Source organism: Gymnodinialimonas sp. 202GB13-11 (assembly GCF_040932485.1).
Lineage (GTDB): Bacteria > Pseudomonadota > Alphaproteobacteria > Rhodobacterales > Rhodobacteraceae > Gymnodinialimonas > Gymnodinialimonas hymeniacidonis.
On the sequence record NZ_JBFRBH010000001.1, the window covers coordinates 3,184,673 to 3,636,789 of the forward strand.

A 452,117-nucleotide genomic window follows, 5' to 3' on the forward strand; every position below is an offset into this window, starting at 1 on the left:
AGCGTCACCGCCCACACCCGCCACAGCACGCCCACCGCTGCGGTGATGTCGCCGGGCGTGGCGTCTCGCGTGCCGGTTGCGTTCATCGGGGGGTCGTCGGTCATTTCTCCGCCGTACGCCCGTGGGCCGGAGAGCGACAGGCCAAGCGCGGCGGCCATAGCGGCTTCGGGCCAGCCTGCGTTGACGGAGCGGTGTTTGGGGCCGTCTTGGGTGGCGGTTTTGAGGGCACTGAGCTTGGTGGTCAGCGCGATCAGCAGCGCGGTGAGGCGGGCTGGGATGTAGTTCAGGACATCATCGAGGCGGGCGGAGGCCCATCCGAAATCTTCGTGGCGCTCGGTGCGATGGCCGATCATGGAGTCCGCTGTGTTGATGATCTTGTAGGCGAGGATGCCGGGCAGGCCCGCGATGAGGAACCAGAAGGCAGGCGCAATGACGCCGTCGGAGAGGTTCTCGGCGGCGGATTCAATCGCCGCGCGGGCGACGGCCGGTTCATCGAGTTGGTCGGGATCGCGGCCCACGATCATGGAGACGGCGTGACGGCCTTCGGAGAGGGAGATGCGGAGGGCGTCGGCAACGGCGGTGACGTGTTCGGTGAGAGAGCGTTGGGCGAGCAGGATCGCGGTGAGGAGGAGGGACCAGAGCCAACCGAGGGGGAGGCTTTGGATGAGCAAGCCGAGGGCGATGGCTAGGGCGGAGAGGGCGGAGACGGTTATAATTCCGGCGAGGCGGCGGGCATCGCCGCGGTTCAGGCTTTGGTCGAAGGCCTCGACGAGGCGGCCCATGAGCACGGCAGGATGAGGCGCGCGGGACCAGAGCCATTTGGGTTCACCCAGCAGGGCGTCGAGCGCCATGGCGGCGGCGAGGATGGCGGCGGTCATAGGGCCGCTTCGAGTTTGGCCCAATCGGCCTCGGACCCCGGCAGGCCGAAGCGGATCCAGGCCTCGGAATAGGGGAAGATGCGGGTGAGGATTTGGGCCTGGGCGAGGCGCTCGTGCATCTGTGGTGCGGTCTCGGGCAAGGCGTAGGTGCGGAAGAGGCCGGTGCCGCCGACCAGCTCAGCGCCTTTCGGCAGGATCAGGGCGTCGAGGCGTGCGGCGTCGCGGGACAGGCGGGCACGGGTGGCGTCGGCCCATGCAGTGTCGTTGAGGGCGCGGGTCGCGATGGTGAGGGCCGGGCCGGAGACGGGCCAGGGGCCGAGGGCATGGTTCATGCGTCTGATCAGCCGCGGCTGACCGATCAGGAAGCCGAGGCGCAGGCCCGCGAGGCCCCAGAACTTTCCGAAGCTTTTGACAACGACGACTTTAGGGCTGTGCGTGTTGCGGACATGGCTAACGGAGAGGTCATCGTCGGCGAAACTCTCGTCATAGATGGTGGTGCAATCCGAGCGGGTCGGATCACCGTTCATAAGACTGCCCGTCGGGTTGTTGGGGTGCACGAAAACGCGCAGGGGCGTGTTGAATTTGGTTACGGCCCGGTCGCCGAATGCGGCGGCCCATTCGTTGTAGGTGGGCTGCGCGATGGAGACCTCGCCGGACATCACATCGGGCAGGCGCGCGATGAGGGCGGAGGCGCCAGGGGCGGCGAGGATAGCGGCCTCCTCCGGGACGTTCCAGAAGCGGCGGGCGGCGTGCAGGAGGGCGTCCATGGCGCCTTCGTTGGGGAGGCGTTGCCACGCATCGGCGGGGATATCGCCCACTGGGTAGGGCACAGGATTGATCCCGGTAGAGAGGTCGAGCCATTGGTCACGGGACCCGCCATAGCGGGCCATGGCGGCGTCGAGGCCGCCACCGTGATCTCGTTTTTCGTCCGGGGCGCTCATGGCCCCGGTTGAAGCCTGAATTCAGGCGGCCCGCAAGCCCTCGCGGCCATGAGGCTCAAGCCAGTCGATCACCGGGTTGATCGGGATGATGCGGTGCGGGTTAATGCTCTCGTGGCTATAATGGTAGTGCCGCACGATGTGGTCGAAGTTGATGCAGTCGGCGATGCCGGGGCGTTGGTACAGTTCGCGCGTGTAGGCCCAGAGGTTGGGGTAATCCACGATCCGCGCGCGGTTGCACTTGAAGTGGAGGTTGTAGACCAGATCGAAGCGAATGAGTGTGGTGAAGAGGCGCCAGTCGGCTTCGGTGAGGCGGTCGCCGGTGAGGTAGCGGTTGGTGGCGAGGATACCTTCGAGCCAATCGAGCGCGTCGAAGAGGGTGTGGACGGCTTTGTCGTACGCCTCTTGCGTGGTGGCGAAGCCGGATTTGTAGACGCCGTTGTTCACGTCGGAATAGACGCGGGCGTTGATGGCGTCGATCTGGTCACGCAGGTCGGTGGGGTAGTAATCGTCGGTGTTGCCCGTGATGTCGTTGAAGGCCGTGTTGAACATGCGGATGATTTCGGAGGACTCATTGGAGACGATGGTCTCGCGTTGTTTGTCCCAAAGGATCGGCACCGTGACCCGGGTGGTCACGTCGGGCTGGGCCTTCACATAGAGGTCGCGGGCGAAGGGGAGGCCATAGAGCCTGTCACCGGTGGCCCCTTCGTAGCTGTCGTCGAAAGTCCAGCCGTCGCCGAGCATGTCGGGATGCACGACGGAGATGTCGATGTGATCCTCAAGCCCCTTCAGCGCGCGGAAGATCAGGGTGCGATTGGCCCAAGGGCAGGCGTGGGAAACGTAGAGGTGGTAGCGACCGGATTCGGCCTTGAAGCCACCCTCGCCCGTTGGGCCTGCACTGCCATCGGCGGTGATCCAGTTGCGAAACGACGCCTCTTGCCGCTTGAACGCGCCGCCAGATTTCTTGGTGTCATACCACTTGTCGTGCCATTCGCCGTCGATCAACAGGCCCATGGGAATGCTCCTTTAATGTGCTTGGAGGCGAGATAAACCGCCGCCTTCCGCACATAAACGCCCAGGAGCGCAGGGGCGGTTCCACATCAGCGCACAGAATCTCCTGCAGCGCGTTTGCGGGCGCGGAAGCTTTCGGCCTTGGATCGGTTGCCGCAGCGGGCCATGTCACACCACCGCCGCCCTTTGCCACGGCCCCGATCGATGAACAGACGGGTGCATCGATGGCATTCCGACAGGCGGGGGACGTCCTCGGACGTGAGCAGAGCGTAGGCCGAGAGCGCCAGCACATCCGTTTGCGTGCTGGATGGGCCAGGACCAAGGCGCAGTCCATCGGACGACAGTGAGAGATTGGCACGCGCGAGGGAGGCAGCTATGGCGGCACGAACGGCTGCGTCATAAGACGGATCAGGCGACTTGCCGGAGGCAATGGACGACAGAACGGCAAAGAGCGCCTCACGAAACGACAGAAGCTCAGCCAGCGGTACGGCCCGCGCCTGCGACAGCGCCGGGTCGCCCACCAGACGCAGCAATCCTGCCATGTCACGGAACGCATTTATGTCCCGCGTCTTGCCGTCATCCTCGATGGAATTCACGAATCTCAGGGCCGCGTTTTCGGCGTGATACATGGTATTTTTGCAACCCGCTCAAGTTGACTGACAGATAGCGCGCAATTCTTATATAAGTTCTCTGCGCTGCCGCATTTCCGCAATTTCCAACAGAATCGGGCGGATCAGCGCCCAAGTCCACCATCCATGCTGCAATGCCGCTAAATCGGCGGAGTTCCGTCATTGACCTGACATTAACCACAGCCAAGTTATTGATCGAACGGCCTTTATCCGACCCCTGAGGATGCAATGTCCGAATATCTGCCCAAGGAGCTGCGCGACCAACTGGCCGCTGCGCACCGCAAAACCAAGCGCAAACGCGCCACACGCTCTGTCCATATCGGGGATGAGGCGTTCGCAATCCTTGAGATGTCGGACAACGGCTTTGCCGTGGCCACGGATGAGGCCCCCCGCCTGCGCGGTCTGGTCGATATCTACGAAGGTCCGCGCCACCTGTACCAAGCCCTGATCGTCGCCTCGGCCGAGGCTGGAGATCTGATGCGGTACGACTTTAAGCGGAACACCGCAGCGGTACCGAATCCACCGGTGGATTTTGAGCAAGCGGCTAACCGCCCGGTTGGATTGCTGTCCAAAGCTTAAGCGAGATGCACGCTTTCCCCACATGATGGGGCATTGGCGCGATATTCTCCCACCTCTGGCCTTATCGCAGGCAGCCTTTCCGAAGTAATTGCGCCGGGTCGCACATATGGTGCGACTCGAAATAATTCGGCCCCGGGGATGCACAGCCATGATCGAAACACCGTACCTCCTGTTCTTGGGCGATGCGCCCGACCAGCTTGCCGCAAAGGTTGCCCAAGGCATCCGCGACTGGCGCCCTGAAAATGTCATCGGTCAGTTCCGCATGGATGGCTGTGGCGCGGATGTGAAAGTGGCGGATATGGATTTGGCCGCAGCTAAGGCCTCCGGCGCGAAGACGCTTGTGGTGGGCGTTGCCAACCGGGGTGGCGTGATCTCAAGCGCGTGGAAGCGCGTTCTGATCGAGGCGCTGAGCGAGGGGTTCGACCTTGCCTCGGGCCTGCACAACTTGCTGCGGGATGAGCCTGATCTGGTGGCCGTTGCCAAGGATTATGGCCGCGAGCTGCACGATGTTCGTATCCCATCGGTGGATTACCCGATTGCAAACGGCATCAAACGGTCTGGCAAGCGTTGCTTGGCTGTGGGCACCGACTGTTCGGCAGGCAAGATGTACACGGCGCTGGCGATGGACAAAGAGATGAAGGCGCGTGGGCTGAAATCCTCGTTCCGGGCCACGGGTCAGACGGGCATTCTGGTGACCGGAGATGGTGTGCCGCTCGACGCCGTGATTGCGGACTTCATGGCTGGTGCAGTGGAGTGGCTGACGCCTGACAATGATGACGACCACTGGGACATGATCGAGGGTCAGGGCAGCCTGTTCCATGTCTCCTATTCCGGGGTGACCATGGCGCTGATCCATGGCGGGCAGCCTGACGCGCTGATCCTGTCGCACGAGCCGACCCGCAAGCATATGCGCGGCCTGCCAACCTATGAATTGCCCTCGCTTGAGGCGCTGCGGGACACGGCACTGCCGCTCGCGCGGATCGCCAACCCGAAGGCGGAGGTTGTGGGGATTTCGGTCAACACGGCGGCTTTGGGCGAGGATGAAGCGTTCTCGTACTTGGAAGGCGTGGAGAAGCGGATGGGCCTGCCCACCTGCGATCCGTTCCGCCAGGGCGCGGTCAAGTTGTGTGACGCGCTGGAAGCCATGTAATGTTCAAGATCACGCGCGACGCCTTCAAACTGGCAGAAGTGTTCACGATCTCTCGCGGGTCGCGGACCGAGGCGCAGGTGCTGACGTTCGAGATTGATCAAGGGGCAAGTGGCAAGGGGCGCGGCGAATGCGTGCCCTATGCGCGGTATGGCGAGACGCTGGAGAGCGTTGAGGCGCAGATTCAGGGTTACATCGACAATGGTGACAGTAAGGCCATGCCTGCGGGCGCGGCGCGGAATGCTGTGGATTGCGCGATCATCGATGCGGAGTGCAAGGCGACCGGCATGCGCGCGTGGGACTTGCTGGGGGAGCCTGCGCCGGGGCCGGTGGTGAGTGCTTATACGCTGTCACTGGATGAGCCGGATAAGATGCGCGCGGCGGCGGCGAAGCATTCCGCGCGGCCCTTGCTGAAGATCAAGCTTGGCAGCGCCGGTGATATGGCGCGGCTTGAAGCGGTGCGCTCGGGTGCGCCCAAGACGCCGATCATCATCGACGCGAATGAGGGTTGGACGGCGGAGGTCTACACCGACCTCGCCCCGCATCTGGTGCGCTTAGGCGTGCAGATGGTGGAACAGCCCCTGCCTGCCGGTCAGGACGACATGCTCGCCGAGATCGAACGCCCCCTGCCCGTCTGCGCCGACGAGTCCTGCCATGACCGCGCGTCGCTGCCCGATCTGAAGGGCAAGTACGACATGGTGAACATCAAGCTCGACAAGACCGGCGGCCTGACCGAGGCCTTGGCCCTGCGGGATGCCGCGCGGGCCGAAGGCTATAAGGTGATGGTCGGTTGCATGGTGGGCAGCAGCCTCGCCATGGCACCTGCGATGATCGTGGCGCAGGGGGCGGAGATCGTGGATCTGGATGGGCCGCTGTTGCTGGCCGAGGACAGGGTGCCGCCGCTGCGCTTTGACGGGTCCACGGTCTATCCGCCGGATGCCGAATTGTGGGGATGATCACTTGGGTGTGATGTGCATCCCGCCGCGCTATCTTCCACCCTTGAAGCACATGCTTTGATGGAGTTCCCGATGCGCCTGATCCTTGCCGCTGTCCTTAGCCTTTTCGCCGCCCCCGCCCTTGCCTGCGGCCCGGATACCGATTGCACCGTTCTGGGCGACCGCACTTACCGCTATTATATGCCTGAGGGCGTTGAAGGGCCGGTTGGCGCGTTCTTCCACGCCCATGGCTATCGCGGCAGCGCTAATGGCGCGATGCGGAACCAGAGCCTGCGTGCGATGGCGGATCGTCTGGGGATGGCGTTCATTGCGATGAATGCGGATGCGGACGATTGGAACCTCGCCCACAGGCCCCGCAATCCGGGCCAGGCGGAAGCTGCGGAATATGACTACGTCAATGCGGTGATCGAGGATGTGGCCGGGCGGATCGATCTGGACCGCGAGCGGCTGATCGCCACGGGCTTCAGCGCGGGCGGCATGATGACCTGGACGCTCGCCTGCGGGATGGGCGGTGACACGTTCCTTGGGTTTGTGCCCTACGCAGGCACTTTCTGGGCGCCGGTCCCCGAAAGCTGCCCCGCCCCGCCCGCACATATCATCCACATCCATGGCACCGAGGATCGGACGGTGCCGTTGGAGGGACGCCCTATCGGCCAGACCCGTCAGGGCGACGTGATGCAGGCCATTGAGATGTATGGCCGCCATATGCAGGTGTTGCAGCCCGTGCCTTTGGAGTTTCCGTTTGGGACGCAATGTGCGGCAGGCTTCAACCTCGATGCCATTGGCCTGACCATATGCATGTTCGAGGGCGGGCACAGCTATTCGACCGAGCGCGTCGAATGGGCAATTGAACAGATCCTGAGCACGCTCTAGACGAGCAACAGACCCATTTAAGGAGCTACCGGAATGACCCGCACCGTATACGTCAATGGCCAATACCTGCCCGAGCATGAGGCGACCGTTTCGATCTTCGATCGGGGCTTCCTGTTCGCGGATGGCGTGTATGAGGTGACGAGTGTTCTGGACGGCAAACTGATCGACTTTGACGGCCATGCGAAGCGGTTGCAGCGGTCCCTCGATGAGTTGGAGATGAAAAACCCGACGACCGAAGACGAGTTGCTGGAAATCCACCGGGAGCTGGTGCGGGCGAACGGGATCGAAGAGGGGCTGATTTACCTACAGGTCACACGCGGCGCGGCGGATCGGGATTTCGCATATCCGTCTGACGACACCGAGCCGACCATTGTTCTGTTCACCCAAGCGAAGACCGGCCTCGCAGACAATCCGATGGCCAAGACCGGCATGAAAGTGATCTCCATCGAGGATCAGCGCTGGGGTCGGCGCGACATCAAGACGGTGCAGTTGCTCTACCCGTCGATGGGCAAGATGGCCGCCAAGGCTGCGGGTGCGCATGATGCGTGGATGGTCGAGGACGGCGTCGTGACTGAAGGTACGTCGAACAACGCCTATATCGTGAAGGGCAACACCATCGTCACCCGGCATCTGGGCAATGAGATCCTGCACGGGATCACCCGCGCCGCCGTTTTGCGGATGGCGAAGGAAGCGCAGATGAAGGTGGAGGAACGGCCCTTCACGATGGACGAAGCCAAGGCGGCGGATGAAGCGTTCATCACCTCAGCCTCAACGTTCGTGATGCCAGTGGTGGAGATCGACGGCGAAGCGGTCGGCACCGGTCAGCCGGGCAATGTGACCGCCCGGCTGCGTGAGATTTATTTGGACGAGATGCGCAAAGCGGCGATCTAAGCCGCTCTCACTGTAAGCTGACCCGCGATCAGGCCCGGATCGGTCAAGCCATCGAGGCGGACGATCAAGGTCTGCGCCCCGTCCGGGGTGTTCAGGATCAGATCGACGCCGCTGCCATCGGCGCGGTCTTCGGCGGTCACACTTGTGTCGCCCATGGCGATCAGGTCGGCAGGCAGGTCGACGAAGATATCCACGGCCTCTGTCGTGCGGTTGAAGTCCGTAATGGTCACGGCATCGCCCTGACCATTGGTGTAGATGACGAATTGATCGTCGCCCGCACCGCCGGTCAGCTGGTCGCCATCATCGCCACGCAGGAAGTCACTGCCATCGCCTCCATCGAGCGTGCTGGCCACACCGGGATCCGAATAGAGCGGCTCAGCCACGGCATCGAGAAGGTCATTGCCTGCGCCACCGCTCAGCGTATTGTTCCCACCATCGACTGCGAAAAGCGCATCATTGCCGTCGCCGCCTGACAGTTCATCATTGCCCTGATTGCCGAACAGAAGGTCATCGCCCGTGCCACCGGATAGCGTGTCATCGCCATCGCCGCCGACCAGAGTGTCATTGCCCTGATTGCCAGTGATCAGATCCCCTCCATCAAAGCCGTCGAGAAGGTCGTCGCCCCGGCTGCCGCGCAGCTGGTCATTGCCTTCCCCGCCAAAGATCGAGTCCGATCCGAAGCCGCCATTGATCGTATCATCGCCTGCTTCCCCGTTCAGGGTGTCGGCACTCTGGTTGCCATCAATCCGGTCATCCCCGGCGCCTGCGAAGACGAGATCATCGCCGGAACCTGCGGTCACGACATCATCGCCGCTGGAACCGGTCACCGTATCGTCCCCTTCCCCGCTCATGATGTTTGACGGTTCGACCGCGTCCAGCAGGTCGCCGTTTTCGGTGCCTTCAACCTCGGCCAGAGGTTCACTTTCGGGCCCGGGAACGGCCGTGCCTTCATCGCCGTCATCCCCGTCTCCGTCCAGAAATGCGAAGCCCAGACCCAGAAGAAGAAGCGGCAGCAGAATGATTTCCATGATGAGGGACCCCGTGTTTCAAAGCAGCAGACCGCCCCTAGTGTTCAGCCGTGGTGTCAGATGTAAACCTTTGATTTTGGTTAATTTTTCTGAAAATTGAGAACGCATTGTTTCGCGTGAAAAAACGCGCGCAACCTGTATTCAGGTATCCAGAATATCGGCGTGAAATGCGACGAGTTCGACCGTGTTGCCCTCAGGATCTTCGGTGAAGACGCCGCGCCAGCCGACCCAGCCGAAATACTCCACCCGATAGGTGAAGCCGTTGGCGTCATACCAGGCCATTACGGCGTCTTGCTCGGCATAAGGCAGGCTGAGCGCGATGTGATGCAGAGAGGATCGGGCACCGGTTTCGGGCGCGTTTGATCCGGTCGGGTGCAGGCCAGGGCGGGCCGCATAGCCTTTGTCGAAGAGCGCGAGGATTTGTGTGTGCCCGCCGAAACCTTCACTGATACGAAAGAAGACAATGCCATCTACGGCACTGCCTTCCATCCGTTCCAATCCGAGGATGTCCTCGTAGAAAGATGCCATCCGCCCGACATCGTCGCAGCGGATGGCAATTTCACCTAAGGCGCGTGGCCTGAAGCCCCGTTTATGGGATTGCGAAGGCAACGTTCACCACGGGGTTCTGGGCCGTCGTGATGCCCGCAAGCTTCACGTAGACCTCGCCATCAATCACAACCTCAACGCCGGAGGCATCAGCAGCATCCTGCAAGGTGAAGGCCAGCGAGGACGCGGCGGTTTCGTCAAAGATCGAGATGTTTACCTCTTCCGTGGCGACTTCGAAATCAGCGATTTCGGTCACAAGGACTTCGCCGGTGGGCTCAGCCCCGGGATCAACGACATAGGTACGGTTGACGCGGAACTCATCCACTCCATCGCCGCCGGTCAGCATGCTATTGCCGTCACCGACGATCAGCGTGTCATCGCCATCGCCGCCCAACAGCACATCCTCAAGCACTTCAGTCGCGCCGACATTGGGGCCGCCTAGGTCGATCAAACGGTCATTGCCTGCGCCACCGATCAGATCATCCTGACCGGCACCGCCGTCGAGCGTATCATCGCCCTCACCGCCGTCGAGGACATCCTTGCCACCATTGCCGTTCAGAACGTCATTGCCGCCAAGGCCGTTGATGGTGTCATTGTCATCATCGCCGTTGAAGGTGTTGGGGTTGTCGTTGAGGGTGCGGAACTCTTCCAAGCCGACAGGCGTGCCCATGTTGGAGGTCACAACGTCGATCTTGAGCTCGTCACTCTCAGTCACACCGGCCAGTGTGGCGAAGGTTTCACCATTCACTGCAACCGCAAGGCCGTCAGCGGTATCGGCAGTCGTGACTTCCAGTTCGAAATCGTCGGCCGCCGGATCGCCGAACTCAGCCAGATCAACGGCCAAAGTCAGGCGGTCATCGGCAGGGTTGTAGTCCTGAATGGCCGCAGGCATCAGAGCGGAATCGCCCGTGCCGGTGTTAATGACGAATTCATCCTTGCCAGCACCACCGAAGAGGACATCGCCCAGATCACCAATCACCTGGTCCGAGCCATAGCCGCCGTTCAGCGTCTGGCCGCCATCTCCATCTTCGGAGCCGGATGCATCCAGCGTGTCGGACCCGGCAAAGCCGCGCAGGGTGCTGGCGCCATCATTGTCGAAGACAACGTCGTTGCCTCCACCGCCAACCAGATCATCGTCGCCGGCATCGCCAAGCACCGTGTCATCGCCAGCGCCGCCACGGACATTGTCATCGCCGAAGCCACCGGCCACGAGGTCGTCGCCGCCTGCGCCATCAATCGTGTCTTTGCCAAGACCACCCAGCAGCGTGTCATTGCCATCGCCGCCATTCATGTCGTCGTTACCGGCACCGCCATTGACGGACATCGCGCCTGCACCGGCATTCACGGTATCATCACCGTCACCCAAAACAGCAGAGCCTGGGCCGGTGCCGCCATTGACGACATCATCGCCACGACCCGCGAAGACCGTGCTGTTGCCTTCGCCAAGGTCGATGCTGTCATTCCCGTCACCCAGGAAGATGCGGTAATCATCGGGGCCCGCAACGGTGACGGTGTCGTCACCCGCAAAGGCGAGGATGTCATCCTCGGCCCGGCCATCAACGGTTAGCTCATCATCACCCGGCGTGCCGTTAGGTCCGGTCGGACCGGGGTTGAACAGGCCACCCCCGTTATCATCATCGTCATCCCCGCCCAGCAGGAAAGCGAGGCCAAGGCCAATCAGAAGAAGTGGCAGAACGGTCAACATCGTGTCATCCCCTCACGCCGCGCATATTTGGGACCGCAGGCGCATTTTTTGTTTAATCACATGTGGGGTGGTTCGGTGGAGTTCGTGTCGCCAGTGGCAGCTGGCACACCGGTCACCCTCGGTATGTCCTTAGTGTTCACTTTGATTCAAACTTTGGGAAGACTCTTTTTCGCCATGTTTTTGGCTATTTTTCAATCAGGTAAGATACATTAACTATGATTAAGCGTGGTTGTTTCCGTAGCGTTACCAATCGCCACAATTCAGCAAAAATCACCATGGGCGAACCAACCCGCCGAATTGAGCCCGCCATGGGCATAATAAAGCCATAGCCGCGCGCCGTCTTCCGTGACCACCCGCCAGTAATCACGCACGCCCGAACGCCAGTCCGGATCATCCAGCCACCATTCGGGTGCAATACGCTCAGGACCGGTTGCGCTGAGGGTCTGAAACACGCGCCCGCGCCAACGGAAACTGGGGGGAATGTCAGGCGTATCCGGGGCGCTCACAGGCTCGGGCCGGAAAAGCGTCAGGGGCCGGGGACGGGCCGGTTTGGGCCAGGTGCCGGGGGCCTCAGCCGTGGACCATGCAGCGGCCAGCGGGACATCGGTTTTCTCAGGCACATGGCTGTCGGCGGGGCGCGCGCGGCGGATCGCCTCCAGCCCCACACGCGCCCCGAGACGGGCGATCAGGTCGGCCATCTCATCACTTTCACCGCGCGCCTTGGCGGCTTCCTCAGCCGCGATCAGGCCGCCCTTGTGGGTGGCGGTGTGCAGCGGTTCCGTCACATGGGCAACAAGGCGTAACTGGTCGATGCCAAAGCCTGCATCCACCTCATCCAGTTTCATCGCAAAAAGCGGACGCAGCTTGTCGGGGCGGTCGGCGGGGCGGGCGAGGCCCACCTCGACGATCTGACGCGTACTGTCGACACGGGACAGCTCCAGCCGTGCCCGCCGCGCGCCGCGTGCCTTGGCCCGCAGCTTGTCGCACAGCACCGGCAACATACGGTCGAGGCCTGCAAGGATATCCTCCTCTAACCCAATCGGGTCAGGCAGGCTGAGGCGGACGGCGAAATGCAGGGGCGCGGCGGCAGGTGAGATCGGCTCAGGCTCCACCCCCAATGCCTGATCCAGCCGCCAGGTCAGCCCGCGCCCGAAACGGCGGCTTAGGCTGGCGCGGGGCAGGCCAAGCACATCATCGATGCGGCGCAGACCCAGCCGGGCGAGACCGGCCGTGATCTCCGCATCCACACGCAGGGCAGCGATGGGCAGCGCCCCGATAGCCTGCCGCGTGCCACCACGCGGGGCGATGCGCGCCACCCCGCCACGGGCCACCTTGGCCTGCGGGGCAGCACCACCCTTCACCCAATGCCGCTTACTGGCGCGGGAGCGGGTCGCACGCGCCTCCTGATCTATCGCATCGCCATTGCGGCCCTCGGCCAGCCCACCCCCGCCCGCATAGCGCGCCAGGGCCCAGGCCGCCCCGGCCGTATCAGCAATACCCGCACAGACGCTCAGGCCCAGATCGGCGCAATCCTCATGCACCTGGGCAAAGAGCTGATCCTCCCCCCCGAACAGATGCGCGCAGCCTGTCAGGTCGATCATCAACCCCTCCGGCGCTTCCTCGGACACCCAGGGGCTGAACTTGCCCGCCCACCGGCGCAGCGCGGCCAATTGTGCTGCCTCGCGCGCAGGATCGGCGGGGCGCGTGATGATGTCAGGGCACATGACCATCGCCTCACTCAGCGCCTGCCCGCGTGACAGGCCCTGACGCTCGGCGAAGGCCGTGGTGGAGGCGAGCTGGCGGAGATTGCCAATCTCCGCGACCGTCACGAGCGCCACCTCCGCCAGCCCCGGCTCGGCCCGCAACACACGCTCCGCGCCCAGGCGTGGGAACCAGAGCGACAGGATCCGGCGCTGCGGATCGCGGGATTTGGCAGGGCGTGTGGACATCAGGCAGCAGTTTGTTCACATTTTGTTCTCAAATTAGATCGCGCGCCTCTGGGAGTCGAGTCCAACCACTGATAGGAAAACCCCATGGAAACCCTCGCCACCCTGACGGCCCGCCATGCAGGCCCCGGACGCATCGACTGGATCGGCCTGCGCCCTGAGCGATTGGCCGGGATCACGGCGGTGGACAGCGCCCATCTGCGCGACGCCGGGCTGGAGGGCGACCATGCCCGCCCCGGTAAACGTGCGGTGACGCTGATCCAGGCGGAACACTTACCGGTGATCGCAGCCTTGGCGCATATTGATGCGGTTGCCCCGGAAACGCTGCGCCGCAACCTCGTGGTCTCAGGCCTGAACCTCTCGGCCCTGCGCGGCAAACAGCTGCAACTGGGGGAAGCGGTGATTGAGATCACCATTCCCTGCGCCCCCTGTTCGCGCATGGAAGCCGCCCTCGGGCCCGGTGGTTACAACGCCATGCGCAGCCATGGCGGCTGGTGCGCCAAAGTACTCACACCCGGCGCGCTGTCCATCGGCGCAAAGGTTACGCCGACCTGACCCCTCCTCGACCCTGCGGGTCTCCTCGCAGCTGTCCCATCTTCCTTGTTTCAAAAATACCTCGGGGGTCAGCGTCTTTCCCCATGGGAAAGGCGCGTAAGGGGGCAGCGCCCCCTTTTACCCGTTCCGCAACCGCTCCAGGATCGACAGAGAGGCATAGCCATCCGGCACCAGCCCCTGCCCTTCCTGATAGGCGCGCACAGCGGCGATGGTGATCGGCCCGACCAACCCGTCGATATTGCCGGCGTAATAGCCAGCGGCCTGAAGGTGCCGCTGCATCTCCTGCCGTTCCGCAAAACTGAGAGCGCGGTCGCCACGCGGCCAGCTCGCGCGAAAATCGGGTCCGCCCTCGATCCGGTCGCTCAGATGTCCAATCGCGATCACGTAGGCGTCGGCGGGATTGTAGCGCTCGATCACGCGGAAATTGTTGAAGGTGATCAACGCCACCCCCTCGGCCCCCATCGGCAAACGCAGCGAGGCCGGGCCGTGATCCGGGATCGGATCGCCATTCATCAACCGAACGCCCTGCCCGTTCCAGAAGGCCACGCCGATCCGTTCCTGTTCGCCCGCAAGGCGGTAGTCGAACCCTTCGGGCAAGCGCACCTCCAGCCCCCAGGGCTGGCCATAGGTCCAGCCATGCTCAGCCAGATAATGTGCGGTGGAGGCCAGCGCATCGACCGGGTTGTCGCCCCAGATGTTACGCCGCCCATCGCCATTGAAATCCTGCGCATATTCCAAATAGCTCGTCGGCATGAACTGCGTATGGCCCATGGCCCCTGCCCATGAGCCGACCATGTTGCGGGGTGAGGTGTCGCCCGATTGCAGGATCTGCAGGGCGGCAATCAGCTGTTCTTCGAAAAACTCCTGCCGCCGCCCGTCATAGGCCAGCGTCGCCATGGCGGCGATTATGTCGGTGGAACCGCGTGTCGCGCCATAGGCGCTTTCCAGGCCCCAGACGGCGACGACCACCTCGGCTTCAACCTGATATTGCTCTTCGATCCGGCCCAGCGTGGTCCGCCATTCGGCCAGATTATCGCGCCCATTGCGGATGCGGGCATCGGACACGGCGGTATCCAGGTAATCCCATAATGCGCGGGAGAATTCGGCCTGATTGCGGTCGCGTTCCAGCACACCTTCCTGCAATTGCACCCCTTCAAAGGCTCGGTTCAGCGTGCCTTGGGAGATACCGGCAGCGCGGGCGCGGGATTGGAAATCGGTGATCCAGGCGAGGAAATCGGGATCGCGCGTGGGTTCCGCACTGCGCGCGGCGAGGGCGGCGTCATACGCGCGACCGCGCTCTTCCGCCTCCTCAAGAAAGCTTTCGGGTATATCACCGCGCGGCGTGGGGCGGGGGGAGGTCGCTGCGGCCAGCGGGCTGATTTCGGGCGTTGCTGTCGGCTCAGCGTCATCCGCCGCCTCGATCGCGTTTGCGGCGAGTGTGGCTATATCAACAGGTTCGGGCTCAGGTACGGCCTCGTCGATCACCTCGACCACCACGCGCGGCAAGGTCGTGGCTTGCACCTCAGCCGGGGCCGAGACTGACCATTCTGGGCGCGGCAAAGGGAAAGGCGACGCGCTTGGCGGCGCGGCCAGGGCCGGTGCAGCGACAGCAACCGTAAGGAAAAGGCTCAAGCGGATCATCGTCAGGCGCGCGTTTCATTGTGCTCGATTACGCAACAATATAGCGATTTCGCGCAATATTCACAGCGATAAGCGGCATGTGGGCGGAGTCTTGCCGCATATTTTGCTGCAAAACCGGTTACTGCAGGGTTACTTCGCCTTCCGCGCCGCCTTCTTGCGCAGTTTCGTGCGTTTGCCTTTGCTGGCCCCGGCCTTGCGGCGCGTGGGTGCTTTGCGGCGGTTGGAACGGCGTGTGGTGGGCCGTGCGCGGCCGTCATGTTCCAGCAGTTCCAGGATCAGCCCGCCTGTGACGGGAACCGCTTCGGCCAGTTTGACCTTTACCCTGTCGCCAATTCCAATCACGAGGCCGGAATCCGCCCCCATCAACGTCTGCGCCTCGGCATCGAAGTGGAAGTATTCGTCGCCCAGGGACCGCATCGGCAGCAAGCCATCCGCCCCAGTTTCATCCAGTTTCACGAACACGCCGAACCGCGCGATGCCTGAGATGCGGCCCGCGAACTCCGCCCCGACCCGGTCCGACAGATAGGCGGCGAGGTAGCGGTCATTCGTGTCGCGTTCGGCCACCATGGACCGACGCTCAGTGTCTGAGATTAGCTTGGCCGTTTCGTCGAGCCGGTCGATCTCTTCCGGCTGCAACCCGTCCTTGCCCCAGCCATGAGCGGCAATCAGCGCCCGGTGCACGATCAGGTCGGCGTAACGGCGGATGGGTGAGGTGAAATGCGCGTAGTGCTGCAGCGCCAGGCCAAAATGGCCATAGTTTTCAGCATTGTAGTACGCCTGCTGCATTGAGCGCAGGGTGGAGATGGAGATCAGCTCGGAATGCTCTTCACTGGCCTGGGTCAGGAGGGCGTTAAGATGCGAGGTTTTGAGCACTTGCCCCTTGGCCAGCGTCAGGCCGGAGGCCTGCGCAACCTCGCGCAGTGCGTCGAGTTTTTCAGGCGAGGGTTCCTCATGCACCCGGAACAGGAGCGGGGTGCGCTTGGCGATCAAGGTCTCCGCCGCGCAGACATTTGCCAGCACCATGAATTCTTCGATCAGCCGGTGGGCGTCGAGGCGTTCCTTGAAGGCGACGGACGTGACCTTGCCATCCTCGCTCAGTTCAATGCGGCGTTCGGGCAGGTCGAGTTCTAGCGGTTGCCGCTTTTCACGGGCAGTGACGAGGGCGTCGTAGGCCGCGTACAGGGGACGAATGACATCGTCGAGCAGCGGTGCGGTGCGGTCGTTGGGGCTGCCGTCCTGCGCGGCCTGCACTTCTTCGTAGTGCAGCGAGGCGGGGGAACGCATGAGCGCGCGGTGGAAGCTGTGGCCGCGCTTCTGGCCCTCCGCATTGATGACAATGCGCGCGGCGATCACGGCGCGGTCGACGCCTTCGTGAAGCGAGCAAAGGTCGCCTGACAGTGTGTCAGGCAGCATCGGTACAACCCGGTCGGGGAAATAGGTGGAATTGCCCCGCTTGCGCGCCTCGCGGTCCAGAGCAGAGCTCGGGCGCACGTAATGGGCGACATCGGCGATGGCGACCCAGATGACATGGCCACCTTCGTTCTTCGGATCGGTATCGGCATGGGCGTAGCACGCATCGTCGTGGTCGCGCGCATCGGCCGGGTCGATGGTGACAAGCGGCAGATCGCGGAGATCTTCGCGACCTTTCATTGTGGCAGGTTTGGCGGCGTCGGCCTCGGCCACTACGGCGTCAGGGAAGGCATCCGGAATGCCGTTTTCGTGGATCGCGATCAGTGACACAGCGCGGGGCGCACCGGGATCGCCCAGACGGTCCGTGATCCGCGCGCGCGGCAGTCCCATCCGCGCTTTTGGCCCGGCCAGCTCGCCCTCGACCAACTCGCCATCCTTGGCGCCGTGCGTGTCACCGGAACGTACGATCCATTCCTTGTCCGACCCCTTCGAGATCGGCGAAATGCGCCCGCCCTCATCGGACTTGCGGAAGATGCCGAGGATTTTGCGGGGGTTCGTCCCGATCTTGCGGATCAGCTTGGCGGTGTACTGGTGGTCTTCGCCATCGGCTTCGAACAGCTTGGCCAAGATACGGTCGCCCTCGCCCACCGCCGGATCGCTCTGGCGGGGCGTGAACAGGATGCGCGGCTCTGGCCCTTCGCCATCCCAGTTCATCGGGCGCGCAAATAGATCGCCGTCGCTGTCAGGGGCTTGCACGATCAGCACGCCCACCGGCGGCAGCTTGCCCGGATCGCGGTAAAGGCGGCCCTTCTTCTCGATATGCCCCTCTGCCTCCAGTTCCTTCAGCATACGCTTGAGGTCGATCCGCGCCGCGCCCTTGATGCCAAAGGCCTTCGCGATGTCGCGCTTGGTCCGCTTGCCGGGATTGTCATTGATCCAAGCGAGGAGGTCGTCTTTGGAGGGAAGGCTGCTCATGTCTTTGGGCGTATCATGGGTGCGTGGGGGCGTCATGGGGGAAATGGGCGACCGGCGCGCGCGTGTCGAAAGGCCGGACCCTCCGGGGGAGTTTTTTTGGCAAGATGAAAGGGCAGAGCGCGCCCAGACCGGACCCGCTGCGAGGACGCCCGAAGGGCGGGCGTTAGCCTTATTAACGATCAGGCGAAGTAATCCGTCAGCACCCGCGTGTAGATGCGTTTGAGGTCGTGTATGTCGCTGATGCGGACGCGTTCATCGACCTGATGCATGCGGTGGCCGACAAGGCCAAATTCCACGACCGGGCAGTGGTTTTTCACGAACCGCGCGTCCGAGGTACCGCCGGTGGTGGACATCTCGGGCGTTCGGCCTGTCTCGGCCTGAACGGCGCTGGCGATCAGAGAGGACAAGTCACCCGGCGGCGTGAGGAAGGACTCGCCGCTGAGTTTCGTGGTCATCTCGATCCGGGTGCCGGTCTCAGTGGCGACCTTGTCTGCCTCGCTCCGCATCCACTCTGTCAGGCTCTCGCCCGTGTGCAGATCGTTGAAGCGCAGGTTCACGGTCATCCGCGTCTTGGCGGGGATCACGTTGTTGGCCGGATTGCCGGTATCGATGGTGGTGATCGCGCAAGTCGAGGGGTCGAAATGATCAGTGCCTTCGTCCAGCACATGGGACGACAGGCGATGGCCCAGAAGCGCTACGGCGGGCATCGGGTTGATGACCTTGTGCAGGTAGGCGGAATGGCCCTGTTTGCCGATGACCTCGAAGAAAGCGGTCAGCGCGCCGCGACGGCCAATCTTCATCATGTCGCCCATCTGTTCGGGGCAGGTCGGCTCCCCCACGATGCAATGGTCCATGCGTTCGCCGGCCTCGGTCATCCAATCTAGCAGCGCGATGGTGCCGTCGGTGCTTTCGCCCTCTTCATCGCCGGTGATGGCCAGCACAACCGCGCCGTCGGGCGGGGTGTCGCGGACAAAGTCGATGGCGGCGGCGGCGAAAGCGGCGACGCCGGATTTCATGTCGGTGGCACCGCGCCCATACATCCAGTCGCCGTCGACCTCAGCGCCGAAGGGCGGGAAGGTCCACGCGGCCTCGTCCCCTACTGGTACCACATCCGTATGGCCATTGAATCCGAATGCCTTGCCGTTCCCGCGCTCGCCCCATCTCGCGTAGAGGTTCGCGATGCCGCCCCGATCCACGCGCGTGCAGGCGAAACCGGCCTCCGACAGCAGTTTTTCCAATAGCACCAGCGCCCCGCCTTCCAGCGGCGTGACTGAGTTGCAGCGGATCAGATCGGCGGTCAGGGCGACGGGATCAATGGGGGAAGTGGGCATGGAAACCTCGGAACACGCAGGTGAAATCCTAACCTATCGGCGTGGCAGAGAGACCACAATGCGGCACGAACATGTCGCCGACACGGCGGAAACTTGGATTTATCCACAGCCCATATGTTAAGCAAACGTATAAAAATACGCCGAGGCAGGCAGTGGACGCCATAAAAACAAGGCGCCGCATCGAGTAGAGTAACGAGAGCATTCGCATTGACCGCATGGGCTTTGGGCCGTGCGGCACTTGTGTGACCGCGTGTGATGTCTTGCCAGACCTCGGCCCAAGAAGGGTGAAGGCAGGCCATGCCCGCGACGGGACAAGAGCTACCAATCAACACGTCCGCCACTGCGCTGCAGATGGCCAACACGATCTTCGGGCCCGGCACGACGGTGAATTCCGCGAGCTATACGGGCTGGAGCCAATCGTCGGGCATCTACACGAACGGCGACAGCGTCTCCAACGCGCTGACCCCGTCGGACACGGGCGTGATCCTGTCGACAGGGCGGGCCAGCGACATCACGCGGTCCAATGGCGATCCGAACCGGCAGGGTAACGAGTCGACCAATACGTCCGGCCCAAACAACGACGCCGATTTCAACGCGCTGGCTGGCGGGAGCACATTTGACGCGTCGTTTATGGAGGTGAACTTCACCCCGACCACCGACTTCATCACAATGCAGTTCACCTTCGCGTCCGAGGAATATCCGGAATTCTCGGGCTCGATCTACAACGACGCGGTGGGGGTCTGGATCAACGGTAACCTCGTGACCTCGCCCACGGTGAACGTCACGCAGATCAACTCGGTCAACCAGACCGAGAATGCGACCCTGTTCAACGACAACACCAACGATGATTACAACACCGAGATGGATGGCTTCACGGTGACATTGTCGCTGGTGATCCCGGTCAACAACGGTGTGCCCAACGATATCAAGATTGGTATCGCGGATGTGGCGGATGCAAATTACGACAGTTCGGTCCTGATCGCAGCGGACTCTTTGCAAGGTGAATTCATCGCGATGGACGATGCGGTCACGCGGCAGGAAGGGATCACTGCGATCCTTGATGTGCTGGCCAATGACCCGACATCGGGCGGGGTGGCGTTCATCACCCATATCAACGGAATCGAGGTGAACCCGGGCGATACCGTGACCCTGTCCTCGGGCCATGAGATCACGCTGTTGCTGTCGGGCGATCTGCAGATCGTTCCCCCGGCCAGCCAAAGCGGCCTGACCGCCCCGGAAAGCATCAACTTCACCTACACCGCCGATGACGGCACCGGCATCACCGACACCGCCTTTGTCACGGTCACGGCCATTCCCTGCTTTGTTCGGGGCACCATGATCCTGACCGATAGCGGAGAAAAGCCGGTCGAAGACCTCATGCCCGGCGACATGGTTGAAACACGCGACAATGGCCTGCAACCGATCCGCTGGATCGGAACCCGCAAGGTGGCTGCAGAGGGGCGCTTTGCCCCCGTCGTGATCGAAGCCGGCACGTTCGGGATGCACCGCCGTCTGGTCGTCTCGCCCCAGCACCGCGTGATGCTGACTCACTGGATGGCCGAGCTGATGTTTGGCGAAGATGAGGTTCTGGTCGCGGCCAAGGATCTGGTCAACGAATGCTCTGTCCGGGTGTTGGCCAAGGATGAGACGGACAATGGCGAGGTCGAATATTTCCACCTGCTGTTCGATAAGCATCAGATCATCTGGTCCGAAGGGTTGGCGACCGAAAGTTTCCTGCCCGGCCCCACCGTGATGAACGATCTGGATGCCGCTGTTCAGGAGGAGGTCCTGACGCTGTTCCCCGAAATCGACCCGGAGACGAAACATGGCTACGGGCCAGCCGCCCGCCTTCCCCTGCGCGGGTTTGAGGCCCGCGCGATGCTGGGTTGACCGGAGCCGTCGGGTCCATGTCATGGCATGCCATATGGAGTGAGGGCCGTGTCCTGAAAGCGCCGCAAGCCTTCAGCGACGCGCCGCTACGCTCCATGACCCTGTGGCTTGAACTCTCCGGTCCCCGAAGACCTTTGACCAAGCGTGGGCGTGCGCAACCGAGGCAAGTGCCCCTGCGGCTTTGGCGTGGCATGTCCACCGATCCCGGCAAGGCCATCACCATCTACCTGATGCCCGACAACGCCCTGCGCCTTGTGCATGGCGATATTGATCTGATGTCCGCGCCCAACATGATGCGCACCGGCGAGACGGTCGGCCTGCGCTACGTCACCTGCGCTGAGGGTCGGAACGACACATTCGACGTGACGAACTTCGATCAGGGCCGCACCCAAAGCCTGCGCGCCGGTCTGGCCCATCTTGCGACAATGGCGGAGGCCTGCCCGGCTGCCGAGGGCTATCTGAAAGTGGCCCATATCGCAGCCGTCGCCCCGGATCTGGTGCCTGCAACCGATCTGCCCGGCGTGGAAAGCGGCGCGATCATCGCCACGGATCAGGGGCCGCGCCCTGTAGACGCTTTGCAAGCTGGCGACATGCTGCTTGACGCCAGTGGTGAGGCGCACCCCCTGCGCTGGATCGAAGCGCGGCCCCGCCTGTGCATGGGCCGCAACGCCCCGATGCGCCTGCGCGCGCCGTATTTTGGGCTTGCCCGCGATTTGATCGTCACACCGCAAACGCGGATTTTACAGACAGGTCCGGTGGTGGATTACCTGTGCGGGACAGATGCCGTTCTGGCGCAGGTCGGCGATCTGGCCAACGGACGCGCTGTGTTCCGCGACCGGCATCAGGCCGTGCGCACCTTCTATCACATGATGCTGGACGATCCGGCCTGTATCCTGGTGGAAAACTGCCCGATCGAGACCGCGCATCTGGGCGACGTAATGGCCTTGGGCGATCCCAATTTGGCACAGGCCGCAGACCCAAGCGACAGCGACCTCACGCCGTCGCTGCCCTTGCTTGATCGCGCCTCGGCCCGGGCTTTGCTGACAGCCAATTCGCGGGCGGCCTAACCCTTTTCCTCACCATCAAAGAACGGCGTCATCTGCACGACGATCACGGCATTCTCGGCCAACGCACGATCCATCAGGCCGCGTTCTTCGTCGTTGATCTCATCGCCCTGAGCTTCGCGTTCGGTCCGCGTGCCGTATCCAGTCACATCCAGCGGGTTCAGATCTGCTTGCTTCAGAACGGCCACGGTTTCGCGCACCGCCTCGGCCTCATCGACGCCGCTGGCAAAGCACAACAGCCCCGCGCCGGTTGAGCCTTCGGGCAAACCATCGCCGTCCTTGCGCCCGACCTGCACCAGCAGGGTGTAGACGTCATGCTTCTTTTTGGGTTTTTTCGGTTTGTCTGCCATCCCGCGCGGATGGCGCAGGAGGGCAGGACCTGTCAAGCCGCGTCAGGGGCGGCCGGTGAAATCGGAACTGACCTCACCCATGAAACAGCGCGGGAAAAACGGGAAGGTATCGGTGGCGAAATAGACATATTCGCCGTCCATCATCGCGCCGTTGCACTGATCGAGATTGCCGGACCCAGCGACGAATGCCCAATCCTCCTCATAGCTGCCGTCATAGGCCCCGTAGGGTGCCGTGACGCGGGTGCCGTCGCGCAATTGCCAGGATGATTGCGCCTGATCGCCGACATAGTGGATCTCGAACCCATCGGCGGCCCACCCGATGAGGGTGTCGTCGCGATTGTCGAGGAAGGCATCCGCAACGGCGTGATAGTGATAGAGCCCGCGATGATCGACATGAGCGTTGGCGGCATCCATGCCAAGCGCCTCGGCCGAGCCCATGCCCTCCAGGTTCCAGCCGCTGGACGGATCACGGGAATGACCGCGCGGGCTGGACGCGTCGTAGTAGTCAGCTGTGCCGGGGCGGAACAGGATACCGGTGACTGAAATGCCCGATGAATGCGTCTCTGTCGTCATCTGGCCTGTATAGGTCGGCGTACCATCCACACAGACGGAGACGGTTTGCGCCTCGAAGCTGTGCGGGTTGCCCGAATTTGGGAACGATCCAATGTCGTGGTCCGGGCTGCCGTTTGAAGTAATGCAAAGCTGATCGCCTTGCCGGGTGATGGAGACGTCGTTTTCATGGGCAAGGCTCGGCCCGGCAACAAGTGCTGCCAGAAGGGCCGTTAGGGCGAAGGTGCGGTACATGATGGGCTCTCTCTGTGTGGTCCTTTTCGTTCCACGAAGCCCGCCCCGTTTTCCGTCGCGGAATTTTCAGCGCCCGCGGATCATCCGCCAGCCCGCAATCAGGATGCAGGCCCCCAACAGGCCCACGGCCCCTTGGGCCAGCCAGGTTGCTGATGCGTTGATCCCGATCAGGCCCAAAAGGACATTCGCCACCATCGCACCGACGATCCCTAGGAAAATATTCAACAGAAGCCCTGTATTGGCCCCCATGATGCGCGAGCCGATCCAACCGGCGAGGCCACCTACGAATATGGCGGCAATCCAACCCAAGCCCTGCATGATCGTTCCTCCAATGATGAAGGTTTGTGTATCACGAAAACCGGGATTCACGAAAAAGGCGCGTTATTGGACAGGTACGCCCGGGCACCGCATGTAGGTCGCATGGGCTTCGACATATCCGCCATCGTCCATCGCAAGATAGCTTGTCATCTCAGCCCGCGCGGTGATCCAAAGCGTGGCATCGACTCCACCCGGCCCCGCGCCTTGCCCGCCGCAATCAAGGCCAAGCTCGTGTGTGTACGAGCGCCCTTCAGTCGTGTCTTCGCTGATCACGTTAATCCTAGCGATCTCGCACGTGCCACCCACGGTCGTGACGCGGTCGGCGTCCACGCGAAGAATGCCTGCCGGGGGCGTGTCAGGAGTATCCGCGCACAGCGCCTCCCTGCTCTCCATCACAGTGATGCGGACAAAGCTGCCTTGATACTCCGTGGAAACGCTATCCTCGGCCAAACGCTGCCAGGCCCAACCCGACGCCAAGAGACAGGCGAACAGGGCCAGACCAAGCAAGGCGCGTTTGTGCATCAATCGCGCAGGAGTTCGTTGATGGAAGTCTTCGACCGCGTCTGCGCGTCCACACGCTTCACGATCACGGCGCAGTAGAGGTTCACGCCATTCTTCGACGGCATCGACCCTGCAACAACGACTGAACCCGCAGGCACTTCGCCATACATGACCTCGCCTGTTTCACGATCCACGATTTTCGTGGATTTGCCGATGAACACGCCCATGCCAAGGACGGAGCCCTCGCGCACGATGCAGCCTTCAACCACTTCCGACCGCGCGCCGATGAAGCAATCGTCTTCGATGATCGTGGGGCCCGCCTGCATCGGCTCCAACACGCCGCCGATGCCCACGCCACCCGACAGGTGCACGTTCTTGCCGATCTGCGCGCAGGACCCGACGGTGGCCCAAGTGTCGACCATCGTGCCGCTATCCACATAGGCGCCGAGGTTCACGAAGGACGGCATCAGCACCACGCCGGGCGCGATGTAGGCCGACTTGCGCACGACGCAGTTGGGCACCGCGCGGAAGCCAGCCGCGCCCCATTCATTCTCGCCCCAGCCCTTCCACTTGCTGTCGACCTTGTCCCACCAGGATCCGCCTTGGGCCGAGCCGCTCTGCATCTCCATGTCCTTCAGGCGGAAGCCCAGCAGCACGGCCTTCTTGGCCCACTGGTTGACGTGCCAATCACCGCTGTCCTGCTTTTCCGCCACACGCAGCGACCCGCTGTCGAGCGCGTTCAGCGTATCTTCGATGGCCTCGCGCGTTTCACCGGTTGTGGCGGGCGTGATCTGATCGCGCGCCTCCCAGGCGGCTTCGATGGCGGTTTCCAGTTGCGCGTTCGACATGGGTCAGGCTCCGTAAGGCAAGGGCAGCGTTCCGCGCGGGCTATACGCATGGCCCGTCCCATATGCAACGCGTGAGGCGTATCAGCCCCACTGAAGGGGCGCCGCGCAGACTTGCAATTCATAGGCCATTCCGTAAGGTCATCCCACACTGGGGGAAGGTCTAACGTCATGAAATCCTTTATAACTGCGGCGTCCATTGCGACGGCGCTTAGCGTGCTGTCTGCCTGCGTCGTGGTCGCGCCAAACGGAACCGGCACGACGCCTACCGGGGCCGCCGTTCCGGCAGCCGAGAATTGGGGGGTGTCCCTGCGCGGGCGCGCTTTGCAGCGGCCGGGTGAGTTCGTGAACTTTTTCAGCGACGGCACCTTCCGATGGGACGGAGGCCCCTATGGCACAGCGTTGGGCACGTGGACGGGCGGTCCAAACCGGCTGTGCCTGAACGTGCAACTTGCCAACCGGCTCGAGTCCCTGTGCGGCACAGCCTATCTGACCAACGGTCAGCTAGAATTTCTAAGCGATGGCGGCGGTGCACCGATTTACTGGAACATCGTCTGATCCCTCAGACGCTCTCAATACCCTCTGAAAGAAAAAAGGTGCAAAATGATGCGTAGCACGTCCCTTATCCTTGCCGCCGTGGCCGCCAGCCTTTCGGCCTGCGTGATTGTCGACCCGTTGCCTGTCACCGGACCCAGCGTGGCTGGCGTTCCGACGACCGCCCCGCAGGGGGCGTCACTGGCGCAGCGGCTCAGCGGCGCTCAACTCATCAACGGCGATGAACTGCACAGGCTTATGCCAGGCGGGCAAGTTGCCGGTCGCTTCTATTACGGCCCGTCGGAACGCGATTTTAACCCCGTCAACGGCACTTGGTCGGTCAACGGCAACAATTTCTGCTTCGGTGTCGAAGTCAGTGAGCCATTCTGCGGCCCTGCCCAGATTTCTGGGAATACGCTGACCCATTATTCCGATGGCGGCACGATGATTTGGACAATCGAATAATTTAACGGAACAAAAGGTCCCAAGATGACACTGTTCAAACTCTGCTCCATGACAGCTGTTGCCCTGGCCCTGTCCGGCTGCGTCGTGCTTGACACAGCCCCGCCCGAAGCCGTCGGCCCCGGCCCGTTCCTGACCGGCAATTTCAACGCACCCGCGCCCGCTCCGGCACCGGTTGCCGCGCCGGACCTGCGCAGCCAATTGGCGGGCCGAACACTGTCCAATGACAGTGCCCCAGGGCAAACCACGACCCTGCGTGCCGACGGATTCATGGTCGTAACCGGCAGCAACGGCGTGCAGCTTGGCGGTGGCCAGTGGTCGGCCCAAGGCAACCAACTGTGCTTCGAGCAGTTCGGCGGCGGCTTTGATTGCAATCAGGCCGTTGTCAGCGGCTCGACCCTTCGGATCACCGATTCGAGTGGTGTTACAACGACCTTCAGGCTCAGCTAGGGATCACGCCGCTGGCCAATGCGGAGGAGCGTTGAAGCGCTCCTCCAGATCGGCATTGAAGTCTTCCAGCGGAACGCTTGTATCCAGCCCGTCTTCCAGACGCTCGATCGAGATGTTGACGTGCCGCCGCCCCTTGAAGATGCCCAGAAAGCTCCAGAACAGGTCGCGGAGGGATTTGTCGTATTTGCTCAGGCCCTGAATGCGCAGGATCGCGACCGGGCAGCCGGGATTGGCGCGCAGAGTCTCGTAAGCGCCACCGAAATGCGGCTGGATGATCTCACGCGGCTGCCGCTTGGCCTGCCCGCCGGGAAACAGCAGGACAATCTTGCCGTTTTGGATGGTGTCGTTAAGCTTGTCCTGCGCCCATTCCTTCCGCTCGGCCCGCTTTTCGGCTGGCCAATCCTTGGGTGAGGACAGCGGAATGCAGCCTGACGGCGCGAGCACCAGAAACTGCGCGGGGTGATAGTATTCGTTGTAGTGCACCGCCGGCAGAACACGCCGCGTGGGATAGAGCAGCGAGGCCACCAAGGGCCCATCCAGCCGCGTCACATGTGTGGCCAGGATCAAACCGCCCGGCATGTCCTGCAACAGATGCTTGTTGGAGATGCTGATATTGTAGAAGAGGCCGAAATAGCTGCGCAGGCACACAAAGAAGAAATGACGCAAGACCCGTCCGAGGGTTGCATCCAGAAACCGTTTAATCTTGTTCATTCAAACGCCCAGTTGCCGCATGTCCCCCGGTAAGGGTATAGGCGGTCTTCAAACCTGCAACTACGGGAATCCGTAATGAAAGACGACCGCAAGCCATTCCGCGACGCCCATCAGGACATCGCCTACGCGCAATCGCTGCCCGACACACCGCAGGCGCAATCGCCCGCTTATCGTCTGGCATTTGCCGATGATGATTTCCTGTGCCGGGATGAGCTTCGCCCCGTCCGGTTGCAGCTAGAGCTGTTGAAGCCTGAATTGGGCCTTGATGAGCATGGGATCAACTCCACCATCGTTCTATTCGGCGGCGCGCGCATCCCGCGCCCCGAAGACCGGGATGAGGCGCGCAGCGACACACTGCGCGACATGTCGAAATACTACGAAGAGGCGCGTGAATTTGCGCGCCGGATCACGGAGCGTTCGGTCGAGTCGGGCTGTTCCGAGAATGTCGTTGTCACCGGCGGCGGCCCCGGCGTGATGGAGGCGGGCAATCGCGGTGCGCAGGATGCGGGCGGCTGTTCCATCGGGCTGAACATCGTGCTCCCGCATGAGCAGGAACCGAACCACTACATCACGCCTGAGCTGTGCTTCAACTTCCACTACTTCGCGATCCGCAAGATGCACTTCCTGATGCGCGCCAAGGCCATTGCGGTCTTCCCCGGCGGCTTCGGCACGATGGATGAGACGTTCGAAGCGCTCACCCTGATCCAGACCGGCCGGATGGAGCAGGTGCCTGTCCTGCTGTTTGGCGAGGATTTCTGGCGCGAGATCGTGAATTGGGACGCACTGGTGCGCGCCGGTACGATCTCAGCCGACGACCTGAACCTGTTCCGCTTTGTCGAGACGGCTCAGGACGCGCTGGATGTCATCGACAATTGGACGCTTTCGGGCAAACGGGGTGAGATCCCCGGGCGCTAAGCCCCGGCCACGCTCAATACCGAAAGGCGATGTTGACGCCAACGGTTGTCAGCTCCAAACCCAGCGTGTCTGAGCCGCTGAAATCGTCAAAGCTGTGCCGGATCACTTCCGCGCCCACGCTTGCATGTTCTCCTACACGGACGTTGACCCCCAAACCGGCAAACGTCCCGAGGGAGCGATTGTCGCCGTTCGCCGTGTCTTGAAACGAAAAGAGGCCGAGACCGGCCGTGGCATAGGGCATGATGCGACCAGCATCATAACCAACCTGCCCGCCAAACCGGGTGATAGTCGTGTAGCTGTCAATTGCGCCGGGGATCCCAAAGATCGAGACATTGCTGTCCACATCACCGCCGAGGAATTCAACTTCGCCGCCGTAAACCAACGCTCCGGACTGACGCAGGTAGCCAACGAATATGCCAGTGTTGAAGCCTTCGATCTCACCCTCAACAAAGGGCAAATCGCTGAACGTCAGACTATTGCCTGCATAGAGGTCTGCCTGAAAGCCGACGTAGACGCCGCCCCAATCGCCAGGCGATTCAAAACTCGATTGCGCCGATGCGGGGATCGCAAAAAGGGAAATAGCCGCGACAAGCGGCAGAAGCGTGCGGTTCATTTCGAACTCCATGATTTTTGACTGCTCGACCTTTTCGGCCTTTTGCGGAATTCTAGCGGATTACGGCGCGGTCACACATTTAGTTTTTGTGATGATTCAAGGTGTTGCCAATTGAGCATAACCTTAGCCCGGCGAGATGCCGGGGCATCAAGCGAGCGCCCTAAAACCGAAATGCAACGTTAAGACCAACGGTCCCAAATTCGAGATCCCCGGTGCCACCAAAGCCATCAAACTGGTGGTGCAGGACCTCAACGCCAAGGGTAACTTGCTCGGACACCAGAAGGTCGACACCCCCGCCCCAGAAATAGCCGTCGCCATCCAACGTGGCGCCGCCACTTTCCCATTCGATCCACGCGGCCCCCGCCGTTCCGTAGATCAAGACCTGTCCAAGATCCGCACCAACTTCGCCCCCAAACCGCAAAAGCGTTGTGTTGACGTCATTGTCGGCGATGGGAAAGTTGCCGCCAACACCAGCCGCGCTGAGGGTGCCAAACATGACATCGGCCTCAACCCCCAGAACAAGGGTTCCGAAATCGTGGCGGTACCCGACGAAGCCACCGAACAAATTGCCCTCGATATCTGCCAACGGCGCGCCGCCGTCCGACAAAAGGCCGTCGAACAGCATATCCACCTGCCCACCGGCGTAGAAACCGGTCCAATCCGGTTCACTTGGGGCGATCAGGACCGGGGCGGGGGCAGGTTGCGGTGCAACGCCACCGGCCCAGGCTGTGCCTGCTGAAAGGCCCAAAACCACGACGGCTACGATTGAGCGCATAAAGATCTCCTCAAAATGAATTGCGAGACTTAATCTGTTGGCACACGGGCAGAGCCAACGCCCTGCCCGCCGGAGACGCCCGGAAACGGGGCGTTAAAAGGTGAAGGCGACGTTGACGCCGAACGTCGTCATGTCGAATTCGAGGGCGGTTCCGAAATCGCTGAACGAATGCTGCAATAGCTCTGCGCCGACAGTCACATTCTCCGCGACGCGGTAATCGACCCCAGCCCCGAAGAAATAGCCATTGCTTTCGTTATCCGGCGTTGCCCCGAACGCGAAGTTGATATGCGCAAAGCCCGCCGTACCGTAGATCAACGCAGGCCCCGCGTCATAGCCGACCTCGCCGCCGACCCGGACAAGGGTCACGTCAGCATCAGGCGCGACGAGGAAGATGTTGGGGGCTATGTTGGTCGCCTCAAGCGTGCCGACCATGTAGTCGATCTCGCCACCCACAACGATATCTCCAAAATCGTACCGGTACCCGGCAAAGACGCCAGCCAGATGCCCTTCGAGGTCGTAAAGGTCCAACGCGCCGACCGAGATGTCCGTCGACGCGACGAAATCGACCTGACCCCCGATGTAGAATTCGGTCCAGTCCTCATCCGGGACCGGCACGATCACGGGCGGCGGGGCAGGTTGTGGCGCGACGCCACCGGCAAAGGCCGGGGACGAAAGGATGAGGGTCGTAATGCAAAGAGATGAGCGAAGCATGAATAACTCCAAGGATAGATGAATATCCTGAAATCATCTCACAATAGGCCGGATTCTCCATGCCTTTTGATCGCTGGTTTGTCAGCAGGTTAGGGGGCGGCGCGCGCTGGCATGCTTGCGCCAAGGCCGTACGCGCGCCCTGACGGACTCAGTTCAAATCGCTGAGCAGTCCCACGCATTGGTTCGGCACTTCGCCCAAAGCCACGCGCATGCCGCGTGGTGGGCGGTCAGGTGGCGGGTCCGTGTTTGGCGGGCCGGGCGGCGGCGGGTTCAGGATACGCGCGGCACGGTCATAGGCCTCCTGGCAGCCATCACCTTGTGGCAGCGGCTGGTTCTGACAATTCCGATCCCCATCGGGGCACTGAAGCCGAACGTGGAAATGGTAATGGTGCCCATTGGCGGGGCGAATATGGCTCAGCCAGGAGCGGTCCCCGGTGACGTTCTCGCACAACCAGACCTTCACACCCGTCGTGACGAAAATGCGCGCAACACGCGGGTCGGTCGCCGCAAGGCGCAGAACCTCAGCATGATCCGCCGTCCAGTTGCCATTCACCGACGCGCCGCGTTGCGCACGCACGGAGATGGAGGACAGGTTCTCACGCTCTTCTTCCGTTAGGTTCAGGCGGTCGGGCGGCAGCATCCAGATGTCAACGTCAATGCCTGATTGGTGGCTCTGGTGCCCGGTCAGCATCGGCCCGCCGCGCGGCTGTGCCATGTCGCCGACATAAAGCCCCGGCCAAGAGGTGTTCGCCGCGACATTGGCCGACAGCGTCTGCACGTAATCGATCAGCTCGGTATGGCCCCAGTTCCGGTTCCGGCTCAGCCGCATGGCCTGCCATGTTGGCCCAGTCTCAGCCAGCTCCACACCGCCCGCTAGACAGCCGTTTGAGTAAAACCCAATCGCCTCACTTGATCCGCCGGACCCGCTGGTCTCAGCCCCGAAATACTGCCGCGCTTCCTGGCCTGAAATCGTTGGATCAAGCTCAATGGCGGGTCCACCACCCCCGGCCCCGCAAGCCGCCAGCACCATCAATGCGAATGGAAATAACCTTTTCATAATGCCCCCTCACCCTCGTAATTGCGGCCTTTCGGGTCCACCCAGAATAGCAGGACCAGGCCGATCAAGAATAGAACAACCAATGGCACAACGCCAATTTGCTGCGAACCACTGATCTGGGTCATGAACCCGATGGACAGCGGCGCGATGAACGATGTGGCCTTCCCGGCTAGCGCGTAAAGGCCAAATGCCTCGGTCATGCGGTCAGGGTAAGCCTGCCGCACCAGCATCGTGCGTGAGGCCGATTGCAGCATGCCACCGCACGCGCCAATAAACGCACCCAGAATGTAGAACCCGATATCCGGCGCGCGTGACCCCTCTTCCACCGGAATGCCAAACACGGAGTCGCGGCTGACGAAGACAACCGCCAATGCCACCAGTGTCAGGACAATCACGTTCAGTACAATCACAGGCTTCGGCCCAAGCGCCCCGTCCATCTTGCCACCAAGCCAAGCGAACAGCGCCCCCGTCAGGATCGCGAGGATGCCGAAGATGCCCACATCCACAATGCTCCACCCAAGCACACCGGAGGCATAGATGCCGCCGAACACATACATCCCGTTCAGCGCATCGCGGTAGAACATGGACGAGGCGAGGTAGAACATCAGCGGGCGTTCCGACGGCAACCGCTTGAGCGACACCATCAACGACGGCCAGGCCCCGCGCAGGGCCTGCCCCATCGGGATTGCGCCTTGCAGCTTTTCATCCCGCACCCATAGGAAGAAGGGGATCATACCGAGTGCAAACCAGATCGCTGTCAGCGGCCCAACGGCGCGCGTGCCCTCCCGCTCAGCCGCATCTAGGCCAAGGATCGGGTCAATGCCCAGCAGCGTTTTCCCTGTCTCCGCATTCTCGGCAAACAGCAGCAGCATGATCACCAGCGCGATCAGCCCGCCCACGTAACCCCATGCAAAGCCCGTACCCGATATGCGCCCGATCTCTTCCCGATTGCCCAGCGAGGGCAGCATCGCGTTGGTGAAGATCGTGGCGAACTCCATCCCGATCAGGCCGATGGCGAACAGCATCAGGGTCAAGATCAGGTTGAAATCCCCCGGCGCGGCCCACCAAAGACCGAATGCGCCCACCACGTACATGACCGAGAAGATGTAGATGAATGGCATCCGCCGCCCTGAAAGGTCGGCCATCGCGCCCAAGAACGGGGCGGAAATCGCAATCAGAAAGCCCGCCGTGCCAACGCCAAAGCCCCACGCAGACTGCGCCTGAGTGCCATCGCCCAACAGCTCGTTGATATAGGGGCCGAAGACAAACGTCAGCAGAAGCGTGTTGTACGGCTGGCTCGCCCAATCGAAGGCCCACCACCCCCAGATACGTTTGCGGAGGGTTGGATTGGTCTCAGAAGGTGTCGCGCTTTCCATGCCCGCAACCATCTTGCGGCGGGCTGAGTTTGTCCACGACTTTGACGGCGTTCAGAATTCCGGCGGCCAGGGGCGTGTCGCATCGGCCTCAGCCCAGGCCTGTGCATAGGCCGGCAATACGCGGCTGCCATCGCTTACGCCCATCGCGTTTGCCACATCCTCGACCGGGGCCAACCGCCCCTTTTGTGTCACACCGGTGCGCAGCAAAGCGTGATTGCAACAGGTATTCCCGCGCCACATCGCTTGCTCAAGATAGAAGAACCGATTGTCCCACCCCAGAAACCGCGTCCGCAGCTCAAACCGTTGGAATGTCGTGATCCGAGACCGGTAGCGCACGGTCGATCCCGCCACGACCAGACCCCATTTCTCACGCTGCAACACATCCCAAAGCCCGATCCGCATGGCTAGCGCGAACCGGCCCAGATCATAAAGCGTCAGGATGCGCCCGTTGTTCATCTCAAGGAACCCGTCGATGTCGACGGGCCAGCACGTCATGGGCAGGACATGGTTGTCATACATCCCCAAAGGCGCCTTGCGGCGTTCCTTCAGGACAAGGTGGGCGAAGCGTGCGTAAGGATACATGCCGCCCAACTTGCGCCGCTTGACGTGAAGGGCAACCGCGCCGTCGCGTCAAATGCGCGTCGATTCCTGTAAATCCACGCCGATTGCTTGCGAGACAGGCTTTCCTTGCCTATTTCCCCTGCATCACTCACCGGATCGGACGCCAAACATGACCTCAATCCTTCAGATCCTGATGCTGCTCCTGAGCGTCGCGAAGTTCATCGTGATCGCGCACATCATCATGTCCTGGCTGATCAATTTCGGCGTTCTGAACATGGCGCAGCCCATCGTTGCGCAGATCTGGGACGGCCTGAACCGCCTGCTGCAGCCGATCTACGACCCGATCCGTCGCCTGCTGCCAAACATGGGCGGTCTGGATCTTGCGCCCTTGGTGGTGATCCTCGGCATTCTGGCGCTAGAGATCGTGATCCGGAACAACGCCTATCTGCTGATCTGATCCTACAGGTGATCGGCGGCAAAGGCCGCCTCTTGGCCCCAGATCTCCAGCACTCGCTGATCGCGGCCACATGCATTGCGGTAAAGCTCATAGGCTACCGATTTCCGACGCGGGCCGAACCGGGTCAGGATGATCTCGTCCGAGCGGTAATAATCCTGATGGTAATCGTCCGCCGGGTAGAAGGGCGCAGCGTCGCGGATCGGGGTGACAATACTCTCACCCAGCACGCCTTCAGCCTCTAGGATGGCACCACGGGCAATCTCCCGCTCTGCCTCATCGTTCACGAAAATCGCGGTCGTGTAGCTTTCGCCCCGGTCACAGAACTGGCCACCGGCGTCGAGCGGGTCGATGGACCGCAGGAACAGGCGCAGCAGACCAGCATAGGGCAGCACTTCGGCGTCGTAAGTGATTTCGACCACTTCCAGATGGCCGGTGCCGCCCCGCACCACATCGCGGTAGTCGGGGTTGGGGACGGAGCCGCCGGCAAAGCCTGACACAACCTCGATCACGCCCTGCACCCGCTCAAAATCGCTCTCGACGCACCAAAAACAGCCACCAGCCACGACCGCCGTGCGGATGTCTTGCGCCTGCGCCTTGCCATGGCTCAGCACTGCGCCGGTCAGGATGGCGATGCCAAGAAGAAGGGTCTTGAGGTTCTCTCGGATCGGGAAGCGGGACATGGGGCAGGTCCTTTTGTTGCCGTCGTGCGTAGCGAAGCGCGACCCGTCAGCCATTGCAAGACACGCCCGCTTGATGTCACGAAAGGGTGAAAGTTGCACGACAGTTGTAACTACAGAAAAACTACAGGTTCACTACGGGATCTTGCACATGAAAATCGCGATGTGGTCGGGGCCTCGAAACCTGTCGACCGCCATGATGTACGCCTTCGGAAACCGCGCCGATTGCGAGGCCGTGGATGAGCCGTTCTATGCGGCTTACCTCGCCGAGAGCGGTGCAGATCACCCAATGCGAGAGGCCTGTATTGCCGCGCAACCAACAGACCCGGAAGCGGTGGTTGCAGGCCTGAAACCTCAGAGCAAGCCGGTCCATTACCTCAAGATGATGACCCACCACATGCTACCCGATTTCCCTCTGGATTGGGCCAAGGATTGCGTCAACGTCCACCTCATCCGCCACCCCGCCCGCGTGATCGCGAGCTATACGAACAAGCGCGACAGCGTCACGATGGAAGACATCGGATATGCCGAGGTCGCGCGCATTCACGCCGCCCTGCCCGGCCCCGTGATCGACAGCGCCGATGTGCGCGAGGATCCAGAAGGGATGCTGAAGCTTCTCTGCAAAACCATAGGCTTGGGCTTTGACCCAGCGATGCTTTCGTGGCCTCAGGGGCCGAAAGAGTTCGACGGCGCATGGGCACCTCATTGGTACGACGCCGTGCACAGATCCACCGGATTTGCCCCGGCGGAAGGGGAGTTGCCGGAGATCACGGAAGATCATGGCCCGCTGCTTGAAGCCGCCATGCCGATCTACGAGGCTCTGCGCGCCAAAAGGCTTCGGACATGACCTTGTTTGACGTCGCCATTGGCTTCACGCTTGTAGGCTGCGCGTTGCTTGTGACGTGGGCCTACACACTGACGCAACGTGGTCGGACTTTTGGTCGGGATATCATGGAGGTCAAGAAGCGAACCGGCATCTGGATTACCCCTTCGCTCGTGGTTCGTCATTGGCCCGCTTTTGCGCTGATTATAGGCTCCGTCCTTGGTATCGGAGCCATCGCCGCAAGTCTGTAAACCAATCGTCCCTTGCAGCGCCCCGCGCCCTTTGCAAAATTGGCCCATGGAACCCGCACCCTTCCCCACATGGCCCGACGTCGCCGCCGATCTTGTCGCCACGGCCGCCGGTCGCGCGCCCGCCGATCTTGTCCTGACCAATGCCCGTGTTGTTCTGGTACAGACACGCGAGGTAATGGACGGCTGCCACGTGGCCGTAAAACAAGGCCGTTTCGCCTATGTCGGGCCGGATGCCACCCATTGCATCTGGCCGGGAACTGAGGTTCAGGACCTCAGCGGAAAATACCTGATCCCGGGCCTTTGTGATGGTCACATGCACATTGAGTCCGGGATGCTGACGCCCGCCGAATTCGCCCGCGCCGTGATCCCCCACGGCACGACCAGCATGTTCACCGATCCGCACGAGATCGCCAACGTCTTCGGCCTGCGCGGTGTCCGGCTGATGCATGACGAGGCGCTGATGCAGCCGGTCAATATCTGGACGCAGATGCCCTCCTGCGCGCCGTCCGCGCCTGGGCTGGAGACGACCGGCTATGAGATCGGGCCAGAGGACGTGGCCGAAGCGATGGCATGGCCTGGAATCATCGGTCTGGGCGAGATGATGAACTTCCCTGGCGTGGTAAACGGGTCGCAGCAGATGCTGGCCGAAATCGCCGAGACCCAGAAGGCGGGCAAAACGGTGGGCGGCCATTATGCTTCCCCCGATCTGGGGCCAGCGTTTCATGCCTATGCCGCCGGTGGCCCTGCGGACGACCACGAGGGAACCTGCGAGGACGACGCCGTCGCGCGAATGCGGCAGGGGATGCGCTCGATGATCCGCCTGGGCAGCGCTTGGTATGATATCGAAAGCCAGATCACTGCGATCACCGAGCGGGGTCTGGACCCGCGAAACATGATCATCTGCACCGACGACTGCTTCGCCAAAACGTTGGTCGAGGATGGCCACATGAACCGCGCCGTGCGCCACGCGATTGAATGCGGATGCGACCCACTGATCGCGCTGCAGATGGCAACGATCAACACCGCCACCCACTTCGGTCTGGAACGCGAGATTGGCCAGATCGCCCCGGGGCGGCGCGCGGATATGATCGTGACGTCTGATCTGAAAACCCTGCCGATTGAGGTGGTCTACGGGCGCGGCGTGAAGGTGGCTGAAAACGGCGCCGTTCTAGCGGACTGCACACATCTGGACTGGCCGGAAGATACCCGTGCTTCGGTCAATCTTGGTAAGACGCTGACTGCACCGGATTTCGAGATCCGCTCTGCCGCGGCAACCGTCACTGCAAATGTAATCGGCGTCGTTGAAAATCAGGCCCCGACCAAGGCATTGGTAATGGATCTCCCCGTTCGGGGCGGCGTGGTCGAGCCCGATGGCATCGCACAAATCGCGCTGGTGGAGCGGCATCGCGGCACCGGCGGTGTGACGAATGGTTTTGTCAGTGGCTTCGGATACGGGCCTGGGATGGCGATGGCCTCCACCGTGGCCCATGACAGCCACCATATGATTGTGGTGGGCACCGACCGCGCGATGATGGCGGCGGCCGCGAACCGGTTGGCCGAAGTCGGCGGCGGAGTCACGCTGTGGAAAGATGGAGAAGAACAGGCGCTGGTGGAGTTGCCAATTGCCGGCCTGATGTCGGACGCGCCGGCCATCGAGGTTGCCGAGAAAGTAACGCACCTTGTCGAGGCGATGGAGGCCGCCGGCTGCACGCTCAACAACGCCTATATGCAGCACTCGCTGTTGGCATTGGTGGTCATTCCGGAATTGCGGATCAGCGACCTTGGGCTGGTCGACGTGCGCACCTTTGAACTGACCAAGGTGATCCAGTGAGCTTCTCGGATACATTCAAGGCGCAACTGCCAAATGGCATGTCTTTACCAGACGCCTTTGCCGACACATTCGACTGGTTGGAGGCTCAGGGATGGGCGGGACAACTGACCTATCACCCTGATCCTGAAAGCTTCGCACGGAACTATCTGTCGATCTATCCGCCAAAGAAGATGGAACATCCAAATGCCAGCTTTGTTCTGTTTTCCTTCGAGGCCGGTCCACCGCTGGCGCAACCGCCAAAGGACGTGAAGGATCGATTTGTGAAGCTTGCGACCATCGCTGGCGACGGTGGCATTTTAGCTCTTTGGTTGGATGAAAAGGACGCGCAACATTTCGTCGTCTTTAACCATGGCATTCCGCATGTCCTGACCCAGGATCCGTTGGTCGCCTTGCAATTTCTGGCGATCGGCTACCCCGAACCTGCGGCAGCGAACCCAAATCTGACCGCGGAAGAGCAAGCATTACAGGACGGCGGTGATCCGCCTCTATTGCCTGAGGCCTTTCGATCCTTTTTGGAAGAGCGCTTCGACGTTGTGATCCCCGCACGTGCAAGTGATCTGGGAATCGTCGTTCCGGCGGACGACGCATCCGATCCGGTTCGCGACTATCTGGACCGTTTCATGCCGGAAGATTCAAGTGCCGCCGCACCCCATATTGAATTCAGCATGCTTGGCCTGGTGCCGGACCAACCCTTTGCTATCACGCCCGAGTTGCGCTCGGTTCTGTCTGATGCGCAGTTCGATGCAATCCGACAGGCCTTTCCCTATATCTCCGAGGAAGAATGACCCAAACCAATCCCAAAGTCCGCTCCCCCAATCAGGGAGAGCCGCGCAGCTTCACCGATGCCGAGGCGGCCGTCGCGTATTTGCAGAAATTGTACACGGAAGCCGCGGAGTTTCTGTGCGATCGCTTCTCGTCCACACTGACCGAGGGCGCGCCGGAGGCCACACGGTACCGGGCCTTCTACCCTGAGGTCCGTATCCGCACGACCAGTTTCGCCGGTGTCGATAGCCGGTTGAGCTTTGGCCACGTATCGGAGCCCGGCATTTATGCAGCCACGATCTCACGTCCGGATCTGTTCGAGAACTACCTGATCCAGCAGATTGGCCTTCTCCTGAAGAACCACGGTGTGCCCGTCAGTGTTGGTCCGTCGATGACACCGATGCCAGTGCATTTTGCGGTCGCCAACGACAGCGCCATCAGCGTCCCGCAGGAAGGTGCCGGTGAATTCACACTGCGTGACGTGTTCGACGTGCCTGATCTGGCGACCACGAACGACGATATCGTCAACGGTACGGGCTTTACTTACGAGGATGGTGCGCATCCCTTGGGGCCGTTCACGGCGCAACGCGTCGACTATTCGCTCGCGCGCCTTTCGCACTACACGGCCACGGACCCAAGCCATTTCCAGAACCATGTTCTGTTCACCAACTACCAGTTCTACGTGGATGAGTTCGAGGCCTATGCCCGCGCACGGTTGGCGAACCCCAATAGCGGCTACACAAGTTTCGTCGCCACCGGAAATGTGGAGATCACGGACGCAGAAACCCCTATCGCGCAGCCCGCAAAGATGCCGCAAATGCCGACCTATCACCTGAAACGTGCTGATGGCGGCGGGATCACGCTGGTCAATATCGGGGTGGGGCCATCCAACGCAAAAACGGCCACCGACCATATTGCAGTTTTGCGGCCCCATGCCTGGCTGATGGTGGGCCATTGCGCGGGCCTTCGGAATTCGCAGCAGCTTGGCGATTTCGTCTTGGCACATGCCTATCTGCGAGAGGACAAGGTCCTTGACGATGACCTCCCGGTTTGGGTGCCGGTGCCTGCGCTGGCTGAATTGCAGGTGGCGTTGGAAACGGCCGTGGCAAATGTGACGGAGCTTGAGGGCTTTGACCTCAAGCGGATCATGCGAACCGGCACGGTTGCCAGCTTCGACAATCGCAATTGGGAGCTTCGGGACCAAACCGGACCGGTGCAGCGCCTAAGCCAATCGCGGGCCGTCGCGCTCGACATGGAAAGTGCGACTATCGCAGCCAATGGGTTCCGCTTCCGTGTGCCTTATGGGACGTTGCTGTGCGTGTCGGACAAGCCGCTCCATGGTGAATTGAAGCTGCCCGGCATGGCCTCTGACTTCTACAAGACGCAGGTTGCGCGGCACCTGCTGATCGGAATTTGCGCCATGGAACACTTGCGAGAGATGCCTTTGGAGCGCCTTCACAGCCGGAAATTGCGGTCATTCCAGGAGACTGCATTCCTTTAACAGGACAAAAATCGCCGATTCCCCATATTTTTCTGCCTAAAACCCACACGAGGCGTTGTGTGGGCCCACAATATTCGGTTAGCTTCGCCGCAACCGGCCCTAGGGCTCGGGGGATAGAATGCAGGAGAATAATACCATGGCAACCAAACCCATGACCAAGACCCAACTCGTCGCCGCTCTGGCCGAAGAGATGGGCGCAGACAAAAAAGCTGCTGGTGCAGCGCTGGACGCAGTGACCGCAGTTGTCACCAAGGAAGTTTCTAACGGCGGCGCCGTGACCCTTCCCGGCATCGGCAAGGTCTATTGCCGCGAGCGTCCTGAGCGCATGGTTCGCAACCCCGCCACGGGCGAGCAGATCAAGAAAGAAGCCGACAAGCAGGTCAAGATGACCATTGCCAAGGCACTTAAGGATTCCGTGAACGGCTAATTGCTGTCCACATGAAGACGTGAAAGGGTCGCGCCTGAGAAGGGCGCGGCCCTTTTGCTTTGACGGGGGCAGGATATGGACGTGCGCGCGGTTCTGATGGGGCTGACCTTTGCCCTGATCTGGTCATCCGCGTTTTCCTCGGCCCGGATCATCGTCGAGGCGGCACCACCCCTGTTTTCCCTTTCGGCGCGCTTTGCGATTTCTGGCCTGATCGGCGTGGGCATTGCCTGGGCATTGGGGCAAGGGTTCAACCTAACGCGCAGCCAATGGCGGGCGGTTCTGATCTTCGGCATCTGCCAGAACGCGATCTATCTGGGCCTAAACTTCGTTGCGATGCAGACGATTGAGGCTTCCCTTGCCGCGATTATTGCATCGACCATGCCATTGCTGGTGGCGCTGGCGAACTGGACCATCTTCAAGGAACGCCTGCCCGTGATGGGCATTTTCGGAATGGTCGCGGGCTTCGCAGGCGTTGCGCTGATCATGGCGCAGCGGTTCGAAGGCGGCGCTGACCCGTTCGCGATTGGCTTATGTATGATCGCAGCCGTGGCGCTGGCGGCCGCCACTTTGACCGTCAAGAGCGCCTCAAGCGACGGCGGCAATCTGTTGATGATCGTGGGCTTGCAGATGCTGGTGGGCTCCATCGCGTTGCTGTTCCCCGCGCTCGCGCTGGAGGAATTGGTCGTCGAATGGACCACGCCGTTCATCCTCGCTTTCATCTACACCACGTTGATGCCGGGCCTAGCGGCAACCTTCATCTGGTTCCTTCTGGTGGGCCGTATCGGGCCGACGCGGGCCGCGACCTATCACTTCCTGAACCCGGTGTTCGGGGTCGCGATTGCCTACGTGCTACTGTCTGAACAGCTCAGCTGGATCGACGCGGTCGGCGTGGCGATTATTGCAGGCGGTATCCTCGCGGTGCAGCGGGCGCGCATCGCAACCTGAGCGTGTCTCACGAACGTTTCATGTGACAGCCACGCCCTGCTGCGGCATGACGCCTTCATGGAATTCATCCTCGCATATGGCGCGGGCCTTTTGACGCTGATCAACCCGTGCGTTTTGCCGGTCTTGCCGATCGTGCTTGCAGGCTCCCTGCAATCCAGCCGTTATGGCCCGCTGGCTTTGGCCGGTGGCATGGGACTTGCCTTTGTCACCCTTGGCTTCGGGATCATCGCGGCGGGGCATCTGGTGGGCTTGCGTGAGGAAACCGTCAGCACAGCTGGCGCGATCCTGATGATGGTCTTCGGTGCCGTGCTGATGGTGCCACAACTCTCCGCCCGATTTGCGACCGCCACGGGCGGCTTTGCGGAACGCGCCGATGACGGAATGCGCAACATGTCGACCGATGGCTGGCAGGGGCAATTCCTGGGCGGCCTGCTTCTGGGCGCGGTCTGGAGCCCATGCGTCGGCCCCGTCCTTGGCTCAGCCATTTCATTGGCCTCCCAAGGCGAAGAGCTTTTGCGCGCCTTCTTCATCATGGTGTCTTTTGCCCTCGGGATCGGCACCGTGATCCTCGCGCTCGGCTATGGTGCGCGGGCCGCGCTGCAAAAGCGCATGGGGACGCTACGCAAGTTCGCTCAATCCTCTCGCCCGATCCTGGGCGCTGTGTTTTTCCTTGTCGGTCTTGCGATCTATATGCGTTGGCATCTGATGGCTGAAATCTGGCTGCTGGATCGTATGCCGATCTGGCTGCAGGACCTGTCCGTTTCCCTCTGACCCTTACGGAGAATGAATATGAATCGTCGCATGCTTCTTGCCGCCGCAGCGGCCCTGACCCTGGCGCCCTTTGCGGCGCAAGCGAACATGATCGACTATACACCCGGCGCCGCCGAACAGGCGATAAATGCGGGCGAAACCGTGATGCTGGATTTCGCAGCTGATTGGTGTTCGACCTGCCGCAGTCAGGAACGAACGATCAATGCGCTGCTTGAAAGCAACCCGGCCTATGGTGAAGCGATCACGATCTACCGGGTGGATTGGGATGACTACGGAAATGGTGCGCTGGCCAGCCAGTTGAACATCCCGCGTCGCTCGACCCTCGTGATGTTCCGCGACGGGGCTGAGGTTGCCCGCATCGTCGCTGGCACGCGCGAGGCAGACATTCGCGCCTTGATGGACGCGGGGCTGTAACACCCCTCAAATCTCGCCGTCTGTGGTGGCCACGACGGCGAGGTTGTCCAACGTCCAGGACGCCCCTTCGGACGGATCGGAAGCCAAGCCGAGTAATAAGATGTCAGCTGCAGGCGCCGTCTGCAGCGCTATGTGAAGCGTCACGATCGCCTCTTCCGTTGCCGTTGGAAGCGCAGGCTCAGCAGGGCGCGGCGATATGAGCGTCTGGTCGACAAGCACATCAATGTCAGCCCCCTCAGGGACGGCGGCATCGGTCGGGATCTGATCCCCGTTACGGGCCCCAAGCGTGATCGCAACAGTTTCTGACCCATCCAGAGAAACGCGAAGCACATCCCTTTCGGACCATCCACCTAGCAGGTGAATGTCAAAGCTGACCCGCACGGACTGAGTATCTATCGGCAGGCGAAAGCTCCGCTCGACCGGCTCATCGGTGAAAGGGCCCAGAACGGGGCCAAGTCCGGTCAGGCGTTCAGACGTGGTTGCAGGCGACCATTCCCCACCGCCAAAGCTGAAATCTTCAAACGCAAGAAGGTCGTCAGCGGTGTTCAAAGCAAGCAGGCCGTGCTGTTGGCGCAGGGCGTGCGGTTCGGTTGTGATACGGATGAAGGCGCCTATGCAGACAAGCATGACAAACAACGCGACAACCAGAAGCATCCCGTCGATTGAAATCAGTGCGCGTTCCGCGCGACCCTGTCGAGCATTCTGCCCCATGAGACATCCATTGGCTTACCCCAGCATGTCCTGTCTTTTGCCGAAATGTGGCGGAAAAAAGGCGGGGAAATGGCGGGATTGCCACATTGTTCAAAGCCGCGAACAAATGCGCTGCGTCAGCATGAATTGGCTGATGTTTAGCAAAAACTAACCGATTTCGCCGCGGTTAACGCCCACTTGCCCACGGTGGAGCAGCATGTGATCGAGCAGGATACAGGCCATCATCGCCTCACCCACAGGCACCGCGCGGATGCCGACGCAGGGATCGTGCCGCCCTTTCGTCACAATCTCGGTCGCCTCACCCGATTTCGTGATTGTCTTGCGTGGCGTCAGGATGGAGGAGGTCGGTTTGACCGCGAACCGCACGACAACGTCCTGCCCGGTGGAGATCCCGCCAAGGATACCACCCGCATGGTTTGAGGAATATTGCGGCCCGTCCGGCCCCATCGTGATCTCGTCTGCATTCGCGGTGCCGGTCAGGGCGGCGGCGGCCATACCGTCGCCAATCTCAACGCCCTTCACGGCGTTAATCGACATCATGCCAGCGGCCAGATCAGTATCGAGCTTGCCGTAGATCGGCGCGCCCAAACCGGCGGGAACGCCGCTTGCGCGGACCTCGATCACCGCGCCGACGCTGTCACCGGATTTGCGCAGCGCATCAAGGTAGTCGGCCCAATCTTCCGCCGCCGTCGCATCCGGGGCCCAGAACGGGTTGTTCTCGACCTCTGCCAAATCAATGCCCGACACACGCCGATCGCCCATCTGCACCATGTAGCCGGTGATCTTCAGATCCGGGGCCATCTCGGCCAGGGCAGCCCGCGCAACGCCACCAGCCGCGACACGCGCAGCTGTCTCGCGCGCCGAAGAGCGTCCGCCGCCGCGATAGTCGCGAATGCCGTATCTCTGCCAATAGGTGATATCGGCATGGCCGGGGCGAAACTTCTCGACAATGTCGCCGTAATCCTTCGACCGCTGATCCGTGTTGCGGATCATCAGCTGGATGGGTGTTCCGGTACTCTGCCCCTCAAACACGCCCGACAGGATCTCAACCTCATCGGGTTCGCGCCGCTGGGTCGTGTACTTGTTCTGACCGGGCTTGCGGCGATCCAGCCAGTGTTGGATGGCGGACGCCTCAATCGGCACGCCGGGCGGGCAGCCATCGACCGTTGCCCCGAGGGCGGGACCGTGGCTTTCGCCCCAGGTGGTGACGCGGAACAGGTGACCGTAGGAATTCATGCTCATGGTCCCGGGGATTAGCGGTGCGGCGCCCGATGGACAAGCCCGCAGCTTTGCCCTAGCTGTTGTCACACCTCGGGGGGGCTACGCGCATCTGACGATACGCTGGCCTGAGATTGCGAAAGCTGACCCGTTGAACCTGAACCGGTTAGAACCGGCGGAGGGAAGGTTTACGGCTTAGCCAGACTTCACTTCGCCCACAGTTATTGGAGGAGTGAGGATGAAGCTCACCACACCACTTATCGCTGCGGGATTGTCCACGATTGCAGGGGCGGCCTTTGCACAGACCCCCGTTTTGACAGTCTACACCTATGACAGCTTCGCATCCGACTGGGGCCCTGGCCCACAGGTGGAGCTGGCCTTTGAAGAAATCTGCGAATGCGACCTGCAGTTTACCGCAACGGGCGATGGCGCGGCGCTTCTGTCGCGCCTGAGGCTGGAGGGTTCGCGATCGGACGCAGACATTGTTCTTGGCCTCGACACCAACCTGATCGCTGCGGCGGATGAGGCAGAGTTGATGCAACCCCACGGGATGGACGCAACGGGCCTGACCCTGCCAATCGAATGGGACGATGCGAATTTCATGCCGTTTGACTGGGGCTATTTCGCCTTCGTCCATCGCCAGACGCTTGAAGATGTGCCCAATAGCTTTGAGGAGCTTGCGGCATCAGACGTGAGCATCGTTATTCAGGACCCACGATCCTCCACCCCCGGCCTTGGTCTATTGATGTGGGTGCAGCACGCCTATGGTGACGACCGCGCCGCTGAGATCTGGGAAGGTCTGGCGGACAACGTCGTGACGGTCACGCCCGGCTGGTCTGAGGCTTATGGCCTGTTCCTGGATGGGGAAGCCGACATGGTCCTATCCTACACCACCTCACCCGCCTATCACCTGATCGCGGAAGAGGATGACAGCTACACCGCTGCACCCTTTACCGAAGGCCATTACATGCAGGTCGAGGTCGGCGGGATCCTTGCCACCGCCGACAACCCGGAGCTGGCGCAGCAGTTCATGGAGTTCATGGTCTCTCCCGCGTTCCAGGAGGTGATCCCGACAACCAACTGGATGTATCCGGCTGCCTTGCCCGAGGACGCGCTGCCTGATGGGTTCAATACGCTGATCCAGCCAGAGCAATCCCTGATCTTCTCATCGACCGGCGCCGCCGAAGTGCGAGAGGATGCTTTGGCCACATGGCAAAACGCGCTCAGCCAATAACTGGCCTTCAGGCGACCGGCGGGGTCTTTGCCCTGCTGGTCGTGCTGACCATTTTGGGACCGTTGGTTGCAGTGATCTGGCGGGCGGAGGGCCTGACAGACCTTCGTCCTGCAGATTGGGCGGCCATCAGGTTCACATTGCTCCAAGCGGCGTTGTCGGCACTGGTATCGTGCCTCGCGGCGATTCCCGTTGCGCGCGCGCTGGCGCGGCGAAGGTTTGCAGGGCGCAGCGCCTTCATCGCGCTATTGGGTGCCCCGTTCATCCTTCCGGTGATCGTCGCCGTGATGGGGCTGCTGGCTATCTTTGGCCGATCCGGCTGGATCAACAGCGCACTTGAAGGGATCGGCGCGGGCACGATTGAGATTTACGGCTTATTTGGCGTTGTTCTGGCCCATGTGTTTCTGAACCTGCCACTGGCCACACGCCTGCTTTTGCAAGGCTGGTTGGCCATCCCGTCCGAGCGGATCCGTTTGGCCCGGTCGCTGAATTTTCAACAGCGAGACATGCGGCGGCATTTTGAATGGCCCCTTCTTGCCGCGACATTGCCCGGCGCGCTTTTGGTAATCTTCCTGATCTGCACCACAAGTTTCGCCGTTGCCCTGATCCTGGGCGGGGGACCCGCCGCGACCACGGTTGAGCTGGCCATCTATCAGGCGTTTCGGTTCGACTTCGACCTTGGGCGCGCCGCCTATCTGGGCCTTGTTCAGGTCATGATCTGTGTCGGGGCTGGTTTGCTGGCCTGGCGCTTTGCGCGGGCCTCGCAATTTGGAGCCGGGTTGGATCGCCCCGCCATGCGTTGGCCGGACGATACGCAAGGCGCACGCCGGTTCGATTTGGCTGTGCTAACGGCTGCGGGCACTTTCTTGCTGCTGCCATTGCTGGCCGTCGCGGCGGAAGGCGTGGGGGCAGTTTTCGGCCTGCCGTTGTCCACATGGGAGGCCGCGCTTAGGTCGGTAACCCTGGCGCTCGCATCGACCGCGTTGGCGGTTGGATTGGCGCTTCCGATGGCCCTTCTCACCGCGGGCCATGCAGCCCGTGCGGGGTTGGAGGGGGTTGGCTTGCTATCGATCGCCGTCTCCCCCCTCGTAGTCGGTACGGGCCTGTTCATCATAGTCTTCCCGATTGCCGATCCGGTGGCGTTATCCCTACCCATCACAGGGCTTGTGAATGCGCTCGTCGCCTTACCGTTCCTTTTGCGCGCCTTGATCCCAGCGGCGGCAGCCGCTGAGGCCACACAAGGCCGCCTTGCCGACGCCTTGGGGATGCGCGGCGCTGCCCGGTTGCGCCACGCGATCCTGCCACGATTACGGCGGCCATTGGGGTTCGGCGCCGGGCTGGCGGCGGCTTTTTCGATGGGGGATCTGGGCGTGATTGCCTTGTTCTCAGCCCCCGGACAGGAGACGTTGCCGCTGGAAATGTATCGCCTGTTCGGCTCATACCGCACCGATGACGCGCAAGGCGCAGCCGTTGTCTTGATGTCGCTGTCTTTGGGACTGTTCTGGTTGTTCGACCAAGGGGCGCGCGTGAATGCTGCGGCTTGAGGATATCACAGTGCAGCAGGGTGATTTCAGCCTGTCCCTGTCTTTGGATGTTCCAAAGGGAGCACGCGTGGCACTTATGGGGGCCTCAGGCTCAGGCAAATCGACGTTCCTATCGCTTGTCGCGGGCTTCACTTGGCCCGACACTGGAAAGGTATGGATAGACGGCGCGGACGTGTCCCGCGCGACGGTAGCGCAGCATCCGATGTCGATCCTGTTCCAGGACGGCAATCTGTTCCCTCACCTCTCGGTATTTCAGAATGTGGCGCTTGGGTTGGACCCAAGCCTCAAATTGCATTCCGACGACGAGGCACGCGTTACGGATGCACTGGAAAAGGTCGGGCTGAAGGGGTTCGAAACCCGCAAGCCGGCGGAGCTTTCCGGTGGTCAGCAAAGCCGCGTCGCCCTGGCGCGGATGCTGTTGCAGGATCGCCCCCTCGTTTTGTTGGACGAGCCCTTTTCGGCACTCGATCCCGGATTGCGGCGTGACATGCTGGAACTTGTGGCAACGCTTTGTGCGGAAACGGGTCAGACGCTCGTCATGGCGACGCATGACCTGCGCGATGCAACGCGCCTGTGTGATCGATTAGTCTTGCTGGATGCAGGACAGATCATCTTGCGGGGCGACCTTGCGCGGCTGGTCGCGCAGGAGGAGGAGGCCTTGCGGCCTTGGCTCTAGTCACAAAAAAAACGCGCCCCACAGTGGGGCGCGTTTCAATTTCAGATCGTTAGACCGATTACTCGGCGGCCTGAGTGCCACGCTTGGCAGCTGCCTTGACCGGTGCCCAAAGGCGCTTGTTGGTCAGGTACAGCAGGACCGAAAAGATGCCGAGGATGATGACCGCGAGGAAGCCCATCTGCTTGCGGGCCATCATGTGCGGCTCAGCCGTCCACATCAGGAACGCAGCAACGTCCTGTGCCATCTGGTCCACTGTTGCGGGCGTTCCATCGGCATATTCAACCGCATCTTCCCAAAGCGGCGGCGCCATGGAGATCAGCCCACCTTCCATCGTCTCGTTTTCATACAGGATCGCGCCATACTGCTCGACCTCTTCGCCCGTGTAGTGGGTCAGAAGCGAAGCGATGTATTCCGGGCCACCGATCCCGTTGATCAGGGGGTTGATCCCGAGACCGTAGGGGCCGCTGAAACCCGTGCGCGCCTTGGCCATAAGGCTCAGGTCCGGTGCGCCAACACCGTCATTGACGGGGAAGTTGTCGTTGGGCGTTGCTGCCCGCCAGTCCTGCAGGTCGGGATCGTAGACCTCGATGAAGTTCTGGTCGATGTATTCCAGCACCTCCTCCTCGGTCCAACCGATGCCGCCCTCATCTGCAAGGGTACGGATGGGGACGTACTGCAGGCCATGACAGCCTGAGCAGATTTCGGTGTAGACCTGAAGGCCGCGCTGAAGCTGGTTCTGATCGAACGTGCCGAACGGGCCTTCAAACGAGAAGGCGTAGTTTTCAACGTAACCCGCGCCACCCGCAGCATGTGCCGCGCCGGAGGTGAGGGCCAGCGCCGCAGTGGCGCTGATTGCAAGTTTCCTGAACATCGTCAGTTTCCTCTCTCTCACTCTGCCGGGGTCGGCGCTGCGGCCGTACCGGAGCCGGGGGTGCCCGAAGACCCACCGCCGACATGTTCGTTGAAGTCCTCTTCGATGGTCGAGGGCTGCGGCAGCGGCTTCTCGATCACACCCAGAAGCGGCAGGATCACCAGGAAGTAGGCGAACCAGTAGGTGGAGCCGATCAGGGCGATGTAGGGATAGATCCCTTCCGCCGGGCGCGCACCGACCCACATCAGAACGAAGAAGTTCACGATGAAAACCCAGAACCATGCCTTGAACATCGGGCGATAGCGACCCGAGCGGACCGACGACGTGTCGAGCCATGGGGCCAGGGCCATCACCACGATTGCACCGAACATCGCAACCACACCGAAGAAGGCTGCATCGACGATGCCACCGGTTAGGAAGTTGGCGGCAATCACGATCCAGACCTCGTTATCGAAGGCGCGCAGGATTGCGTAGAACGGCAGGAAGTACCATTCGGGCACGATGTGTGCCGGCGTCGCCAGCGGGTTCGCCTCGATATAGTTGTCCGGGTGGCCAAGGTAGTTTGGCATGAAGCCCACGACCGCGAAGAAGGCGACCAGGATCACGGCAAGCGCGAAGAGGTCCTTGATCACGAAGTAGGGCCAGAACGGCAGCGTATCTTTCTCGGCTTCTGCCTTCGACGTGCGGCGCACTTCAACACCCGTGGGGTTGTTGTTGCCGGTCGTGTGGAACGCCCAGACGTGCACGATCACGAGGCCCAGGATCAGGAAGGGCAGCAGATAATGCAGCGACAGGAAGCGGTTCAGCGTGGCGTTGTCCACGGCGGGCCCGCCCAGAAGCCAGGTCTGGATCGATTCACCGATGAAAGGGATCGCGCCAAAGAGGCCGGTGATCACGGTTGCACCCCAGAAGGACATCTGACCCCAAGGCAGAACGTAGCCCATGAACGCCGTGCCCATCATCAACACGTAGATCAGCATACCGATGATCCACGTCACCTCACGCGGGGCCTTGTAGGAGCCGTAGTAGAGGCCGCGGAAGATGTGCAGATACACCGCGATGAAGAACAGCGAGGCACCGTTCTGGTGGATGTAGCGGATCGCCCACCCCCCGTTCACGTTGCGCATGATGTGTTCGACCGAGGCAAAGGCCAGGTCCACATGCGGCGTGTAGTGCATCACCAAAAGGATACCAGTGATAATCTGCATCACCAGTGTGAAGACAAGCACGATGCCCCAGATCCACATCCAATTCAGGTTCTTGGGTGTGGGGATCATCAGGGTGTCGTACATCAAACCGACGATCGGCAGGCGGCGGTGAAGCCACTTTTCGCCGCGCGAATTCGGTTCGTAGTGGTCGTGGGGAATACCAGACATCGTGTTCTTCCTCCGTTAACCGAGCAAAATGGTGGATTCGTCGATGAACTCTGCCGCCGGGATGGGCAGGTTCCGGGGCGCAGGCCCCCGACGGATACGGCCAGCGGCGTCGTAGTGCGAACCGTGGCAAGGGCAGAACCAGCCGCCAAAGTCACCGGCACCGTCGCCAAGCGGGACGCAACCCAAGTGCGTGCACACGCCCTGCATCACAAGCCATTCGCCCGTATCATCGCCCTCAAACGGGGCAAGCGTGCGGTTGGCGTCGGCTGCATCGGCCGCTTCGTCATTTGCGTTGCGCGATTCAGGATCGGGAAGCTCGGACACTTCCACGGCACGGGCCGATTCAATCTCTTCCGCGGTACGACGACGAATGAAAATGGGTTTGCCCAAGAATAAAACCGTCAGCTGCGAGCCTTCTGCCACGCCCGACACGTCAACGCGCATCTGGCTGGCCGCACGCGTGTCAGCGGACGGGTTCATGGAATTCACAAGCGGCCATGCGGCCGCGCCTGCCACGACAACGCCAGTGCCGGCGGTTGCGTAGTACAGAAAGTCCCGGCGTTCGCCGGAAGGATCCTCTGCGTGTGACACGAGCTCTCCTGTTCTCTCTCTGGGGTCCGGACGTCTCCGAGACCTGGGGAAACTGCAAAGAGGGCCACGGAATCTTTCCGCCACCCAGCTTGCGCTGCTGTTACTGTCTGATGTTATAGGCGTCCAGCGGACAAACGCGCGCATGGGGGCTGAAATGTCGCATTCTTCCCGATGCCTGCCCTTTCTGGGCGACTTCGCTGCACATGCGCGCGGCCACAGGTTGAAACGGCCCTAATCCTCGAACAGACCTGTTGGGTAGCCATCAATGGTTTCGGTATTCTTGCGCTGCCAATAATCCTGCACGCCATCCTCGCCCATTTCGGCATAAAACGGCAAAAGTTCGGAGTGCACACGGTCCGCCTCAAACGGCATGAGCGGCACACCGGTTCCGCAAGATGTCTGAACAAGATCAATGTGCATGTCGAAGATCTGCCGCGTGCCAGCCATTTCGGGGAAGTCCGCGGCGGCCTCGGCCCATCCGGAATCGCGCGGGTGCAACGTGCTTGCGGTGCCGTAGACGCGCAGGATCAGCGCGTCGCCCTCGAATGCACAGAACATCAGGGTCATGCGATTGGATTTCCGCAAATGTCCGGCGGTTTCATTGCCGCTGCCAGATAGGTTGAGCCACCGGATATGTGTGTCGCTGACGATACGCAGGCTGTCGGCACCTTTGGGCGATAGATTCACCCGCCCTTCCGGCGCTGCGGTGGCAACGAAGAACAGCTTCTGACGCTCGATAAAGGCCCGCAGGCTTCGGTTTAGCTTCGGCCCTGTTGGCATCGCATGTCTCCCGCTTTTTAGGAACATACGACGAACATTGTGTAAGCGCCACCGACCTTTGGAAGCCTCCTGTCAGACTCCCGCCAGCATTACCGCGTTACAGCTTGGCCTGCATCATCCGGTGCATGATGCCGGATCCATCATCATAATCCGGCCCGTCTGCCTCGAACCCGAGCCGCTCATAGAAGGCGATGGCATGGACCTGGCTTTCGAGGGCGGCAAATTCGAACCCACGCGCTTTGGCGTCGTCCAGAATGGCCCGCATGATTTGCGCACCAAGGCCGATCCCACGATGGGACTTTAGGACGGCAACGCGCCCGATCTTTGCGGTTTCGCCCTTGGCCACGATACGCGCCGTGCCCGCAACGCCCGTCTCGTCCTGCGCAAGGTAGTGCAGGGCATCGGCATCGTATTCGTCTATGTCAGGCGGATCGGTGATCCCCTGCTCGATGGTGAAGACAGCGTCACGCACATCGAAACAGGCCTGCCGCTCGGCTTCCGTCGTCGCAAGGGTGATTTTCACGCCGGTGCCGTCGCCACCATGGAAGGACGCTCGGCAAACTTGGCGTACCACGCGGCCAGCGCCTCCTGCCCGGTGCGCCAATCGTCATCGGGGAAGCGGAAATCAAGATAGCCAAGCGCGCAGGCCACGCTGACCTGGCCCATATCAACTGGGCCGTGCAGATGGCTCAACCATTGGCGTTCGATCGTGTCAAGCGCACGGTTGATCTTGGTCCATTGCGCCTCGAACCACGGCGTCCAGATCTTCGTTTTCGGGCGGAAACGCTGCTCGTAGATCATACCGACGGCGGCTTCCATGATGCCGTCGCCAGTGGCCTCCAGCGTCAGCACTTCCCACAACCGCGCCTCCGGGTAGAGGCCCGCCATGGCGTGATCGTCCAGAAAACGGCAGATGACATTGCTGTCGTAAATCGTCGGGCCACTGTCACGCGTCAGAGCTGGGATCTTGCCCAACGGGTTCGCCGCGTTGATCTTGTCCTCGCCTCCCATCGGTGAGGCAGTTACCTCCACATACGGAATGTCCGTAATGCCCGCTTCTACAACCAAAGTCCGCGCTTTGCGGACAAACGGGGACGCGCCCGAGCCAAGCAATTCCATCATGTCAGCCGCCTTATCTTGAGACGCGCAAGCGCCGTTCCATCAATCCGAAATTTGGGGCCGAACCGACCCAATCTTGTGTCGCGCACCACCCGTGCAGAGCCACAGATCTGACCGGCCGCCCGCCGAACGCGCAGGCCGCGGGGCGCCGCGTCCATCTGCGCCTCGACCGCCTTGGGAAAGCGTCCACGCGGAATAAAGCGCGCCGCAACAAAGCCTGCAGTCGCCACCGCGCCATAGCGCAGGGCCATCGCCGCAAAGGGTGTCAGTTGAAGTGCCATAAGAACCGCTCCTCCTCGGGACTGGTTCTCTTAGATGTAGGTAAGCGAACTGCCCTTGTCTATCGACGGGACGCCGCCGGTCATCAACGCACCTAATGTCTCAAGCTCATGGCCGATGGGGCTTTGCTTGATCTGCTCCGCGGCTCCCTGGCGGGCCTCATCGCTTTTGTTCTGGTTCAGCTTCCACGTACCTTCGACTTCTTCCACCATGAATTTGAACGGCAGAATCTGGCGCATCATCCGTTCCAACGCCTCGTCAGACATCTTGCCTGTCGTCCACGCTGGCTTGGGGGAAAGCCGCCCTTCGAAATGCGCAGAGAGCCGGTCCAGATGTTCACGCATCAAACCGCCATCCATTGGCTCAATCGTTCCACGCAAATGGACGGCGACATAGTTCCAAGTCGGCACCTGATCCGGCGTTTCATACCAATCAGGCGAGACATAGCCATCAGGCCCCATCACGGCGATCACCGCCGGGGTCGGAGCCTGAACAGCGCGCGCGATTGGATTGGACCGCACAAGGTGCAATTCGGCCATTTCACCACTGTCGTCCAGAAAGAATGGCACATGACTGATCAGAGGGGCCGGATCGGCATTCATGCTCAACATGCCGAAGCCGCGCTTGCGGCACATGGCAAGGTTCATGAACTTCGGTTCCCCGCGGAATGCTGGATTAGGATGCATGGCCTTCCTTAGTACTTGCGGTCGTTACTGGTTAAGCGCCACAAGTTGACGTTCCGTTGCGCCAGAGATCCTGGCTTGGACAATCTGTCCCTCGGGCTGATCATGGTGGAACACAACCTCGGCGAACTGTTCCGTGCGCCCCAAGCGCGGCTTTTCGACAAGTATGTTGTGTTTCTGCCCTATCTGTTTGGACAGGTGAGACTTTACCCGTTCTTCCCCCTTACGCCGAAGCTGCGCCGCGCGGTCCTTGATGGCTTTGCCGTTGACCTGCGGCATTCGGGCGGCAGGTGTGCCGGGGCGCGGGCTGTAGGGGAAGACGTGCAGCCATGTCAGATCGCAGTCTTCGACAAGCTTCAGCGAGTTCAGGAAATGGTCATCCGTCTCGGTCGGAAACCCGGCAATAATGTCCGCTCCGAAGGTCATGTCCGGTCGCAGACGCTTTGCTTCCTCGCAAAACGCAATAGCATCGTCACGTAAATGGCGGCGCTTCATCCGTTTGAGGATCAGGTCGTCACCATGCTGAAGCGAGAGGTGAAGGTGCGGCATCAAGCGCGGCTCGGTCGCAATCGCCTGCATCAGGTTCTCGTCCACCTCAATCGAGTCGATGGAACTGATGCGCATCCGGGGCAAATCCGGCACCAGTCTGAGGATGCGCATGACCAAATCGCCAAGTTTCGGCTCTCCCGGCAGATCAGCGCCCCATGAAGTAAGGTCCACCCCCGTAAGAACGACCTCGTTGAAGCCGCGATCCACCAGCCGCTTGATCTGTTCCACAACCACGCCGGCCGGCACGGAGCGCGAATTGCCCCTACCATAAGGAATAATACAGAAAGTGCAGCGGTGGTCGCATCCGTTCTGAACCTGCACGTAAGCGCGGTGCCGCCCGAACCCGTCGATCAGGTGCCCGGCAGTTTCCTCAACCGACATGATGTCATCGACACGGACTTTCTCGGTCTCTCCTATGAAATCAGCAGGCAGGTTGGCCCATGTCTCGGGTTGCATCTTCTCGGTGTTGCCGAGAACCAGATCGACCTCATCCATTGCCTCAAAGGTCTGGGGTTCAGTCTGCGCAGCACAGCCTGTTACGATCAACCGCGCATTGGGATTGTCGCGGCGCAGCTTACGGATTTCCTGCCGTGCTTTACGCACCGCCTCGGACGTTACCGCACAGGTGTTTACGATCACCGCGTCGCCCACACCGGCGGATTGCGTCATCTCGCGCATCGCCTCGGTCTCGTAGGCGTTCAGCCGACAGCCGAGTGTGTGGAACACTGGCGGGTTGCTCATTTGAGGCTGTCCAGAAACGCCGGCGTCAACTCACCAGAGAAAACATGCGCGGTCGGGCCGGTCATCCAGACGCCGTCATCGCGCCAATCAATCGCGATCTCGCCACCATCCAGCGTCAGCCGTACCTTCCGCCCGGTCAGGCCGCGCCGCGCCGCAGCCACGGCCACCGCGCAGGAGGAAGAGCCAGAGGCCAGCGTGACGCCCACCCCCCGCTCCCATACCCGCATCCGAAGATGATCAGCGCCGATCACATGGGCGAACTGCACATTGGTGCGTTCGGGGAACAACGGGTGATGCTCAAATTTCGCACCCAATTTCTCCAGATTTACCTCATCCGCATCATCGACAAAGAAGGTGCAATGCGGATTGCCCATGCCCGTCGCCACGGGCGCGCCATCAATCGGAAGGTGCAGCGTGTCACATGCGCCCTTCAGCGGAATCCCCTGCCACGACATGACCGGTTGGCCCATGTTTACCGAGGTCAGGCCGCTGCCCTCATCAACGGCTTCAAGAATACCGCGCTCGGTCCGCAGGGTGATGCGGTGATTACCGGTCAGCTCCATCTCGCGCCGCGCGATGCAGCGGGTCGCGTTGCCACAGGCCCCAGCGGTGGAGCCGTCTGCGTTCCAGAATGTCAGCTCTAAGTCCGTGTCTGTGCCCGACTCAACGACAGCCAACTGATCGAATCCCACACCGCGATGTCGGTCCCCCAAAGCTTGCGCCAAGGCAGGCGTAATGGCCCGCGACTCGCCCCGCGTGTCGACGATAACGAAGTCGTTGCCAAGGCCATGCATCTTCAGGAACGGCAGGCCGGGATATGAGTCTTTTCTGGACATTCTGCGCATATACGCGCGCGGCACGTAACTTCAAAGGGGCAGCCGGATTTTCGCTTGACGACGCGCGGGCCGCCTCTTAGGTACGCGCCCCTGAGTGGGCCCGTAGCTCAGTTGGTAGAGCAGTTGACTTTTAATCAATTGGTCACAGGTTCGAATCCTGTCGGGCTCACCATTTTTCTCCCCCAATAGCGTCGCAAATACACGCAATCCTGTCGCGGGCCCCTTTCGAAATGCGCGTGATGCACGCTAAACCGCGCATCATGTTCTTATCCATCTTCGACATCTTCAAAATCGGCGTTGGCCCGTCTTCGTCCCACACCATGGGCCCAATGACAGCGGCGGCCCGGTTTCTGGACGACCTTCGCTCAGGCCGCGAGAAGGAACCCGGTGCCGGTACGCTCGCGGGCCTTGGCGCATCTCTGCACGGCTCGCTCGCCTTCACTGGAAAGGGTCACGCCACCGATCGCGCCATTGTGCTTGGTTTTGCCGGCTTTGAGCCTGCCACGCTCGACCCGGACCGCGCCGCAGAGTTGGAGGCGGAGATTCACGCCAGCGGTATGGTCACACCACCCGACCTTCCGCCGCTGAAATTCCAGCCCGAGACCGACCTGATCTTCGACTACGACCGCACCCTGCCCGGCCACGCCAATGGCATGATCCTGCGCGCCTACGATGATGCCGGAAACCTGTATCTTGAGGAAACCTACTATTCGATCGGCGGCGGATTCGTGCTGACTGCATCCGAACTCGAAGGCCAGGGTGAGGGCCCGGACGCCCTGCACGCCGAGAAGGAAGAGGCTGGTTTCCCTCATCCGTTCGGCTCAGCCCAGGAGATGCTGGCCATGGGTCACGGGACCGGCAAAACCATCGCCCAGATGAAGTGGGAAAATGAAGCTGCTCTTTCCCCCCGAGCCGAGGTTCAGACCCGCCTCGATGGCGTTTGGAAAGCCATGGACGATTGCATCGACCGCGGTTTGCGGATGGAGGGCGAATTGCCCGGCGGCCTGGCCGTGAAGCGCCGCGCCAAGAACATCTATGACCAACTGAAAGCCGAGGCAGGCACAAACCTCGCTCAACCGCACGTAGCCAACGATTGGCTCAGCGTGTACGCGATGGCCGTAAATGAGGAGAACGCCGCCGGTGGGCGCGTGGTGACCTCCCCCACCAACGGGGCGGCAGGCGTTGTGCCTGCAGTACTGCGCTACTACCGCGACCACTGCATCGGCGCGACCGAGGAAGGCCGCAGGACGTTCCTCATGACCGCCGCCGCCATTGGCGGGCTGATCAAGCACAATGCGTCGATTTCAGGGGCCGAGGTCGGCTGTCAGGGCGAGGTTGGAAGCGCGTCTGCGATGGCCGCCGCAGGCCTTTGTGCGGCCCTTGGGGGCACGAACGAGCAGATCGAAAATGCCGCTGAGATTGCCTTGGAACATCACCTGGGTATGACATGCGACCCGGTTGCTGGCCTTGTTCAGGTGCCCTGCATCGAGCGAAATGGGTTGGGCGCTATCAAGGCCGTTTCAGCAGCATCCCTTGCCCTGCGCGGGGATGGCACACACTTCATGCCGCTCGACAATTGCATTGAGGCCATGCGCCAGACGGGCCTTGATATGAGCACAAAGTACAAGGAAACCAGCCAAGGCGGTTTGGCTGTGAACCTGCCTGAGTGCTGAGCGCCGATTAGGCGTTTCGCACCGTATCACCGGGCAAAAACTCAGGCTCAAGTTGGATCACTTCCGAAGTCAGCTGGTTGGCGACCATCACCTCCGCTGCCTTCCGACCAATCGCATCGCGCTGGCTGTCCATGGTCGCGATACGCATCGGCAGGCCATCCAATACTTCAAAAGAATTGAACCCAGCCAGCCCGATCTCATCCGGAATACGCATGCCTTTCTCAAGGCAGTAGAGCAGTCCACCTGCAGCATTCATATCTGTGTTATAATAGAGAAAATCGAGATCTGGCGTTCGGTCAAGCAAGGCCTTCGTCATACCTCGTCCGGTGCCAAAGCCAGATGCCCCATCATAGAAAATCTCATCTGCAAGACCGACACCCGCCTCAGCCAGACCCGCCTTGAAACCGCGATAGCGCTTTTGCGCGCGCGCATCTGCGTTGGAACTGGAACCAAGATACCCGATGCGCTTGTAGCCCCGGGCAACGATTTCATTGGCCATGAACCGACCTGCCGCTTCGTGGCTGATGCCGACCACACCTGCGACCGGATCACCGTCAACATCCATGACCTCGACCACCGGAACACCTGCTGCCCGCATCATTGCGCGGGCGGAATCGGTATGCTCCAGCCCTGCAACGATCAGACCGGACGGACGCCAGGAGAGCATCTCGTAGATGACCTTCTCCTCTTTCTCGGCATCGTATTGCGAGGTTCCGATGACGGGTTGCAGATCCGTCCCATCAAGCACGGCACCGATGCCATGCAGCACATCCGGGAAGACCATGTTGGAAAGCGACGGGATCACAACGCCAACAAGGTTCACGCGGTTTGACGCCAACGCACCCGCGATTTTGTTGGGCACGTATCCTAGTTTGCGGGCCGCTTCGAACACGCGCTCACGCGTTTGCACCGACACATCGCCCCGGTTTCGCAACACGCGGCTGACTGTCATTTCGCTGACGCCGGCAGCGTCGGCCACATCGCGCAGGGTCATCTGCGGTTTGCCATCGAATGGATTTCTTCCGCGCAAGGGGTCGTCCTTTGGTCGTGTGCGCCTTTCGCCCTTGATACGCTTGCCCGGCACACCTCCGCAAGCGCTTGCGGCACGGGCATAAATCGCAGACAAACAAATGGTCGGCCCCGTGGCTCAACTGGATAGAGCAGCCCCCTCCTAAGGGGCAGGTTGCAGGTTCGAATCCTGCCGGGGTCGCCACTTTCGAGTATGTAAACTTACGTTGACATATTGGGCCTCATCCCGCAGTCTTCGGTGTCTTCTGGAGCCTTCGGAAATTGCCTAAAGATATGAATCCAATGGGCTTTTTTGCCCCACACCTGGGTGCCGCACCTCGGGCTGGCCTCTGTACGGATTGCGGGATCAGTCGGATGGGTGATGGGAAAGCGTGCGGAAAGGCATGCCAGTTTATTCAACCCGATTACCCCGAGGCTGAGCATCGAGTGCATGGTCGACACGCCGATGAGGCGCTTGGCGATGAAGGTTTCTTTGGCGTCACGCTTGCGATGCAGCGGGCGCGATTGGCTGCGCCCATGCCAGGCGCGCAATGGACTGGAATCACAACAGAATTAGCCGCCGAATTGCTGCGCAACGGCGCGGTCACGGCGGTTCTGGCCGTCGCGCCGGACCCGGAGGATCGCTGGAAACCAATGCCGGTGATCGTGACGGAGCCGGAGAATATGGCGCAATGCCGAGGGATGCGGATGGGGTACGGGCCGACGCTAGCGGCGTTGGAGCCTGCGATGGAAGCTGGTCACACGCGTATCGCGGTGGTGGGCATACCGTGCCAGGTTTACGCGCTTCGGCAGATCGAAGAAGACCTTGGGCTAGAGCGGCTCTATGTGATCGGAACGCCATGTTCGGACAATACCACAACTGAGAATTTTCATCATTTTCTCAGTCTGTTAGACGACAGGCCAGAGACGGTCAGCTACCTTGAATTCCGCGCCGATTATAAGGTGGAACTTCGCTTTGATGATGGCCGTAAGCCGCGGGTCGTGCCGTTTCTGAGCCTTCCGATCAGCCAGTTGGACGATGATTTCTTCCCGCTCACCTGCAAGACATGCGTGGATTATACCAATCGGCTGGCCGACATCACGGTCGGATATATGGGCGGTGACGGCGATCAATGGGTGATCACGCGCAACCATCGTGGGGTGGAGATGCTGGAGGCTTTAGGCGACCGGATAGAGATCAAGCCTCTGACAGATAAAGGAAAACGCGAGAGCGCGGTGAAAGGCTTTCTTGCGAACACCGAGCGTGCGGCGGGCGGAATGCCGTTGCGGCGTATGCCTGATTGGCTGCGGCCTGTCGTGTCGTTTCTTCAGCCGAGGATCGGGCCACGCGGGCTGGAATTTGCCCGCGCACGGGTTGAGATGAAGGCGATTGAGACGATCCTTCACCTGCGCCGCGCGCATCCTGCGCGGGTCAAGAATATGGTGCCGGATCACGTCTGGCGGGTGGCCGAAAAGTACGGCCTGACGCGCAAATCCAGCGAGTAAAGTCCTCCCATTTGGGAGGATTTGTTCCTATTTGGGAGGAGTTTTCTGGTCAATGACGGCCAATTTTCTCCCATCTGGGAATGGTTTCACGCATTTCTTGTGCAAGATTCGACGGCTGATGTGGTGGCGATGTCATCTCGCAAGCGCGGTCTGACGCGGAGGATGAGCGACAGATCTTTCATCGTTCTCCACAAAAGAACAAAACGTGAATATAATCCGACCCATGAGATTCGTAGAGCTCTCCATCACGTCAAATTTCACCTTCCTGACGGGGGGCTCTCACCCCGAGGAATACGCGCGGCGGGCGGCGCTTCTGGGGGTGGAGGCGATTGCGATTGCTGATGAGAACTCGGTCGCGGGCGTCGTGCGGGCCTGGGCGGAGTTGCACAAGATCGGGGAGGAGATCGAAGACGCGAAAGAGGCTGCGAAAGATCCAATCGGGCCACCCCGACCCGACCATGTTCCGCCCGCGCCCCGCGCGCCGATTGACCATGTTCCCCGCCTGCTACCCGCCAGCCGGTTGGTGTTTGCCGAGGGTGTCGAGATCACCGCCCTGCCCCGGGATCGCAGCGGTTGGGCGAGCCTGTGTCGGTTGCTGTCGACGGGGCGGTTGAGGGCCGAGAAAGGCACCTGTGATCTGCGTATCGACGATCTGCTGGAACGGCACACCGGGTTGGAGCTGCTGCTGCATGCGCCCGCGCGGACCACCAAACGCTGGCTCAAACAGGCGGAGCGGGTGGCGAAACTGGCGCCATCGCTGTGCCTTTCGCCGCTTTATGACGGGCAGGACGCCACGCGTTTTGCCAGCCAGACGCGGCTGGCAGAGAGCCTTGGGCTGCAAACGATCGCGTCAGCCCGGCCGCTGATGCATCACGGGTCGCGCCGACGCCTGACCGATATTCTGACCTGCGTGCGGATGGGTATTCGGGTGGAAGAGCTTGGAACCGCCGCGCAGGCCAATGCCGAACAGCGCCTGCGTAGCCCGTCCGAGATGGCGCGGATCTTTGAGGGCTATGAAGACGCGGTGGCGCGGTCGGTTGAGATCGCAGAAAGGTGCCGGTTCGACATCCAAAGCCTGCGGTACGAATACCCGAGCGAGATCACCGAGGATGAGACGGCCAGCGAACGGCTGGCGCGACTGGCCCGTGCAGGGCTGGAATGGCGCTATCCGGGGGGCATCCCCGATTACGCGGCCAAGCAGATGGAGCATGAACTGACGCTGATCGGGAAGCTGGGATATGAGCCCTATTTCCTGACGGTGCATGACATCGTGAAATTCGCGCGGTCCCGCAACATCCTGTGCCAGGGGCGCGGGTCGGCGGCCAATTCGATCACCTGTTTCGCGCTTGGCGTGACGAGCGTCAGCCCCGAGATCGGAACGATGGTGTTCGAGCGGTTCGTGAGCGAGGCCCGCAATGAGCCGCCCGATATCGACGTCGATTTTGAGCATGAGCGGCGCGAGGAGGTGATCCAGCATATCTATGAACGCTACGGGCGCCACCGCGCCGGGCTGTGCGCCACGGTGATCCATTACCGCGGCAAGCGCGCTGTGCGCGAAGTGGGCAAGGCGATGGGGCTGAGCGAGGATGTTCTGTCGGCTTTGTCGAGCCAAATCTGGGGGTCGTGGTCGAAAGGCGCGCCGGAATTTGAGCGGTTGGCGGAGATCGGGCTCGATCCAACCTCGCCCCGGTTGCGGCAGACCCTCCGCCTGATTGGGGAGATTATCGGCTTTCCAAGGCATCTGTCGCAGCACGTTGGTGGCTTTGTCATCACCGAAGGGCGGCTGGATGAACTGGTGCCGATTGAGAATGCCAGCATGGAGGATCGAACGGTCATCTGCTGGGACAAGGATGATATTGATGCGTTGGGCATTCTGAAGGTGGATGTGCTGGCCTTGGGGATGTTGACCTGCGTCCGCAAGGCGTTTGATCTGCTCCAGACGCATCACCAGATCGACTATACGCTGGCGACCTTACCGCCCGAAGATCCGGCGACCTACGATATGCTATGCGCGGCGGACAGCTTGGGTGTGTTTCAGGTAGAAAGCCGGGCGCAGATGAACTTCCTGCCCCGGATGCGGCCGCGCTGTTTTTATGACCTCGTTATTCAGGTCGCGATCATCCGGCCCGGGCCCATTCAAGGCGATATGGTGCATCCGTTCATCCGGCGGCGGAATGGAGAGGAGCCGGTGGAGTTCCCCTCGGACGAGTTGGGGCGGGTGTTGGGCAAGACGCTTGGCGTGCCGCTGTTTCAGGAACAGGCGATGCAGATTGCGATCACCGGGGCAGGGTTCACGCCGGATGAGGCGGACCGGCTGCGGAGGTCGCTGGCGACGTTCAAGAAGCACGGCAATGTCAGCGATTTCCGCACGCGATTCCTGAAGGGGATGGGCGACAAAGGCTATGATCGCGACTTTGCGGAGCGGTGTTTTTCGCAGATCGAAGGGTTTGGGTCATATGGCTTCCCTGAAAGCCATGCGGCCTCGTTCGCATTGCTGGTTTATGCGTCCTCTTGGCTCAAATGCCACCACCCGGGGATTTTCGCCTGCGCGCTGCTGAATGCGCAGCCGATGGGGTTTTATGCGCCCGCCCAGATCGTGCGCGATGCGCGGGAACATGGGGTGGAGGTGCGGCCGGTTTGTGTAAACAGCTCGCACTGGGACAACAGTATGGAGCGGACGGAGAGTGGTGATCTGGCATTGCGGCTGGGGTTTCGGCAGATCAAGTCGATGCGCGCAGAAGAAGCCGATTGGATCGTAGCCGCACGCGGCAATGGCTACCGCGCGGTGGAAGACGTCTGGCGGCGCGCCGGGGTAGAGGCGCGGATGCTTACGGTGCTCGCGGAGGCGGATGCCTTCGCGGCGCTGGGCCTGTCGCGGCGTGATGCGCTTTGGGCAGCCCGCGCGCTGACGCCGAAAAAGGAATTGCCGCTATTTGCAGGTGATCTGGATGGTGAGGGGATTGTGGAACCTGCGGTACTGTTACCGCAGATGAGCGAGGGGGAAGAGGTGGTGGAGGATTATGTCTCCATGCGGCTGACGCTGCGGACGCATCCGGTGGCGCTGATCCGGGATCGGCTAAGCCCGCGAATTGATCCGCGGCTGTTGGTAACGCCCGAGGCAAAGAGGGCGCCAATCCGGCACGATTTCCCAAAGCCGCAAAGCACATTGCCGCCCGTCCCTATGGAGGCAATCGGCGAAAAATTCCCCATGGGGCGGGTAGAAAGCTGGGGGAGCCGGAAGGGATAAGGACAGGGTCTGTATTGCCTGTTAGGCTCAGACAATGATCCTTGTTCTGAACGGATATCCCGGCACCGGGAAGCTGACAATCGCGCAAGCGCTGGCCCCGATGTTAGGCGCGCGGCTGCTGGATATCCACACGACACACAACCTGGCCTTTGCGCTGACAGAATTCCGATCAGACGCGTTTTACAAGACGGTCGACCGGGTAGAGGCGATGGCCTTTGGCTTGATCCGTGATCTACCGCGAGACGTCCCGGTGGTGCTGACCACGGTGCTGGCGGGCGATGGCGCGCGAGCGCTGGCGGAATGGGAGAAGCTGGCGGCGCTGGGGCGGGATCGCCCGCCGTTCCTTGTGGTGCATATCGCCTGCGATCTGGAGGAGAACCTGCGCCGCGTTAACGGCGAAAGCCGCGTAGGCGCGCGAAAACCGCGTGACCCGGGCTATGTGCGGCGCAACCATGCGGAGGCAAAGCCGTTAATGCGGGCAGGGGCAGAGCGGGTACTGGAGCTGGATACGACCGGGTTGAGTGCCGAGGCGAGTGCGGCAGCGATTACCGATTGGGCGCGTGGCTAGAGCCCATATTTCGGCCGCTTCTCACCCACTGATTTCATCACGCGGACAAGCTCCTGGCTGATGCCCGGCTCACTCAGGGCGTGGCCCGCACCTCGGATCATATGGAGGCGGCCTGCGGACCAGACGCGATCCAGCGCATGGGCCGAGGCGGGGGGGCAGATCATGTCGTAGCGGCCTTGTACGATGACGCCAGGGATCTGGGCGATGCGGTGGGCGTCGCGCAAGATCTGGCCGTCTTCTTCCATAAAGCCCTTGTTGACGAAGTAATGGTTTTCGAGCCGAGCGAAGGCACGGGCGTAGTCAGCCGGGCTTTCGCCACCATGGCCATCGCTTTCCATACTGGCCAACGCATTCTCCCACGCGGCCCAGGCGCGGGCGAAGCGGGTCTCGATCATCAGATCGCCGGAGAAGAGGCGGCGGTTGTAGGCGGCGATCAGATCGCCTTGCTCCTCCTCAGGCACCAGGTTGGTGAATCGTGCCCATTGGTCGGGCCAGAACTGGCCAGCGCCGCCGCCGTAGAACCAGTCAAGCTCTCGCTGCATGGACAAGAACACACCGCGCAGGGCGAGGTAGGCGACGTTTTCGGGGTGGGCTTCGGCATAAATCAGGCCGAGCGTCGCACCCCACGAGCCGCCGAAGACGGCCCATCGTTCGATGCCAAGCGTGTGCCGAATGCGTTCGATATCGGACACGAGGTGCCATGTCGTGTTGTCGGTGGTCGAGGCATGGGGACGAGAGCGCCCGCAGCCGCGTTGATCGAACAGGATGATCCGCCACACGGCCGGATCGAAATATCGCCGCATCGCGGGGCTGCATCCACCACCAGGCCCGCCATGGAGCACCACCACAGGCGCGCCACGCGGGTTGCCGCATTGTTCGACATAGATGTGATGGCCATCGCCCACATCGAGCATCCGTTGGTCGAACGGATCGATGGGGGGGAACAAATGCGCGGCTGCGCGCTTTTGGCCGGAGAACTTGTCCATACTCGTCCTATATAGAGCGTGACACGGAGAAGACTGACTAAAGTTGCGAGAGATGTCCATGAACGCCGCGCCGCAAACCACCGTCGATGACAGCGAAATAGCTAAATTTGAGGCAATGGCCGCCGAATGGTGGGACACGGAGGGCAAATTCAAGCCGCTCCACATGCTCAACCCGACGCGGTTGGATTATATCACCAGCCAGATTGCCGCCGAGTTCGGACGCGACCTGAAGGATGACGCGCCTTTTGCGGGGCTGCGGATTTTGGATATCGGCTGTGGGGGCGGATTGCTGGCCGAGCCGATGGCGCGTTTGGGCGCGGATGTGGTGGGCGCGGATGCCGCAGAGCGGAATATTCCGGTGGCCCGTGTTCATGCGGAGCAATCGGGGCTGGAGATCGATTATCGCCACACCACCGCCGAGGCGATGGCGGCGGCGGGTGAGCAATTCGACGTCGTGCTGAACATGGAAGTGGTCGAGCATGTGGCCGACCCGCTGGCCTATCTGACGGCCTGTCAGCAATTGTTAAGGCCGGGCGGGTTGATGGTGTGTTCGACGATCAACCGGAACCCGAAGAGCTACCTTATGGCGATTATCGGAGCCGAGCATGTGATGCGCTGGCTGCCGAAGGGCACGCACGAATGGTCGAAATTCATCACGCCGGACGAGTTGTTTGATCTGATCGGGCAGGCCGGGCTGGAGCCGGTGGATCGAAAGGGGTTCGTGTTCAACCCTGTGCTGTGGACCTGGGCGATCAGCGACCGTGATCTGTCGGTGAACTACGTGACCGCTTCGGTGAAGCGGTAGGGCGCGCTGCGCCATGACCCCCAAGATATTTCGGGCACATGGAAGGCGAGCGCGGCCGGCGCGCCTAGCCTTCGCCTTCCAGCTTGATCCGCATCTCGCGCAGAATGGGCAGGGTTGCGCGGACTTTTTCGGCCCCAATCTCTGAGACGGCCTGGGACAGAATTGGCGCGATGGCCGAGATCGCCGCATCGCGCGCGCGGCGGCCTGCGGGGCTGATCGAGATCATCTTTCGGCGGGCATCATCCCAATCGGGACGAACATGGATATGGCCAGCCCATTCGAGCCGATTGAGCGTGTTGGTCATAGCGCCACGCGTCAGATGAAAGGCGCGCGCAAGTTGCGCCGGAGATTTCTCTTCATTGCTGCGAGCGAGATGGTTGAGCACCGAAAAATGGCTCAGTTCCATACCCTTAGGCAGAGCTTTGGACAGGCGCGCACGAGCCAGCTGGTCTACCATGAAGACCTCGCTGAACAGCGCAACAGAGAGAGGATCATCGGCCTGCGACATGCCGCGGATAAAACGCCGCGTTGCGGCATGACGCAAGGGTTAACGGTGCCGCAGGGTCACTCAGCCGCGAGGAGAGGGTCGAGTTTACCAATACGCTCAAGCGCAGCCATATCGTCATAGCCGCCGATGTGCTGATCGCCGATGAAGATTTGCGGAACGGTATGGCGGCCATTGGCGCGGCCCATCATCTCTTGCCGCTTGGCCGGGTCGGCGGCGACGTCGATTTCGGCGTAGCTGATACCTTTGTCGGTGAGCATCCGCTTGGCGGCGTGGCAAAAACCGCAAAGCGGCGATGTGTAGATTTCGACATGCGACATTTTGCGGTCCCCGTGTTCCGTCTGCATTGCGACGATAACCTAGGTATCCCGGCCCACGCGCGCCAGTGCAAGAACAGACACTTTTTCGGCACCGGCGGCCAGGCAGGCCTCAGCCGCCGCCGCAAACGTCGCGCCTGAGGTCATGACATCATCGACCAACACCACATTGCGCCTGTTCAGAACGCCACCGCGTCTTGGATGCGCCACAAGTGACTCGTTCACATTCTGGTGGCGGGCGTCGCGATCTTTGCCCTCTTGCGAGGGGGTCGGGCGCAGGCGGAGGAGCGCCATGGGCTCAACCTCCAGCGGTATGGGCGCATTGCGGGCCATGGACCAGGACAGAAGCGCGGCCTGGTTGAAACGGCGGCGTGCAAGGCGGGTCCAGTGCAAGGGAATGGGAACGATCAGAGGATTTTCGTGCAGTAGATCGGCGCCCGCGCGCGCCAGCCACGGCCCCGCCGCACGCGCAATGTCGGCCCTATCACCATGTTTCAGAGCCAGCACCAGTTTGCGGCCCACACCTTGATAGCCGAAAACCGCGCGGCCTTTAGACCAGGGGCGGGGCGTTGCCTCACATTCGCTGCATACAAGGGTTTCATCCGCCGGGCTGGTTTGGCCGGGCAGCCCGGTTCCGCAGATGTCGCAAGATGCGCCCAGGATGAACGGAGTGTCGGCCCAACAGGTTCCACAGATTGCAAACGGGTCTTCGACCCGCTCCGCACAGCTCAGGCACTCGGGCGGAAACACCGTGTGGAGCATGGTTTGCAATCTCATTTATGCCCCCTATTTTGCGCCCTTGGATCGGACACCGGAACAGAGCCTCGTGCACGCAGAAAACCCTAGCTTGACGGACGCCAAAGCGCTTGCTGCGCACCGTGCCCGCGCGGAGCGTGAACCCGCACGTTTCCTGCATGACGAAGCCATGCTGGAGCTTCAGGAAAGACTCATGGACGTTAACAGGAAGTTTACGTCCACGGTAATTGTGACGGATTTCCCGAAAATTTGGTGTGAATTTGCCGAAGACGCTCAGATTGTCGGCATGGCGGACACGCTCGCGCTGGAGGAGGGGGCGTATGATCTGGTGATCCACGCTATGTCGTTGCATTGGGCGGACGACCCGGTGGGGCAGATCGTGCAATGCCGACGCGCCCTGAAGCCGGATGGATTGTTCTTGGGCGTCGCCTTTGGCGGCGCGACGTTGACCGAGTTGCGGGATGCCGTGGCGCAGGCCGAGGCGCAGGTCATGGGCGGGATCAGCCCGCGAGTCGCGCCTATGGCAGAGGTGCGCGACATGGGAGGCCTGTTGCAACGGGCGGGGTTGGCGCTTCCGGTGGCCGATAGCTTGCGGAAACGCGTGACCTACAGCAATGCGATTTCGCTAATGCACGACCTACGGGCGATGGGGGAGGGCAACGCATTGGCGGAGCGGCACAGGGCCATCCCGCCCCGCGCGCTGTTCCCAACGGCGGCGGCGATTTATGCGGAAACGCACCCAGCGGAAGAAAATCGCATCCAAGCGACGTTCGAGCTCGTATTCCTTACAGGTTGGGCGCCACACGAAAGCCAGCAACAGCCTTTGCGCCCCGGCGCGGCGACCCATCGTTTGGCCGACGCCCTGAATACGAGTGAATTTGACGAAACCGCAAAACCGGTCCATGACCGGCCCGACGTTGAGAGCCCGAAAAGCCAATGAACATGATGCAAGCCAGCCCCGCGCCAGCGCTCGAACATGCCCCTGCCGACCACCCTCGGGTGAAGATGGGCAAGGTGGGCATTCTGCTGGCCAATCTCGGCACGCCCGACAATTACGATTACTGGTCCATGCGCCGGTATCTGAACGAGTTCCTGAGCGACAAGCGGGTGATCGACTACAGTCCGTGGATCTGGCAGCCGCTGTTGCAGCTGGTGATCCTGACGAAGCGGCCCTTCAGCTCGGGCGCGGCGTACAAGTCGATCTGGAATGAAGAGGCGGGGGAAAGCCCGCTGATGACAATCACCAAGGATCAGACCGCAAAGATGAAGACGCTGATGGCCGATCGGTATGGCGATGATGTGATCGTTGACTTCTGCATGCGCTATGGCAATCCGTCGACCAAGTCGAAAGTGGATGAACTGGTGGCGCAGGGCTGCACGAAGATCCTGTTTTTCCCGCTTTATCCGCAATATGCGGGGGCGACGTCGGCCACGGCCTGCGATCAGTTTTTCCGCTCTCTTGAGAACATCAAGTGGCAGCCGCAGGTGCGCACGGTGGAGCCCTACTATGAGCATCCGCTGTATATCGAGTCGCTCGCCCAGAGCATCGAGCGGGCCTATGGTGAGTTGGAAAACCGGCCTGACGTGCTGGTGTGCAGCTACCATGGCGTTCCCAAGCGCTATCTGATGGAGGGCGACCCCTATCACTGCCAGTGCCAGAAAACGACGCGCCTGCTGAAAGAGCGGCTGGGGTGGGGCGACACAGATATTGTGACAACCTTCCAGAGCCGGTTCGGGCCGGAGGAATGGCTGAAGCCTTATACGGTTGAGGAAGTGGCCAATCTGGCTGAGCAGGGAAAGAAGAAGATCGCCGTTTGCGCGCCTGCCTTCTCAGCCGATTGCATCGAGACACTGGAAGAGATCAACGAAGAGATCCGGGAGAGCTTCGAAGAGGCCGGTGGTGAGGAGTTCACCTACATCCCATGCCTGAACGACGATGATGCGCATATGCATGCGCTTGCGACGGTGGTGGAAGAGAACCTGAAAGGGTGGCTTGGGTAGACCAGACGCATCACCTGAACAGATTTGCGCCCCGGCATTTGTCGGGGCGTCTGGTTTTCAAGTTGTGTCTGGGAGTCTCAGGCCGCGAGGGCGGAGACGACAGGGCGGCCCGTGAACTGTTGGTTGCCCACGCGTACGGTCACCATGCCGTTTGCGAGTTTGCGCACGAAGTTGCCTTGAATGGACACACAGGTCCCGATGATCACGGTGGTCAACACAGTCATATCCCCCATAGACGTGTGCCCAAATGTTAGCCGGTTTGGTTAAGAAATCACTTACAAAATTACGTCTGAGTGCAACTTTCTGAAGTTTTTATGCGCTTTGTGGATAAATTCGCGGGTAATCCGGCCGATTTTCCGCGGCAATCGTCACATCAGAGCCAATCGCGGAGAATCGGTATCAGGGGGATATCCGCCGGTGGCATGGGATAGTCGCGCAGCTCGTTCGCGCGCGCCCATTTTAGGGTCTGTCCTTCGCGCGATTGCGGGATGCCGTCCCACTTGCGGCAGGCAAAAAGCGGCATGAGCAGGTGGAAATCATCGTAGCTGTGGCTGGCGAAGGTGAGCGGCGCGAGGCAGCTTTCCCAGGTGTCGATGCCGAGTTCCTCTTGCAGTTCGCGTATCAGGGCGATTTCGGGCGTCTCGCCCGGTTCGACCTTGCCGCCGGGGAATTCCCAGAGGCCTGCCATGGATTTGCCCTCGGGCCGTTGGGCCAGAAGGATGCGACCATCGGCGTCGATGAGGGCGACGGCAGAGACCAGAATGACTCTTTTATCGGTCACGAGCGGTAATCCGCGTTGATCTGGATGTAGCCGTGGGTGAGGTCGCAGGTCCACATGGTGGAGTTGCCAGAGCCGAGGCCAAGGTCCACGTCGATCAGGAGTTCCGGGGCTTTCATGTACGCCGCGCCTGCCTCTTCCGAGTAGCTTTCGGCGACCCAGCCGTTTTCCGCGACGAGGATGTCGCCGAATTTGATCTTTAGCTGGTCCCGGTCGGCCTCGGCGCCGGATTTGCCGACGGCCATCACGATGCGGCCCCAGTTCGGATCCTCGCCCGCGATGGCGGTTTTGACGAGTGGCGAATTGGCGATGGCGCGGGCGACTTTGCGGGCGTCTGCGTCAGAGGCGGCGCCGGTGACGTGGACTTCGACGAATTTCGTGGCGCCTTCACCGTCGCGCACGATCTGGTGGGCGAGGTCCTGCATGACCGTTTGCAGGGCGGCTTGGAAGGTGGGGTCGGGCGCGGTGATCGGCGCGTTGCCTGCGCGGCCTGTCGCAGCGAGCAGGACGGTGTCCGAGGTGGAGGTGTCGCTATCGACGGTTACGGCGTTGAAGCTGACCTCATTGGTGGCGGACAACATCTGCTGCAGGGCGTCTTGGGTGATGGCGGCGTCGGTGAAGACGTAGCCGAGCATTGTGGCCATATCCGGCGCGATCATGCCGGAGCCTTTGGCGAAGCCCATGATGGTGATGGTTTTGCCGTCGATTTCACAGGTCGTGACCGCACCCTTGGGGAAGGTGTCGGTTGTCATGATGGCGCGGGCGGCGGGTTCGGCCGCGTCCGGGCTGAGATCTGCGGCGATGGCGGGGAGGGCATCGGTGATCTTGTGTGCGGGCAGAGGCTCCCCGATGACGCCGGTGGAAGAGGTGAAGATGTGGCTTTCGGGCAGGTTCAACGCTTGCGCGGCGGCCTCTGCGATCAGGGCCACATCGGTAACGCCGCGTTTGCCGGTGAAGGTGTTGGCGTTGCCGGAATTCACGACGATAGCGAGGCCCTGATCAGTGCTGACCTTGGGCAGCTTGGCCTGACAATCGAGCACGGCGGCGGAGCGCGTGGCGGAGCGGGTGAAGACGCCTGCGAGAGTGGAGCCGGGCGCAATCTCGGCCAGCATCACATCGACACGGTCTTTGTGTTTCACGCCAACGGCGCCCGCGGCAAAGCGGACGCCGTCGATGGCGGGCAGGTCTGGGAAAGCGGCGGGCGCAAGCGGGGAGACCGCGTATTTGCTACCGCCGGTGGCGACGGCCACCTTGCTGGGTGTGTCCGACATGGTGGCCCTTTCCGCCGTTGCTTATTCCGCGATCAGAGCTTGGTCACGGATAACGGCGGGGTCAATCTCCACCTCTGGGCGTTCGATCTCGGCGGCTTCGGTCAGTTCCTGAAGGCGGGCATCGACGCGGGCGCGGCGGAGTTCTTCTTCGAGCTCGGGCGCGACCTCTTCGAGGGTCGGCAGAGGCTGTTCCCGGGTCTCGTTCAAGAGAACAACGTGCCAGCCGAATTGCGTTTGCACAGGCGCGGAGACACCGCCGACCTCAAGCGCGAACACGGCCTCTTCAAACTCGGGCACCATCATGCCGGCGCCGAACCAACCGAGCGCGCCACCGTTGGGGCCCGACGGCCCGATCGAGTTCTCAGCGGCGAGTTCGGCGAAATCGGCCCCTTCGGCGAGTTGGTCGATGATCGCCTGTGCCTCTTCCTCGGTCTCCAGCAGGATGTGGGCGGCGTTGTATTCAACCGTTGGCTCGGCATCGCCATAGATGGCGTCATATTCTGCCTGAAGCTCTTCCTCGGTCAGTTCGGCCATGGCGACATCGTCCATGAACATCGCGGCGAGGAAGGCGCGGCGTTCATTCTCAAGACCCAACTGCATCTCGCGGCTGATGTCGGAGGCTTCGGCAGCCTCGGCCAGCACTTGCTGCTGGATCAACTGTTCCAACATGCCGTCAAAGAGGACCTCATCCGGAAGAGTCTGGTACTCGGCTGGCAGCATCTGGCGCATGGCGATGAGGTGGCCGACGGTGATCGCCTCACCATTGACGGTGGCCAAAACGGTTTCACCATTCACGTGGCCATCGGCATAGGCAGGAGCGGCCAAGGCAAGCGCCATCGCGCCGGACATCAGAAAGCGTTTCATCGGGAAAATCCTTGTTGGGGGCGAGGGCGTGCAAACGCGGGATCGCCTTACGTTGACTATCATCGGGCCGACCCTTATCTCGCTGATGGGTTCATCTCGGGGCCTTGGCCGTTGGCGGAAGATGTAGACCGCCGCGATGGGCCGAACAACCCACGACACCCACACGATATGTTCAGACGCGATTGGCCGCGCAGGCGCGGTTCGAAAAGAGGTTGAGATATGTTCGGTAAGCTGGCGAAGAAGGTCTTTGGCACCCCCAATGACCGCAAGGTGAAAGCCGTCCGTTCCGTCATCGACAAGATCAACGCGCTGGAATCCGATTTCGAAAGCCTGAGCGATACCGAGATCGTCGCCAAGACCGCCGAGTTCCGCAATCGCGCCCAGAATGGCGAGGCGTTGGACGATCTGCTACCGGAAGCTTTCGCCAACTGCCGCGAGGCCGCCAAGCGTGCGCTGGGTCTGCGGGCCTTTGACGTGCAGCTGATCGGGGCGCTGTTCATCCATCAGGGTAATATCGCCGAGATGAAGACGGGTGAGGGCAAGACGCTTGTGGCGACCTTTGCCGCCTATCTGAACGCGCTGACCGGCGAAGGCGTGCATGTTGTGACGGTCAACGATTACCTCGCCAAGCGTGACAGCGAATGGATGGGCAAGGTGTTCACCGCTTTGGGTATGACCACCGGCGTTGTTTACCCGCGCCAGCCCGAAGACGAGAAGAAGCAGGCCTATGCCTGTGACATCACCTACGCCACCAACAATGAGCTTGGGTTCGACTACCTGCGTGACAACATGCGCGGGTCGATCGACCAGATGGCGCAGCGCGGGCATAATTTCGCAATTGTGGACGAGGTCGACTCGATCCTCATCGACGAAGCGCGGACGCCGCTGATTATCTCAGGCCCGACGCAGGACCGCTCAGACCTGTACATCAGCATCGACAAGATTATTCCGAAGGTAGAAGACCACCACTACACGCTGGACGAAAAGACACGTCAGGCGACCTTCACCGATGAGGGTAACGACTTCCTCGAAGAGATCCTGCACGCGGAAGGCGTCTTGCCCGAGGGCCAGTCTCTCTATGACCCGGAAAGCACGACCATCGTGCACCACGTCACCAATGCTTTGCGTGCGCACAAGGTGTTCACCAAGGACAAGGAATACATCGTCCGCGACGGTGAGGTTGTGCTGGTCGACGAATTTACCGGCCGCATGATGCCGGGCCGGCGTATGTCGGAAGGCCTGCACCAGGCGATTGAGGCGAAGGAAGGCTGCAAGATCCAGCCGGAGAACGTGACGCTCGCGAGCGTGACGTTCCAGAACTACTTCCGCCTCTACAACAAGCTGGGTGGCATGACCGGGACGGCGGCGACGGAAGCAGAAGAATTTGCCTCGATCTACGGGCTGGGTGTGGTTGAGATTCCGACGAACCGCGAGATTGCGCGGATCGACGAGGATGACGCTGTCTACCGCACGGCGCGGGAAAAATATGAGGCCATCGTGAAGGCGATTGCCGACGCCCATGGACGTGGACAGCCAGTACTGGTTGGCACGACTTCCATCGAGAAGTCCGAGATGCTGGGTCAGATGCTTGAGAAGGCTGGTCTGCCCTACAACATCCTCAACGCGCGTCAGCACGAGCAGGAGGCGCAGATCGTTGCCGATGCAGGCAAGCTAGGCGCGGTGACGATTGCAACGAACATGGCCGGTCGTGGGACTGACATCAAACTGGGCGGCAATGTCGAGTTCAAGGTGATGGAGGCGATTGCCGCAGACCCTGAGGGCGACCCGGAAGAAATTCGGGCCCGCATTGAAGCGCAGCATGAAACCGACGAACAGGCGGTTAAGGATGCCGGTGGCCTGTACGTTCTGGCGACCGAGCGCCATGAAAGCCGCCGCATCGACAACCAGTTGCGCGGTCGCTCCGGCCGCCAGGGTGATCCGGGCAAGTCGAGCTTCTTCCTGTCGTTGGAAGATGACCTGATGCGCATCTTCGGGTCGGAGCGGCTGGACAAGATGCTCAACACGTTGGGCATGCAAGAAGGTGAGGCGATTGTGCACCCTTGGGTGAACAAGTCGCTGGAGCGCGCGCAGGCGAAAGTCGAGGGGCGTAACTTCGACATCCGCAAGCAGCTTCTGAAATTTGACGATGTGATGAACGACCAGCGGAAAGTCGTGTTCGGCCAGCGCCGGGACATCATGGGCGCTGAGGATATTGCTGAGGTCGCCAAGGACATGCGCGATCAGGTGATCGAGGACATGGTCGACACCTACATGCCGCCCAAGACCTATGCCGATCAATGGGACGTCGACGGGCTGAAAGAAAGCGCGCAGAAGGTGCTGGGTGTCGATCTGCCGATCGAGACCTGGGCCAATGAAGATGGCGTTGACCAAGAGGTCGCGCTGGAACGGCTTGAGAAGGCTGCGGACGAATACATGGCGTCGAAAGCCGCGCAATTCGGGCCAGAGCAGATGCGGAACATCGAAAAGCAGGTATTGCTGCAAACCATCGACCAGAAATGGCAGGAGCATCTGCTGACGCTGGAACATCTGCGCTCGGTCGTCGGCTTCCGGGGCTATGCGCAGCGCGATCCGCTGAACGAATACAAGACCGAGGCGTTCCAACTGTTCGAAGGGATGCTGGACGGGCTGCGCACCGATGTGACGGAAAAGCTCGCGCGGATTCAGCCGCTGACGCCGGAACAGCAAGAGGCGCTGATGGCGCAACTGCGCCAGCAGCAGGAGGCCGCGCAGAAGCAGATGGCCGGTGCGACCGCGGATGGCGGAGGTGCTGCTGCTGCCGGTGCGGCCAGTGCGGGTGCTGCAGCCATCGCTGATCCTGTCGCCGAAGCGCGCGCTGCGGGCTTTCCCAATGCCATCGAAGGTTTTGTGGAAGACGATCCGAATACCTGGGGTAGCCCAGGCCGGAACGATGTCTGCCCATGCGGATCGGGCAAGAAATTCAAGCACTGCCACGGCCGGTTGAGCTGAACCGATTGGGGCGAAATTGCGAAAAGTGACGCGATCTCGCCCCTATTTCCCACGTTTTGAGGCTTATTGAGGCCCGAATCCCCTCCCATCCTGCCCGCGGGTAAGAAGATGTGGAGTGTGGGACATGTTGAATACATTGGTCATCCGAGGCGCCGCCTTTTGCGTGCTGGCCTCAGGCGGTGTGCTTTACGCGATGGACAGCGGGTTGATCGGCAGTGCCGAAGGTGCGAGCGCGGATGTTGCTGGCGAACAGACGCTGACATCAGAGTCGCGCGCGGTTCACTCGCTTTCGCCTGAGCTTCCTATCATCGCAACCCATGCGGACGTACGCCTGCCGATGGCAGCGGAACCGGTGGCCCCCGAAGCCATGGTTGTGCCGGCGACCTTCGACAATGAGCCTGAAACACCAGCACCGGAAACGCCAACTGAGTTGAGCGATCTTGGCCTGCCCTGCGACATTACACTGACCGCCACAGCCATGCCCGCGGCAATGGTTGCTTTGGACGTGATGGCCCCGTGCCGGACAGAGGCGGCGGTGCAGATCAACCATTCCGGCATGATGTTTGAGGCGCAAACTGATGCGCTTGGCCTTCTGACCCTCGATATTCCGGCATTTGAAACGCCTGCCTTCTTCTCGGTCACATTCGACGATGGAGTTGAGGAAACCGTGCTGGTGGGCCTGCCTGATCTTTTGGACTTCGACCGGATCGGCCTGACTTGGCAGGGTGATATGGGCCTTGAATTGCACGCGATGGAATTTGGTGCCGAATTCGGCGGTGAAGGCCATGTCTGGCAGGAAGCCCCGGCCACAGCAGATGCCGCCATTGCGGGTGAAGGCGGGTTCCTGACCGAGGTTGTCGTGGGCGACAGCTTCACCCAGGTCTACACATTGCCCCGCGCCACATTGCGCGAAGGGGAGTCAGTGCGCCTGTCCATCGACGCGCCGATCACCGCCAACAATTGTGCCGCCAGCGTCCTGGCGCGGACGCTGCGCACCGAAGGGGCAGGCCCAGTGGATATCACCGAGCTAACTTTCACAGTGCCCGGATGTGACGCGATTGGCGACGTTCTGGTCTTGCAAAACCTTCTCGACGACCTGAGACTCGCCTCGAATTGAGGCCAGTTCGCGGGATGTCCCATGGGATACCGGATCGGGGCGGCCATCGGGGCCGCCCTTTCCTTTTTAGGCTGTATTGCCACGGCGCAGGACGTCGAATTGCGCTCGCTCGACGGGAGTGTGGAGCTTGAGGGCAACCTGATTTCCTACGATGAGGCGTTCTACCGGCTGGAAACGGTCTATGGCGCGCTGACAGTGGCGGCAGAAGGCGTGTCCTGCGCCGGGCCGGGCTGCCCTGATTTGGGGACATTTGTAGCCGAGGCGCGGATTGCGGGCGCGGCCACGGTGGCCGAGGGGTTGTTGCCCGACCTGCTGGACGCTTTCGCCGCGGCGCAGGGCATGACCCTCGAAGAGGCGGATGAAGATGGCCCCACCTTTGTATTGCGGCGCGAAGATGGATCACCGGCGGCGCGATTCACGGTCGTGGCGGGCACGACGGATGATGGATTTCTGGCACTTCTGAACCGAGAGGCGGACATCGCGCTTGCGCTGCGAGAGCCTTCCATCGCTGAACTGCGCGCGGCGGAGGCGGCTAGCCCGGACGACCCGCCACTGGACGATAGGGTGCGCGTCTTAGCGTTGGACGCGCTGGTGCCGATGGTCTCGGCTGAAAACCCATTGGACAGCCTGACTCTGCCACAGATTGCGCAGCTCTTCTCGGGCGAGGTGGTAAATTGGCAGGAACTCGGGGGGCCGGACGCGCCAATTGCGCTGCATCTGCTTTCGCCGGGACTTGGGCTTGCGCAAGCATTTTCCGCGCGTGTGTTGTTGCCGTCGGATGCGGGCCTGTCCGCTGACATTATCCGCCATGAGAATGCGGCGTCCCTCGCGGAAGCCGTAGCTAACGACGCTTATGCAGTCGGGATAACGGCTCGATCGGGGATCGGCCCCGCGCGTGCCCTGCCGCTGTCGGGGGCCTGCGGGTTCGCGCAAAGTGCTACGGGCGATGCGGTGAAGGCAGAGGACTATCCGCTGACGGCACCGGTCTACATGTACCTAGCCCCGCAGCGCCTGCCGCTTTTGGTGCGGCAGTTTCTGGCGTTCACCGAAACGGAAGTGGCCGAACGCCGTGTGCGGGACGCCGGATTTGTTGATCAGCTTCTGACGCGCACTCCGATGGCGTTGCAGGGCGAACGCCTGGCCAGCGCGATCCGTGCAGGGGGCGAAGATGTGGCGCTGGAGGATTTGCAGGACATGGTCGAGGTGCTTGGAACAGCCGAACGCCTGTCGACCACGCTGCGGTTCAATCCGGGCGGGACGGAGCTGGACATTCAATCGCGGGCCTCTATCGCGCGCCTCGCCATGGCAGTGGAACGCGGGGCCTTTGATGGGCGGCGCATTATCTTTGCAGGGTTCTCTGACGGGGACGGACCAGCAAGCGTGAATGCGCGCCTATCGTTGCGGCGGGCGGGCGTGGTGCGGGATGCGTTTCTGGCCGCGTCGAGCACAGCTGCACCGGACCGGGTGGAACTCGTAACGCATGGGTTTGGTGAAGCCATGCCGATGGCCTGTGATGACACCGATTGGGGCCGGGCGGTGAACCGTCGGGTTGAGGTGTGGTTGGATTGAGCCAAGCGGAAAACCGCGCTTTCCGGGTGGAGTTCGCGGCAATCCGTTTTGCTATAGGTAACCTTCGGAGCGGAAGCTAAGCTCGCGCGCTTTGCCGATCACCAGATGATCGTGGATCGTGATGTTGAAGATCTCAGCCGCATCGCGAATGGCGAATGTCATTTCAATATCGGATTGGCTTGGCGTTGGATCACCTGACGGGTGGTTGTGCACGAGGATCAGAGCGGTGGCATTCAGCTCTAGCGCCCGTTTCACGACCTCGCGCGGGTAGACCGGCACATGATCGACGGTACCTTCGGCTTGCGCCTCATCCGCGATGAGGACGTTTTTACGGTCCAGATACAGAACGCGAAACTGTTCGATATCGCGGTGGGCCATGGCGGTCTGGCAATATTCGAGCAGCGCATCCCATGAGCTGAGGATCGGTTTCTGCATGACCTTGGCGCGCGCCATGCGGTGGCCCACGGCCTCGATGAGCTTCAGCTGGAAGACGACCTTGTCGCCGACCCCCTCAATCTCTTTCAGACGGGCCGGGGGTGCGGCAAGGACGCGGTTGAGATCCCCGAAATGCGCGATGAGGCGCTTGGCGAGCGGCTTGGTGTCGCCGCGCAGGATGGCACCGTAAAGGACCATCTCCAGCAGCTCGTAATCCGGCACGGCATCCGGCCCGCCTTCGGTAAAACGCGCGCGCAGACGGTCGCGATGTTTGAGGCGGTGATCCTCGGCCCCTTTCGACGGGCCAGACGCCCTGCGCACAGGTGTGGCCTTCACGAAACGGGGTAAGACTTCTTCAAAGGAAAAGGCGGGCTGTTCGGACATATGCCGCAGCCTGCCCCGGAATGGTTAACGAAGCGTTATTCGCCGGGCGGTGGCGTCGGTTCACGCCGGAACTTGGACGAGAACGGATACATGAACTGCTTCCAATACCCGCGCGGAACGGTGTCACCGACGACGCCATATTGCTCGGGCCATTCGCCTTTGTCGGGCAAATGATGGGTGCCGAAGAGCCAATCGTAGATCGGGAAATGGCTGGAATAATTGATGTCGATCGCGTCGCGATCCGACCCGTGGTGCCAGTGGTGAAACCGGGGCGTGACGATGAAGCGCTCCAGGAAGCCCATCTTCCACCCGATATTAGCGTGGATGAAGCTCGACGAGAAATAGACGATCAGCAGGTAGGCCTGGATCGCCTCGGGCATGAAGCCGAGCGTGAACATCGGCACAGCGGTCAGGCTGCGCAGGATGGCAATCTCGATGAAATGCATCCGCGCACCGGCGAGCCAATCCATCTTTTTCGTGGAATGGTGGATCGCGTGGAAGTTCCACAGGAACGGGAACGTGTGGAAGGCGCGGTGGACCCAATATTGCACGAAATCGGTGGCCGCCATGATAACGATGACCTGAACCCAGAACGGCATCGACGCAATCCAGGCGCGGGTGGCATCAAGGTCGATATTGGCGTTCACGTAGTTGGCGGGGGCCAGCGTGATGAAGCCAAGCACCTGCACGAACATAGAAGAGATGAGGTAGTAAAACATGTCTTCCTGCCATTCGGGGCGGAAGACGGTTTGCTCGGACCGTGCCGGGAAGAAGCGTTCGAGTGGGACGAAGAGGAAGCCGACGACCAGCACGTTGATGATGAAGTAATCGAGTCCGAAGTAGAGGCTTTGCGGCGGTGCGCCTGCGGTGTCGGGCTGCGTGGTGGCCATGAGGCTGGCGACGACTGTGACGGCCAGCGCACACCAACCCAGTGATTTGCGGCGCCCGATGATCAGCGACAAAAGCGCCAGCGCATAGCCGGACAAAAGCAGGAAGCGCATCACCACGGTCATGATGCCGTTTTGGTGGATGAAGGCGATTTCGGGGTAGCTGAAGGTCTCAGGATACCAGCGCAGCAATACGATCAGGAGGCCTGCCAGCCCGGCCAACAGGGCCAGGGATCCGCTAAGCCAGCCGGAGCCAAGCGGGCGGTCTTCACGCGGGGTTTCAAGGTGCGATATGACGGATCGTAAAAAGCTCATGTCTGTCGCCTAGCCGTGTCGTTTGGCCGAAGTATGGCCAAATTCCCAATCAGCCAGAAGCTTAAAGGCGCGCGTTTCTTCAATGCCATCGCAAAGGGTTGCCCAATTGCGCCATATCGCTTTGCGAAGGCATATCAGCCTCTTATTCGGAAAGGCCCAGATACTCCCACTCGGACATCATATGACCTGTGATGGACGCAGCGAGTGTTTCGGCATCGACAGCCGGAACCAGCGTAAGATTGATACGAGAGACGGCCATCAGGCTTTCGACCTGATCAGGATGCGGAAAAATAACCGCGCGCACCAATTCTCGACCACCACTTTCGGGCCGGATATGAGAGCCAATCATTTGGACGGCATTCGGGACATTACCCAATTCCACACGTTCGAGAACCAGTAACTCACCTTCGGGGAACGCCCCAATTGCACTTGGAAAAATCTGTTCACGCAGCAATTGCGCCGCCAAGTCAGCGCGCATTTGCAGTGGGTCATCGGCCTCTGCCGCCATCGGGATGTTCGCGGTGGTAACCTGGAAATTTTCCAGAAATAGGCCCTGCTCCGTGGTTTCATCCGAGACGTATGTGAATTGGAAGGCCGCGAATGCACCGCCATCAGGAAGCAGAAAGTCACGGACAGTAACGCCATCGAAACGCGGCACGTAAACGCGGAAACGCACTGGAACGTCGATATCAAACCGCTCGGTTATGCCTTCATCATAGGTGTATGTATCTGACAAAAGCAGCCCGCCACCCCGGCTGATATAACGCTCGGCCACTTCGGCGGCGGCTTCCGTTTGGGCCTGTGCAACAGAAACCGGGATAAGGGATAGGCTGATGCCCAGAAGAATTGCGGACAGATGAGAAGGCATACTGAAAGCTCCGACTAAAATGGTCGGCACAGGCTAGGTCAGGGAAGCCAGATGGATCAACAGTTGCGTGTTAGCCCCAGGTTGGGTGGAACTTGCCCGCGGGTGAAAGCGTGAAGATCTCGGCCCCATCGGCGGTTACGCCAATGGAATGCTCGAATTGGGCGCTGAGGCTTTTGTCGCGGGTCACGGCGGTCCAATCATCGGAGAGGACCTTCGTTTCCGGGCGCCCGAGGTTCACCATCGGCTCGATTGTGAAGAACATGCCTTCTTCCAGCACGGGGCCCGTGCCGGGGCGGCCGTAGTGGAGCACGTTGGGTGGGGCGTGGAACACCTGCCCCAGACCGTGACCGCAGAAATCGCGCACGACGGACATGCGCTTGGACTCGACGAAGGATTGGATCGCGTAGCCGATATCACCGAAGGTCTTGCCGGGTTTCACAGCCTCGATGCCTTTGAACAGCGCGTCGTGGGTCACTTGGATCAACCGCTCAGCCTTACGGGGCAGATTGCCCGCCACGAACATGCGAGACGTGTCGCCGAACCAGCCATCGACAATCACGGTGACGTCGATGTTTACGATATCGCCGTCCTTCAGCTTCTTCTCGCTGGGGATGCCGTGGCAGACGACGTGGTTGATGCTGATGCAAGAGGCGTGCTGATAGCCGCGATAGCCGATGGTGGCGGACGTCGCCTCAGCCTCATTCACCCAGGCCTCGATCTGCGCATCGAGCGCGCCCGTGGTCACACCGGGCACCACCAGAGGCGCGACCCGGTCGAGAATGTCAGCCGCAAGCGCCCCCGCCCGGTGCATCCCGGCGAAGTCAGCTTGTTGGTGAATGCGGATGCCGTCTTTGGTGAGGCGGCCTTTGAAATCGTCCACGGGGACTCTCCAAGTGTTGCGCGAGATCTAATTTAGGGCGTTCGAGATCGAATTGCCAGCAGGGCGGACTTGCGCGGTCGAGCGCCTGAATGCAAGGTCGCCGCCATGATTGATTGGCTGATTTTCATCCCCGCTTGTTTTGCGCTGAACCTCGCCTTTGGGCCGAACAACCTGCTGGCGATGACCCATGGCGCGCGGGGCGGCGTTGCCTTTGCGCAGAAGGCAGCGATTGGCCGCCTGCTGGTCTTTGTGCCAATGATTGGGTTGAGCGCGCTGGGCCTGGGATTGGTTCTGACCGCGTCGGCCGCCCTGTTCAGTGTCGTGAAGGTGATCGGTGCGATTTACCTGATCTGGCTGGGCGTACGGTTGTGGCGCGCGGCGGCATCCGCACAGGTCGAGGTGGGCGCGACGACAAACCTATCGATGTCCCGCGCCTTTCGGGCCGAGGCGCTGGTTGCCCTGAGCAATCCGAAAGCCATACTGATCTTTGCAGCGTTTTTCCCACAATTCGTCAGCGTGGAGGCCTATTGGCAAAGCTATCTGGCCCTTGGCGCAGCCTTTTTGGCGCTCGAAGCGGTGGCGATCTTTGCCTATGCCTGCGCGGGTCGGTTCACCATGCGGGTGGCGGCGGACCGCATGCCGTGGATACAGCGGGCCTCCGGCGCGATGATGGCTATGTTTGGCGTGCTTTTGTTGATCAGTCCCGCGCCTGAGGCGATGGGTCGACCGGCAGCGGCCCGCTGAGGACAATGCCCTCCGGCGAAATCTTGGTGCCATGGCAGATAACTTCGACGCCAGCGTCCCGCGCAGCGTCGAAGGCTTTCGCGTAGTGGGGGTCAAGATCCGGGGCGAGGCGGAAGCGGGTGCAATCGGTGCGTTGCACGACATAAAGCATCACCGCGCGGCCGCCTTGTTGGGCGATGGTTGTGAGTTCGCGCAAATGCTTGGCGCCGCGTTCAGTCACGCAATCGGGGAATTCGGCCCAATCGCTGTCACGGCGGAGGTGGCAGTTCTTCACTTCGACATAGGCATCGGGGCGACCCGGTTCGCTGAGAAGGAAGTCGATGCGGCTGTTCTCGGCTCCATAGCGTTGCACGGGTTTAGTCTCTGAATAGCCGGCTAGGGCCGGTATCTGCCCTTCCGCCAGCGCATCTTTTACCAACCGGTTAGGTAGGCCCGCATCGATCCCGGCGAAATGCCCGTCCGGCAATTCCACCAACCGCCAGCCGTATTTCAACTTCTTTTTCGGGTCGTCATTGGACAGCAGCCAGATGCGCGCACCGTCATCCTTGAGACCCATCATCGAGCCGGGATTGGGGCAATGGGCTGTTACCTCGCTCCCGTCCTCCAGCACACAATCGGCAAGGAAGCGTTTGTAACGGCGGATCAGGCGGGCGGGGACAAGTGGGGTTGGAAAGATCATGGGGCGCGACCTATACCGTGCGAGGCTGATGTCCAAGGAGGCCGCGCATGTCCAACCCTACCGCCGCGATGCTCGTGATCGGGGATGAAATCCTGTCGGGGCGCACGCGCGACAGCAACATGAACCATCTGGCCAAGGCGCTGACCGAGCATGGCATCGCCTTGCAAGAGGCGCGGATGATCAGCGACGATCACGCCACCATCGTGCGACAGGTGCGCGAGATGGCCGGGGCTTACGACCAAGTCTTCACCTCGGGCGGGATCGGGCCGACCCACGATGACATCACCGCCGAGGCCGTGGCCGACGCGATGGGCGCGGCCTGCGGTGTGCGCGAGGATGCGCGCGCGATCCTCCAGGCGCATTACGACCGGTCCGGGCAAGAGCTGAACGAAGCTCGCTTGCGCATGGCGCGCATTCCCGATGGGGCGGCCTTGATCGACAATCCGGTAAGCGCCGCGCCCGGTTTCACCCTTGGCAATGTCCACGTGATGGCAGGTGTGCCGAAGATTTTCGAGGCGATGCTCGCCGGGTTGCTGCCGACGCTGACCGGGGGTGCGCCAGTGATTTCGGACAGCCTGCGTGTGGAACGGGGTGAGGGCGATATTGCAGCGCCTCTAGGCGATCTGGCGGAAGCGCATCCCGAAGTTTCCATCGGCTCTTATCCGTTCCAAAGCAGCAACGGGAAATATGGCTCGAACGTTGTGGTGCGCAGCCAGGATGGCGCGGCGGTAGAAGTCGTCATGGAAAAGCTGCGCGGCCTGTTCCCGGAAGCGGCATGACCGGCGCGGATATCTTTCCAACGGTGGCAGCATCCTGGCCGCCAAGCGCAACCCAATCCGTTGGCCCGTTTGTCGTTCCTGAACCGGATGCGGGCGGCAATCGCGTCAGCGCGGCCCGGCTAAACGAGCCAACTGCGAGGAACGCAAGCGAGGAGGGGTTGGAGGCGGCGGAAACTGCGATGAATGCGCAAGCGCGCGCGCCACTGTTTCAAGTGCTCGACCATCAGGACGGTCTGTCCAACGCCCTCGATCAGCGCGGCTACATCGCGCGGGATCATACGGACATTCTTGTGATCCGTTCCGCCGATCTGGCCGCTCCGCCCCCGCCCGTGACTGCCTTCACCATCTGGCCCCCGCTGGCCATCCAGACCGAGATCTGGGAGGCCGGTGGCATCGATGCGGCGCGCCGTGCGGTTATGGACCGGGCGGATTTCCCCAAGACCTCGCTGTTCGGGCGCATTAATGACAAACCCGCAGGTGCAGCGTTTGTGGGCGTGAATGGTTCGGTGGCGATGCTTCACGCGTTGGAGATCACCCCAAGCGCGCGGAGGGCCGGATTGGCCAGCACGATGATGCGCGCTGCGGCAGATTGGGCACAAAAAGAGGGTGCAGAGTGGTTTTCTGTGCTAGTGACGCAGCAAAACAGTGGGGCGCAAAGGCTTTATGCTTCCTTGGGCCTGAGAGCTGTGGGAACATATTGTTACCGAGAAAAGACAGGCGGACCGACCCAGTGAGATTGCAAGGCGTGCGCAAGTTTGGCGGCCTGGCAGCGCTATGCTTAGCCGGATTGTGTGCGCCCACTGGTGTTGCCGCGCTGGACCTTGCCTTTCCAGGCGAGGCGGAGCTGGTGCTGAGCACGGGCCCCACGCAAGGCCAGCACCCGATTGCGACCGGTCCTTTCCGCAACGGTCAGGTTCCTTTGGCGCTGACCGATGGGATGGTGCAGACGCTGACTTGGCAGGTCGAAGGTGAGGGTGTTTCTACCGCTTCGATCCTACGCGCTGTGAACGAACAGCTTGAGGCGCAGGACTATGAGGTGACGTTCACCTGCTTTGCGGCAGCATGCGGCGGCTTTGATTTCCGCCATGCGGTCCCGGTTGGGCAAGCGCCTGAAATGCATGTCGATCTGGGCAACTACCAGTACCTGACCGCCTCAACCGAGCGCGAGGCCGGGGCAGAGCAGGTCGCACTGATGATCAGCCAGGGCGGCGCGACCAGTTTCGTGCATATGGCACGTGTCATGCCTGCCGAGGCGGTCGAGACGAACCCCGTCGTTCTCTCCAGCAGGTCGCCGGACGCGGCAGAAGGCGCCTTGGCCCCACAAATGGACCCAGGCGATCTCGTGGGCATGCTGACCAGCATCGGATCTGCGCCGTTGGATGATTTGCGCTTTGCAACGGGCGCGTCGCAGCTATCGGGTGAGATGTACCCTTCGCTCGTGGCCCTGGCCGCTTTCCTAGAGGCCAATCCGGCGCGGCGTGTGGTTCTGGTTGGGCATACCGATGCGAGCGGGTCGCTTTCCGGCAATATCTCACTTTCGCAAGCGCGGGCCGATGCAGTTCGGCGTTTCCTCGTCAACCAGTTGGACGTGAACCCTGGCCAAATTGAAGCGGAAGGGATCGGCTATCTGTCGCCCCGCGCCTCGAACACGACATCCGAGGGGCGCGAAGCCAATCGCCGTGTTGAGGTTGTATTGGCCGACGCCGGTTAATCCAGCCGATCCGGCAAACCTTTCCCATTATTCCACCACCGACGCGGATTATCGCTGTTGGGATCGTAAGCCGCGCGGCTGGCCCAGTCCTCGCGCACGAAAATCACCGGCTCTTCGTAATGATGCACGGCGTTGATTGCGTCCATGACCGCACTCAGCGCCTTGATGTCACGTTCAATGGAAATCTTTAGTTCGACCATCGGATAGGTTTCAGTACTGCCAACCTTGAAGCCATCGACATGGGTCGTGGTGGTTGATCCGGGTTCCGGCTGGGCGGTTTCGCGCCCGACGGCCGAGATGCTGGCATTGCGCTGATAGCGGCCAAAACTGAGTGGGTGAACCTGCATCACTGCATCAAGGATGCGATCGGTGTCTTCCGGAAGTGTCTGAATTTCCAAGGTATAGACAGGCTCTAACGTGCCAGATTGGGCCTTATACTGATCGAGTTCGCTCATGGTGGCCTCCGCGTTTGTTGTCATTATGTTCTCAAAACCATGTGGGGCCAAACAAAAAAAGCCCGGGTGATGCGAGGCATCGACCCGGGTCAAGGTAGGCACGCATCGTCGGCAGGGACGATACGAGGCACGGCAAGGGAAAAACGGTCAGATCACCAGTCGGTCGGGCCTTTGTCGCGGAAGCTTTCGACAAGATAGTCGATGAAGGCACGGACCTTGGGCTGGATATAGCGACCCGGCGGGTAGACGGCATAGACGCCCTGGATATCGACCGGGAGGTCGGGCATGGCATCTTCAAGAAGGCCGTCGCGCATCGGGTCGGCGTAGAGGAACGAGGGCAGATAAGCGATGCCAAGGCCACCTATGGCGGCGTTCAGCAGGCTTTGCCCATCGTTGACCGTCAGCCACCCGGCGGTGCGCACCTGGCGCAACTCACCCGAGGGGGCGGTCAGCTTCCACACATTGCCCGAGGACGAGTTCGAGTAGTGCAGAAGCTTGTGTTCGTTCAGATCATCAATCCGCTCTGGCCGACCATATTCTTTGAAGTAGCCGGGGGCGGCGATCATGCGGCGCTGGGTTTCACAAATCTTGCGCGCCATAAGAGAGCTGTCTTCCAGCTCACCCACGCGGATGGCCATATCGAAGCCTTCCGAGATCAGCTCAACATAGCGGTTGTTCAAGACCATGTTGACGGTGATGTCGGGATAATTGTGCAGGAACTCCCCCAGAATAGGCGAGACGTGGTTCACGCCGAAATCCGTGGCGATCGACACACGCAATGTGCCGGACGGCGCGGATTGCATGGCAGTGACGAGAGCATCGGCCTCACCCGCATCATTCAGCACGCGGCGGGCGCGGTCGTAATAGGCCAGACCAATCTCGGTCGGAGACACGCGGCGGGTCGTGCGATTGAGAAGACGCGCACCAAGCCGGGCCTCCAGTGAGGAGACATGTTTCGAGACAGCGGATTTCGAAATCCCCATCTTCTTGGCTGCATCCGTGAAGCCGCCTTGGTCTACTACCGTGGCGAAGGCTTCCATTTCCGTTAAACGATCCATACCGGGCCTACTGTTGACTGCTCGTAGGATCGTTGATGGCCGTGAATTGGGGCGCAAATGGGATGCGGGTAAGACCAAAGCGGGATTATTCCGCGGATCGTTGAAGGCATCGCAACAGCGGTTGCGCGCCAATTGACGATTGCAAGGGCGGCGAGAAGGTCGTTAGCGTCCGCGCAACAATCGCAGGAAACAATGGGGATGAGGGACATGGATCATGCAGAGGCCCGGGCCGAGATGGCCGCCGCCTTTCGCTGGACCGCGCGCGAAGACATGCATGAAGGCGTGGCCAACCATTTCTCGTTCGCCGTCAATGATGCGGGCACCGAATTTCTGATCAATCCAAAGAAGCATTTCAGCGCGATCAAGGCGTCTGACCTTTGGGTGGTAGATGCGGATGATCCTGAAAGTGCGAAGGGCGACGACGCGCCGGATCAAACAGCGTGGGGACTGCATGGTTCGCTGCACCGCCACGTTCCCCATGCACGCTGCGCGATGCACGTGCATTCGACCTACGCGACTGTGCTGGCTTCCTTGGCCGACTCGCGCCTTCCGGCGATCGACCAGAACTCCGCCATGTTTCACAACCGGCAGGTAGTGGATGAGGGCTATGGCGGGCTGGCGCTTGAGGATGAAGGCACGCGCTGCGCGCAGATGTTCCAGGATCCAAGCGTGCGCACGATGATCATGGGCAATCACGGCGTGCTGTTCATTGGAGAGACTGTCGCCGAGACCTTCATGCGGATGTATTACTTCGAGCGTGCCGCGCGGAACTACATTCTGGCGCTTCAGACGGGCCGCGAGTTGCGGGTTTTGTCCGAGGAGGTCGCCGAACGCACCGCGCAACAGCTTGATGAAGATCACGGCGCGGACGTTGATCTGCTGCGGGGAATCCGAGTGGTGCTGGATCGAGACGAGCCGGATTACGTCACCTAACTGAACGGAACCCAACCAGCAGTTCTGGCGTTTCGCCGTCATGATACCTGACGGCCTTATCTATTATCCTGACGACCGACCGGGCATTACGCGCCGACGCTGTGGGCGAGGGTTCAGCTACCGTGGACCCGATGGCACCACGATCGAAAACGGCAAGGCCCGCAAACGGATCGAAGCGCTGGCCGTGCCGCCGGCCTACAAACATGTCTGGATCAGTCCACGGTTGAACGGGCATCTGCAAGCGACCGGCTATGACGATGCCCGCCGAAAGCAATATCGCTATCATCCCGATTGGACGTCGTTCCGCGCCCAGCGAAAGTTTGAGGATATGCCCCGGTTTGGCTTGGCCCTGCCGCGCCTGCGCGACGCCATCCGAACGGGGCTTGAGGCAGAGCCGGGAAGCCGGGAATTTGCGCTGGCGGCGGTTCTTGCGCTGATCGACAGACTCTCGTTGCGTCCCGGACACCCCGACTACGTGGAAGCGAATGGGAGCTACGGCGCCACCACGCTGCAATCGCGCCACCTGACGACGAATGACGCGGGCACCCAACTGCAATTTCCGGCGAAGGGGGGAAAGAAAGTTCGCGAAACGCTGCGCGACCGAAAGCTGGCCCGCGCGCTGCATAAGCTGGACGATCTGCCTGGCGCACCCATCGCGACCTGGCTGGACGATGGTGAAACGCGCGCAATCTCACCGGATATGCTCGGGGCTTTCATCGCCGAGGTGACGGGAGAAGAGGGGCTGACGCCCAAGACCTTCCGCACATGGAACGGCTCGGTCGCGGCGTTGGAAGTCGCATTGTCTGAGCGCGACCTGACAATCGCCGCGATGTCAGAGGCTGCGGCTAAGCGATTGAACAACACGCCGACAATGGCGCGGAACAGCTATATCCACCCGGAGGTGATTGGTTTGTCCGATGTTGACGCAAAACAAAGGCAGGCGTTGGCCGATGCCACAACCCCGACACGCCTGCGCAAGGCGGAACGCGCATTGTTGAAGCTGATCGATTAGCCTTTGGCGTGAAGGATCCGTCCGATGAGGTTCAACAAAAGCTGTGCGGCAAGGATGGCAGTGGTTCCGTCGCGGTCATAATCCGGCGCAACCTCCACCAGATCGACGCCGACGATACGGTTGCGTTTGGCGAGAATCGCCAAGAATTCCAACACCTCATAGTAGAGAAACCCACCATGGGACGGCGTGCCGGTTCCCGGCGCGATTGAGGGATCGAAGCCGTCAATGTCGATAGTGATATAGAGGTCTACACCTTCGGGCACGCGTGCCGCGGCTGCCTCGGCCCCCATAGCGCGGACCTGGCGAACCGATTGGATGTCTGATCCGAAGCTTCGGGCATCCTCATACCCTTCCTTTGCGGTCGAGCTGACGTTCCGAATGCCGAATTGCGATAGGCCAGTCACATGATCCTGCTCCGCCGCTCGGCGCATCGGGTTGCCGTGGCCGTGGCGAACCCCGTGGCGCTCGTCGACGAAATCGAGATGGGCGTCGATCTGGACCACATGTATTGGCCCATGGTCCGCAAAGGCGCGGATGCAGGGGATATTGATCGAGTGGTCACCGCCGAGCGTGACAGGCAGCGCACCTGCGGCGAGGGCGGCGCGAACGCCTTTCTCGATATTGGCGTGTGAGGCTTCAGTATCCGTATGGATGATGTCGGCATCGCCCATATCCACGATCTTCGTGCCAGGCCCAAGATAGGTGACGTCATCTTCGTGATCGTAGGCGCCGGCATGGCCGAAAGCGAAGAGCGTGGAGGCCTCCCGTATGCCGCGCGGGCCGAACCGCGCACCCGCCCGCCATTGGGTGCCGAAATCAAACGGCGCACCGAGGACGGCGACATCGGCGTCGATCTTGGACCAATCGGGTTGGTATTCGTATTTGCCGAACGTGGCGATGCCCACGAAGGGCAGGTTCAGGCGGCCGGATTCGTAACCATGTGACATGGGCGCAAGGTGCGGCGGATGGGTCGCGCCTTCAAGCGGATGTTTCGGCTGGGGCTGGTATGGGAGCCTCCGGCGCGCATATTTATCGGAACAAAGATGAGCAGGGAGCGTAGGCCGGTTGGCGAAGCGCACACGGAAAACGAAGAAGACGAAGACCGAGTCGCGCGCGCGGCGCTGGGCGCGTTGGTTTCGCCGCTGGTTGTGGCGTGGTGTCTTCGGCGCGGCGGCCCTGATGCTGGTGTGGATCGTGCTTTATGCCTTCGTGCCCGTGCCGACCACCATCTACATGCTACAGGAACGCGCGCGGTTGGGCGGAGTGTTGGAGCAGGATTGGGTGCCGATGGAGGAAATCTCACCACATCTGGCGCGGGCCGCTGTGGCTGCAGAGGACGCGAACTTTTGCCTGCATTGGGGCTTCGACATGTCCGCGATCCGCGACGCGATTGCCGATGGTGCGTCTCGAGGTGGGTCGACCATTAGCCAGCAGACCGTGAAGAACGCGTTTCTGTGGCATGGGCGTTCGTGGGTGCGGAAAGCGCTGGAGGCTGCGATTACCCCTGTGATGGAACTGATTTGGCCCAAGCACCGAGTGTTGGAGGTGTACTTGAACGTCGCGGAATTCGCGCCCGGTGTGTTCGGAGCAGAAGCTGCCGCGCAGCATCATTTCGGGGTTTCTGCCGCTGATCTGACCGAACGGCAGGCCTCGCTTCTTGCCGCCGTCCTGCCCAACCCGCAGCAACGCAATGCGAGCGCGCCATCCAGCAGCGTGGACCGTCGCGCGCGATCTATTGCAAACGGGGCGGCGACGATCCGCGCCGATGGGCGGGATGACTGCTTTGCGAATTGATTTTTCCGATCCAAGCGGCCAAAGAACACGAACACCAGACCGAGCAGCCCAATGAACCGCCTCTATCATTTCCCGCTTTCTCCGTTTTGCCGGAAGGTCCGCCTTGTGCTGGCCGAGAAGAGGATTGAGGTGGAACTGGTCGAAGAAAAGTATTGGGAACCCTCCACCGAGTTTTTGCGCCGCAATCCGGCGGGAAAAGTTCCAGTTCTGAAGATCGACGGCATGATGCTGAGCGATAGTCAGGCGATCTGCGAATATCTTGAGGAAACTGTGCCGGACCCTGCGCTGCTGCCACGAGATGCGGCGCAGCGGGCAGAAGTGCGAAGGCTTGTGGCGTGGTTCGATGACAAGTTCCACAAAGAGGTGACCGTCAATCTTGTTCATGAACGGGTGCACAAGAAGCTGATGCGGTCAGGGTATCCGGATGGGCGTGCAGTGAAAGCGGGCGCGACGAACGTGAAATTCCACATCAAATATATGGATTGGTTGCTGGATCATCGCCGCTGGCTGGCAGGGGATCAGATGACAATGGCTGATTTCGCCGCCGCCGCGCAGCTTTCATGCCTCGACTATATCTCGGACGTGGATTGGAGCCTGAGCGCGCCGGTCAAGGATTGGTATGCGAAGGTGAAATCGCGGCCTGCCTTCCGGTCGATCCTTGCGGATCAGATCTTCGGCTTCCCGCAACCGGCGCATTACGCCGACCTCGACTTTTGAGCGATCTGAAAGAGGCCCTGCGCGCAGAGGCCTTTGAGGCCGGATTTGCGAAGATGGGCGTTTGTCGCCCCGATGCTGTCCCTGAATTGGCAGCACGTTTGTCGGACTTCGTGAACGCCGGGTATCACGGACAGATGGGCTGGATGGCCGAGCGCATGCACTGGCGCGGCGCGCCGGACGAACTGTGGCCCGAAGCGAAGTCTGTGGTGATGCTGGCCGAACCATACACGCCAGAAGTCGATCCGCTGGAAGCACTGAAGGCCCGCGATTGCGCCACGATCAGTGTCTATGCGCAGAACCGTGACTATCATGATCTGGTGAAAAAGCGCTTGAAGCGCGTGGGGCGTTGGCTGCTGAAGCAGGTCTCGGGCGAACAGATAAAGGTTTTCGTCGATACGGCACCGGTGATGGAAAAGCCGCTGGCACAGGCCGCAGGGCTGGGATGGCAGGGTAAGCACACAAACTTGCTGGCGCGCGATCTGGGGAATTGGTTCTTCCTTGGCGCGATTTTCACAACCGTGGAGCTTCCCAGCGACGCACCTGAGCAGGAGCGCTGTGGCAGCTGCACCGCCTGCCTCGACATCTGTCCGACCGATGCCTTCCCCGCGCCCTTCAAACTGGATGCGCGGAAATGCATTTCTTACCTGACGATCGAATATAAAGGCCCGGTCGATCTGGGGCTGCGTGCGAAGATGGGCAACCGGATCTACGGGTGTGACGATTGCCTTGCCGTTTGCCCATGGAACAAGTTTGCACAAACCGCCCGCGACATGCGGTATGCGCCACGGCCTGAACTTCAATCGCCCAAGCTGGCGGAGCTTGCGGTGCTTGATGATGCAGAGTTTCGTGCTCTCTTTTCCGGCTCACCCATCAAACGGATCGGGCGGGATCGCTTCGTACGGAACGTGCTTTACGCCATCGGTAATTCGGGGGAGCCTGCCTTGGCGGACGTGGCGCGCGGGTTGGTGGATGATCCGGACGCCGCTGTCGCAGATGCGGCGCAATGGGCGGTGGAACGGCTGACATGAGGCTTCTGATATTCGGCTACGGATTTTCTTCCCGGGCAACGGCTTTGGCCTTGCCTGGCGGATGGTCCGTGCGCGCAACCACCCGAAACCCCGCGAAGTTTGGCGTGATGGAACGCGACGGGGTCACGCCATTGCTGTTCCCCGGCTCGGACATGACCGGGCATATCGAATGGGCGAGCCATGTGTTGATCTCAGCGGGGCCACAAAATGGGCGTGATCCCGTTCTGGCAGAGCTTCGTACGGCCTTTGCCGCGGCCCGACATCTGAAGTGGGTGGGCTACCTGAGTACGACGGGCGTCTATGGCGACCATGGTGGTGGCTGGGTGACTGAGGAAACACCGCTAAAGGCCTCTACCAAACGAGGGCAGGCACGGATTGATGCAGAAGCCGAATGGATGGCGCTGCATCGTGATCTCGGGCTGCCTGTACACCTGTTCCGGCTGGCAGGAATTTACGGGCCGGGGCGTGGGCCCTTTGCTAAAGTGCGCAACGGCACTGCGCGGCGGATCATCAAAGAGGGGCAAGTGTTCAGCCGAATCCATGTTGAGGATATCGCGCAGACGGTCCTCGCTTCCATCAACCGACCCAACCCTGGCGCGGCTTACAATGTCTGCGATGATGACCCGGCCCCGCCGCAGGATGTCATCGCCCATGCCGCGGAATTGCTCGGCCTTCCGGTTCCGCCGGCCATCGCCTTTGAAGACGCGGACATGACACCCATGGCGCGCAGCTTTTACGCCGAGTCAAAGCGGGTGGATAACGCGCGCATCAAGGAAGAGTTGGGGGTGCAGCTACGCTATTCCGATTATCGCGTCGGCCTAGCGGATCTTCTTTCCTCCGAAGCGAAAAGCTGAGCCTCGCGTAACCCTCGGATTTGTGTATAAATGCCGAAAAACTTGGATCGAGCAGTCGCCATGGATCGTCGCACTTTTCTTGCTATTCCCGCTTTGTTGCCGGTCGCGGCCTGTTCGCGGTTCCCTGAATATAACGGGCCCGAGGTTACACGAGTCGTTGTGTGGAAAAACGAACGGCTCATGTCCCTTTTCCACCGCGAAGAAGTTCTTGAGAGCTATGAGATCGAGCTTGGTTTCGCACCGGAGGGCCACAAGTTCGAATATGGCGACGGACGGACGCCCGAGGGCGAATACTTCATTGATCGCCGCAATCCGAACAGTGATTTCTACCTGTCGATCGGGATCAGCTATCCCAACGCCGAAGATATTGCGCGCGCCAGAGAAGCAGGTGTGAACCCCGGCGGCGACATCTTCATTCACGGCACGCCGCGACCGTTCCGGAATATCGACGATTGGACCGTAGGCTGTATCGCGGTTCGCAACCGCGAGATGCGCCAGATCTATTCGATGGTACAGAACGGCACGCCGATCATGATTCACCCCTAAAGGGTATCTCGAATCGGGGGCAAACCCTTGATTCGGCTATATTCGCACTTCCGTTGGTCGCACTTTTGTTCCCGAGAAAATGACTTCGATGTGATTTTGGGCACCAACCTGCCACCGAACCCCCGGAAGTGTTGCTAATTTGACGACACAAGCGATTTCGATGGCAACTGCCGATTTTCCCGCCATTGCATTCGCACAGGGTTGCTGGTTAAACATGAACACGAGGTACAGTCTTGGGTGCCCTAACCTGTGCATTGTGTACAAAAGGGGCGTATCTTGGAGGATATTATGAAGAAACTTGCTCTCGCTGCTGCTCTGTCTGTTGTCGCCACTGGCGCGTTCGCAGGCGGCTACGTTGAACCCGCGGTCATCGAGCCCGTGGTCATCGTTGAAGACACCGGCTCCTCGGCCGGCGGCATCCTGGTGCCCGCCATCGCCGTTCTGCTGCTGGTTCTGGCACTGCACCACACCTGATCCCAACGGATCACGTGGTATCACGATTTGAATTGGCGCTGCCCGCAAGGGTGGCGCCATTTCTTTTTTGCAACAGGTTGGGCCACAGATGATGCCAGATGCATTTTCCCCGTTGCAGCCTTCAAGCCAGTAAAGCTAGGCAGAGGCATATACACGCAAACCAGCCAAAGTGATTTGGCAAGGAGACTAAAATGAAGAAGCTCGCACTTGCTGCTGCCCTGACTGTTGTCGCCACTGGCGCATTCGCTGGCGGCTATGTTGAACCCGCGATCATTGATCCGGTCATCATCGAAGACAACACCAGCTCCTCGGCCGGCGGCATCCTGGTGCCCGCAATCGCCGTTCTGCTGCTGGTTCTGGCACTGCACCACACCTGATCTGCAGATCACGTGACGGAATTGGATTGGCGCTGCTTTTGGGCAGCGCCTTTTCTTTTGGGGCAGGGGCTTAAAGGCCTGCCTCGGCCTCGATCTGCTTTTTCGACTTCCGCGCCCGTTCGGTTGCGGATTTCAACTGCCCGCACGCAGCCATGATGTCCTCTCCGCGCGGTGTACGGATCGGGGAGGCATAGCCAGCCTTGTAGACGATGTCGGCAAAGCGTTCGATCCGCTCCCAATCTGAGCGCTCATACGGCGCGCCGGGCCATTCGTTGAACGGGATCAGGTTGATCTTGGCCGGAATGCCCTGAATCAGCTTCACCAGACGCCGTGCGTCTTCGTCCGAGTCGTTCACGTCTTTCAGCATCACGTATTCAAACGTGATCCGCTCAGAATTGCTGGCCTTTGGATAGGCGCGAAGGGCATCGAGAAGCTCTTCGATGTTCCAGCGCTTGTTGATCGGAACAAGCTTGTCACGCACCTCATCCGTCGTGGCGTGGAACGAAACGGCCAACTGGCAGCCGATTTCTTCAGCCGTACGGGCGATTTCGGGGACCACGCCAGATGTCGAAAGAGTGATCCGCCGGCGGCTGAGGCTGATCCCTTCCGGGTCCATCGCGATCTTCATCGCGTCACGGACATTTTCGAAATTATAAAGCGGCTCGCCCATGCCCATGAGGACGATGTTGGACACCAGCCGTGGCTTGGCATCCGAGCCTTCACCTTCGGCGGTCCATTCATCCAGATCGTCCCGCGCCAGCATGACCTGTCCGATGATCTCGCCAGCCGTCAGGTTTCGCACCAGCTTTTGCGTGCCGGTGTGACAGAACGAACAGGTCAAGGTGCAGCCAACCTGGCTTGAGATACAAAGCGTGCCGCGATCCACTTCGGGAATATAGACAACCTCAACCTCATGGCCGCCCGCGATCCGCACAAGGTACTTCCGCGTACCATCAGCGCTGACCTGCTTTGACACAACTTCAGGCACTTCGGCCACGAAGGTTTCCGCTAGCATGGCGCGATAATCCTTCGACAGATTGGTCATCGCCGCAAAATCACGGATGCCCTTTTGATAGAGCCACTGCCAGATTTGCCCGGTGCGCATCTTCGCCTGCTTCTCTGGCGTACCAGCCTCGATCAACGCAGCGCGCAGGCCATCACGGGTCAGACCGATCAGATTGACCGGCCCATCGGGCAGCTTGCGTTTGATTGTGGCAACGTCTTGCGTGATAGGCGCAGTGGCGGTCATGGCGAAAATCCTTGGGAGGTCGCGCTGACATATAGGATGCAACGCGCTCGCGCAAATGGCCTAGTTGCTACAGCGCACCTCAGCATCTTCAATGGCAGCCGTAAAGCCGGTCAGGCTGAACGTGTCGGCCACCTCAGTCCCGCGACCAGAGACGGCTGTCACGACAACCTCGGACCCGGACCGCAACGCCTCAATGATCCGGGCATCTGACGCAGGCGATCCGGCCCAAGCCATCGGACCTTCGGTGAACAACTCGAAAGTCGTACCACCAACATCCAAAGAAACGGTAGAGCCGCTCGCAAACGGGTAGCCGCCGGTATAGCTGACCTCGGCCAAACGCCCGTCGGCGGGCCAAAACGAAATGAAGAGAAGCGCTTCATCCCGTCGGATTGCTTCCGTCACATCCTCACCCCCGCGCGTGGCGACAGTGTTTGCCGGAACGGATGTCACCCAACATTGCGTCGGATCTTCCTGCACGTAAATCGACCATGCCGTTTGGGTCTGCGCGAAAGCAGGCTCAACGATCAGCGCTAAGGCGATCCCGCAGAAAAGGCTGACCCGCACCGGATCAGTTTCCGCAGCGCGCTTCTGCATCCTCAACGGCGGCGGTGAACCCCAGCAGGCTGAATGTATCCTGCGTCTGAGTGCCGCGTGACGACCGGGCCGTCAGCACTGCTTCAGCACCGCGCTTCATAGCCGTGATGATGCGATCATCATCTTGTGGAGACGCGGCCCAAGCCATCTCACCCTCGGTGAAGAGTTCAAACGTGGAAGACCCGATCTCGATCGAGACGGTCGAACCATCGGCAAACGGGTAACCGCCTGTGAAGCTGACTTCGCCCAAACGCTCCTGACCCGGCCAGAAGGAAACGAACATCAGGATTTCGCCGCGACGCACCGATACGACGCGCCCGTCGCGGGTGTTCACGGTTTCCGATGGCGTGGATACAACCCAGCACTGCGTTGGGTCATCTTCGACGAACACCGACCAGTCGGTTTCAGCGTTCACTCGGTTTGTGGATTCTTCGCCTTCCTGTGCAAACGCAACCGTCCCCGAAATGAAGAATGCGCCCGCCAGAAGACCAGCAAGATATTGTTTCATGAATGTCAGAGCCTCCAGCCCCTGGTCTGCCTCTGGTCGGCGCCCTTTTTTTGGGTCACTAAAGTGTCAAGCGTCCGACCGTTACTGAGGCGTAAGTTAGCTTAAACGGTTCGCTGAAAAAAGCCCCGGCAGCGGAAATTTGCCGGGTTGTGAAGGGATTGGGAGGGATTCGGATGGCTGAAACGGCTGATGCGCCGCTGGTTGAGGTCCATCGCGGCCCGATTCGCGAATGTGTGCACCGCGGACATGCCGTGATTTGGCATAACGATGCGGGGATGATTGGCGCTTGGGGTAATGCGGATGCCTATGTGCTGCCGCGCTCGTCCGCGAAGATGATCCAGGCGCTTCCTTTGATCGAAAGCGGCGCGGCAGATACGGTTGGTTTAACCCCCGAACAACTGGCTTTGGCCTGCGCTTCCCATAATGGGGCTGCGACCCACACGGATCGCGTGACGCGCTGGCTGTCGGACCTTGGGTTGAGCGAGGCCGACCTGCGCTGCGGCCCGCAAGAACCGTCCGATATTCCTGCCCGCAACGATCTGGTGTGCACCCATACGGCACCGGATCAACGCCACAATAACTGTTCCGGCAAGCATTCCGGCTTTCTGACCCTGTCGAAACACTTGCGGGCCGGCCCCGAATATATCGACCCGGATCATCCGGTTCAGCGCGCGATCGCGGAGGCAACCAGCGCTGTTACGGATGAAGCGGTGAGCGATTACGCAATCGACGGCTGCTCGGCCCCAAATTTTGCCGGGTCGCTAAGTGGGTTTGCCCGTGCCATGGCCCGTTTTGCGGCCGCCACAGCAGACGGCGGAGCGCGGCAAGCCGCGATGGTTAGATTGCGCGAAGCAATGATGACTCATCCCGATCTTGTGGCGGGCGAAGGGCGGGCCTGTACCAGGCTGATGCGGGCCATGGGCAACGGGGCAGCTGTCAAGACCGGGGCGGAGGGTGTCTTTTTCGCGATCATCCCGGAACACAAGATTGGGGTCGCACTGAAGATCAGCGACGGCGCAACGCGCGGATCTGAGGCGGCGTTGGCCCAAATCCTTGCCAATATCGGAGTGTTGGATCGGGCGCATCCAGTATTCACCGAACTGACCCACGGTCCAATCCGAAACCGGCGCGAGGTTGATACCGGCCATTACAAGGTGGTTAACGATCTCGCGAAATGGCGACCCTAAGCCGCGTTTTTCGAGCCTTCCCCCGGAATGGGCGCCTCTGCAATCTTCGCATGGATTACCGGCTTTTTCAGGGGCTTGGTGATGTAATCGTCGATGCCAGCATCAAGAATGCGCTCGCGATCTCCGTCCAATGCATGAGCTGTCATGGCGATGATGTGTACGCGCGGAAGACCCTGTTCCGCCTCTTCGGCCCTGATTGCACGTGCGGCCTCCAACCCGTCCATCTCGGGCATTGAGATGTCGGTCATAATGAGGTCAGGCGGATTGGATTTGAAGGCTGCCAGTAATTCCGCGCCGTTGTTGACGATCTCAACATCCAGATCGAGGCCCTTGATCATGGATTTGAATACCAATTGATTGGTTTTGTTGTCCTCGGCCGCGAGCAATCGGCGTTTTGACGTGGATGAAGGCGCGTCCTGTTCAAGCGCCGGCTCGTCGATCTTCTCCGGTTTCGCCTCTTCAATTTCGCTCGCCGGTGCATCCGTATCCTGCAGTCTGGGAAGCAGCAAAGCACGTAGATCAGCCAAGGCGATTTCAGGTTGGACAACCACAAAACCATCTTCAGGTCTGGACGGATCACCGACACGCAACAACGGCCCGTTGAAGCTGCAGGCCCGCAAAGCATCTTTCACATCATCCGGCGCCACTGTTTCGTCGCAAAGGATAACAGCTTGCGTGCCTTCCAAATCCCGTTCCGATGGCATGCGGCGCACCTGCGACGCCTCTGCGTGCAGGCGGGTCAAAGCGTCCATGACAAGGTCGGTCGCATCACCAGCCCCGCCAACCAAAAGGATGCGTGATTGATCCGGCGGAAGTCCCGCCACAGGTTCGAGCCGCGCATCGGGATCTTCCCGCAACCGCATATCGAAGCCGAAGGCTGCCCCTTGCCCGGGTTCCGATTGCAGCCACATCGACCCGCCCATCAACTTAACAAGACGCTGCGAAATCGCGAGGCCAAGACCGGTGCCATCGTGGCGGCGATTGGCCTCTTCCTCGACTTGGTTGAATTCCCCAAAGACATGGGCCTGCTTTTCAGGCGGAATGCCTATGCCTGTATCTTCGACAATGACTTGCAAATTCAGCTCATCCGGAGCGTCAGGCGGCAGCCCAGCCATCACACGCACGGTCACATGACCTTTTTCAGTAAATTTGATCGCGTTGCCGATCAGATTGGTCAGCACCTGGCGGACTCGCCCAGGATCACCAATCATACGTTCGGGCAGAAAGATGTCATAATCCAAACGCAGTTCAACGGATTTTCTATCCAGCCCCGGACGCAAAAGGCGAAAGATCTCGAGCACCATCGCGTTGAGGTCGAAACTCTCAGCCCGAAGCTCAAGTTTGCCGGCCTCAATCTTCGAGTAGTCCAGCACATCGTTGATGATGACCAAAAGCGCTTCGCCGGAATTTCGGATAGTATCGGCGTAGACCTTTTGATCCTCATTCAGCTCGGTCTCACGAAGGAGCTCCGCCATGGAGACGACACCGTTCATCGGTGTCCTGATCTCATGGCTCATATTTGCAAGGAATGTGGATTTGGCGCGGCTTGCTGCCAGTGCTGCATCGCGTGCAGACCGAAGCTGCCGTTCACGGCGAATGTTAGGCGTAATGTCCACCGCGAGAGAGACGAAATCACCTTGCGGCGTTTGCTTGTCATCAAGCCGGATAAACGCGCCATTCCATAGTTTGATGTCGACACGCGGGATTGGGTTCATCTCCCACCGGGCAATCATCTTGTCGACCCAATCCTCTGGCGCTTCGCTTTGCAGATCGACGATCCCTTCGTCGACGGCTACCCGCAGAATCGCCTCATACGTCGCGCCTTCCGACACATCTCCAACCCCGTCAAAAGCGCCAAAAAAGGCCGGATTCGCGGCGACAAGGCGCAAGTCACGATCAAAGATCGCAAAGCCATCATCTGTTGCGTGCAGCGCATCCCAAAGGCGTCTCTGCGCCGTCACCGCACGTTCTGTCACGACCTCGAGCTGCGCTTCCGTTTCGCTGGCAAGGCCGCGCAGGCTTTCGTTTTCTTCCCTTTGTTCAATGACTTGATGCGAAAGGGCATCGGCATGTTCGGCAAGTTTGCGGTTGGCCTCGTACAATTCCTCCGAACGCAGCGCGAGCAATTGCTCGGCCTGAAGCCGGGCGCGGCGTTCTTGCGCCATACGCTCCATCATGCTGCTCGAAGTCATTTTTGTGCGTCACGCGAATGGGTTTCGTCCGGTGAAATGTTTTGGGGGGAGTCGCTGAAAATACAGTTAATCGTGAATGACGAGTCAGGGATTCCTCCATAGCCACGTGGGAATCATGGACTCCGCGCGCGCGTGCATGGCAGCATCATCTTCAATTATTTGATGGATTTGTGGGGTGCGCTGGATGCGTCGTTTTTCGGTCGCTTGGGCTATTGGAATTTTGCTTCTTCTGTCCGGCCCAATCGCCGCGCAAACGATCCCGGACCGAACGGTCACGATCCTTAGAGACACCGATTTTCCGGGCGGTGATATGCGCCCGATCTTCGACACGACGCTGACCGCTTGCGATGCTGCATGTCGCGCCGACCCGGATTGCATCGCCTTTACGTTCAATAGCCGCACCAACGCTTGCTTCCCCAAGTCGACCGTCGGCGAAAGTGAAGTTTACGCGGGTGCCTTTTCGGGCCTGATCCGTCAAACGGACACGGCGTTGTTCACCCGCGCATCCGAACGTCGTGCCGCGATGACCTTCCTGAGCACGGCAGATTTCGAAGATGCCTTTGCACAGGCCGATACTCTGGGGCTGGTCCACTATGGCGGGCGCTTCCCGGCGGAAGATTGGCGGCGCAGCGCGCAAAACGCCTTCGCAGATGGCGACGTGGTCGGAGCCATGCGCCGCATCGGGGCCGCGATCACCGTGGACGGGGACGCCAATGATTGGATCACCTACGCCACTTATCTTCTGGCGATTGAGGCGGAGAACAGCTCAGAGCAACGGCAATTTGAGCGCCGCGCCTTACAAGCCGCGATCAACGCCACCCTTCGCACGGATCCGGGTGAGCCGCTGGCGCTCGCGAATGATCTTTTGGCCGAGGCGCTTGAGCGCAACGGGCGCGGACGCGACGCGATATTTGCTGCGGATATGGCCTTGGCCAATGACCCGTCCGAGGCACGCACGGAAGCTGCAAACCGCCTACGTGGCCTTTATGGGTTCCGCGTCACCGATACCCGCGTCGATGTTGAAGCCGACTTTCCCCGCATCTGCGCAATCTTTTCTGAGGATCTCGCAGCGGGCGGTGTGATCTACGATGATTTCCTGCAATCCACCGCATCTGGCCTCGCTGTTGAGGCTGAAGGACGACAGCTTTGCATTTCAGGGGTGTCTCACGGCGAGCGGTTGGAATTCACCCTCCGGGCCGGACTGCCCGCTGCATCGGGAGAGGTTTTGCACGAACCCGTAGCACTTCAGCAATACGTTCGCGATCGCTCCGCCTCGGTCCGCTTTGCGGGTCGCGCCTATGTTCTGCCTGCCTCGGCGGGAGGCACGATCCCGCTGGTTGCGGTCAATACAGATGTCGTTGACCTGAACCTCTACCACGTCTCAGACCGTAACATTCTGCGCAGTCTTCAGGACCGCTATTTCGGGCGCCCCTTGGCAGAATGGCAGATCGACCAATTCGCCGATGAAATTGGTGAAGCCGTTTGGCAGGGTGAGGCTGAAGTCGCCGTGGAACAGAACCGGGGCGTCACCACGCGGATCCCCATTGGTGATGTTCTGGAAGGTCGTGCGCCCGGACTTTATGCGTTGGAGGCCCGTGTCGGTGGAGCAGGATCGTCTGAAGGCGGGGCGACGCAATGGTTCCTTGTCAGCGATCTGGGCCTTTCATCGGCCAGCGGCGTGGACGGGGTCCATGTCAGCGTGACATCGCTAACGACCGCACGGCCGCTCGAAGGTGTCGATGTCGACCTCGTCTCAGAGTCGAACAGGGTTCTGGCGACCTCGACAACCGATGCCGCCGGCTACGCTGTGTTCGCAGGCGACATCGCCGCCGGGCAAGACGGCGCTGCGCCTGCACTTCTGATTGCACGGACGGGTGACACCGATCTGGCCTTCCTGTCCTTGCGAGAGGCGGAGTTTGACCTTTCAGATCGTGGCGTGGAAGGGCGTGAACCGGCTGGCCCGATCGACGTTTTCCTGACGACTGACCGAGGCGTCTACCGCGCGGGTGAGACGGTCCATGCCACCGCGCTGGCCCGCGATCCGCAGGCGCAAGCCATCACCGGCCTGCCTCTGACCGCGATCCTGACACGTGCCGATGGCGTGGAATACAGCCGGACTCTGCTGCAGGAGGAAGGCGCGGGTGGTTACGTCTTTTCCCTCCCCACCGGTCCAGAGGTTCCACGCGGGACCTGGCGGCTGGCCATCCACGCCGATCCCGATGCCGCCCCTCTGACCACGACGCGATTGCTGATCGAGGATTTCTTGCCCGAACGGCTCGATCTCGTCCTGAGCCTGCCGTCCGATACGTTCGCCCCCGGTGCCGCACCGATCACGGATTTCATTGCAAATTACCTTTACGGCGCGCCCGCCGAGGGACTCCCGATCAGTGGCCGCATGTCCCTGCGTCCGACTCAGTTCCTCCCGTCGCATCCAGGCTATGCCTTTGGCCGTCACGATGCGCCACCCGACGCAGAATTCGCCAGTTTCGGCCCGCTTGAGACAGATGTAGCGGGCCGCACTGCGGCAAGTCTCGCATTTCCGGCGTTCTCCGGCGCACCCTATCCCGGTCAACTGACAGTTACTGCAGAAATCACAGAAGCCTCAGGCCGCCCGGTCGAACGGCGGGAAACAGTCACGGTTCTGCCCGAAGGCCCCGCCATCGGTATCCGGCCACTGTTCGATGGCACCCTTGCCGAAGGGGTCGAAGCCCCGTTTGACTTGATTGCTATTGGGACGAGCGATCCAATGCCTGCACGATGGACCCTGAACCGGGTCGAACGGCGCTATCAATGGTACCGCCAAAACGGCAATTGGTCTTGGGACCCTGTCACAACCCGTGAACGAATTGCCGAAGGCGAAGTCACACTAGGGCGCGATCCCACGCGCCTTGATCTGCCTGTCGATTGGGGCCGGTACGAACTCCGCGTCGAAAGCGACTTTGGCGGTTTCACGATCAGTTCCGTCGGCTTTTCCGCCGGATATTACGGGTCCGATGATGGTGGCGATACGCCTGATGTTTTGGACGTGAACCTTAATGCCGACAGCTACCGGCCAGGGGACACCGCTAACCTGCGCGTTTCGGCTCTGTCAGGCGGTTTATTGACAGTTCAAGTCGTCTCAAATCGCATGATCCACCGCGAATCTGTTGTCTTTGAGGGCTCTCCGATGACCATTCCGCTTGAGGTCACGGAGGAGTGGGGATCAGGGGCATATGTCACCGCGTCTCTGATCCGTCCCTTCGGCGAAGCTGATACGCCAGCACCCACCCGCGCCATCGGCATTGCCCATGCCAGCGTCGATCCCGGTCCACGTGCGCTGGACGCAACACTTGAAGTGCCTGAGGTAACGCGCCCTCGCGGCCCCCTCGACATCGCGTTGCGGGTCGAAGGCGCGCAGCCAGGCGAGACTGTCTACGCCACGATCTCCGCTGTAGACCTCGGCATCCTGAACCTTACGAGTTTCGAAGCCCCCGATCCGCAAGGCTACTATTTCGGGCAACGCCGCCTCAGTATGGCGTTCCGTGATCTTTATGGACGCCTGATTGACAGCCGTGATGGGGCTGAGGGCCGTATCCGCCAGGGCGGTGATGCAGGCGCGGGCCTGCGGATGGAGGCCTCCCCGCCGACCGAAGATCTTGTCGCGCTGTTCTCCGGCCCGCTCATCGTTGGCGACGACGGTTATGCCCGCACCAGTTTTGATCTACCCGCCTTCAACGGCACCGTGCGAGTCATGGCGACGGCTTGGTCCGAGACTGGTGTTGGGCAGGCCACACAGGATGTCATCGTCCGTGATCCTATCGTTGTCACGGCAACCGCACCTCGTTTCCTCGCACCCGGCGATACGGCGCGTATCTTGCTGGAAGTCACCCATACCGAAGGCCCGACCGGAACCATGCCGCTTGAGATCCAGGCCAATACCGGCATTCAGATGTTCGGCCAGTTGATCCCGGAGGTCACGCTGAGTGAAGGACAGACGCAGCGCATCCCGATTTTGTTCGAAGCCGCAGATCGGCTAGGGGACGCAACCGTCGCATTCACGCTGACCACACCAGATGGCACCGAACTGGTGCAAGAGGTCTCCATTCCACTGCAAATCAACGACCCGCTCGTTGCAGAAACCACGCGCGTGACCCTTGAACCCGGCCAAAGCTTCACGCTCGATGCCGCAGCCTTTGCCGATATTCGTCCCGAAACCGCCCGTGTGACCCTATCGGCAGGGCCGCTCGCTCGCTTCGACGCGGCCGGCCTTTTGCAACGGCTCGACCGCTACCCTTATGGCTGCACCGAACAGGTCACGAGCCAGGCCCTTCCGCTCCTTTATCTCTCCTCCGTGGCCGAGATCATGGAGCTTGGCACAGCCGATGACCTTAACGACCGCATCGCCAATGCCATCCGCTCTGTCCTGACGAACCAAAGCGCCAATGGCGGCTTTGGCCTATGGCGGGCCGGGTCAGGCGATCTTTGGCTTGATGCGTACGTGACCGATTTCCTCTCGCGCGCACGGGCGGAAGGGCATGAGGTGCCGTCTAACGCCTTCCAGACCGCCCTCGACAACCTCGCCAACCGCGTTGCGGGACACCCAGACTTTGAGAATGGTGGTGAGGGGCTGGCCTATGCGCTGATGGTTCTCGCCCGCGAAGGACAGGCCTCGATGGGCGACCTACGCTATTACGCAGACGTCAAAGCACAGGATTTCGCCACGCCACTTGCGCTGGCCCAGCTTGGCGCGGCACTTGCCATGTACGGCGACCAGCCCCGCGCAGACGCCATGTTCACCGCCGGGTTCACGCGACTGACCCTGACCGGCAATGGCGGCGACGTTTCCGGTTGGCGCACCGATTACGGCACACGACAGCGCGATGCCGCAGGCTTGGTCGCACTCGCCGCTGCCGCCGGATCTGACACGATCAACGTTCCGGCCTATGCGCCCGAAATCACCGTGCCCGTGTCTGAGGCCTCAACGCAAGAAGCTGTCTGGTCCCTGCTTGCCGCCCATGCGCTGATCGACAATCCAGCCACCCAAACGCTGACGCTCGACGGCGCACCGGTGTCCGGCCCACTGATCGAAGTGCTTGAAGGTGGTGATGCGACGCCCCGCATCATCGAAAACACCGGCCCGAATGATGAGCTTCTGACCCTCACCCGGTTCGGCCAGCCCTATGGTGAGGTCGAGCAATTTGGCAACGGCTACCGCATCGACCGCGAATACTACACACTGGACGGCAACGCGACCGATCCCGGCCAGATCGCCCTTGGCTCGCGTATGGTCGTTGTGCTGGAAGTGCGCCGCACCGGCGCACCGGACGGGCGCTTGATGGTCAATGATCCGCTCCCCGCCGGATACGAGATCGACAATCCAAACCTTCTACAGTCGGGCGATGTCGCAGCCCTGCAAGGCGTGGACTTCCCGGTCTCGCCCCAGATGTCCGAGTTCCGCGCGGAACGCTTCCTGTCCGCCGTGGACATGCGTGGCGACACGGACCTTATCCGCCTGGCCTATATCGTGCGCGCTGTGACGCCGGGCTATTTCCACCATCCCGCCGCGTCCGTCGAAGACATGTATCGCCCCACTTACCGAGCGCAAACCACCTCGGGGAATGTCGAAATCATCGAATGATTCGTCAGATCGCAGCCACGCTTGCCCTTCTTTGTGCGACATTTTTCGTTGGCACGGTCCTGTGGGTGGATGATTGGATCGACCGGACGGAGCTCCCGCCGCTTGCGCTGGAGACCGGTGTCGAAGTGCTCGACCGCGACGGCGATCTGCTGCGCGCTTACACCGTGGAGAATGGCCGCTGGCGCCTGCCGATCAGCTACGACGCGGTTGATCCAACCTTCATCGAAATGCTCGTTGCCTATGAAGACCGCCGCTTCTGGACCCATCCGGGTGTCGATATCCGCGCGTTTGCCCGTGCTGCCTATCAACGCATCACCACGGGCCGCGTGATTTCGGGCGGCTCGACCCTGACCATGCAAGTCGCCCGTCTATTGGAGGATTCCGGCACGGGGGCATGGGGCGGCAAGATCCGCCAGATCCGCCTTGCCTTGGCCCTCGAACGTCACCTGAGTAAAGAGGAAATCCTGACCCTCTACCTCCATCTCGCGCCCTATGGCGGCAACCTCGAAGGCGTGCGCGCTGCGACGCTGACATGGTTCGGGACGGAACCGGATCGTTTGACTGCCGCACAATCCGCCCTGCTGGTCGCCATCCCGCAGGCCCCGAATTCCCGCCGCCCCGACCGCTTTCCGGAAGCGGCTGAGATCGCACGCAACCGCGTCCTGTCGCGCGCAGTGACGTTCACCGACCTGACAGAGGCACAGATCGCCTGGGCGCGCGAGGAACCCATCCCGACCGAGCGTCGGCCGTTCCCAGCACTTGCCGCCCACCTTGCCGACCGCGCGCTTCTTGAACGCCCGGCACAGGGCACCCATCACCTCACCCTCGACCGGGACCTTCAGGCACAAATGGAACGCCTCGCCACACGCGCCGTCACGGGTCTCGACCCGCAAATCAGTGCTGCAATCATGGTCATGGACCACGAAACCGGCGCGCTTTTGGCAAGTGTCGGCTCTCCGGACTACACGGACATGCCCCGTGATGGCTTCGTTGATATGACCCAAGCCGTCCGCTCCCCCGGCTCTGCCCTCAAACCGCTGATCTACGGTCTCGCCATGGATGCAGGCCTGATCCACCCGGAAACTCTGATACGAGATCGCCCGATCTCCATCGCAGGCTACGCACCGCAGAATTTTGATGAGGTTTTTCGTGGAGAGGTGACTGCGTCTGAGGCCCTCCAACTATCGCTGAATATCCCTGCCGTGACACTCCTCAACGAGGTCGGCCCACATCAAATGCTCGCCGCCATGGGCCGCGCCGATATGGATGTCTCTCTCCCGTTGGGCGAGGAACCCGGTCTCGCCATCGCCCTTGGCGGGATCGGCACCACGATGGAGGATCTCATGCGTCTTTATGCCGGGATCGCGCGTGGCGGGGTGGCCGCGCCACTCCATTGGCGTGAAGGCGAGGATGCGGGCGAAGGTCAACGCATCCTGTCTTACACTGCCGCTTGGCATCTGGGCGATATGCTCTCAGGCGTCGTGCCGCCGCCAAACGCCCCGCGCGTGGGCCTCAGCTACAAGACCGGCACCAGCTATGGGCACCGCGATGCATGGGCGTTCGGGTTCGACGGGCAGCATGTGATCGGCGTCTGGATGGGCCGAGCCGATGGCGCGTCGGTCCCTGGGGCCTTCGGCGCAGAACTCTCCGCGCCGCTGCTGTTCGAGGCATTCGCCCATCTCGGAGACCGTCCAACCCCGCGCCCGGCACCCCCTTCTGGCGCGCTGACGCTCACGAATGCCCAACTGCCGGACACGCTACGACGGTTCGATCCCATTGCAGACGTAGCCGAAGCTGGTGGCCCGGCGATCACCTTCCCGCCCGAAGGCGCGGTCTTGGCCTATCAGCCCGGCCTGCCCGTCATGGCCCGCGTGGCAGAGGGGCAGGCCCCCTTCACATGGCTCTGGAACGGCGCGCCGGTTGGTGTTGGTCTCCGCGACCGCGAAGTCGCCTTGGACATCGGCCTCGGGTTCGGAGAGCTCACAGTTATCGATGCCACTGGCCGTGCCGAAAGCCGCGCGGTTGAGATCAGTCAGTAGGCGCGCTCACACCCGCTCAATCGCCAGCGCGATTCCTTGTCCGCCGCCGATGCACATGGTGATCAATGCCTTCGATCCGCCAATCCGCTCCAGCTCGTAAAGCGCTTTCACCGTGATGATCGCACCGGTCGCACCCACCGGATGACCCAGCGCGATTGCACCCCCATTCGGGTTCACTTTCTCCGGGTCCAGACCAAGACCGTTGTTCACGGCAATCGCCTGCGCTGCGAAGGCCTCATTGGATTCGATCACGTCGAAATCCCCGATGCTTAAACCCGTCTTTGCCAAGAGGTTCTCGACCGCTGGCACCGGGCCAATCCCCATCACCTCGGGCCGCACACCGGCATGGGCGTAGCCCAGAACGCGCGCCCTCGGCTTCAGGCCAGCCTTCTCAACCGCTTCGCCGCGCGCCAACACCAAAGCCGCCGCGCCATCGTTGATGCCCGACGCATTGCCCGCCGTCACACGCCCGTCCTTCTGGAACACGGCCCGCAGCCCCGCCAAAGCCTCAAGCGAGGTCGCTTTGGGGTGCTCATCGACCTCGAACGGGACCATGTCCCGCTTCACACGCACCTCTACCGGCACGATCTGGTCGGCAAAGTAGCCCTGCTCGATCGCGTTTGCCGCCCGCTCCTGCGAGGCCATGGCGAACGCATCCATCTGCTCCCGCGTCACGCTGTGCTCATCGGCCACGTTCTCTGCCGTCACACCCATATGCCCCGTCCCGAACGGGCAATTCAGCGCACCAAGCATCATGTCGAGCGTCTTCACGTCGCCCATCTTCTGCCCAAACCGAGCCTGCGGGATCACGTAGGGTGAACGGCTCATGCTTTCCGCACCACCGGCCAGACCGAACTCCGCGTCCCCCATCGCCAGCGACTGGATCACCGAAACAATCGCCTGTGCCCCGGACCCGCACAGACGGTTCACGTTCATCGCAGGCACCGTTTCCGGCACGCCCGCCTGCATCGCGGCCACGCGGCTCAGATACATATCGCGCGGCTCGGTATTGATGACATGGCCGAATGTCACATGGCCGATCTGGCCCGCTTCGACCCCGGCACGCTCCAACGCTGCCTTTGCGGCAACTGCGCCCGTGTCGATCGGCGTGGTGCCCGCCAGCGATCCACCGAATGTCCCGATTGCCGTGCGCGCGCCCGACAGGATGACGATCTCGTCCATGAAAAATCCCTCCGCAATTACTTGCGAAGGGTTAGAGCATCAATCAGCCGCCAGCGCCAATTTTACGCCGCGTCGAACTGCAGCGGCTGCACGCTTTGGAACAAGCCGGTGTCCATCAGGTCCTTCAACGCTTTCGCAGGCGGCGGTGCATCGAGGTACAAAAGCGCAATCGCCTCGCCCTTCGGCCCCGACCGGCCCAGCGTAAAGTTCGCGATGTTGACCTCATTCGCCCCCATCGTCTGACCCAGCGCACCAATGATCCCCGGCACGTCCTCGTTGGTGGTGTAGAGCATGTGCTCCCCGATCTCGGCATCGATGTTGATGCCCTTGATCTGAATAAACCGCGGCTTTCCATCGCTGAAGCAGGTCCCCGCAATGGACCGCTCGCGCTTGTCCGTCTTCACGACCAGCCGAATATAGCCATCGAACACGCCGGTCTTGTCCTGCGTGGTTTGGCTCAACTCAATCCCCCGCTCTTTCGCGATCACAGGAGCTGAGACCATGTTCACATCCGGGTTCGTCGCCTTCATCACACCGGCAATCGCCGCACAATCGAGCGCCTTGAGATTCATGCCCGTGACCACGCCGTTGTAGACAATCTCGATGCTTTTGATTGGCTCGTCTGTCAGCTGGCCCACAAACGCACCCAGATGCTCGGCCAGTTTCACCCAAGGCCCCATTATGGCGGCTTCCTCGGCGGTGACGCTCGGCATATTCAGCGCGTTGGAAACGGCACCGGTCAGCAGATAGTCTGACATCTGCTCGGCCACTTGCAGCGCCACATTTTCCTGCGCCTCAGTCGTCGCCGCGCCAAGGTGAGGCGTCACAACGACATTCGGCAGGTTGAACAGTGGGCTATCGGTGGCAGGCTCAACCGCAAAAACATCGAACGCCGCGCCAGCGACGTGGCCGGATTTCAGCGCCTCGGCCAAAGCGTCCTCATCCACCAAGCCACCGCGCGCGCAGTTTACGATCCGCACGCCCTTCTTCATCTTGGCAATCGCCTCGGCCGAGATCATGCCGCGCGTCTTGTCCGTTGCAGGAACGTGCAGGGTGATGAAATCGGACCGCTGGAACAACTCGTCCAGTTCGACCTTGGTCACGCCCAGCTTCGCCGCGCGCTCCTCGCTCAGGAACGGATCATAGGCGATCACCTTCATGCGCAGGCCAACACCGCGTTCACATACGATCCCGCCGATATTGCCCGCCCCGATCACGCCAAGTGTCTTGCCGGTCAGCTCGACGCCCATGAATTTCGACTTCTCCCACTTGCCAGCATGGGTAGACACCGACGCCTCCGGAATCTGGCGCGCCACCGCAAACATCATCGCAATCGCATGTTCCGCAGTGGTGATCATGTTCCCGAAGGGCGTGTTCATCACGATGATGCCCTTCTTCGACGCGTTTTGGATATCGACATTGTCGACGCCGATACCGGCACGCCCCACAACTTTAAGGCGATCAGCTTGCGCAATGATCTTCTCCGTCACCTTGGTGGCAGAGCGGATGGCAAGGCCATCATATTGGTCGATCACGGACATGAGCTTTTCCTTATCCTTACCGATGGTCGGATCGAAGGTCACGTCGATGCCGCGATCACGGAAGATCTGGACGGCGGTTTCACTCAGTTTGTCAGAGACGAGTACTTTGGGGGCCATGTCAGGCACTCCTTCAAAACGGGTTGGGGTTAGCCTTTCAGGGCTTTGTCCACATATTGGGATGGGGTTGGTTCATTGGTTCCGAGCTCTTTGAGCCAATCGGGATCGGGCCAGAAGAAAAGGTCGGAGTTGCCATGCGGCGTGTTCGCCTCGAACAGCGCCAGATAGTAGGTCTGGTGTGCGAAATCGTCGGGCTCCACGATCAGCGCAGCCAATGCCTCCAGCTCGCCCCGCGAAATGCCGGGAACGCATTCTGCAACCGGCGCCAATGCTTCTTCGGCGGCCTCTTCTGCCGACATGGACGCGTACAGGCTTTCGTACCGCTCCGCCGGAATGTCCGACCGTCCGGCAATACGATTGTGCTCGGCCATAAGCGCGGAAGTATCCGCGCCCTCCTCCAAGGCCTGCACAATGCGCTCAATGCAATTGCTCAGGTCTTTGGTCAAAGCCGGATCACGCGGGCCCGGCCGCAGCCTTGCTCGAAGCTCAGTCATATCTGTTCTTCGCGCTCAGGCCGCGACAGCTTGCGCGTCGATCTCGGCGTGGAAGGCCCAATCGAGCCACGGCAGCATCGCCTCGATGTCCGAAAGCTCAACCGTCGCACCGCACCAGATCCGCAAGCCCGGTGGGGCATCGCGATAGGACCCCACGTCGAAGGCCGCATGTTCCGTCATCAACCGCTTGGCCACGGCCTTGGCAAACGCCGCGCCGTCCTGAATGCGTGGGTCGGTGAACTTCAGGCAAACGGACGTGTTCGACCGGGTCGCCGGATCAACGGCAAGGTTCTCGATCCAATTCCGAGCGTCGCAAAAATCCCAGACTGCCTGCGCATTGGCATCGGCCCGCGCGTGCAAGGCGGGCAGGCCACCAAGGCTTTCGGCCCATTCCAGTGCAAAATGGTAATCCTCGACACACAGCATGGAAGGCGTGTTGATCGTCGCACCCTCGAAGATGCCGTCGATCAGCTTACCGCCCTTGGTCAGACGGAAAATCTTCGGCAGTGGCCATGCTGGTGTGTAGCTTTCCAGCCGCTCCACGGCGCGCGGGCTCAGGATCAGCACACCATGCGCCCCTTCGCCGCCCATTACCTTCTGCCAAGAGAACGTGACCACATCGAGTTTGTCCCAGGGCAGGTCCTGCGCGAAGGCCGCGCTGGTCGCGTCGCAAATCGTCAGCCCCGCGCGATCCGCCGGGATCACGTCGCCGCTGGGAACGCGCACGCCCGATGTCGTGCCGTTCCATGTGAAAACCACATCGGTATTCCAATCGACCGTGCCCAGATCAGGCAGCTCGCCGTATTCGGCCGTCGTAACCATGGCATCCAGCTTCAGCTGCTTGACCACATCCGTCACCCAGCCCGCGCCGAAGCTTTCCCATGCCAGCATCGTGCAAGGCCGCGCGCCCAGCATCGACCACATGGCCATCTCCACAGCGCCCGTGTCCGAGGCCGGAACGATCCCCACCTTGTAGTCCTCCGGCACGCCGAGCATGCGGCCTGTCATGCCGATGACAGATTGCAGCAAGCCTTTGCCGACAGCCGCACGATGCGACCGCCCAAGCGGCGCTTGGCGCAGGGCATCTGGTGTCCATGTGGGGGGTTTGGTGCAGGGGCCCGACGAAAACTTCGGATTCGACGGTTTTGAATCCGGCCGCTGGGCCGGTTGAGTCGTACTCATGGTGGTATCCTCACAGATATGCGCCCCTCGTTGGGGAGGGGTGTCCCACTGCATGGCATACGGACGCGCACGCTTGGGAACAAGCCGGAAACGGTGCATGGGCCGTCGTTTTTTGGTTCGCAACTCCGGATCAGAGTTCACGATCGGAAACAGAGGGCAATATCTATTGGATTGCCAGTTTCAATAGATTGCCACAGCGCGCACAGGCTAATTGTCAACTTTGCCTGACATTTTTCTTGCGTCACGGTCGAGCGGCCCGCTATCGTTATGGTTGTAATTCCCTGCGCGTGCCAAAGGTCGACCCCATGAAAGACCAATCTCAATCTCTGACATTTGATCTGTCCGAATTCCTGCCGTTTCAAATGTCGGTGCTTTCGGCACGGATGTTTGCGCGCGTCATGGAAGATGCCGGTCTTCAGGTCCCGGAATGGCGAATCATGATGGCACTGCCATCGAACCAGCCCTGCTCTTCGCACGATCTCTGCATCCTCACGGCAATGGATGCGGCGCGCGTCAGTCGTGCACAACGGCGCTTGGAAGATCTCGATATGATTTCGGTGATCCGCGACAAAGCTGACCGCCGCCGGTTGGTCGTTTGCCTGTCTGATCACGGCACAGAGGAAGTATCACGCCTCAGATCCGCAGCCCGCGCTGCCGAAAGCCGGATGCTCGACGCGCTTGGACCAGAGGATCGGGCACAGCTAAAAACGGCGATCTCCGCCCTTTTTGAGCGCCTCTAATCAACCACTAATTTGCACAAGTCGGACTGCGGGTTTTCAAGGCCCGTAATGATGCTGAAGTGATTTTCACCGGGCAGCTCGATTGCCTGAGTGACCGCGCCAAGCCCTGTCCAGATATTGGCCAACAGGGCGGATTGCCTGCGAAATTCCGGCCTTTCCTCCGCGCCCACGACACAGCTCACACGCACGCCCTCTATAGGCATCAAAAGGGCCGGGCTTTCTGCTATGGCTTCATCCGGGGTCAATCCAAGCGTTTGGTTCATCTTGGTCCGTAAAAGTGGGCGCAAGTCGTGCACACCTGAAATGGACACAACATGGGCAATCCGGCTCAGGACATGAGCTGGCAACACGCCGTCACACACCAATCTAGTCACCAAATGACCACCGGCTGAGTGCCCAACCAACCGAATAGATCCATCGATGCGATCGGCAATATCCACAATCGCTTGGGTGATCTCTGCGGTGATCTCGGAAATCCTCGCCTGCGGCGCCAACGTGTAAGTGACAGATGCGACCGCCTGACCAAGCAACAGCGGACCCTTGACCAGATGCGCAAAGTCACGGCCCTCAAATGCCATCCAATACCCGCCATGCACAAAAACGGTCACACCTTCGATCGCCGTGTCTGGCAGGTATAGATCAAAGAACTGCCTTGGAGCGGAGCCTGTCAATATCGTCTCAGGCGACAAGCTGCGATAAACCTTCGGGGCCTCATCCTTCCACCGTGCCAGAATAGCGTCCGCATCTTCAATATGCGCCCCATTGGCATAAGCATCATCCCAATCGGTGATCATCTGGCGCTCCTCCGGTCGCAGCAAATCTGCGGCAAAATACGCCCCAGTCGCAATGGCCCATGGCGAACAGGGACCGGCCTGCTACATCTGCGGCCATGGAAGCCCCTCTGCTCGACCTGCGCGATGTCTACAAATCCTTCGGCGATACGCCCGTGCTGGCGGGTGTTTCCATTTCAATGGGGGTGGGCGAAACGCTCGCGCTGACCGGTGAAAGTGGTTCGGGCAAGTCCACCTTGTTGCACTTGGCGGGTGGCCTCGACCAGCCCGATAACGGGAAAGTCATCCTGCAAGGCAAAGATATTGGCCAAATGGATGACACGGCCCGTGCCGCCGCAAGGCGCACGCAGATCGGATTGATCTTTCAGCAATTCAATCTCGTCCCGTCCCTCAACGTCGCAGCAAACATCGCGCTGCAAGCACGGCTTGCCGGTCAGCATGACGCCGCGTTCTGCGCGGAGCTCACCGAAAGGCTGGGCCTCACCGATCTAACTGCACGTTATCCTGAGCAATTGTCGGGCGGACAGCAGCAGCGCGTTGCCATTGCCCGCGCCCTCGCACCCCGGCCTGCTTTGATCCTGGCTGATGAACCGACGGGAAACCTCGATGAAGAGACCGGCGATGCCGTGCTGTCCCTTCTGCTTGATCTGGTGGCGGACACAAATGCGGGCCTCCTGATGGTCACGCATTCCAGCCGCCTCGCGGGCCAGCTTTCCCGCCGTCTGCACCTGTCACGCGGCGTTTTGGACGCCACCTGAACATGCTCTATACCGCACTTCAGAGCCTTACTTCGCATTGGGTCCGCCGCCCCGGGCAATTTGCGATGCTTGTTATTGGCCTCGCTTTGGCGACCGCGCTTTGGTCCGGTGTTCAAGCCATAAATGCCGAAGCAAGGTCTGCTTACGACCGTGCCGCCGCAACTTTAGGGCAAGATCAGCTTGCACGTCTGGAACGGGCGGACGGGCGCCCCGTGCCATTGGAGGACTACCGGGCGTTGCGCGCCGCAGGCTATCTGGTTTCGCCTGTGATCTCGGGTGAAGTACGCGATCCAAACGGACGCTTGCGCATATTGGGGATAGATCCGCTCACCGCTCCGGCCGCGGCACAAGGCCCAACACTGGATGGCGATCTCGACCTCGCCGCCTTCTTCACAGACCCCGGCCTTCTTCTGATGACGGAAGCGACCGCAAACGGCCCATTGCCTGCGGATCTTCCGCCCATCACACTCACGTCCGAAGTCCCCCCAGCGGCAGCAATTACCGACATCTCGACGGCGGCACGGCTTTTGGGGCAATCCGATCCCTCATATCTGCTCGTCTCACCGCAACAGCCCTTTGGCCTACCTCCATTGGCCGAAGCAACCAACCTACAGCTGCGCGCGCCCGAAACGGCCAACGACATCTCTCGCCTGACCGACTCCTTTCACCTGAATTTGACCGCTTTTGGCTTCCTCAGCTTTGGCGTCGGGCTGTTTATCGTCCACGCCGCCATCGGCCTCGCGTTTGAGCAACGGCGCGCGACAATCCGCACCATGCGGGCGATTGGCACGCCGCTCCGAACGGTTCTGCTCGCGCTCGGGTTCGAGCTTGCCATTATCGCCCTGGTCGCAGGCCTGATCGGCATTCTCCTCGGCTACCTCATTGCCGCGACCTTGATGCCAGGTGTCGCAGGAACCCTGCGCGGTCTCTACGGGGCTGAGATTGAAGGTGTGCTTCAGTTCAATCCCTATTGGGCAGTTTCGGCCCTCCTCATTACATGGCTTGGCGCAGGCGCTGCGGCGGTTCAGGCCATGGTTCGCACCGCCCGAATGCCCCTTTTGTCGCCCGCCCTTCCGCGCGCCTGGGCGCAGGCATCTGGCCGCGCGATCCGACTTCAGGCCATTTGCGCTCTGGCGCTATTTTGCCTCGCAGCCGGGTTTGCCGTCTTTGGCCAAGGCCTCATCCCCGCATTCCTCTGCCTCGCCGCTCTCCTCATCGGTGCGGCTCTGATCCTTCCTGCGGTCATGACCTTGGCCCTGAAAGCCCTTCCGGCGCGTGGCGCCTTTGGCGAATGGGTGCTTGCCGACACACGCCAACAAATCCCGGGCCTCTCGCTCGCGCTCATGGCGCTTCTCCTTGCGCTCTCCGCGAATATCGGTGTTTCCACCATGGTCGGCAGTTTCCGAAGCACCTTCATCGGCTGGCTCGACCAACGCCTCGCGTCCGAGCTTTACGTCACAGCCGCCGATCCCACCGAGGCCGCGATGTTGATGGATGCAATCCGGCCCGATGTGGATGCAATCCTTCCCATCGTCTCAGCCGACCAGCGACTTTTCGGACGCCCGGCGCAGGTTTTCGGCGTCGTGGACCATCCGACCTACCGCGAAGCGTGGCCGCTCCTGTCGCAATCCATTGATCCATGGGATCAACTCGCCAGCGGCAACGCTGTGCTCATCAACGAACAACTTGCGCGGCGCGAGAACCTCGCCCCCGGCGACACACTTCCCATCTCCGAAGGCCTGCTTATCGTGGGCATCTACTCCGACTACGGGAACCCGAATGGGCAGGCCATTATGTCTCTAACCCGCTTTTCAGAGACATATCCTGAGGCTCAATCCTTCCGCTTTGCGATCCGCATCGACCCTGGCGACGCCCCCGCAATGGCAACCCGCCTGCGAGCGGAGTTTGGTCTGCCCACCGACGCCGTAACGAACCAGAGCCAGGTCAAAGCCTTCTCGATCGAAGTGTTTGACCAGACCTTTATTGTCACCGGCGCGCTCAACATCCTGACCCTCGGCGTGGCCGGTATCGCCCTTCTGACCAGTCTGCTGACACTCGCCAATCTTCGCCTGCCGCAGCTTGCACCGCTTTGGGCGATCGGCACGTCTCGCGCCACCTTGGCAAAGGTGGAACTCGCGCGCGCGCTTGGCCTCGCCATCCTGACCTTTCTGTTCGCGCTTCCCGTCGGCTTGGCGCTGGCGTGGGTCCTGCTCGCATTGGTCAACGTGGAGGCCTTCGGTTGGCGCCTCCCCATGCAACTCTTCCCCAGCGATTGGGCGCGCCTTTTCGCCCTCGCTCTCCATGCCGCCGGTCTTGCGGCCCTCGGCCCCGCCCTGCGCCTTGCCCGCATCCCACCCGCGCGCCTCACCCAGATCTTTGCACAGGAACGCTGATGCGCTTTGTCCTCGCCCTCCTCGTCACGATCAGCCAAGCACAGGCACAGGGCTTTGCCGGTCTGGGCACGCAAGCGGATGGCTTCGCCGGGCCGCAACCCGACCCGACCTTCTCGTTCCCCGCTGATCACGGGCCCCACCCAGATTATCGCATCGAATGGTGGTATCTGACGGCGACCCTACAGGGTGAAGATGGCAGGGATTACGGCGTGCAGTGGACTCTGTTTCGCAGCGCGTTAGAGCCTGAAATCTCCGATAATTGGACAGCGCCACAGCTCTTCATGGGCCACGCCGGGCTCACAACACCCGACGCCCATTTCAGCGCCGAACGCCTCGCGCGCGGCGGCATCGGTCAAGCCAGCGTCACCGCAGACCCATTCCAAGCGCAAATCGACGATTGGCAAATGACCTCTACCGCGACCGAGGGCGATGCATATGACGTCCTCCACCTGACCGCACGCGGCTCAGATTTCGCGTATGACCTGAACCTTGCCGCCAATGGCCCTCTGATCTTCCATGGCCAGGATGGCTACTCTGTCAAAAGTGCCGAGGGGCAAGCCAGCTACTACTATTCGCAACCCTTCTACTCCGTGGCCGGCACTCTCAACCTCCCCGACGGCGACATCGCCGTCACCGGCACCGCCTGGCTGGATCGCGAATGGTCCTCGCAACCGCTCAGCGACGATCAGATGGGATGGGATTGGTTCTCCCTGCAATTTGAAGACGGCGCGCGCATGATGGCCTTTGCCCTGCGCAGCACCGATGGCGACAGCTTTACCTCCGCCACATGGATCAACGCCGATGGCACGACCCAAAGCTATGGGGATGGCCATGTCGAACTCATGCCGCTGGCAAGCACCGAAGTTGCGGGCAGAGCAGTGCCGACCGAATGGCACCTCTCTTTCCCCGAACGGGGCATCGACATCCGAACCATGCCCATCAACGCACAAAGCTGGATGGATACGAGCTTCCCCTATTGGGAAGGCCCTATCACCTTCACTGGCACCCATGCCGGTCGCGGCTATCTGGAGATGACAGGGTATGAGTGATCAGAGCCTATCCAGCGTGTTAGAAATCGTGTGGCAACATCTAAGCCGCGGCACAGCCGACCGTCATCACCCTGCTCGACACCCGACGCTGGCCACCATCAGCCCCGATGGCCCTGACCTCCGCACCCTTGTCCTGCGTTGCGTCGACCGCGAAACCAGCACCCTTGAGTTCCACACCGACAGCGCGTCCCCCAAAACCGCGCATATCGCCGAAAACCCGGCCATTGCCATCCACGTCTGGATCCCCAAAGCGCGCCTGCAAATCCGTGCACGCGGTACAGCCCGCCTTGTCGCAGGCGATGCAAAACTCTTCGACCGGCTCCCAGAACAGGCGCAGGCAAACTACACGGGGCCAATTCCAGGCACTCCCCTGCCAACGGACACACCCAATACCCCGCCGCGCTTTGCCCGGCTGCTTTGCGTGTTGAGCGAAATAGACGCCCTCATCCTGTCCGACCCTCATCAACGCGGGCTCTTCACAAGCGCTAAGGATTGGCAAGGCGCGTGGATCGCCCCCTAGGGACCCCTCTCCTTCCTCGTTTCAGAAATACTTCGGGGGGTCGCCTGTGGCGACGGGGGCAACGCCCGCACGCCTGAGCCCAAAGCGCGCAAGCGCGACGGCGAGGAGAAAGAAGCGCGACGCAGTCGCACCGACAGGTCAGGATCCGAGCGTCTCAACATACATCGGGAATGATACGCCAAGCGCCCAGCCCAACAGCAGGCCCAACCCGATCCCCACGGCCAATGTCGACCCCGTGCGCCGCCCCACCCAGCGGCCCATCATGCCGAAGGTGGCATAAAACAGCAGGATCACCGGGAAGATCAGAACCAGAAAGAACAGCCGCTCGAAATCCAGCGCGACGGCGATGGCAAGCGACACCAGAAATGCGCCACGCACAACGATCCGCTGCCATAGCGCCGCCAATGTCGCCCGTGTCAGGACCGCATCCGCCCACATCGCCAACACCGCCCCCGGCACAATCGCCAGAATGATTGGCACACGCCCTGCATGGGGCACGAAGGACGCCACGTAGCGATCCATCAACAAGCCGAACAGCCCGACTCCGAAGACGGCCAGCACCAATCCCCAAACCCATCCGCGCCCGTCCGGCCTCCAGCCGGCAACCCATGCGCCAAGCAGCACGAACAAGCCGTATAGACCCAGATGTATCGCCAAATAATCCGCCACCAGCACGGGCAGAACGCCAACCTCGACCTGCACTGCAGCCAACGGCGCAATCAGCGCAGGCACGAACGCCAAGGCCCAAAAGACGCGGCGTGGAAGAGCCTCTGGTTCTGGTCCTTCTGGTAGCAGACGCGCCAACGGCGTGGCTAGCATCACGGCCCCCGCCAGCATCAAGACAATGCCCAAACCTAGCCGTGCAACAGGCGTCTCACCACGCATCCCAAGGCTCGCATTCGCCCAATCCACGGCCTCGCGTAGCCCGTCCGGCGCCCACAAGATCGCCACATGCTCCGCAAACGGCACGGCAACTGCCCGCCGCGCAAAACCCTCCCCCGGCGTGCCCACGGTCTCGCCTTCAGCCGCATCAAGGTTCGCCATCACGCGCCGGGCCTCAGATCGCAGCGCGCTTTCCCACGCGCCGTTCACGATCAGCAAGTTTTCGGGCGCATCCACTGTGACCGCCTGCGAAAACACCGAAATCCCGATCACTGCTTCGACGCGCGGATCAGCAATTCCGGCCCGCACAACCAGATCGGACGACATGGAATGCCCAATCAGCACCACGCGCGGATCGGCCCCGGGCTGCTCCACCGCCCAATCTGCCACCCGTGCGATTTCGTCCAAAAGCAGCCGTGTCGTCCCGTCGATGGAAGTCACATCCCCGGACATCGGCACAGGGTTGCGCCCATGCCCTTCCAGGTCCAACGTCACGGCAATGTATCCGGCCCGCGCAAAGCTTCCGGACCAGGCCGCCATCATCTGTCGGGATCCGGCAAAGCCATGCACGATAACGGCAACCGGCCCTTCATCCACCATGCGCGTGACCGTCACAGGTGTCGTACCGACCCTGTCGTGCACGATCTCCAAACCGGCGCGGGGCCGTTCCAGCAGGCTGATCCCCACCACCAACGCCAGCAGTGCGATGGCCCCAATGACCCATATGCGCTTATCTATGCTCATCGTCGCCCAGATAGCGCAGCATCCGGTCCGCGCCAATCCGCTGGCCCCTCTACGCCACAATGCCTATGCTGACTGGGAAGATTGAAAGCGACGGACGACCCTCATGTTTACCGTGACCCTGCTGACCAACTCGGCCATGTTCCTGGACCGAGAGTTGGTCACCAACCTGCGCAATGCCATGGGGGGTGGGGATGCAATCTGGCTGGATCCAAATCACGCCGCCGAATTTGAGGTGCAAAAAGTCCCCAAAGGTATCGATACCGTTTGGAAAAGCCTGTCTGCCGAAGGCGTAGACCTTGTCGTCCAATCCTCGGGAAATCGCAAAAAGCGCATGTTGTTGGCCGATATGGACAGCACCATGATCCAGCAGGAATGCATTGACGAACTGGCCGCGGAGGCTGGCGTGGGCGACCGTGTCGCGGCAATCACCGCCCGTGCCATGAACGGCGAGTTGGATTTTGAGGAGGCTCTGATCGAACGCGTCGGCTTACTCAAGGGATTGCCCGAAGCAACGATCCAGACAGTTCTCGAAAAACGCATAACCCTGATGCCCGGCGGCCAAGTTCTGCTGGCCACCATGCGCGCCAACGGCGCCCATTGCGCGCTGGTCTCAGGCGGTTTCACCGCCTTTACATCGGCCATCGCGGCAAAGCTTGGATTCCACGAAAATCATGCCAACACCCTACTGTCTGAGAACGGGACACTGACCGGCGATGTGGCGCGTCCGATCCTTGGACGCGACGCGAAGGTTGAGGCGCTGCAAGCAATCACTCAGGCACAAGGGCTTTCCCCATCCGATGTACTGGCGTTGGGCGACGGGGCCAACGACCTCGGCATGCTGCAACTGGCCGGGACTGGCGTCGCGCTCCACGCGAAACCCACGGTTCAGGAACAGGCCGATATCCGCATCAACCACGGCGACCTGACGGCGCTTCTGTTCCTTCAAGGGTACACGAAGGCCGATTTCGTCCAGTAAACAGCGCGGATCCACACCACTCCGTCGAGGCTATGTCCAAGCCGCCCGGGCTTCCTGAACTCTCAAGGCCGGATAGGCCATCGTGAGCTCATCCATGGATGCCTTAAGCTCAGGGAAGAGTTCCAGAACTTCCGTGCGCGTAGCCCGTTCCTGCGGGGCCGCCAAATGACCGATGAAATAGCTTTCGGTCGGCACACCATTGGCCCGCACGATCTCATGATCTCGGAACAGGAGGTGGATATACGTCACTGAATCAGTTTCGACACGTCGAATACTGGTTTCATTGACCAACGCTATCGCAGGAACCAGCACCCTATCAGCCGCAAACAGCAATTCCGCACGCCATCCTTCGACAAGCATCCGGTGTTGCGGCGAAACAGCCAGCTCCCCGGTGTTTCCGATAGCACCATCTTCAAACACCACTTGCGCATAGCGTCCTGTACCACGCACGGTGCGTGATCCGATCCAAAGCAATTCCTGCGGCCCGTGATCCTCGGTCAGGACAACATCACCTGGCCGCAACGCTTCAACGGCTCGCGCTCCATCCGGCGTGTCAATCATCGTCCCGGGTGTGAAACATGGCGGCCCAAGCTCCCCAACAGGCAGTTCGGTGCTGGGTGTGATGCCGTTTGAGCGGACGAATTCGGCGGATTGCAGGATCGTACCATCATAGGGCGTGAAGATCGCGGGCTGCCCCGTGATGTAGAAGGTCGCGCCGAAAATTTCGACTTCGACGCCGCCAATCAGAACAGTGACAGAATCGCCGTACCAAACGGCCGTGATCTCGTTGAAAACCTCAGGATCAGATCCGGGTTGCAGGACCGTGTCGCCCGCATTCGGCTGAATAATCCCGTTATCGTCATTGTCGAAAAAATCGAAGATTTGCGGCGTCAGGGTCGACCCCGGCGTTACTCCGTTGAACGGATCAATGACATAGAATTGGTCGGTATACTTTGTCGGCACAACGCACCTCTGATCGCGATTTGATCAGAGGTAGCGCCTGCCCAAGTCTATTTTGAGGTGAAAAAATGGCGAGTCTCGGCAATTTGCCCCGACTTCACTGGGAAATCGGGGCAAACCTTGTCTATTCCGCCGGAACGGCTGTCTCTTCGATGCCCAGCGGCACCTCCAGCTTGTTCAGCATCTCTTTCGGGCAGACCTGAAGGAAGTTTGCCTTCTCCATCTCCCAATGCTGCAAGATGTCCCTCGCCTTGGCGCTTCCTGTCTCCTCGGCATGGCGTTCCACCAGACCGCGCAGCTGCGCCTCCCAATGATCCATCGTCACCGGACAAGTCACCAGCGTCTCAAGGTTCATGTTCACCAGCGCCTCACCCTCGGGATCGTAAAGATACGCCATCCCGCCGGTCATGCCCGCGCCAAAGTTTGCGCCAATCGACCCGAGGATCACAGCCACCCCACCGGTCATGTATTCACACCCGTTGGATCCGCAGCCCTCGATCACCACCTTCGCGCCGGAGTTCCGAACGGCGAACCGTTCCCCGGCCCGGCCGGCGGCAAAGAGATAGCCGTCTGTCGCACCATAAAGCACTGTGTTTCCGATGATGACGTTGTCCGCAGCGACTAGCGGAGAAGCCATCGGCGGACGCACCACAACAGTGCCGCCTGACAGGCCCTTACCAACGTAATCATTGGCATCGCCGCTGACTTCCAGCTTCAGACCGGGTGCCGCAAACGCGCCCAGCGATTGGCCAGCCGACCCTTTCAGCTTCACCGTCAAATGATCCGGCTGCAGGTCATTCCGCATCCCGAACCGCTTCACGATATGGCTCGACGTCCGCGTCCCAATCGTACGCAGCGTGTTTTGCACGGCATAGGACAGCTCGATCTTCTCACCATCCTCAAGGAACCGGTGCGCATCCTTCACGATCTGCGCATCCAGCGTGTCAGGCACCTCGTTCCGGGGCTTGTTGCGGTCGTACGTGATGTCCGCAGCCCCATCGACGGTGATCAGCATTGGGTTCAGGTCCAGATCATCCAGATGCGCCGAGCCACGGCTCACCTGAGACAGCAGATCCGCCCGCCCGATCACCTCATCCAAGCTACGCGCGCCAATTGACGCCAGCGTCTCCCGCACTTCCTCGGCGTAGAACGTGATCAGATTCACAACCTTGTCGGCATTGCCAGTGAACTTCTCGCGCAGCGCCTCGTCCTGCGTACACACGCCCACCGGGCAGGTGTTCGACTGACACTGACGCACCATGATGCAGCCCATCGCGATCAACGCGGCGGTGCCGATGCCGTATTCCTCGGCCCCCAGCATCGCCGCCATCACGATGTCACGCCCCGTGCGCAAACCGCCATCCGTGCGCAGCGTGATCCGCTCGCGCAGGTTGTTCATCGCAAGAACCTGATGCGCCTCGGTCAGGCCCATCTCCCACGGCAAACCGGCATATTTGATCGAAGTCGCAGGCGACGCACCGGTGCCGCCGTTGTGCCCGGAAATCAGGATCACATCGGCCTTGGCCTTCGCCACACCGGCGGCAATCGTGCCAACGCCCGAAGATGCCACAAGCTTCACCGTCACCTTACAGCGCGGGTTGATCTGCTTGAGGTCATAGATCAGCTGCGCCAGATCCTCGATCGAATAGATATCGTGGTGCGGCGGGGGTGAGATCAGCGTCACACCCTTCGTCGAATGCCGCAGCCGCGCGATCAGGTCCGTGACCTTCATCCCCGGCAACTGGCCCCCCTCACCGGGCTTCGCACCCTGCGCGACCTTGATCTCCAGCTCTTCACACTGGTTCAGGTACTCGGCGGTCACACCAAACCGGCCCGAGGCCACCTGCTTGATCTTCGCAGACGGGTTGTCGCCATTGGGCTCCGGGTGGAAATGCGCGGGGTCTTCGCCGCCCTCGCCGGAATCCGACTTCGCGCCAATCCGGTTCATCGCCACGTTCAGCGTTTTATGCGCCTCAGGGCTCAGCGCGCCCAGCGACATGCCCGGCGTCACGAACCGCTTGCGGATCGACGTGACGCTTTCCACCTCGTCAATCGGCACCGGCGCGCCCAGCGGTTTGAAATCCATCAAATCGCGCAGGTGGATCGGCGGATTGCTCCGCATCTTCTCGGAATACTGCTTCCAAAGACCGTAGGAGGCGCGATCACAGGCCGCCTGCATCATATGCATCGTCGTCGCCTGCCAGGCATGCGTCTCGCCTGAGCGGCGGGCTTTGTAAAAGCCACCAATCGGCAGCACGCCTTCGCCACGCAGCCAGCCCTTTTCGTGGACCTCTTCGACCTTGCGCTGCAAGCCACTCACGCCGATCCCGGAAATCCGGCTGAGCATGCCGGGGAAGTATTCCGCCACCATGGCGCGGCTCAGGCCCACGGCCTCAAAGTTCAGACCCCCGCGATAGGACGAGATCACCGAAATCCCCATCTTCGCCATGATTTTCAACAGACCCGCATCAATTGCCGCCCGGTACCGCGCCATGGCTTCCGTCAAGTTGCTTTCGATCAGGCCACGGTCGATCCGGTCGGCCAGGCTATCCTGCGCCAGATACGCGTTCACGGTCGTCGCGCCACAGCCCACCAGAACCGCGAAGTAATGCGGGTCAATGCACTCCGCACTCCGCACGTTCAGCGAGCAGAACGTCCGCAGACCCTTCTGCGTCAGCCCGGAATGCACAGCGGATGTCGCAAGGATCATCGGCATCGCCACGCGACCCTCGCCCTGATGTTGGTCGGTCAGAACGATGTGCCCGGCGCCGGACCGCACGGCATCCTCCGCTTCAGCCCGGATCCGCGCCAAGCCTTCACGCAGCGCACCCGCAGGCGCACCCGCATCAAAGGTACAGTCAATTTCGACGACCGAGCTTTGGAAGTAGCTCACCATCTTGTCGAACTGCGCGTTCGTCACGAACGGGCTGTCCAAAACCAAAATTTCTGTCTGTGACGAGTCTTCATCCAGAACGTTTTTCAGGTTCCCGAACCGCGTCTTCAGCGACATCACGCGGTATTCGCGAAGCGAGTCGATCGGCGGGTTCGTCACCTGGCTGAAGTTCTGCCGGAAATAGTGGCTCAGCGGGCGATATTGGCTCGAAAGCACGGCGGACGGGGTATCATCCCCCATCGACGCGAGCGCTTCCTTCGCGTCCTCCGCCATCGGAGCCAAAATCTGCTCCAGCTCTTCAATCGAATAACCCGCCGCAATCTGCCGCTTGCGCAGGTCAGATCCGTCAAACAGCGTCTTCTCCGTCGCACCGGCCATCTCGGCTTCGAGGTCGGTGATCTTGTCTGTCCACTCACCAAACGGACGACTGGCCGCCAGCGCATCCTTGATCTCCGTGTCGTGGAACAGGGCCTGTTCCTGCATATCCACGGCAATCATCTGCCCCGGCCCAAGCGCGCCCTTTTCCACCACGCTGGCCTCATCAATCGGCACCATCCCGGCTTCCGATCCGGCAATCATCAACCCATCACCCGTCACCACATACCGCATCGGCCGCAGACCGTTCCGGTCCAGCCCTGCGCACACCCAACGTCCATCGGTCATCGCCAGGGCGGCAGGGCCATCCCACGGCTCCATCACGCTATTGCAGTACGAATACATGTCCTGCCACGCCTGCGGCAGTTCCGTCGCCGTCTGGCTCCAGGCCTCGGGCACCAGCATGGTCTTGGCCATCGGCGCATTGCGCCCGGCCCGCACCAGCACCTCGAACACCGCATCCAGCGCGGCCGAGTCGCTCGACCCGCCCGCCACGATCGGCTTGATGTCTTCTGCCATGTCGCCAAAAAACGAAGACGCCATGCGGATCTCATGGCTCTTCATCCAGTTCAAGTTGCCCTTCAACGTGTTGATCTCACCATTGTGTGCCAACATGCGGAACGGCTGCGCCAGCCACCATTGCGGGAACGTGTTGGTCGAATACCGCTGATGGTAGATCGCAAAAGCGCTCTCGAACCGCTCATCCATTAGGTCGGGGTAGAACTCGGCGACCTGCTCGGCCAGCATCATGCCTTTGTAGATGATCGACCGGCAGCTCAGCGAACACAGGTACAACTGCCCCACACCCGCCGCCTGCGCCGCCTTCTCGATCCGACGCCGGATCACATACAATTCCCGCTCAAACGTCTCTTCATCGACGCCCTTCGCGTTGGAAATGATGATCTGCTCAATCTCGGGCCGCGTCGCATTGGCCTTCTCGCCAAGGCACGACACCTCTACCGGCACATGGCGCCAGCCATAGATGTAATAGCCCATCCGCAGAACTTCCGACTCCACGATGGTCCGGCACGTCTCCTGCGCGCCGAAATCATTGCGCGGCAAGAACACCTGACCCACGGCCAGCAGTTCATCCCGCATTTCGTGGCCGGTGCGCTTCACCTGCTCGCCAAAGAACTTGTAGGGGATTTGCACATGGATACCGGCGCCGTCACCGGTCTTCCCGTCCGCATCCACCGCCCCCCGGTGCCAGACTGCCTTCAGCGCGTTGATCCCATTCTCGACCACCTTGCGCGATGGTTTGCCATCCACAGCCACCACGAGCCCGACACCGCAGGACGAATGCTCATGCTCCTCCCGGAACAGAGAATTCTCCTCCATCCACGCGCGCTTGGTTTCCTCGGCCTTGGCCCAATCAGCGTCAAAACGGGTCATAGCTGTCCCTCCTCAAGGTCAGGGGTCGAAGATGCGGGCCGCGCCTCAGCACTTATGGCCGTCATCTCAAGAATAAGTTTGCGAAACAGGAACGCGGCAGGGATCGCCGTCAGGGAAGACACCACATCGAGCGTCGTCCCCGTGCGGAAATCCTCAATCGTGTACGCGTTGAAGTTGATGTTGTTGCTGACCCCTGCAATCACAGTCGTCGCAACCCACAATAGCCACCAAATGATCGCCCAGGATGGCCAATCACGCCCACCGGACCCAACCAACCCGTCCCATGTCTGCCGCATCGCCTTGTAAGGCATCACGAAGTTCGCAAACGGCACGAAATACCAACCGACCGCCCAGCCGGGCGTAATGACCTCAGGGTTCGGTGTCACCGCTTGCGCATTACTTGCAGCCCGGTAAATCCACATGCCGCTGGCGATATAGCTTCCGATCAAGGCGATCAGGAACACGCCTGCCACAAAGATTCCGGTCCCGTCGATCCGGGCCGCTTCCGCATCCATCTCGGCTGCGGACAGAAGATTGCCGTCGATGGCGTCATAAAACCCGAACAGCTGGAACGAATGCCACGTAAACAGGAGCTCTGCCGCCATATAGGCCAGCAGGAAGATCGACGCGACGCGCCCGGTCTTTGACAAATCATATGGCAGGCTCATGCCGTACCCTCCGTAACATGGCGGTTCTTGGCCTCATACTCGGCCTTGGTCGCACGGCGATGGTCGCCCGCGAGGGCCGCATAGGACGGCGCGCAGTCGGTGTAGATCTCCGAGATCACAGGAAAACCGGCAGCATCGGGAAACAGCGCGGGCATCAACTCATAAACCGCGCCCTCTTCATTATCCCTAAGCCACAGATTGCTCCCACAGGTCGGGCAAAACGTGCGCGTCGCAAATTCGGTGGAGGCATAGCTGGCAACATCACCCTCAACCGTCACCGCATCGGCATTCGCCTGAAACGCACCCCACACAACTCCATTGGAACGCTGGCAAATACCACAATGACACACGCCGATCGCCGCGATGTAGTCACCATCAACGGTGATCCGCACAGCGCCGCACAGGCACGCGCCGTCCAGCTTTCCGCTGGTCCGATAGGGGTCAGCAATGCTCACAATGCTTGCCCTCCGTGAACAACTTCCGCTGGCATCCGCTCAGCCGTCGCCAGCCTGCGATGATCTGTGCGCTCAATCGAGTTCAATGTCGTATTCCCCACGCGCAACTCCGCGCATCTCAAAGCTCGGTTGTCCCCGCGTGCCCACCAAAGGCACCGCGAATTCCATCTGAACCCGCATCCGCCCCTGCGGCGTACACTCGATGTTGGATACCGCGATCCGTACATTGTCGAATGCCTCCCAGGACCGGACCGGCGCGGCATCGCGGTTCACTTCATTGAAGAAAACCCCCGGGTTCGAAACGGCCCAGCCGGTGCCAGTGCGCTGCACTTCGAAGATGACGTTCAGGTCCCACCCCGGCGCACCGCGGCCACCGAAGAAGTTCACCTCGAAATAATCGTAAGCCTCACACGGTCGCGCGATCCCATCCAAGATGAAGACGGTCGGAGATGCCCAGATCGTATCAACCGTCTCGTCCCCAAAATCGTTGACCACGCCTGAGATCTCATCCGTCAGCACTTCGCTGCGCACCGAAAGCGACCATGGCGTTTGCTGTGCGCTAACCGGAACGGACAGGCCGAGGGCCAGCAAAAACGCTACGGCAAATCTGGCTTTGGCCAACCTCATCACTCTCACTGCGCAACCCTCCAGACCGGATCCAAAGGCAGGGCGCTCATCATGTCGCCGCAATCATATTCCGGCTGCGTCGTCAGAAAGTCAGGATCGCCCGCTTCATGGAACTCCACGGGGCTGTAATTGCCTTCAAACGTCTCGCCGCCCGGGGTTGTGACCGTCTCCAGCCCACCGAAGAACAGCCCCATCTCACGCGACACGAATTGGGTGCCTTCCGTGCGACGTGGCCCCGCCGTGGTTTCCCACTGATAGGCAAATTCCGTGACCAGCAGGGACCGCCCATCAATCGCGATCTCGTCTCCGGTCAGCCGGTCGAACCCGGTATAATCACGCTGGAAAATGCCCTCGGCGCGCTCCTCCCGGATGGAGAAGACCATCGTGTCATTTCCAGTTTCCAGCAGCTCGGCCATGCTGGCCGGGTCTTCTTCCGGTTCGATCAGAACGTCGCGGCTTCCCGTGCGCAGGTTGAACGCCTGCAACCAGCGAAACTCCGCGTCGGTGTAGTTGAGGTAGAACGGCCCGTCTTGATCCAGCGTGACACGCCAATGGCTGCCTTCCGGATCGCTGTCACACCGCCAGTGATGCGACACGAGGCATGACCGCGACTGAACCGTCAAAAACGCCGTGCACCCTTCGGGCACCGGGAACAGGTCGCTGCCGCTTTGCGCCGCAGCCGGAACAGCCGAGACCATCCCAAGCAGGGCGGCGTTAAGGATTTGTCTACGAATGGGCGGCATCAGGTCAGTAATCCTGTCATTTTGGAATTTCGTGGGACCCAGTAGCGTCCGGTGTGTAACTACAGATGCACTACAGAATAACTACAGGTTCCCTACAGCGGGTTTCAGCACGGACGGGTCACTCCGCGGCGACGGTTTTCGGGGCCGCGGCAACCCGTTCTAGGATCGCCTCCGCTGCCTCACGTCCATCGCGGATGGCCCAGACAACCAGGGAGGCACCGCGCACGATGTCACCAACCGCGAACACGTTTTCGAGGTCCGTTTCATGGGTCATCGGCTTGGCTTTGATGGTGCCCCAGCGTGTCACCGAAAGCTCTGGTGTGTCCCACAGCGTCGGAAGATCCTCAGGCTCAAAACCCAGCGCCTTAATCACCATGTCTGCGCCTTCGATATAGTCAGCGCCTTCAATGACTTCCGGCGATTGGCGGCCCGTGACGTCCGGTGCACCAAGGCGCATTTTCTGCACCAAAACGCCGTCCACAACGTCATTCGTCGCGTTGAAGCCCTTGGGCGCGGAAAGCCAAACGAATTCAACGCCTTCCTCTTCCGCGTTCTGCACTTCACGCTGCGAGCCCGGCATATTCGCCCGATCCCGACGATAAAGGCACTTCACGCTCGTCGCACCCTGCCGCGTTGCCGTGCGCACGCAATCCATGGCCGTGTCGCCCCCGCCGATCACGACGATCCGCTTGCCTTCGGCGTTCAGCTCACCATTGTCGAATTCCGGCACAGCATCGCCAAAAGACTTGCGATTAGAGGCGGTTAGATAGTCGATCGCCCGCACCATTCCGGTCGCAGTCGCATTCGGCCCCGGCAAGTCACGCGACTTGTAGACGCCGGTCGCGATGATCACGAAATCATGCTCTTCACGGATTTCGGCGAGCGTGATGTCTTGGCCAACGTCACAGTTCAACTCGAACTTCACGCCGCCATCTTCCAGCAGCTTGTTGCGCCGCATGACCACGTCTTTCTCCAGCTTGAAGCCGGGAATCCCATAGGTCAGCAGCCCGCCAGCGCGGTCATAACGGTCATAGATTGTCACCTGCAGACCCGCGCGCCGCAGCATGTCAGCGGCTGCAAGGCCACCCGGGCCTCCGCCGATAATTCCAACAGATTCAGGCCGTTCAACAGATGGCGCGATGGGCATGACCCAGCCTTCATCCCAAGCCGTGTCGGTGATGTATTTCTCAACCGAGCCGATGGTCACAGTGCCGTGGCCCGATTGCTCGATCACGCAATTGCCTTCGCAAAGGCGGTCCTGCGGGCAGATGCGGCCGCAGATTTCCGGGAAGGTGTTCGTGGCCTGGCTGACCTCATAGGCTTCGCGCAGGCGACCTTCAGCGGTCAGCTTCAGCCAGTCGGGGATATTGTTGTGCAACGGGCAATGCGACTGACAATAGGGCACGCCACACTGGCTGCACCGCCCAGCCTGCTCCGCCGCCTTCTCGCGCGCATACTCGCCATAGATCTCGGCGAAATCCTCTTTCCGCTGGTCCGCTGCCCGCTTTTCGGGCATCTCCTTACCAACAGTGACAAACTTCAACATGGGTTGCTTAGCCAAACCATCGCTCCCTATCCTGAGCGGCCCGTATATCGGTGGTCTTTGGGGATAAAAAGACAACTATGCTGACCTTTATGCTTTCAGATGCGCAAAAGAAACAGTCTTTGAGCGGGAAACATGTCTTTGTATGGCAGCATAGTTTACCTTTAATTAGGAAAATAGAATTAAATCAGATACTTAAAGAGCGGGTTGATTGATCAAAAATGAGCCTGCTTCACCTGCTGATTCTCGCCCTCATCCAAGGCATCACCGAATTCTTGCCGGTTTCGTCTTCGGGCCACCTGATTCTGCTACCGAATCTCACGGGTATGGAGGATCAGGGGCAGGTCATCGATGTGGCCGTCCATGTCGGCACTCTGGGCGCCGTCGTTCTGTACTTCTGGAGGGACGTGAAGATGGGCCTGGCCGGCATCCCGCGGATGCTCACCGGAAAGATCGACACGCCCGGATCAAAACTCGCCTACCTCCTGCTGATCGCCACCATCCCCGTGATCCTCTTCGGGCTCCTGCTGGAAATCACGGGAATCTACGACAACCTCCGCTCCATCGCAGTCATCGGCTGGACCATGCTGATCTTCGGCCTCGTGCTGTATTGGGCCGACCAAAAAGGCGCGGAGGAGAAACGCTCCGAGGATTGGACCTTGCGTGACGCCATCGTCATGGGCCTTTGGCAAGCCATCGCGCTTATCCCCGGCACGTCCCGCAGCGGCATCACGATCACTGCCGGGCGTTATCTTGGATATGACCGCGAAAGTGCCGCGCGCATCGCAATGCTGATGTCTATCCCAACGATTATCGCCTCGGGCGTCTTCGCAGGGGCCGAGGTGATTGCCACGGCGGATGCCGCCGCCGCGCGGGACGGTGCGATCGCAGCGGGCTTCTCCTTTATCGCAGCCCTCGCCGCGCTGATCCTGATGTTCAGACTTCTGCGCAGCGTCAGCTTCACGCCATACGTGATCTACCGCGTCGTCCTTGGGCTGATCCTGCTGGGGATTGCCTACACTTAGCTTTCCCGCAGGTTCTGTGCGCTTTCCTTGATGTCGGAATACTGCCCGGATGGACGGAAGACGTAGAGGTAATCGTCCAGCACAGCCTCCATCGCCGTCGCCTCGACGCCAAGATCCGCCAGCGTTTGCGCATTTTCCCCAACCACATTGTCGGATGCCAAGGACCGCACCTGATCGCGCGTCAGAATGCCGTTGTTGAACAGGCCAAGCGTGACCGTCTGTGCCATGTCCAGAACAAACGCCATGATGCGCGCCACGAAGAACGGGATATTCAGAACCAGACGGCGACGACGAATGACGCCCAACATGCGGTTCATCAACTCACGGAAGGTCTCCACATCGGGGCCACCCAGCTCATACGTGCCATGCGACTCGCCAAGAATGCCTTTGACGGCGGCTTGCGCAACATCATCGACATAGACGGGTTGAAACCGCGTTTCCGCACCGGCCACCGGCAGGATCGGACCAAGCCGTGTCATGCCCGCAAAGCGATTGAAGAACTGATCTTCCGGGCCGAACACAACCGAAGGGCGCAGGATCATCGCCGTCGGGAACGCCTCAAGAATGGCGGCCTCTCCAGCAGCTTTGGATTGCGCATAAAGGCTATTGCCTTCCGCATCGGCCCCAATGGCTGAGATATGGACCATAGTCTCCGCCCCTTCTTCCGCCGCCATGCGTGCAATCCGGGCCGCGCCCTCATGCTGGACAGCGTCGAAGTTGTTCTTGCCACCGGCATCAAACGTGCCCACACAATTCACCACAGCATCCGCGCCATGGATTGCGGCCCGCACCGAAGCATCATCACGGATATTGGCCAGGATCGGCTCCACCTGTCCGACAACACCGTAGGGCTTCACGAACAGCGTCTCATTCGGGCGGCGCACAGCCACGCGCACGCGCCATCCCTGCTTGGCCATGCGGCGAGCGATGTAGCGGCCCACAAAGCCCGAGCCGCCGAAAATGGTGACGAGTTTAGCCATCTCTGGGCTCCTCCGGTCGCGTTTGGGTTGTGATACGTCCCCGCCCCACGAGCGGCAAGGCGCAAAACGTCTCAACTTTCCGCGCATATTGGGGGAACCGACGGTATACTGCTGGCGTTTGCCAGGATGGCAAACTACGAAATGAATATGTCTGCGCGAATACCTCTGATCTTATCGGTCGTTCTGGCTTTGGGTCTTGGCCCGGCCGCGGCACAGAATGTGCAGATTGTAGCACCAGAAGCCGATGAAGACCTGCAGGATCGCCTGCGCGCCGCCTCCCTCCTGCTGCAGGAAACGGAAGAGGCCCGCACAGCACAGGATATCATCGCCGCCGCACGGGCGGATTATGGGCGGCTGGTAGCAGCACTTTACGACACAGGGCATTTCTCACCGGTGGTGCGCATTGATGTGGATGGGCGCGAGGCCGCGCGCATTCCCCCCTTCGGTGCGCCGCAATCCGTATCGAACGTCACGATCCGCGTCACACCCGGCCCCGAATTCACGTTCGGTACGGCTGAGATCAGCCCGCTTGCCAACGACACCGACCTTCCCGGCGACTTCCGTGCCGGTGGTGCAGCCTCAACTCCGGTACTCCGCGATACGGCCGCCGCTGCCATAGATGCATGGCGCGCTGTGGGGTATGCGACCGCAGGTGTGGCTGACCAACAGATCACGGCCCGCAACGGCGAAGCGGTGCTGGACGTCCGGGTCCGCATTGATCCCGGCCAGATCGTCCGGTTCGGCACGCTCGACCCCGAAGGCCATGAGCGTATGCGGACCGAGCGTATCCTTGCCATCGGTGGCCTTCCCGAGGGGGAGACTTTCTCACCCGAAACACTCGACCGGGTAGAAGCGCGCCTGCAAGACACTGGCGTGTTCTCAGCCATCGCTTTGCAAGAAGGCGACGTTGGCCCCGATGGTACGATGAACATCACCGCAACCCTCGTCGAAAGCCTACCGCGCCGGTTTGGGGCAGGTGTCGAATTCTCCACTGATGACGGCCTTGGCGTCAGCGCCTATTGGCTGCATCGCAACCTCTTCGGTGGGGCTGAACGCCTGCGCATTGAAGGGGAGATCAGCGGTGTGGGATCGGAAGGCCTATCCACCGAAGATGTTGAGGGCATCGATGCGTCCCTCGGCCTGCGCTATTCGCGCCCCGCAACTTTCACGCCCGATACCACCGCTTATGCGGAGATCGGCGCGGATTACCTCGATGAGCCCGCGTTTAGCCTGATCAATATCGGCGCTGAGGTCGGGGTTGAGCATCGCTTCACCCGCACATTGACCGCATCCGCCGGTGTCGCCCTCGACTATTATGACATCGACGACCAGTTCGGCGAACGCCAGGTCACGCTGCTGTCGCTGCCCGCCTCCGTCACTTGGGACCGGCGCGAAGACCCGCTCGACGCGCGGCGGCTGTTCTTCCTCGAAGCCTCCGCCACCCCGTTCGTGACGGATGAAGGAAGCTCAGGCGCACGCACTTACGTCGATGGCCGCGCCTATTTCGGGTTTGGCGAAGATCGCGCAAGCCGCGTCGCCCTGCGCGCGCAACTCGGCAACGTTGTCGGAGGCGAGATCACCGAAATCCCGCCCAGCTTCCTGTTCTTCTCGGGCGGGGCGGGCACGGTGCGCGGGCAGGAATTCCAATCGCTCGGCGCGACCCAGCTTGGCCAGGATGCAGGCGGGCGCAGCTTTGCGGGCCTCTCCGCCGAGTTCCGCCAGGACATTGGAGAAACGAATTTCGGCCTCGTCGCCTTTGCCGATGCAGGCTTTATCGGTGCAGACACGCTGGGCGGCGATGGCGATTGGCACGCAGGCGGCGGGCTTGGTGTGCGCTACGCGACCCCGTTCGGCCCCATCCGCGTCGATCTCGCCACCCCGCTGCGCGGCGACGGCGTGGGCGAAGATCTGTTCCTTTATATCGGTATTGGGCACAGCTTCTGATGCGGTGGCTTTGTATCCTTCTGCTCCTCCTGCTGCCGACTGCCGCGGTCGCACAGGATGATGATCGATCCCGGCTGATCCGCTTCCTTGAAGACCAACTGTCTGACGGCGCCGCGCGCCAGATCCGCATTGAGGGCTTTCGTGGCGCGCTATCGTCTGAAGCGCAACTTGATGAGCTGACCATCTCTGACGCGGATGGCGTCTGGCTTACGCTTGAAAATGCCACCTTGAATTGGTCCCGCTCGGCCCTTCTGACAGGCGCGTTGCAGATTGATGCATTGACCGCCGATCGCCTCGAAATCCTGCGCCCGCCACTGGCGGACGAGGGCGTTGATCTGGCCGATACCGAAGCCACGCCTTTCGCCCTGCCTGAGCTTCCCGTCAGCATCGAAATTGGTCGCTTCGCCATTGCGGAGGTCGTGCTGGGCGAGCCGATCATCGGCCTGCCTGCGACCCTTTCGGTGGAAGGCTCAGGGCAGTTGATCGGCGGGGCCGGACAGGCAGATATCGCGCTGGAACGTCTGGATGGCCCGGGGGGAACCTTCGCGCTTCAGGCAGAGTACGACAATACCAGCCGCGACCTCGCGCTGTCGCTTCTGCTGGCGGAACCGGAGGAGGGTCTGACGGCCGAACTGCTCGGCCTACCAGGTCGCCCGGATCTGAGCCTTTCGATTGAGGGCGAAGGCCCAATCACCGACTTCGCCAGCCAGATTACGCTGCAAACCGAAGGGCAGGACCGCATCGCAGGGCAGGTGATCACCTCGACAGGCACAGATGGGGATCAGCTTCTGACCGTCGACATCGGCGGTGATATTCGCCCACTTCTCCTACCCGATTTCCGCGACTTCTTCGGTGCGGATACGCGCGTACAAGCGCAAGCGCGGCAGGAGCCTGATGGCGGCCTGAGCCTTGATGCGCTGCGCCTGAGCTCCGCTGCGCTGTCGCTTGAGGGCTCCGTTGCGCTGTCGCCCGGCGGTTTGCCTGAAATTGTGGACCTAACCGGTCAGATCACCCCGCCGCAAGGCGAACGCGTACGCTTGCCGTCTGGCGGCACGCCCACCGAAATCGCCGGGGCTGACCTGAGCGTCACCTATGACCGCGCTGCAGGGGATGCTTACGCGCTTATTATAGGCCTTGATCGCCTGACCGTCGAAGATCTTGCCGTTCAGAATGGGCAACTCCGTTTCGAAGGCACCGCAGCTATTACCGAAACGGGGATCGAGGCCACCGCCGCCGAACTCTCCGCCGCGTTGTCAGGCGTCCAGCATACCGACCCTGCCGTCGCGCAAGCCCTTGGCGAACGTATCTCTCTCGACGCAACCCTGTCGTGGATTGCGGGCGCACCCTTGATCCTGTCAGACCTTGTGGCGCAGAGCGGTGATGTAACGGCCACCGGCGGGGCTTCTCTTCAGACGGGTGAGAACCGCCTTGACGTTGCGATGGATGTCACCGCGACGGTCGCCGATCTGTCTCGCTTCGCCGCAGTCGCCGGCCAACCGCTCGACGGGGCAGCAACACTCGGCCTGGCAGGCGGGATTGAACCGCTGTCCGGCGCATTTGATCTGGCGATTTCAGGCACGGGCACGGACCTCCGTTTTGTCGATGCTGTGCCCGCCGAAATCTTCGCCGGGGACACACAGCTTGCCGCTAACGTCGTGCGGAACGAAACAGGGCTGACGCTAACTGGCCTCAACCTGGAGAATGCCGAACTCGATCTAACAGGTGAAGCATCTCTGACCTCGGGCGACACCGTCGCCTCCGCCGAATTCGAACTGCGCGAGGTTGGATATTTCACCGATTTCCTCTCGGGCCCAGTCGCCATAACTGCCGAGGTTGCACGGCAGGGAACCGCGCCCTTCGACATCGACGTTGCCTTAACCGGCCCGAATGAGATTGCCGCAAACACCCAAGGCACCTTCGACGCCGACACTGGTGATTTCGCACTCGACCTCACAGCATCAGCCACTGGCCTGGATATTGGCAACGGCGTGCCGCCCCAGCTTCTGGCCGGGCGCACCCAGATAACCGCGACCGCCAATCGCACTGGCGATGTCCTTAGCCTGACCGATCTGTCCGTTCGCAACCCCGAACTGACCCTGACAGGGGAAGCCAGCGTCAGCCCCACCGTCAGCCGCGTCGATGTGGATGCGCGCCTTGCCAATGTCGGGCTGTTCACTGACGCGCTTTCCGGTCCGGTCAGTGCCGACGCCATTCTGACGCGGCAGGGCGAAGACCCGTGGCAGGTCAACGCGGATCTTGGCGGCCCCGGCGGCATGAACGCCAATGTCGCGGGCCGCGTGGGCCTACCGAACAATGCTGTCGACCTGCGCCTGAACGGCCAGGCCCCGCTTGCATTGGCCAACCGTTATATCCAGCCAAGGTCAATCCGTGGCACGCTTGGGTTCAACCTGTCCATGCAAGGCGCGCCCGGTCTATCCGCGCTCAGCGGCACCCTTTCGAGCAACAACGCCCGCATTGCCGTGCCGACCTATGCGCTGGCGGTGGAAAACATTGGCCTGAACGCGCAAATCTCCGGAGGGCGGGTGAATTTGACGGGCAACGGAACGCTTTCGACCGGCGGGCAACTCAGCACCCAAGGCTCCATAAATCTCGGTAGCCCCGGTCTGGATGGGCAAATCAACGTCTCTCTCGTGAATGGTCGCATTGTGGACCCGACCCTCTATGACGCCCAAATCGCCCGCGCCGATCTGTCCGTTAGTGGCCCTCTGGCGCGCGGTCCGCGCATCTCAGGCGATATAACCCTCGGTGAATCTGAGATCCGGGTTCCCGAAGCCAGCCTCGCGGGCAGTGCCGCAATCCCCGACATCCGCCATCTTGGCGAAACCCCGGAGGAGCGTTTGACGCGCCGCTTCGCCGGCCTTTTGGGCAGCAGTGCAGGCAGCTCCGGCGGGGGAAGCGCCACCACCGCGCTCGACATCAACATCACCGCACCCGGTCGCATCTTCCTGCGCGGGCGTGGGATTGATGCGGAATTCGGCGGCTCCATCCGCCTGTTCGGCACCACTGCCAACGTCATCCCCACCGGCCAGTTCGAACTCGTACGTGGCCGCCTTTCGATCCTCGGCACGCGATTGGATTTCGTGGAAGGCCAAGCGACCCTGCAAGGCAGTTTCGACCCGTTCCTACGCCTTGCCGCTGTCAGCCGCGCCTCCGGCTACCAGATCACCATCCGCGTAGACGGCGCGGCCTCGAACCCCGAAATCACCTTCGCCTCAGACCCCTCGCTGCCCGAGGATGAGGTGCTGGCCCAACTCCTCTTCGGACGCTCCGTATCCGGCCTGTCACCCCTGCAGCTTTTGCAACTGGCCGACGCTGCAACCTCACTTGCCGGTGGCTCCACCAATTCAGGCTTCATCGCGGGCCTGCGCGATGGCCTGGGCCTCGACGATCTGGACCTCAGCACCGACGACGAAGGCAACGCCGCCGTCACCGCCGGGCGCTACCTGTCGGAAAACATCTACACTGACGTGACGATCAACGCCGAAGGGGATGCCGACCTGTCGCTCAACATCGACCTGACGCCCAATTTCACCGCGCGTGGCAGCGTCGGATCGGATGGCAGCTCAAGTATCGGCATCTTCTTCGAGCAGGACTATTGACGGCGCATTCCGCCGGATATATCAGCCGCTCTCACGACACCTGCCCAGGTGGCGGAATTGGTAGACGCGCCAGCTTCAGGTGCTGGTGTCTGTATGGACGTGGAGGTTCGAGTCCTCTCCTGGGCACCAACCTGCACTTTCGAAGAAAGTGTCAGGGGCCGGTAGGGTGATTTTCGAAGAAAATCGTCCCGATAGGCCGCCTTTCCCCTTCCGCCGCATCGATTGCCAATTCCCGACGGAAAGGGACGCGACCATGACGATCCATTTGTATCAAAACGATCTGCCCGATGACCTGTCGTTGGGTCCCATTGTGGCGATCGACTGCGAAACCATGGGCCTGCACCCCCACCGTGACCGCCTCTGTGTCGTGCAACTCTCCGACGGGGACGGCAACGCACACCTGATCCAAGTCGCCAAGGGCCAAACCTCCGCCCCCAACCTTGAACGCCTTTTGACCGACCCGAACACGCTCAAGCTGTTCCATTTCGGGCGCTTCGACATCGCGGTCATGTATCACGCTTTCGGTGCCCTGACCGCGCCGGTTTACTGCACCAAGATCGCGTCCAAACTTGTGCGCACCTATACCGACCGCCACGGTCTAAAGAACCTGCTGCAGGAATTGCTGTCTGTGGACATCTCCAAGCAGCAACAAAGCTCGGACTGGGGCGCAGATACCCTGACAGATGCGCAACAGGCTTATGCGGCCTCCGACGTGCTCTATCTTCATCAGGTCAAGGAAAAGCTTGATATGATGCTGGCCCGCGAAGGGCGCACCGACATCGCGCAGGCGTGTTTTGAATTTTTGCCCTCCCGTGCGAAACTGGACCTCGCCGGGTGGCCCGAAGTCGACATCTTCTCGCACTGATCGGCACCACCGGCCGGAGGGCGAAAGCTTGGCGCGCAGCGATCTCTATTCAAAAACCGTGGTCTGGGTAAAAGTCACCCTGCCCCTTATCGCGCTTGCCCTGTTGTCGAGCCTGTTTCTGCTGTCCGGCGCGCCTGATCCAGACGCGGCCCTGCCCTATGCAGAGGTCGATATTGAACAGATCACCCGCGAACAGCGCGTGACCTCGCCCCGGTTCGCAGGCGTCGTCGGCGAAGATCAGGAAATCATTATCCTCGCCGAAGCGATGACAGCTGAAAGCGGCCAGATCGACCGCATCCATGCCCAAGCCATCGACGGCCGCGTTGATCTAGGCATTGAGGAAGTGATGACGGTTCAGGCCACGCTGGGGGATTTCGACATGGCCGGCCAGTTTGCATCCCTACGCGACGGCGTCGCCGTACAATCGTCGCGCGGCTATCAGATGGAAAGCGACACCATGCTGATGGCGTTGGACGAGGTTCGCCTTCGCGCGCCCACGCCCGTGCACATCACTGGCCCCGGCCTGGATCTGACCGCCGATGCCATGGAGATGGAGGAAGTGGACGGCGCGCCAATCCTTCGTTTCACTGGATCCGTTCGGATGCTATACGACCCGGAGAGTTAAGAGGTTTTCATGCAGCGTCTTTTTGCCCTTCTGGGCTTTGTCCTCTGTCTGTCCGGGCCAGCTTTCGCACAAGTCGATATCGGTTTTGGTGGCGTCAGCTACGATGCGCGGGAACCGATTGAGGTCACAGCCGATGGGCTGACCGTCGATCAAGCCACGGGTGAGGCCGTTTTCACCGGCAATGTCATTGTCATACAGGGCGATCTGCGCATGTCCGCGGGTGCCGTCCGCGTGGTCTACGCAACCGATGGTGGCGATCAGGACGTGCGCGAAGTCATCGCGACCGGTGGCGTCCTTGTCACCCGCGGGGCCGATGCCGCTGAAGGCGGGCAGGCCCGGTTCGATGTCGCCTCCTCGCTGTTGACCCTGTCAGGCAACGTGCTTGTCACGCAGGGACCAACCGCGATTGCCGGGGACAGCATGGTCGTGAACATGCAAACCGGAAATGGTTCAGTCGACGGCCGCGTGCGCACCATTCTGGGCGGTGGCGACTGATATGCCGCTTGATGTCACAGAAGGATCAGCCGGTCTCAGGGTCGAAAAGCTTCGGAAAAGCTACCGTAAGCGCCCGGTTATCCGTGACGTCACGCTCGAACTGAACCGGGGCGAAGTCGTTGCCCTGCTTGGCCCGAACGGATCAGGCAAAACCACCAGCTTCTACTGCATCGCGGGCCTCATCACCCCGGACGGGGGTCGCGTCACCATCGACGGTCAGGACGTGACCTTGTTCCCGATGTATCGCCGCGCCCGCGCGGGCGTCGGCTACCTGCCGCAGGAAATGTCGATCTTTCGTGGCCTGTCGGTGCAAGACAACATCATGGCGATCCTCGAAATCGTCGAGCCCAAGCGCAAGAAGCGGCGCGACCGGCTGGAAGAATTGCTCAGCGAATTCACCATCGAACACCTGCGCCGCGCACCCGCCTTGTCACTATCTGGGGGCGAACGTCGCCGCGTGGAAATCGCGCGCTGCCTTGCGTCAAATCCCCGCTACGTGCTGCTTGACGAACCCTTTGCCGGGGTCGACCCGATTGCCGTGGGCGACATTCGTGCCCTGGTCGCCGAACTCAAGACACGGGGCATTGGCGTTCTGATCACCGACCACAATGTACAAGAGACGCTCGCCATCGTGGATCGCGCTTATATCCTGCATGATGGCGGCATCATCATGTCAGGCACCGCCGAAGAGGTGGTGAAGGACGAAAACGTCCGCCGCGTCTATCTCGGGCAATCTTTCCGCATTTCTTAACCCGGTTTTCGTTGACAGACGGGGGCGACTCGTCGCCAAATACCCGTGATGGTTGCACTTGCTTCATCTCGATCCGAAGACTTCGCCTCACGGCGCACTCAGGATCAACATTTTCGAGAAATCGAGAAATATCAGAGCTTTGCGGGCTTGCTCACGCGTGAGTATCCGCAGGCTATCCCCAAATAACGGAGGTTTCATGCGGTATCAGATCAGTGGAAAACAAATCGAGATCGGCCAAGCCCTGCAAACCCACGTTCAGGATAATCTCGGCGGCGTGGCCGAGAAATATGCCGAACGCCCGACCGATGCGACCGTTGTCTTTTCCAAATCCGGATCCGAATTCGTTTGTGAAACCACCATCCACCTGTCCACCGGCATGACCGCATCGGCCAAGGGTCATGCGCACGAAATCTATGCCGCGTTCGAGACCACGTCCGAGAAGCTTGAAAAGCAGTTACGCCGCTACAAACGTCGCCTGAAAGATCATCACCGGGAGCGTTCGCAGCCCATTGATGTCTTCGGCGGCTCCTCCTATATCCTCGCCTCATCTGAGGGGGCAGACGAAGATTCTGAACCCGACAGCCTGCAGCCCATTATCGTGGCCGAGATGGAGACACGCATTCCATCCCTGTCCGTGGGCGAAGCCGTGATGCAGATGGAAATCGCGGGCGCACCCTTGCTGGTGTTCCGCAACGAAGGACATGACCGGGTGAATGTGGTCTACCGCCGTGATGACGGCAATGTAGGCTGGATCGACCCCGCCACCGAATAGATCAGACGTCAGCCGCACCCGTTCGGTTGACCGAGGGGACGCTTACAGATGGAACTCTCCACATTGCTTGCACCGCAAGCCGTGAAAGTTGTCAGTGACGTCAGCAGCAAAAAGCGCCTGCTTCAGTCAATCTCAGAATTGGCTGAACAGACGGTCGGCGTCCCTGCGCCCCGCATTTTCGAGTCTCTTCAGGAACGCGAAAGCCTTGGCCCCACTGGTGTTGGCAACGGGATTGCGCTGCCCCACACCCGCCTTCCGGGGCTGGAAGAGGTCAGCGGTGTCTTCATCCGCCTGGAACGCGCCATTGATTTCGATGCCGCCGACCGAATGCCCGTGGATCTGGTCTTCGCACTGATGGCCCCGGTTGATTCCGGCGTGGATCACCTCAAGGCGCTGGCCCTTGTCTCTCGCACCCTGCGGGATGATGAGCTCTGCGCAAAGTTGCGTGCCAATTCGGACCCAGCCGCCCTCTATGCATTGATGACGGAATCCGAGGCCACCAAGGCCGCCTAGGATTTGTTCCAGCGTTTGAAGCCGAACCCGACATAGTCGCGCCGATACGTGTCGATCAGAACCTGTTCGATCTTCCCGTCATAGACGGCCTTCAACGGAAACGCGCCCGGCATGGCCTCGCCAACAATCTCCGGCACCTCTTCAACGCCAGCCTCAGACGCCAAGGCAGGCAATGCGTCTTTCATCTGGTGCTCATGGACGACCGCCTGCGGCACCATCACTTGTGAGATGCCCTGCAAAATCGCCGTCTGGCTGGCCCAAGCCTGATCAACGCGCACGCTGGTCTGCCCGTTCAGATTGCCCTTTAGAAAGCCGATGAAGCCCACAAACGCAGCCTTTTGCTCGGCCTCCGTCCAATTCTCACCCGGCGTCTTGCCGGGGATCGGCACCTTGTACCGCTGCCGCAGGATCTTGCGTGGATCGGAGTACATCGGCCTATCATCGGGCAAGATGAAGCGGTTGAACGTGCAATAAGCCCGCGCCACGGGGTGCCGCAGAACGCTGAAACTGCGGAAGCCGGGATTGTCCTTCATCCACTGGCGCAGCTGCTTCTGGCTCATCTTTCGGATCAACGCATCGCGGCCCACATCATCGATCTTTCCCAACCAGTCGAGCACGGAATTCTCCGGCCCGCCTTTGATCGGGCAGAACAACAGGCCCTTCGTCGGATGCGCCACGAAGTTCGGTACCTGTGCGGCACGATCCGGCTCTAACTCAGGCGATTTCTCCAATCCGAAGCGATCGAGATCTGCCAAAGCAGCGACCATGTCGTCGTAATTCTCAACCTTGTCGCGCAGCGGGCTGGGGTTCTGCTTCTTCAGCTTCTTGGACGTCGCATCAACCCGCTCGTCCGACCCCAGAAACGCCGCCAGCCCGTTCAGAACATCCGCGTCGTTGATGTCCTCATAGCGAATATGAAACGCGACCTGTCCCGTGCGTTGCAGCCCCCGCCGCAGATGCTCCTGAAACCCGCCGAGCGTATCAACCAGTTCCCGAAACTCCGGCGCATCGAACCGCACCTTCGCCGTCTTGGCATGTTTCAGATCCGTCAGCCGCCACTGGCCCGTCGCGCTGGCGATCTTTCGACTGACGTAAGAGTCGAGCGGATTGCGCGTCAGGATCACCTTTGCGATCCGCGGATCAGGCAAGACCCGCTCGACCACGCGGTCATCATGGTCGTGGAACAACCGGAACCCCGGTAGCGCATCACCTGCATTTTCGATGATTGCCTCAAGCAGACCAAGCGGGTCCTGCTCGCGCCGATCCATGTCATAGCCATGCATCTCAAAGGTGTTGTGATGACCCAGAAAGGTCGGATTATAGACCTCCCCCAGGCAATTGATACTTTCGAAATTGTTGAGTGAGTCTTCCAGGTAGTTCGACCCGGTCCGCATCTCGGCGAACAAAACGAAGGCATCAAATCGGCGAGCCATGTCTTACCTCACAAGGTAGGGGCGGTTATCAGCACCCGGCGGCAACGGGGCCACGCCCTCTTGCGGGAAATCACCCACGGCAAACGGGTTCATCCCCTGATTTTTCAGGTTCTGCAGGAATTTCGGCAGGCCCGATAAGTCGGCCATACGGGGCGCTTCGGTTAACCGGCTGGCATGGGCGCCCTCCATCGCATCAAGGATGCGTTGAAGGTTTTCCATTGGCTCTTCCAGAAACTCCGCCAGCGACCAGATGCGAATTTCCGCCCGGCTACGCACATGGCGCAACGTGTTAACGAATTCGACCTCTCGCCGCTGCAGGCGCGCAGCCTCCGTCCGGATGTCGCTGAAATTGCGGTTTGCCGTAAACAGGCGCACGGCCCATCCTCCGGTAATCACACTGATCTGTGCGTTTGAATCGCCTGCCATGAACGCGCCCGGGCGCTGATTGTCTTGCGGCCCAAACATGAAAACCTGCCGCTCGCCGCGCGTGTTCCAGATCAGGTTGGTCAGGAACCGCTCAGGGTTATAGTCCCGCAATTCCGGGGCGGCAGACAGGCATCCGGCATAGGTGTCGGCATCACCTGCAAAGCGTGCGCGTTTCAGATCGAATAGATTGCCGTGCACGGACGCGCCAAGCCGCCGCGAAAGCCACGGCTCAAAATCCAGAAACAGGTCATTGAACCCCTGAAAAACCGAATAGGGTGCTGCCGTCTTGCCGTTTTCCCACTCATTGTTGGGATAGCGGCTTTGCATATAAAGCCCGGCGCGCCCCTGCGTCCGCCGTTCCAACGCCTTGGCGAACACGCGGTCGATCTTACCCGGCGTTGGCTCAGCACGACGCACATCCGTCGCGGTGTCATCGAGGAAGGATTGATACAGCCGGTCGGCCTTATGCCAGATCTTCCGCGCCACAAAGCAATCGGACCGGCGCAACAGGTGCAGGTGATCGTCGTAGAAAACGTGCGGCTTGCCCTGAAAGTCGAACTTCGACAGGGTCAGCGACCGGCTTTCGATATTGCGCGAATAGTTCCGCACCAGGGTCTGCCAGTAGCTTTCATCAGGAATCCAGACCAGCTTAAAATACCGGTCAAACTCCCGCCGTTTCGTATCTTGCAAAATGGCGCTGAGCGTCTGGCGCGACAGGCACCACCATTGGCTACCCAAATGCGGGGATATCCCCTCGGGCAGTTTGCGCTTGAACCCGATACGCCGCTGAAACTCCACGTAGCGATCAAACAGGAACCGATGCCGCTTCCACGAAAACGGGAAGCGCAGCTGGAACCGTTCTGTGTTCAGGCCATCAACCGTCCAATCTACATCGCGGATCGTGACCGACTCGATGAAATCGGTCATGGGCCGCGCCGCGAGATACGCGCGCAACTCATCAACTGGCCGCAATGGCAGGCACGACCCCGACGATAGATAGACGTGCCGCACACCCGGAAACGCCTCTAGCATCAGTTCACTGGCCGTCTGACTGGCGGCCACAAGGCTCCACGTACCCCATTCGCATTTGTGCCGCTTCGAGAATTTCACATTCTCAAGGTCCGACATTTCGCGTTTGAGCCACTCAAACCGGGCCTTCTCGACCCGCTTGTCGAGGTGGATGACCACCGGGCAATCACGCTCCGCCCAATGTCGCGCCACTTGCGCCGCGCGGTCCAGCGCAGTGTGGCACATCATGACGAAGCCTAGCGTGCTCATGCCCAGTTCCCCTTGGACATGAGGCCAAGGATCTCAAGCTGGCGCCAGTTGATGTATTTCTCGGACCATTTCGTCCAGAAATCGGGATTCTCGCGCAGGCCATCCGCATAGGCCTTGTACTCCGCCGAGGCCGCGTAATGTTCGCGCCGTTCCAACTCTTCGGCGGCTTTCTTGGTGAACGTGTCGAGGAACTTCGCGTGCAACAGAACGCCTGAGGCCTTCTCCCCACCCCATTCGTCATAGACAAGGTTCAGCCCGCGCGGCAGCAACATGTGTGTCGAAGAGGCGTAAGTGTAATGCTTCTGCCAGTAGACCAAGGGCGTCTTGTTCAGCGCAGGCGCACGTTCCGGGTTATCCTGAAAAAAGGCCCGCGCGCGGGGTCCGCCCTGAATCCAAAGATTTCCATAGTCCCAATTCCGCTCGATCGAGTAATTTCCGGCGTCGAACCAGCAGGCAATATCAAACGGATTCTGACCCTCTGCATAGGGCTGCGCGGTGATCGGCCCTTTTGGGTACATATCCAAAAGCATGGCCCCAAAGGATTTGATGGACGAAGCCTGCAGCCAATCCGTCAGCGCGGGGATGGGGCGCGTATCGGAGAACGGGTAGACAAGGAATTCATCCGGGTCGACCGTCAAACACCAATGATCATGGCCATAGAGGCGCAAAAGCCGGTTGATCCAATCCATGCCAAAGCGAGACCGCTTGTAACTCGCATCCGTCCACCAGACCGAGCAATCGGGCTGTTCCGCCAAATACTCCCGCGTGCCATCGCCGCTGTCATTGTCCACGAACAGGAAATGAGAGACCCCACGTTCGCGATAATATTTCAGGAAATAGGGCAGGCGGATCCGTTCGTTGCGCAAGGTGACAAAGCACAACAGCTCCTTCTCACGAATGGAGTCGGTGCGGTTGGCGATTTCCTCCAGGCCGCGGGACTTCCGCCAAGCCCGCACAAGGAACCGCTTCCGCTCAAGGCGCAAACCATATCGCCGGACAGCCTTCATGTGCGATCCGATGGGTCCGTTGTGATGACAGCATCTGCCACGATCTCAAAATGCTCCTGCCATGTCGGGCACTTGACCTTGCTCAGGTCAGGCCGCGCGATCTTACCGTCAATGAGTTGCTTAATCGTTTCTTTCCACTGATACGCCGTTGGATTGTTTACGTAAACGACACAATCGCCGAGGGTTTCCCGGAATACAGGCAGGTCCGAACAAATCGGCGTCGCCCCGACCATCGCTGCCTCCAGCGGGGGGAAGCCAAAACCCTCGGTAATCGATGGGAACAAAAGCGCCGTTGCTTTTGACAGATGTGTATGGACGTCCTCATCGGACAGGGGTCCATGAAGGTGAATCGACTGACCCCGCAACGGGTGTGAGTGCAGACGCTGCATCAGCGCTTCTACCTTCCAACCCGTATGCCCAATGATGTGAAGCTGCGGCATGTCTTCGGGCGGCAATTCCTGCGCCAGCGCCTCCCACGCATCCACGATCAGCGCGTGGTTCTTGCGCGGCTCGATCGTGCCCAACATGACGAAATGCAGGGGATCCCGGGTGCCAGCCATTTGCTCCACTACCGGCACACCAAGATGCGCAACAATCGTTTCCGGTCGCCTGTCCGCCCCGTGCCAGTGCAAATCCAACGCCTCGGCTGTGGCGTGGGAGTTCGCAATTACATGGCTAGTATAGCGGCGCACGCGCTCGACCCGCCCGGCAAAGTTCGCAGGCTGATCATCGGCGACGAGATCGGGGTGGGTGATCGGGATTAGGTCATGGATCATGACCATGCTCTGCCCACCTGCTGCGAAAGCCGACAGCGTCGCCTCTGACAGGTTTGAATGGCCAACATTTAAGTATGTCCAACCATCTGGCGCGGCACGGGCCAAAAGCGCGGGCAAAGCGCCCGGCCTGCACCGATCAATCGCCACAGCGCGAAGGGCCGCCTCTGCCTTGTGACGTGAGCGTTTTGCCCGGAAAGTCAGACGCGACAGCAGATCGGCCTGGCCTAAGGCGCGCCGCTCTTCCGCAAGGTCCACGACCAAACGTCCGCCTACGTCGTCTAGCAGCAAATAGCCTCGCGTGGTGCGACACAGAAAACGGTCACATCCAGCGTTGAGGAAGGCTTTCAGATATTCCAGTTCAACCCGATCAATACCCGTGGGCGCGCGTCGACCAAGGCGGGTGAGGGTGCGCGTCACGTCCAGCCAGGGGGCCGGGATTTGGGACAGCGCACCCATAGTCACGCTCAGGCTATTGAGCCGCGCTCCGGACCGACATCATGTCGCCCAGATAGCTCTGGAATTCATCGCGCAGATCTTCGCGCGCGAGGCCAAAGGCCACAGTGGCCTGCAGGAACCCAGCTTTCGAACCACAGTCAAACCGCTGCCCCTTGAACCGGAAGCCGTACACATTGTCGGCGCTGGTGATCTCTTGCGCGATAGCATCCGTCAGCTGCACTTCACCGCCCGCACCCGTCTTGATCCGGTTCAGGTGGCCCATGACGTCGGGCGACAGGATATAGCGTCCGATCACAGCAAGATTTGACGGTGCTTTGTCTGCAGGCGGCTTTTCAACCATACCCTTCACAGAAACGACCGAGCCCATGTCTTCTTTGATGTCGAGAACACCATAGGCCGAGGTCTTGTCATCCGGCACTTCCATCGCGGCGACCATGTTGCCGCCGATATCCGCGTGTGCCTCAACCATCTGTTGCAAACACGGTGTCTCAGCTGCGATCACATCATCCGGCAGGATCACGGCAAACGGTTCGTTCGCCAAAAGGCGACGTGCGCACCATACTGCGTGGCCTAGTCCGAGCGCCTTGTGCTGGCGAATATAAGCAATTGCGCCGCTGTCCATGTTGGTGCCTTTCAGCTCCTCCAACATGTCTGTCTTGCCCTTCTTGCGAAGGGTGCTTTCCAATTCCGGTGCGTTGTCGAAATAGTCTTCCAACGCAGATTTGCCGCGACTCGTAACGAAGATGAACTCTTTAATGCCTGCTGCACGCGCTTCGTCGATGGCGTACTGGATCAGGGGGCGGTCGACCAAAGTCATGATCTCTTTCGGGATCGATTTTGTAGCCGGAAGGAAACGGGTCCCAAGACCCGCGACCGGAAAGATCGCCTTGGTTACTTTCTTCTTCATGCCTTGCCTCTTCTTGCGTCGCCCGGTTTTCCGGTGCGCGCAGCTTTCTTGTTATGCATTAAAGCTTAACGAAAGATCAGGAAGTGGGAAATCATCAATTCGTGTCCCCGTCTGGCAGCAATCCGCGCGTGGCAGAAATGCGACGGACTTCGCGGTCCAATCGCCCCCGGAAGGAGTGCATCTGAAATCGCGCTTCGCCCCGGTCTGTCGGCCCATAAAGTCCGCCATATTGCTCCCACCAACCACCGTTCGTGAATTGGATCTTGTGCTTTCTCGGAGTGGGCTCAAAAACGAACAGGCTCACGGGCTGGCCGTTGCTGACCAGACGTTCTGCTTCACGGTGCAATCCCATTCGCTGAAATGGCCGACCAGAAAGAACGGTAGGACTTGGCGGATCGACCCGAACAAAGGGCACAAACGCTGAGCTAGCATGGCTTGGAATGGGCGTAGAGCTGGCCCGCTCCTGCCCGTCAAGAAGCCCGTCCCGAAGGCTCTCCATCAGCTTGCGCATTGTCTCTGCGTTCAGCTTCTTTCGCTTGGCTAAAGCCAGCAAACGGCTGCTTTGCGCCGCCTCCAGATCGCGCACCACCGCCGATATTTCCGCGCCCTCGGCATGCTTGCTCAGAAACACGCTGGTCGACGCTCCAATATCAAAAAGGCTCAGCGGTACGCGATCCTCCGTTCGCCGGGCGCTGGCCTGAAATCCGTGATGCACCACCGCGCCTGCGACCCATGCGGTTCGAAGCCCTGCACGCCCAACGCGCAACGCCATATCTGTATCATCGAGGTAGAAGTGCATTGCTTCGTCGAATCCACCCAACCGCTCAAAAACATCGCGCCGAAACGCCATGTTCGTGCCTTGAAGCTTGCGCATATATCCGTCCCTGATAGGCTGATTAGGGTCTATCTTGAGGTCTTTCCCAAGCCCGTTGACCGCTATTGGGCCCCATTGCATCGAAATGCCGTTTCGCCCCAGAACCGGGCCCGTTACAGCCGCCAGTTCCGCGTCCGAAAACGCCTCCAGCACCGCATCGGCCCAGGTCGGCTCCGGCACCGCATCGTCGTCAATAAACGCCAAGATCTGGCCTGCGGCAGCGGCAATCCCTGCATTCCGTGCGGCAGAGATATTGGGGATATCTTGCGAAAGCAGCTTAATCCGACCCGCAAAGGCCTGAACGGCCTGCTGCCCCGCCCCATCTGCGACCACAACAACTTCGATCCCGGCATGGCGCAATTGGCTCAACCCAAGCAGGCAGCGATGCAAAGCCTCCGGGCGACCGGCGCTGACGACAACAACGCTCAGGTCAGCGGGCGTCACACCGTCCCCATCTCGGCCATCATGGCCTCGATCCTTGGAATATCCTCAGGGTTGTTCAGCTCCCAGAACTTCGACCCGCGCGCCTCTACCTCGACGCAAAGAACCGGATGCCCAGCTTCGAGGAACCGAAGCTGTTCCAACCCTTCAAGCGTCTCCAACGGGCCAATGGACCAATGCGGATAGGCCCTCAGCGCCCAGGGCCGGTAGGCATAAACGCCGACATGGTGGAACACGGGCGTATCAGCCTCGGGCGCGTAGTCCTCAGATGTGAACGGAACGACCTCTTTCGAGAAATAGAGCGCGCGCCGCTTGCTGTCGGCCACTGCTGTCGTCCCTCCCACACGCCCCGCCGCGCGATCCGCCTTCAGTGCCGACAAGGTTTCCCCATCGCAACGCAAAATTGGCGTCGCCAATGCCGCCTGGCTGTCGGCCCGCAAACCGGCCACAAGCTCCTCAAGAAACCAATGCGGCGTCAGCGGCGCGTCCCCTTGCAGGTTCACCACCATCTCCACGTCACCGAGTATTTCCAACGCCTCGGCACAGCGCTCTGTCCCGTTGCGCGCCACGGAGGAGGTCATCAACACGTCCGCCCCGAACCCGCGCGCCGCCTCGGCGATCCGCTCGTCATCCGTGGCAACATAGACGGCATCAAGCCCGGCCACCCCCTGCGCTGCGCGCCAGGACCGTTCGATCAGGCTGCGCGCCTCACCCGTTGCTCCCCGCAACATCGCCAACGGCTTTCCCGGATAGCGGGTTGAGGCGTATCGCGCAGGGATGACGCAAGCGACGGTCACGGCTGCTTCAACTCCACACCCGGGGCGTAAGCAATGAAGAAGCCGTTGGCGAAGCCGTCCTTCCCGTAGTCGAACGTCTCGTGATCCTCAAATCGGATCATCCTGCCGCCAGCCCCGCGCAAAACCGCATCACCGGCCGCCGTGTCCCATTCCATCGTCCGGCCCAGCCTTGGGTAAATGTCCGCCTCACCCGTCGCCACCAGACAGAACTTCAACGATGAGCCCGCCGATTTCATATCCGCATGGGCATATTTGTTGATGTAATCATCTGTCGCCTGATCCCGGTGCGACTTCGAGGCAACCACCCGCAGCGCCCCGTTATCCGGGTCCGACACGGTCATTCTTTCGACCCGGCCCGGCGCATTAGGCTCGAAGGGCCCGTTCTCCTCCACACTCACGCCATCAGCATCCGTGTAGAACAACCGACCCTTTGCAGGCGCATAAACGATCCCGCGCACCGGCACGCCGTTTTCCACCAGCGCGATGTTTACCGTGAAATCACCACGCCGCTTGATGAACTCTTTCGTGCCGTCCAGCGGATCAACGATCAGGAACTGCGCGGCGTTCAGGTCATGGCTGTCTGCTTGCTCTTCCGTCACCAGCGCCACGTCCGGGAAGGCCGCTCGCAAGTGGCGCGAGATCACAGCATCGGCCTTTTCGTCGGCCTCCGTCACGGGGCTATCGTCGGATTTGACCTTCACATCGAAATCATCAGCCTCATAGACCTGCATGATGACATCGCCCGCCTCCAACGCGGCTTCGCGCATAACGGCAACAAGTTTCTGGTGATCCATCACGCCTCACTTGCGGTTGAATTGAAAATTAACACCTCCCGCGTTATCGTCTGCACAGGTGGGAACGGCAAGCATCGCCTTTAGGCGAATAACCAGAACAAGCCGGCCCCCTATTGGCAGGCAAGGACCACAGATGTTTGAAAGCACGCGCAACACACGGTCCATGCTTGGCCTCGTCCTCAATTTCTTTGAGGTCACGTTTCACGCATCCGTCCGAAAAGTGCGCAAGAACCACGGCAACGCCATCCTCGCGATTGCCCTGTCTGTCGTGCAAAGCCTGCTGTTTATCGCGGCGTTCTATTTCATGTTCAGCCTTCTGGGCGGGCGCACCATAGCGATCCGCGGGAATTACCTGCTCTATCTGATGTCGGGCATCTTCATTTACCTGACCCATATCCAGACTCTGCGGCAAGTCATGGGGGCCGAAGGGCCAACATCCGACATGATGCAGCACGCCCCGATGAACACGCTGGTGTCGATCACGTCGTCGGCGATGTCCGTGCTTTATACGCAGTTCGTGGCACTTCTGTGCATCTTGTTGATGATCCACACACTCATCGAACCGGTTGAGATTCATTATTGGCCGGGTGCGCTGGGAATGTTTGTCTTGTCCTGGTTCTCAGGCGTCGTGCTGGGGATCATCTTCATGGCGTTGAAGATCTGGTTTCCCGATGTCATTGGCATCCTGTCGATGGTCTATATCCGCGCGAACATGATCTTTTCGGGCAAGATGTTCGTGGCCAACGCCATGCCGGCAATGATGCTGCCGGTTTTCACATGGAACCCGCTCTTCCACATCATCGACCAGGCGCGCGGGCATATCTTCGTGAACTACATCCCCCACAACACGAATTGGGAATATCCATTCTACATTTCGCTGGTGTTCCTGCTGTTCGGCATGATGCTGGAGCACTACACCCGCCAGCATGCCTCGGCGAGCTGGGGCGCCAAGCGCTAAGCTCTACTCCACAACGCGCAGGGTCAGGTTGATCCGTCCGCCATTGGGCAACAGGGTGGAGGAACCCGCGCGCAGACGGTCGATACCGTGGTAGTTCAACCGCGCCTCCCCCCCCATCACGGCAACATCACCAGATTTCAGCCAGATGGATTGGGTCTTTCCACCACGCTCCGGCCCACCGACGCGAAACAACGCATCATCCCCCAACGATATCGAGACAACCGGCATCTCGAAATTCGCTTCGTCCCGGTCCTGATGCATCCCCATCTTTGCATCGGCATCATAGAAGTTGATCAGGCAAGACTGCGGGTCACAAGAAACCCCCGACAGATCGCGCCAGACAGTCTTGGCAATCGCCGGGATCGGTGGCCATTCCGGCCCATCCGGATGCGTGCGCTCATACCGATATCCGGCCCTGTCCGAAATCCAGCCATACCGCCCGGCAGAGGTCATGCGGACCGACATTTTCTGGCCCCGCCGCGTTTCTGGCCGGAACAGCGGTGCGGCGCGCACAACCCGCCGGACCTGCTCCACCAGATCGGCCTGTTGCCCTGCATCAAGCACCGCCTGATGCACCTTTATCCCGCCAACATCGACAATCATCGCAATTTCCCCGCGATTCCACTTGTCCGGACCGCTTGCAGCCCCAAAACCGCCTACTTATATACCCTCCGAACTCACACGGGCACCTTGGTGCTCACTTCAGTCATTGGCAATGGCGGCACGGGGGCCGCAGGGTCGGACCCGCTCCCGCCTGTTCGCTTTAAGAAAGGGACATGACACATGGCCAAAGTTATCGGTATCGACCTCGGTACGACGAACTCTTGCGTTGCAATCATGGACGGCTCGCAGCCGCGCGTGATTGAAAACTCCGAAGGGGCACGCACCACACCCTCCATCGTCGCCTTCACGGATGATGAACGCCTCGCGGGCCAAGCGGCCAAGCGTCAGGCCGTCACCAACCCGGAAAACACCATCTTCGGCGTCAAGCGCCTGATCGGTCGCCGGATTGATGATGAACATCTGGAAAAAGACAAAAAGAACCTGCCGTTCAACGTCATCGATGGCGGGAATGGCGACGCATGGGTCGAAGCCAAGGGTGAAAAGTACAGCCCGTCGCAGATCTCCGCGTTCATCCTTCAGAAGATGAAGGAAACCGCCGAATCCTACCTCGGCGAAGACGTGACCCAAGCAGTCATCACCGTCCCCGCCTACTTCAACGACGCCCAGCGTCAGGCCACCAAAGACGCCGGCAAGATCGCAGGCCTCGAAGTCCTGCGCATCATCAATGAGCCGACGGCGGCAGCGCTCGCCTATGGCCTCGACAAGGATGAGACGAAGACGATCGCGGTCTATGACCTCGGCGGCGGTACGTTCGACGTGACCATCCTCGAAATCGACGACGGCCTCTTCGAAGTGAAATCCACCAACGGCGACACGTTCCTCGGCGGTGAAGACTTCGACATGCGCATCGTGAACTACCTCGCGGATGAGTTCAAAAAGGAACACGGCACCGACCTGACGCAAGACAAGATGGCGCTCCAGCGCCTCAAGGAAGCGGCAGAAAAGGCCAAGATCGAGCTGTCGTCCTCGACCCAGACCGAGATCAACCAACCGTTCATCTCCATGGGTTCTAACGGCCAGCCGCTGCACATGGTCATGAAGCTGACTCGTGCGAAGCTGGAAAGCCTCGTGTCGGACCTGATCAAAGCGTCCCTCAAGCCCTGCGCCGCAGCGCTCAAGGATGCGGGACTGTCGAAAGGTGAAATCGACGAAGTCGTCCTCGTCGGCGGCATGACCCGTATGCCCAAGGTGATCGAGGAAGTGACCAACTTCTTCGGCAAAGAACCCCATAAGGGTGTGAACCCCGACGAAGTCGTCGCCATGGGCGCCGCCGTTCAGGCCGGTGTTCTGCAAGGCGACGTCAAGGACGTGGTTCTGCTCGACGTGACGCCCCTGTCGCTCGGCATCGAAACCCTAGGCGGTGTCTTCACCCGCCTGATCGACCGCAACACGACGATCCCAACGAAGAAGTCGCAGATCTTCTCGACCGCGGAAGACAACCAGAACGCCGTGACGATCCGTGTGTTCCAGGGCGAACGTGAAATGGCCGCAGACAACAAGATGCTCGGCCAGTTCAACCTCGAAAACATCCCACCCGCCCCGCGCGGCGTGCCGCAGATCGAGGTGACGTTCGACATCGACGCCAACGGCATCGTGTCCGTCGGCGCCAAGGACAAGGGCACCGGCAAGGAACAGCAGATCACGATCCAGGCCTCCGGTGGTCTCAGCGATGACGACATCGAAGCCATGGTCCGCGAAGCCGAGGAGAATGCCGAGGCCGACAAGGACCGCAAGGATCTGGTGGAAACCAAGAACCAGGCCGAAAGCCTTATCCACGGCACCGAGAAGTCGATGGAAGAGCATGGCGATAAGGTCGACGCGTCCACGATCGAGGCGATCGAACTGGCGCTGAACGCTCTGAAAGAGACGCTCGAGACTGAAGACGCGGCCAAGATCAAAGGCGGCATCCAGAACGTGACCGAAGCGGCCATGCGTCTGGGCGAGGCCATCTACAAGGCCGAGCAGGAGAAGTCCGAGGCGGCCTCCGACGATGCCGAGGATGAAGACGAGCAGCGCGGTGTCGATGAAGACATCGTGGATGCCGACTTCGAAGATCTGAACGACGACGACCGCAACCGCGGCTGATCGCGATTTGACCCCATGCGGCCGGCTGGGGGATACCCCGGCCGGCCCATGTATTTCCGAAAGGGAAACTCATGGCAAAACGCGATTATTACGAAGTCCTCGGCGTCGCCAAAGGCGCTGGCGCGGATGAGATCAAGAAGGCCTATCGCAAGAAGGCCAAGGAACTTCATCCCGACCGCAACGCCGACAACCCCGACGCAGAAGCCCAGTTCAAGGAAGCGAACGAAGCCTATGACGTCTTGAAGGATGCCGACAAGAAAGCCGCCTATGACCGCTTCGGTCATGCGGCCTTTGACGGCGGCATGGGCGGTGGACCACGGGCGAATCCCGGCGGGCAGGGCGATTTCGCCTCTGCCTTCTCGGACGTGTTCGAAGACCTCTTCGGCGATTTCATGGGTGGTCAACGCGGTCGCCCCGGCGGTGGACGCAATCGCGCCTCCCGCGGCTCCGACCTCCGTTACAATCTGAAAATCAGCCTCGAAGAAGCACATTCGGGCCTGACGAAGCAGATCACCGTCCCCGCGTCCGTTGCATGTGATAGCTGTGATGGCACCGGGTCCGAGGCTGGCGCAGAACCGACGACCTGCCCGACATGTTCCGGCATGGGAAAGGTCCGCGCCCAGCAAGGGTTCTTCACCGTCGAACGCACCTGCCCGACATGCTCCGGCATGGGCCAGATCGTCAAAAACCCCTGCCGCACCTGCGGCGGCGCTGGCCGGACGGAGAAGGAACGCGCGCTGTCGGTGAACATCCCCGCAGGCGTCGAAACCGGCACACGCATCCGCCTTTCTGGCGAAGGCGAAGCCGGTCTGCGCGGCGGTCCGCAAGGCGACCTCTACATCTTTGTCGAAGTCGCCGACCATCCGCTCTTCCAGCGCGATGGGACGGACCTGTTCTGCCGCGTGCCCGTCTCCATGGTCTCCGCCGCTTTGGGTGGTGAGATTGAGGTGCCGACAATCGACGGCGGTCGTTCCCGCGTGAAGGTTCCCGAAGGCTCCCAATCCGGGCGTCAAATGCGTCTGCGCAGCAAGGGCATGCCCGCCCTGCGCGGCCCGGGCGTCGGCGATATGTATATCGAACTTCAGATTGAAACGCCTGTGAACCTCACCAGCGATCAGCGCGACTTGCTCAAGCAACTCGACGAAAGCCTGAAGAAGTCGAACAACCCGAATGCGTCGGGCTTCTTCGACAAGGTCAAAACCTTCTGGGATTCGATCAAAGAGTGATTCCGTAGACCGGGCCTCGGCCCGGATGCACAACCGTAAGAAAGAAGCCCCCGCCATATCCGGTCGGGGGCTTCTTCGTTTGTGCTCGAAGGCTGGCGCACCACCACATCTTGGTAGTTACGAAATAACTACAGATTCACTACAGGTTCTTTACGCCAATTTCGGCCCCTCAGACCCGCCCAATCTCACACGCCGCCATCACTGCCATGTTCAGAATGTCGTTCGCGGTGGAGACCGTCGACGCGATCTGAACCGGCCGATCCAAGCCCGTCAAAATTGGCCCAATCACGGTCGCCCCCGCCATCTCCTGCATCAGCTTCACCGAAATCGAAGCCGAATGCCGCGCAGGCACAACAAGGATATTCGCGGGGCCCGAAAGCCGGTTGAACGGATACTGTTCCCGCGTCGCCGGGTTCAGCGCCACGTCCACCGTCATCTCGCCCTCATACTCGAAATCCACACCCTTCGCGTCCAACACCAGCGGCGCGTGATGCATCTTCTCCGCCCGCTCCGACACCGGATATCCAAAGGTCGAGAAGCTCACAAAAGCGACCCGAGGCTCCAGCCCCAGACCGCGCGCTACCGCCGCCCCACGCTCAGCAATCAGCGCCAGATCTTCATCGCTCGGCCACTCATGCACCAGCGTGTCACCGATCAAAACGATCCGCCCTTTGTGGAGCAAAGCCGTCACGCCAACCGCGCCGTCCTCAGCCTTCACGTCAAAGACTTTGCCAATCATCTCAAGCGCCTGCGCACTTTTGCGGGTCGCCCCCGTGACCAGCCCGTCGCCATGTCCATGGGCCAGCATCAGGGCCGAGAACACATGCCGATCCCGCGCTGCCAGCCGGTGAATATCGCTCGCATCATGCCCCTTCCGCTGCAGCCGCTCGTAAAGGAAATCCTTGTACGTATCGAGGTGCCGGGTATTGGCCGCGTTCACGATCTCCAACTCGCGCACGGCATCGCCCAGCCCTGCGCCTTCCAGCTTCTCCTTCACATCCGCATCGCGCCCCACAACCAGCGCTTTGCCAAGCCCCTGCCGCTGATACGCCACCGCCGCACGCAGCACGCGCACATCGTCGCCCTCCGCAAAGATCATCCGCGCCTGAGCATTCTTCGCCCGCGCATAAACGCCCTGCAGGATTGAAGACGTCGGATCCATCCGCGCCTGCAAATCTTTGGCATACCCGTCCAGATCAATGATCGGCCGCCGCGCAGCACCGGTATCCATCCCGGCCTGCGCCACCGCTGGCGGGATCGTGTAAATCAAACGCGGATCAAACGGCGTCGGAATAATGTAATCTCTTCCGAAGCTTAGCTTCCGCCCATAGGCCATCGCCACTTCGTCCGGCACATCCTCCCGCGCCAGTTCAGCCAGCGCTCGCGCGCAGGCAATCTTCATCTCGTCATTGATCGCTCGCGCGTGCACATCCAACGCGCCCCGGAATAGATACGGGAAGCCCAAAACGTTGTTCACCTGGTTCGGGTAATCCGACCGCCCCGTCGCCACGATCGCATCCGCCCGCACGGCCTGCGCCTCTTCCGGCGTGATCTCTGGGTCCGGGTTCGCCATGGCGAAGATGACCGGATTATCGGCCATGCTCTTAACCATGTCCGGCGTGACAGCACCCTTGACCGAAACGCCAAGGAACACGTCGGCGCCTTCCATCGCTTCTTCCAGCGTGCGTAGCTTGGTTGAGATGGCGTGACCAGACTTCCACTGGTTCATCCCCTCGGTCCGGCCCTGATAAATAACGCCTTTCGTATCGCAAACGATGCAATTCTCGTGGCGTGCACCCATCGCTTTCAACAGCTCGATACACGCAATCCCCGCAGCCCCGGCGCCGTTGAGGACGATCTTACAATCCTCGATCTTCTTGCCGCTGAGGTGCAGCGCGTTAATCAAGCCAGCCGCACAAATCACCGCCGTCCCGTGCTGGTCGTCATGGAACACCGGGATATCCATGATCTCTTTCAACTGCTGCTCGATCATGAAGCATTCGGGCGCTTTGATATCCTCAAGGTTGATGCCGCCAAAAGTCGGCCCCATCAGCTTCACGGCGTTCACAAATTCATCGACGTCTTCGGTATCAAGCTCAATATCAATCGAATTCACGTCCGCGAACCGTTTGAACAGAACCGACTTGCCTTCCATCACCGGTTTTGAGGCCAGCGCACCGAGGTTACCAAGCCCTAGAACCGCCGTCCCGTTGGAGATCACGGCGACCATGTTGCCCTTGGTCGTGTAATCGTAGGCCGTCTCAGGCTTCTCTGCGATCACCTCGCACGGCACAGCCACACCTGGCGAATAGGCCAGCGAAAGGTCGCGCTGCGTGGCCATCGGCGTGGACGCGTTGATGTCGATCTTCCCCGGGCTCGGCTCAAGATGATAGGCCAGCGCCTCTTCGCGGGTGATCTTCTGTTTGTCGGCCATTTTCGCCCTCTCCTCCGGTGCTTAGACGGCATAGCGCGCCCTTGCGCAATTTCGCAACCGATTGCGCTTCAATCCCGCAGTTTCCTTGCGTAGATTCGGCCTCAAGGGGGTGCGGTCATGAACGCGCAAGTCACGCCGATGATGGCGCAATATCTTGAGATCAAGGCGCAGCACCCGGATGCGATCCTGTTCTATCGCATGGGCGATTTCTACGAGATGTTCTTCGACGATGCCGTCGCCGCGGCTGAGGCGTTGGACATCGCCCTGACCAAGCGCGGCAAGCATGACGGCGACGATATTCCCATGTGTGGCGTACCCGCACACAGTGCCGAATCCTACCTTTTGACTCTGATCCGCAAGGGTTTCCGCGTTGCCATTGGCGAGCAGATGGAAAGCCCGGAAGAGGCGAAAAAGCGTGGCTCGAAGTCCGTCGTCAAGCGCGATGTCGTGCGCGTCGTCACCCCCGGCACGTTAACCGAAGACACCCTGCTTGAGGCCCGTCGCCACAACTACCTCGCGGCCTATACCGAGGTGCGCGGCGACGGTGCGCTGGCGTGGTGCGACATCTCCACTGGCGACTTCCGCGTGATGCCCTGCCCGCCGGTGCGTCTTGGCCCCGAACTCGCGCGGCTGTCGCCTAAGGAAGTGCTCGTGTCCGATGGTCTCGAAATCGAACGCCAGGACGCGATGATTGAGTTGGGCGCTGCCGTAACGCCACTCTCGCCCGGTTCATTCGACAGCGCATCTGCCGAAAAGCGCCTGACCGCGTTGTTCAACGTCTCAACCCTCGAAGGGTTTGGCACCTTCGCGCGCCCCGAACTCAGCGCCATGGGCGCATTGATCGATTATCTCGACCTGACCCAGAAGGGCGCGCTGCCGCTGCTCCGCGCCCCGCGCAAGCAACAGGCCGACCGTCTACTGCAACTCGACACTGCCACGCGGCGCAACTTGGAGCTGACCCACGCGCTTTCCGGTGGTCGCGCAAACTCCCTGCTTTCCGTCCTCGACCGCACGCTCACTGCCGGTGGCGCGCGCCTGCTCGAACGGCGCCTGACTGGCCCATCCACCGATCTCGAGACGATCCGCGCGCGTCATAACGCTGTCGCCTTTTGCGTCTCTGATACGCTGGTTAGAGACGAACTGGAGAGCGAGCTTCGCCGTATCCCGGACCTCGACCGTGCCCTCTCTCGCCTTGCCCTCGACCGCGGCGGCCCCCGTGATCTAGCCGCAATCCGCGATGGTCTGACCGGGGCCGACCACCTGCAAAAGCGGCTGGAAAGTATCGACCTGCCGACGCTCCTCGCCGACGCAGCCGACACCCTCACCGGCCATAATCAACTCATCACTCTGCTCGATGACGCCCTTGTTGCTGAGCCCCCGGTCCAACTCCGCGACGGCGGCCTGATCGCGCCCGGCTATCACGCCGAATTAGACGAGGCCCGTACCCTCCGCGACGAAGGCCGGGGCGTGATCGCGGGGATGCAGACGGAATATGCCAAGGCTACGGGTGTCCAAAGCCTCAAGATCAAACACAACAACGTCCTGGGCTATTTCATCGAAACGACGGCCACCCATGCCGAGAAGATGCTGAACCCGCCGCTCAGCGAACGGTTCATCCACCGCCAGACAACCGCCAACGCCGTTCGTTTCACCACAGTTGAGCTGTCGGACCTTGAGACCAAGATCCTCAACGCCGGCAATCGCGCGCTTGAAATCGAACGCACTCTCTTCGCCTCCCTCCGCGACGCGATCCTCGACCAACAGGACAAGATCGGAGATGCGGCCCGGGGTCTGGCCGAGCTTGACCTCGCCAGCGCACTGGCCCGCCGTGCCCGCGAAGGTGATTGGGTTCAGCCTGAAATGTCTGAGGATCGCTCTTTTGAGATAGAAGGTGCGCGCCATCCCGTGGTCGAAGCCGCCCTCGCCAAAACGGGGGAGCCGTTCATTGCCAATGATTGCACCCTGACCGCAGAAGATGGCGCCGCGATCAACCTGCTGACCGGCCCGAATATGGCCGGTAAATCGACCTACCTCCGCCAGAACGCCTTAATCGCGATTCTGGCCCAAATCGGCTCATTCGTCCCTGCCACATACGCCAAAATCGGCCTCGTCAGCCAAGTGTTCAGCCGGGTTGGCGCATCAGACGATCTCGCCCGTGGCCGCTCAACATTCATGGTCGAAATGGTCGAAACGGCCACGATCCTGAACCAGGCCGATGACCGCGCTTTGGTGATCCTGGATGAGATCGGGCGCGGCACCGCCACCTATGATGGCCTTTCCATCGCCTGGGCCACGCTTGAACATCTGCACGAGACCAACCGCTGCCGTGCGCTCTTTGCGACCCATTACCATGAGATGACCTCGCTCGCGTCGAAACTCGATGGTCTGACCAACGCAACAATGGCCGTGAAGGAATGGGAAGGCGAAGTCATCTTCCTGCACGAAGTCCGCGAAGGCGCTGCCGACCGCAGCTACGGCGTGCAGGTCGCCAAACTCGCGGGCCTGCCTGACGCCGTGATCCAACGCGCGCAAACCGTCCTCGACGCTCTGGAAAAGGGCGAACGCGAGGGCGGGGAACGCAAGGCCGTCATCGACGATCTGCCATTGTTCAGCGCCACACCCGCGCCCGCGCCACGCCCCAGCAAACCATCCGAGGTCGAAGAAAAACTACGCGCCGTGCATCCAGATGAGATGACGGCGCGTGAAGCTTTAAACTTGCTCTACGAGCTGAAAGCGCAGCTTACCCAGCAGGGGTAGACGACACGCCCACCTGCGCAGGCCGCAACAACCGGTCGTGCAGCATAAAGCCCGTCGCCGCGACCTGAATGATGTCCCCCGCCTTAGTGTTCGGCACCGGCGCTTCGAACATCGCCTGATGCAGCTGCGGGTCGAACTTGTCGCCCACCTCCGGCTGAATCGGCGTGATGCCGTGTTTGCCAAATACATTCAGAAGCTCTTTCAACGTCAACTCAACACCCTCAAGCAGCGGGCCCGCCGTTTCTTTTGAGGCCTCATCCGCTGCATCCAACGCGCGATGCAGGTTGTCGAACACCGGCAGCAAATCGCGTGACAGCTTCGATCCGCCATAGTGCTCCGCCTCGCGCCGGTCCCGATCCGCGCGTTTGCGCATATTCTCGGCCTCAGCCAGCGCGCGCAGCATCCGGTCGCGAATCTCGTCCCGCTCCGCCTCAAGCGCTGCGATCACGGCTTCCGCACCAAGATCAACGCCCTCGCCAAGATCGACCTCGGGCGCATCGCCCAAACCATCTTCGGCCAGCGAAACCTTTGGCTCCGTGTGCTCGTCTTCGTAGAACTCGTCTTTCGGTTCGCCCATGTGTCTACCCCAGTGCCTTACCTTCTCACGCGCGGTCCGAGATCAGTTTCCCGACCAGCTGCGCCGTATAATCCACGATCGGAACGATACGTCCGTAATTCAGGCGCGTGGGTCCGATCACCCCCACGGCACCAACGATCTTTCGATCAGCGTTCATATATGGGGAAACCACTAGAGAGGAACCCGAAAGTGAGAACAACTTGTTCTCTGACCCAATGAAAATGCGCACACCGTCGCCTTCCTCGGTCAATTCAAGGAAATCCGCGATATCACGTTTTCGTTCGAGGTCGTCAAAGAGGGTGCGAATACGCTCCAGATCCTCTGCCTCTTGCGTATCGGACAGCAGATTCGACCGCCCCCGCACAATTAACCGCGCCGATTGCTGGTCATTGTCGTCCCACACGGCGAGCCCTGAATCGATCAGGCCTGAAGCGAGATCATCAATCTCGCGCCGCCTTGTCTCCATATCCGCCTCAAGCTGGCCCCGGATCGACGTCACCGTTTGCCCGACGATGCGCGCATTCAGGAAATTCGCAGCCTCCCGCATCGCACTTGGCGTCGTACCGACAGGCGGTGTGAACAGGCGGTTTTCGACATGGCCGTCGGAATAGACCAGCACCACCAAAGCCTGCTCCGCATTCAGCGGCACAAATTCGATATGCTGGATCGGTGCTTCATGCTTGGGCGTCAGAACCAAGCTCGCCCCATGGGTCGCCGCCGACAGGGCCGACCCCACGCGATCCAGCAACGCTGGCACGTCCGAGGCATTGTCGCCCAACGTCTCATGCAACGCGTGCTTGTCGTCCTTCGACAAATCCCCGGTCTCAAGAAACCCATCCACGAACATCCGCAGCCCCTGCTGCGTCGGCACCCTACCGGCCGAAATATGCGGAGAATCCAGCAATCCCAAATATTCCAGATCCTGCATTACATTGCGGATCGTCGCGGCCGACACTTTCTCAGACATCGTCCGCGTCAACGTCCGCGATCCCACCGGCGCGCCGCTGTCCAAATAGCCTTCCACGATCCGGCGGAAGACTTCCCGCGACCGGTCGTTGAGTTCTTCCAGGATTTTTCCTTGTTCGGTCATGTCGTTGTTCGCCCGGACGGCTTTGGGGGTTGCGAGCCGCAAGCCTGCCGGATTATCCCCGCACAGCACAGCCAAAAATATCAGGGAGATATTTATGCGTCCTTCCGGTCGAAACCTAGACGAAATGCGCCCAATTTCCATCGAGACCGGCGTGACGCGCCATGCCGAAGGCTCATGCCTGATCAAATGCGGTGACACGCATGTCCTTTGCACCGCTTCGCTTGAGGAGCGCGTGCCGCCGTTCCTGCGCAATTCCGGCCAAGGCTGGGTGACGGCCGAATACGGCATGCTGCCCCGCGCGACGCACACCCGTGGTCGCCGGGAAGCCGCCGCGGGCAAGCAATCGGGCCGCACGCAGGAAATCCAACGCCTGATCGGGCGTTCCCTTCGCGCCTGCGTCGACCGTAACGCGCTCGGCGAACGTCAGATCACGGTGGACTGCGACGTGATCCAGGCCGATGGCGGCACCCGCTGTGCCTCCATCACAGGCGGCTGGGTCGCCCTGCGCCTTGCCGTCAACAAGCTGCTCAAGGCCGGTGACATCATCACCGACCCGATCACCGACAACATCGCCGCAGTCTCCTGCGGCATCTACGCGGGCCAGCCCGTGCTCGACCTCGACTACCCCGAGGATTCGGAGGCCGGGACGGACGGCAATTTCATCATGACCGGCGCGGGCCAAGTCGTGGAACTGCAAGCCAGCGCAGAAGGCGCCACCTTCTCCCGCGATGAATTCAACCAGCTCTACACGCTTGCCGAAAAAGGCGTGGCAGAGCTTGTCGCGGCCCAAAACGCAGCCACCGTCTGATGCGTCGCTTCACCGGATCCGAACTGCTCGTCGCGACCCACAATCAGGGCAAGCTGGACGAGATGAAGCACCTGTTAGAGCCGTTCGGCATCACGGTGACCGGCGCGAAAGACCACAACCTGCCAGAACCCCCGGAAGACGGCACCACGTTCGTCGAAAACGCGCGGACCAAGGCCCATGCCGCCGCAAAGGCGACCGGCTTGCCCGCGCTTTCCGATGACAGCGGCATTGAAATCGACGCCCTCGACGGCGCGCCCGGCGTTTACACCGCCGATTGGGCCGAAACGCCCAGTGGGCGCGATTTTGAGATGGCGATGCGCCTGACGCACGACAAACTCGAAGCGATCAACGCCCCCGCCCCCCGCACCGCGCGCTTCTGCTGCACCCTCGTCCTCGCTTGGCCCGATGGCCATGATGAGGTCTTTCCCGGCGTGATGCCCGGCCAAGTCGTCTGGCCCATGCGCGGCGATCAGGGTCATGGCTATGACCCGATCTTCCAGCCCGACGGCTACGACATCACCTTTGGTGAGATGGATCGGTGGGAAAAGAACAAGATCAGCCACCGCGCGAAAGCCGTCGAACAACTCGTTAAAATCTTCGGCGATGGCTGACTGGCAGGAAGGGGGCTTCGGCCTCTACATCCACTGGCCGTTTTGTGAGGCCAAATGCCCCTATTGCGACTTCAACAGCCATGTCGCGGCAAAGATCGACCATTCCGCTTGGCTGACTGCGTACCTTAGCGAACTCACCCGCGCGGCGGAGGAAACCCAGGGCCGCACCCTGCAAAGCGTCTTCTTTGGCGGTGGCACCCCATCCCTGATGAAACCCGAAACGACAGCCCGCATCCTTGAAGCTGTCCGCGCCCACTGGCCCACGGCGAACGACATCGAAATCACGTTAGAGGCGAACCCCTCCTCCGTTGAAGCGGGTCGCTTCCGCGCATTTCGCGACGCAGGCATTTCGCGCGTCTCAATGGGGATTCAGGCTCTGAGCAACGGAGATTTGCGCCGCTTGGGCCGTCTGCACACCGTCGAAGAGGCCCGCAAAGCCTACGACATCGCCCGCACCTGCTTCGATCGCACCAGCTTCGACCTGATCTACGCGCGACAGGATCAAACCCTCGAAGATTGGCGCACCGAACTGGCCGAGGCTCTCACCTGGGGAAGCGATCACCTCTCGCTCTATCAATTGACCGTTGAGCCCGGCACCGCTTTCGGCGCGCGCCACAAGGCGGGTGGCCTGAAGGGCCTGCCCGATGAAGATCTCTCCGCCGATCTCTACGACCTGACGCAGGAGTTGACCGATAAGGCGGGTCTTCCCGCTTACGAGATCTCGAACCATTCCGCCGATCTCGCTCAATCCCGCCACAACCTGATCTATTGGCGCGGCGGTGATTTCATCGGCATTGGCCCGGGGGCCCATGGTCGTCTGACCTTGGATGGCCACCGCTACGCGACTGAAACCCTGCTGGCGCCGCAAAAGTGGCTCGACGCCGTTGCAACGTCAGGAACCGGGGAATCCGCTCGCACGCCGATCACAGCGCAGGAACAGGCCGAAGAATATCTGATGATGTCACTGCGCCTCAGCGAAGGCTCTGACCTTGCGCGGTTTGAGCGGATCATGGGCCATCCCATCCCGCAGACGAAAATCGATCATCTGGGCGACCTGGGCCTGATCGAACAGAACGCCAACCGCATTATGGCCACTCAGGTCGGGCGTCCTGTTTTGAACGGACTTCTGAGGGAGCTTTTGACCTAGAGTCTCAACCTGCGTTCAGCTTGCGCATCAGGTCGTCTAGTTGCTCTAAGTCTTTGTAATTGATAGTAATTTTACCTGCGCCGGACTGCGCGTTGTGGTCAATCGACACCTTCATCGACAACGCGGCCTTCAGATCCGCCTCCAACGCCCGCGTATCTGCATCCTTTTCGGGTCTCGTGGTCGCCCCACCAACCGTCGACCCGCTTGCGCCAGCCTTCGCGGCCTTCTCGATGTCCCGCACAGACATCCCCTCACGCACCGCGCGCAGCGCCAGTGCAATCGGGTTCTCTGCCGTTACCAGCGCCCGCGCATGGCCCGAGCTTAACTCTCCATCCCGCACCATGGCCTGGATCTCATCCGGCAATTGCAGCAATCGCATCATATTCGCCAAATGGCTTCGGCTTTTGCCCATCGCCGTGGAAAGCGCCAGCTGCGTATGGCCGAACTTCTCCATCAGCTGCTTGTAGCCAAGCGCCTCTTCAATCGGGTTCAGATCCGCGCGCTGCACGTTTTCAATGATCGCAACCTGAAGCACTTCGTTGTCGTCGAAGTCCCGCACCAAAGCCGGTACTTCGTGAAGCTGCGCAATCTGCGCTGCACGCCAACGCCGTTCGCCGGCAACAATTTGATACTTTCCCGACTCAGCAGGATCGGGACGCACGATCAGCGGCTGAATGATCCCATGCTCACGGATCGACGCTGCAAGTTCGCGCAATTGCTCCTCATCAAACGCCCGCCTTGGCTGGTCCGGGTTCGGCTGTACGTCCTCAATCGGAATTTGACGATCCGTACGCCCAGATGCGCGCGCGTCAGACGGCCCCGCATCTTGGGCCGCATTCGGCTCTATATCGGCCATAAGCGCTGAAAGACCGCGGCCCAAACGTCGCTTGTCTGTCGATTTGGCCATCATGCACTCTCTTTCGTTTGGGGTTCACGATCCAGCAGTTCGTTCGCCAGATCGATATACGCCTGGCTGCCTTTCGAGGCAGGATCATAGGCGATAACGGGAAGGGCGTAAGATGGCGCTTCGCTTAACCGAACATTGCGCGGCACGATCGTATCAAAGACGAGGTCGCCCAACGTGGCGCGCGCATCCTCTTCGACCTGCTTGCTGAGGTTCATTCGCGAATCGTGCATGGTTAAAACCACACCCTCGATCCGCAAAGCGGGGTTCGCTGTTTCCCGCACTTCTCTTACGGTCAGCATAAGTTGTGAAAGGCCTTCCAGTGCAAAGAATTCTGCTTGCAACGGCACCAACAAAGCATGCGCCGCTGTCAGTGCGTTCAGTGTGAGCAAGCTAAGGGAAGGCGGGCAATCGATCAGCACGTAGTCGTATGGTGCGCCCTGCGACAACGCCTCTTTCAGAAGGAAAACACGGTTGTCGCGCTGCCCTAGCTCCACATCTGTTGAGCTCAGATCCGTGGTCGCGGGCGCGATCCAAAGGTGATCCACCTCAGTTTCTATCGCGACGTCTGCGAGGTCGGCGCCATCGAGCAGAAGATCATAGGTAGATTTCACACGATCCGCCGGCTCAATCCCCAACCCCGTTGAGGCATTGCCCTGCGGATCAAGATCAACGATTAGAACCTTGCATTTCATCGAGGCCAGCGTCGCGCCAAGATTAATGGCCGTCGTTGTTTTCCCAACGCCGCCCTTCTGGTTCGTGATCGCAATGATGCGCATCTCAGGCGTCACCTTCTAGCTGTCCAACATCAAATTTCAGAATAACCGCATCATCGTGGGTCAAGCTCGGGATCGGTTCACAGATCGTCTGCCAGCGCGCTGGCAGGGTTTCAAGCTCTTCCCGCCATGCGCTCCCCTTCGGAAACAAAAGGCGCGTATTTGCGCCCAAATGCGGCTTTGCATGGTCGACCAGTTTGTCGAGGCCACTTAGAGCGCGGGCCGAGATTACATCAGCAGATTGATTAGGTACCTCGCTGATACGACGCGAGAGAATATTGACCTTCACGCCCATTGCTCGCCCGACCTCGCGTAGAAAGCCGCATTTCCGAATATCGCTTTCAACCAGCGTGACAGTCAGCGGCGTATTGGCCTCTGCGCCCATCGCAGCCAGCACCAAGCCCGGAAAGCCGCCGCCGGAACCAAGATCCAGCCATCGCTCAGCACCATCGGGAATATGTTCGAACAGCTGCGCAGAATCCACGAAATGCCGCTGCCACGCCTCGCCCAAAGTCGCTGGAGCAACGAGGTTGATCGTAGGTTGCCACTTCAAAAGGAGGGTATGATACGTTTCTAACCGCTCGAGTGTTTCACGTGAAACACTCTCTCCAAGCCAGGCCTTCGCTTCCTCAGGGCTCACGCGGACATCCGATCGAGTTGGCGAAGCTTCGTCAGGATCAGCGCGAGTGCTGCCGGCGTCATACCATCAATCCGGCCAGCCTGGCCAAGCGTTGTTGGTTGGACACGCGAAAGCTTGGACCGTAGCTCATTGGATAGGCCAATGACCTCTCCGTACGGGAATCCCGCTGGGATTTGCTTCGCCTCGTCGCGATCCAGTGCCTCAGCATCCTTCTGCTGCCGCGCAACGTAGGTCGCATACGTCGCCTCGATTTTGAGCTGGCGGACAACCTCTTGGTCAAGCGCCTCAAGGCCTGGCTCAATCTTCGTAAGGTCTGAGACACCTAATTCGGGAAAGGCCAGATACTCCATCCCGTTGCGCCGTTTCCCATCTGCGTTGACTGTTATCCCTACCTCGGCCGCTTGCTTCGGCGTTGCCGTCATTGCTTGAAGCATATCGCGACCGCGATTCAGTCGATCCATCTTGTCGTCAAATGCACTACGCCGCAGGTCATCCACAATACCGAGCGACAGCCCAAGTGGCGTCAATCGAGCATCCGCATTGTCGGCCCGCAAAGACAGCCGATACTCGGCGCGCGACGTGAACATGCGGTACGGCTCAGCTACACCGCGCGTCACGAGATCATCGACCATCACGCCAATGTAGCTTTCGCGACGGCTGAACGAGATGGGATCGCGCCCAAGCGCCTGTAATGCAGCTGAAAGGCCAGCAACAAGACCTTGCGCCGCGGCCTCTTCATATCCGGTTGTGCCGTTGATCTGTCCTGCAAGGAACAACCCTTCAAGTGCGCGCAGTTCTAGTTGATCGCTCAGGCACGTTGGATCTACGTAGTCGTACTCGATAGCATAGCCCGGTTGCTGAATCTCCGCGTTTTCCAAGCCGACGATGGAGCGGACATAATCGTGTTGAACATCCTCTGGCAGAGACGTCGAGATCCCATTCGGGTAAACCAGATCTGACGTGAGACCCTCTGGCTCGAGGAAGATCTGGTGCGAATCCTTATCGCTGAACCGGACGACCTTATCTTCAATCGACGGGCAGTACCGGGGTCCGACACCTTCAATCATCCCGCCATACATGGCTGATCGGCCAAGATTTGCCTGAATGATCTCATGCGTTTGAGCGTTGGTGTGGGTGATGCCGCAACCGACTTGCCGCGCTTGAACCTTCGTCGTCAGGAACGAGAAGAAAGTAGGGTCCTCGTCCGCCTTTTGCTCTTGCAGGATGTCCCAATTGATCGATTGGCTTTTTATGCGCGGCGGCGTTCCCGTCTTCAGCCGACCAAGTGGCAGATCGAGGCTATCCATACGCTCCGCCAATTTCACCGACGGACGATCGCCCATCCGGCCGCCTTCGATCTTGCGATCGCCTATGTGGATGACGCCGCGCAGAAAGGTACCCGTTGTCAGAACAACAGATTTGGCGGCGATCTCACTTCCATCTGCCAGAACGACACCTTTGGCGTGATCCCCACGCACCACGAGATCAGCGACCTCGCCTTCAATCACGGTGAGACCATCTGCCTGCGCAACATGATCCTGGATGGCCTTGGCGTACAGCACTCGGTCAGATTGGGTGCGCGGCCCTTGAACGGCAGCGCCCTTGCGACGGTTGAGCAGGCGATATTGGATTCCCGATGCATCTGCGGCACGGCCCATAATGCCGCCAAGGGCATCAATCTCGCGGACAAGATGGCCCTTTCCAAGACCGCCAATCGCAGGATTGCATGACATAACGCCAAGATCGCCCTTGCGTAGTGTTACGAGAACGGTGCGCGCGCCGGCGCGGCGCGCTGCATCCGCCGCTTCAACGCCGGCGTGGCCGCCACCAACAACCACAACATCAAAGTCTGGATGTTTCACGTGAAACACTCCTATTTCCCGATGCAGAACCGGGAGAAAATTTCGCCGAGGATGTTCTCTACATCCACACGACCAATGACCGAGTCAAGCGCGTGAAGGCCATCTTGCACATGCTGGGCGGCGATCTCGACCTCTGCGCTTGTGCGCATCGCGGATAATGCCTGAGCGAATTCGACCACAGCGCGCTGCATTCCACCGCGTTGGCGGGCGGAGATCGCTGTTTTTACCTGCGCTACGCGCTCCGAGAGAATGCCAGAGATGTCGGAGATCATTTCGTCCAAACCCGCACCCGTTACCCCGGATATACCCTTACGGCCAGTAAGATCGGCCTTTGCGCCATAGATTAGATCAACTCTCCCTTGAAGCTCCTCTGGCAGCTCGAAATCATCAGTCTCCAGAACGACGCGCAAGTCGGCAGATAGTGCACGATCAATTGCACGGGAAACTCCAATCTGTTCGACGGTATCATCCGTCGCCCGCAGACCGGCAGTGTCGAGGAAGGTCACGGCAAGGCCACCAATATCAAGACGCGCCTCAATTACATCGCGTGTGGTGCCTGCGATATCAGACGTGATTGCGATTTCACGTCCAGACAGTGCGTTTAGGAGCGTGGATTTTCCCGCATTCGGCGCGCCAAGAATGGCGACCTCGAACCCGTCGCGCACGCGTTCCGCCACGCGGGAGCCTTCGATCTCCGCTTTGAGGTCGGCGATTAGACTTGTAAGAAGCTCCTCGACCTCCGGTGAGACATCAACGGGAACCTCTTCATCCGCAAAGTCGATAGTTGCGGTTAGCAAAGCAGCGGCACGAATACCCTTGTCCCGCAACGCCATCATCTTCTCGGAGAGAGCGCCGGAGAAGGCACGTTGAGCCTGCACGCGTTGCGCTTCTGTCTCAGCCTCCACCAGATCGCCAAGGCCCTCTACCTGTGCGAGATCGAGACGGTCGTTGAGAAGGGCACGCTTGGTGAATTCACCGGCCTCAGCTTCTCGCGCCAATCCGGTGGCGGCAATCGCATCTTCGACAGCACGTATCACCGCAACGCTGCCATGGAGATGCATTTCCACAACGTCCTCACCAGTAAAGCTGTTCGGCGCTGTAAAAAAAAGGATAAGTGACTGATCTAAAATGTCTTTATTCGCATTTCGCACTACGCGAAGCGCATGTTGCCCCGGTTCCGGTAAAGACCCACACAAGGCCGCGCCGACCGACGCAGCCTCCGGCCCAGAAATGCGGATGATGGCGACACCCGCTTTCCCCCGAGCGGTGGCCAGGGCGAAAACGGTTTGCATCGTGCGGCGCCCTTAGGTGTTCATCGAGTCGAAGAACTCGGAATTCGTCTTCGTCTGTTTGAGCTTTGAGATCAGGAACTCGATTGCATCAGTCGTACCCATCGGGTTCAGGATGCGGCGCAGAACGAAGGTCTTGGCCAGATCGCCCTTGTCAACCAGCAGATCCTCTTTCCGGGTGCCGGATTTGAGGATGTCCATCGCCGGGAAGACGCGCTTATCGGCAACCTTGCGGTCCAGAACGATTTCGCTGTTACCTGTGCCTTTGAATTCCTCGAAGATCACTTCGTCCATACGGGAGCCGGTGTCGATCAGCGCGGTCGCGATGATGGTGAGCGAGCCACCTTCCTCGATATTGCGCGCAGCACCGAAGAAACGCTTAGGGCGTTGCAGGGCATTGGCATCCACACCACCGGTCAGGACTTTACCCGACGACGGCACAACCGTGTTGAACGCACGACCCAGTCGGGTGATCGAGTCGAGCAGGATCACAACGTCACGTTTGTGTTCGACCAAACGCTTGGCCTTTTCGATCACCATCTCGGACACAGCAACGTGGCGCGTGGCGGGTTCGTCGAAGGTGGACGATACAACCTCCCCCTTCACCGAACGCTGCATGTCGGTGACTTCCTCAGGCCGTTCATCGATCAGAAGGACGATCAGGTAACATTCCGGGTGATTGGTTTCGATCGAATGGGCGATGTTCTGCATCAGAACCGTTTTACCCGTCCGCGGGGGCGCAGTGATCAGGGCACGCTGACCTTTGCCGATGGGGGCCACGAGGTCGATGATGCGGGCAGAGCGATCCTTGATGGTGGGATCTTCGATTTCCATCTTCAGACGCTCATCCGGGTAAAGCGGCGTGAGGTTGTCGAACGCCACCTTGTGGCGCGCCTTCTCAGGCTCCTGAAAATTGATCTGCGTGCAGGTAACGAGGCAGAAGTAGCGCTCATTCTCTTTCGGCGCGGTAATCACACCCTCAACCGTGTCACCGGTCCGCAGGGAATGCTGGCGGATCATCTCGGGCGAAACGTAAATATCATCGGGGCCAGGCAGGTAGTTTGCCTCAGGGCTGCGAAGAAAGCCGAAGCCGTCCTGCAGAACCTCAAGCACACCGTCGCCAGAGATCTCCCAGCCTTCTTCGGCGCGCTCGCGCAGGATCTCGAACATCATGTCGCCTTTGCGCATGGTCGAGGCATTTTCGATCTCAAGCTCTTCTGCCATCGCCAGCAGGTCTTTGGGCGACTTTGCTTTCAGGTCAGCAAGGCTCAGGGATTCAGTTGTCATGGGAATACATCCAAGGGGCGTTGTCCTGACACGGTCAGGGTCGCGGAATTCTGTTCTTGTGAAGTTGCCTCTCCGGACGGAGTGCGAGGATGGAGGTAAGGACTTCCCCTTCTCAAGTCAACTCATGCCGTTTGCTTCATGGTCTTCCAAATAAAAAAGAAAGAAAGATTCTTTGTTGTTTTTGTTTGTTGGAGCGTGGAGTTCCCGGAAAACGGAGATGTCCAAAATGTATCCCCAGTCTTTGCCAGGGAGAGGGGAATTATCCAAGCAGCTTTTGAGGTAGTAGATTTCAAAAATAATATAATTATTTCATACACTTAATTGTTGCATGGCAAGGAAAAACCTGTGGATGAACAGAGAAGAGAATGGGACAGACAGGTTCGCGCATTTCTTCGATCAGAAATCCATTCCCGGGGGAAAATGGTGGACGGAGAAGGCGAAAATCGTCGAACTTCGCGCTTGACGGGATAGCTTGTCGATTCCGTCACAATCCGCCCATAGTAGCGCGCAAGATTTCCACAGAGTTTCCCAGAAGATGGTTGATCTTATCCTCGCCTCCTCCTCGCTTATCCGGCGTGAGATGTTGGAAAACGCCGGTCTGCGCGTCGATTGTCGGCCTGCGCGGTTGGATGAGGCGGCCATTCGCGAATCGCTGCTGGCTGAAGGGGCTGAACCGCGCGATGTGGCGGATACGCTGGCCGAGTTCAAAGCAAGGCGGGTGGCTGAAAAGGCAAACCCAGGTGAGTTGGTGCTGGGCTGCGACCAGGTTCTGGCGCTGAAGGGAGAGATCTTTGGCAAGGCCAAGGATCAGGCAGAAGCCGCAGAGCATTTAAAGCAACTACAGGGCAAGACTCATCACTTGATGTCAGCCGCCGTGCTCTATGAGGATAACAAACCTGTCTGGCGCCATGTCGGCGTGGTTCGGATGACGATGCACGCTCTGTCGGACAAGCAGATCAACGACTATCTGGACGCGGCTTGGCCGGACGTATCCTACTGCGTCGGGGCTTATCAGGTTGAGCGCTTGGGCGCGCGTTTGTTTTCACGGATCGAGGGGGATTGGTTCTCAGTCCTTGGCTTGCCGTTGCTTGATGTCCTTTCCCATCTGCGTTTGCGGGGTATGTTAGGGGCATGACGAAGGAAACGATCCCTCTGGCCGGTGTGATCGGTGATCCGGTGGCCCATTCTCTGTCACCGCTTCTGCATGGCCACTGGCTTAAGCGGTATGGGCTGAAGGGGCATTACGTGCCGCTTCACATCAATCATCAGGATCTGCCTGAGGCACTGGGTGTGCTTCCGCGCATGGGATTTGTCGGGGCGAATGTGACCATCCCGCATAAAGAGCTGGTTCTTTCCCTCGCCGATACGATCACGGACCGGGCCGCGTTGATTGGGGCGGCGAATACACTCACCTTCACAGCGGATGGGCGCATTCAGGCGGACAATACCGATGGGATGGGCTTTCTATCTAATATCCGCCAGACCTTGCCGGGATGGTCAGCTTCCGCTGGCCCGGCTTTGGTTCTGGGCTCTGGCGGGGCGGCGAAGGCGATTGTGTCTGCGTTGATCTCTGACGGCGCGCCCGTAGTGCACGTGGCAAACCGGACGCGCGCGCGGGCGGATGGTTTGCGGGAGCAGTTCGGGGCGCGCGTTTCCCCAATAGATTGGACACAGATAGCGGACCATATCCGTGACACCGCTTTGATCGTGAATACGACCGCGCTGGGAATGGAGGGTCAAGCGCCGCTATCGCTTGATCTGTCTCGCCTTTCGCCTCCGACTGTTGTGACAGATATTGTCTACACACCACTGGAAACGGACCTTCTGCGCGAAGCGGCGGACCGTGGGTGCGAAACCGTTGAGGGGCTGGGCATGTTGTTGCACCAAGCCGTGCCGGGATTTGAGCGCTGGTTCAGTTACACTCCGATGGTCGATGATGATCTGCGCGCGGCGGTTCTGGGCGGATGAAGACGATCCTGGGCCTGACAGGCTCCATCGGGATGGGCAAAAGCACCACGGCGGAGATGTTTCGGGATCGTGGCATTCCAGTTTGGGACGCGGACGCTACGGTACACGCGCTTTATTCACCCGATGGTCCAGCGCCCGCGCTGTTGGAGGCGGAGTTTCCGGGGTCGACCCTGCCTGATGGCCATGTTGACCGCGCTCATCTGCGCAAACTGATTGCCGAGGACGCGACCGTGCTCGACAGGATCAACGCGATTATTCATCCGCTGGTCGCCGAAAGCCGTGCCGCGTTCTTAGAAAACGCGGACGGGCTGGTCGTTTTGGATGTCCCGCTCCTGTTCGAGACGGGTCTCGACCAGCATTGCGATAAGATCGCCGTTGTGTCGGTGGATGCCGAAACCCAACGCGAGCGGGTCCTGTCGCGTGGCACGATGACAGAGGCGGACTTTGAGGCAATCCTGTCACGCCAAACCCCGGACGCAGAGAAACGCAAGCGGGCCGACTACATCATAGACACTTCCGCCATGGATGTGGCACAAGATGCAGTGGATCATATCATAGCAGAGCTGACATGAGAGAGATCGTCCTCGACACCGAAACGACCGGTTTGAACCCGTTCGATACGCCGCGCCACCGGATCGTGGAGATCGGTGCGGTCGAGCTGTTCAACCAAGTGCCGACGGGCAAGACCTATCATCAATACATCAACCCCGAACGTGGCATGCCGAACGAGGCGTTTGAAGTGCACGGGATTGGGGATGAATTTCTTGCGGACAAACCCGTCTTTACCGCGATCGCGCAGGACTTTCTGAATTTTGTCGGCGACGCGAAGATGGTGATCCATAACGCCGAGTTCGACATGCGCTTTCTGAATGCGGAGCTTGAATGGGCCGGCCACAGATTATTGCCGAACGATCAGGCCCTCGACACGCTGAAAATCGCGCGCAGCCGGTTTCCGGGGTCGCCAGCATCGCTGGATGCGTTGTGTCGCCGCTTCGGGATCGACAATTCCAACCGCACGCTGCACGGCGCGTTGCTCGACTCCGAGATCTTGGCAGAGGTCTATCTGGAGCTGACGGGTGGCAAGCAGCCCGACTTTGCATTGTCGCAAACGCAATCCCGACAGAACGCAGCGGATCAGGCGGACGATTGGCGGCCGAAACCCCGGCCCGCGCCTTTGCCACCGCGCCTGACGGAAAATGAAAAGGCCGCACATGCGGCCTTTGTCGAAAAGCTTGGGGACGAGCCTATCTGGACCCGCTTTCGGTAGATCAGGCTGTGCCTTGCGGCTCACCTGCGGCTTGCTGAGCCTGACGCTGCTGCAACTGCTGGCGATATAGTGCCACAAAGTCGATTTGGTCGAGGTTCAGCGGCGGATAGCCACCATCACGCGTGACGTCGGAGATAATGCGACGCACGAAGGGGAACAGCATCCGCGGACATTCGATCATCAGGAACGGATGCAGCTGCTGCTCGGCAATGTTTTCGATGGAGAAGACGCCGCCATATTCCAGCTCGATCAAGAAAACTGATTTCGGCTCATCTTCCTTGGTCTTCGATTCGACCTTCAGCTTCATGATCACGTCGTACTGGTTTTCCGTCGTACGCTTGCGCGCATCCAGAGCTACCTGCACCTGAATGTCAGGCTGGCCTTGCGCAACAACGGCGTTCTGAACAGCAGCATTCTCGAACGACAGGTCACGGATGAACTGGCCGAGGATTTGCATTTTCGGAAGCTGTGCGGCGGGTTGCGCCGCGCCGTTTTCGGTCTCACCGTTGGCCGAAGCGTCGGACATGGATCATTCTCCTGAAATCAAAGTTGCAGGCGACATAACAGGCCCGCGCTTTGGCCTCAATGCCGAGTCCAGCCCGATGGACCGCTGGGTCGATCTTCATCTTCTGCGCTGTAAGTGCCTTCGATGATAGTCTCATCCTGCGGCTGCCATCCGCGATCCGTGCGGACCGTTTGCACATTCACACGCTTTTTCATTTCTCTCAGGACGTAGTTGCGCACACCTGGAACCAGTAGCGCAAAACCAACAGCATCCGTGAAGAAGCCCGGCGTCAGCAAAAGCGCGCCGGAGAAAAGGATCATAGCCCCGTGGGCAAGGGGTTCGGTCGGATCGCGCAGATCATCGAACGAAGTGCGGAGCTGCTGCATCGCCTGAGCGCCCTGGCTTTTGACGAGCATCGTTCCGGCAATGGCCGTCAGCACCACAATCGCCAAAGTTGGCCACAGACCGAGCCATCCGCCGACCTGAATAAATAAAGCGATTTCGATCAACGGGACCGCAATGAACAACAAAAGCAGGCGCATGGGCGCGTTTCCTCTGACAAATGGCCTTATGCCGCAGATGGGCTGTCATGGACTTGACCCCACCCCTGCCTTACATATGTGGCTGCTACACCGGTTTTGAACCCATTCCCCGCCGAGGTGCCATGAACTCGTCTCTTTTGTCCTTGCTGGTCTTGGCCGGCGTCGCGATTTTCCTGATCTTGCGCCTGCGCTCCGTCCTTGGATCGCGTGAGGGGTTTGAGCGCCCCCCGGCCCGGCCCGATGGTTCGACGGCCAACCGTCGCCGTGATTTCGAAGTGATTGATGGTGGTCCGGACGAAGATATCACCGATCACGTCGAAGATGGATCGGACAGCGCCAAAGCACTAGCTGCCATGAAAATGGCCGAGCCGGGTTTTAACGTCAGCGAATTTCTGGGCGGCGCGCGTCAGGCCTATGAGATGATCCTGATGTCGTTTGAACGTGGCGATGTGGACGGGCTAAAGCCGTTCCTCGCCGATGATGTGATGGAAACGTTCGAGACGGTCATCAACCAGCGCAACGAACAGGGCCTGACGATTGAGGCGGAATTTGTCGGTGTGCGCGAAATAGCGCTCCAGAACGCAACGTTCGATCGCGGGGCGAGTGAGGCCGAGATCACCGTGCGTTTTGTGGGTGAGTTGACCAGCGTTGTTCGCAATTCCGACGGCGAGATCATCGAAGGCGACGCGTCCGAGATCAAACGCCAACGCGATGTGTGGACTTTCGCGCGCACAATGGGCGCTGATGATCCGAACTGGGCCCTGGTGGCAACTGACGGATGAACGATGGGACTGCGCGCGGTAGCGATTGCTTTGGCGCTTACCGCCACAGCCGCCACGGCAGATGAACCCGTGCAGCTTCTGACGTTCGATGATTTGGATGGGTGGGCCGAGGATGATCATTCCGCGGCCCTTTCCGTTTTTCGAAACACCTGCATGGATCTTGAGGGCTCGGATTGGGAAGCGCTCTGTGCGGTTGCCGAAACGGCGCCTGACGCAAGGACATTCTTCGAATTGTTCTTTCGGCCGGTCCTGATTGGTGGCGAAGAACCGGCCTTGTTCACTGGATACTATGAGCCGGAATTGAGCGGGTCGCGCACCAGAACAAGCCGCTATCGCTATCCGGTTTATCGTCTCCCGCCCGAGGTGAATGGCCAGTGGCTGTCTCGGCGGGAGATTGAGGAAAGTCGCGTGCTTGAGGGGCGTGGGCTGGAGATCGCCTGGGTTGATGACCCGGTAGAACTGTTCTTTCTGCAGATCCAAGGATCGGGCCGTATCCGGCTTGCCGAGGGCGGGTTTCTGCGCGTGGGTTATGGCGGTCGGAACGGCCATGAATACCGCTCGGTGGGTCAGGAGCTTGTCCGGCGCGGTGTGTATCAGCCGCATCAGGTGTCCGCGCAGGTGATCCAATCCTGGGTGCGGCGAAACCCGGTGGCTGGGCAAACGCTGCTGCATCACAACCCTAGCTACGTGTTCTTTCGCGAGGTCGACATCGACGACCCGGATCTTGGGCCACTGGGTGCCATGAACCGAAACATCACGCCGCATCGGACGATTGCAGTGGATCCAGATCACACGCCATTGGGCGCTCCGGTCTGGATTGAGAAAGACGGCGACGGCCCGATCCGCCGGTTGATGATCGCGCAGGATACCGGCGGGGCAATCCAAGGGCCGCAGCGTGCGGATATTTTCTTTGGTTTCGGAGACGACGCCGGGGATGCCGCAGGCGTCATCCGCGACCCAGGCCGCATGATCGTTCTGCTGCCGATCGAACGTGCGCACCAACTGATCCCGGACGCGTGACAGATGGGTAAGCGTGGAAAACGCGGCCTGTCCGAGGAGGATAAGGCCCTTTGGAACAGAGTCGCGTCGACCGCCACGCCCATGGACCGCTCCGGCGCGCCGCGGATCATTCCGGAAGCGCCAAAGCCGAAATCACCTATCCGGCGTGAAGCGACAACCGCCGAACGGCTGCCTGCCTTTCGCATTGGTGAAAAGGCTTCCTTCTCGGCCAACCCCGTAAACCACGCGCCGACGCTTTCGGCGCGGCTGGCGCATGCGCCTGTGCGGATGGATCACGGCACACACAAACGCATGGTGCGGGGCAAGCTGAAGCCCGAGGATCGCATTGACCTGCACGGTATGGTTCTGGCCGAGGCGCATCCCGCGCTGATTTCCTTCATCAGCTCTGCCTACGAGCGGGAATTGCGGTTGGTTTTGGTGATAACTGGCAAAGGCAAGGATCGCGATAGCGGTGGGCCGATTCCGATCCGGCGCGGGGTGTTGAAGCATCAGGTGCCAAGCTGGCTGCAATCCCCGCCGTTGGGTTTGATGATCCTCGATATTCGTGAGGCGCACCAAAAGCACGGCGGTGGTGGCGCGTACTACGTCTACCTCAAGCGCCGCCGTTAGTTTGCGGTGATCGGGCTGAGCATGATCTGCGTGGCATTCTGAATCGTCAGGATCGTGCCCGGAAGAATGCCCGGGCGCTGAGTGGTGCTCCGCTCAAACGAATTGTTCACACCAGCCGCATCGTTGAGGATTTGCACAACAGCCGGTGAACTGGCACCGGCAAAGTGATTGAATGTATCGCGGACCCCACCCGAGAAGGCGGAGACGTCGATAATGGTGATCTCAAATTCGCCGAGCGCATCGGGGATGGCGAGGTTTCCGACTCGTTCAGCCTGCCCGGTGATCCGGGCAGATAGCCGTAGCGCCTGATCGCGTTGCGAGGTGAAAATCACGAACGGCTGCGGAAGCTCTCCGATCCGTTCGGCCTGGCTGCGGAACACATCGACATCCACATCGGGTGAGAACAGGATCACGCCGTTGATCCGATCCAGCGTTCCAGTGCGACCACCGATCCGGAGTTGACGCAAAACCTCCATCACCACGCTCGATCCAAGGGAGTGCGCGGTGAGGACGACGTTCAAACCAGCGGCCTGAATATCGGTGATCAACTGCTCTAACCCATCGCGGGCAAACAGGCTCGAATCCCTATCATAGGCATAGCCAAGCGGGTTCCCGGCGCTGGGCCAGGCGTAGTGCACGGCGATGCCCGGGATCTGGAAATCGTAGCGGATTTGCGCGGTACGGTAGAGGCCGGTGCCGATAGTGCTGGCGAAACCGTGGATGAAGATCATCGCCTCGTTCACACCGGCGCGACGCGCTTCCGCCCGCAAGGCGGCGCGGAACCCCTCCCGACTGCCAAGATGGTTGCCGCTGCTGGCGACGAATTCCGTTTGCAGGTCTGGGCCGCGCCGCCGCCCGGGTCTGGCCGGTTCGACGGCACCGGTTTCCCGATCCGGGGGAATTTCTACGGTGAATTCGGTGAACGACAGCGTCTCTTGCCGGGCGGCTTGAAACGCCCCGTCGGCGAAGACGCGGTTGGTGGCCACAAAGACCGTTTCCGCCGTGCCGATATCAGCCGCTTCTGGCACGATCATCAGATCCGGCACACCGCCACACGCCGCCAGCGGCAGAGCGGCAACCCCACAAAGAAGCGAACGGCGAGTGATCGAAGTGCGTGTCATGCCACCCTCTTACCAGCGTTTGCCTAAAGAACGTAACGGCTGAGATCTGTACTACGCGTCAATTCGCCGAGGTTTTCTTCGACAAATGCGGCATCAACGGTAACCGCTTGCCCGGATTTATCCGGTGCGGTGAAGCTGAGTTCTTCAAAGACCCGCTCCAACACCGTGTAAAGCCGCCGCGCGCCGATATTTTCAACGCTTTCGTTGACCTCCGCCGCAATCTTGGCGAGCGCCGCGATGCCTTCTTCGGTGAAGGTCACTTCGACCTCTTCCGTGGCCATCAAGGCGGTGTATTGCCGGGTCAGCGCGTTGTCGGTTTCCGTCAGGATGCGCACGAAATCACCTTCCGTCAGTGCCCGCAGGTTCACGCGGATCGGCAGGCGGCCCTGAAGTTCGGGCAACAGGTCAGAGGGCTTGGCGATGTGGAAGGCGCCCGATGCGATGAAGAGGATATGGTCGGTTTTGACCGGCCCGTGCTTGGTGGAGACGGTTGTGCCTTCGATCAACGGCAGCAGATCGCGCTGTACGCCTTCGCGGGATACATCCGCCCCCCGCGCATCGGCGCGCGCGCAGACTTTGTCGATCTCATCAATGAAAACGATCCCGTTCTGCTCCACCGCGCGCATGGCTTCTTTCGTGACCATCTCAGGATCGAGCAGCTTGTCCGCCTCCTCATCAATCAGGATGTCGTAGCTGGCCGCCACCGAAAGCCGTCGCTTTACCTTGCGCCCGCCCATGCCTTTGAACAGATCGCCCAGGTTCATCATCCCGCCCATCTGCCCCATGCCGGGCTGACCGGGGATCTCGAACCCGCCGAGGGGGTTGGAATTGTCCGTCACTTCCAGCTCGATGATCGTATCGTCCAGCTCTCCACCACGCAGCTTCTTGCGGAACATCTCTCGCGTCTGCTCACGCGCATCGGTTCCCGCCAGCGCTTCGATCACGCGCTCTTCGGCTGCGTCATGGGCCTTGGCCTTCACCTCTTCGCGCATGTTCTCGCGGATCATCACTTGTGCCGCGTCCACCAGATCACGGACGATCTGTTCCACGTCGCGGCCAACATAGCCCACTTCGGTGAATTTCGTGGCTTCCACCTTGATGAACGGCGCACGGGCGAGCTTGGCGAGGCGGCGGCTGATCTCGGTCTTGCCGACGCCTGTGGGCCCGATCATCAGGATATTCTTCGGATAAACCTCATCACGCAGGTCGTCACCCAACTGCTTCCGCCGCCAGCGGTTGCGCAGGGCGACGGCCACAGCGCGCTTGGCGTCTTTCTGGCCGATGATGAAGCGGTCGAGCTCCGACACGATCTCACGGGGGGTCAGGTCACTCATGCAGAGGCCTCCTTTACAGCCCATGGGGGCAATCTGTTTTTTCCGGGGAAGGCGGGCAAGGAGCGCATGATGGCCCCGCGCATCGCCTCCCACTGCGCGCCCAGAACGACTAGGCCGATGCCAAGCAGAAGGATCACGAAGAACGCGCCCTCGCCCTCGACCACCGAAATCGACAGCGCTACGACATAGCCGACACCGGAGACGAGGAAGGACCGGCGGTCGATGATGATTGCGAAAAGCGCCATGGCCGCAACGAACAGCACCAGCGCGACCTTCGATCCGGCATCCGCATTCTGGAACAGCGTTAGCGCAACCGTGTTCACGATGGCGGGTGCCGCGATGACGTGCAGCCAAAAGCCCGACGCCGCGCGGCGGGTGACACGGTGCGGGTCGGACATGTCGAAGATCATCGCGATGGTCAGGCCGATCAGGCCGAGCACGATGGTGATGATTGCAAACGGACCATCTGCGCTGAGAAGGAAGAGATCTTCGAATGTGTCCGGTATCGTGCCGCCTGTTGTCACGATCCCGAAGGTGGTCATCACCACCGACAGCGCGATCAGCGCCACGGTGAACGGAACGCGGAAAATGGCATAGTGCAAGCACAGGAAGGCACCGGCGATACCGGCGCCAAGCGCAACGCTGGCCTGAATCTGAAAGTCGAGCATTGCCGCGACCGACAGGCCGAATTGCAACGCCGATGCGCCGAACATGATCGCGAGCGCGATCGACGGGGCCACCATCCGACGCTTCAGCGTGAAGTAACGCGACATGCCAGCCAGCGCGATCATTGCGATTATCGAAAGCGCGAGCCCCAGAACCCAGCCGCGAGTCGCGCCGAAAAGGCCCAAACCAGTAACGCCGATCCAGCCCGCAAACAGGATCGACAGGCCAACGACGATAAAGATTTCGTTGAAGCCTTTGAACAGCTCGAACGGTTCATCCAGCCCGGTGCGTCGGGCGCGCACGCCTTCGCGTTCCTCAGACAGGTTGATGAGCGACGCGGCCTGCGCCTCCGTCATCATGCCAGCGCCGACAGCCGCCCGCAGATCATCGCGGGTGATCTGGCTCATGCCTCGATCACCTCAACGGTGAGGTTTCCGTTGGTGTAAACACAGATGTCGGCGGCGATCTGCATCGCTTCGCGGGCGATGGTTTCGGCATCCTTGTCGGTGTCGAGCATCCCGCGTGCGGCAGCGAGTGCGAAGTTTCCGCCCGAACCGATGGCGGCAATCCCATGTTCAGGTTCCAGCACGTCACCCGCGCCAGTGATGATGTAAAGCTCGGACCCATCGGTCACGATCAGCATCGCTTCCAGCTTCTGGAGGTATTTGTCGGTCCGCCAATCCTTGGCGAGTTCGACCGAGGCGCGCTGCAATTGCCCGGGCGTCGCCTCCAGCTTTGTCTCCAGCCGTTCCAGAAGCGTGAACGCATCGGCCGTCGACCCTGCAAAGCCGCAAACCACGTCATATCCGCCCGGCTTCAGCCGCCGCACCTTACGCGCTGAACCCTTGATCACCGTTTGCCCAAGGCTCACCTGCCCGTCGCCCGCGACAACCACTTTGCCGCCCTTGCGCACGCCGATAATCGTGGTGCCGTGCCAACCGGGGAAGTCTTCTTTCGCCATAAGGGCCTCCATTCGTGTCAGGTCTATATGGACAGCCCGACACGCGGCGACAAGCTACGGCATACGCCACCTTTTCCGACGCGGCACACGAACGGCCAGCATTGGCATCAGCCAAGGCCCACGGAAGCGGTCGAGATCAAGCGCCTCGTAGACGCCCACCGTCTCTTCCCCGTTGATCTTCGTCTTGATGGCGGAGCGGTTGTAGAACGGCGCGTCGAGCATTGCTTTGACCTGATGCGGCCGGAAATCGGCATCCGCCCGCGTTTCGCGGCGAACCATCCAAAATGGGCGGTTTAGTCTCTGTTTCGGGGGCATCTGGATGGCGTGTGGCGTGCCGTCCATCGAGAAGCCGACGCCAGTGGCGAGCGTTGTCCCGTCGCGCCGTTCCAGATCGTAGAAGCAGGCCGAGCCGTCGTTCAACGGGAAGCGGCCCCAGGTCCAATAGCTGAAATCCGCTTCTAACGCGCGGGTCCCGAAATTCGCGTCGAAATAGCCGTGGCCTGACCATGTCCACCCGGGGCGATTCAGATCTACTTCGATCCGCGCGGTCGGCGCGAAGGGTCGCCAGACATGCGCGCCGTCTTCGCTCAGCAGCATTTCCTGATCCGTCAGCGCAGAGGGCTGGATTGTCACGTTCCCCGTCACCTTCTGAGCGTGGGGCGTGGACATCTCATCTATCTGCACTTCCAGCCGATCGCCCTTCCAGACCATTGCAGAAGGCCCGATCTGCAAACGATCGCGCGACAGGCCCAACGCCTCTTCGCCGCGATCGGTCATCGTCCACCGCCCGCCACGCCCGTAGGTCACCACGTTCAGACAACAATTGTTGGCGGGGTTCTTGCGGCCAGACCAACGATACCAAGGTGAGAAGACGGAGCCTATGAAGCCGATGATCGAGATGGCGCGGTTGCCGCAATCGCTGATCCCGTCGACATACCACCAGGCGTAGCCGTCGGGCGGGACCTCGATGTCGAAGCAAGGTCGCTCCGTATCGCCTCGGCCGCGTGCTTGCCGGAGAGGCAGGCCATCGGAATTCCCGCCCCCGGATGCGCCCCGCCGCCTGCCAGATAGAGGCCCTTGATCGCCGTCCGCGCCGTGGGCCGCTGGAACGTCGCTGACATCCCATGCGGGCTCCTCCCGTAGAGGGAACCGTCCGACGCGGGAAAGGCCCGGTCGAAGTCCATCGGTGTGGTCAGAGCGGTCGTCTCGGGCGGAGGAGAAAACGTCAGACCCATCGTCTGCAATGCCTCGAACGTGCGTGTTCGACATGTTTCTTTCTCCTCTTCCGTCGTCTTATGGCCCGGCGGCCCGTTCATGATGATCTCGAACCGTTGCGGCCCGGGTTGGCCGTGGTCTTGGGCGCAAACGTACAGCGTCGCGTCACGGGGCATGCGGCCCTTCGCGAGATCACCGAATTCGATTTTCGGGTCTTCGCAGAAGAAGACGTTGTGATGGGCCAGCTCGACGCCGCTCGGTTCAGCCGCAAATCCCCAAACGAAGGCCGAAAAGCTGCGCGGCTCGGTCCCGGCTTTGGGCACGGCGCCGGTCATGTCTTGGCCGAGATAACCGTCTCGCAGCGCCTTTGGGTCGCCGTTGAATACGACGATGTCGGCGGAGAGGGTGCTGCCATCGGCCAATTGAACGCCGCGAGCGGTGCTGCTTTCCGCCGTGATCCGTTCAACAGCGGTCCCGAACTGGAACGCCACACCCTTCGCCTCCGCCACGCTTTGCATTGCCTGTGCTAAAGCGTGCATCCCGCCTTCGACAGCCCAAACGCCCTGCGCTTCGGATTGCCAGATCAGGCCGAGCACGGCGGGGCTCTGGTAGGGGGAGCCGCCCACATAGGTCGCGTATCGCCCGAAGAGTTGCTGCAGGCGGGAGTCGCTGAACCTCATCGCCAGCTTCCGCGAGAGGCTAAGCCCCGGAGCCATCGCCGGGATCAGACGCGGGTTTTTAATGACATGGGCCGCAAGTGGTCCGAAGGCGGGGGCCTCAGATTGCATGACCGGGCCATCGAATGCCTCGTAAAGCCGTTTCGCCTCAGCGGAAAAAGCGCGAAATTCCCGCACGGCCTCCGCCCCCGCGAATTCGCCAACAGCCTCTGCACTGCTTTCAGGATCGTCGAACAAGTCCAGCGACGACCCGTCCCGCCACCAATGCCGCGCCAATAGCCTATCGCGGTGGAGCGTGACGTGATCTGACAGCTTTTCGCCCACATCCGCGAACAACGCCTCGAACACGGGCCGCATTGTCAGAACGGTCGGCCCGATATCCACTGGTCCGGCCACCGAAGGGGCCGTGCGCATCTTGCCGCCCGGGCCGTCGGCCATCTCGACAACACGTACGCCCAGCCCCTGCGCCGCCAATCGCATTGCAGCAGAAAGCCCGCCGATTCCGGCGCCTATGACAACGGCCTGGGTCAGTTGGTCATTCCTCTAACTGTAAGCTTATGTTGACACGTCGCCAAGATATGTCCAGTCTGATTTACAACTGGGGTGTTAGAGCACGCCCCGAATCCCTTGGCGGAGGGCGCTGTAATGCCTTTGAAATCCCGGATCGAAAGCGCCATTGCGGCGGCCATTGCTGAAGGGCAGGGCGCATCGGCTCCGCCCAAGCTGGCCTCAGCTTTGGACTATGCAGTGAATCCTGGCGGTGCACGCATTCGCCCGACAATCTGCCTGTCTGTGGCGCTCGCTTGCGGTGATGATCTTCCCGCAATGTCCGATGCCGCAGCGACAGCGATCGAGTTGATCCATTGCGCAAGCCTTGTCCATGACGACATGCCATGTTTCGACGATGCTGACATCCGGCGCGGTAAGCCCACGGTCCACAAAGCCTACGGCGAACCGCTTGCGCTGCTGACCGGCGATTCGCTGATCATCGCTTCCTTTGAAACCCTCACGCGTGTCGCCGAAGCCGACCCTATGCGCGCCATCACGCTGCTGCGCGTGCTTGGCGAATCCACCGGAATGCCCGGCGGGATTTGCGCAGGGCAGGGGTGGGAGAGTGAGGAGAAGATCGACCTTTCCGCCTATCACCGCGCCAAAACAGGCGCGCTTTTCACCGCTGCCACACGCATGGGGGCCGCCGCCGCTGGCGAAGATCCGGAGCCCTGGACGGAACTCGGCGCCCGCATTGGTGAGGCGTTTCAAGTGGCCGACGATCTGCGCGACGCGCTTTATGATGAGGCGACGCTGGGCAAGCCCGCGCACCAAGACGAAATCCATGACCGCCCGAATGCCGTCACCGAATATGGCGTGCGCGGTGCGATCACGCATCTGGAAGATATTCTGTCTGGCGCAATCTCCTCCATCCCGTCTTGTCCCGGCGAGGCGATGTTGGCCGATATGGTCCGCAAGACTGCCGAACGCCTGACGCCCGTCATGCCACCCGTGACGGCCGCCGAGTAAATGACGCTTGCCGATCCGGATACCCCGCGTCCGTCGCTGAAAGACCGCTTCTATGCGTGGCGCACCGCGCTGATTGGCTCCCGCAGTTTCCAGAAACGCGCCGCCCGTTTGCCGATTGCGAAGACCGTCGCGCGGAAGGATGGCGAGGCGCTGTTCGATCTGGTCGCTGGCTTTGTGCATTCGCAGGTGTTGATGGCGTTTGTGCAATTCGACATGCCGCATCATCTGGCTGGCCAACCGCGCACGCTGAGCGATCTCGCCCAACGCACGGGCCTGCCGGAACTCCGCTTGCAACGCCTCGCCCAAGCCGCCAGCGCCCTTGGCCTGATGTCCCGCCAATCCGATGGGCGCTACGCGCTGGGTCGTCTGGGTGCAGCACTTCCCGTCATCCCGGGCTTGCAGCAGATGATCCGTCACCACGACGTGCTTTACCGTGACCTCTCTGATCCGGTGACGTTCTTTCGCGATGGCACCGACACCGAGCTTGCGCAATTCTGGCCCTACGTCTTCGGCGCGACCGGTGAGGCGGATCCTGAAGTCGCTGCCACCTATTCCGAGCTGATGGCCGACAGTCAAACCCTCGTCGCGGAAGAGGCGCTCGCCCATCTCGACCTGTCGAAAACGAACACACTACTAGATGTTGGCGGCGGCACCGGCGTGTTCCTGACCGCCGCTGCCCATGCCAATCCGCATTTGAAACTTCAGCTTTTCGACCTCCCCGAAGTTGTCGACCCCGCCACCGCTCGCTTCCAGCGGGAAGGCCTGGCAGACCGCGCAACCATCACCGGCGGTTCATTCCGCGGTGACCCTCTGCCCAAAGGTGCCGACACGATCAGCCTTGTGCGTGTTCTCTACGACCATGCCGATGAAACGGTCGAAGCCCTACTGCAGAAGGTGCACGATACGCTTCCGGAAAACGGCCGCATCATCATTGCCGAGCCTATGTCCGGCGGCAGTCAGCCAACCCGCGCGGGTGACGCGTATTTCGGGATCTATTGCATGGCGATGCAAACGGGGCGGGCGCGAAGCGCGGACGAGATTGCGGCTCACCTTCAAGCCGCCGGGTTTGCAGAGGTTCGGAAAGTTAAAACAAGCCGCCCCTTTGTGACGGGGCTTGTTCACGCACGGAAACTGTAAACCGCGCAGAACACTTGCGAGAGAAATGTCTATTCACATTGACATACCATAGTGTCAGGTTAGACTGACACTTAACGAATTGCGCCCGAAGATTCTGTCTTCACGCCGCGGCGCACCAAACGACCACCAAGGGGAGAAGCGGCGCTTGCATAGCACTGCCGTCATATTGGAAGGCCCAAAGGCTTTGAGCCTTGGCACCGTTGATCTGACCGCGCCAGCTGACGGCGATCTGGTCGTCGACGTGCGCCATTCCGGTATCTCCACAGGCACGGAAAAACTGTTCTGGTCCGGCCAGATGCCGCCCTTTCCCGGCATGGGCTATCCGCTTGTGCCCGGGTACGAGGCGGCGGGCGAAGTCGTTGAAGCATCGCCTGGCACTGCCTTCAAACCGGGCGATCGCGTGTTTGTTCCGGGTGCAAATTGCTACGGCGAAGTGAAGGGCCTGTTCGGCGGCGCATCGAACCGTCTGGTCACTGCGGCCGACCGCGTTGTGAAGATCGATTCGACGCTCAAGGCCGAAGGGGCACTGTTGGCGCTCGCCGCCACGGCGCGTCACGCGATGGCCGGTCTTGATAAGGCGCTGCCAGAGTTGATCGTCGGCCATGGTGTTTTCGGTCGCCTGCTGGCGCGGTTAACCATCGCCGCCGGTGGCAAGCCTCCGACCGTTTGGGAAATTGACACAGATCGTCAGACCGGTGCGACTGGCTACAACGTCCTCCATCCCGATGAGGATGAGCGCCGCGACTATACCTGCATCTATGATGCTTCCGGTCAGTCCGACCTGCTCAACACCCTGATTGCCCACCTCACCAAAGGCGGCGAAATTGTTCTGGCTGGTTTCTATCCTGAGCCCCTGTCCTTCGCCTTCCCGCCCGCCTTCATGCGTGAAGCGCGGATGCGGATCGCGGCGGAATGGACGCGTGAAGATCTTGTCGCGACCCGCGATCTGATCGACCACGGCGCGCTCAGCCTCGATGGCCTGATCACACATACAAGCGACGCAGGCGATGCGGCGAATGCTTACCAGACGGCGTTCGAAGACCCCGCTTGCCTCAAGATGATCCTGAATTGGGAGGCATCCTCGTGAAGGATATTCCGAACCTCAAAGACTACGACCAGAACCTACGGGACGAGGCGGCTGAGCCGACGCTCGAAGTGCCCCAGGGCGAACCGACCTCCAAAACCCAGATCATCGCGATCTACGGCAAAGGCGGCATCGGCAAATCATTCACGCTCGCCAACCTCAGCCACATGATGGCCGAACAGGGCAAGCGCGTGCTTCTGATTGGGTGTGATCCAAAATCGGATACCACGTCGCTGCTCTTCGGGGGCAAAGCCTGCCCCACGATCATCGAGACATCGACGCAAAAGAAACTTGCCGGCGAAGAAGTCGCCATTGGCGATGTCTGCTTCAAGCGCGGCGGCGTCTTTGCGATGGAGCTTGGCGGCCCAGAAGTTGGCCGTGGCTGCGGTGGGCGTGGCATCATTCACGGCTTCGAGCTTCTCGAAAAGCTCGGCTTCCACGATTGGGATTTTGACTACGTCCTGCTCGATTTCCTCGGCGACGTGGTCTGCGGTGGTTTCGGCCTGCCAATTGCCCGCGATATGGCGCAGAAGGTGATCCTTGTCGGATCAAACGACCTGCAATCGCTCTATGTGGCCAACAACGTCTGCTCCGCCGTGGAATACTTCCGCAAGCTCGGTGGCAATGTCGGCGTCGCTGGCCTTGTTATCAACAAGGATGACGGCTCGGGTGAGGCACAAGCCTTTGCCAAAGCGGTCGACATCCCCGTTCTCGCATCGATCCCGCAAGACGATGACCTGCGCAAGAAATCTGCGAATTACCAGATCGTCGGTACCGCTGAATCGCAGTGGGGTGCGCTCTTCGCTGCCCTTGGTGAGAACGTGGCCGAAGCCCCGCCAATGCGCCCGGTTGCTCTTAATCAGGATCAGTTGCTCGAGCTTTTCGACGGGTCCGAGACGGGCGCAGGCATCAAGCTGGAACCGGCAACCGACATGGACATGCGCGGCAAGAACGCAGCGCCGAAAGAGTCCCTCGAAGTGGTCTACGACGACACATGATGGACCGCGAAGTCACATATGACGCCACCGCTGAGGTTGATGTGATCGAGGGCGAAGCCGTCGAAAGCGGATCTGTCGGTACGGATGGCATGGGCTGTCACGCGGGCGCCGCAGAGATGGAATCCGCGGCACGGTCCGCCGGCAAATCCGAAATCCTCGACCAGTTCGCCAAAGACTACCCGCAAGGCCCCCACGACAAGCCGCAATCGATGTGCCCTGCCTTCGGCTCGCTCCGCGTGGGCCTGCGGATGCGCCGCGTCGGCACGATGCTCAGCGGCTCCGCCTGCTGCGTCTATGGCCTGACCTTCGTCTCCCACTTCTACGGCGCCCGCCGGTCGGTGGGGTACGTCCCGTTCAATTCCGAGACCCTGGTCACAGGGAAACTCTTCGAAGACATCCGCGACGCCGTGCACGAGATGGCCGACCCCGAGCGTTACGACGCCATCGTGGTCACCAACCTCTGCGTGCCGACCGCGTCCGGAGTACCGCTCAGGCTGCTGCCTGACGAAATTAATGGGGTTCGGATCGTCGGCATCGACGTTCCGGGCTTCGGAGTGCCGACCCATGCGGAGGCCAAAGATGTCCTCGCAGGGGCGATGCTCAATTATGCCCGACAGGAAGTGGAGGCCGGTCCAGTTATGGCTCCTGTCTCGGGTGTTTCAGACCGTCCAACAGTGACCCTGTTGGGCGAAATGTTCCCTGCGGATCCCTTGGGAATCGCCGGGATGCTCGCGCCACTCGGTCTGGCGGCAGGTCCGGTCGTTCCCTGCCGTGAGTGGCGTGAGCTCTATTCCGCGTTGGACAGTCAGGTGGTGGCCGCGATCCACCCCTTCTACACCAGCGCCGTGCGTGAATTCCAAGCGGCGGGTCGTACCGTGGTTGGCTCCGCGCCCGTGGGCCACGATGGCACCGCCGCATGGCTCGCCGCAATTGGCGATGCCTACAACGTCCCCGCCGAAAAGGTGGCCGAAGCGCAAAACGCGTTCCTACCCGCAATCAAGGGCGCACTCGCGTCGGTTCCGATCAACGGAACGATCACGCTTTCGGGCTACGAAGGCTCTGAGTTGCTGGTCGCGCGCCTTCTGATCGAATCCGGCGCTGACGTGCCTTACGTTGGCACTGCCTGCGCCAAAACGCCTTGGTCCGCGCCTGATCTCGAATGGCTGGAAGCGCGTGGCGTGAAGGTCAAATTCCGCGCCTCGCTGGAAGATGATTGCGCCGCGATGGAAGCGATCCAGCCCGACCTCGCCATCGGGACCACCCCCGTGGTGCAGAAGGGGAAGGAGCTTGGCATCCCCTCGCTCTACTTCACCAACCTCATCTCCGCCCGTCCCCTCATGGGTCCCGCCGGTGCCGGCTCCCTTGGGCAAGTCGTCAACGCCGCGATGGGCAACAAAGACCGCATGGTCGATATGAAAGCCTTCTTCGAAGGTGTCGGGACCGAGGATACTGCCGGTGTTTGGGAGGGCGCGCCCAACCTGCGCCCCGAATTCCGCGCGCAGAACCTCAAGAAGCTGGAGCGCGCCGAAAAGGCCCGCGTCGCCGCGAATGGCGGTGTGAAATGCTGATTCAGGACCACGATAGGGCGGGTGGCTATTGGGGCAGCGTTTACGCGTTCACCGCAGTCAAAGGCCTCCAGTGCATCATCGACGGGCCGGTCGGCTGCGAAAACCTGCCCGTCACCTCCGTCCTGCACTATACCGACGGTCTTCCACCGCATGAGCTGCCCATTGTGGTGACGGGCTTGGCCGAAGAAGAGCTTGGCCGTGACGGAACCGAAGGTGCGATGAAGCGTGCTTGGGGCACGCTGGATCCTGCGCTTCCAGCCGTGGTCGTCACCGGCTCCATTGCCGAGATGATCGGTGGCGGTGTGACCCCGCAAGGCACAAACATCCAACGCTTCCTGCCGCGCACCATCGACGAAGACCAATGGGAAAGCGCCGACCGTGCCATGACCTGGATCTTCACTGAATTCGGCATGACCAAAGGCCGTATGCCGCCCGAGAAAAAACGTGAGGAAGGGTCCGCCCCCCGCGTCAACATCCTCGGGCCGATGTACGGCACCTTCAACATGCCCTCTGATCTGGCTGAGATCCGCCGTCTGGTCGAAGGCATCGGCGCCGAGGTGAACATGGTCATGCCCTTGGGCTCTCATGTGGCCGAGATGCGCAACCTTGTGAACGCGGACGTCAACATCTGCATGTATCGCGAGTTTGGTCGTGGCCTTTGTGAGGTTCTGGGCAAGCCCTACCTGCAAGCGCCCATCGGCATCGACAGCACCACCAAATTCCTCCGTAAGCTCGGTGAAATGACAGGCCTCGACCCCGAGCCGTTCATCGAGCAGGAAAAGCATTCCACCATCAAACCCGTCTGGGATCTCTGGCGCTCCGTCACACAGGATTTCTTCGCCACCGCCTCCTTCGGGATCGTCGCGAATGAGACCTACGCACGCGGCATCCGCAAGTTCCTGGAAGACGACCTTGGCTTCCCCTGCGCCTTCGCCGTCGCCCGTGTAGCGGGCAAGAAGACCGACAATGAACAGGTCCGCGCAATGGTCAGCGAAAAGCGCCCCCTCGTTCTGATGGGCTCGATCAACGAAAAGATGTACCTCGCCGAAATGGCGGCTGGCCACGGGCCGAAGCCCGCCTTCATCCCCGCCAGTTTCCCCGGCGCCGCAATCCGCCGCGCCACTGGCACGCCGATGATGGGCTATGCGGGGGCGACCTATCTGCTGCAAGAGGTCTGCAATGGCCTGTTCGATGCGCTCTTCCACATTCTGCCGCTGGCCTCCGACATGGACAGCGCAGCTGCCACGCCGGCCACACTCCGCCGCGATTTCCCCTGGGATCCGGAGGCGCAGGCGTTGCTGGACCGCATCGTTGCAGAACATCCGATTTTGACCCGTATCTCGGCCGCGAAGACCCTTCGCGACGCCGCCGAGAAAGCCGCGCTGGAAGAAGGCGCGGAGCGGGTCGTGGAAGACACCGTCAAGCGCCTCGCGCCTGCCGGTTTCAGCTTTGAGGAGGAGGACAAATCATGAGTGACATGACCTCAAACAGCCCCGTCGCGCGGTCGACCAAGCCGCCCAAGACGGAGTTCATGATCTACTTTGCGATCATCTTTGCCGCGACCTTGCCGCTGGCCACGCTCACCTGGGCGTTGGCGGCGATCAAGTCGGGCGGCATGACCGACAAGGGCCCGATCAAACGGGCCTATGCGCAGGCAAGCATCATCACACCGATGATCTTCTCGGCCTGAAGCGAAGACCACGCCCTGATCCGCGCAACCAAGCCTGACTAGACCCAGGTGCGCAGATCACGGCCACGCAAACATCTCGGCGTGACGACCGGAGCCGGGGACTGAGCTTTCACAGCGACTTGAACGAGTCGCGGTGGAATGCCGGCAGGGCAATGAGGCCTTGTCGGGGCCCGGCCGCAGGGTTTGCGGCATCAGTCTGACGTTCCGGAGGAAAATATGGCTGATAATTCCGACCTGTCTTTCACAGGTCTCACCGACGAACAGGCGCAGGAACTGCACGCGGTGTATATGAGCGGGCTCTGGCTGTTCTCGGCCGTCGCCATCGTTGCTCATATCGCCACGTATTTCTGGGCCCCTTGGTTCGGTTGAGGGAGACGAGACATGGCTAAGTTCTACAAGATCTGGCTCATCTTCGACCCGCGCCGCGTTTTCGTGGCTCAGGGCGTCTTCCTCTTCCTGCTCGCAGCAATGATCCACCTGGTGGTTCTGAGCTCGGGCATGAACTGGTTCGAGTCGGCCGCCATGAACATGGGTTTCGGCGGCGAGTAAGCCCCCGACCCCGTGCTTTACGGCATCCATAACGACAGCTGCGGGCGGGGCCTTACCCGTCTCGCCCGCGGCAAACCAAAAAACGCTAGATGACTGACGGCTGATCCGAGGGACAACGCCGCCAAAAACCGGAGAGAGCGCATGGCTTTGCTGAGCTTCGAAAAGAAATATCGCGTCCGCGGAGGGACGCTTATTGGCGGCGATCTGTTCGACTTCTGGGTTGGCCCTTTCTATGTGGGCTTCTTCGGGGTCACGACTGCCTTCTTCGCCCTTTTGGGCACCATCCTGATCTTCTGGGGCGCGGCCATGCAAGGCACGTTCAACCCCTGGACCATTCACATTGCGCCGCCTGACCTGAGCTACGGTCTCGGTCTCGCGCCTTTGATGGAAGGCGGGCTTTGGCAGATCATCACCTTCTGCGCGGTCGGGGCGTTCTGCTCCTGGGCGCTGCGCGAGGTTGAGATTTCCCGCAAACTGGGCATGGGCTATCACGTGCCCTTCGCCTTCAGCTTCGCGATCTTTGCCTATGTCACGCTGGTGGTGATCCGCCCGCTTCTGATGGGCGCTTGGGGCCATGGCTTCCCTTACGGGATTTTCAGCCATCTCGATTGGGTGAGCAATGTGGGCTACGCCTACCTGCACTTCCACTACAACCCGGCTCACATGATCGCGGTGACACTCTTTTTCACCACGACCTTCGCGCTCGCGCTGCATGGTGGCCTGATCCTGTCTGCGGCGAACCCGCAAAAGGGCACCATCATGAAGACGCCGGATCACGAAGACACGTTCTTCCGCGATTTCATCGGCTATTCGGTCGGTACGCTGGGAATCCACCGCGTCGGCCTTCTGTTGGCGCTTGCCGCAGGGTTCTGGAGCGCGGTCTGTATCGTGATCTCTGGCCCCGTCTGGACGTCCGGCTGGCCCGAATGGTGGAACTGGTGGCTCGATCTGCCGATCTGGCCCGATCACCCACCGGTCCCGGTCTACGACACCACAGGTCTTGAGACCTACGGAACCGAGGCTGGTTATGCCGACGTCTCCGGCGCAGCCGAGGGAGGGACCGAGTAATGGCCTACTTCGAATACCAAAACATCTTCACCCAGGTTCAGGTTCAAGGCGAACCAGAAGCGGGGATGGAGAATACCGGCGACAACGTGCTCGGCGGCAAGCGCTACGGCGATGGTAGCTTCTCCACCCTGCTGGGTTGGCTGGGCAACGCACAGCTTGGGCCGATCTATCTGGGTTGGGCAGGGCTAATCAGCCTTGCGACGGGTCTGGCATGGTTCAATATCGTCGGCTTCAATATGTTGTCCCAAGTCGATTGGTCAGTGCCTGAATTCATCCGGCAGCTCTTCTGGCTGGCGCTAGAGCCTCCAGGCCCGGAACATGGCCTCTCCATGCCGCCGCTAAATGACGGTGGCTGGTATATCATCTCCAGCTTCTTCCTGCTGATCTCGGTGATGTTTTGGTGGCTGCGGACCTACCTGCTGGCCGTGCAACACCAGATGGGCAAGCACATCGCATGGGCGTTCCTTGCCGCGATCTGGCTGTTCCTTGTGCTGGGCCTCTTCCGCCCGATCCTGATGGGATCGTGGTCCGAGGCGGTGCCTTACGGCATCTTCCCGCACCTCGATTGGACCACCGCGTTCTCGATCCGGTACGGCAACCTCTACTACAACCCGTTCCACGCGCTTTCGATCGTGTTCCTCTACGGCTCCGTCCTGCTCTTTGCGATGCACGGCGCCACGATCCTCGCCGTCTCCCGCTACGGCGGCGACCGTGAGTTGGAACAGATCATCGACCGCGGCACCGCGTCCGAGCGTGCCGGCCTGTTTTGGCGCTGGACCATGGGCTTCAACGCCACGATGGAAGGCATTCACCGCTGGGCCTGGTGGTTCGCGGTCCTGACCCCCATCACCGGCGGGATCGGTATCCTTCTGACCGGCACGGTCGTGGACAACTGGTTCATCTGGGCCCAGGAACACAACTTCGCACCCGATTACCTCGAACCCTATGGCTATGAAGCCTACGGCAGCTACGAGGATTTCGGCGGCGTGACCCGTGGGGAGGAGTAAGAGATGTTTCCCAAGTGGTTTGATCAATGGAATGATGACAACCCCACCAACATCTTCGGCCCCGCCATCGCGGTGGGCGCCCTGGGTGGGGCCATCTTCGTCGCGGTAATGATCATCGCATGGGGGCAACCCTATGCGACGGCCTCAATGCAGACAGGTCCGCGCGGTACGGGCATGCATGTGCAAGAGTTCGAAAGCGACCTCGCGGCCGGGGATCCCACCGTCATCGACTTCTACACGGACGAGCCGTTCGTACCGGAAGAAGGTGAGGAACTGGCCGGCGACATCTACGAGAACGTTCAGGTTTTGGGCGATCTCACCGATGCCAACTTCAATCGCCTGATGGGTGCGATCACGCAATGGGTCGCCCCGGAAGAAGGCTGCACCTATTGCCACGCCAATGCGGCGGATGGGGAATATGCCGACGATGACCTCTATACCAAGGTCGTGGCGCGCAACATGCTCCTCATGACACGCAACATCAACGTGAACTGGGATGCCCATGTGAACGCCAACTACGAAGTCGGCGTCACCTGCTACACCTGCCACCGCGGCCAGCCGGTGCCGAACAACGTTTGGTTCCGTGTCGGTCCGGTGAACACGAACGCCGAAGGTTGGCCTGCGATCCAGAACCGGGCGACGATGACCTCGAACTTCACGTCGTTGCCGTCCACCTATCTGGAAACCTACCTGCTTGAGAGTGAAGAAGGTGGCTATGCCCAGATCGCCGTGCATGACCTTGAAAGCCGTGTGCAGCAGCAGCCCGGGGATCCGCTGATCCAGCAGGCCGAAATGACCTATGGGTTCATGAACTACATTGCGAACTCGTTGGGTGTGAATTGTGTCTTCTGCCACAACTCTCGCGCGTTCTACGATGGCGCTCAGAACACGCCGCAATGGGGCACAGCCTCCCTTGGCATCATCATGGTGCAAGAGATGATCGCGGAATACCTCCTCCCGCTTGAGGATGTGTATCCCGAAAATCGCCTCGGCCCGGTCTATGGCGACGCGCCTTTGGCGGCCTGCCGCACCTGTCACCAGGGCTATCAGCAGCCGTTGAACGGCCTGAACGTGATCGCGAATTGGCCCGAGCTGAATGTGATCGACGGCCCGCCGGACTACTCGGCCTGGGAAGAGGCCGCATCGGAATAGGCACACGCGGCGGCGGGGATCATCCTCGCCGCCGTTGACCTACCTGGTGGACGTCAGACCCCACCGGTTTTGGGCCCAAACAGCCCAACAGAGACGGAGAATGACCCATGGATCGCCCCGAAACCCCTGTGCTCGACCGCGTTATCTATCCGTCCGATCTGCGGCGGCTGACTGACAGTGAACTCGCCCAATGCGCCGACGAACTCCGGGCTGAGACAATTTCCGCCGTATCTGAAACAGGCGGGCATTTGGGGTCGTCCCTTGGTGTGGTCGAGCTGTCTGTCGCCATCCACGCCGTCTTCAACACACCCTACGACAAACTCGTCTTGGATGTCGGCCACCAATGCTACCCCCACAAGATCCTAACCGGCCGCCGCGACCGCATTCGCACGCTCCGCCAGAAGAATGGCCTTTCCGGTTTCACCAAACGCGCCGAATCCGAATACGACCCGTTCGGCGCCGCCCATTCCTCCACCTCGATCTCCGCCGCGCTTGGCTTTGCGATGGCCTCCGATCTTGGCGAGGCGACCGGCGACGCCATCGCCGTTATTGGTGACGGCTCCATCTCCGCCGGAATGGCCTACGAGGCGTTGAACAACGCGGGCGATCTGGGAAAGCGTCTCTTTGTCATCCTCAACGATAATGAAATGTCCATCGCGCCGCCTGTCGGTGCCATGTCGCGATATCTGACGGACCTCCAATCGCCACTTGCGACCCTCAAGGACATCGCCGACGGCGTCGCCTCCCATCTGCCGGAGCCGATCCGCAAGGGGGCTGAACGCGCCCGCGAACTCGTCACCGGGCATCAGCCCTCCGCCACGCTCTTCGAACATCTCGGTTTCACCTATGTCGGCCCCATCGACGGCCACAACATGGACGAACTTCTCACGACCCTCCGCGCCGCCAAGGCCCGCGCCGATGGGCCCGTTCTGATCCACGCCGTCACCGTGAAGGGCAAGGGATACAGTCCCGCCGAGCTTTCCGATGACTGCTACCACGGCGTCGCCAAATTCGACATTGCCACCGGGCAGCAGAAGAAAAGCGCCCCCAACGCTCCCAGCTACACGGGCGTCTTTGGAACGACCCTGTTACGCATGGCCGAGACGGATAATCGCATCGTCGGCGTCACCGCCGCCATGCCCGGCGGCACGGGCATCGCCACGATGCAAAAGGCCATGCCGCGCCGCGTCTTTGACGTGGGCATCGCCGAGCAACACGCCGTCACGTTCAGCGCCGGGATGGCCGCAGGCGGTCTCAAACCCTTCTGCGCGATTTATTCCAGCTTCCTGCAACGCGGCTACGATCAGGTTGTGCACGATGTTGCCCTGCAAAACCTGCCGGTCCGTTTCATGATCGACCGTGCGGGCCTTGTCGGGGCCGATGGCCCGACCCATGCCGGGGCCTTCGACATCGGCTACCTCGCCGCCCTTCCCAACATGACCGTCATGGCCTGCGCCGATGAAGCTGAACTCGTCCACATGCTCGCCACTGCCGCCGCCCACGATGACGGCCCCATCGCGCTCCGCTATCCGCGCGGCGAGGGCACGGGCGTCGCGATGCCCGAGACCGGCGAAATCCTCGAAATCGGCAAGGGTCGCGTGATCCAAGAAGGCCACGACGTCGCCCTCCTATCCCTCGGTGCTCATCTTGAAGAGGCCAAAGACGCCGCCAAAGCGCTGGAAGCGCGTGGACTCACCGTCACCATCGCCGACGCTCGCTTCGCCAAGCCGCTCGACACCGATCTGGTGGATCAGCTCATGGCCAATCACGGCGCGCTCATCACCCTCGAACAGGGGGCCATGCTTGGCTTTGGTGGCATCGTTTTGCACCATCTCGCCGACACCGGCCAACTCGACGGTCGCTGCGCTGTGCGCACGATGCATTTGCCCGACCGTTTTATCGACCAGGCGAGCCCTGCCGACATGTACGCGGATGCGGGTCTGACAGCTGACGACATCGCGGCCCGGGCGCTCGATGCGCTCGGCGTCACAGTTGGCCAATTCGAGGAAAAATCGCGGGCCTGAAATGCTCCCGAACGGGAGGGATCTTGGGCCCTTCGGTGTCAAAACTGCTCCCATTCGGGAGCATCTTCTCCCAAACGGGACAATTACCCGAAGATCACACCCGCATGTTCGCGCAGGTAGATCTGCAGCCATGGCGTGAACGTATCCGGCGCGCGCAGCACGTCCTCGGCGAGCGTATCCAACGGCGTCCAGATCGTGTCCATCACCTCATCCGGGTTCGGCACAGGCTCCCTACCTGCGGGCATTTCACCCACAAAGATATCCACAACTTCATGCTCGATCAGGCCACCGCCCACATCGGCGCGATACTCCACAGTGTCCCGAAACTCCAGCGAAACTCCAGCGATTCCAAGCTCTTCGTTCAATCGCCGGGTCGCACAGGTTAACGCATCTTCTTCCCAATAGGGATGGGTGCAGCACGCATTCGCCCATAAACCGGGCGTATGATATTTGTGCAGCGCACGGCGTTGCAGCAGCACCTTGCCATCGCGCAGGATGAACACCGAAATTGCCTTGTGTCGAAGGCCGCGCTGATGCGCTTCCAGCTTTTCCACAGGCTGAAGGGTGCCATCCACCCATGTGGGAATATGAATAGTCATGCTCGCGTTGCGCTCACGATTCCGGTCAGATGTGCGAGGTTTTTGATACCAATCTTGATATGCGCCAACGGCCGCGCCTTGACCAGCTTCTTGTTCATATAGGCTTCAAACGTCAGGCGCTGAACGTCGATGTCGTGGCACAGCGTCACGAAGCGTTCGCGCCGTTCGTCGGATTTGTAATAGGCGTTCTGCATGGCCCCCAGCACTTTGAAGACCTGCTTATGCTCTCGCATGAACAGCTTCCGCGCCAGTTGCAGATCCTTCACGCGACCCGATTGCAGGCACGCAGCAGCAGCCGTCGCTGCCACACGGCCACCGACCATCGCATAGTAGATGCCTTCGCCCGAGGACGGGGCGACAACGCCAGCGGCATCGCCTGCCAGCACCACATCGCGCCCGTTGTCCCAGCGATCCAGTGGCTTCAGCGGAATAGGCGCGCCTTCCTTACGGATCGTTTTGCAATCATCAAGACCAGAGGCGACGCGCAATGCCGCCGTCGCCCGTTTCAGGTCCACATCCTTCACCAGCGATCCCATGCCAACGCTCGCGGAATGGCCATGCGGGAAAACCCAGCCGTAGAAATCCGGGCTGATGCTTCCGTCGTAGATCACATCACAGCGGTCCGGGTGGTAGTCGCCGCGTGGACCGGGGCTTTCGATAATCTCGTGGTAGGCGATGACGTAGGGGATCTTGTCCCCGCCCTCGACCTCGGCCCGCGCCACGTTCGACCGCGCGCCATCCGCGCCGATGACAATCTTGCCCGTCAGCACCTTCTCGTCGCCTTTGGCCTTGTCGCGGTAATGCACATGGGTGCCGGCGTCGTCGCGGGTGATCTTGGTGAATGTCCCTGTCAAACGATCCGCCCCGGCCAAAGCCGCGCGGTCCCGCAGGAATTCATCAAAATGCTCCCGGTCGACCATCCCGACAAAGCCGTTCTCGATGGGGATATCCACCTTGCGCTTGGTCGGAGAGATCATGCGAGCCGTAGTGATCTTCGCCACAAGCTGCTCATCGGGAATGAAGAAATCCTGGATCAGGCGCGGCGGGATCGCGCCGCCACAGGGTTTGATCCGCCCCGCCCGGTCGATCATCGCAACTGTGTGGCCCGAGCGTGCCAGATCCTCAGCAGCGGTGGCGCCGGACGGCCCGCCGCCCACGACAATGGCGTCATAGATCATGGTTACTCTCCCGGTTGTAGCTGAGGCTCTGATGGCCGTGCATGAAGAAGCCGTCCCGCCACGAGGGCAGCGGCCAAGAACAGGATCGCCTCAAGCCCGAAGACCGTGGCGTAAGCGGCTTGGGTCGGCATGGCGAGGCGCGCGATATCGAGGATGCCAGTGGCGATCAGCCCGGCAAGGCCAGCGGCCACAGCTTGCGCGGCACCAAAAAGCCCCATGCGCGTGCCGGCTGCGCCGCGCCGCTCGGATGCCAGCCGCATCATGGAGCCGATGGCCCCCACAACGAACAGCCCATTGCCAAGACCAAGCACGACCGTGAACGCCAGCAGATGCAGCCCCATACCAAGGCCAATCAAACCAGCGGCGGAAATCATGCACCCAACCATCGCCCAGATCCTGAGTGAGCCGATGCGGAACTGGCTGAGGCCACCGGCCAGCAGCATCCCAAGGAGGGCCGCGCCATCTTTCCCACCGCTGAGCTTGGTGGAATCCTCCGGCGATAGCCCGTGGACATGGCCCGCAAAGGGCTCCAGCACCAGCTCGGAAAGATAGAAGGCGAGGATGGAGAGAAAGACAAACCCGGTGAACGCACGCGCTGCCGGATCGGCCCATGTCGCGGCGATCGCAGGGCCAAGCTTGGGGTTTTCGGGTGCGGGCGCGGGACCCAATTTCGCTTCCACCCCCCAAGTTGCAACAAATGCGAGGAGGGCAGCGAGGAGGGCCACAACCGGAACGACGGCCATCAAACGCTCTTCTGAGTATGGCTCTAACGCGATGCCAGTCCCGATGGACGTCACGATGGCCCCGAAGATCAGCATCAGCCAGGCGAACGTCGCCGCAGCGGGCTTCCGGTCATCCGGCGATGCGGTGGCCAGCAAGGCAAGGAACGACGTGCCGGCCGCCCCGATCCCAAGCCCGATCAGCGCGTAGGCGACAATCCAAACCGCAAGCGCCATCGCGCCGCTGAGATAGCCAATGCCGTAGGCTGTCATCACAAGGCCGATGCCCACACAGACAGTTCCGCCGATGATGAACGGAGTGCGACCGCCTTTCGCATCAGAACGGTGCCCCCACATGGGTCGCGTCATCTGAACACCGTAGTGCAACGCCACCAGAAGGCCGGGCAGGATGGCAGGCCAACCCAGATCCACTGTCATCAACCGGTTGAAGAGGTTCACGGGTAAAGCGGCGAGGCCACCGATGGCCATGTTGCACAAGCAAAGCCGTGCGATGCCGCCCCAGCCCAAGGTCATGTCAGCCCCCTGATGGCGACCGCCGTGACCATCATGCCAAGCACGTAAAGAGTCACGCCCGTGCCATTATACCAAGGCGCTTTGCCTTTCGGGTCGCGTAGCATCACGCGCATCGCGGCCAGTTGCAGCGCCAGCGAGACGCCGATGGCGAGCGCATAGAAGGGCAGGGACCAGTAGATCAGCAGCCCAATGACCACCGCTTGCGGAACAGCCATCACAACGCAGGCCAGCTTCGCCGCGCGCTCCGGCCCCATCGTCACAGGCAGGGAGTTCACGCCCATCTGGCGGTCCCCCTCCAATGCTTTGAAATCGTTGAGTGTCATGATGCCATGCGCGCCGATGCCGTAAAGCAAAGCCACAATGATCACCGGCAATGACGGTGCGCCTGCGGACAGCACCGCAGCCCCGGTGAACCACGGCAGGCTTTCATAGGATAGGCCTACCAATCCCGGCCCCCACCAGCCCGACCGCTTCAGGCGGATCGGCTCCACCGAATAGGCCCAAGCCGCAGCAATCGCCACCAGGGTCGCACCGAAGCCCCATGGCCCCAGCGCCAAGCCAAGCAGTGCCGCGAAGACCGACATGATCAACGCAATCCACAGACCCCAACGGCCTGGAATGCGACCCGATGGAATCGGGCGGTTGGGCTCGTTGATCGCGTCCACGTGTCGGTCACACCAATCATTGGCCGCCTGGCTCATCCCGCAGACAACCGGACCGGCCAGAACAACGCCAAGCCCGAGTACCAACCAATGTCCCGACGGCGCGACGCCAGCCGAGACTGCGCCGCACAGATACGCCCACATCGGCGGAAACCATGTGATGGGTTTCAGAAGCGTCAGAACGGCCCGCGGTTCGGGCAACGTTCGCGGCGTTTCCGATGTATTGAGGTCGGTCGTTACACTCATAGTGTCAGCTTAAGCTGACACCCTACGAGTCGGCAAGTGTAAAGGCAGGTTTACGCTTGATCGCTAGAGCTGTTGTCGTTCTTCGCCAGCAGCCCGTATTTGCGCAACTTCACGTAGAGGGACTGGCGCGACAGACCCAACATCTCGGCCGCTGCGACACGGTTATTATCCGTCAGCTCAACCGCCGTTTCGATGCACATTTTTTCGACCACATCCGTCGTCGCCGAAACGATGTCCTTCAACGGGGCTGATCCAACGAGATCCATGACATTGCGCATCGCATCATCTGACATCGGCGCAGGCCCCGGCAGGGCGCTGATCGGTTCGCGCACCACTTCCATCCGGCTTGTATCGCGGATGACAAACGCAAATCCGGCACGACCGCCGGTTGTCATGTGCGTGGCCGAAAGCTCCACGGAAAGCTGCGAGCCAAACTCGCCTTCCAGCCGTGTGGAATACAGGCGCATCTTCTTATTGCGCGCGGCGTTGTCCATCAGCACCTTCAGGTCGACAGATCCGCGAGCAAGGAAATCACCCAGTGATTTGCCTTTAACATCTGCAAGTTGCCCGGCATCGCACAGGCCAAGGAACGCATCGTTGGCAGACCTGATGACACCATGGGCGTCGGTAAAGACAACTGCGTCTGCGCCATCGCGGTAAAGCGCAGACAGAACCTGGCTTAGCTCGGCGGCGACCGTCTCGGAATTGCCTGCTGTCTCAATCCGGCACAGCAACGTCTTGTCGCCTGCGGCGCGGAACACCATCGGGTGCAAAACGACGTCTGCGTCAGACCGCCGGGTTTGAACGCTGACCGAGCGTGCAGTTTCATCACTGGCCGCAAGGACCAGCCCTTCGATAAACTCACCGCGCCGCTTGCCTTCGAATTCCTGTGTGAAGGCGGCACCAGTCAGCGCCTCCGTTTCGGCGCCCAGAATCTCGGCTGCAGAAGAGTTCAGATCAACGATACGCCCGGTGCCCACATCAACCAGAACCAGCGCATCGCGCGCGGCTTCCATGATCACGCGGTAGCGTGTCTCGTAATCGCGGTGTGTCTCGTAGTCCTTCTCGAGCGCCAGCTGCGCCTTCACGAGGCGATGCTGAAGCTCTGCGATGGGGCGCAGATCGCGTCCCAGCATAAGGATGATATTCTCGCGCCCGGTTTTGTGGAGCGTGTAGCGGATCGGGAACTCCCAATTCGCATTGTCGAAGTGGTTCACCTCGATCGCATCAACCTTGGCCTTTCCGCCGCTGCGATACGCCTCCAGCTGCGCCTCGATCTTGGGCATGCTGTCTTCGGCCATGAATTCGCGGATATCGCGATCTTTCCAATGGTCGAGCCGGCCCAAGGTCGGGTTTAGCGGGTTGGTGATAACCGAGTGAACCTTCCCCTCGGTGTCGAGGACAATTGCAAGATCCGCCGCCGTGGTGACGATCTCATTGAATTGCTCGGGCCCGATTGGGGGCGTCGAGGGTTGATCCCAAAAATCTGATCCGCGCGTGTTCATAGGAACCTACTTTCCGTCACAGATCGTTCCCCATCTTCATTCATGACTCGGCATCGTATTATGTGAGGGGTCTGCCCTCGCGATGTCCAAGCCACACTTCTCTAGCGCGTCCCTTACCGATACAGCGACGTGATCCACGCCTGTTGCCTGCTTCAGGTCACTGGCGGTTTCGACGAACGAACCGCCAAGCACCACAGGCGTAGCACGCGTTGCTGTAGTACGAATTATTTCCACCAATTCTCTTGCCGATGCAAGGGTTCTGCGACCGCCGATCGTCAATCCGACCATCACATATTGATGTTTTCTCAGCTCAAGCGCCGCCTGACGTGCATGTTGGTCCACGATGATGTCAACGGCATAGCCAAGCCGCCGGAATTGGTCAGCGGCAACAAACGTGCCCAAGGTGTGATCCTCGGGCCGTGGGATAATCAGCAATATGCGCGGCGCGTTCAGATGGTCAGCAGACACCGCGCCCATCGGCACAATGTCACGAGCGATCAGGGCGCGAACCGTTTCCTGTAAACGGGCCGATCCAATGCTGACCTCGGCAAAGCTCAAAGTGTCGTCTGCCCAACGCTGTCCGAGAATGCGCGCCACTTCGGGGATCACATGGTCAATGATCTCCGTGTCAGCGACGCCTTCATTACGCAGGTTCTGGATCGCGACGTGCCGCTCTTCTTCGTCTTCCGATAAAAATGCTTCGCACAGACGATCCATCCGAGCGCGAAGGCGGTCGGGCTGTTCTTCGTTCCGGCTCGCCAGAATGCGGATGGCTTCTCGCGCAAGACCGCGCACGTCAGGACCCGCCAGAACGGCGGGCTCGGTCGGTGTCGATCTGCGATCGTCGGCCATCGTGATGCCAAACCTTTGCTCACGAAACACGGAGTCCCCGTGCGGAATGCGCTCTTACGGGAGCCAGCCGTCGTGACAAGAGTGTCGCCGAGTCGGCATGCGAATGTCAAAGGAAATTGACACTGCAACGATCTGGCCGCCGCGTAAGCGCGCTTTTCCTATCAGTCACACCAAAAAAAGCCAAGAAAACTTGAGCGCAGCGCCACCTGTCAAATCCTGATGCGGTGCCGTAGAGGCTCGGTCAAAAGTGTAAGTTTAGATTGACACTATCGGGTTTACAGCCCTACCTTTTGGGAAGGGCCTGGAGGAATCGAATTCGAATGCCGAGCGACACCTTGACGGAGCTGCCAGCCAGGCAGCTTTACACAGCTGAGGAACGTGCAAGACGCGACGCCACCGTTTGGACCACGGTTCAAGGCGTCTTGGCGCCGTTGCAGTTCGTGGTGTTCCTCGTCTCTCTGGCCTTGGTGTTGAGCTATCTTTGGGCCGACATTGGCTACACCGCCGCAACCGCATCCATCATCCTGAAGACCGTGATCCTGCTGACGATCATGGTCACCGGTGCGATCTGGGAAAAAGTCGTTTTCGGCCAATGGCTTTTCGCCCCCGCGTTCTTTTGGGAAGACGTCTTTTCTTTTGCCGTGATCGCGCTCCACCTCACCTATGTCTGGGCGCTTCTGGCATCGTGGCCAGCCGACACACAGATGTGGATCGCTCTTGCGGCCTACGCGGCTTACGTCATCAACGCAGGCCAGTTTCTGTGGAAACTCCGCATGGCCCGCCTCGACGCGGAGGCACGCGCATGAACACCCCTACTTCCGTCCCTGCCACCACCTGCCGCGACGCTCCCATCCTCAAGGAACGTGGCCAGCGCGAGGTCTTCTGCGGCCTCACCGGCATCATCTGGTTGCACAGAAAGATGCAGGACGCGTTCTTCCTCGTCATCGGCTCCCGCACCTGCGCCCACCTCCTGCAATCCGCCGCAGGCGTGATGATTTTCGCCGAACCCCGCTTCGGCACCGCGATTCTTGAAGAGGGCGATCTGGCCGGCATGGCCGACGCGCATGAGGAATTGGACCGCGAAGTCGCCCGCCTCCTGTCACGCCGCCCTGACATCAAGCAGCTCTTCCTCGTCGGTTCCTGCCCGTCTGAAGTCATCAAGCTCGACCTCGCCCGCGCCGCTGAGCGCCTGACGCAAGTCCACGCCCCCCACGTCCGCGTCCTGAACTATTCCGGCTCAGGGATCGAGACGACGTTCACCCAAGGCGAAGATGCCTGCCTCGCCTCCATGGTCCCCGTCCTGCCCTCCACCGACCAGCGCGAACTCCTGCTCGTCGGCGCCCTGCCCGACGTCGTCGAAGACCAGGCCGTCTCCCTCTTGACCCAAATGGGCATCGGCCCGATCCGAGTCCTCCCCGCCCCGCGCACGGCTGAGACCCCCGGTATCGGCCCCAACACCGTCTTCGCCTGTCTCCAGCCGTTTCTCGGCGACACGGCCGCCGCCCTCACTCGCCGCGGTGCGCATCATATCCAGGCCCCGTTCCCCTTCGGCGAGGAAGGCACCACCCTCTGGCTCCGCGCCATCGCTGACGAATTTGGCGTGGACGACGAAACCTTCGCTCGCGTCACCGATGCCCCCCGCGCCCGCGCCCGCAAAGCGATCGCCAACGCGTCCGAGCACCTGAACGGCAAGACCATCTTCTTCCTGCCCGACAGCCAACTCGAACTGCCGCTGGCCCGCTTCCTCACCCGCGAATGCGGCATGGAAGCCATCGAGATCGGCCAACCCTACATCCACAAAGGCCTCGTCGGCCCCGACATGGATCTCATCCCAGCAGGCCCCACGATCTCCGAGGGCCAGGACGTCGACAAACAACTCGACCGCGTTCGCGCGGCGCGCCCGGACCTGACAGTCTGCGGCCTCGGCCTCGCCAACCCGCTAGAAGCCGAAGGCCTGACCACGAAATGGGCCATCGAACTCGTTTTCACCCCCGTCCATTTCTACGAACAGGCAGGCGACCTCGCAGGCCTTTTCTCGCGGCCAGTGCGTCGCCGGTCCCTCCTGAAATTGGAGGCTGCGGAATGAAACTCACCGTCTGGACATATGAGGGCCCGCCCCATGTCGGCGCGATGCGCGTGGCCACCGCCATGAAGGGCCTGCACTACGTGCTCCACGCCCCCCAGGGCGATACCTACGCAGACCTGCTCTTCACCATGATTGAGCGGCGCGATCACCGCCCGCCCGTCACCTACACCACGTTCGAAGGCCGTGACCTTGGCGAAGACACGGCGGGCATCTTCAAGGCCACCTGTCAGGATGCGTACGACCGCTTCAAACCGCAGGCGCTCATCGTCGGCGCCTCCTGCACCGCTGAGTTGATCCAGGATGACCCCGGTGGTCTGGCCGAGACGATGAACATTCCCGTCCCAGTCATTCCGCTCGAACTGCCGTCCTACCAGCGCAAGGAAAACTTCGGCTCGGATGAGACGTTCTACCAGATCGTCCGCCACCTCGCCGGGCCGATGGACCGCACGCCGGACGTCACCGTGAATCTCCTTGGCCCCCTCGCCCTTGGCTTCCGGCACCGCGACGACATCGAAGAAGTCAAAGGCCTGCTCTACGAAATGGGGATCGGCGTGAATGTCGTGGCCCCCTTCGATGCCACGCCCGAAGACATCACCCGTCTCGGGGCGGCGCACGCCAACATCCTCATGTATCCCGAACATGCTGAGGCCGCCGCACGCCATCTTGAGAAGACCTGCGGACAGCCCTACACCAAGACCGTGCCCATCGGCGTTGGCGCCACCCATGATTTCGTCAAGGAAGTGGCCCAAATTTGCGGTGTAGAGCCGAAAACAGACCTCTCTCGTCTGCGCCAGCCCTGGTGGTCCAAGTCCGTCGACAGCACCTACCTGACCGGCAAGCGCGTCTTCCTGTTTGGCGACGCCACCCATGTCCAAACCGCCGCCCGCATCGCCCGCGATGAGATGGGGTTCGAGGTCGTGGGCCTCGGCTGCTACAATCGCGAATTCGCGCGTCCGATCCGGGCGCTGGCCAAGGAGTTTGGCGTCCCGGCCCTGATCACCGACGACTATCTCGAAGTCGAACAGGCCATCGCCGATGCTGCGCCCGAGATGATCCTCGGCACCCAGATGGAGCGCCATATCGGCAAACGCCTTGGCATTCCCTGCGCCGTCATCTCCGCCCCCGTCCACGTGCAGGATTTCCCAGCGCGGTATTCCCCGCAGATGGGCTGGGAAGGCGCGAACGTGATTTTCGACACCTGGATCCATCCGCTTGTCATGGGTCTCGAAGAACATCTGCTCGCCATGTTCCGCGAGGATTTCGAATTCCACGACGAAGCCGGGCCAAGCCATCACGGCGGTCACAGCCCAAAACCCATCGAAGCTGCGAGGACACCCGACAGGGTGGAGGAGGGGCCGAGCGAAAGCGAAGCACCCGAAACCGGCTCCGACGTCATGGTCTGGCTCGCAGACGCCGAAAAGGAGCTCAAAAAGATCCCCTTCTTCGTGCGCGGCAAAGCCCGCCGCAACACTGAGAAATTCGCAGCCGATCAGGGCCTGCACGAAATCTCCCTCGACACCCTTTACGAGGCGAAAGCACACTTTGCGCGGTGACGACACGCATATCCCCGGATACCGGGTTGTGATCGTAACGCTCGATCACCACGTCGCAGGCCCTGCGGCGCGCGTGTCTGAACGCCTGTCGACCGAGTTTCCGGGCCTCAACGTCTCCGTCCATGCCGCCGCTGAATGGGCCGAGAACCCCGAAGCGCTGGAAGAGGCCAAACTGGCCGTCAAACACGGCGATATCATCGTCACCAACCTTCTCTTCATTGAAGAGCATATCAACGCCATCCTTCCTGACCTGAAGGCGCGTCGCGACCATTGCGACGCCATGATCGGCATCATCTCGTCGAAAGAAGTCGTCCAGCAAACCCGCATGGGTGAGTTGGACATGCAAAAACCGGCTTCCGGCCCTATGAAGCTGTTGAAGAAGCTGCGCGGCTCTAAGGAACCGTCTGCCAATTCCGGCGAAAAGCAGATGAAGCTGCTGCGTCGCCTGCCCAAGATTCTCAAATTCATCCCCGGCAAAGCGCAGGATCTCCGCGCCTGGTTCCTGACCATGCAATATTGGTTGGGCGGGTCCGACGACAACGTCGAACAGATGGTCCGCTTCCTTGTGGGTCGCTACGCCAGCGACGCCGCGTTCCGTAGCGCGGATGCCGCAGCACCCATCGACTACCCTGAGGTTGGCCTCTACCACCCCGACCTGCCCGATCATCACATCACCACCGACGCCACCGATCTTCCCCAACCGGAAAACCCAGTCGCAACCGTCGGCCTCCTGATGATGCGGTCCTACCTGCTGGCCTCCGACACCGCCCATTACGACGCCGTCATTCGCCAGATGCAGGATGCAGGCATCGCGGTTCTGCCCGCCTTCGCAGGTGGCCTTGATGGCCGCCCCGCAATCAGCGCCTATTTCGAAGGCGACAAGATCGACGCACTCGTTTCCCTCACCGGCTTCAGCCTCATCGGTGGACCCGCCTACAACGACAGTGCAGCGGCGGTCGAAGTGCTGAAGTCCCTCGACGTCCCCTATATCGCCGCACACCCGATCGAGTTTCAGACCCTTGGCCAATGGGCTTCCTGCGACGGTGGTCTGGGTCCGGTTGAGACGACAATGCTCGTCGCCCTGCCGGAAATCGACGGCGCCACCAACCCCACCGTTTTCGGCGGCCGCCACGGCACTGAGGGCTGCACCGGTTGCCACATGAGCTGCGAAGGTGTGTCCGACACCAAAGCCATGGCCCCGTGCCCTGAACGGATCATCTCGCTCGTCGAAAAGACCCGCCGCCTCGCCACCCTCCGCCGTAAGCAGAACGCGGAAAAGAAGCTCGGCATCGTCCTCTTCGGCTTCCCGCCCAACGCAGGCGCCATCGGCACCGCCGCCTATCTTTCCGTCTTCGAAAGTCTCTACAACACCCTGCAGAGCCTGAAATCACGCGGCTACGACGTCGACGTCCCTACTTCCGTCGATGCACTCCGCGACGCCGTCCTGCAAGGCAACGCCAAGCAGTACGGGCAAGAGGCCAACGTCGCCGCCCATGTCTCCGCCGACACCATCGTCGCCAACACGCCCCCCCTCGCGGCCATCGAATCCGTCTGGGGCCCCGCGCCCGGCAAGATCCAGTCCGACGGGCGCGGCGTTTTCATTCTGGGCCAGCAGTTCGGCAACGTCTTCGTCGGCGTGCAGCCCACCTTCGGCTATGAAGGCGACCCGATGCGCCTTCTGTTCGAGAAGGGTTTCGCCCCCACCCACGCCTTCACGCAATTCTACCTCTGGCTCCGCAACACGTTTGAGGCCGATGTCCTTTTGCACTTCGGCATGCACGGCGCGCTCGAATTCATGCCCGGCAAGCAGGCCGGCTTGGGCGCGCGCGATTGGCCGGACCGCCTGATCGGCGAGCTGCCCAACGTCTACCTCTACGCCTCCAACAACCCCTCGGAAGCCACCCTCGCCAAACGCCGCTCCAACGCCGTCACAATCACGCACCTGACCCCGCCGCTCGCCGCCTCAGGTCTCTACAAGGGCCTGGCCGAACTGAAGGATAGCCTTACACGCTGGCGCGCCCTTCCGCCAAACGCCCCCGAACGCGAAGACTTAGAGGCGCTCATCGCCACGCAGGCCGATGCCGTTGACCTGCAAGGCGACGCCGACACGCTCTGGCTCACGCTGCTGGAAACCGAAGACGCGCTGATCCCCGATGGCCTCCACATCCTTGGCAAGCCCATGGGCGAGGCCGAACTGCAAGAACATCTCCGCGTCATGGCCGACACGACCGAGGAAACGCGCGCCAAAATCGCCGACCTCCTCCGCGAACAATCCGAAATCCAGGGCCTCATGCGCGCCCTCGAAGGCCGCTTCATCGAACCCGTTCCCGGCGGCGATCTGATCCGCTCGCCCGAGGTTCTGCCGACGGGCCGCAATATCCACGCCTTCGATCCGTTCCGCATGCCCACCGCTTTCGCCCTGCAAGACGGCGCAAAGCAGGCGCAGAAACTGATCGACGCGGCGGATGAGATGCCCCGTTCCGTCGCCCTTGTCCTCTGGGGGTCCGACAATATCAAATCCGATGGCGGCCCGATTTCCCAAGCCCTCGCCCTGCTCGGCGCTAAGCCGCGCTTTGACGAATATGGCCGCCTCGGCGGGGCCGACCTGATCCCACTCACGGAACTGGGTCGCCCCCGCATCGATGTGGTGATGACCCTTTCGGGCATCTTCCGCGACCTGCTGCCGCTGCAAACCCGGATGCTGGCCGAAGCCGCCTACAAGGCCGCCACCGCCGATGAACCGCTCGATCAAAACTTCGTCCGCGCCCACGCGTTGGCCTACGCCGAAGAACGCGGCGTCCCGATGGAAGAAGCCGCCCTGCGCGTCTTCTCCAACGCCGAAGGCGCCTACGGCTCCAACGTCAACGCGCTGGTCGATAGCGGCGCTTGGGGCGAAGAAGATGAACTCGCCGACGCCTACGAGGCGCGCAAAAGCTTTGCCTATGGCATCGACGGCAAGGCCCACAAAAACGCCGAAATGCTGCAAAGCGCGCTCAAGGACGTGGACCTCGCCTATCAAAACCTCGAATCCGTCGAACTGGGCGTCACCACCGTCGACCATTACTTCGACACGCTCGGTGGCATCTCCCGCGCCGTAAAGCGCGCCAAGGGTGGCACCGAAGCGCCCGTCTTCATCGGAGATCAGACGCGCGGCGACGGCAAAGTCCGCACCCTGCAAGAACAAGTGGCACTCGAAACCCGGTCCCGCTCCCTCAACCCCAAATGGTTCGAAGGGCTGCTCAAGCACGGCCACGAAGGCGTCCGCCAGATCGAGGCGCAAGTGACCAACACGATGGGCTGGTCCGCCACCACCGGTCAGGTCGACCCATGGGTTTACCAGCGCCTGAGCGAAACCTTTGTGCTCGACGAAGACATGCGCCGCCGTCTGGCGGCCCTGAACCCCCAAGCCTCTGCCCGCATGGCGAACCGCCTGCTGGAGGCCCACGAACGGAATTACTGGCAACCCGATGAGGCCACGTTGGCCGCGCTACAGGCTGGCGCGGACGAACTCGAGGACACCCTCGAAGGCCTCAACGTGGCTGCGGAATAGGAGAGCGACCGATGCTGGACGACAAGAACCCCCCCGCCGCCCGCGCCGCGATGCGCGAAGCCGCCGGGCTTGAGGCGCGCGGTATCAAATCGCCACCCGTGCTGCGCGGTCAGGATGGGGAAGGCTCCCTTCAGGTGCATCAAACCGACGACATGAAGATCGAAGGCGCGAAGGTCTTTGCGGTCTACGGTAAGGGTGGCATCGGAAAATCGACCACGTCTTCGAATCTCTCCGCGGCCTTCTCCAAACTCGGCAAAAAGGTCCTGCAAATCGGCTGCGACCCCAAGCATGACAGCACCTTCACGCTGACGGGTATGCTTCAGCCCACCGTGATCGACATCCTGAAGGACGTCGATTTCCACGCCGAAGAACTCCGCCCCGAAGATTTCATGACCGAAGGCTTCAACGGCGTGCAGTGTATCGAGGCCGGTGGCCCGCCCGCTGGCACCGGCTGCGGCGGCTATGTCGTGGGTCAGACGGTAAAACTGCTCAAGCAGCATCACCTTTTGGAAGACACCGATGTCGTTCTGTTCGACGTCCTCGGCGATGTGGTTTGCGGCGGCTTTGCCGCGCCGCTCCAGCACGCCGACCGCGCGATGATTGTGACGGCCAATGATTTCGACAGCATCTACGCGATGAACCGCATCATCGCCGCCGTGCAGGCCAAGTCGAAAAACTACAACGTGCGTCTCGCGGGCTGCGTCGCCAACCGCTCCAAGGACACGGATGAGGTTGACCGCTACTGCGACAAGGTCGGCTTCAAGCGCATCGGACATATGCCAGATGTAGACGCTATTCGGCGCTCTAGGCTCAAAAAGAAGACCCTCTTCGAGATGCCCGATGACGAAGACATCGTGCAGTGCCGCGCTGAATACATCCGTCTGGCCGAGGTGCTCTATGCGGGCACCGATCCGCTCGCGCCCGCGCCGCTGGAAGACCGCGATATCTTTGAATTGCTGGGGTTCGACTGACTTGGTGGACACGCCCACATATGACGCCACCCGCAACCGGGTAGAGGCCTATTTCGACCGCACCGCGACCAAAACGTGGGAGCGGTTGACCTCTGACGCGCCGGTCTCCGGCATCCGCCGCACTGTGCGCGCGGGCCGCGACCGGATGCGCGCGACGATGTTGGCCGCCTTGCCGGATGATTTGACAGGCCGCCGCGTGCTCGATGCAGGCTGTGGCACGGGGGCCATGACCGAGGAATTGGCCAAACGCGGCGCGGACGTTGTCGCCATCGACATCTCGCCGCAACTCATCGACATCGCGGCGAAGCGTCTGCCCGAGGAACTCTCCCATCGCGTGACCTTCCGCTCGGGCGACATGCTCTCCCCCGATCTGGGCGATTTCGACCACGTCATGGCGATGGATTCGATGATCTACTACACCGCGCCCGACCTTGGCCGTGCGCTTGCGGGTCTTGCGAAACGCTGCCCCCATATCGTCTTCACCGTTGCGCCGCGCACGCCCTTCCTGATGGCGTTCTTTGGCCTCGGAAAGCTCTTCCCGCGCAGCGACCGCTCGCCTGTCATGATCCCGCATTCGGAAAAAGCTATACGGCGAGAATTGTTGAAAAACAATTGCTTAACCCCCGGTTGCAACCTTGCAACCGTGTCGTCGGGCTTCTACATCTCCCAATGCTTGGAGATCCGCGCATGAGTATGCTGAAACGCATATCCATCCGCTATCTGCCCTTCGCAGATGCCGCCAGCGATGAGCTGCCGCTCGGCCAATTGCTGCGGCTGAGCCTCTTCCAGGTCTCCGTCGGCATGGCCGCCGTTCTGCTGCTCGGCACCCTCAACCGTGTCATGATCGTAGAGCTTCAGGTTCCCGCCTTCCTCGTCGCCTGCATGGTCGCGCTGCCCGTCCTGATCGCCCCCTTCCGTGCGCTTCTGGGCTTCAAATCCGACACCTACAAATCGGCCATCGGCTGGAAGCGCATTCCCTACCTCTGGTTCGGCACGCTCTGGCAATTCGGCGGCCTCGCCATCATGCCCGCCTGCCTTCTGGTCCTCGGGGGTGAGGTCACGCAAACCACCTACGACATTCCCTTCGCCGGAGAGATCCTCGCAGGCCTCGCCTTCGTGATGACCGGCGTGGGCATGCACATGACCCAGACTGCGGGCCTCGCGCTGGCCGCCGACCGCGCCACGGATGAGACCCGCCCCCGCGTCGTGGCGCTGCTGTATGTGATGTTCCTGATCGGCATGGGCGTCAGCGCCGTGGTGATCGGCTGGTTCCTCCGTGAATTCACCCCGCTGGAGCTCATCCAGGTGATCCAATCCTGCGCCGTCCTGACCCTTGTTCTGAACGTCGCCGCGCTTTGGAAACAGGAAACCGTGCGCCCAATGTCGAAGGCCGAGCGCGCTGTCGCAGGCCCCACCTTCCGCGAGGCTTGGGCCGATTACGCCAATGGCGGCACCGCTGGCCGTCTGCTCGTCGTCGTGTTCCTCGGAACCATGGCGTTCAATATGCAGGACGTTCTGCTGGAACCATATGGCGGTGAAATTCTTGGCCTGTCGGTGTCCGCCACGACGCTCCTGACCGCCACGTGGGCTGCTGGCGCGCTGACCGGTTTCGCTCTTGCCGCCCGTTGGCTGGCGAAGGGCATCAACCCGTTCCGAATGGCGAGCCGTGGCCTTCTCTTTGGCCTTCTCGCCTTCTCCGCCGTAATCTTCTCAAACCCATGGGGCTCGTCGGAGCTGTTCTTCATCGGCGCCTGCGCCATCGGCCTTGGCGGTGGCCTCTTCTCTGTCGCCACGCTGACCGCTGCCATGACCATGCCGACCACGCAAAATGCCGGTCGCGGCCTTGCACTCGGTGCTTGGGGTGCGGCGCAGGCCACGGCTGCCGGTATCTCAATCGCCATCGGCGGAGCAATCCGCGATGGCGTCAATTCCCTCGCCCTGTCTGGACAACTTGGCGAGGCCCTCGACAGCGGAGCGACCGGCTATCAGGTCGTCTACCATTTCGAGATCTTCCTGCTTTTCGCGACACTCGTGGCCCTTGGGCCGCTTGTCAGAACCAGAACGACCAAAACCCAAGACGGGGGGGCAAAAATCGGCCTCGCCGACCTCCCCACTTGAAAGGACCCACGTCATGGAAAATGCATTCTTTGGCAACTTTGACCTCGCAAGCCTATCGATCTGGCTGTTCTGGATCTTCTTCGCGCTGCTGATCTACTACCTGCAGACTGAGAACATGCGCGAAGGCTATCCGCTGGAATCCGAGGAAGGTGGCGAAGCCGCGAACCAAGGCCCTTTCCCAGTACCTGATCCGAAAACCTTCGAGTTGCCCCATGGGCGCGGCAAGGTTGTGGTTCCCTCCGCGGAGAATGAAGAAGAGCATCGCCGCCACGATCTTGATGACGTGATGGAGCGCGAACGCCCCTCCACCGGCTATCCCTGGGACGTGACGGGCGATCCGATGAAGGCTGGTGTCGGCTCGGGCGCTTGGACGCCGCGCCGGGATGAGCCGGAACTGGACGGCCACGGCCACGCCAAGATCGTGCCGATGGGCGCGACCGAGGCCTACCGAGTCAGCGCCGGTAAAGACCCGCGCGGCAAGGTTGTGCGTGGCGGTGACGGCGAAGAGGTCGGTGTGATCTCGGATATGTGGATCGACGCGCCGGAACAGCTGGTTCGCTACCTTGAGATCGAGCTTGATGCAGATCACGGCGGCGGAAAGCGCCTTGTGCCAATCCACTTCTGTCAGATCTGGAACCGCGTGACGATCAACGCGATCCACGGGCGTCACTTCGCAGATGTGCCGATCACCAAGTCGTCCACCCAGATCACCAAACTCGAGGAAGAGAAGATCTCTGCCTACTACGGCGCGGGCATTCTCTACGCCGATGAGGATCGCATGGAACCGCTGCTCTGACCGACGCAGCCAAACCGTAACCCAAGGAGCAACAGACCGATGCCCCACGACCACCACGACGACTTCCAGACCGAGCCGGTCCGTGGCCTTCCCGAGATGCTGCCGGAGGGGGAACACATCCTCTGGCAGGGTCAGCCCCATTGGTGGACGCTGGCGAAAGAAGCCCTCAGCCTGTGGTGGGTCGCAGGCTATTTCGTGTTTCTTTTCGCCTGGCGGACCATCGGCGGGGCGGCAACGGAGTCGTGGGTGCAAAGCGCCACCGCCGCATCGTTCTTCCTTGTCCTGGGTTTAATTGTTTGCGTGCTTCTGATGCTGGTGGCTTTGGTTCAAGCCAAAGCCTCCGTCTATACGATCACCAACAAGCGCGTCGCGATGCGCATTGGCGCGGCACTGACTATGACGCTGAACCTGCCGTTCAAGCAGGTTCAGAACGCCAACCTCGGCCTGCGCAAATCCGGCCATGGGACCATCGCGTTAGAAATGAACCCCGAAGGTGGCACGGGCTTTTCCTACGTCATGACATGGCCGCATGTGCGCCCGTGGAAGATGAAGCACACCCAACCCGCGCTGCGCTGCATCCCCGATGCCAAGCGTGTGGCTGACATTCTTTCGGACGCAGCGCAGACCGCCGTGTCCGAAGCCCCAACGATCAAAGTCACCCGCGTGCCTGAAATGGCCGCTCAACCCGCGGAATGAAGGAGGAGAACGACCAATGACCCTCGATTCCACGACGACCCAAGACCGCATGGTCCGAACCGGGCCGGAGCAGAAACTTGTCGAGCGCGACAAGGAGATGATCCCAACGGTTCTGATCCGCGCGATGTTTATCCTGTGCCTGTGTGTGCTGATCATCGTGACCTATGCCCGGCTGACAGACAGACCGCTGTCAGCCATGCCACCGTCTGAGGCGGACGTTCCGATCGTGACCGAACGCACGGTGCGCATCTTTGCAGATCTTGACGGATCGGCCCGCGTGCTGGGCCTTGACGGCCAAGTCGTTGCCGATTTTGCGGCTGATGAAGGCGGCTTTGTCGCTGGTGTCTTCCGTGTTCTGGAACGCGAACGCGGGGCCGTGGGCCTTGAAGCGTCTGAGCCCATCCGCGTGGTCCGCTATGCCGATGGCCGCATCAGCCTGCGCGATGATTTCACCGATTTCCGGGCCGAGCTTGTTGGTTTCGGTGCAACCAACGAAGCCGCCTTCGCGCGCATTCTGGAGGAATAAGACATGGGCCTTCTGACACGCGAATTCGAAACCCACCCTTGCGAGGTTGAAGTCAGCCACTGCTTCGACAGCCTCCATGCGCATGTGAAGTTTCTGGACGGCACAACCATCAACCCCGGTGACGAAGTGCTGGTGAAAGGGCCGCCTGTGATGGCCCCTTATGGCGAGGTCGTTCGTGAAGAACGCGTCGCCCGCATCACCCGCGCCTCGAAACTGGAACAGCTCTGGACCCGCCTGACTGGCGATTTCGAGTTCATGGAGCTGTGTGAATTTTCATTCTCTGAGGAGGTGAAACTATGAAAGACCTTACCAACGAACCCGCCCTGCACACCGCTGACGCCACGACCGTTGAAGAAGGTTTGGCGATCCAGGAGGAACAGGCGAAGTATGACGACGATTTCGCCACCACGACGGCGATGAGCGATACGCTTTTGACGCCGCGCTTCTACACGACCGATTTTGATGCGCTGGATGCGGTCGACGTCACTCCCGTTCGCCAAGAATGGGACGCACTGATTGCGCAGATGCAATCGGACCCAAACAAGGGCCATTTCAAGAAGAACGAAGATTGGGACCACGTCGATTGGGACGGAATGGAGCCGCAGCTGAAGAAGGAATTCATCGACTTCCTGATCTCAAGCTGCACGGCTGAGTTTTCGGGCTGCGTGCTCTACAAGGAGATGAAGCGGCGCGGGAACAATGAAGACATCACCCAATTGTTCCAGCTTATGGCCCGCGACGAGGCACGCCATGCGGGTTTCATCAACGACGCCCTGCGCGAGGCTGGCCTGCGCGTGAACCTTGGGTTCCTGACGCAGAACAAGAAGTACACCTACTTCCGGCCAAAGTTCATCTATTACGCGACCTACCTGTCCGAGAAGATCGGCTACGCCCGCTACATCACGATTTTCCGCCATCTGGAGAAGCATCCGGAGCATCGCTTCCACCCGATCTTCAAGTGGTTCCGTGAATGGTGCAATGACGAGTTCAGCCATGGTGAGGCCTTCGCCCTTCTGATGAAGACGGACCCCAAACTGACGCAGGGCCTGAACCTATACTGGATCAAGTTCTTCCTCGTCGCGTTTTGCGCCACGATGTATGTGCGTGATCACCAGCGTCCGGCCTTCCACGAAGCCCTCGGCGTCGACCCGGATGAATACGCCCACGAGGTGTTTCGAAAGACGTTCGAGATTGCTCGGCAAGTCTTTCCGATCACGCTCGACATTGATCACTCGCGTTGGCAGCCGGCGTTGGAGCGCCTGCAAAAGGCGAACGAGGATTTGGCAGAGGCCAAGGAACAGGGTCGGTTCCTGCGCAAGATTGACGCGCAGATGCGGGCTGGTCTGGCCTTTGCCAGCATGATGTCGATCCCAGCGATCCGTCGGGAAACGTTGACCAACGTTCGTCTGGAGCCCGCCTACTGATGCTCAGCTCGCCCTGGATCGCGGCCCTTGCGGCCCTTTTTGTCTGGTGGTTCTCCACCGGAGCGATCCTGTTTGCCGTGCGGCGCGCCGATCATGGCGGGCCGCATGCCAGGCTTTGGGCGTGCTTGATGACCTTGCCGATTGTCGTTCTGGGTGTGGCGGGCTTTATCGACACGCTCGCCAACCCATCCCTTGCCGCGGTTTATGTCGCGTTCTTGTCCGCCCTCGCAATCTGGGGCTGGATCGAGCTGACATTCCTGACCGGCACAATCACCGGCCCTGTCACTTCGCATTCGGTGCCCAATGTGTCCGAGGGCGAACGGTTCATTCGTGCCTGGGGCACCGTCGCCTATCACGAGATGCTGTTGGGCGCTGTCATGGTTGCCATGGTGATCCTGTCCTGGGGCGCCGAGAACCAGTTCGGAATGTGGACCTTCGCGGTGCTGTTCGCCGCCCGCATCAGCGCAAAGCTGAACCTTTATCTGGGTGTTCGGAAAGTGAATGTGGAATTCATCCCCGAACCTCTCGAACACCTTCCCAGCCATTTCCGCACCGCGCGGATGAACTGGCTGTTCCCGATGTCGATCACTGCCCTGTCGTTCACAACCGCCTGCTGGCTGGAACGGCTTTGGGTCTCTGAAAGCCAGGCTGATATTGTCGGCTTTGCCCTGTTGAGCGCGCTCTCCGCGCTCGCCCTGTTGGAGCACTGGTTCATGGTGCTGCCACTCCCCGACGAAAAACTATGGCGATGGATGCTGCCCGAGCGCCCCCAGCCTGCCCAAGCGACAAGACTAAGCGAGGAAGTCCAATGAACTTTGACCAGCTGTTTGAATCCCAGCTCGACCAACTCAAGGAAGAGGGAAATTACCGTGTATTTGCCGAGTTGGAGCGTGAAACGGGTGACTTCCCGCGCGTGAAAAACCACGGCAATGGGGAGCAGGACAAGGTCACTGTCTGGTGCTCAAACGACTATCTGGGAATGGGTCAGAACCCCAAGGTCATGCAGACGATGATGGACACCGTCGCGACCTGCGGCACGGGCGCCGGCGGCACGCGCAACATTTCGGGCAATGCGCATCACCACAAGCTGTTGGAGGCCGAACTCGCTGACCTTCACGGCAAGGAAGCCGCGCTTCTGTTTACCTCGGGCTACGTGTCGAACTGGGCGTCCCTTTCCACGCTGGGCTCTCGCTTGCCTAATGCGGTGATCCTGTCGGACGCGCTCAACCATGCCTCGATGATCGAGGGCATCCGTCACGCAAAATGCGACAAGGTCATCTGGAAGCACAACGATCCCGAAGATCTGGACCGGAAACTGGCCGCGTTGCCCTCGAATGCGACCCCAATCGTGGCGTTCGAGTCGGTATATTCCATGGATGGTGACATCGCCCCGATCGCGGAAATTCTCGACGTCTGCGAAAAGCACGGCGCCATGAGCTACATTGATGAGGTGCATGCAGTTGGCATGTATGGGCCGCGTGGCGGTGGCGTGGCCGAGCGTGAAGGCTTGATGGACCGCATCACCCTGATCGAAGGCACGCTTGGCAAAGCCTATGGCTGCGTTGGCGGCTACATCACCGGTTCTCACTCGCTTGTGGATTTCATCCGCTCTTTCGCAAGCGGGTTCATCTTTACCACAGCCTTGCCACCTGCCGTGGCGGCCGCAGCCACCGAATCGATCCGGCACCTCAAGGAAAGCGGTTGGGAACGTGCGATGCAGAAGCGGCAAGTCGCCCGCCTGCGCGCCCGCTTGGACGCCGAAGGTATTCCGCATGAACACAACCCGTCCCACATCATTCCGGTGATGGTGAAGGACCCCGTGAAGTGTAAAATGCTGGCCGACATCCTGATGGATCAGTTCGGGATTTATGTGCAGCCGATCAACTATCCTACCGTCCCAAAGGGAACAGAACGCCTGCGCTTCACGCCCGGCCCGCTGCATACGGATGAGGATATCGAGTACCTCGTGATGGCCCTGAAAACGCTCTGGAAGCAGTGCGCCATTGCGCATGCTGTTGCCTAAGACGCGAAAACTTCACAAAAAGGTGTGGACGCATTCTGGATACACCTAGGTATACAGTTGTGAGCACATTCGAAGGGAGCAACCCATGAAAAGACTTTCTGTCCTGACCGCGGCAGCCGCACTTCTCACCACCCCTGTTCTGGCCGACGGCCACGCAACCGGTGACGCAGAAGCAGGCGAGCGCGCCTTCCGTCAGTGCATTTCCTGCCACGTTGTTGTGGACGCTGAAGGTGAAACGCTGGCTGGCCGCAATGCCCGCACCGGCCCGAACCTTTGGGGCATCCACGGTCGCGTGGTCGGTTCAGTCGAAGATTTCCGCTATTCCAACGGTCTGACGGCCCTGATGGAAGCAGGCACCGAATGGGACGAGGCCGCATTTGTTGGGTACGTGCAAGACCCGACGGGCTGGATTCGTGAAACCACGGGCGATGATAGCCTGCGTGGCGCGATGAGCTTCCGCGTGCGCTCGGAAGAGGACGCGCTGAACCTCTACGCCTATCTTGTCTCGCTCGGCGGGCCGGAAGCAGAATAAGCGGCTTCCGCGATTTAGATGACTTTGACAAACGGGCGGCCAATTGGTCGCCCGTTTCAGTTTGCCGATGCCATAATGCAAAAAGCCCGAACCTCTTGCGCGACGCGGTCAGGCATCTCTTCATGTGATAGATGACCGACCTCGTCCAACACGATCAGATCTGCGTTCGGCATCGCGTTTGCCGCTCGCTGAGCAACTTTCACGCCCACTGCCTCGTCCGCCGCACCATGGATGAACAAGGTGGGCGTCTCGATCTGAGGCAGAGCCTTCCCAAGCTCCGCAAGCGACCATTGCGCCATCATGGCGAGGGTTCCATCGACATGGGATTTGCGGCTGATGAGTTCCGCATATGGTTTGAGCAGTTTCTCAGGCAGTTCAGTTCCGGTCGAGGCGATGACGGAGCGCGCCTGTTTCACGGCCTGATCACCGGAGGGCAGGAAGAACCCGGTCAGCGGATTAAGTGCCAGCACCTTAGCCATGACCGGAAACAGAACGCCTGCAGCGCCCTGAAAATCCTCCAACGCGCCGTTCAGGATGATCAGCTGCCTTGGCTTGCACAAGCTCCGCCGCACCAACTCAAGCGCAACGGCTCCACCGGCCGAATGGCCTATGATCACCTCTGGCTCGGCATCCAGATGCGTGAGGAGCGTGGAAACATCGGAGGCCACATCCGGTAGGCGCGCGCGGCCACGCGGACTTTTCGTGAACCCATGGCCCGGAAGGTCGGGCATGATCGCGTCCCAATCGCCAATGCCCGACTCAAGCAGTGGGGCCCATGTATGTGTTGAGGCGCCGGCCCCATGCAGCATCAGGGCGGTTGGGCCGGCACCTTTTCGTTGCACATGCCAACGATGGGGCGCGACCTGCACGCTTTGGCTGGCGGATCGGTTTGGCCAGCCGGGCGGTGGCAGATGGACAGTCACGGGGTCAGCGCTGCGTCCACAGCGCGGGAAAGGCTTTGCCCGTCGGCGCGGGGCAAGGGCAGGTAAGGGGCCCCCATCTCGCGGGCCAATCCGTCAAGGCCGCGGGTCGGGCGCAATCCGGTGTCGATAACAAGGCCCGGCACACCTTCGGCCCGTAGGGCCCGCGCCATCTGCGTAGCATCCTCGGACGCCTGCGCCCGGTTTGCAGCACCGCTGAGGTCGACGTTGGCACGGCCATCGGTCAGTAGTGCAATCGAGGGTGTCATGCCCTTGCCGCGCACCAACCCCGCCAATTCCATGGCCGCCTTCAAGCCAGCCGCAAGGGGAGTGCCACCGCCGCCCGGAAGGCTCGATAGCCGGCGTTTGGTTTGCACGAGCGACCGTGTGGGCGGCAGAAGCACGTCCGAGCCTTCGCCCCGGAAGGCAACGAGCGCCACGTGATCCCGGCGCGCGTAAGCTTCGGCCAGCAGCAGTTCGACCGCGCCCTTTGCTTCGGCCAACCGCGCCATGGCGGATGAGCCTGACGCATCGACGACAAAGATAATCGCGCGGTCGGAGGCTTCCTGATAGCGGCGAATGCGGAGGTCGGAAGGACGCACATGGATGCGCGTATCGTCCCCTGTTAAATTGCGGCGAATGGTTTGCCACGGGGCCGCGGTGCGCAGGGTTGCGACGAGGTCGAGACGTGCCCCACCCCCAAGCCGTCCGTGGCGTGCCGGCAATGGGCGACCGCGCCGATTGCCAGTGCGCTTCGCACCAGATCCATTGCCAGCGGGCGCCCTATTCGCCTTTGCGGCGGCCATCCGAGCCAACAGATCGGGTGGCAGCATCGCACGTGCGGCGTCGAGCAAGATCTCGGTTGGGATGTCTTCCTTCACCGGGTCGGGTTGGTCACTGTCGTCAGTGCTATCATTCTGTGGCGGTGGGGGCGGTGGCGTGTCCTGCTCCGCCTCTTCGTGTTGCTCTGGGATCTGCGTGGCGCGGGGCACAAACACCAATTCGACCGCCAACAGCAAGTCGGGTTCTTCGACCTCTTCGGCACCGGACAAAGCTGCCGATGCCCGCGCGACGGCCAGTGCCTGCAACGGCGCCCTCAGCGAATGCACGCCAAGCCGTGCTGCAACGCTCACCAATTCCTTCAATGCGTCGTCGGAAACCGTGATACTCGGCAAGGCGATCCGCGCCTCAGCCAAAGCATCCGCATCGAACTCCAATGCAGGCGCGTACGACAGCGGATGGTCGGACAGATCCAGATGAATCGCCAGCCGATCCGACAGACTGGCCGGTAGCCTTTCCCCAGGCTCCGCCCCTTCATCCAAGGCAACCAAAGCAAGATCAGGCCGGGCATCCAGCGCAGCCGCCAATCGTGCGGACAAACCGGGTTCGACCCGCTCCGCCATCGGAAGGAGTAAAACCCCTTCACGATCCAAAATGCCCTGCGTCTGGCACAGTGTTCCGGTTTCCAGCGTCGCGGCCAGATCAAGCCCACCGTAAAGGGCCTCATCCGACATGGTCGGCGCGATGCGATGCAGGGGAGTTTCAGCCAGCGCCAACCGCAACCCGGTTTCAAAACGCTCGCGCACAGGGCCGACGCGACCTCTGACGCTGATGCCGCCCAATGCCGCCGGATCCAGCGCGAAGCACGCGACGGCCAGATTGACCGAATGCCAACGTGCCTCAGCGACACTCACCCCAGAACCTCATCCACGACGCGCATGACGCGGGTGGTGGACCCTGCTTCGTCCAACGGGTCGCGGCGCAGGCGATGGCGCAAGGCGCTTGGTGCGACTTTGCGCAGATGATCGCGGTTCACCTGATCGTCGCCTTCGAATGCCGCCAATGCCCGTGCGGCCCGCAGAAGCGTCAACTCGCCCCGCAGCCCGTCCGAGCCAAGGGCGACGCACAGCGCCGCACAATCGCGAATGATCGCATCGTCAGCCTCAACGGATCCAAGCCGTTTGCGGGCGTCGACAATCTGCCCGCGTAACTCCGCATCGGCCCCTTCCCACTCCGCACAGAAGCTGAGTGCATCGCGGTCATAGGCATCGCGGCGGCGGATCACGTCGATGCGGACATCCAGATCCTTGGGGCTTTCGACTTCAACAGACAGACCGAAGCGATCCAAAAGTTGGGGCCGAAGCTCCCCTTCCTCAGGGTTACCCGATCCGACCAGAACGAAATTTGCGGCATGGCGGATCGAAAGGCCCTCCCGCTCGACCACGTTCAGGCCCGATTGCGCCACATCCAGCAGAAGATCGACGATGTGATCTTCCAGCAGGTTGACCTCATCAATGTAAAGATAGCCCCGGTTCGCCCGTGCCAGAAGCCCCGGTTCAAAGGCTTTTTCGCCTTTTGTTAGGGCCTTCTCGATGTCTAAGGCGCCTACAACGCGATCTTCGGTTGCGCCAAGGGGCAGGTCGATCACTGGCGTCGGTTTTGAGACTGTATTGGCATCCAACAAAGTGACCCAATCCGGCACATCAGAGACAAACTCAGAGTTCACAGGGCAGCCGGCCACTGCATCAATCTCAGGCAACAGCGCCGCCAATCCACGCACGGCGGTCGACTTGCCGGTGCCGCGGTCGCCAAACACCAGAACCCCGCCGATGCCACCATCAATGGCCGTCAGGACCATGGCCCGCTTCATTTCATCCTGACCCACAATCGCGGAGAACGGGAAAGAGCCTGGGCGCTTCATATCTTTCATTCGGCGGCAATCCTTGTGTCATCACGCATTTGGTTGGCCAGCGGTAGGTCAGGGGCTCGCCCTTCCCAAACGCCTTCGACGGCGTCCACGTTGAACCGGGCGTAGAGGTCTTCTTTGAACCATTGCTCCGTGCGCACCGCACGAATGGCGCGCGCATGAGGGCCATCATGTCGGGCGAACGCGGCCATGCTGTCTGCATCGGGCCAGATAGAGAATGTCACCTGATGCAGCCAGGGCACTTCACCAATCCCGATCTTGAATAGAACGTTCGGATCTTCGCCGATCACTTTGGAGATACCAGGGACGCGACCCCAGAACTTTGCTGCGATCCTTGGCTTGATCGTCGCGCGGGTCAGGGCGGCGATTGGGCCGCCGTTCGGCTCTACACCTGCGGCAAACGGTGCCTCCCCGGCCCATGTGCCCCGCGCAGACGTAGCGCTCAGGAACAAGGTACGTGATTCTGAGGCGTGCTCGCGGTAACGGCGAAAGACGTCGCTGCCATGGATCGCGCGCCGCGCCGCATCATGATCCGGCCATGTGGCGAGAATCGCATAGACGGCGGTGTTGGGCACCGGAGTGAACCCTTCGCCGGTGCCTGAACCGCACAGCTTCCATGTCTCGATTTCGCGAATATTGGACAGGCCACGCCGCGCCAGACCCATCTGGGCAAACGCCCAAAGACGCGCAGAAAGCGCGCCGAAGCGGAACAGGCTGAGAGTCACAGATTGCATGGCCGGTCTTTCCATGTGTCAACTTAATCTGACATAATGATCCACGATTTGGAAGATAAATCGCCTTTGCAATGTATGCCTTGGGTGGATAGTGTAAGTTTTAGTGGACACTTAGGGAAAGAAACGACCCGATGCCCCCCAACGATCCATCCCGTGCAATCGTAATTGGCGCAGGCCTTGGCGGCCTGTCAGCTGCGATGCGACTCGGGGCAAAGGGGTATCGCGTGACTGTTCTTGATCGTCTGGATCGTGCCGGTGGGCGTGGATCGTCGATCACGCAGAATGGCCACCGCTTCGATCTTGGCCCCACGATTGTGACCGTCCCACAAGTCTTCCGCCAGCTTTGGGCCGAATGCGGGCGCGACTTCGATGCAGATGTCGATCTGCGCCCTGTTGTCCCCTATTACGAGATCCGGTGGCGCGACGGTTCTGCTCTTCGTGTGCAGCAGGATGAAACAGCGATGGAGGCTGAGATTGCCCGCCTCTCACCCGATGATCTGCCCGGCTACCGCAAATTCCTGGCTGACAGCGAAACACGCTATGAGTTCGGCTTTGAAGGTCTTGGCCGCCGCCCCATGAACAAACTGATGGACCTGGTTCGGGAGCTTCCGGGCTTCGTCCGCCTGCGCGCCGATCGCTCCGTCTACCGCCACGCCGCGCGGCGCGTGAAGGATGAGCGCTTGCGCATGGCCTTGTCGTTCCACCCTCTGTTCATCGGCGGTGATCCCACGCGCGTCACCAGCATGTACATCCTCGTCTCCCATCTGGAGAAGGAGTTCGGCGTTCACTACGCGATGGGCGGCGTGCAGGCTATGGCCGACGCCATGGTCCGGGTGATTGAGGATCAGGGCGGCGAGGTGCGCCTGAACACCGACATTAGCGAGATCACCCTGACGAACGGACGCGCCAGCGGTGTCGTGACGGCCGATGGAGAGGCGCTGACCTCCGACATTGTCGTTTCCAACGCGGATCCCGGCACGACCTACGAACACTTGCTTGCCAAACACCAGAAGCGGCGTTGGACGCCCAAACGGCTGAACCGGTCGCGTTGGTCCATGGGTCTGTTCGTCTGGTATTTCGGCACCAAGGGCACCCGCGCCCAGTGGGGCGATGTCGGCCACCACACGATTCTTAACGGTCCGCGCTATAACGGCCTGCTCGACGACATCTTCATCCGCCGCAAACTGTCGCAGGATATGTCGATCTACCTTCACCGTCCCAGTGTGTCCGACCCAAGCGCTGCACACGCGGGCGACGACACTTTCTACGCGCTTTCGCCCGTCCCTAACCTGCATGGTGCGGGGTCTGTGGATTGGGAGGAGATGACCGAGACCTACCGCAAACGGCTTGCGGGTGTGCTGAATGATCACCTGATCCCGGGTTTTGAGGATCACCTCAGCGCATCCCACATCTTTACGCCGGATACTTTCGTTTCACGATATCGCTCGCCTCATGGTGCCGGTTTCTCGCTTGAGCCGCGCATTTTCCAATCCGCTTGGTTCCGCCCCCACAACGTCTCGGAAGAGGTTCCGGGCCTTTACCTTGTCGGCGCGGGCACGCATCCCGGCGCGGGCATTCCCTCGGTCGTGACCTCGTCTGAGGTGTTGACCCACCTCGTCCCCGATGCACCGCGCCCGATGGTGCAACCAGACCAACGTCTTGCTGCCGAGTGACCGAATGATCGACCCCAAAGATATGGAGCACTGCCGCGCCGCGATCCGGGAAGGGTCTTACTCCTTCCACGCAGCGTCGAAACTCCTGCCCGCTTCCGTCCGCGACCCAGCCCTTGCGCTATATGCGTTTTGCCGATGTGCCGACGATGAAGTCGACTTCGGCGATGACAAGCCTGCGGCCGTTATCGCCCTATCTGAAAGGCTCGACGCTGCATATCAGGGCCGTCCACGTAATACACCAACGGACCGCGCCTTCACCGCCATGATCGAAGAATTCGATATGCCGCGCGCTTTGCCGGAGGCGCTGCTAGAGGGCCTCGCTTGGGATGGCATGGAACGTCGCTACGCCAGCCTGTCTGACTTGCGCGCCTATTCTGCGCGCGTGGCCTCTGCCGTCGGGGCAATGATGTGCGTCCTGATGCGCGTACGCGACGAACAGGCCCTCGCCCGCGCCTGCGATCTGGGCGTGGCGATGCAGCTGACTAACATCGCCCGCGATGTGGGTGAGGATGCGCGCGCAGGTCGTCTCTATCTCCCGACCGATTGGCTGGAGGAGATGGGCCTGCGTCCCGAAGACGTCATGGGTGATCCAAAGCCGTCCCCCAAACTCCAGCGGCTCACCAAGCGCCTGCTGGCGGAGGCCAACCGCCTCTACCTTCGCAGTGAGCCCGGCATTGCCCGCCTTCCCATCAGCGCCCGTCCCGGCATCTTCGCGGCCCGCCATTGCTACGACGCGATTGGCCGGAAGCTGGCGCGGTCGGGATATGACAGTATCTCCATGCGCGCGACGACGACCGGCGGCCACAAGATGCGTCTTCTCGGCCTGTCCGTCATGCGTGCGGGTCTTGCTACCGTGCTGCCCGAGAGCCCCGTTATCTTCGCCAAACCCCTGCCCGAAACCGCGTTTCTGGTAGATGCTGCTGCCCATCCAAAGGCCAATTCCCCGGTCTGGAGCGACTCGGTCATTTCAGTTCTGGGTCAGCTAAAGTCACAAGACCATATGACTGCTGCCGAGTGATCAGCTCTGCCCTTTGGTCCGGGCCCGCCACAGCGTGAACAGCCCGGCCCCCACCACAATGCAGGCGCCAATCACCACATTGGTCGCCAGATCTTCCCCGAACACCACCAACCCAATGGCCGATGCGAAGACCAATTGCAGGTAAGCGAAGGGCTGCACTGTGGACGCTTCGGCAAACTCGTAGGTCTTGATCAGCAGGAAATGCCCGCTGGCTCCTGTCACACACAGCACGCCCATCCAGATCCAATCGCGCCCGCTCATTGACTCCCAGAACCAGACGCCGACGCATGTCATGACCACCGCGCCCACTGTGCCCGTCCAGAAAAAGCTCGTCGCCGCCCGGTCCTTCCGCGCGGCGAAGCGGGTGAGCAAATTGTAGAGCGCGAACAGGAAGGCCGAACACAGCGGCACGAGCGCTTCGACCGAGAAAACCGCGACTCCCGGCTGAAGGATCACCAGCACCCCAACAAAGCCGATGGCAATCGCCGTCCACCTCCGCCAACCGACCTTTTCTCCAAGAATAGGGCCTGACAAGGCCGCAACGAGCAGCGGGTAACAGGTGAAAATCGCATGGGCCTCCACAAGCCCAAGCAGCACGAATGCGCCCACCATAACGCAAATCTCAATCGCCAGAAGCGCGCCGCGCAGTCCTTGGATCCACGGTTGGCTTGTCCGCGCAGCCGCCGCGATGCCGCCCGCCTGACGGGAGGCCACGGTGATCACGAACGCCGCAAAGAACCAGTAGCGGATCATCACGATCATCAGCACGTTGTATTCGCCCGCGAGATGTCGACTGATCCCGTCCTGCGCAGCGAACACGAAGGTGGTGGCAATCATCAACGGGATGCCGATGCGGGGGTTCTCGTTCATCTGAGACGCCCCTTCGTCATGTGCCGTTTTCGACCGAATCCGGGGATACGCTCCAAGTCAAAGCCCGCAGCGTCCAAGGCGCGCCTGACATACCCCACAGCTGTGTAGGTGGCGAAGGTGCCGCCCGGGGCCGTGCGCCGCCCGACCTCCGCCATCAATTCTGCTGACCACATGTCCGGGTTCTTCGCAGGCGCGAATCCATCCAGAAACCAGGCGTCGGCCTTTCCGTCCCAAGCGGGAAGCGTTTCGCGCGCATCGCCTTGGATGATCGATAGCGTGAAGTCTGGCCCCTCAATTTGTGGAGGCAAGTCTGGCCCAATGGCCGAAGTCAGCACCTCTGTCGGCAATTCATCGAACGCAGCAAGCGCGTGAGTCAAATCCCCCATCGGCATCGGAAACGCCTCGAACGATGTGAAGTGCAGCACACCCGCCATCCCCGCCGCGCGCCAGCTCTGCAACGTCGCCAGAAAGTTCAGCCCAGTGCCAAACCCGAGTTCGGCCACATGAAATCCATCGGTAAACCGCCCGGGCAGGTCATTGCCCTCAAGAAACACATAACGCGTCTCCGCCAACCCATCGTCGAGCGAAAAGTACGGATCATCGAACCGGGTGGAGACTGGAACCGCTCCTCGCCATTCGATCTTCTGCTGGTCCTGATCCATGTCGCGCCCTATCACCTGACCGGCGGACGATCTGCCAAGGTGTGGGAAGTTTCAATGGCTGACATCACGATCAGGGGCGCGGGCATCATGGGCCTGATGTGTGCCTGGGTGCTGACCCGGCGCGGTGTGTCTGTGCAGGTGGTTGACCCGAACGGTGTCGCCGCCGGGGCCTCTGGTGGCATTGTCGGCGCGCTCGCCCCCCATGTGCCGGAGAACTGGAACCCCAAAAAAGCGATGCAATTCGACGCGCTGGATCGGGCGGAAGGTCTGTGGTCCGAGATTGCGGATGTGGCCGGTACCGATTCTGGATATGGGCGCACTGGGCGCATCCAGCCGCTGGCCGACGACGCTGCCATCGCGCTGGCTCATCAGCGGGCCGAGCAATCGGTGGACCTGTGGCAGGGCCGTTACCAGTGGCAAGTCGTCCCTGCGGATCGGATTGGCGTATCCGTTTCCTCCCCGACCGGGCTCGTGATTCACGACACCCTGACCGCTCGGATTCATCCCAAACAGGCATGTTTGAGCCTTTCTATGGCATTGAAAGCCGTTGGTGTGCCGATCCTTTCTGAAGCGCAGGCCGCGCACAAAGAAATCTGGGCCACTGGTGCGGCGGACCTTTTGGAAATATCACAGCAGCTTGGAAAAACGGTAGGCTCTCCCATCAAAGGCCAAGCCGCTCTCTTGAAGTGCCTTCTGCCAACCGCGCCCCAGATCTTTGCCGATGGTCTTCACATCGTGCCGCACGCCGACGGGACGGTTGCTATTGGCTCCACCACCGAGCGTGAATTCGACCATCCCACCGAGACTGACGCACAGCTAGAGCCCCTGATCCAAGCCGCACGCAAAGCTGTGCCTGCGCTCGCCAATGCACCCGTGATCCAACGGTGGGCCGGCCTTCGCCCCCGCGCGCGCAGCCGGGCTCCCATGGTTGGCCTTCATCCGACTCGACCCGGTGCCTACATCGCAAACGGCGGCTTCAAGATCGGTCTCGCCATGGCCCCCGTCGTGGCCGAGATGCTGGCCGATCTGATCCTAGACGGCCATGATCGCATCCCGGACAACTTCCGACCGGAGGCGAGCCTCTAGAGTCCTGCGGCTTCCCTCAAAGCAGCCATCAAACCCTCCAGCGCCTTACGATTGATCGGGTTGGTCAGTTTATCCCCATCAAACTGGTCTTTCGCAGCCCCGACCAGCACCTCTGGCCCCGGCAAAAGCCTCGGCTGAAACGCAACAAGGCTCTCACGCATCATCAACTGGCCCCGCTCCCCGCCCGAGCGTCCTGCGGTGGCCGACATCAGCGCGACCGGCTTGCCCTTCCAAGGATTGCCCTCGGTCCGACTGACCCAATCCAAAGCGTTCTTGAGCGCACCCGAAATCGACTTGTTGTATTCCGGGCCTGAGATCACGACCGCATCTGCTGCTGCAATCTGGTCCGACAGGAGCTGTATGGCCTCCGGAATACCCTCAGCAGCCTCCAGATCGCCGTCATAAAGCGGCAGGCGCAGATTTCCCTCTTCAAACGACTTAGGGTCGAAGGCCGCCTTCGCCTCCATCATCAGCTTGCGGTTCAGCGACCCCGCCCGCAGGGATCCGCAAATCCCCAATAGTCTTCCGCTGGACATATCCATCTCTCCGCCACACAAATCGGTTCAACGGCACTTAGGGCACGGGGCAGGCATGACCAAACTCCACGGCGGAAAGATCTTGGCGCAGCGTCTGGCGATGCATGGGGTGGAGCGCGTGTTCTCTGTCCCCGGCGAAAGTTTCCTTGCCGCGCTCGACGGCCTGCATGACGCGGACATCCCCAACATCGTTTGCCGGCAAGAAGGCGGGGCCGCCATGATGGCCGAGGCTCATGGCAAGATGACAGGCCAGCCAGGCGTCCTTTTCGTCACGCGGGGACCCGGTGCCACCAATGCCAGTGCTGGCCTGCACATCGCCATGCACGACGCCACACCCATGGTCTGTTTCGTCGGTCAAATCCCCCTCAAACACCGCGACCGGGGCGTGTTTCAGGAGGTCGATTACCGCGCCTTTTTCGGACCCCTCGTGAAGTGGGTGGCTGAAGTTGAGCGGACAGACAGGCTGGCCGAATATATCGACCGCGCCTTTGCCATTGCGCAGTCCGGGCGGCCCGGCCCCGTGGTTCTGGCCCTGCCTGAAGACATTCTGTCAGCCATGACCGACCCGCCCGCGACACGTCCCGGCGCGCGGGCCATGCCCTCCGTCCACCCGGATATGATCGCACCCTTCGCCCAGATGCTGCGGCAAGCCGAACGCCCCTTGATCATTTGCGGCGGATCGCACTGGTCCGACACCGACCGCCAAAGCGCTGAGGCGCTCGCCGAACGCACCGGCGCGCCCATTGGTGTCACCTTCCGGCGGCAGGATTACATCAACAACGACCACCCGAACTATGCGGGCGATTTCGGTGTTGGCATGAACCCCGCCCTTGGCGCGCGGCTGGCTGAGTCTGACTGCATCCTGCTGCTCGGCGCCGAACTCAACGATATCACAACCGGCGATTTCACCCTGCTCGATCCGGCCAAGGCCCCGGCCATCCTTCAGGTCCACCCCGACGCCGACGCGATCAGCAAGACCTACCCAGCCACCTACGCCGTCGCCGCCCCGCCAAGCGCGATCCTCCACCAGCTGATTGAGGCTATTGGCGAGCACACCGGCGACAAGGGGGCTGCCGAGGCACGTGCGGGCTACGAGGCTTGGCAAGAACCCCAACCCACCCCCGGCGATGTACAGATGGAACATGTCATCGCATGGCTCCGCGACCATGCCAGCCCGGACACGATCATCACCAACGGCGCGGGCAACTACGCCGCTTTCCTGCACCGCTACTACCGCTTCCGCCAATACGGCACGCAGGTCGCACCGACCTCCGGCTCCATGGGCTATTGCCTTCCCGCCGCTGTTTCCGCCAAGCTCCAGAACCCGCAAAGCCCGGTTATCTGCCTTGCCGGTGATGGCTGCCTGCAAATGACGATTCAGGAGCTTTCGACCGCCCGCCAATACGGCGCGGACATCACAGTGATCGTCGCCAATAACGGCCGTTACGGCACGATCCGAATGCATCAGGAAAAGAATTACCCCGGCCGCGTCTCCGGCACCGACCTGTTCAACCCGGACTATGCGACGCTGGCCAAGGCCTATGGCGGCACCGGGCATACCATCACGTCGAATGAGCAATTCGCGGATGCCTACACCGCAACCCTGAACGGCGGACTACACATCATTGAATTGAAGCTTGATCCAAAGATGCTGGCGACCACGAAAAGCCTCTAATCCGCCAATTCGGGCCTTTCATTCAACACCTTCACCTCGCGTTGCGGGAACGGGATGTTGATGCCGTTGTCTTTGAACGTGTCCCAAAGCGCCAGAAAAACGTTGCCGCGAATGTTGGTCAGGCCACCGGTCGGGTCCTGTATCCAGAAGCGCAGGATATAATCGACCGAACTGTCCCCAAAGCCCACGATATGGCAGACGGGCGGGCGATGGCTCAGGACCCGGTCCACGCCTTGCGCGGCCTCAATCGCCAACTTGCGCACCTTGTGTGGGTCGTCGCCATACGCCGTGCCGAAATGAATATCGAGCCTGACGAATTCGTTCGAATGGGACCAGTTCACAACCTGGCTGGTGATCAGATCCTCGTTCGGGATCAGGTATTCCTTCCCGTCCCGCGTCACCACACTGACATACCGCGCGCCGAGCGAGTTGATCCATCCGAACGTCTCCCCCAGCGAAATCACGTCACCGGGCTTGATCGATTTGTCGAGCAGGATGATGACCCCGCTGACAAGGTTCGAGACGACCTTTTGCAGGCCAAAGCCCAAACCCACACCAATCGCACCGGACAGGACGGCAAGGCCGGTCAGGTCAATTCCGCTCAGACGGAGGCCCACGTAGATCGCCACACCGTAAAACGCGACCTGCATGAACTTGACGGCCAGCACCCGCATCGAAGGGGATATTTCGTCGTTCTTCTCAATCCGTGTCGTTGCCGTGCCGGTCAGGAACCGGGCAATGATCACCAGCGTCGCGACGACAAGAATCGCCTGTAATAGCGTCAGCAGAGAAAGACGTGTCTCACCCAGATTGAAGCCAACTGAATCCAGAATGGCAGCGGCCTCGTCCTGCAAATTCAGGATTGCGAGGGTCACGAATATCCAGGCCCCATACCGCACTACCGCGCGTAATAGGGTCGAACGGATCAACCGGGTTGCAAAGGCCACGAACAGCCATGCCGTCGCCAGTTCCGCGATGATTGTCAGCAGGAACGTGCGGGACGGCCAAGTCACTTCGCGCATCACCAGAACGACGATCCAGATCAGGGCCACGAAGATGATCATTTGCAGGCGCGTGTGAATGATCACCAGAATGCGCATCCGCCATGTGGGCCAACCTTCGCGGGCGGCCATCCAAGCACGCACACGCGGCCCGAACACGCGGCGCAGGATGTAGGCCGCCACAAGGACGGCGAGCGCGATGCCAACTTGATAAGCGTTCCATGGCCGCAGCAGACTTTCGGCAAAAGAAAGCCCCTGTTCCCACAGGCTATTGATCTCCCCCAGCGCGGCTTCAACGGCCTCGGCGTCTGTCGGTTGCTCGATCTCTGGGTCCATGCCTGCTCCGCTGCCCGTTTTTTCCACCATAGCCGTGTGCAGGGCCACCTTGGCAAGCTTGCTGTGCGCGTGTAATCCCCTCGGCCATGATCAGCTTCTTCGATATCGGTGACCGCGCGCGTCTGCCTTGGCGCTTCCACGGCGTCCGCACCTCGCGGCTGGGCGGGCTATAAGCCACGCCACAATCTCCGATTTCGACCTGCCAGACACATCCGGACAAAGGACTGAACCCATGACCGGCAAGACGCTTTACGACAAAATCTGGGACGCCCACCTGGCCCACGAGGCCGAGGATGGCACCTGCCTTCTCTACATCGACCGCCATCTGGTCCACGAAGTGACCTCACCGCAGGCCTTCGAAGGCCTCCGCATGGCCGGTCGCAAGGTCCACGCACCTGACAAGACCATCGCCGTGCCGGATCACAACGTGCCCACCACGCCGGGCCGCGAGAACCCCGAGAATATGACCGAGGACAGCGCCATTCAGGTCGCCGCGCTTGACAAGAACGCCAAGGATTTCGGCATCCACTACTACCCCGTCTCTGACGTGCGGCAGGGCATCGTGCACATCGTTGGCCCGGAACAAGGCTGGACACTGCCGGGCATGACCGTCGTTTGCGGCGACAGCCACACAGCCACCCACGGTGCATTCGGGGCGCTGGCCCACGGCATCGGCACGTCTGAGGTCGAGCATGTTCTGGCCACTCAGACGCTGATCCAGAAGAAATCCAAGAACATGAAGGTCGAGATCACGGGCAAACTCGCGCCCGGCGTCACGGCCAAGGACATCACGCTCAGCGTCATCGGCAAAACCGGTACCGCCGGCGGCACCGGCTATGTCATCGAGTACATGGGTGAGGCGATCCGCGATCTTTCCATGGAAGGCCGCATGACCGTCTGCAACATGGCCATCGAAGGTGGCGCCCGCGCAGGCATCATCGCCCCGGACGAGAAGACATTCGAATACTGCATGGGCCGCCCTCACGCCCCGAAAGGTGCGCAGTGGGAAGCCGCGCTGGCTTGGTGGAAGACGCTCTATTCCGACGATGATGCCCATTGGGACGAGGTCGTCACGATCCGCGGCGAAGACATCGCGCCAGTCGTCACTTGGGGCACCTCGCCCGAAGACGTCCTGCCGATCACTGCTGATGTGCCCGCACCCGAAGCCTTCACCGGCGGCAAGGTCGACGCCGCGGCGCGCTCGCTTGATTACATGGGCCTGACCCCCGGCACCGCTTTGCGCGATGTGGAAATCGACACAGTCTTCATCGGGTCCTGCACCAATGGCCGCATCGAAGACCTCCGCGCTGCGGCTGAGATCCTCAAGGGCAAAAAGGTCGCCGTGAAACGCGCCATGGTTGTCCCCGGCTCGGGCCTTGTGCGTGCGCAGGCGGAAGAGGAAGGACTCGCCGACATCTTCAAGGAAGCCGGCTTCGAATGGCGCCTCGCAGGCTGTTCCATGTGCCTCGCCATGAACCCAGACCAGCTCCAACCCGGCGAACGCTGCGCGGCCACGTCCAACCGCAACTTCGAAGGCCGCCAAGGCCGCGGCGGTCGCACCCACCTGATGTCGCCCGCAATGGCGGCAGCGGCCGCTGTAACCGGCAAACTCACCGATGTGCGTGAGATGATGTGATGAAACGGGTGGCCCCTTTTGCTTTTGCGACGGGGGCTGCCCTTCTCCTTGCGTCTTGCGCGCCGACGTCCACCTACACCGGTGGCCCGCTAGACCAACACACGCTGATCAGCGCGCGAGATGGTGAACCAACCACGCTGACGTGCACGGCCGGCCCAGATTCCCGCCAACGCGCGCAACAGGCTCTTGCGGTTCTCGACGCGGGCTTCACACAGCTGGAAGAAACGATCCGCGCCCGGACCGAGGCGTCGTTCAACGGCGGGGCCGACTTCAATTCAGCTGCGATGATCCGCCTTTCGCAGCGCACGGGAGAACAGCTCGCGCAGCGGATCGACTCCGAATACGGGTGCTTTTTGCTCGGTTAGGCTTCTGCAGGCTCCGGCACGAACCGCCGTGCGGTCCGTTCCCGGCCTAGGCCCACGCACAGCACCACAACCGGCAATAACCCAACTGCTGCGATAACCAGCGACGGCACGGCTGCCTCACCCAACCGCTCATCTGCGGCCAGCCTGTGTGCCTGCACCGCCAAAGTGTCGTAGTTGAACGGCCGCATGATCAGCGTCGCGGGAAGCTCTTTCATCACGTCCACGAACACGATCAACAGCCCCGTCAGGATCGACGGCCTTAGGATCGGCAAATGCACCCCCCGTAACATACTGCGCGGCGTGCGCCCTAGCGTGCGCGCCACGGCGTCCACGTTCGGGTTAATCGTACTCAAACCTGCATCATAGGCACTTAACGCCGCCGCCATGAACCGCACCGCATAGGCGGCTACCAGTAGCCAGATCGAGCCTGTGATCAGCAGTCCCGTATCAATCCCGAACCGCGCCTCCATGAACCCATCCAGCGCATTGTCAAAGGCCGCGAACGGCACCAGCAGCCCCACCGCGATCACACCGCCTGGCACCGCATAGCCAAGCCCGGCCACCCGGATCGAGGCCTTGGCCGCCGGCGTCGGATGCAGCCGCGCGTTGAAGCCCAACAACACCGCTGCCGCGACCGTCACTACTGCCGCGATCAAGGCTAAAACCACCGAATTGCGCAGGAAGCCCAGATACCGCTCGGTCAGCAGGTTATCGAATGAGTGCCATCCAAGCTCCAACAGCAACCCCACAGGAAGAAGGAACCCCAACAGCACCGGCAACCCGCAAAACGCAATCGCGCCGACGCTCTGCCACCCGGTCAGATTAACCGACTGCATCGCCTCAAACCGCCGCCCCGCAGCATGGTGCCGCTGATCTTTGCGCTGCCGCCGCTCCAATGCAGCGATCACAAGCGCGATCACCAACAGGCACAAGGCCAGCTGCGCCGCCGCGCTGCGGTCGAAGAACGAATACCAGGCCTGATAGATGCCCGTAGCGAACGTGCGAACGCCGAAATAAGATACCGTCCCATAATCCGCCAGCGTCTCCATCAGCGCCAACAAGACACCGCCCGCGATGGCAGGCCGCGCAATCGGCAGGCTCACGCGGAAGAACGCACCCCACGAACTCGCCCCCAAGGTCCGTGCCGCGATATAGGCCGTGGCGGATTGCTGCAAAAACGCTGCTCGCGTTAGCAGGTAAACATATGGATAGAGCACGAGTGTCAGCATCGCCGCCGCCCCGCCAAGTGAGCGGATCTCCGGGAACCAATAGTCGCGTGGACCCCAGCCCGTCAGATCGCGCAGCGTCGTCTGCACCCAGCCCGGATGATCGAGGAAATCGGTATAGGCATAGGCCAGCACATAGGCCGGAAACGCCAGGGGCAGGGCCAAAGCAATCTCGAACAATCGGCGTCCGGGAAACCGAGTCGCCGTGACCAGCCAGGCCGAACCTGTGCCAATGATCGCCGTGCCCGTCCCGACCAGCACAATCAGCCACGCCGTCGCGATGGCGAAATCGTCCAGAACGCTGTTCCATAGGCCCTGAAACGTCTCGAACCCGCCTGTGAACGCTGCCAAAGCCGCTGCAAACATCGGCAACAGGCACATGCCGGCAATCAGCCAGGACAGGCTGCCAAGCCGAAAGGCTGACGGGGTGCGGTAACGTTTGGCCATAATCCTTGGCGTTTTTGTCGGGATCAGGCCGCAATGCAACCCCGCAATGCGGCGCGGGCCGTGTCAGCCCCTTTGGAAGATGACCGGAAACCAGTCTTCCCGCAGGCGATCACCGGCCTGCATCCCGTGTCCCGGAAAGGGTGGAGAGGTCTTTCCTGGCCGCTCAACATACCGCGCATCATCACCGACAAAGCGCAGCGACAAGGCACGCCTCCGCTGGTCAGAGGTATTCCCCCGAGCCCCGTGCAGGATCCAGTAGTTGAACGCCACTGCATCACCCGGCTCCAACGCCCATTCGCGGATATCCATACCCTCAGCATCCGGGTCCGGCACGGGCATGTAGGCGCTCTCGTCGGGATAGAAATTATCCTCGTTCAGCCATCGTGTCGGCAGCACGGGTTTCTCCCACAAGTGAGAGCCTGCAACGCACCTTAGGGACGCCTCTACCACCGGATCTACAGGCGCCCAGAAGCTGACAGTCTGTTGTCCACCGACAAAGTAATACGGCCCATCCTGATGCCAGGGCGTGGGCTTCGATGTGCCCGGCTCCTTCACCAGCACATGATCGTGGAAGAGCTGCGCTGTGTTTGAGCGCATCAAATCCGCAGCAACCTCCGCGGCTGCCGATTGCCGGGTGACCGCCTCGATCTCGCCGATACGCTGCCAGTTGCAATAATCGTCAAAAAACCGCCCGCCTTCACCGGGTTTCAGGTTCTCTGCAGCGTAGGTCCCGGGGTCAGCCATGTTGCGCGCAATGCCTGTGCGGATCGTATCAACATGCCCGTCAAACAGGCCACGGATCACAACGACGCCGTCCCGCTGGAAGGTGTCGATATCGGTTTGGGTCACTTTGGAATGCATCTTCACGGTCCGCTTGCGATCAGGGTCATGCGCCATGAAAGCGAATCCACAAGCAGGCGCAATAGGGCTGCAAACGAGGGTGCTATCTGGTCGGGCTGAGAGGATTCGAACCTCCGACCCCCTGCTCCCGAAGCAGGTGCGCTACCAGGCTGCGCCACAGCCCGACCGTGCCGGGCGGAATAGCGGGGGCGGGCGTTCTTGGCAAGGGCTTCAGTTCTCGTCCGATGGCCCGCGCGGCCCCCGGTTCTCATCGCTCAGGAAGGGGGCAATGCGCATCGCCCCGGGCGTGCCCAACCGCGCACGGGTCCGCAATACAGGCGTCGTTGCTGACCCGCCGCCTTTGCCCTCGCGCAAGACGATGTAGATGCCCGACGCGATGATGATCCCTGATCCGAGGACGGTCGGCCATTCAAGGGCCTCATCAAACAGCAGCACCCCAAACAACGTCGCCCAAAGGATTTGCGAGTATTGCATCGGCGCGACCATCACGGCTGCGGCCATGCGGTAGGCGAGGATGAGGCAGAAGGTTGCGATCAGGGCGAGGGCCGCAATAACCGCAAGGGCGGCTACGTCCAGCCCGGGCATCGACTGATACACAAACGGCATCGCCGCCCCCATCAGCACGAAGTTCGCGACCATCGGATACAGGATCAGCACGACCGAGCGTTCCTCCCGCCCGATCTTGCGCACCACGAGTGAGGCATAGGCCCCACCACACGCCGCCAATAGCGCCGCACCGTGGCCAAGGGACAGTTCGGTCTGGCCTGGCTGCAACACCACCAACACGCCGCCAAGCCCCACGAAAACCGCCAGGCCCCGTCGCCAGCCCACCTGCTCCCCCAACATCGGGATCGCCAGCAAGGTGATCAGCAGCGGCGCGGCAAACAAAATCGCATAAGTCTGCGCCAGCGGCAGGACTGAGAACGCGTAGAAGGCGCAAAATCCGGTGATCACCGCAGCCAAGGTCCGGCTGGCAATCCACCACGGATGCTTCGGGATCAGATTTGCCTCGGTCGCGTCCCGCAGCAACATGACCGTCACGAACGGAAACCCGAACAGGACCGAGAAGAAGACGATCTGGAACGGCGCGTAGGATCCGCCCAAATATTTGATCAGGACGTCATGGGTGGCGAAGATGCCGAAAGCGGCCAGCGCCAGAAGGGATCCACGAAGCGAAGCAGACATTTAGAACCTTACGTGTCAGACGCAGAGGCCATCCTGCCAGGTCACGGTATTTACGCCGCGATAGCAGAGCTGCTGCTGGTGCGCGTAGATCAACGTCCAGACCCCGTCTTCCCCAGGCTCCAGCACATACTGGTTGCGCACGCCTCTGACGGAGTCATCGGCAAACCCCGTCTCAGCCACCAGGATCGTCATGTTCCCGAAGTAATCGAGGCTCACATCCACCTCGACCCCCGGATTACCCTCTTCTTCCGTCAGGAACCCATCGAACACTTCGGTCGCCAAGACCATCGGATCCTCGAACGTGTCCCCAACGGCATATCCGTTGGCATGAAGCGGCGTGGCGAGCAGGGCAAAGGCAAAAGCAAAACGAAGCATGAATGAATCCTCAAGGTTGGAATGCCCCAACCCTGCCATGCCTTCCCCGGTTAATCGAGTACCTTAAGCCGCCAGCTTCGCGATAATCGCGTCACCCATTTCGCTGGTCGAAATCGGCGTACCACCTTCCGGCCCCATCAGGTCTGCAGTCCGCGCGCCATCGGCCAGCACCTGCTCCACCGCCTGCTCCAGCCGCGTCGCCTCATCGCCCAGGTCGAACGAATACCGCAACGCCATCGCAAAGCTCAGGATGCAGGCAATCGGGTTCGCCTTACCTTGCCCCGTAATGTCGGGCGCCGACCCATGCACCGGCTCATAAAGCGCCTTGGGCCGCCCATTCTCCATTGGCGCGCCAAGCGAGGCCGACGGCAGCATCCCAAGCGAGCCCGTCAGCATCGCCGCACAATCGCTCAGGATGTCGCCAAACAGGTTATCGGTCAGGATCACGTCAAACTGCTTCGGTGCCCGCACCAACTGCATCGCGCCGTTATCGGCATACATATGGCTCAGCTCCACATCGCCATATTCCGCCGCGTGCACCTCGTTCACCACATCCCGCCACAGGATGCCGCTCTCCATCACGTTGGCCTTCTCCATGGAACAGACCTTGTTGTTCCGACGCCGCGCCAATTCGAACGCAGACCGCGCCGCCCGCGCAATCTCGCTCTCCGTGTAGCGCTGCGTGTTCACACCCACGCGCTCATTGCCTTCCTTGTGGATGCCGCGCGGCTCGCCGAAATACACGCCCGAGGTCAGCTCCCGCAGGATCATGATATCGAGGCCGGACACGATGTCCTTCTTCAGGCTCGAAAAATCCGCCAGCGCGTCAAAGCACTGCGCAGGCCGCAAGTTGGCGTAAAGATCCATCTCCTTGCGCAACCGCAACAACCCCCGCTCAGGCTTCACGCTGAAATCCAGATCGTCATAGGTAGGCCCGCCCACAGCGCCGAGCAGCACCGCATCAACCTCTTGCGCCTGCGCCATCGTCTCATCGGTCAGAGGCGTCCCATGCGCATCATACGAGGCCCCTCCAACGAGCCCCTCCGATACCGTAAATCCGATCCCGCGCGCCGCGCCGAACCAGTCAATCACCTTCCGCACCTCGGCCATCACCTCGGGGCCAATCCCGTCACCGGGAAGGATAAGCAAGCTGCGGTCGGACATGGTTCTAATCCCTTATGGCTGAGTTGCGCACCGCGTATCCCGCCCCCACCAGAAGATCAAGATTACGGACCGTAGACCGGGCCTCGGCCCGGGACCCTTTACGCTCGCCGCCTGCCACGGAGCCCCGCCATCGACGGGCCTGGGACTGGCGAGCCAAAGGGTCCCGCGTGGCACTTAATGGCAGCCAAATCATCGCGCCGAATAGACGAAGCACCCAGCCTCACCAAATCGCCCGCTGCCCGGCATGGCCTTTTTCAACAAGAAGATCCCAAGAGGTGGCCCGAGGCAGGCCAATCGATGGCGGGGAAGGCAAGCCCGCTGCTAACCCGCAAAGAACAAAAGCACATATGTCGGTTTTGCGGAAAAACGCCACGATATCCGAACGCCACTTCTTCTCGAAATAATCGATACCAAAGCGTCGTTACTTCATCGCGTTACAAAAGGGTTCGAACTACGAGAGCAGCTTCTTGAGAGGGCTTTCTCTGCTCAACTTCGAGATAGTTTATGGACAAGCCGACGTTGCCGTAAAATAATTCTAAGCGGTACACTTCATAGGACGACACTCATTGGCACGCTATTACTCGACTTACAAAATCACGATTGCAGGGGTAGCAGAAAAGGTCGCTGGTTTCATATACTCAGTGAGTGTGTTGATCCCTTGGTCATTGCTTGCCACGATTGGAAACTCAAGAATTGCAAGACTTTCAATCCTGGTTCCGGTCGTGGGCTACTTGATTGTTATGAGCGATGTCCTGTCTTCGATCTTCTCAGGCGGTAACACGCTGGAAAACGAAGCAACTACCTTTCTTGATAGCCTTTCTCGTATAAGAATGGAGCTCTTCTACCTGGGTAGCTTAGCGTTTGCGCTTGGTTCGATTGTCTTTGCGGTGTTTGCACCCAAAACGGCAAAGAGGAGCCCAACGGCAGAACAATACTCTGCTCTCGACGAGAATGTCATGTCAAATCACCAGACGCGATTAAGGTTTCACTCGATAGTTAACAGCTACACTCAGGGTGAATGGCCCCATCATCTCTGGCCTAGGGTCAACAGCCCTTTCGACAGTGACAGCGGAATGTATGGTAGGCGCTACACTGACGATGAAGTCAGACATCTGTACTCAATCATAGCTTCAATTCTTGACGGACTGTACCTTGGCGGGGCCAAGACAGAGGTTCTTGCGAAGTATAATCGTCGATCAGATTACCCGGAACAAAAGGAGTTGAGAAATCTTGATCGGAACAAAGAACTGACAAATACCGCGGCCATCCATTTGCTACTCTTCCCGTCGTCCTACCCGGCGCTTAGCCATAGTGTTGATCAAGCGCTCGATAGCTTCACCGCTGACATCGCGGCTTTGTACTACAAATTCGAAGACCGGACCGCTTTTGGTGCGAGAATGATATGTGTTGTATGCTTCGCTACTGGCCTAATCACAATGGCAGTCCCAACGATTCACACTGCCGCAACCGCATTTGCAAATGTGGTTGGCGCGTTTTCCTGACCTGTGGCCCACAACCATTTGCAAATCTTGGCTTTCGGCTAAATGCACAGCAGCGGACTTGCTGGCACATCCAGCTGGTCGAAGCGCCATTAAATGGGCTGAATAAAGCCTCTCGTGCAGAAATTGCCGCTTGCCGACATAACGCGTTTCTCTCAGGCGATGCGCTTAAAAGGCAAACAGCGAACAACATCAAGAAGTCTTTCCGGCGATTTTGGCTCAAGTTGAACCTTCGGTGCACGGCTGAACGCCTCACCCACACACCCCACCAACCCCCTCCGCCAGCGCCTCCCACACCGCGGCGACCCGCGGTTGGTGCCGCAACCGCTGATGCGCCGTCAGCCACACGGGCAAACTCGGCAACTCCAACTCCGGCAGCACCCGCACGATCCCCTCTGTCCGCTCGGCCACAACCCTCTGCCCCACGCCAATCCCGCACCCGGCCAGCACGAAGTTCCAATAGGCCACCTGATCGTCGGTGCAGGTCTGGAACCAGCGGCGCGTCACCATGAACCCCATCTCGCGCATCGCGCGGATGATGCGGTCGTCGCGGTCATAGCCGACCATCGCGTGCTCGCGCAGGTCGTCAGGGTGCTCGGGCACGCCGTGGGTCTCGGCGTAACTCGCCGCCGCATAGAGGCCCAACGGCAGGTCGCCCAGATGCTTCGTCACCGTATCCAGCTGCGTGGGCCGGTACATGCGCAGCGCGATGTCGGCCTCGTGGAACAGGAGGTTGTCCGTCGCATCGCTCGCCACGACATCCAGAGAAATGCTCGGGTATCGCGCGCGGATGCCTGCCAGGATCGGCGGCAGGATATGCGTGGTGACGTAGACCGAGGCCGTGATGCGCACGCGCCCGTCGAGGCCCGGCTGCTCCCCCGCTACTTTCAGCGAGGCACGTTGCAGGCTTTCGCGCATGTCGCGGGCGTCGTCGAGCAGGCTCTGGCAGAACGGCGTGGCGACGAGGCCCCGTTCGTGGCGTTCGAACAGATATCCACCGGCCACCTCCTCGGCGGCGCGGATCAGGCGGCTGATGGTGGGCTGGCTTTGGCCCAGAACCTTCGCCGCCCCGGTCATGGAGCCCTCTTCCGCCACCGCCAAAATCGCGCGCAGCATGGGCCAGTCGATCACGTTGCTCATTCAACAATGAATAGCAGAGGCCCATTCTTTGGCAATGTTCATTCACGGATGAATGCTCAATGTGAGACGGGAGACACCCATCAAGGAGGCTCCCATGCCCAAAACCGCCCTCATCCTCGGCGCCAATGGCCGCTTTGGCCGCCACATCACAACCGCCCTCACCCGCCATGGCTGGCATACGAAACTCTTCAAACGCGCCACCGATACCCTCCCCGATGCGGCGATCGGGGCCGACCTGATCGTCAACGCGTGGAACATTCCCTACGCCCGATGGGTCGCTGAAATCCCCGCCCAGACCGAAGCCGTTATCAGTGCGGCCAAGGCCTCAGGCGCGGCGGTCCTGATTCCTGGCAACATCTACGTGTACGGTGCAGATCTCCCTGCAACCCTCACGGCACACACGCCCCATAAAGCCACCAACCCCCTCGGCCAAATCCGGCGCGAGATGGAGGGCACCTACCGCAAAGCGGGTGTGAAAACAGTGATCCTCCGCGCAGGCGACTACATCGACACCGAAGCGTCGGGCAACTGGTTCGACCGCATCATTGCCGCCAAGATCCGCAAGGGCCGCTTCACCTATCCCGGCCCGCTGGATCAGCCGCACCTGTGGGGCTATCTGCCCGACCTCGCCGAGGCGGGTGCATCCCTTGCGGATCGACTGGATGAGCTGCCGCATTTCACGGATGTTTTGCACGAAGGATTCACTCTGACAGGCGCTGAGTTGGCGCAGGCGATCGAACGCGCTACCGGCACAACCTTGCGCCAATCCCAGATGGCTTGGTGGCCGATCCAATTGGTGCGCCCGTTCTGGAGCGAAGCGAAGCACATTGTCGAGATGCGCTACCTCTGGCAGCGGCCTCACAGCGCGGAATGTGCAGCCGCGCTGTCGACGCAAAATGCAACGCCGTTGGAGGAAGCGCTGAGGACCGCCTGCGCGCCGTTGCTTCAGAAGTCGACGTCCACCCAAACCAGCCGATGGTCCGTGGCCTGAGCCGCCGCTTCGGCCAGCGGCCCGTCCTCTGGCCAGATCACGGCGGAGCCCAGAACGGTCAGCGATCGGGACGGCAACACATAATCCACCCGTAAATCGCCGGGGTTGGGATCATCCCAATCCGCCGTTGCGGCCCCGTAAGGGCTTTGCGGTTCAGGGTCCTGCACCGCGTGGTGAGATAGAAGGTCCAGAAGGGCGAAACGCCGCCCTTCGCCGTGCTCTGGGTCGAGATTGAGTGTTCCCATATAGGCGAAATGCTCTGCCTCGAACGGCTCCCCAGACGGCGTCCATTCGCCATCCAGATACATATGCCAGAACCGCAATTCGTCAGCGTTGCGCAATCCATTGCGATCTTCGGGGCCGTCGAACACAGGCGCGGAGGCGTGGGAGGTCAGAACACGAAAGGGCTGGCCGTCGATCAACACCTCGATGTCCCAAGCGGCGACAGAATGAAGGCGCAACACCGGCAAGGCGGCCTCGGGCGAAACTTCGGCCGCAGCCGCATCGGGCAGGTCCTGCCACAGCAGGTCTGAGAAATCGCGCACTTCCCGAATCGGGTGACGCGACAGAACCGCCATGCCCCCTTCACCATTGAAGCGCCCGTATCCATGCGCATCACGCGGCCCGTCCGTGCGACCATCGCCGTCGATATCAACCCCAGTGGGCCATCCAGAATTGGGCCTGAGCGAAACGATATATGGATAGTCTAGGCCGCGTTCCGCCAGGGCGTCCCTAAGCGCCCCGATGGTCGAGCCACCGGCATCGAAATCCACATCCTGCAAGGCGAGTATGTCGGCCTGCGCTTCAACGATGATGTCGATGGTGGCGGCGGGCACGTCCTCAAGCCGCAGGATGTCACGCAGAACGGTGCCGGGACCACGGCCAGACAATTCGGTGTGTAAAGTTGCGAGGCGAAGGGGTTCGGCGAGCGCGGGAACTCCCACGCTCACAGCGATCAGGAAGGTACAGCCGAACCAGGTGCGTCGGCTTCGACGCTGGCGACAAGGCGCGCGCGGCGGGCGCGGATCATCCGGGCAATCCGCAACATGGCCATGCCGCGCATCACAAGGCTGAGGGGTAGGAACATCCATAGCGTTACGGCCCAGACCATGGTTTGCGATGAGCCGAGGATGGGCACCTGCAACTGATTTGCCCCCATCACCGCCACCGCAGGGATAACAAATGGACTGCAAATTCCAAAGATAACGTTAACGCGGCCGTCGCGGACCAACCTTTTGATAACGTCTCCACCTGCCGTCGGGTCGAAGGTCGGCAGGTTGACCCAGACATTGAAGGCCGTTCCGCGGTTGGGCCAGTTGCCCGTGCGGATCAGGGCCGAAAACAGGAAGAGCGAGATGATTGTGACCAAAACGGCCAGGCCTGCCATTGCTTGAACCTGTCCTGCGATGGCCGGGTCGACGCCCGCTGGCAGGTTATCCACGACCATACGCAGCGGGCTGAACGAGAAGTCGAGCACGTGGCCCACAAGGAACCCAAGCGCCGTGATCACCATGGCCAACGTGGATCCCTCGCGGTCGACGCCCGCGATGACTGACAGGCCGAACAGCATCAGGAACAGGGCGATGATGCGTATGCGATTGAACGGCGGGGCGTCGCGGAATTCGATCAGACCCGGGTATTTCGCGCCATATTCGAAGGCTGTGACAAGGGCGAAGGCAAGAGCGACAAGAGTGATGACCTGCGCATTTTCAGCGTTGGCCCCCGGCGATAGCAGGGACGGCGTCAAAATGACGACGACGATCATAATCGCCCGCACACTTGCGCCGACCAATCTGGTGAACACCGCTTCTACCTCAATACTGATGCCAGTTCATGCTGACATCTTGTTCTGCCTTTTGGCCCGCTTCGTGGTGCGATCCGTCCAATTTCATGTGAATTGGTTGAAGAGCGCATATTGCAGGCATTGTTTTGACACATTTGTGCCCAATTTGGCCCGACCCCGCAACTGAAACGGCGCGCCTGTTGCACAGACGCGCCGGTTAAGCTGCTGACCTGTCACAGTTTTGCATCACCGCATCTGCGGCTTATACCCAGGGACGCGCCTGTTCTGCCTGTGCTTCGAAGGCCTCGATGGAGGCCGATTTTTCCAACGTCAGGCCAATGTCATCAAGGCCGTTGAGCAGGCAATGCTTGCGGAAGGCGTCGACTTCAAAGCCGATCTCTCCGCCATCGGGGCCGGTGATGGTCTGGCTTTCCAGATCGACCGTGATGACGGCATTTGCGCCGCGTTCGGCGTCATCCATCAGCTTGGCGACGTCCTCTTCCGGCAGGACGATTGGCAGGATGCCGTTCTTGAAGCAGTTGTTGAAGAAGATGTCGGCAAAGCTGGTGGAGATCACGCAGCGGATGCCGAAATCCAGTAGGGCCCAAGGGGCGTGTTCGCGGGACGAGCCGCAGCCGAAATTGTCACCGGCCACAAGGATCTGCGCATCGCGGTAGGCGGGCTTGTTGAGGACGAAATCCGCGATCTCGGCCCCGTCATCGTCATAGCGCATCTCATCGAAGAGGTTCACGCCAAGGCCCGAGCGCTTGATCGTTTTCAGGAATTGCTTGGGGATGATCATGTCGGTGTCGACGTTGATCAGGGGCATCGGGGCTGCGATCCCCGTCAGCTTGGTGAACTTGTCCATGGGCGCTCTCCTTCGGTCGAGCTGTGGATTAGCGCCTTGGGGCTTGGGCTACAAGGTCACTCCGGCATGGCGAAGGTCATGTTGGCCCAATGCGTCACCCAGATCGCATCGCCTTCGGCCTCTGGTTCCACTGCTTCGAGGAAGACGGCATCAGCCATGTAGGTCATGCCGGGTTCAACCGGCAAGTAAACGACACCTTCCGTGTCGGTGCGGTGGAGGGTGATTTCGACATTGCCGTCTGCGTCCATTGCAAACAGCTCGACCTGGTAATCGGGCTGGAGCGCGTCGTCGTACCAAAGCTCCATGGCCATCTCACCGGTCTCGAAATCCTCTGCGTATGGATTGGTCAGTGCAACCAATTCGGTCCGCATCCCGAAGCGCGTATCTTGGCCTGCGCCATCCCCCACGGCCACCAGCGACTTGGCGTAGCGAATGTAATCCTCGCGCACATTCTCCTGGCTCAGGCCGCGCGCCTCGTGCATCGCGGTCACGTCACCCAGATCCTTGTGATTGGCGAAATTCAGGAACCGTTCCCATTCCGACCAGGTCAGATCGCTCACCCCGGTCTGGTGCACGACAACGGCCAGGCCGTCCTCCAGCCCCTCCATGTTCAGCGCCGGAATGTCGCCGATCCGCCCTTCGACCTCGCGCGTCTCGCCGCCGTTGACCACAACAAACGTCTCATACCGACGCGGCAGATAGCTCATGGCGGAGCCGACGAATTCCTGACCGACGCGCAGATCAGCCAGAAGGACCTCACCCGGGTTGATCGTATACGCCTCCGGATCAATCCAGAATTCATGGGCCGCGCCCTTGTCAGTCAGCGCCAGAAGCGCAAGTGTCGCGGCGAGAAACAGGGGTTTCATAAAGGGTCCTTCCGAATGAGTGCTGTAACGATGCTTTGGCGCGTGCTGTTGTCAATCGCCGTTCTGTTCACGGTTGTGCCAGCCACTGCACATGAGATCCGCCCCACCATCGCGGATATCGAGGTGGGCGAAGCCGATGTGACGATGAGCCTGCGCATCACGCTTGAGACCCTGATTGCCGGCATCGACCTGAGCGAAATCGAAAACACCAACGACGCGCCCGAGGCCGCTGTCTATGACCGTTTGCGTGGCCTTGACCCCGATGCGTTGGAGGCCGCCTTGCGTGACGCTTGGCCCCGCATCAGCGAAGGGTTCATCATGGAGTCCGCCGGTGAGCGCCTGTCGCCGGAGATTTCCGCCGTGCAGATCCCGCCGGTGGGCGATGTTGAATTGCCCCGCGACAGCCTGCTGACCATCACCGCCGCCCTTCCGGAAGGCGATGCGGGTGTGCAAATCGGCCTCGCCCCGCAATTCGGCACATTCATCCCCCGGCAAGTCGGCGGCGGTGAGGAAGCCTATGAAGGGTTTCTTGACGGTGGCGAACTGACCCCCGAACTTCCCCGGGCTGAAGTCCTCAACGAAGGCGCGGGCGCGGTTTTCCTGCGCTATATCGGGGCGGGGTTCGAACATATCATTCCTCTCGGCCTCGATCACATCCTGTTCGTGCTGGGCCTCTTCTTCTTTGCCACGCAGTTGCGGCCCCTTTTGTTTCAAATCACCGCATTTACCGTCGCCCACACCATCACACTGGCGCTCGCCGCCACCAACATCGTCAGCATCCCCGCTAGCATTGTGGAGCCGATGATTGCCGCCACGATTGTCTTCGTCGGGATAGAAAACACCCTAGGATGGGGCAGTACGCGGGGTCGCACGGCCTTGGTCTTTGCGTTTGGCCTTCTGCACGGCCTTGGTTTTGCCAGCGTGCTGGGCGACTACGGGATCGCATCCGAGCGGTTTGCCGTCGCCCTGATTGGCTTCAACATCGGCGTGGAGTTCGGCCAGATCGCCGTCGTCGCCATCGCCTTTGCCCTCGTCGGTTGGTTCATGTCGAAACACTGGTACCGAAAGGGCATCGCCATTCCCGCCTCGCTCGGCATCGCGGCCATCGGCGCCTATTGGGTGATTGAGCGGACCATCCTGTGAGCTTCGTTCGGGAGAATGCCCGTTGGCTTGCCACCGGGCTTCTCCTGTCGCTTGGCTCGTCCTTTGGGCAGACCTATTTCATCGCGCTTTTCGCTGGTGAAATCCGTGCGGCCTATGGGCTGACGGACGGCCAATGGGGCGGCATATACACCATCGCCACGCTCAGTTCCGCAGCCCTTCTGATTGCGCTTGGTGGCCGCGCTGACACGATGCGGCTGTCCCGGCTGGCGGTGATCGTAGCTGCATTCCTTGCCATCGCTGCCGTTCTGATGGCGGTGGGCCAAAGCGTGTGGATTTTGGTCATCACCGTCTTCTTGCTGCGGTTCTGCGGGCAGGGGATGATGACCCACATGAAGGCCACCGCCATGGCGCGTTGGTTCGTCGCCACGCGGGGGCGGGCTATGGCGATCACCAATCTAGGCTATCCGGTGGGGGAGGCTCTGCTGCCGCTGCTCGTGATTGCCGTTGTTGCCACCATCGGCTGGCGCGCGACGTGGGGGGTGACGGCGGCAGTGATCGTGCTGGTCCTGATCCCGCTGCTTGTCCTGTTGCTGTCACAAGACCGCGCGCCGAAAGGCTCGAACGGGGGGCGTGGCGCGCCGGGTCTTTACGGCAAACACTGGACGCGGTCCGAGGTTCTGTCACATCCGCTCTTCTACGCTTTCATCCCTTTCTTGCTGACACCGGGTTTCATCGGCACGGTCGTCTTCTTCCACGCGGTTCATGTGGCCGAGGTCAAAGGTTGGAACCTGATTGACCTTGGCTCCAGTTATTCCAGCTACGCCATCGCCAGCGTCACCATGGGGTTTTTGTCTGGTAGCCTCGCCGACCGCTTCGGCCCCGCGCGGCTGTTGCCGTTTGCGTTGATCCCCATGGCCATTGGTATGTTTCTGATCGGCCCGGCTGAAACTCCAATGGGATGGGCCGTGGCGCTGGCCCTTGTCGGTGTCACTCAAGGCATCGCGGCGACGCTTGGTGGCACGCTCATGCCGACGCTTTTCGGCACGGATCATCTGGGTTCGGTTCGTGCGATTGCGACGGCGATCATGGTTGTCTCCACCGCCATCGGGCCGGGGCTGACAGGGTGGGTGATCGACCTTGGCGTGACTTACCCAGACCAAGGCATCGCGCAGGGCCTGTGGTGCCTGTTTATCAGCGCAGCGATGGTGCCAGTAATGCTGTGGACTGCACGGCTCCAAAACGAAGAACGGGCGCCCGGTTAGGGACGCCCGCTTTGTACGTGGTTGAGGGGGGCTTATTCCCAACCAACGTCGTTGAAGATCGCCTGTGCAAGCGGCACGTTTTCGGCCACGGCGGCAAGGTCGACATCATCCGCTTCGAACTCACCCAGTGAGGCCGGAGCCTCTGCAATCGGCACACCGGGCACAGCAGGATATTCATCGTTGCCCGCGCTGAAATACTGCTGTGCCTGATCCGAGGCGAGGTATTCGAGGAACGCAACAGCGGCATCTGGGTTCGGCGCATTTGCGGCGATGCCACCACCGGACAGGTTCATATGTGCGCCATTGCCGCCCTGATCCGGGAAGACCCAGCCAATCTGGGCGCGGTCGGCTTCGTTCAGGCCTTCCACATCGCGGCGGATTGCACGCGCGAAGTAGTAGGTGTTCGAAATCGAGATATCGCATTCACCGGAGACGAGGCCGCGCAACTGGTCTGTGTCGCCGCCCTGCGGATCACGGGCGAAGTTGTTCACGACACCGGCGGCCCATTCGCGGGCGGCTTCTTCGCCGTAATGCTCGATGATCGCGGACAGCAGTGTCTGCGAGTAAACGTTGCCGGACGAGCGGTGACAAACCATGCCCTCATAGGCCGGGTCGGCAAGGTCGACGTAGGTCTGCGGCGGGTTTTCGACATCGGCGGTATCGTAGAAGATGATCCGCGCGCGCTGGCTGAAGCCGAACCACAGGTTGTCATCATCGCGCAGGTTTGCTGGGATACGTTCGGCCAGCACATCGCTGTCGGCGGCCTGCAAAAGGCCCATATCAGCCGCGCGTTGCAGGCGGCTGGTGTCGACGGTCAGAAAAACGTCAGCGGGGCTGTTCGCGCCCTCGGCTTCCATACGGGCAATCAGCTCGTCCGCGTTGCCTTCGATCCGGTTGATCGTGATGCCGGTCAAATCGGTGAAGTCGGAATAGAGCCGTTCATCCGTTTCATAATGGCGCGAAGAGTAGAGGTTCAGCTCCTGCGCCTGTGCCGCAGTGGCGGCGGAAACGACAATTGTTGTGGCAAGAAGGGCGGTCAGCGTGCGGGTCATGGATTGCTCCTACATGTTCCTGACTAAAACAGTCAGACGCTTTGAACCTGAGTCTTGAGCGGTGGTCAAGATGTTTCCGACAAAAATAATCAGATACAAGAGCGCTTGCAGCTGTGAGGCGGGAACGTCAGTCTGCTTGGTGACGGGCCGAAAGCGGACGGAGGCCATCATGCGCGCGGGCTTGGCCTTTCTGATCATCGCCTATTGCCTCAGCCAATTTTTCCGGGCGTTTCTCGCCGTGCTCAGCCCCGCCTTGGCGGAGGATATCGGCACGACCACGGCGGATCTCGCCCGAGCCTCCGGCCTCTGGTTCGCAGCTTTTGCGCTGATGCAGCTGCCAGTCGGTTGGGCGCTCGACACCATTGGCCCGCGCCGCACATCGTTCGCGTTGTTCACACTCGGGGCAGTGGGTGGCTGTGTTGTCTTCGCCATCGCCTCAGCACCATGGATGATCACGCTCGCTATGGCGATGATCGGCATCGGCTGCGCCCCGATCCTGATGTCGTCCTACTTCATCTTCGCCCGCACATTCTCGCTGGCCGTGTTCGGCACGCTTGCGGGCGTCACGGTCGGCATCTCGTCCCTCGGCAACCTGCTGTCCGCCGCGCCGCTCGCGGCACTGGTAGAGGCCATCGGTTGGCGAGAGACGCTTTGGGCCACCGCCGCCTTCACCGCGATCATTGCGATGGGCATTGGCCTCTGCGTCCGCGATCCGGCCAAACCGCAGGACGAGGCGCATGGGTCCTTCACCGAGCTCCTCCGCATCCGTGCCCTCTGGCCGATCCTGATTGGAATGTTCATCTGCTACGCGCCCATGGCGGGCATTCGCGGCCTTTGGATCAGCCCCTACATCACGGACCGCTTTGGTGCATCGCTGGAACAGATCGGCACGGCGACGCTTGTCATGGGGCTGGCCATGGTCGTGGGCAATTTCGTCTACGGCCCAATCGACAGGTTGGTCCCCAGCCGCAAATGGGCGATCTTCGCGGGGAACCTTACCGTTGCGGGTTTGTGCCTGTTCCTGTTCCTGGCCCCTCCCGCTTCGGTCGGCGCCTCCGTGATGGTCTTCGCCGCTATCGGTCTGTTTGGCGCATCTTATCCAGCCGTCATGGCGCATGGTCGAAGTTTCCTGCCGCCGCACCTGACCGGGCGCGGCGTAGCCCTTTTGAACCTGTTTGGGATGGGCGGGGCCGGTGTGATGCAGTTTGCCTCAGGTCCCACCCACGGCGTGTTGTCGGGCTTGATGGGGCCGCAAGCCGCGTACGGAGTGCTCTTTGCTCTGTTCGCGGCTGCAATCCTTGCCGGGCTTGCCTTCTATGCCTTTTCGAAAGAGGCTTAGGCTGCAGGCTTCCGACGCCGGTTCCGGCGCGGACGGCGTGGTTTTCCATCTGCATTGGCCGGTTTCGGCCCGCGGTTGCGTTGGCCACCACCACCGCCGCCACCACGACGACGCCCGCCGCGTTGTGGTTTTTCGACCTTCACGGCCTCGGGACGTTCGCCATAGGCCACCGGAATGCTGATCTTCATCAGCTTCTCGATATCCTTCAGCAGATCGACCTCTTCGGCGGAGACTAAGGCAATCGCCTCGCCCTCACGACCCGCGCGCGCGGTCCGGCCAATGCGGTGCACGTAGTTGTCGGGCGTATCGGGAAGCTCGTAGTTGATCACGTAAGCCACGTCGGGAATGTCGATCCCCCGCGCTGCCACATCGGTCGCCACAAGGATCTTCACCGAACCTTCACGGAACGCCTTGATCGCGCGGTCGCGCTGGCCTTGCGACTTGTTGCCGTGGATCGAGGCCGCGTTGAACCCGTCCGCCACAAGGCCCTTCATCAGCTTTTCACACCCATGCTTGGTGCGGCCAAAGACCAGCACCAGTGCCTCGGGATCGTTGCGCAGGATCTCCCGCAGGGCATCGCCCTTTTCCGGCTTCGACATGAACCGTACGCTTTGCGTGATCTTGTCCGCCGCCTTGCCCGGGGGCGAAACCTGCACCCGCTTGGGATTGTTCAGGTAGGATTGCGACAGCTCTTCCATCTGCTTGGGCATCGTGGCCGAGAACAGCATGGTCTGCCGCGGCGTTCCGAGCGCGGGCGCGATCTTGCGCAGCGCGTGGATGAAACCGAGATCCAGCATCTGGTCGGCCTCGTCCAGTACCAGATGGCGCACGGTATCCAGACGGATCGCCTTACGTTCCATCAGGTCGATCAACCGGCCCGGCGTGGCGACGAGAATGTCGGTCCCGCGCGACAGCATGTTGATCTGCCGGTTGATGCTTTGCCCGCCCACAACCGTGCCAATTTTCACAGGCGTGTTGCGGGTGAACACCTTAAGGTTGTCGGCAATCTGGTTCACCAACTCTCGCGTTGGCGCCAGGATCAGCGCTCGCGCTGTTTTCGGCTCGGGCTTGCCGTGGAGGCCAAGCAGATGCTCAATCAGCGGCAGGCCAAAAGCCAGGGTCTTGCCGGTGCCGGTTTGGGCAAGGCCCATAATGTCGTGCCCATCCAGCGCAAGCGGGATCGCTTGGTTCTGGATCGGCGTGGGTTCCTTGAAGTTGTTTTCCTTCAGGGCTTTGGAAAGGCTCGGTTTCAGGCCGAGCATGTCGAAATCAAACAATACATGTCCTTTCGGGCCTGCATCGGATGACACAAGCCAGGGGGCCACAAGGCTGTGGCCATACGAGGGTGCGACCGGGCGGCTCATCCGCCGATCGTCAGAGCCCTGCGTGATGGGGGTCTGGGGAAATTCTATCGGTGCTGTGGGCCCGGCTTTTCGGGCGACTGCTCACGCGGCAGTGCAGCATCGCTGGGAGGCAATGGGGCAGGGCCGGGGATAAGTCAAGCGTTTGCTTTGGCCACGGTCCGCCCGGCTGCAGGCCCGGCAGCCCCCGACCCTACCCCCGGGAGGGGGCTTCACCCCCACCCAGGGTCGGGGGCTGCCCTCACAATATCACCGTCACTGATCACACCCTTCAGTGATCTTGTCTTTGCCCCTCTTTCCTTGCCCCGACGCATGGCGTAAAGCCCGCGCGTCCCATTCGAAAGGAACGATACTATGGGTTACCGAGTCGTCGTCGCTGGCGCCACGGGCAATGTGGGCCGCGAAATGCTGAACATCCTGGCCGAGCGCCAGTTTCCCGTTGATGAGATCGTCGCCTTGGCGTCGCGTCGCTCGCTGGGAACCGAGTGCAGCTTCGGTGACACAACCCTGACCACCAAAGATCTCGACACGTTCGACTTCGATGGTTGGGATATCGCGCTCTTTGCCATCGGCTCGGACGCGACCAAGAAATACGCGCCCAAGGCCGCCAAGGCGGGCTGCATCGTGATCGATAACTCCTCGCTCTACCGCTACGACCCGGAAATCCCGCTGGTCGTGCCGGAAGTGAACCCGGAAGCCGTCGATCAGGTGCACAACAAGAACATCATCGCCAACCCCAACTGCTCGACCGCGCAGATGGTTGTGGCGCTCAAGCCGCTGCATGACCGCGCGAAGATCAAGCGCGTTGTCGTCAGCACCTATCAGTCCGTCTCCGGGGCCGGCAAAGAAGGCATGGATGAGCTGTGGGACCAGACCAAGGGCATGTATGTCCCGGGTCAGGAGAAGGAGCCGTCGAAGTTCCAGCGTCAGATCGCGTTCAACGTGATCCCGCAGATCGACGTGTTCATGGAAGACGGCACCACCAAGGAAGAATGGAAGATGGTCGTCGAGACGAAGAAGATCGTCGACCCGTCCATCAAGGTCACCGCGACCTGCGTGCGTGTGCCGGTCTTTGTGGGCCATTCTGAGGCCGTGAATATCGAGTTCGAAGACTTCCTCGATGAAGATGAGGCCCGCGACATCCTGCGCGAGGCACCGGGCATTCTGGTTGTCGATAAGCGCGAGGATGGTGGGTACACCACGCCGGTGGAGTGCGTGGGTGACTACGCGACGTTCATCAGCCGTATCCGTCAGGACTCGACGATTGAGAATGGCCTGAACCTGTGGTGCGTGTCCGACAACCTGCGCAAAGGGGCTGCGTTGAACGCGGTGCAGATTGCTGAGACCCTGGGCAAGCGGGTGTTGAAAAAGGGCTAATCGCAGTAATTTCTGGGGTTAACAAACTGTTAGCCTTTTCCCGAAAATGATTTAAGAACAGAGACTTAAGGTGGGTGCTCACGCGTGAGCACCCACTTTTTTGTGGCTCACCCAAGGATCGGCCCTCGGGCCCCGTCTTACTGCATATCGACCCTCCCACCGGGCCGGGTTTCCCCACCTTGTTTGGTGGTGCCACACGGCCGATTGTACCAAGATATTCACGTGAAGGACTGCCCCTGATGAAACGCCTTTTCCTGACCACCGCCATTTGCGCCACGCTTCCACTGGCCGCCCACGCCGAGGATGTCCTTGTCCGCGCCCATCTGTCCGAGGCGCTGATCTACGCCGACGGTGCTGAGGTCACGCGCACCGGAGCCGTCACGCTGCCCGCCGGCCAACACCGCCTGATCGTCGCGATGCCCGACCTCCACGAGGCGCGCCTGCCGCAGATTTCCACCGCCGATGGCATGCGCCTCGGTATCCCGCAGCAATTATGGAACCACCCGATTGAGGATGGCACGCTGGATACACCAGCTCAGGCCGATGCTCGCGCTGGAGTTGAGGCCGCAGAAGATGCGCTGCAGGCCGCGCAGGATGCGTTGGTTGAGGCAGATGCCGCGATCCGTGCAATCGAAACCCAACAAACCTACGTCGCCGCGATCCTGCGCGGGGGCGAGAATGGCGTGGCCATGCCCGAAGACCCAACCCTGGTGCCGCAATTCCTGGCGACCCTTGGTGCTGAAACGGAGCGACTTTCGCAAGAACGTCAAGCCGCACAGGTCGTTCGTCGGGATTTGGCTGAGGCCGTTACGGAAGCTCAGGCAGACGTGAACCTGGCCATCCTGGCGCTGCAGGCGCTGCGCCCGCTTGGCACTCAGATCACGGCCTATGCCATCGACGTTGAAGTTGCCGAGGAAGGCGAACTGGCTTTTGAGCTCAACTACATGACCCAAGGCGCCGGCTGGAGCCCAAGCTATGAACTGGAGCTCGACTCCGAGACCGGCGTGATGGAGATGGAGCGGTTCATCGTTTTGCAGACAAGCGGTTCCGCCGCTTGGGACGATGTCGCTGTAACGTTCTCGACCGCGACCCCGGGACGAGAGCGGCGGGCGACGGAATTGTCCTCGATCCCGGCGCGGATCGTCGACCCCAATTCAGGCGGAAGTTTCAGCGGCCTTCAAGTCTTTGGGGCAGCGGAAGATATGGCTGAAAGCCGAATTGAGCCACAATCCCTGATCGCCGGTGCGGTAGCGCCTGCGATGGAACCGGTCGTCATCGTGGAGGAAGGCGTATCGGGCGCCGAATTTGCGGGTTTGTCCATCTCGTACCCCTACAGCGCTCCGGTGTCCGTTGGACCTTCAGGGCAGGCGATCCTGCCGTTCGACACCCAGACGTTCGACACAGAGATGGAAAACCGCGCCGTGCCACGCCACGATGCGACCGCGTTCCTAGTGGCGCAGGTGGAGAACACCATTGGTGAGCCGATCCTGCCGGGTGAGGCCGTGTTCTTCCGCGACGGCGCCTTGATGGGCGAAGGGTATCTGCCCTTGATCGCATCCGGCGCGGATGTGGAAATGGGCTTTGGCCCGCTGGATCACCTGCAACTGCGTTGGATTGATCGGTCTCTGGCGGAGGGCGATCGTGGCTTGTTCACGACCTCTACTACGCAAGTGCGCGAGCTGGCCTTTGGCGTGACCAATTCCGGCAGGGAAGCGGAAGAGGTTCGTATTCTCTACGCTGTGCCCTTCGCCGAACAAGAGGATCTGGAACTTGATGTGACCCTTAGCCCGCGCCCGTCCGAGCAGGATGTAGACGATCAACGTGGCGTCCATGCGTGGGACCTGGTTGTTGCGGCTGGCGAAGAGGCCCTCATCGAACTGCAGGCGGAGTTCGAGTTCCCTGAAGGTCAGATCCTCGACTGGCGACCTTAATCGTCCTCGATCAGGATGACCTCTCCCTCATCCTCGATCAGGTCGGGGAACAGATCAGGATGGCCCCCGATCTCGGCCCGGTGCAACACGCGCCGGGCCAATTCTGTTTGCGCGAGATTGGGAAAAGCCGCACCGAATTTGTCGATCAAGTCGGCGTAAGACGAGCTAAGGTCTGATGCTTGGCAAATGCGCGCGGCGGTAGTCGTGCAGTAGAGCGCGATGCCGCCATCCCGTTCACGGAGGGTGTAACCATGCATGGCAAGCCGGTCCTGCAGATCGTCCCAATCCGATGCATCGGCCAAGTCATCTGCGAGCAGGGCGCGCAAGCGGCGGAGGAGGGGTTGATTGCGCTCCTCCTCCGCCCTTTCGGGCGTCCTCGCAGCGCGTATTTGCGGGGCGAGGGCCTGTACGAGTATCTTGTGCGCAAGGGTGGCAGGTGACATCTGCTCAGCCCGTGCGCGGGATCGCAATGCGGCAAGCGCATTTGGGGGCAGATCAATAGCAATGGGGGCGGACATATCCATGCCGCCATCCCACCGTGATTCCGGTTAAGCCGTGGTTAAATCAGCTTTCGACGGTCTCTTGCAGACGGGCGAGGCCGCGTTCGTAATCCGCGCCAACCATGCCATCCATCATCAGGCCGAACCAGCGCCCAATGGGGCCACCGCCCATGTCAGCGTCCAGTCCCCAAACGACGCGGGTTCCATCACCCTCGGGCACCAAACGCCACCAAGCCTCTGCCGTTCCCATATCGCCGAAGTCCAACTCCGTCCGAACGCTTTCATTCTCTGCAATTTCGACGATCTCCTGCCGCCCATTACCAACATTCGGGTGCTCAGACGTCCATTCCATCACATTTCCAACGCCAGTGTCCGGTCCGGAATAGGCGACTTGCATATCGGGATCGAGATCGCCCCAAGGCGACCATTCCGCAAAAGCCTGAAGCGAGCTGACATGCGGGAACACGGCTTCCGGCGGGGCATCGACGACCAGCTCTCGTTCTACAATCACATGGCGCGGCAGGAACATTCCGACAATCGCCAGAACCGCCGCAAGGCCAACAAGACCGATCAGGATATTTCTAAGAATACGCATGGCGCCCTCCCGCGCAGTGTTGCTGCGGGCGATACTACCACAGGTTGTGCACTTTTTTGCAAGTGAGGTCGCGCCGATTAGAACCGTTCGGCGCGCAAAACCTCACAGTCACTGACACTGATGACCCCAATATGCTTTTCGACGACGGCAAAAGCCTTGTTCAAAAGGTCATCCAGCTTGTCTGGTGCGATGATGCAGATCACCTGTACCATGCCCTGGCCCCGGCCGATCTGGCCTTCCCGGCTCCAATTCCCCGACCGGCCCCCACCCGCCAGAACGGGAAGGATGGAATAGCCGGTGACGCCTGCATTCTCCATGGCGTCGGTCAGCCGAGACTGCATCACGGCTTCGATGATGACGGCGACGCGCTTTGCGTTGTGGGTTTGCATGGGGCTCAGCCTCCGGTCACGAAAGAGGCAACCGCAAGATAGAGTGGGATGCCCAGGGTTAGATTGAAAGGGAAAGTCACGCCAAGTGACAGGGTCAGGTAAATCGAGGGGTTCGCCTCGGGTAGAGCCACGCGCATCGCGGCGGGCACGGCGATGTAGGAGGCCGAGGCGGAGAGTGTCATGAACAGGACGACGCCGCCGGGGCTGAGGCCGAGGAGGACGCCGGCCAGCAGCCCGAAGGCCGAGCCGACCACCGGCATGACGACACCGAACAGGAACAGTCCCGGTTTCAGCACCCCGCGCGCCTCTCGCAATCCCCGCCCTGCGACGAGCCCCATGTCGAGTAAGAACAGGCACAGCACACCCTGGAACGGAGTCACGATGAACGGTGCGATCAGATCGAGGCCCTCAGCCCCTGTGATGACGCCAATCAGGAACGAGCCGACCAAGAGGACGATCGAGCCGTTCAAAAGGATTTCACGCATCAGGCCCGCATCCATCTGCGCGGCCCCTTTGTCGAAGCGGGCAATCAGCCACAGCGCCGATAGGATGGCCGGTGCTTCCATAACGGCGGCGACGGCGACCATGTACCCCTCGGAATCGAGCCCCGCACCTTGAACCACGGACGTTGCGGCCACGAACGTCACGATTGAGATAGAGCCGTAATGGCCGGCCACGGCCGCCGCATCAACGACTGACAAGCCGGTCATCACGCGCAGAAGGGCGAAGGCGACCATTGGTATAGCGAAGGACAGCACAAGACCTGCGACCAGTGACAGGATGAGGGTGGAGTCGATCCCGTTGTCGGCCACCGCAGCGCCACCTTTGAATCCGATGGCGAACAGCAGGTAGATCGACATGCCTTTCGCAATTGCCTCAGGGATCGACAGATCCGACCGGGCAAAGGCGGCAAGGACTCCAAGCGCGAAGAACAGGATGATCGGCGACAGCAGATTGTCTGCGGCAAGCGCCAGCATTCCCTCCATGGAGGTCTCCCCATCTACAGCGGTCGTCTGGGGCGGGCTTTACGGGGGCAACGGCCCCTGCGCAAGTCAGGCAGGTGCGAAATGGCGGACGCGCCCGTCGAAGGTTTCGAGATCCATGTCGGCAATATCGGCCCAGAGACCATGCAGGCTGAGCTCTCCGGCATCGACGGCCTTCTTCACGAATGGGTAGCCTAGTAGGTTTTCGAGGCTGACGTGGATGCCCTCTTTCTCGAGCGCGGTCTGCTTGTCATCGGTGTCATCAATGTCGGCCACGCGCGCAAAGCCAGGGCGCAGAACATCCAGCCAGCGGCCAATCAGGCTTTCGTGCGCCTCGAATTCGTCTGCATGCCCTTCGCACATCGCAATACAACCCGCGACTCCTCCGCATCGGGAGTGGCCCATCACCAATATATGTTCGACTTTTAAGTGTTTGACCGCGAATTCCACCGCAGCACCGGTGCCGTGATGGTTTCCGTCCGGCGTGTAGGGTGGCACGAGATTTGCGATATTGCGGTGAACGAAAAGCTCGCCCGTGCGTTGCCCGAAGATCGAGTTGATGGCCACCCGGCTGTCGCAGCACGCAATCACCATGGCCTTTGGATGCTGGCCTTCTTCGGCCAGTTTGCGAAACCAGTCCCGGTTTTCGGGGAAGCTGGATTCCTTCCAGTCATTATAGCGATCCAGAAGATAATCGGGGAGGGATTTCACTCGATGCATGTGGCGTCTCTTTGGTCGTTCAACCTTAGGTTTAGCCGAATTTCCATTCAAATTGCAGCCGCTTTTTGCTGCCCGATAAAGGGTTTCTTCAGCACGCCGACGGATGCTTGGTGCCGATCTCTTTCGAGAGCGTCCTGTGGTGGGGGCGAATGAAGTGGAGCGAGTGAATGACACGGTATCAAGGGGTCGGGGTGGCCCCTCATGTAACAGCATTGTCGATGGAAGAACCTGCACGGTTCGACCCGGAATGCCTTGAAGATTTGTGCCACCGCATTGGCGAAGTGCGCGCCGAGGCTGAGGTGGCCCTTGCCCTGCATCGCATTTCGGAAGGTCTGCCTAAGCTGCGCGGGCTTCTTGACCGGGATGAGCGGAGCTTTCAGCGTGACTTGGACCAGATCGCGCGAGATGCGGAGTTGATCGGCATGTCGACGCTCGCGCGCGTTGCACAATCGGTCCAACAAAGCTTCTCTACTGCGAACCACGTGGCGCTTGCAGCGACACTTGCCCGCCTCGAACGTGTTGGGGAAAGATCCATCCACGCTGTCTGGGATCTGGAGGATTTGTCCGGCTGATCTGATCTTGCGAAGCGGCGGCGGAACGTTAGGCTGCGCCCCACAAAAGGGGTGCGAACATGGCTTTGACATTTGCCGAAGACAGTGCGGACGCGCTGCCGATTTATCTTGTTGGTAGCGAAGCGCCAGAAACGGTGCTGGCCGGGCTGAGCGAAGAGCAAGGCGAATGGGCTGAATTCAACGGCTTCAACGGGCAACTTGGGCAAGCGCTGGCCCTGCCAAACCGTGGCGGTGCGTTGGTTGGGACGGGCACGCCAGAGGCACGCATACGAAAACGCTTTGCCGTCGGTGCGGCGATTTCTGGCCTTCCGGGCGCAACCTACAAGATCGCCAACCCCGCACCCGAAGGACCGGACGCCGATGAGATTGCGCTCGGTTTTCTTCTGTCCTGCTATCGCTTCGACCGCTATCGCAGCCAATCTGCGGCAAAGGCTAAGCTCGTTGCGCCGGACGGCGTCGATGCCTCAAGCCTCGAGACCATCGCCGCGTCAGAGAGTCTGACCCGCGACCTTATCAACACACCTGCTGAGGATATGGGTCCGGATGCGCTGGAGGAGGCCGTTCGGACCCTCGCCCGCGAATTTGGCGCAGATGTCTCGGCGGTCGAAGGAGACGACCTCAAGGACCAGAATTTCCCGCTTATTCACACCGTTGGTCGCGCGGCGGCGAAGGCCCCTCGCTTGATCGAAATGACTTGGGGCATGAAAGGTCCCGCCCTTACTCTCGTGGGCAAGGGCGTGTGTTTCGACACCGGTGGACTGAACCTTAAGCCCGGCGCATCCATGGGGCTGATGAAGAAGGATATGGGTGGGGCGGCCAATGTGCTTGGCCTTGCGCGCATGATCATGGCCAGTGGAATGACGTGCCGCCTGCGCGTCCTGATCCCGGCAGTAGAAAACAACGTTTCGGGCAATGCCTTCCGGCCCGGCGACATCTACACCGCCCGCAATGGCCTGACGGTTGAGATCAACAACACCGATGCCGAAGGCCGCCTCGTGCTGGCCGATGCGCTGGCCTATGGGTCCGAGGCCAAGCCGGACTTGATGATTTGCATGGCCACGCTCACCGGTGCCGCGCGTGTCGCCGTTGGCCCTGACATCGCCCCATTCTTCACAGATGACGACCCCTTCGCCAGCGCCCTAGCCGCTGCGTCCAGTCAGGTTGCGGATCCAGTCTGGCGTCTGCCTTTCCATGAGCCATATGAGGCGATGATTGAGCCCGGCATTGCCGATCTGGACAATGCTCCGTCCGGTGGGATGGCGGGGTCGATTACCGCCGCGCTGTTCCTGCGCCGCTTTGCCGATGTGGGGCGTTTTGCGCATTTCGATGTCTATGGATGGCAACGCGCCAATGCGCCCGCACGCCCCAAAGGTGGCGTTGGCCAAGGTATTCGCGCGCTGTTCCACGCTTTGCCGGAGGTGCTGTCCAAATGAGTGATCCCCGCACCACCCCGTCCAATGGTCGTGTTGCCCATGCTTCGCTGAAAGGTGTGGTTGAGGCTGAGCGTTACACCGACGGTCGCATGATGATGGTCCAACAACCCATCGCCAACATCGCCGACCAGCCACGCGGCGCACGCACATCGCAACTGGTGTTTGGGGAACGCTTTCTGGTGCTGGATACCGAGGATGGGTTTGCTTTCGGTCAGTCCGAGAAAGATGGTTATGTTGGTTACGTGCTGGCCGGTGCCTTGACTGGGGCTGAGCCCGCAACGCACTGGGTAATCTCGCCTGCGACGCACCTTTATCCGAAGGCCAATATCAAGGCACCGCCGGACGTTTGCCTGTACTTCGGAAGTCAGGTGAAGATCGTCGGGGAGAAGGGGGCGTTCAAACGCATCCACACCGGGCATTTCATGCCGTCCCAGCATCTTATGCCTATCAATGCGAAGTTCGCGGACCCTGTCGGGATTGCGGACCTTTTCCTTGGCACGCCGTACCTTTGGGGCGGAACAAGCCGCTGGGGGATTGATTGCTCGGGCCTGGTTCAGTCCTGCCTTCATGCCTGCGGAATCGACTGCCCCCGTGACAGCGACCAGCAGGAACTCGAGTTGGGCGAGGATATCGCGCCGGATGGGGCGTTAAAGCGTGGTGATCTGATCTTCTGGAAAGGTCACGTGGGCATGATGGCAAGCGACCGGATGCTCCTGCATGCAAACGCGCATCACATGTCTGTCGCATATGAGCCTTTGAAAGACGCCGCCGCCCGGATCGAGGCGAGCGAATTCGGCCCTATCACATCGCGCAAGCGATTGGCCTTGGCTTAATCGACCGCACGGATCAGCTTGCGCTCCAAAACGCGTAGTACAGTCTTCAGATCGTTGCCGCGTTTCAGGATGCGTCCGTCCATGCCGATGATGGAATACTGCCCCTGCTTGTCGCGAAGCTTGGGCCGCTTCTCGATCCGATAAAGCGGGTTTTCAGCGGTGCGCCGAAAGATCGAGAAGACGGCCACATCACTCAGATGGCTGATCCCGTAATCCCGCCATTCCCCTGCCGCGACCATGCGCCCGTAAAGGCCCATGATCGGCCCGAGTTCAGAGCGATGAAACGCGACTTGTTTCTGGAGGGAGGACGGGCCGGTCGGCTGGAAGTGCATCACCATAATCTGATGGTGGGGGCGAAGTGGGTGGGGGTCAAGCAGGGGAAATAAAAAAGGCCCCGCCCGGTGGCGGAGCCTCTTGGGTTTTTGAATGGTTGCGGGGTCAGGCCCGCACCAAATCCTCATAGCTTTGCGCGATATCGCGGGTCATGGCGCCGACTTCGAAGTTGTAGTCGCCGATCTGGCCCACCGGTGTGACTTCGGCCGCGGTGCCGGTCAGCCAGCACTGTTCAAAGCTTTCCAGCTCTTCCGGCATGATGTGGCGCTCGTGGACCTTCACTTGCTTACTCTCCAGCATCCCGATCACGGTCTGGCGGGTGATGCCGTTCAGGAAGCAATCGGGCTTGGGCGTGTGCACTTCACCGTCCTTGACGAAGAAGATGTTGGCGCCCGTCGCTTCGGCCACGTAGTTGCGGTAATCCATGAACAGCGCGTCGGAGCAGCCTTTGGCCTCTGCCGCGTGCTTGGAGGTTGTGCAGATCATGTAGAGGCCAGCCGCTTTGGCGTGGACCGGGATTGTCTCGGGCGAGGGGCGTTTCCACTTGGAGATGTCGAGCTTCGCGCCCTTCATCTTGGCGTCACCGTAATAGCTGCCCCATTCCCAAGCCGCGATGGCCAGGCGGACGGGGTTCTTGGCGGAGCTGACACCCATGTCTTCACCGGCGCCGCGCCACGCAACGGCCCGGATGTAAGCGTCGGTCAGACCGTTGGCCTTCATGACTTCGTACTTCGCGGCTTCGATCTCATCGACCGTGTAGGGGATCTCAAAATCGATGCAGGAGGCGGAGTAGTGCAGGCGTTCGGAATGCTTCCGGCTCTCGAAGATTTTGCCATTATAGGCGCGTTCCCCTTCGAACACGGAGGACGCGTAGTGCATCGCGTGGGTCAGAAGGTGTACGTTGGCATCGCGCCAATCAACAAGCTTGCCGTCCATCCAGATCTGACCGTCGCGGTCATCATAGGCTCCAGCCATGGTCCCTTCCTTTCCAAACATTCACCCGCTTCCACTCGGGCATCGTTTCCAAATGTTGCGCAATATGGGTCCGCTTCGGACATAAAATTACGCAAAATGCCAGTTTGGCTACCAATTGATTCTTGGAAAGTCAACAAGGCTGACATAAACTGATTTAAACCGGCTGAACCGGTCAAGGAGGGACAGATATGGCCGACCGAGGCGGGTCAGGGGCGATCACGCGAGGCGATACGCTGCTGTTTCTGACGGACGACCAGCTGCGTCGCGGTATCGAGGCCATGTTCTTCGCCTATCGTGGCTTTACGGCTGACCCCGACCGCATCCTCGTTGAGCAAGGTTATGGCCGCGCGCATCATCGCGCCGTGCACTTCATAAACCGCACGCCGGGCACGACAGTGAACAATCTGCTTTCGATTCTTGGGGTGACAAAGCAATCGCTCAACCGCGTATTGCGGACGCTTGTGGATGACGGACTGGTCGAGGCGCGGGTAGGCACACGGGACAAACGTGAGCGTCATCTCTACCTGACCGAAGCCGGAAAGACGTTGGAACAAGCCCTGTCCGAGGCGCAACGCAACCGCATGCGCGCGGCGTTTCGCAACGCCGGGCCGGAGGCGGTGCAAGGGTTTCGAGCGGTACTGGAAGAGATGATGGACCCCGAGATGCGACGCCAGTACCTTGATGGCGTGGACCAAGGGTAAAGCATGGATATTGGCGCGCATCTTCTGATCGTCGACGACGACGAACGCATTCGGCAACTTCTGCAGAAGTTCCTGATGCGCAATGGATTCATGGCGTCGGGCGCGCGGGATGCAGCCCATGCGCGCAAGCTATTGGACGGGCTGAGTTTTGACCTCATCGTGCTGGACGTGATGATGCCGGGTGAAGATGGGTTGAGCCTGTGTCGAGACATAAGGGCAGAGTCCACGACACCCATTCTCTTGCTAACCGCCAAAGGTGAATCCGAGGACCGGATTGAAGGTTTGGAAGCGGGGGCGGATGACTATCTGGCTAAGCCGTTTGAACCCAAAGAATTGCTGCTGCGGATTAATGCGATCCTGCGGCGGATGCCGGCTCCGGCGGAAGAAAGCACGGTGCCGCAGGTCCTTCACCTCGGGCCGATCCGCTATGACATCGAACGTGGAGAGATGTTTGAGGGGCAGGAGCCGGTGCGGTTGACCGCAACGGAGGCCGCTTTGATGCGCATCTTCTCGCACCAACCGGGCGAGGCGATCACGCGAGCGGATTTGGTGAGCTTGCTGAACCGTGACAAGGTTGGGGGCGAGCCTGTACAGGAACGCGCCGTGGACGTTCAAATAACCCGCCTCCGCCGCAAGATCGAAGTGAACCCGAAACAGCCACGCTACCTTCAAACGGTGCGCGGAGCCGGGTATATGCTGGCGCCCGATTAAATGCGCCTCTTGCGATGGCTGACTGAAAGCACGGTTCACATCTTCGGCGTTTACCTCGCCGTGCGGTGCCTATTTTGGGCAGCAGAATGGATCTTCCCGACCTTTGAAACGCCGCGTTGGGCTCTAAGCCTGCTATTGGCCTATGTGGTTGTCGCACTGGCGGTTTGGGGCTTGAAATATTGGCGCGCTGACGAGAATTGGAAACTTCCGAGATGATCGAATGCTGATTATTAACAACCCGTCGGGCCTTGCCCATGAGATGCCGGAGGGGCACCCGGAACGGATCGCCCGGCTTGAGACGGTCTTTGCCGTCCTGGCCGATGTCGAAGCACTGCGCGAAGAGGCCCCGGAAGCGACCGAGGCCGATATCGCACTATGCCATCCCCAAAGCTACATCGACGCGATGCGCGATGCGCAGCCCACCACCGGCATGGTGCAGATCGACGCCGATACCTCCGCCTCGCCCGGCACGTGGGAGGCCGCGCTCAAAGGTGTGGGCGGTTGCCTGCTGGCCGTGGACCGGGTTCTGTCGGGCGCGCACAAACGCGCCTTTGTCGCCACGCGCCCACCCGGCCACCATGCGGAGAAGAGCCGCGCGATGGGCTTCTGCCTGTTCGGTAACATCGCCATCGCCGCGCAGCACGCACTGGAGCGCCATGGCCTCGACCGGGTCGCCGTGGTGGATTTCGACGTGCACCACGGCAACGGCACGCAAGACCTGCTGTGGGATGAGCCGCGCGCTTTGTTCATCAGCTCGCATCAGATGCCGCTCTACCCCGGTTCTGGCGCAGTGCATGAGCGTGGCGCGTCGGACAACGTGATGAACCTGCCCCTGCCGCCGGGATCGGATGGCATGGCGATGCGGTCCCGTTACGAGAGCCACGTCTTCCCTCGCCTGCGGGAATTTGACCCAGACCTGATCCTGATCTCCGCCGGGTTCGACGCGCACTCCCGCGATCCGCTGGCCAACCTTCTGTGGGAGGATGAGGATTTCGCGTGGGTCATGCGCAAATTGGTGCGCGTCGCCGAAGAGGTCTGTGACGGGCGCGTGGTCTCGACACTCGAAGGCGGCTATGATCTGGAAGGTCTGGGCGGTGGCGTGCTCGCCCATGTGAGAGAGTTGGAGGACCGAGATGGCTGAAACCCCGATCGACGAGATGAGCTTTGAAGACGCAATCCGCGAGTTGGAGCAGGTCGTCACGCAGCTGGACCGGGGCGAAGTTGCGCTGGAAGACTCGATCAAACTCTACGAGCGCGGCGCGGCCTTGAAGGCGCGGTGCGAAGCCAAGCTGAAAGAAGCCGAAGAGAAGGTTGCGCAGATCACCCTCGACGCGAATGGCGAGGCAACGGGCGCAACGCCGGTTGAGGGTCTGTAAGGCGTGTTCGAGACGGCATTGGCCGATGCACAGACCCGCATCGGTGATTTTCTGACAGAGCAGATGGCGCGGCTTGGCGATGACGATATCGCCGAAGGTATGCGCTACGCCACGAATGGTGGCAAACGTCTGCGCGGGTTTCTGGTGCTGGAAAGTGCGGCGCTGTTTCAGGTTCCTGTCGAACGCGCGCTTTACGCCGCGGGCGCGGTTGAATGCCTTCATGCCTACAGCCTGGTCCACGATGACTTGCCGTGTATGGACGACGACGACCTCCGACGTGGGCAGCCAACCGTCCACAAGAAATGGGACGAAGCCACTGCCGTGCTGGTGGGTGACGCGCTACAGACCTTTGCCTTTGAACTGCTTAGCTGCGAGGAGGCTGGAACAGCCGAGGAGCGCGTCAGGCTGGTTGCGACGCTGGCGGGCGCAAGTGGGGCCGAAGGCATGGTCTTGGGCCAGGCCCAGGATATCGCGGCGGAGACAGCCGGTCGCCCGCTGACGCTGGAGGAAATCACGGCGTTGCAAGCCAACAAGACGGGTCGGCTGATCGAATGGCCCGCCCATGCGGGTGCGATCCTTGGTGGAGCAGACCCTGCGCCGCTGCGGGCCTATGCAAAGGCGATCGGTCTAGCGTTCCAGATTGCCGACGACATTCTGGATGTCGAAGGCGATGCGGAGAAGGCGGGCAAGGCGCTGCGCAAGGATGAGGATGCCGGGAAGGCGACCTTCGTTTTGCTGCTTGGATTGGATGCGGCGAAGGCCCGCGCGCGGGATCTTGTGGCGGAGGCCGATGCGGCACTCGCGCCCTATGGCGAAAAGGCGCAGGCATTGCGCGATCTGGCGCACTACATAGTGACTCGTGACAAGTAACTGAAAAGGCCAGCCGATGAGCGAGCGCCCGAATACCCCGTTGCTGGACAAGGTCCACCAGCCTGCCGATCTGAAACATCTCTCGGATCACGATCTGCGCAAACTGGCCGATGAGTTGCGGGCGGAAATGATCTGGACCGTCAGTCAAACCGGCGGCCATTTCGGAGCCGGGCTGGGCGTGGTCGAGATGACGGTGGCCTTGCATTCCGTTTTTGACACTCCGCGCGACAAGCTGATCTGGGACGTGTCGCACCAATGTTATCCGCACAAGATCCTGACGGGTCGGCGGGAGCAGATGCTGACGATCCGACAGAAGGATGGGTTGAGCGGGTTTACCAAGCGCAGTGAGTCTCCGTTCGATCCGTTTGGCGCGGCGCACTCCTCAACCTCGATTTCCGCAGCACTTGGCTTTGCCGTTGCGCGTGATCTGGGCGGCGATTGTGACACCGGCCATGGTGACGCGATTGCTGTGATTGGCGACGGCGCGATGTCGGGGGGCATGGCGTTCGAGGCGATGAACAATGCGGGCCATCTGGGCAAGCGGTTGATCGTGATCCTGAACGATAATGAGATGTCGATCGCTCCGCCCACCGGCGCGATGTCGTCCTATCTTTCAAGGCTTTATGCCGGTGCCCCGTTTCAGGAGTTGAAGGCGGCGGCCAAAGGCGCGGTATCGCTGTTGCCCGAGCCATTCCAGGAGGGCGCGCGGCGGGCCAAGGAATTGCTGAAGAGCGCGACCGTTGGCGGGACGTTGTTTGAGGAGCTTGGATTTTCCTATGTCGGGCCGATTGACGGGCATGACATGGAGAGCCTTCTGGCCGTGTTGCGGACAGTGAAGGTGCGGGCCGATGGGCCGATCCTGATCCATGCGATCACCAAGAAGGGCAAGGGCTATGCCGAGCATCGCGCCGATCGCGGCCATGCGACGGCGAAGTTCGATATTGCGACGGGGGAGCAGAAGAAAGCGCCAAGCAACGCGCCATCCTATACAAAAGTGTTTGCGCAGAGCCTGATTGCCGAGGCGGTGGATGACCCCAAGGTGGTGGCCGTGACGGCGGCGATGCCTGATGGCACGGGCTTGGATCTGTTTGCCGAGCGGTTCCCGACGCGCTGCTTTGATGTGGGTATCGCGGAGCAGCATGCCGTCACCTTCGCGGCCGGCATGGCGGCGGGTGGGCTAAAGCCATTCGCGGCGATCTATTCGACCTTCCTGCAGCGCGGCTATGACCAGATCGTGCATGACGTGGCGATCCAACGTTTGCCCGTGCGCTTCGCGATTGATCGGGCCGGGCTGGTCGGGGCCGATGGCTGCACCCATGCGGGCAGCTACGATATTGGATACCTTACGAACCTGCCGGGGTTCGTTGTGATGGCGGCGTCAGACGAGGCCGAATTGCGGCACATGGTGCGCACGGCTCTTGAGATTGACGACCGGCCCAGTGCGTTCCGCTTCCCGCGCGGGGAAGGGGTTGGCGTTGAATTGCCGGAGCGCGGTGTAGCACTGGAGATCGGCAAGGGGCGGATGATCTCGGAAGGCAAGCGCGTGGCGATCCTGAATTTCGGGGCGCGGTTGAAAGAGGTGCAGGAGGCGGCGGAGAGCCTGGCGCAGAAGGGGATCACGCCGACGGTGGCCGATGCCCGCTTTGCCAAGCCGCTGGATGAGGAGATGATCCTGCAACTGGCCCGCCATCATGAGGCTCTGATCACGGTGGAAGAGGGTGCTGTTGGTGGCTTCGGCTCTCACGTGGCGCAGCTGTTGGCCGAAAATGCCGTGTTCGATACTGGACTGAAATATCGGTCGATGGTTTTGCCCGACACGTTCATCGATCAGGCGAGCCCGAAGGATATGTACGCCGTGGCGGGCATGAACGCCGAGGATATCGAAGCGAAGGTGCTACGCACCCTCGGCGTGGAAGTCATGGAAAAGCGGGCCTGAACCTTAGCAATCCGTGCAGGTTTTGAGCCCAAACACGCGATAGATCGGGCAGAAGTTCATGAAGGCCGTGGCGACGAAGACTGCGCCGATATAGCCCCAGAGGCCGATGGTGCCCATTGCGGCCAGGACGATCAGAAGCGCACCGAGAACGAAGCGGGCGGCGCGGTCCCAGGTGGCGAGGTTGCGGGTGATGGTCATGGGAGAGACTCCTTCCTGATGAGATGCACCAAGTATCGCATCTCACGCGGCGTCATTCCGTGACGGAGTCACATTGCGTGCGATTTTGCGTGCGCGTGAAGCGCGACCGGGTCGATCACCTCCAGGCGTCCGCGCCCAAGCACCAGCCAGCCCTCGCGTTCGAAGGATTTCAGCGTGCGTGATACGACCTCTCGCGCGGTTCCGATCTCCCGCGCAATGTCTTGCTGGGTCATTTCGCATATGCCCTCGCCACGTGCAGCAAGCCAGGCGGCGAGGCGAAGATCGGTCCGATGCAGCAAAAGCGCATCTATCACATCGGTCAGTTCGCCCAATCGTTGGCTAAACCCTTCAAACACCAGATCGCGAAAGTCTGCATCCTCGGCCATAAGGCGGTGGAATGCGCCGGCCCCGATGGCAAGGGCCTGCACCGAGCCTTCTGCATAGCCGTAACCGCTATAGGGGCGCGCGCCCAGAAGGCACGACGTCGTCATCACGCAACTTTCGCCCTCATGCACGCGGTATAGGACCATCGTGCGCCCTTCTGCATTCGTTTGTTCGACCCTAACATGCCCATTTGTCACGATCAGAAAGGCACTGCTTTCATCGCCCGGTTGGAACAGGCACGCCCCGTCTGGTGCAGTGATCATCTGCCCAAAGTCGGCATATCGGGCAGTGTCGATCACCCTTTGCTCAACCGCTCTTCAATGGCCTTTAGGCGTTCCAGCACTTCATCCCGATATGCGTCGGTGGCGGCATTGGCCTCTTCCGCGTGGGCGTCCTGCATGGAGTTTACGACCAGACCCACGACAAGGTTCACGACCGCGAACGTGGTGATCAGGATGAAGGGTACGAAGAAGAGCCATGCGAAGGAATAGACCTCCTGCACTGGGCGGACGATGCCCATGGACCACGATTCCAGGGTCATGATCTGGAACAGCGAATAGAGCGAGCGGCCGAGCGTACCAAACCATGCATCGAAATTCGCAGCTTGCTCCGGCGTGCAGGCGGGGCAATCGCCGCCGAACAGTTTCGTAGCCATGACCGCGCCGATGTAGAAGATGACCGACATCAGCAGAAAAACGGAACCCATGCCGGGCAATGCCGTTAGCAGCCCTTCGACCACGCGGCGAAGCGACGGCACGACCGAAATAACCCGCAACACCCGCAAGATGCGAAGGGCGCGCAAGACGCTGAGGCCCTGAGCCGATGGTACAAGCGCAATGCCCACGATCAGGAAGTCGAAGATGTTCCAGCCGGACCGGAAGAAGCGAGGACCAAGGGCGAAGAGTTTCAGGGCTAATTCTGCGACGAAGATGCTCAAACAGAGCCGATCCAACGCGTGGATGAGGCTGCCATAGCTGGCCATCACGGGGTCGGACGTTTCCAAACCCAGAATAATCGCGTTGAAGATGATGACGCCGATTATGAAATTTCGCACCCGCGCGCTTTCCACGAAGTTGGCCAGACGGGTGCGGGCGCTCGGTTCAGACATCAATGAAATCTCCTGAAGAAATCAGGTGTGGATATGGGGCAGCGTAAAGCGCGCGGCAAGTTCGACATGGGGCGACCAGCGGAATTGATCGACGGGCTGCACCCAATCAAGGCTGTAGCCCGCATCGGTCAAGATCTTCGCATCGCGGGCAAAAGTGACGGGGTTGCAGGACACCGCTGCAACAATGGGGACCTGCGCTTTGGCGATTTCGATGGTCTGCGCCTCTGCCCCGGCACGCGGCGGGTCGATGACGATGGCATCGAACTTCGAGAGTTCGTCGGACAGAAGGGGGCGGCGGAAGAGGTCGCGCGCCTCGGTCGTGATGGGTTTCAGGCCAGTTGTATGGTTGGCGGCTTGGGTCAGCGCGGCCAACAGGTCGGATGCATTCTCGACGGCGTGAACCGGTGTCGTCTGTGCGAGACGCAGGGCGAAGGTACCAAGGCCGCAGAAGAGGTCCGTGATGTTGGTCGCGCCTTGAACTGCCTCGGCGACAGCGGATTGAAGCGCAGTTTCGCCTTCCGGTGTGGCTTGCAGAAACGCGCCGGGCGGCGGAAGGACGCGGGCAGAGCCGACGGTGAGTATTGGAGGCGTTTCCACGAAAACAGGCTCGTCCTCCCATGTCAGGCGGATGAATGGGCGCGCGATGGCTGGAAGAGCCGCGCGAAGGGGGCCATCGAGAGGTTTGCCGCCAGTCACGCGCAGGTCGATGCCCGTGTCAGTCAACGTCAGAGCGAAAGCGAGCGTGGCCGAGCGAGACGCGCCAAGGCGGGTAATCTGTTCTAGTGCCGGGAGCGTCTCCAGAAATCTCGGATGCAGCAAAAAACAGTCCCTAATTGGCACAACCGTATCTGATTTTCTTGCATGAAAGCCGACAAGCGCGCCCTTCTTTGTGCGCGTTCCGGCGAGTGTGGCCCGGCGGCGCGTGCGAGAGGGCGATGTATCAATATTGCGAAGTGGCGTCGGCAAGTCATGAGCCGTTAGTGCGTTTGTGATCACATCTATCTTGAACTGCGCAACGAATGGATCGGAGGCATGCATCAGGCTGCATCCGCCACAGGATTTGTAATGTGGGCAGGGCGCTTTCACCCTGTCGGGTGAAGGTGTGATCACTGACGGGCTGGCGATGCGGTCGCCTTCAAGATCGCCGCTGACAACCTCACCGGGCAGAGTCAAAGGTGCAAAGATCGGGCCTTGGGCGATACCATCGCCGTGATGGCCGAGGCGCTGGATCGTGACTTCAACCATGCGGTATCGCCGGGGAGAAGGCGTAGCCTTCAGGGCTAAGGATTGTCGCCTCACGCAGACCATGGGGTTTATTGGCGGGCGGCTCAATCACGTGATGCCCAAGCTTTTCGGCACGCTGCACGGCCATGTCGGGGTCTATGCCAAACAGGTATAGCTGCGCGCCGCCGCCACGGGGCGGGTTTTCAGGGATCAATTGCGGCAACGGATTGGAGTGGTACGTGCCATCGGCATGGAGTTGGATCAGCGCATCACCATGTCGGATGATCGCAAAATCATCGGACAGGCGATGGGCAGTCAGCCCGAACGTAACGGTCAGAAACGCCGCAAGCGCGCGAACGTCTCGCGTCAGAAGGTTAAGCCCAACTCCGGTGAGGGTGCGGCCAAAATCTTCTGCAGAAATCGTTTCAAGGTCCATGCCCGAAGAATTGCGGGAAAGCGCCCGGAACGGCAAGCGTTGCGCTTGGGATTTGTACTTAGCTGAACAATGTCCGGCGGGCCGGCGCGCTACACCACTCCGTCGAGAAAGCGGCTCACCTGCGCGGGAGAGCAGAGGTGATGGACCGTGACATGCGGGCCCGCTTCTTCCATCCATCGGAGGTTGGCAAGGCGGTTCTTTTCGCGCGTGTCCCAGATCCACTTCCAGAATTCGAAACTGACCTGTTCGGGACAGCCATCGGGCAGGTCGGGACGCGTGCGGCCGTAGTGAAGAAATGTCCGTTTTCCCACGCGCCAGGCGCGGAGCCAGAGTCGGAAATCGAGGTTGATGAGGGTGTCACAGCGCAAGAGGCGGTGTTCCTTGGTGGCGCCCAGGCCGCCCTCAAAGATCCACGTGTCGCTGTTCTGAACCTCCATCGCCAGTGCGATCTTCTCTGTGCGGGCTCGTTCGACCCATCCGGACATCCAGTGGATTTGATCCATGTGGTAGACAGGCAGGCCGGTTTTTTCGCCCAGAAGGCGTGCCAGTGTTGATTTGCCGCTACCGGGCTGGCCAATGATCATGACGCGTTTCATGGTGCCTCATTCAGCTGCGGCCATGTCATCGATGCCGATGAAACCGCCGGATTGGCGGGTCCAGTAGCGGGCGTAGAGGCCGTCTTGGGCGAGAAGGGCGTCGTGTGTGCCGTCTTCCACGATCCGGCCCTGATCCAGCACGATGATGCGGTCCATGGCGCTGAGCGTGGACAGGCGGTGGGCGATGGCGATGGTGGTCTTACCCTCCATTACGCGGGTCAGCGTGTCCTGGATGGCGGCTTCAACTTCGGAGTCCAAAGCGCTGGTGGCCTCGTCCAGCACCAGAACCGGCGCGTCCTTGAGGAACGCGCGGGCGAGCGCAATACGCTGGCGCTGGCCGCCGCTCAGCTTCACGCCCCGTTCACCGAGAAAGGCGTCGTAGCCCTTGCGATCCCTGAAGTCCTGAAGGTCGAGGATAAAGTCATGCGCTTCAGCCCGTTTGGCGGCCGCGATGACCTCTTCCTCCGTGGCATCAGGACGGCCATAAAGGATGTTGTCGCGCGCGGTCCGATTGAACATCGCGGTTTCCTGCGTGACCATCGCGATCTGCTGGCGGAGGCTGTCTTGTGTGACATGCGCCACGTCCTGCCCGTCTATCAAGATACGACCCTGTTCTGCATCGTAGAGCCGCATCAAGAGGTTCACGAGGGTGGATTTACCTGCTCCGGATGCGCCAACAACACCAAGTTTCTGGCCGGGCTCCACAACCAGATGGATGCGATCCACGCCGCCCGCCCGTTGGCCATAGGCGAAGCTGACATTTTCGAATTCCACACGCCCGGTCAGGCGGGAAAGGGCGCTGGCATCGGGTGCGTCGGTCAGGCCATGGGCGGGCGTTAGTGTGCGCATCCCGTCCTCCAACTCGCCGATGTTGGAGTAGATGCCCATGAGAGTGAAGCTGACCCAGCCGGTCATTTGGCTGATGCGCATGGAGATCGCGCCAATGGCCGCGATGTCGCCGGGGGTCACGGCCCCGGTGCGCCACAGCAGGACCGCACCAATGACCAACAGAACAGGCAACAGGCCCGCAACGGCCATCAGAACGAAGCGGAACGCGGTGGACAGATAACCGAAATGCAGCGCCGCCTCGCGGTAACCGGACATGGCTTCGATAGCGGCTGTATCCTCATGATCCGTGTGGCCGAACAGTTTGACCGTTTTGATGTTTGTTACGGTGTCGACCACCTGGCCCGTGACATTCGCACGGGCCGCGGCGCGGGCTTTGGCGCGGATACGGATGCGGGGCAGGTACCAGCGGATCAGGGCGGCGTAGACCCCCATCCAAAGGATCAACATGACCGCGATGCGCCAATCGATGGCGACGAGCAGGCCAATCGTGCCGAAAATGGTGATCACGGCGTAAACGGCGGCTGAGATGACTTCCTGCACGACGTTTACCAGCGCGGAGGCTGATTGAGCCTGTTTCTGCGCGATGCGCCCCGCGAAATCATTGTCGAAGAAGGTGACATCGTGGCCGAGGGTCCAGCGGTGCAGACGGGACTGGATCAATGGCGCGAGGTTAGGCGGCAAAACGATGCCGGTGAAGGCAGCGGAGAGGCCAAAGAATAGCGGACGGATCAGCAGGTAGAAGCCGATATAGGCTGCGATCAGCAGCGCGTTGTCGGCCAGGTACGATGCGCTTTCGCTTGTGGTGCTGTCGATCATCACGCCGAGAAACCAGGCTGATACGACCTCCATAAGACCGGCCATACCGGACGCTGCGGCGGCTAGTAAGATGACGGGCCAGGCGCCGGACAGGCACCACTTGATGAACGCCCACAACGTTTGGGGTGGTGGGCCGTCGGCGCGCGCAAAGGGCGGAATGAGGCTTCCAAGCCAGATGCCCAAGCGTTTGATTTGGGTCATTCCGCGGCCTCCCCTGTGTCGATACCAATGAACCCGCCCGATTGGCGCGCCCAGAAATTCGCATATAGGCCGTTTGCCGCGAGAAGCGCGTCGTGCGTGCCGTCTTCGACGATGCGGCCATCGTCGAGCACAACGATCCGGTCCATTCGGGCGATGGTGGAGAGGCGGTGGGCGATTGCTATGACGGTCTTGCCCTCCATGACGCCATAGAGCGTATCCTGGATCTGCGCCTCGACTTCGCTATCGAGCGCCGAGGTGGCTTCGTCCAACACAAGGACCGGCGCATCTTTGAGGATCACGCGGGCGAGGGTGACGCGTTGGCGTTGTCCGCCACTGAGCTTCACGCCGCGTTCGCCGACATGGGCGTCGTAGCCTTTGCGGCCCTGCGGATCTTCGAGGTCGAGGATGAAGTCATGCGCTTCGGCCCGGTGGGCGGCGGCCAGCATCATCTCTTCGCTGGCATCGGGCCGCCCGTAAAGGATGTTGTCGCGCACAGAGCGGTGAAGCAGGGAAGATTCCTGTTGCACCATGCCGATTTCCCGCCGGAGCGTGTCTTGCTTGACCTGCGCGATGTCCTGCCCATCGATCAGAATACGACCTTGTTCCGCATCGTAGAAACGCAATAGAAGCTTCACGAGCGTGGATTTTCCCGCGCCAGAGCGGCCCACAAGGCCGACCTTTTCACCAGATTTGATGGTCAGGTTCAGCGCATCGATGCCGCCCGCGCCGCGCCCGTAATGGTGCGAAACCGCGTCGAAGGTAACCTCGCAATCGGTGATCTGAAGCGGCTTTGCGTTGGGGGCGTCAGTCAGTTGGATGGGTTCGGTGATCGTCTCCATCCCCTCGGCCACGACGCCGAGCGAGCGGAAGAAAGTGCTGACCGCCCACATGATCCAGCCGGTCATGGCGTTGAGCCGTAGGGTCAGCGCTGTGGCGGCCGCGACCACCCCGACGGAGGCAGAGCCTTGCGACCACAGCCAGATGCCCCACCCCACCACGGCCACGATCAGGAGGCCGTTCAACGTGACGAGCATGACGTCCATCGTGGTGAAAATCCGCATCTCGCGCGCAAAGGTTTGGCGGGTGTCTTCGATGGCCTCCTTGGCGTAGGCCAATTCGCTGTCGTGGTGCGCAAAGAGTTTGACGGAGTGGATGTTGGTGTAACTGTCCACCACGCGGCCCGTGGTCATGGAGCGCGCATCGGCGGAGGCTTTGGAGGCGGGGCCAACGCGCTGCATCGTCCAGCGCAGGAGAAGGGCGTACAGGGCGAACCAAGCGATCAGAGGAATGGCGAGGCGGGGATCGGCCTCAGCCAGCAAAATCGCGGCACCGACCAGGTAGGCCAGCGAAAAGGTTATCGCGTCGAACACCTGAAAGATCGCATCCCCGGCGCTGCCCGGGGTTTGCATGATGCGATTGGCGATGCGGCCCGCGAAGTCGTTCTCGAAAAAGCCCACCGATTGGCGCAGCACCTGTTTGTGCGCCCGCCAGCGGACAAGCGCGCCGAATTGCGGCAGGACGCCATTGTTTAGAAGCGCAGTGCCAAGGGCCTGAAGGACGGGGCGCAGCAAGAGGATGAATGCAGCTGCAAGAATGAACTCCGTGCCGTGATCCCCCAGAACCTGCGCAGGGTTCCCGTCGGTGAGCAGATCGACAACGCGGCCAAGGTACCAGATCAACCCGATCTCAACGGCGGCCACGACAACAGACATCACGGCGGTGACAGCGAAGAGCCCTTTGAAGGGTTGGGAGTACTCCCAAAGGAAGGGCCAAAGGCGGCGTGGCGGGCGGTCATCTTCCGGATACTCGGTATACGGATCGACCAGCCTTTCGAAAAAGCGGAACATGACAAACCCCGTGTCAGCCTTGCTTTATACCGCAGGGTTTACAGGAAGACCATGACAGCAGAAGCGAGCAAGCCCACGGCCATGATCCGGGCGAAGACAGTCCAGGCTTTTGGGGTGGTCAGAAGTAGCGATAGCAGGAAGCCCGCGAAGCTCCAGAACAGGCAAACACCCAGGTTTAGGGTCGAGAATGTGAGGCCCAGACGCAGCGCTTCCCCCATCGGCGAAAGGCCGCCCGGAAAGCCAGAGGCCGCCGCAATAGCAACCGCCCAGATCTTGGGATTCATCCATTGGAAGAGGACGGCCTTAAGGGTGCTCCACGGACGGTCTGCCGTATCCGTTTGTCCCGCCGCGGATGAGCGCCACAGGATCACGCCCATCCAGACGATCCAGGCGGCCGCGATAACCTTGAGGATCAGTTCAAGCGCCGGGTAGCTGGCCAACAACGCACCAATGCCAAGGCCGGTGAGCGCAGCGATGATACCGACACCCAGAGCCACGCCAATGACGTGGGGTAGGGTGGGCACGAAGCCGAAGCGTGCGCCTGAGGCAGTTAGCAGGATGACATTGGGGCCGGGGCTGAAAAGACCTGCAAATACAAAAAGGAAAAGCGGGTCCATTCAGCGAAGTAGAGCCTGTTTCGTGAGTGTAAAATCGCTATCGATCCAGCGTTGCTCCAATTCTTTCAGGCGTTGCCCGAGAGTAGGGCCTTCAAGATCGGGTAGATCGGCTGCACGTACAGGAAATTCCGCGGCTGACCCGGTTTCAGCCGCGTCTCTGTCCTTTGGATTCATCGGTTGCTCAAACAGCGCAGCGCGCAGCGCGAGGATGTCGTTCGCGGCGTTCGCACCGTGCCAGTAACCCAAAGCGCCGGGTTTCGTCGTCAACCCCATCTCCGCCCCATAGAGGGCCAAGCGTTTGGCGTCCGTCCTAGACAGACGTAGGTGATCGGCCGTGTCTGATCCGCCAAGCGCGGCCAATCGGCGGATGGCATCAGGTGCCAAACAGTCCTCAACTCCGGTCAGAACAGTCAGCAGCTTCGATTGCGCGCCCGGCAGCAGGGCGGGAAGAACGCCCGTCTGCTCCATCGCTGCGACAGCAGGGGCCGGATCGGGCGAACGGAGCAGCTTCAAAAGCTCTGACGTGATCCGTTCTTTGGCAAGTCGTTCGAGCCCGTCGATGTGCGTGGCACACGCGGCAAGTGCCTCGGCGTCAAGGCCATTGGAGGGGTCTGCGTACCAAGCGTGGAAGCGGAAAAAGCGTAGGATGCGGAGGTAATCCTCGATGATGCGCTGTGCAGGGTCGCCGATGAAACGCACACGCCGCGCGGACAGGTCGGTCAGACCCTCGCCGTTCGGATCAAGAACCTCTCCGTTGCGGGTCGCGTAAAGGGCGTTTATCGTGAAATCGCGCCGCGCCGCGTCGTTCGCGATGTCGGTTGAAAAGGCCACTGTCGCATGGCGACCATCCGTCTCTAAATCGGCGCGTAGGGTCGTTACTTCATGTGGCTTGTTATGGGCGACTACTGTGATTGTGCCATGGTCAAGGCCAGTTGGTACGGCCCGTAACCCTGCGGCATCGGCAGCAGCAATGACCTGATCCGGCGTGGCATCTGTCGCAATATCAATGTCGTCCACAGGCTGGCCGAGCAGACCGTTGCGCACGCAGCCGCCGACAAACCATGCGTTGTGATCACAAAGAGCATCGAACACTGCGTCGGTGCCAGGATGTGTCAGCCAATCCGCCTGCAACCGCATCACGCCACCCGATCCGCGAGTGATTTCAGGATGCGCGCTGTGGCCCCCCAGATGTAGTAGGGTCCATACGGCACGGTGAAGAACTCCCGCCGCATGCCACGCCAGCGGCGGCCTTCGACGGCATAGTTCGTCGGGTCCATCAGAAAGGGTAGGGGCACGCGAAAGCATTCCGCGACTTCCCCTGGCTCAACAACCGGTTCGAAATCATGTTCGATGCGCGCCAGCACGGGCGTTACGGAATAGCTGGTCACGGTCTCATGTGGGGGCAATTCCGCAAGAATAGAGACAGTTTCGGGGGCTAGCCCAACCTCTTCATGTGCCTCACGCAACGCGGCCTGAACGATCGTCTCATCCCCATCGACTTTGCCACCGGGGAAGGCGATCTGACCGGGATGGTGTTTGAGGGTCGAGGCCCGTTTCGTCAGTATCACATGGTCGTCCAACACACCGATCAGCACGGCAGCCGGGCGCAATTTGCGCCCTTCGGGCAGGACCACGCCTGGATTCAGGTCGTAGTCAGACGATGGCCGCGCCGGAACATCCAGCGCGGCCATGATGGTGTTCAGATCAACGGGGCGTCCCATCGGGATCTTTCTCGGCCTCGAACCCAAGTGTCAGCGGGTCGAACTCGTAATGAGCGCCGCAGAACTGGCAATCTGCCGTCACGCGCCCCTCATCCGTTGTCATATGGGCGATGTCCTTGGCCGAGTAGATCGACAAGGATTGCCGCACACGATCCTCAGAGCATGTGCAACCGAACGCAACCGGTTGCGCATCGAAGACGCGCGGCTGCTCTTCATGGAACAGACGCACCAGAAGGTCTGTCGGTGACACGTGCGGCCCGATCAGCTCCATCTCATCCGCTGTTTCCAGCAGGATCTTGGCGCGGTTCCAATCTTCGGCCGTATCCTCATCCACAAGGTCTTCCGCAGTCAGCAGACCCTCTTCGCCAGTGCCCCCACCCTGCGCCTCAAGCGAGGATTCGGGCATTAGCTGCACCATCACGCCACCGGCGCGCCAGCTGGCCGCCTGCCCCGGTTCCTGAGCTTGCCCGTAGGACAGCTGGAACTGGGTCGGCAATTGCTCGGATTGAGCGAAGTAAGCCTCTGCACAGGCGGATAGAGACCCACCGGCCAACGGTGTGATGCCCTGATAGGGCGTCATGTCCGGGCCCTGGTCGATCAGGATCGCGAAGTAGCCCGACCCGATCTGCGGGAAGGCCGGTGCGGTCACATCCAGCTTCTCCGCATCATAGGACGCATATGCCCGGATGCGCGCAGGCTCTCCCTCCGCCTCAGGGGCGAGGAAGTCCGTGGCGATCAGCCGGATCGGCCCGTCGGAGCGGACCTGCAACGACAGTTTCCAGCGCAGCTTGATCGTCTGCCCGATCAATGCAGTCAACAGGGCCATCTCGGCCACCATCGCCTCAACCGGAGCGGGGTAGTCGTGCTGCCCAAGGATCTGGTCGAGCGTGGTGTCCAGCCGCGCCACACGGCCGCGCACATCGGAGCGGTCGAGCTGAAATGGCAAAACAGTGTCGTCCCACGCGAGTTTCGTGGTCAGGGTCATATTGCACCCCCTTTACGCAATCTTTGGAAGGTCTGGTCCCATATAGGGGGCGAGCGGGCAACACCAAACCCGAACCTGCCGCAGTTCTGCCTTGCACCTGCCGCATGGGCTTGGGACATGAAGGTTAACAAGACGCAGGCGACCCGAGACCCGATGAAGATCCTTTTCGTGCACCAGAATTTCCCCGGCCAGTACCGTGAGCTGTTCTCATGGCTGCGCGCACAAGGCGGGCATGAGTTGGTGTTCCTGACCCAGCGCAAGGATGTGCCAAAGCTGGAGAATGCGCGGGTCATTCAATACGACACGCACCACAAGCCGAAAGAGGGCACCTATGCCCTGACCCAATATTGGGAGGAATGCGCTGGCAACGGGTTTGGCTGCGCGCAGGCCGCAGAGAAGTTGAAGAAAGAGGGTTTCACGCCGGATATCATTCTGGGCCACGTCGGCTGGGGTGAGTTGACGTTCCTCAAGCAGGTTTGGGCCGATGTGCCGATCATCGGCTACTTCGAGTATTACTTTCTGGCGAAAGGCGGCAGCGTTGGTTTTGACCCGGAGTTCCCGGCCAGCCCCCATGCACCCTTCACCATGCACGCGCGCAATGCCGTGAACTTCGCCAATATCCAGACCGTCGATCTGGGCCACTCGCCGACGCAATGGCAGTGCGACACCTTCCCCGAGACGTTCCGAGAGAAGATTTACGTCAAGCATGACGGCATCCGGACGGACAATCTCAAGCCCGACCCGAAGGCGCAGGTCGCGCTTGGGCGGCTAGGCCGCTCCGTCACGCGGGAGGATGAGATTTTCACCTACATGGCCCGCAATATGGAACCGACGCGCGGCTTTCATTCCTTCATGCGCGCGCTGCCCCATATTCTTGATGCGCGCCCCAATGCACGGGCGCTGATTATCGGCGGCAGCGATGTGTCCTACGGCAAGAAGTCCGGTGCGCAGGGTGGCTATCGTGCCGAGATGGAAAAGGAAGTTGGCAACAAGGTCGACTGGTCCCGCGTCCATTTCCTCGGTCGCGTGCCGTACGAGGATTACCAGAAGATCATTCAGGTCAGCCGGTGTCACGTATACCTGACCGTGCCGTTCGTTCTGTCCTGGAGCCTGCTTGAGTCGATGTCGATGGGTGCGACCATCGTTGCGTCAGATGTGGCCCCGGTGCGGGAGGCGATCACCCACGGCGAAAACGGGCTGCTGGCGGATTTCTTCAAACCCGAAGATATCGCGCGCAAGGTTATGGACGTGTTGGAGCGGCCGGGCACCTACGCCCATCTCGGGCCGAACGCGCGCAAGCATGTGGTGAAAAACTACGATTTCACAAAGGTTTGCCTGCCCGAGCATCTGCGGCAAATCAATGGGTTGGTGCCAAAAGCGAAACGCATCGCTCTGCCCTGATAGCGGGGAAACCAGGCCCCCCTTTCGCCTTTGACGGCAAGGTCGTTTCCATGGCAGGTCCAAGGCAAGACAAGCGTGCAGCATAACAGGCAGACTGCGGATGGCGGAGAAGATCCTACTAACGGGCGGCGCGGGCTATATCGGCTCACACACCTATGTTGCACTGCTCGCAGCGAGCTACGAGGTGACGATCCTCGATAACTTCCAGAACGCAAACCGTTCTGTCATCGACCGTCTGGAGCAATTGACGGGCCAACCGGTCTCCTTTGCTGAGGCGGATATCCGCGACGCGACCACGCTTGCCGGCTTGTTCGCGGAGTATCAATTCGATGCAGTCGTGCATTTCGCGGCGCTAAAGGCCGTCAGCGAAAGTGTCGAACGCCCGCTGGATTATTTCGACGTGAATATCAGCGGTTTGATCAACCTGTTGCGCGTCATGGATGCGGCGGGCTGTCGGAACATCGTCTTCTCTTCTTCCGCCACGGTTTATGGCGTTCCGGATGAGACGCCGACGCCAGAGACCGCCGAATTCCGAGCCATGAACCCCTATGGTCAGACCAAGATCAGCGGCGAGCAGATCCTGAACCAGCTGACTGCTGCTGATGATCGCTGGAACGTCGGCATCCTTCGCTACTTCAACCCGGCAGGTGCGCATGACAGCGCGTTGATCGGCGAAGACCCCCGCGACATTCCAAACAATCTGATGCCGTTTATCGCAAAGGTTGCCGCAGGCGAGTTGGAGGAGTTGCAGGTCTTTGGGGACGACTACGACACCCCAGACGGCACCGGTGTGCGCGATTACATCCATGTGGACGATCTGGCCAAAGGCCATGTCCTGTCGCTCGCTGCATTGCTGGGGGACGGCCAAAGCCACCTTGTCAACCTTGGCACTGGCGAGGGTCATTCGGTTCTGGAAATGGTTTCTGCCTACAAGCGGGCCAGCAACCGCGATGTGCCCTACCGCATAACCGAACGCCGTGCAGGCGATGTGCCGGTCTATGTGGCACGCGCGGACAAAGCGGAAGAAATCCTCGGCTTCAAGACTGAGCGTAATCTTGATGAGATGTGCGCCTCCTCCTGGAAATGGATCGCCGGGCCGCATAGTAGCGAAGATCCGGGACCGGAGGAAAAGGGATGAGCCGCACCATTCTTGTAACGGGCTCGTCCGGCTTTATCGGCTTTCACCTGTGTCAGCGTTTGCTGAACGATGGCTGGCGGGTGATCGGCATCGACGCCATGACCGATTACTACGATGTTGGGTTGAAAGAAGGGCGGCTTGCGCAGCTCGATCCCCATGGGGCGTTCACCAATGTCACTGCACGCATCGAAGATCCCGGCGTGTTGCACGATCTGTTTGAGACGCACCGCCCTGAGGCAGTGATTCACCTCGCCGCGCAGGCAGGCGTGCGCTACTCGATTGAAAATCCGGAAAGCTATGTTCAGGCCAACCTGATCGGCACTTTCCGCCTTTTGGAAGCAATGCGGGCCTTCCCGCCAAAGCATTCGCTCTTGGCGTCTACCTCCTCGGCCTACGGTGCGAACACCGACATGCCCTATGCCGAGCAGATGAAGACTGACCATCAGATGTCGTTCTATGCCGCCACGAAGAAATCGAACGAGGTGATGGCGCATAGCTATGCCCACCTCTACGACCTGCCCGTGACCATGTTCCGCTTTTTCACGGTCTACGGCCCATGGGGTCGGCCCGACATGGCCCCGCATCTGTTCACCAGCGCGATCTTCGAAGGACGGCCCATCAAGGTCTTCAACCATGGCGAGATGAGCCGTGACTTTACTTATGTGACTGATCTGGTCGACGGCATCGTGCGCCTGATCGACGCCGTACCAGGGTCCGAGCCTGTTGAAGGCGACAGCCTCAGCCCAGTCGCCCCGCACCGGATCGTGAATATCGGCAACTCCGACTCTGTCCCCTTGATGGAGTTCATCGGCGCCATTGAGGCCGCAACGGGCATCGAAGCTGAAAAGAATTTCATGGAGATGCAGCCAGGGGACGTCCCCGCCACTTGGGCCGATGCCAGCCTGTTGCAGCATCTGACGCAGTACAAACCGAAGACGCCAGTTTCCGATGGTGTGGCACAATTCGTGGCTTGGTATCGTGACTATTATCAGGTCTGACCGGATAGGAGACTTGCGATGAAAATCAGCCGTTCCGCCGAACTTGGCACGACCGCCGGGCCACAGGATTATTTCACAGGCGATGTCTCAATCACACCGCTCCGCCAGCCGAACGGGCCGGACCGGGCTGGGGTCTTACGGGTCCGCTTTGCTTCAGGCGCCCGCACGGCTTGGCACACCCACCCGCTTGGTCAGTTGCTGATCGTGACGCAGGGCGAAGGATGGGTGCAAACCGAGGGTGAGCCCAAGCAAATCATTCGACCCGGTGACGTGGTTTGGTTCGAACCCGGTGAGCGGCATTGGCACGGGGCGAGCGCGTCGTCAGATATGGAGCATATAGCGATACAAGAGGCGCAGGATGGTCGAGCGGCTGATTGGGCCGAACAAGTGACAGAGGCTGATTATCTGGGGTAGCGGAAACGCCCCTCCCTTGACCGTTCCGCCATCATATCCGAGACACCGGGCAAAGGCCCAATAAGGACACGATACCATGCGCATCACGATGATTGGCACCGGCTATGTCGGCCTTGTTTCGGGTGTTTGTTTCTCTGACTTTGGGCACGATGTGATTTGTGTCGACAAGGATCCGCGCAAGATTGAGATGTTGCGGGCGGGTGAGGTGCCGATCTACGAGCCGGGCCTCGACACGCTGATGGAAAAGAATGTGGAAGCCGGCCGGCTTTCCTTCACAACAGACCTCAAGGCTGCGGTGGATGGAGCTGAGGCAGTGTTCATCGCCGTGGGCACGCCCACACGTCGCGGCGATGGCCATGCCGATCTGACCTTTGTGATGGCCGCAGCGGAAGAGGTCGCGCAAGCGCTGACGGGTTACGCGGTGATTGTCACCAAATCGACCGTGCCCGTGGGCACCAACCGCAAGGTTAAACAGGCGGTGGCCAAGGCTAACCCAGAGGCCGATTTCGACGTTGCCTCCAACCCGGAATTCCTGCGGGAAGGCGCCGCGATCGACGACTTCATGCGCCCTGACCGTGTTGTTGTTGGTGTGCAGTCCGAACGTGCGGGTGAGGTGATGGCCGAAATCTACCGCCCCCTGTTCCTGCGCGATTTCCCGATTGTCACGACCGATCTGGAATCGGCCGAGATGATCAAATACGCCGCCAACGCATTTCTTGCGACCAAGATCACCTTCATCAACGAAATTGCCGCGCTGTGCGAAAAGGTCGGCGCGGATGTGAAGGAAGTGTCCAAAGGCGTGGGCATGGACGGGCGCATCGGGAACAAGTTCTTGCATGCCGGACCGGGCTACGGCGGATCGTGCTTTCCGAAAGATACCAGCGCGCTGGCCCGGATCGGGCAGGACTACGCCGCGCCACAGAGCATCGTGGAAACAGTCATCCGTGTGAACGATGACATCAAGCACCGGATGATCGAGAAATTGCGCGACCTATGTGACGGGTCGTTCAACGGCAAGACCATCGCCGTGCTCGGCGTCACATTCAAACCCAACACCGATGATATGCGCGATGCCCCCTCGCTGACGATTGTGCCCGCGCTGGTGGGTGGTGGTGCCAAAGTGCGTGTCGTCGATCCGCAAGGCCGCCGTGAGGGGGAAGACCTGTTGCCCGGCGTGAACTGGGCGGACGATCCCTACAAGGCCGCGCACAACGCTGATCTTGTGGTGATCCTGACCGAGTGGAATGAGTTCCGCGCGCTCGATCTTGATCGGATGGCCAAGAAGATGGCGACACCGCGCATGGCGGACCTTCGCAACATTTACAGCCCGCGCGATGCGAAGCGCGCCGGATTCGAATCCTATGAAGGTGTCGGGCGTTGATAGCCGTCCCGGTTTGCGAATCTTTCTGCGAGGCCGTTCACCGGCCTTGAGCGGCTTCCCCAGCGTCAATTGTTACAATTCACTCACGGTTTTCACGCGGTGTTCACGCGATTTCCAGACGTGCTCACCGCGCTGTGAAAATGTGCCTCACACGGTGATCACCTGCCGGTGAGACCACTGAAATCCTCTATTTTTCTGACCCTTGCGAGCCATAGCGTCTCTTCAGGCCGCAGCAAGATCGCTGAGGCCAAGGACAAATCTGAAGGGATAAGAACCATGAAGACTCTCGCACTTGCTACCGCACTCGCCGCTTCCATCGCTGCTCCGGCTTTCGCACAGGATTCCACTCAATTCGCCATCATGCACTTCAACATGAGCCTCGATAACGCGCAGGAAATGCGCATGGTGCCATCGGGTGAAATCATGATGGCCGATCTCGGCATGGGCTCGACCCTTGGTGATGTGTTCTCGCAGCTGAACCTGACCGCAGAGAACATGACGGAACTGCGCGGCACCGGCGAAACCGTGACCGTCATCGCCTCTGATCCGGCCCACGCTGCTGCGATTTTTGAGCGCCTGATGGCTGCCGACGACGACAACTAAGTCGATCTGAATTCTTCGCGGCCCCTGTCTGCAATGGCGGGGGCCTTTTTCTGTTCAGGCCAGGCCTGCGCGTAACAGATCGTGCAAATGCACGAGGCCAATGGGCCTGCTGTCCGCGTCCACCACGAACAGCGCCGTGATCTTGTTCTCGGACATCATCGCCATGGCCTCAGCCGCCAGCATATCCGGTCCGATGACCCGTGGATGTCGGGTCGCGACTTCACCGGCGGGCTGATCCGTCAGATGCGTTATATTGCGCCGCAAATCTCCGTCTGAGATCACGCCGACAAGCGCCCCGCCTTCCACTACTCCGGCAATGCCAAAGCTTTTCTCGGACATCACGACAAGCGTCTCAGGCATAGGTGTATCGGCCTCAACCAAAGGCAGGGCGTCAGCCCCGTGCATCAGTTGTGCCACCGTCGATAACTGTGCGCCAAGCTTTCCACCGGGATGAAAGGTGCGGAACTGTTCGGGCTGGAAACCGCGCCGTTCCATCACCGCAACCGCCAACGCATCCCCCAAGGCAAGCGTGAGGGTGGTCGAGGTTGTCGGTGCCATGCGAAGTGAGCAGGCCTCTTCCACATCCGGCAGCAACAGGCGGTGATCGGCGGCGCGCATCAACGTGCTGTCGGCCTTTTTCGAGATCGCCACCAAAGGGATCGAAAAGCGCGCAACATGGGCCACGATATCGCGCAGCTCGGATGTTTCGCCGGAATTGGAAATCAGGATCGCCAGATCGCCCGGCATGACCATGCCCAGATCGCCATGGCTGGCCTCAGCCGGATGCACAAAGGCCGATGGGGTTCCGGTGGAGGCGAACGTCGCGCTGATCTTACGTGCGATATGGCCGGATTTGCCGATCCCAGAAAGGATCACGCGGCCTTTTGTTGCCAGCACAGCCTCGGCAGCCGCTTCGAAATCCGCGGGCAACGCCTCGGCCAAGGCGCGCACGGCATCGCCTTCGGTTTTCAGCACGCGCGCCCCGGTATCGCGCAAGGAGGGGGTATTATCTTTGGCCATATGCGCCGTTTAGCCCGTTGATGTGCCCTTGGCGAGGGGATTGGCTTTCGACCGGCTAAAGGGCATGGCAGACAAAGCGCGAAGGAGAGCAAACTCATGAACCGCCGTTTCGGTGCCGCACCCCGCCACGATGTCCGCTATCCGCCCCGACCCGGGGCTTATGTGATCATCGACGCGGGCGATTGCCTGCTCGCTTCCTTTCAGGAGTCGCCCTTTCCCGAACTCCAACTCCCCGGTGGCGGGATCGACCCGGGCGAGGGTACACTGTCCGCTCTGCACCGCGAAGTGATGGAGGAAACCGGCTACCGCATCCACTCCATCCGCCGTCTAGGCATGTTCCACCGCTACACCTTCATGCCGGATTATGACCGTTACGCGCAGAAGCTGTGCAGCATTTACTGTGCCCGTTTGGGCCCGCGTGTGTCGGACCCGACCGAACCGGGCCACAGCGCCGTCTTTTTGCCATGGAGCGTTGCGCTGGAGAAGCTGGCCGTGGCTGGCGACCGCGAATATGTGGCCCGTTATCTAGGGCTGTAACGGGCGGCCTGTGTATTCCAGCAACAGGGCCGAGATATCATCAGGGAAGTCGGCAGACCCCGCGAACGCGACAAGATCTTCGCGCAGCGTTTCCAGAAAATCCGTCCCGCCACTGGCCTGATTGCGCTGCATCATGTCGATCAACCCTTCTTCCTCCAGCATCTCGCCATCGGGGCGCGGGCATTCTGTCAGCCCATCGGAATAAAGCAGCAGGCGGTCGCCGGGATGAAGCTGCACCTCGAAAGAGCGGAACGGGATTTCCGGAAGGAGGCCCACGGGCATATCGCCGTCTCCAACCATCTCAACCATCCCGTCGACACGCTGCACCATGGGATGTGGATGCCCGGCCTGAACCATGCGCACCAATCCAGTATCAAGGTTCAGGAAGGCCAGCGCGATTGTGAAATAGCGGTCTGTCTGCACCTCTTTCAGCATCAGATCGTTCAGGCGACCGGCTGCAATGTCAGGCGGCAGATCAACCAATGACCCATCAAGGCCGCGCACCAGCGAGATGTTCTGGTCTGGTGAGGCCTCGGAAAGCATGCCCGCAATCCGCGCCGCAATCATGGCCGAGGCGACCCCGTGGCCCGACACATCGAGGCTGAACAGCCCGACTGTGTCGTCGGTCACAGGGAAATAGCCCACCATATCCCCGCCGACATGGCCGCTGGCCTCCAGCATTAGGGAAACCTCCGCCCCGTCGAAGGCACGGCGTCGATCCTGAAGCAGGGCAAGCTGAAGGCGCCGCGCTTCATCAAGATCGCGGTCAATAGCGCCGTAAAGCCCCTGCAATTCGTCCAGAGCGTCCGACAGAATACCATTCTTGCTGCGTAATTCGCGCTGCATCGCCACGATACGCGCACCTGCATTCATGCGGGCGCGCAACTCCGGCGGACTGACCGGCTTTTGTAGAAAATCGTCCGCCCCTGCTTCCAGCCCTTCGGTCAAGGCGTTGCGCTCACTACGAGAGGTCAGCAGCAGGACATATGCGTAGCTTCCAGTGACGTCCTCACGAAGGCGGCGGCAGAATTCCGGCCCGGTCATTTCTGGCATCATCCAATCGCACAGGATCAGCGAAATCTTCGGGTCTCGGGCATGGACGAGCGCTTCGTTGGGATCACCTGTCGAGATTGCGTGATGCCCCCACTTCCGCAGAAGCGCGCAAACAAGGTTCCGCTGTGCCGGACTGTCATCCAGAACCAGCACCTTCAACGGCTCGGCTTTCACACCGAAGGGGGCGTCTTGCAGCTCCGGCGACGGAGCGGTCGCAATACTCATGAACTGGCCTCGCGTTCAGAATCGCCCGCCACAATTGCGCGCCAGGTCTTAATGCCCAGTGAAGCTTTCAATTTGAGCGACTTCTCCATGCGCGGGTGCGAATTTGTTAAGTTTTCCGGCCCTATGGTCCTCGCGGGGGCATCGACTGAGGTGCAGTTTTATGTGTGTGGATTGGGAACGTTTAAATGAGCTGAAAGACGATATCGGCGAAGAGGATTTCGCTGACGTCGCAACGCTTTTCGTGTCCGAATTGCAGGACACTTTATCCGGTATGCAGGTCGCCACCGCTGCGGCCGAGGATTTTCATTTCCTACGGGGGTCTGCTGCGAATCTTGGCTTCACAGCGCTCGTTGCAGCCTGCTCACGCGCAGAGGCCGCCGCAAAGGCGGGCGAGGCACCTGATGTGGCTGCCGTGAAATCGGCGTTCAACGCGGCGCTCGCCGAGATGTCGGCTAAAATGCCGGATCTTGCGATGGCGGCGTAACGGATCAGATCAGGAAGTCGGCGAGAATCTTGTCGTCGGTAATGTCGCGGAATCCGAAGCCGCGCGACGCCACGCGTTCAGCCAAATCCTCAAAACTGCCCGTGCGCTCGGTCTCGATCCCGATCAGGACCGAGCCGAAGTTGCGTGAATTCTTCTTGAGATATTCAAAACGCGTGATGTTGTCTTCGGCCCCCAGCAGATCGAGGAAATCACGCAGTGCGCCCGGACGCTGCGGCAGGCGAAGGATGAAATACTTCTTCAGCCCCTGCCAATTCTGCGCGCGTTCTTTCACCTCGGGCAGACGCTCAAAATCGAAGTTCCCGCCGGAGGTCACACAGACCACCGTTTTGCCTTTGATCTTCTCCGCGACGTCATCCAGTACGTTGATCGAAAGCGCACCCGCCGGTTCCAACACGATGCCTTCCAGGTTCAACATCTCCTGAATCGTCACACAGATGCGGTTCTCGGGCGCGATCAGGACGTTCTTTTTCGACGTGTCTTTCAGCACTTCAAAGGTGCGATCTCCGATCCGTGCAACGGCGGCGCCGTCCACGAATGTATCCGTGATCTCAATGGTTTGCGGCGCCCCGATCTTGAGGGCGGCGGTCAGACTTGCACCCCCGGCAGGCTCCACAAGGGTCAGCTCTGTTGTTGCCCCCATATCGCGCAGATAGCTCAGCATTCCAGCGGACAGGCCGCCCCCGCCGACCGGCAAAACCAAATGGTCCGGCGCGCGACCCAACTGCTCCATCATCTCAACAGCGACCGAGCTTTGGCCCTGAATGACGTCCGCGTCGTCGAAGGGTGAAAGGAAATGGGCGCCTGCCTCAGAACACCAGGCTTTCGCGGCGGCCAGTGTTTCATCAAAGAAATCGCCTTCAAGAATGATCTCAACAGCATCGCCGCCAAATGTCCGGGTTTTGAGCACCTTTTGATCCGGTGTCGTGACAGGCATGTAGATGCGCCCCCTCACCCCGAAATGAGAGCACACGAACGCCACCCCCTGCGCGTGGTTTCCCGCGCTGGCGCAAACGAATTGCGTCTGGTCGGGCTGCGCGTCGCGCACCTTGCGCATGGCGTTGAAGGCACCGCGCAATTTGTACGACCGCACGGGCGACAGATCTTCACGCTTCAGCCATATCTCCGCCCCGTAGCGCTCGCTCAGGTAAGCGTTCTTCTGCAATGGCGTCGCAGGAAACAGATCACGCAGGGCATCCGTGGCGGACCGGGCGGTGGTGGCAAAATCTCTCATGCCAAGGGAAGTGGCGCGTTTGCCCGCGCCTGTCCAGCCTCAGTTCAGCTGACGCCCCTCGATTAGGTTGCCGTAAAGCGTCGTCATAAGAGCCAGGTTCAGCAGCATTTGCAGCCATGTCACGACTAGGCTGAGGGCAACGCCAAACCCGTTGAGTGTGACTTGCTGCTGCACGCCGAATGGCGTTTCAACGGCGGTCGCCTCTCCGAATCCCGCAATGATCCCCTGGTTCAGGATCGTACTGGCCAACGCCAAAACAAAAATCGGCAAGATGATCTGACCAGCCACAGGCGCGGTCGCACGCCAGCTTTCACCGATCCCCAATTTTTCGCCAATCGCAGCGGCGGGAAGGATCAGGCCCACGCGCGTTGCCACCCAGGACAGACCAAAAACAAGGCCGATCCCCAAAAGAAGCGCCAGCGCCGGGGATTGAATGACTGCCACAAGGATCCCGATCACGATGCCAACAGCAAAACCGACACCGATCATGATCAGAAAGATCAAAATGGAATTGCCAAAGTAGTTGCCAATGTTCGATCCGCGCCATGCGGGGAACAGGCCAGTGGGATATTCTTCCAACAGCACAAACCGATGCCACGCGACCGCAGCCCAAAGCCAGCAGACCACGCCTGCTAGAATGGCGATCAGAATGCCCAGGATGCCAATGCCAGTTACGTTGCCTATCTCGCCAGTGGCAGGCGAAAAGGCCGCGCCCGTCAGAAGACCGGGGTTCGTGGCCAGCACGATGCCGATTGGAATGATGATCAGCACCAGCGTGATCCGCGCCGCAGATACAAGGTTGCCGAACACCTGCTGCACCACGTGGCGCAGAAGTTGATAGCCATAGTCCATGTGACGCGCCTCCGCTCGCTTGCCCCGCCTCTGAAAACCCGGTATCGCCCGCGCGGTCAACCATTTGCGACGGAGTTTACCCATGTCTGCGCCCAAGAAGGTCGTGCTAGCCTATTCCGGCGGCCTCGATACCTCGATCATCCTGAAATGGTTGCAGACGGAATACCGATGCGAGGTGGTGACGTTTACCGCCGATCTTGGCCAAGGGGAGGAGTTGGAGCCTGCCCGCAAAAAGGCCGAGATGATGGGGGCCTCCGATATCTACATCGAGGACTTGCGCGAGGAGTTCGTGCGCGATTTCGTCTTCCCGATGTTCCGCGCCAATGCGCTTTATGAGGGGCTGTACCTGCTCGGCACCTCCATCGCGCGTCCGCTGATTTCCAAGCGCCTCGTTGAGATTGCCGAAGAAACCGGTGCCGATGCCGTCAGCCACGGCGCGACCGGCAAGGGCAACGATCAGGTCCGGTTTGAACTCTGTGCCTATTCGCTGAACCCTGAAATTCAGGTCATCGCACCTTGGCGTGAATGGGATCTTGGCAGCCGGACGAAGCTGATCGAGTTTGCCGAAAAGCACCAGATCCCGATCGCCAAGGACAAGCGTGGCGAGGCGCCGTTCAGCGTCGATGCGAACCTTCTGCACACGTCTTCCGAGGGCAAGATGCTGGAGGATCCGTCCGAGGAAGCGCCCGATCACATCCTGCAGCGGATTTCCCGCCCCGAAGACGCGCCCGATGTGCCCGAGATGATCGAGATCGGGTTTGAAAAGGGTGATGCTGTCTCGATCAACGGCGAAGCGATGAGCCCCGCTTCGATCCTGACCGAGCTGAACCGCCTCGGCGGCAAGCACGGCATCGGCATCCTCGATCTCGTCGAAAACCGCTTCGTCGGCATGAAGTCCCGCGGCATCTACGAGACGCCCGGCGGCACAATCCTTCTGGAAGCCCATCGCGGCATCGAACAGATCACGCTCGACAGCGGCGCAGGACACCTGAAAGACAGCATCATGCCGCGCTATGCTGAGCTGATCTACAACGGCTTCTGGTTCTCGCCCGAGCGCGAGATGCTGCAGGCCCTGATCGACAAGTCGCAGGAGCACGTCACCGGCACCGTGCGTCTGAAGCTCTACAAAGGCTCTGCCCGCACGGTGGCGCGTTGGTCCGATCACTCGCTCTATTCCGAGGCCCACGTGACCTTTGAAGAGGATATGGGCGCCTACGATCAGTCTGACGCGCAGGGCTTCATCCAGCTCAACGCGCTGCGCCTGAAGCTTCTGGCCGCCCGGAACCGCAAGTTCAAATGACCATCTCGGTCCGCCCAGTCGAAAAGGCGGACCTTGATGCGCTGTTCGAGCTATGGCCCGCTGACGATCAGCGCCAATTCGTTGCGCCCAATGCTGTGACCGTTGCAGAGGCCGCCTATGAACCGGCGGCCTACGCTTTCACCATCTGGGCCGGTGACGTGCGGGTCGGCCTGATTGCGCTGATCGATATGACCGAACTCGATCCGTCCGAAGTTGCCCCCGAGGATGAGCCGGAGGCCGGTTTGCTTTGGCGGTTAATGATCGGCGAAGCCCATCAGGGCAATGGCTACGGTACCGCTGCGATCCAATGGGCCTTTGAATGGGCGCGCGCACGTGGCCGTCCGCGTATGTCCGTAGAGGTGGTTGAAACCAACACCGTCGCCATTGCGCTCTACGAACGTATGGGGTTCCGCGCCACCGGTGTGATGTACGGCAACGAAGCGCAGATGGCGCGCGACCTCTGATCCTCCGCCGCTACGTTACACTTGCCGCCTTGAGTGCAGCTGCCTAGCCGTAGACCGACCCTCTATGGAGCACCCGAGATGACCCTTTCCGATATCGCCGACCGTATCCGTGCCGCACTCTCCGAGAAGACCTTTGACGGCTCGCTCAAATTCGACTGCGGGGATGAGGGCGTCATCGTGCTGGCCGAAAATTCCGCCACGACGCAGGATCAAGACACCGACTGCACCATCAGGATCAGCCGCGAGAACCTCGGCAAATTGCTGACCGGCAAGTTGAACCCGATGACCGGCGTGATGATGGGCAAGCTGAAGGTCTCGGGCGATATGGGCGTCGCCCTCGGCCTTAGCAAACTGTTGGCCTAAGCGCCCCTAAAGCGTCGCCGCCAGCCGTACCCCTTGGTTGATCGCGCGCTTGGCATCAAGTTCTGCGGCCACATCCGCACCACCGATCACATGCGGCTCGACGCCTTGCTCGATCAGCGTATCCGCCAGCGTCCGCTCCACAACCTGCCCGGCGCAAAGCACCACTGTGTCGCATGCGATCAACGTCGGACTTTCGCGTGCCTCGCCAAAGCTGACATGCAAGCCCTCGGCGTCGATACGCTCGTAATTCACACCCGTCACCATCTGCACATTCTTCATCTTCAGACTGGCGCGGTGGATCCAGCCGGTGGTTTTGCCCAGACCTTTTCCCATCTTCTGCGCCTTACGCTGCAGCAGCGTGACCTCCCGCGCCGGCGCTTCGGGCAAGGGCCCCTCCGGCGCAAGACCGCCCCGATGCTCTGCCGGGTCCGCGACACCCCATTCGCGACGCCAAAGTTCCGGCACCTCAGTCGGGCTTTCGCCCTCATGGGTCAGGTATTCGGCGACATCAAAGCCAATGCCACCCGCGCCGATCACGGCCACGCGGCGACCGACCGGAGCCTTGCCAGCGAGCACATCCACATAGCTCAGAACATTCGGCCCATCCTGCCCGGAAATCTCCGGGTCTCGGGGGCGCACACCGGTGGCAATGATAACCTCATCATAGCCTGCCAAATCATCGGCAGACGCGTCCTGCCCCAACCGCAGATCAATCTGGTGGCGTTCCATCATCGTGGCGAACCAGTCGACCAGCCCGATGAACTCTTCCTTGCCGGGGATCTGCTTGGCCATATTCAACTGCCCACCAACTTGGCTTGCCTTGTCGAACAGAACCACCTTGTGCCCGCGTTCCGCCGCCGTCATCGCGGCCGCCATCCCGGCCGCACCTGCGCCCACGACCGCGATGCGCTTGGGCGTGTCCGCAGGGCCGTAGTCCAATTCCACCTCATGGCAGGCGCGCGGGTTTACCAGGCATGAGGTCAGCTTGCCGCTGAACGTGTGGTCCAAACACGCTTGATTACAGGCAATGCAGGGCGCGATTTCATCCGCACGGCCCGCCTCGGTTTTGGCCACGAACTCCGCGTCGGCCAGAAAGGGTCGCGCCATCGACACCATGTCGGCGCAGCCCTCGGCCAGCACCTCTTCGGCCACATCCGGCATATTGATCCGGTTCGAGGTAATCACCGGAATACCAACCTTACCCATAAGCTTCTTAGTGACCCAGGCAAACGCTTTGCGCGGAACGCTCGTCGCAATCGTCGGAATGCGCGCCTCATGCCAGCCGATGCCCGTGTTCAGGATCGTGGCCCCCGCCGCCTCAACCGCTTGCGCCAATTGCACAACCTCCTCATGGGTTGACCCGCCTGGCACAAGGTCGATCATCGACAGGCGATATATGAGGATGAAGTCGTCGCCCACGGCCTCCCGGCACCGGCGTACGACCTCAACCGGCAGGCGCATCCGGTTTTCGTATGATCCGCCCCAACGATCCTCTCGCTTATTCACGTGCGTGACGAGGAACTGGTTCAGGAAATATCCCTCGCTCCCCATGATCTCGACCCCGTCATACCCGGCCTCCCGCGCGCGAACAGCGGCGGTGACGATATCGGCGATCTGCTTCTCGATCCCCTCTTCATCCAGTTCCTTCGGCGGAAACGGAGAGATCGGCGACTTCACCGCCGAGGCGCTTACGCAATCCGGGCTGTAGGCGTACCGCCCCGCATGCAGGATCTGCATAGCGATCTTGCCGCCATTTTCATGGACCGCATCCGTCACCACACGGTGGTTCGCAATGTCCTGATCCGAGAACAGCCCCGCGGCCCCCGGAAACACGCCGCCTTCCTTGTTCGGCGCCATGCCCCCCGTCACGATCAGCGCAACACCACCCGCAGCCCGATCCGCATAGAAGCGCGCAACGCGGGGCCAATCCTTGGTCTCTTCCAGACCGGTGTGCATGGAGCCCATCAACACGCGGTTTTTCAGCGTCGTGAACTCCAGGTCGAGCGGGGCCAGAAGGTTCGGGTAATGTGCATGTGTCATGGCTGGGGCCTCCCTTGCGTGACGTGCAGGTAAACCGATCCGCGCGCGAAGGTCACGCGAAACCCCGCGTCACGAGGGCGCCCTTTCATCTTGCCAGAAAACCTCCGGGGGAGTCCGCAAGGACGGGGACAGAGCCCCCTTAACCGCGCCCGGTCAGATCAATCCTGGCCCGTCTCGGCGCAATGGCGGCGGAAGGCGCGTTTCAGCATCTCCAACTCGTCGCGCAGCAGGGCTATTTCGCCCCGAATATCCTCATCCAGCGCGGAGCCTGCCATGAGTGTGACCCGATCCAGCACGTCGCCAGACGCGGTGGAGCGAAGACCGACCACTTGCACCCCGTCGCTAACCACCTCAATCGGCAGGTCCAGAGACACAGCTACCGCGCCCTCCTCCTCGGGGTGCGGGGCCAATTGCGCGATCCCGATGATCTTGCCGCGATGAAGCGCTTCAATCTCGGTCTGCGCGGCGCCCGTCAAAATGCCTTCATACCGACCACCCTGTAGCGTGGTGCAAACCAGATTTTCAGCCATGCTCAGCCCCCCAAAGACGTCAGAAATCAGCGCGCGGCGCGCGCAACAGGACCATGTCCCACAAGGCGATGCGGGTCATCTTCGGACCCTCGATGATCAGGTCCAGCCAGGCCTTTTCCAGCCGTTTCTCATTGATCTTGGAATAGGCCAGATCAAACTCCGCCTGGCCGTTGGATCCATCAAATTCCACCTGCCGCACGATTTGTTCCACGTTCGGGCCATGCTGTACGTTCAGACGCGCGTATATTTCCACCGGTTGTTCGCGCTCGGCGACCAGCTTGATGGCAATGAAATGGTTTCGGGTCAGACCGACCAACGCCTCACCGGGCAGATCCTGCACGAACGAGATGAAAGAGCCGTCTGACCGGTAAACCTCCAGCACCAGCCCGAATTGCGATCCGTCCACCCAATCTGGCGTCCGATCCTGCATCAGGCTGAAATCGGCGTTGGTAGCATCGTGAAAAACCGTGATCCCACCCGCGAGTGGCTGCGGTGAACTTAACCCAACAACACCTCGTGGACGCATTTCGGCCTTCCAAGGGTTCGGGCGCACCGCCCAGTCACATTGGTCCGGCCGGTCGATACCATCCGTATCAGACGCCCTGCGCGCCCTCAGCTCCGACCGTGCCTGTGCTGACATAACGTCAAGCCGGTCGCGCAATCCGCGGATGTCACCGGCCATCCGGTTCAACTCAGAACTCGGCAGATCTTTTGGAACGCGTAAGGCGCGTTGCCAGCGTTTGAGCGTCTGGCCAAGGCCAAATCCGCCAAACATTCCGGGAAAATCCTGACCCATTCCGCTCATCCTTCGCACCCACGACCGACGCCTGGCCCTGATCATAGCAGGTTTCTCTTGGCAGACGGTTACCGGAATATCCGCTGAAACAGCCCGCCTTGAAAGAGGCCGCCACCGCCTTGTGCTTCCGCCTGTGGCAGGTCTGCCGCGTTTGCACCCGCAGCGTTCCCCGAATTTGCGGATTGAACCGCGTCCGCAAAGGCCGTCAGGGTCAGAAGCGCGTCCTGGTCGCTGACCTCCTGGTCCGCCAAGGCCAGGACAGAAAGCGTTGCAAGGCGTGGGCCGACATCCATGTAGGCGCGCCAATAGTCCTGCGCCACGCCGCCAAGCGCACCGGCGCTTGTGTCGCGCGCATGCAACAGAAACATGTCTCCGGCCACCCGCGTCTCAAGGATCGTCACGCTCGCCGGGTCACCGGATCGGCTCAACAGGCCACGCCCTGCATCCGACCGGAAGAGACCGTCCAACTCACCAAGATTGGCGGTCAACGCGCCCCCGCCGTCTGAGCGCGCCCCAACCGCTGCGGTCAAAACCGCAGGAATGTCCGGCTGCTGTGCCCGTGCCCGGCCCGAGATGGCCGCACAGTTGCCCAGCAGCACGAAGCCCGTATCGCCCTCATTCCGGGTCGAGGTCGGATCAACGCAGAACCCGCGCGGTCCGGTGATCGTCACAGCATCCGCCGTCACCTGCACCTCGCGTGGGGCGGAGCCATCCCCGCCTCCAAGGCTCACGCAAGCTGCGAGGAGGACCGCAGGTCCGAGGAGGGTCAGCCGACCAAGACGCGCACCGAAGTGCCGCGCCTCAGAGATCCGCATATACGTGCTTTTCCTTCGCCGCTCCCGGATGGGTCACCGCGCCATACCGCGCCTCACCCACAAGCTGCGCGTATTTCCACAGCACGCCCGACGCATAGATCGTCTCACGCGGGCCGGCCCAATCCGCCTTACGGGCGGCCAGCTCCTCGTCGGTCAGGGCCACGGAAAGCTCACCCGTGATTGCGTTGATCGTGATCATGTCGCCGTTTTGCAAAAGGCCAATTGGCCCCGCCACGGCGGCTTCCGGCCCCACATGACCCACGCAGAACCCCCGCGTCGCGCCCGAGAAGCGCCCATCGGTAATCAACGCCACCTTCTTGCCCATGCCCTGACCGCTCAACGCCGCCGTTGTCGCCAGCATCTCGCGCATGCCGGGGCCGCCTTTCGGCCCCTCATTGCGGATCACGATCACTTCACCCGCCTCATAGGCGCGCGCCTTCACGGCCTCAAACGCATCCTCTTCGCATTCGAACACGCGCGCTGGCCCGGTGAAGACCTGCTGCTCCTCGCTCATACCCGCGACCTTCACGATGGCCCCTTCCGGCGCCAGATTGCCGCGCAGTCCAACAACGCCACCGGTCTTGGTGATCGGGTTCTGAACCGTATGCACAACGCGCATGTCCGGCTCGCCCTGGATCTTGTCCAGCGCCTCTTCCATCGTCTCACCCGATGCGGTCAGGCAATCGCCGTGCAACAGACCCTCTTTCAGAAGCTCTTTCATCACCACCGGCACGCCGCCGACCTCGAACAGGTCCTTGGCCACGTATTGCCCGCCCGGCTTCATGTCGACGAAGTAGGGCGTGTCCTTGAAGATGTCGCAGACGTCAAACAGGTCGAAATCGATCCCCGCCTCATGCGCAATCGCTGGCAAGTGCAGGCCCGCGTTGGTCGACCCACCGGTACACGCCACCACCCGCGCCGCGTTTTCCAGCGCCTTGCGTGTCACCACGTCCCGCGCGCGAATGTTCTTCTCCAGCAGGGTCATGACAGCGCGGCCAGACGCCTCGCCATATTCCTTGCGGCCCTCATAGGGTGCGGGCATCCCGCTTGAGTTCAGCAGCGCCAGACCAATCGCCTCCGAGACACAAGCCATCGTATTGGCCGTGAACTGGCCACCACACGCGCCCGCGCTCGGGCAAGCCACACGCTCCAGCACGGCCAAAGCCGCATCACTCAACTCGCCATTCTGGTATTTACCCACGGCCTCGAACATGTCCTGTACCGTCAGGTCGCGCTTGGCGAAATCCTCCGGCACATCCGCGCCTTCCGGCACTTTGCCCGGCAGGATCGTACCGCCATACATGAAGACCGACGGCACGTTCAGGCGCACCATGGCCATCATCATCCCCGGCAGCGACTTGTCGCAGCCCGCAAGGCCTACAAGTGCGTCATAGCAATGCCCGCGCATCGTCAGCTCGACTGTGTCCGCAATCGCATCGCGCGATGCGAGCGACGACCGCATCCCCTCATGCCCCATCGCGATCCCGTCGGTGACGGTGATCGTCGTGAATTCGCGTGGCGTGCCGTTTGCGTTCAGAACACCGGCCTTAGCCGATTGTGCCTGCCAGTTCAGCGCGATGTTGCACGGCGCTGCTTCGTTCCAGCAGGTCGCCACGCCCACGAACGGCTGCGCGATCTGCTCCTCCGTGATGTCCATGGCGTAGAAATACGACCGATGCGGCGCCCGCTCCGGGCCCTCCGTCACGTGACGGCTTGGCAGTTTCGATTTGTCTGGCCGGTTCTGCAACATGGCGTGATCCTCGCTCCCTGATCGGTGACTTGGCCCGTGGAATAGACGCCCCATCGCAAGCGCACAAGCGCCATTGAAGGTGGCGCGCGCCCGGCGTAGGATTGTGAAAACACCAACAATATCGGCAGGCCCGATGCAGTATATCGCCCACGAACCCTATATCGCGCCTGCGCGCGTCAAACCCGAACTCTGGCGATTGCTTCTAGGCATCGTGATGGTGGTGGCCGTCTACGCGCTTGGTGTTGGTATTGTTTTCGGCGGAGTGTTCGTGGTTGCAGGCCCGGCCAACGCCGAACGCTGGATGCTCGAGATGATCGAGGCAACGGGTCCGACCGGCACGCTGCTTCTTTTGGCGACATTTATTGGCATGGCCGTCGGCCCCATGGTGGCTGTTGCGGCCTTCCATGCGCGCCGTATTAGGACACTCTTCGGCCCAATCCCTCGCACCTTCCGCCACTTCCTGATCGCAATGGTCGTCTGCGGCGCTGCCTATTCTGTATCGTTCCTGTTCCCGAATGATGTGGAGATCATCCCGAACCTCGATCGCACCATCTGGCTGTCCTTCCTGCCCTTGGCCCTGGTCGGTGTGCTGCTCCAGACCGGCGCAGAGGAAATCCTGTTCCGCGGCTATATCCAGCAACAGCTTGCCGCCCGTTTCCGCGCCACCTGGGTTTGGATGGTTCTGCCTGCCGTCCTCTTCGGTGTCCTCCATTGGCAGCCCGACATCATGGGCGACAACGCCATCTTTATTGTCGCCGCCGCCACGTTATTTGGTCTGCTCGCCGCTGATCTGACGGCCAAAACAGGCTCTCTCGGTGCCGCCTGGGGCTTCCACTTCGCCAACAATACTGTGGCGATCCTCGTTGTGGCGATGGACGGCCCGCTCTCGGGCCTCGCGCTCTTCACCGCCCCGCTTGATCCATCATCAGCCGAGATTCGTCCCCTGATCCTGCTGGATATGGGCACCACCGTTGTAACCTGGCTCCTGATCCGCCTGGCAGTGACGCGGTTCCCCTGAACCTTCCCCATTTGCATTTCCTTGCACCGCACAATATCTGGGCTTGAAGCTCAAACCACGCGGCTGAGGCGCTTATGAACTGGATCACCAATTACGTCCGTCCCCGGATCAACTCGATCTTCTCGCGCCGCGAGACGCCTGAGAACCTGTGGTCCAAGTGCTCCGAATGCGGCACCATGCTGTTTCACCGGGAACTCAGCGATAACCTGAACGTCTGCACGAACTGCGGCCATCACATGGCCCTGCGCCCCCGTGCCCGGTTTGAGGCGCTCTTTGATAACGGGGTCTTCACTGAGATCGACGTACCAGAACCGCTGGCCGACCCGCTGAAATTCCGGGACCAGAAACGCTATCCCGACCGCATGAAGGCTGCCCGCACCCAAACCGCCGAGGCGGAGGCAATGCTGGTCGCCCAAGGCGAGATCGGGCGTACGCCGATTGTCGCCGCTGCGCAGGATTTCAGCTTCATGGGCGGCTCCATGGGCATGTATGTCGGCAACGCCATCATCGCCGCCGCCGAACGGGCCGTGCAACTCAAGCGCCCGCTGATCCTCTTCTCCGCCGCCGGTGGCGCCCGGATGCAGGAAGGCATCCTCAGCCTCATGCAAATGCCGCGCACAACCGTGGCCGTGCAGATGCTGAAAGAGGCGAACCTGCCCTACATCGTGGTCCTCACCCACCCCACTACTGGTGGTGTGACGGCCTCCTACGCAATGCTGGGGGACGTCCAGATCGCGGAACCCAACGCGCTCATCTGCTTCGCCGGTCCCCGCGTGATCGAGCAGACCATCCGCGAAACCCTGCCCGAGGGCTTCCAGCGCTCCGAATACCTGCTCGACCACGGGATGCTCGACCGTGTGACCCCACGTGGCGAAATGCGCGACGAACTCATTTCCATCGTGCGGATGCTCATGGGCGAAACGCCCCCCGTGAAAGGCGACCTACCGGCCCCGGACACCGATGCCGAGGAACAGCCAACGGAAGCCGCCACGCCGCAGGCCGAAGAAATCGCGCCTGATGCTTCCGCTGATGAGGCGCCAGACGCGGGCGACCGCGCCTGAGGCCTGAGTGCGCTCTGCCCATCTTTGTTCCCCGAAAATGCCCGCCGGAGGCATCCAACCGTTTCAACACGCGCCCCGGCCAGATCCCTAGGCACCGCCCATGACGCACCCGCGCTCCGACGCCCTTCTCGATCGCATGATGACCCTTCACCCCAAGGTCATCGACCTCACGCTCAACCGGATGCACCGCATCCTGACCGCCCTGGGCGAGCCGCAGACGAACTTGCCCCCCGTCATCCACGTCGCAGGCACCAACGGCAAAGGCTCTACCATCGCGATGATCCGCGCCGGTCTCGAAGGGGCAGGGCAAGCCGCCCATGTCTACACTTCCCCCCACCTCGCCCGCTTCCACGAACGCATTCGCCTCGCCGGTGATCTGATCGACGAAGACGCCCTGTCCGACCTGCTCGACAAGTGCCTCGCCGCCAACGGCCCAGAGACGATCACCTATTTCGAGATCACCACAGCCGCCGCCTTCAAGGCCTTCGCCGAGACCCAAGCCGACTATACCCTGCTTGAGGTCGGCCTCGGCGGCCGCGTCGATGCCACCAACGTGGTCGATCAACCCGCGTTGACCGTCATCACCCCCGTCGACCTCGACCACCAGCAATTCCTGGGCGACACGCTCGGTGCCATCGCGGGTGAGAAGGCGGGCATCATCAAGCCCCGCATCCCCGTCGTCATCGGCCCCCAAAAGGATGAAGCGCTTGAGGTGATCGAGAACCGCGCCAGCGGCCTCTCCGCCCCAATCTTCGCCCATGGTCAGCATTTCCACGTCACCACCGAACGCGGCCGCCTGATCTATCAGGATGAAACCGGCTTGCTGGACCTGCCCATGCCGGCCCTCGCAGGCCCGCACCAGATCCAGAACGCAGGCACTGCCATCGCTGCTTTGCGCGTGCTTGGCCAAGGCAACCCCGACGCCGCCATGACCGACGCCACATGGCCCGCCCGCATGCAACGCCTGCGCCACGGCCCTCTGGTCGCGGCCGCGCCGGAGGCCGAGCTCTGGCTCGACGGGGGCCACAACCCCCACGCCGCCCGCGCAATCGCCGCCACGCTTGACCCGCTGCCAAAGCGCCCCACGCACCTGATCTGCGGGATGCTCAACACCAAGGACGTCACCGGCTATATGACGCCGCTCAAACCCCCCGCGGAAAGCCTTACCGCCGTCTCCATCCCCGGCCAGACTGCCACGCTTTCCGCCGAGGACACTGCCAAAGCCGCCACGCAGGCCGGCCTGACCGCCACTACCGCCGACAGCGTCGAGGCCGCGCTCGCCTCCATCACCGCGCACACCCCCCACGCCCGCATCCTGATCTGCGGCTCCCTCTACCTCGCGGGTGAAATCCTCAAGTCGAACGGCTAAGGGCAGGCATTCCACCGGTTGACCCCACCCGCTGGAAACACCACCTTCCGTCATATGCGCTTGACCCTCCCTTTCCTCGCCCTCCTCGCCGCTACGCCAGCCCATGCCGTGCAGCTTCAATTCTGCTGGACCGGCGCGAATGGCTACACGATGGAAGGCGTGATCGAATTTCCCGACGCATATCTTGATACCGGCATCATAACCGAAACCGATGTCACGAAATTCCAGATCATCGGCTTTCTGGACGGCGTCGCCGTCGGGTCCTGGAACATGCGGGACGCGACGTCTGAGACCTCCTGGACCCTGCGTTTTGATACCGACACGCTCCGCTTTCCCACCGGCGGCATCCGCAGCGAAAATTCGTATCAGGAATGGAACGCCAACGGCTCCGTCAACGATTGCGGCGCGGTGGGCGGCTTCGGCTTCAACGGTGGCAACTACGCGCAGGATGTGTGCATCGACAATGTCTGGATCGAGGACAGCTCAATCGATCCCAACACCCCCCTTTTCGCACAGCCCATGGATGTGGAGTTGATTTGCGAAACCGTCGTGCCCACAAGCTAATGGACCAGATCATCGACCTCGCCACTTGGCCCCGTGCCGCGCAATACGCCCTCTTCCGAAATTTCCAGAGCCCACACTACGCCACGACCGTGCGGATGGACGTCACCGCGCTGATGGCCGCCAAGGCGGCCAACGGCACTTCGCCTTATCGCGGGTCGCTCTACGCCATCGGATACGGGCTCCATGCCGTGCCGGAACTGCGCACGCGATTTCGCGGTGACGTTGTCACGCTCTATGACCGCATTGCCCTGTCGATGACCGTTCCGCGCGACGATGGCAGCTTTGGCTTCGGCTATCTCGACTATGACCCGGATTTTGCCGCCTTCGACAAGGCCGCGCAGGCAGAAATTACCCGCGCTCGCACAGCACCGATCGAACCCGACAAAGACGGGCGCAATGACCTCGCCTACCTCTCTTGCACGCCATGGCTTGACTATGTGTCCATCACCAACGCCATGCCCTCGCCGGAGGACTGCATTCCCCGCATCGGATGGGGCAAGATCGTGCCCGAAGGCACGCGCTATTCCATGTCGATGACGGTGGAGGTGCACCACGCCATCGCCGACGGCCTGCATATCGGACGCTATTTTGAGGCGGTGCAAACCGCTCTGGATGGCTTCGCGCTCTGACTCACGCGGGATATGGCCGATGCGTCCGACTTTGATCCGTATCAATCCTCGAAGTGCCCCGGTCTGTTAACCTTTCCAAAATAAGGAGGAGCAGGCCCCATGACCCAGATCCGATCCATCACTCTTTGCGCCACACTTCTGGCCGTCGGATGCACGCCCACCCTCGACGATCAGGTCACCGCCACACGGGGCGCACAGGTCTTTGCTGAGAATTGCGCCGCGTGCCACGGCACCAACGCGCGGGGGGCATCCGATCTGCCAACAGCCACAGGCGACGCGCCGGATCTGACCCTGATCGCCCAACGCAACGGCGGCACTTTCCCTGAGATCGAGACGATGGCCACCATCTACGGCCCCGCCTATCACCAAAGCCGCGGCACCATCATGCCCGAATTCGGCGCGGATGATCTCGGCCCGCTTGTCGTTGTCGAGGTGGAGGAAGGCGTCGGCACACCCATCCCCGCAGATCTCATTGCCCTTTCAGAATACCTGCAATCCGTGCAACGCTGACGCTCGAAGTAGTAGGTTAGCGCGAAGGCATAGCTGCAATGGATTGGGCCAGTCTGTTTTCCATCTTCTTGGCCTTCTTTGTGGTGGCTGTCTCACCCGGCCCGGCAACCCTTGCCGTCAGTACGGTCTCCGCAAGCCATGGCCGCGCAGCGGGCGCGCAATTCGGTATCGGGCTTGGGTTCGGTCTCGCTTTTTGGGGGATCGTTGCGGCAACCGGTCTTGGTGCAGTTTTGCAAACCACCACGCAGCTTCTGCTTGCCATCAAGATTGGTGGCGGTTGCTACCTTCTATGGTTGGCCTACAGCTCGGCCCGTGCAGCGATGCGCCCGAATACGACCCTCGTCGAGGAGCGGGGCAGCCTACCGTCCGGTCGCTGGTTGCTCCGCGGCTTGACGTTGAACCTTTCCAACCCAAAGGCGGTTGTGGCCTGGATGGCCGCTTTGGCCGTCGGCCTGCGCCCCGATGATGGTCTGGCAGCCGTCGCCGTGGCGACTTGCGGATGTGCGATGATTGGCTTCGCGATCTATGCAGCCTACGCCGCTCTGTTCTCGCTCGGCCCAATTCGACAGGTCTATGCCCAGTTTCGCCGCTGGATCGATGGCGTCGTCGCCGGACTATTCGCAATCGCAGGGCTGGCTCTGATCCGCTCGGCGTTTCAACGCGGCGCAACTTCGCCCTAAAGCCTCAATCCTTCTTCCGTCCAAACGGTTTCACCGGCGCGTCCTCAAACTGCACCGGCAAATCACCAAACAAGCCACCCTCCGCACCGCCCCAATCGCGCATCCATGGCAGCGGCTCAGCCAGCGCGCCGCCTTCGGCCCACTCGAAATATCCCAGTTCACCCCCTGCCGGGATCGGCGCACATGGCACCGGGTCCTGCAACAGCAATCCGGCCTCGCCGCCGAACCATGGGCTGTCGCTTGCCGTGACAATCTCCACTACCTCCACTGTCCCGATGATCGCCCGCCTCGGCAGCGCATCCGGGCGTGGCACACGCACGCTATCCCGCGCCCATCGCCAGACGAGGTAGTCGTATTCCGCTTGCTTCATGCCAATCGCCGCATGGATCGCGATACGCCCCGGCGTCATCCGCCCCGCCCGAATCGACCCGAGGGATCGGTTTTCCACATCCTTGCCGCCGTGGATGATCGCCCAGGCCGAGGGCTGGCGGACGGATAGGGCAAGAGGGGGGATATCTGTGGTCATGGGTTGTTTCGATTATGATAGAAGAACGCCTGCAAAGTCTTCCCGTTCGGGAACACTTTTGACGCCGTTAACCCAGAAATTCCTCCCGTTCGGGAACAACTCCTCCCGCATGGGAGGACTTCTGGGCGTGTGGCGAAGGGGCTTCAGGTAAGATTTTCTAACCCGTGACTGATCCCCAATCCGCGCTCTGCATTTCACGCAAGCGGCTGGCAGTCCGCTCGAATTCGAACGCCCCGGTGCCTTCGACATACAGCGCCTCTGGCTCAGCGGCTGCACTGGCCACAAGGCTCACCTTCCCCTCGTAAAGTGCGTCAATCAACGTCACGAACCGCTTCGCCTCGTTCGCCTTTTCGCGGCTCATTTTTGGGATGTCCTCCAGCACCAGAACCTTCGTCGCACCCACGAGTGCAAGGTAGTCTGCAGGTCCCAGCGGCTTGCCACACAGATCATCGAACGACGCCCGCGCCTGCCCCGCCCAAAAGCGTGGGATAACCACCTCACGCCCCTTCACCTCCAGCACCAGCGACTCTTCCTTGCCGCCGGTCAGATCGCTCCAGATAAGGTCGATGGATGCCTTGGCACTGGCATCTGCAGGCGCAAACCAAACCTGTTCACCCGATAGGCGATCCTGCCGGTAATCCGTGTCGGCCGCCAGTTCGTGCACCTCCAGCCGCTCTTCCAGAAGCGCAATGAATGGTAGGAAGAGCTGCCGATTTAGCCCATCTTTATAAAGGGTTGAGGGGTGCCTGTTGGAGGTTGTGACAATCACGACGCCCGCTTCGAACAACCGCTCGAAGAGGCGGCCTACAATCATCGCATCGGCAATATCAGTGATTTGCATCTCGTCGAAACACAGCAGTTTCAGGTCGCGTGCGATGTCGTCGGCCACGGGTTTGATCGCATCCTCGACACCCGTTTTTCGGGCCTCATGCAACGCCGCCTGAACCTCCTGCATGAAGGCATGAAAGTGCACCCGCCGCTTGCCCGGAACCGAAGCGTGTTGAAAGAACAGATCCATCAACATCGACTTGCCGCGACCGACCCCGCCCCATAGGTAAAGCCCCTGCTTTCCCATCGGCTCCGCCTTGCGAAACCGCGCCAGAAAGCCGGTGCGCTCCGGGGCTTCCAGACGTTCTCGCACCTGTTCAAGCAGATCAATGACCATCCGCTGCGCCGGATCGGGCCGAAGCAGGCCTTCGGCCACGCGCGTGTCGTATAGGGCGGTCAAATGCTGCGACATGGGGCAAGTCTTTATGCAAAAGGCACGAGTTTGCCCATAAAAATCAACAAGATCAGGAAATGTGAAGCCTCAAGTCAAAACCTCTGATTTGACGCCCGTGCGCAACCCGGCCAATCTCCCCAAACGCCAATTCGGGATGAGAGAGATGGACCGCACCGACCGCCTGATAACGCCCGTTTTGATCGGCGGCTGCGCCATCATCCTGATCAGCTTTGCCATCCGCGCGAGCTTTGGCTTGTTCCAGATCCCAATCGCCGAGGAGTTCGGTTGGCTCCGCGCCGAGTTCTCCATGGCAATCGCCATTCAGAACCTCGCATGGGGCATCGGACAGCCGATTTTCGGCGCAATTGCCGAGAAGGTTGGCGACCGCAAAGCCATCGCCCTAGGGGTGGCTTTATACGTGATCGGGCTTGTCGTATCGGCCTACGCCATCACGCCAGGGCAGCATCAATTCCTTGAAATTCTTGTGGGTTTCGGGATCGCGGGCACTGGCTTCGGCGTGATCCTCGCCATGGTTGCACGTGCGGCGTCGGACGAGAACCGGTCGCTGACATTGGGTATCGCGACCGCCGCAGGCTCAGCCGGGCAGGTGGTGGGCCCGCCGATAGCCGAGGCCCTTCTGGGCGCGTTCCCTTGGCAAACGGTGTTCCTGATTTTCGCCGGAATCATCTTTGCATCTCTACTGTTCTTGCCTCTGCTCAAGGCACCCGAGAAACCGGAAACGCCCGAGCTGGAAGAAACCCTTGGTCAAATCCTCGGCAAAGCCTTCCGCGACCCCTCCTTCACGCTGATCTTCATCGGCTTCTTTTCCTGCGGCTATCAGCTGGCCTTCATCACCGCCCATTTCCCCGCGTTCATCACCGAATATTGTGGCCCCATCGCGCCCGGCGGTGTTCTGCATACGATGGGCGTCACGACGACCTCGGCGCTCGGGGCCATCGCTATCGCTTTGATTGGGCTAGCGAATATAGCAGGCACGTTGCTTGCGGCCTATCTTGGCAAAACCTATTCCAAGAAGAACCTACTGGCGCTGATCTACATGGGCCGCACAGTTGCAGCAGCAACCTTCATCCTGCTGCCGATCACTCCCACAACGGTCATCATCTTCTCGGTTGTGATGGGGTCGCTCTGGTTGGCAACCGTGCCCCTGACCTCGGGCCTCGTCGGTTACATCTACGGCCTGCGATACATGGGAACGCTCTATGGGATCGTCTTCTTCAGCCACCAACTTGGTAGCTTCGTGGGCGTCTGGCTCGGTGGTTTTATGTACGACCTTTACGGCAACTACACAGTCGTCTGGTGGGTTGGCGTGGGTGTCGGTGCGCTAAGCGCCATTGTGCATCTGCCGATCAAAGAAATTCCTTTGGGCAAGCGCGCGCCGCAGGCCGCCTAACGCGCTTTCACAGCATCCAGGATGTAGCGCGCGACCATCAGGTCCAGATGCGCGCCGCCGCCGTTCTTGCACAGGGTGATTTCGCTGTCCGAGCCACGTTCAAAACGGTCCATGTCGTAGAAGTCTCCGACCACGTCCGACTCGAAGAACACGCCTTCCTCCAACGGGATCTTCAGTTCACCAATATGCCCGAACGTCGTGGCGCGGCTGTCGACGAATACCCGCGCGCGGCGCAGGCAATCGTCGTCCGCTTCGCGCATGTCGGGGCGGTAGGCGCCAATCAGGTCGATGTGCTGGCCGGGTTGCAGACATTTGCCCTTTAGGATCGGTTCGGTGGTCATGGTGCCGGTGGCGATGATGTCGGCGGCTTCCACGGCCTCGCGCAGATCAAGCGCGATGGAGACATCAGGGTAGTCCGCGCGTATGTTTGCGACGTTTGCGAGCGTTCGGTTCCAGATCGTGAACTCCGAATTGGGAAAGGCTGCGGCGTAGGCCTCCCGCATGGATCGCACCACGTTGCCGGCCCCGATCAGCAGGATGTTTTTGCTGTCCGGTCGTGCCAGCTTGCGCGCGGCCAGAAGGCTGTCGCCGGCTGTCTTCCACTTGGTCAGCAGGTGAAAGTCGATGATTGCCTCAAGCGTGCCGTCCGTATCGGAAAACAGACAAACGCCCCCATGGATCACAGGCTTGCCCTCGTCCTTGTTGCCCGGAAAGATCGTTGCGGTTTTCACCAACTGCCCCAGCCCGTCAATCCAGGCCGCGCGGGACAAAAGCGTATCGTCACCGCGATAGAGGAAGGTGTCGTCAATCTCGGCCCGCGGCATTTTATGGCCTGCCTCGATCGCATCGCTTAGGGCGATCCAGTCCAGCTTCTCCTCGGCCTCTGGCCCGATAATCAACGTCATGCCTGTGCCTCCTCTGCGCTCAACAGGCCCTCTTGCAGCAACCTGTCTGCCCATCCTTGCGGCCCGTCGAATAGATGCGTCTGCCACCCGCGTGCCTGTGCGGCCTCGATATTATCCGCCCGATCGTCGGCGAAAAGGAGGGTTTCCGGCAGTAGGCCACAATCCGCCTCGACGCGGGCATAGATCTCGGCGTCAGGCTTGGTAACGCCCATATGGCCCGAGATGTAGGAGCGGTCGAATTCCGTCAGGAAGGGGTAGACCGGCTTGGCGATATCGAAGGTTTCGATCCCGAAATTCGATAATGCAAAGACCGCCACGCTGCGACGACGCAAATTGCGGAGGAGGGTCACAGAATGCGGGATCGCGGGGCTTGCCATATGCAGCCAGTCATCATGCCACAGCATGATTTCGTCGTGCCAGTCGGGGTTTGCGGCTGCGCATTCCGTCACCATCGCGTGGAAGTTCTCACCCCGATCCACACGGTCATTCATCACATGCAGGTCGACCGTCGCAAACATCGCGCGGCGGCGCTCTTCCCCAATCACGCGGTCATAGTGCCGTTCGGGCTGCCATTCGATCAGCACATTGCCGATGTCGAAGACGACGGCCTCGATGCCCATCAGGCGGAGTAGAGCGCGTCGGCGTGGAAGGCGATATGTTCTTCCATGAAGCTCGACACGAAGAAGTAGGAATGGTCGTAACCAGGCTGCATCCGAAGCGTCATTTGCTGGCGACGCGCGGCGGCGGCATGGGCCAATGCCTCGGTTTTCAGCAAGTCACCGAATTGGTCATCGGCCCCGGTGTCGATGAGCATCGGGCCGTCGAAGCCGGTGGCGTGCATCAGAAGCGTTGCATCGTGAGGCGCCCATTTCTCTTCATCCGCACCGAGATATGCGTTGAGCTGTTTGCGGCCCCAGTCGCTGTCCGTCGGGTTGCAGATTGGCGCGAACGCTGAGACGGAGGCAAACCGTTCGGGGAAGCGCATCGCGATGGTCAGCGCCCCATGGCCGCCCATGGAATGGCCTGTGATGGCTTGGCGCGCGGGATCGAGCGCGAAATTTTCGAAGACCGTGTTGGGCAGATCCTCGGTGATGTAATCCCACATCTGGAAGTGCTGTGCCCAAGGGGCCTCGGTCGCGTTCACGTAGAAACCCGCACCTTGGCCGAGGTCGTAGGCCGCATCATCCGCCACGCCGTCGCCGCGTGGCGACGTGTCTGGGAAGATCAGCGCGATGCCTTGCTCCGCTGCCCATCCCTGCGCACCCGCCTTGTTCATGGCGTTCTCATGGGTGCATGTCAGGCCTGACAGGTACCAGAGCACCGGCACCGGGCCAAACTGTGCCTCTTCCGGAAGGAACAGACCAAAGGTCATGTCGGTCTGAGTGGCGTTGGAGGCGTGGCGATAAACACCTTGCGTGCCGCCAAAGGCCTTGTTTTCGGAAATCGTTTCCATCTGCTCGGGTCCCCCGTATGTTTTTTACTGCCTAACGCGCGGGTGGGGCGGCGCGCAATCCTTACGTGCCTGTCAGCGGGGCCAACCACGCGATCACAGCGGATACCGTCAGGATCGACACGGCAGTCGAGATCAGGATTGCAGCGGACACACGCTGCGGCGCGACCCCGTAGTGCTGCGCGAGGATGTAGACATTGCCCGCCACCGGCAGTGCGGCGGCTGCGATCATCACACCGGCATCGTAATCCGGTACGTCGAACAGGAAGAGGGCGGCGATTGCCACGGCTCCGGGGTGGAGGACCAGTTTGCAGAACGTCAGCCAGCCAGCGACTGACATACGCTCGGCCGATTTGCCCGCGAGAGACGCACCGATAGCAAAGAGCGCACCGGGTGTAGCGGCAGCGCCCAAGATGGCCAGGAACTCATTCACCGGACCCGGCACGTTCCATCCGGTCGTGGACCAGGCCAGACCCAGAACAATTGACACAATCATCGGGTTTTTCAGCAGACCAATCCCGACCGTGCGCAGAACGCCAAGTGACATGCGGCCATCCCGGCTTCCGGTGACGATAATCACGATCAGGCTCGAAAAGACGATCAGGTCGACCGAGAGCACCAGGATCACTGGGCCAGCGGCGGCCTCTCCCAAAAGCACCACCAGCATGGGGATGCCCAGGAAACCCACATTGCCGATGATGGCGCATTGCGCCTCGAACGCGGCTTCGGTCACGGGTCGTTTGCGGATCATCGCAATCAAAGTCGCCAGCAAATATACGACAATGCAGCCGGAAAGATACGCGCCGACAAATTGCCAATCGATGATCTCTGCCAGCGACAGGTTCGCCGCGAACCGGAACAGCATCGCTGATAGCGCAAAGTAGAAGACGAACTTGGTCAGATAGGCAGCGGCCTCGGACGTGAAGAACCCGGTGCGGCAGGCCTGAAACCCCAGCGCAATCAGCGCAAAGAACGGCAGGGTTTTCAGGAAGATATCGACCATGGTCCAGCGCTACGACACAGGTGTTGCCCTGTCCAGACGTCAAACCTGACGAAACGTCCAGCTTGCCGAAACTGAACTGGTTAGTTTACAATAGCTGTCAGGAAGGGAAGACGAGCCAAAATGAACGCCGAGACGCAGATCAAGAAAGGTCGAAAATTCGACCAGGTCATCGCGGGTGCGCGCGCCGTCTTCATGCGTGAAGGTTTTGAAGGCGCGTCCGTCGACGAAATCGCGCGCGATGCGGGCGTGTCAAAGGCGACGCTGTATTCGTACTTCCCTGACAAGCAGCACCTGTTCCTTGAAGTTCTGAAGCTCGAATGCGACGCGCAATCCGAGGTCGAGGTTCTGTTTGAGCAGACCGGCCTGAGCGTCGAAGAAAAGCTCTGTGTGATCTGCAAAAAACTGATCACCTTCTTTCTGAGCGATTTTGGGCAGGATATGTTCCGCGTCTGCGTGGCTGAAGCGAAGCGGTTCCCGGAGTTGGGCGAGACCTTCTACCTTAGCGGCCCGAGGCATTGGGGTGAGAAGATCGCAGGTTTCCTCAGCAGTGAAAAAGCGCGCGCTGTACTGGATATCGAAGATCCATTCCTCGCCGCCGACCAGCTGGCGCAGCTGTGCCGCACAGACCTGATGCTGAAAGTCATGTTCGGGATCGAGAAGAACCCCGCCGAGGCCGAGATTGACCGTATCGTTGATGAGGCCGTGCGGACATTCCTTGCCCGCTATCGTCGTGCGCCGAAAGCTGCGGGTTAATCCAAACGCCGCACCAATAGCTGGTTGCCCGCACCGCGCTTCACCTCAAGCATCTTCAGGCTTTCGACCAGATCGCTCAGTTTTCGTTTGCCATAGGTGCGCGTGTCGAAATCGGGGTTGGCTGCAGTCATGTATTGACCCAACTGACCCAGCGAATACCAATCATCTTCCTGTTCGATCGATTCCATCGCGCGAAAGATCAGGTCACGTGCTTCGTTCAGTGGGCGCCCTTCCGGTTTGCCATTCGATTTTTCCTCACCCTTGGGCGCTTCCGGCAGGATGTTCTCAATAAAGATGAATCGCTTGCAGGCCTTGCGAAATGCCTCAGGCGTTTTCTGTTGGCCGATACCGTAGACGTCGAGGCCCTGTTCGCGAATGCGGCTGGCCAAGCGGGTGAAGTCGCTGTCGGATGAACACAGGACAAAACCGTCGAAACGGCTGGAATGCATCAGGTCCATCGCGTCGATCACCAGCGCAATGTCGGAGGCGTTCTTGCCCACAGTATTAGCGGGTTGGTGGAAGGGAACGATCCCGTACTCGGCCTGAACATTGGACCAGCCCTTCATGTGGGTTGAGCTGAAATCACCGTAGATGCGTCGAACGGAGGCTTCGCCGAAACCGGCAATCTCATCAAAGATCGCCTTGGCGTGTTTGTGGCTGGTATTGTCCGCGTCGATCAGGACGGCGAGAAGCGGTGTATCGTTGGCCATGTCTGCTCCGGTGTTTCGAGGCAACCTGACATAGGTGCCATCGAACCGCCAGCCGCAGCAGAACGACCCAGCGTAACGCAAAGAGGCCGCCCCAGAATGGGACGGCCTTTCAAATCTTGAACTGGCGCGCTTGGCTTACTTGGTTGCAGCAGGCGCCGGGGCCGGAGCCGCGCCGCCAGGGACGCCGTTGCCGTCAACGACTTCATCCCAGATATCGCCAAGACGGTCCGCGATGGTTTCGCGCGCATCGCTGTCGTCATCGTAATTGTAGACGACAAGGAACGGCTCAACGAAACCGCCGTCTTCCGCACAGATGAACAGGCCATCAACCACTTCACCGCGCAAGTCGTAGCCGCCAACAGTCCAGTTCGACCGGCCCGTAAAGCCATCGCCACCAAAGCGCGCGCGATAGGTGTTAAAGGTCGTCTCTGCGTAGTTCATGCAGGTATCCAGATCGCCGATGGCCGAAAAGTCTGTCACGGTCCAACCTTCGGCCTGCGCACCACCCGCGGCGGCAAGGGAAAGAGTAGCTGCAATAAGCGTCTTTTTCATTTGGGGTCCTTTCAAAAGTCTTTCTTGGGGAAGGGTCAGTAAACGACCACGGACCGGATCGACTTGCCTTCATGCATCAGGTCGAAGCCTTCGTTGATCTGGTCGAGGTTGAGGGTGTGGGTGATCATCGGGTCGATCTCGATCTTGCCGTCCATGTACCAATCGACGATCTGCGGTACGTCTGTCCGCCCGCGCGCGCCGCCGAAAGCAGTGCCGCGCCAAGACCGGCCGGTGACAAGCTGGAAGGGGCGGGTGGAGATTTCCGCACCTGCAGGGGCCACGCCGATGATGATCGACTCGCCCCAGCCCTTATGGGCCGACTCAAGTGCTGCGCGCATCACCTGCACATTGCCGGTGGCGTCAAATGTGTAGTCAGCCCCGCCGCCGGTCAGCTCAACCAGATGGCCCACAAGATCGCCCGACACTTCGGACGGGTTCACGAAGTCGGTCATCCCGAAATGCTTGGCCATTTCGACCTTGCCGGGGTTCAAGTCGACACCGACAATCTGGTCGGCGCCTGCGAGACGCAGGCCCTGGATCACGTTGAGGCCAATGCCGCCAAGGCCGAAGACAATCGCACGGCTGCCGATCTCAACCTTGGCCGTGTAGATCACCGCGCCAATGCCGGTCGTCACACCGCAGCCGATATAGCAGATCTTGTCGAAGGGCGCGTCCTTGCGGACCTTTGCCAGCGAGATCTCCGGCAGAACCGTGTGGTTCGAGAAAGTCGAGCAGCCCATGTAATGCAGGATCGGGGTGCCATCGAGCATGGAGAAGCGCGACGTGCCATCGGGCATCAGACCCTGACCTTGGGTCGCGCGCACCTTCTGGCAAAGGTTTGTCTTGGGATGCAGGCAGTATTCGCATTCACGACATTCTGCTGTGTAAAGCGGGATCACGTGGTCGCCGGGTTCCAGCGAGGTCACGCCGGGCCCGACCTCCAACACAACGCCCGCGCCTTCATGGCCGAGGATCGCCGGGAACAACCCCTCTGGGTCAGCGCCCGAAAGGGTGAATTCATCAGTATGGCAAATGCCGGTGGCTTTGATCTCCACCAACACCTCACCGGCCTTGGGGCCCTCAAGGTTCACTTCCATCACTTCAAGTGGCTTACCCGCTTCAAGCGCGACGGCTGCACGTGTCCGCATTTTTCCTAGTCCTCCCACAGACTTGCTTTGATGCCAGACTGTGACAAACTCGCCATCAAAGCAACGGAGGATAGCATGACCCGGTTTGCCCTTTTGTCTGTCATTTGCGTGATCGCGTCGTGTGCGCCCACCGATCCCTTTGCAGACTTCGATGCCTTAGGCCCCGACGCGTGCGGTGCGGATGCGGCGCAAGGGCTGGTTGGTCAGCCCCTTGAGGCCGCTGCGGGGGTCACTGCACCGGGCGGCGTCCGACGCATCGGGCCGGAAGATCTGGTAACAACGGATTTGGCTCCGGAGCGCATGAACATTTGGCATGACGGCACAACGATCACGCGCATCACCTGCAGCTGAGGGTCGGGGAGTCCTTACCCTACGCGCTCGTGAGTAGTATTTCAGGCCGCCTCCGGCCATGACATCTCCAGATTTTAGATTTTGGAGATTTCACAATGACCCCTTCCTTCAAGGCGATTGCCGCCGCCCTTCTTGTCACCCTCACCCCGCTGGCCGCCAGCGCCCAATCCTTTGGCATTGGCCATACTGGCCCCGGCAGCTGGCCGAATAGCATCAACGGCACGCTCCCCACCCCCGGCCAGAGTGTTGGCACGCCGGTCCTCGTTACGGATTGCGGTGCCGCACGTCTGCAAGATTTTCTGGGTCGCAACATACGTCACGTTACCGTTCCCTCCAGGGCGCGGGTGATCGGCCCCGATACGATCGTGACCTTTGATTACCGCACGGACCGCCTGAACATCGCTTATGAAGGTTATGGCACCATCACGCGGGTCTATTGCGGGTGATCTGATCGTCTGCCTTTGTGGGTGTGAGCGAAAAAGCTTCACCCACACCCAAGGATGGGGCGCGCAGCCGCGTCATAAGCATGACTAAGACCTGCAACCGGCCAATTGCGCCCCATTCCCACGGAGAGTTTTCCCATGTCCGTTTCCAAAACCCTCGCCACTGCGGCTTTCCTTACAGCGCTGATCCCCTCCATAGCGGCAGCGCAGGACACCACCCCCGAGGCCGGTCCTATGGAGGCGACCCCGTGCGGTGCCGAGCATTTTCAGGACCTCATCGGCACCCATGTCAGTGAGGTCGCGCTGCCCGAAAACGCGGAAGTGGTTCGGCCCAACACGATCCGCACGATGATATACTTGGCCGAACGGCTCAACATCGGGTTGGACGAAAACGACCATGTAGCACTTGTCTACTGCGGGTGATCTGCCAGCCGTACGCCGCGCCTTGCGCTTGGGAATGATTCCCCCTATGTACCGCTCAACAGCGGCGCTGGGGAAACTTGGCACCACCGGAAAATCAGCGGGCCGCACGGCCCGCTTTTTCGTTTCTAGGACCCTTGATGTCTGACCTGATCGCAAAGACCGCCATCGACCGTCGCATGGCTGAAATCCTCATCCCGGTGATTGAAAACCTAGGGTTCGAGGTTGTGCGCATTCGCGTGATGGGCGGCAAGACGAACACGCTGCAAGTCATGGCTGAACGCCCCGAAGGCGGGATCGAAGTGGACGAATGCGCCGAGATTTCGAATGCGATCTCTGTGGTGCTCGACGTCGAGGACCCTCTGGAAGACGCTTATGCGTTGGAAGTCTCCAGCCCCGGTATCGACCGGCCTCTGACCCGCCTGAAGGATTTCGAGACCTTCGAAGGGTATGAGGCCAAGGTCGAGACGACCGACATGATCGACGGCCGCCGCCGCTTCAAAGGCGTGCTCGCCGGTGTTGAGGGCGAAGATGTGCTTCTGAACCTCGACGTGAACGGCGAAACCCAAACGGTCGGTCTGAATTTCGATTGGCTCAGCGACGCGAAACTCGTCCTGACCGACGACCTGATCAAAGAGATGCTCAAGCAACGCAAGGAAGCGGGCATCATCGACGAAACCCAGTTTGACGAAATCGAGGAAGACCCCTCGACGCCTGAGGAGTAAGACCCATGGCCATCACATCAGCCAACCAGCTGGAACTGTTGCAAACCGCCGAAGCGGTGGCGCGCGAAAAGATGATCGACCCCAATCTGGTGGTCGAGGCGATGGAAGAGTCGCTGGCCCGCGCAGCGAAGTCTCGCTACGGCAGCGAACTTGATATCCGCGTCTCCATCGACCGCAAGACGGGCCGCGCCACGTTCACCCGCGTGCGCACTGTCACCGATCCCGAGCTTCTCGAAAACGACAAGGCGGAAATGCCGCCTGAAGAAGCGACGGCGCTCATCAAGGGCGACCGTCCGAATGTCGTCGTTTTCAACGCCAAGTCGCACATCTATGACGAAGAAGGTGAGTTGGTTGAAACTAAGGATGTGAAGCGTTTCGTTCTGCGCGCGCCCACGGAAACCGACCGGATGCTGACTGAGGGCATCGACCAGAATGTTGAGCCGCAGCTTGGCGACATGATCGCCGATGAAGTGCCGCCGGTCGAAATGGGCCGGATCGCCGCGCAATCCGCCAAGCAGGTGATCCTGCAAAAGGTGCGCGAAGCTGAGCGTGACCGTCAGTACGAAGAATTCAAGGACCGCGCAGGCACCATCATCAACGGTGTCGTCAAGCGTGAAGAATACGGCAACGTCATCGTCGACGTGGGTGCCGGTGAAGCGCAACTGCGCCGGAATGAGAAGATCGGCCGCGAAGCCTATCGCAACGGCGACCGCATCCGCTGCTACATCAAGGATGTCCGTCGTGAGAATCGCGGCCACCAGATTTTCCTGAGCCGCACCGCGCCGGAATTCATGGCCGAGCTGTTCAAGATGGAAGTGCCCGAGATTTACGACGGCATTATCGAGATCAAGGCCGTGGCCCGTGACCCGGGTTCGCGCGCCAAGATCGCCGTGATCTCGTACGATGGTGGCATCGACCCGGTGGGTGCCTGCGTTGGTATGCGCGGCTCGCGCGTGCAGGCCGTCGTGAACGAGCTTCAGGGCGAAAAGATCGACATCATCCCCTGGAACGAAGATGCGCCGACCTTCCTAGTGAACGCGCTTCAGCCCGCCGAGGTGACCAAGGTTGTTCTCGACGAAGACGCCGGCAAGATCGAAGTCGTGGTGCCTGATGAGCAACTTTCCCTAGCCATTGGCCGTCGCGGCCAGAACGTGCGTCTGGCCAGCCAATTGACAGGCCTCGACATCGACATCCTCACCGAAGAAGAGGAATCGAAGCGTCGTCAGGCGGAATTCGAAGAGCGCACCAAGCTGTTCATGGACACACTCGACCTCGACGAATTCTTCGCACAGCTTCTGGTCTCCGAAGGCTTCACCGCCTTGGAAGAGGTCGCCTATGTGGAGTTGGACGAGCTTCTGGTTATCGATGGTGTCGACGAGGACACCGCGAACGAATTGCAGGCCCGTGCCCGCGACTATCTCGAAGAGCAGAATAAAAAGGCGCTTGAACAGGCGAAAGAGCTTGGCGTCGAAGATAGTCTCATTGAATTTGAGGGCCTCACGCCCCAAATGTTGGTGGCCCTTGGCGAAGACGGCGTGAAGACGCTTGAGGATTTCGCAACCTGTGCGGACTGGGAACTGGCCGGTGGCTGGACAACCGTCGACGGGGAACGCGTCAAGGATGACGGCCTTCTGGAACCTTTCGATGTGACGCTTGAGGAGGCGCAGAACATGGTAATGACTGCACGTCTGCAACTCGGCTGGGTGACCATCGAGGAGCTTGAGGCGCAAGCCGCCGCCGAAGCCGAAGCTGCTGCAGAGGAGACGGCAGAGGGCTAACGCCCTCTGGCCCGCGCCCGCGCTGATGAGCCGCGGTGGCCGACATAAGGACCGGAGCGACGGTCCCGAACGCAAGTGCATCGCCACGGGTGAAGTCGCGCCAAAGCGCGGCTTGATCCGCTTTGTGGTCGCACCGGATGGGCAGATCGCACCGGATATTCTGGAACGTCTGCCCGGTCGGGGCATTTGGGTCAGCGCGGATCGAGCGGCCATGGAACTAGCGGTGAAGAAGAACCTCTTCTCTCGTGCGGCTAAGCAACAGGTTCAGATGTCCGAGGATTTGGTTGACCGTGTTGAAGCCGCTTTGGCCCGCCGTCTGACCGACCTGATCGCGCTCAATCGCAAGGCTGGTGGCGCGGTCGCAGGCTTCGAAAAGGTGAAGGATTGGCTGGCCACGAAGAAGGTCGCCGTATTGCTCCAGGCCTCTGACGGGTCCGAGCGTGGAAAATCAAAACTCTGGACCCCGGAAGGGGCCCGGTATTTCAGCGTCCTGACAGCCCAGGAATTGGGTTTGGCATTCGGACGCCAAAGTGTGATACATGGCGCGCTTGCCGCTGGTGGACTCGCCCCCCGTGTTGTAGAGGGGGCCGCGAAACTCCAGGGACTGCGCATTGCAGACGGTGGCCAGACCACCGGGAAAGACGAAAAAGACGCATGAGCGATCAGGACGGAAAAAAACCTTTGGGCCTCTCCGGTGGGGCTCGGTCAGGCCGCGTGAACCAAAGCTTCTCACGTGGGCGGACGAAGTCTGTTGTTGTCGAGACCAAGCGCAAGCGCGTGATGGTGCCCAAGCCCGGTGCCCAATCGGCGGCCGCGCAGAATGCCGAAGGCGGCAAGCGCGAGAAGTCGGTCCCAGACGCAGAGATGGAGCGCCGTCTAAAGGCATTGCAGGCCGCCAAAGCCCGCGAAGCCGAAGACGAAGAGCGCCGCGTCGCCGAAGAGCGTGAGCGCGAAGAAGAACGCGCCCGCCGCCGTGCAGAGGCCGAGGCCAAGGAACGCGAAGAGCGTGAGCGCGAAGATGCGCTGAAGGCCAAGGAAGAAGAAGATGCCCGTCGCAAGGCCGAGGAAGAGGCGCGCCGCAACGCACCGCCTCCGGCCGCTGATGCAGCCGCCGCCGCCGGTGCCGCCGCAGGCGCGCCACGTGGTGGCGCCAAGCAGGCCCCCGCCCGCCGTGAGCCGGAGCGTGACAACAAACGCAACGACCGCGGTCGTGGCAACGATGGCGGCAACCGCCGCTCGGGCAAGCTGACCGTGAACCAAGCGCTGTCAGGCGGTGAAGGTGGGCGCCAACGCTCGCTTGCCGCGATGAAGCGCAAACAGGAACGCCAGCGCCAAAAGGCAATGGGCGGTTCGGTCGACCGCGAAAAGGTCACGCGCGACGTGCAGGTGCCTGAAACCATCGTTGTGTCCGAACTGGCCAACCGCATGACCGAAAAGGTCGCCGATGTGGTCAAGGCGCTGATGAACAACGGCATGATGGTCACTCAGAACCAAGTGATCGACGCCGATACGGCGGAACTAATCGTCGAGGAATTTGGCCACCGTGTTCAGCGTGTGTCCGATGCGGACGTGGAAGATGTGATCGACGCGGTGGAAGATGCACCCGAAGATCTGCAGGCGCGTCCGCCGGTCATCACGATCATGGGCCATGTCGACCACGGCAAGACCTCGCTGCTCGACAAGATCCGGCAGGCGAACGTTGTCTCCGGCGAAGCTGGCGGTATCACGCAGCATATCGGCGCCTATCAGGTCACAACCGAAAGCGGCGCGGTGTTGTCGTTCCTCGACACACCCGGCCACGCGGCGTTTACGTCGATGCGGGCGCGCGGTGCTCAGGTGACTGACATTGTTGTTTTGGTTGTCGCTGCAGATGACGCTGTAATGCCTCAGACGATCGAGGCGATTAACCACGCCAAGGCGGCTGAAGTGCCGATGATCGTGGCCATCAACAAGATCGACCGTCCTGCGGCTGATCCAATGAAAGTCCGCACCGATCTGCTTCAGCATGAGGTGATTGTTGAGGCGATGTCCGGCGAAGTGCAGGACGTCGAGGTTTCGGCGATGACCGGCCAGGGCCTTCCTGAACTGTTGGAAGCCATCGCGCTCCAGGCCGAATTGCTGGAACTGAAGGCCAACCCCGACCGTGCCGCCCAAGGTGCTGTCATTGAAGCGCAGCTTGACGTGGGCCGTGGCCCCGTCGCGACCGTGCTGGTCGAAAACGGCACGCTCAAGCAAGGTGATATCTTCGTCGTGGGTGAGCAGTGGGGTAAAGTCCGCGCGCTCGTCAACGACCAAGGTGATCGAGTGAAGGAAGCCGGGCCGTCCGTTCCGGTCGAGGTCCTGGGCCTCAACGGCACGCCTGAGGCTGGTGACGTTCTCAACGTTGTCGACACCGAGGCGCAGGCCCGTGAGATCGCGGAATATCGCGAGCAAGCCGCCAAGGACAAACGCGCCGCCGCGGGTGCTGCAACCACGCTTGATCAGCTTCTGGCAAATGCCAAAGCAGATCAGAACGTGGCCGAATTGCAGATCGTGGTGAAAGCCGACGTTCAGGGCTCTGCCGAAGCAATCGTTCAGGCGCTTGAAAAGATCGGCAATGACGAAGTGCGTGTTCGCGTCCTGCACTACGGTGTGGGTGCGATTACGGAATCGGATATCGGCCTCGCCGAAGCATCCGGTACACCGGTCATCGGCTTCAACGTCCGCGCCAACGCACCTGCACGGGCATCGGCGAACCAGAAGGGCGTGGAAATCCGCTACTACAGCGTGATCTACGACCTTGTGGACGATGTGAAAGCTGCCGCATCTGGTCTTCTGGGCGCCGAAATCCGCGAGAACTTCATCGGTTACGCGACGATCAAGGAAACCTTCCGTGTCACGGGTGTCGGCAACGTTGCCGGTTGCCTTGTAACCGAAGGCGTTGCACGCCGCTCCGCCGGTGTGCGCCTGCTTCGCGACGATGTTGTGATCCACGAAGGTACGTTGAAAACCCTCAAGCGCTTCAAGGATGAAGTGAAAGAGGTTCAGTCGGGCCAGGAATGCGGCATGGCCTTCGAGAACTACGACGACATTCGCCCGAACGATGTGATCGAGATCTTCGAACGGGAAGAGGTTGAGCGCTCGCTCACTTAATCTCGTCACAGGTTCAAGCATCGAAGGGCGCCCAATCGGGCGCCCTTTTTTCATATGAAAACGCCCCCCACCGTTTCGGGTGAGGGGCGCGTCCGGGGGAGAGAAACCGGAGAAGTCTTACTCGTCTTCGAGCGACGCTGCGCGCAGGCGGTCGAAGATGTCAGCGCCATAGGCGGGCTGGCCGTTGACGAGCGTCGCGCCGTTCACGCCGCGCAGGTCGGAGGCGACATCCTGGTCGCTGTTGAGGATCTCGAAGGTCTGACCAAGCGCGCCGCTGGGCGACACCGACTGGCCAACACCGTTCACATTGGTGCGCTCCAGCGCGTTGTCCTCGAACATGTTGAAGTGCTGGATCGCGGCGACGGAGGCTGCGGATTGGGCGAAAGCCGGGGCGGCAACGGTGGCGGCAACGGCGGCGATGAGAGCGATCTTTTTCATTTTACTGGTCCTATTCAGTTTTGGTGTGTGGGCCTGATTTGGGAGGTGGCCCGGGTTTGGTTTGGTTTCGGTGGAGAGCCTCTGTGGCCGTCCGATGAGATGAATATGCGGGGTGCGGGCCTGACATTCCATACACGGAAGCGCGAGAATTAGCGGATATAGGTGCACATGTGCACAGACTTCCCCATGCGCTGCACGAACCCCACGCCCGCGTGATCACGGCTCGCGGCGGCGTGAGACGGGGGAGGGTTGATTGAAATATTTGGAGGATTCGGAGGTCTTAGGCCGAGTCGCTTGCCGCCTGACCTGGGTTGAGCCGCCAAACGGCCAAGTTCAGTGCGCCAGCAACCGTGACCCACAGAAGATAAGGCGCCATGAGCCAGCCCGCCAATGCATCAAGCGCGAAGAAGCTAACCATGGAGCCGCACACGGCTAACCACAGCAGAACAAGCACAAACATACCTGCCTTGATGCGTTCCAATCCGAAGAACACAGGCGTCCACAGAGTATTCAGGGCAATCTGCATCGCCCAGAACCCCATGGCGTGGGCATTGCCATCCAAAACCGCAATGCGCGTCGCTGCATAGGCGGAGGCAAGGTAGAGGGTCGTCCACGCGACAGGAAACAGCCAGTCAGGCGGCGTCCACGAGGGCTTTGACAATGCGCGGTACCATTGGCCCGGCGGAAACATCGATCCGGTGGCCGCGGCCGCGCAGCAGGCCCCTAGAAACAAAAGAAAGACGCTCCAATCCATGCGTCATACCTACGGCAATCCGTCGGAACGTCCACCCCGCATTATTGCCGGAGCCGCTCGCTCAACCCAATGGTCGGCAATTCGCCGGTCAGCTGCGCCTCATAAATCGGCAGGCTTTCTATCACGCGCATGATGTAGTTTCGCGTCTCGGAAAAGGGGACATCCTCGATCCAATCAATGATGTCGTCGGCGTCCCGCGGGTCACCAAATCGATCGACCCAGGACCGTACGCGCCCGGGGCCTGCATTGTAGCCGACGGACACAAGGATCGGGTTCTCGTCATAGGCGTCCAGCAATCCGGCAATGTAGTTCGATCCGAGCAATACGTTGTAGGCCGGGTCATTGCGCAGCCGTGAGAGGGAAAAATCGATGCCAAGCTCCCCCGCCGAGTCTTGGCCAGTGGCTGGCATGACCTGCATCAGCCCAAGGGCACCCGCCCCGGATTCCACAACCGGATCAAACTCGCTCTCTCGCCGCGCAATCGACAAGGCAAAGGCGCGCGGGATCGGCAGGGAGACATCCTCAAGATCGGCCAATGGGTAATAAGCCCGGAAAATCTCATGCCCCGATTGTGCCGCGCGCTTGGCGACGACGAGGGCAAAGTGCGGTTCCCCTAGGTCAAGCATTAGATCGCCCATCATACCGGCCTCGCGTTCGTCCAGACGCTCGGTGATATGGGTGAAGAACCGTTCGGCCAAGGTGCGTTGATCCGCGGTGTAGAGCAGCATCGCGGCGTGGAAGACGGGTAGGTTCGTGAAATCTGCCGTCGCCCAGTCACCGTAGTCGCGATCGCCCAGAAATTCCGAATTCACCGGATAACCGCCACGCTCCTGCGCCAACTGTCCGTAGAAGCTCGACTGGTATTGCGCCCCAAGTGCGTAGGCCTCTGCCGCCTGTTCGGCGTTCCCAGCTGCCTCATGGGCGCGCCCAAGCCAATAACCCGCCCGTCCGACCGATATGGGGGAGAATACAACCTCCCGGAAATCGCCAAAATGCGCGACGGCGCGGTCGTAATTGCCAAGTTGGAAGGCGCAGTACCCTGCGATCCATTCCAGATCGGAGAAACGGCGGTAATCCACGGCCGCATCAATACGGTGGCTGGACGCCATACGATAACAGGCCTCGTGGTCGCCCTCCCGCATCACGTCCCGCGCAAGGTCTGACCGGCGGCGGCCCCAAGCTTCGGGGCGGCCCAAGTCAGCTGCACTTGCCGAATGTTCCATCATCAGCTCGGCCGCGGTGTCCCAGTATCCCTCCGCCATGCGCCAAAGGAACCGCTCGTAAGACAGGCCCGGATGGCCTTGCAGCGACTCAGGCACGCGATCGATCAGGTCGTTCACACCAGCACGGCGGTCCCGCAAAGCAAGACGGGCCTCGGCCATCGCAACCCAACCGTCCGGCACAAGTGAGAACATGGCCCGCGCCCGGTCTTCGGCGTTTTCCCAAAGCAGGTGATCAAGCCGCGCGATGTGATGGTCTTGCGTCAGGATGGAGCCATAGGCGCGGTTCAAGGCCTGCGCGTGCGGCCCCGTCATTACAAGCGACGTCCAGGCGCGGATGACCTCGGCCTCCGCAGCGGCACGATCGCCCGTCTCTTCCAGCGCACGGGCATAGGCGAGCGCCCCGGCGCCGGTCTGCGGCAATTCATCCGCAAAGAAATCCAGCACGTTCTGTGGATCGCCGCCTTCGGGGATCGAAGGCTCTCCCTGTCGACGCAAATAGGGCAGCCCGGGCCAATCAGGATTGCGATCCACAAACGAGATATATTCGCCAAAATCCCCTTCACCGCGGCGCAGGCGCGTCCATGCCAGCAAATCCAACGCGATGGGGTCTTCGATGTTCTGTGCAGCTTCAGACCCACCGGCTAGATCGCCACGATTGTAAGCGTCCAGCGCGGTGGCCAAAGCCTCAGCATCAGTTTGCGCAAAAAGGGTCGTGGGTGCGGTACCAATAATGGCGATGAAGCACAGGGATATCAGGCGTCGCATGGTGGCGGCGTCTCCAGTTTCGTCAAATCCCCCGAGAGGAGAGGATAGGGCAGTTATCCACAGACGCAACTCACGAACTTGGCAATTCCACACAAGCGGCGTATTGGGGCGACACTTCGCAATGAAATCCACATGGAAACAAAGGACGCGCGTGATGTTCCGAGGCTCTCAGGTTGCTCTGGTCACTCCGATGGCAAATGGTGCAGTGGATTTCGATGCGCTCAAACGCCTCGTGGAATGGCATGTCGCCGAAGGTACGCATGGCCTTGTGCCCGTGGGCACAACGGGTGAAAGCCCGACCCTGACCCATGAGGAGCATGAGGCTGTCATTCGCTGTGTTGTGGAAACGACCGGCGGGCGTATTCCTGTGATGGCCGGGGCCGGGTCGAACAACACTATAGAGGCGCTGCGTTTTGTGGAATTCGCCAAAGAGGTCGGCGCAGATGCCGCCCTTGTCGTAACGCCCTACTACAACAAACCGACCCAACGCGGCCTGATCGCCCATTTCAGCGCGCTGAATGAGGTCGGCATCCCAATCTACATCTACAACATCCCGCCTCGTTCGGTCATCGACATGACGCCAGAGACGATGGGAGAGCTGGCGAAGCTCGACAATATCGTCGGCGTCAAAGATGCAACCGCAGACCTTAGCCGCGTGCCGCGCACGCGCCTGACCTGCGGGACGGAATTCATCCAGCTTTCCGGCGAAGACCCGACGGCCGTTGGCTTCAACGCCCAGGGCGGCCACGGCTGCATCAGCGTCACGGCCAACGTTGCGCCCAAGCTTTGTGCCGAGATGCAGTCGGCCACGCTGTCCGGAGATTACGCTACGGCGCTGGAGTATCAGGACCGTCTCATGCCGCTGCACACGGCGATCTTTGCAGAGCCCGGTCTGGCAGGGGCGAAATATGGCCTCTCCGTTCTGGGGCATTGCAGTGATGAAGTGCGCCTGCCGCTGACCGATGTCACGGACGAAACCAAGGGAATGATCGAAGCCGGGATGCGCCACGCGGGCTTGATCAACTAAATGGCCCCGCGCGAAGGGGAAACACGGTTACCGTTCGATCCGGCGGATCGGGCGGACGCCCACGTCACCTTCATCGGCCATATCCGCAGCGACTGGGGGCCGGGTACGGCGCCCAAGAACGTCCGCCAAGCTCGGGATACCGGGAAAGGAGCGCGGATCGAACTCAAAAACGACTATGCCGCTGCCCTGACCGGGCTTGAAGTCGGCCAACCCATCCAGCTGCTCTACTGGGTCGATCGCGGCGAACGGGATCTCGCCACTCAATCGCCGAAACACGCGAACGGTCCACGCGGCACCTTCAGTCTGCGCAGCCCCGTCCGCCCGAACCCTATTGCCTTGGCGACCGTGAGCATCACCTCAATCGACGGTCCCACCATAGGCATCGACGCCATCGACGCATGGGACGGCACCCCCGTCCTCGACATCAAGCCATGGATCGCGACTGTTGATGTCCCACCGGGCTGGCAGCCGTAGCCCTGAGCGCCTATATGCGAGCGCATGGCCAAGAAACCTGAGAACCCAAATTATAAGGTGATCGCCGAAAACCGGCGTGCGCGTTTCGATTATGCGATCGAAAGCGATCTTGAGGTTGGTATGATCCTTGAAGGGTCCGAGGTCAAAAGCCTTCGCGCGGGCGGATCCAACATCGCCGAGAGCTACGCCGAGGTGAAGGATGGCGAGCTTTGGCTCGTGAACTCCTACATCGCGCCCTACAAGCAGGCAAAGACGTTCCAGCATGAGGAAAAGCGGCGGCGCAAACTGCTCGCCTCCAAACGCGAACTCTCGCGGCTTTGGAACGCCACGCAGCGTGAGGGCATGACGCTTGTGCCGCTGGTCATGTACTTCAACCACAAAGGCTTCGTGAAGATGAAGATCGGCGTGGCCAAGGGTAAGAAGAACCAGGACAAGCGCGAGACGTCCGCCAAGCGCGACTGGAACCGACAGAAGCAGCGTCTGCTGAAGCAGAACGGCTGATCTGCTGGGAAAACAGGCAGCCTTTCCCCCTGCCGATCTTTTCTTGTGCAAGTTACTGCACCTTCCACGGGGCCACCCTCGGCCCCAACAGGAAGGGAAACACTCATGGAACTCATCATCTCTCTGATCGCGGGTGCGGTTGGCGGTAACGCGGCTGGCGCTGCGGCCCCTCGGATCAACCAGGGCACGATCATCAACTCGATCGCAGGCATCCTCGGCGGCGGCGTCGGTGGCGCAATCCTGTCGGCTCTTGGCCTTGGCGGCGTGGCGGAAGCTGCCGCAGGTGGCGGCATGGATATCGGCACAATCTTGGCGCAAGTCGCCGGCGGTGGTGTTGGTGGCGGCGCAGGCCTCGCGATTGTCAGCGTCATCCGCAACATGATCGGGCGCTAAGCCCTGCTTGCCCCAGGGTCTGAGCCTTGGGGCAACACTTGCGCGCGGCATCCGGCGGGCGTAGGCCTATCTCGTCCATTAAGCAGACGGGAATGCATCATGGCTGGCGTGATTACGGGCGACGATCCGAAAACCTTGGTCTCAACCGAATGGCTGGCCGCGCACTTGAATGACCCCGATCTGCGCATCATCGACGCCTCCTACTACCTGCCCGACATGGGCCGTGACGCGAAGGCCGAGTATGACGCCGCCCACATCCCCGGCGCGCGCTTCTTCGACATCGACGAAATCTCGGATGCCCGTTCCGCTCTGCCCCACATGGTCGCCCCGGTCGAAAAATTCATGTCCCGGATGCGCGCCATGGGTGTGGGCGACGGGCATCAGGTCGTGATCTACGATGGCATGGGCTTGTTCTCCGCCGCGCGGGTCTGGTGGAACTTTCGCCTGATGGGCAAGACGGATGTGGCCGTTCTGGATGGCGGCTTTCCGAAATGGCAGACCGAAGGGCGCCCGGTTGAGGATATGCCCCCGGTCGTGCGCGACCGCCACATGACCGTGCAACGCCAGGCACATTTGGTGAAGGACGTCACGCAGGTAGCCTCGGCCAGCAAGCTTGGCGATTGGCAAATCGTCGATGCGCGCGGTCCCGGTCGTTTCAAAGGCGAAGAGCCCGAGGCGCGTGAAGGTCTGCGCTCGGGCCATATCCCGAACTCGAAGAACGTCCACTACGCCACGCTGTTCAACGCCGACGGCACGATGAAAGAGGGCGATGCCCTGCGTGCGGCGTTCGAGGCCGCCGGTGTCGACGTCGACAAACGCATCATTACGACCTGTGGATCCGGTGTGACGGCCGCGATCCTGATGCTTGGCCTCACCCGCCTCGGCAACCTGGACGTGTCGCTCTATGACGGGTCTTGGGCTGAATGGGGCCAGTTCGAACAACTGGCGGTCGAAACCGGATGAGCACGATCCCTGCCGGCACCGAGGTGCCGTTCACGATCACTTACCTTGAGATGACGGCGCGCCGCGATTATGGGGTGCCGCAGCTTGATGGTGATATCCGGCTGGAACGTGCGATTGATCCGCCCGTCTGGTACTTCCTGTCGCTCTACGATGCCGTGGGCCGCGAATACGAATGGCAGGACCGCTTCGATCAGGCGGAAGAGGACCCCGCAGCGCTGCAAGCCTTTGTCCGTGACCCCGATGTCGTGATCTGGACCGCCATCCGCAACGGTTGGCCTGCTGGCTTCTTCATGCTCGATTGGCGAGACGCTGCGGTCTGCGACCTCGCCTATTTCGGCCTTGTCCCGCAGGCGGTTGGCACGGGCCTTGGCCGTCCGCTGCTTCAAACCGCCATCGCTATGGGGTGGGACCGTGAGGGTGTTGAGAAGATGACCGTGAACACCTGTACGCTCGATCACCCGTCAGCACTCCCGCTCTACCAGAAGATGGGATTTGTGCCGGTCGAACGGGAAGAGCGTACGCGCGTTCTGGTCTATGATCGAAAGGCCTGAGTGATGTTTGAAAGCCTGTCGACGCCCGCCCCCGACAAGATCATTCAGTTGATTGGCCTGTTCGCGGCGGACCCACGGCCCGACAAGGTCGACCTTGGCGTGGGTGTTTACCGCGCGCCGGATGGGCGAACGCCGATCATGCGTGCCGTGAAAGAGGCCGAGAAGCGGGTGTGGGATGCGCAGGAGACCAAGGCATATGTTGGTTTCGCGGGCGACCCGGCTTTTCACGCGGCCATGCGGCAGCTGATCCTGGGGGATGCGGTTCCCATGGATCGTGTCGCGGCCTGCGCCACGCCGGGCGGCACCGGGGCGGTGCGCCAGATCCTTGAGATGACGCGCGAGGTTACACCCGAGGCGCGCATCTGGATCTCGGACCCCAGTTGGCCGAACCATGCTGTGATCGTGGATCATTTAGGCCTGAGCCGCAGGTCCTACCGCTACTACGACGCCGCAACCGGCGGGATTGATCGCGACGGCATGTATACCGATCTGGCGGATGCGAAGCCCGGTGATCTGATCCTGCTTCACGGGTGTTGTCACAACCCGACCGGGGCCGACCTATTGCGCGATGACTGGGCCCGGGTTGCCCAGTTATGTGCGCAAACGGGCGCCATCCCGTTCATCGACATGGCCTATCAGGGCTTTGGCGACGGGTTGGAAGAAGACGCGGCGGGCACAAGATTGCTGGCCGCGCAGCTGCCGGAGTGCCTGATCGCTGCCAGTGGCTCGAAGAACTTTGGCCTCTACCGGGACAGGGTGGGCATCGCGCTGGCTGTGACCTCCGGCGGGGCCGCCCGTGACGCAGCGGCCGAGCAGTTGGTGGCGATGAACCGCAAGGCCTATTCCTTCCCGCCCGACCATGGCGCGCGGATCGTGGATGTCATCGTGTCGGACGAGGCGTTGCTTGCGGATTGGGCGGGCGAGCTGGCCGATATGCGTGTTTCGATGCAGGCGAACCGGAAGGCCCTGGCGGATGAGCTTCGTGCCGCAATGGGCTCGGACCGGTTCGGGTTTCTTGCATCACACAAAGGCATGTTTTCGCTGTGTGGGATCACGCCAGAGCAAGCGGTGGAGCTGCGTGAGGGCCACGGCGTCTACATTGTGGAAGACGGCCGCGTGAACGTGGCGGGACTGACGCCTTCAAACATTCCGATTGTAGCAAAGGCGATGGCTGCGGTGCTGCGCTAGGGCTTGCCTTGCTGGCTGATTGGTCGTATCCGGCGCGCCTGCCTCGCTTGGGGCCAAGTCTCCGACTACCTTGTCAAAACGGAACAGATATCATGACCCGTATCCTGCCCGGCATCCTTGCCATGGCGGCCATTGTCGTCGCCTCGAATATCCTTGTGCAGTTCCTCTTCGGCCAATGGCTGACCTGGGGCGCGTTCACCTATCCGCTGGCCTTCCTCGTGACCGACATCATGAACCGCGTCTACGGCGCGGCGCAGGCGCGGAAGGTTGTGTTTGTGGGCTTTATCGTGGGCGTTGTGTGTTCGCTGATCGGCACGCAGATCATGGGTGAGTTCGGCCCGCTGGTCACGCTGCGCATCGCGCTTGGCTCAGGCATCGCGTTCCTGACGGCGCAGTTGCTGGACGTTGCCATCTTCGACCGGTTGCGGAATGGTGGATGGTGGCAAGCCCCTGTTTTCTCAAGCGTAATTGGATCGAGTGTCGACACAGCTTTGTTCTTCTTCATCGCGTTTTCGGGCGCTTTGGTGAGCGTTCTTCCGGGCGATGTGGCCTGGGCGAATGAGGTTCTGCCGATCCTAGGCGTGGGTCCTGAAGCCGCTTTGTGGGTGTCGCTGGCGATCGCCGATTGGGGTGTGAAACTTGCCCTCGCATTAATCGCCTTGATCCCTTTCCGCCTCATCACACGGCGGTTTGTGGCACAGGTTGCGTAATTTCTTTTGACATCCACAAAATCTGTGGCAGGCTGGGGATAACAGCAACCAATCGAAAGGAGGTGATCCAGTGTCTAGAAAGGTATTGGAGAAGTGTGACGGGACAACTTGGGAGGCGCGCCTCTAGGGCAAACCCTTGGGCGCAGCGCCCATCCCAAGGTGGTATATCCTAACCGATCCCACCTCCTGAACTTTCGAAAGGGTCGCCCACGGGCGGCCCTTTTTCGTGCCAAATTCGGGGGAAAGCAGCGTAAAGAAGCCGTAGTGAACCTGTAGTTCTTTTGTAGTTACATCGGAGCCGACATGCCCCTGCGCATATCCGACAGCATCGAGATCGAGGATTGGGAGATCACGGAGCAGTTCGTGCGCGCCTCGGGGCCGGGGGGGCAGAATGTGAACAAGGTGTCCTCCGCCGTGGAGCTGCGGTTCGAGGCGGAGCGGTCGCCGGCGTTGTCGGGGGCGGTGAAGGCGCGGCTACGGCGGATCGCGGGGCGGCGGTGGACGAAGGACGGGGCGCTGGTGCTTCAGGTCTCGGAGGAGCGGTCACAGGCGCGAAACCGCGAGATCGCGCGGGAGCGGTTGGCGGAGCTGATCCGGCGGGCGCTGGTGGTGCCGAAAAAACGGCGGCCGACGCGGCCCACACGGGGGTCGGTGGAGCGGCGGCTGAAGGCGAAGAAGGTGCGCGGCGAGGTAAAGGGGCTGCGGGGCCGGGTGGAGGAATGAGGCGGCTGCTCACGCGTGAGCAGTGGGGGTTAAGGGATTGGTTTTGTTGGGGAAGTGGGATCTTTTTGAGGTTTGGTTAACCGTGTTTTGAATGGGCTTGGGTGAAACACAGGCAGTTGGATATGTGGAAGTAGGGTGCGTGAAACACACTGGCGTGCGGCAGAATTTGTGGGAGTAGTGGGTTGCATCCGCCCTACGTTTGCTGCGGAGCGTGAAGCGTAGGGCGCGGTGGCAGTGGTGTTCTTTAGGGGCGACTTGGCGACTTTGACGGTGACTCAGGGGGGGTCGCCGTGGATGAAAGTGGAAAGCCCTTGAGAGGAAGGGTAATGGCTTCAATTTTTCTTGCGAATTCAACTAGCTATTCAAAATGTGAATTCTGTTGCTTGTTTTGTCAGTCTTACCCGTGAATGATCGTTCTATGGTTTTCAAAAACGAGACGATAACTAATGACTATCACCCGCCTAACGTTAGTAAAATCACTAGCGATATTCTTTATCGCCAGCTCCTCGAACGCGCAATCGGTAGACGACCAATGCAGCTTCATTCTAGAACTTTCGCGCCAATCGACTAGCGCTCTCACGGACGAGACTCTTAGGGCCGCAGAACTCCGTGATAGTTGTGATATCGGTTATAATCTCTTTATGGAGGAAAGCAGTTCCAGCTCTGGCGGTTCAATTGAGATCTTTGGTCAAGGGCGTGGCGGTGGTGGTGCATCGGACCTTAGCATGGTGACCGAAGAGTCTTACCGCGAGACTTGCGAGCTCCTTGAGAGGACCAATTTTCGTACTGCAATGTCAGAGACCATCAGAGATGAAGTCTCTCCTCTTGCATTCGCAGTCTTGAGTCAATGTATCGGCGAAGTCGCAAACTCTATCGGCCAATCAGCCTTCATTTTTCCCAACAATACCCTGGATGGAGAGTATATTGTTCGGCTTGAACAGAACTCAAATATTCGCCCCATCGTTATTGAGCAAATCACACCCGGTGACGTTTGCACTATAGATAGTGAACAAATTGTAACTCCGAGTAGTCATCCTTTATCAAGAATTGACCTGGAGTGTGTAAATGAAAATCCGGGCGACCTTCGGATAGCAATTAATCTGTCAGTGGGAAGTATCCCGGTGATAGCGCTCCCAGGAGAACGCCCGTCGCAGAACATGAGAATTTCGGTGGAGTCCTTCTATTCTGATGCTGACCTGCGGAGTTGGGTTCTGCAAGAAATTCAATTGTTTGATCGTGAAGGGTCCGTAATACCGTTTGAGATTACAAGCGTGTCTAGTTGTTTCGAAAACTGCACAGTCCGAGGTGGCGACCAGTTAAGCGATGGAAGTGTTGCTGCAAATAATTTTTGGGCACCTGATTACTCAGTAGATTCTGAGGGAGCTTGGATAGAGTTGGAACACGCTGAAGCCGTCATTGAGAGGGTAAGGGTAGTTCAATGGTCCGATGCGGGATGTATGGCCAACTGCCAAGACCCAGATTCGTCGACCGTCCGGGCGAATGCAAGACACCTCCTCTTCGAATTGAACGGAGGGGCCGAGCGAATTGCTGTGCGGTTGTTGGATCAGGGCGATCAGACAGTGGTCTTACGAAACTGAACAGTGGGTGTTGTCTGGTTGTGGTGTGGCGATAGCTAAACCACCACCTCCACCCGTTCCTGCTCGCCCACGCCGAACACCCGCTTATAGCGCTCGATCTCGGCGTCCGGCCCCATAGCTTTCTCGGGGTTGTCGCTCAATTTGACCGTCGCCTTCCCGTTCGCCGATATAGCCTTGCAGACCAAGCTGAACGGAGCCAGCGCGTCGTCTTCCACCAAGCCCCGGAAGTCATTCGTCAGGAGCGTGCCCCAACCGAAGCTCACCCGGACGCGGCCTGCGAATTGTTTGTGGAGGGTCTCGATCTTGTCGACGTCCAGCCCGTCGGAGAAGATCACCAGTTTCTCGCGGGGGTCTTCGCCGCGGCTTTTCCACCAGTTGATGGCGATCTCGGCGCCGGTGGCGGGGTCGCCGCTGTCGATGCGGATGCCGGTCCAGCCGGCGAGCCAGTCGGGGGCGTCTCTCAAGAAGCCATTGGTGCCGTAGGTGTCGGGCAGGATGATGCGGAGGTTGCCGTCGTGTTCCTCGTGCCAATCGGAGAGCACGTCATAGGGGGCGGCGGCGAGGGCCGTGTCGTCCTCGGCCAGGGCGGCGTAGACCATGGGGAGTTCGTGGGCGTTGGTGCCGATGGCCTCCAGATCGCGGTTCTTGGCGATGAGGCAGTTGGACGTGCCAGCGAAGCTGTCGCCGAGGCCTTCGCGCATGGCCTGCACGGCCCAATCCTGCCAGAGGAAGGAATGCCGCCGCCTTGTGCCGAAATCTGCGATGCGCAGGTCGGGGGTCTGTTGCAGGCGTTCGATCTTTTCCCAGAGCTTGGTCATGGCGCGGGCATAGAGGACTTGGAGTTCGAACTTGCCCATGCGGTTGAGGACGGCGCGGCCGCGGAGTTCCATGAGGACGGAGAGGGCGGGGATTTCCCAGAGCATGACCTCGGGCCAGGCGCCCTCAAAGGTGAGTTCGTATTGATCGCCCACGCGTTCCAGGTGGTAGGGGGGCAATTGCAGGGCTTCGAACCAGTCCATGAATTCGGGCGAGAACATCTGCCGTTGGCCGTAGAAGGTGTTGCCGCGCATCCAGGTGCTTTCGCCGCGGGTGAGGCGGAGGGTGCGGATGTGGTCGAGTTGTTCGCGCAGTTCGCCTTCGTCGATGAGGTCGGCCAGCGGGATGGATTTGGTGCGGTTGATGAGGGAGAAGGTGACCTGCGTGTCGGGTTTGTTGCGGAAGACCGACTGGCACATCAGGAGTTTGTAGAAATCGGTGTCGATCAGGGACCGGACGATCGGGTCGATCTTCCATTTGTGGTTCCAGACACGGGTGGCGATGTCGACCATGCTTGGGCTCTCCGATGTTGCAGGAGCGGTTAGAGCAAGGTCAGCGGGGGGAGGCAAGCGGCCTGTTTTGGGCGTTGCGGGGGTGCGTTTGGCCGAAATTCGCCGGTTTTTCGGTGTTTCTGCCTCTTTTTTCGTTTTCACGACAAACTAATGGATCGGTTTCGGCGCCGTGGTTAGCGTAAAGGAATGTGACGCAGGGGAATGCCTCACGCGGGCCCGGCCTGGTGTCACGTCAACGGCACAAGGGACAGCATCATGAAATTAGTCATCGGACTGGATGGCCAAAGCTCGGGGGAGAAAGCCCTCGACTTTGCCAAGAGTATCGCCAAGGCCAGTGAGGCCTGCGAGTTGATCGTGGTTTACGTGATCGAATGGTCACCGTTCTCGTTCCAGACGGCGGAAGAGAATGAGCAGCGGCACAAGCGGCGTGAGGAAGAGATCGCGATTGCGATGGAGCGGGTGGTGGAGCCTGCGGTCGCGTCGTTGAAGGCGGCTGGGCATGAGGCACGGGCCATCGTGCGGCACGGGGATGTGGCCGATACGATTGACGCGATTGCCCATGACGAGGGTGCCACGCAGATCGTGGTCGCCCGGTCCAGCGCCGGGGGTTTCTCGTCACGCATCTTCGGAAGCTCAACCGCCAATCTGGTCATGAACGCGCGCGTTCCTGTCACCGTCGTCGCATAAGGATCCGGGCACATGAAAAAGCTATCTACACTTCTATTTGCGTGGGTCGCCTATCTGGCCGTTTCCATGCCCGCCTTCGCGCAAGAGGCTGCGGCCACGCTCGACGAGCAGGTGAACGCGGCATTTGCCAGTGCGACGGGTTGGTTCGTGAATTTCATCTTCATGTCGATCCCGGGCACGAATTTTCCGTGGATTGTGATGTGGCTGGTGATCGGTGCGACGGTGTTCACGATCTACTTCGCTGCCGTGCAGTTCCGGTTCTTCGGCCATGCCATTGCGCTGGTGAAGGGCGACTATTCCGACCCCAACGATGCGGGTGAGGTGAGCCACTTTCAGGCGCTGGCCACAGCCCTTTCGGGCACGGTCGGCCTTGGTAACATCGCGGGCGTCGCGGTGGCCGTAGGCATTGGCGGGCCCGGGGCGACGTTCTGGATGATCCTTGCGGGTCTTCTGGGGATGGCGTCGAAGTTCACCGAGTGCACCTTGGGCGTGAAATACCGCAATGAATACCCGGACGGGACCGTTTCGGGTGGTCCGATGTACTACATCTCGAAAGGCTTCAACGAGCTGGGCTTGCCGGGGGGTAAGATCCTGGCCGTTCTGTTCTCGATCTTCTGTATTCTGGGTGCGCTGGGCGGGGGCAACATGTTCCAGGCCAATCAGGCGCATGTGCAGATCACGCAGATCACCGGCGAATTCCCTGGCTGGATCACCGGCCTTGTTTTTGCGGCGGTGGTGTTCGCGGTCATCGTGGGTGGTATCAAATCCATCGCGCGCGTGACCGAGAAGATCGTGCCGTTCATGGGCATCCTTTATGTCGGTGCGGCCATCGTGGTTCTGATCGTGAACATCGACATGATCGGCTGGGCCTTTGGCCAGATCTTTGCGGGTGCCTTCACGGGCCTCGGCGTTGCGGGCGGCTTTGTCGGCGCACTGATCCAGGGCTTCAAGCGCGCGGCGTTCTCGAACGAGGCGGGCGTGGGCTCGGCGGCGATTGCACACTCGGCGGTGAAAACCAAAGAGCCGATCACCGAAGGGTTCGTTTCGCTTCTGGAGCCGCTGATCGATACGGTTGTGATCTGCACGATGACGGCCTTGGTCATCATCATCTCGCAGCAGCTGATCATCGACGCTGAGACCGGCAACTACATGCTGAACGAAGCAGGCTCGGCCATTGCAACCGTGGACGGCAACGGCGGTGTCGCGCTGACATCCGCAGCGTTTGGGTCGGCCATTGGCTGGTTCCCGTTCGTGCTGGCGATTGCGGTGATCCTGTTCGCGTTCTCGACCATGATCTCCTGGTCCTACTACGGGTTGAAGGCGTGGACGTACCTGTTTGGCGAAGGGAAGACGACGGAGCTGATCTTCAAGCTGATCTTCTGTGTGTTCATCGTGATTGGTGCGGCGGCCAGCCTTGGGCCGGTCATCGACTTCTCGGACGCGGCGATCTTTGCGATGGCTGTGGTCAACATCTTCTGCCTCTACTTCCTGATGAAGGTCGTGAAGCAGGAGCTGGCCTCTTACAGCGCGCGTCTGCGGTCGGGTGAGATCAAGAAGTTCACGCACTGAGCAGAGCGGATGTGACATTGGGAGAGGCCGTGGGGAAACCTGCGGCCTCTCCTTTTGTGCTGAGCGCGGAAAAATGATCTTTAACATGGGGATATTGCCCCAAAGACCGGGCGTTCGTGCAAGGGTAGGCAGGACGCACGCTTTGCAGTTGAAGGACCCTTTCCATGCGCCCCACTTATCTGATTGCCCTCTTTTCCCTGACCACCACTGCGGCCTTTGGGCAGACGGCGATTGATCGCTGCACGGGATTGCTGGATGCGGAGTTGATCGACCGATCCTCCGTCAGTGAGACGCGACAGACGATCATGAATGAGTTTGCCAGTTTCTGTTCGCAGGAAGGATCGCTGAGTGAGGCGTTTGAGGGGACGAGTTTCGGATTTCAGGGCGCGATGCAGCGGGGGCGGAACTCGGGGTCGGCGGGCCTGAGCTTTGACAGTACCAGCGGCGAGACGGAGGCTTGGTTTCGCAATGTCTGCGATCAGGGGTCGAGCGCGTTTTCGGATTTCCTGCAGACGGACAGTTTCATCACGTCCGGCGCGGGGGTGACGCAGCAATACAATGAATGCGTCGCCACTTTGGTGAGTGCGGGTCAGACCTTCCTGACCGGCGAATTGAGCGAGACCGGCGTGCTGGAACGCTTCACGGTGCAGTTCCGGTATGAAGCGGGAAGCTCCGGCCCGCGCACGGTGGAGCTTTCTGGCATGTCGGGCGATCCGATTGCCTGCTTTGGCGATGCGACGGATACGGACCCGATCAGCCGGGAGAATACCATCGAGTTCAGCGGCGAGAGGTCGATCACCTGCGAATTGCCCGAGGGGCAGAGTGCGGCGGGCGGAACGTTCCGCTTCACCTCTCCCAACGGGCCAAGCCGCGAGGTGCCTTATTCCTATGTCGCCCGCGATCTGGTGGCCGAGATGGAAGCGCAGATCGCCGCTGATTATGCCGCGCGGGTTGAGGCGGCGGTGCCTGCGGGCCAAGTTTCGATGTTCGCGCTGGAGGCGTGCCCGGCGGGGTGGCGCTTGCATGAGGGGCTGGCCGGTGGCCGGGTGGCCGTGGGCGCAAGTGAGGGCATTGGTGCGGAGGTCGGTGCGGATACTGTTGAGATCCCGCGCGAGGCCCTGCCGCGCCAGCCGCTGCGCCTTCCCACGGGGAGCACCCCGGGAGACCCCGGGACCTATGGCACGTCCAGAAATCCCAATGCGATTGCGGTAACGGGACAACAGGGCAATTACGGGTCTGCTGTGCGGTTGACCGACTATTTGGGTTTGGGGGAACCGCTTGAGCTTCCAACCCCGCCCGGTATCGCGCTGCTGCCCTGCGTGCGGCAGTAGGGGTTTGGGACGGGCCAGCCTTTGCCAGCCCGTCCTGTAAGGCATTCAGGCCGCGACGGTCGCGTCGTCGGGCTTGTGCAGGGCGACGACGGCCAGAACGGTCGCGCCAAGAACCCAGTAATAGGCGGCCTCGATCCCGGTGAACCCGAAGATGAAGGGGGCCGAGACGAAGACCAGACCCACGGCGCCGTCAACAGCGAGGTGCAGTTTGTAAGGCAACACGCGGAGCAGGCCGAATTGGTGATCGGTCAGCAGGGTCAGAAGGAAGGCCGCCGCGCCCGTGGTGACGGAGAGGTAGAGGGCGACGGGGTTGATGGAGCCGATGCCAAGAATGAAGGGCATGATGATGAGGCCAAGTGCGACAGGATAGTCGAGATAGGCGTGCAGGGATTTGGTGATAAAGCGCATGGGTTTGATCCTTTGCGTTTGGATTACGTGTTCGACAGCGCGGCGACGCCGAGGGGGACGGAGAATTCGTCACACCAGATGAACACTTCGGTGAAATCGGTCACATCGAGGCCCGCCGGTACCGGGTAGGCTTGCAGGCCGTTGATCGACGTCAGTTCCCCCAAATCGGAGGCGGCGACATATTCGCCGTTGATGCCGAAGCCGACACTGGGATCGGGTGCGCCGTCGAGGCTGAAATCAGCGTTCAGGATCACGACGGAGCCGCCGCCAGAGGTTTCCACAATGGTGACGCCACCGGTGGTGATGTGATCGCTGAGGCCCGTGAATGTACCGGACGCAGCGATGGTGTCGGCGGAGGCGGCGGTGGCGAAAGTGGCAGCGGCGATGCCGAGCGCGAAGCCTGCGAAGATGAGTTGTTTCATGGGTTGGTCTTTCTGTTTGAGGTTAAGCGAGGTGCTTGTTTCGTGTTGCGGGCCGGGCGGTGACTCGCTCGGTGTAGGAGAATGAGTAATATTAGGAACCGAACGGTACAAAACACAAAAGAGTGATTGTGGACCGACCGGTTCCATATTATGTGCGGGCGTTGAAGGAGACAGAGATGGCGCGCCCCAGAGAGTTTGATGAACAGCAGGCCACCGAAGCCGCGATGAACGTGTTCTGGGAACACGGCTATGACGGCGCGTCGATTGCCTTGCTGCTGGACGGCATGGGGATGACGAAGGGCAGCCTCTATAAGGCGTTCAACGACAAGAGATCCCTCTTCCTGACGGCCATGGCCCGCTACGAGGCCGCGCAGGTCGCCCCGGCGATTGCGGTGTTGCAGGACGACACGGAGCCAGACGGCCGCAAGCGCATCGCGCGGGTGTTCGAGAGCGTCGCACAGGCGGTGCGCAATGGGGACAGGCGCGGGTGCCTGTTGTGCTCAGCCGCGGCGGGGCCATCGTTTGATGATCCTGAGATCGCAGAGGTCGTGGACGGGCTGCTGGACGATCTGCGGCTGGCTTTCGAAGTGGCGCTGGGCAGCGTCATGGCACCGGAGCAGAGCGAGGCGATGGCGCGCGTGTTGCAGACGCAATATGTCGGACTGCGTATTCTGGCCCGCGCTCAGGTGCCCGCAGATGATCTGGATCGAAGCGCGCGTGCGGTGTTGGCCGTGTTGGGGGACGGCAGCGGGGCTTAATCCGCCTTCGGCGTGTTCACCCGCTTGCTGAGTTTGGCGTGGCTTTCCACCCGCTCGCTATACCGATCCAGAAGGTAGTCCCGGTTGGAGCGGGTGAGGTGGGTGAATTTCACCAGCTCTTCCATCACGTCGACGACGCGGTTGTAGAGCGGTGAAGGCTTCATCCGCCCGTCCTTGAACTGATCCCACGCCATCGGCACGGAGCTTTGGTTCGGGATGGTTACAAGGCGCATCCAGCGGCCCAGGATGCGCAGTTGGTTGACGGTGTTGAAGCTTTGGCTGCCACCGTTGACTTGCAGCACGGCCAGCGTTTTGCCCTGCGTCGGGCGCACGCCGCCCATCGACAGCGGAATCCAGTCGATCTGGCTTTTCATGATGCCGGTCATCGCCCCGTGTCGTTCGGGAGAGACCCAGACGAAGCCGTCGCACCATTCTGCGTTTTCGCGCAGCTCGACCACTTTGGGGTGATCCATGGGCGCGCCGTCTGGTTGCGGCAGGCCTTCGGGGTTGTAGATGCGCGTTTCTCCCCCGAGGCGGCGGAGCAGGCGGTCGCATTCCTGCGCCAGTGCGCGGGAATAGGACATGTCGCGGAGGGAGCCGTAGAGGATCAGGAACCGCGGCGGCGTGGCCGGGTCGTATTCGGGGAACAACTGGGCCGGATCGAGGGCGTTGAACTGCGCCTCGTCGAGGGCGGGGAAGGTATCGTCGGTCATGGCGGGACTTTTGCGAGGGCAGGGCTGGGATGCAACCGTCGAACGCGTCTATTTGGGCGGCTTGCGCGTGACAGCTTCGACCAATTGGGCGACCGCGCGGGAGAGGCGCCCATCAGTCCAGCCGCGCAGGTAGTAATAGCCCGCGGTTGCCCCGACGGCGGCACCGGCGGCGTCCACCATCAGGTCGCCCATCGTGTCGTGGAGGCCGGATTTCTGCATGTTGAGGCCGAAGAGTTGATCCATGCCGTATTCGAATATCTCCCAAATCGCGCCTATGGCCAGCGCGAAGGAAAAGGCGAAGAGGGCGCCAACTGCTGGGGACAGGGCAAGTTTATCGCCACGCACGAGGACGACGACCAGCACCGTGCCGACCATGCCGAAGCCCACGGCCGAGCCGGAATGCGCGGCGAGGTCCCACCACCAGAGCCGTTCGTAGAAGTCGAACGCCTCGCCCAGAAAGACGGTAGCCGTGATGAAGATCGTGACGGCGGCGATGAAGCCTGCGGGCAGGCGCACGCCCGTCCATCGGCTGCTGAGGATCGGGATCAGGGTGAGGGTCACGGTGATGAGCGCGATGAATACGAGGCTCCACTGGGCCTCGAACACACCCCAGAAGGCGACGAGGAGCAGGAGGCTCCAGACCGCGTAGGTGATGGGGTGTTGGCGTTCGATCATGTGATTTGCGCAGGTGTTTTATGGGTTCTGCATTAGGGTGCGCTGCGAGAGCGCTCTTGCCAAGGGCGGCATGAGGGCGTTGGTGGGGACGGAATGGGCGAGAGGACGGCATGAGCGGTTTGTTTTTGGTGGCGGTGCCGGGGCTGGAAGGCCCGCTGGAGGACGAGGCGCGGGGCTTGGGCTTTGACGGCGTGCGGCGTGTGGCTGGGGGCGTTGAGGTCGACGGCGGGCTGGCCGAGGCGGCGCGGGCGAATGTTGAGATGCGCTGCGCGGTGCGGGTGCTGGCGCGGGTAGCGGAATTCCGGGCGATGCATCTGGCGCAGTTGGACAAGCGCTCGAAGAAGGTCGCGTGGCGCGAATGGCTGCGGGACGATGTGCCGGTAAAGGTGGAAGCGACCTGCCGGAAGTCGAAGATCTACGTGAACAAGGCGGCGGTTCAGCGTGTCGAGGGCGGGCTGAAAGCGGCGGGGGTGCCGGTTTCGAAAGAGGCCGAGATCGTGGTGAAGGTGCGGATCAACGATGATCTGTGCACCATCAGCCTAGATATGACCGGAGAGGCGCTGCACCGGCGGGGGCACAAGGAATTCGTCGGCAAAGCCCCGTTGCGGGAGACGATGGCAGCGGGATTTCTGCGAGTGATGGGGTTTGACGGCACGCAGGCTGTGGTGGACCCGATGTGCGGGTCGGGGACGTTTGTGTTGGAGTCCGCGGAGATTGCGGCGGGGTTGATCCCGGGGCGTTCAAGGACATTTGCGTTTGAGCGGATGGCAGGCGGTGCAGATGCATATTTAAGGAACAAAGATGGACAGTGTGGCGCATCGCGGGGCACGCGGTTCTTTGGGTTTGATCGAAATGACGGGGCCATTCGTGGCGCGCGCGGGAATGCGGAGCGGGCGGGGGTTGCCGAACTTGTGGCGTTCGAGCGCGCGGCGATCAGTGATCTGGTTCCGCCGGAGGGTGTGGCGCCGGGCATCGTGATGGTGAACCCGCCCTATGGGGGGCGAATTGGGGATCGGAAATTGTTGTTCGGCCTTTATGGTGCGCTGGGCGGGGTTTTGGCCGAGAAGTTTGGCGGCTGGCGCGTGGGGATCGTGACGAGTGATGGCGGGTTGGCGAAGGCGACGGGGCTGACGTTGGAAGCCTTTGGGCCAGTGGACCATTCGGGGACGAAGGTGAACCTTTATCACGCGCAGCTTTAAGGGGCGTTGGGGTTGAGTTCCTGCTGCCAGCTGGCGATGGACTCGCTGGGGTAGACCAGTTGCAGGGTTGTGAGCGCGAGGCTGTCGCGGCCGATGAAGGCGGCGGTGAGTTCCAGAAGCGCCACAAGCGCGAGGGTCACGGGCACGCGCAGGCGCCATGCGGCGAAGAAGCCGCCCATCATCCAGACGTAATCCGCCACGGCGTTCAGGATGCTGTCGCCGGTATAGCCCTGGTTCACCGTGGTGGCGCGGAATTGGCCGAGGACCCAATCGGTATGCTCAATCACCTCCCACCCGATGCCGGTGATGATGGCGGTGGCGAAGAGCACGTTGAAGCCAAGGCGCGGGAAGGCGACGCGTCCGATCAGTGCGATCAAGACGCCGTGCAGGATGTGGCTGAGCGTGTACCAATCGGCGATGTGCTGGGAATTGCCGCTGTCCCAGATGGAACCGACCCAGAGGCGGACCTCCCCACAGGTGCAAATCCACGGTTGGCCCCAAAGGGCGAGGACAAGGGCGATGATTGGAAGGCCAGCGATGGCGGCGAGGGGGAGGGTCGTGCGGGTCACGAGTGGGACCTTCGTAAGGAATCTGCCTCTACAGCAAAGCCAGCGTTGACGTTGACGTAAAGGTTAGGTTTTCCTTACGCGCCTTTTTCAGGCGGAGGTCGCCCAAAGCAACCGCCACCAATGGGTGTCATCGACGAACAGGATGTCGAAAACGTTCCAATCCTCCTCAACGATGACGGCATGTTTGGGACGCTCAAAGGTTAGGTTCAGGGCTTCTTTGAGTTTGGGTAGGTACTCGATGGCCATGTGGTTTGTGGCGAGCGATTTGAGTTGTGGGTCTTGGGGCAGCGCTACGCCGTCGCACAGGTCGGCGCAGGCATGGCTGAGATCAAAGAAGGTGGCAAAGTCTTCCGCATTCTGGCGGGGGAGCCATGCCGCGCAATAGGTCGCCTCCCAACTCGGATGGTACCTGTAGGCCCAGTTGAGATCCCCCGCGGTTCCTGTCTTCAGGGACCACATTTCGCGCGTTCTATTCAGATCAGGTCGCGGCCCGAGTTCAGGGCTGCGCTTCACGGGGCGGTTTCGACGGGACTTCGGCAGTCTTGGGCTTCGGATCGACATGGGCGGCTCAGCTGACCGGCGTGGCGAGTGTGATGGTGCCGTATTGTTCGAAGGTGAAGCCAGGCAAGGGGCCAATATGGTAGACGCCCATGGCCGTATTGCTGTGGCCGTCGAGGTCGAGGGACATTGCGAAGGAGGTTGTGGTGCCGTCGTCAAAGCCCGAGCGGCTGTCGAGCGCGATCGTACCTTCAAAGGTGATGCATTCGTGACCCTCGGCGCAGGCGATGTAGCCATCGTCCGTGAGGGGTGGCCCGCCGGTTGCGACGACATCCCCGAACAGGTTCACGTGGTCGAAGGTGATCGCGAGTCCGTAAGTGCCATCGCCGTTGCGGATCAGGTCGAGGGTTAGAGCGGCGTGCGCACCGACGGTGACGTTGTGCGCGCCGCCGGTGTAGGTTTGGGTCTGTTGGGCGTGGACGAGCGCGGGAAGCAACAGGGCCAGGCAGTAAAGAACAACGCGCATGGAAAGCCTTCTTGGACAATGGATCATCTGAATTGCACAAAGCGTAGCAGAGGATCCATTGCCCGGTATAGGCGCGCGTTTGATTACTGCTGCGGGAAGTAATCCTCGCAAGTACCTTCGCGGTAGACGTCCGCCGTGCAGCAGTGGAGGCCGCCGCCGAAGGCGTAGGCGTCGCGGAGCTCGACCGGGACGACCTCCATACCGAGTTTGTCCATCTGCTCCATCTGGTAGACCTCGGACGCTTCGACGCAGACCGTTTTCGGGTCGAGGACGAGCACGTTCATGGACAGCCATGTGGAGGAATAGCAGAGCGGCGGGGGCGCGTTGTGCGCGGGCTGCGCGGCGTCGACGATTTCCCAATCGTTGTCGTTGAACATCTTGCGCTGATCCTCGGGCAGGCGGCGCTGCGGATTGTTGAGGATCAGGCCTGGGCGCAGCGGCGTGAAGGTCGCGTCGATGTGGATCGGGTACGGATCGCCGGGGAAGTTCACCGTGTGCACACGGTGATCGGGGAAGTGGCGGGCGAGCCATTCGATGCCCTTGAGGTTAGTCGTGAAGCCGTGCTGGACGACGAGGTCGCGGCCAAAGCGCAGGACGTCGGCGGCGTCGAACAGGGGCTCTTCCTCGGTTGTCACGAAGAACTTCTCAGCGGCCCATTGCAGGCGCTTTTCGACGCCGATTTTGTCCGACAGGTAGTCGGGGTGGTAATCGGCGTCAGTTAAGCGGGGCTTGGGTGCGGCCTCATGCCGGAAATTGGGGTCTTCATCCCAGTATTTCTGCATGAGTGGCCGGTAGTTGAGGTATTCGAACCAGCGGCACCGATAGGACATCGTCGCCTCAAGAATTTCTGAACCGACGGTCAGCAGCACGTCGCGGGGCGGCATGCAGCCGAACTGGCTGTCGGTGTGGAAATCGGGCGTGGTGACGGGCTTGGAATGGTCGATGCTGTCAGGGCGGTCGACGCGGATGCCGCGGGATTCGAGTTGCTTGGCGAAGTTGTCCAGTAACTCATTTGCGCGGTCGATGGTTTCCTGCGGTCGGCGGCCCCATTGGCCGCGCATGTCGCTGTCTTCGGGGACCTTGGCGTCAAGCGCGGGTTCCTCAGGCGGGATGTGACAATCATCGGCGCGGCCCACGATGACGTGGCGCAGCGGATCCCACTCGTTCCAGCTATTCACTACGGTTTTCGCGGTCATGGCACCCTCCCTGAGCCTGTATACAACTGGGCCGGTTTAGGGGGGATGTTGAGCGGGGGCAAGCACCTGGCCTGCCCCCGACATTGGATCAGGCATCGCTGTCGAGAAGGCCCGTGCGGAACAGGATGCCTGCCGCGACTGCACCGATGATGGGGGCCACGATGAAGAGCCAGAGTTGCGCGATGGCAGTGCCGCCAACGAACAGCGCGGGCCCGATGGAGCGGGCGGGGTTCACCGACACGCCGGTCACGTTGATGCCCACGAGGTGGATCACGACGAGCGCGAGGCCGATGGCGAGGCCGCCCCAAGCGGCGGGGGCGTTGGCGCCAGTTGCGCCAAGGATCACGACCATGAAGAGGAAGGTTGCGACGACCTCGAACACGAAGGCGGCGATCATGGTGTATTCGCCGAGATAGCCCGTGCCCCAGCCATTCTGGCCCAGGCCGTTTTCGGCCAGCGTGTAATCGGCGTTGCCCGAGGCGATCATCAGAAGCACGGCGGCACCTGCGATGGCCCCGGCGATCTGTGCGATCATGTAGGGGATGGCGTCGGCGATGCTCATCCGGCCAGCGGCGACCGCGCCGAGGGTCACGGCGGGGTTGATGTGGCAGCCCGAGACCGGACCGATGCCATAGGCCATGCCGATCAGTGCGAGGCCGAAGGCGAAGCTGATGCCCATCAGGCCAATGTCGCCGCCAGCCAGAACGGCGGCGCCGCAACCGAAGAGGACCAAAGTGAAGGTCCCGATGAATTCTGCGAGTGGTTTTTTCATGGCGTTTGTCCCTGTTTCCATTGCTTGCACCCGATAAGGAGTGTGCGGGCCGGGGAAACGGGGAAAAACAGGCGTTTTGGCGTCAGTTCGAGCGGGTTAGGCCAAAGTGACTCCGGCGTCTGCCATTCCTGCATGAGCCGCCTCCAGCGATCCATTAAAGTCGATGGCGCGGCAGAGATCCGTGCGGACAGTGACGGTAAAGCCAAGCTTCGCGGCATCGACGGCGGAGAAATTCACACAGAAATCGGTGGCGAGGCCAACCATGGTGAGGTCGGTGATGCCGCGTGTGCGCAGGTAGCCCTCCAGCCCGGTGGGCGTTTTGTGATCATTCTCGAAAAACGCGGAATAGCTGTCGATCGCGGGGTTGTAGCCTTTGCGGATGATCATGTCGGCGCGGTCTACAGTAAGATCCGGGTGGAACTGCGCCCCGATGGAGCCCTGAATGCAGTGGTCGGGCCAGAGCACCTGCGGGCCGTAGGGCATGTCGATCAGGTCCATGTCCTGCTTGCCGGGGTGGCTGGACGCGAAAGAGGAATGACCCGCCGGGTGCCAATCCTGCGTGAGGATGACGGCGTCGAACTCGGACATGAGGGCGTTGATGCCGGGGACGATCAAGTCGCCCTCGGGCACGGCCAGCGCGCCACCGGGGCAGAAATCATTTTGGACGTCGATGACGATGAGGGCTTGGGTCATGGGGTCACCTCCTGATGCTGCGGCGCAGCTTAGGCTGTGGGCCGCAGAGTGAAAGTGTTGTCTTGTTGTCATGACACGAATCAAGCTAACGTAGGACCATGAAAAAGATTGAGCGAATGCAGACGGGCCTGCGGCTGGAAAAGCGCATGGTGAAGGTGCTGAAGGGCACGGCGGAGTATCTGGACATTTCGATGAGCGAGCTGGTGGAGTGCATGGCGCTGCACGCTTTCGATGGGAAGCTGGTCTTCGGCGAGGTGACACGCGGGAAGATTGAGGCGCTGCGGGAGGTCTATGGGCTGGAGCTGAGTTCAGCGGATGCCCACGGGCTGGAGGAGGAGTTTCAGTGAAATATGACCACATGCTGGATACGATCCTGTCCGGTAAGGTGCCCTGCACCGGGTTCAGCCACGCGGACCATTTGGGAACCGCCCACGCGGCCTTGCGGCGGTGGGAGTTCTTCGAGGCGGCGCATCGGTATGCAGACGGAATCCGGGCCTCGGCCACGGCGGCGGGCGCGTCAGAGAAGTTCAACGCGACGTTGACACTGGCGTTTCTGTCGTTGGTGGCAGAACGGATGGGCGACGAGGATAGTGAGACGTTTGTCGCGGAGAACGCGGACCTGACAATGGAGGCTTTGCGGCGGGCCGGGTATGATGCGGCGCGGCTGGAGCACCCGAAGGCGCGGGCGGTGGGGTTGTTGCCGGTGTCGGCTTAGGGATTTTGCTCGGGGTGGAACTGGTGGGACGGTCGTATTGATGCCGCTTTGAGACGTTAGGCGTTTCCTTCGACTTGGTGAGAAGGGAGCAATGGGCATGGACGAAATCTCAATCCCCATGAAGATGCGACTTTGGCCGATGCTGCTGTGCCTGCTGTTTTTCGGGCCGGGGGCTTATTTCCTGTTCTTTGCGGTTCTTGAGGCCGAGCCGGGCGAACGGTCTGAACCCCTCATGGGATTTGTCATTTGCTGTCTGTTTGCCGTTGTCCCGCTATTCCTGATGGTTGCTGGGCGCCGCAATCCGCAGGCATTGGTTTTGGGTCGCGACGAGATCCGTTTGCCGCGCGGGATGTTTTCCAAGCGTGCGCCTCGTATCCGATATGACGAGATCAGATCGATGGATGAGATGAAGGTCTCGGGGCAGCGGTTCCTGGCCTTCGATGCCATAAGCGGGTCTTACACGATCAGCGCGATCATGCTGCCGCGTAACGTGCCACTTTCAGAGATCAAACAACAGATCACGCGCCGTGCGGCGATTGCGAGGGGCGTCGGCGTGCGATAACTCACGCGCCATGTTCACTGTCGCCGCCCTCTACCATTTCGCCAAGGTGCCGGACCCCTCCGCTGTGAAGGGGCCATTGGCGGAGGTTGCGTGTAAGGCGGGGGTGAAGGGCTCGCTGTTGATCGCGCCGGAGGGGATCAACGGAACGATTGCGGGGACGCGCGCGGGGATTGATGCGGTGTTGGCGCATATTCGGGCGCTGCCCGGGTTCAGTGGGTTGGAGTGGAAGGAGAGCCATGCGGAGGCGCCTCCGTTCAACAAGCTGAAGGTGCGGTTGAAGAAAGAGATCGTGACGATGGGGGCGCCGGGGTTGGACCCGGCCTCCGTAGGAACTCATGTGGACCCCGGCGATTGGAACGCGCTCATCAGCGCGCCGGATGTGGCGGTGATTGATACACGGAACGACTACGAGGTGGCGATCGGCACGTTCGAGGGGGCGGTGGACCCTGAGACGGCGAGCTTCCGCGACTTCCCGAAGTGGTGGGACGAGAACAAGGATCGGTTCGGGAACAAGCGGATTGCGATGTTCTGCACGGGCGGCATCCGGTGTGAGAAGTCGACGGCGTTTTTGAAGGCGCAGGGGGTTGAGGATGTTTTCCACCTTAAGGGTGGGATCCTGAAATACCTGGAAGAGGTGCCGGAGGAAGAGAGCCTGTGGCAGGGCGGATGCTTTGTGTTCGATGAGCGCGTGGCCGTGGGGCATGGGCTGGAAGAGACGGCGCATTTCCTGTGCCGGGCCTGCCGGCGGGCCTTGGTGCCTGCGGATCGGGCACGGGCGGAGTTCGAGGAAGGGGTGTCGTGCCACCATTGCTTGGGCGAGCATTCCGAGGCGGATCGGGAGCGGTTCCGGGAACGGCAGCGGCAGATCGAATTGGCGAAGGCGCGGGGGGAGACGCATCTGGGGGGATGACGGGAGACGCTCGCTTGGCAGCGTCGCCCCTCCCACCATCCCGTGCGGTCAGGCGTAGTCGTAGTCCCGTAATGCCGCCATCTCGAACGGGCGCAATTCCCGGTGTGAGAGTTCGCGCGCCGGATGGGCCGGGTCGGCAAGCTCGGGAAACAGCTCCAGCAATTCATCGTAGAGCGCCTTGTCGCGTGCCATCTGATAGTCGCCGATGAAGAGGCTTTCGCACGGCGTGCCTTCTGCGAAGATGATCTGGTGGCGGTCGAACATCAGGTGGAAGTAGGTCACCAGCGGGCGCGGAGAGCGGCGGATCTTGCCGCCGTCGCACAGGTGCATGGCGGCGCAGAGCACGGCATTGGTGTCGAACAGCATCTCGCACGTGGGGTCTTGCAGCAGCATCCGGTGGCGAGGTGAGACGTAGAGCGGACGGTCGTTGCCAAGCGCGCCGGGGGCGAAGCGGATTGGGGCGAGGGGGCCATCGCCGCGGACCGTTTTGTGGCCGATCCAGCGTAGGGTTTGCGCGCCGTCCAGCATGGTGAGCACACGGTCGCCGGGGTTGAGGTGTTCGACGGCCACAGGGCCACGATCCGTTGCGACCTGCGTGCCGGCTGCGAGGCAAATGACGGAGATGTTCTCGGTCGGGATGTTGAGGTAAGTGAATTGCCGCGTGCTGCCGTCTGGTAGAGTGACCGTGACCTGACCGCCCGTGGGCGAGAAGGGTGAGATGGTCGCGCCTTCGGGGATGATCATGGAGTTCACGCCCGACCCACCCTGCACGAAGGTAGTGTTGACGGAGGTGACGATCAGGTCGTCCCCGCCCCCGCCATCGAGATTGCCGGAGCCGTCTTCGCCGAACAGAGTATCGGCCCCCGCCCCACCTGACAGATTGTTGTTGCCTTGTCCCCCGCGCAGGATGTCGTCGCCCTCACCACCTGCGATGTTGTTGTTGCCGACGCCGCCGATCAGCGTGTCGTTGCCACCGCCGCCATCGACCTGGCCGCCATCGGCGCCATCATCCGTGAAGGTGTCGTCGCCCGCGCCACCGACATAGCCGAAGCTGTCGAGGCCGACGGAGCCGCCGATGGTGTTGTCGGCATCGTTGCCCCGGAAGGCCACGAAGTTGCTGAAGGAGCCGCCTGCGAGATCAGCATCAGTGAAGGTGGTGGAGGTGTTCGTGGTGGTGTCGATGAAGGTGATCGACGCGCCGTCCATGATGATCTGAACCGTATCCGGGACGGCGACGGCATTGATCGTGCTTTCTGCGGTCACATCCTGCGCCGACCAGAAGGACGGATCGAAGATGTTACCGGCATTCAACGTCAAGAAAACAGGCATGGTCACATTACCCCTGTGTCATGCCCCCACCGATACTAAGGTTAGGGGGCTGCCATCTTGGGGAAATATGCCGGGATTGTTGCATATACGAGTCCGGCAAGGGATTGCCGATATCGCGCATGCGCGGCGGCAATTTGCCGAAATCGGTTAACAAGCCTTTGGCAAATCGGCTTAAATTATGGGCGACGTGCGTGGCGAATGCCAATGAGCAGCGTGGGAATCGCCAGTGCCGCAACACCGGACGCGATCAGAAGGACCGTGCGGAAATCCGTCAGTTGCGCGATGAGGCCTACGGCGGGGGCGGCCAGAAGCCCGCTGATCATCAGAGTGTTCCAATAGATCGCCGTGGCCTGCGCCGGGCGGTCTTGGGCGAAGCTTTGGATGTAGCTGATCCCGAGGCTCGCGAAGAGGCCGTAATAGAGCCCTTCGAGCGCGGAGCCGAGGGCCATCTGCGGAAGTGACTTGACGGACGAGAGGACGAGGATCGCCGCCACGGCAAGGCAGGTGCAGACCATCAGTGGAGCACGCAGGCCGAAGCGCGCAATCAGGAAAGACGAGCTGAAGATCGCGATGACCTCGACGAAGGTCTTCACGCTGAAGGCCGCACCGGGGGCGAAGTCTGGTAAGCCGACCTCTTGCACGAAGAACAGAGGCAGGGCTGAGAAGGTCAGGCCGTGGGCGATGGAGAGGCAGAAGATGAAGGCGGCCGCCAACCAAAGATCGGAAGGGGCGGAGATGAGGTCGGCCGGTGGTTTGGGTGGTGCGGGGGCAGTGATGTCGCGCGGCAAGCCGATGCGCCAGACGACAGCCCAAAGGACGGCAAGGCCACAGGCGAGTTGGAAAACGATGTGCGGGCCGTAGACGCCGGACAGCGAGAAGCTGACTGCTGGGCCGATCATCCAAGCGGTCGAGGTGGTGGCGCGCATCCACGCGTTGAACTTGGTGCGGGGGATGCCGGCGCGTTCTGCCATGTGGCCGCCGGTGGCGAACATGGCGGAGATGGAGGTGGCGCTGAGTCCGTAGCCGAGGACACCGAGCGTCAGCATAACGGGCAGCGTGGGCGAGAGTGCCATGGAGAGGCTGGCCAAAGCGTAGCCCGCAACGGCGATGCCAATGATGGGGAACACCTGAGCGCCGCCGTCGATGCGCCGCGCGAAGATGCGGTTGAGCACGACCGTTAGCGACACGGCAAGGCCGCCATAGACGCTGAGCATCCAGGGCGGTTGGCCAAGGCCGTCGACCATGAAGAAGGGCATGAACGGAACAATGGCGGAATTGCCGAGCGTGCTGGTGAACAGCAGCAAAAGGAAGGGGGTCAGACGGCGCGCGGGGCTCATGCGGTATGAGTGCGGTTTGCACCGAGCCTGCGCAATGAAAAAGCCCCCGACCGCGAGGGCCGGGGGGAGTTTGGGACACGTCTGAGGGACAGAGTCTTCCCCAGGAAGATCGAAAACCGGGGGAAGGAGGGAAGAGAGCGCCGGGGGAGGAGAGAGGGAGGGGAGGAGGACTTGGCGCTCTCTATTCTTGAAACTTTGGGGTCCGGACGCCCAACCTGCAGGGGAAACGGGGGCTAGGGTCGATTGGGCGTCCGGGGTTCCGGCCCGCTGGGGCCGAACTGGGGGTTGGTTTGCGAGGGAAAACCGCTCGCTTTACCAGCCGAAGGTGAAGACCAGGTCACCGTCGCCGCCGTTTTGGGCGATGGCACCGTTGGTGTTGTTGCCGAACTGGAAGAGACCGCCGGCGTTGCCCGTGCCGCCCTGAACAAGGGCGCCATTGTGGCCGTTGCCTTCCTGATGGACGACACCGATGTTGCCCTGGGCTGCGTTGGTCAGAACCTCGGCCGGGTCACCACCATTGGCGAGCTGGTAGCCGATGAGACCCAGCGCGATCAGGTCACGCTCTTCCTGGGTCTGGGCCGAGATGCCGAAGCTGATCTGGCCTTGGGCCGCAGCGGGGAGGGCTGCAACGGCGGTCGTAGCGGCGAGCGTGGCGGCGATAATGACTTTCTTAAACATGGTAGTGTTTCCTTTTGAAAATGTGGTGTTTGAAAAAATGAAGGGGTTTGAAAAAGGGTTGGGGTTAGAGGTTTGGTTTTAGAGGTCGGCGGGGCAGCGATATTCACGCCCGTCGATGGTGAGGGTCAATTCCGCATCAAGGCTGGAGGCCGAACCGGAGGTCATCATGCGACCGAGGGTTACAGTCTCTCCTGCGCGGGCCGAGAAGGGGCCACCCTGGTTGAGGCGTGTGCCGGGGCCTTCGACGCGCAGGCTGTAGATGCCCGAGACGGCCTCGGATGCCTGAACGACGGGAGCCAGCGTGAGCATGGAGCCCTGTGCTTCGGCGGTGATTACGCAAGCGATCGGAGCAGCGGCTTGGGCATGGGCTTCGCGGGTCAGGTCGGCGGGTTCAGCCGAAATCGCGGTGCAGCCGAGGACGGCCGAGCTGATCGCGGCGAGGCCGAGTGCGGCGCGGGATTTCGAAAACTTGGTCATTGGCCTGTCCTTTCAAAAAATCTGTTTGGTCTTGGAATGAGGGTCCGGGGGCGGGGATGAAGGGGAGAAGGGGATCCCGCCCCCGGAGGTGTCCGGGCTTAGTTGCCCTGGATGATCAGAGCCGTGGACCCGGTGCCCGACTGGGTCACGACGCCGGTGTTGCCCACGCCAGTCTGGATCACAGCGCCGGTGTTGAAGTTGCCGTTCTGGACGACTTCACCGTAGTTCAGGGCACCGGACTGCTGGACTGCGCCACCGTTGAAGTTGCCGTTCTGGCCGACAACGCCGGTGTTCAGTGCGCCATCTTGGCCGATGATCACGGTGTTGAAGTCACCGTTCGACACGCCAGCGCCAGTGTTGGCCCAACCGGTCTGGTCGATCTGCGTGAAGTTGCAGTTGCCGAACTGCTGTACGCCAGCGGAGTGATCCCAGCCGAACTGGTTAGCAGCGGCGAAGTTGCAGGCAGATGCGGCACCGGCGGAAACGATCAGTGCGGTTGCGACGGCAGCGGTTTTGATGAGTGCGAATTTCATGTGTCTAAGTCCTTAAATAAAGTTTTGGTTCAGGTGTGTGTTTCAGGTTCAGGTGTTATTGGCCCGGTGGGGTGTGTGCCCCGTTGAGCCGATGACCAGAACTTGGCCCCCAACCGCCCCGTCAGACAATTTCAGCGAAAAGAAAGGTCATAACAGGGGTGTGTTATCGGATGTCATTGAAATAAGTATCTGAAATTAAATAATAAAAATGAGATCGAGACTTGCGTGACGCTACGTCCAAAAATGCGTCGATAGCACTCTGACAGGGTGATGAAATGGCGATGTTATTGGGTGTCAGAGCGCGGGGTAAGGTTTCCCCGCATTTTTTGAGCACAGCATGTAAGGGGAAAGATTCGGATAAAGTGACGCTTAAGGTAAGGCTAGCCTTACCTTAGATGGATGATTCGAATCGCAGTGGGTCTTGGGGTTTATCCTGGGAAGGTCTCGTTGAGAATCTTCCAAGTGGGCAGAAGGGGCGGAAGCATCGCGTTGAGTGTCTTCAATAGCCCCGAGGTTTGCCAACCATCGGCCAAATCAGTGCTGAGCGCGAACGCCTTTCGCTTGAGCAGGTCCGCATGGGGATGGTCCTGGTCGAACGGTTTGGGCACGCGCTTGAGTGGATCGGGGCCCCAATCGGAGAGGGACGCGCCAGACCCTTCCATGGCGTCCGTCAAATCGTCGCCCCGCCGGTCGACCATGTTGCGGTAGGCAGTGAGGCTATCTTTCTCCAGATGCATGACGCCCATGCCGAGGAGCAGGTAGTCGGGGGAGGCACCGAAGAACCATGATGCCGTTGGGGCCTGCGACGGCTGCGACCAGAGCAGGTGCAGGTGGGTGTTGTAGGGCGTCTTGTCTTTGGAGAAGCGCACATCACGGTGGATGCGGAACACCTTGGGCTTGTGCGCTTTGCCAGTGTGCTTAGCGAGGTCTTCTGCGAAGAGATCGGCGAGGAGTTCAGCGGGCTTCTTGATCTCCGCGTTGTAGGTGGCCTTGTGAGCCTCGTAGAATTCCTTGGTGTTGTTAGCGCGCAGGTCGGTGAAGAACCCGTTGGCGCGGATGATCATCTCGGCGAAACCGTCGGACATGGGGGCCTCTGTTCTGTGTTCATGCGAGATATCGGCCGGTCTTGACCCATGTCAGTCGCCTGAGCCGTAAATCAGACGGTCGACACCACCCAGCAGGAGCAACTCTTGTTCGGTCAGCAAGATAAGGTGACCATCTTCGGTGACGGTATGGGGTGGAATTCCGATGCTGTCCGCGCCAAGGCCATTGGTGATCAAGCGCCGGCCGACGGGGTCAAATTCTTCGGCCCCGCGCATGCAAAACCAAGTGTTTTCCGGCCTATCAGAATAGGTTGCAATAAACCCCATGTGGTCGCATTGCGCGTTCATGACGACAATGGGGCCATCGGAGTCAATTGTGCGGTTCTCGAAACTGGCAGGTGCATCTGGGGGCAGCATCGCATTGCGGGCCAGCGGATCGAGTAGATCCGTAATGTCGATGCTGCGGGCGAGGGATTCTTGTTCTGACGTGAGGCGGAGGACGATGACCGGGTTGTCGAGCCAATCAATGGTGACGGGCTGACCCGGGTTGAGGAGCGACAGATCGAAACGCGCAGCTGTTTCTTCGGCTTGCTGATCGGCGGTCGGGCCGAGGGTGCGCCCCAAGCCAAGTATTGCGGCACCCACGACCATTACCCCGAACGCGATCGTTACGTAACGCAGGGTATTCGAGGGCGCTGGTGGTTGGTCGTTCAAAAATCGAGGTTCTCGACGCTGAGCGCGTTCGCTTGGATGAATTCACGCCGCGGCTCCACCACGTCGCCCATCAGCTTGGTGAAGATGTCGTCGGCCTCAGCCAAGTCTTCGATCTTTACTTGCAGCAGCGTGCGCGCCTCTGGGTCCAGCGTGGTTTCCCAGAGTTGGTCGGGGTTCATCTCCCCCAAGCCTTTGTAGCGCTGCATCTGCTGGCCCTTGGCACCTTCGTCGAGGATCGCTTGCAGAAGTTCGGTGGGGCCATGGATCAATTGCTCTCGCTCTTTCCGGGCGAGGGTGGCCGGATCGCGATAGACGGTGCGGGTGTCTTTGGAGACTTCGCTCAGCTTGCGCGCCTCGCCGGAGCGCAGGACAGCACCATCGAGGGTGCGGATTTCTTCGACGCCGCGCAGTACACGAGAAAGGCGGATGCCGTGATCCTGTGTGATCCGGCCCTGCCAGCCGCGTTCGTATTCGACAGCCACGAGATCGAGGCGCTTGGCCACGTCATCGGCCACGCCCTGCAAGTCACTGTCGGCCTTGCCGGGGTCGAACGCGCCCGCGATGGCGGCCTGTTCGACGATGTGACGGGGGTAATGGGTCGGGAAGGCATCAAGGATGCGCTTGAAGTTGCGCGCGCCATCGACGACGCGGGCAAGGTCCTGACCGGCAATTTCCTCGCCAGAGGGCAGGCGAAGGGCGGCCCCTTCGATGCCTTGCGCGACGAGGTAATCCTCCAGCGCGGCCTGATCTTTGAGGTAGACCTCGGACTTACCGCGACTGACTTTGTAAAGCGGCGGCTGCGCGATGTAGAGGTTCCCGGCCTCAATGATCTGGGGCATCTGGCGGAAGAAGAACGTCAGCAGCAGGGTGCGGATATGGGCGCCGTCGACGTCCGCGTCCGTCATGATGATGATCTTGTGGTAGCGCAGCTTTTCGAGGTTGAACTCGTCGCGGCCGATGCCGGTACCGAGCGCGGTGATGAGCGTGCCGATCTCTTGGCTCGACAGCATTCGGTCGAAACGCGCGCGTTCGACGTTCAGGATTTTCCCGCGCAGAGGAAGCACGGCCTGATTGTGACGAGAACGGCCCTGTTTGGCGGAGCCGCCGGCAGAGTCACCCTCAACTAGGAAGAGCTCGGACTTCGCCGGGTCCTTTTCCTGGCAATCGGCGAGTTTGCCGGGAAGAGAGGCGACATCCATTGCCGTTTTGCGGCGGGTGAGTTCGCGGGCCTTTCGGGCGGCTTCGCGGGCAACGGCGGCCTCGATGATCTTGGTGACGATCAGGCGGGCCTCGTTCGGGTGTTCTTCGAACCATTCCGAAAGCTTCTCGTTCATCAGCCCTTCGACGGCGGGGCGGACTTCGGAGGAGACGAGTTTGTCCTTGGTCTGGGAGCTGAACTTGGGGTCCGGCACTTTCACGGACAGCACGCAGGTCAGCCCCTCGCGCGCATCGTCGCCGGTAAAGTTCACCTTCTCCCGCTTCGCGATCCCGGAGGAGTTGGCGTAAAGGTTGATCGTGCGGGTCAGCGCGCCACGGAAACCCGCAAGGTGCGTGCCGCCATCGCGCTGGGGGATGTTGTTTGTGAAAGGCAGAACCGACTCGTGGTAGCTGTCGTTCCACCACATGGCGACTTCGACGCCGATGCCGTCTTTCTCACCTTCAACATATATTGGCTCTTCGATCATGGGGGTCTTGGAGCGGTCGAGATATTTGACGAATTCCTTGACGCCACCTTCATAAACGAGGTCGGTTTCCAGTGCCTCCGCCGGGCGTTCATCGCGCAGGATGATGCGCACGCCCGAATTGAGGAACGCGAGTTCGCGCAGGCGATTTTCGAGGGTCTTGAAGGAATATTCGAGGTTCGAGAAGGTCGTGGTGGCGGCCATGAAGCGAACTTCGGTGCCGGTCTTGCCATCGGCATCGCCCACAACCGCAAGGTGGCGGACGGTTTCGCCATGTTCGAACCGTGCGGTGTGCTCCTTGCCGTCGCGCCAGATGCGCAACTCCAGCCAATCGGAGAGCGCGTTCACAACCGAAACACCCACGCCATGCAGGCCGCCTGAAACCTTGTAGGAGTTGCTATCGAACTTCCCGCCGGCGTGCAGCTGGGTCATGATGACCTCGGCGGCTGAGACGCCTTCTTCCTCGTGGATGCCCACGGGAATGCCACGACCATTATCGCTGACGGAAACGCTAGAATCTGCGTGGATCGTAACCGTTACGGCATCCGCATGACCGGCCAAAGCCTCGTCGATGCCGTTGTCCACGACCTCGTAGACCATGTGGTGCAGGCCCGAGCCATCATCGGTGTCGCCGATATACATGCCGGGGCGCTTGCGAACCGCCTCCAAGCCTTTGAGAACTTTGATAGAATCGGCGCCGTAGTCTTCCGGTGTCGGGGTTTGCTCTGCCATGTGATTTTTGTCCCGCTTATTTGCGCAATATATACGCATTTTGCGCGGGGATGTCACGCGGTTGGCACAAGATTTGGTGGAGTCCGAGGTTGTCGATCAAGGTAGTGATCGCGGCGATGGTATTCCAGTTGCGTGCGGTCATGGGCTCGCCCGCGAGACGTTCGATCTTGGAGGCAAGTTTCGACGTGCCAAAGCCGTTTGGCGTGTGGAGCCAGAGCACACCGGGATGGCTTGAGAGCGCTTCCGTAGGATCGCGGGGGGCTTCCATCGGCGCTGTGTCGATTGCGGCGTCATCATGGAAATATCCGTGCAGGGTTTTGGGTAGACCGGTTGGGAACGGGTTCGTTGCGATGCGCTTGCGCCAATCCTCTGCGGTGAGCGCGATGATGTCGCGGCGGAAGCCGTGGACGGCCTCGATCCGGTCGGCGAGATCGCCTGGGTTGATCGGGGTTGGGCAGACTGCGTTGCCCGATTGCAGATGCGTTTTCGCACCGCCTGCGCCCAAATCGTCCAGCATCGCACGCAGGTCGGCCATGGGCAGCTTGCCGTGGCCCCCGACATTGATACCGCGCAGGAGGAGGATTTGCGCGCTCATGCTACCGTCACGGCGCTTTCGCCGTCCTGTTCGGTCACTTCGAAGTGTTGCGCGCGGTCACCCAATTCCGTGAACAGTTCCGGCCCGGTGCCGGTCATCCAGGCCTGCGCCTCCAGCGCGCAGATCTCATCAAAGAGCGCGGCGCGGCGGCCCGCATCGAGATGAGCGGCGACCTCGTCCAACAAGACAAGCGGCGCGGTTCCGGTTTCGGCCTTGAGGGCGCGCGCATTGGCGAGGATGAGAGAAATCAGCAGCGCTTTCTGTTCGCCGGTGGAGCATTGCTTTGCTGGCACATTCTTGTCGCGGTAGATCGCGCCCATATCAGCGCGATGGGGCCCGACAAGCGTACGCCCGGCGGCGATGTCGCGGGCGCGACTGTCAGCGAAGGCGGCTTCGAAATCCGTCGCCGTCTGGCAGTGGGTGTCGACCACGATGCTCAGGTCTGCGGCTGGGAAGGCCGTCGCAGCGCCGTCCTGCGCGGCGGCGATCCGGCGGAGCGCGTCTTCACGGCCCGCAACGATCCGAACGCCCGCCTCGGCCATCTGAGCCTCCAGCGCACGATACCAGGCAGGATCGCGGACATCGTCTTTCAGCAATCGGTTCCGCTCACGCATTGCCTTTTCGTAGGTCAGCACCGCCTCGGCGTGGTCGGGCAGGAAGCTCAACGTGATGCGGTCCAAAAACCGCCTGCGCCCATCTGCGCCTTCCATCCACAGGCGATCCTGCGAGGGGACCAGCCAGACGATGCGCAAGAGCTTTGCCAAGGCGACTTGTGGTGCGGACTTGCCGTCGATCTGCGTGATGCGCGCCTGCGAAGGTTCGGCGGTCAGCGCAATTTCGTGGCCGATGCCGGGGCCTTCGATCTCGGCACTGACTTTCCAGCCGATCGCTTCGGGCCGTCGGATAATATCGTCCGCCGACGCACGCCTGAGCCCGCGCCCAGGGCTGAGCAGGGATACGGCTTCCATCAGGTTGGTCTTACCGGCGCCATTGGGGCCGAACAGGGCAACCGGGCGGCCATCCAGGGAAAGCCGCGCGCGCCGATGCGAGCGGAAGTGGGACAGCGACAATGATGCGACGAACACCTTGCTCATCGCGCGCCCCTTTCATCTTGCCAGAAAAACTCCCGCCGGAGGCATCCGTCCGGTGTCACACGCGCATCGGCATGACGACGTAGATTGCACTTTCGTCGTTGCCTTCGCGCATCAGCGTGGGCTCGGCGGGGGAAGAGAACATGAAGACGGCGTTCTCACGGTCCACCTGGCTGGCGATTTCCAGCAGGTATTTCGCATTGAAGCCGATCTCCAGCTTTTCGTCGCCATAGGCCACGGCCAGCTCTTCTTCCGCATTGCCCGCATCGGGCGCGTTGACCGACAGGACCAAACGATCTTCGTCCAGCGCCATCTTCACGGCGCGGGAGCGTTCAGATGACACGGTCGCGACGCGGTCCACGGCTTTGGCGAAATCGCCTGCGTCGACTTCCATCCGGCGGGTGTTCCCCATCGGGATCACGCGGGTGTAGTCGGGGAAGGTGCCGTCAATGACCTTGGAGGTCAGGGTGATGTCTGGCGTGGCGAAGCGGATCTTGGTCTCGGACACCGACACAGCGATTTGGGTGTCGTCATCATCCAGCAGCTTGCGCAGCTCGCCCACTGTTTTGCGGGGTACAATCACGCCCGGCATTTCGGCGGCGCCATCGGGCAGGTCTGTGTCGATGCGAGCAAGGCGGTGGCCATCGGTCGCCACGGCGCGCAGGGCTTTGCCGGCTTCGCCGTCCGCGATGTGGAAGTAGACGCCGTTCAGGTAATAGCGCGTCTCTTCGGTGGAGATCGCGAATTTCGATTTGTCGAACAGGCGGCGAAGGATCGGCGCGGTGGACGAGAAGTTCGCGGCGTATTCCGTGGAAGCCATAACCGGGAAGTCTTCGCGGGGCAGTGTGGCCAGCTGGAAGGAGGAGCGGCCCGCTTCGATTGTTAGGCGACCGGCGGCGCTGTCTTCGGTCAGGCTCACCAACGCCCCATCAGGCAGTTTGCGGACAATCTCGTGGAACGTCACCGCGGAGACCGTCGTGGCACCAGCGCGCTCGACTTGGGCGGGGGCCTTGTCGACCACCTCGATATCCAGGTCCGTGGCCCGGAAGGAAACGCTGTCGCCCTCGGCCTCGATCAGCACATTGGCGAGGATCGGAATAGTGTTCCGACGCTCCACAACCGATTGTGCCTGAGAGACCGCACGCAGAAGAGTGGCGCGTTCGATGGAAAGCTTCATGTCCCTGGCTCCGACAGATGGCGGGGCCGCGAGACTGGCCCGGACCCCGTTCTATGGCAAGTTGTTTATGCAGGTTTGGGCGGGGGCGGACCGGTGGTCAACCCCCTGACGGCTTATGCTTCAAGCATACGACGCAGAAGTTCCGCATCTTCGGCGATCTGGCTGTCGATCTGCATCAGCTCTTCGATCTTGCGCACACCGTAAAGGATTGTGGTGTGATCGCGGCCGCCGAACTTTTTGCCAATCTCAGGCAGGGAGCGGGTCGTCAGCTTCTTACAGAGGTACATCGCCATCTGCCGGGGACGCGCGATGGCGCGTTGGCGGTTCTGACTGATGATGTCGACTTGACGGATTTTGTAGTAGTCGCAGGTCTTCTTGAGGATCTCGTCCATCGTGACCTTACGGTCGGAGGCGCGGAGAATGTCGGCGAGGTTGTCGCGGGCGAAATCCTCGGTCACTTCGCGGCGGACAAGATCACCGGTGGCGTAAAGGCGGTTCAGCGCGCCTTCCAGCTCACGAATGTTAGATGCGATCTTGCGGGCGAGGAATTCGAGCACGCCGTCGGCGAACTGAACATGCGGATACTTCTGGCTGAGGATGGCCGCCTTGTGCTGAAGCACGGAGAGGCGAAGCTCATAGTCCGTCGGGTGGATGTCCACGACGAGGCCGCTTTGCAAGCGCGAGGCGATGCGGCTATCGAGTTCTTCCATGTCCACGGGCGCTCGGTCGCCGGAGATGACGATCTGCTTGCCCATCTCGACCAACGCATTGAATGTGTGGAAGAATTCCTGCTGGGTTGAAGTCTTGCCAGCGATGAACTGGACGTCATCGACCATCAGAACATCGACATTGCGGAAGGTTTCCTTGAAGTCGAACGTGTTCTGTTCACGCAGCGCGCGGACGAAAAGATGCATGAATTGCTCGGCCGAGAGGTAAAGGACCTGTGCATCGGGGAAGCGTTCCTGCAAATCCCAGGCGATGGCGTGCATCAGGTGCGTTTTACCAAGTCCCACGCCACCATAGAGGAACAGCGGATTGAAGGTTACGTCGAGCGTCTCGGCGACACGGCGGGCGGCGGCATGAGCCAACTCGTTAGGCTTGCCGACGACGAAATTGGCGAACGTCAGGGCAGGGTTGAGTTTGGTGCCGGGCAGATCAGTGGAGCGCGCTGCGACGGGCTGGGGCCGTGGGGCTGGCGCGGGCTGCGGAGCAGGCGCTGATGGCGCGGGGGCTGGAGCCGAGACAGCCATTTCCAGTTCCGGCGCCGGGGCTGCCTGTTGCGGAGCGGGTGCATTGGCGGCTGCGGTCGCAGGCTTGCGCGCACCGACGGCGAATTCAACACGATCTGCACTCACGCCATGCGATGCCAGATGACGTAGGATCAGGTCGCCGAAATTGTTCGAAACCCAAGAGCCAATGAAGCTGGTCGGTACGTGGAAGTGCGCCGTACGCTCATCCACGCGGTCGAAGGAAATCGGCTCGATCCAGGCTGAAAAGTTGTTCTTGCCGACAACTTGCAACAATTCCTGACGTACCTGGCCCCATGTTTCGTTTGTCATTCCCTCGTCCAGTCCTTTTTGTCTCGCCCGGGCGTCTGGCCGCGCCCGGTGCATATCCACATTCTGCCTGCGAGACGCCCGCTTCGCGCACAAACAGCACCGCCGTCCGTTGGGTGACCAACGGCTACGGGTGTCGTTCGCGCTGTGCGTGCACGTGGGAGGATGTTCACGACGCAGCCGACAAACACGGGCATACCCCCTGACGGGTTACAACGTGTTTCCCTACACTCCCATTCCAAAGCGCCGACTCTGTCCAGTCGGGATGGGCCGAATGCTGTCCGTCATTCAGCCTGTCTTAGCTTCGAACCGAGGCGTTGCGCCCCTCATCCGCCCCCCAAGGCGTCTGACTCGCCTGAGGACCGTATCGGGAGTCGCGCGAACCTCGCAACACCTCTTCGCGCTTGACTCTGCACCTTTCGAAAATCGAATCTCTCGGGCACGATTAGACCCTTGTCTGCGCTACAAAAATAGAAATGAAAAAAGGCGCCCCGGTGACGGAGCGCCTTCAAAATAAGGGCTATATGTGGGCGATTACGCGCCCATCGCCTTCACACGTGACGCGAGACGCGACATTTTCCGCGCTGCGGTGTTCTTGTGCAACACACCCTTGGTGACGCCGCGCATCAGTTCGGGCTGGGCGGTTTTCAGCGCTTCAGCCGCTGCCGCCTGATCGCCGGAGGCGATAGCTTCCTCAACTTTGCGGAGGTGCGTGCGGATGCGCGAACGGCGGGCTTTGTTTACGGCAAAACGACGCTCGTTCTGGCGGGCGCGTTTCTTTGCCTGGGGCGAATTTGCCATGATGTGTGATCCTTCATCGGAACGGTTGCAACGGTTTACGCGCGGGAGAGTCCCGACCCCGGGTTTACTACCGGGCGAATCTGGCCGAAGCGGGCCTCACACGCATGTGTGGCGCGGCGTTTAAGGGAAACCGCGCAGTCTGCCAAGCCCTTACTTGTCGCGGAATTGCGGTTCGCGCTTTTCAATGAAGGCTGACATGCCTTCGGACTGGTCTTCGGTCGCGAAAAGCGAATGGAACATGCGGCGTTCAAACAGCAGACCTTCGGATAGGCTGAGTTCTTCAGCGCGGTTCACGGCTTCCTTCGCGGCCATGGTAGAGATCGCAGACTTTTCGGCAATCTTGGTCGCCGCCGCCATGACCTCTTCCATCAGCTTCTTGGCGGGCACCACACGGCTGACTAACCCTGAACGCTCCGCCTCTTCTGCAGCCATGAAGCGACCGGTCAGGTGCATATCCATCGACTTGGATTTGCCCACCAGACGGGTCAGTCGCTGCGTGCCGCCCATCCCGGCAATGACGCCAAGGTTGATTTCGGGCTGCCCGAACTTGGCGGTCTCCGCCGCGATGATGAAGTCGCAAGCCATCGCCAGTTCGCATCCGCCACCCAAGGCATACCCTGCTACGGCCGCGATGATCGGCTTGCGGATACGCTCGATATTGTCAGCCGCATCGGCAAAGAGGTTTTCGTACACCACGTCCGTGTAGGACTTTTCAGCCATCTCGGTGATGTCGGCCCCTGCTGCAAACGCTTTGTCCGAGCCTGTGATGACGATGCAGCGCACCTTGTCGTTTTCGTCGGCTTTCGCCAACGCCCTGCCCAGTTCCTCCAGCAGCTGCGTGTTCAGCGCATTGAGGGCATCGGGGCGGTTCAATTTGATGAGGCAGATATGATCTTCGACGTCGACGATCAGGGTCTCATAGGCCATGGATTGGTGCTCGGGCGCTGTTGAAACGAGCCTTGAGGCTTAGCACCAGTGGCGGTGGGTTCAACTACCTTTGACAGGCCGAGCAGTAGAAACTGGACCGCCCCGATTGCACCTTGCGTTTGATTTTCTCTTGGCAATCCGGGGTTTGGCAGGGTTCACCTTCGCGTCCATAGACGAAAAAGGTGTGTTGAAAATATCCCAGTTCGCCATTTGCTTGTCGATGATCCCGCAGGGAAGACCCACCGGCTTCGATAGCTTCTGCCAATACATCGCGGATGATCGGCACCAATCCGGCGACTCGGGGCGCAGAGATGCGGCCAGCGTGTCGGAGCGGAGAAATGCCAGCCCGGTAGAGCGCCTCACACACGTAGATATTGCCAAGCCCCGCGACGATGCGTTGGTCGAGCAGCACGGATTTGACCGGTGATCGTTTGCCGCTGAGTGCGGTGATCAGATGTGCCTCGTTGAAGGCGTTGCCAAGCGGTTCCGGGCCGAGATCACGGATCAGCCAGTGATCGCTATGCTTTGCTGTGTCCATCAGGTCCATCGCGCCGAAACGACGTGCATCGTTGAACGTGATCCGCGCGCCTGCGTCGGTGTCGAGCACAACATGATCGTGCTTCTCTGGCGTGGGGTGATCATGGTGAAATTGGCCAAGCGGATCGCCTGACACTGTCATGCGGCCCGACATACCCAGATGGATCAAAAGCGTCTCGCCCGTATCGAGGTCGGCAAGGATATATTTCGACCTGCGGCGGAGCGCTGTGACGGTTGCACCGGTCAGCCGTTCTGCCATGCGATCGGGAAAAGGCCAGCGCAAATCGGGGCGGTTCACCGCAGCGTTCGCAATGCGCGCGCCTTCAAGTGCGGGCAAAAGGCCGCGACGCACTGTCTCTACCTCTGGAAGTTCGGGCAAATCGGGCTTTCCTTGTGTGGCATCAGGGTGCGTTGCAGCGCCCCAACAGGCCCCTATAAGAAGGGGTGCTAAGGCAAAAGGACAAGACCCATGGCGGATGACAATCGGACCCACTTTGGCTTTCAGGATGTGGCCGAAGATCAGAAGGCCGGGATGGTCCATGGAGTCTTCACCAATGTGGCCTCGAAATACGACGTTATGAACGATGTGATGAGCGTCGGCATCCACCGCATCTGGAAGGATGCGATGATGGATTGGCTCGCGCCGCGCGATGGTCAGAAGCTGTTGGATGTAGCGGGCGGCACGGGCGATATCTCATTCCGGTTCCTCAAACGTGCGCCGGGCGCACATGCGACCGTCTTCGATATGACCCAGAGCATGCTGGATGAGGGTGAAAAACGCGCCGAGGCTGAGGCGATGGCAGACAAGCTGGATTGGGTCTGCGGCGATGCGATGGCCTTGCCCTTCGCGGACAACAGCTTTGACGTCTACACGATCAGCTTCGGTATTCGGAACGTGGTTCGGATCAATGAAGCGCTTGCCGAGGCGTACCGCGTGCTGCGTCCTGGGGGTCGCCTGATGGTGCTGGAGTTTTCGCAGCTGCCCAATGAAGGAATGCAGAAGCTCTATGATCTTTATTCCTTCAACGTGATCCCACGCATGGGGCAAGTGATCGCCGGGGATCGCGACTCGTATCAATACCTGGTCGAATCGATCCGCAAGTTCCCGGATCAAGAGACCTTTGCCGGCATGATAGGGGATGCCGGGTTCGAGCAGGTGAAGTATCGCAACCTGTCGATGGGCATTGCGGCGTTGCATTCGGGGTGGAAACTCTAGGTGCGCGGCCCTCACAACATTTGGCGGTTGGCGCGGACGGGCGCCACGTTTGAGCGCACAGGGGCCATGGGCGCTGTGCTGGAGGCGATGGAGGCCCCGCGTGCGATCCGCATTGCGGCGCGCGTGCTCGGGTGGCCGCTGAAATGGTTTGGCTTGCGCGGCGATCCTTCGATGCCGCCGGTGCCCCGTGCATTACAGGCACTGGGACCTGCCTACATTAAGTTCGGGCAGATCCTTTCGACCCGACCCGATGTGGTCGGGCCGGAAATGGCGCTGGAATTGCAGGTTCTGCAGGACAAGCTGCCGCCCTTTCCGACCACCGATGCGCGTCGCGTTGTGGCCGAGGAGCTTGGCCAGCCGCTTGAAGCTGTATTCAGCGATTTTTCTGAGCCGGTTGCGGCGGCGTCTATCGCGCAGGTGCATCGGGCGACCTTGAAGGAGAGCGGTCGGGACGTTGCGGTGAAGATCCTGCGGCCCGGCATTGATCGGGCGTTTCGAAAGGACGTAGATGCGTTTCACCTGATGGCGACATTGATCGAAACCCTGTCGCCGTCTTCCCGCCGTCTGCGGCCACGTGATGTGATTGATCACTTCGAAGGTGTCGTTCTGCAGGAGTTGGATCTGCGAATTGAGGCAAGCGCCGCTGGCGAGTTCTTCGCCAATACCGAGGCCGACGAAGGTTTCGTTGTGCCAAAGGTCGAATGGGGCATGTCATCCCGGCGGATGATGGTTCTTGGCTGGGCGGACGGCCTTCCGTTGAGCGATTTGGATGCGATCAATGCCGCAGGTCATGACAAGGTCGGGCTGGCCCGCACCGCGTTGCAGATGTTTTTGCGCCATGCGTTGCGCGATGGTTATTTCCACGCAGACATGCACCAGGGAAATCTGAAGGTTGCGCCGAACGGCGATCTGGTTGCACTCGATTTCGGGATCATGGGGCGGCTCGACGAGTATACGCGCCGGGTCTATGCCGAGATACTGATGGGCTTTATCCGCAAAGATTACCGACGTGTGGCCGAAGTTCATTTTGAGGCCGGGTATGTCCCGGCTGATCGGGATGTTGCCGAATTCGCGCAGGCGCTGCGGTCGGTTGGTGAGCCGATCTTCGGCATGGAAGCGAGCAAAATCTCCATGGGTCGTCTGTTGGCGTTCCTGTTTGAGGTAACGGAACGGTTCGGGATGGAGACGCGGACTGAATTGATCCTGTTGCAGCGCACAATGGTGGTTGTCGAAGGGGTCGGGCGATCCTTGGACCCCGATCTGAACATTTGGGCCGCCGCACGCCCGGTGGTAGAAGAGTATATCGCGCGAAATATCGGACCGCAGGCCGTCGCTCGCGACCTCTGGCGTACGGCACTGGTCCTGTCGCGCTTTGGGCCCCGTTTACCGCAGCTGGCCGAAGCCGCCTTGATCGCACAGGCACATCCGGAAAGACCAAAGCGTGAAAACCGCTGGCCGGAGCGGGTCTTGCTCGGGGGCGGCGGTTTGGCCCTTGGGTTGGCGGCAGCTTTGATCTGGGCCGCCTTCTGATCAATTCGGGCTGCGGAGACCCTGCACGGCTTCCGAAGGGATGCTGACGCCATTGGACATGGTCACCCAAACCTCACCATTCAGCGTTTGGGCTTCGGTGATTTCGGCAAAGACAAATGCGTACCGTTCTTCCAAAACCTCCTCTCCACGCCAGCTTTGGGCAGAGAGCGTATAGGTGCCGTTGGGCAATGGCTGACCATCATTGTCGAGGCCAGCCCATTCGAATGGGCCTTCTCCTAGGATGGCTGGGGCGTTTGCCACGACGGAGCCGTTTTGATCCCGCACTATCAGTTCAACGCGGTCGGCCAGTGGTGAGGGCGAGAGTTGAACACTCGTTGACTGACCGGCGAAATTGATCGGCATTTCTGCCCGCGCTTCCATGCCGATCCAACCGGAAAGTTGCCCCATGTTCATGGCAGTGAAGGCACCTTGAAGCTCTCGCAGGAGGTCATTTGTCTGGACCTGTTGCTCCACCCCCGAGAAGGTCGCGAGTTGCGCGGTGTATTCTGTTGAGTCTGCTGGGTTCAACGGATCTTGGTTGCGCATCTGGGTCGTGAGCAACTGTAGAAACATATCGAAGTCCGACGTGATTGCGGAGGCCGTTTCAGCGGCTGCCGCATTTGCGCCGGATGTTGCATTTGCGGGAAGCGAGGAGAGGATTTCCATTGTGCGTTTCCTATAGTCTCAGATCCAAGGTGCCCGCTGCATTGCGGGTCCGGGTTTCAGGCGTTTCAGGAGAAGGTGCGTCTGTTTCGGTCGGACTGTTTTCACCTTGGTCGGCGTGATCAGGTTCGTCGGATTGAGCGCCTGAGCCGTCTTGCGAGATATGGACGGACGGGGCCTCAATCCCGGCCCCTGCGAATTCCTGCGTGAGCAGGTCCATATGGCGGCGCATCAGTTCAGCCGTCTCGGGGCGTTCGGCGTGAATTGTCAGGGTCATGATCCCTGCAAGTTCGACCAACTGCATTCTGACCCGGCCCAATTCCGGTGGATCAAGAGCGAGTTCGATCGGTTGACCTCGCTCTTGGCTGTGATCTTGCAGGGCGGCCGCGATTTGTTGTGCGACCAACGTGGGAGCCGGGCCCGTACCATTTAGGGAAATTGGGGTAAGCGCAGTCGAATGGTTTGCGTTGAGAGGTGCGTTTTGCGCCACCATTTGTGGCTCCAAATCCAGAGCGGTTTCGAAATCCAGAGCACCTGGGCTGGCCGCGAACTGAGCCCCAGGAGTGGCTGCCTGCCACATCATTGGGAACGTTGTCGCGCGCGCCATTTGCAGCGGGACATTGGCTGCTTCGGCGGCCCTGCCGCTGGTTTGTGGAGGCGCTTGTACGTCGTCATGCACTTGTGGGGGATCGCTGGGGGGCAAGACATGCGGTGTTAGCGTTTCCGGCTCCACCGATGGCGCGGTCGCCAGCGGGATGGCCGCAACAGCGCTCCTTGCCATCGGAAGGTTGGCATTGGGCATGGTCGGCGAAAGAAAAGCGACCTGGTCTGGTTTGGGCCGGTCGGTGCGCTGGCTCGCCGAAACGCCAGCTTGGGGCACGCCTGTTGGATAATTCGGGATGGTTTGTGGCTGCGGGCTGACGGCCCTGAGCCCATCGGGTAAGCCCACTGGCGCTTGATCCAGATGAGTGGACTGACCCGATGCAGCAGCATTTGGTGGCGTTGCGTGTCGTGCCGGTGGCTCTGCATTGGCATGCGGTTCTGTATTGGCCGCGAGACGAGGCTGAGCGTCATTTTCTGGTGCGTTTCCAGCCGAGCCCTGGCCTAGAGGAAGCTGGACAAGAGTGCCAGCGGACGAGCTGCCGGAAGTGGGAAAAGTGTGAGCCGGCTGGTCTGCCAACAACAAAGGTCCATTCGCCTTTATCATGGGTTCCGTGCTTACGGGTGTTTCAATTGCAGTGGCACCAACTGCCTGAGGTACAGCTGGAACTGACGGAATGCTCAAAATGGGCAAGTGTGATGTAGACTGCGCCATCGAGAAAGCAGTTTTCTGGGCAGGTCGTCCGACAGGATGAGGCATGGCTTGAACGAAGGTCGTTGTCAGAACGGATTGGTTTCGCACTGCACTCTGATCTGGCGCAGGCTGTTCTTTTAGTGACGACGACGCGCTTGGTGTCAGAATCTGTAGAGGTTGCAGCGGTTCACTGTACCCTGCGTCCGTAAGGACCGGCGGTCGCGCAATACTCTCTGTAGGCAGAGCGGCCTCAAACGAAGGGGGGCCCATAGGTGTGTCATCTTCGTTTGCGATCACGTGCGGGGGCGTGCGAGGGTCCAACCCTTCAGCCCCTTCCAAAACGTCGCTTGCACCAAAAACCGCAAGAAACGGAACCTCCGGCGAAGGTCCGCCAGTACCATTTGGGCCGGCGACATTTGCCTGACCACGATTGATGGTAATAAGGTTTTGAAACAGATCATCCATTCTGGTTGTCCGTCTAGTTTCAGGTGCCCCTGCCTACCGTCGCCTCCCTTACGATTTCTTTACGCGCGTCTGGCAGGCTCAGAAAAAATCCTTCGAATGCGAGAGAATTCCATGACGACGGACATCGTGATCGGCGCCGCAGGCGCGCCGTCCTTGACGCAAGCGACGCAACAACATCAGGCTTTGCGCGAAGTCGCGCAGGATCTTGAAGCCGCATTTCTGGCTGAGATGCTGAAACATGCAGGCTTTGGAGAAGCGCGCGACAGCTTTGGCGGCGGAATAGGGGAGGAGCAGATGACCTCTCTTCTGCGAGCTGAGCATGCAAATGCGTTGGCGTCACAAGGAGGGATCGGTTTGGCGGAAACGATTTTCCAATCGCTGGTTCGTCAGGCTGAGGTCGGACAATGATGGGCGCTCCGAGACCGGTCTCGGAAGCGTTGGCAGAATTGCTCAACGCCCAAAAGGTCGCCCTTCTGAATGGCGATATTGAGGGGCTTTCAAAGATAGAGGCCCCGCTTGGTCGCGCGTTTGAACGGCTGAAAAAACATCCAATCTCAGATCAGGCCCTAGAGCGCATTCAGAAATCCGCCCGGCGCAATGCGGTTCTTTTGAAGGCCGCACAATCCGGCCTGAACATCGCGCGGGCCCGCGTCAGTGATCAAATGTCTGCCGGCCTGACTGTTTATGACGCCAAGGGGAGAAGTCAGTTCACTTCAAGCCCCGCGTCCCGATTGCTTGCACGCCGATAAGGCGCAGGTTTCGTTCAAATCCAACGGATTGAGCTGCCCTCGATTAGGGTCTTGTTCATCTGTTTGGACGCAAATCAGCGGCGCATCCATGTGGTGGCGTAGGCTGACACACCCGAGCCTGCAGACGTCAGAAAGACGGTTCATCCAGCGCACGAACTTCGGCGCTGCCTGTAATCCGGCGTGAAAAACACGCCCCGGAACATCAAGGAAAGGGACACCATGTCCAGCATTCTGACGAACAACAGCGCGATGGTCGCGCTTCAGACTCTCAAATCTGTTAACTCGAACCTGCAGCAGACCCAGTCCGAAATCTCGACGGGCAAGGCGGTTGCATCTGCCAAGGACAATTCGGCCGTATGGGCGATTTCCAAGGTCATGGAGTCCGACGTGAAGGGCTTCAAGGGCATTCAGGAAAGCCTGAGCTTAGGCGAGTCTACTGTCGCCGTGGCGCGGAACGCGTCCGAGACGGTCACCGACCTGTTGACCGACATCAAAGGCAAGATCGTTGCGGCCCAGGAAGAAAACGTGGATCGCGAGAAGATCCAGACCGACATCAATGCCCTGCGGGATCAGATCGGGGCCGTTGTTGGCGCCGCGCAATTCAATGGCTTGAACCTTGTCCAGGGAACGGACGAGGTGAACATCCTGTCTTCGCTTGACCGGACCGGCTCGGGCAATGTGTCGGCCTCGAATATCCGAGTGGACCGCCAGGACCTGACGTCAACCTCCGGTGTAAACGGGGTGGGCACAGGCAATGACTTGTCCGCGCAGATCGTTGACGCGGCTGGCGGAACGACAACATTCGCCGGCTCGAACCTTGTAAATACTGGCAATTCGGCAGTCATCAGCTTCGACTCGACCAATGGCTTCGATACAGGCGACACCGTGTCGATTACGGTCGGCAATCAAACAGTGAGCTGGACGGCAGGTGCCGACGATCAAAGTGGTGATGTCGGTCGTGACGCACTGTTGGGGAGCCTTCAGGCACTCGATCTTGAAGGCGTGACCTTCACTTCTGCAGCCGGTGCTGCAGAAGGTGACATTGTCGTAACATCGACGCGGTCCTTCGAGTCGCTTGATCTGTCGGTGGCGCTGGGCGGTGCAAATGCCGGTGACGGCGACGCCTATTTCAGCGCTATCAATGGCGATGCGCAGGTCGGAACGGCGGTTGAGGAAGCAACCATCGATCAGCGTGCTGAGGAGGTATTCTTCACAACCGCTGCGGCGCCGTCGGAAGGCAACTCCTATCAGGCGTCGATCGCTGGGACGGCGTATTTCTATACAGCCGGTGCCGGTGAAACGATGGAAGATGTGGCGCGCGGCTTGAAAACGGCGATTGATGCAGCTGGCATTGAAGGTGTGACCACGCAGGTCGCCATCAACGACAGCACGGGTGAGGTCAGCCTGAAGGTCGACAACTCGTCGGCAACGACCTTGGCGTTCGCAACTGCCGCTGCAGATGGTGGTGAAGCGTCTGGCGGCCTTTTCGGATTGGATGCCATCGACGTGACTTCGAATGAAGGTGCCGATTCCGCCCTCGATAACATCGAGACGCTGATCCAGAATTCGATCGATGCCGCGGCATCCTTCGGTTCAGCTCAGGGGCGGATTGAAACTCAATCGACCTTCATTGGCTCGCTTGTCGACTCGCTCAAATCCGGGATCGGTACTCTTGTGGATGCCGACATGGAAGAAGCGTCTGCACGCCTGCAGGCCCTTCAGGTGCAACAGCAGCTGGCAACCCAGTCTCTGTCCATCGCCAATCAGGCGCCACAGAATATTCTGTCGCTGTTCCGGTAATCGTCAATGGGTCGGGGCGTGGCTTTTCGCGCCCCGACAATCCGCTGCCCCAATGATCCCCACGCGGCCCACTATGCACCGACCGATCGCGCCGCACCGACACGCCCCAAGGAGCCTGTTTCGTGATTTCCACCTCGCTCGCCCAGTCCGCCTACGCTGCAAGCTCTGCTCCAGTGCGCTCGGACCGCGGCACTGAATATGCCGCATTCCAAACCGTCACCACCAAGTTGAACAAAGCGACGCAGCCGGATGCGTCGATGACAGCGCGCGCGGAAGCGCTCCACGAAAATCGCAAATTGTGGACTATTCTGGCATCTGACCTCGCTGACGATGGCAATGCATTACCGCAGACGTTACGGGCGCAATTGTTCTACCTTGCGGAATTCTCTCTCCTCCAGTCCCGCAAAGCTTTGGATGATCCGACTGCGCTTAAGGCATTGGTCGACATCAACACTTCGGTCATGCGCGGTCTGGCGGGACAGGGGGACGTAAAATGAGTGGTCTGGTTCTGAAACTCGGACCTAAGGAACGGGTCCTCGTGAACGGCGCCGTCATCGAAAATGGTGACCGTCGCACGCGTCTGGCAATCATGACGCCTGGTGCAAACATCTTGCGACTTCGGGATGCCATTCACCCGGAAGAAGCGAACACGCCTGTTCGCCGCGTCTGCTACATAGCCCAACTGGTCTTGTCGGGCGATGCGGATATCGACGAAGCACGGTCGCAGTTGTTACGCGGGATCGAGCAATTGAGTCAGGTGTTCACGGATGCCGATAGCCGGGCCCTCCTGTCTCGCGCGACACAGCATCTTGTCGAAGACCAAGTCTACCAAGTGTTGAAGTCTTTGCGTGGCTTGCTTGCACGTGAAGAGCGACTACTTGCTGCAGGAAGATCATGACATTTCAACCCGTACTACCATTCGGCGGATATTCCGGATGGAGGTTTCTGCAATCAAGTCTTGAGACCCAGCAAACGCAATTTGCGCAATCCCCGGTGCAAGACCGTGATCGGGATTACTTCCGCGAAAACATTGGCACAGTCACATCTGCTGAGGACTTGGTCTCAGATTACCGGCTGCTTCGGGTGGCACTTGGAGCATACGGGCTGCAGGACGATCTGCCGAACCGTGCCTTCATAGAAAAGGTCCTGTCGGATGGTGTCGGATCCGATGATGCTCTTTCAAATCGCCTCGCGGATAAAAGATATCGCGCCTTCTCGGAGGCGTTCGGATTTGGTGGCGTCCTGCCGCCGAACACGCAAAGCCCGACCTTTGCAGACCGCGTCTTGTCACGGTTCGATCGGCAATCCTTTGAGGTTTCTGTCGGGGAAATAGATGGCGATATGCGCTTGGCCCTAACGGCGTCCCGGGAAGTGCCGGAGATCGTAGCGGCTGGCGGAAGCGATACTACCGCCTGGTTGTCGGTGATGGGAAACCCACCCTTGCGGCAGGTTTTTGAGACGGCATTCGGATTGCCTTCGGCCATTGCCACCATCGACATCGACAAGCAGGTCGAAGCCTTCCGCGAAGGGGCCGAGCGGACTTTGGGCTTTGCGGATTTCTCGCAGTTCTCGGATCCGGAAGCGGTCAATGAACTGCTAAAGTCATTTACAATCCGGGCTCAGGTCAACGCGGGCATCTCGTTCACGACCCCAGGAGCCACCGCGATAACCCTGCTTCAGAACCTGGCGTAACCCGATATCACTTCAATTGGGTTTCCGGACGGGAGACGCAGAAGAGAGGATCTTTTCGAGAGCCTCAAAGCTTTGATCAACACCGCCAGTGTTTCGTTCCGCAACGAAAGCGTCCAACTCAGGCCAGACCTTCACGGCGGCGTCGGTCAATGGGTCGGATCCCGGCGAATAGAGTCCCGCCTGCACCATCACCTCCGCTTTGTCATAGGCAGCGATCAGGTGGCGTGCGCGTTGTATGGACCTGTTTTCGTCCTCCGATGCCGCGCCCGGCAAGGACCTACTGACAGAGCGCAAAACATCAATGGCCGGAAAACGCCCCCGTTCGGCAATCTCGCGCGACAGGACGACATGGCCGTCGAGCACACCGCGCGTTACATCAGCCACCGGCCCTTCCATATCCGAACCAGCTACCAGTACCGAGAAAATGGCTGTGATATTCCCTTGGTGCCCGATTCCCGGACCAGCGCGTTCGGCGAGGCCCATAACGGATTGCGCCATGGATGCTGGAAACCCCGATGGACCGAACGGTTCACCCGCCGCCGCAGCGACGTCGCGTTGTGCCTCAGCAAAGCGCGTTATGGAATCTGCGAGAAGCAGAACGTTGCGTCCTTGATCCCGGAAGTATTCGGCTACGGCCATCATAGCAAATGCCGCGCGCGCCCGTGTCGGCGCAGGCCTATCGGAGGTTGCCGCAATCACGACCGCGCGCGAAAGCCCCTTTGGCCCGAGAGTTTCGGCGACGAAATCACGAACCTCTCGCCCGCGTTCGCCGATCAGCCCAATGACGACAACGTCGGACTGCACCTCCTGTGCCAGGGCCGCGATCAGGCGCGATTTTCCGACGCCCGACCCAGCAAACAAGCCGACGCGCTGACCTTCGACAATCGGCAGCAAGGTGTCGAAGACCGCATGACCTGTTCCAAGGCGCTGGCCAAGACCACGGCGCCCAGTCGGCGAGGGAGGAGTGTTGATTAAGGGGTAGTTGCGCAGGCCTTGATGCAGCGCGCGTCCGTCCAGCGGCTGACCATCCGGGTCAATGACGCGACCCAGCCAGCTCACGTCTGGAGAGATGATCTGCGGGCCAATATGCGACACGCGGGCACCGAGACGCAGCCCGTCCGTGGGACCTTCGGGCATGACCTGCGCAAAGGCACCCTCCATCGCGAGAATCTCGCCCGTCAGATCGGCGCTGAAACGAACCCGATCGCCAAGCGCCGCGATCTTGTTCAGCCCCGACACGGAGACGCTGGATCGCCCGAGGGCAGTGACCTCGCCAATCGCATAGGATGTCGAAATCCCTTTTAGCTGCGCGCGCAACAGGCTGATGGCATCTGTGGTTTGCATCACGGGTTCTCCGGTGAGGTGGCGCAAAGCCGCGCCGCAATTACGGAATGTAAAGGAATCAGTCTTAAGCCTTCGTGTAGCCGAGATGGGAGAAGCCCAGATGTTCGATAGGCTTGAGATTTTTCAACTCGCGGGTGGATTAGCCCGCCACTCTGCGGCTCGTCAGGCTGTGGTCGCGCAAAACATCGCGAATGCGGACACGCCGGGCTATCGCGCTCGGGACGTGGCGGACTTTGCTGAGACCTGGCGGAATATGACGGCCGAGAACCGATTGGGCCACGGTGATATGCCTATGCGTGTTCTTGATGCAGGAACGCCTGCCTCACCGAATGGCAACACGGTTTCCCTTGAATTCGAAATGCTGCGCGGGATCGAGGCGCAACGCGCCCATGACCGCGCCTTACGTGTGTATGGATCTGCGATGACGATCCTGCGCACGAGCATCGGACGATAGGAGCATGGCATGACTGATTTTTCGAGTGCTCTCTCTGTCGCCGCATCTGGCATGCGGGCTCAGGCGCAACGCCTGACCCATGTGTCGGAGAATATCGCAAATGCCGATACGCCCGGTTACCAGCGAAAGGTCACAAGCTTTGAGGTTGAACGTGGGATGGGTGCGCCGGAAGGCGCGGTCCGACCCGGGCCTGTCCGGCTGGACCAGACGGCCCTGCCTGTCATCTTCGATCCAACCCATCCGATGGCAGATGAGACCGGAAGTTACGAAGGCTCGAACGTTGATCTGGTCATTGAACTGGCCGACGCGCGGGAAGCGCAACGGTCCTATGAGGCGAATTTGAGGATCTTCGACCAGATCCGACAGATGTCGTCTTCCCTGAACGAATTGCTACGACGCTAACCCCCGCATCTGAGGAGAATCCCGGATGGATATTCGCCAATCCCTTGCCGCGCAGGCCTACCAGCCGCTGCGCCAGACGACCCAACCTACCGAGACACCCGATGGAGGCGCATTCACGCAAGCCGTTGCAGGCTTTGCTGAGACCGTCGCCCAAGGCGAGGCACAGGCGCGAGCGGCGATGACTACAGGTGCAGATCCCCACTCGCTGGTCACTGCACTCGCGCAAACCGAGCTGGCTGTTGAGACGGCCGTGACGATCCGTGATCGCGTGGTGGAAGCCTATCAGGAAATCCTGCGGATGCCGGTATAAGCGCATGGATGAAATGATCTTTTTCGACACGATGCGACAGGGTCTTTGGGTGTCTGTTGCAATCTCCACTCCGATCCTCGCGGCGGCTTTGGTTTCTGGCATTTTGGTGGGCCTCTTCCAGGCCCTAACGAGTGTTCAGGAAATGACGCTAACGTTCGTGCCAAAGCTTGCGGCAATCGTGGTGGTGTTCTGGGTGTCGATGGGGTTCATGACACAATCCCTGACAACCTATTTCGCCGACACTCTCATCCCGATTATCGCGGGGATGTAGGCATGGATAACCCTGGATATACCTCGTTAACGCGCCTATCCGGTCTCGCGCGCGAGATGTCGGTTGTGGCCAACAATATTGCCAACATTTCGACCACTGGCTTCAGATCCGAAGGCCTGATCTTCGCAGAGCACATCGCTGCCACCGGCCGTAACGAGCCGTCGCTGAGCATGGGCAGCGCGATTGGCCGATCTATTTCGGCGCAACAGGGCGCATTGGAGCAGACCGGTGGGACCTTCGATTTCGCCATCGAAGGCGAAGGGTTCTTCATGGTTGAGTCGGTGGCTGGGCAAGCCCTGACCCGTGCCGGCGCCTTCATTCGGAACGATTTTGGAGAGTTGGTCACACCCGAAGGTGCCCGCTTGCTGGACGCCGGCGGGGCCCCGATTTTCGTGCCGCCCGACGCGCGCGGCGTTGCTTTGGCGCCAGATGGGACGATCTCGGCGGATGGTCAGCCTCTGACTGTTGTCGGCCTCTATATGCCGAACGACCCGCTCGAACTGTCTCGACAATCCGGCACCGCCTTCACAGCCGAGAGCGGTTACGTGCCCGCCGAAAACGCGCGCGTGGTTCAGGGCTTTCTGGAGCGATCGAACGTAAACGCGGTCGCCCAAATCTCCCGCATGATTGAGGTGCAGCGTGCTTATGAACTCGGCCAAAGCTTCATGGATGCCGAAGACAGCCGTATCCGCGACTTCCTGCGCACAGCAGGTCAGCGCAGTTGATCCAGAAAGGTTTGAGGAATGAGAGCTCTTGATATCGCCGCCACGGGCATGAGCGCGCAGCAACTGCGCGTCGACGTCATCTCAAACAACATCGCGAATATGTCGACGACCGGATACTCAGCCCGCCGTGCGGACTTTGCCGATCTCCATTACCAGCAAATGACCCGCGCTGGCGCGATTAATGCCGCTGACGGTACCGTAGTTCCCGCAGGAGTTCAGGTTGGGCTTGGCGTACGGCCCACAGCAGTCACGGTTACGTGGCAGCAAGGTACAGTCGCCGCGACGGGCGGTGATTTAGATGTCGCCATTGAAGGGCGTGGCTACCTGGAGGTGACGCTTCCAAGTGGTGAAAGTGCCTTCACCCGCGATGGGGCGCTTCAACGGACGGGCGATGGCCTGATCGTCACCGCGGACGGCTTCGAAGTTAATCCCGGCATCACTATCCCCACCGATGCGCGCGCGATAGAAATCAACGCATCCGGGGAAGTCTACGCAAGTTATTTGGGTGAAGTTGAACCGCAGCTTTTGGGACAGCTCAACTTGGTCGCTTTCTCCAACGACAGCGGGCTTGAGGCCATTGGATCGAACCTGTTTCTGGAGACCGGCGCTTCAGGGCCACCTTTGGTTGGGCAGCCGGGTGAGGATGGGCTTGGCACGTTGCGGCAAGGATACGTGGAACAATCCTCGGTCGACTCGGTGCGGGAGATCACAGACCTGATCGAAGCGCAACGCGGCTACGAGTTGAATGCCAAAGTGCTGACCGCGGCAGACCAGATGCTTGGCGCGACGACGCAGGTCCGCTGATGCGATGGTTTTTCCTCATATTGGCCCTGACGTGCCCGGCAACCGCCGATGAAACGGTCATCGCCGCGGGGACGATCAGAGGTGCCACGCTGATTGGACCTGCCGATGTTGCGACTGTGGAAGGTGCCACGCCTGGGGCTTTGTCCGACATGGCCGAAGCGGTGGGTATGGAGGCTAGGATAAACCTCTATCCTGGTCGCCCGATCCGCCCTGGCGATCTACGCCCCCCGGCTATTGTTGAACGAAACGAAATCGTGTCGCTGCGTTACAATCACGGCGGCCTTCTCATCATCACCGACGGACGTGCTCTGGATCGGGCCGCGCAAGGCGAAAGCTTGCGGGTCATCAACTTGGCCTCCCGTCAGACTGTCACTGCCGTCGCTGCCGCGCCTGGCCTTGTAACCGTTGGACCCCGACAATGACCTTTGGATTTCCAAAACTGCTCCTGATCTGCTGCGCCTGCTTGGCCGTTTCCGGCTGTGCCCGGCTAGGCCAAATCGGGCAGGAACCGGAGTTTACCTCCCCTGCGAATGGCAATGAGGTATTTGCCATGAATGTTGCGCCGATCCCTGATGCGGCGGACGTTCCCGACAGAGCCGAGGGAGCATCGCTCTGGACGTCCGGTCGCGCCTCGCTTTTGGGCGATCGTCGTGCTGGCCGTCGTGGGGACATCCTGACGGTCGTGATCGAGATCAACGATAGTGCCGAGTTTCAGAACTCGTCCGAACGAGAACGCACTGGATCCGAGGAACTGGGTATTCCAAACCTGTTTGGCCTGCCGCAGCGCATTGATGGTCTGTTGACCCAAGGTGGATCTCTGAGTGAGGCCGTGGAATTCGATAGCAGCAGCCGGTCGGCTGGCGAAGGATCTGTGCGGCGCAATGAAGAGCTGACCCTACGCGTCGCGGCAACCGTCACCGAAGTGCTTCAGAACGGTGTCTTACGCATTGAGGGCAGCCAGGAAGTTCGTGTGAACAATGAAATACGGGAGCTGCTGGTATCCGGATATGTGCGCCCGGAAGATATCTCCCGGCAGAACTCCATCGAATATGATCGTATTGCGGCCGCCAGAATATCATATGGCGGGCGTGGCTTGATCACCGATGCTCAAAGGCCCCGCTACGGCCAAGAAGTAGCCGACACGATCCTTCCTTTCTGAGACAGGAGAAGCGCCATGATGCGAAGACTTCTTCCTCTTCTTTTGCTTCTGCTTGGTGCGGGTGGCGGAGTTGGTGCCGGCTTGGTCTTTGGTGGAGGCGACGAAGTCGCCACTGCCGATGTGCAGGCCGAGGAACCCGACGATGCCACCCATGATGGCGAACAGGACGACGTCCATGACGGCGAAGAAGACCATGAAGAGCCGGAACCCCCACGGGTTGAGCAGACCGGTGAAGGCACTGAATATGTTCGGTTGAACAATCAGTTCGTGGTGCCGATTGTCCGCAACGGTGCAGTTCGATCTCTGGTCGTCCTTGGCCTTACGATTGAAGTGACCACTGGCCAGAACAACCTGGTGTTTGATCAGGAACCCCGTTTGCGGGACAGCTTTCTGCGCGTTCTGTTTGCGCATGCAAATACAGGTGGGTTTGATGGCGTCTTCACGGAGGCTGAGGCGATGGAACCACTTCGAGAGGGTCTTCGCGAAGCGGCGCAAGGCATTCTCGGGCGAGAGAACACCTTTGACGTCCTCATCACGGATATCACCCGTCAGGACGCGTGATCCTCTTGCTTAGCGAAGTTTGCGACGGTTGAGCTCAGCCTTGGCCTCAGCCTTCTCTTTTGCAATCAGTTTTTCGAGCACCAGATCCCGTCCAACCGCGCGCGCAGCCTTAGACTTTTCGTGTTCGAAGGCAGCTCTTGCAGAGGCAAGCTTGCGCAACTCGGCCGCTTGTTGAACGCGCAAACGCTCTGCCTGTGACAGCAGTGTTGCAGAAATCGCGGGATCAGCGGATGACCTCATCAGCCGGTTGCGATGTTCGGCCAGCTGAGCCGCCTTGCTTTCAATGCTCTGAACTTTTGAGCTGGCCGCTATGACAGGCCCTAAAGCCCGGTCGGCGAGCAAAGCAGTTACGGCCTTCAGTCGCTTTAATCTCGCTGAATTGCTGCTCATCGCTTGGATTTCGCTTTTTGGCGGATGAGGTCGGCAAAACGGATCGCAGCAGCCACTGCTCGATACTGCTCGGGCAAGATCGGACTTCCGATGTCGATACGTGCGTGCAATGCGCGTGCCGTTGGAGGGTCTGAGTAAATGGGAACTCCGGCTTCAGAGGCCGCTTCGCGGATCCGTCGCGCGATTTCATCAGTACCTTTGGCTACGCATGTCGGTACCCCGCCCTCGCCGCGATCCCACTTCAAGGCAACCGCGTAGTGAGTGGGGTTCACCACGACAACGTCAGCGGTCGGAACGTCGGAAATCATCTGATTCATCGCTATGGATTGCCCGCGCTGCCGCCGCTCCTGCTTGAAGTGAGGGTCGCCTTCCGAGCTCTTGGTCTCATCCATGATCTCTTGCCGCGACATGCGATTGCGCAATTGTAACTGGCTCCACTCCCAACCCCAATCGGCGACGCCAAACACCGCTGCCATCCCGGTGACCACAGCCAGAAAATCCAGTGAAAGTTGCCCGAGCATCTCAAGGATTTGGCCGGGTGATGCATAGATAGCGACCAGAATCGTTTCGGCGCGTGCCCACAGATAGAAGGCAAGAAAGATCGAAACGAGGAATAGTTTGGTTGCCGATTTGGCAAACTGAAAGAGACCTTGGCTGCCGAATTTTTGTTTTGCGTTCTCAAGGATCGAAATGCGGTTTGCCTTGGGCGCCAATTTTGACGGCGTAAACAGGAGCGCCCGTTGGGCCAGCAGCGACACGAGCAAGAGTATCGCAGGAACGGCACTTAGAGCGGCCGCAGAAATCAGCGCGCCACTCAAGAGGCCAGCGGAATGACCTGCACTGCCTTGTTCCAGAAGGAGAGCGGCCAGTGTATCTGCCCGGCCAAGGCTTGTCTGTGTCAACGCGCCGATTTCTTGCATCACCCACGGCGCCAGCAAGACGCCAGCAAGGAGAAAGCCGCCGTAAACGACCGCAGTGTTCAGATCGGCTGACCTGACGATCTCACCCTTCCTTCGCGCATCCTCCAGCTTGCGCGGTGTTGGATCAAATGGCTTATCCGATGCGCTCTGGTTCTCGTCCATCAGCGCGCCCCTAGCGGTGCCGCGACTGCTCCCTCGAATGCGGACAGCCAGACTGGAAGGATGAACGGTGTTGTCACCAGAAGTAGGGCTAGTCCGCCCCAGGTGATTGCGGGGGCGCCAACGAATGCAACCATCAGCTGCGGCATGGCCTTGTTAATGACACCGAGCGCTACGTTGTAGAGAAGGGAGGCGATTAAGAAGGGTGCGGCGAGGGACATTGCCAAAGAGAAGCTGTTGCTCACTTGGTCCACACCCCAGCCCGCAAGATCGTGCGGCGTTGGCAAACTGCCGAATGGAAGAACGTCATAGGAGCGTATGAAGGTTTCAACCAAATGGATGTGGAACCCGGAAAGCACCGCCAAGGTGATGCCACCCAGCATGATGATGGCACCCATCGCAGGAAGTGGGTCAGGTGTTGCGCCGCCCATGATTTGGCTGAGCGAGGTAGATTGCGCCGCAATGGTCCCCGCAATCTGGAGCGCATGCACCAAAAGCCGCAACGCAAGGCCAAGAATGAGCCCGGCCAACGCTTCGGAGAAAAATGCAGTGATTGGCGGCATGATACCGTCCAACGTCAAGAACCCGTGCAGGGCTGGTGTCAGGAAAATCGTAACTGCCAGCGCAGCGCCAAGTCGAACTCGAACTGGGATCATCTGCTCTCCGAAGCCGGGTAAGACCAGAAAACACGCGCCCACCCGCAAGAAGATGGCAGCGGCAGTGGCGAGCCAGAGCTGCGAAATGAAAAGGACATCGGCAAGGAATTCCGTCATGGGGCCGCCAGGCCCACAAGCGAAGGTTTGGCTTCCAGCCCTATTTCTTCAAAAGAAAGCACTGGGTTGGGGATGCCGCGTGCCGACAGAACTGTGCGCAGGAAGCGACGTCTGAGCGCGGAGGTTACGACTGCCGGGTACGTTCCTTTGGCACTTGCGGATGCGACCTTCTCGCTTACTGATTTCGCCAACGCATTGAACTCATCGGGGGGCAATGCAACCTCTGGCAACCCGGCCTCGCCGCTGATTTGGTAACGCAAAAAGATATCTTCCCAATCGTTCGCCAGTTGAACCAATGGGAGCGTTCCATCGCTGCGTTTCATCTCGGCGATCAACTGGAAGCCAAGCCGCTGGCGCACATGTTCGCAAATCATCTCTGGCTGCGTGGTGGAGCCGCGCGACTCGGCGATGGCTTCAAGGATCAGAGGTAAATTCCGGATCGAAACCTGCTCTGCCAAAAGCAGTCTGAGAATTGAATGAAGGAGATCGAGGGGCACCTTGTCTGGCACCAGCTCATTCAGGAGACGCCTGTTTTCTTCAGCGCGCGTGCCATCCGATAGTGTGACAAACGCGTCTAACTGGCGCTGCAAGGTCTTGAACGTCATTAACCGAGATAGGTTTCGTTTGAGCACCTCTAGAAGATGGGTTGCAAGAACTTCGGAAGGCGAGACGACTGTCATACCTGCAAGTGCCGCGCGTTCTCGATCTACGGGGCTGATCCAGCGCGCCGGCGCGCCGTAGACAGGTTCCGATGTGTCTTGGCCATCTGGAAGATCGATTGCCCCATCTTGAGTGAGCATCAGAACTTGCGTCGGTTTGAGCGTTGTTGTTGCATGTTCGACGCCCAGAAGACGGATGGAATAGGTTCCTGGTGCAAGGTCGCCCCGATCCGTCAGGCGCATTTCGGGAAGCAACACGCCAAATGCCCGCGCGATATGTTCGCGCATGCTTTTGATGCGCGCATCCAGCCCCGTCGCCGGGTCCAGCGCCAAGCCGACCAGATCGGGGGAGAACTCGATGTGAATATCGTCGACGTCGAGAAGGTCGCCTGTCGAATTCGTGGTCTCCTCCTGCTCAGGCGTGACCAGGGAAACCTCCGGGGCATTTTCCGCATCGAGCGCTTTCTGTCGCCACCAGGCAGCGGCACCAAGGGCCACAGCCCCCAAAAGGAATGGCACGATGGGAAGCCCTGGGACCAAAGCAAAAATCCCCATGAGCACTCCAACCGTTGCAAGCGCTGATGGGTATTTTCCCAATTGTGTCAAAAGGGCCGTATCAGTCGCCCCCGTCGCCCCACCACGTGCGAGCAAAAGAGCGGATGCAATGGCAATGATGACCGCCGGTATCTGGCTGACCAACCCGTCTCCGACAGTCAGGATGGTATACGTCTCGAAGGCTTGCCCCAGTGGCATACTGTGCATCGTGGTTCCGATGATCAGTCCAACGATAAGGTTGAGCAGGGTGATCAACAGCCCGGCAATCGCATCACCCTTTACAAACTTGGACGCGCCATCCAGCGAACCGAAGAACGTCGTTTCGGCTTGCTCACGTTCACGCCGTTCCTTTGCTTCGGAATGATCAATTGCGCCTGCTGCCATATCGCTGTCGATGGCCAATTGTTTGCCCGGCATCCCATCCAAAGCAAAACGCGCACCAACCTCCGCCATCCGTGCGGCGCCTTTGTTTATGACAATGAAATTGACGATGAGGAGGACGCAGAAGATGACCAGCCCCATGACGACGGAACCTCCGATCACAAACATTGCGAAGCCTTCTATCACGCCGCCTGCAGCATCTGTGCCCGTATGCCCCTGTCCGATTATCAGTTTTGTCGAAGACACGTTTAGGGAAAGTCGCAGCATCAAAGATGCCAAAAGCACGGTTGGGAAGGCCGAAAAATCCAGGGGACGCTGGATAAAAAGCGTGACCGTGAATATCAGGATGGCGAGTCCGAAAGATGCGGCCAAGCCCAGGTCAAGTATGAAGGATGGGACCGGTAAGATCATCATCACGATGACGGCCATAAGAGCCAGCGCAAAAAGAATGGTTGGCTGAAACAAAGTACGCGCTGACATTAGCAGCGAACCTTGCGTAAGGAGGCCTTACCAAGAAGCGACGCGGGTGGTGTTGGGACGGTGAATGGCATTCTGCTGTTCCCGTTGGAGTGGGTCATTCAGGGCTCGGATGAGCCAATATTTCGTTGATCGCTTGACGAAGAGATTGGCTGTCTGCAACGGCGGCGACGACGACTTCCAAGTCGCGCAAGGTTTCCTCGGATGCGTCAGGAGGATTTCCGCGGGCAGCCATACGCGTTGCAATTTCATAATGGGCGCCCGTAGCGGTTCCCGACAATTCATCCCAATCTCGCGCGTTCCATGCCGCCACAATTGGGTCAATAGCAGAGCGCGCGTCATCCGCTTGTGCCGGAAGAATGAGCGGCCTTCGAACATCCCTCAGGATTTGTGCAGCTTCATAAAGACCTGCTTCACGAAGCAGCGCGATCGCTGATACTTGAGCACGACCGGCGTCTGATCCCTCTGGCCGCCATCTCGCCCCAAAGGAGTGTGCAAGAACCAAAAGCGTGGCTGTGTCTTCTACTGCGACCCGATCTGCGATGAGCGCGGTAAGTGTTTCTTCGAACACGCTAACTTCACGATTTGTACTGCCCAACATCGACAACGCAGTGTCGATCGAACCCAAAGCGGCATGACCCAGGACAACTTCTTGCCAGAGCAAGTCTGTTTCAGGCCCCGATCCGTTTTCTCGGAGTAGTGCTTCGGCTGCGGTCAGTCGTTCTGGACCCGGTCGCACTCCTACGTTTCGGTCAAAAGCGAGCGCCTGCGCCATCGTTGAGACGGCATCAGATGCATTGCCCGTTAACATGCCTGTTAGTGCATCCTGGGTTCCGGCGATGGATTCTACTGCCGAAATTCCCAGATCGAAATCGAGCATTCTCAGTTCGGCCTCAGGGACTCGGCCGCCGCGATTAATGATGTCTCGTACATTGCGCGCCGCCTCCTCCTTTCGGTCAAGATGCAGTGCCCGCGCCAGTCTCGGGCCCAGAAGATCTCTGAGAGGTGTTGGGAGGCGCGCATAGGCTCGCTGGATCGCGGCAACGTCATCCGCCGAAAGGTCGGCGGCAACTGCACCGTCCAGGTAGTGCCATAGAAGTGCGCCGTCAGAGCAATCCGCAGGTGAGTCCACCTCTGAGAAACCAGCTTCGCTCGAACCATCTACAAGATTGGCTGCACTCAACAAATCCTCGGACGGAGCCTCGAGCTGCATCAACCAATAGCGCGCCTCCGCCCCAAATCCGTGATAAAGGTAGTAGAGTGCGAGAGCCTCGGCACCTTCCTCAATCAAGTCGTCGCGGTCGTCATACAGACCAAGCCTAAGTTCGCCCAAGCCTTGCTCAAACGTCTCGGTATCTGCCCAATTACGTGCCTCGAAGGGTTCAGCTGAACAGGCACCTTGAGACGGTTGCGGCGAAAGTGGCCGATCAAGAACGATCCGTGGGTCAATCGAAGTATGGGTCCTGATTGGGAAGTTGTCCGGGCGCGCGATCTGTTCTTGTGCGGCGTCGGGCTCGATAGCGGCCGGTACCTCATCCGCCGCACCACTTTCTTCCGTTTCCTGATCCGGAACACTATGCGTTTCTACTGGATCTGCGAAGGTCTGAGGCTCGCCGAGGGACGCGTCCAACAAACCTGACGCCGCTGCCCGCGCCAATTGCTCAGCCATGATTTGTGCAGCCTCCTCAATTTGAGGGTTCGGCAACTCGTTGCCCGCTTCAATGGTTTCTGCCGGTGCCGGTTGTCCGTGTCCCGGTGGAGACGCTGCGAGCGTCGGCAATCGGTCTGCACCACTCAGCAACGAAGCAAGATTGGGCAAGGCCTCAGCTGCGCGTGCGCGCTCCAATTCGCGATCTGCTAGGGTTGTTTCGTCAAATTCAATTTGCGGATCCTGGTCTTCGGGCGGGTCCGAGATGTCGATAACCAGATATTGATCTTGATGGCGAAAACCGCTGATGGGGCAATCACATGACAAAAGCAGCGTGAGATCGGTATTGTCCTCGAGGGCTGCCAATCGTGTCCGTTGGATCAGATCAAATGCGTTTGCTGTGTTGAACCCGTCCACCGGAGGTTCAAGTTCAACGTCCCAGGTCCGGCTATCCCTCTCGACGATATTCCATGAGCGGTCGACCCCAATCGGGATGACGAGCCTTGTAAAGCCGACATGGTCACCCGATTGGACATTAAGGGTCTGAGCGGCGGCAAATGGAGTCCACACAGTGACCGCGGCAGCGAGAACAAGCCACCTCATGCGGCTTGTTTGAGGTCACGCAAAGCCTCCTCCAGCGTGTTGAAACCGGGCCGTACATGGTGCGGCGCGTTTTGGCGGCCAACCTCGATGCAGATGTTGGTCGCGTGGTTGTGCAGGTTCGCAATCAGAACTTCTCGGATCATCAGGTAGAATTGATGATCTTCCTCAATCGCGCCCTTCATCTTCGATGCGAAAGGCCCCACAAATCCGTACGCCAGAAAAACCCCTAAAAAAGTACCGACCAGTGCGCCGCCGATAAGGCCGCCAAGCACCTCGGGGGGTTGATCGATAGAGGCCATCGTCTTGATTACGCCGAGAACGGCTGCCACGATCCCCAGAGCGGGCAAACCATCTGCAACCGTCTGCATTGCGTGGCTGCCGTGCATCTGGTGATGAATATTCTGCTCCAACCGTTTGTCGAGCACCTCTTCCACCTGGTGGGGGTCGTTATAGTTCATGGCCGCGGCGCGCAGCGTATCGCAAATCAGCTCCACCGCTTCGTGGTCCCCCAAAATTTTGGGATAGCGCGAAAAGATTTCAGACTCGTTTGGGTTTTCGATGTGTTCTTCCACAGCGACTGCGTTTTGCCGCTGCAGCCTGATTAATTCAAAGAGAAGACAAAGAAGCTGATGATAGTCTTCGTCTTTCCATGTCGGACCCTTGAAGACCTTTTTCAGACCACTCAGCGTGGCTTTGATCGTCCCTTTGTCGTTTGAAATCAAGAATGCACCGATCGCAGCGCCAAGGATCATCATCATCTCGAATGGCAACGCCTTGATGATGATGCCGAACTTGCCGCCAGCCAGTTTGTAGCCGCCGAACACCATTCCAAAGACAACGAGGATTCCTATGATCCCGAGCATTGCGGATTCTCCTGCAGTTTTTCTTGAAGTGACAGCGAAGCCTTAAGATTCGGTATCAGCTTCAGGCTCATCGAGTGTTGGCGCGGCTGCGTTGCGCGTGGCGATCACAACTGAAACGGCGTAGGCGTAAGCAGGGTCAAGTTCGGCCATGATAGCGGCGCTGGCGGCGGGCGACATGCGCGTCAGAAACCCGGCCGCAAAGTTTGGGTCCATTTGGGCAAACAATTCGGCAGTCTGATCCGGACCCATCGTCTCATAGACCTCGGTCAGGCGCTGAAGATCACCCTCCGCGGCAGTATCAGACACTTGAACAAGTGATTCCAAACGCGCTTCGACAGCCTCGAGTTCAGCAAGCCGTTCTTCCACCAGGATTTGCGCTGCCTCAATCGCGCGCTCCCGATCATTCAATTCTTCTTCTCGTTCGCGCAGACGGTCGCGAAACATCGTGACTTCGTCCATAGCTGCCCGGATTGGGGATGCAGGGCCGACAACCGACGTGATCGGTTCCGGGTCAGATGCAGAGGCAGCTGAGACCACCTCAAAGTCCATTGTGCTGAGCCGCAAGCCGATAGAGACCGCAAATATCGCGCCAAGGGAGACCAAAACGCTTCCCCGCTTAAGCCGCTTTATCCTCGTCCGAATACCCATTTTAACTTGCCAACGAATTGTGGTGCCGGAACAGAGCTGGGGCCTCCATCTCGGGTTGTTCGACGTGCGTGGCTGGCATGCGCCTGGTTCCGAAAATGGGAGTAACTTCAGATGTGTCTTCCGCATCTTTTGGAAGCCCATCAGTACCTACCTCCGCGTTTTCCGCAGGCTGCTGCGATGCGGTTGGCAAGCTTTGGGCAACAATAGCGTCTTCTGCAAAATCGTGGCAGGCTGCGATCATCATCTCCAGCTCGGTCGAAATGTCCCGGGCCTGATGGACCAACTCATGGAGCTGTTGCCCGGCACCATCCGAGCCTGCCTTTGCTTCGCGCAATGCCGCTTTCATTTCGTCCACTTGGCTGGACATGACGGCAATCGCGCCACCAAGACCCTTGTCGAAGCTTGTCAACCGGTTGAGGCGGCGCGAAAGGACAATGCAGTACCCCATTGCACCTAGACTCGCGAGGATCACCAGAAGGTCAGCGCCGTATGTCAGAAAGAAGGTCATCTAATTCACCAGAAATTGTGTGACGAGGAGGTCCCGAACCCGCCCCGGGCCTGTAACCACTTGAATGCGTCGCAGCATTTGTGCGCGCAGGCGGCCCAAGCTAGCGGGTTCACTGAGTTCAGAGACGGAGATCACGCGAAGGTAAGAATTCAGCACGTCCATAACTCTTGGGCTAAGCTGCGTGACGTCTTCGACGTGCATCGGCTCTACCTCGAGCGCGGCCGTGAATATCAAGTTTCGCCCGGCTTCATTTGCGCCAAGTGAAACGACCAACGTCTCAAGTTCCACAAATGCGACCTCGACAGGCAAATGTGAATGTCCATCGCCATCATGCGGTTCATCGGTTTCTGCGTGTTCACCTGGTTCGTGTGAGCTGGAGCTTAGGGGGCCCTGTGTTACGGCCCAGAATCCTCCACCTCCGCCCAGAACGGCCAAAAGCAACCCGACGAGCAAGGGCATCAGTAAGCCCTTCTTCTTCTGGGGTTCTTCCGCTTCAACTTCTTCAGACATGATTCTCACGATCTTGTTTCGTTCTCCTTCGTATTAGCCGTAAGGCACTAACCGATTGTTAAGCCTGCAGGGGCTATGACCGCAGACAACGGGCCAGAACGGGTCGATGGAAAATGGTGCTGCGGTGAACAAGCTGCTTGAGCTTTGGAACGACATGGACGGACGCCGACGGGGCATGCTGGTTGGGGGCATTGCCGCTTTGGCAATCGCCTTGTTTATCTTGACGCGGATAGCGGCTCAGCCGTCCTTTTCCTTGCTGTACAGCGGACTGGACCCGGCGGCCGCTGGCGAGGTTGTGGAAGCCATCTCTGAACGCGGTGTTGCCCATCGTGTCGAAGGTGATTCTATTTTCGTCGAAAGCTCGGAACGCGATGCCCTTCGATTGGCGCTCGCGAGTGAAGGGCTGCCGGCAAACGGTCCGCAGGGGTACGAGCTTCTAGACTCGCTCTCAGGGTTTGGGACCACGTCCCAAATGTTCGACGCCGCTTATTGGCGTGCCAAAGAAGGCGAACTTTCCAGAACCATCATAGCGTCCCCAGCGATACGCGCTGCGCGGGTTCACATAGCCAATCCGTCCGCAGACCCATTCCAACCCACACAGGAAGCTACGGCATCTGTTGCGGTTCGGCCCGCTGCAGGTGGACTTGCGCCGGGGCACGCCCAAGCGTTGCGTTACTTGGTGGCATCTTCTGTACCGGGATTACGACCCGAAAACGTCACCGTCATTGACGCAGATTCCGGTCAGGTTCTGGATGGGCAAGAGCAAATGACGCCAGCTGCCGATGCCACCGCCCGAGCCGATCAGATGAGGGCAAATATTGAGCGGTTGCTAGCAGCGCGTGTCGGCCCGGGAAACGCAGTCGTCCAGGTTTCCGTGGAATTAGAAATGGCTCGAGAAACCGTCTTGGAGCGAGTTATCGATCCAGACAGCCGCGTGATTGTTGCCACCGAAACGGAGGAACTCGATAACTCCTCGCGTGACGGCGCAGCTACAGGTGTGACCGTTGCCTCGAACCTTCCTGACGGCGAGGGTGCCGAAGGGGAAGGGTCATCTGCTCAGACCACAGAGTCGCGGGAAAGGGTAACTTTCGACCTGTCCGAACTTCAGCGTGAAGTCGAACGTGAACCGGGCGCGGTGCGCCGCATAACAGTTGCTGTGCTTTTGAACGGCGTGGATGAAATTGGAGCGGACGGGATTGTCGAAACGATTCCGAGGACCGATGCAGAGATTTCAGCGCTGACCGAGTTGGTTAGATCGGCCGTCGGCTATGACGAAACACGCGGCGATATAGTTACCATCCAATCGATGGCCTTCGACGAGGCCGCCGTGATCGATCTGACCGAAGCCAGTTTTCTGGACAGCATTAATCTTGATATCGGACGGATTCTGCAAACCGGAATCCTCTCTCTTGTGGTCCTTGCAATCGTTTTCGGCTTGTTGCGGCCACTGCTCACATCCGCTCAGCGCGGAAGCAGTGGCGACCTTGAATTGCCTGCGCTTGAACCAGCCGGTGGCTTGCCAGCGCTCGCCTCTGTTGCCCCATCAGATCCTGAAACCATCTCTGCAGCTTTTGATGGAACCAACACAGAGGATGATGGGAGCGCTGCAAAAGCAGTCGCTACGATGGATGGCGGCAGCGCATCTCAACCTGAGAACATTGCGGACGCGTTTGATCGTGCACTGCCAATGATGATGGCAGGCGCGGTCTCAGAAGAGACGGCGCACAATCTCAATCACCTCGACCCGGTCGAACGACTGCGCCTGCTGATTCAAGAGAGGGAAGAGGAAACGGTGGAGATTTTGCGCAACTGGATGAATGAAGATGATGAGATGCCGCAATGAGCAAATCCCTGATGTTGGACGATTTTTCTTCGACAGGGGGGGCGGGGCGGGACCCAGCGCAAAAGTTGGCACCTGCCGACACATCCAACGAAGCTGCCTCATTGGACGCATACGAAGCTGGTTACAAAAACGGTTGGTCCGATTGCGCAGCTGCGGAAGCCGAGGAACGGAAATCTGTTGGGGCGCATTTGGCACAAAAACTGCGTGATGCAGAGCTAACCTATGAGAAGGCGCACAGCGATATTCTCGAAGCACTTTCGCCATTCTTTCAAGAGTTGATCGAAACACTTCTTCCACGTCTAGCAGCGGAGGCCTTGGCACCCGTCGCCGTTGAAGAATTGCGGAAGGTAATCGAACAGGAAACTGGCTCGGATATTGAGATTTCTGCGGCTCCCAGTGTTTGCGAACAGCTGCAGCGCCTGTTGGATGCGGAAGGACTTCAGAACGCTCATGTGCGCGCTGAACCGGCCTACTCGGAGAGTCAGATTTCGCTGCGCGTCGGCTGCGAACGGCGCGAAATTGAACTCGGAACGGTGACCGAAAAAATCGCAAGTGCTGTTCGCGCATTCCAAACACAGATTGATCAACCCACTTTTTCCAAAGGAGCCGCATAATGACGGATAACAACGCGACTAGCCGTGCATCGGCCCTCCATTCCGTACCGATTGAAATCCGCGTTTGCGTCGGGAAAGCCCGCCCGAAGCTATCGGATATGCTCGAGATGGATCCCGAAACCGTGCTCCCGCTCGACAGTCGTGTCGAAGACCGAGTTGGGCTTTGGGTTGGAGACAAGCTGATCGCAGAGGGTGAACTCATTGAAATGGAAGGAGAGCGAGAGGGACAACTGGCGGTTCGAGTAACCGAGCTCGTGGATCGCAATGATGCCACGGCTTAGCCTTCGGGTCTTCGTTGTCATTCTCTCGGCGACGCTTGCACTGCCGGGAATGGCGTTCGCTCAAGAGGTCACGCTTGATCTGGGAGACGGGGGCAGTCTGACAGCCCGCACTTTTCAACTGATTGCACTGATCACACTGCTCAGCCTGGCGCCGGGCATTGCGATAATGGTGACCTGTTTCCCGTTTGTGGTAACGGTGCTTTCCATTCTCCGACAAGCTATTGGCCTGCAGCAGTCGCCGCCCAACATGCTGATTGTCAGTCTAGCGTTGTTCTTGACCTACTTCGTTATGGCGCCTGTATTTGAAGAGGCCTACCAAGTCGGCATCGCGCCGCTTATCACGGGCGACCTTTCGGTCGAAGAGGCGATCCCACTCATCTATGAGCCTTTCCGGGGTTTCATGATGAACCGTGTCGATTCTTCGACACTGGCAAGTTTGGCTGAATTACGGCCGGGTACCGCAATCGGCGACCCCGAGGCGTCTGTTCTGATTCCAGCGTTTATGCTCAGTGAAGTCGAACGCGCTTTTCAGATCGGCTTCCTGATCTTTCTTCCATTCTTGGTAATCGATCTCGTGGTAGCTGCCATCCTGATGTCGATGGGCATGATGATGGTACCGCCGGCGATCGTGTCATTGCCATTCAAGCTCGCATTCTTCGTGGTTGCAGATGGTTGGGCTCTAATAACTGGCGCACTGGTACGGAGCTACTTTTAGCCGCTCAAAACATGAAAGGATCTCGCCGTGACTGAACAAAACAAGCCGGCCATGAACCCAAGATCATCCAGACAAGAGAAGCTTAGCGTTCTTGAAGCCATCCTGGGCCCCGACGCGTTAGCTAAGCTGGATGCAGGGCCAGAGAGGAATGGGCATGATCGAGAAGACAGTCTGCAAAAACCCGACGCAGAGCGTGTGAAGTGGCACAGAAATCGCCTGTTAGCGCGGTTTCGGGCCAAGCAAGGTGAAGTGTTGGGGATATCTGAGGAAGCTCAGGGTGACTTGTCCCTCGACGCAGAGAATTTGGCGCCACGTCGTGCCAGGCACCAAGGCGATTTTTTGGAAAGGGTCGCTGGTTTGTCAGAACCGTCAACTCTGGCACAAGAACACCCGGCAGTGATTGCGCGTCTTCTGTCAGGACTAGGGCGTCCTGAGCGGGTGGTTGCGCTTAAATCACTCCCAGGCCCGTTGGCGCGCTCAGTTATTCGGCGTATTCGCTAAAGCGTGCCACGCACACCTTGTTTACGGGTGTCGAGCAAGCCTTACCCTCTAATTCGGTGTTGAATTGGTCCGCGCAAAACGCCTTGTCTGAGGTCTGCACAGGTACGGGACCAGCTGTCTGGAACGCACTTTATGCTCAGATTTCATTAGCATGTGTTCAGGTGCTGCGCGTTCGGGCGTAACTGATCGTCTCGTCGCCTGAACCCGAAAACCGTTCGAATTCAGTGGCAAACAGGTTCACTGTCACCTCCAGAAGGCATTGGCAATTCCAGTCGAATAGGCTGAGGCCGGCTGAAGACGCTAATCAGCGAACGATGAATTCAGCGTGAAGCGCTCCGGCAGCTTCGATGCTGGACAGAATTTCGATCATGTCACGCGGAGAGACGCCCAGAGCATTCAATGCGCTTACAACTTCTGACAGCGATGTGCCTCCTGATACCTCGGCAAGTCCTGTCCCTGGCTCCTCGATCAGTTCGGCATCCGTCCTTGGAAGGACCAGCGTCTCCCCCTCCGAAAATGGATTGGGTTGAATAGCAATCGGTTGCTCCTCAATCCGCAAGGTCAAGTTCCCCTGCGCCACGGCCACACGGCTGATACGCACGTCCTCTCCCATCACGATAGTACCCGATCTTTGATCGACTACCACGCGGGCACGGGTTTCCGGTTCGACCAATATGTTCTCAACGCGTGTAATGGCGTGGGCAGGCGACGGCGCGCGTGTGCGTTCGATATCCACCAAAACCGTCCCAGCATCGAGCATGGCGGCGACTGATCGACCAAATTCCACATTTATCGCAGCCTCGATCCGGGCCGCAGTTGTGAAGTCTGGTGTTCTTAGCGCCAATCGGATCTGGTCCAGCGACGTGAAGTCGAAATCCACTTCGCGTTCGACCCTGGCCCCGGTCGGGATCACACCGGCCGTAGGAACACCCTGTGTAACTTGGGCGCCGTCGCCCTCCACGACGGCACCGCCAGCGATCACAGCGCCCTGTGCGACGGCGTATATCTCTCCATCGGCTGCCGTCAGCGGCGTCATCACCAAGGTGCCGCCAAGTAGGCTATCTGCATCTCCGATCGCTGAAACCGTCACGTCGATCTGGCCACCTTGCCGTGCAAAAGCAGGTAGGCTTGCCGTTACGATGACCGCCGCAACGTTCTGCGGCCGGAATTGCTCGCCGGTCACATTGACGCCGAGACGTTCCAGAATATTGACCATAATTTCTTCTGTGAAGGGCGCGTTTCGCAATCCATCCCCCGTGCCGTTCAGGCCCACGACAAGCCCATAGCCGACAAGGTCATTCCCTCGAACCCCATCGAATTCGACCAAGTCCTTGATGCGAATGGGTGTCGCGTAACAAACGGATGCAAAAAGCGAAAATGAAAGGAAGAGGAGCAGAGATCGGATCACCTGAGGAACTCCGTCAGACTAAGGCGCGACATGCGCGCGGTCAGGATATAGAGGCTTTCCAGCTGGAGGCTTGCGGCCTCAAGTTCGGTGGCCGTCCGGTAAGGGTCCGCCTCAACAAGTCGCCCATATTCCAACTCGAGTGCGCTACGCGTCGTCTCTGCAGCGACCCTGGCTTCTTCGATACGTGCTTGCTCCGCACCTAGGCGCGCACGGAGATCGACCAAATCGGTTTCGCCACTGAGTACTTGTTGACCGGATCTCGAGAGTAAATCTGCGCGTTCCTCAGAGCTCAAAGACAAATATTTGTCTGCCGCAAGGGTGGCCATGGCCAAACCAGCCAGCGTTTCGCGGATCGCTGGATCCAAAGCAGAGACACCAGTAGCGGCAGTTTGGCCCTCTGACAGAAGTGTTTCCGGCGGTTCCCCGTCACCACCTTGCCATGCGAATGTTTGGTATGCGCCTCCAGGATCATTGAACCAAGCGAGTACCGCCGTTTCCAAGCTTGCGGCGTCGGTTAAACCCGCCGTCACATTTCTTAGTTCCGCAAGGATGTCTTCTGCCGGGATCAACGGAATGTTCTCAGGCGCGTCCGCTGCAAAGAGGCTCTGCCCAGCGAATTGCGTGTTGAGGGCGGCGACAGCCGCTCCAAACCTTTCAGGCGTATTCAAGAGGTCCAGTTCGCGACTTTCTGTTTTTGATGTGCCCGCAAGTGAGAGTAATGATGCACCGAATCCGACGAGCTCGCTGGCCACTCGATCTAAAGCGGTCTGGCGGCCATCCGTGGTGATTTCAGCATTCGAAATGCTCGTTTTGAATGCTTCATTGAGGCGTAGCCCGCGAGTGACGTCGGTGAGCGCCGAGAAGTCTCCATTCAGATTCCGTCCAGTATCCGTCACCTTGCCAGATGCGAGCTCGGCGGTCAGACGAGCGATGTCTGAACGGAGGTCGGACCCCTGTTTTCGGAGCGATTGGAACTGCGCCATGTCGCCGAATGTAGTGATGCTCATTGTGCGATCCTCAACAACTCATCCATCATTTCTTCCGCCACGTTGATCACGCGGGCATTGGCGGAGTAGTGCTGTTCGATCTTCAAAAGGCGTTGCAGCTCGTCGTCGGTATCGACGCCGTCTGCCAATTCCGCTGTCTTCAAAACGCTGTGCAGGTTCGCCGTGTGGCTAAGCGAGGTTTCTGCATTGATGCGTGACATGCTCGCGAGCGTGAGTGTTTCTGCAGCAAGCTCGGAGATCGTTCGGTTTGTCGAAGAGAACCCGCCTGATGCTGTCGTTCGCGCAGCGGTCAAGGCGTCGACTTGCGCCGTAAGCACGGATGCGTTCCCAGATGGCCCCTCTGTGACGGCCCCCAATCCATCACGAAGGCGCCAAACCGCACCGCCCGAACTGGGCATGGCAAGCTCGTTCACTTGCAGTCTACCTGCCAACCCGACTTCATTCGTTGGGTTCGCAAGGTTCCCCGCATCGGTGAAAAGGCCCGGATCGCCAGGCGCGATGGTTGGATCCAATCCGGATTGGTCAAAACGCTCCGCCAGATCGCGGGCGACTGCATCAATCCGTGCCTGCGCTTCTGGGCCAAGCCTGTCGCGTATATCGAACAATGCGCCGAGTTCGCCACCGCCCAAAGCCGGATTGGACCCTTCAAGCCGAAGCGGTCGTCCATCCAGCGTGAGGCCAGAGATGTTCCCGTTTGCCAGTGAAAGAAAGGGATCCATGCCAGGGGACGGGTCAAACCCCAACTCCATCGCACGATGGCTTAGTAAAACATGTCCATCGTTACTGTAGATTTGGAGTGTGCCGTTGGTTTCGCGACGAGATTGGAGCGGGATGTAAGGTGAGATTTGATCGATCAACTGCGCCTGCGCATCGTGGAGCGATGCGACTTCTCCGCCATTCGACCGCACGGAAAGAATACGCTTGTTGAGGTCGTCCAGCCCTTGGAGGGCGGTGTTAATGCGGTCAACAGCAATTCCAATCTCTGCGTCTGCTCGCTGGCGCTCAGATTGAATGCCAGAACTGATCTGATTGATATTCGAAGCTAGGCTTTGTGCAGCTTCGACCGCGCCTGTCAGTAGAGTAGTGTTCCAAGGTGCGTTGGACGCAGAAATCAGCTTCGCCTCCATATCGGAAAGGCGCCCGGAAAGGCTGCCTGGTTGGTCTGGGGAGCCAATCAGCGCCTCCAACCGAGCGCCATAATCCACCTGAACTCTGTTGGCACCCAATTGGGAGTCGGCCTGGCGTCGTTGGCCGATCAGTATGGAATCTTCTTGCCGCGTGACTCCCATAACCCGGACGCCTGAACCATCGTTGCCAACGATGCGGCCAGCCGTTTCCAAGCGACGGGTCCCGTATCCTTCGGTCATCGCATTGGCGATGTTCGAAGACACGATATCGGCGCGGCGGGCTGAGGCGTTCAGCCCGCTCAACGCGCTGGAAAGGGCTGATGAGATGCTCATATCATGTGCCTGGTGTCGGGCGAACGGCCTTCAATCATCGAATGATATTGGTCGTTTCTTGCAACATCTCATCCACAGTCTGGATGATCTTTGCATTCGACGAATAGGCCCGTTGAGTTTGAATCAGCTGCGTCAGCTCGGCCGCGACATCGGTTGCGGACTCTTCAAGCGCGTAGGACACAACATCCCCTGTCGGGCCGTCGCCCGCGTCCCAAAGAAAAAAGGACCCACTCTCAGCTGATGTGGAGTAAAGCTGATTGTCATGCGCCATTAGCCCGTTTGGATTGGGCAAATCAATCAACGGGATCTGATAGACGGTGCGTGTGATGCCAACGTCGAAATTGGCGTGTACATAGCCGTTTGCGTCAACTTCAACTGAAACGAGGTTGCCAACGGGCGAGCCATCTTTCGAAATGGCCGTCGGTGCGAAATTATCGGACAGCTGCGTCAGGCCAGATCCGGCGCCTTGAGCGCCGATGTCGATTTCAATTGGCCCGCCAAGAACATCGACAGAGAAGGTGCCGGTGCCAGAGTTCCAGCCACCTCCGACAGGTGGCACACCTTGCGTGACATTCTGGATCGTGCCGCCACCTGTCCGGCTGTCGTCAAATTCCACCGTATACTCGCCGATAACGGCTCCGTTTTGAGCCGAGTCGCTTAACACCATTGTCCAGGTGTTAGAGGCGGGATCACCTGATGGCGGAACAGTCGGTGTAAAGGCCACGTCGATTGATTGCGACGTGCCGAGGTTATCAAAGTATTCGATCGAGAGCTGCCGTGTATCGCCTGCTGAGCCAGCCGTAGTGTCCGTTCCCGGCAAGTTAACACCCATCGAAATGCGCGTAGTTGGCTCGGACGTAAACTGATTGACGTTGACTTGGACAGGCTCCAGCCCCGCGCCGGTATCGCGCGGGAAGGATGGGACCGTTCCGTCAGCATTTGCCGGCCACCCCATCAAAGTAACGCCAGTGGATGTCCGCAAATACCCATCGGCGTCTGTGCGGAAGGACCCGGTGGTCGCTAGAAACAGCGGGAGGTCCCCTGCACCGTCTACGCCGACTGCAGCACCGGTGGTCACCGGAAGAAAACCGCGCCCTCGCACGGCGAGGTCAGTTGGGTTGTTGGTTGTCGCTAGTGCGCCGGGCTGGTCGATGAGCCGCTGGGTCGTCACGCGAACACCGCCTGCGGAATAAATGCCGCTACCGGATTCAATAACCATGGAGTGGAAATCAGCGACCGCACGCTTGTATCCGTTCGTACCTGAGTTCGCGATATTGTCTGCTATGGTGGCCAAGCGGCTTGCGTTGACCGAGAGGCCCGCAACACCCGCGTTCAGCGAGGAAGAAATCGTCATCACATGCACCTTTCTGCTGCATCTGGGATTTGCACCAAGGTGGACGATGAAGGTTTAAGGTCGTCCTAACAGATAAAATGTGATGCTTTTTCAGTAGGCGTTGCGCAGCAATATGATCTCCAAACGATCGTTACGCGGTGCTATGGCAGGCTCAACCACTGGCTCACGATCGGAATGGCCTGTGACACGTGCGACCCGAAGGGCGTTCAAGCCACCGGCTTCCAGCAATGCTCGCATCGTTTGCGCCCGTTCCGTTGTACGCCGCCACCCGCTGACGCTGGCGCGCACGACAGGCTCTGCTGCGATATGCGCTTCCACTGCAACGCCGTTGTTCACGGTTCCAAACAGGTCAGCCATCGTTGCTGCAAGCTCAGCGAGCCAAGGTTGCGGTGACCCCGTCTCGGGATCGAAAATCGGTTCTCCGGGGCGAGAAAAAACCTCAATTAAAAGCCCCTCATCCGTGAGGCGCGTTTCGATGTGTGGTCGCGCGAGTTCGCTCACCAAGCTATCCCCACCTTCGCCGGTTAGAGAGCTTTCGATCTCGGCCAGTTCGGCGGTTTCGCGTTCGGCATCGTGGTCTGTTCCTTGCAAACCGAGAGCCTGCCGCCCTTCGGTCGGTTGCAGACTAGAAGCACCGGTGCCGTTTTGAGTAAGAACCTCTTCTGAGAAGGGGCTTTCCCCACCAAACGCCCCATCGCCGCCGCCGGATACACGCGCGACAGGAACGCTTGGACTAAAGTAGTCAGCCAAGCCTTTTCGCTGGTTTTCAGTCGTCGCGTTGAGCAGCCACATCAGCATGAAGAAGGCCATCATGGCAGTCACAAAGTCAGCGTATGCGACTTTCCAAGCGCCACCGTGATGTCCGTCACCGCCAGAAACCTTCTTGCGCTTAATGATAAGAGGGCGCAGTTCATTCCCGGCCATACGGACACTCCCGAAAGTCGAGGGCCGGTTTACCGAAAAGCCATGAACAGAGGTTTAATCAGCGCCAGCGGTTTCGGCGCACGCGATCTTCAAGCGGCATTCTGCCGAAGTATTCCTGCAAATCGAGAACCATCGGAACGGACAAGCCATTCTCGTAGTGCACGAAATCCGGGGCCGAGCGCACGAACCCCATGGTCGCGTAGAAGCGGGCCAGCTTGGGATTGCAGTCGATAAAGATCGATCTTGCTCCTGTTGTGTGGACGAAACCCGCGATTGCCGAGAATAGACGCATATAAGCGCTGCCGCCGCGATAGGCCTCACGGATCGCGAATTTCGTGACGATAGACGCGTCTTCCAGATCGAAAGCACTCTCCTTCACGCCATAAATATCCGTCATTGGGCCGAAGTCGCTATCTCGGCCCAGATTGATGCGGACGGTACCAACCGGAACACCGTCGTGAAGCGCAAGAAAGCTCGTCCCTGATTTGTCCAGATCGTCGATGATAGTGCCTTCATCCGGGTCCGCGTACGGCGACGAGCGCCCGAATTCGAGGCAATAGATATCGTACCGGATTTTCTGCGTAGTGCGCAGCTGATCCAAAGTGGAACACCGGATGATATCGAATGAGCGCTCTTCGCTCGGATCGGGGTCGGGAAGCAGGATCTCATTTTCCTCTACACGATCTTGCATAAGAATTGCGAGGTGCCTGAGAACCTGTGCTGCGTGTTGTGGGTCATCGCGTTGCAACCGTCCCAAGGCAGACCCGTCAATCGACAACGCCGAAACTGGGCCGACGGCCCGAAGGGTCGCGTTCGCCCCCTTGCCGGTCAAAAATCCGATTTCTCCGACAATGTCGCCTGCGCCGACCTGAAGGTGGACGTCGTTCTTCTCAGACAGAATGCATTCAACCACGCCATCCGTGATCAAAAGGATGTCCGACGCGAAAACGCCCTTCATGCGCAGTGCAGTGCCGTCCTCAAACGCCACCGGTCTGGCGACTTTGGCCAAGGCATTCATCAGGGCGGTATCCATCACCGCTCCTCCGCGGGATCGACGCGATCGCGCAAGCCCACAAGAGGCTGTTTATCTGAAACAACGCGGTCGTAGACGGCCTCAACATCGGGCCATTCTGTACCCAAGATCCTATCGAGGACGCGCGTCCCCAATCCATAGTTCCCGGTATAGCGGCTATGGTGAAGCGCGTGATAAACCGTTGAGGTCAGAACGGTTCCCTTCAGCTTCATGAAAGTCTCACCTCGGATTTCGTAGTTCGCGTGGCCGAATGAGTTGACGATCAAGTAGGCCACAAACCATGCAGCTACTCCAAACCAGTTCAGCGGGAGCAAAAGGCCAATTATAGCCATGCCACCAATCATCCCGATGTCGAAGATGAGCTTTTCCGTGAACGAAAAGGAAAGCGCCGTGAACGGACTGGACAGGCGGCTTTTGTGATGCTCCGCGTGGATCCAGTGCAACGGTTGCAAGTGGAACGCGCGATGCGATGCGTAGTGCCATATCTCGGCCCAAAGCGCGGTTAGAACGAAAGTGTAAAGAAAAGCGCCAAAGCCGCGGTCTTCAAACAAACCAATAAGCAGGGCAACCATCAGAAGGATGGCATGCATGGGTGTGTGCAGTGAATTCTTGAGCTCCCGCCGAACCTGTGGATCTTTGATCGTAAGGTCGTAAATTTGGTCTCTGGAAAGATCGACTTCGTATTCTTCGACGCACAACCAGAACAGGGCCATCAAATGGCCGATGACTGCGACCATACAAAGAACTGCAGCTTCCAACGCCGACATTATGTCCCCCAATCGTACTTTCAGTAGGTGGGCATAAAGTGAGCGATTCGTGCAAGGTGGTGTCCGTGCGAAGAGGCGCTCGCTAGGACTTGCCGTCCATTTCGGCAAATGTGGCTTTGGCCAGTTTGATCGCATGGTTTGCCTTCGGCACGCCTGCGTAAACGGCCACATGCAAGAATGCCTGCATGATCTCATCCCGCGTGGCGCCGGTTTGCGCGGTCGCGCGGACATGCATAGGAATTTCTTCAAAGTTCCCGCACGCTGCTAGCAACGCCAATGTAAGAAGAGACCGATCCCTGAGCGAGATCGTCTCGTCTGCCCAAAGCGTGCCCCACGCCCCTTCGGTGATCATGGTTTGGAACGGTTCGTCAAAGGCTGTTTTTGAGGTCTCCGCACGATCAACATGCGCATCACCAAGAACGGCGCGACGGACTTCCATCCCTTTTTTCAGCTTCTCCGACATGTGTAGAGCCCTCCTAATAGGGCAGACCGACGTAATTCTCGGCCATCGCCTTTTGCGCACTTGCGCTGGCGCGCAGGAATTCGAGATCTGCGATTTGCATCTTGAGATCGAAGTCAGACTGTCCGGGGAAGCGATGCATCAAGGTTGTGAACCACCAGGAAAAGCGTTCAGCTTTCCATACACGGGCCAGCGCCTTCGCGGAGTATCCATCAAGACCCTCTTCTGAACCGTTTTTGTAAAACTGAGCCAAGGCGCGGAACAAGTAGTTCACATCCGACGCGGCCGTATTCAGACCTTTGGCGCCAGTCGGCGGAACGATGTGTGCCGCATCACCGCAAAGGAAAAGCCGTCCCCACCGCATGGGTTCCGTCACGAACGACCTCAGCGGTGCTATGGATTTTTCGATAGATGGCCCGGTGATAAGCGCACTGGCCTGATCTGCTGGAATTCGGCGTTTTAGTTCAGCCCAGAATGCCTCGTCACTCCAGTTCTCGGGTGAATCGTCAAGACTGCATTGGATGTAATACCGGCTGAGATTGGCGTTTCGCATTGAGCACAACGCAAAGCCGCGCGGAGAATTGGCGTAGATCAGTTCATGGTTCACCGGGGGTGTTTCTGACAAAACACCAAGCCAACCGAACGGATAGACCTTTTCGTACTCGCGACGGACACTTTCAGGAATGGTTTTGCGGCTGACCCCGTGGAATCCATCGCACCCAGCCACAAAATCACATTCGATGACGCGGCGTTCGCCGTCCACTTCAAAAGCAACCGAAGGTGTGTCGCGGTCTGCGCCGTGAATGACAACATTCTCAATGGAGTGGATCGTCTGGCCGCCGCTGGCATCGCGCGCAGCATATAGATCGCGGGTCACTTCTGTCTGGCCGTAAACCACGACCGGCTTGCCCACATGTTCGGTGAAATCGACCCGGAACATCTGGTCGCCGTAAGAGATCAGGGTCCCATCATGGATGAAGCCTTCGGCATGCAGACGATCGCCGCAACCAACATCTTTTAGCAGGCCGACCAGGCCCTGTTCGAGCACTCCGGCTCTGATGCGGCCAAGGACGTGATCCCGGGTCTGCCGTTCTAGCACGACGGAAGAAATGCCCTGTCCATTCAGGAGCTGCGCCAGCAACAGGCCAGAGGGCCCCCCGCCAATGATAGCAACTTGAGTGCGCACGTTTGTCCTCCCCTTGGCCGGACGATAACGGGCCACCTTGAAACGGCAACAGGGTTGGTCGTGTTTTAGGCCTGTTTTGGCAAGAACGCTTCAACCGCCGCTGATGCGATGACCAGCGTCTTGCCCGTATCCGGGTTTGTCACGTCCAGCCCGCCGAAGACGGCCTTAACCTCGGCACGGCCGCGCGGGAGCTTCTCAGTCAGGCTTTCACAATCCACATGGTCCGGAGCTTGGACGCCGATGGTGACCTTTACGCGCATTTGATCGTGCGAAATTCCCGTAGCCTCAAACAGTGGGATCGCGGAGTGCCGGATTGCATCTTCAATCGCGCGAGCGGCGGCCTTGGTGTAATCCTGACCGTATTGATCGTTGCCCATACCCATTTCGATGATGAACCTTTGGTCGCTCATTCCACGCCCTCCAGATCTAGGGCAACTGAAATGGCCACATTTGCTATGACGGTCGGATTGCCCCCGTCGTCGCGCGGCACATCCAAGCCGCCTTTACGTGGGACAATTGTGATCTGACCGTATGGAAAGATTTCGACAATCTTCTCAGCATCCAGTTTTTCGGGATCCTGAACACCAACCTCCACCGTGATTTGCATCTCGGATTTATCCTTGCCGTAGAGCTCGGCCAGATTGATCGAATTGTGCCAAAGCGCATCCTTCACAGCGCGCGTGGCGGCCTCCGTATAGTCCTGTCGGCGGAGCGAGCTGCCCATTCCGAATTCTGTCAGCAAACGTTTGACGGCCATCGTGCCCTCCCTTTCCTGCCGCTCTAACGTATTGTTCGAAAACAGACAAACGCCGCCCCTGAGGACGACGTTTGGTAGATCGCTTTGATAAATTCAAAGCGAGATGCGGAACCGCGCAAATCCATCAGGTCCATCGCCTGCGGGCTCAATCGTCACGCCCGGCACATCTTCGGCATAGGTCGCGCCCGCCGGGCCGGTGTCGAACAGAACCGTGGTTCCCTCCATCGGTGCGAAGGTCCAGTTCGCATCGGCCGACGGGCTCACGGTGCCTTGCTCCACGATGTAGCGAACGATCACGTCCCGGTTGGTGTCGGGCCCTTCGAAGATGATCGTTTCAGGCGAAGCACCAGGGAAGTTGCCACCGCCACCGGCGCGGTAATTGTTGGTGGCAACGATGAACTCCTGCGCGTCATCAATTGGCTCTCCATTGTAGACCAAATCGACGATGCGGTGTGTGTCCGAAACGACTTCACCATCGTTGTTGTACCTCGATGGCTGGCTCAGATCGATGCGGTACGTCACGCCGTCGATGACATCGAAGTTGTAGGATGGGAAATCCGGGTTCAGCAGAACCTGATCTTCGACGCCCGGCTCGATCTGGTTGAACATGCCTGCGCTGCGTTCCAACCATTCGCGCACCTCGGCCCCGGTGATCCGAACCGCGCGGACGGTGTTTGGGTAAAGGTAAAGGTCGGCTACATTGCGGATCGCCACGTCGCCTGCCGGAACATCCGTGTAGTATTCCGGTCCACCACGACCGCCCGCCTTAAACGGAGCAGCTGCGGACAAGATCGGAAGGCCCTCATGGTCCGTGCCTTCCATCATCTGTTGGATGTACCAAGTTTGCGCATTTGAGACGATCTGGACCGAAGGATCGTCAGCCACCAGTGCGAAGTAGGAATGCAGAGGTGCATCCGTGCTACCGACGGCGCGCCGCACATAGGCAAGGGTTGCGTCATGTTCTTCCTGCACAGAAGCAAGGATCGTTTCGTCGCTTTCCACCAACGCAGTGACAGAACGGTCCTCTTCCCGGCGTGAGATCGGGCGTGCCTCCGACGTATGCGTCATCACGCGCCAGCCGTTGCCGTCGCGTTCCAACATCAGGTCAATCAATCCCATATGGCTGCCCCAATATCCGCCCATCGCGGCGGGTGTGCCCATGATCGTTCCGGCCTCCACATCGACACCGGGTGTGTCCGCGTAGTCAGGCCCGGGGAAGACACGGTGATGGTGGCCCGTAAGAATTGCATCGACACCTTCAACAGCTGCAAGCGGGATCGACGCATTCTCCATCAAGTCGACGGCTTCGGCCCCGCCAATGCCCGAATGGCTAAGTGCAATGACGATATCCGCACCTTCTTCACGCATCTGCGGGATCCACGCTTCCGCCGCCTCAACGATATCGCGGGTCTGCACATTTCCTTCCAGATGGCGGCGATCCCAAACCATGATCTGTGGTGGTACGAATCCGATCATGCCGATGCGGATCGGATGCGTTTCGCCGGCCCCATCCGTAATCTCGCGATCTAGTATCACGTAGGGATCGAACAGCAGACTGTCCTCAGTCGGGGTACCACCCAATTCGCGGGCAACATTGGCCAGAACTATGGGGAAATCCGCGCCCTGCATGGAGTTCATGAGGAAATCGAGGCCGTAGTTGAATTCGTGGTTGCCGATGGTCGCACCATCGAACCCAACCGCGTTCATGGCCGTAATGATTGGGTGTGCATCGCCCTCGGACATGCCGCGTTCGTAGGCCATGTAATCGCCCATCGGATTGCCCTGAAGAAAATCTCCATTGTCCAGCAGAAGGGAGTTCGCCGACTCCGCTCTCACGTCATTGATCAGGGACGCAGTCCGCGCGAGCCCCACGGTATCAACCTCCCGGTCGCCGTAATAATCATAGGGAAAGATGTGAACGTGCAGGTCCGTGGTTTCCATGATCCGCAAATGCGCCTGACCCGCCTGCGCGCGAGCTGAAAAGGGGTGGAGCGCAATGAAGCCAGCGGTCGAGGCAAGAAACGCGCGGCGGTCTAATAGCAACGGCATGACAATCTCCCGTGTTGATCGTTCCGAGGTTTACCCGGTTTCGATGACGTTCAAGTGTCAGCCAACAGGCAAGATGGCTGGCGATCCCCAACGCCAGACTCAGGAGCGTATCACGAATTCAGTCACGCATAGGGTGCCTGTTTCGCGTCGGCGAAAATGGGCCGATGTCAAACGAGTTCTGCGTCCGACATCACTTCGACCAACGCCGGACCATCCACTGAAAGTGCTTCCGCAATTGCGCTTTCAAGGTCCGCGCGCTCCGTTACTTTCGTGCCATGCGCCCCACAAAGACGTGCGAATGCCGCGAAGGATGGATTGACCAGTGAGGTCTCCCAAACCGGCCATTCGCCGGCCCGCTGCTCTTTCGAGATTTTGCCAAGCTCATCGTTGTGCAGGAGGATATGGGTGATATCCATCCCGTACTTCACCGCCGTTGTCAGCTCCATCGCGTATTGGCCGAAGCCGCCGTCACCCGAGATCGAAATCACCTTCCGACCACGGAACTCCTCAAAATCCTGCGTTGCAGCCCATGCGCCCATCGCGGCCGGTAGTGAGAAGCCGATGGAACCGAGATAACCCGACATCATCACCCGTTGCCCCTTGGTTTCGAAGTATCGACCAAAGGAATACGTGTTGTTGCCCACATCGACTGCAATCAGCGCATCGTCGGGCACCAGCTTGGAAAGCGCGTCGAAGATCGCTACGGAATGCACGCCTTTCGCGCCTTCTTCTTTCAGGCGGTTCTTCTTTTCATCTCGCCACATCTGCCACCGCTCAGCCAAATCGCTTAGCTGATCCTCAGCATCAGCGGGTCGCGTGACGCGCGGCGCGATTGCATCGCAGAACGCGCCAATCTCGCCCCAGACGGGCAGGGTAACAGGGTGAAATTTCCCGAGCTGCATCCGCTCGAAATCCACCTGAATGGTTGGTTTCGATTTCTCGATGCCTGTGTGGTTCGAAAAGGACGCGCCCAAGACGATCTGAAGATCGCACTCGTTCATGAACCAACTTGCGATGGGCGTCCCTGACCGACCCAGAACACCTGCCGCGTTTGGGTGGCTGTCGGGGATTAGCCCCTTACCTTTGAACGTCGTAACCACCGGCGCGCCAAGCACTTCGGCCAATGCGATGATCTGATCGCGCGCCTCCCACGCGCCATGGCCAATGATGATCATCGGGCGCTTGGCGTTTGCGATCAGATCAAGCGCGGCATCCACGTCTGCGTCTGACGGTTTGACGATTGGCCCGCTCAGCCGACCTTCCGGGGTCGCTGCTTCAGCATCACTGGGAATGGTCTGCACATCGTCAGGGAAGATCAGGTTCGCCACATCGCGTTCCACAAGCGCAGTTTTCATGGCGAGCGACACAAGCTCGGTATGGTTGGAGGAGGGGAGGACCGGCTGCGAAAACCGGCTCACCGCCTCAAATGCCGATTTCAGATCGATGTCCTGAAACGCGCCGGGCCCGAAGACCTGCGTCTGCACTTGGCCGGTTAGGGCTAGCACCGGCGCGCGATCCACCTTGGCATCCCACATGCCGGTCAGAAGGTTTGTCGCACCAGGACCTGCAATCGCAAGACAGGCCGCCGGTTTGCCGGTCAATTTGCCATAGGCGGAAGCAGCAAAGGCCGCAGCGCCTTCATGGCGGATACCGACATAGGCCATCTCACCATCCGCCACCCGCCGCCGGATCGCATCGGCCAGCCCAAGGTTGGAATGACCCACCATCCCGAACACCCGCTTCAGCCCCCAATTCACCATGGTCTCCGCCATAGCGTCCGTCACCGTCCGCTCATGCTCCGGTTCTGAATCCAGCCCGACAAAGATCTCACCGTCACGCACATCGACCGGATAAGTCTTCTGACCTGTATCTTCATGGCCACCCGGAGGCGCGCCTGTAAGCGGGTCGAAATCCCAACCATGCCAGGGGCAACGGATCCAGCATTGCCCTTCCACGCCTTTTTCGATTGTGCCTTCACCCAAAGGTCCACCCTGATGCGGGCACCGATTGTCCATTGCAGCCCATTGGCCATCAAAGTGTGAAAGGCAAAGAGACGTGGTGCGCGCAGTTACGGTTTTCACGCGTCCCTCGGGCAAATCCTCAACACGACCGACTGAAATCCAATCCAGCGTTTCATCCGTCATCGTGAGGCTCCTCTGTCGGTGTGAAGAAATCAAAAATCTTCTGCAGAATTGAAAGTGCAAGGAAGAATGCCACGACCCAGATCAACAGCTCGTAGGGCGCAAAGTCAGTGCCCCGCAGCCAACGCGCGAGAAGTCCGCCTTGCGGGCGCAGCGCTTCGATCCCGAACAGGCCGTCTCGGTCCCAGAGGCGGAAATCCCAAAAGCGTGAGATGTAGTAGAACCACAGACCGAGCAGCGCGGTGAGGCTGAGAAACAGGATGCGGCGGATCATTCGACCACCGTCACTGTGTCTGTATCCACGGTCAGAACCAGCAGATCACCGTGGCGAGATACGTCGCCTTCCAGCGTCACATAGAGACCAACATAATCAAGCAGGGCGGGGGGTGTTGTTTCGTCCCCTTCACCCGCGATCAGCAGAAACTCCTCACCCTCAATGGGTTGCGTCGTGACGAATACTGGTGGCACGCCGCCCAGAAGGCATAGATTTGCGCAGGCGCGATGCGAGATCCCGCGGCCGGGGCGCATTGCACCTGCCTCGCACTTGCCGTCACATATTTCACCAGTGATTTCCCAGCGGCCCAATGGTTCGGGTTCCGGAATATCCGGGATCACACTCTGATCATCGGCCGCGCGAAAGTTATTGCCACCGTTAAGCTGCAACATATCCAGGCCGCCACGTTGGAGCAGAATGCCTGTGGCCTGCACCAATTGACCTTCCAGCGCCTGCGCACGGTCCACCGCACCATTCTTGCCCTGCCCGGAAAGCATCAATGTGTGACCTTCGGGGATGGCATCGGTGCCTTGTGTGACATGCAGTACCGGCGATGGTGTCATCTCCAACACGCCGATCACTGTCTGGGGTCCAAAATCGAACCGCAGTCGACCGTCGCCCGGGTCATCCTGGGTCGAGGCGATGGCGTAGCCAAGCAACCCGGCGCCTGCGAACAGGACCAGAGAAGCGGCCAGCAGAAACAGGCGCAGTCCGGGCGGACAAGGCAGATAGCCGACAAAGAACGGCTCATCCCGGTTGCTCATGGCATCGCCTCCTGCGTGGCTTGAACCGGTTCAACTGGCGTACCCGGCGCATTCGGAACCGGGTCGACGAACACTTCATCCTGCTCAAGCCGGAGGCGGTATGTTGGCACCTTCTCTGTGAAGGGTGCGGGAGAGCGACCGGTGCGGACGTCATATTGAAAGCCGTGCCACGGGCAGGTGACGATGCAATCGATGATGCGCCCTTCTCCCAAGGGGCCATTCTGGTGCGCGCAGGCATTTGAGATTGCGCTCAATTGCCCCTCATGTCGAAAAACCGCAACGCGCTTGCCATCTGGCAAACGCGCAATAATCGCACGTCCTTCGGCGATGTCAGAAGCATTGCCGACCTTGACCCAATCCGTACCGGCCGCGTGCGGATCAACGCGCCGCTCTTTCCAAGCGGCAGCGATATGCAGGCCCGCAACAACAAGCGCACCGGCGCTGAAGATCGCAGCCATAGTCTCATTGCCGCGTGATTGAAAAGCGCCAAGCGCCACATGCCCAACCACCGCGACATAGGCCGGGTAAATGAGGAAATGAATCGCCTTCCAAACCGGGGGCGTAAGGAACTTCAGCCAAAAGTCATGGCTTGTTGCTGCAAGAATTAGAAGACACAGCAAGGCGAAGATCCCCAGCGCCTCAAACGGAAAGCCAAGCACCTGTCCATAGCTGGTATTGGCGAACAGAACTGTTTCCCAGCGCTCTGCTCCGCGGAAGAATGCGAAGTACCATCCAAGAACGAAGTATGCGTGGGTCATCGCCACAGCTGCTGTCATCACACCGAAATGGCGCCGATTGTAGAGCAGGGGCAGAAAGCGCCGATCGAGGCGCGCCAAAGGTCCGATGCACAGGATAACCGTCAGCATAACAAATGCGCATGCCCCGAATGCTCGGGCATTTGCGATCGGCGGGTTCACAGGGAATTCATGGTTCAATGCGCCAGGCGCAACCGAAATGAAAAGCCACAGGAACAAAGCAATTCCGGCCAACATTACTGCATCGTAGACCCACTTCGAGGTATTCCATTGAACCGGCGTATATTTGACGCTCATTCGCTCGTCTCCGGTGCAGAGATCTGAGTTGGCGGTAGATCAGCCGGCCAAGTCTGGCGAACGGCAAAAGATGCTAGAAGTGCGGCAACGATCAGCACAGCCATGAAAATGGCCGCCAGCCCATGTGCCTTGCGCGGTGGCGCATAACGGGCACTATGATCGGCGCGACCTGTCTCTTCACGCAACCAGCGCCACAGCACCAGCGGCCAGATCAAGAGGATCGCCGGTACGAGCAGGGGCCTGAACGCGTAAGCGCCCCGCGCGTCCTCATCGATGCGGTCCATCCCAATGGTTAGAAAGGCCAAAGCGACGACGGCTCCGATCATGCAATAGCCTTGGGCCAGCCATATAAGCGTTGCCGCAGCACTCATGCCATGCCGCCATAGCTAACACCGGACAGGTCAGCCATGTCCCGTTTCCAAGTGGTCAGGTCGTCGCGGTTAAATTCGGACAAATGCGAATGACCGCATGCCCGCGCCATCACTTGCATCAACTCGACGGACGCGTCGAAGAAGTTCGCGAGCCGCTTTGCGGATTTCTCCACTATGATGCGGCTGACCAGATTGGGTTTCTGCGTGGCGATGCCGACGGGGCAATTGTTCGTGTGACAGGCCCGCATGGCAAGGCAGCCAATGGCCTGCATGGCGGAGTTTGAAACTGCAATTGCGTCAGCCCCCAGAGCCATCGCCTTGATGAAATCGGCCGGTTTGCGCAGGCCACCGGTTATCACCAGAGTGACATCCCCACGCCCCATTTCATCCAGATGTCGCCGCGCACGGGCAAGGGCTGGGATGGTCGGTACGCTGATATTGTCACGGAACAGGATCGGCGCGGCCCCGGTGCCGCCGCCACGTCCGTCGAGGATGATGTAGTCGACGCCAACCTTCAGCGCTGCATCGATGTCTTTCTCGATATGCTGCGCGCTGAGCTTGTAGCCGATGGGAATGCCGCCTGTGCGATCCCGGACTTCATCCGCGAAATCCTTGATCTGCACCGGATCGGTCCATTCCGGGAATCGCGCTGGCGAAATGGCATCTTCGCCCTCGTCGATGCCTCGAACGTCAGCGATCTTGCCCTTGTTTTTCGCTCCGGGCAGGTGCCCACCGGTGCCAGTCTTAGCGCCCTGACCGCCCTTGAAATGAAACGCTTGCACGCGGTCGAGCTTTTCCCATTCGAACCCAAATCGAGCTGAGGCGAGCTCATAGAAATAGCGTGAATTCGCCTCCTGCTCTTCTGGAAGCATGCCGCCTTCGCCGGAACAGATCCCGGTACCTGCCATCTCTGCCCCTTGGGCCAACGCGATCTTGGCTGGCTCGGACAGCGCTCCGAATGACATGTCGGATACAAAGAGAGGGATTTTCAGACGCAACGGTTTCTGTGCGTTCGGCCCGATCACAACCTCGGTGCCGACGGGGTCGTCCTCCAGTAAAGGCGGCTTGTGGAGCTGAGCCGTCAAAAGCTGAATGTCGTCCCAACTGGGCAATTCATCACGCGGTACGCCCATCGAATCCATGGCGCCGTGATGCCCGGTCTTGGATAACCCATCGCGCGCGTAGCGTTGTATTAACGCGTTGTGCGGCTCTTCAGCGGTTCCATGCGAAGTGTCGGCGTATAGCCCAAGGTAAGCATCCCGGTTGAAGGGCTGGGGATTGTCGTCGGCCCAAGTCGCAATCTCATCCTCGTCCACCAGAACGTCATCGCCCTCGACCCAGGACGAGAATTTCGGAAGCTTTTCTTCGTTCGCGTATTCTGAAACGCCCGTATCCAGCCGGTAGTCCCAATCATGCACACCGCAGATTAGGTTCTTTCCGCGCACGAACCCGTCGGACATAAGAGCGCCCCGGTGCAGGCATCGCCCGTAAAAAACCGAGATTTCATCGTCGAAACGCACCACAACCAAATCGACATCTGCGACGAGCGCGTATTGCGGATCCCTGTCGGGCAACGCGCTGAGCTGTGCGACGGCGACTTTCTTCATGCTTTTTCCCTTGGATTGGCCCTAGGTACGGAACGTAAGTGTCTGCAACATCGTGCATATCGTTAGGTCAGCCGTCCACCTGTATAGGGCAAACGGCTGATCACATTTTTCCGAACGTTCGGTTAGGCTTGGCTCGGCAGCCAGAGCACAATCCACGGGAAGGCCACCAGAAGGGCAATCGTGATCGCATCAGCAATGAAGAACGGCGTCACTCCACGGAAAACGTCCTGAACGCTGAGGTCATCCCGCACACCGGCCACCACGAAACAGTTGAGGCCGATGGGCGGCGTGATCAAACAGAACTCCGCCATCTTCACGACCAATATCCCGAACCACACCGCACACATGGGCCCGGACATGCCGAACGTGCTGTCTGCGGCAGACACATCCAGCCCCCCGTTCAGCGCCATAACGGCCGGGAAGACCACGGGAAGCGTCAGTAGCAACATACCGATGGCATCCATGAACATTCCCAACACGGCATAGGCCAAGAGAATGCAAACCAGGATTAGCATCGGCGACATTTCAAGCGCCGTAATCCAGTCAGAGAAGACACCGGGCAAATCAGCGAAGCCAAGGAAGCGGACGTAAATTAGCACGCCCCAGATGATCGAGAAAATCATCACAGACAGTTTCGCGGTCTCGATGAGGGCGCTCTTGAGTTCAGGCCACCGCATGCCTTTGTAAAGCGCCATGCAGAAGACGATGAACGCGCCAACGGCTCCACCTTCGGTCGGTGTGCCCCAGGCATCGCCGAACGGGTTATAGACGAAGAAGATGATGATCACGACAACTGCTACGATGGGCAGGGCCGGGGGCAATGAAGCAAAACGCTGGCCCCAAGTGAATCCGGTAACTGGCGGGCCGAACCCCTTGATCGTCAGGGCCATGCCAATGATCAAAAGCGCATACACGAAAGCCGAGAAGATGCCGGGTATGAACCCAGCCAGAAGCAGCATCCCAACATCCTGCTCGACGATGATCGCATAGATCACAAGGATTGCCGATGGTGGGATCAGCGAGGCGAGCGTTCCGCCGGCGGCGACGACACCCGCAGCAAAGCGCTTGTCATAGCCGACCTTGAGCATTTCGGGAATTGCGATGCGGGCAAAAACGGCTGCGGTCGCCACGGAGGCTCCGGAAACGGCGGCAAAGCCTGCTGTTGAGAAAACGGTCGATACGGCTAGCCCGCCAGGCACCCAGGCGATCCAGCGTTTCGCTGCCTCGAACAGCGCACGGGTCAGGCCCGCGTGATAGGCGAGAAAGCCGATCAGGATGAAGGTCGGGATCAGGCTGAGCGCCTGATTAGCGACCTTGGCATGGGGCACCTGGCCTGCGGTCTTTACCGCAACCTCAAGCGCCCACCAGATATCTTCGACGCCAAAATCGCGCCGGGCCCAGTTGATTAGGAAAAGTCCGATCAAGCCAGCGATTGCCGTCGCATAGGCCACCCGCATGCCAAGGACCACCAGCACCAGCATTCCGCCGGTGACCCAGAGACCGATTGTTGTGCTGTCCATCAGTCCCGCCCCGTCACTTGGCTGGCCTCGGCAGCGGCCTGTTCTTCGATTGTAGGCGTGAAGGGCACCGCGGCCGGGCGGTCCAGTCCCAGAAACAGGGCACGCCCGTAGGCCCAAACTTGCAACGCCGCGCGAAGGGTCAGGACAACGAAAGCCAGAACCACGGCCAGTTTTGCGGGCCAGATGGGCAGGTTGATGTCGATGGAGCTATCGCGGCTCCAATTCGGACGGCTGAAATCAAAGCTGCGGTCAAAATGTGCCCAAGCGCCCCAAAGGAGGAGTGCAATCAACAAAAAGACCAGGATGGTCATAAACAATTCTACCGCCCAGAGCGCGCGCCCGCGGAATGCGCCGATGACGATGTCCATGCGGATATGGCTGCCGGTGCGTTGCACGTAGGAAATGCCGAAAATCGCGATGAACGGCATCGCCATTTCAATCCAGTCAACATAGCCGCGCAGAGGGGAGCCAAAGAATTCGCGCCCGCCGACCGAGAAGACGGCAAGAAACATGAGGCCGAATGTGAATAGGCCACTGACGACAATCATCGCCGTTTCAATCGGCAGAAGCATGCGGTCGAGACGGCTGACAAGGCTGTCGTCCGTCAGCACCGTGTTGGCACTCGACATGGGTTTGGGTCCCTGAGATTGGGACGGCCCTGCCCCGATGAGGTGGGCAGGGCCGTCGAAAGGGCTTTAGTTGCCCTGAGCTTCGGCGAGGGTGCTCAGCACGAGGTCATAGAGTTCCTGTGCCGGAAGGCCTTGTCCGGCCATTTCCTCGATCCATGCTGCGTGCAGCGGAGTCGCCGCCTCGCGGAAGGCGTCGAGTTCGGCTTGATCAATCTCAACCCGCTCAACACCGTTTTCCTCAAGGACACCGTCCCAACGCTCAATGAGTTCGGCGTAGTTGGCGAGGTAATGATCGAGCGACTCTTCAATGGCGCCATCAAGCGCAGCACGATGCTCGTCCGACAGATCCTCATAAGCGTCGATATTCACGACGACAGGGCAGTTCACGGTGCCTGGGTTGAGGTTCGCGGTCCACCAATCGGCTTCGTTGATGGTGCCGAACGACAGGTGCGCGTGCTGTGCAAACGCCACGGTATCGACAACGCCACCCTGCATGGCCTGGAAGGCTTCGGTTGCGGTCACCGAAGTCGGCACGCCGCCCACAGCCTCAAACGCACGACCGAGGCCGCCGGTGGCACGTACGCGCATCCCGTCGAAGTCTGCCAGCGTCGCAGGTGGCTCGCCGGTGCCGACGAGGTTGTACTGGGGCATGGGCGAAGTCATCAGAAGCATCGCGTTCCACTGCGCCATTTCCTCGGCCACGGCGGGATGATTGTAGACGGCGGTGGCGACGGCGACTTCCTCTTCCAGCGTGTTCACGCCAAGGAACGGCAGCTCCAGCACGGTGATCGCGCGGTTCTTGTCGGCGTGGTAGCCGGCGCAGAACTGTGCCATCTCGAATGCGCCGATGGAGATGCCATCGAGGTTTTCACGGTTCGAGGACAGGCCACCGTAGGAAATGTTCAGAGTGAATTCGCCACCCGTGCGCTCATCCAGCAGCTCTGCCAGACGCTCAACATGTTCGGTAAACGCGCGGCGCTGACCCCAAAGGGACACGTTCCATTCGACTGCGAAGGCCTCGGAACCAATAGTGATGGCAAGGGTTGCGAGAGCCGTGCGGCTCAGAAGCTTTTGCATGATGTCCTCCCTAGATGTCATGCGATCATGATGTGACGCGAAGTATGCGGCCTGTTTCAGGCTCTGTTTATGAAGAAATCCGCGCCGCGTCGGCACTGTGCTCTGCGGATATCCGCAAAGCTATAGCAGAGCGTCCTTGTCGAGGCCAAGTTTCACGATTTTCTCGTTCAGGGTCCTGCGGCCAATCCCCAGTGCATCTGCGACGTCATCCATCCGCCCGGCGTTCGCGGAAATGGATTTCGCAATCATCTCCCGCTCCAACTCAGCGACGGCGGCGCGCAAAGTTTCCGGGCGTGCATCGTCCTCAAGGTCGGGCTTAATTGCTAGTGCTAAGCTGCCCGTTCCTTGACGAGCGGCAAGCACCCTGCGTTCCGCCACGGCCCGCAATTCGCGCACATTGCCGGGCCAATCATGGGCAAGGGCCGCTGCAAGATCCGCAGCCGTCACGTCCGGCGCTGTGACACCGTAGACCACCGACAATTGGCCGATGAAATGCGCCAGCAGTGGCCGCAGGTCTTCCTGCCGGTGGCGAAGTGGCGGAAGTTCAAGCGAAAATGTGTTCAACCGATAAAGCAGGTCTTCCCGAAAACGCCCGGACGCAACCGCGTCTGCCACGTTTTCATTCGTTGCTGAAATCACCCTAAGGCTTACCGGCACAGGTGCGCTAGCCCCCTCTGGCGTCACTGCGCCCTCTTCCAATACCCGTAAGAATTGCGCCTGAACTTCGGATGGGCAGGCACAGACCTCATCAAGGAATAGCGTGCCTCCATCAGCCTGCAGAATGCGACCGTTCAAATGACCTTCCGTGCCAAACATCTCAGGCACAAAGGTGTCAGGCGATAGCAGCGCGCAATTGATTGCCACGAACGGTTGATCAGACGCAGGTCCAAGGTCATGCAGCGCGCGGGCCACCAGATCCTTACCAGTTCCGGTCTCGCCCGTGACCAGAACCGGCGCGCGCGTTTCAGCCAGATCGGCAATGCTTGTACGAAGAGCGCGCAGCGATGGTGATGTTCCGACCAGGATGCGATCCAGCCCCGACAACTGCGCCAGTCTTTGCCGCAGGCGCTTGTTGCTGTTGCGCATTCTCGTCTGCTCCGCAGCATGGCGCAGAATGTTGAGCAATCGCCTTGGCTCGTAGGGCTTCTCGACGAACGAATATGCTCCGTTCTGCATGGCTTCGACAGCCATGGGAATGTCGCCGTGAGCCGTTACGAGGACAACGGGGACTGGGTGCCGCGATTGAACTGCGCTCAGCAGCTCCAAACCGGACATGCCAGGCATGCGGACATCGGAAAGAACCACGTCCGCATCGAACTCATCCATGGCGGAAATCGCGCGATCAGCGCGGGCCACATCCCGGACACGCCAGCCGTCAGCCTCAAGCAACTCGACAACGGATTGGCGCATTGATCGGTCGTCTTCGACAATCAGCGCGCGGAACGGAGCGTCAGATGTCATTGCGCCGCGACTTCCTCTGCCATGCGTTTAGAAAGCACCATTCGAAAAACAGCCCCCTTTTTATCCTGCCGATTGCGCGCGTCCAGCCTGCCGCCGTGATCGTCCATGATGCCTGATGAAATCGCCAAACCCAGACCCATTCCCTGGCCGCTGGCACGCGTCGTCATGAACGGCTCGCGAAGTTCAACCAGTGTTGCATCGCCTAAGCCGGAACCAGTGTCAGCAACCTCGACCCACACCTCTTCTCCTTCAGCTCCGTAGCTGATTTCGAGCATTGAATGTTCGGCATCTTCCATCGCATCAACGGCATTGCGCATGATGTTCGTTAGAACCTGCTCCAACCGCAGGCGCGAACCGCGGACCGTTATAGGAGCCTCCGGCCGCTCATGTGAAACCGTGACGCCAAACGCTTCAACTCCTGGAATCATCAATTCCAATGCTGCATCTGCGCACTCCCTCAGGTCGACGTCTTCAAAGGGTTCAGACCGAGATCTTGCGAAGAATTTCAAGTCGCGCGCGATGCCTTCCATACGATCGACCAGACCGCCGATGGTTTGCGTCAGCTTGCTCGGACTATGTTTTATTTCGTGCGCTGCGAGTTGATTGCGCATCGCCGCAATGGGCTGGCCCAATTCGTGCGTGACCGAGGCGGAAAGCTTTCCAAGGGCGGCCAACCGGCTTGCGCGCTCCAACTCACCGCGTGTTTCCTCAAGCCGCATTTCGGTGCGCCGCCGCTCCTCAATTTCGCGGGCCAAGGCGGCGTTCGCGCGCCTTAATTGTACCTCTTCCTCTTCGGACCGCCGCAGGGCTTGCCCCAATCGCCTGCCCCTTTGATATTGCGCAAACAGCAGACCCAAAGCCGAGATGGCGAAAAAGGCGCCCGTCGCGAGCCACGCCCTTAGCACAGCGCTGTCGTTGCGGCGCAAGTAATGTAGTTGCCAGCTGTGCGGCAGACCCGCGTTCACGACGTGAAGGCGCCACGAGCCATCAATCTCAGCCCATCTCGGCTCAGCTTCCGCGTTCCAATCCAGTGCCTCTAGAGCTTGTCCTGGAAACTGCCGTGCCACTTCGATCCGCGCACGTTCTTCTTCTGAAAGCGGATCAAGGGCGCGGTATCGCCAAGTTGAATCAGAGGCCAGAAGGACCACGTCGTGCTGGTCCGTCAGGAAAACCTGTTCTCCGGCATCACGCCAAGCCTGCTCAAACGGGGCGAGGTTCAGCTTGAGGGCAACAACTCCGATCACCTCACCTTCATCATCCAAGACGGGGTCCGCGATGAAGTAGCCGGGAAGTCCAGTTGTGGCTCCAATGCCGTAGAACGTGCCAGTTCCGCCGTTCAGCGCCGTCTGGAAATATGGACGGAAATCATAGGATTGTCCGACGAAGCTTCCGGCCTCATCGGCGTTGGAGGCCGCTATTGTAAGGCCGTTCGGCTCCATCACGTAAATTGCGTCCAGCCCTGCCGCGCCTGCAAATAAGTTCAAGCGTTCATTCAGGTCCTCCAACCCGTCACCCTGAAGCCCTGAGAAGACGAACGGATCAACGGCAAGCACCTGGGTCAGATGTTCGAAACGCTCGATCTCCGACAAAACAGTGCTGTGATAGAGTGACATGCGCGCTTCGGCGCGCTGCAGTTCCTGCGCTGTGAAATAGCGGTATGTGCCAGCCCAGACCCCCAAGGCGACAAAGAGCGCCAGCAACGCAAGCAGAGCAATTGGCGCCTTTTGCTTTCCACTACTGGAAGTTGCAGAGGGTTTGGTTTCCACAGTGATACTCTCTGACCGTTGTTGTGCAGGGCTAGCAGACTTCGCAATGCGACGACATGATTGGATCGAAGCGGGTCAATCCACCCTGTTCCAGGTTTGGCCACCACATATCACGCCACCGAACACACAACCCGAAACCCGTAACTGGTTTGCGCCGCGAAAGCGCAGTCTAGACTGGTAGACACGCCCATTTTCAACATCAAGCAATGTGCCGCCAGCGAATTGCGAACCGTCCCACTGCATGCCTTGGACCAACACTGTGCCAAAGTATTCTGAGTTCACGTTCGCACCACCACCCCCAACAAGCGTGCCGCAATAATGCCCTCCGCACTGGGCAAAACGCACGAACCCCCAAGACCCATCGCGCGCTCCGGTTTGCCATACGCCGTCCAAAGCGTGGGGCGGTGACGCGGTTTGCGCGATAGCGTTCTGCGTGGGAAGCAGCAGGAGCATTATCAAAACGAGCAAGTGCTTCATGCAGATGCCTCCGTCGAGACCGCTGGAATCGTGACCGTTACGCAAGTCACGTTGGCCTCGCTTTGCGGCGTTGCGATCTGAAGCCCCGCACGTTTGGCTTGCTCCTCGACGATAGCAAGGCCAAGCCCGCTCCCGCTTGATCCTTCACCCTTTTCCCATTCCTTATGCGAAAGATTTGCGGCGCCAGGATTGCTGATTGCGAAAACGTATCCCGCGGGCGTTGAACGGCCCTGAACCTCGATGTCACCCGGCGTCCCATGCGCGATAGCGTTCGACATCACGTTGCAAAGAATGCGCATCAGGGCCAGGGGTTGGGTCTCCAGCGGGGACTGGGAGACGTCCATCGCAAGATGTAGACCACGCTTTTTCGCATCCCCCTCGAACATACGCTTCAGGGTCTCCCCAATCTGCGCGGATTGCACCTGCTCGTGTCCTTCCGGGGGAATCCGTTCTTGCCGGGCCAGCGGTTGCGCATCGTTCTCGGCTTCAGCGATATAGCTTGAGGCCAACTCATCCAGATAATTCAGAGAGTTCTGTAGATGGTCTTTCGTGTCGCTTGGCATATCGCGTGACAACGCGGCAAACGACGTTCTCAGCGAAGAAAGAGGTTGGCGAATGTCATGGGACGCTGTTGCCAGTCGCATGTTTCTAGTATGCGCCATCTCGACAGCGGCACGATGGTTTTCTTGGGCGATCAGAAGCTCTTCGTTTATGCGCGCTTTCTCTTCGGCCCGCTCCAGCGCCTCCTGCACCGCCAATTCCCGATCTGATTTCAGAATAAAGATGTTGCGTATGAAAAGCGCACCAAATCCGATGGTGATAGCCGCAATCAGAAAACGATTGATGGCGACAGTCAGATCAACACCGTCAAAACCGCCCGCAATCAAAAACGATCCGGCTAACAGCACGCAGGTCAGGAGCACCCAGATCAGGTTGCGGATGATGGTATCGTACCCACCGCGCAGCCTGGAAAAGGTTGAGACAGGGACAAAATGCGCGGCCGCGACAGTGCACCCGGACAGGCTGAACAGCAGGTACTGAAGCTCAAATGGTTGACCCAGTCCAACAATCCACAGAACCCAGATACCCAGCGCAGCGACCCTATACGGCACCTTTAGCGATGCCCATTTGTGATCTTTGGGAATGGTCTGAGCAGCCACCAAGAAATTGATGGTGAGCATCGCGTATCCGCAAATGATCAGATTTTCGGATGAAACATCGAGGCCGGACCAAACGACCCCGGTAATGTTCTGTTCAAACAACGCGATGTAGACGAGTCCCAATAGCACTAGAACCGTATAGGCCGCCCAAACCCATTGTCTGAGCGATACCGCGATTGCGACCAAGACGCCCAGAACCGAAAGGTTGGCCAGTGAAAATGCAGCGGCGGCAATCGCACCCTCGGCCACATCCCCCAGCGGTTGAGGCGGCACATCAAACGTTACGGAGCCACCCGGTATGGCAGTTGTGGCCGCAAGGGCCGCAAACGTTAGGCCGATGATCTTATTCAGCTTTGTCAAAGGCGCCTCGTCATATACGGTTTTGCCAAATTCGGACGATCTGTTTGCTGCAGGGCTGAGCGACCATGAAACGTTATACCGGAATGCTTGCGGATGATCACAGGATTGTTCGAATGGGACTGAGAGGCGCCCTCGAACAGATGGCTCAAGACACGCCGATCGAAATTGTAGCTGAGGCCGAAGACGGGCTGCAGACAATTGAGGCAGTCAAAGCACACCGCCCTGACCTTTTGATCCTCGACGTGTCCATGCCGGTGGCATCGGGTGCCGAGATCGTCGTCGATATTCAGCGATGGAGCCCGGATACAAAGATCGTTGTTTACTCGGCAGTGACATCGCCGGGTTTGCTTGCCCATTTGATCGAAGCAGGTGTGCATGGGCTGTTTGCGAAAGGGTCCGACGCATCGCTTATGCTTGACGCCCTTCCGCTGATTTTGCGGGGTGGGTCGAGGATTGACCCGTCCATCCTTGATATTGTCCGAGATGCGCCTGAACCCGCGGTCCTGACTGCGCGTGAGCGGCAAACACTCAATATGGTGCTTGCGGGGCGAACCAACGCGGAAGTGGCGGAGTTGATGGGGATCAGCCCGAAGACAGCCGAAAAGCACCGCGCCAGCATGATGGCAAAGCTGGAGGTGCGGAGCCTGTCCGAGCTTATGGCCAAAGCCTTGCAGGACGGCCTGATTGAGCAGCATGGCGTGATGTAAGGGTAAAGGATGGTTCGTCGGTTTCATTCGTCGAACCTAAAAGGTGCTGTGCGTCACTCATATGGGGAGTCACCCCCATACGTCAGGGTTCACGTTGCAGGTAGGTATGGCGCATCGGTTGCTGAACGCGACCCTGACAAGCCAAAACACCTGATTTCAAGGACCCCTTCAAAATGAAACTCTTTTCAAAAACTTCGCCCCGTACCGCAATTGTGGCTGCTGCTTTGGCTGCCACGGCACTTTCCGCAACTGCACCGGCGGCGCAAACCTTCCAGCCCGGTTACATCCAAACACTGAATGTCACCTCAACGCGTGGCGCCAGCGAAATGGATCAATTCTACAACCCTGGCACGGGTTCCACAGCTTTGACCCGCGTGTGTGTTGTGAACCTCGGTCAAGTTCAACGCGCCTTTACCCATACAGTGCCGGGCATCAACGCATTGGTCGCACAGCCGGGCAGCCAAAGCTGCGCCAACTTTTCCTCCGCTGACCGGGTGGCATACGGGATGGTCGATGGCGCGGAACCTGCGCAAGCCAACCGCGCCATGGTCATGAACCTGGACGCCTTCTCTGGCGGCACGGTAAGTTTCGTCTGGCGCTGAGCCGGACGTTCCCTGCCCGCCGCGCGCTCCGGGGCGGTGGGCAGGGGCTCAAACCCCTCCGACTTCACAAATCAGAGCTTTCACATCATCGACGCCGTGCCGTGACTTCAGGGTTGCGAAAACGGTCGGCTTTTCCGGCCGCATTCGCTTTGAATCCCGATCCATGATCGACAGATCCGCCCCGACATGAGGCGCGAGATCGGTCTTGTTGATCACCAAAACATCCGACCGCGTTATCGCAGGCCCACCTTTTCGCGGAATTTCTTCGCCAGCAGCAACGTCGATCACGTAGATCGTGAAATCCGCCAATTCTGGGCTGAACGTGGCCGACAGATTATCTCCACCGCTTTCGATAAGAACCAGATCAAGGTCCGGGTGACGCGCTGACATCTCAGCGACGGCTGCGAGGTTGATAGACGCATCTTCGCGGATTGCGGTGTGCGGGCATCCCCCGGTCTCGACACCCAAAATGCGATCCGATGGAAGCACCTGCATGCGCATCAGCGCTTCGGCATCCTCCTGTGTGTAGATGTCATTCGTAATGGCCGCGATGGAATGTGTGTCCTTGAAGGCTTCACATAGGGCAGCTGTCAGCGTTGTTTTTCCGGCACCAACGGGGCCGCCGATCCCAACCCGCAAGGGGCCATTCGGGCTGGTCATGTTCTGAATATCCTCGAATATTGGGTTTCATGCCGCATCGACGCAATGTCACCGATGAACGCGGTTGAACTGAGACGTGAGAGATCGCCGTCCGCTGCATCTTCGGCGACGTCGCAACAGGTCGCCGCAAGGTCCCTCAAAAGGCCTTGAGCCTCGGTCTGGCCGATGGGGGCCAGCCGTTGCGCGCAAGCTATCAGGTTCGACATCATGGCTTGCAACGCCACGCGAAGGGTGAGGTTCAGCGGCAGGCCTTGCAGCTTTGCAGCACGCCCGAGTGCCACAGGATAAGTCAGTTTCCCGGTTGCTTGCGCCCAGACTGCGTCCGTCACTTTCCCGAAGGCCACGCCAATCTGTTCTGTTTCCAACAGTCTCTCCCGCGATGGGCAGAACGCGCGTGCGGTTGCGTCGATGTCGATCACGTCCTCAGCGGTTTCGGCATGCCATGCTGCCGCAATGAAGCGAGCATCATTTGCCCCAGCGCCATACCGCAAAACGTCCTCAAGCCATTTACGCAGGGCGCAGACATCGCGAACATGGCCGTCCTCAACCACCGACTCCAAGCCATGGCTATAGGCAAACGCGCCAACCGGATAGGCGGGCGACAGCCACTGCGTCAGCGTCAGGATAGGGTCGCTAATGGTCATGGCTGTGTGTCCGCCCATGCCCATATGCCCCGCCCTCCGGCGTGAACGGCTCATGCACGTCGCGCAGGGTTGCACCAAGCTTTTCCAGCAAATCGCGGATGACGTGATCTGGCCGGATTAGAAGCCGCTTATCTTCGATCTGACAGGGCATGTGACGATTGCCGATATGCCAAGCGAGCCGTGTCATGTCGCCCGTGACTTCTAGCAAATCTTCCGGTGCGGCGATCACTTCGATCAACCGCCCATCTTCCAGTTTGAAGGCATCGCCTTGGTTCAGGCTGGTGGTCTGCGCCAGATCAACGAGAAAGCGTTCGCCCCCGTCGGACGTCAGCACCTTCCGACGCAAAAAGCGGGCGTCGTAGTCCAACGTCACTTGATCCGAGCCGTGATGGGAGTGCGTAATGCTATGGCTTTTCAGCATGGACATGGATCGGCCTTTTCAAAACAGGAAATAGCGCTGCGCCATGGGCAGGCTTTCAGCTGGTTGGCAGGTTAGCAATTCGCCGTCGGCGCGCACTTCGTAGGTTTCAGGATTCACCTCAATCTCAGGCAACGCATCGTTCAGCATCAGGTCTATCTTGCCGATGCCACGGGTGTTTTTGACCGCTATCGTTTGCTTCGCCAAACCAAGCCCGTCGCCAATCCCAAGGGACTGCGCCGCGGCGCTGACGAACGTGACGGCGGAGCTCTCAACGTTGCGACCATAGGCGGCAAACATCGGACGCGAATAGACCGGCTGCGGCGTTGGGATCGACGCATTCGGATCCCCCATCTGGGCACAGGCAATGGAGCCACCAAGTACAACCATCTCGGGCTTCACACCGAAAAAGGCTGGGTTCCACAAAACGAGATCGGCGCGTTTTCCAACTTCGATGCTGCCAATCTCATGCGCGATGCCATGTGCGATGGCCGGGTTGATCGTATACTTCGCCACGTAACGCCGTACTCGCATATTGTCGTTTTCACCTTGCTCGTCTGGCAGACGCCCGCGCTGCTTCTTCATTTTGTCGGCGGTCTGCCAAGTGCGGATGATGACCTCACCCACACGTCCCATGGCCTGACTGTCGGACGCGATGATTGAGAAGGCGCCCATGTCGTGCAGGATGTCCTCTGCCGCAATCGTCTCACGCCGAATACGGCTTTCGGCGAAGGCCACATCCTCAGGAATGGATTTGTCGAGGTGATGGCACACCATCAGCATATCCAGATGCTCCTCCACCGTATTGACTGTGAAAGGGCGTGTCGGATTGGTTGAGGATGGAAGCACGTTCGCATCACCGCAAATTTTGATGATGTCTGGTGCATGGCCACCCCCCGCGCCTTCAGTATGGAATGCGTGGATAGTACGGCCGTTAATCGCCGCGATGGTGTTTTCCACAAAACCGGACTCGTTCAACGTGTCTGTATGGATCATCACCTGCACGTCCATGTCGTCCGCCACGGAAAGGCAGCAATCAATCGCGCCGGGCGTGGTGCCCCAATCTTCATGCAATTTCATGGCGCAAGCACCGGCCTTCACCTGCTCCTCCAATGCATCGGGAAGGGAGGCATTGCCTTTGCCCGCGAAGGCCAGGTTCATCGGGAACGCATCCGCGGCCTGAAGCATTCGCCCGATATGCCACGGCCCTGGCGTACAAGTAGTGGCCAAAGTGCCATGCGCGGGGCCCGTGCCGCCGCCGAGCATGGTGGTCAGGCCGGAATGCAGCGCATCTTCGATCTGTTGCGGGCAGATGAAGTGAATGTGGCTGTCGAAACCACCCGCGGTAAGGATACGCCCCTCGCCAGCAATGGCCTCCGTCCCCGGGCCAACAATGATGTTCACGCCGGGCTGTGTGTCGGGATTGCCGGCTTTGCCAATGGCCGCGATGCGCCCGTCCTTCAAACCGATGTCAGCCTTGATGATGCCGGTATGATCCACGACCAGCGCGTTGGTGATGACCGTGTCCACGGCCCCATCCGCGCGCGTCGTTTGAGCCTGCCCCATCCCATCGCGGATCACCTTGCCCCCGCCGAATTTGACCTCTTCCCCATAACTCAGAGCATTTTGCCCCGAGCCCCCGGTTGTAGCCTGACCAACGGCCTCCGCCGTCAAATCCCGTTCGACTTCGATGATCAGGTCGGTGTCGGCCAACCGAACCTTGTCGCCCACCGTGGGGCCAAACATGGCGGCGTAGTCAGCGCGTTTTATGGTGGTGGCCATCGCTTATAGATCCCCCATGATCTTCCGGTTGAAGCCGAATATCCGCCGCGCGCCTGCGATCTGTATCAGGGCAACCTCGCGCCGCTGGCCGGGTTCGAACCGCACGGCAGTTCCGGCTGCGATATCCAAGCGGTGGCCACGCGCCGCGTCACGGTCGAAGTCCAGCGCCGAATTTGCCTCGGCAAAATGATAGTGGCTACCAACCTGAACGGGCCTGTCGCCGGTATTTGCGACCATCAGTGTAATCGCCTCGCGGCTGGCGTTTAGGGTAATCTCACCTTCAGCGGGCATGATTTCTCCGGGGATCATCCTGGGCCTCCTCAGCGGATGGGTTGGTGGACGGTGACCAGCTTGGTCCCATCGGGAAAGGTCGCCTCGACCTGCACTTCGTGGATCATCTCGGGCACACCATCCATACATTGCGCGCGGGTGATCACCTGCGCGCCGGCCTGCATCATATCCGCGACGGATCGCCCATCACGGGCCCCTTCAACTACTGCGTCGGTGATAAGTGCGATGGCCTCTGGATGGTTCAACTTCACGCCGCGTGCCAATCGTTTGCGGGCAACTTCAGCGGCCATGGCGACCAGCAGCTTATCTTTTTCTCGGGGGGTCAGGTTCATCTTACAGCATCCAGCATCGGGGTAGGTCAGGTTGGTATAGTTGGTTCAGCACCGGAATAAGGCTCTTGCGCAAGGCGAAGCCATCGTGTGCCAACAGGCGCAGAACAAGGACATCGGGCAATAGCAGCGACGCACCAGCAGTTTCTGGTAGCAGATCGCGGATGGTCGATAGCTGGGTTTCGACGTCGTTGGCCACGTAAACCAATGAGGCCATCGCGCGGGCACCGTCCGCCACAAAAGGCCGATTCAAGTGCGCTTGAATATCGCCCTCCAGCCGGACGGAGTCCAAGTAGATCGGCACACCGTCACGGCGTATGTCAACCCGATCCGAGAAGGCTCCGGCGCACACAGTCTCTTTCATCGCGGTACGACCAAAGATGATTGGCTCGCAAAAGAGCAACTCCGCCCTGTCTTCCAGATCAATCTGCATGCGCCGAGTTAACGAGCAGCCGTCGAAAAGGATTGTCTCCTGCGGAAGCCAATTCAGGCGCGCTCGCCCGCGGACGCTGATCTGGTTTGTGATCCGGCCCGGATCCGTACCCGCGGCGCCGTAAGCGCGTTCCGCCGCTTGGGTTGTGATCGTACAATCCGACGCAATCTCCGCCGCGAACTTGAAAGCATCGCCGCCCGTGACACCGCCCGCCGTGTTCACGAGCACCGCGTCCAAGTGTTTGGCCGACCTGCGCGGGAATAGGCATTTGAGCGAACCGGCCTGCCGAAGATCATCGAGTTCGGACCGTTTTTGCCCGTCCTTCACGCGCAACCAAACATCACCAATCGCCCGCGGCTGCACGGGTGTCGCAGCAGCTGCGATGATGTTTCTTGGCTGAGTGATGGGCCAACCTCACGAACACGTCCGCACTTAAATTCATCGAGTCGTGTACGGATGGCCAATGATTTTGCGTAATCTCGGAGCGCAGCTTTGCTCGCCGCCCACTATTTAGGCAGAGTCTCACGAATTGACCAAAAAAGGGTCTCCTAGCTGCGAAGCTAAGGTAGGTCTAAGTCTCTGAAATACATGAAACGATTACGGGACTCTTCGCGAACTCTCGCGCCGCGCGATTTGTGGCCATGACTCCTGAGTGAATACACTGAAAAATGATCAAGCCTGGCCGGGCGGAATGGGGCGCAATGTCGTTGGAACGGCGCTGGTTTTGGCTAAGCCACGCTCTGGTGGGCGATACTCACGCAGCGATGACCCAATCCCCAAGTACCGAACAGTTCCTAAAAGTTCGCTATCAAAGGCGGATTACAGGAACCGCAGACGATTTCGATTTAGCAACTCAACTATTATGCGCTTCGCGTGTTGCCGGTGCTCCCGATGGGTGTTTCGCGCCATCTCAAAATCGCCTTCCGCAATGGCTTGGTAGACCTTGCGGTGGTCCTCATTGGATTTTGTTGGCACCGGGCGCATGAACAGGGTCGTGGCGCGCGCGCGGCGGACTTGGTCACTCATCATATTAACGATCATGACGATGCGGCTATTGCCGCCCAGACGCACCAATTCCTGATGAAAACGGTCGTCCGCCTCGGCCCACGCTTCCAGATCAGATGAGGCCAACGCAACGTCCATATCGCTGATTGCGATAGCCAGTTCCTGCAGCTCTGCCTCATCGTGGCCCGCGCTCGCCGCGCGTTCGGCTGCGAGGCTTTCGAGTTCGGTCAACACGTCGTAGATTTCGGCCATATCCTCAGGTGAAAGAGGCGATATCCGCACGCCTTTTCGGGGGCGCAATTCCAAGAGCCCCTGGCTTTCAAGCGTCAGCACTGCCTCGCGGATCGGTGTGCGCGACATGTTGAGCAGATCGGCAAGCTCGGATTCCAGATGGTCTGAACCAGCCGCAAGCTCGCCCGCGAAAATCTTCTCGCGCAATTCGTTCAGGGCCCTTTGAGAGCTTGAAGCCGGTTTGCGTGTTGCGGTCGTCAAATGCGGTCCAATTCCTGTTTGCGCCCGGTCCCAGCCGAAGCGTAGATGGCGTCTTCGATCGCGATGACGGTCAAATAATCTTCCGCTGTGTTTTCTAGCGCGCTTCCTATCAGCACGCCAGAAACGACGTGGCTTTGCAAGGCATGAACGCAGTCCCCGCCGAACCCGCTCCAGCTACTGGGCGGATGCAGGGTGGTTTCCTCGGTTTCGCCAAATGCGCGCAAACGCACCGCTCCGTCGCCACTGAGTGTCAGCGTTCCTTCGCTGCCCTCGATTAATCCGATGCCCATGGTGCGGCGCAGATTGTCGGCGGCGTGGTCGAGGGTTCTATTGCCGTCGAACAGGGCCCGAACCCCGCCCGGGTGATCGAAAAGAATGTATCCCGCATCCTCACCCGCAATCACCGGGTTGATCTTGCGCAAGTCTGCGTAAACGGCCAGCGGATTGCCAAAAAGATAGCGGAACGTGTCGACCCAATGCACGGCAGTTTCGTGGACGAGAAATCGCGGCATTTCTTGGAAATAGGCCTGCCGGTCCAGATACGCGCGGGGACCTTGGCCGTCGCCTGGGCGAAACCGAAACGTGGCCTGCTGCACGTCGCCCACGCGCTGGTCGTCTAACGCTTGTCTAATTGCGCGGTACCACGGCTGAAAACGAAAATTCTCATGCACAATGATGGTCGCATTTGCGGAATTGGCCTCTGCCACGATCCGACGGGCCTCCGCCAGGTTGTTGCAAAACGGCTTTTGACAGATGATCCATTTGATGCCGGCCGCCAGCGCTGTGCAGATGGCTTCGGCATGCGCGGTCGGCGGCAGGATGATATCCACGAGATCAGGAGATTGCTCTTCGAGCATCGTTCCAAGGTCGCCGTAGGCAGGTAGCCCGGTATCGTTGGCCTTTGCGATGTCGCGGTCGCACGACCCAACCAGCGTCACACGTTCCATCCTGCGCCAGCTGTCGTAGTGGAATTCGCTGAAATATCCGGCCCCGGCACAGACCACGCGAAGGGAAGCGCGGTTGGTCATGCCGCGAAGGTCTCCTCCATAACCGCGCGTGCGGCCTCCTGCGTTCCGGCAGACCCGCCAAGGTCTCGTGTCAGCACTTGACCGCGCGCCACGACATTCTCCACCGACTCGCGCAGACGAGTGCCATCGCGGCGCATGTCCGAGATCTCGTGTTTAATCCCTAACCAGTCGAGCATCAGGGCTGCCGACAGGATCATCGCGAACGGGTTGGCAAGGCCTTGGCCGGCAATGTCAGGCGCGGACCCGTGGCAGGGCTGAAATACGGCATGATCGCGCCCGATATCGGCCGAGGGGGCGAGCCCCAAACCACCCATTAGACCTGCGCCGAGGTCCGAAAGAATATCTCCGAACATGTTCTCGGTTACCATGACGTCAAAATCCCATGGCTTCTGAACCATCCAAAGCGCGGTGGCGTCGACATAGGCGTGTTCTGCTTTGATGCCCGTATGCTTTGCTGCCTCAGCATCGAACATTTCCCGGAAGAAGGCAAAAGCGCGAAAGACGTTGGCTTTATCCACGCAGGTCACCTTACCCGGCCCACGTCCTGCCGCTTTTCGGGTCTTGGCCAGGGTAAAGGCAAATTCAAAGAGTTGTTCCGAGATTTCCCGGGTGATCAACAGCGTCTCGCGCGCTTCATCCTTGGTGACTTCGCCGCAGCCTTGGCTATGGAACAGGCCTTCCGTGCTTTCGCGAACAAGCACAAAATCGATCTCCCGGTCGGCCGGCATATTCAGTGGTGTTCGCTGGCCCTTGCGCACTGTCACGGGCCGGACACCCGCGAACAACGTCAGCGCCTTACGCAGCTCGATCTGGGGCGAGATTTCGGTGCCGTCTGCGTAGCGCACATCCGGCAATCCCATCGCTGAAAGTAGAATTGCATCGGCCCGACGCGCCGTTTCCATCGAATGCTCGGGCAACGATTCGCCCGTCTTCGCATAGTGGGCGGCCCCGGCCGGTGCATCAGTGAACGACAGGTCATACGCGCTGGACGCCTGCGCCATCTGACCCAGCAGCTCAAGCGTCGGCCCCATGATTTCTGGGCCAATTCCATCCCCCTGAAAGACAGCGATTTCGAAGGTCTTGGTCATTCTTGCCCCTCATTCATCTCGATCTGCGCTCCTTAAAGGATCGAACGCTTCATCGGAAGTTGACAATGTATCCATTAATGCATACGCAAATAAATGCAACAATGAACATTGAGCGTCTGGGAGGACATCAAATGACGACGACATTCGGGAAATTGGTGGCAGTTGCTGCCCTTGTGACGGGGCTTGCCAGTGCCGCGACTGCTCAGGAATATCCGTTCCGCGACATCACCACGGCGGTTGTCTGGGGTGCCGGTGGAGGAACCGACAGCATCAACCGAATGATCATGGCCGAGATGGAGCAGCATCTGCCGGTGTCGATCAACGTGATCAACCAGACCGGCGGCGTCGCAGGCTCCAACGGGATGGTCTACGTGATGAACCAGCCCGATGACGGCTACACGCTTGTAGGGTTGTCAGAATCCAATGTGACCGCCGCCGTGCAAGGCGGGTGGGATCAGCGGTTTGACTTCTGGTATCCCTTCATCGTCGGCGGCTCACCCGACCTGATCTCGGTCCCCGCCGACAGCCCCTATACGACGCTGGAAGAGTTGGTTGAAGCGGCCCAGGCGGCCCCCGGCACCATCCCCGCCGCCGCCTCTGGCGCAGGCTCCATACACCACCTCAACCTGCTCGCGATCCAGAACGGCGCAGATGTCGAGTTCCTCTTCGTGCCCTATGACGGCTCCGCATCGGGCCAGGAAGCCGCCATTGCCGGCGAAGTCGCGCTGGTCGTCACGTCGCTGGCCGAGCAGGCCGCGTTAATCGAAGGCGGCATGCTGCGTCCGCTCGCCATGCTCACTGAAGACAGCGCCGAGATTGCGGGCACAACCGTCCCCTCCGCGTTCGACATCTATGATGGCCTGGATGCCTATCTGCCGTTGATGCAGGCCATCGGCTTTGCCGTACACGACAGCGCCTCCGATGAGGTCAAGGCCGCGCTGGCGGCGGCCTTCGAGGCCGCAATGGCCTCAGACGTGGTGGCCGACTGGGCCGAGGCCAACAACTACGCCGTCGGTGGCCAGTACGGGGAAGAGGCACAAGCTATCTTCGAAACGCTGGAGGCGAATTTCGCCTACACGCTGCAAGAGCTTGGCTCTGCCACGGTCGATCCCGCCAGCCTCGGGATTGAGCGTCCCTGACCTCCACGCCCTCCGGCCACACCAAGGAAAGGCGCGGAGCTTAGGTTCCGCGTCTTTCGGCACACCAGCGGCAGGAAGACATTGGCATGTCCCAAAAGACCCCCGAGCCCCAATCCGACGACATCGCTGTCCTGCGCGCCCGCGATTTTTGGGGCGCCATCGTGCTGATGGTCCTGTCGCTGTTTTTCCTGTGGCGCACGTCGTTCATTCCGCTGTTCGGTGACAATCGCGCGGGTGTAAGTGGAACTTCTTGGTATAATTCCGCCGCAATTGTCCCACTCGGTATCTTCACGGCCCTCTTCATCCTGTCCCTCGTTCTTCTGAGCATCGCGATCCGGGCAGGTGGGGCGAAACGCGCGCTCTCTCCCATTGGCATCGGGTGGGACCGCGCCGAAGCTGTGCGGTTCATCACCATCGGCGTCATCTTGTTCTTCTACACCGCAGGCCTAGTGCCGCGCGTGGATTTCATCGCCTGCAGTGGCTTGCTGATCACGGCGCTGACCTTCGGCTATCACAAGGGCCGGATCACACGCATGATCCTGGCCTCGGGCGCGGTGGGCTTGTGTGGCGCCTACGCATTGGTCGCGCACCTGCCTCAATCCGAATGGGGCGCCCATGACGACGACATCGTCACGCTGGCAGTCTGGGCGGCGCTGACGCTTTGGGTTCTGCTGTGCGCGCGGGGGGATGGTGTCCTTAAGGCGGTGCCCGTCATCGCGGTCCTCGCGCCGGTCATTCTGGTCTGCGCCATGGCCTTTGGATTCCGGCAAAACGTGCCGAACCGGGGCGGACTGATCTTCAGCCAGATCGAATACCACTACTACGTCACCCTCCGCCCGCTCTGGAGGTCCTGAGATGGATTTCATCCTCACGCAGCTGTCCGGTTTTGGCGGCGCCTTCTGGGCCCTGGTGATCGACCCGGTGACCTACATCTACCTGATTGTCTCAGTCTTTCTGGGCATCACATTTGGCGCGCTGCCCGGTTTGACCGCCACCCTTGCCGTCACCATCCTGACGGGCTTTTTCGGCAACAAGGTGCCGCTGGACTATTCCCTGATTGCGCTTCTCGGGGCCTATGTCGGCGCGATTTACGGCGGGTCCTATCCGTCGATCCTGCTCAACATTCCCGGCACGGCTGCCAGTGCCGCCACCGCGATGGATGGTTACCCGCTGGCCAAAGCCGGGCGGGGCGGGGAGGCATTGGGCCTCACCACCACCGCCAGCTTCATCGGCACCCTGATCGGCACGATCGCCCTTTTGGTCTTCGTCTGGGTGCTGCTGTTGCTGTCGCAAAACATCGCCAGCCCTGAGAAGGCCTTGCTGGCCCTCTTCGGGATTCTACTGTCGGGTACGCTCATGTCTGAGGATTTGGTGATCAAGGGCTGGATCGCGGGCCTTGTGGGCCTCGCCATGGCGATGGTGGGCCTTGATCCACTGCTGTCCGAGCCGCGCTATACCTTCGGCTGGTCCTACATGCTCAGCGGGTTTCAGGTGGTGCCTGTGCTGATGGGCGCCTTCGCTGTGCCCCAGATCATCGAAGGTATGCGCCATATGGATGTCGGCACGCTGACCGAATTGAAGGGCCGCATCCTGCCGAACCTGCGTGCCGTGCGGCGCTATCTGCCGACCATCACCCGCTCCGGTGTGATTGGCACTGGCGTCGGCGCGCTTCCCGGTGTGGGCGAGGACGTGGCAGGCTGGGTCAGCTACGGCGTTGGAAAATCCGTCAGCCGCGAGGGGCGTAAGTTCGGCAAGGGATCGCTCGAAGGGCTGTTGTCGTCTGAAACAGCCAATAACGCATGCATCGGCGGTGCGCTTATCCCACTTCTGGTTCTGGGCATTCCAGGCTCGCCTCCGGCGGCGGCTCTTCTGGGTGCGTTCCGCATCAACAACATCATTCCCGGCCCCACGATTGATCCCGAAATCATCCTGAGAGTCGTGGCAATCATGGTTTTGGCGTCGTTCACCATGTTCGTAATGGGGCTCTTCACGGCCAAGATATTCATCAAGATCCTGCGCATCCCCCGGGTTGTCTTTCTGCCGATCGTCATGGTGCTCACGACCATTGGTTCGTTCAGCGTGGGTGGAGGCATAAACGACCTCTACCTTATGCTAGGCGTGGGTTTTGTGGCGTACTTGATGAACTTACTCAAATTCCCCATCGCCCCGCTGGTGATCGGCGTCATCCTAGGCGGCCTGTTTGATGAGACGTTCCGCAGATCACTCCTGATTTCGGGGGGCGATGTGTTCGTGTTCTGGTCACGGCCCGTGGCTGCGGTATTGTTGGCTCTCAACGTGGCCTTGATCCTTAGCCAAGTGCCGCTGACCAAACGCTTGTTCGCACGCTTAAAGGGAAAGGCTTTCTGATGTACGCGGTTGTGGTGACCTTCAAACTGAAACCGGGGCAGGCGAAGGCATTTTTGGCCCTCATGCGAGACAATGCCGCTACATCGCTGTCGACGGAGGAGGGGTGCCACCGCTTCGACGTCTGTACCGATCCTGCCCGCCCGGAGGAGGTCTTTCTCTACGAGTTGTATGACGACCGAGCGGCATTTGACACGCACCTCGCCAGTGCCCACTTTCAAACATTCGACACGACAGCAGGTCCGATGATCTCGTCGAAATCCATCACAACTTATGCGCAGGTACACCCATGAGCGATTGGGAGGTCTATTGCATCAAGTACGCAGACCGAAACGCGCGCACACGCGCCGACAGCTTCATCTTTGATGACAACCACGACGCGCCTCATGCCATGGATTACTTCATGTGGCTGCTGCAGCGTGGGGCCGAGGTTATTCTGGTCGACACTGGGTATGATACGGCCGAGGCGCAGGCGCGGGGCCGCCCGATCCGCCTCGATCCTGTGGCCGCGCTGGCCCCGTTTGGGATTGCGCCCGAGGATGTGACACAGGTCATCGTCACCCATCTCCACTACGATCATGCGGGCGGGATGCACCTGTTCCCCAATGCCAGACTGCATTTGCAGACCGCTGAGATGGCTTATGCGACTGGTCCATGCATGTGCCATGAAACATTGCAAATGCCCTTTACGGCATCCCATGTGTGCACCGCAATCATGCGGCTCTATGCCGGAAAGGTCACTTTCCACGATGGAGATGCCGAGATCGCGGAGGGCGTGACGGTCCACTGCATCGGCGGCCACAGCCGCGGGCTGCAATGTGTCCGCGTGCGCACGAAAGCCGGGTGGTTGGTGCTGGCCTCTGATGCGGCGCATTTCTACGAAAACGTGTTCGCGCGAAAGCCCTTTCCCATTGTCGTGGACCTGCAAGACATGCTGGACGGTTTCGACACGCTGCACCGTTTGGCCTCTGCGCCGTCCCTGATCGTGCCGGGCCATGATCCGCTGGTGCGCGAATATTTCCCGCAAGACCTGGCCCCCCATATCACCCGCCTCGATGCAGGCCCTCTCAAGGCGTTTCCAATATGAAGATCGGTGTCATAGCGGATGATTTCACCGGCGCGTCCGACATCGCCCTGACGCTGGCCGAGGCGGGTATGCGCGTTGCGCAATTCATCGGTGTGCCCGGTGGAAGGGCGGACCCGGACCTTGGGGCAGGGGTCGTGGCCCTCAAATCCCGGACTGCTCCCGTGGCCGAGGCCGTGGAAGCCTCACTTGCGGCGTGCGACTGGCTGCTGGAACAAGGTGCTCAGCAGATCGTTTTCAAAGTCTGCTCCACGTTCGACAGCACGTCACAAGGCAATATCGGCCCCGTCCTCGACGCCCTTGCGGACCGGTTGCAGGCGGGCCCCGTCGTCGTCTGCCCGGCCTTTCCCGAAAACGGCCGCAGCGTCTACCAGGGGCACCTGTTTGTGAACGACCGCCTGCTCAATGAAAGCGGCATGCAGGACCATCCACTCACCCCCATGCGGGACGCCGATCTGCGCCGGGTTCTGGCGACGCAATCCACACGGTCCGTTGGCCATATCCCCGCTTCAGCCGTGGCGCAGGGGCCGGACGAGATCACGCGCCACCTCGGCCAACCCGCCCACATGATCACCGATGCCATCAGCAATGCTGACCTCATCCAGATCGGACGCGCCGCCAAGGACACGCAGCTTCTGTGCGGCGGCTCTGGCATCGCCATCGGCCTGCCGGCCAATTTCGGCGCTCAGCCGTCCACGCCGCCCTGGCGCGCCATCGACGGGCAGGGGGCCGTGTTCTCCGGCTCGTGCAGCCGCGCCACGCGAGAGCAGGTGGACATCTTTCAAACACACGCCCCGGCTTTCCAGATCGACGCCGCAACAGCGGTGAACGGCGACTACGACATCGCGGAAATGGCGCGCTGGGTTCTGGCCCAGGACACCGCCCCGCTCGTCTATTCCTCTGCCGATCCAGATGCCGTACGCGCGGCCCAGGACAGGTTCGGCACGACCTTGGCCGCAGACGCCATCGAAAGCATCTTCTCGCGCCTCGCAATCGCGTTGCGCGATCAGGGCTTGCGCAGGCTTATCGTGGCAGGGGGCGAGACCTCGGGCGCGGTCGTCACGGCGCTTGGCGTCCAAACGCTTACCATCGGCCCCCGCGCCGCCGCAGGCGTGCCCCTGGTGATGGCAGGCGATATGGCAATGGCGCTGAAGTCCGGTAATTTCGGCGGGCCGGATTTCTTTGCCAACACCCTTGCGCTGATGGAGGCTACGCCATGAGCGAGCACGCAAAACTGCGCGAGGATATCTGCACACTGGCCAAATCCATGTTCGATCGCGGGCTGACCGCCGGCTCATCGGGCAATATTTCGGCAAGGCTGTCCGATGGGTCCGTTCTGGTGACCCCCACCGGGCGGGCGCTGGGGTTTCTCGACCCCGCCCAGATCAGCCATCTCGACGCCAACCAAAAGCTCCTGTCCGGCGATCCGCCGACCAAGGAAACCCCGCTTCACGCCGCGTTCTATGAAACGCGCGCGGGAACGGGGGCGGTCGTGCACCTGCATTCAACCCACTCCGTCGCCTTGTCCATGCTTCCCGACACGGACCCCGACCACGTCCTGCCCCCCCTGACGCCCTACACGATCATGCGTGTGGGCAAGGTGAAACTGCTGCCGTTCTTCCTGCCCGGCGATCCCGCCATGGGGGACGCGGTGCGCGGATTGGCGGGCAAACGGTCTGCGGTCCTGCTGGCCAATCACGGCCCGGTGGTTGCGGGAAAAGACATCTGGGCCACAGCCTTCGCAATGGAAGAGCTGGAAGAGACAGCCAAGCTGGCCCTGATCACCCGGGGCCTGTCGCCGCGGATGCTATCGCCCGCCGATGTCGAGGCCGTCGTTCGGCAGTTTGATATCGATTGGTGATAGAGCGTTCGCCGATGCCAATTCAATGACACCATCGTGCTGCCGCCAGCAAACGATTTGGCTGAACGCGTCCATGCACAAACAGACATACCAGTAAGTGGGGAACCGGCTTTCCCGAACCCGGCCGTCAGGTTTTCGCTTTGAACGAGCAGTCAGCAATGGCTGGTCATGAGAATTAACGTTGCCAAAAACGAAGCTCGCGAAGCCGGAGCTATAGCCATTCCTTGTCGCATCAACTAGTTTTGCGTCGCTGTCGAAAGGTTTAAGGGGCTGCCAACAATAGGCCCCAACGTCGACATCAAACGAAGAGCGGTCTGATGGGGAACAAATGCTTGGTTGTGACACGCTAAGGCAGCCGGTACGGATCCTTATAACGGTAAAGAAGAACAAGGTCTTTCTATGAACCTCGAAGGCACGCTCCTTCTTATCATAGCTGCACTGCCTTTTGTCGGAGCGCTCTTGCCGGGTCTGATGATCAGGGCAGGGCGCAATGTGTGTGCAATTTCGACCGCTGTTCCCACAGTTGCGGCTCTGACCCTTCTCATAGTGCTGGCACCCGGCGTCCTGCAGGGCGAAATTGTTCAGGCCGAGTTGGAATGGCTTCCGCAGCTTGGGCTGTCGGCTTCGTTTTTTCTCGACGGTCTCGGGCTGTTATTCGCCGGAATGATCCTTGGCGTTGGATCTCTGATTATTCTGTACGCCCGCTTCTATCTGTCCGGCGAAGACCCGATGGGGCAGTTCTATACATACCTCCTGCTGTTTCAGGGGGCGATGTTGGGCATCGTATTGTCGGACAACATCCTCCTTTTGTTGATCTTCTGGGAGCTGACATCGCTGTCGTCCTTCCTTCTGATCGGATACTGGAAGCATCTGCCTGAAGGGCGCCAGGGTGCACGTATGGCATTGGCCGTTACAGGTGCTGGCGGGTTGGCGTTGATCGGTGGGATGCTCATCCTTGGAAATATCGTGGGCAGCTACAACCTGACCGATATCTTGCAGGCCGGGGACCAGATCCGCGCCTCGGACTGGTATCTGCCCGCGCTGATTCTGATCCTGCTTGGGGCGTTCACCAAGTCGGCGCAGTTCCCGTTCCATTTCTGGCTGCCGCATGCCATGGCCGCGCCAACGCCAGTATCGGCCTATCTGCATTCGGCAACCATGGTGAAGGCGGGTGTATTCCTTTTGGCGCGCATGTGGCCAGCGCTCGCCGGCACCGAAGCATGGTTCTACATCGTGGCCACGATCGGCCTAATCACGATGGTGCTCGGGGCGCTGATCGCTTTGTTCAAAGACGATCTCAAAGCGCTTCTCGCGTTCTCGACCGTGAGCCATCTTGGGCTGCTTACGATGCTTTTGGGTTTCGGCACGACCGCCGCTGCGGTGGCCGCAGTCTTCCACATCATCAACCACCTGACCTTCAAAGCCGCCCTCTTCATGACGGCTGGCATTGTGGATCACGAGACACATACGCGTGACATCAAGCGGTTGGGTGGGCTTAGGCACCTCATGCCGGTCACCTTTGTCATTGGCACCGTCGCGGCCTTGTCGATGGCCGGTATCCCACTCTTCAACGGATTCATCTCCAAGGAGATGATGTTGGAAGAAGCCTCGCACACCGATTGGTTGAACAGCGCATATGCCGTACCGGTGCTGGCCACACTCGGCGCACTTTTGTCGGTGGCGTATTCCCTGCGCTTCATTTTCCATGTCTTCATGGGGCCGGAGCGCGATGATTATCCGCAAAAGCCCCACGACCCGCCCTTTGGTATGTGGGCCTCGCCCGCACTTCTGGCGACGCTTGTCGTGATCATCGGCGTTGCGCCGTTTCTGGCGGAAGGCATCGTAACCGCCGCTGTAAATGCAGTGACCGGCGCCGACCTGCACCCCCGTCTTTATATCTGGCATGGGATAACCCCAGCGCTCTTCATGTCGATCATTGCTGTCGCCGGTGGTGCGGTTCTCTTGCTCATGCACCGACCGCTCAATGCGGCATGGATCGCTGCGCCGCGCCCGGAAGCCAAGGCAATCTTTGATCGTCTGGTCTCCGCTATCGTTGCACTGTGCCGCTGGATCACTGAATTCAGCCATAACGGCGCGATCAGTCGGTATCTGGCGATTTTCACGGTGACGTCGATCGCACTTGGCTGGTTTGCCTATTCGTCGAGCGGGCTCAGCGCCCCCACCCGAGAAATGCTGCCCATTGCGCCGGTTATTGCTGTGGGCTGGGTGATGCTGATTGTTGCCACCGTCTCGGTCGTGACAATGCACCACCACCGGTTCCGCGCGTTGATCCTGATTGGGATCATCGGTTTGTCGATTTCCGCGGGGTTCGCCTACCTCTCTGCGCCAGACCTCGCGCTGACGCAAATCTCGGTTGAAACGGTCACGATCATGCTTCTGCTGCTGGCCTTGCACTTCATGCCGAAGACGACCCCAAAAGAGAGCCCATTGGGTCTAAGGTTGCGCGATAGCGTCATTGCCCTTGGCGCAGGCGGTGGTGTGGCGGCGCTGGCATACGCATTCCTGATGCGCGACATCGACACTATTTCCGAGTACCACATCGCCAACAGCTATGAAGGCGGCGGCGGCACCAATGTGGTCAACGTAATCCTCGTCGATTTCCGGGGCTATGATACGTTCGGCGAGATCATCGTGTTGGGCATCGCGGGGCTTCTGATCTACGCGATGATGCATGCCCTCTTGGACGGTCCGGCGGGGCGGAGGTTGAGGAACACCGACTATTCCCAGGATCGGTCCCGCGACCGGCACCCGATGATGATGGTAGTCGTCACCCGCGTCCTGATGCCGATTGCCGTTGTCGTGGGCCTCTACATCTTCTTGCGGGGTCATAACGAACCAGGTGGCGGTTTTGTTGCAGGCCTTGTGATCGCGATTGCGCTGCTCATGCAGTACATGGCGTCCGGTTTCGCCTGGACCCAGCAACGCAAGAAGATCGAGTACCACACGATGATCGGCCTTGGCGTGGTGATTGCGGGTCTGACCGGAGTAGGCGCGTGGGTCGCCGGCGCGCCGTTCCTGACCAGCTCTTACACCTATGTGCACCTGCCGCCGATCGAGGAATTCGAGCTGGCCACGGCCATGCTGTTTGACCTTGGCGTTTTCCTGACAGTTTTGGGCGCGGTCATGTTGATGCTCTACAGCCTAAGTCGGATCGCCCGGTACGCAGGCGAAACCGTCAATATCGAGCCGATGGACTACGACCCCAGCGATCAGACCCCCGACGACGCTCAACCAGAGGGGGGTCGCTGAGATGGAGATGATTGTTGCAAGCAGTATTGGCGTTCTGACTGCGGGTGGGGTTTACCTGTTGCTGCGGTTGCGGACCTTTCCCGTGATCCTAGGCCTGGCCCTGTTGTCTTATGCGGTGAACGTGTTCCTCTTTGCCAGTGGACGGCTGGCTATCGACCAATCACCTATCCTGTCGCGCTATGGCGAAGCGAACTACACTGACCCGCTTCCGCAAGCTTTGGTGCTAACAGCAATCGTGATCTCCTTTGGGATGACAGCAGTGCTGGTGATGATCGGCCTCGGCGCGTATCTGGAGGCTGACAGCGACCAGATCGACATCGCCCCGGAAGAAGGCGATGACGCTAGTGATCCCGACCAGGAAGGGACTGCGTGATGCACTGGGTAATCCTTCCCGTTGTTCTTCCTGCTCTGCTGGCGCCGTTGATCGCCTTCGTGATGCGTCATGACATGGTTCTCGCGCGCACCGCATCGGTGGCTGGAACCATGCTGCTTTTGGGAATCGCGCTGACGCTGACGTTTATGGCGTCCGATGGCACCACCCATGTATATCGGTTGGGCGATTGGCCCGCACCGTTTGGGATTGTCCTCGTGCTGGATCGTTTATCGGCATTGATGGTTTTGCTGACCGCGACCCTTGCCCTGATTGTGCTGATCCATGCAATCACAACAGGGTGGGACGCGAAGGGACGGCATTTCCACGCCCTGTTTCAGTTCCAGCTTATGGGCATCTGCGGCGCGTTCCTGACGGGCGACATCTTCAACCTGTTCGTGTTCTTCGAGATCCTTCTCATCGCGTCCTACGGGTTGATGATCCATTCGGGTGGCAAGGCGCGGATGCGCGCGGGTCTGCAATATGTGGTGATGAACCTTGCGGGCTCGACCCTCTTCCTATTTGCGCTCGGAACGCTCTACGCCTCGACCGGAACCCTGAACATTGCCGATCTGGCAGTGCGCATCCCTGAGATTCCGGCGGAAGACGCCGCCCTCGTTCGGGTGGCCGCGATCCTTCTGATGATCGTCTTCGCGGTAAAGGCCGCGCTCTTCCCGGTTCAATTCTGGCTGCCTGCCACCTACGCCAATGCACCTGCACCGGTTGCAGCCCTCTTTGCAATCATGACGAAGGTGGGCGCCTATGCGATCCTGCGCGTGCACACCACCGCGTTCGGGCCGGGCATTTCCGGGACCGAGGATCTGGCGGCGACTTGGCTGTTCCCCGCGGCCATCGTCACGATTGCGGTCGGGGCATTCGGCGTGTTGGGCGCACGGCGCCTGATGCCACTCATTGCGTTTTCCGTTGTGGGCTCCATGGGAACCCTGCTGGTGGCCGTTTCGGCCTTTTCGACAGTCGCAACAAGCGCTGCGTTGTACTACATGGTCCATTCGACCTTCGCGGCGGCCTGTTTGTTCCTTATTGCCGATCTGATCATCACACGTCGCACGGCCGATACGCTCCGACCCGAGCCTCCCACGGTACAGAACGGCCTCTTTGCGGCCCTCTTTTTTGGCGCGGCCATCGCCATGGCGGGGATGCCACCGCTGAGCGGGTTTCTTGGCAAACTTCTTGTCCTCGATGCCCTTCGAGAGCCCGGTGTGATCGGGTGGGCTTGGACCGCGATCCTTGTTGGGTCCCTCCTCACGATTGTTGGGTTTGCTCGGGCCGGCAGTGTCCTGTTCTGGAAATCCACAGCCCAAACGGCGTCCGACCCGGACGATACGGCAGAAGTTGAAATGTCACCCCGGGCCACGACTGCTCAGGTTGCGCCAGTCGTTCTGACCTTGGTGGTGTTGGGTATGCTTGCGTTCTTTGCCGGCCCGGTTTCTGCCTATCTCGGGGATACATCGGAGCAGTTATTTGACCGTGCAGGGTATACGGATGCCGTCCTCACACCTGTTGCCGTCGAGGAAGCCGAACACAGCCAGACGCACTCACATGCCGATGGCTCCGTTGAGGAGGATCACTAAGCCATGCTGGTCCGTTTCATCCCGCACCCGTTGCTGAGCCTCACGCTTATCCTCGTCTGGATCGGTTTGGTGAACAAATTCACACTTGGAAATCTCATCCTGGGAACAGCCTTTGGCGTGATCATCCCGATGCTGACCGCCGCGTATTGGCCGGATCGGCCGAAGCTTCGCCGCCCCCTGAAAGCTGCAGAATACATGATGATCGTTCTTTGGGACATTATCGTGGCCAACGTTCAGGTGGCCATGATCATCCTGTTCAAGCGCGAGCGGACCATCACATCGCAGTGGATCCCCGTTCCGCTGGAATTGACCTCAGCCGAAGCGATTACGGTTCTTGCAGGGACGATCACCATGACACCCGGTACAGTGTCCGCCACCTTGGCGGCGGATGGCACTTCCATTCTGGTGCATTGCTTGCACACGGACGATCCCGACGCTGTTCGGGACGAAATCAAGACCCGCTATGAACGACGCCTTCTGGAGATCTTCCCATGATCGAATATGCACTGCTGTTCGCGGCTGGCTGTTACGGCATAGCGCTTTTGCTGGATCTTTGGCGCATCGCCGTCGGGCCGGGCCCCGCGGACCGGATCCTTGCGCTAGATACCATGGTGATCAACGTGATCGCGCTCTTGGTGCTTTACGGTATCTGGAGGGGGACAGCGATATATTTTGAGGCCGCAATGCTAATTGCCATGGTCGGTTTTGTCTCAACAGTCGCGTATTGCCGCTTCCTCTTGCGCGGCGACATCATTGAATAGGGGCTGAACCATGAACTTGTTTGCAGAAGTCTTGATCTCCATTGCCCTCGTCATAAGCGGCCTCTTTGGCTTCGTTGGATCGTATGGGTTGATCAAACTGAAGAATAGCCTCCAGCGGCTTCACGCACCAACCAAGGCAACGACACTGGGCGTCGGCGGAGTGCTGATTGCGTCGATGATTTTCTTCTATGCGACGACTGGCTACATCTCGGTCCATGAGCTGTTGATCTCGCTGTTTCTGTTTTTGACCGCGCCGATCACAGCAAATTTCATCGCAAAGACTTACATGGCCTACAATCTGCGCGAAGACGAATTGCCGGAAAATGAAAGCGGTCACGGATGGGCCATCTATGATGATCCCCCGAACACCAGTTCCGAACCTTTGGACTAGACGTACGCCCGATGGGTCGCAGCTTGCGTTCTTTCGATGGAAAAATAGCTCGCCGGTTCTTCGTTGCGCGCGCGACCTTTGGGCTTCGCTAGTGCCGCGACAACGGCCTGCGCAGTACCCTCCAAGGTTTGCACGCAGATCAGAATATGAGCAATTCGCTTGTCCTTTGCCAAAGGGTTTCGCAGTTGACCACATGGCAAACCAACAAAGCCCTTCGGGTTTGGCGATCACAAGAGCGGGTTGGTATCTGGCCCCATGGTCTCGCCACTCTCAATTGTCGTCGTCGAAGAAGATCGGGATCGCGCCATTTCTATCGTTGATGGGCTAAGATCCAGCGGCGAATACGACGTACATCTGATCGGCAACGTGTCTGGCCTGGCGCGCAAGATTGCAGGCTTTCAACCTGACGTCGTTCTCATCGACATTGATAACCCAACCCGCGACATGTTGGAGGAACTGACCCTCGCATCCGGGCCATTGGACCGCCCGGTTGCAATGTTCGTCTCGGGCGCAGCGGGTGCCTTGGCGCGGACCGCCGTAGAAGCAGGGGTTTCGGCCTATGTGGTCGACGGTTTGCAGCCAGATCGCCTTAAACCAGTTTTGGACGCGGCGATCACGCGCTTTCAGATGATGCGCCAGATGCGGACGGAGTTGGACGAAACCCGTCGCGCGTTAGAGGAGCGAAAAGTGATCGACCGCGCCAAGGGCTTGTTGATGAAGGCCAAAGGCATTGGCGAGGATCGGGCCTATGCAACCCTGAGAAAGGCCGCGATGGATCAAGGTCGCAGGGTCATTGACGTTGCCGAGGCATTGGTGACAGCGGCAGGCTTGTTGAAATGAAGCTTGTTTCGCTGCCCGTTGCTTATATGCCGCTCGTGGACGCAGCCCCCCTCATCGTAGCCCAAGAACTGGGTTTTGCGGAGGCTGAGGGACTGTCGCTTGACCTTGTTGCGGCCCCGTCGTGGTCATCAGTTCGCGATATGCTCGCTTTTGGTCGGGTCGACGCGGCGCATCTGCTGTCACCGATACCTGTGGCGATGGCCCTTGGCCTCGGTGGCGTAAGCGCAAAGGTGCATGCGGTCTCGGTCCTGTCAGTTAATGGCAATGTTATCGGAGTCAGCCGCGCGCTTGAAACGCGGCTGCGCGAGATGGGTCACCCTTTCGATTTTGACGACGCCGCAGCTGCCGGTGCCGCGTTAGCGGCTGTGGCAGGTGACGGACTAACCATCGGTGTACCGTTTCCCTTTTCGATGCATGTCGAATTGCTAGAGGTTTGGGCGTCAGCAACGCCACTGGCAGATGTCGAAATCGATATCCGGACCGTCCCACCGCCGCTTATGGCGCAAGCCCTGGCCGACGGCGAAATCGATGCCTTCGCCGTTGGAGAGCCTTGGGGATCAGTAGCAGTTGAAAAAGATGTTGGCGCGCTTCTTATACCAGGGACAGCGATCTGGGCCTTCGCGCCCGAGAAGGTTCTCGCGACGCGCGCCGAATGGGCCGACACCGAACCACATCTTCTGGGGCGTCTCATGCGTTCGGTTTATCGGGCCGGGCGTTGGCTGGCACGAGAGGATAGCAGAACAACTGCGGCCGAATTGCTATCGCGCAGACAATGGCTGGATGTGCCGTCTGAGCTGATCGATCGGGCGCTCTCTGGGCATTTGACGATTTCACCAAGCGGTGACGTGCGCGAGATCGAGAACTTTCTCGAGTTCCACAATGGTGCGGCCAGTTTCCCGTGGCGAAGCCAAGCGAAATGGATTGCGCGTCAGATTTGCAGCCGCACAAACATGGATTTCGCGGCCACAACCGAGCGGGCCGGCGCTGTTTTTCGCAGTGATCTGTTTCGCGCAGCCATGGGAGAGACCGAAGCAGACCTTCCGGGCGCATCGGAAAAAGTGGAAGGCTCCATCACCCACCAAACTGCGGTGGCGTCGGCGGCGGGGCGGGTGGTTTTGGAGAGGAATGTGTTTCTGGATGGTCGGATATTTGATCCATCTGAGAAATAGTGCTGCTTTTTTGAGCGATGCCTCCAGCCAGATGCTGCTGTGCAGCAAAAATTGCAGGCGGCGCGCCGCAGAGCCTTGAACGACTCGGGGCCTGCTGGCACCAAATACTCATCTGGGGGCAATGGCGTCCCTGATCCGAATTCTCCCACTGACAGGGATATCCGAGCAAAGCCGCTCGACTGTGTTGCCTTCCCGGCGACGTGGTCAGCGGCTTTTTGTCATTTTGTCCGACCGCTCTCCTCCCAAACCGAGGTCGGATGCCAGCCAGGAGACACACACATATGAAACGTCTTATCGCTGCCCTTGCTGCAACAACCGCCCTTGCCGGGCCCCTTGCCGCGCAGGAACTTGAAATCGACGAGCTGACCTTCGGCTTCATCAAGCTGACCGACATGGCGCCGCTCGCCGTTGCTTACGAGCTTGGCTACTTTGAGGACGAAGGCCTTTTCGTCACACTGGAGGCGCAGGCCAACTGGCGCGTGCTGCTGGACGGCGTCATCGATGGCACGCTCGACGGTGCACACATGCTGGCCGGTCAGCCGATCGCGGCCACGATCGGCTACGGCACGCAGGCCAATATCATCACGCCTTTCTCGATGGACCTGAACGGCAACGGCATCACCGTATCGAACGAGGTGTGGGAGCTGATGCGCCCGCATATCCCGTCGATGGATGATGGCCGCCCGGTCCACCCGATCAGCGCCGAAGCGCTTGTTCCGGTGGTTGAGCAATACCGCGACGAGGGCACGCGCTTTGACATGGGCATGGTCTTCCCGGTGTCCACGCACAACTACGAAATCCGCTTCTGGCTAGCGGCCGGTGGCCTGAACCCGGGCTTCTACAGCCCTGACGACATTACAGGAACCATCGACGCAGACGTTTTCCTGAGCGTTACACCACCGCCGCAAATGCCCGCCACATTGGAGGCTGGTACGATCTTCGGCTACGCGGTCGGTGAGCCGTGGAACCAGCAGGCCGTGCAGCGCGGCATCGGGGTGCCGGTGATCACCGATTACCAACTCTGGCCCAACAACCCCGAGAAGGTCTTTGGCATCACCGAAGAGTTCGCGGAAGAGAACCCCAACACCACCCGCGCCATCGTGCGCGCCCTGATCCGGGCCGGTATGTGGCTGGATGAAAACGACAATGCCAACCGCGAAGAGGCGGTGGAGATGCTGTCTTGGCCGGAATATGTGGGCGCGGATGCGGAAGTGATCGCGGCCTCGATGACCGGCACGTTCGAGTTCGAGCCCGGCGATTTGCGCGAGATCCCCGACTTCAACGTCTTCTTCCGCTACTACGCGACCTATCCTTACTACTCGGATGCTGTCTGGTACCTGACCCAAATGCGCCGCTGGGGCCAGATCCCCGAAGCGATGCCGGATGAATGGTATCACGAGGTCGCGGCGCAAGTGTATCGCCCGGACATCTATCTGGAGGCCGCGCGGTCGCTGGTCGACGACGGTCTGGCGCTTGAGGCCGACTTCCCGTGGGACACCGATGGGTTCCGCGAGCCCGTCTCCGAGATGATCGACGGCATCACCTATGATGGCCGCTACCCCAACGCCTATATCGACGCCTTCCCCATCGGCCTGACCGGCGATGAAGTTGTGGTCGATGGCGCCGTGACCGGCGGCTGACCACAAACAATGCTGCGGGTGCAAACACACTGCGCCCGTGGCACAGCCTAAAATTCAGGCGGCAAAACCGGCGTAATGAACCTGTAGTTTTTCTGTAGTGCATCTGTAACTACACGCCCCCCACGCCGCCTTTTCCAGCCGCCCATGCTGCATTGCAGAAAAGGACGCGAGAGATGACGACGGTAGACCCGAATTTCGACGCAGACCGTGAAGCGCGCCGCGAGCGCACCTTCACCCGGATCAACAAGGCCGATACGTGGTTCAAGGTTCTGGGTCTGGCGTGGATCACCCCGATGTTGCGGATCGCGGCCGGGGACAATCCGAAGGCGCAGGGCGGGCAGATCTGGCGCCTGTTGGGTGTGCCGCTTCTGGCCATCGTGGGCTTCCTGACGCTGTGGGCGATGCTGGCACCGCAGGTTCAGACTTCGCTTGGCGCCATTCCCGGCCCCGCGCAGGTGTGGGAGCAGGTGGGCAACCTCAATGCGGACGCACAGCGTACCCGTGAACGGGCCGCCGACTTCTATGAGCGACAAGAGCAACGCAATGCCGACCGGATTGCAGCAGGTGAAGAGCCGCGCCCGATCCGCGAATTCACCGGCGCGCCGACCTACTACCAGCAGATCTGGACCTCGATCAAAACGGTGTTCTTCGGCTTTCTGATCGCCACGATCGTGGCCGTGCCGCTTGGCATCGCTGCGGGTCTTTCGGCCACGGCCAATGCGGCGTTGAACCCGATTATCCAGGTCTTCAAACCGGTCAGCCCGCTGGCCTGGTTACCGATTGTGACGATTGTGGTCTCGGCCGTTTACACAACCGAGGACGGCTGGTTCGAGCGGTCGTTCCTGGTGTCGGCGATCACCGTGACGCTCTGCTCGCTTTGGCCTACGCTGATCAACACAGCTTTGGGTGTGGCGAGCATCGACAAGGACCTCGTGAACGTATCGAAGGTCTTGAAGATGGGGACGTGGACGAAGATCCAGAAGCTGGTCCTGCCCTCGGCCCTGCCGTTGATCTTCACCGGCCTGCGCCTGTCCCTTGGCGTTGGTTGGATGGTTCTGATCGCGGCGGAGATGCTGGCGCAGAACCCGGGCCTTGGCAAATTCGTATGGGATGAATTCCAGAACGGGTCGAGCCAGAGCCTTGCCAAGATCATGGTCGCGGTTCTGACCATTGGGATCATCGGCTTCCTGCTGGATCGCCTGATGTACACGATCCAGTCGCTTTTCACCTTCACCAACAACCGCTGAGGTCAGGCTGATGGCATTCCTTGAATTGAATAATGTGTCCAAGAGCTATGGCGAGACGCCGGTTCTGAAGGACATCAACCTGAGCGTGGAAGAGGGGGAGTTTCTGGTGCTGCTGGGGTTTTCGGGCACCGGCAAGACCACCCTGATCAACCTGATGGCCGGGCTTGAGATGCCGACGAAAGGGGAGGTCACGTTCAAGGGTGAGCCGGTGGTCGAGCCGGGGCCGGAGCGCGGCGTAATCTTCCAGAATTATTCGCTGATGCCGTGGCTAACGGTGAACGGGAATGTGGGCCTTGCGGTCGACACGATGTTTGCGGGTCTGTCGAAGGCGGAACGGGCTGCGAAGGTCGAGAAATACGTTGAGATGGTGAGGCTGGGCCACGCCGCCGGGCGGCGGCCTGCGGAACTGTCGGGCGGTATGCGGCAGCGCGTGAACGTGGCGCGGGCGCTGGCCATGGACCCCGAGATGCTTCTTCTCGATGAGCCGCTATCAGCGCTCGACGCCCTGACCCGGGGCAATCTTGCCGAAGAGATTGAGCGGATCTGGGAGGCGGACAAGAAGACCTGCGTCCTGATTACCAATGACGTGGATGAGGCGATCTTGTTGGCCGACCGGATCATTCCGCTGAACCCAGACGGCACGTTGGCGGACCCGATTGAAGTGGGCATTGCACGGCCGCGGGATCGCTCGGCCATGAACAACGATGAGGTGTTCAAGCGTCTGCGGGCCGAGGTCACGACCTACCTGATGGATGTGGGGATCGAGGCGAAGGTCGAGGGATCTCGCGTGTTGCCCGATGTGACGCCGATCCATGGCGTGCCGGTGGCGGTGAAGAACGCGGCGCAGTCTGCGTTGGAGGAGCGGTATCTGGAGTTTTCCAAGGTCCACAAGGTTTACCCGACGCCGAAGGGGCCGCTGACCGTGGTGGAGGATTTCGATCTGAAGCTGCGGAAAGGCGAGTTCATCTCTTTGATCGGGCATTCGGGGTGCGGGAAGTCCACGGCTTTGACGATGGTGGCGGGGCTGAACGAGATCAGTAAGGGCGCGATCAAGCTGGATGGTGTTGCGGTAGAGGGGGCGGACCCCGAACGCGCCGTGGTGTTCCAGTCGCCGTCTTTGTTCCCTTGGCTGACGGCGCGTGAGAACTGCGCAATCGGGGTCGATAAGGTTTACCCCAAGGCCAGCCGGGCCGAGCGGCAGGATGTGGTGGAATACTACTTGGAGCGGGTCGGGCTGGCCGATGCGATGGACAAGCAGGCCGCTGATCTGTCGAACGGGATGAAGCAGAGGGTTGGGATTGCGCGTGCGTTTGCGTTGAGCCCGAAGCTGCTGTTGCTGGACGAGCCGTTCGGGATGTTGGACAGCCTCACGCGGTGGGAGCTGCAAGAGGTTCTCATGGAAGTGTGGAGCCGGACCAAGGTGACCGCCATCTGCGTGACGCATGATGTGGATGAGGCGATCCTGCTGGCCGACAGGGTGGTGATGATGACCAACGGGCCGCAGGCGACGATTGGGAAGATCACCGAGGTCGACCTGCCGCGTCCGAGGACGCGCAAGGCGCTTCTGGAGCACCCGGATTACTACGCCTACCGGCAGGATGTGCTCGATTTCCTTGAGGAGTACGAGCATGGCGCGAAACCAAAGAAACCTGCGCCAACTGCGATTGCGGCGGAGTAGCTGACATGGGCAAAGAGAGACTCGTAGTGATTGGGGCGGGCATGGCCTCAGGCCGTGTGCTGGAGCATCTGACAGAGGCCGCCCCGGACGCCTTCGACATCACGCTGTTCAACGCGGAGCCTCGGGGCAACTACAATCGCATCATGCTGTCGCCGGTGCTTGCGGGCGACCAGACCTACGCCGATATCGTGACCCATGATGAGGGTTGGTACGCAGAGCGGAGCATCGCCACGCGGTTCGGAGAGAAGGTGCTGGAGATCGACCGTGAGGCGAAGGTCGTTGTGGGCGAGAACGGCCATGTTCCCTACGACAAGCTGATCTTTGGGACTGGATCGAACCCGTTCATGATCCCGCTGCCTGGCCATGATCTGGAGGGGGTGATCGCCTACCGCGATCTGGAAGATACGGAATGCATGATGGACCTCAAGGCCGGTCAGAAATGCGTCGTGATCGGTGGGGGGCTTTTGGGCCTTGAGGCTGCTGCGGGCATGGCCGCGCGAGGCGTTGATGTCACCGTCGTACATATCATGGGCCACCTGATGGAGCGGCAGTTGGATGAAGCGGCGGGTTACCTGCTGCGCAAGTCGCTGGAAGATAAGGGCATCACGATCAAGCTTCAGGCGAACTCCAAGGAGATCGTGGGCGAAGACGGCAAAGTCTGCGCGTTGATGCTGGACGATGGCACGGAATTGCCCTGCGAGCTGCTGGTCATGGCGGTCGGCATCCGGCCCAACGTTGCACTGGCGCAAGCCGCGGGTCTCGCCGTGGGCAATGGCATCCATGTGGATGATCAGATGTGCACCAGCGACGCGGATGTGTTTGCCGTGGGCGAGTGCGTGGAGCATCAGGGCGCGATCTTCGGCCTTGTCGCGCCGCTTTATGATCAGGCGAAGGTTCTGGCGCAGTCGCTTCTCGGTGAAGAGGCTGCGTTTGTGCAGAAGTCACTCAGCACCAAGCTGAAGGTGACGGGCTGCGACCTGTTCAGCGCCGGTGACTTCGCGGATGGCGAGGGGCGCGAAGACATCGTTTTTCGCGACCCATCGCGCGGCGTCTACAAGCGACTTGTTATAGAAGAAAATAGGCTCGTCGGCGCGGTCATGTATGGCGACACGGCCGATGGCAGTTGGTACTTTGGCCTAATCCGCGATGGCACCGATATCGAAGAGATGCGGGAGACGCTGATCTTTGGCCCTGCCTATCAGGGGGGCGATACTGCGGACCCTCTCTCAGCCGTTGCAGCCTTGCCGCTTGATGCGGAGATCTGTGGCTGCAACGGCGTTTGCAAAGGGACCGTCGTTGAGGCGATTGAGGGCGGTGCAGGTGATCTGGGCGCGGTGCGCGCGACGACCAAGGCCAGCGCCTCCTGCGGGACCTGTACGGGGCTGGTGGAGCAGTTGTTGCAAGTCACGCTGGGCGATGACTTCGAAATGCCAACGGCGCAGCCGGTTTGCGGCTGCACCGATCACACGCACGAGGATGTGCGGCGGCTGATAAAGACGATGCCGCTGAAGTCGCAGGAGGCGGTCTGGCAAGAGCTTGGCTGGAGCACGCGCAACGGCTGCCATGTCTGCCGTCCGGCGATCAACTTCTACCTGCTGGCCGATTGGCCGCTGGATTATCAGGACGATCCGCAATCGCGGTTCATCAACGAGCGTAAGCACGCGAATATCCA

Annotated in this window: 454 protein-coding genes, 4 tRNA genes and 1 riboswitch (2 of these 459 running past the window's edge); of the genes, 221 read left to right on the top strand and 237 right to left on the bottom strand. The window is 60.5% G+C overall.

The genetic code is table 11. The features are described 5' to 3' along the window. From cbiB to V8J81_RS16305, 4 genes are all read right to left on the bottom strand, one after another. Positions 1-878: the 5' portion of an adenosylcobinamide-phosphate synthase CbiB gene (cbiB, locus tag V8J81_RS16290; protein WP_368476802.1), read on the bottom strand. The gene continues 31 nt to the left of window position 1, outside the view; 878 of the gene's 909 nt are visible here — the first part of the coding sequence; the start codon lies at positions 876-878; the stop codon falls past the left edge of the window. Then, a complete protein-coding gene (locus V8J81_RS16295; protein ID WP_368476803.1) occupies positions 875-1,819 on the bottom strand; it encodes a threonine-phosphate decarboxylase in 945 nt (314 codons plus the stop codon). Before V8J81_RS16295 ends, cbiB begins: the two co-directional genes overlap by 4 nt. Before the next feature lie 21 nt (positions 1,820-1,840). Continuing rightward, positions 1,841-2,830, bottom strand: coding sequence for a glutathione S-transferase family protein (locus V8J81_RS16300; RefSeq protein WP_368476804.1), 990 nt, complete (start codon positions 2,828-2,830; stop codon positions 1,841-1,843). An 86-nt stretch (positions 2,831-2,916) separates the two neighbouring features. Next, positions 2,917-3,456: a CGNR zinc finger domain-containing protein gene (locus V8J81_RS16305; protein ID WP_368476805.1), complete on the bottom strand. Its 540-nt coding sequence runs from the start codon at positions 3,454-3,456 to the stop codon at positions 2,917-2,919. 228 nt (positions 3,457-3,684) lie between these two features. Between V8J81_RS16305 and V8J81_RS16310 the strand changes: the two genes are divergently transcribed. From V8J81_RS16310 to V8J81_RS16330, 5 genes are all read left to right on the top strand, one after another. Beyond that, on the top strand, positions 3,685-4,035 hold the full coding sequence (locus tag V8J81_RS16310) for a hypothetical protein (RefSeq protein WP_368476806.1): 351 nt from the start codon (positions 3,685-3,687) through the stop codon (positions 4,033-4,035). A gap of 148 nt (positions 4,036-4,183) precedes the next feature. Continuing rightward, entirely contained in the window at positions 4,184-5,185 is a 1,002-nt protein-coding gene (gene dgcN, locus V8J81_RS16315; protein WP_368476807.1) for an N-acetyltransferase DgcN, read from the top strand. Further along, positions 5,185-6,138: an N-acetyl-D-Glu racemase DgcA gene (gene dgcA / locus V8J81_RS16320; protein ID WP_368476808.1), complete on the top strand. Its 954-nt coding sequence runs from the start codon at positions 5,185-5,187 to the stop codon at positions 6,136-6,138. Before dgcN ends, dgcA begins: the two co-directional genes overlap by 1 nt. Positions 6,139-6,198: 60 nt before the next feature. Then, positions 6,199-7,011, top strand: a complete 813-nt coding sequence (locus V8J81_RS16325; RefSeq protein WP_368476809.1) for a CE1 family esterase — start codon at positions 6,199-6,201, stop codon at positions 7,009-7,011. Between the two features lie 33 nt (positions 7,012-7,044). Next, positions 7,045-7,902: a D-amino-acid transaminase gene (locus tag V8J81_RS16330; RefSeq protein ID WP_368476810.1), complete on the top strand. Its 858-nt coding sequence runs from the start codon at positions 7,045-7,047 to the stop codon at positions 7,900-7,902. Here V8J81_RS16330 and V8J81_RS16335 read toward each other — a convergent pair. The 4 genes from V8J81_RS16335 to V8J81_RS16350 all read right to left on the bottom strand — a co-directional run bounded on the left by V8J81_RS16335 (position 7,899) and on the right by V8J81_RS16350 (position 13,130). Further along, positions 7,899-8,930, bottom strand: a complete 1,032-nt coding sequence (locus tag V8J81_RS16335) for a calcium-binding protein (RefSeq protein WP_368476811.1) — start codon at positions 8,928-8,930, stop codon at positions 7,899-7,901. The genes V8J81_RS16330 and V8J81_RS16335 overlap by 4 nt on opposite strands. Before the next feature lie 141 nt (positions 8,931-9,071). Continuing rightward, entirely contained in the window at positions 9,072-9,539 is a 468-nt protein-coding gene (locus tag V8J81_RS16340) for a VOC family protein (RefSeq protein WP_368476812.1), read from the bottom strand. Continuing rightward, the gene (locus tag V8J81_RS16345) at positions 9,520-11,181 is read right to left on the bottom strand and encodes a calcium-binding protein (protein WP_368476813.1); all 1,662 of its coding nucleotides are present in this window, start codon (positions 11,179-11,181) and stop codon (positions 9,520-9,522) included. The genes V8J81_RS16340 and V8J81_RS16345 overlap by 20 nt, the downstream gene beginning before the upstream one ends. A 260-nt stretch (positions 11,182-11,441) precedes the next feature. Further along, positions 11,442-13,130, bottom strand: coding sequence for a Y-family DNA polymerase (locus V8J81_RS16350; protein WP_368476814.1), 1,689 nt, complete (start codon positions 13,128-13,130; stop codon positions 11,442-11,444). An 84-nt stretch (positions 13,131-13,214) separates the two neighbouring features. Here V8J81_RS16350 and V8J81_RS16355 point away from each other — a divergent pair, with 84 nt between their 5' ends. Next, positions 13,215-13,682, top strand: coding sequence for an MOSC domain-containing protein (locus V8J81_RS16355; protein ID WP_368476815.1), 468 nt, complete (start codon positions 13,215-13,217; stop codon positions 13,680-13,682). Positions 13,683-13,799: 117 nt separating this feature from the next. Here V8J81_RS16355 and V8J81_RS16360 read toward each other — a convergent pair whose 3' ends face one another. From V8J81_RS16360 to dapE, 3 genes are all read right to left on the bottom strand, one after another. Further along, a complete protein-coding gene (locus V8J81_RS16360; RefSeq protein WP_368476816.1) occupies positions 13,800-15,323 on the bottom strand; it encodes a lytic murein transglycosylase in 1,524 nt (507 codons plus the stop codon). Between the two features lie 129 nt (positions 15,324-15,452). Continuing rightward, positions 15,453-17,708, bottom strand: a complete 2,256-nt coding sequence (rnr, locus tag V8J81_RS16365) for a ribonuclease R (protein ID WP_368477665.1) — start codon at positions 17,706-17,708, stop codon at positions 15,453-15,455. A gap of 179 nt (positions 17,709-17,887) precedes the next feature. Next, positions 17,888-19,039: a succinyl-diaminopimelate desuccinylase gene (gene dapE / locus V8J81_RS16370; RefSeq protein WP_368476817.1), complete on the bottom strand. Its 1,152-nt coding sequence runs from the start codon at positions 19,037-19,039 to the stop codon at positions 17,888-17,890. Between the two features lie 297 nt (positions 19,040-19,336). On the opposite strand from dapE, the gene V8J81_RS16375 reads away from it, so the two are divergent. Then, entirely contained in the window at positions 19,337-20,929 is a 1,593-nt protein-coding gene (locus V8J81_RS16375; RefSeq protein ID WP_368476818.1) for a Hint domain-containing protein, read from the top strand. Between the two features lie 17 nt (positions 20,930-20,946). Then, entirely contained in the window at positions 20,947-21,996 is a 1,050-nt protein-coding gene (locus V8J81_RS16380) for a Hint domain-containing protein (RefSeq protein WP_368476819.1), read from the top strand. Here the strand turns inward: V8J81_RS16380 and V8J81_RS16385 are convergent. The 5 genes from V8J81_RS16385 to dapD form a co-directional block, all read right to left on the bottom strand. Continuing rightward, positions 21,993-22,343, bottom strand: a complete 351-nt coding sequence (locus V8J81_RS16385) for a DUF8846 family protein (protein WP_368476820.1) — start codon at positions 22,341-22,343, stop codon at positions 21,993-21,995. The two genes, V8J81_RS16380 and V8J81_RS16385, sit on opposite strands and share 4 nt — an antisense overlap. Positions 22,344-22,385: 42 nt before the next feature. Then, positions 22,386-23,147, bottom strand: a complete 762-nt coding sequence (locus V8J81_RS16390; protein WP_368476821.1) for a YHYH protein — start codon at positions 23,145-23,147, stop codon at positions 22,386-22,388. A 66-nt stretch (positions 23,148-23,213) separates the two neighbouring features. Next, positions 23,214-23,465, bottom strand: coding sequence for a GlsB/YeaQ/YmgE family stress response membrane protein (locus V8J81_RS16395; RefSeq protein WP_368476822.1), 252 nt, complete (start codon positions 23,463-23,465; stop codon positions 23,214-23,216). Between the two features lie 63 nt (positions 23,466-23,528). Continuing rightward, positions 23,529-23,987, bottom strand: a complete 459-nt coding sequence (locus V8J81_RS16400) for a hypothetical protein (protein WP_368476823.1) — start codon at positions 23,985-23,987, stop codon at positions 23,529-23,531. Next, positions 23,987-24,814 (bottom strand): 2,3,4,5-tetrahydropyridine-2,6-dicarboxylate N-succinyltransferase, encoded by an 828-nt coding sequence (gene dapD, locus V8J81_RS16405; RefSeq protein ID WP_368476824.1) that lies wholly within the window; start codon positions 24,812-24,814, stop codon positions 23,987-23,989. Before dapD ends, V8J81_RS16400 begins: the two co-directional genes overlap by 1 nt. A 168-nt stretch (positions 24,815-24,982) precedes the next feature. Here dapD and V8J81_RS16410 point away from each other — a divergent pair, with 168 nt between their 5' ends. The 3 genes from V8J81_RS16410 to V8J81_RS16420 are packed head-to-tail and all read left to right on the top strand — an operon-like array spanning position 24,983 to position 26,257. Further along, positions 24,983-25,369: a hypothetical protein gene (locus V8J81_RS16410; protein ID WP_368476825.1), complete on the top strand. Its 387-nt coding sequence runs from the start codon at positions 24,983-24,985 to the stop codon at positions 25,367-25,369. 48 nt (positions 25,370-25,417) lie between these two features. Then, positions 25,418-25,810, top strand: coding sequence for a hypothetical protein (locus tag V8J81_RS16415; RefSeq protein WP_368476826.1), 393 nt, complete (start codon positions 25,418-25,420; stop codon positions 25,808-25,810). 24 nt (positions 25,811-25,834) lie between these two features. After that, complete coding sequence (locus V8J81_RS16420) at positions 25,835-26,257, top strand: hypothetical protein (protein WP_368476827.1); 423 nt, start codon at positions 25,835-25,837, stop codon at positions 26,255-26,257. A gap of 3 nt (positions 26,258-26,260) precedes the next feature. On the opposite strand, the gene V8J81_RS16425 is transcribed toward V8J81_RS16420, so the two are convergent. Beyond that, on the bottom strand, positions 26,261-26,968 hold the full coding sequence (locus V8J81_RS16425) for a 1-acyl-sn-glycerol-3-phosphate acyltransferase (protein WP_368476828.1): 708 nt from the start codon (positions 26,966-26,968) through the stop codon (positions 26,261-26,263). A gap of 75 nt (positions 26,969-27,043) precedes the next feature. On the opposite strand from V8J81_RS16425, the gene V8J81_RS16430 reads away from it, so the two are divergent. Beyond that, positions 27,044-27,883: an LOG family protein gene (locus tag V8J81_RS16430; protein WP_368476829.1), complete on the top strand. Its 840-nt coding sequence runs from the start codon at positions 27,044-27,046 to the stop codon at positions 27,881-27,883. Positions 27,884-27,896: 13 nt separating this feature from the next. On the opposite strand, the gene V8J81_RS16435 is transcribed toward V8J81_RS16430, so the two are convergent. The 6 genes from V8J81_RS16435 to V8J81_RS16460 form a co-directional block, all read right to left on the bottom strand. Next, entirely contained in the window at positions 27,897-28,496 is a 600-nt protein-coding gene (locus V8J81_RS16435; protein WP_368476830.1) for an outer membrane protein, read from the bottom strand. A 160-nt stretch (positions 28,497-28,656) separates the two neighbouring features. Next, on the bottom strand, positions 28,657-29,271 hold the full coding sequence (locus tag V8J81_RS16440) for an outer membrane protein (protein WP_368476831.1): 615 nt from the start codon (positions 29,269-29,271) through the stop codon (positions 28,657-28,659). A gap of 93 nt (positions 29,272-29,364) precedes the next feature. Continuing rightward, the gene (locus V8J81_RS16445; RefSeq protein WP_368476832.1) at positions 29,365-29,982 is read right to left on the bottom strand and encodes an outer membrane protein; all 618 of its coding nucleotides are present in this window, start codon (positions 29,980-29,982) and stop codon (positions 29,365-29,367) included. A gap of 148 nt (positions 29,983-30,130) precedes the next feature. Continuing rightward, on the bottom strand, positions 30,131-31,039 hold the full coding sequence (gene mepA / locus V8J81_RS16450; RefSeq protein ID WP_368476833.1) for a penicillin-insensitive murein endopeptidase: 909 nt from the start codon (positions 31,037-31,039) through the stop codon (positions 30,131-30,133). Beyond that, a complete protein-coding gene (locus V8J81_RS16455; RefSeq protein ID WP_368476834.1) occupies positions 31,036-32,415 on the bottom strand; it encodes an MFS transporter in 1,380 nt (459 codons plus the stop codon). Before V8J81_RS16455 ends, mepA begins: the two co-directional genes overlap by 4 nt. Before the next feature lie 51 nt (positions 32,416-32,466). Then, positions 32,467-32,997 (bottom strand): acyl-CoA thioesterase, encoded by a 531-nt coding sequence (locus tag V8J81_RS16460; protein ID WP_368476835.1) that lies wholly within the window; start codon positions 32,995-32,997, stop codon positions 32,467-32,469. A 148-nt stretch (positions 32,998-33,145) separates the two neighbouring features. Here V8J81_RS16460 and V8J81_RS16465 point away from each other — a divergent pair, with 148 nt between their 5' ends. Beyond that, a complete protein-coding gene (locus V8J81_RS16465; protein ID WP_368476836.1) occupies positions 33,146-33,433 on the top strand; it encodes a YggT family protein in 288 nt (95 codons plus the stop codon). A gap of 2 nt (positions 33,434-33,435) precedes the next feature. Here V8J81_RS16465 and msrA read toward each other — a convergent pair whose 3' ends face one another. Continuing rightward, complete coding sequence (gene msrA / locus V8J81_RS16470; RefSeq protein WP_368476837.1) at positions 33,436-34,113, bottom strand: peptide-methionine (S)-S-oxide reductase MsrA; 678 nt, start codon at positions 34,111-34,113, stop codon at positions 33,436-33,438. 148 nt (positions 34,114-34,261) lie between these two features. Between msrA and V8J81_RS16475 the strand changes: the two genes are divergently transcribed. The 9 genes from V8J81_RS16475 (at position 34,262) to V8J81_RS16515 (ending at position 41,835) form a co-directional block, all read left to right on the top strand. Further along, complete coding sequence (locus V8J81_RS16475) at positions 34,262-34,957, top strand: sulfotransferase-like domain-containing protein (RefSeq protein ID WP_368476838.1); 696 nt, start codon at positions 34,262-34,264, stop codon at positions 34,955-34,957. After that, the gene (locus tag V8J81_RS16480) at positions 34,954-35,184 is read left to right on the top strand and encodes a hypothetical protein (RefSeq protein WP_368476839.1); all 231 of its coding nucleotides are present in this window, start codon (positions 34,954-34,956) and stop codon (positions 35,182-35,184) included. The genes V8J81_RS16475 and V8J81_RS16480 overlap by 4 nt, the downstream gene beginning before the upstream one ends. 46 nt (positions 35,185-35,230) lie before the next feature. Further along, the gene (ade, locus tag V8J81_RS16485) at positions 35,231-37,015 is read left to right on the top strand and encodes an adenine deaminase (protein ID WP_368476840.1); all 1,785 of its coding nucleotides are present in this window, start codon (positions 35,231-35,233) and stop codon (positions 37,013-37,015) included. After that, positions 37,012-37,800: a hypothetical protein gene (locus V8J81_RS16490; RefSeq protein WP_368476841.1), complete on the top strand. Its 789-nt coding sequence runs from the start codon at positions 37,012-37,014 to the stop codon at positions 37,798-37,800. Before ade ends, V8J81_RS16490 begins: the two co-directional genes overlap by 4 nt. After that, positions 37,797-39,278 carry an AMP nucleosidase gene (locus V8J81_RS16495; protein ID WP_368476842.1) on the top strand — a complete coding sequence of 494 codons (1,482 nt, stop codon included), beginning with the start codon at positions 37,797-37,799 and terminating at the stop codon, positions 39,276-39,278. The genes V8J81_RS16490 and V8J81_RS16495 overlap by 4 nt, the downstream gene beginning before the upstream one ends. 136 nt (positions 39,279-39,414) lie before the next feature. Beyond that, a complete protein-coding gene (locus tag V8J81_RS16500) occupies positions 39,415-39,705 on the top strand; it encodes an HU family DNA-binding protein (protein ID WP_368476843.1) in 291 nt (96 codons plus the stop codon). Between the two features lie 75 nt (positions 39,706-39,780). Continuing rightward, on the top strand, positions 39,781-40,650 hold the full coding sequence (locus tag V8J81_RS16505; protein ID WP_368476844.1) for a DMT family transporter: 870 nt from the start codon (positions 39,781-39,783) through the stop codon (positions 40,648-40,650). Between the two features lie 57 nt (positions 40,651-40,707). Then, positions 40,708-41,421, top strand: coding sequence for a cytochrome c biogenesis CcdA family protein (locus V8J81_RS16510; protein WP_368476845.1), 714 nt, complete (start codon positions 40,708-40,710; stop codon positions 41,419-41,421). An 18-nt stretch (positions 41,422-41,439) separates the two neighbouring features. Then, positions 41,440-41,835: a thioredoxin family protein gene (locus tag V8J81_RS16515; RefSeq protein WP_368476846.1), complete on the top strand. Its 396-nt coding sequence runs from the start codon at positions 41,440-41,442 to the stop codon at positions 41,833-41,835. Positions 41,836-41,841: 6 nt separating this feature from the next. Here the strand turns inward: V8J81_RS16515 and V8J81_RS16520 are convergent, their stop codons facing one another. Together V8J81_RS16520 and aroC are read right to left on the bottom strand one after the other, a co-directional pair. After that, a complete protein-coding gene (locus V8J81_RS16520; RefSeq protein WP_368476847.1) occupies positions 41,842-42,546 on the bottom strand; it encodes a hypothetical protein in 705 nt (234 codons plus the stop codon). Positions 42,547-42,693: 147 nt separating this feature from the next. Then, positions 42,694-43,788, bottom strand: coding sequence for a chorismate synthase (gene aroC, locus V8J81_RS16525; RefSeq protein ID WP_368476848.1), 1,095 nt, complete (start codon positions 43,786-43,788; stop codon positions 42,694-42,696). A 60-nt stretch (positions 43,789-43,848) separates the two neighbouring features. Next, a riboswitch (TPP riboswitch) is annotated at positions 43,849-43,965 on the top strand. 37 nt (positions 43,966-44,002) lie between these two features. Here aroC and thiB point away from each other — a divergent pair. From thiB to V8J81_RS16540, 3 genes are read left to right on the top strand one after another with little or no spacing between them, the layout of a single operon-like run. Further along, on the top strand, positions 44,003-44,998 hold the full coding sequence (gene thiB, locus V8J81_RS16530) for a thiamine ABC transporter substrate binding subunit (protein ID WP_368476849.1): 996 nt from the start codon (positions 44,003-44,005) through the stop codon (positions 44,996-44,998). Further along, entirely contained in the window at positions 44,974-46,539 is a 1,566-nt protein-coding gene (locus V8J81_RS16535; protein WP_368476850.1) for a thiamine/thiamine pyrophosphate ABC transporter permease ThiP, read from the top strand. Before thiB ends, V8J81_RS16535 begins: the two co-directional genes overlap by 25 nt. Next, positions 46,526-47,215, top strand: coding sequence for a thiamine ABC transporter ATP-binding protein (locus V8J81_RS16540; RefSeq protein ID WP_368476851.1), 690 nt, complete (start codon positions 46,526-46,528; stop codon positions 47,213-47,215). The genes V8J81_RS16535 and V8J81_RS16540 overlap by 14 nt, the downstream gene beginning before the upstream one ends. Before the next feature lie 58 nt (positions 47,216-47,273). Here V8J81_RS16540 and V8J81_RS16545 read toward each other — a convergent pair whose 3' ends face one another. The 10 genes from V8J81_RS16545 to dapF form a co-directional block, all read right to left on the bottom strand. Continuing rightward, entirely contained in the window at positions 47,274-48,086 is an 813-nt protein-coding gene (locus tag V8J81_RS16545; protein WP_368476852.1) for a cytochrome c1, read from the bottom strand. A gap of 17 nt (positions 48,087-48,103) precedes the next feature. Then, positions 48,104-49,462: a cytochrome b gene (locus tag V8J81_RS16550; RefSeq protein ID WP_368476853.1), complete on the bottom strand. Its 1,359-nt coding sequence runs from the start codon at positions 49,460-49,462 to the stop codon at positions 48,104-48,106. Between the two features lie 15 nt (positions 49,463-49,477). Then, positions 49,478-50,053, bottom strand: a complete 576-nt coding sequence (gene petA / locus V8J81_RS16555; RefSeq protein WP_368476854.1) for a ubiquinol-cytochrome c reductase iron-sulfur subunit — start codon at positions 50,051-50,053, stop codon at positions 49,478-49,480. A gap of 231 nt (positions 50,054-50,284) precedes the next feature. Further along, on the bottom strand, positions 50,285-50,833 hold the full coding sequence (locus V8J81_RS16560; RefSeq protein WP_368476855.1) for a pyridoxamine 5'-phosphate oxidase family protein: 549 nt from the start codon (positions 50,831-50,833) through the stop codon (positions 50,285-50,287). 97 nt (positions 50,834-50,930) lie between these two features. Further along, positions 50,931-51,356 (bottom strand): GNAT family N-acetyltransferase, encoded by a 426-nt coding sequence (locus V8J81_RS16565; protein ID WP_368476856.1) that lies wholly within the window; start codon positions 51,354-51,356, stop codon positions 50,931-50,933. Beyond that, complete coding sequence (locus V8J81_RS16570; RefSeq protein ID WP_368477666.1) at positions 51,353-51,952, bottom strand: glutathione S-transferase family protein; 600 nt, start codon at positions 51,950-51,952, stop codon at positions 51,353-51,355. The genes V8J81_RS16565 and V8J81_RS16570 overlap by 4 nt, the downstream gene beginning before the upstream one ends. Further along, a complete protein-coding gene (locus V8J81_RS16575) occupies positions 51,952-52,233 on the bottom strand; it encodes a hypothetical protein (protein ID WP_368476857.1) in 282 nt (93 codons plus the stop codon). Before V8J81_RS16575 ends, V8J81_RS16570 begins: the two co-directional genes overlap by 1 nt. 30 nt (positions 52,234-52,263) lie before the next feature. Continuing rightward, positions 52,264-52,917 carry an FMN-binding negative transcriptional regulator gene (locus tag V8J81_RS16580; RefSeq protein ID WP_368476858.1) on the bottom strand — a complete coding sequence of 218 codons (654 nt, stop codon included), beginning with the start codon at positions 52,915-52,917 and terminating at the stop codon, positions 52,264-52,266. Positions 52,918-52,941: 24 nt separating this feature from the next. Next, on the bottom strand, positions 52,942-54,204 hold the full coding sequence (gene mtaB / locus V8J81_RS16585; RefSeq protein WP_368476859.1) for a tRNA (N(6)-L-threonylcarbamoyladenosine(37)-C(2))-methylthiotransferase MtaB: 1,263 nt from the start codon (positions 54,202-54,204) through the stop codon (positions 52,942-52,944). Then, the gene (gene dapF, locus V8J81_RS16590) at positions 54,201-55,049 is read right to left on the bottom strand and encodes a diaminopimelate epimerase (protein WP_368476860.1); all 849 of its coding nucleotides are present in this window, start codon (positions 55,047-55,049) and stop codon (positions 54,201-54,203) included. Before dapF ends, mtaB begins: the two co-directional genes overlap by 4 nt. An 87-nt stretch (positions 55,050-55,136) precedes the next feature. Here dapF and V8J81_RS16595 point away from each other — a divergent pair. Both V8J81_RS16595 and V8J81_RS16600 read left to right on the top strand, forming a co-directional pair. Further along, a tRNA-Lys gene (locus V8J81_RS16595) sits at positions 55,137-55,212 on the top strand. 88 nt (positions 55,213-55,300) lie between these two features. Beyond that, positions 55,301-56,713 (top strand): L-serine ammonia-lyase, encoded by a 1,413-nt coding sequence (locus V8J81_RS16600; RefSeq protein WP_368476861.1) that lies wholly within the window; start codon positions 55,301-55,303, stop codon positions 56,711-56,713. 7 nt (positions 56,714-56,720) lie between these two features. On the opposite strand, the gene V8J81_RS16605 is transcribed toward V8J81_RS16600, so the two are convergent. Then, positions 56,721-57,707, bottom strand: a complete 987-nt coding sequence (locus V8J81_RS16605; protein WP_368476862.1) for a LacI family DNA-binding transcriptional regulator — start codon at positions 57,705-57,707, stop codon at positions 56,721-56,723. Positions 57,708-57,849: 142 nt separating this feature from the next. Here V8J81_RS16605 and V8J81_RS16610 point away from each other — a divergent pair. From V8J81_RS16610 to V8J81_RS16625, 4 genes are all read left to right on the top strand, one after another. Continuing rightward, positions 57,850-57,926 (top strand) — tRNA-Arg (locus V8J81_RS16610). 98 nt (positions 57,927-58,024) lie between these two features. Next, positions 58,025-59,227 carry a Coenzyme F420 hydrogenase/dehydrogenase, beta subunit C-terminal domain gene (locus V8J81_RS16615; protein ID WP_368476863.1) on the top strand — a complete coding sequence of 401 codons (1,203 nt, stop codon included), beginning with the start codon at positions 58,025-58,027 and terminating at the stop codon, positions 59,225-59,227. Positions 59,228-59,450: 223 nt separating this feature from the next. After that, entirely contained in the window at positions 59,451-62,474 is a 3,024-nt protein-coding gene (locus V8J81_RS16620; protein WP_368476864.1) for an error-prone DNA polymerase, read from the top strand. Positions 62,475-62,508: 34 nt separating this feature from the next. Then, a complete protein-coding gene (locus V8J81_RS16625; RefSeq protein WP_368476865.1) occupies positions 62,509-63,042 on the top strand; it encodes an AAA family ATPase in 534 nt (177 codons plus the stop codon). On the opposite strand, the gene pip is transcribed toward V8J81_RS16625, so the two are convergent. Beyond that, positions 63,039-64,028, bottom strand: coding sequence for a prolyl aminopeptidase (pip, locus tag V8J81_RS16630; RefSeq protein WP_368476866.1), 990 nt, complete (start codon positions 64,026-64,028; stop codon positions 63,039-63,041). The two genes, V8J81_RS16625 and pip, sit on opposite strands and share 4 nt — an antisense overlap. Positions 64,029-64,086: 58 nt before the next feature. Here pip and ubiG point away from each other — a divergent pair, with 58 nt between their 5' ends. Then, a complete protein-coding gene (gene ubiG, locus V8J81_RS16635) occupies positions 64,087-64,833 on the top strand; it encodes a bifunctional 2-polyprenyl-6-hydroxyphenol methylase/3-demethylubiquinol 3-O-methyltransferase UbiG (RefSeq protein WP_368476867.1) in 747 nt (248 codons plus the stop codon). Between the two features lie 64 nt (positions 64,834-64,897). On the opposite strand, the gene V8J81_RS16640 is transcribed toward ubiG, so the two are convergent. The 3 genes from V8J81_RS16640 to V8J81_RS16650 are packed head-to-tail and all read right to left on the bottom strand — an operon-like array spanning position 64,898 to position 66,432. Next, positions 64,898-65,341 carry a MarR family winged helix-turn-helix transcriptional regulator gene (locus tag V8J81_RS16640; protein WP_368476868.1) on the bottom strand — a complete coding sequence of 148 codons (444 nt, stop codon included), beginning with the start codon at positions 65,339-65,341 and terminating at the stop codon, positions 64,898-64,900. 56 nt (positions 65,342-65,397) lie between these two features. After that, a complete protein-coding gene (grxC, locus tag V8J81_RS16645; RefSeq protein ID WP_368476869.1) occupies positions 65,398-65,658 on the bottom strand; it encodes a glutaredoxin 3 in 261 nt (86 codons plus the stop codon). A gap of 39 nt (positions 65,659-65,697) precedes the next feature. Next, positions 65,698-66,432, bottom strand: a complete 735-nt coding sequence (locus tag V8J81_RS16650; protein ID WP_368476870.1) for a double zinc ribbon domain-containing protein — start codon at positions 66,430-66,432, stop codon at positions 65,698-65,700. A gap of 70 nt (positions 66,433-66,502) precedes the next feature. On the opposite strand from V8J81_RS16650, the gene V8J81_RS16655 reads away from it, so the two are divergent. Both V8J81_RS16655 and hemH read left to right on the top strand, forming a co-directional pair. Continuing rightward, positions 66,503-67,351: a methyltransferase domain-containing protein gene (locus V8J81_RS16655; RefSeq protein WP_368476871.1), complete on the top strand. Its 849-nt coding sequence runs from the start codon at positions 66,503-66,505 to the stop codon at positions 67,349-67,351. A 2-nt stretch (positions 67,352-67,353) separates the two neighbouring features. Continuing rightward, positions 67,354-68,412 carry a ferrochelatase gene (hemH, locus tag V8J81_RS16660; protein ID WP_439649927.1) on the top strand — a complete coding sequence of 353 codons (1,059 nt, stop codon included), beginning with the start codon at positions 67,354-67,356 and terminating at the stop codon, positions 68,410-68,412. A 77-nt stretch (positions 68,413-68,489) separates the two neighbouring features. Here hemH and V8J81_RS16665 read toward each other — a convergent pair whose 3' ends face one another. The 4 genes from V8J81_RS16665 to V8J81_RS16680 all read right to left on the bottom strand — a co-directional run bounded on the left by V8J81_RS16665 (position 68,490) and on the right by V8J81_RS16680 (position 71,325). Continuing rightward, positions 68,490-68,645: a hypothetical protein gene (locus V8J81_RS16665; RefSeq protein ID WP_368476873.1), complete on the bottom strand. Its 156-nt coding sequence runs from the start codon at positions 68,643-68,645 to the stop codon at positions 68,490-68,492. Positions 68,646-68,785: 140 nt separating this feature from the next. Beyond that, complete coding sequence (mutT, locus tag V8J81_RS16670) at positions 68,786-69,193, bottom strand: 8-oxo-dGTP diphosphatase MutT (RefSeq protein ID WP_368476874.1); 408 nt, start codon at positions 69,191-69,193, stop codon at positions 68,786-68,788. Beyond that, complete coding sequence (argJ, locus tag V8J81_RS16675) at positions 69,190-70,461, bottom strand: bifunctional glutamate N-acetyltransferase/amino-acid acetyltransferase ArgJ (RefSeq protein WP_368476875.1); 1,272 nt, start codon at positions 70,459-70,461, stop codon at positions 69,190-69,192. Before argJ ends, mutT begins: the two co-directional genes overlap by 4 nt. Before the next feature lie 21 nt (positions 70,462-70,482). Continuing rightward, complete coding sequence (locus V8J81_RS16680) at positions 70,483-71,325, bottom strand: peptidylprolyl isomerase (RefSeq protein WP_368476876.1); 843 nt, start codon at positions 71,323-71,325, stop codon at positions 70,483-70,485. A 219-nt stretch (positions 71,326-71,544) separates the two neighbouring features. On the opposite strand from V8J81_RS16680, the gene secA reads away from it, so the two are divergent. From secA to V8J81_RS16695, 3 genes are all read left to right on the top strand, one after another. Beyond that, positions 71,545-74,313: a preprotein translocase subunit SecA gene (gene secA, locus V8J81_RS16685; protein ID WP_368476877.1), complete on the top strand. Its 2,769-nt coding sequence runs from the start codon at positions 71,545-71,547 to the stop codon at positions 74,311-74,313. A 124-nt stretch (positions 74,314-74,437) separates the two neighbouring features. Continuing rightward, complete coding sequence (locus V8J81_RS16690; protein ID WP_368476878.1) at positions 74,438-75,430, top strand: hypothetical protein; 993 nt, start codon at positions 74,438-74,440, stop codon at positions 75,428-75,430. A gap of 21 nt (positions 75,431-75,451) precedes the next feature. Next, positions 75,452-76,999, top strand: a complete 1,548-nt coding sequence (locus V8J81_RS16695) for a substrate-binding domain-containing protein (RefSeq protein ID WP_368476879.1) — start codon at positions 75,452-75,454, stop codon at positions 76,997-76,999. A 51-nt stretch (positions 77,000-77,050) separates the two neighbouring features. Here V8J81_RS16695 and radC read toward each other — a convergent pair whose 3' ends face one another. The 4 genes from radC to map form a co-directional block, all read right to left on the bottom strand. Beyond that, entirely contained in the window at positions 77,051-77,818 is a 768-nt protein-coding gene (gene radC / locus V8J81_RS16700) for a RadC family protein (RefSeq protein WP_368476880.1), read from the bottom strand. 35 nt (positions 77,819-77,853) lie between these two features. Continuing rightward, positions 77,854-79,020 (bottom strand): sterol desaturase family protein, encoded by a 1,167-nt coding sequence (locus V8J81_RS16705; protein WP_368476881.1) that lies wholly within the window; start codon positions 79,018-79,020, stop codon positions 77,854-77,856. Between the two features lie 142 nt (positions 79,021-79,162). Beyond that, positions 79,163-79,888, bottom strand: coding sequence for a hypothetical protein (locus V8J81_RS16710; protein ID WP_368476882.1), 726 nt, complete (start codon positions 79,886-79,888; stop codon positions 79,163-79,165). A gap of 70 nt (positions 79,889-79,958) precedes the next feature. Then, on the bottom strand, positions 79,959-80,768 hold the full coding sequence (gene map / locus V8J81_RS16715) for a type I methionyl aminopeptidase (protein WP_368476883.1): 810 nt from the start codon (positions 80,766-80,768) through the stop codon (positions 79,959-79,961). Positions 80,769-80,873: 105 nt separating this feature from the next. Here map and V8J81_RS16720 point away from each other — a divergent pair, with 105 nt between their 5' ends. Then, positions 80,874-81,512, top strand: a complete 639-nt coding sequence (locus V8J81_RS16720; protein WP_368476884.1) for a LysE family translocator — start codon at positions 80,874-80,876, stop codon at positions 81,510-81,512. On the opposite strand, the gene sfsA is transcribed toward V8J81_RS16720, so the two are convergent. Next, complete coding sequence (sfsA, locus tag V8J81_RS16725; RefSeq protein WP_368476885.1) at positions 81,466-82,191, bottom strand: DNA/RNA nuclease SfsA; 726 nt, start codon at positions 82,189-82,191, stop codon at positions 81,466-81,468. The two genes, V8J81_RS16720 and sfsA, sit on opposite strands and share 47 nt — an antisense overlap. Positions 82,192-82,238: 47 nt before the next feature. Between sfsA and V8J81_RS16730 the strand changes: the two genes are divergently transcribed. The 3 genes from V8J81_RS16730 to V8J81_RS16740 are packed head-to-tail and all read left to right on the top strand — an operon-like array spanning position 82,239 to position 84,681. Beyond that, a complete protein-coding gene (locus V8J81_RS16730; protein WP_368476886.1) occupies positions 82,239-82,970 on the top strand; it encodes a competence/damage-inducible protein A in 732 nt (243 codons plus the stop codon). Further along, positions 82,967-83,704, top strand: a complete 738-nt coding sequence (locus V8J81_RS16735) for a GNAT family N-acetyltransferase (protein ID WP_368476887.1) — start codon at positions 82,967-82,969, stop codon at positions 83,702-83,704. Before V8J81_RS16730 ends, V8J81_RS16735 begins: the two co-directional genes overlap by 4 nt. After that, the gene (locus V8J81_RS16740) at positions 83,701-84,681 is read left to right on the top strand and encodes an OmpA family protein (RefSeq protein ID WP_368476888.1); all 981 of its coding nucleotides are present in this window, start codon (positions 83,701-83,703) and stop codon (positions 84,679-84,681) included. The genes V8J81_RS16735 and V8J81_RS16740 overlap by 4 nt, the downstream gene beginning before the upstream one ends. On the opposite strand, the gene V8J81_RS16745 is transcribed toward V8J81_RS16740, so the two are convergent. Together V8J81_RS16745 and V8J81_RS16750 are read right to left on the bottom strand one after the other, a co-directional pair. Further along, complete coding sequence (locus V8J81_RS16745; RefSeq protein ID WP_368476889.1) at positions 84,678-85,136, bottom strand: hypothetical protein; 459 nt, start codon at positions 85,134-85,136, stop codon at positions 84,678-84,680. The two genes, V8J81_RS16740 and V8J81_RS16745, sit on opposite strands and share 4 nt — an antisense overlap. 152 nt (positions 85,137-85,288) lie before the next feature. Next, entirely contained in the window at positions 85,289-86,194 is a 906-nt protein-coding gene (locus V8J81_RS16750; protein ID WP_368476890.1) for a LysR family transcriptional regulator, read from the bottom strand. A 207-nt stretch (positions 86,195-86,401) separates the two neighbouring features. On the opposite strand from V8J81_RS16750, the gene V8J81_RS16755 reads away from it, so the two are divergent. Both V8J81_RS16755 and V8J81_RS16760 read left to right on the top strand, forming a co-directional pair. Further along, positions 86,402-87,127, top strand: a complete 726-nt coding sequence (locus V8J81_RS16755; protein ID WP_439649906.1) for a class II aldolase and adducin N-terminal domain-containing protein — start codon at positions 86,402-86,404, stop codon at positions 87,125-87,127. A 40-nt stretch (positions 87,128-87,167) separates the two neighbouring features. Beyond that, the gene (locus V8J81_RS16760) at positions 87,168-88,139 is read left to right on the top strand and encodes a DNA topoisomerase IB (protein WP_368476892.1); all 972 of its coding nucleotides are present in this window, start codon (positions 87,168-87,170) and stop codon (positions 88,137-88,139) included. Here V8J81_RS16760 and speB read toward each other — a convergent pair. Continuing rightward, complete coding sequence (gene speB / locus V8J81_RS16765; protein WP_368476893.1) at positions 88,136-89,086, bottom strand: agmatinase; 951 nt, start codon at positions 89,084-89,086, stop codon at positions 88,136-88,138. The genes V8J81_RS16760 and speB overlap by 4 nt on opposite strands. Positions 89,087-89,204: 118 nt before the next feature. Between speB and mtgA the strand changes: the two genes are divergently transcribed. The 7 genes from mtgA (at position 89,205) to V8J81_RS16800 (ending at position 93,929) form a co-directional block, all read left to right on the top strand. Beyond that, positions 89,205-89,933, top strand: coding sequence for a monofunctional biosynthetic peptidoglycan transglycosylase (gene mtgA / locus V8J81_RS16770; protein ID WP_368476894.1), 729 nt, complete (start codon positions 89,205-89,207; stop codon positions 89,931-89,933). A 51-nt stretch (positions 89,934-89,984) separates the two neighbouring features. Then, positions 89,985-90,650, top strand: coding sequence for an FtsZ-binding protein FzlA (gene fzlA / locus V8J81_RS16775; protein WP_368476895.1), 666 nt, complete (start codon positions 89,985-89,987; stop codon positions 90,648-90,650). Continuing rightward, positions 90,647-91,678 carry a tRNA epoxyqueuosine(34) reductase QueG gene (queG, locus tag V8J81_RS16780; RefSeq protein ID WP_368476896.1) on the top strand — a complete coding sequence of 344 codons (1,032 nt, stop codon included), beginning with the start codon at positions 90,647-90,649 and terminating at the stop codon, positions 91,676-91,678. The genes fzlA and queG overlap by 4 nt, the downstream gene beginning before the upstream one ends. Next, positions 91,675-92,532: an SDR family oxidoreductase gene (locus V8J81_RS16785; RefSeq protein WP_368476897.1), complete on the top strand. Its 858-nt coding sequence runs from the start codon at positions 91,675-91,677 to the stop codon at positions 92,530-92,532. The genes queG and V8J81_RS16785 overlap by 4 nt, the downstream gene beginning before the upstream one ends. A 60-nt stretch (positions 92,533-92,592) precedes the next feature. After that, positions 92,593-93,078, top strand: coding sequence for a L,D-transpeptidase family protein (locus V8J81_RS16790; RefSeq protein ID WP_368476898.1), 486 nt, complete (start codon positions 92,593-92,595; stop codon positions 93,076-93,078). 288 nt (positions 93,079-93,366) lie between these two features. Then, positions 93,367-93,552 (top strand): hypothetical protein, encoded by a 186-nt coding sequence (locus V8J81_RS16795; RefSeq protein ID WP_368476899.1) that lies wholly within the window; start codon positions 93,367-93,369, stop codon positions 93,550-93,552. 191 nt (positions 93,553-93,743) lie between these two features. Then, positions 93,744-93,929, top strand: a complete 186-nt coding sequence (locus V8J81_RS16800; protein WP_368476900.1) for a hypothetical protein — start codon at positions 93,744-93,746, stop codon at positions 93,927-93,929. A 70-nt stretch (positions 93,930-93,999) separates the two neighbouring features. Here V8J81_RS16800 and rlmN read toward each other — a convergent pair whose 3' ends face one another. From rlmN to V8J81_RS16815, 3 genes are read right to left on the bottom strand one after another with little or no spacing between them, the layout of a single operon-like run. After that, positions 94,000-95,178 carry a dual-specificity RNA methyltransferase RlmN gene (gene rlmN, locus V8J81_RS16805; protein ID WP_368476901.1) on the bottom strand — a complete coding sequence of 393 codons (1,179 nt, stop codon included), beginning with the start codon at positions 95,176-95,178 and terminating at the stop codon, positions 94,000-94,002. A gap of 60 nt (positions 95,179-95,238) precedes the next feature. Further along, on the bottom strand, positions 95,239-95,772 hold the full coding sequence (locus tag V8J81_RS16810) for an invasion associated locus B family protein (protein WP_368476902.1): 534 nt from the start codon (positions 95,770-95,772) through the stop codon (positions 95,239-95,241). Next, on the bottom strand, positions 95,747-96,280 hold the full coding sequence (locus V8J81_RS16815; protein WP_368476903.1) for an invasion associated locus B family protein: 534 nt from the start codon (positions 96,278-96,280) through the stop codon (positions 95,747-95,749). Before V8J81_RS16815 ends, V8J81_RS16810 begins: the two co-directional genes overlap by 26 nt. 173 nt (positions 96,281-96,453) lie before the next feature. On the opposite strand from V8J81_RS16815, the gene V8J81_RS16820 reads away from it, so the two are divergent. Next, complete coding sequence (locus tag V8J81_RS16820; RefSeq protein ID WP_368476904.1) at positions 96,454-97,467, top strand: asparaginase; 1,014 nt, start codon at positions 96,454-96,456, stop codon at positions 97,465-97,467. Here the strand turns inward: V8J81_RS16820 and V8J81_RS16825 are convergent. After that, positions 97,464-99,659, bottom strand: a complete 2,196-nt coding sequence (locus V8J81_RS16825) for an ATP-binding protein (RefSeq protein ID WP_368476905.1) — start codon at positions 99,657-99,659, stop codon at positions 97,464-97,466. The genes V8J81_RS16820 and V8J81_RS16825 overlap by 4 nt on opposite strands. Positions 99,660-99,843: 184 nt before the next feature. On the opposite strand from V8J81_RS16825, the gene V8J81_RS16830 reads away from it, so the two are divergent. Both V8J81_RS16830 and pbpC read left to right on the top strand, forming a co-directional pair. Beyond that, positions 99,844-105,276: an MG2 domain-containing protein gene (locus tag V8J81_RS16830; protein WP_368476906.1), complete on the top strand. Its 5,433-nt coding sequence runs from the start codon at positions 99,844-99,846 to the stop codon at positions 105,274-105,276. Next, positions 105,273-107,315, top strand: coding sequence for a penicillin-binding protein 1C (gene pbpC / locus V8J81_RS16835; protein ID WP_368476907.1), 2,043 nt, complete (start codon positions 105,273-105,275; stop codon positions 107,313-107,315). The genes V8J81_RS16830 and pbpC overlap by 4 nt, the downstream gene beginning before the upstream one ends. A 6-nt stretch (positions 107,316-107,321) precedes the next feature. On the opposite strand, the gene V8J81_RS16840 is transcribed toward pbpC, so the two are convergent. The 4 genes from V8J81_RS16840 to V8J81_RS16855 form a co-directional block, all read right to left on the bottom strand. Next, complete coding sequence (locus tag V8J81_RS16840; protein WP_368476908.1) at positions 107,322-108,497, bottom strand: acetyl-CoA C-acyltransferase family protein; 1,176 nt, start codon at positions 108,495-108,497, stop codon at positions 107,322-107,324. Positions 108,498-108,559: 62 nt separating this feature from the next. After that, positions 108,560-110,155 carry a phosphoglycerate dehydrogenase gene (serA, locus tag V8J81_RS16845; protein ID WP_368476909.1) on the bottom strand — a complete coding sequence of 532 codons (1,596 nt, stop codon included), beginning with the start codon at positions 110,153-110,155 and terminating at the stop codon, positions 108,560-108,562. Between the two features lie 29 nt (positions 110,156-110,184). Further along, positions 110,185-110,649: a hypothetical protein gene (locus tag V8J81_RS16850; RefSeq protein WP_368476910.1), complete on the bottom strand. Its 465-nt coding sequence runs from the start codon at positions 110,647-110,649 to the stop codon at positions 110,185-110,187. 15 nt (positions 110,650-110,664) lie between these two features. Then, on the bottom strand, positions 110,665-111,831 hold the full coding sequence (locus tag V8J81_RS16855) for a phosphoserine transaminase (RefSeq protein ID WP_368476911.1): 1,167 nt from the start codon (positions 111,829-111,831) through the stop codon (positions 110,665-110,667). 305 nt (positions 111,832-112,136) lie between these two features. Here V8J81_RS16855 and V8J81_RS16860 point away from each other — a divergent pair, with 305 nt between their 5' ends. Then, positions 112,137-112,571 carry a MarR family winged helix-turn-helix transcriptional regulator gene (locus V8J81_RS16860; protein WP_368476912.1) on the top strand — a complete coding sequence of 145 codons (435 nt, stop codon included), beginning with the start codon at positions 112,137-112,139 and terminating at the stop codon, positions 112,569-112,571. Here the strand turns inward: V8J81_RS16860 and V8J81_RS16865 are convergent. Continuing rightward, a complete protein-coding gene (locus tag V8J81_RS16865; RefSeq protein WP_368476913.1) occupies positions 112,568-113,365 on the bottom strand; it encodes an alpha/beta hydrolase in 798 nt (265 codons plus the stop codon). The two genes, V8J81_RS16860 and V8J81_RS16865, sit on opposite strands and share 4 nt — an antisense overlap. A gap of 95 nt (positions 113,366-113,460) precedes the next feature. On the opposite strand from V8J81_RS16865, the gene V8J81_RS16870 reads away from it, so the two are divergent. The 4 genes from V8J81_RS16870 to V8J81_RS16885 are packed head-to-tail and all read left to right on the top strand — an operon-like array spanning position 113,461 to position 118,082. Then, positions 113,461-114,120 carry an ABC transporter ATP-binding protein gene (locus V8J81_RS16870; RefSeq protein ID WP_368476914.1) on the top strand — a complete coding sequence of 220 codons (660 nt, stop codon included), beginning with the start codon at positions 113,461-113,463 and terminating at the stop codon, positions 114,118-114,120. Between the two features lie 2 nt (positions 114,121-114,122). Next, positions 114,123-116,513 (top strand): FtsX-like permease family protein, encoded by a 2,391-nt coding sequence (locus V8J81_RS16875; RefSeq protein ID WP_368476915.1) that lies wholly within the window; start codon positions 114,123-114,125, stop codon positions 116,511-116,513. Continuing rightward, positions 116,513-117,562, top strand: a complete 1,050-nt coding sequence (locus tag V8J81_RS16880) for a lipocalin-like domain-containing protein (RefSeq protein ID WP_368476916.1) — start codon at positions 116,513-116,515, stop codon at positions 117,560-117,562. Before V8J81_RS16875 ends, V8J81_RS16880 begins: the two co-directional genes overlap by 1 nt. After that, positions 117,555-118,082: a pyridoxamine 5'-phosphate oxidase family protein gene (locus V8J81_RS16885; protein ID WP_368476917.1), complete on the top strand. Its 528-nt coding sequence runs from the start codon at positions 117,555-117,557 to the stop codon at positions 118,080-118,082. The genes V8J81_RS16880 and V8J81_RS16885 overlap by 8 nt, the downstream gene beginning before the upstream one ends. A gap of 138 nt (positions 118,083-118,220) precedes the next feature. On the opposite strand, the gene V8J81_RS16890 is transcribed toward V8J81_RS16885, so the two are convergent. Beyond that, complete coding sequence (locus V8J81_RS16890) at positions 118,221-119,708, bottom strand: alpha/beta fold hydrolase (protein ID WP_368476918.1); 1,488 nt, start codon at positions 119,706-119,708, stop codon at positions 118,221-118,223. A 103-nt stretch (positions 119,709-119,811) separates the two neighbouring features. Between V8J81_RS16890 and serB the strand changes: the two genes are divergently transcribed. Then, positions 119,812-120,684 (top strand): phosphoserine phosphatase SerB, encoded by an 873-nt coding sequence (gene serB, locus V8J81_RS16895; RefSeq protein ID WP_368476919.1) that lies wholly within the window; start codon positions 119,812-119,814, stop codon positions 120,682-120,684. A gap of 30 nt (positions 120,685-120,714) precedes the next feature. On the opposite strand, the gene V8J81_RS16900 is transcribed toward serB, so the two are convergent. The 7 genes from V8J81_RS16900 to V8J81_RS16930 form a co-directional block, all read right to left on the bottom strand. Then, entirely contained in the window at positions 120,715-121,647 is a 933-nt protein-coding gene (locus V8J81_RS16900) for a Hint domain-containing protein (protein WP_368476920.1), read from the bottom strand. Between the two features lie 121 nt (positions 121,648-121,768). Further along, a complete protein-coding gene (gene gltB / locus V8J81_RS16905) occupies positions 121,769-126,304 on the bottom strand; it encodes a glutamate synthase large subunit (protein ID WP_368476921.1) in 4,536 nt (1,511 codons plus the stop codon). Beyond that, a complete protein-coding gene (locus V8J81_RS16910; RefSeq protein WP_368476922.1) occupies positions 126,301-126,972 on the bottom strand; it encodes a DUF4328 domain-containing protein in 672 nt (223 codons plus the stop codon). The genes gltB and V8J81_RS16910 overlap by 4 nt, the downstream gene beginning before the upstream one ends. Then, on the bottom strand, positions 126,969-127,427 hold the full coding sequence (locus tag V8J81_RS16915) for a GFA family protein (protein WP_368476923.1): 459 nt from the start codon (positions 127,425-127,427) through the stop codon (positions 126,969-126,971). The genes V8J81_RS16910 and V8J81_RS16915 overlap by 4 nt, the downstream gene beginning before the upstream one ends. 72 nt (positions 127,428-127,499) lie before the next feature. Continuing rightward, entirely contained in the window at positions 127,500-128,054 is a 555-nt protein-coding gene (locus V8J81_RS16920) for a hypothetical protein (protein WP_368476924.1), read from the bottom strand. Between the two features lie 5 nt (positions 128,055-128,059). Further along, complete coding sequence (locus V8J81_RS16925; RefSeq protein WP_368476925.1) at positions 128,060-128,797, bottom strand: hypothetical protein; 738 nt, start codon at positions 128,795-128,797, stop codon at positions 128,060-128,062. Positions 128,798-128,915: 118 nt separating this feature from the next. Continuing rightward, a complete protein-coding gene (locus V8J81_RS16930; protein WP_368476926.1) occupies positions 128,916-130,358 on the bottom strand; it encodes an NAD(P)-dependent oxidoreductase in 1,443 nt (480 codons plus the stop codon). A gap of 203 nt (positions 130,359-130,561) precedes the next feature. Here V8J81_RS16930 and V8J81_RS16935 point away from each other — a divergent pair, with 203 nt between their 5' ends. Continuing rightward, positions 130,562-131,365, top strand: a complete 804-nt coding sequence (locus V8J81_RS16935; RefSeq protein WP_368476927.1) for an undecaprenyl-diphosphate phosphatase — start codon at positions 130,562-130,564, stop codon at positions 131,363-131,365. Here the strand turns inward: V8J81_RS16935 and V8J81_RS16940 are convergent. After that, positions 131,362-132,345 (bottom strand): complex I NDUFA9 subunit family protein, encoded by a 984-nt coding sequence (locus tag V8J81_RS16940; protein WP_368476928.1) that lies wholly within the window; start codon positions 132,343-132,345, stop codon positions 131,362-131,364. The two genes, V8J81_RS16935 and V8J81_RS16940, sit on opposite strands and share 4 nt — an antisense overlap. A gap of 147 nt (positions 132,346-132,492) precedes the next feature. Between V8J81_RS16940 and V8J81_RS16945 the strand changes: the two genes are divergently transcribed. The 9 genes from V8J81_RS16945 (at position 132,493) to V8J81_RS16985 (ending at position 141,930) form a co-directional block, all read left to right on the top strand. Next, positions 132,493-134,289: an autotransporter assembly complex protein TamA gene (locus V8J81_RS16945; protein ID WP_368476929.1), complete on the top strand. Its 1,797-nt coding sequence runs from the start codon at positions 132,493-132,495 to the stop codon at positions 134,287-134,289. Next, positions 134,289-137,909 carry a translocation/assembly module TamB domain-containing protein gene (locus V8J81_RS16950; protein WP_368476930.1) on the top strand — a complete coding sequence of 1,207 codons (3,621 nt, stop codon included), beginning with the start codon at positions 134,289-134,291 and terminating at the stop codon, positions 137,907-137,909. Before V8J81_RS16945 ends, V8J81_RS16950 begins: the two co-directional genes overlap by 1 nt. A 42-nt stretch (positions 137,910-137,951) precedes the next feature. Further along, positions 137,952-138,038, top strand: a tRNA-Leu gene (locus V8J81_RS16955). Between the two features lie 124 nt (positions 138,039-138,162). Beyond that, positions 138,163-138,774: a ribonuclease D gene (locus V8J81_RS16960; RefSeq protein ID WP_368476931.1), complete on the top strand. Its 612-nt coding sequence runs from the start codon at positions 138,163-138,165 to the stop codon at positions 138,772-138,774. A 28-nt stretch (positions 138,775-138,802) separates the two neighbouring features. Beyond that, entirely contained in the window at positions 138,803-139,399 is a 597-nt protein-coding gene (gene lptC / locus V8J81_RS16965) for an LPS export ABC transporter periplasmic protein LptC (RefSeq protein ID WP_368476932.1), read from the top strand. 9 nt (positions 139,400-139,408) lie between these two features. Further along, positions 139,409-139,894, top strand: coding sequence for an LptA/OstA family protein (locus tag V8J81_RS16970; protein WP_368476933.1), 486 nt, complete (start codon positions 139,409-139,411; stop codon positions 139,892-139,894). Between the two features lies 1 nt (position 139,895). Further along, positions 139,896-140,645 carry an LPS export ABC transporter ATP-binding protein gene (gene lptB / locus V8J81_RS16975; protein ID WP_368476934.1) on the top strand — a complete coding sequence of 250 codons (750 nt, stop codon included), beginning with the start codon at positions 139,896-139,898 and terminating at the stop codon, positions 140,643-140,645. Positions 140,646-140,841: 196 nt separating this feature from the next. Further along, positions 140,842-141,417, top strand: a complete 576-nt coding sequence (gene hpf, locus V8J81_RS16980; RefSeq protein WP_368476935.1) for a ribosome hibernation-promoting factor, HPF/YfiA family — start codon at positions 140,842-140,844, stop codon at positions 141,415-141,417. A 48-nt stretch (positions 141,418-141,465) separates the two neighbouring features. Beyond that, entirely contained in the window at positions 141,466-141,930 is a 465-nt protein-coding gene (locus V8J81_RS16985; protein ID WP_368476936.1) for a PTS sugar transporter subunit IIA, read from the top strand. Here the strand turns inward: V8J81_RS16985 and V8J81_RS16990 are convergent. The 8 genes from V8J81_RS16990 to cysQ form a co-directional block, all read right to left on the bottom strand. Further along, positions 141,927-143,363 (bottom strand): nodulation protein NodH, encoded by a 1,437-nt coding sequence (locus V8J81_RS16990; RefSeq protein WP_368476937.1) that lies wholly within the window; start codon positions 143,361-143,363, stop codon positions 141,927-141,929. The two genes, V8J81_RS16985 and V8J81_RS16990, sit on opposite strands and share 4 nt — an antisense overlap. A 3-nt stretch (positions 143,364-143,366) precedes the next feature. Then, positions 143,367-145,067, bottom strand: a complete 1,701-nt coding sequence (locus V8J81_RS16995; RefSeq protein ID WP_368476938.1) for a DUF5927 domain-containing protein — start codon at positions 145,065-145,067, stop codon at positions 143,367-143,369. After that, on the bottom strand, positions 145,064-146,074 hold the full coding sequence (locus V8J81_RS17000) for a glycosyltransferase family 2 protein (protein ID WP_368476939.1): 1,011 nt from the start codon (positions 146,072-146,074) through the stop codon (positions 145,064-145,066). Before V8J81_RS17000 ends, V8J81_RS16995 begins: the two co-directional genes overlap by 4 nt. Next, positions 146,071-147,306, bottom strand: a complete 1,236-nt coding sequence (locus tag V8J81_RS17005) for a glycosyltransferase family 4 protein (protein WP_368476940.1) — start codon at positions 147,304-147,306, stop codon at positions 146,071-146,073. Before V8J81_RS17005 ends, V8J81_RS17000 begins: the two co-directional genes overlap by 4 nt. 13 nt (positions 147,307-147,319) lie before the next feature. Further along, positions 147,320-148,213 (bottom strand): UTP--glucose-1-phosphate uridylyltransferase GalU, encoded by an 894-nt coding sequence (gene galU, locus V8J81_RS17010; protein ID WP_368476941.1) that lies wholly within the window; start codon positions 148,211-148,213, stop codon positions 147,320-147,322. A 94-nt stretch (positions 148,214-148,307) separates the two neighbouring features. Continuing rightward, a complete protein-coding gene (locus V8J81_RS17015) occupies positions 148,308-149,531 on the bottom strand; it encodes a glycosyltransferase family 2 protein (protein ID WP_368476942.1) in 1,224 nt (407 codons plus the stop codon). Beyond that, positions 149,528-150,325, bottom strand: coding sequence for a 3-deoxy-manno-octulosonate cytidylyltransferase (locus tag V8J81_RS17020; RefSeq protein WP_368476943.1), 798 nt, complete (start codon positions 150,323-150,325; stop codon positions 149,528-149,530). The genes V8J81_RS17015 and V8J81_RS17020 overlap by 4 nt, the downstream gene beginning before the upstream one ends. After that, positions 150,322-151,119 carry a 3'(2'),5'-bisphosphate nucleotidase CysQ gene (gene cysQ, locus V8J81_RS17025; RefSeq protein ID WP_368476944.1) on the bottom strand — a complete coding sequence of 266 codons (798 nt, stop codon included), beginning with the start codon at positions 151,117-151,119 and terminating at the stop codon, positions 150,322-150,324. Before cysQ ends, V8J81_RS17020 begins: the two co-directional genes overlap by 4 nt. Positions 151,120-151,252: 133 nt before the next feature. Here cysQ and V8J81_RS17030 point away from each other — a divergent pair, with 133 nt between their 5' ends. Continuing rightward, positions 151,253-152,077 carry an ABC transporter permease gene (locus V8J81_RS17030; RefSeq protein ID WP_368476945.1) on the top strand — a complete coding sequence of 275 codons (825 nt, stop codon included), beginning with the start codon at positions 151,253-151,255 and terminating at the stop codon, positions 152,075-152,077. 3 nt (positions 152,078-152,080) lie between these two features. Here the strand turns inward: V8J81_RS17030 and V8J81_RS17035 are convergent, their stop codons facing one another. Continuing rightward, entirely contained in the window at positions 152,081-152,680 is a 600-nt protein-coding gene (locus V8J81_RS17035; RefSeq protein WP_368476946.1) for an alpha-ketoglutarate-dependent dioxygenase AlkB family protein, read from the bottom strand. Positions 152,681-152,860: 180 nt separating this feature from the next. Here V8J81_RS17035 and dnaK point away from each other — a divergent pair, with 180 nt between their 5' ends. Both dnaK and dnaJ read left to right on the top strand, forming a co-directional pair. After that, positions 152,861-154,786, top strand: a complete 1,926-nt coding sequence (gene dnaK / locus V8J81_RS17040; protein WP_368476947.1) for a molecular chaperone DnaK — start codon at positions 152,861-152,863, stop codon at positions 154,784-154,786. Between the two features lie 71 nt (positions 154,787-154,857). Next, entirely contained in the window at positions 154,858-156,012 is a 1,155-nt protein-coding gene (dnaJ, locus tag V8J81_RS17045) for a molecular chaperone DnaJ (protein WP_368476948.1), read from the top strand. A gap of 169 nt (positions 156,013-156,181) precedes the next feature. Here the strand turns inward: dnaJ and V8J81_RS17050 are convergent, their stop codons facing one another. Then, the gene (locus V8J81_RS17050; protein WP_368476949.1) at positions 156,182-158,446 is read right to left on the bottom strand and encodes an NADP-dependent malic enzyme; all 2,265 of its coding nucleotides are present in this window, start codon (positions 158,444-158,446) and stop codon (positions 156,182-156,184) included. A gap of 117 nt (positions 158,447-158,563) precedes the next feature. Between V8J81_RS17050 and mutS the strand changes: the two genes are divergently transcribed. Continuing rightward, a complete protein-coding gene (mutS, locus tag V8J81_RS17055; RefSeq protein WP_368476950.1) occupies positions 158,564-161,203 on the top strand; it encodes a DNA mismatch repair protein MutS in 2,640 nt (879 codons plus the stop codon). Here the strand turns inward: mutS and V8J81_RS17060 are convergent. After that, complete coding sequence (locus V8J81_RS17060) at positions 161,187-161,780, bottom strand: nucleotide exchange factor GrpE (protein WP_368476951.1); 594 nt, start codon at positions 161,778-161,780, stop codon at positions 161,187-161,189. The two genes, mutS and V8J81_RS17060, sit on opposite strands and share 17 nt — an antisense overlap. 25 nt (positions 161,781-161,805) lie before the next feature. After that, a complete protein-coding gene (hrcA, locus tag V8J81_RS17065; protein WP_368476952.1) occupies positions 161,806-162,870 on the bottom strand; it encodes a heat-inducible transcriptional repressor HrcA in 1,065 nt (354 codons plus the stop codon). A 94-nt stretch (positions 162,871-162,964) separates the two neighbouring features. Between hrcA and rph the strand changes: the two genes are divergently transcribed. From rph to hemW, 3 genes are read left to right on the top strand one after another with little or no spacing between them, the layout of a single operon-like run. Further along, positions 162,965-163,678 carry a ribonuclease PH gene (rph, locus tag V8J81_RS17070; protein ID WP_368476953.1) on the top strand — a complete coding sequence of 238 codons (714 nt, stop codon included), beginning with the start codon at positions 162,965-162,967 and terminating at the stop codon, positions 163,676-163,678. Beyond that, positions 163,678-164,289, top strand: coding sequence for an RdgB/HAM1 family non-canonical purine NTP pyrophosphatase (gene rdgB, locus V8J81_RS17075; RefSeq protein ID WP_368476954.1), 612 nt, complete (start codon positions 163,678-163,680; stop codon positions 164,287-164,289). Before rph ends, rdgB begins: the two co-directional genes overlap by 1 nt. After that, complete coding sequence (gene hemW, locus V8J81_RS17080) at positions 164,282-165,436, top strand: radical SAM family heme chaperone HemW (RefSeq protein ID WP_368476955.1); 1,155 nt, start codon at positions 164,282-164,284, stop codon at positions 165,434-165,436. Before rdgB ends, hemW begins: the two co-directional genes overlap by 8 nt. A 4-nt stretch (positions 165,437-165,440) precedes the next feature. Here hemW and V8J81_RS17085 read toward each other — a convergent pair whose 3' ends face one another. The 6 genes from V8J81_RS17085 to rho are packed head-to-tail and all read right to left on the bottom strand — an operon-like array spanning position 165,441 to position 172,194. Then, on the bottom strand, positions 165,441-166,343 hold the full coding sequence (locus V8J81_RS17085; RefSeq protein ID WP_368476956.1) for a ParB/RepB/Spo0J family partition protein: 903 nt from the start codon (positions 166,341-166,343) through the stop codon (positions 165,441-165,443). Next, positions 166,343-167,119, bottom strand: coding sequence for a ParA family protein (locus V8J81_RS17090; RefSeq protein WP_368476957.1), 777 nt, complete (start codon positions 167,117-167,119; stop codon positions 166,343-166,345). The genes V8J81_RS17085 and V8J81_RS17090 overlap by 1 nt, the downstream gene beginning before the upstream one ends. Position 167,120: 1 nt before the next feature. Continuing rightward, positions 167,121-167,756 (bottom strand): 16S rRNA (guanine(527)-N(7))-methyltransferase RsmG, encoded by a 636-nt coding sequence (gene rsmG / locus V8J81_RS17095; protein ID WP_368476958.1) that lies wholly within the window; start codon positions 167,754-167,756, stop codon positions 167,121-167,123. Beyond that, the gene (gene mnmG, locus V8J81_RS17100; RefSeq protein ID WP_368476959.1) at positions 167,753-169,627 is read right to left on the bottom strand and encodes a tRNA uridine-5-carboxymethylaminomethyl(34) synthesis enzyme MnmG; all 1,875 of its coding nucleotides are present in this window, start codon (positions 169,625-169,627) and stop codon (positions 167,753-167,755) included. The genes rsmG and mnmG overlap by 4 nt, the downstream gene beginning before the upstream one ends. Before the next feature lie 2 nt (positions 169,628-169,629). Continuing rightward, positions 169,630-170,910, bottom strand: coding sequence for a tRNA uridine-5-carboxymethylaminomethyl(34) synthesis GTPase MnmE (gene mnmE, locus V8J81_RS17105; protein WP_368476960.1), 1,281 nt, complete (start codon positions 170,908-170,910; stop codon positions 169,630-169,632). Between the two features lie 12 nt (positions 170,911-170,922). Continuing rightward, on the bottom strand, positions 170,923-172,194 hold the full coding sequence (gene rho, locus V8J81_RS17110; RefSeq protein ID WP_368476961.1) for a transcription termination factor Rho: 1,272 nt from the start codon (positions 172,192-172,194) through the stop codon (positions 170,923-170,925). Between the two features lie 535 nt (positions 172,195-172,729). Here rho and V8J81_RS17115 point away from each other — a divergent pair. From V8J81_RS17115 to dnaQ, 4 genes are read left to right on the top strand one after another with little or no spacing between them, the layout of a single operon-like run. Then, on the top strand, positions 172,730-173,329 hold the full coding sequence (locus tag V8J81_RS17115; protein WP_368476962.1) for a Maf family protein: 600 nt from the start codon (positions 172,730-172,732) through the stop codon (positions 173,327-173,329). Next, positions 173,326-174,162: a shikimate dehydrogenase gene (locus V8J81_RS17120; protein WP_368476963.1), complete on the top strand. Its 837-nt coding sequence runs from the start codon at positions 173,326-173,328 to the stop codon at positions 174,160-174,162. Before V8J81_RS17115 ends, V8J81_RS17120 begins: the two co-directional genes overlap by 4 nt. After that, positions 174,159-174,734: a dephospho-CoA kinase gene (gene coaE / locus V8J81_RS17125; RefSeq protein WP_368476964.1), complete on the top strand. Its 576-nt coding sequence runs from the start codon at positions 174,159-174,161 to the stop codon at positions 174,732-174,734. Before V8J81_RS17120 ends, coaE begins: the two co-directional genes overlap by 4 nt. Next, positions 174,731-175,429: a DNA polymerase III subunit epsilon gene (gene dnaQ / locus V8J81_RS17130; RefSeq protein WP_368476965.1), complete on the top strand. Its 699-nt coding sequence runs from the start codon at positions 174,731-174,733 to the stop codon at positions 175,427-175,429. Before coaE ends, dnaQ begins: the two co-directional genes overlap by 4 nt. A 1-nt stretch (position 175,430) precedes the next feature. Here the strand turns inward: dnaQ and secB are convergent, their stop codons facing one another. Together secB and V8J81_RS17140 are read right to left on the bottom strand one after the other, a co-directional pair. Continuing rightward, entirely contained in the window at positions 175,431-175,955 is a 525-nt protein-coding gene (gene secB / locus V8J81_RS17135; protein WP_368476966.1) for a protein-export chaperone SecB, read from the bottom strand. A 56-nt stretch (positions 175,956-176,011) separates the two neighbouring features. Further along, entirely contained in the window at positions 176,012-176,476 is a 465-nt protein-coding gene (locus V8J81_RS17140) for an FxsA family protein (RefSeq protein WP_368476967.1), read from the bottom strand. 122 nt (positions 176,477-176,598) lie between these two features. Between V8J81_RS17140 and V8J81_RS17145 the strand changes: the two genes are divergently transcribed. The 3 genes from V8J81_RS17145 to V8J81_RS17155 are packed head-to-tail and all read left to right on the top strand — an operon-like array spanning position 176,599 to position 178,887. Then, positions 176,599-177,258, top strand: a complete 660-nt coding sequence (locus V8J81_RS17145) for a Tim44/TimA family putative adaptor protein (protein WP_368476968.1) — start codon at positions 176,599-176,601, stop codon at positions 177,256-177,258. A 3-nt stretch (positions 177,259-177,261) separates the two neighbouring features. Then, positions 177,262-178,278, top strand: a complete 1,017-nt coding sequence (gene mltA, locus V8J81_RS17150; protein WP_368476969.1) for a murein transglycosylase A — start codon at positions 177,262-177,264, stop codon at positions 178,276-178,278. Positions 178,279-178,281: 3 nt separating this feature from the next. Beyond that, a complete protein-coding gene (locus V8J81_RS17155) occupies positions 178,282-178,887 on the top strand; it encodes a Smr/MutS family protein (RefSeq protein ID WP_368476970.1) in 606 nt (201 codons plus the stop codon). Here the strand turns inward: V8J81_RS17155 and V8J81_RS17160 are convergent. From V8J81_RS17160 to crtD, 6 genes are read right to left on the bottom strand one after another with little or no spacing between them, the layout of a single operon-like run. Next, on the bottom strand, positions 178,884-180,008 hold the full coding sequence (locus tag V8J81_RS17160) for an alpha/beta hydrolase (RefSeq protein WP_368476971.1): 1,125 nt from the start codon (positions 180,006-180,008) through the stop codon (positions 178,884-178,886). The genes V8J81_RS17155 and V8J81_RS17160 overlap by 4 nt on opposite strands. A 23-nt stretch (positions 180,009-180,031) precedes the next feature. Continuing rightward, positions 180,032-181,342: an ATP-dependent protease ATPase subunit HslU gene (gene hslU, locus V8J81_RS17165; RefSeq protein ID WP_368476972.1), complete on the bottom strand. Its 1,311-nt coding sequence runs from the start codon at positions 181,340-181,342 to the stop codon at positions 180,032-180,034. Beyond that, the gene (locus V8J81_RS17170) at positions 181,339-182,415 is read right to left on the bottom strand and encodes a hypothetical protein (RefSeq protein WP_368476973.1); all 1,077 of its coding nucleotides are present in this window, start codon (positions 182,413-182,415) and stop codon (positions 181,339-181,341) included. Before V8J81_RS17170 ends, hslU begins: the two co-directional genes overlap by 4 nt. Then, positions 182,412-182,969, bottom strand: a complete 558-nt coding sequence (gene hslV, locus V8J81_RS17175; RefSeq protein ID WP_368476974.1) for an ATP-dependent protease subunit HslV — start codon at positions 182,967-182,969, stop codon at positions 182,412-182,414. Before hslV ends, V8J81_RS17170 begins: the two co-directional genes overlap by 4 nt. A 54-nt stretch (positions 182,970-183,023) precedes the next feature. Next, positions 183,024-183,938, bottom strand: coding sequence for a carotenoid 1,2-hydratase (gene crtC, locus V8J81_RS17180; RefSeq protein ID WP_500796478.1), 915 nt, complete (start codon positions 183,936-183,938; stop codon positions 183,024-183,026). Continuing rightward, positions 183,848-185,392 carry a 1-hydroxycarotenoid 3,4-desaturase CrtD gene (gene crtD, locus V8J81_RS17185; protein WP_368477668.1) on the bottom strand — a complete coding sequence of 515 codons (1,545 nt, stop codon included), beginning with the start codon at positions 185,390-185,392 and terminating at the stop codon, positions 183,848-183,850. The genes crtC and crtD overlap by 91 nt, the downstream gene beginning before the upstream one ends. 114 nt (positions 185,393-185,506) lie before the next feature. On the opposite strand from crtD, the gene V8J81_RS17190 reads away from it, so the two are divergent. The 13 genes from V8J81_RS17190 (at position 185,507) to dxs (V8J81_RS17250) (ending at position 198,656) form a co-directional block, all read left to right on the top strand. Further along, positions 185,507-186,379: a polyprenyl synthetase family protein gene (locus tag V8J81_RS17190; RefSeq protein ID WP_368476975.1), complete on the top strand. Its 873-nt coding sequence runs from the start codon at positions 185,507-185,509 to the stop codon at positions 186,377-186,379. Continuing rightward, a complete protein-coding gene (locus V8J81_RS17195) occupies positions 186,380-187,516 on the top strand; it encodes a methyltransferase (protein ID WP_368476976.1) in 1,137 nt (378 codons plus the stop codon). It begins immediately after the preceding gene. A gap of 145 nt (positions 187,517-187,661) precedes the next feature. After that, positions 187,662-188,603 carry a chlorophyll synthesis pathway protein BchC gene (gene bchC, locus V8J81_RS17200; RefSeq protein WP_368476977.1) on the top strand — a complete coding sequence of 314 codons (942 nt, stop codon included), beginning with the start codon at positions 187,662-187,664 and terminating at the stop codon, positions 188,601-188,603. After that, positions 188,600-189,598, top strand: coding sequence for a chlorophyllide a reductase iron protein subunit X (locus V8J81_RS17205; RefSeq protein ID WP_439649907.1), 999 nt, complete (start codon positions 188,600-188,602; stop codon positions 189,596-189,598). Before bchC ends, V8J81_RS17205 begins: the two co-directional genes overlap by 4 nt. Beyond that, the gene (bchY, locus tag V8J81_RS17210; protein WP_368477670.1) at positions 189,598-191,166 is read left to right on the top strand and encodes a chlorophyllide a reductase subunit Y; all 1,569 of its coding nucleotides are present in this window, start codon (positions 189,598-189,600) and stop codon (positions 191,164-191,166) included. Before V8J81_RS17205 ends, bchY begins: the two co-directional genes overlap by 1 nt. Beyond that, positions 191,160-192,638, top strand: coding sequence for a chlorophyllide a reductase subunit Z (bchZ, locus tag V8J81_RS17215; RefSeq protein ID WP_368476978.1), 1,479 nt, complete (start codon positions 191,160-191,162; stop codon positions 192,636-192,638). Before bchY ends, bchZ begins: the two co-directional genes overlap by 7 nt. Then, positions 192,635-192,856, top strand: a complete 222-nt coding sequence (gene pufQ / locus V8J81_RS17220; RefSeq protein ID WP_368476979.1) for a cytochrome PufQ — start codon at positions 192,635-192,637, stop codon at positions 192,854-192,856. The genes bchZ and pufQ overlap by 4 nt, the downstream gene beginning before the upstream one ends. 216 nt (positions 192,857-193,072) lie before the next feature. Continuing rightward, positions 193,073-193,225, top strand: coding sequence for a light-harvesting antenna LH1, beta subunit (pufB, locus tag V8J81_RS17225; RefSeq protein ID WP_368476980.1), 153 nt, complete (start codon positions 193,073-193,075; stop codon positions 193,223-193,225). A gap of 12 nt (positions 193,226-193,237) precedes the next feature. Further along, entirely contained in the window at positions 193,238-193,405 is a 168-nt protein-coding gene (gene pufA / locus V8J81_RS17230) for a light-harvesting antenna LH1, alpha subunit (RefSeq protein WP_068361690.1), read from the top strand. Between the two features lie 141 nt (positions 193,406-193,546). Continuing rightward, on the top strand, positions 193,547-194,473 hold the full coding sequence (gene pufL, locus V8J81_RS17235; RefSeq protein ID WP_368476981.1) for a photosynthetic reaction center subunit L: 927 nt from the start codon (positions 193,547-193,549) through the stop codon (positions 194,471-194,473). After that, positions 194,473-195,480, top strand: a complete 1,008-nt coding sequence (gene pufM, locus V8J81_RS17240; protein ID WP_368476982.1) for a photosynthetic reaction center subunit M — start codon at positions 194,473-194,475, stop codon at positions 195,478-195,480. The genes pufL and pufM overlap by 1 nt, the downstream gene beginning before the upstream one ends. Before the next feature lie 3 nt (positions 195,481-195,483). After that, positions 195,484-196,632, top strand: coding sequence for a photosynthetic reaction center cytochrome PufC (gene pufC / locus V8J81_RS17245; protein WP_368476983.1), 1,149 nt, complete (start codon positions 195,484-195,486; stop codon positions 196,630-196,632). Positions 196,633-196,739: 107 nt separating this feature from the next. Further along, a complete protein-coding gene (dxs, locus tag V8J81_RS17250; RefSeq protein ID WP_368476984.1) occupies positions 196,740-198,656 on the top strand; it encodes a 1-deoxy-D-xylulose-5-phosphate synthase in 1,917 nt (638 codons plus the stop codon). An 83-nt stretch (positions 198,657-198,739) separates the two neighbouring features. Here the strand turns inward: dxs (V8J81_RS17250) and idi are convergent, their stop codons facing one another. Genes idi through V8J81_RS17280 form a run of 6 tightly spaced genes read right to left on the bottom strand, consistent with a single transcriptional unit; the run spans position 198,740 to position 204,894 of the window. Further along, positions 198,740-199,255, bottom strand: a complete 516-nt coding sequence (gene idi, locus V8J81_RS17255; protein WP_368476985.1) for an isopentenyl-diphosphate Delta-isomerase — start codon at positions 199,253-199,255, stop codon at positions 198,740-198,742. Beyond that, positions 199,252-200,433, bottom strand: a complete 1,182-nt coding sequence (locus V8J81_RS17260; protein WP_368476986.1) for a geranylgeranyl diphosphate reductase — start codon at positions 200,431-200,433, stop codon at positions 199,252-199,254. The genes idi and V8J81_RS17260 overlap by 4 nt, the downstream gene beginning before the upstream one ends. Before the next feature lie 2 nt (positions 200,434-200,435). Next, entirely contained in the window at positions 200,436-201,686 is a 1,251-nt protein-coding gene (locus V8J81_RS17265; protein WP_368476987.1) for an MFS transporter, read from the bottom strand. Continuing rightward, the gene (gene chlG, locus V8J81_RS17270) at positions 201,683-202,594 is read right to left on the bottom strand and encodes a chlorophyll synthase ChlG (RefSeq protein WP_368476988.1); all 912 of its coding nucleotides are present in this window, start codon (positions 202,592-202,594) and stop codon (positions 201,683-201,685) included. Before chlG ends, V8J81_RS17265 begins: the two co-directional genes overlap by 4 nt. Before the next feature lie 50 nt (positions 202,595-202,644). Next, the gene (gene ppsR / locus V8J81_RS17275; RefSeq protein WP_368476989.1) at positions 202,645-204,099 is read right to left on the bottom strand and encodes a transcriptional regulator PpsR; all 1,455 of its coding nucleotides are present in this window, start codon (positions 204,097-204,099) and stop codon (positions 202,645-202,647) included. A 36-nt stretch (positions 204,100-204,135) separates the two neighbouring features. Then, positions 204,136-204,894 (bottom strand): cobalamin B12-binding domain-containing protein, encoded by a 759-nt coding sequence (locus V8J81_RS17280; RefSeq protein ID WP_368476990.1) that lies wholly within the window; start codon positions 204,892-204,894, stop codon positions 204,136-204,138. Positions 204,895-205,271: 377 nt separating this feature from the next. On the opposite strand from V8J81_RS17280, the gene bchF reads away from it, so the two are divergent. From bchF to V8J81_RS17355, 15 genes are all read left to right on the top strand, one after another. Then, positions 205,272-205,757: a 2-vinyl bacteriochlorophyllide hydratase gene (bchF, locus tag V8J81_RS17285; RefSeq protein WP_368476991.1), complete on the top strand. Its 486-nt coding sequence runs from the start codon at positions 205,272-205,274 to the stop codon at positions 205,755-205,757. After that, positions 205,754-207,037 (top strand): ferredoxin:protochlorophyllide reductase (ATP-dependent) subunit N, encoded by a 1,284-nt coding sequence (locus V8J81_RS17290; RefSeq protein ID WP_368476992.1) that lies wholly within the window; start codon positions 205,754-205,756, stop codon positions 207,035-207,037. The genes bchF and V8J81_RS17290 overlap by 4 nt, the downstream gene beginning before the upstream one ends. After that, a complete protein-coding gene (gene bchB, locus V8J81_RS17295; RefSeq protein ID WP_368476993.1) occupies positions 207,034-208,590 on the top strand; it encodes a ferredoxin:protochlorophyllide reductase (ATP-dependent) subunit B in 1,557 nt (518 codons plus the stop codon). The genes V8J81_RS17290 and bchB overlap by 4 nt, the downstream gene beginning before the upstream one ends. Beyond that, positions 208,580-212,140, top strand: coding sequence for a magnesium chelatase subunit H (locus V8J81_RS17300; RefSeq protein WP_368476994.1), 3,561 nt, complete (start codon positions 208,580-208,582; stop codon positions 212,138-212,140). The genes bchB and V8J81_RS17300 overlap by 11 nt, the downstream gene beginning before the upstream one ends. Positions 212,141-212,190: 50 nt before the next feature. Continuing rightward, positions 212,191-213,111, top strand: a complete 921-nt coding sequence (gene bchL, locus V8J81_RS17305) for a ferredoxin:protochlorophyllide reductase (ATP-dependent) iron-sulfur ATP-binding protein (RefSeq protein WP_368477671.1) — start codon at positions 212,191-212,193, stop codon at positions 213,109-213,111. Position 213,112: 1 nt separating this feature from the next. After that, positions 213,113-213,802 carry a magnesium protoporphyrin IX methyltransferase gene (gene bchM / locus V8J81_RS17310; RefSeq protein ID WP_368476995.1) on the top strand — a complete coding sequence of 230 codons (690 nt, stop codon included), beginning with the start codon at positions 213,113-213,115 and terminating at the stop codon, positions 213,800-213,802. Further along, positions 213,799-215,229, top strand: coding sequence for a PucC family protein (locus V8J81_RS17315; protein WP_368476996.1), 1,431 nt, complete (start codon positions 213,799-213,801; stop codon positions 215,227-215,229). The genes bchM and V8J81_RS17315 overlap by 4 nt, the downstream gene beginning before the upstream one ends. A gap of 13 nt (positions 215,230-215,242) precedes the next feature. Continuing rightward, positions 215,243-216,025: a photosynthetic reaction center subunit H gene (gene puhA / locus V8J81_RS17320; RefSeq protein WP_368476997.1), complete on the top strand. Its 783-nt coding sequence runs from the start codon at positions 215,243-215,245 to the stop codon at positions 216,023-216,025. A 39-nt stretch (positions 216,026-216,064) separates the two neighbouring features. Beyond that, positions 216,065-216,721, top strand: a complete 657-nt coding sequence (gene puhB / locus V8J81_RS17325) for a photosynthetic complex putative assembly protein PuhB (RefSeq protein ID WP_368476998.1) — start codon at positions 216,065-216,067, stop codon at positions 216,719-216,721. Positions 216,722-216,737: 16 nt separating this feature from the next. After that, a complete protein-coding gene (puhC, locus tag V8J81_RS17330; RefSeq protein WP_368476999.1) occupies positions 216,738-217,247 on the top strand; it encodes a photosynthetic complex assembly protein PuhC in 510 nt (169 codons plus the stop codon). Positions 217,248-217,250: 3 nt separating this feature from the next. Next, positions 217,251-217,547 carry an O2-dependent cyclase accessory protein gene (locus tag V8J81_RS17335; RefSeq protein ID WP_368477000.1) on the top strand — a complete coding sequence of 99 codons (297 nt, stop codon included), beginning with the start codon at positions 217,251-217,253 and terminating at the stop codon, positions 217,545-217,547. Next, positions 217,544-218,671 carry a magnesium-protoporphyrin IX monomethyl ester (oxidative) cyclase gene (gene acsF / locus V8J81_RS17340; RefSeq protein WP_368477001.1) on the top strand — a complete coding sequence of 376 codons (1,128 nt, stop codon included), beginning with the start codon at positions 217,544-217,546 and terminating at the stop codon, positions 218,669-218,671. Before V8J81_RS17335 ends, acsF begins: the two co-directional genes overlap by 4 nt. Then, entirely contained in the window at positions 218,671-219,483 is an 813-nt protein-coding gene (gene puhE, locus V8J81_RS17345) for a putative photosynthetic complex assembly protein PuhE (RefSeq protein WP_368477002.1), read from the top strand. The genes acsF and puhE overlap by 1 nt, the downstream gene beginning before the upstream one ends. Continuing rightward, positions 219,480-220,694, top strand: coding sequence for a 5-aminolevulinate synthase (gene hemA / locus V8J81_RS17350; RefSeq protein WP_368477003.1), 1,215 nt, complete (start codon positions 219,480-219,482; stop codon positions 220,692-220,694). The genes puhE and hemA overlap by 4 nt, the downstream gene beginning before the upstream one ends. A gap of 85 nt (positions 220,695-220,779) precedes the next feature. Next, positions 220,780-221,226: a c-type cytochrome gene (locus V8J81_RS17355; protein ID WP_368477004.1), complete on the top strand. Its 447-nt coding sequence runs from the start codon at positions 220,780-220,782 to the stop codon at positions 221,224-221,226. A 56-nt stretch (positions 221,227-221,282) separates the two neighbouring features. Here the strand turns inward: V8J81_RS17355 and bchO are convergent, their stop codons facing one another. From bchO to crtA, 4 genes are read right to left on the bottom strand one after another with little or no spacing between them, the layout of a single operon-like run. Beyond that, complete coding sequence (gene bchO, locus V8J81_RS17360; RefSeq protein WP_368477005.1) at positions 221,283-222,149, bottom strand: alpha/beta fold hydrolase BchO; 867 nt, start codon at positions 222,147-222,149, stop codon at positions 221,283-221,285. Then, positions 222,146-223,840 (bottom strand): magnesium chelatase subunit D, encoded by a 1,695-nt coding sequence (locus tag V8J81_RS17365; protein ID WP_368477006.1) that lies wholly within the window; start codon positions 223,838-223,840, stop codon positions 222,146-222,148. The genes bchO and V8J81_RS17365 overlap by 4 nt, the downstream gene beginning before the upstream one ends. After that, complete coding sequence (gene bchI / locus V8J81_RS17370) at positions 223,837-224,847, bottom strand: magnesium chelatase ATPase subunit I (protein WP_368477672.1); 1,011 nt, start codon at positions 224,845-224,847, stop codon at positions 223,837-223,839. Before bchI ends, V8J81_RS17365 begins: the two co-directional genes overlap by 4 nt. Before the next feature lie 5 nt (positions 224,848-224,852). Further along, positions 224,853-225,587, bottom strand: a complete 735-nt coding sequence (gene crtA / locus V8J81_RS17375; protein WP_368477007.1) for a spheroidene monooxygenase — start codon at positions 225,585-225,587, stop codon at positions 224,853-224,855. Between the two features lie 131 nt (positions 225,588-225,718). On the opposite strand from crtA, the gene V8J81_RS17380 reads away from it, so the two are divergent. Next, positions 225,719-227,260, top strand: coding sequence for a phytoene desaturase (locus V8J81_RS17380; RefSeq protein ID WP_368477008.1), 1,542 nt, complete (start codon positions 225,719-225,721; stop codon positions 227,258-227,260). Between the two features lie 4 nt (positions 227,261-227,264). Next, a complete protein-coding gene (gene crtB, locus V8J81_RS17385; protein WP_368477009.1) occupies positions 227,265-228,278 on the top strand; it encodes a 15-cis-phytoene synthase in 1,014 nt (337 codons plus the stop codon). On the opposite strand, the gene V8J81_RS17390 is transcribed toward crtB, so the two are convergent. Together V8J81_RS17390 and mnmC2 are read right to left on the bottom strand one after the other, a co-directional pair. Then, a complete protein-coding gene (locus tag V8J81_RS17390) occupies positions 228,279-229,148 on the bottom strand; it encodes a DMT family transporter (protein ID WP_368477010.1) in 870 nt (289 codons plus the stop codon). It abuts the gene before it with no gap. Next, positions 229,145-229,810 carry a tRNA (5-methylaminomethyl-2-thiouridine)(34)-methyltransferase MnmC2 gene (gene mnmC2 / locus V8J81_RS17395; protein WP_368477011.1) on the bottom strand — a complete coding sequence of 222 codons (666 nt, stop codon included), beginning with the start codon at positions 229,808-229,810 and terminating at the stop codon, positions 229,145-229,147. The genes V8J81_RS17390 and mnmC2 overlap by 4 nt, the downstream gene beginning before the upstream one ends. 54 nt (positions 229,811-229,864) lie before the next feature. On the opposite strand from mnmC2, the gene V8J81_RS17400 reads away from it, so the two are divergent. Beyond that, entirely contained in the window at positions 229,865-230,896 is a 1,032-nt protein-coding gene (locus tag V8J81_RS17400; RefSeq protein WP_368477012.1) for an NAD(P)/FAD-dependent oxidoreductase, read from the top strand. Here the strand turns inward: V8J81_RS17400 and V8J81_RS17405 are convergent. Next, positions 230,893-231,432, bottom strand: coding sequence for an NADPH-dependent FMN reductase (locus tag V8J81_RS17405; protein WP_368477013.1), 540 nt, complete (start codon positions 231,430-231,432; stop codon positions 230,893-230,895). The two genes, V8J81_RS17400 and V8J81_RS17405, sit on opposite strands and share 4 nt — an antisense overlap. Positions 231,433-231,487: 55 nt before the next feature. Between V8J81_RS17405 and V8J81_RS17410 the strand changes: the two genes are divergently transcribed. Further along, on the top strand, positions 231,488-233,107 hold the full coding sequence (locus V8J81_RS17410) for a thiamine pyrophosphate-binding protein (protein WP_368477014.1): 1,620 nt from the start codon (positions 231,488-231,490) through the stop codon (positions 233,105-233,107). Here the strand turns inward: V8J81_RS17410 and V8J81_RS17415 are convergent. Then, positions 233,104-234,444, bottom strand: a complete 1,341-nt coding sequence (locus V8J81_RS17415; RefSeq protein WP_368477015.1) for a mechanosensitive ion channel family protein — start codon at positions 234,442-234,444, stop codon at positions 233,104-233,106. The two genes, V8J81_RS17410 and V8J81_RS17415, sit on opposite strands and share 4 nt — an antisense overlap. A 232-nt stretch (positions 234,445-234,676) precedes the next feature. Here V8J81_RS17415 and leuC point away from each other — a divergent pair, with 232 nt between their 5' ends. Continuing rightward, entirely contained in the window at positions 234,677-236,080 is a 1,404-nt protein-coding gene (gene leuC, locus V8J81_RS17420) for a 3-isopropylmalate dehydratase large subunit (protein ID WP_368477016.1), read from the top strand. Beyond that, entirely contained in the window at positions 236,080-236,445 is a 366-nt protein-coding gene (locus tag V8J81_RS17425) for a hypothetical protein (RefSeq protein WP_368477017.1), read from the top strand. Before leuC ends, V8J81_RS17425 begins: the two co-directional genes overlap by 1 nt. Here V8J81_RS17425 and V8J81_RS17430 read toward each other — a convergent pair. The 6 genes from V8J81_RS17430 to leuB all read right to left on the bottom strand — a co-directional run bounded on the left by V8J81_RS17430 (position 236,442) and on the right by leuB (position 241,703). Then, entirely contained in the window at positions 236,442-238,118 is a 1,677-nt protein-coding gene (locus V8J81_RS17430; RefSeq protein ID WP_368477018.1) for an ABC transporter permease, read from the bottom strand. The genes V8J81_RS17425 and V8J81_RS17430 overlap by 4 nt on opposite strands. A 63-nt stretch (positions 238,119-238,181) precedes the next feature. Next, a complete protein-coding gene (locus V8J81_RS17435; protein WP_368477673.1) occupies positions 238,182-238,979 on the bottom strand; it encodes a phytanoyl-CoA dioxygenase family protein in 798 nt (265 codons plus the stop codon). An 87-nt stretch (positions 238,980-239,066) separates the two neighbouring features. After that, positions 239,067-239,143: transfer RNA gene (locus V8J81_RS17440), tRNA-Pro, on the bottom strand. Positions 239,144-239,189: 46 nt separating this feature from the next. Further along, positions 239,190-240,164 carry a DMT family transporter gene (locus tag V8J81_RS17445; RefSeq protein ID WP_368477019.1) on the bottom strand — a complete coding sequence of 325 codons (975 nt, stop codon included), beginning with the start codon at positions 240,162-240,164 and terminating at the stop codon, positions 239,190-239,192. 15 nt (positions 240,165-240,179) lie between these two features. Beyond that, positions 240,180-240,539 (bottom strand): hypothetical protein, encoded by a 360-nt coding sequence (locus V8J81_RS17450; RefSeq protein WP_368477020.1) that lies wholly within the window; start codon positions 240,537-240,539, stop codon positions 240,180-240,182. Between the two features lie 63 nt (positions 240,540-240,602). Further along, a complete protein-coding gene (gene leuB / locus V8J81_RS17455) occupies positions 240,603-241,703 on the bottom strand; it encodes a 3-isopropylmalate dehydrogenase (RefSeq protein ID WP_368477021.1) in 1,101 nt (366 codons plus the stop codon). Between the two features lie 566 nt (positions 241,704-242,269). Between leuB and V8J81_RS17460 the strand changes: the two genes are divergently transcribed. Then, positions 242,270-243,205 (top strand): hypothetical protein, encoded by a 936-nt coding sequence (locus V8J81_RS17460; RefSeq protein WP_368477022.1) that lies wholly within the window; start codon positions 242,270-242,272, stop codon positions 243,203-243,205. A gap of 249 nt (positions 243,206-243,454) precedes the next feature. Here V8J81_RS17460 and V8J81_RS17465 read toward each other — a convergent pair whose 3' ends face one another. Beyond that, on the bottom strand, positions 243,455-244,342 hold the full coding sequence (locus tag V8J81_RS17465) for a LysR family transcriptional regulator (RefSeq protein ID WP_368477023.1): 888 nt from the start codon (positions 244,340-244,342) through the stop codon (positions 243,455-243,457). 94 nt (positions 244,343-244,436) lie between these two features. Here V8J81_RS17465 and V8J81_RS17470 point away from each other — a divergent pair, with 94 nt between their 5' ends. Then, positions 244,437-245,333 carry a Rossmann-fold NAD(P)-binding domain-containing protein gene (locus V8J81_RS17470; protein ID WP_368477024.1) on the top strand — a complete coding sequence of 299 codons (897 nt, stop codon included), beginning with the start codon at positions 244,437-244,439 and terminating at the stop codon, positions 245,331-245,333. Here the strand turns inward: V8J81_RS17470 and V8J81_RS17475 are convergent. From V8J81_RS17475 to V8J81_RS17490, 4 genes are all read right to left on the bottom strand, one after another. Continuing rightward, positions 245,288-246,223: an endonuclease/exonuclease/phosphatase family protein gene (locus V8J81_RS17475; RefSeq protein ID WP_368477025.1), complete on the bottom strand. Its 936-nt coding sequence runs from the start codon at positions 246,221-246,223 to the stop codon at positions 245,288-245,290. The genes V8J81_RS17470 and V8J81_RS17475 overlap by 46 nt on opposite strands. A gap of 65 nt (positions 246,224-246,288) precedes the next feature. After that, complete coding sequence (locus V8J81_RS17480; RefSeq protein ID WP_368477026.1) at positions 246,289-247,098, bottom strand: hypothetical protein; 810 nt, start codon at positions 247,096-247,098, stop codon at positions 246,289-246,291. 280 nt (positions 247,099-247,378) lie between these two features. Then, complete coding sequence (leuD, locus tag V8J81_RS17485) at positions 247,379-247,984, bottom strand: 3-isopropylmalate dehydratase small subunit (RefSeq protein ID WP_368477027.1); 606 nt, start codon at positions 247,982-247,984, stop codon at positions 247,379-247,381. A 56-nt stretch (positions 247,985-248,040) separates the two neighbouring features. Next, entirely contained in the window at positions 248,041-248,850 is an 810-nt protein-coding gene (locus V8J81_RS17490; protein ID WP_368477028.1) for a DUF4198 domain-containing protein, read from the bottom strand. 15 nt (positions 248,851-248,865) lie between these two features. On the opposite strand from V8J81_RS17490, the gene V8J81_RS17495 reads away from it, so the two are divergent. After that, on the top strand, positions 248,866-249,993 hold the full coding sequence (locus tag V8J81_RS17495) for a HupE/UreJ family protein (protein ID WP_368477029.1): 1,128 nt from the start codon (positions 248,866-248,868) through the stop codon (positions 249,991-249,993). Next, entirely contained in the window at positions 249,990-251,216 is a 1,227-nt protein-coding gene (locus tag V8J81_RS17500; RefSeq protein ID WP_368477030.1) for an MFS transporter, read from the top strand. Before V8J81_RS17495 ends, V8J81_RS17500 begins: the two co-directional genes overlap by 4 nt. Before the next feature lie 32 nt (positions 251,217-251,248). Here V8J81_RS17500 and V8J81_RS17505 read toward each other — a convergent pair whose 3' ends face one another. After that, positions 251,249-252,268 carry an extracellular solute-binding protein gene (locus V8J81_RS17505; protein ID WP_368477031.1) on the bottom strand — a complete coding sequence of 340 codons (1,020 nt, stop codon included), beginning with the start codon at positions 252,266-252,268 and terminating at the stop codon, positions 251,249-251,251. 169 nt (positions 252,269-252,437) lie between these two features. Here V8J81_RS17505 and V8J81_RS17510 point away from each other — a divergent pair, with 169 nt between their 5' ends. Then, positions 252,438-253,607, top strand: coding sequence for an MFS transporter (locus V8J81_RS17510; RefSeq protein WP_368477032.1), 1,170 nt, complete (start codon positions 252,438-252,440; stop codon positions 253,605-253,607). Here the strand turns inward: V8J81_RS17510 and V8J81_RS17515 are convergent. Next, entirely contained in the window at positions 253,604-254,884 is a 1,281-nt protein-coding gene (locus V8J81_RS17515) for a DEAD/DEAH box helicase (protein ID WP_368477033.1), read from the bottom strand. The two genes, V8J81_RS17510 and V8J81_RS17515, sit on opposite strands and share 4 nt — an antisense overlap. A gap of 438 nt (positions 254,885-255,322) precedes the next feature. Between V8J81_RS17515 and V8J81_RS17520 the strand changes: the two genes are divergently transcribed. Together V8J81_RS17520 and V8J81_RS17525 are read left to right on the top strand one after the other, a co-directional pair. Then, positions 255,323-256,345 (top strand): aspartate-semialdehyde dehydrogenase, encoded by a 1,023-nt coding sequence (locus V8J81_RS17520; protein WP_368477034.1) that lies wholly within the window; start codon positions 255,323-255,325, stop codon positions 256,343-256,345. A 239-nt stretch (positions 256,346-256,584) separates the two neighbouring features. Further along, complete coding sequence (locus V8J81_RS17525) at positions 256,585-258,276, top strand: DUF4139 domain-containing protein (protein WP_368477035.1); 1,692 nt, start codon at positions 256,585-256,587, stop codon at positions 258,274-258,276. Here V8J81_RS17525 and V8J81_RS17530 read toward each other — a convergent pair. The 5 genes from V8J81_RS17530 to V8J81_RS17550 form a co-directional block, all read right to left on the bottom strand. Further along, positions 258,273-258,800 carry a hypothetical protein gene (locus tag V8J81_RS17530; protein ID WP_368477036.1) on the bottom strand — a complete coding sequence of 176 codons (528 nt, stop codon included), beginning with the start codon at positions 258,798-258,800 and terminating at the stop codon, positions 258,273-258,275. The two genes, V8J81_RS17525 and V8J81_RS17530, sit on opposite strands and share 4 nt — an antisense overlap. 40 nt (positions 258,801-258,840) lie before the next feature. Continuing rightward, positions 258,841-259,371 (bottom strand): SRPBCC family protein, encoded by a 531-nt coding sequence (locus tag V8J81_RS17535; protein WP_368477037.1) that lies wholly within the window; start codon positions 259,369-259,371, stop codon positions 258,841-258,843. Between the two features lie 77 nt (positions 259,372-259,448). Beyond that, positions 259,449-259,760 (bottom strand): P-II family nitrogen regulator, encoded by a 312-nt coding sequence (locus V8J81_RS17540; protein ID WP_368477038.1) that lies wholly within the window; start codon positions 259,758-259,760, stop codon positions 259,449-259,451. Between the two features lie 5 nt (positions 259,761-259,765). Further along, the gene (locus V8J81_RS17545; RefSeq protein ID WP_368477039.1) at positions 259,766-260,746 is read right to left on the bottom strand and encodes a sodium-dependent bicarbonate transport family permease; all 981 of its coding nucleotides are present in this window, start codon (positions 260,744-260,746) and stop codon (positions 259,766-259,768) included. A 66-nt stretch (positions 260,747-260,812) separates the two neighbouring features. Beyond that, positions 260,813-261,463, bottom strand: coding sequence for a carbonic anhydrase (locus V8J81_RS17550; protein ID WP_368477040.1), 651 nt, complete (start codon positions 261,461-261,463; stop codon positions 260,813-260,815). Between the two features lie 167 nt (positions 261,464-261,630). On the opposite strand from V8J81_RS17550, the gene V8J81_RS17555 reads away from it, so the two are divergent. Genes V8J81_RS17555 through V8J81_RS17565 form a run of 3 tightly spaced genes read left to right on the top strand, consistent with a single transcriptional unit; the run spans position 261,631 to position 264,301 of the window. Continuing rightward, on the top strand, positions 261,631-262,035 hold the full coding sequence (locus tag V8J81_RS17555; RefSeq protein ID WP_368477041.1) for a hypothetical protein: 405 nt from the start codon (positions 261,631-261,633) through the stop codon (positions 262,033-262,035). A gap of 59 nt (positions 262,036-262,094) precedes the next feature. Beyond that, a complete protein-coding gene (locus V8J81_RS17560) occupies positions 262,095-263,468 on the top strand; it encodes a leucyl aminopeptidase family protein (RefSeq protein ID WP_368477042.1) in 1,374 nt (457 codons plus the stop codon). After that, on the top strand, positions 263,465-264,301 hold the full coding sequence (locus tag V8J81_RS17565; protein WP_368477043.1) for a C40 family peptidase: 837 nt from the start codon (positions 263,465-263,467) through the stop codon (positions 264,299-264,301). The genes V8J81_RS17560 and V8J81_RS17565 overlap by 4 nt, the downstream gene beginning before the upstream one ends. On the opposite strand, the gene V8J81_RS17570 is transcribed toward V8J81_RS17565, so the two are convergent. Both V8J81_RS17570 and V8J81_RS17575 read right to left on the bottom strand, forming a co-directional pair. Further along, entirely contained in the window at positions 264,298-264,633 is a 336-nt protein-coding gene (locus V8J81_RS17570) for a DUF2794 domain-containing protein (protein WP_368477674.1), read from the bottom strand. The genes V8J81_RS17565 and V8J81_RS17570 overlap by 4 nt on opposite strands. 106 nt (positions 264,634-264,739) lie before the next feature. Then, positions 264,740-265,609, bottom strand: coding sequence for a branched-chain amino acid aminotransferase (locus V8J81_RS17575; protein WP_368477044.1), 870 nt, complete (start codon positions 265,607-265,609; stop codon positions 264,740-264,742). Between the two features lie 188 nt (positions 265,610-265,797). Here V8J81_RS17575 and V8J81_RS17580 point away from each other — a divergent pair, with 188 nt between their 5' ends. The 6 genes from V8J81_RS17580 to dxs (V8J81_RS17605) all read left to right on the top strand — a co-directional run bounded on the left by V8J81_RS17580 (position 265,798) and on the right by dxs (V8J81_RS17605) (position 271,203). Then, positions 265,798-266,310 (top strand): MarR family winged helix-turn-helix transcriptional regulator, encoded by a 513-nt coding sequence (locus V8J81_RS17580; protein WP_368477045.1) that lies wholly within the window; start codon positions 265,798-265,800, stop codon positions 266,308-266,310. A 3-nt stretch (positions 266,311-266,313) separates the two neighbouring features. After that, positions 266,314-267,021 (top strand): response regulator, encoded by a 708-nt coding sequence (locus V8J81_RS17585; RefSeq protein WP_368477046.1) that lies wholly within the window; start codon positions 266,314-266,316, stop codon positions 267,019-267,021. Positions 267,022-267,241: 220 nt separating this feature from the next. Continuing rightward, a complete protein-coding gene (locus V8J81_RS17590) occupies positions 267,242-268,162 on the top strand; it encodes a histone deacetylase family protein (RefSeq protein ID WP_368477047.1) in 921 nt (306 codons plus the stop codon). Next, positions 268,155-268,397: an exodeoxyribonuclease VII small subunit gene (locus tag V8J81_RS17595; RefSeq protein WP_368477048.1), complete on the top strand. Its 243-nt coding sequence runs from the start codon at positions 268,155-268,157 to the stop codon at positions 268,395-268,397. The genes V8J81_RS17590 and V8J81_RS17595 overlap by 8 nt, the downstream gene beginning before the upstream one ends. Before the next feature lie 3 nt (positions 268,398-268,400). Continuing rightward, complete coding sequence (locus V8J81_RS17600) at positions 268,401-269,267, top strand: polyprenyl synthetase family protein (RefSeq protein WP_439649908.1); 867 nt, start codon at positions 268,401-268,403, stop codon at positions 269,265-269,267. A 16-nt stretch (positions 269,268-269,283) separates the two neighbouring features. After that, positions 269,284-271,203, top strand: coding sequence for a 1-deoxy-D-xylulose-5-phosphate synthase (dxs, locus tag V8J81_RS17605; protein ID WP_368477049.1), 1,920 nt, complete (start codon positions 269,284-269,286; stop codon positions 271,201-271,203). A 3-nt stretch (positions 271,204-271,206) separates the two neighbouring features. Here the strand turns inward: dxs (V8J81_RS17605) and V8J81_RS17610 are convergent, their stop codons facing one another. The 12 genes from V8J81_RS17610 to hslO form a co-directional block, all read right to left on the bottom strand. Continuing rightward, entirely contained in the window at positions 271,207-271,401 is a 195-nt protein-coding gene (locus tag V8J81_RS17610; RefSeq protein ID WP_368477050.1) for a YgaP family membrane protein, read from the bottom strand. 68 nt (positions 271,402-271,469) lie between these two features. After that, positions 271,470-272,084 (bottom strand): Crp/Fnr family transcriptional regulator, encoded by a 615-nt coding sequence (locus V8J81_RS17615; protein ID WP_368477051.1) that lies wholly within the window; start codon positions 272,082-272,084, stop codon positions 271,470-271,472. Beyond that, on the bottom strand, positions 272,081-272,893 hold the full coding sequence (locus tag V8J81_RS17620; protein ID WP_368477052.1) for an ion transporter: 813 nt from the start codon (positions 272,891-272,893) through the stop codon (positions 272,081-272,083). The genes V8J81_RS17615 and V8J81_RS17620 overlap by 4 nt, the downstream gene beginning before the upstream one ends. 21 nt (positions 272,894-272,914) lie before the next feature. Beyond that, positions 272,915-274,138 (bottom strand): class I SAM-dependent RNA methyltransferase, encoded by a 1,224-nt coding sequence (locus V8J81_RS17625; protein ID WP_368477053.1) that lies wholly within the window; start codon positions 274,136-274,138, stop codon positions 272,915-272,917. After that, the gene (locus tag V8J81_RS17630) at positions 274,131-274,553 is read right to left on the bottom strand and encodes a VOC family protein (RefSeq protein ID WP_368477054.1); all 423 of its coding nucleotides are present in this window, start codon (positions 274,551-274,553) and stop codon (positions 274,131-274,133) included. The genes V8J81_RS17625 and V8J81_RS17630 overlap by 8 nt, the downstream gene beginning before the upstream one ends. 89 nt (positions 274,554-274,642) lie before the next feature. Further along, entirely contained in the window at positions 274,643-275,149 is a 507-nt protein-coding gene (locus tag V8J81_RS17635; RefSeq protein ID WP_368477055.1) for a P-loop NTPase family protein, read from the bottom strand. Between the two features lie 6 nt (positions 275,150-275,155). Beyond that, the gene (locus V8J81_RS17640) at positions 275,156-277,015 is read right to left on the bottom strand and encodes an ABC transporter ATP-binding protein (RefSeq protein WP_368477056.1); all 1,860 of its coding nucleotides are present in this window, start codon (positions 277,013-277,015) and stop codon (positions 275,156-275,158) included. Further along, on the bottom strand, positions 277,012-278,862 hold the full coding sequence (locus tag V8J81_RS17645) for an ABC transporter ATP-binding protein (RefSeq protein WP_368477057.1): 1,851 nt from the start codon (positions 278,860-278,862) through the stop codon (positions 277,012-277,014). The genes V8J81_RS17640 and V8J81_RS17645 overlap by 4 nt, the downstream gene beginning before the upstream one ends. Positions 278,863-278,900: 38 nt before the next feature. Next, complete coding sequence (locus V8J81_RS17650) at positions 278,901-279,479, bottom strand: LysE family translocator (RefSeq protein ID WP_368477058.1); 579 nt, start codon at positions 279,477-279,479, stop codon at positions 278,901-278,903. Further along, the gene (locus tag V8J81_RS17655; RefSeq protein WP_368477676.1) at positions 279,480-280,616 is read right to left on the bottom strand and encodes a CCA tRNA nucleotidyltransferase; all 1,137 of its coding nucleotides are present in this window, start codon (positions 280,614-280,616) and stop codon (positions 279,480-279,482) included. After that, on the bottom strand, positions 280,616-281,200 hold the full coding sequence (locus tag V8J81_RS17660; protein WP_368477059.1) for an NUDIX hydrolase: 585 nt from the start codon (positions 281,198-281,200) through the stop codon (positions 280,616-280,618). The genes V8J81_RS17655 and V8J81_RS17660 overlap by 1 nt, the downstream gene beginning before the upstream one ends. Continuing rightward, on the bottom strand, positions 281,184-282,185 hold the full coding sequence (hslO, locus tag V8J81_RS17665; protein WP_368477060.1) for an Hsp33 family molecular chaperone HslO: 1,002 nt from the start codon (positions 282,183-282,185) through the stop codon (positions 281,184-281,186). Before hslO ends, V8J81_RS17660 begins: the two co-directional genes overlap by 17 nt. 153 nt (positions 282,186-282,338) lie before the next feature. Between hslO and V8J81_RS17670 the strand changes: the two genes are divergently transcribed. The 6 genes from V8J81_RS17670 (at position 282,339) to V8J81_RS17695 (ending at position 288,120) form a co-directional block, all read left to right on the top strand. Next, positions 282,339-283,586 (top strand): glycosyltransferase family 4 protein, encoded by a 1,248-nt coding sequence (locus V8J81_RS17670; protein WP_368477677.1) that lies wholly within the window; start codon positions 282,339-282,341, stop codon positions 283,584-283,586. 100 nt (positions 283,587-283,686) lie between these two features. Next, positions 283,687-284,724, top strand: a complete 1,038-nt coding sequence (gene galE, locus V8J81_RS17675) for a UDP-glucose 4-epimerase GalE (RefSeq protein ID WP_368477061.1) — start codon at positions 283,687-283,689, stop codon at positions 284,722-284,724. Continuing rightward, a complete protein-coding gene (locus tag V8J81_RS17680; RefSeq protein WP_368477062.1) occupies positions 284,721-285,722 on the top strand; it encodes an NAD-dependent epimerase/dehydratase family protein in 1,002 nt (333 codons plus the stop codon). Before galE ends, V8J81_RS17680 begins: the two co-directional genes overlap by 4 nt. Before the next feature lie 18 nt (positions 285,723-285,740). Further along, positions 285,741-286,136: a (R)-mandelonitrile lyase gene (locus V8J81_RS17685; protein WP_368477063.1), complete on the top strand. Its 396-nt coding sequence runs from the start codon at positions 285,741-285,743 to the stop codon at positions 286,134-286,136. A 76-nt stretch (positions 286,137-286,212) separates the two neighbouring features. Beyond that, entirely contained in the window at positions 286,213-287,517 is a 1,305-nt protein-coding gene (locus V8J81_RS17690) for a UDP-glucose dehydrogenase family protein (RefSeq protein ID WP_368477064.1), read from the top strand. 276 nt (positions 287,518-287,793) lie between these two features. Next, positions 287,794-288,120, top strand: coding sequence for a hypothetical protein (locus V8J81_RS17695; RefSeq protein WP_368477065.1), 327 nt, complete (start codon positions 287,794-287,796; stop codon positions 288,118-288,120). 54 nt (positions 288,121-288,174) lie between these two features. Here the strand turns inward: V8J81_RS17695 and V8J81_RS17700 are convergent, their stop codons facing one another. Further along, entirely contained in the window at positions 288,175-289,140 is a 966-nt protein-coding gene (locus V8J81_RS17700) for a KpsF/GutQ family sugar-phosphate isomerase (protein WP_368477066.1), read from the bottom strand. A gap of 96 nt (positions 289,141-289,236) precedes the next feature. Here V8J81_RS17700 and V8J81_RS17705 point away from each other — a divergent pair, with 96 nt between their 5' ends. Continuing rightward, on the top strand, positions 289,237-289,677 hold the full coding sequence (locus tag V8J81_RS17705; protein ID WP_368477067.1) for an NUDIX domain-containing protein: 441 nt from the start codon (positions 289,237-289,239) through the stop codon (positions 289,675-289,677). Here the strand turns inward: V8J81_RS17705 and V8J81_RS17710 are convergent. Next, positions 289,666-290,955 carry a PP2C family protein-serine/threonine phosphatase gene (locus V8J81_RS17710; RefSeq protein WP_368477068.1) on the bottom strand — a complete coding sequence of 430 codons (1,290 nt, stop codon included), beginning with the start codon at positions 290,953-290,955 and terminating at the stop codon, positions 289,666-289,668. The genes V8J81_RS17705 and V8J81_RS17710 overlap by 12 nt on opposite strands. 160 nt (positions 290,956-291,115) lie before the next feature. Between V8J81_RS17710 and V8J81_RS17715 the strand changes: the two genes are divergently transcribed. Continuing rightward, on the top strand, positions 291,116-291,439 hold the full coding sequence (locus V8J81_RS17715) for an Hpt domain-containing protein (RefSeq protein ID WP_368477069.1): 324 nt from the start codon (positions 291,116-291,118) through the stop codon (positions 291,437-291,439). A gap of 4 nt (positions 291,440-291,443) precedes the next feature. On the opposite strand, the gene ilvA is transcribed toward V8J81_RS17715, so the two are convergent. Both ilvA and V8J81_RS17725 read right to left on the bottom strand, forming a co-directional pair. Next, a complete protein-coding gene (ilvA, locus tag V8J81_RS17720) occupies positions 291,444-292,691 on the bottom strand; it encodes a threonine ammonia-lyase IlvA (protein WP_368477070.1) in 1,248 nt (415 codons plus the stop codon). A 39-nt stretch (positions 292,692-292,730) separates the two neighbouring features. Next, positions 292,731-293,543: a hypothetical protein gene (locus V8J81_RS17725; protein WP_368477071.1), complete on the bottom strand. Its 813-nt coding sequence runs from the start codon at positions 293,541-293,543 to the stop codon at positions 292,731-292,733. Positions 293,544-293,625: 82 nt separating this feature from the next. Here V8J81_RS17725 and V8J81_RS17730 point away from each other — a divergent pair, with 82 nt between their 5' ends. The 3 genes from V8J81_RS17730 (at position 293,626) to V8J81_RS17740 (ending at position 295,670) form a co-directional block, all read left to right on the top strand. Beyond that, positions 293,626-294,843: an argininosuccinate synthase gene (locus V8J81_RS17730; RefSeq protein ID WP_368477072.1), complete on the top strand. Its 1,218-nt coding sequence runs from the start codon at positions 293,626-293,628 to the stop codon at positions 294,841-294,843. After that, positions 294,840-295,307, top strand: coding sequence for a GNAT family N-acetyltransferase (locus tag V8J81_RS17735; RefSeq protein ID WP_368477073.1), 468 nt, complete (start codon positions 294,840-294,842; stop codon positions 295,305-295,307). Before V8J81_RS17730 ends, V8J81_RS17735 begins: the two co-directional genes overlap by 4 nt. 78 nt (positions 295,308-295,385) lie before the next feature. Continuing rightward, positions 295,386-295,670, top strand: coding sequence for an SCP2 sterol-binding domain-containing protein (locus tag V8J81_RS17740; protein WP_368477074.1), 285 nt, complete (start codon positions 295,386-295,388; stop codon positions 295,668-295,670). Between the two features lie 6 nt (positions 295,671-295,676). Here V8J81_RS17740 and V8J81_RS17745 read toward each other — a convergent pair whose 3' ends face one another. The 5 genes from V8J81_RS17745 to ilvD form a co-directional block, all read right to left on the bottom strand. Then, a complete protein-coding gene (locus V8J81_RS17745; RefSeq protein ID WP_368477075.1) occupies positions 295,677-297,710 on the bottom strand; it encodes an NADPH-dependent 2,4-dienoyl-CoA reductase in 2,034 nt (677 codons plus the stop codon). A 158-nt stretch (positions 297,711-297,868) separates the two neighbouring features. Continuing rightward, complete coding sequence (locus V8J81_RS17750; RefSeq protein ID WP_368477076.1) at positions 297,869-298,240, bottom strand: hypothetical protein; 372 nt, start codon at positions 298,238-298,240, stop codon at positions 297,869-297,871. 19 nt (positions 298,241-298,259) lie between these two features. Further along, positions 298,260-299,036, bottom strand: a complete 777-nt coding sequence (locus tag V8J81_RS17755; RefSeq protein ID WP_368477077.1) for a DUF6478 family protein — start codon at positions 299,034-299,036, stop codon at positions 298,260-298,262. A 68-nt stretch (positions 299,037-299,104) separates the two neighbouring features. Continuing rightward, positions 299,105-299,851, bottom strand: coding sequence for a hypothetical protein (locus V8J81_RS17760; protein ID WP_368477078.1), 747 nt, complete (start codon positions 299,849-299,851; stop codon positions 299,105-299,107). Continuing rightward, positions 299,838-301,601: a dihydroxy-acid dehydratase gene (gene ilvD, locus V8J81_RS17765; protein ID WP_368477079.1), complete on the bottom strand. Its 1,764-nt coding sequence runs from the start codon at positions 301,599-301,601 to the stop codon at positions 299,838-299,840. Before ilvD ends, V8J81_RS17760 begins: the two co-directional genes overlap by 14 nt. Positions 301,602-301,734: 133 nt before the next feature. On the opposite strand from ilvD, the gene V8J81_RS17770 reads away from it, so the two are divergent. The 7 genes from V8J81_RS17770 (at position 301,735) to V8J81_RS17800 (ending at position 307,432) form a co-directional block, all read left to right on the top strand. After that, positions 301,735-302,619, top strand: a complete 885-nt coding sequence (locus V8J81_RS17770) for a CPBP family intramembrane glutamic endopeptidase (protein WP_368477080.1) — start codon at positions 301,735-301,737, stop codon at positions 302,617-302,619. Between the two features lie 74 nt (positions 302,620-302,693). Beyond that, entirely contained in the window at positions 302,694-303,680 is a 987-nt protein-coding gene (gene accD, locus V8J81_RS17775; RefSeq protein ID WP_368477081.1) for an acetyl-CoA carboxylase, carboxyltransferase subunit beta, read from the top strand. 100 nt (positions 303,681-303,780) lie between these two features. Beyond that, positions 303,781-305,049 (top strand): bifunctional folylpolyglutamate synthase/dihydrofolate synthase, encoded by a 1,269-nt coding sequence (locus tag V8J81_RS17780; RefSeq protein ID WP_368477082.1) that lies wholly within the window; start codon positions 303,781-303,783, stop codon positions 305,047-305,049. A gap of 54 nt (positions 305,050-305,103) precedes the next feature. After that, the gene (locus tag V8J81_RS17785; protein ID WP_368477083.1) at positions 305,104-305,613 is read left to right on the top strand and encodes a hypothetical protein; all 510 of its coding nucleotides are present in this window, start codon (positions 305,104-305,106) and stop codon (positions 305,611-305,613) included. Then, positions 305,613-306,242 carry a CatA-like O-acetyltransferase gene (locus V8J81_RS17790; RefSeq protein WP_368477084.1) on the top strand — a complete coding sequence of 210 codons (630 nt, stop codon included), beginning with the start codon at positions 305,613-305,615 and terminating at the stop codon, positions 306,240-306,242. Before V8J81_RS17785 ends, V8J81_RS17790 begins: the two co-directional genes overlap by 1 nt. A gap of 99 nt (positions 306,243-306,341) precedes the next feature. After that, positions 306,342-306,752 (top strand): c-type cytochrome, encoded by a 411-nt coding sequence (locus V8J81_RS17795; protein ID WP_368477085.1) that lies wholly within the window; start codon positions 306,342-306,344, stop codon positions 306,750-306,752. A gap of 38 nt (positions 306,753-306,790) precedes the next feature. Then, positions 306,791-307,432, top strand: coding sequence for a LysE family translocator (locus V8J81_RS17800; protein ID WP_368477086.1), 642 nt, complete (start codon positions 306,791-306,793; stop codon positions 307,430-307,432). 4 nt (positions 307,433-307,436) lie between these two features. On the opposite strand, the gene V8J81_RS17805 is transcribed toward V8J81_RS17800, so the two are convergent. Together V8J81_RS17805 and zapE are read right to left on the bottom strand one after the other, a co-directional pair. Further along, positions 307,437-307,958 (bottom strand): ASCH domain-containing protein, encoded by a 522-nt coding sequence (locus V8J81_RS17805; protein WP_368477087.1) that lies wholly within the window; start codon positions 307,956-307,958, stop codon positions 307,437-307,439. Positions 307,959-308,115: 157 nt separating this feature from the next. Further along, positions 308,116-309,198: a cell division protein ZapE gene (zapE, locus tag V8J81_RS17810; RefSeq protein WP_368477088.1), complete on the bottom strand. Its 1,083-nt coding sequence runs from the start codon at positions 309,196-309,198 to the stop codon at positions 308,116-308,118. A gap of 145 nt (positions 309,199-309,343) precedes the next feature. Between zapE and V8J81_RS17815 the strand changes: the two genes are divergently transcribed. Further along, positions 309,344-310,591: an MFS transporter gene (locus V8J81_RS17815; RefSeq protein WP_368477089.1), complete on the top strand. Its 1,248-nt coding sequence runs from the start codon at positions 309,344-309,346 to the stop codon at positions 310,589-310,591. Here the strand turns inward: V8J81_RS17815 and V8J81_RS17820 are convergent. The 4 genes from V8J81_RS17820 to V8J81_RS17835 all read right to left on the bottom strand — a co-directional run bounded on the left by V8J81_RS17820 (position 310,588) and on the right by V8J81_RS17835 (position 313,949). Further along, the gene (locus V8J81_RS17820) at positions 310,588-311,496 is read right to left on the bottom strand and encodes an ornithine cyclodeaminase family protein (RefSeq protein WP_368477090.1); all 909 of its coding nucleotides are present in this window, start codon (positions 311,494-311,496) and stop codon (positions 310,588-310,590) included. The genes V8J81_RS17815 and V8J81_RS17820 overlap by 4 nt on opposite strands. Next, positions 311,493-312,116, bottom strand: a complete 624-nt coding sequence (locus V8J81_RS17825) for an HAD family hydrolase (protein ID WP_368477091.1) — start codon at positions 312,114-312,116, stop codon at positions 311,493-311,495. The genes V8J81_RS17820 and V8J81_RS17825 overlap by 4 nt, the downstream gene beginning before the upstream one ends. After that, positions 312,116-312,949, bottom strand: a complete 834-nt coding sequence (gene fghA / locus V8J81_RS17830) for an S-formylglutathione hydrolase (RefSeq protein ID WP_368477092.1) — start codon at positions 312,947-312,949, stop codon at positions 312,116-312,118. Before fghA ends, V8J81_RS17825 begins: the two co-directional genes overlap by 1 nt. Before the next feature lie 61 nt (positions 312,950-313,010). After that, positions 313,011-313,949 carry an AEC family transporter gene (locus V8J81_RS17835; protein ID WP_368477093.1) on the bottom strand — a complete coding sequence of 313 codons (939 nt, stop codon included), beginning with the start codon at positions 313,947-313,949 and terminating at the stop codon, positions 313,011-313,013. 120 nt (positions 313,950-314,069) lie between these two features. Between V8J81_RS17835 and V8J81_RS17840 the strand changes: the two genes are divergently transcribed. Continuing rightward, entirely contained in the window at positions 314,070-314,702 is a 633-nt protein-coding gene (locus V8J81_RS17840) for a TetR/AcrR family transcriptional regulator (protein ID WP_368477094.1), read from the top strand. Here the strand turns inward: V8J81_RS17840 and V8J81_RS17845 are convergent. From V8J81_RS17845 to V8J81_RS17855, 3 genes are all read right to left on the bottom strand, one after another. Further along, the gene (locus V8J81_RS17845) at positions 314,699-315,412 is read right to left on the bottom strand and encodes an NYN domain-containing protein (protein ID WP_368477095.1); all 714 of its coding nucleotides are present in this window, start codon (positions 315,410-315,412) and stop codon (positions 314,699-314,701) included. The genes V8J81_RS17840 and V8J81_RS17845 overlap by 4 nt on opposite strands. A 135-nt stretch (positions 315,413-315,547) precedes the next feature. Continuing rightward, positions 315,548-315,964, bottom strand: coding sequence for a hypothetical protein (locus V8J81_RS17850; protein ID WP_368477096.1), 417 nt, complete (start codon positions 315,962-315,964; stop codon positions 315,548-315,550). Between the two features lie 35 nt (positions 315,965-315,999). Continuing rightward, positions 316,000-317,112, bottom strand: a complete 1,113-nt coding sequence (locus V8J81_RS17855) for an S-(hydroxymethyl)glutathione dehydrogenase/class III alcohol dehydrogenase (protein WP_368477097.1) — start codon at positions 317,110-317,112, stop codon at positions 316,000-316,002. 75 nt (positions 317,113-317,187) lie between these two features. Here V8J81_RS17855 and V8J81_RS17860 point away from each other — a divergent pair, with 75 nt between their 5' ends. The 7 genes from V8J81_RS17860 to infB all read left to right on the top strand — a co-directional run bounded on the left by V8J81_RS17860 (position 317,188) and on the right by infB (position 323,961). Further along, positions 317,188-317,463 (top strand): I78 family peptidase inhibitor, encoded by a 276-nt coding sequence (locus V8J81_RS17860; protein WP_368477098.1) that lies wholly within the window; start codon positions 317,188-317,190, stop codon positions 317,461-317,463. Positions 317,464-317,558: 95 nt separating this feature from the next. Next, positions 317,559-317,909 carry an I78 family peptidase inhibitor gene (locus V8J81_RS17865; RefSeq protein ID WP_368477099.1) on the top strand — a complete coding sequence of 117 codons (351 nt, stop codon included), beginning with the start codon at positions 317,559-317,561 and terminating at the stop codon, positions 317,907-317,909. Between the two features lie 135 nt (positions 317,910-318,044). Continuing rightward, on the top strand, positions 318,045-318,329 hold the full coding sequence (locus V8J81_RS17870; RefSeq protein WP_368477100.1) for an I78 family peptidase inhibitor: 285 nt from the start codon (positions 318,045-318,047) through the stop codon (positions 318,327-318,329). A gap of 137 nt (positions 318,330-318,466) precedes the next feature. After that, on the top strand, positions 318,467-319,051 hold the full coding sequence (gene rimP / locus V8J81_RS17875) for a ribosome maturation factor RimP (RefSeq protein WP_368477101.1): 585 nt from the start codon (positions 318,467-318,469) through the stop codon (positions 319,049-319,051). A 5-nt stretch (positions 319,052-319,056) separates the two neighbouring features. Then, positions 319,057-320,829 carry a transcription termination factor NusA gene (nusA, locus tag V8J81_RS17880; RefSeq protein WP_368477102.1) on the top strand — a complete coding sequence of 591 codons (1,773 nt, stop codon included), beginning with the start codon at positions 319,057-319,059 and terminating at the stop codon, positions 320,827-320,829. 25 nt (positions 320,830-320,854) lie between these two features. Then, positions 320,855-321,487 carry an RNA-binding protein gene (locus V8J81_RS17885; protein WP_368477103.1) on the top strand — a complete coding sequence of 211 codons (633 nt, stop codon included), beginning with the start codon at positions 320,855-320,857 and terminating at the stop codon, positions 321,485-321,487. Next, positions 321,484-323,961: a translation initiation factor IF-2 gene (gene infB, locus V8J81_RS17890; RefSeq protein ID WP_368477104.1), complete on the top strand. Its 2,478-nt coding sequence runs from the start codon at positions 321,484-321,486 to the stop codon at positions 323,959-323,961. The genes V8J81_RS17885 and infB overlap by 4 nt, the downstream gene beginning before the upstream one ends. Positions 323,962-324,078: 117 nt before the next feature. Here the strand turns inward: infB and V8J81_RS17895 are convergent, their stop codons facing one another. The 3 genes from V8J81_RS17895 to V8J81_RS17905 all read right to left on the bottom strand — a co-directional run bounded on the left by V8J81_RS17895 (position 324,079) and on the right by V8J81_RS17905 (position 327,141). Next, the gene (locus V8J81_RS17895; RefSeq protein ID WP_368475451.1) at positions 324,079-324,399 is read right to left on the bottom strand and encodes a hypothetical protein; all 321 of its coding nucleotides are present in this window, start codon (positions 324,397-324,399) and stop codon (positions 324,079-324,081) included. Between the two features lie 280 nt (positions 324,400-324,679). Beyond that, positions 324,680-325,153 carry a tryptophan-rich sensory protein TspO gene (tspO, locus tag V8J81_RS17900; protein ID WP_368477105.1) on the bottom strand — a complete coding sequence of 158 codons (474 nt, stop codon included), beginning with the start codon at positions 325,151-325,153 and terminating at the stop codon, positions 324,680-324,682. A 41-nt stretch (positions 325,154-325,194) separates the two neighbouring features. Further along, positions 325,195-327,141, bottom strand: a complete 1,947-nt coding sequence (locus V8J81_RS17905; protein ID WP_368477106.1) for a lytic transglycosylase domain-containing protein — start codon at positions 327,139-327,141, stop codon at positions 325,195-325,197. 154 nt (positions 327,142-327,295) lie between these two features. Between V8J81_RS17905 and dapA the strand changes: the two genes are divergently transcribed. The 10 genes from dapA (at position 327,296) to V8J81_RS17955 (ending at position 335,269) form a co-directional block, all read left to right on the top strand. Then, on the top strand, positions 327,296-328,168 hold the full coding sequence (dapA, locus tag V8J81_RS17910) for a 4-hydroxy-tetrahydrodipicolinate synthase (RefSeq protein WP_368477107.1): 873 nt from the start codon (positions 327,296-327,298) through the stop codon (positions 328,166-328,168). Further along, positions 328,169-328,642: an SAM-dependent methyltransferase gene (locus V8J81_RS17915; protein WP_368477108.1), complete on the top strand. Its 474-nt coding sequence runs from the start codon at positions 328,169-328,171 to the stop codon at positions 328,640-328,642. A 24-nt stretch (positions 328,643-328,666) separates the two neighbouring features. Then, on the top strand, positions 328,667-329,143 hold the full coding sequence (smpB, locus tag V8J81_RS17920; protein ID WP_368477109.1) for an SsrA-binding protein SmpB: 477 nt from the start codon (positions 328,667-328,669) through the stop codon (positions 329,141-329,143). Positions 329,144-329,248: 105 nt separating this feature from the next. Then, a complete protein-coding gene (locus tag V8J81_RS17925; protein WP_368477110.1) occupies positions 329,249-329,536 on the top strand; it encodes a hypothetical protein in 288 nt (95 codons plus the stop codon). 99 nt (positions 329,537-329,635) lie between these two features. Further along, complete coding sequence (gene sseA, locus V8J81_RS17930) at positions 329,636-330,499, top strand: 3-mercaptopyruvate sulfurtransferase (RefSeq protein ID WP_368477111.1); 864 nt, start codon at positions 329,636-329,638, stop codon at positions 330,497-330,499. Continuing rightward, positions 330,496-331,050 (top strand): GNAT family N-acetyltransferase, encoded by a 555-nt coding sequence (locus V8J81_RS17935; protein ID WP_368477112.1) that lies wholly within the window; start codon positions 330,496-330,498, stop codon positions 331,048-331,050. Before sseA ends, V8J81_RS17935 begins: the two co-directional genes overlap by 4 nt. 3 nt (positions 331,051-331,053) lie before the next feature. Next, positions 331,054-332,238, top strand: a complete 1,185-nt coding sequence (locus V8J81_RS17940; RefSeq protein WP_368477113.1) for an amino acid aminotransferase — start codon at positions 331,054-331,056, stop codon at positions 332,236-332,238. Between the two features lie 92 nt (positions 332,239-332,330). Next, entirely contained in the window at positions 332,331-332,948 is a 618-nt protein-coding gene (locus V8J81_RS17945; RefSeq protein ID WP_368477114.1) for a queuosine precursor transporter, read from the top strand. Between the two features lie 303 nt (positions 332,949-333,251). Then, complete coding sequence (gene arfB, locus V8J81_RS17950; protein ID WP_368477115.1) at positions 333,252-333,671, top strand: alternative ribosome rescue aminoacyl-tRNA hydrolase ArfB; 420 nt, start codon at positions 333,252-333,254, stop codon at positions 333,669-333,671. A 791-nt stretch (positions 333,672-334,462) separates the two neighbouring features. Then, positions 334,463-335,269: a hypothetical protein gene (locus V8J81_RS17955; protein ID WP_368477116.1), complete on the top strand. Its 807-nt coding sequence runs from the start codon at positions 334,463-334,465 to the stop codon at positions 335,267-335,269. Between the two features lie 35 nt (positions 335,270-335,304). On the opposite strand, the gene pncB is transcribed toward V8J81_RS17955, so the two are convergent. Beyond that, the gene (gene pncB / locus V8J81_RS17960; protein ID WP_368477117.1) at positions 335,305-336,597 is read right to left on the bottom strand and encodes a nicotinate phosphoribosyltransferase; all 1,293 of its coding nucleotides are present in this window, start codon (positions 336,595-336,597) and stop codon (positions 335,305-335,307) included. Positions 336,598-336,852: 255 nt separating this feature from the next. On the opposite strand from pncB, the gene V8J81_RS17965 reads away from it, so the two are divergent. The 3 genes from V8J81_RS17965 to V8J81_RS17975 all read left to right on the top strand — a co-directional run bounded on the left by V8J81_RS17965 (position 336,853) and on the right by V8J81_RS17975 (position 340,184). Then, positions 336,853-337,284, top strand: coding sequence for a universal stress protein (locus V8J81_RS17965; RefSeq protein ID WP_368477118.1), 432 nt, complete (start codon positions 336,853-336,855; stop codon positions 337,282-337,284). 12 nt (positions 337,285-337,296) lie between these two features. Further along, a complete protein-coding gene (locus V8J81_RS17970; protein WP_368477119.1) occupies positions 337,297-338,853 on the top strand; it encodes an alanine/glycine:cation symporter family protein in 1,557 nt (518 codons plus the stop codon). Positions 338,854-339,017: 164 nt separating this feature from the next. Further along, complete coding sequence (locus V8J81_RS17975) at positions 339,018-340,184, top strand: hypothetical protein (protein WP_368477120.1); 1,167 nt, start codon at positions 339,018-339,020, stop codon at positions 340,182-340,184. A gap of 45 nt (positions 340,185-340,229) precedes the next feature. Here the strand turns inward: V8J81_RS17975 and V8J81_RS17980 are convergent, their stop codons facing one another. Both V8J81_RS17980 and V8J81_RS17985 read right to left on the bottom strand, forming a co-directional pair. Further along, a complete protein-coding gene (locus V8J81_RS17980; RefSeq protein WP_368477121.1) occupies positions 340,230-340,592 on the bottom strand; it encodes an SPW repeat domain-containing protein in 363 nt (120 codons plus the stop codon). Between the two features lie 23 nt (positions 340,593-340,615). Beyond that, a complete protein-coding gene (locus V8J81_RS17985; protein WP_368477122.1) occupies positions 340,616-341,014 on the bottom strand; it encodes a DM13 domain-containing protein in 399 nt (132 codons plus the stop codon). A gap of 176 nt (positions 341,015-341,190) precedes the next feature. Between V8J81_RS17985 and V8J81_RS17990 the strand changes: the two genes are divergently transcribed. Continuing rightward, the gene (locus V8J81_RS17990) at positions 341,191-341,772 is read left to right on the top strand and encodes a TetR/AcrR family transcriptional regulator (RefSeq protein WP_368477123.1); all 582 of its coding nucleotides are present in this window, start codon (positions 341,191-341,193) and stop codon (positions 341,770-341,772) included. Here V8J81_RS17990 and arsH read toward each other — a convergent pair. Next, positions 341,769-342,485: an arsenical resistance protein ArsH gene (arsH, locus tag V8J81_RS17995; protein WP_368477124.1), complete on the bottom strand. Its 717-nt coding sequence runs from the start codon at positions 342,483-342,485 to the stop codon at positions 341,769-341,771. The genes V8J81_RS17990 and arsH overlap by 4 nt on opposite strands. Before the next feature lie 48 nt (positions 342,486-342,533). After that, positions 342,534-343,160 (bottom strand): DUF2238 domain-containing protein, encoded by a 627-nt coding sequence (locus V8J81_RS18000; protein ID WP_368477125.1) that lies wholly within the window; start codon positions 343,158-343,160, stop codon positions 342,534-342,536. A gap of 110 nt (positions 343,161-343,270) precedes the next feature. Here V8J81_RS18000 and V8J81_RS18005 point away from each other — a divergent pair, with 110 nt between their 5' ends. Continuing rightward, on the top strand, positions 343,271-344,359 hold the full coding sequence (locus V8J81_RS18005) for a THUMP domain-containing class I SAM-dependent RNA methyltransferase (protein WP_368477126.1): 1,089 nt from the start codon (positions 343,271-343,273) through the stop codon (positions 344,357-344,359). On the opposite strand, the gene V8J81_RS18010 is transcribed toward V8J81_RS18005, so the two are convergent. The 6 genes from V8J81_RS18010 to pncA form a co-directional block, all read right to left on the bottom strand. Continuing rightward, positions 344,356-344,928 carry a DUF2585 family protein gene (locus tag V8J81_RS18010; protein ID WP_368477127.1) on the bottom strand — a complete coding sequence of 191 codons (573 nt, stop codon included), beginning with the start codon at positions 344,926-344,928 and terminating at the stop codon, positions 344,356-344,358. The genes V8J81_RS18005 and V8J81_RS18010 overlap by 4 nt on opposite strands. Positions 344,929-345,015: 87 nt before the next feature. Next, positions 345,016-345,387, bottom strand: coding sequence for a hypothetical protein (locus V8J81_RS18015; protein ID WP_368477128.1), 372 nt, complete (start codon positions 345,385-345,387; stop codon positions 345,016-345,018). Positions 345,388-345,496: 109 nt separating this feature from the next. Continuing rightward, positions 345,497-345,952 (bottom strand): hypothetical protein, encoded by a 456-nt coding sequence (locus V8J81_RS18020; RefSeq protein WP_368477129.1) that lies wholly within the window; start codon positions 345,950-345,952, stop codon positions 345,497-345,499. 83 nt (positions 345,953-346,035) lie between these two features. Next, complete coding sequence (locus tag V8J81_RS18025; protein ID WP_368477130.1) at positions 346,036-347,148, bottom strand: serine/threonine protein kinase; 1,113 nt, start codon at positions 347,146-347,148, stop codon at positions 346,036-346,038. Positions 347,149-347,236: 88 nt separating this feature from the next. Next, positions 347,237-347,920, bottom strand: coding sequence for an aquaporin Z (aqpZ, locus tag V8J81_RS18030; protein WP_368477131.1), 684 nt, complete (start codon positions 347,918-347,920; stop codon positions 347,237-347,239). Between the two features lie 96 nt (positions 347,921-348,016). Then, positions 348,017-348,613 (bottom strand): bifunctional nicotinamidase/pyrazinamidase, encoded by a 597-nt coding sequence (gene pncA / locus V8J81_RS18035; RefSeq protein WP_368477132.1) that lies wholly within the window; start codon positions 348,611-348,613, stop codon positions 348,017-348,019. A 98-nt stretch (positions 348,614-348,711) separates the two neighbouring features. Here pncA and V8J81_RS18040 point away from each other — a divergent pair, with 98 nt between their 5' ends. The 4 genes from V8J81_RS18040 (at position 348,712) to trhO (ending at position 350,800) form a co-directional block, all read left to right on the top strand. Next, a complete protein-coding gene (locus V8J81_RS18040) occupies positions 348,712-348,960 on the top strand; it encodes a hypothetical protein (RefSeq protein WP_368477133.1) in 249 nt (82 codons plus the stop codon). After that, a complete protein-coding gene (locus V8J81_RS18045) occupies positions 348,957-349,328 on the top strand; it encodes a hypothetical protein (protein WP_368477134.1) in 372 nt (123 codons plus the stop codon). Before V8J81_RS18040 ends, V8J81_RS18045 begins: the two co-directional genes overlap by 4 nt. A gap of 97 nt (positions 349,329-349,425) precedes the next feature. Next, positions 349,426-349,890, top strand: coding sequence for a hypothetical protein (locus tag V8J81_RS18050; protein WP_368477135.1), 465 nt, complete (start codon positions 349,426-349,428; stop codon positions 349,888-349,890). A gap of 10 nt (positions 349,891-349,900) precedes the next feature. Beyond that, positions 349,901-350,800 (top strand): oxygen-dependent tRNA uridine(34) hydroxylase TrhO, encoded by a 900-nt coding sequence (trhO, locus tag V8J81_RS18055; RefSeq protein ID WP_368477136.1) that lies wholly within the window; start codon positions 349,901-349,903, stop codon positions 350,798-350,800. A gap of 48 nt (positions 350,801-350,848) precedes the next feature. Here trhO and V8J81_RS18060 read toward each other — a convergent pair whose 3' ends face one another. The 15 genes from V8J81_RS18060 to mutM form a co-directional block, all read right to left on the bottom strand. Further along, complete coding sequence (locus V8J81_RS18060) at positions 350,849-352,129, bottom strand: Hint domain-containing protein (protein WP_368477137.1); 1,281 nt, start codon at positions 352,127-352,129, stop codon at positions 350,849-350,851. Positions 352,130-352,305: 176 nt separating this feature from the next. Next, positions 352,306-353,466: an MFS transporter gene (locus V8J81_RS18065; protein ID WP_368477138.1), complete on the bottom strand. Its 1,161-nt coding sequence runs from the start codon at positions 353,464-353,466 to the stop codon at positions 352,306-352,308. Between the two features lie 312 nt (positions 353,467-353,778). Further along, positions 353,779-354,144, bottom strand: coding sequence for a hypothetical protein (locus V8J81_RS18070; RefSeq protein WP_368477139.1), 366 nt, complete (start codon positions 354,142-354,144; stop codon positions 353,779-353,781). Positions 354,145-354,222: 78 nt separating this feature from the next. Then, complete coding sequence (gene csgH / locus V8J81_RS18075) at positions 354,223-354,621, bottom strand: curli-like amyloid fiber formation chaperone CsgH (protein ID WP_368477140.1); 399 nt, start codon at positions 354,619-354,621, stop codon at positions 354,223-354,225. Between the two features lie 98 nt (positions 354,622-354,719). Then, a complete protein-coding gene (locus tag V8J81_RS18080) occupies positions 354,720-355,154 on the bottom strand; it encodes a hypothetical protein (RefSeq protein ID WP_368477141.1) in 435 nt (144 codons plus the stop codon). A 428-nt stretch (positions 355,155-355,582) separates the two neighbouring features. Further along, the gene (locus V8J81_RS18085) at positions 355,583-356,239 is read right to left on the bottom strand and encodes a DUF2461 domain-containing protein (protein ID WP_368477142.1); all 657 of its coding nucleotides are present in this window, start codon (positions 356,237-356,239) and stop codon (positions 355,583-355,585) included. A gap of 51 nt (positions 356,240-356,290) precedes the next feature. Further along, complete coding sequence (locus V8J81_RS18090; protein ID WP_368477143.1) at positions 356,291-356,911, bottom strand: Rieske (2Fe-2S) protein; 621 nt, start codon at positions 356,909-356,911, stop codon at positions 356,291-356,293. Beyond that, complete coding sequence (gyrB, locus tag V8J81_RS18095; protein WP_368477144.1) at positions 356,908-359,325, bottom strand: DNA topoisomerase (ATP-hydrolyzing) subunit B; 2,418 nt, start codon at positions 359,323-359,325, stop codon at positions 356,908-356,910. The genes V8J81_RS18090 and gyrB overlap by 4 nt, the downstream gene beginning before the upstream one ends. 16 nt (positions 359,326-359,341) lie before the next feature. Beyond that, positions 359,342-359,920 carry a DUF1697 domain-containing protein gene (locus tag V8J81_RS18100; RefSeq protein WP_368477145.1) on the bottom strand — a complete coding sequence of 193 codons (579 nt, stop codon included), beginning with the start codon at positions 359,918-359,920 and terminating at the stop codon, positions 359,342-359,344. Further along, positions 359,917-361,014, bottom strand: a complete 1,098-nt coding sequence (recF, locus tag V8J81_RS18105; RefSeq protein WP_368477146.1) for a DNA replication/repair protein RecF — start codon at positions 361,012-361,014, stop codon at positions 359,917-359,919. Before recF ends, V8J81_RS18100 begins: the two co-directional genes overlap by 4 nt. A gap of 55 nt (positions 361,015-361,069) precedes the next feature. Then, positions 361,070-362,188, bottom strand: coding sequence for a DNA polymerase III subunit beta (gene dnaN / locus V8J81_RS18110; protein ID WP_368477147.1), 1,119 nt, complete (start codon positions 362,186-362,188; stop codon positions 361,070-361,072). A gap of 113 nt (positions 362,189-362,301) precedes the next feature. Then, positions 362,302-363,747, bottom strand: a complete 1,446-nt coding sequence (gene dnaA / locus V8J81_RS18115) for a chromosomal replication initiator protein DnaA (RefSeq protein WP_368477148.1) — start codon at positions 363,745-363,747, stop codon at positions 362,302-362,304. Positions 363,748-364,278: 531 nt separating this feature from the next. Then, the gene (gene rpsT / locus V8J81_RS18120) at positions 364,279-364,545 is read right to left on the bottom strand and encodes a 30S ribosomal protein S20 (RefSeq protein WP_368477149.1); all 267 of its coding nucleotides are present in this window, start codon (positions 364,543-364,545) and stop codon (positions 364,279-364,281) included. A gap of 150 nt (positions 364,546-364,695) precedes the next feature. After that, positions 364,696-365,472: an enoyl-CoA hydratase gene (locus tag V8J81_RS18125; protein WP_368477150.1), complete on the bottom strand. Its 777-nt coding sequence runs from the start codon at positions 365,470-365,472 to the stop codon at positions 364,696-364,698. Between the two features lie 64 nt (positions 365,473-365,536). Continuing rightward, the gene (mutM, locus tag V8J81_RS18130) at positions 365,537-366,388 is read right to left on the bottom strand and encodes a bifunctional DNA-formamidopyrimidine glycosylase/DNA-(apurinic or apyrimidinic site) lyase (protein ID WP_368477151.1); all 852 of its coding nucleotides are present in this window, start codon (positions 366,386-366,388) and stop codon (positions 365,537-365,539) included. A gap of 90 nt (positions 366,389-366,478) precedes the next feature. Here mutM and ubiE point away from each other — a divergent pair, with 90 nt between their 5' ends. Together ubiE and ubiB are read left to right on the top strand one after the other, a co-directional pair. Then, the gene (gene ubiE, locus V8J81_RS18135) at positions 366,479-367,225 is read left to right on the top strand and encodes a bifunctional demethylmenaquinone methyltransferase/2-methoxy-6-polyprenyl-1,4-benzoquinol methylase UbiE (RefSeq protein ID WP_368477152.1); all 747 of its coding nucleotides are present in this window, start codon (positions 366,479-366,481) and stop codon (positions 367,223-367,225) included. Then, positions 367,226-368,755, top strand: coding sequence for a 2-polyprenylphenol 6-hydroxylase (gene ubiB / locus V8J81_RS18140; RefSeq protein ID WP_368477153.1), 1,530 nt, complete (start codon positions 367,226-367,228; stop codon positions 368,753-368,755). Here ubiB and V8J81_RS18145 read toward each other — a convergent pair whose 3' ends face one another. Together V8J81_RS18145 and V8J81_RS18150 are read right to left on the bottom strand one after the other, a co-directional pair. Then, positions 368,756-369,421, bottom strand: coding sequence for a flagellar hook capping FlgD N-terminal domain-containing protein (locus V8J81_RS18145; RefSeq protein WP_368477154.1), 666 nt, complete (start codon positions 369,419-369,421; stop codon positions 368,756-368,758). A 10-nt stretch (positions 369,422-369,431) separates the two neighbouring features. Continuing rightward, on the bottom strand, positions 369,432-371,177 hold the full coding sequence (locus tag V8J81_RS18150) for a flagellar hook-length control protein FliK (RefSeq protein ID WP_368477155.1): 1,746 nt from the start codon (positions 371,175-371,177) through the stop codon (positions 369,432-369,434). Positions 371,178-371,288: 111 nt separating this feature from the next. Here V8J81_RS18150 and V8J81_RS18155 point away from each other — a divergent pair, with 111 nt between their 5' ends. From V8J81_RS18155 to V8J81_RS18180, 6 genes are all read left to right on the top strand, one after another. Continuing rightward, positions 371,289-371,585, top strand: a complete 297-nt coding sequence (locus V8J81_RS18155) for a rod-binding protein (RefSeq protein WP_368477156.1) — start codon at positions 371,289-371,291, stop codon at positions 371,583-371,585. After that, a complete protein-coding gene (locus V8J81_RS18160) occupies positions 371,585-371,926 on the top strand; it encodes a hypothetical protein (RefSeq protein ID WP_368477157.1) in 342 nt (113 codons plus the stop codon). Before V8J81_RS18155 ends, V8J81_RS18160 begins: the two co-directional genes overlap by 1 nt. Positions 371,927-372,145: 219 nt before the next feature. Further along, positions 372,146-373,726 carry a flagellin N-terminal helical domain-containing protein gene (locus tag V8J81_RS18165; RefSeq protein WP_368477158.1) on the top strand — a complete coding sequence of 527 codons (1,581 nt, stop codon included), beginning with the start codon at positions 372,146-372,148 and terminating at the stop codon, positions 373,724-373,726. A 122-nt stretch (positions 373,727-373,848) separates the two neighbouring features. Next, complete coding sequence (gene flaF / locus V8J81_RS18170; RefSeq protein WP_368477159.1) at positions 373,849-374,223, top strand: flagellar biosynthesis regulator FlaF; 375 nt, start codon at positions 373,849-373,851, stop codon at positions 374,221-374,223. Then, positions 374,220-374,624: a flagellar biosynthesis repressor FlbT gene (gene flbT / locus V8J81_RS18175; protein ID WP_368477160.1), complete on the top strand. Its 405-nt coding sequence runs from the start codon at positions 374,220-374,222 to the stop codon at positions 374,622-374,624. The genes flaF and flbT overlap by 4 nt, the downstream gene beginning before the upstream one ends. Beyond that, positions 374,621-375,418, top strand: a complete 798-nt coding sequence (locus V8J81_RS18180) for a DUF1217 domain-containing protein (RefSeq protein WP_368477161.1) — start codon at positions 374,621-374,623, stop codon at positions 375,416-375,418. The genes flbT and V8J81_RS18180 overlap by 4 nt, the downstream gene beginning before the upstream one ends. A 12-nt stretch (positions 375,419-375,430) precedes the next feature. Here V8J81_RS18180 and V8J81_RS18185 read toward each other — a convergent pair whose 3' ends face one another. Next, positions 375,431-376,762: a FliI/YscN family ATPase gene (locus V8J81_RS18185; RefSeq protein ID WP_368477162.1), complete on the bottom strand. Its 1,332-nt coding sequence runs from the start codon at positions 376,760-376,762 to the stop codon at positions 375,431-375,433. Between the two features lie 100 nt (positions 376,763-376,862). Here V8J81_RS18185 and V8J81_RS18190 point away from each other — a divergent pair, with 100 nt between their 5' ends. The 9 genes from V8J81_RS18190 to V8J81_RS18230 are packed head-to-tail and all read left to right on the top strand — an operon-like array spanning position 376,863 to position 381,448. After that, positions 376,863-377,216, top strand: a complete 354-nt coding sequence (locus tag V8J81_RS18190; RefSeq protein WP_368477163.1) for a FlgB family protein — start codon at positions 376,863-376,865, stop codon at positions 377,214-377,216. Between the two features lie 9 nt (positions 377,217-377,225). Further along, positions 377,226-377,618, top strand: coding sequence for a flagellar basal body rod protein FlgC (gene flgC / locus V8J81_RS18195; protein WP_368477164.1), 393 nt, complete (start codon positions 377,226-377,228; stop codon positions 377,616-377,618). A gap of 25 nt (positions 377,619-377,643) precedes the next feature. After that, the gene (fliE, locus tag V8J81_RS18200) at positions 377,644-377,928 is read left to right on the top strand and encodes a flagellar hook-basal body complex protein FliE (protein WP_368477165.1); all 285 of its coding nucleotides are present in this window, start codon (positions 377,644-377,646) and stop codon (positions 377,926-377,928) included. Positions 377,929-377,932: 4 nt separating this feature from the next. Beyond that, positions 377,933-378,199, top strand: a complete 267-nt coding sequence (locus tag V8J81_RS18205) for a flagellar biosynthetic protein FliQ (protein WP_368477166.1) — start codon at positions 377,933-377,935, stop codon at positions 378,197-378,199. Positions 378,200-378,201: 2 nt separating this feature from the next. Next, positions 378,202-378,924, top strand: coding sequence for a flagellar hook-basal body complex protein (locus V8J81_RS18210; RefSeq protein WP_368477167.1), 723 nt, complete (start codon positions 378,202-378,204; stop codon positions 378,922-378,924). Between the two features lie 18 nt (positions 378,925-378,942). After that, on the top strand, positions 378,943-379,728 hold the full coding sequence (gene flgG, locus V8J81_RS18215) for a flagellar basal-body rod protein FlgG (protein ID WP_368477168.1): 786 nt from the start codon (positions 378,943-378,945) through the stop codon (positions 379,726-379,728). After that, positions 379,728-380,150 (top strand): flagellar basal body P-ring formation chaperone FlgA, encoded by a 423-nt coding sequence (flgA, locus tag V8J81_RS18220; RefSeq protein WP_368477169.1) that lies wholly within the window; start codon positions 379,728-379,730, stop codon positions 380,148-380,150. The genes flgG and flgA overlap by 1 nt, the downstream gene beginning before the upstream one ends. Continuing rightward, complete coding sequence (gene flgH, locus V8J81_RS18225; protein ID WP_368477170.1) at positions 380,147-380,887, top strand: flagellar basal body L-ring protein FlgH; 741 nt, start codon at positions 380,147-380,149, stop codon at positions 380,885-380,887. Before flgA ends, flgH begins: the two co-directional genes overlap by 4 nt. Positions 380,888-380,902: 15 nt before the next feature. Continuing rightward, on the top strand, positions 380,903-381,448 hold the full coding sequence (locus V8J81_RS18230) for a flagellar basal body-associated FliL family protein (protein ID WP_368477171.1): 546 nt from the start codon (positions 380,903-380,905) through the stop codon (positions 381,446-381,448). Between the two features lie 9 nt (positions 381,449-381,457). Here the strand turns inward: V8J81_RS18230 and V8J81_RS18235 are convergent, their stop codons facing one another. The 9 genes from V8J81_RS18235 to V8J81_RS18275 all read right to left on the bottom strand — a co-directional run bounded on the left by V8J81_RS18235 (position 381,458) and on the right by V8J81_RS18275 (position 390,542). Beyond that, positions 381,458-381,838 (bottom strand): hypothetical protein, encoded by a 381-nt coding sequence (locus V8J81_RS18235; protein ID WP_368477172.1) that lies wholly within the window; start codon positions 381,836-381,838, stop codon positions 381,458-381,460. Then, positions 381,835-382,920, bottom strand: coding sequence for an EscU/YscU/HrcU family type III secretion system export apparatus switch protein (locus V8J81_RS18240; RefSeq protein ID WP_368477173.1), 1,086 nt, complete (start codon positions 382,918-382,920; stop codon positions 381,835-381,837). The genes V8J81_RS18235 and V8J81_RS18240 overlap by 4 nt, the downstream gene beginning before the upstream one ends. Further along, complete coding sequence (locus V8J81_RS18245) at positions 382,920-383,690, bottom strand: flagellar biosynthetic protein FliR (protein ID WP_368477174.1); 771 nt, start codon at positions 383,688-383,690, stop codon at positions 382,920-382,922. The genes V8J81_RS18240 and V8J81_RS18245 overlap by 1 nt, the downstream gene beginning before the upstream one ends. Beyond that, positions 383,687-385,765 carry a flagellar biosynthesis protein FlhA gene (flhA, locus tag V8J81_RS18250; protein ID WP_368477175.1) on the bottom strand — a complete coding sequence of 693 codons (2,079 nt, stop codon included), beginning with the start codon at positions 385,763-385,765 and terminating at the stop codon, positions 383,687-383,689. The genes V8J81_RS18245 and flhA overlap by 4 nt, the downstream gene beginning before the upstream one ends. A gap of 94 nt (positions 385,766-385,859) precedes the next feature. After that, entirely contained in the window at positions 385,860-388,013 is a 2,154-nt protein-coding gene (locus tag V8J81_RS18255) for a hypothetical protein (RefSeq protein ID WP_368477176.1), read from the bottom strand. Next, the gene (motA, locus tag V8J81_RS18260; RefSeq protein ID WP_368477177.1) at positions 388,010-388,876 is read right to left on the bottom strand and encodes a flagellar motor stator protein MotA; all 867 of its coding nucleotides are present in this window, start codon (positions 388,874-388,876) and stop codon (positions 388,010-388,012) included. Before motA ends, V8J81_RS18255 begins: the two co-directional genes overlap by 4 nt. A 42-nt stretch (positions 388,877-388,918) precedes the next feature. Continuing rightward, positions 388,919-389,425: a MotE family protein gene (locus V8J81_RS18265; RefSeq protein ID WP_368477178.1), complete on the bottom strand. Its 507-nt coding sequence runs from the start codon at positions 389,423-389,425 to the stop codon at positions 388,919-388,921. A 100-nt stretch (positions 389,426-389,525) separates the two neighbouring features. After that, positions 389,526-390,032 (bottom strand): DUF6468 domain-containing protein, encoded by a 507-nt coding sequence (locus tag V8J81_RS18270; RefSeq protein WP_368477179.1) that lies wholly within the window; start codon positions 390,030-390,032, stop codon positions 389,526-389,528. Further along, a complete protein-coding gene (locus V8J81_RS18275; RefSeq protein ID WP_368477180.1) occupies positions 390,033-390,542 on the bottom strand; it encodes a flagellar basal body-associated FliL family protein in 510 nt (169 codons plus the stop codon). Positions 390,543-390,648: 106 nt separating this feature from the next. Between V8J81_RS18275 and fliF the strand changes: the two genes are divergently transcribed. The 4 genes from fliF to fliP are packed head-to-tail and all read left to right on the top strand — an operon-like array spanning position 390,649 to position 393,995. After that, complete coding sequence (gene fliF, locus V8J81_RS18280) at positions 390,649-392,385, top strand: flagellar basal-body MS-ring/collar protein FliF (protein ID WP_368477181.1); 1,737 nt, start codon at positions 390,649-390,651, stop codon at positions 392,383-392,385. Beyond that, the gene (locus tag V8J81_RS18285; protein WP_368477182.1) at positions 392,382-392,999 is read left to right on the top strand and encodes a hypothetical protein; all 618 of its coding nucleotides are present in this window, start codon (positions 392,382-392,384) and stop codon (positions 392,997-392,999) included. Before fliF ends, V8J81_RS18285 begins: the two co-directional genes overlap by 4 nt. Next, positions 392,999-393,280, top strand: a complete 282-nt coding sequence (locus V8J81_RS18290) for a FliM/FliN family flagellar motor switch protein (protein ID WP_368477183.1) — start codon at positions 392,999-393,001, stop codon at positions 393,278-393,280. Before V8J81_RS18285 ends, V8J81_RS18290 begins: the two co-directional genes overlap by 1 nt. Then, on the top strand, positions 393,267-393,995 hold the full coding sequence (gene fliP, locus V8J81_RS18295; RefSeq protein ID WP_368477184.1) for a flagellar type III secretion system pore protein FliP: 729 nt from the start codon (positions 393,267-393,269) through the stop codon (positions 393,993-393,995). The genes V8J81_RS18290 and fliP overlap by 14 nt, the downstream gene beginning before the upstream one ends. Positions 393,996-394,800: 805 nt before the next feature. Here the strand turns inward: fliP and V8J81_RS18300 are convergent. The 25 genes from V8J81_RS18300 to V8J81_RS18420 all read right to left on the bottom strand — a co-directional run bounded on the left by V8J81_RS18300 (position 394,801) and on the right by V8J81_RS18420 (position 421,560). Continuing rightward, positions 394,801-395,901 carry a flagellar basal body P-ring protein FlgI gene (locus V8J81_RS18300; RefSeq protein WP_439649928.1) on the bottom strand — a complete coding sequence of 367 codons (1,101 nt, stop codon included), beginning with the start codon at positions 395,899-395,901 and terminating at the stop codon, positions 394,801-394,803. Further along, positions 395,901-396,911: a flagellin gene (locus V8J81_RS18305; protein WP_368477185.1), complete on the bottom strand. Its 1,011-nt coding sequence runs from the start codon at positions 396,909-396,911 to the stop codon at positions 395,901-395,903. The genes V8J81_RS18300 and V8J81_RS18305 overlap by 1 nt, the downstream gene beginning before the upstream one ends. After that, positions 396,908-398,371 carry a flagellar hook-associated protein FlgK gene (gene flgK, locus V8J81_RS18310; protein ID WP_368477186.1) on the bottom strand — a complete coding sequence of 488 codons (1,464 nt, stop codon included), beginning with the start codon at positions 398,369-398,371 and terminating at the stop codon, positions 396,908-396,910. The genes V8J81_RS18305 and flgK overlap by 4 nt, the downstream gene beginning before the upstream one ends. A gap of 34 nt (positions 398,372-398,405) precedes the next feature. Next, positions 398,406-399,725, bottom strand: coding sequence for a flagellar hook protein FlgE (locus V8J81_RS18315; RefSeq protein ID WP_368477187.1), 1,320 nt, complete (start codon positions 399,723-399,725; stop codon positions 398,406-398,408). 90 nt (positions 399,726-399,815) lie between these two features. Continuing rightward, on the bottom strand, positions 399,816-400,649 hold the full coding sequence (locus V8J81_RS18320) for a flagellar motor protein MotB (RefSeq protein ID WP_368477188.1): 834 nt from the start codon (positions 400,647-400,649) through the stop codon (positions 399,816-399,818). Between the two features lie 58 nt (positions 400,650-400,707). After that, on the bottom strand, positions 400,708-401,682 hold the full coding sequence (locus tag V8J81_RS18325; RefSeq protein ID WP_368477189.1) for a GNAT family N-acetyltransferase: 975 nt from the start codon (positions 401,680-401,682) through the stop codon (positions 400,708-400,710). After that, positions 401,682-402,449 carry a sterol desaturase family protein gene (locus V8J81_RS18330; protein WP_368477190.1) on the bottom strand — a complete coding sequence of 256 codons (768 nt, stop codon included), beginning with the start codon at positions 402,447-402,449 and terminating at the stop codon, positions 401,682-401,684. Before V8J81_RS18330 ends, V8J81_RS18325 begins: the two co-directional genes overlap by 1 nt. 82 nt (positions 402,450-402,531) lie before the next feature. Continuing rightward, the gene (pcaC, locus tag V8J81_RS18335) at positions 402,532-402,912 is read right to left on the bottom strand and encodes a 4-carboxymuconolactone decarboxylase (RefSeq protein ID WP_368477191.1); all 381 of its coding nucleotides are present in this window, start codon (positions 402,910-402,912) and stop codon (positions 402,532-402,534) included. Positions 402,913-402,925: 13 nt separating this feature from the next. Next, positions 402,926-404,095 carry a 4-hydroxybenzoate 3-monooxygenase gene (gene pobA / locus V8J81_RS18340; protein WP_368477192.1) on the bottom strand — a complete coding sequence of 390 codons (1,170 nt, stop codon included), beginning with the start codon at positions 404,093-404,095 and terminating at the stop codon, positions 402,926-402,928. A 65-nt stretch (positions 404,096-404,160) separates the two neighbouring features. Then, positions 404,161-404,505: a Lin0512 family protein gene (locus tag V8J81_RS18345; RefSeq protein ID WP_368477193.1), complete on the bottom strand. Its 345-nt coding sequence runs from the start codon at positions 404,503-404,505 to the stop codon at positions 404,161-404,163. After that, positions 404,502-404,852 (bottom strand): Lin0512 family protein, encoded by a 351-nt coding sequence (locus tag V8J81_RS18350; protein WP_368477194.1) that lies wholly within the window; start codon positions 404,850-404,852, stop codon positions 404,502-404,504. Before V8J81_RS18350 ends, V8J81_RS18345 begins: the two co-directional genes overlap by 4 nt. A 93-nt stretch (positions 404,853-404,945) precedes the next feature. Continuing rightward, a complete protein-coding gene (locus V8J81_RS18355) occupies positions 404,946-406,901 on the bottom strand; it encodes a bifunctional 2',3'-cyclic-nucleotide 2'-phosphodiesterase/3'-nucleotidase (protein ID WP_368477195.1) in 1,956 nt (651 codons plus the stop codon). Positions 406,902-407,068: 167 nt separating this feature from the next. Continuing rightward, positions 407,069-409,045 (bottom strand): thiamine pyrophosphate-binding protein, encoded by a 1,977-nt coding sequence (locus V8J81_RS18360; RefSeq protein ID WP_368477196.1) that lies wholly within the window; start codon positions 409,043-409,045, stop codon positions 407,069-407,071. Continuing rightward, positions 409,035-409,316 (bottom strand): hypothetical protein, encoded by a 282-nt coding sequence (locus tag V8J81_RS18365; RefSeq protein WP_368477197.1) that lies wholly within the window; start codon positions 409,314-409,316, stop codon positions 409,035-409,037. Before V8J81_RS18365 ends, V8J81_RS18360 begins: the two co-directional genes overlap by 11 nt. Next, positions 409,313-410,080, bottom strand: a complete 768-nt coding sequence (locus V8J81_RS18370) for a hypothetical protein (protein WP_368477198.1) — start codon at positions 410,078-410,080, stop codon at positions 409,313-409,315. Before V8J81_RS18370 ends, V8J81_RS18365 begins: the two co-directional genes overlap by 4 nt. Continuing rightward, complete coding sequence (locus tag V8J81_RS18375; protein WP_368477199.1) at positions 410,077-411,132, bottom strand: Rieske 2Fe-2S domain-containing protein; 1,056 nt, start codon at positions 411,130-411,132, stop codon at positions 410,077-410,079. Before V8J81_RS18375 ends, V8J81_RS18370 begins: the two co-directional genes overlap by 4 nt. Beyond that, positions 411,129-411,503: a hypothetical protein gene (locus V8J81_RS18380; protein ID WP_368477200.1), complete on the bottom strand. Its 375-nt coding sequence runs from the start codon at positions 411,501-411,503 to the stop codon at positions 411,129-411,131. The genes V8J81_RS18375 and V8J81_RS18380 overlap by 4 nt, the downstream gene beginning before the upstream one ends. Further along, complete coding sequence (locus tag V8J81_RS18385; RefSeq protein ID WP_368477201.1) at positions 411,500-413,110, bottom strand: glutamate synthase-related protein; 1,611 nt, start codon at positions 413,108-413,110, stop codon at positions 411,500-411,502. Before V8J81_RS18385 ends, V8J81_RS18380 begins: the two co-directional genes overlap by 4 nt. Positions 413,111-413,232: 122 nt before the next feature. Continuing rightward, positions 413,233-414,630, bottom strand: coding sequence for a TRAP transporter large permease (locus V8J81_RS18390; protein ID WP_368477202.1), 1,398 nt, complete (start codon positions 414,628-414,630; stop codon positions 413,233-413,235). After that, positions 414,630-415,259, bottom strand: coding sequence for a TRAP transporter small permease subunit (locus V8J81_RS18395; protein WP_368477203.1), 630 nt, complete (start codon positions 415,257-415,259; stop codon positions 414,630-414,632). Before V8J81_RS18395 ends, V8J81_RS18390 begins: the two co-directional genes overlap by 1 nt. A gap of 66 nt (positions 415,260-415,325) precedes the next feature. Beyond that, the gene (locus tag V8J81_RS18400) at positions 415,326-416,336 is read right to left on the bottom strand and encodes a C4-dicarboxylate TRAP transporter substrate-binding protein (RefSeq protein ID WP_368477204.1); all 1,011 of its coding nucleotides are present in this window, start codon (positions 416,334-416,336) and stop codon (positions 415,326-415,328) included. 120 nt (positions 416,337-416,456) lie between these two features. Then, a complete protein-coding gene (locus V8J81_RS18405; RefSeq protein ID WP_368477205.1) occupies positions 416,457-417,797 on the bottom strand; it encodes a sigma-54-dependent transcriptional regulator in 1,341 nt (446 codons plus the stop codon). Continuing rightward, the gene (locus V8J81_RS18410) at positions 417,794-419,497 is read right to left on the bottom strand and encodes a sensor histidine kinase (protein ID WP_368477206.1); all 1,704 of its coding nucleotides are present in this window, start codon (positions 419,495-419,497) and stop codon (positions 417,794-417,796) included. The genes V8J81_RS18405 and V8J81_RS18410 overlap by 4 nt, the downstream gene beginning before the upstream one ends. A 141-nt stretch (positions 419,498-419,638) precedes the next feature. Next, positions 419,639-420,040, bottom strand: a complete 402-nt coding sequence (locus tag V8J81_RS18415; protein ID WP_368477207.1) for a DUF2147 domain-containing protein — start codon at positions 420,038-420,040, stop codon at positions 419,639-419,641. Beyond that, complete coding sequence (locus tag V8J81_RS18420) at positions 420,037-421,560, bottom strand: sensor histidine kinase (protein ID WP_368477208.1); 1,524 nt, start codon at positions 421,558-421,560, stop codon at positions 420,037-420,039. The genes V8J81_RS18415 and V8J81_RS18420 overlap by 4 nt, the downstream gene beginning before the upstream one ends. An 83-nt stretch (positions 421,561-421,643) precedes the next feature. On the opposite strand from V8J81_RS18420, the gene V8J81_RS18425 reads away from it, so the two are divergent. Then, positions 421,644-422,267 carry a response regulator gene (locus V8J81_RS18425; protein ID WP_368477679.1) on the top strand — a complete coding sequence of 208 codons (624 nt, stop codon included), beginning with the start codon at positions 421,644-421,646 and terminating at the stop codon, positions 422,265-422,267. Positions 422,268-422,440: 173 nt separating this feature from the next. Further along, positions 422,441-422,869 carry a hypothetical protein gene (locus V8J81_RS18430; RefSeq protein WP_368477209.1) on the top strand — a complete coding sequence of 143 codons (429 nt, stop codon included), beginning with the start codon at positions 422,441-422,443 and terminating at the stop codon, positions 422,867-422,869. A 48-nt stretch (positions 422,870-422,917) separates the two neighbouring features. On the opposite strand, the gene ureG is transcribed toward V8J81_RS18430, so the two are convergent. From ureG to V8J81_RS18480, 10 genes are all read right to left on the bottom strand, one after another. Beyond that, on the bottom strand, positions 422,918-423,529 hold the full coding sequence (ureG, locus tag V8J81_RS18435) for an urease accessory protein UreG (RefSeq protein ID WP_368477210.1): 612 nt from the start codon (positions 423,527-423,529) through the stop codon (positions 422,918-422,920). Continuing rightward, a complete protein-coding gene (locus V8J81_RS18440) occupies positions 423,526-424,173 on the bottom strand; it encodes an urease accessory protein UreF (protein ID WP_368477211.1) in 648 nt (215 codons plus the stop codon). Before V8J81_RS18440 ends, ureG begins: the two co-directional genes overlap by 4 nt. Continuing rightward, the gene (gene ureE, locus V8J81_RS18445; protein ID WP_439649929.1) at positions 424,163-424,594 is read right to left on the bottom strand and encodes an urease accessory protein UreE; all 432 of its coding nucleotides are present in this window, start codon (positions 424,592-424,594) and stop codon (positions 424,163-424,165) included. The genes V8J81_RS18440 and ureE overlap by 11 nt, the downstream gene beginning before the upstream one ends. An 18-nt stretch (positions 424,595-424,612) precedes the next feature. Further along, a complete protein-coding gene (gene ureC / locus V8J81_RS18450) occupies positions 424,613-426,373 on the bottom strand; it encodes an urease subunit alpha (RefSeq protein WP_368477213.1) in 1,761 nt (586 codons plus the stop codon). A gap of 3 nt (positions 426,374-426,376) precedes the next feature. Next, positions 426,377-426,682: an urease subunit beta gene (locus tag V8J81_RS18455; protein ID WP_368477214.1), complete on the bottom strand. Its 306-nt coding sequence runs from the start codon at positions 426,680-426,682 to the stop codon at positions 426,377-426,379. A gap of 11 nt (positions 426,683-426,693) precedes the next feature. Further along, positions 426,694-426,996, bottom strand: coding sequence for an urease subunit gamma (locus V8J81_RS18460; RefSeq protein ID WP_368477215.1), 303 nt, complete (start codon positions 426,994-426,996; stop codon positions 426,694-426,696). Between the two features lies 1 nt (position 426,997). After that, positions 426,998-427,789: an urease accessory protein UreD gene (locus tag V8J81_RS18465; protein WP_500796477.1), complete on the bottom strand. Its 792-nt coding sequence runs from the start codon at positions 427,787-427,789 to the stop codon at positions 426,998-427,000. Positions 427,790-428,245: 456 nt separating this feature from the next. Beyond that, positions 428,246-428,923: a GntR family transcriptional regulator gene (locus tag V8J81_RS18470; RefSeq protein WP_368477217.1), complete on the bottom strand. Its 678-nt coding sequence runs from the start codon at positions 428,921-428,923 to the stop codon at positions 428,246-428,248. Next, entirely contained in the window at positions 428,920-429,951 is a 1,032-nt protein-coding gene (locus tag V8J81_RS18475) for a Gfo/Idh/MocA family protein (protein ID WP_368477218.1), read from the bottom strand. Before V8J81_RS18475 ends, V8J81_RS18470 begins: the two co-directional genes overlap by 4 nt. Next, on the bottom strand, positions 429,948-431,039 hold the full coding sequence (locus V8J81_RS18480; protein ID WP_368477219.1) for an isocitrate/isopropylmalate dehydrogenase family protein: 1,092 nt from the start codon (positions 431,037-431,039) through the stop codon (positions 429,948-429,950). Before V8J81_RS18480 ends, V8J81_RS18475 begins: the two co-directional genes overlap by 4 nt. Before the next feature lie 131 nt (positions 431,040-431,170). On the opposite strand from V8J81_RS18480, the gene V8J81_RS18485 reads away from it, so the two are divergent. The 19 genes from V8J81_RS18485 to nirB form a co-directional block, all read left to right on the top strand. Further along, a complete protein-coding gene (locus V8J81_RS18485) occupies positions 431,171-432,178 on the top strand; it encodes a Bug family tripartite tricarboxylate transporter substrate binding protein (RefSeq protein WP_368477220.1) in 1,008 nt (335 codons plus the stop codon). Between the two features lie 86 nt (positions 432,179-432,264). Beyond that, a complete protein-coding gene (locus V8J81_RS18490) occupies positions 432,265-433,032 on the top strand; it encodes a hypothetical protein (RefSeq protein WP_368477221.1) in 768 nt (255 codons plus the stop codon). A gap of 1 nt (position 433,033) precedes the next feature. After that, positions 433,034-434,545: a tripartite tricarboxylate transporter permease gene (locus V8J81_RS18495; RefSeq protein WP_368477222.1), complete on the top strand. Its 1,512-nt coding sequence runs from the start codon at positions 433,034-433,036 to the stop codon at positions 434,543-434,545. Beyond that, positions 434,545-434,835: a putative quinol monooxygenase gene (locus tag V8J81_RS18500; RefSeq protein WP_368477223.1), complete on the top strand. Its 291-nt coding sequence runs from the start codon at positions 434,545-434,547 to the stop codon at positions 434,833-434,835. The genes V8J81_RS18495 and V8J81_RS18500 overlap by 1 nt, the downstream gene beginning before the upstream one ends. Continuing rightward, positions 434,832-435,629: an N-acyl homoserine lactonase family protein gene (locus tag V8J81_RS18505; RefSeq protein ID WP_368477224.1), complete on the top strand. Its 798-nt coding sequence runs from the start codon at positions 434,832-434,834 to the stop codon at positions 435,627-435,629. Before V8J81_RS18500 ends, V8J81_RS18505 begins: the two co-directional genes overlap by 4 nt. Next, positions 435,626-436,846 carry a 3-oxo-tetronate kinase gene (otnK, locus tag V8J81_RS18510; RefSeq protein ID WP_368477225.1) on the top strand — a complete coding sequence of 407 codons (1,221 nt, stop codon included), beginning with the start codon at positions 435,626-435,628 and terminating at the stop codon, positions 436,844-436,846. The genes V8J81_RS18505 and otnK overlap by 4 nt, the downstream gene beginning before the upstream one ends. After that, positions 436,843-437,487 (top strand): 3-oxo-tetronate 4-phosphate decarboxylase, encoded by a 645-nt coding sequence (otnC, locus tag V8J81_RS18515; RefSeq protein WP_368477226.1) that lies wholly within the window; start codon positions 436,843-436,845, stop codon positions 437,485-437,487. Before otnK ends, otnC begins: the two co-directional genes overlap by 4 nt. Positions 437,488-437,886: 399 nt before the next feature. Further along, complete coding sequence (locus V8J81_RS18520; RefSeq protein ID WP_368477227.1) at positions 437,887-440,757, top strand: monovalent cation/H+ antiporter subunit A; 2,871 nt, start codon at positions 437,887-437,889, stop codon at positions 440,755-440,757. A gap of 1 nt (position 440,758) precedes the next feature. After that, entirely contained in the window at positions 440,759-441,130 is a 372-nt protein-coding gene (locus tag V8J81_RS18525) for a Na+/H+ antiporter subunit C (protein ID WP_368477228.1), read from the top strand. Beyond that, on the top strand, positions 441,127-442,719 hold the full coding sequence (locus V8J81_RS18530; protein ID WP_368477229.1) for a monovalent cation/H+ antiporter subunit D: 1,593 nt from the start codon (positions 441,127-441,129) through the stop codon (positions 442,717-442,719). The genes V8J81_RS18525 and V8J81_RS18530 overlap by 4 nt, the downstream gene beginning before the upstream one ends. A gap of 3 nt (positions 442,720-442,722) precedes the next feature. Further along, complete coding sequence (locus tag V8J81_RS18535; protein WP_368477230.1) at positions 442,723-443,214, top strand: Na+/H+ antiporter subunit E; 492 nt, start codon at positions 442,723-442,725, stop codon at positions 443,212-443,214. Next, positions 443,211-443,480 carry a K+/H+ antiporter subunit F gene (locus tag V8J81_RS18540; protein ID WP_368477231.1) on the top strand — a complete coding sequence of 90 codons (270 nt, stop codon included), beginning with the start codon at positions 443,211-443,213 and terminating at the stop codon, positions 443,478-443,480. Before V8J81_RS18535 ends, V8J81_RS18540 begins: the two co-directional genes overlap by 4 nt. Positions 443,481-443,490: 10 nt before the next feature. Next, positions 443,491-443,871 carry a Na+/H+ antiporter subunit G gene (locus V8J81_RS18545; RefSeq protein WP_368477232.1) on the top strand — a complete coding sequence of 127 codons (381 nt, stop codon included), beginning with the start codon at positions 443,491-443,493 and terminating at the stop codon, positions 443,869-443,871. Positions 443,872-444,126: 255 nt separating this feature from the next. Continuing rightward, a complete protein-coding gene (locus V8J81_RS18550) occupies positions 444,127-444,711 on the top strand; it encodes an ANTAR domain-containing response regulator (RefSeq protein ID WP_368477233.1) in 585 nt (194 codons plus the stop codon). Next, the gene (locus V8J81_RS18555) at positions 444,708-445,880 is read left to right on the top strand and encodes an ABC transporter substrate-binding protein (protein WP_368477234.1); all 1,173 of its coding nucleotides are present in this window, start codon (positions 444,708-444,710) and stop codon (positions 445,878-445,880) included. The genes V8J81_RS18550 and V8J81_RS18555 overlap by 4 nt, the downstream gene beginning before the upstream one ends. 281 nt (positions 445,881-446,161) lie before the next feature. Further along, positions 446,162-447,520, top strand: coding sequence for a CmpA/NrtA family ABC transporter substrate-binding protein (locus V8J81_RS18560; protein WP_368477235.1), 1,359 nt, complete (start codon positions 446,162-446,164; stop codon positions 447,518-447,520). A gap of 173 nt (positions 447,521-447,693) precedes the next feature. Then, positions 447,694-448,767, top strand: a complete 1,074-nt coding sequence (locus tag V8J81_RS18565) for an ABC transporter permease (protein WP_368477236.1) — start codon at positions 447,694-447,696, stop codon at positions 448,765-448,767. A gap of 10 nt (positions 448,768-448,777) precedes the next feature. Beyond that, the gene (locus tag V8J81_RS18570; RefSeq protein WP_368477237.1) at positions 448,778-450,445 is read left to right on the top strand and encodes an ABC transporter ATP-binding protein; all 1,668 of its coding nucleotides are present in this window, start codon (positions 448,778-448,780) and stop codon (positions 450,443-450,445) included. A 5-nt stretch (positions 450,446-450,450) separates the two neighbouring features. After that, a protein-coding gene (gene nirB / locus V8J81_RS18575) for a nitrite reductase large subunit NirB (RefSeq protein ID WP_368477238.1) crosses the window boundary here: on the top strand, positions 450,451-452,117 show its 5' portion. Its footprint extends 769 nt past the window's final position; the window shows 1,667 of its 2,436 coding nt (coding positions 1-1,667); its start codon is at positions 450,451-450,453; the stop codon falls past the right edge of the window.

Excerpts from the sequence above, each read along its gene's own strand:
- crtB (WP_368477009.1), top strand. The coding sequence starts at position 227,265 with ATGATCGACCCCAAAGATATGGAGCACTGCCGCGCCGCGATCCGGGAA.
- V8J81_RS18070 (WP_368477139.1), bottom strand. The coding sequence starts at position 354,144 with ATGTTTAAGAAAGTCATTATCGCCGCCACGCTCGCCGCTACGACCGCC.
- V8J81_RS17915 (WP_368477108.1), top strand. The coding sequence starts at position 328,169 with ATGGCCCCGCGCGAAGGGGAAACACGGTTACCGTTCGATCCGGCGGAT.
- V8J81_RS16475 (WP_368476838.1), top strand. The coding sequence starts at position 34,262 with ATGAAAATCGCGATGTGGTCGGGGCCTCGAAACCTGTCGACCGCCATG.
- csgH (WP_368477140.1), bottom strand. The coding sequence starts at position 354,621 with ATGACCAAGTTTTCGAAATCCCGCGCCGCACTCGGCCTCGCCGCGATC.
- pcaC (WP_368477191.1), bottom strand. The coding sequence starts at position 402,912 with ATGTCGGAGAAGCTGAAAAAAGGGATGGAAGTCCGTCGCGCCGTTCTT.
- ureE (WP_439649929.1), bottom strand. The coding sequence starts at position 424,594 with ATGCTGAAAAGCCATAGCATTACGCACTCCCATCACGGCTCGGATCAA.
- V8J81_RS17870 (WP_368477100.1), top strand. The coding sequence starts at position 318,045 with ATGTCCGTTTCCAAAACCCTCGCCACTGCGGCTTTCCTTACAGCGCTG.
- V8J81_RS16550 (WP_368476853.1), bottom strand. The coding sequence starts at position 49,462 with ATGTCTGGTATTCCCCACGACCACTACGAACCGAATTCGCGCGGCGAA.
- V8J81_RS16960 (WP_368476931.1), top strand. The coding sequence starts at position 138,163 with ATGACGATCCATTTGTATCAAAACGATCTGCCCGATGACCTGTCGTTG.
- V8J81_RS18440 (WP_368477211.1), bottom strand. The coding sequence starts at position 424,173 with ATGACCATTAGCGACCCTATCCTGACGCTGACGCAGTGGCTGTCGCCC.
- V8J81_RS16910 (WP_368476922.1), bottom strand. The coding sequence starts at position 126,972 with ATGAGCCTGCCATATGATTTGTCAAAGACCGGGCGCGTCGCGTCGATC.
- bchZ (WP_368476978.1), top strand. The coding sequence starts at position 191,160 with ATGCTGATTCAGGACCACGATAGGGCGGGTGGCTATTGGGGCAGCGTT.
- V8J81_RS18425 (WP_368477679.1), top strand. The coding sequence starts at position 421,644 with ATGCTTGCGGATGATCACAGGATTGTTCGAATGGGACTGAGAGGCGCC.
- V8J81_RS18290 (WP_368477183.1), top strand. The coding sequence starts at position 392,999 with ATGACGGATAACAACGCGACTAGCCGTGCATCGGCCCTCCATTCCGTA.
- V8J81_RS17800 (WP_368477086.1), top strand. The coding sequence starts at position 306,791 with ATGGATTGGGCCAGTCTGTTTTCCATCTTCTTGGCCTTCTTTGTGGTG.
- V8J81_RS16300 (WP_368476804.1), bottom strand. The coding sequence starts at position 2,830 with ATGGGCCTGTTGATCGACGGCGAATGGCACGACAAGTGGTATGACACC.
- V8J81_RS16515 (WP_368476846.1), top strand. The coding sequence starts at position 41,440 with ATGAATCGTCGCATGCTTCTTGCCGCCGCAGCGGCCCTGACCCTGGCG.
- bchB (WP_368476993.1), top strand. The coding sequence starts at position 207,034 with ATGAAACTCACCGTCTGGACATATGAGGGCCCGCCCCATGTCGGCGCG.
- V8J81_RS18395 (WP_368477203.1), bottom strand. The coding sequence starts at position 415,259 with ATGTCGAGTGCCAACACGGTGCTGACGGACGACAGCCTTGTCAGCCGT.
- V8J81_RS17450 (WP_368477020.1), bottom strand. The coding sequence starts at position 240,539 with ATGCTTCGTTTTGCTTTTGCCTTTGCCCTGCTCGCCACGCCGCTTCAT.
- V8J81_RS16480 (WP_368476839.1), top strand. The coding sequence starts at position 34,954 with ATGACCTTGTTTGACGTCGCCATTGGCTTCACGCTTGTAGGCTGCGCG.
- V8J81_RS16785 (WP_368476897.1), top strand. The coding sequence starts at position 91,675 with ATGAGGCTTCTGATATTCGGCTACGGATTTTCTTCCCGGGCAACGGCT.
- V8J81_RS18565 (WP_368477236.1), top strand. The coding sequence starts at position 447,694 with ATGACGACGGTAGACCCGAATTTCGACGCAGACCGTGAAGCGCGCCGC.
- V8J81_RS18020 (WP_368477129.1), bottom strand. The coding sequence starts at position 345,952 with ATGCGCGTTGTTCTTTACTGCCTGGCCCTGTTGCTTCCCGCGCTCGTC.
- serA (WP_368476909.1), bottom strand. The coding sequence starts at position 110,155 with ATGGCCCCCAAAGTACTCGTCTCTGACAAACTGAGTGAAACCGCCGTC.
- rlmN (WP_368476901.1), bottom strand. The coding sequence starts at position 95,178 with ATGACCGCCACTGCGCCTATCACGCAAGACGTTGCCACAATCAAACGC.
- dgcA (WP_368476808.1), top strand. The coding sequence starts at position 5,185 with ATGTTCAAGATCACGCGCGACGCCTTCAAACTGGCAGAAGTGTTCACG.
- V8J81_RS17655 (WP_368477676.1), bottom strand. The coding sequence starts at position 280,616 with ATGCGGTTGCAGGCGGATTGGCTGACACATCCTGGCACCGACGCAGTG.
- V8J81_RS17495 (WP_368477029.1), top strand. The coding sequence starts at position 248,866 with ATGAGTGCTGTAACGATGCTTTGGCGCGTGCTGTTGTCAATCGCCGTT.
- V8J81_RS16995 (WP_368476938.1), bottom strand. The coding sequence starts at position 145,067 with ATGAGCACGCTAGGCTTCGTCATGATGTGCCACACTGCGCTGGACCGC.
- V8J81_RS17710 (WP_368477068.1), bottom strand. The coding sequence starts at position 290,955 with ATGAGTATTGCGACCGCTCCGTCGCCGGAGCTGCAAGACGCCCCCTTC.
- V8J81_RS17580 (WP_368477045.1), top strand. The coding sequence starts at position 265,798 with ATGGCCGACCGAGGCGGGTCAGGGGCGATCACGCGAGGCGATACGCTG.
- V8J81_RS16440 (WP_368476831.1), bottom strand. The coding sequence starts at position 29,271 with ATGCGCTCAATCGTAGCCGTCGTGGTTTTGGGCCTTTCAGCAGGCACA.
- V8J81_RS16410 (WP_368476825.1), top strand. The coding sequence starts at position 24,983 with ATGAAATCCTTTATAACTGCGGCGTCCATTGCGACGGCGCTTAGCGTG.
- hemH (WP_439649927.1), top strand. The coding sequence starts at position 67,354 with ATGATGCAAGCCAGCCCCGCGCCAGCGCTCGAACATGCCCCTGCCGAC.
- V8J81_RS17825 (WP_368477091.1), bottom strand. The coding sequence starts at position 312,116 with ATGGGCATCGAGGCCGTCGTCTTCGACATCGGCAATGTGCTGATCGAA.
- V8J81_RS17835 (WP_368477093.1), bottom strand. The coding sequence starts at position 313,949 with ATGGTCGATATCTTCCTGAAAACCCTGCCGTTCTTTGCGCTGATTGCG.
- V8J81_RS17410 (WP_368477014.1), top strand. The coding sequence starts at position 231,488 with ATGACCAAACTCCACGGCGGAAAGATCTTGGCGCAGCGTCTGGCGATG.
- V8J81_RS18430 (WP_368477209.1), top strand. The coding sequence starts at position 422,441 with ATGAAACTCTTTTCAAAAACTTCGCCCCGTACCGCAATTGTGGCTGCT.
- V8J81_RS16495 (WP_368476842.1), top strand. The coding sequence starts at position 37,797 with ATGACCCAAACCAATCCCAAAGTCCGCTCCCCCAATCAGGGAGAGCCG.
- msrA (WP_368476837.1), bottom strand. The coding sequence starts at position 34,113 with ATGTCCCGCTTCCCGATCCGAGAGAACCTCAAGACCCTTCTTCTTGGC.
- V8J81_RS18155 (WP_368477156.1), top strand. The coding sequence starts at position 371,289 with ATGACGACGGACATCGTGATCGGCGCCGCAGGCGCGCCGTCCTTGACG.
- recF (WP_368477146.1), bottom strand. The coding sequence starts at position 361,014 with ATGAGCAAGGTGTTCGTCGCATCATTGTCGCTGTCCCACTTCCGCTCG.
- fliF (WP_368477181.1), top strand. The coding sequence starts at position 390,649 with ATGGAAAATGGTGCTGCGGTGAACAAGCTGCTTGAGCTTTGGAACGAC.
- V8J81_RS18270 (WP_368477179.1), bottom strand. The coding sequence starts at position 390,032 with ATGACCTTCTTTCTGACATACGGCGCTGACCTTCTGGTGATCCTCGCG.
- V8J81_RS18205 (WP_368477166.1), top strand. The coding sequence starts at position 377,933 with ATGGATGAAATGATCTTTTTCGACACGATGCGACAGGGTCTTTGGGTG.
- V8J81_RS17770 (WP_368477080.1), top strand. The coding sequence starts at position 301,735 with ATGCAGTATATCGCCCACGAACCCTATATCGCGCCTGCGCGCGTCAAA.
- V8J81_RS18365 (WP_368477197.1), bottom strand. The coding sequence starts at position 409,316 with ATGATCCGCCGCATCCTGTTTCTCAGCCTCACCGCGCTGCTCGGTCTG.
- V8J81_RS18455 (WP_368477214.1), bottom strand. The coding sequence starts at position 426,682 with ATGATCCCCGGAGAAATCATGCCCGCTGAAGGTGAGATTACCCTAAAC.
- acsF (WP_368477001.1), top strand. The coding sequence starts at position 217,544 with ATGAAAGACCTTACCAACGAACCCGCCCTGCACACCGCTGACGCCACG.
- V8J81_RS16690 (WP_368476878.1), top strand. The coding sequence starts at position 74,438 with ATGTTGAATACATTGGTCATCCGAGGCGCCGCCTTTTGCGTGCTGGCC.
- V8J81_RS18405 (WP_368477205.1), bottom strand. The coding sequence starts at position 417,797 with ATGACATCTGACGCTCCGTTCCGCGCGCTGATTGTCGAAGACGACCGA.
- V8J81_RS16825 (WP_368476905.1), bottom strand. The coding sequence starts at position 99,659 with ATGACTTCGAGCAGCATGATGGAGCGTATGGCGCAAGAACGCCGCGCC.
- mtaB (WP_368476859.1), bottom strand. The coding sequence starts at position 54,204 with ATGAGCAACCCGCCAGTGTTCCACACACTCGGCTGTCGGCTGAACGCC.
- V8J81_RS17610 (WP_368477050.1), bottom strand. The coding sequence starts at position 271,401 with ATGACCATCACCCGCAACCTCGCCACCTGGGACCGCGCCGCCCGCTTC.
- flbT (WP_368477160.1), top strand. The coding sequence starts at position 374,220 with ATGAGTGGTCTGGTTCTGAAACTCGGACCTAAGGAACGGGTCCTCGTG.
- V8J81_RS17885 (WP_368477103.1), top strand. The coding sequence starts at position 320,855 with ATGAGCCGCGGTGGCCGACATAAGGACCGGAGCGACGGTCCCGAACGC.
- V8J81_RS18500 (WP_368477223.1), top strand. The coding sequence starts at position 434,545 with ATGTACGCGGTTGTGGTGACCTTCAAACTGAAACCGGGGCAGGCGAAG.
- V8J81_RS17050 (WP_368476949.1), bottom strand. The coding sequence starts at position 158,446 with ATGGCCGACAAACAGAAGATCACCCGCGAAGAGGCGCTGGCCTATCAT.
- V8J81_RS16920 (WP_368476924.1), bottom strand. The coding sequence starts at position 128,054 with ATGAGGTTGGCCAAAGCCAGATTTGCCGTAGCGTTTTTGCTGGCCCTC.
- smpB (WP_368477109.1), top strand. The coding sequence starts at position 328,667 with ATGGCCAAGAAACCTGAGAACCCAAATTATAAGGTGATCGCCGAAAAC.
- V8J81_RS17005 (WP_368476940.1), bottom strand. The coding sequence starts at position 147,306 with ATGGGTGCGCTGTCCCAAATCCCGGCCCCCTGGCTGGACGTGACGCGC.
- V8J81_RS18570 (WP_368477237.1), top strand. The coding sequence starts at position 448,778 with ATGGCATTCCTTGAATTGAATAATGTGTCCAAGAGCTATGGCGAGACG.
- V8J81_RS16665 (WP_368476873.1), bottom strand. The coding sequence starts at position 68,645 with ATGGGGGATATGACTGTGTTGACCACCGTGATCATCGGGACCTGTGTG.
- V8J81_RS17565 (WP_368477043.1), top strand. The coding sequence starts at position 263,465 with ATGAGTGATCCCCGCACCACCCCGTCCAATGGTCGTGTTGCCCATGCT.
- V8J81_RS18325 (WP_368477189.1), bottom strand. The coding sequence starts at position 401,682 with ATGGATACCGCCCTGATGAATGCCTTGGCCAAAGTCGCCAGACCGGTG.
- V8J81_RS18375 (WP_368477199.1), bottom strand. The coding sequence starts at position 411,132 with ATGAGCGTCAAATATACGCCGGTTCAATGGAATACCTCGAAGTGGGTC.
- V8J81_RS16640 (WP_368476868.1), bottom strand. The coding sequence starts at position 65,341 with ATGTCGCAGGCCGATGATCCTCTCTCTGTTGCGCTGTTCAGCGAGGTC.
- V8J81_RS17060 (WP_368476951.1), bottom strand. The coding sequence starts at position 161,780 with ATGGGCGAACCGAAAGACGAGTTCTACGAAGACGAGCACACGGAGCCA.
- rnr (WP_368477665.1), bottom strand. The coding sequence starts at position 17,708 with ATGAGCAGCCTTCCCTCCAAAGACGACCTCCTCGCTTGGATCAATGAC.
- V8J81_RS16855 (WP_368476911.1), bottom strand. The coding sequence starts at position 111,831 with ATGAGTACGACTCAACCGGCCCAGCGGCCGGATTCAAAACCGTCGAAT.
- V8J81_RS17865 (WP_368477099.1), top strand. The coding sequence starts at position 317,559 with ATGACCCCTTCCTTCAAGGCGATTGCCGCCGCCCTTCTTGTCACCCTC.
- V8J81_RS16795 (WP_368476899.1), top strand. The coding sequence starts at position 93,367 with ATGAAGAAACTTGCTCTCGCTGCTGCTCTGTCTGTTGTCGCCACTGGC.
- V8J81_RS17905 (WP_368477106.1), bottom strand. The coding sequence starts at position 327,141 with ATGCGACGCCTGATATCCCTGTGCTTCATCGCCATTATTGGTACCGCA.
- hslO (WP_368477060.1), bottom strand. The coding sequence starts at position 282,185 with ATGACCCTGACCACGAAACTCGCGTGGGACGACACTGTTTTGCCATTT.
- V8J81_RS17935 (WP_368477112.1), top strand. The coding sequence starts at position 330,496 with ATGAGCACGATCCCTGCCGGCACCGAGGTGCCGTTCACGATCACTTAC.
- V8J81_RS18015 (WP_368477128.1), bottom strand. The coding sequence starts at position 345,387 with ATGTGGTCCCTGAAGACAGGAACCGCGGGGGATCTCAACTGGGCCTAC.
- hpf (WP_368476935.1), top strand. The coding sequence starts at position 140,842 with ATGCGGTATCAGATCAGTGGAAAACAAATCGAGATCGGCCAAGCCCTG.
- V8J81_RS16790 (WP_368476898.1), top strand. The coding sequence starts at position 92,593 with ATGGATCGTCGCACTTTTCTTGCTATTCCCGCTTTGTTGCCGGTCGCG.
- V8J81_RS16420 (WP_368476827.1), top strand. The coding sequence starts at position 25,835 with ATGACACTGTTCAAACTCTGCTCCATGACAGCTGTTGCCCTGGCCCTG.
- V8J81_RS17850 (WP_368477096.1), bottom strand. The coding sequence starts at position 315,964 with ATGAAAAAGACGCTTATTGCAGCTACTCTTTCCCTTGCCGCCGCGGGT.
- V8J81_RS18240 (WP_368477173.1), bottom strand. The coding sequence starts at position 382,920 with ATGGACGAGAACCAGAGCGCATCGGATAAGCCATTTGATCCAACACCG.
- accD (WP_368477081.1), top strand. The coding sequence starts at position 302,694 with ATGAACTGGATCACCAATTACGTCCGTCCCCGGATCAACTCGATCTTC.
- bchY (WP_368477670.1), top strand. The coding sequence starts at position 189,598 with ATGGACCGCGAAGTCACATATGACGCCACCGCTGAGGTTGATGTGATC.
- V8J81_RS16570 (WP_368477666.1), bottom strand. The coding sequence starts at position 51,952 with ATGGAATTGCTTGGCTCGGGCGCGTCCCCGTTTGTCCGCAAAGCGCGG.
- V8J81_RS18040 (WP_368477133.1), top strand. The coding sequence starts at position 348,712 with ATGAAAAAGATTGAGCGAATGCAGACGGGCCTGCGGCTGGAAAAGCGC.
- zapE (WP_368477088.1), bottom strand. The coding sequence starts at position 309,198 with ATGTCGCAGCATTTGACCGCCCTATACGACACGCGCGTGGCCGAAGGC.
- pufL (WP_368476981.1), top strand. The coding sequence starts at position 193,547 with ATGGCTTTGCTGAGCTTCGAAAAGAAATATCGCGTCCGCGGAGGGACG.
- dapF (WP_368476860.1), bottom strand. The coding sequence starts at position 55,049 with ATGCGCAGAATGTCCAGAAAAGACTCATATCCCGGCCTGCCGTTCCTG.
- V8J81_RS16710 (WP_368476882.1), bottom strand. The coding sequence starts at position 79,888 with ATGCCTTCTCATCTGTCCGCAATTCTTCTGGGCATCAGCCTATCCCTT.
- V8J81_RS16745 (WP_368476889.1), bottom strand. The coding sequence starts at position 85,136 with ATGAGCGAACTCGATCAGTATAAGGCCCAATCTGGCACGTTAGAGCCT.
- V8J81_RS16580 (WP_368476858.1), bottom strand. The coding sequence starts at position 52,917 with ATGCATCCTAATCCAGCATTCCGCGGGGAACCGAAGTTCATGAACCTT.
- thiB (WP_368476849.1), top strand. The coding sequence starts at position 44,003 with ATGAAGCTCACCACACCACTTATCGCTGCGGGATTGTCCACGATTGCA.
- gyrB (WP_368477144.1), bottom strand. The coding sequence starts at position 359,325 with ATGGCAGAGCAAACCCCGACACCGGAAGACTACGGCGCCGATTCTATC.
- V8J81_RS18265 (WP_368477178.1), bottom strand. The coding sequence starts at position 389,425 with ATGGACTTTGAGGTGGTCTCAGCTGCCTCTGCATCTGACCCGGAACCG.
- V8J81_RS16615 (WP_368476863.1), top strand. The coding sequence starts at position 58,025 with ATGGGCTTTTTTGCCCCACACCTGGGTGCCGCACCTCGGGCTGGCCTC.
- V8J81_RS18320 (WP_368477188.1), bottom strand. The coding sequence starts at position 400,649 with ATGGCCGGGAATGAACTGCGCCCTCTTATCATTAAGCGCAAGAAGGTT.
- pip (WP_368476866.1), bottom strand. The coding sequence starts at position 64,028 with ATGGACAAGTTCTCCGGCCAAAAGCGCGCAGCCGCGCATTTGTTCCCC.
- trhO (WP_368477136.1), top strand. The coding sequence starts at position 349,901 with ATGTTCACTGTCGCCGCCCTCTACCATTTCGCCAAGGTGCCGGACCCC.
- ureC (WP_368477213.1), bottom strand. The coding sequence starts at position 426,373 with ATGGCCACCACCATAAAACGCGCTGACTACGCCGCCATGTTTGGCCCC.
- mltA (WP_368476969.1), top strand. The coding sequence starts at position 177,262 with ATGGGACTGCGCGCGGTAGCGATTGCTTTGGCGCTTACCGCCACAGCC.
- V8J81_RS16400 (WP_368476823.1), bottom strand. The coding sequence starts at position 23,987 with ATGCACAAACGCGCCTTGCTTGGTCTGGCCCTGTTCGCCTGTCTCTTG.
- V8J81_RS17505 (WP_368477031.1), bottom strand. The coding sequence starts at position 252,268 with ATGACCCGCACGCTGACCGCCCTTCTTGCCACAACAATTGTCGTTTCC.
- fliE (WP_368477165.1), top strand. The coding sequence starts at position 377,644 with ATGGATATTCGCCAATCCCTTGCCGCGCAGGCCTACCAGCCGCTGCGC.
- V8J81_RS16735 (WP_368476887.1), top strand. The coding sequence starts at position 82,967 with ATGACCGGCGCGGATATCTTTCCAACGGTGGCAGCATCCTGGCCGCCA.
- coaE (WP_368476964.1), top strand. The coding sequence starts at position 174,159 with ATGAAGACGATCCTGGGCCTGACAGGCTCCATCGGGATGGGCAAAAGC.
- grxC (WP_368476869.1), bottom strand. The coding sequence starts at position 65,658 with ATGTCGCATGTCGAAATCTACACATCGCCGCTTTGCGGTTTTTGCCAC.
- V8J81_RS16390 (WP_368476821.1), bottom strand. The coding sequence starts at position 23,147 with ATGTACCGCACCTTCGCCCTAACGGCCCTTCTGGCAGCACTTGTTGCC.
- ureG (WP_368477210.1), bottom strand. The coding sequence starts at position 423,529 with ATGACCAGCCCGAATGGCCCCTTGCGGGTTGGGATCGGCGGCCCCGTT.
- V8J81_RS17570 (WP_368477674.1), bottom strand. The coding sequence starts at position 264,633 with ATGCACTTCCAGCCGACCGGCCCGTCCTCCCTCCAGAAACAAGTCGCG.
- ilvA (WP_368477070.1), bottom strand. The coding sequence starts at position 292,691 with ATGAGAGATTTTGCCACCACCGCCCGGTCCGCCACGGATGCCCTGCGT.
- rimP (WP_368477101.1), top strand. The coding sequence starts at position 318,467 with ATGTCTGACCTGATCGCAAAGACCGCCATCGACCGTCGCATGGCTGAA.
- motA (WP_368477177.1), bottom strand. The coding sequence starts at position 388,876 with ATGCTCGGGATCATAGGAATCCTCGTTGTCTTTGGAATGGTGTTCGGC.
- V8J81_RS17140 (WP_368476967.1), bottom strand. The coding sequence starts at position 176,476 with ATGCGCCTGCTTTTGTTGTTCATTGCGGTCCCGTTGATCGAAATCGCT.
- puhA (WP_368476997.1), top strand. The coding sequence starts at position 215,243 with ATGGAAAATGCATTCTTTGGCAACTTTGACCTCGCAAGCCTATCGATC.
- V8J81_RS16890 (WP_368476918.1), bottom strand. The coding sequence starts at position 119,708 with ATGAGCATAGATAAGCGCATATGGGTCATTGGGGCCATCGCACTGCTG.
- V8J81_RS17260 (WP_368476986.1), bottom strand. The coding sequence starts at position 200,433 with ATGATCTATGACGCCATTGTCGTGGGCGGCGGGCCGTCCGGCGCCACC.
- V8J81_RS17265 (WP_368476987.1), bottom strand. The coding sequence starts at position 201,686 with ATGACCTTGGGCTGGGGCGGCATCGCACGGCTTTGCTTGTGCAACATG.
- V8J81_RS16505 (WP_368476844.1), top strand. The coding sequence starts at position 39,781 with ATGGACGTGCGCGCGGTTCTGATGGGGCTGACCTTTGCCCTGATCTGG.
- V8J81_RS17190 (WP_368476975.1), top strand. The coding sequence starts at position 185,507 with ATGCCTTTGAAATCCCGGATCGAAAGCGCCATTGCGGCGGCCATTGCT.
- V8J81_RS16650 (WP_368476870.1), bottom strand. The coding sequence starts at position 66,432 with ATGAGATTGCAAACCATGCTCCACACGGTGTTTCCGCCCGAGTGCCTG.
- V8J81_RS18390 (WP_368477202.1), bottom strand. The coding sequence starts at position 414,630 with ATGGACAGCACAACAATCGGTCTCTGGGTCACCGGCGGAATGCTGGTG.
- V8J81_RS18125 (WP_368477150.1), bottom strand. The coding sequence starts at position 365,472 with ATGGCCTATGAGACCCTGATCGTCGACGTCGAAGATCATATCTGCCTC.
- galE (WP_368477061.1), top strand. The coding sequence starts at position 283,687 with ATGGCGGAGAAGATCCTACTAACGGGCGGCGCGGGCTATATCGGCTCA.
- sseA (WP_368477111.1), top strand. The coding sequence starts at position 329,636 with ATGGCTGGCGTGATTACGGGCGACGATCCGAAAACCTTGGTCTCAACC.
- V8J81_RS18245 (WP_368477174.1), bottom strand. The coding sequence starts at position 383,690 with ATGACGGAATTCCTTGCCGATGTCCTTTTCATTTCGCAGCTCTGGCTC.
- V8J81_RS17820 (WP_368477090.1), bottom strand. The coding sequence starts at position 311,496 with ATGACGTTGATTATCGGGCCAGAGGCCGAGGAGAAGCTGGACTGGATC.
- V8J81_RS18350 (WP_368477194.1), bottom strand. The coding sequence starts at position 404,852 with ATGGCCGTCAAACGTTTGCTGACAGAATTCGGAATGGGCAGCTCGCTC.
- mepA (WP_368476833.1), bottom strand. The coding sequence starts at position 31,039 with ATGAAAAGGTTATTTCCATTCGCATTGATGGTGCTGGCGGCTTGCGGG.
- flgK (WP_368477186.1), bottom strand. The coding sequence starts at position 398,371 with ATGAGCATCTCATCAGCCCTTTCCAGCGCGTTGAGCGGGCTGAACGCC.
- idi (WP_368476985.1), bottom strand. The coding sequence starts at position 199,255 with ATGACTATTCATATTCCCACATGGGTGGATGGCACCCTTCAGCCTGTG.
- V8J81_RS18005 (WP_368477126.1), top strand. The coding sequence starts at position 343,271 with ATGAGCGGTTTGTTTTTGGTGGCGGTGCCGGGGCTGGAAGGCCCGCTG.
- infB (WP_368477104.1), top strand. The coding sequence starts at position 321,484 with ATGAGCGATCAGGACGGAAAAAAACCTTTGGGCCTCTCCGGTGGGGCT.
- V8J81_RS16375 (WP_368476818.1), top strand. The coding sequence starts at position 19,337 with ATGCCCGCGACGGGACAAGAGCTACCAATCAACACGTCCGCCACTGCG.
- dxs (WP_368477049.1), top strand. The coding sequence starts at position 269,284 with ATGAGCGAGCGCCCGAATACCCCGTTGCTGGACAAGGTCCACCAGCCT.
- V8J81_RS18460 (WP_368477215.1), bottom strand. The coding sequence starts at position 426,996 with ATGAACCTGACCCCCCGAGAAAAAGATAAGCTGCTGGTCGCCATGGCC.
- V8J81_RS17195 (WP_368476976.1), top strand. The coding sequence starts at position 186,380 with ATGACGCTTGCCGATCCGGATACCCCGCGTCCGTCGCTGAAAGACCGC.
- V8J81_RS16990 (WP_368476937.1), bottom strand. The coding sequence starts at position 143,363 with ATGGCTCGCCGATTTGATGCCTTCGTTTTGTTCGCCGAGATGCGGACC.
- V8J81_RS17750 (WP_368477076.1), bottom strand. The coding sequence starts at position 298,240 with ATGGCTGAAAATCTGGTTTGCACCACGCTACAGGGTGGTCGGTATGAA.
- V8J81_RS18415 (WP_368477207.1), bottom strand. The coding sequence starts at position 420,040 with ATGAAGCACTTGCTCGTTTTGATAATGCTCCTGCTGCTTCCCACGCAG.
- V8J81_RS18480 (WP_368477219.1), bottom strand. The coding sequence starts at position 431,039 with ATGACCAAGACCTTCGAAATCGCTGTCTTTCAGGGGGATGGAATTGGC.
- V8J81_RS17735 (WP_368477073.1), top strand. The coding sequence starts at position 294,840 with ATGACCATCTCGGTCCGCCCAGTCGAAAAGGCGGACCTTGATGCGCTG.
- V8J81_RS18525 (WP_368477228.1), top strand. The coding sequence starts at position 440,759 with ATGGAGATGATTGTTGCAAGCAGTATTGGCGTTCTGACTGCGGGTGGG.
- gltB (WP_368476921.1), bottom strand. The coding sequence starts at position 126,304 with ATGACCCGTTTTGACGCTGATTGGGCCAAGGCCGAGGAAACCAAGCGC.
- V8J81_RS17620 (WP_368477052.1), bottom strand. The coding sequence starts at position 272,893 with ATGTCTGAACCGAGCGCCCGCACCCGTCTGGCCAACTTCGTGGAAAGC.
- V8J81_RS18185 (WP_368477162.1), bottom strand. The coding sequence starts at position 376,762 with ATGCAAACCACAGATGCCATCAGCCTGTTGCGCGCGCAGCTAAAAGGG.
- V8J81_RS16350 (WP_368476814.1), bottom strand. The coding sequence starts at position 13,130 with ATGTCCACACGCCCTGCCAAATCCCGCGATCCGCAGCGCCGGATCCTG.
- V8J81_RS16885 (WP_368476917.1), top strand. The coding sequence starts at position 117,555 with ATGAGTGATCAGAGCCTATCCAGCGTGTTAGAAATCGTGTGGCAACAT.
- V8J81_RS17400 (WP_368477012.1), top strand. The coding sequence starts at position 229,865 with ATGGCTGACATCACGATCAGGGGCGCGGGCATCATGGGCCTGATGTGT.
- rdgB (WP_368476954.1), top strand. The coding sequence starts at position 163,678 with ATGCGTCGCTTCACCGGATCCGAACTGCTCGTCGCGACCCACAATCAG.
- pufA (WP_068361690.1), top strand. The coding sequence starts at position 193,238 with ATGGCTAAGTTCTACAAGATCTGGCTCATCTTCGACCCGCGCCGCGTT.
- V8J81_RS17160 (WP_368476971.1), bottom strand. The coding sequence starts at position 180,008 with ATGACACGCACTTCGATCACTCGCCGTTCGCTTCTTTGTGGGGTTGCC.
- V8J81_RS16295 (WP_368476803.1), bottom strand. The coding sequence starts at position 1,819 with ATGAGCGCCCCGGACGAAAAACGAGATCACGGTGGCGGCCTCGACGCC.
- crtA (WP_368477007.1), bottom strand. The coding sequence starts at position 225,587 with ATGCAATCTGTGACTCTCAGCCTGTTCCGCTTCGGCGCGCTTTCTGCG.
- V8J81_RS17635 (WP_368477055.1), bottom strand. The coding sequence starts at position 275,149 with ATGAAACGCGTCATGATCATTGGCCAGCCCGGTAGCGGCAAATCAACA.
- V8J81_RS16460 (WP_368476835.1), bottom strand. The coding sequence starts at position 32,997 with ATGTATCCTTACGCACGCTTCGCCCACCTTGTCCTGAAGGAACGCCGC.
- V8J81_RS18485 (WP_368477220.1), top strand. The coding sequence starts at position 431,171 with ATGACGACGACATTCGGGAAATTGGTGGCAGTTGCTGCCCTTGTGACG.
- V8J81_RS17925 (WP_368477110.1), top strand. The coding sequence starts at position 329,249 with ATGGAACTCATCATCTCTCTGATCGCGGGTGCGGTTGGCGGTAACGCG.
- V8J81_RS17170 (WP_368476973.1), bottom strand. The coding sequence starts at position 182,415 with ATGAGCCAGATCACCCGCGATGATCTGCGGGCGGCTGTCGGCGCTGGC.
- lptB (WP_368476934.1), top strand. The coding sequence starts at position 139,896 with ATGCCGCTTGATGTCACAGAAGGATCAGCCGGTCTCAGGGTCGAAAAG.
- speB (WP_368476893.1), bottom strand. The coding sequence starts at position 89,086 with ATGTCACATGGTTACGAATCCGGCCGCCTGAACCTGCCCTTCGTGGGC.
- V8J81_RS16830 (WP_368476906.1), top strand. The coding sequence starts at position 99,844 with ATGCGTCGTTTTTCGGTCGCTTGGGCTATTGGAATTTTGCTTCTTCTG.
- V8J81_RS17815 (WP_368477089.1), top strand. The coding sequence starts at position 309,344 with ATGGACCGCACCGACCGCCTGATAACGCCCGTTTTGATCGGCGGCTGC.
- V8J81_RS16540 (WP_368476851.1), top strand. The coding sequence starts at position 46,526 with ATGCTGCGGCTTGAGGATATCACAGTGCAGCAGGGTGATTTCAGCCTG.
- V8J81_RS17560 (WP_368477042.1), top strand. The coding sequence starts at position 262,095 with ATGGCTTTGACATTTGCCGAAGACAGTGCGGACGCGCTGCCGATTTAT.
- radC (WP_368476880.1), bottom strand. The coding sequence starts at position 77,818 with ATGTCCGAACAGCCCGCCTTTTCCTTTGAAGAAGTCTTACCCCGTTTC.
- V8J81_RS16325 (WP_368476809.1), top strand. The coding sequence starts at position 6,199 with ATGGAGTTCCCGATGCGCCTGATCCTTGCCGCTGTCCTTAGCCTTTTC.
- V8J81_RS17650 (WP_368477058.1), bottom strand. The coding sequence starts at position 279,479 with ATGGACCCGCTTTTCCTTTTTGTATTTGCAGGTCTTTTCAGCCCCGGC.
- V8J81_RS17860 (WP_368477098.1), top strand. The coding sequence starts at position 317,188 with ATGACCCGGTTTGCCCTTTTGTCTGTCATTTGCGTGATCGCGTCGTGT.
- V8J81_RS17855 (WP_368477097.1), bottom strand. The coding sequence starts at position 317,112 with ATGCGGACACGTGCAGCCGTCGCGCTTGAAGCGGGTAAGCCACTTGAA.
- dgcN (WP_368476807.1), top strand. The coding sequence starts at position 4,184 with ATGATCGAAACACCGTACCTCCTGTTCTTGGGCGATGCGCCCGACCAG.
- serB (WP_368476919.1), top strand. The coding sequence starts at position 119,812 with ATGTTTACCGTGACCCTGCTGACCAACTCGGCCATGTTCCTGGACCGA.
- V8J81_RS18495 (WP_368477222.1), top strand. The coding sequence starts at position 433,034 with ATGGATTTCATCCTCACGCAGCTGTCCGGTTTTGGCGGCGCCTTCTGG.
- V8J81_RS18160 (WP_368477157.1), top strand. The coding sequence starts at position 371,585 with ATGGGCGCTCCGAGACCGGTCTCGGAAGCGTTGGCAGAATTGCTCAAC.
- V8J81_RS17955 (WP_368477116.1), top strand. The coding sequence starts at position 334,463 with ATGTCAGAGACCATCAGAGATGAAGTCTCTCCTCTTGCATTCGCAGTC.
- V8J81_RS17780 (WP_368477082.1), top strand. The coding sequence starts at position 303,781 with ATGACGCACCCGCGCTCCGACGCCCTTCTCGATCGCATGATGACCCTT.
- V8J81_RS16705 (WP_368476881.1), bottom strand. The coding sequence starts at position 79,020 with ATGAGCTTTTTACGATCCGTCATATCGCACCTTGAAACCCCGCGTGAA.
- V8J81_RS17990 (WP_368477123.1), top strand. The coding sequence starts at position 341,191 with ATGGCGCGCCCCAGAGAGTTTGATGAACAGCAGGCCACCGAAGCCGCG.
- V8J81_RS16970 (WP_368476933.1), top strand. The coding sequence starts at position 139,409 with ATGCAGCGTCTTTTTGCCCTTCTGGGCTTTGTCCTCTGTCTGTCCGGG.
- V8J81_RS18400 (WP_368477204.1), bottom strand. The coding sequence starts at position 416,336 with ATGCAAAAGCTTCTGAGCCGCACGGCTCTCGCAACCCTTGCCATCACT.
- V8J81_RS16335 (WP_368476811.1), bottom strand. The coding sequence starts at position 8,930 with ATGGAAATCATTCTGCTGCCGCTTCTTCTTCTGGGTCTGGGCTTCGCA.
- flhA (WP_368477175.1), bottom strand. The coding sequence starts at position 385,765 with ATGTCAGCGCGTACTTTGTTTCAGCCAACCATTCTTTTTGCGCTGGCT.
- V8J81_RS18210 (WP_368477167.1), top strand. The coding sequence starts at position 378,202 with ATGGATAACCCTGGATATACCTCGTTAACGCGCCTATCCGGTCTCGCG.
- V8J81_RS17530 (WP_368477036.1), bottom strand. The coding sequence starts at position 258,800 with ATGGATATGTCCGCCCCCATTGCTATTGATCTGCCCCCAAATGCGCTT.
- otnC (WP_368477226.1), top strand. The coding sequence starts at position 436,843 with ATGAGCGAGCACGCAAAACTGCGCGAGGATATCTGCACACTGGCCAAA.
- mutS (WP_368476950.1), top strand. The coding sequence starts at position 158,564 with ATGAACGCGCAAGTCACGCCGATGATGGCGCAATATCTTGAGATCAAG.
- V8J81_RS17745 (WP_368477075.1), bottom strand. The coding sequence starts at position 297,710 with ATGACACATGCACATTACCCGAACCTTCTGGCCCCGCTCGACCTGGAG.
- arfB (WP_368477115.1), top strand. The coding sequence starts at position 333,252 with ATGCCCCTGCGCATATCCGACAGCATCGAGATCGAGGATTGGGAGATC.
- argJ (WP_368476875.1), bottom strand. The coding sequence starts at position 70,461 with ATGTCGGACACACCCAGCAAGGTGGCCGTCGCCACCGGCGGTAGCAAA.
- puhE (WP_368477002.1), top strand. The coding sequence starts at position 218,671 with ATGCTCAGCTCGCCCTGGATCGCGGCCCTTGCGGCCCTTTTTGTCTGG.
- V8J81_RS17985 (WP_368477122.1), bottom strand. The coding sequence starts at position 341,014 with ATGAAACAACTCATCTTCGCAGGCTTCGCGCTCGGCATCGCCGCTGCC.
- V8J81_RS16465 (WP_368476836.1), top strand. The coding sequence starts at position 33,146 with ATGACCTCAATCCTTCAGATCCTGATGCTGCTCCTGAGCGTCGCGAAG.
- V8J81_RS16940 (WP_368476928.1), bottom strand. The coding sequence starts at position 132,345 with ATGGCTAAACTCGTCACCATTTTCGGCGGCTCGGGCTTTGTGGGCCGC.
- V8J81_RS18285 (WP_368477182.1), top strand. The coding sequence starts at position 392,382 with ATGAGCAAATCCCTGATGTTGGACGATTTTTCTTCGACAGGGGGGGCG.
- mnmC2 (WP_368477011.1), bottom strand. The coding sequence starts at position 229,810 with ATGGATCAGGACCAGCAGAAGATCGAATGGCGAGGAGCGGTTCCAGTC.
- V8J81_RS17490 (WP_368477028.1), bottom strand. The coding sequence starts at position 248,850 with ATGAAACCCCTGTTTCTCGCCGCGACACTTGCGCTTCTGGCGCTGACT.
- pufQ (WP_368476979.1), top strand. The coding sequence starts at position 192,635 with ATGAGTGACATGACCTCAAACAGCCCCGTCGCGCGGTCGACCAAGCCG.
- fzlA (WP_368476895.1), top strand. The coding sequence starts at position 89,985 with ATGAACCGCCTCTATCATTTCCCGCTTTCTCCGTTTTGCCGGAAGGTC.
- V8J81_RS17685 (WP_368477063.1), top strand. The coding sequence starts at position 285,741 with ATGAAAATCAGCCGTTCCGCCGAACTTGGCACGACCGCCGGGCCACAG.
- V8J81_RS16425 (WP_368476828.1), bottom strand. The coding sequence starts at position 26,968 with ATGAACAAGATTAAACGGTTTCTGGATGCAACCCTCGGACGGGTCTTG.
- V8J81_RS18190 (WP_368477163.1), top strand. The coding sequence starts at position 376,863 with ATGTTCGATAGGCTTGAGATTTTTCAACTCGCGGGTGGATTAGCCCGC.
- ppsR (WP_368476989.1), bottom strand. The coding sequence starts at position 204,099 with ATGAACACGCGCGGATCAGATTTTTGGGATCAACCCTCGACGCCCCCA.
- dapE (WP_368476817.1), bottom strand. The coding sequence starts at position 19,039 with ATGCCCACTTCCCCCATTGATCCCGTCGCCCTGACCGCCGATCTGATC.
- V8J81_RS16695 (WP_368476879.1), top strand. The coding sequence starts at position 75,452 with ATGGGATACCGGATCGGGGCGGCCATCGGGGCCGCCCTTTCCTTTTTA.
- V8J81_RS16535 (WP_368476850.1), top strand. The coding sequence starts at position 44,974 with ATGGCAAAACGCGCTCAGCCAATAACTGGCCTTCAGGCGACCGGCGGG.
- V8J81_RS17335 (WP_368477000.1), top strand. The coding sequence starts at position 217,251 with ATGGGCCTTCTGACACGCGAATTCGAAACCCACCCTTGCGAGGTTGAA.
- V8J81_RS17035 (WP_368476946.1), bottom strand. The coding sequence starts at position 152,680 with ATGATTGTCGATGTTGGCGGGATAAAGGTGCATCAGGCGGTGCTTGAT.
- V8J81_RS16800 (WP_368476900.1), top strand. The coding sequence starts at position 93,744 with ATGAAGAAGCTCGCACTTGCTGCTGCCCTGACTGTTGTCGCCACTGGC.
- V8J81_RS18150 (WP_368477155.1), bottom strand. The coding sequence starts at position 371,177 with ATGGATGATCTGTTTCAAAACCTTATTACCATCAATCGTGGTCAGGCA.
- V8J81_RS17085 (WP_368476956.1), bottom strand. The coding sequence starts at position 166,343 with ATGGCCAAATCGACAGACAAGCGACGTTTGGGCCGCGGTCTTTCAGCG.
- bchI (WP_368477672.1), bottom strand. The coding sequence starts at position 224,847 with ATGAAGCGCCCAGGCTCTTTCCCGTTCTCCGCGATTGTGGGTCAGGAT.
- V8J81_RS17520 (WP_368477034.1), top strand. The coding sequence starts at position 255,323 with ATGGGTTACCGAGTCGTCGTCGCTGGCGCCACGGGCAATGTGGGCCGC.
- V8J81_RS16520 (WP_368476847.1), bottom strand. The coding sequence starts at position 42,546 with ATGGGGCAGAATGCTCGACAGGGTCGCGCGGAACGCGCACTGATTTCA.
- V8J81_RS16310 (WP_368476806.1), top strand. The coding sequence starts at position 3,685 with ATGTCCGAATATCTGCCCAAGGAGCTGCGCGACCAACTGGCCGCTGCG.
- chlG (WP_368476988.1), bottom strand. The coding sequence starts at position 202,594 with ATGAGTGTAACGACCGACCTCAATACATCGGAAACGCCGCGAACGTTG.
- dnaJ (WP_368476948.1), top strand. The coding sequence starts at position 154,858 with ATGGCAAAACGCGATTATTACGAAGTCCTCGGCGTCGCCAAAGGCGCT.
- flgC (WP_368477164.1), top strand. The coding sequence starts at position 377,226 with ATGACTGATTTTTCGAGTGCTCTCTCTGTCGCCGCATCTGGCATGCGG.
- V8J81_RS17155 (WP_368476970.1), top strand. The coding sequence starts at position 178,282 with ATGGGTAAGCGTGGAAAACGCGGCCTGTCCGAGGAGGATAAGGCCCTT.
- secA (WP_368476877.1), top strand. The coding sequence starts at position 71,545 with ATGTTCGGTAAGCTGGCGAAGAAGGTCTTTGGCACCCCCAATGACCGC.
- V8J81_RS17740 (WP_368477074.1), top strand. The coding sequence starts at position 295,386 with ATGACCCTTTCCGATATCGCCGACCGTATCCGTGCCGCACTCTCCGAG.
- V8J81_RS18345 (WP_368477193.1), bottom strand. The coding sequence starts at position 404,505 with ATGAGCGACCAAAGGTTCATCATCGAAATGGGTATGGGCAACGATCAA.
- sfsA (WP_368476885.1), bottom strand. The coding sequence starts at position 82,191 with ATGATCTTTCCAACCCCACTTGTCCCCGCCCGCCTGATCCGCCGTTAC.
- pufB (WP_368476980.1), top strand. The coding sequence starts at position 193,073 with ATGGCTGATAATTCCGACCTGTCTTTCACAGGTCTCACCGACGAACAG.
- V8J81_RS16355 (WP_368476815.1), top strand. The coding sequence starts at position 13,215 with ATGGAAACCCTCGCCACCCTGACGGCCCGCCATGCAGGCCCCGGACGC.
- dnaN (WP_368477147.1), bottom strand. The coding sequence starts at position 362,188 with ATGAAGCTTTCCATCGAACGCGCCACTCTTCTGCGTGCGGTCTCTCAG.
- V8J81_RS18025 (WP_368477130.1), bottom strand. The coding sequence starts at position 347,148 with ATGACCGCGAAAACCGTAGTGAATAGCTGGAACGAGTGGGATCCGCTG.
- V8J81_RS17660 (WP_368477059.1), bottom strand. The coding sequence starts at position 281,200 with ATGGGACGCCCCGTTGATCTGAACACCATCATGGCCGCGCTGGATGTT.
- pufM (WP_368476982.1), top strand. The coding sequence starts at position 194,473 with ATGGCCTACTTCGAATACCAAAACATCTTCACCCAGGTTCAGGTTCAA.
- V8J81_RS17895 (WP_368475451.1), bottom strand. The coding sequence starts at position 324,399 with ATGAAAAAGATCGCTCTCATCGCCGCCGTTGCCGCCACCGTTGCCGCC.
- V8J81_RS18330 (WP_368477190.1), bottom strand. The coding sequence starts at position 402,449 with ATGTCGGCGTTGGAAGCTGCAGTTCTTTGTATGGTCGCAGTCATCGGC.
- V8J81_RS17805 (WP_368477087.1), bottom strand. The coding sequence starts at position 307,958 with ATGACCACAGATATCCCCCCTCTTGCCCTATCCGTCCGCCAGCCCTCG.
- V8J81_RS17980 (WP_368477121.1), bottom strand. The coding sequence starts at position 340,592 with ATGCGCTTTATCACCAAATCCCTGCACGCCTATCTCGACTATCCTGTC.
- V8J81_RS16500 (WP_368476843.1), top strand. The coding sequence starts at position 39,415 with ATGGCAACCAAACCCATGACCAAGACCCAACTCGTCGCCGCTCTGGCC.
- V8J81_RS18065 (WP_368477138.1), bottom strand. The coding sequence starts at position 353,466 with ATGAGCCCCGCGCGCCGTCTGACCCCCTTCCTTTTGCTGCTGTTCACC.
- V8J81_RS17590 (WP_368477047.1), top strand. The coding sequence starts at position 267,242 with ATGCTGATTATTAACAACCCGTCGGGCCTTGCCCATGAGATGCCGGAG.
- V8J81_RS16305 (WP_368476805.1), bottom strand. The coding sequence starts at position 3,456 with ATGTATCACGCCGAAAACGCGGCCCTGAGATTCGTGAATTCCATCGAG.
- V8J81_RS16815 (WP_368476903.1), bottom strand. The coding sequence starts at position 96,280 with ATGAAACAATATCTTGCTGGTCTTCTGGCGGGCGCATTCTTCATTTCG.
- V8J81_RS16360 (WP_368476816.1), bottom strand. The coding sequence starts at position 15,323 with ATGATCCGCTTGAGCCTTTTCCTTACGGTTGCTGTCGCTGCACCGGCC.
- cysQ (WP_368476944.1), bottom strand. The coding sequence starts at position 151,119 with ATGGATCACCAGAAACTTGTTGCCGTTATGCGCGAAGCCGCGTTGGAG.
- V8J81_RS16330 (WP_368476810.1), top strand. The coding sequence starts at position 7,045 with ATGACCCGCACCGTATACGTCAATGGCCAATACCTGCCCGAGCATGAG.
- V8J81_RS16750 (WP_368476890.1), bottom strand. The coding sequence starts at position 86,194 with ATGGATCGTTTAACGGAAATGGAAGCCTTCGCCACGGTAGTAGACCAA.
- V8J81_RS17090 (WP_368476957.1), bottom strand. The coding sequence starts at position 167,119 with ATGCGCATCATTGCGATCACGAACCAGAAGGGCGGCGTTGGGAAAACA.
- V8J81_RS16575 (WP_368476857.1), bottom strand. The coding sequence starts at position 52,233 with ATGGCACTTCAACTGACACCCTTTGCGGCGATGGCCCTGCGCTATGGC.
- V8J81_RS17690 (WP_368477064.1), top strand. The coding sequence starts at position 286,213 with ATGCGCATCACGATGATTGGCACCGGCTATGTCGGCCTTGTTTCGGGT.
- V8J81_RS17595 (WP_368477048.1), top strand. The coding sequence starts at position 268,155 with ATGGCTGAAACCCCGATCGACGAGATGAGCTTTGAAGACGCAATCCGC.
- V8J81_RS18305 (WP_368477185.1), bottom strand. The coding sequence starts at position 396,911 with ATGAGCATCACTACATTCGGCGACATGGCGCAGTTCCAATCGCTCCGA.
- V8J81_RS18385 (WP_368477201.1), bottom strand. The coding sequence starts at position 413,110 with ATGAAGAAAGTCGCCGTCGCACAGCTCAGCGCGTTGCCCGACAGGGAT.
- V8J81_RS17715 (WP_368477069.1), top strand. The coding sequence starts at position 291,116 with ATGTGTGTGGATTGGGAACGTTTAAATGAGCTGAAAGACGATATCGGC.
- V8J81_RS18360 (WP_368477196.1), bottom strand. The coding sequence starts at position 409,045 with ATGACGGATGAAACGCTGGATTGGATTTCAGTCGGTCGTGTTGAGGAT.
- V8J81_RS16840 (WP_368476908.1), bottom strand. The coding sequence starts at position 108,497 with ATGGACGAGATCGTCATCCTGTCGGGCGCGCGCACGGCAATCGGGACA.
- pufC (WP_368476983.1), top strand. The coding sequence starts at position 195,484 with ATGTTTCCCAAGTGGTTTGATCAATGGAATGATGACAACCCCACCAAC.
- V8J81_RS17700 (WP_368477066.1), bottom strand. The coding sequence starts at position 289,140 with ATGGCCAAAGATAATACCCCCTCCTTGCGCGATACCGGGGCGCGCGTG.
- V8J81_RS18100 (WP_368477145.1), bottom strand. The coding sequence starts at position 359,920 with ATGAGCGCGCAAATCCTCCTCCTGCGCGGTATCAATGTCGGGGGCCAC.
- V8J81_RS16860 (WP_368476912.1), top strand. The coding sequence starts at position 112,137 with ATGAAAGACCAATCTCAATCTCTGACATTTGATCTGTCCGAATTCCTG.
- V8J81_RS16870 (WP_368476914.1), top strand. The coding sequence starts at position 113,461 with ATGGAAGCCCCTCTGCTCGACCTGCGCGATGTCTACAAATCCTTCGGC.
- V8J81_RS18370 (WP_368477198.1), bottom strand. The coding sequence starts at position 410,080 with ATGAGCAACCGGGATGAGCCGTTCTTTGTCGGCTATCTGCCTTGTCCG.
- V8J81_RS17525 (WP_368477035.1), top strand. The coding sequence starts at position 256,585 with ATGAAACGCCTTTTCCTGACCACCGCCATTTGCGCCACGCTTCCACTG.
- V8J81_RS17640 (WP_368477056.1), bottom strand. The coding sequence starts at position 277,015 with ATGACCCAAATCAAACGCTTGGGCATCTGGCTTGGAAGCCTCATTCCG.
- flgH (WP_368477170.1), top strand. The coding sequence starts at position 380,147 with ATGACCTTTGGATTTCCAAAACTGCTCCTGATCTGCTGCGCCTGCTTG.
- V8J81_RS16850 (WP_368476910.1), bottom strand. The coding sequence starts at position 110,649 with ATGACTGAGCTTCGAGCAAGGCTGCGGCCGGGCCCGCGTGATCCGGCT.
- V8J81_RS17315 (WP_368476996.1), top strand. The coding sequence starts at position 213,799 with ATGAGTATGCTGAAACGCATATCCATCCGCTATCTGCCCTTCGCAGAT.
- hemA (WP_368477003.1), top strand. The coding sequence starts at position 219,480 with ATGAACTTTGACCAGCTGTTTGAATCCCAGCTCGACCAACTCAAGGAA.
- V8J81_RS18505 (WP_368477224.1), top strand. The coding sequence starts at position 434,832 with ATGAGCGATTGGGAGGTCTATTGCATCAAGTACGCAGACCGAAACGCG.
- hslU (WP_368476972.1), bottom strand. The coding sequence starts at position 181,342 with ATGAGTGACCTGACCCCCCGTGAGATCGTGTCGGAGCTCGACCGCTTC.
- rph (WP_368476953.1), top strand. The coding sequence starts at position 162,965 with ATGCGTCCTTCCGGTCGAAACCTAGACGAAATGCGCCCAATTTCCATC.
- V8J81_RS18230 (WP_368477171.1), top strand. The coding sequence starts at position 380,903 with ATGATGCGAAGACTTCTTCCTCTTCTTTTGCTTCTGCTTGGTGCGGGT.
- V8J81_RS16760 (WP_368476892.1), top strand. The coding sequence starts at position 87,168 with ATGATACCTGACGGCCTTATCTATTATCCTGACGACCGACCGGGCATT.
- bchF (WP_368476991.1), top strand. The coding sequence starts at position 205,272 with ATGCCGAGCGACACCTTGACGGAGCTGCCAGCCAGGCAGCTTTACACA.
- V8J81_RS17645 (WP_368477057.1), bottom strand. The coding sequence starts at position 278,862 with ATGTTCCGCTTTTTCGAAAGGCTGGTCGATCCGTATACCGAGTATCCG.
- V8J81_RS17480 (WP_368477026.1), bottom strand. The coding sequence starts at position 247,098 with ATGATCGTCGTCGTCATTTTGACGCCGTCCCTGCTATCGCCGGGGGCC.
- hemW (WP_368476955.1), top strand. The coding sequence starts at position 164,282 with ATGGCTGACTGGCAGGAAGGGGGCTTCGGCCTCTACATCCACTGGCCG.
- dnaK (WP_368476947.1), top strand. The coding sequence starts at position 152,861 with ATGGCCAAAGTTATCGGTATCGACCTCGGTACGACGAACTCTTGCGTT.
- V8J81_RS17390 (WP_368477010.1), bottom strand. The coding sequence starts at position 229,148 with ATGAACGAGAACCCCCGCATCGGCATCCCGTTGATGATTGCCACCACC.
- V8J81_RS17730 (WP_368477072.1), top strand. The coding sequence starts at position 293,626 with ATGTCTGCGCCCAAGAAGGTCGTGCTAGCCTATTCCGGCGGCCTCGAT.
- V8J81_RS18255 (WP_368477176.1), bottom strand. The coding sequence starts at position 388,013 with ATGAGGTGGCTTGTTCTCGCTGCCGCGGTCACTGTGTGGACTCCATTT.
- puhB (WP_368476998.1), top strand. The coding sequence starts at position 216,065 with ATGCCCCACGACCACCACGACGACTTCCAGACCGAGCCGGTCCGTGGC.
- dnaA (WP_368477148.1), bottom strand. The coding sequence starts at position 363,747 with ATGACAAACGAAACATGGGGCCAGGTACGTCAGGAATTGTTGCAAGTT.
- V8J81_RS16810 (WP_368476902.1), bottom strand. The coding sequence starts at position 95,772 with ATGCAGAAGCGCGCTGCGGAAACTGATCCGGTGCGGGTCAGCCTTTTC.
- V8J81_RS17670 (WP_368477677.1), top strand. The coding sequence starts at position 282,339 with ATGAAGATCCTTTTCGTGCACCAGAATTTCCCCGGCCAGTACCGTGAG.
- flgG (WP_368477168.1), top strand. The coding sequence starts at position 378,943 with ATGAGAGCTCTTGATATCGCCGCCACGGGCATGAGCGCGCAGCAACTG.
- V8J81_RS18050 (WP_368477135.1), top strand. The coding sequence starts at position 349,426 with ATGGACGAAATCTCAATCCCCATGAAGATGCGACTTTGGCCGATGCTG.
- V8J81_RS17545 (WP_368477039.1), bottom strand. The coding sequence starts at position 260,746 with ATGGAGGGAATGCTGGCGCTTGCCGCAGACAATCTGCTGTCGCCGATC.
- V8J81_RS17975 (WP_368477120.1), top strand. The coding sequence starts at position 339,018 with ATGCGCCCCACTTATCTGATTGCCCTCTTTTCCCTGACCACCACTGCG.
- dnaQ (WP_368476965.1), top strand. The coding sequence starts at position 174,731 with ATGAGAGAGATCGTCCTCGACACCGAAACGACCGGTTTGAACCCGTTC.
- V8J81_RS16545 (WP_368476852.1), bottom strand. The coding sequence starts at position 48,086 with ATGTTCAGGAAACTTGCAATCAGCGCCACTGCGGCGCTGGCCCTCACC.
- V8J81_RS17120 (WP_368476963.1), top strand. The coding sequence starts at position 173,326 with ATGACGAAGGAAACGATCCCTCTGGCCGGTGTGATCGGTGATCCGGTG.
- V8J81_RS17970 (WP_368477119.1), top strand. The coding sequence starts at position 337,297 with ATGAAAAAGCTATCTACACTTCTATTTGCGTGGGTCGCCTATCTGGCC.
- V8J81_RS16620 (WP_368476864.1), top strand. The coding sequence starts at position 59,451 with ATGAGATTCGTAGAGCTCTCCATCACGTCAAATTTCACCTTCCTGACG.
- V8J81_RS16625 (WP_368476865.1), top strand. The coding sequence starts at position 62,509 with ATGATCCTTGTTCTGAACGGATATCCCGGCACCGGGAAGCTGACAATC.
- flgA (WP_368477169.1), top strand. The coding sequence starts at position 379,728 with ATGCGATGGTTTTTCCTCATATTGGCCCTGACGTGCCCGGCAACCGCC.
- V8J81_RS18355 (WP_368477195.1), bottom strand. The coding sequence starts at position 406,901 with ATGCCGTTGCTATTAGACCGCCGCGCGTTTCTTGCCTCGACCGCTGGC.
- V8J81_RS18535 (WP_368477230.1), top strand. The coding sequence starts at position 442,723 with ATGCTGGTCCGTTTCATCCCGCACCCGTTGCTGAGCCTCACGCTTATC.
- V8J81_RS18490 (WP_368477221.1), top strand. The coding sequence starts at position 432,265 with ATGTCCCAAAAGACCCCCGAGCCCCAATCCGACGACATCGCTGTCCTG.
- V8J81_RS18315 (WP_368477187.1), bottom strand. The coding sequence starts at position 399,725 with ATGACGATTTCTTCCTCGCTGAACGCGGGTGTTGCGGGCCTCTCGGTC.
- V8J81_RS18275 (WP_368477180.1), bottom strand. The coding sequence starts at position 390,542 with ATGTCTGAAGAAGTTGAAGCGGAAGAACCCCAGAAGAAGAAGGGCTTA.
- ubiE (WP_368477152.1), top strand. The coding sequence starts at position 366,479 with ATGGCGGATGACAATCGGACCCACTTTGGCTTTCAGGATGTGGCCGAA.
- V8J81_RS18145 (WP_368477154.1), bottom strand. The coding sequence starts at position 369,421 with ATGGAAATCCTCTCCTCGCTTCCCGCAAATGCAACATCCGGCGCAAAT.
- V8J81_RS16720 (WP_368476884.1), top strand. The coding sequence starts at position 80,874 with ATGATTGATTGGCTGATTTTCATCCCCGCTTGTTTTGCGCTGAACCTC.
- V8J81_RS16880 (WP_368476916.1), top strand. The coding sequence starts at position 116,513 with ATGCGCTTTGTCCTCGCCCTCCTCGTCACGATCAGCCAAGCACAGGCA.
- V8J81_RS17575 (WP_368477044.1), bottom strand. The coding sequence starts at position 265,609 with ATGGCTGGAGCCTATGATGACCGCGACGGTCAGATCTGGATGGACGGC.
- aqpZ (WP_368477131.1), bottom strand. The coding sequence starts at position 347,920 with ATGAAAAAACCACTCGCAGAATTCATCGGGACCTTCACTTTGGTCCTC.
- V8J81_RS16730 (WP_368476886.1), top strand. The coding sequence starts at position 82,239 with ATGTCCAACCCTACCGCCGCGATGCTCGTGATCGGGGATGAAATCCTG.
- bchL (WP_368477671.1), top strand. The coding sequence starts at position 212,191 with ATGCGCGAAGCCGCCGGGCTTGAGGCGCGCGGTATCAAATCGCCACCC.
- V8J81_RS17680 (WP_368477062.1), top strand. The coding sequence starts at position 284,721 with ATGAGCCGCACCATTCTTGTAACGGGCTCGTCCGGCTTTATCGGCTTT.
- tspO (WP_368477105.1), bottom strand. The coding sequence starts at position 325,153 with ATGGATTGGAGCGTCTTTCTTTTGTTTCTAGGGGCCTGCTGCGCGGCC.
- V8J81_RS16875 (WP_368476915.1), top strand. The coding sequence starts at position 114,123 with ATGCTCTATACCGCACTTCAGAGCCTTACTTCGCATTGGGTCCGCCGC.
- V8J81_RS16820 (WP_368476904.1), top strand. The coding sequence starts at position 96,454 with ATGGCTGAAACGGCTGATGCGCCGCTGGTTGAGGTCCATCGCGGCCCG.
- V8J81_RS16950 (WP_368476930.1), top strand. The coding sequence starts at position 134,289 with ATGCGGTGGCTTTGTATCCTTCTGCTCCTCCTGCTGCCGACTGCCGCG.
- V8J81_RS18380 (WP_368477200.1), bottom strand. The coding sequence starts at position 411,503 with ATGAGTGCTGCGGCAACGCTTATATGGCTGGCCCAAGGCTATTGCATG.
- V8J81_RS17585 (WP_368477046.1), top strand. The coding sequence starts at position 266,314 with ATGGATATTGGCGCGCATCTTCTGATCGTCGACGACGACGAACGCATT.
- V8J81_RS16380 (WP_368476819.1), top strand. The coding sequence starts at position 20,947 with ATGTCATGGCATGCCATATGGAGTGAGGGCCGTGTCCTGAAAGCGCCG.
- hslV (WP_368476974.1), bottom strand. The coding sequence starts at position 182,969 with ATGGCGAAAGAAGACTTCCCCGGTTGGCACGGCACCACGATTATCGGC.
- V8J81_RS17000 (WP_368476939.1), bottom strand. The coding sequence starts at position 146,074 with ATGAAGGCTGTCCGGCGATATGGTTTGCGCCTTGAGCGGAAGCGGTTC.
- V8J81_RS18180 (WP_368477161.1), top strand. The coding sequence starts at position 374,621 with ATGACATTTCAACCCGTACTACCATTCGGCGGATATTCCGGATGGAGG.
- pbpC (WP_368476907.1), top strand. The coding sequence starts at position 105,273 with ATGATTCGTCAGATCGCAGCCACGCTTGCCCTTCTTTGTGCGACATTT.
- nusA (WP_368477102.1), top strand. The coding sequence starts at position 319,057 with ATGGCCATCACATCAGCCAACCAGCTGGAACTGTTGCAAACCGCCGAA.
- V8J81_RS18080 (WP_368477141.1), bottom strand. The coding sequence starts at position 355,154 with ATGAAATTCGCACTCATCAAAACCGCTGCCGTCGCAACCGCACTGATC.
- V8J81_RS17445 (WP_368477019.1), bottom strand. The coding sequence starts at position 240,164 with ATGTCTGCTTCGCTTCGTGGATCCCTTCTGGCGCTGGCCGCTTTCGGC.
- V8J81_RS18165 (WP_368477158.1), top strand. The coding sequence starts at position 372,146 with ATGTCCAGCATTCTGACGAACAACAGCGCGATGGTCGCGCTTCAGACT.
- dxs (WP_368476984.1), top strand. The coding sequence starts at position 196,740 with ATGGATCGCCCCGAAACCCCTGTGCTCGACCGCGTTATCTATCCGTCC.
- leuC (WP_368477016.1), top strand. The coding sequence starts at position 234,677 with ATGACCGGCAAGACGCTTTACGACAAAATCTGGGACGCCCACCTGGCC.
- V8J81_RS18475 (WP_368477218.1), bottom strand. The coding sequence starts at position 429,951 with ATGACCAACCGCGCTTCCCTTCGCGTGGTCTGTGCCGGGGCCGGATAT.
- V8J81_RS17470 (WP_368477024.1), top strand. The coding sequence starts at position 244,437 with ATGCCCAAAACCGCCCTCATCCTCGGCGCCAATGGCCGCTTTGGCCGC.
- V8J81_RS16510 (WP_368476845.1), top strand. The coding sequence starts at position 40,708 with ATGGAATTCATCCTCGCATATGGCGCGGGCCTTTTGACGCTGATCAAC.
- V8J81_RS18520 (WP_368477227.1), top strand. The coding sequence starts at position 437,887 with ATGAACCTCGAAGGCACGCTCCTTCTTATCATAGCTGCACTGCCTTTT.
- V8J81_RS17030 (WP_368476945.1), top strand. The coding sequence starts at position 151,253 with ATGTTTGAAAGCACGCGCAACACACGGTCCATGCTTGGCCTCGTCCTC.
- V8J81_RS17945 (WP_368477114.1), top strand. The coding sequence starts at position 332,331 with ATGACCCGTATCCTGCCCGGCATCCTTGCCATGGCGGCCATTGTCGTC.
- leuB (WP_368477021.1), bottom strand. The coding sequence starts at position 241,703 with ATGTCCGACCGCAGCTTGCTTATCCTTCCCGGTGACGGGATTGGCCCC.
- V8J81_RS18235 (WP_368477172.1), bottom strand. The coding sequence starts at position 381,838 with ATGAGCAGCAATTCAGCGAGATTAAAGCGACTGAAGGCCGTAACTGCT.
- V8J81_RS16455 (WP_368476834.1), bottom strand. The coding sequence starts at position 32,415 with ATGGAAAGCGCGACACCTTCTGAGACCAATCCAACCCTCCGCAAACGT.
- V8J81_RS18550 (WP_368477233.1), top strand. The coding sequence starts at position 444,127 with ATGGTCTCGCCACTCTCAATTGTCGTCGTCGAAGAAGATCGGGATCGC.
- V8J81_RS16445 (WP_368476832.1), bottom strand. The coding sequence starts at position 29,982 with ATGCTTCGCTCATCTCTTTGCATTACGACCCTCATCCTTTCGTCCCCG.
- V8J81_RS16560 (WP_368476855.1), bottom strand. The coding sequence starts at position 50,833 with ATGCCAACAGGGCCGAAGCTAAACCGAAGCCTGCGGGCCTTTATCGAG.
- secB (WP_368476966.1), bottom strand. The coding sequence starts at position 175,955 with ATGTCCGACGCTTCGGCCAACGGTGAGACCGAAAACGGCGCGGCGCAA.
- V8J81_RS17845 (WP_368477095.1), bottom strand. The coding sequence starts at position 315,412 with ATGGCCAACGATACACCGCTTCTCGCCGTCCTGATCGACGCGGACAAT.
- V8J81_RS17795 (WP_368477085.1), top strand. The coding sequence starts at position 306,342 with ATGACCCAGATCCGATCCATCACTCTTTGCGCCACACTTCTGGCCGTC.
- aroC (WP_368476848.1), bottom strand. The coding sequence starts at position 43,788 with ATGAGCATGAATTCCTACGGTCACCTGTTCCGCGTCACCACCTGGGGC.
- V8J81_RS17940 (WP_368477113.1), top strand. The coding sequence starts at position 331,054 with ATGTTTGAAAGCCTGTCGACGCCCGCCCCCGACAAGATCATTCAGTTG.
- V8J81_RS17415 (WP_368477015.1), bottom strand. The coding sequence starts at position 234,444 with ATGGACCCAGAGATCGAGCAACCGACAGACGCCGAGGCCGTTGAAGCC.
- pncB (WP_368477117.1), bottom strand. The coding sequence starts at position 336,597 with ATGGTCGACATCGCCACCCGTGTCTGGAACCACAAATGGAAGATCGAC.
- galU (WP_368476941.1), bottom strand. The coding sequence starts at position 148,213 with ATGAAGAAGAAAGTAACCAAGGCGATCTTTCCGGTCGCGGGTCTTGGG.
- V8J81_RS16925 (WP_368476925.1), bottom strand. The coding sequence starts at position 128,797 with ATGCCGCCCATTCGTAGACAAATCCTTAACGCCGCCCTGCTTGGGATG.
- V8J81_RS16865 (WP_368476913.1), bottom strand. The coding sequence starts at position 113,365 with ATGATCACCGATTGGGATGATGCTTATGCCAATGGGGCGCATATTGAA.
- V8J81_RS17145 (WP_368476968.1), top strand. The coding sequence starts at position 176,599 with ATGAACTCGTCTCTTTTGTCCTTGCTGGTCTTGGCCGGCGTCGCGATT.
- V8J81_RS18545 (WP_368477232.1), top strand. The coding sequence starts at position 443,491 with ATGAACTTGTTTGCAGAAGTCTTGATCTCCATTGCCCTCGTCATAAGC.
- V8J81_RS17540 (WP_368477038.1), bottom strand. The coding sequence starts at position 259,760 with ATGCAAACCCACAACGCAAAGCGCGTCGCCGTCATCATCGAAGCCGTG.
- hrcA (WP_368476952.1), bottom strand. The coding sequence starts at position 162,870 with ATGACCGAACAAGGAAAAATCCTGGAAGAACTCAACGACCGGTCGCGG.
- V8J81_RS16680 (WP_368476876.1), bottom strand. The coding sequence starts at position 71,325 with ATGAAACGCTTTCTGATGTCCGGCGCGATGGCGCTTGCCTTGGCCGCT.
- V8J81_RS18540 (WP_368477231.1), top strand. The coding sequence starts at position 443,211 with ATGATCGAATATGCACTGCTGTTCGCGGCTGGCTGTTACGGCATAGCG.
- V8J81_RS17430 (WP_368477018.1), bottom strand. The coding sequence starts at position 238,118 with ATGGCCAAACGTTACCGCACCCCGTCAGCCTTTCGGCTTGGCAGCCTG.
- V8J81_RS17465 (WP_368477023.1), bottom strand. The coding sequence starts at position 244,342 with ATGAGCAACGTGATCGACTGGCCCATGCTGCGCGCGATTTTGGCGGTG.
- V8J81_RS16430 (WP_368476829.1), top strand. The coding sequence starts at position 27,044 with ATGAAAGACGACCGCAAGCCATTCCGCGACGCCCATCAGGACATCGCC.
- rho (WP_368476961.1), bottom strand. The coding sequence starts at position 172,194 with ATGACAACTGAATCCCTGAGCCTTGCTGACCTGAAAGCAAAGTCGCCC.
- V8J81_RS16435 (WP_368476830.1), bottom strand. The coding sequence starts at position 28,496 with ATGAACCGCACGCTTCTGCCGCTTGTCGCGGCTATTTCCCTTTTTGCG.
- V8J81_RS17625 (WP_368477053.1), bottom strand. The coding sequence starts at position 274,138 with ATGGTTGAAGTCACGATCCAGCGCCTCGGCCATCACGGCGATGGTATC.
- ade (WP_368476840.1), top strand. The coding sequence starts at position 35,231 with ATGGAACCCGCACCCTTCCCCACATGGCCCGACGTCGCCGCCGATCTT.
- V8J81_RS17555 (WP_368477041.1), top strand. The coding sequence starts at position 261,631 with ATGACACGGTATCAAGGGGTCGGGGTGGCCCCTCATGTAACAGCATTG.
- V8J81_RS16600 (WP_368476861.1), top strand. The coding sequence starts at position 55,301 with ATGTTCTTATCCATCTTCGACATCTTCAAAATCGGCGTTGGCCCGTCT.
- V8J81_RS17725 (WP_368477071.1), bottom strand. The coding sequence starts at position 293,543 with ATGGACTATGGCTATCAACTTCTGCGCCACGTGGTGCAGCAGGTGTTC.
- V8J81_RS17550 (WP_368477040.1), bottom strand. The coding sequence starts at position 261,463 with ATGCATCGAGTGAAATCCCTCCCCGATTATCTTCTGGATCGCTATAAT.
- V8J81_RS18060 (WP_368477137.1), bottom strand. The coding sequence starts at position 352,129 with ATGCCTGTTTTCTTGACGTTGAATGCCGGTAACATCTTCGATCCGTCC.
- puhC (WP_368476999.1), top strand. The coding sequence starts at position 216,738 with ATGACCCTCGATTCCACGACGACCCAAGACCGCATGGTCCGAACCGGG.
- V8J81_RS17630 (WP_368477054.1), bottom strand. The coding sequence starts at position 274,553 with ATGGACCTTGAAACGATTTCTGCAGAAGATTTTGGCCGCACCCTCACC.
- dapA (WP_368477107.1), top strand. The coding sequence starts at position 327,296 with ATGTTCCGAGGCTCTCAGGTTGCTCTGGTCACTCCGATGGCAAATGGT.
- V8J81_RS17695 (WP_368477065.1), top strand. The coding sequence starts at position 287,794 with ATGAAGACTCTCGCACTTGCTACCGCACTCGCCGCTTCCATCGCTGCT.
- V8J81_RS17380 (WP_368477008.1), top strand. The coding sequence starts at position 225,719 with ATGCCCCCCAACGATCCATCCCGTGCAATCGTAATTGGCGCAGGCCTT.
- V8J81_RS17115 (WP_368476962.1), top strand. The coding sequence starts at position 172,730 with ATGGTTGATCTTATCCTCGCCTCCTCCTCGCTTATCCGGCGTGAGATG.
- V8J81_RS17840 (WP_368477094.1), top strand. The coding sequence starts at position 314,070 with ATGAACGCCGAGACGCAGATCAAGAAAGGTCGAAAATTCGACCAGGTC.
- ilvD (WP_368477079.1), bottom strand. The coding sequence starts at position 301,601 with ATGTTGCAGAACCGGCCAGACAAATCGAAACTGCCAAGCCGTCACGTG.
- V8J81_RS17965 (WP_368477118.1), top strand. The coding sequence starts at position 336,853 with ATGAAATTAGTCATCGGACTGGATGGCCAAAGCTCGGGGGAGAAAGCC.
- V8J81_RS17535 (WP_368477037.1), bottom strand. The coding sequence starts at position 259,371 with ATGCGTATTCTTAGAAATATCCTGATCGGTCTTGTTGGCCTTGCGGCG.
- rpsT (WP_368477149.1), bottom strand. The coding sequence starts at position 364,545 with ATGGCAAATTCGCCCCAGGCAAAGAAACGCGCCCGCCAGAACGAGCGT.
- dapD (WP_368476824.1), bottom strand. The coding sequence starts at position 24,814 with ATGTCGAACGCGCAACTGGAAACCGCCATCGAAGCCGCCTGGGAGGCG.
- V8J81_RS18085 (WP_368477142.1), bottom strand. The coding sequence starts at position 356,239 with ATGTCCGACGGTTTCGCCGAGATGATCATCCGCGCCAACGGGTTCTTC.
- V8J81_RS16395 (WP_368476822.1), bottom strand. The coding sequence starts at position 23,465 with ATGCAGGGCTTGGGTTGGATTGCCGCCATATTCGTAGGTGGCCTCGCC.
- otnK (WP_368477225.1), top strand. The coding sequence starts at position 435,626 with ATGAAGATCGGTGTCATAGCGGATGATTTCACCGGCGCGTCCGACATC.
- V8J81_RS17705 (WP_368477067.1), top strand. The coding sequence starts at position 289,237 with ATGAACCGCCGTTTCGGTGCCGCACCCCGCCACGATGTCCGCTATCCG.
- V8J81_RS17760 (WP_368477078.1), bottom strand. The coding sequence starts at position 299,851 with ATGCGGATCTCTGAGGCGCGGCACTTCGGTGCGCGTCTTGGTCGGCTG.
- fghA (WP_368477092.1), bottom strand. The coding sequence starts at position 312,949 with ATGGAAACGATTTCCGAAAACAAGGCCTTTGGCGGCACGCAAGGTGTT.
- V8J81_RS17355 (WP_368477004.1), top strand. The coding sequence starts at position 220,780 with ATGAAAAGACTTTCTGTCCTGACCGCGGCAGCCGCACTTCTCACCACC.
- V8J81_RS17785 (WP_368477083.1), top strand. The coding sequence starts at position 305,104 with ATGCGCTTGACCCTCCCTTTCCTCGCCCTCCTCGCCGCTACGCCAGCC.
- V8J81_RS16415 (WP_368476826.1), top strand. The coding sequence starts at position 25,418 with ATGCGTAGCACGTCCCTTATCCTTGCCGCCGTGGCCGCCAGCCTTTCG.
- V8J81_RS18000 (WP_368477125.1), bottom strand. The coding sequence starts at position 343,160 with ATGATCGAACGCCAACACCCCATCACCTACGCGGTCTGGAGCCTCCTG.
- pncA (WP_368477132.1), bottom strand. The coding sequence starts at position 348,613 with ATGACCCAAGCCCTCATCGTCATCGACGTCCAAAATGATTTCTGCCCC.
- fliP (WP_368477184.1), top strand. The coding sequence starts at position 393,267 with ATGCCACGGCTTAGCCTTCGGGTCTTCGTTGTCATTCTCTCGGCGACG.
- V8J81_RS16935 (WP_368476927.1), top strand. The coding sequence starts at position 130,562 with ATGAGCCTGCTTCACCTGCTGATTCTCGCCCTCATCCAAGGCATCACC.
- leuD (WP_368477027.1), bottom strand. The coding sequence starts at position 247,984 with ATGGACAAGTTCACCAAGCTGACGGGGATCGCAGCCCCGATGCCCCTG.
- ubiG (WP_368476867.1), top strand. The coding sequence starts at position 64,087 with ATGAACGCCGCGCCGCAAACCACCGTCGATGACAGCGAAATAGCTAAA.
- V8J81_RS18560 (WP_368477235.1), top strand. The coding sequence starts at position 446,162 with ATGAAACGTCTTATCGCTGCCCTTGCTGCAACAACCGCCCTTGCCGGG.
- V8J81_RS16755 (WP_439649906.1), top strand. The coding sequence starts at position 86,402 with ATGGATCATGCAGAGGCCCGGGCCGAGATGGCCGCCGCCTTTCGCTGG.
- V8J81_RS17435 (WP_368477673.1), bottom strand. The coding sequence starts at position 238,979 with ATGCATTCCAAAGTGACCCAAACCGATATCGACACCTTCCAGCGGGAC.
- V8J81_RS17755 (WP_368477077.1), bottom strand. The coding sequence starts at position 299,036 with ATGGGTCAGGATTTTCCCGGAATGTTTGGCGGATTTGGCCTTGGCCAG.
- V8J81_RS17790 (WP_368477084.1), top strand. The coding sequence starts at position 305,613 with ATGGACCAGATCATCGACCTCGCCACTTGGCCCCGTGCCGCGCAATAC.
- V8J81_RS17510 (WP_368477032.1), top strand. The coding sequence starts at position 252,438 with ATGCGCGCGGGCTTGGCCTTTCTGATCATCGCCTATTGCCTCAGCCAA.
- V8J81_RS16345 (WP_368476813.1), bottom strand. The coding sequence starts at position 11,181 with ATGTTGACCGTTCTGCCACTTCTTCTGATTGGCCTTGGCCTCGCTTTC.
- V8J81_RS18555 (WP_368477234.1), top strand. The coding sequence starts at position 444,708 with ATGAAGCTTGTTTCGCTGCCCGTTGCTTATATGCCGCTCGTGGACGCA.
- arsH (WP_368477124.1), bottom strand. The coding sequence starts at position 342,485 with ATGACCGACGATACCTTCCCCGCCCTCGACGAGGCGCAGTTCAACGCC.
- V8J81_RS17425 (WP_368477017.1), top strand. The coding sequence starts at position 236,080 with ATGAAACGGGTGGCCCCTTTTGCTTTTGCGACGGGGGCTGCCCTTCTC.
- V8J81_RS17405 (WP_368477013.1), bottom strand. The coding sequence starts at position 231,432 with ATGTCCAGCGGAAGACTATTGGGGATTTGCGGATCCCTGCGGGCGGGG.
- V8J81_RS16985 (WP_368476936.1), top strand. The coding sequence starts at position 141,466 with ATGGAACTCTCCACATTGCTTGCACCGCAAGCCGTGAAAGTTGTCAGT.
- V8J81_RS17290 (WP_368476992.1), top strand. The coding sequence starts at position 205,754 with ATGAACACCCCTACTTCCGTCCCTGCCACCACCTGCCGCGACGCTCCC.
- V8J81_RS16605 (WP_368476862.1), bottom strand. The coding sequence starts at position 57,707 with ATGACCCTGCGCGATGTGGCCGACGCTGCCGGCGTCAGCGAAATGACA.
- mnmE (WP_368476960.1), bottom strand. The coding sequence starts at position 170,910 with ATGCAAACCGTTTTCGCCCTGGCCACCGCTCGGGGGAAAGCGGGTGTC.
- V8J81_RS16385 (WP_368476820.1), bottom strand. The coding sequence starts at position 22,343 with ATGGCAGACAAACCGAAAAAACCCAAAAAGAAGCATGACGTCTACACC.
- V8J81_RS16945 (WP_368476929.1), top strand. The coding sequence starts at position 132,493 with ATGTCTGCGCGAATACCTCTGATCTTATCGGTCGTTCTGGCTTTGGGT.